The following is a 447,639-nucleotide window of genomic DNA, read 5'->3' as shown; positions in this document are numbered from 1 at the left end:
CCTTGATGATCGGCACGAAGATTGGCACGCACAAGAGCAGGATGCCCACCCAGTCGAGGAACATGCCCAGGATCACCAGCAGGATCTGCATCAGGATCAGGATGCCCCAGGGGCCGAGGCCGGTCGCGGCCAGCGCGTCCTGCACGAATTGCTGCCCGCCTTCCAGCACGTAAAGGCCGACGAAGATCGTCGCGCCGAACATGATCCAGATGACCATGGCCGAGGCCTTGAGCGTGGTGGTGCAGGCCTCGCGGATGGTGGGCCAGTCGAGCTTGCGGTGGATGGCGGCCACGATGAAGGCGCCGAAGGTGCCGATGCCCGCGGCCTCGACCGGGGTGGCGACGCCCGAGAAGATGATGCCGAGGACCACCGCGACCAGCGTGATGGGCGCGGCCATTTTTCCGATGAGCTGCATCTTTTCGCGGTTCGACACGCGTTCCTCGACCGGGATAGCGGGGCCGAGGGCCGGATTGATGTAGCTGCGCATGACCACGTAGGCGATGTACATGCCCGACAGCATCAGGCCGGGAATGACCGCGCCGATGAAGAGCTCGCCAACCGATTGTTCCGCCACCACGGCGTAGATGATGGCAAGGATCGACGGCGGGATCAGGATGCCGAGCGTGCCGCCGGCCATGATCGAGCCCATGGCGATCTTGGGGTCGTAGTGGCGTTTCAGCATCGCCGGCAGGGCGATGATGCCCATGGTGACCACCGCCGCGCCGATCACGCCGACCATGGCGGCGAGGATCGTCGAGGCGATGATGGTCGCCGCGGCCAGCCCGCCCTTGAGCCCGCCCATGACCTTGTAGATCACGTCGAACATGTCGTTGATGATGCCTGCCCTTTCCAGCATCGCCGCCATGAAGATGAAGAGCGGGATCGCCGAAAGCTGATAGTTGGTCATCAGCGGGAAGATGCGGCTGGGCACGATGTTGAGCGCGCGTTCATCGCCGAGGATGAAGAGGAACACGCAGGCGAGACCGCCGGTGACGAAGGCCAGTGGCAGGCCCGCCATCAAGAGCGCCAGAAGGCTGCCGAACATGATGAGCGTGAGCCACGCGATGTCGATTTCAATACCCATGAGACTCAGTTCCCCCGTGCGATTTCACGGATGTCTTTCGACAGTTTCGAGATGCCTTGCAGGACAAGCAGCAGCCCGCCCATCACCATGACCCACTTCATCGGCCAGAGCGGCACTTCCCATTCGTTGAAGCTGATCTCGCCCCAGCGGATGTTGGGGTTGGTCCACTGGTCGAGGCCGAAGCCCGAGACCATCTCGCCAAAGGTGATCTGGCCGCGCGCCCAATCCGAGACGACCGCGTTGCCCGAGGGCACGGCGATGGCGTCCATGGCGAAGATCCACGAGGTGACCAGCAGGGTGCCCGCGAAGATGAAGAAGAAGACCGAGGTCAGCAGGTCGACCCACGCCTTGTTCTTTTTCCGCATCGGCGCATAGAAGATGTCCACGCGCACGTGGGTTTCCGTCAGCATCGCGTAGGCGCCCGAGATCAGGTATTGCATCCCGAACATCAGGTACATCGCCTCGTGCGCCCAGTTGGTGGGCGAGCCGAAGACGTAGCGGGCCAGCACCTCGTAGTAATAGACGAAAACGGCGATCACGGCCCAGTAGGCCACGAATTCCCCGCAGAAAAGCGACAGGCGGTCGATCCAGTTCTCGGCATAGTCGCTGTCGCGCTTGGGGCTTTCCTCTGCCTCGTGGGCGGCCAGGGCCTTTTCGGTCTCGGACACCTCGTCGGGCGGGATCTTTTCGTTGGCGCGGCGCACCAGCCTTGGCATCAGCACGAGGTCGATCGCCAGAAGGGCGAGGATGGCGTAGAACGCATAGCCCGCGGCATTGTCCCACCAGGCGCGGATGCGGAACGCCTCGACCTGTTGCGGGCGGATCTCTTCGAGCGTGGCCTGGGCCTCTTCGAGGCGCGCGGCCCCGCTGTCGAGCGTGTCGCGGGCGCGGTTCAGGCGGCGCTCGGCGGCGCGCTGGGTAAAGCTGCCTTCCTCTGCCTCGTCATAGGCGGCCTGAAGGTCGGGAAGGTCGGCGCGGGCCTCTTCGACGCGGCCCTGTTCGCGGTCGATCACCCGCTGGGCCACGCGCAGATCGTTGTCAAAGCCCGACAGGATCGTGCGGGCCTCCTGCGTCTGCGCGTTGGCGTAGAGGATGAACAGGAAGATCGGAATGAACACCAGGCCCCACAGGCTTTTGAGGTAAAAGCGGTGCAGGCCGAGGATGCCGCCGGTGACGGCGATCATGTAGGCCAGCGGCAGGGTATAGCGTTTCTTTTCGGGCTGTGGTCGGCGCGACAGGATCATCGCGATGATGGGAAAGACGATCAGTCCCACCCAGTACAGCCAATGCGGCAGCGTGAAGCTGAGCCCCGGCATTGCGGTCCTCACTCGTTGAAAGCGTCAGAAAATGCCGCCCGGGGGCGCGGGGCCCTCGGGCGGCGGATCGGTCGAGGGATCAGAGTTTGAGCTCGAGCCCCTCGGTCAGGGCCGGGTCGACATAGCCCAGCGAGCCGGACTGCATGTAATCAAGCTGAATCTTGAAGACACGCGCGGCCTGCGGGTCGCGGTTGGCGTAGTCGAACCAGATCGGCACGGCGACCTCTGTCATCAGGGCCACGTCGTCTTGTGACAGGCGGGTGACCTCGGTGCCGTCGGCCTCGAACTTCTCCCAGGCTTCCTGGTCGGCGGCCTGGATCGCGGCGTGGTGCATGTCGGAATAGACGTGGGTTTCCATCTCGACGAATTGCTTCATCTCGGGCGACAGGGCCTCCCACGCGTCCATGCCCACGGTGATGTCCATGGTGTCGACCGGCTGGTACAGCGACATGAAGCCCGGAGGGCCCATGACGATATAGTCGGTGACCTGGCTGAAGCCGAGGGCGTAGTTCACGGCGGGGCCCACGTAGTCGGCCACGTCGATGGTGCCTTTTTCCAGCGCCGGGAAGATTTCCGAGCCGGGCAGAACGGTGGTTTCGGCGCCGATCTCGTTGAATATCTCGGCCACCATGCCACCCGGCAGGCGCATCTTGCGGCCCGCGAAGTCGTCGATCGAGCGGATCGGCACCTTGGAGTGGATGATGTTCGGGCCGTGGTGCACGGGGCCGACGAAGTGCAGGCCTTGCGCCGCGTAAAGTTCGCGCGCGATGTCGATGCCGCCCAGGCCGTAGTAGAAGACGTCGAATTCATGCGGGTTGCGCATCCCCAGCGGAATGGACGTCAGGAAGGTGGCCGCCGGGATGATGCCCTGGGCGTAGATGGTGAAGGGGTTCACCGCCTCCAGAACGCCGTTTTTCACCGCATCGTAAAGCTGGAAGTCGCCGACGACGTCGTTCGCGCCAAAGGGCTGAAACGTCAGCTCGCCGCCGGTCTTTTCGGCGATGGTGCCGCACCAGTCCTTGAAGATTTGCAGACCGGCGCCGCCGGGCCAGCTTGTCTGGATTTTCCAGGTGGTGCCGTTGGCCTGGGCCCCGGCGATATGCGGTGCGGCCAGCGTGGCGGCGCCTGCACCGGCAATGGTGCGCAGCGCATTGCGCCGCGTGGTCAGTTTGTTGGTCATGTGATTCCTCCCAGTTCGTGGGCCGGCCCCATTTTTGCCAAGGGTCCAGCCTGGCCGAGCGTACTGGAAAACCGTCAAATTGGTAAAGTGATTTTTCCAATATGTGGTAAAGTCGAGCTGGTCGCCTGGCGCGGACCTGCGGACCGCGCGTTTTGGCACGGCCTTCTGGAGCCGCGCCTGACGCAGAATTCGCCCGGGCTGTCGCGTGATAAACGGGAAAGTCGTGCTGTGTTATTCCGCCCGGTGGCAGGCCACGCGCGTCTGGCCCAGCTGACGCATCTGGGGGCGTTCCTTGCTGCATCTGTCGATGGCGATGGGGCAGCGTGGATGAAAGGCGCAGCCGGGCGGCGGATTGATCGCGTCGGGGATCTCGCCCTTGGGGGGATCGACCTCGCGCCCGAAGGCATCCATGCGGGGGGCCGCGTCAAAGAGCATCTGGGTGTAGGGATGCTTGGGGTCGGTGAAGAGCGCATCGCGGGGCGCCTCCTCGACCAGCCGGCCCAGATAAAGCACGCCGATGCGGTCGGCCATGTGGCGCACGACGGTGAGGTCGTGGCTGATGAAAAGATAGGTCAGTCCGAATTCCTCGCGCAGGTCGGACATGAGGTTCAGGACTTGGCTTTGGACCGAGACGTCGAGCGCCGAGGTGGGCTCGTCGCAGACGATGATCTTGGGCTCAGAGGCGAGCGCGCGGGCGATGCAGATCCGCTGGCGCTGACCGCCCGAGAATTCGTGCGGGTACTTGGAGGCGTCCGCCGCTGACAGGCCGACCTGTTCCAGCAGGCGTTCGGCCAGCCCCGAGGTGTCGCCGCCCTTGGCCGCGACGGGTTCGGCGATGATGTCGCGCACCCGCCAGCGCGGGTTGAGCGAGGCGTAGGGATCCTGAAAGATCATCTGGATCTCGTCGCGGACGGCTTCGATCTTGGCGGCGTCGGTCTCGGTGGCGAGGTCCGTGCCGTTGATCTCGACGCTGCCCTCGGACGGGGGCGTGAGGCCGACGACGATCTTGCCGATGGTGGACTTGCCAGAGCCGCTTTCGCCGACCAGCGCGTAGACGCTGTTTTCCTCGATATCGAAGGACACGTCCGAGACGGCGGTCAGATAGGCCTTGTTCAACCGTTCGATCACCCGGTTCAGCCAGGGTTTCGAGACGTCGAAGCGGCGGGTGAGGTTGCGGATGGAGATCAGGGCGCTCATGCGACGGTGTCCTCCTTTTGCGTGGTGCCGAGCGGGAACCAGCAGGCGGCGCGGCCATCGCAGGCCCGAAGGCTGGGGCCGGGCTCGCGGCGGCATTTGTCCTGCGCATACTCGCAGCGCGGATGGAAGGCGCAGCCGTCTGGCAGGGCGCCGAGGCGGGGCATGGCGCCGGGGATCTGCTTCAGGCGCTTTTGCCCCACGCTTGCCAGCGGGGTCGAGGCCATCAGGCCCGCGGTATAGGGATGGCGGGCGTTGGTGATGACCTCGCGCACCGGGCCAAGTTCGGCCAGGCGACCGGCATACATGACGGCGACGCGGTCGGCGGCTTCGGCGATCACGCCCATGTCGTGGGTGACCAGCATGACGGCGACGCCGCGCTCGCGGCAGAGCCGCTTCAGAAGCGCCACGATCTGGGCTTGGACCGAAACGTCGAGCGCGGTGGTGGGCTCGTCCGCGATGACCAGTTCCGGCTCGGCGCAAAGCGCGAGGGCGATGACCACGCGCTGGCGCATCCCGCCGGAGAACTCGTGCGGGTAGCTGCCGATGCGGGCCGAGGCGGCGGGGATGCCGACCTCATCGAGCGCCGCGATGGCGCGTTTGCGGGCCTCGTCCTGGCCCACGTTCAGGTGCTCGGTGATGGTCTCGGTCAGCTGGTCGCCGATGGTCAGAAGCGGGTTGAGCGAGGTGAGCGGGTCCTGAAAGATCATGCCCATATGCTTGCCTCGCAGGCGGCGCAGTTTGGCGCGCGGGATGTCGTGGATTGGCTCGCCCTTGAGCAGTACCTCGCCTCCGGTGATGCGGGCGGGCGGGTCCAGCAGGCCGATCACGGCGTTGCCGGTCATGGATTTGCCGGCGCCGGATTCGCCCACGACGCCAAGGATCTCGCCCGCGCGGATGTCATAGCTGACCTGATCCACGGGGCGCAGAATGCCGTGCCGGGTGGGGATTTCCACGGTCAGGTCGCGAACGGAAAGGACGGGTGTGTCGGTCATGCGGTTGCGTCTTTCGTCTGTCTCACGGGCTTGTGTCCACGTTTTTCGGGACAGGAGGGGAGCGTGCTGTATCTTAACGATTGGTCATGCAGCGCCGCCGCACGATGGTAAGACGCCATGGCGAGAAGGCGGCAGAGGCCGTGCGAGGCCCGTGCCGGAGAGGGCGACCACGCAGAAAAAGGAGAGTGCCCATGTGCCTGACCAGCGAAGCCTTCGCCCTGTTCCTGACGATGATCGGGCCCGAGGCGGTGACCTCGGAAGAGGCGAAAGTGACCATCCACGCGACCGATGGCGATGTCGAATGGCACATCGTCGAGGACCGCTGGTGCACCGACGCGCGCGAGACGGGCCGCACGGAAGGCTGACGCCGCATTGGTGCCGGGGATGAGTGTAAGCCCGGTCATCTCAGCCTCGGGTTCAATGCGTCGCGCAGCCAGTCGCCCAGAAGGTTGATCGACAGCGCCAGCGCCAGCAGGGTGCCCGCGGGGAAGAGCAGGATCCACCATTCGCCTGAGAACATGAACTCCTGCCCGATGCGGATGAGCGTGCCGAGCGAGGGTTTGGTGGGGGGCGCGCCGACGCCCAGAAAGCTGAGCGTGGCCTCGGCGATGATGGCGAGCGCCAGCGAAATCGTGGCGATGACCAGCACCGGGTTCAGCACGTTGGGCAGGATATGCCTGAGCATGATGATGAAGGGCGAGCGGCCGATCAGGCGGGCGGCCTGGACATATTCCTTGTTTTTCTCCACCAGCGTCGTGCCGCGCACGACGCGGGCGAACTGCACCCAGTCGGACAGGCCGATGGCCAAGATCAGCACCCAGAGCGCCATCTGGTCGCGATAGGCGGGGGGCGTGATGCCCTTGGCGATGCCGAAGATCAGCATCGCGACAAGGATCGCCGGAAAGGTCAGCTGCACGTCGGCGATGCGCATGATGATCGTCTCGGTCCAGCCGCCGACATAGCCCGCCAGAAGGCCCAGCGTGACGCCGATCAGCATGGCGAGGAACACGGCCGCGAAGCCCACGAAGAGTGAGATGCGCATTCCGTAAAGGATGGTTGAAAACACGTCGCGGCCCTGGTCGTCGGTCCCGAGGATGAAGGTGTCGCCGGTAAAGGCGTTGGCCTCGCCCGGCGGCGTGAAGCCGTTCATCAGGTTGAGCGAGGCCGGGTTGAACGGATCGAAAGGCGCGATGAGCGGCGCGAAGACAGCCGACAGGATCAGGATCAGCACCACCGCGAAAGAGGCGATGGCCACCGGCGCGTGCCGGAAGGACCACATGAAATCGCTGTCCCAGATGCGGCGGAAGCGGCTGTCGCGCACTTTCGGCGCCGGGGGTGTGACGGGGGTATCGGTCATCAGTGGCCTCCTGCCGCGGACCGGTCGACGCGCAGGCGCGGGTCGATGGCGAAATAGAGCATGTCGACGATGAGGTTGATGCCCACGAACATGACGGAGATCATCATCAGGTAGGCGGCCATCACGGGGATATCGACGAACTGGATCGCGTTGATGAACAAGAGCCCGACGCCGGGCCACTGGAACACCGTTTCGGTGATGATGGCGAAGGCGATGATGGAGCCCAGCTGAAGCCCGGTGATTGTGATGACGGGCACCAGCGTGTTCTTCAGCGCGTGGCGAAAGTTGATGGCGCGTTCACGAATGCCGCGGGCGCGGGCGAAGCGGATATAGTCCATGCGCAGCACCTCGAGCATCTCGGTCCGCACCAGCCGCATGATCAGCGTCATCTGGTAAAGGCCCAGCGTGATCGCGGGCAGGATCAGCGCCTGCAGGCCGGATTTCGTCAGAAACCCGGTGGACCAGCCGTTGACCCAGGTGACCTCGCCGCGTCCGAAGCTGGGCAGCCAGCCAAGCTCGACCGAAAAAACATAGATCAGCAGGATGCCGATCAGGAAGGTGGGCAGCGAGACCCCGATCAGCGACAGCGTCATGATGACATTGGCCGAAATCCCGCGCCTTCGGATCGCGGTATAGATGCCAAGCCCGATGCCGCCGATCAGTGCCAGCAGCCCCGACACGAAGGCCAGTTCCAGCGTGGCGGGCAGGCGTTCGATCAGGATGTCGGCCACGGGCCGCCCCTGGCGATAGCTGAGTCCGAAATTGCCCTGAACGGCGTTGGTCAGGAACTTGTAGTACTGGACAACGAAATTCTGATCGAGGCCGAGTTCCGAACGCAGGCGCTCGATATCGGCGACGGTGCGTTCCTGTCCCAGCATGTTGTCGACCGGATCGCCGACGAAGCGGAACATGGCGAAGGCCACGAGGCCCACCACGAGAAGCACGAGCGCGGACTGGGCCACGCGCCGGATGATGTAAGCTAGCATGTTTCGTCCCCGAAGCGGTCGTCACGCGCGGTTATTTTGCTGGCTGTGACGGCAGGCGGGCGGCCCCGGAAGGCCGCCCGCGATTGGCTTAGTTCATCTCGAAGAATTTGAACTTGGGATCGTCCTCGGGGCTGACCTCGGTGCCGACCGCGTCGGTCATGCCCCAGTTCAGCACCTGGTGGTGGATCGGGATGTAGAGCTGTTCGTCCTGAACCACCTGCCAGATCTCGTTGATCGTGGCGTTGCGCGCCTCGAGATCGGTTTCCGAGGCGAGGCTGACGATCTTGGCGTCAAGATCGGAATTGGAATAGCCCGTGCCGTTCCAGCTGCCGCGTTCCTCGCCGCGGGTGTGGACGAGGAAGTTGAAGATGTATTCCGAATCGTAGGTCGGAACGCCCCAGCCCAGCATGTAGAAATCCGTCTCGCCGTTCTCGATCAGCGGGAAGTGCTGCGCCTTGGGCTTGGCATCGAGGTTCACGGTGACGCCGATCTGCGCCAGCATCCCGACAGCGGCCTGGCAGATCGCCTCGTCATTGACGTAGCGGTCGTTCGGGCAGTCAAGCTGGATGCTGAAGCCGTCGCCATAGCCGGCCTCCTCCATCAGGGCCTTGGCGGCCTCGATGTCGGTGGTGGCGCTGCTGTCCATTTCCTCGTTCCAGCCGTTTACGAAGGGCGGGGCGATCATACCCGCGGGCTGGGATTGCTCGCGCATGACGACCTGCTTGATGGCGTCGCGGTTGATGGCCATGGACATGGCCTTGCGCACCTTGGCGTCGGCCAGCGGGTTGGCACCATCGACGTCGTCATTCTCGATATCGTCGGAGCCCATGTTCATGCCGAAGAAGATCACCCGGTTCTGCGGCGCGGTCTTGACCACGAGGCCGTCAGTGTCGCCGACGCGGCCCAGGTCCTGAACGGGAACGTCCTGGATAAAGTCGACCTCGCCCGAGAGCAGCGCTGCCACGCGGGTGGCGGCGTTCTGGATCGGCGTGTAGACGATTTCGGTCACGTCCAGGGGGAACTCGTCCTTGCCCCAGTAATTCTCGTTGGCTTCCAGCACGGTCTTCACGTCGGGTTCGCGGCTGACCAGGGTAAAGGCGCCGGTGCCGTTGGTGTTGGACGAGGCGAAGGTGGTTTCGCCGCCCGCAACGTCCTGCACGGCGACGGCGTCGTTCTCCTCAGCCCAGCCCTTGTCCATCATGAAAAGGTTGGTGAGGTTGGCCGGAAGGATCGGGTTGGGGCCGTCGGTGACGAACTCGACGGTGTGGTCGTCAACGGCGCGCACCTCGGTGATCGAGGTCAGGAGTTCCTTCATCGCCGATGTTTCGGACTTGGCGCGGTTGATCGAAAAGACCACATCCTCGGCGGTGAAATCGGCGCCGTCGTGATAGGTGACGCCCTGACGCAGGTTGAAGACCCAGACGTTCGGGTCGCCTTCCTTGGGCGCCCAGTCGGTCGCCAGCGCGGCCTGAAACTCGCCCGAGTGGTCGCGGATGATCAGCGGCTCGTAGATCTGGTGCGAAAGAGTGTGCGTCGGCCCTTCGTTCTGGGCGTGGGGGTCGAGCGTCAGCGAGTCGCCCGCGCGGGCCCATCGCAGCGTTTCGGCCGAGGCGCCGGTCATCGCCGTGGAAGCGAGAAGTGCGGCGGCAAGGACTGTCTTGGTTTTCATGAATATCTCCCTGGATATCGCCCGGGTTGATCCTCGGGCTGATCCCGAAAACATAACTTAGTGTTCCGGCTCTGCAAGCAAACGAATGGGAAGATGCCTTCACGTCACTTGAAAAACGGAAGGCGAAACCGGCAGGACGGGCGTGGAGGCGGGGTGACGCGCGGGCGATACGGGCTATCGTTGGCCTGCGGAGCCCTGTGGAAGAGGAACGGCGAAGACCATGAAGATGCGGCGGAAATCGGACTTGCCGACCAAGGTTTGCGCGGCCTGCGGGCGGCCTTTCGCTTGGCGCAAGAAGTGGGAGAAGGTCTGGGACGAGGTGCGCTATTGCTCGGAACGCTGCAAGCGGGCGCGGGGCTGAAATCAGGCGAAACGCGCAAGGATCGGGTCGAGATCGACCCTGGCGCGGAGCCGTTCGGCCAGCAGATAGCAGCCCAGAACCTTGCGTTGCAGCAAGAGCGTGTCGGTGGGCGGCGCATGGATATCGACCTGCTCGTCGGCCAGAAGCAGCCCCTCGCGGCGCAGGCGGGCCAAGAGGCCGCAGGTGGCGAAATCGAGCGTGCCGCCCTGGCGCAAGGGTTCGGCGGCGAGTTCGAAAAGCCGCAGGATATGGGCGCGGTCCGTGGCGGTGGTGTCGGTGCCGACGAGGCCGATGGCGATCATTGCGTCCCAGGCGGCGTCCATGTCGCCGCTGAGCGCGGCGTTGAAGAGGGCGCGATAGCTGCCCACGCGCTCGGGCTCGAATTGAAGCGTCGCGCCGAAATCCAGAAGGACGATACGGCCCGTGTCGGGCTGGTAGCGGTAGTTGGCGAAATTGGGGTCGGTCTGCATGTCGTGCAACTCGAACAGCTCGCGCAAGGTGAGCGTGATGAGCGCCGTGGCGATGCGGTCGCGGGTGGGCTGGTCCATGTCGGCGGCGGCGTCGATGCTCTGGCCTTCGACATAGGTCATGGCTAGGATGTCGCGTGTGCTGAGGTCGTGCTGGACCTCGGGCAGTATGAAATCGCTGTCGTCGGCAAGGTGGGCGCGGAAACGGGTGAGGGCGGCGGCCTCGCGGGTGTAATCCGTTTCCTCGTGCAGTTGCGCCGCCGCGTCGGTTAGCATCCGGTCCGTGTCGAAGCTGGCGGGCATCATGCCGGAGTGGCGCAGGATCAGGCCGAGGTTGCGCATGTCGCTGTCGATGCTGTCGCGGATGCCGGGATATTGCACCTTGATCGCAAGGTCGCAGCCATCGCGGGTCTGTGCGCGGTGGACCTGCCCGATGGAGGCCGCGGCAATGGGATGTACGTCGAAGCGTTTGAAATGGCGCAGGAAATCGCGGCCCCAGTTGGCGGCCAGAACTTTCTTCAGCTGCGAAGGCGGCATGAACTGGGCATCGGCGCGCAGGCGGGCAAGGATCTGGGTCAGTTCGGGCGGCAGCATGTCGGCGGTTTCCATCGACAGAAGCTGACCCGCCTTCATGGCGGCGCCGCGCATGTTGGCCAGATGGTCGGCCACGCGGGTGACGTTGGACGGTGTCATCAGCAGGTCCTGCAGGCGGGGTTTGCGGCCGCGCAGCAAGTCCCATCCGCCGCGGGTGGCGATATTGCCCGCCAGCGCGGTCGCCATGCCGCCGGTGCGGGCCATGCGCGAAAACCGCCCGGTGGGAACCCGCGCGGCGCGCTTGCGGTCAGGCGGGTTCTGGTCGTTCATCGTGTGCCCTCGGTGCGGTCTTCCAGCCGAGGGCCGAGGAGACGGACAAGCGCCGGGCGCAGCCGCAAAAAGGCGCGGTAGGCCAGTTCGGCCACCGGCACGACGCCGGGGATGCGTGACAGCCTGGCAAGGTGGCGCCAGCCGGGCAGGCGCTTCCAAACCTCGAAAAAGCCGGCGGCGCCGGACACCAGAGTGCCATCGGGGCGGCGGGTGTGGAAGCGGCCCATTGCGGCCTCGCGGTCAAGGTCGGGTGCCGGATCGTCGGCGCTGCGCGAGATATCGGTGAAGGCGATGCGGCCTGCCCGGTCGCGTTTGCAGTAAAAACCGATCTCGGCACGGCAGAGCGGGCAGGAGCCGTCGTAATAGACCGTCAGTCGGGGATCGTTTTCGCCCCTCACGGTCAGCCCGCGTCCTTGCCCAGATCGGGCGCGCGTTTGAGAATCCGCTGGAGGGTGCGGCGGTGCATGTTCAGCAACTCGGCGGTCTTGGTGATGTTGCCGTCGGTGCGTTCAAGGAAGCGTTCAATGTGCACGCGCTTGGCCTCTTCGGGCGAAATCGGGTTTTCCGGCGCGGGCGGCTGGACCCCTTCGGCGGCAAGCAGCGCATCGACGATCTCGTCGCCGTCGGCGGGCTTGGCGAGATAGTCGACAGCACCCAGTTTCACGGCGGCGACGGCCGTGGGCGTGTCGCCATAGCCCGTCAGGACAAGGGCGCGGGCGGATTTGCGCTGTTTCTTGAGCATCTCGATGACCTCCAGCCCGGAGCCTTGGCCGAGATGCAGGTCGATGATGGCAAAGGCCGGCTGGCGGGTCTCGATCGCGGCGGCGGCCTCGGCCACGGTGCCCACCGGGATCGGATCGAAGCCGCGGCTGGCCATGACCTTGGACAATTGCTCGCGGAAGACGTCGTCATTCTCGACGATCAGGAGCGTGGTGTCTTTGGGTAGCTGTTTCATATCATCCTCTCTGCACGTGATACGTGCGGGCGGCGCGGTTGGATGACCGCCGGGGCCGGGGTGCGACAGTTTGCGCAGGGCGTGGCCCGAAATGCCGACGGCGCCCCGGGGGAACCCGGAGCGCCGTCTGTTTTTGCACGTTTCGGCAATGGCTTAGCCCGGTTGCACCCGGTCGGCATCCATCACCTTGGCCCATGCCTTGACGAAGTCCTTGACGAACTTGCCGCCATTGTCGGCCTGGGCATAAACCTCGGCCTGGGCGCGCAACTGCGAGTTGGAGCCGAAGACGAGGTCGCAGCGGGTCGCGTCCCACTTCTTGTCGCCGGTCTTGCGGTCCTTGCCGACAAAGGTCATGCCCTTGTCATCCGTGGCTTCCCAGACCGTTCCCATGTCCATCAGGTTGACGAAGAAGTCGTTGCTGAGCGTGCCCGGACGGTCGGTAAAGACGCCATGCGCCGTGCCGCCGTAGTTGGTGCCCAGCATACGCAACCCGCCGATCAGAACGGTCATCTGCGGTGCCGAAAGGCCCAGCAGATGCGCGCGGTCGATCATCAGTTCCTCGGCGGAAACCGTGAAGTCGCCGGAGAGGTAGTTGCGGAACCCGTCAGCCTGCGGCTCCATGATCTCGAAGGACTCGGCGTCGGTCATCTCGTCGGTGGCGTCGGTGCGGCCCGGGGTGAAGGGCACGGTGACCTCATGACCGCCCGCCTTGGCCGACGCTTCGACCGCCGCGTTGCCGCCGAGAACGATCAGGTCCGCGAGCGAGATCTTCTTGCCGCCGGAGGCCGACGCGTCGAAGTCGGCCTTGATGCCTTCGAGTACTTTCAGAACCTTCGCCAACTGCTCGGGCTGGTTGACCTCCCAGTCCTTCTGCGGGGCAAGACGGATGCGCGCGCCATTGGCACCGCCGCGCATGTCCGAGCCGCGGAAGGTCGAGGCCGAGGACCACGCGGTGTAGGCCAGTTCGGAGACCGACAGACCGGAATCGCGGATCTTGGCCTTGAGCGTCTTGACGTCCGCCTCGTCGACCAGCGGGTGATCGACCTCGGGCACCGGATCCTGCCAGATCAGCACTTCGTCAGGTACCTCGTTGCCCAGATACATGTTGCGCGGGCCCATGTCGCGGTGGGTCAGCTTAAACCACGCGCGGGCGAAGGCGTCCGCGAACTCGTCGGGATTGGCATGGAAATGGCGCGAGATCTTCTCGTACTCGGGGTCCATGCGCATCGCCATGTCGGCGGTGGTCATCATGATGTGCTGGTTGCGGGTCGAGGGGTCCTCGGGATCGGGGGCCATATCCTCGGGCTTCTGGTCCTTGGGCTGCCATTGCCACGCGCCGGCGGGGCTTTTGACCAGTTCCCACTCGTAGCCGAACAGCACGTCGAAATAGCCCATGTCCCACTTGGTGGGGTTGGGCGTCCAGGCGCCTTCGATGCCCGAGGTGATGGCGTCACGGCCCTTGCCCGAGCCGTAGGTCGAGAGCCAGCCGAAGCCCTGGGCCTCCATCGCGCCGGCCTCGGGTTCGTTGCCCACATGCGAGGGGTCGCCAGCGCCGTGCGCCTTGCCGAAGGTGTGGCCGCCGGCGGTGAGCGCGACGGTTTCATAGTCGTTCATCGCCATACGCGCGAAGGTTTCGCGGATGTCGCGGGCCGAGGCCAGCGGATCGGGCTGGCCGTCGGGGCCTTCGGGGTTGACGTAGATCAGGCCCATCTGCACGGCGGCAAGCGGGTCCTCCAGCTTGCGGTCGCCGGAATAGCGGCTGTTGGGTTTGTCGGACGTGGCAAGCCACTCTTTTTCCGAACCCCAATAGACGTCTTCCTCGGGTTCGAACACGTCCTTGCGCCCGCCGCCGAAGCCAAAGATCGGGCCGCCCATGTCTTCGATCGCCATGTTGCCGGCGAGGATCATCAGGTCGGCCCAGGAAATCGCGTTGCCGTATTTCTGCTTGATCGGCCACAGCAGGCGGCGGGCCTTGTCGAGGTTGCCATTATCTGGCCAGCTGTTGAGCGGGGCAAACCGCTGGGTGCCCGAGCGCGAGCCGCCGCGACCGTCAGAGGTGCGGTAGGTGCCGGCCGAGTGCCACGCCATGCGGATGAAGAAGCCGCCATAGTGGCCATAGTCGGCGGGCCACCAGTCCTGGCTGTCGGTCATCAGCGCCTTCAGGTCTTTTTTCAGCGCCTCCATGTCGAGGCCCTTGAAGGCTTCGGCATAGCTGAAGTCCGGGCCCATGGGGTCGGATTCAGGGGTGTTCTGATGCAGGATCTTGAGGTTCAGCTGGTTCGGCCACCAATCGCGGTTGGACTGGACGCTGAACCGCGTCGCACCATGCATGACCGGGCATTTGCCGGAATTTTCGAGATCGTTGCCGTCCATAGAGTCTCTCCCAGGGTTTGCTGTCTGACGTTGCCGGATGCGCGTGATCCGGGCCGATTGCTTCGTGAGAAGACGTAAGCATTGCCGCGCGCGATGCAACGCGGGAATCGCTTCTCCGGGCGGACCATAGCAAGGCAATGCAATGAGAATAAGTTGCATTTATTGATTGGATTGATAAATATTTCTTATGAAAAACCTTTCGCTGAAACAGTTGCGCTATTTCGAGGTGCTGGCCCGGACGGGCCATTTCGGGCAGGCCGCCGAGATCTGCGCGGTGACCCAGCCGGCGCTGTCGGTGCAGATCAAGGCGCTGGAAGCGGCGGCGGGGGCGGCACTCTTCGAGCGTACCACGCGCGAGGTGCGGCTGACCGGGTTCGGCGCGGAGTTCGCCGCGCGCGTGCGCGAGATCCTTCGGTCGGTCGATGAGCTGTCGGACCTTGCGCGCAAGGCGCAGGAAGGGCTGAGCGGGCGGCTGCGGCTGGGAGTCATCCCGACGATTGCGCCTTACCTTTTGCCACGCTTCCTGACGCGGCTGGGCGCGGAATTTCCCGACCTGGACGTGCAGGTGCGCGAGAGCATCACGCCGCGCCTGATCGCGGAACTGGGCGAGGGCGGGCTGGACCTGGCGATCGTGGCGCTGCCGGTGTCGGAGCGGTCGCTGGAGGAATGCGCGATCTTCGAGGAGCCGATGATGCTGGTGCGGCCCGAGGCCGAGGCGGAGGCGCCGGTGCCGGAGGTGACGGCCCTGCACGAGCGGCGGCTGTTGCTGCTGGAGGAAGGACATTGCTTTCGCGACCAGGCGCTGGCGTTTTGCAACATTCCGGGCGGCGGGCCGCGCGACGGTCTGGAAGGCACATCGCTGTCGACGCTGGTTCAGATGGTGGGCGCGGGCATGGGCATTACCCTGATCCCCGAGATGGCGGTGCCGGTGGAAACCCGGTCGGCGCCGGTGTCGGTGGCGCGGTTCAGCGACCCGCAGCCCAAGCGGCAGGTCGGCATGGTGTGGCGCAGGACCAGCCCGCTGGCCGACCGGTTCCGGGCCATTGCCGACTTGCTGGCGCCGGGGGCGTCCGAACCGCCCGAGGCGGCTCAAAGCGTTTTGCCTCTAACCTGAGCTATCGGCGAAAGGCGAAACGAGTGCGACGATCGGCTGTTGTGCTGCGTTTCGCGAAAAGCTGTGATTCAGGTTTATCGCGAAACGCTTTAGTAGTCTTTTTCGAAGAAGATGCCGACGCCGGTATTGCCGGTGGTGCTGGTCGAGCCCTTGACGGTGACGTTCCGGCCGATGTCGAGGTTCAGGTTGATCTCCTGGTTGCCTTCGCTGTCGGCAGTGACCTCGGAATAGAGGTTTTCCGACAGGTAGGCGCCGGCGGTGACCTGGGTTGCACCGTCCTCGGAGGTCGACACGTCGAGGTCGCTGAGGCCAAGGGCGCCGCGAATGTCCAGTCCGCCGGAACGCTGGCCTGACAGGGTGGCGGCAGCGGCGACAAGCTGGGCTGCCTGGAAGGCCGAGATGTCTTCGAGTCCGCGCCCAAAGAGCAGCCGCGCGACGGCCTCGTCCTGGGGCAGGTCGGGGACGGATTCGAAGGTGACGGAGGGCGAGCTGGCCAGCCCCTCGATGATGGTGCGCACCAGGATGCCGTCGTTTTCCGTTTCGGCCACGAAGCGCAGGTAGGGATCGAGCGCGCCGCGCAGGTCGATGACCCCTTCCGTCAGCTCGAGGCGGCGGCCGAGAATGTCGAGCCGTCCGCGAATGAGCTCGAAGAGGCCGCTGGGCACCACATCGGCCGTGGTCCCCTGAAGGCGGACGCGTCCGCCCAGTTCGGCGTCGAGGCCGCGGCCGCGCACGAAGATCCGGTTGGGGGCGTTGATCACGAGGTCGAGCGGAAAGGCCACGGGCGTGCCGCCACGTTCCTGGCCGATGATGCCGGCGCGGGTCCGGGTCTGGCGCACGGCGGCGGGCTCGCCGATATGCGTGATCTCGGGGATGTCGCCCGGAGAGCGCGTCCCGCTGCCCGAGGGGACCCGCAGTTCGGTGCGGCCCAGGTTGACTATGCCGGCGATGGTCGCGCCGCCGGTGAGCGGGCCATTGATGCCGACCTGGCCCGACAGGGTAGTGCTGTAGAGGTCGGGGTCGGTGACGACAAGATCGTTGAGCGCGGCTTCGAGATTGGCGTTGAAGGGGGCGGACAGGGTGATCGGGCCGCGCACGCGGAAATTGCCGCCGGTGCCCATGGAGGCTGTGATGTCGGTCTCGGCCCGGCCCGAGGCGAGGCGCACGGCGCCGCCGATGCCGGTGATGGCCGTCGAGAGGCTGGGCAGGGCGAGCCGGCCGTTCGAGACGTTGATCACACCCGACAGGGAATTCAGGGCGGGCGGGCCGTTGACGCTGAGGTCGAAGTTGGCGAGGCCGGTGATGGAACGTGGCGCAAGAAACGGGTTGGCCAGCGCCAGGGGCGCGGAGCCGTTGACGTCGATGTCGAGGCTGTTGCCGTACCCGTTGATCGACCCGTTGACGCGGGCATTGGTGCCGCCCGGGCCGGACGCGTCGAGCGACAGGCGGATCTGTTCGCCGGTCCGGTCCACGATGGTGACAGTGCCGTTGGCCGAGACCGCGCCGGGGAATTCGGGGACAAAAATGCCAAGGTCTGCAAGGCGTGCCGACAGGTTGACCGGCGCGCCGGGGCCGCTGCCTTCGGCGTCGACGGTCACGCGGGGTGTCTGGATGTCGATGTAGCGGATGCCGGGCGCGGATTCGCCCAGGGCGACGGAGGCGCGGGCGTCGATGCTGCCGGCGATCAGCTGGTCGAGCTGGGCGATGCCGGTGCGCAGGTTCGAGCCGTCGATATCGGTGGTGATGTCGAAGGTGCGGCCGCGAACCTGTCCCGATCCTTCGAGGGTCATGTCGAGGCTGCCGGTCAGCGGACGGTTCAGGAGCGGCGCGAGGCGCGACAGGTCGCTGGCGTTGAGGGTCATCTGGCCTTCGACCGGCAGCAGCGTGTCCTCGGGGAAGACCGCGCCGGTGGCCGAGAGCGTCGTGCCGGCGCCCGAGGCGTCGAGGCGCGAGATGGTGACGGCGCCGCCTTTTTCCCAGGTCGCGGCGGCGTCGAGGGTGGCGGGGCCGGACATGCGCGGCTCGATCCGGGCAAGGTCGGCGATGGCGGCCTTTACGGTCAGTTCGCCATCGTCGGAATCAAGCCGTCCCGAGGCGTCGGCCTCGAGTGCAGGAGTGCGCACCGAGAAGCGGTCCAGCACGGTGCCGTCGGTGTCGCGCTGCGCGGCGACGGAGAGCGTGCCCGCGCCGGCCATCAGAGCGTCGACACGCGGCTCGCCGATTTCGACGTCGTTGGTTTCGGCGTCAAGCACGATGTCGAACGCGCCGCCGCGGATGCGGCCGGAGCCTTCGAGCACAACGGTCGCGGCGCCGTCCAGATCGCGGCCGGCGAGTTGGGCAAAGCGCGACAGGTCCGTCGCCGCCAGCGTGATCTTGCCCTCGGCAGGCAGGTTGGGGTTTTCGGGGAAGACCGCGCCGCTGCCCGTCAGCGTGGCGTCCGCCAGGGTGGCCTCGAGCGCCGAGATGTTGAGCGCGTCGCCAGAGTTCCAGTTGATCGAGGTGGTCAGGGTGGCCGGGCCGGAGAGCGTGGGCTCGACCTGGGCGACGTTTTGCAACCGGGCCTCGATATCCAGCTGGCCTTCGTTCGAGTCGAGCCGGCCCGAGGCGTTGGCGGCGAGGGCCTGGGTCTGGATGGTCAGGCGTTCCAGCACGGTGCCGGTGGTGTCGCGCCGCGCGCCGAGCGCCAGCGTACCCTGGCCGGTCATCAGGGGATCAAGGCGGGGCTGTCCGATGGCAAGGTCGTTGGTTTCGGCCTCGAGTTCGATGTCGAACGCGCCGCCCAGGAGGGTGCCGGTGCCTTCGAGCGTTGCGTTGGCGGCACCGGAAATGTCCTGGTTCGAGATGGCGGCGAAGCGCGAGAGGTCGGCGGCGTTGAGCGTGGCGCTGCCGGTGAAGGGGAAGCCGTCTTCGAGGCTTTCCAGTTCACCGTCGGCGGTGAGGGTGACGTTGCCGCTTTCGACGTCGAGCGCGTCGATGACCAGCGGCTGGTCCTGTTGCCATGCAAGGGTCATCGTGCCCGAGGGCGCGGTACCGATGGCCTCGGCCAATGCGGGATCGGAATGATCCACGCCTTCGGCGTTGAATTTCAGGTCACCGGAAAACGATCTGTCCGGGGCGTCGGTGATCCGGCCGGTCCCCGAGAGCGTGGCGCGATCCACGCTCAGCCCGTCCTGCAGCAGATCGACAATCTGGACCTCGGCCTGCCAGGCATCGTCCTCGGCGGCGTCGAAGCTGGCGTTGAGGCGGGCGTTCTGAAGGGTGGTGGGCGCGCCGGATACGGGCAGGCGGACCACCTCTCCGTCGTCGCTGCCGATGCGGCCTTGCAATTGCAGGGTTTCGGGCCAGCCAGAGGCGGAGAGGGCCAGGTTGCCCTGAAGCTCGAGCGCCTCGGACCGGATGGAAAGCTCGTCGAGCACGAGACGTCCGCTGGACTGCGACTGGCCGGAGACGGCAAGCGCGGTGGCCTCGCCGAAGAACGGCTGGAACTGCTCTTCGAAGAGCGGGCGCAGGTCGCCGTCGAGGTCGGCGGCGAAGGTGTAGCCCTGGGTGTCGTCGCCGTCGATGGCGCCGACATTGACCGTGCCGCCGAAGCGTTCTTGTCCGTCAGAGCTGAGCAGGATGCGGGCCGAGAAATCCGACAGCGGAGCGTCGCCGGCCACCTGCAGGCGCAGGGCAGGCGTATCGGGAATGCCGAGCAGGGTGGAGACGATGCCTTCGGGTCCTTCCTGGAAATCTAGATCGAGGGCCAGGACGCGGCTTTCGTTCTCGAACGAGCCTTCGAAGGTAAGGCTGTCTTCACGATCCAGTCGCTGGATGGCGAGGTTTGCGGCGCCTTGGCCGTCGGCAAGGTTGGCGCTGCCTTCCAGCGACAGCCGGGCCGGTTCGCCGAGAACGGACTCGCCAAGTTCGACCGTCTCGATCTGAACCAGTTCGACATTCACCGAGACCGGCAATTCGGGCAGGGCGAACTGGGTCGCCTCGGCGTCGTCGGGGCTGACGGATTCGCCACCCGAGGGCAGACGTTCGAGGATGACTTCGGCGGCGGTCAGTTCGTCGACCTCGAGCCGGCCGCGCAGCAGGGCGGACCGGGACCACACAAGCGAGGCATCGCGAAGGGTCAGCCAGACGCCGTCCTCGTCGGCGATGGTCAGCGACTCGAGCGTGGCATTGGACGACAGCGCGCCGCGAAAGCCGGTGACGGTCACGTCGCGGCCGGCGCCGGAGAGATTATCCTGCAGCCAATCCTCGATGAAGGACTTGTCCTCCTCGGCCTGATCCTGTGCCAGAGCGGGTGCGGCCAGGCCAAGCGTGAGGACCATGAAAAGAAGAGAAAGCAGAACGCGCATCAGAATGCCTGACCAATACCAATATAGAACTCGTAATCCTGGCCCGCGTCTCCGTCGAGCGGCGTGGCCACGTCAAAGCGGATCGGGCCGATGCCGGTATCGTAGCGCACGCCGAAACCCGCGCCGGAGTGCCAGTCGCCGGTGCCGGAGCCGAAGCTGTCGCGGCCCACGTAGCCTGTGTCGGCAAAGCCCACCACCTGCCAGCTGTCGGCAACGCGTGCGCGCAACTCGCCCGACACGGCGAGGAACGACCGCCCGCCACTGGTGTTGCCGCCGCCGAGATCCACGCCAAGGGATTGATAGGGCTGGCCGCGCACGGTGTTGGACCCGCCGGAGAAGAACAGCATGTCGGGTGGTACGTCGAGCAGCGATGCGCCGGTCACCGAACCCAGCTGGGTGCGCCCGGCCAGCACGATCGTATCGTTTTCGCCGAAGCCCACATAGGTCCGCGCGTCGGCGTAGAGGCGGAAAGCGGGATCGCCTGCATCCAGCGCCAGGAACGGTGTGGCTTCGAGCCCGACATAGAACCCTTCGGTCGCGTTGAGCGCGTCGTCGCGATTGTCGAAGGTCAGCTTGCCAGGGAGCAGCAGAAGTTGGTTGGTGCGCGAGCCGAGGTCGTCGTCGATTTCGGCATACTGGTAGGCGATGCCAAGCTCGCCTTCCAACTCGTCGGAGAAGATGTGCGAGACACCGCCGCCGATTTCGAAGGTGGTCTGGCGGTATTCCTCTTCGTCCAGTTCCTCGATGCGTGCTTCGAGAAAGGCCGTGGTGTCGGGCGTGAAGGTTGCGGGACGTTCGAACCGGGCAGACAGGCGGTAGTCGATACCGCCCGAGTCGCCGCCGATGCCGCCGACCTCGCCCTCGATCCGAAAGCGTTCGGCGCCTCCCAAAAGGTTGCGGTGGAGCCAGAAGCCGCTGAGCGTCAAGCCTTCGAGCGAGGCGATTTCGGCGCCGAAGCCGATGCGGCGCGGCTTGGCGTCCAGCACTTCGGCCTGGATGTCGAGCGTGCCGTCGGGGTTGGGCACGGCGGCTTCGTTCAGCACGACCGAGCGGAAGGCGCCGGTGCGGCGCAGGCGCTGGCTGGCGTCCTCGAGTTCTTCCGGCGAGAAAACCTTGCCCGAGGGCAGGCCGGCGATGGCGCGGATGCGGTTGGCCCGCACGGCGCTGGGGCGGGTGATCACCAGATCGCCGAAGCGCAGGCGTGGGCCCGGCGAAAGACGGATGTCACTGGCGAGCGTGGCATTGCGATGATCGGCGGTGATCGACTGGCCGCTGAGTTCTACCTTGGCGTGGCCGGCCTCGCGCCAGCCGGTGACGCCGGCCTCGGCCGCGTCCGAGATGACCGTGGCGGCGGCGGGCTGTCCACGCGCGTAGCCTTCGGGAAGTTCGGTTTCGGGAGCCACAGGGCCGATAGCGGCGCGCGAGAACGTGAAGGGCGGGCCGGGCTGAACGATCACGTCGACGCGGTTGATGCGGTTGGGGCCGGCGATGGGCGAGATGTCGGAAGCCTCGCGGCCGTCGACGCGAATGCTGACGACACCGCCGTAAAACCCCGCGTCATAGAGCGCGCCGACCATGCGGGCATAGTCGGCACGGGCGGCCGCGAGAATGTCTTGCGCCGTGGCGTCCTCGGAATCCGCGGTTTCGACCGTGAGGGACGACCTGCTGAGATACTCCGCGATGTCCTGTGGCCCACCGCGGACCTGGACGGCGGCCTCGGTGGAAAAGGCGGCACGCACGCCGAGAGTCAGACAAACCAGCACGAACCAGGGCGTAACGCTACGAGACGGCAACAACAGGGCAGCTCCATTTCCGGGGCCCGTTTCGGCCCCACGTCAGTGAAGACGGGAAAAGGTACGCGCAGGACCTGTCGATCACCAGGCCGCTTCCCCCATCAGGCAAGAGACTAGAACGGGTTTGGGCATATTCCCACCCGCGAAGTTCATTTATAGAGCACATTTGCGCCATGGCATTGGGTATCGGCGGAAATTTTCCGAACTGCCGTTGACGTTGCGGCAGGCCAGGGGGCTTTCTTGCCGGAGGGGGCCGCCGCGGGCGAGGAGGTCGGCGCAGGGGCGCGTGAAACGGTGTTCGGGCGGCTTGCAGCACGGCGGTTGCAGGCACGGTCGCGTGTCGCAGGGACGTTGCCCATCGGGGGAAGAGGGAATATGAAAGCGGATAACCTTAAGGAATTCGAGCCGTTGACGCGCCAGTTGGTGGACACGCCGAAATATTCGCAGGTCCGGACGGTTGCGCTGGTGATCATCGCCTTCGCCGTCGTTCTTTTCCTGCTGGTGCAAGCCAGGTTCATCCTGATCTCGCTTGCCGTGGCCGTGATTCTGTTCACGCTGACGTCGGACGTGATCCGCCTGATCGCGCGGCAGAGCATCGGTCGGTTCCGCATTCCCAACTGGCTGGCGTCGCTGGCTGCGCTGATGATGATCTCGACCGCGTTGCTGATCTTGTCGTCGATCCTGCTGGCGCAGCTGAATACCGTTCTGGGCACGACGTTGTCCTATGCCGAACGCGCGCCGTCGGCTGTTGCGTCGCTCTTTGCCTGGATGGGCGAGGATGTGGAGCGCGCGGTTCTCAATTCGCTCAACACGGTCGAGGTGTCGGGCTATGTCCGGACCGCGGCAGGGCAGGCGGGCAGCCTGATGCAGGGCACGGTGCTGGTGATCCTGTTCTTCGGCTTCCTGTTTGCCGAGCGAATCTGGTTCGGCACCAAGATGTCCAACTTCTTCGGCGATCCGGCGCAGGCGGAACGGGCCAACAAGATCTTCACGTCGATCATCCACCGGGTGAATTACTATCTTCTGATCAAGACGCTGGTCAGCGTGATCACGGGCGCGATGGTGTACCTGGTGGCGCTGGCCTTCGATATCGAGCTGGCCCTGTCGCTGGGAATCCTGACCTTCATCCTGAACTACATTCCCAATATCGGGTCGATCATCGCAACCGGAATGGTGGCGCTGGTGGGGTACGTGGAAACCGGAGAGGCGTCCGTGACCGCGGGATTGTTCGTGATCACCGGCATCATCCAGTTCGTGAACGGCAATGTCATCGACCCGTGGCTGATGGGGCGGGCGCTGCGGTTGTCGTCCTTCGGGATCATCATCAGTCTGGCCTTCTGGGGTGCGGTCTGGGGCATTCCCGGCATGTTCCTGTCGGTGCCGATCATGGTGATGATGCTGGTCATTTGCAGCCATGTGCCGGGCCTGAGGAAGGTGGCCGTGCTGCTGTCGCGCGAGGGGCTGCCGGAAGACGAGCGGGAACTGGACCGGCTGAGCGAGGAAATCGAGAGCCGCAAGGGCACCTGACCCGGGCGCGGCGGCCGCAGGGCGCGAACCGCGACAGCCCTAGTAGATGAAGGTCTGTGAGGCCTGGCCCTCGATGCTTTGACCGCGATACATGCCTTCGCAGTTGAACGGCAGGGTGATGCTGCCATCCGCGCCTATGGCGATCAGGCCGCCCGAGCCGCCGATGGCGACGAGGTCCTTCATCACCACTTGCTCTGCGGCGTCGGTCACGTTTTGGCCTGCCAGCCGGATACGCGCGTCGATCTCGTGCGCGACGGAAAGGCGGATGAAAGCTTCGCCGTCCCCGGTCGCCGAAACGGCGCAGCTGTCGTTGGCGGCGAAGGTGCCGGCACCGATCAGGGGGCTGTCACCGATGCGACCGGCGCTCTTCGCCGTCATCCCGCCGGTCGAGGTGGCGGCGGCAAGGTTGCCCGCACGGTCGCGGGCCACGGCGCCCACCGTGCCGTGGCGACGCGACGGGTCGTCGTCGAGCGTGCCGTCCGCTTCCATCCGCAGGGTTTCCTGAAGCGTGTCCCAGCGTTCCGGGGTGAAGAAATAACGTGACTCCTCGAAGGGCAGGCCGGCCTCGCGGGCGACGGTCAGCGCCCCGTCGCCGGCCATGAGGACATGCGACGTACGCTCCATGACGGCGCGGGCGGCGTCGACCGGGTTTCGCGGGCCGCAGATACCCGCCACGGCCCCGGCGCGACGGTCGCGTCCGTCCATGATGGCGGCGTCCATCTCGTGCGTGCCGGCGCGGGTGAAGACCGCACCGCGCCCGGCGTTGAACAGCGGCTCGTCCTCAAGCGCGCGCACGGCGGCGGTGACGGCGTCGAGCGCGGTGCCGTCGGCTGCGAGCACGGACTGGCCGGCCGTCAGCACCCGCGCCAGGGCGGCGTGACAGGCCGCTTCACGCTCTTCGCTCATCTCGGCCCGGGGCACGACCCCGGCACCACCGTGAATTGCCAGTGCGAATCCGTCGCTCATGTCTGGTTCCTGCCATGTTTTGCACCGTTTTGGCGCGGTTTGGTTGCCAAGAATCCCACATAGCGCGGGAATCGTGACGTTGCGATCGCTTTTGCAGTTGCGGACTGTGGGTTACGTGACATTCTTGTGAACGGGATGGTAACATCCACAACATATAGATAATAGTCCAGCGATGGATGGAGTCGTTCGATGGATATGTCCGTGAAACCGAGGCCCCGAGGCAAACTGGTCGCGATTGGCGGCGCCGAAGACAAATCCGCCAAGGCGGCGATTTTGGGGCGCGTGCTGAAACTCTCGAACAGCGAGACGCCGGTGGTTGGCGTGATCACCACCGCCAGCAGCATCCCCGATGAGGTCTTTCCGGCCTACGAAGAGGCGTTCGACGCGCTGGGCGCGTCCGAGGTGCTGGACGTCCGCATCCGCGAACGGCGCGATGCCGACGACCCCAAGATGGTCGAGTTGATCCGCAAGAGCGACGTTCTGTTCATCTCGGGCGGCGACCAGATGCGCCTGACCAGCATCTTCGGCGCCTCCAAGTCGCTGGAGGCGATTCGGTCCATCTATCACGAAGGCGCGGTCATCGCGGGCACCAGCGCGGGCGCGGCCTGCCAGTCCACCACGATGGTCTATGGCGGCAGCGCGATCGACAGTCTGCGCAAGGGCGCCGTCAAGATGAGCGCCGGATTTGGCCTGATCGAAGGGGTCATCATCGACACCCATTTCCTGGAGCGGGGACGCTTCTCGCGCCTGATGGAAGTGGGCGCGACGAACCCCGAATACCTCGGGATTGGACTTGGCGAAGACGCCGCGGTATTGTTCGAGGGCGGTATAATTAAGGCCTTTGGACCCGGTCACGTAATCCTCGTTGACAGTTCAAGGATAACCAGTTGCAATGTATTCGACTTGTCAGACGGTGAGGCGGTGAGCGTCCACAACGTCGTGATGCATGCGCTGGTCGAGGGTGATGGATACAACCTGGCGGACCGGCAGGTCCTGAGTGCCAAACAGCTTGGGGCCGAGAGCCTGGAGCTGAAGGATGCGTATACTTGAACACCGTGCGCTGCGCGGACCGAACTATTACAGCCGCTACCAGTCGATCTACATGCGGCTGGACATCGAGGAACTTGAAGACCGGCCGAGTGACAAGGTCGACGGCATTGCCGACAAGCTTCAATCCCTGATCCCCACGATTTACGAGCATCGCTGTTCTGTCGGAGAGGCCGGTGGTTTCCTGTCCCGGGTCAAGGAAGGCACCTGGGCCGGTCACATGGTCGAGCATGTGGCGATCGAATTGCAGAACCTGATCGGCTTTTCGGTGGGCTATGGCAAGACCGTCGACAGCTACGACAAGGGTGTTTACCACGTCGTCTACCGCTATCGCGACGAGGCGACAGGCATTGCCTGCGGCGAGGAGGCGGTGGAGATCGTCCAGGCGCTGTATGACGGCAAAGATGTGGAGCTGGAGCCGGTCATCGACCGCCTGAAAGAGGTGCGGGACGCCAACGCGCTGGGCCCGTCGACCGGCTCAATCGTGAACGCGGCAAAGGCGCGGAACATCCCGTGGTACAACCTTACGGAAGGCACCAGCTATACCCAGCTGGGCCATGGCGTGAAGCAGCGCAAGTTCCAGGCCACGGTGACGGATGCGTCGGGCATCATCGGCCACTCGATTGCCGACGACAAGGAATGGACCAAGCAGGTGCTCGACGACGCCGGCGTGGCCGTGCCCAAGGGCTATATCGGCTACAGCTGGGACGAGGTGAAAGACGCCGCCGAGTGGATCGGCTGGCCGGTCGTCACCAAGCCGCTGTCGGGCAATCACGGGCGCGGCGTGACCACCGACATCACCAACGAGGAAGAGCTGAAATCGGGTTACGAGGCCGCGTTGGCGCGCTGCCGCGACGATTACGGCGCTGTCATCGTGGAAAGCTATATCAAGGGCGAGGATCACCGCATCCTTGTGGTCGACGGCAAGCTTGTCGCCGCCGCCCGCCGCCGCCCCGCGCATGTCGAGGGCGACGGCAAATCGACGATCCAGCAGCTGATCGACGAGGAAAACAAGGACCCGCGCCGCGGTGTGGGCCACGAGAACCTGCTGACGCAGATCCATGTGGACGAACAGACCCTGCGCCTGCTGGAGCAGGCCGAGCTGACGCTGGAATCGGTGCCGGAGAAGGGCGAGATCGTCTATCTGAAATCCACCGCCAACATCTCGACCGGCGGGACGGCGACGGACCTGACCGACGAGGTGCATCCCGAGATCAAGTTCGCGATGGAGCGGATCGGCCGGCTCGTGGGTCTCGATATCATCGGGATCGACCTTCTGGCCGAAACGCTGTCCAAGCCGCTGGATCAGCAATCGGCGGGCGTGGTCGAGGTCAATGCCGGGCCGGGCTTTCGGATGCATATGGCGCCGACCCATGGCAAGCCGCGCGCGGTGGGCGAGGCGGTCGTCAACATGCTGTTCCCCGACCCCACCGACGACGGGCGCATCCCGATCACCGCCATCACCGGCACCAATGGCAAGACCACCACGACGCGCCTGATCACGCATATCCTGCGGCAGGCGGGCAATTCGGTGGGCATGGGCTGTACAGGCACGATCGAGATCGACAACCACGTGATATTGCGGGGCGACTATTCCGGGCCCGCCGCCGCCCATGCAGTGCTGCGCGAGCCCACGGTGGAACACGCCGTGCTGGAAGTGGCGCGCGGCGGGATCATGCGCCGGGGCCTCGGCTTTGACGAATGCGACGTCGGTGTCCTGTTGAACATCGCGTCCGACCATCTGGGCGAGCGCGATATCCACACGCTGGAGGAACTGGCGCGGTGCAAGACCGTGGTCGTCGATGCAGTCAAGAAGATCGGCGGGTTCTGCGTGCTGAATGCCGACGATCCGTTGGTGATGGACCAGGGCACCTACTGGGCGCGGGGCGAGATCATCTATTTCACGATGGATCCCGACAACCCGGACCTCAAGCAGCACCTTGCCGACCACAAAATGGTCATCACCGTGCGGCAAGGCCGGATCGTGCTGTTGCGCGGTACGGTCGAGGTCGAGGTGGCGGCGGTCAACGACGTGCCGATCTCGTTCGAGGGGCACGCGCCGTTCAACGTGCAGAACGCCATGGCGGCCACGGCTGCTGCGCTGGCGCACGGGCTGGAGATCGACGACATCCGCGCGGGGCTTCTGAGCTTCCACCCGACACCGGCGCAGATGCCGGGGCGGACCAACTATTTCGAGGCCGATGGCGTCAAGTGCCTGATCGACTATGGCCACAACGTGCCGGCGCTGGAGGCACTGGAGCCGCTGGTCAATGGCCTGGGACAACAGCGCAAGATCGCCGTGGCCACGGCCCCCGGCAACCGCCGGGACGAGGATCTGGCGGCGCTGGGTGCTCAACTGGCCAAGATGTGCGATGCGGTCTATGTCTATGAGACGGACGCGCGCGGACGCAGCGAAGGCGAGACTGCCGGGCTGATCGAGAAGGGGGCCAGCGACGCCGGATCCGCCGGAACGGTCGAGATCATCATGGACGAGCAGGCCGCGATTGATCGTGCCATCGGCGAGGCCAAACCGGGTGACTTCCTGTTGCTGCTGGTCGACGACATCGAAGGCGCGACCGAGCGCCTGAAAGGCCGGAGCTACGGGGCGCAGTCGGACCTGGGTCAGACGTAAGCCACGTTCGCGCAATTGACAGGGAACAACGCCGTCGCAACGGCGTTGAGATGCGGGGGAACGATATGACAAAAAACGTTTTCGTTGTTGGACTGAACGATCTTAATGCGGAACGGTTGAAGCGCCTTCGCGGCGTCGAGGACGTGAATTTCCACCCGCTGCTCACCTCTGCGGAAGTATCCGATACGCAGATTTTCGACATCCCTGACATGCTGCGCCGGGCCGAGGAGACGCTGGACGCCTTCGACGGGTCGATCGACGCCATCGTGGGGTATATCGACTTTCCGGTGTCCACCATGCTGCCGCTTTTGTGCAAGAAATACGGTGTGCGCAACGCATCGCTGGAATCGTTGCTGAAATGCGAGCACAAATATTGGTCGCGCAAGGTTATGGCCGAGGTCATTCCCGATCACGTGCCGAACTTCACCGCTTTCGATCCGTTCGACGACGAGGCCCTGTCCAAGATCGGCGAGGCCGGCCTGCGGTTTCCGTTCTTCGTGAAGCCGATCAAGTCGTCGGGGTCGCGCCTGGGCTTCCGCATCGACAGCCCCGAGGATTTCGCCTATGCGACCGAGGCTTTCCGCGCCGAGATCAACGAGATTTCCGAGCCGTTCAACTATGTCCTGAACCAGGCCAATCTGCCCGATGACGTGAAAGCCGTGGAGGGGCATTATTGCATGGCCGAGCGGGTGATCGGCGGGCGGCAATGCACGGTCGAGGGCTATGTGTACGAAGGCGAGGTCGTCCCGTACGGCGTGGTCGATTCGATCCGCTATCCGCAGGTGCTGAGCTTTTTCTACTACCTCTACCCGTCGACCCTGCCGCCGCGCATTCAGGAGCAGATGGCCGAGATCACCAAGACGGTGATGAAGCATATCGGGTACGACAATGCCGGGTTCAACATCGAGTATTACTGGGACGAGGTGCAGAACCAGATCTGGCTGCTGGAGATCAACACGCGCATCGCGCAATCGCATTGCGACCTTTTCGAGATGGTCGACGGGGTCAGCCACCAGCAGGTGACGGTCGATCTTGGCCTGGGCCGCAAGCCGGACATGCCCAAGGGCGAAGGGCCGGAAACCGTCGCGGCGGAATTCTTCTACCGGGTGTTCTTCAACGACGCGACGGTGGCCCGCGCCCCCTCGCGCGCCGAGGTCGAGGTCGCCGCCGAGCAGGTCGAGGGCACGCGGATCACCTCTTATGTCAGCAAGGGTTCGAAACTGTCGGAACTGCCGGAGCAGGATGCCTACAGCTATGCGGTGGCGTCGGTCTGGATGGGGGCGCAGAAACAGTCGAAGCTGCTTTGGAATTACGAGCAGGTCATGAAGAGGCTGAACTACGAGTTCACGGATATCGTGGAGTAGGGCGGCAGAGCGCAAGCCGTTTCAAGCGGTTTCGCCTGCCCGGTTTCTTTGAGTTTCCGGTTGATCGTCGACAGAGCGGGTTCCGCGCTGGATTGGGACCTTCCCTTGCCCGGTGTCGGCTGGACATCGGGCAGTAGAGGCAGTAGCCCCACGCTGGACACCTCCCTGAAGACGCTATCCGGACGCTGACATGAAGATCGATCATCCGCTGCCGCAGACCATCCAAGAGATCGAGCACCTGGAGATTCCGATGCCTGACGGCACGCGGCTGGCCGCCCGCATTTGGATGCCGGAAGGTTCAGAGGACCTGCCTGTGCCCGCGATCGTGGAATTCATCCCTTATCGAAAGAATGACAAGACATTGGAGCGCGACCATGCGCGGGCGCCCTGGATGGCGGCGCAGGGCTATGCCTATGTGCGCGTCGACCTGCGGGGAACCGGCGAATCCGAAGGGTTGATGACGGATGAATATACCGACATCGAGCTGCAGGATGGATGTGACGTGATCGCCTGGATCGCCGCGCAGGACTGGTGCGATGGCGGGGTCGGGATCGTCGGTATTTCCTGGGGCGGATTCAACGGCCTGCAACTGGCGGCGCTGCGCCCGCCCGCATTGAAGGCGGTGGTCACGATCTGTTCGACCGACGATCGCTATGCCGACGATATCCACTACATGGGCGGCACGCTGCTTGGGGATCACCTGTCCTGGGCGTCGGTGATGTTCGGTATCAACACCCTGCCGCCCGACCCGGCGCATGTGGGCGACCGCTGGCGGACGATGTGGGAAGAGCGACTGGACGGATCCGGCCTGTGGCTGGAGAATTGGATGCAGCACCAAAGGCGCGATGCGTTCTGGAAACACGGGTCGGTCTGCGAGAACTTCTCGGATATCGAGGTGCCTGTCTACGCCGTCAGCGGCTGGGCCGATGGGTACTGCCGGGCGGTCTTCCGACTCGTCGAGAACTTGAAAGCCCCGGTCAAGGGGCTGATTGGCCCGTGGTCGCATCGCTATCCGCATCTGGGCGAACCGGGGCCGGCCATAGATTGGCTGACGGAAGAGACGCGATGGTGGGACCAGTGGCTGAAGGGACAGGACACCGGGATTGCCGACGAGGCGAATCTGCGCGTCTTTCTGCAGGATCACGCCAAACCGCAAACCTGTTACGAGGAACGGTCGGGGCACTGGATCGACTTTGCATCATGGCCCTCGGCGCAGATCACGCGGACATCCTTCGCGCTTTCGTCGGATGGCGGGCTGGGCCGGGCCGGGCCGGGCGAGCCGCTGAAGCTGTGTTCACCGCTTTGGGTCGGGCAGCACGGCGGCAAGTGGTGCTCTTACGGTCATCCGGGCGACCAACCGGGGGACCAAAGGCGCGAAGATGCGGGAAGCCTGACGTTTGAGACCGAGCCGCTGGAAGACGACCGGCACATGGTCGGCGACCCGACGTTTTCGATGACATTCCAGGTGGACCGGTCCGTGGCGCAGGTTGCCGCGCGGCTGATGGATGTGGCCCCGGACGGGGCGGCAACACGCGTCAGCTATGGGCTCTTGAACCTGACGCATCGCGACAGTCACGAGCATCCCGAAACGCTCGAGCCCGGACAGACCTATACCGTCACCGTGCCGATGAAGCATGTCGCCCAGACATTCCGTGCAGGACATCGCATCCGTCTGGGGCTGTCCACAAGCTATTTCCCGATCGCGTGGCCGGCGCCCGAACCGGTGACGCTGACGGTTCTTACGGGCGAATGCCGGCTTGACCTGCCACTTTGCAGCGCGGCGCCGGTGCCGGTTGATGCGTTCGGTCCGGCAAGGGCCGCCGAGCCGCTGGAACTCGAGGTGGAAAGAGCCTCGTCCGCGTCATGGTCGATCTCGGAGGATGCGGACACCGGACGGCTGTTGATCGAGGTGGTCGACGATGAGGGGGCGGCGACGATCCGGCGGCAGGAGTTTTTCCACGCAGCGAAAGCCGCGGAACGCTACACCATCCTTCCCGATGACCCGACGTCCGCGGAGGGAGAGGTGACCTGGACCCACGAGATGCGGCGCGACGAATGGATGGTTCGCACGGTGACGTGGACAAAACTGACCGCTGACAAGAGCGAGTACCGGATCGAGGCGCGGTTGCAGGCGTTTCTCGACGACACCTGCGTGCGCGACCTTGACTGGGACGTGCGCGTTCCGCGTGATCACAATTGACGGCGCGGCCCGAACGGGTCGATGTGGCATCTGACCGAAGACGCCTTTGCGGATCCCTGCGGCCGGCATCATTCTGAACGTGAACCTCGGTTTTCCAAATGCCGTGAGTTGCCGCCAAGCCTCTACAACGGTGTCTCGAACGCCCCGTAATTCAGCACTGCTGAAACCGGCGTGAAGGCGAGGGCGATTGCCGATTGGGGCACATCAGGTTGGCAAGTGCCTAGAACAGCTGAATATCGCCCTGCGATGGTGTGTTTTTGGGCTTGTTTCGGACGGGCGATGCGATGATCGGATCGCTGATGTTCGACATGAAGCATCGTTGGACCCGACCTGACGCCGACCAGAACCTGATCTTGCGCCCGCGGGATCCGCCAAGGCAGCTACCCGTGATCTTAAAGCCTTCGTTCGACAGGTACCATTCGGCAAAACTGGCATTCTTCGCACCGATTTCCGCGCCGCCCTCGAACATCTTTGCGCCGCCGAAGATCTTGACATTCAGGCGCGTGCGGTCCGCGCCTTTCTTGAGCAGGCCGTTGACCAGAAGTTCCATGGCATTGACGCCGTAACGCATGTTGGTTCCGCGATCTCCGGTGTCGCCCGGAAGCAGAAAATGGTTCATGCCTCCGACACCGGCGACGGGATCCCACATGCAGGTTGCGATGCAGGAGCCCAGAATGGTGGTCATGACTTCTTCCGGACGGTCTGAAATTCGGGTCTCGCCCTGAAACAGAGGAACGAAGACGGCGCCTTCGATCGAACCGGGATCAGATGCGTCGGTCATGTTCGACCGCGATCCTGCGCGGTTGCCAAGATGTGTCATGAGACCTCCTCGCACGGTGCCAAAGCACACGTGCGATCAGAATTCATGCCAGTCTTCCTGTCCGTTCACGGCGGCGGAGGAAACGGCTGGTGCGGCAATCTTGACTGCCGACGTGTTCTGCGGTTCCGTCCTTGCGATTTCGTCTTCCCAGCCTGTCTTTTGCGCGGATGCGGAGGTTTGGAGCGCGGACGGGGCTGTGCCTTCGCTCAATTCGTCGAGACTGAATTGGCGCAGGATGTCCGTCATGCGCTGCGCTTCATTGCTCAAGCTGCGGCTGGCTGCGGAGGACTCCTCGATCACCGCAGCGTTTTGTTGCGTCACCTTGTCGAGTTCTGTCACGCTTTCCTTGATTTCCGCCAGGTTTGCCGCCTGTTCGCTGGATCCGGTGGCAATCTGGGAAACCAGGTCGGACACGTGGTTGACGCCATCGATTATGTCGCTCAGCGCAGCGCCGGCCTGGTTGGCAAGATCGCTTCCCTCGGTAACGTGTTCGCTGGAACGCATTATCAATTCCTTGATTTCATTGGCCGAGTCCGAGGCGCGCTGTGCAAGAGCGCGGACTTCGGAGGCCACGACGGCGAATCCGCGGCCGGAATCGCCCGCCCGGGCGGCCTCGACGCCTGCATTGAGCGCCAAAAGGTTCGTCTGGAACGCGATGTCGTCGATGACACCGATGATCGCGGTGATCTGTTGAGACGACTCCTCGATGTCGCGCATGGCCTTGACTGTCTTACCCACGACGTCGCCGCCAGTGGCCGCACGTTTCTTGTTGTCCGCGATACGTTCGTTTGCATCGACAGCGAGTGTAGCAGTTGTCTGCACGCTGTTGTTCAATTCCTCGATGGCCGCAGCGGACTCTTCCAGCGTCGCAGCCTGCGCCTCGGACCGTTTCGACTGGTCCTCGGCGACCTCGGAGATTTCCTGCGAACTGGTGCGTACGCTTTCGGCGGTGGACACGATCGTCGTGAGCATCTTGCGAAGGCTGGCCACGACTTCGTTGAAATTCTTGCCGATTTCAATGTGGTCGGAGTCGAGCCCCTCGAAGTCGCCGAGATTGATCGAGCAATCGGTCCGTCCGGATGCAAGGCGGGACATACGCTCTCCAAGGTGATGCAAAAGATTCTGCCTCAGAGTCGTCGATTCCTGCCGGATCCGGGTTTCGGCTTCGTCACGAGCCAGTGTATCACGAAATTGCTGAAGTACTTGCGCCATAACGCCAATTTCGTCCCTGCGGTTGATCCCGGGAATGCCCGCGGTGTAGTCGTGGCCCGCGACCGCACGCATTGCGCTGCTCAGAGACTTGATTGGCCCGGTCACCAGATGCGAGATGGCTAGAACGATCGCCGCAAGGCCACCGGCCGCGACCGCAGTGCTGATACCCAGGACCTCGAGGATTTGCATCTTTTGCGCGGCGATAAACGTGCTTTTGTCCCAAACGAAGGCGACCGCGCCAAGAAGCGTATTGCCATCTTTTGCCTTGACCGGAACTACAACAGTGTTCGTATTGCCCTCGGCAGCGCGTACAAGTTCTTTTTCGGACAGAGCCCTTGCCATTGATGCGCGGAGCTGAGGCAGTTTAGTACTTCTGGCCGCGTATTCGGCCAACTGCTCACCGGATACATGAAAGACCTCGACTGCGATAAGAGAGGCATCACGTTCCGTTGCGGACGCATAGACCTCGGCAATACGGGTTCCGTCCTTGAACTGAATCGGGGCTCGCATCTGGTTGGCCAGCATATTCGCGATGAAAAGCTCATCTTGAACTTGTTGCTCGATGCTCATGGACTTGAGATTTATATTGAGCAAAACGAAGCTGACAGCGAAGGTTGCGAGAAAGCCCAAGGCAACAGCGACGGCAAGCTTCGCGCGGATGCTGAGCGCCGCGAAAGCGGTCTTGATCCGACCAGGATTGGGGCCGGCAATAGGGGCGGTCATTGTCATCTTTGGCTCCCGTGAGAAGGCTGGTTTAATTGGTGGCGGTGAGCAGTTCGAGGTCGACGCCGACGGTTATCACCCCAACGAAGGTCCCATCATCTAAAATCGGAAGGCTGATCTGGCTTTGGTATGCCTGCGATGACTCGTCGAACTCGGCGGGACTGATGTGAATGCCGGACGTGGCATGTGGCACTTGCCACTTATCCTCGTCGCCTTGCCAGTAATCGGAGGTCACGTCACTCTGGCCGACATTCAGTCCGCGGGCATCGGTTATGAAGATTTCGGTGTAACGTCCGGCGCCTTGCGCCTGTATCTCCCGAAGGTGGGAGGAAAGGCCGTTCGACAGGATGCTGTCGACGAGGGTGCCGCCGGAGATGACCTGTTCTCGCCAAGTGGCATCGAGCGCAATGATCTCGCCTTCTGTAAGGTTCTCGTGCGCGACATTCTGAATGCGAAGTACCTCGAGCACGAGAGGGTCTGTTACCCATTCTGAGATGGTAGTGTTCGCGAGATCCTTGAGCGCCGCGTCATAATCGCCGGACGCGGCGGCGCCAGAAGCGAGCATCCAGGCGATTGCGAAGTTGCTGACTGTATGTTTCATTTTCCCTCCGGATTCTGGAAAGTGGTCGGATTGCTCCGTATGTTCGTCGATAAGATTTAATATCCTCTGAACCCGCGCGGCTCAGAGTGCCGTTGACGTTGAATCAATCTGAATTGCGGTCGCGGACAGGGCGGCCAGATGACGGTCGGTCTGGTGATGCGCGTGCTCCAGGCGGTGGATGATGCCGAGCAGTCCACTGTCTATGTCGCTCATTCTGCCGCTTTCGACCCGACACAGAAGCTTGACCAGATCGAGCCCGTTTATTCGACGTCGCAATTGGCGACAAACGTCCGGAATGATCTTGCCCAAGGTCGCGACATCGGAGACCGCGGCGCGGCTGATCTCGGAAAGGGACTCGGCCTGCGCATGAAGTATCTCCCGGCCGCCGTGCCCGCGATTGGAGGAATTGTGCTTCAACGCTGACTGCTTCGCTGTCAGGTCCATCAGCGCCGACATCTGCGACGCGCTGTGAGCATGGGCGAGGGCGGCCCGCATTCGCACCAGCAGCCCGGTGTCGTCACAGCGCAGCCTGTCGACCATTTGGTACATGTCGTCCGACATCGTCTCGTAGTTCTTTGAAATTGTGCCGATCGCCACACCTGCCCCCTCCAGCCGGCTGGAGAGAATCCGCAAGTTGATGGGCTCGCCCCGAACTTGCTGAAAAATCGAGATTATCTTGTGCACAAGCGCCTCGGCCTCAGCCATCATATCGGTCAGTTTCGAGATTTTGCGGAGGTCCGCATCGGCGGTCTCGTCGATATCCTCGCGCAGGGAGAACTCGGCATTCAGAGCTGCGAATGCGTATGATTCAAAATCGGGGAAGTTCTTTTCCGACAGGCGCTTCACCAGATATTCGGCGCTTTTGTCCGGCGGAAGGCCGCGTGCTTCTTCGGCAAGCGCGTCGGTATAGATGTCGCGCGTGAACTCGAAGAAATCGGCTCCGGGTTTGATCCTTACCGACAGATAACCGTCCCGGGTCGGTGTGATGGATGCGAAGACCCAGTAGTAGCGGCCGTCGGCGGACGCATTCTTGACATAGGCGCAGACCGGAAGCCTGGCTTGAAGCCGTTGCCACATCAAGTGGAACAGGCCGCGCGGCATGTCGGGGTGGCGGACCACCTTGTGTGGCGCGCCGACCAGTTCCTCTTTCGACATTCCCGCAACCCTGCAGAATTCCGAGTTCGCGTAGCGTATGACGCCGCGTGTGTCGGTCGCGGAAGCCAGGAGCTGTTCGCGCGGAAAATCAACCTCGCCGCCCGGCATGGTCGCGCGGTCGCTTGTTCTTGTTTTCTGTTGCATGGCGTGGTCCTCTCAGAGGCAGGCGGCTCACTTCCACCGCGGGGGTTTCAGAACAGGATCGGCTGGCCATCTCCCAGCCCGAGAGCGGGTTTCACGGGATCATCCAGAAGCCGATGCCGGAAATAGTCGAGCCGGACCTGAGCGATCAGGGGCGCGAGATCGACGGGCGCGTCGGCCGCCGTCATGCTTGAGAGCGTCTGGAGAACCCGGGAAATGTCTCTCAAATGCTGCCAGAGAGCATCGACGCGCTGCAGGTCGCGCAGGTCGGAGGTGCCATGCTCCGGAAGATGCGCGACCAGTTCGGGGATCAAGGCGTCGAGCCTTTCCGCGATGGCCGCAAGATCGTCCGTCTCGTCGGCGAGAATTTCGAGAATGCGGGCGATGGAAGAAAAAGACACGGAACGCTCCTGCTTTCGGGAAATCTGGCTCAAAGGCGCCCGACGACTTTTTCGATGCAAGCCTTCAACTGTGCGGTCTGGAACGGCTTCTTGAGGTAGTTATTCATCCCCAACCGCGTCCCGCGCTCGAGGATCTCCTTGTCGGCGCGACCTGTCACGAGGATGAAGCCGGTCCTCGCGATGGCGCGGTGCGAGCGGATCGCTTCGAGCAGTTGGAGCCCGTCCATCCGCGGCATGTTGAAATCGGAGATCACGAGGTGCACCGGCTTGGAGGCGAGGCTGCTCCAGGCGGTGTGGCCATCCGCCTCGGTGCGGTAATTCTTGATCCCGAGTTCGTCGAGAGCTTGAGTGAGAAGTCCGCGACTGGTCGACATGTCGTCGACGACAAGGATATGCAGTTTGTCTTTCAGGCTCATCCGAGGCCTCCATTTATGTCTGTGCGATGCCCGTCGGCGTCCTTTGCGACCCTGAGCATTGACGCTTGTCGGTACACGGCGGCGGCAGGGCGGCAGAAGGCGCCACGCTCTTGTTGAATGAACGAGGTGGCGATGTGTTCGGGCAGGTTTTCGGAATGGCCAACATAGAGGGCGCCACCGGCCACGACGCGGTCTGCCAAGCGCTCCCACAGGCGGATCTGGGTCGCCTCGTCGAAGTAAATCGTCACATTGCGGCACATGATGACATCGAACCCGCGCTGAAACGGCCATTCGGCGTTCAGATTCAGGCACCGGAACGTGATCAGGTCTCGGGCTGTGGACGCAACACGCACCATGCCGGAGGGGGCGTCCGCGCGGTCAACGTAGCGATCGGCAAGCGACTCGGGCAGGTCCGACAGGCTGGACGTCGGATAGAGCCCGGCACGCGCAGTGCCGAGGGCCGACTTGTCGATATCAGTCGCAAGGATGCGCAGGTCGAGGCGCGCCGCCTCGGGGCAGATCTCGAGAAGGCGAAACGCGAGATCAAAGGCCTCTTCGCCGGTCGAGCAGGCGGCGGACCAGAAGCGCACCCGGCGGCCGGACCTTGCGGCCTCCGTCAGCCGGGGAAGAACACGTTCGGAGAGATGGTTGAAGTGGTGTTCTTCGCGATTGAATCGTGTCATGTTCGTGGTCAGCGCGGAGACAAAGGCATCCTGCTCGGCTTCGTTGCCGGGGGTCTGCAGCCAGTCGCAATATGCCTCGACCGAGCCGATGCCCAGCGCCTTCAGCCGTTTGGCCAGGCGGCCGGACACCATTGCCCGCTTGTTGCTTCCGATGTGAATGCCCGTCATCCGCTTGAGCAGGTTGGCGACGATCGTGAAATCGTTGGGACTGATCAGGGGCGGTGCAGTGACCTGCGGTTCGTCGCTCATGCGCTCAACGGAGCCTCTTGTGGCAGAACCTCTCGCACATCGATGGCGCGCACGAGCTTGTCATCCAGCGAGTGGACCCCGCGGATGAAAGCCTGGGTGCGCGAGGAGGACACGTCGGGCGTCGCCTGCATCTGGGCTTCGTCAACGGTGATGATGTCGGAAACCGCATCGACCAGGAAACCGACGATCTTGTCGTCGATCTGGGCAATGATAATGACGTGCCGCTTGCCGGGCTCGGTCTTGCCGAAGCCAAGTCGCAACGAGAGGTCGACGACCGGCAGGACCGTGCCGCGAAGGTTCATCATTCCGACCACGAAATCCGGCGCATGAGGCAACGTCGTGGTGCTGGTCCACCCCCGGATTTCCAAAACATGCGAGATCTCGATGCTGAAATCCTGGTCCTCGACCGTGAAGCATACGATCTCCACCCGGTTGGCGGTCTTTGTTTCGGCTTGGGCTTCACGCATGATGAATATCTCCTGTGGCGTCTGGCCAGGCGCGATCGACCCATCCGCCCTGACCCGGTGGTGCAATCATCTGGTCGGTGTCTACGATAAGTGCGATCTTGCCGTCGCCGAGGATCGTTGCCGCCGCGATTCCGGGTATTTTCTGGTAGTTCTGTTCGAGGCCCTTGATCACCACCTCGCGCTGCTCGGCGATGCCATCCACGGCGAGCGCGTAGCGGTGCCCCGTCTCTCCCTCGATCAGAAGAAGGGACTGACTGTCTAGGCCGACAGGCGCGGCGCGAAAGCCAAGAGCGGCGCCGAGATCCTTGATCGGAACCATTTCGCCGTTCAGCGACAGGACGTTGTCGCCATCGCACAGCGTGTGCACCTTGGCCTGGCCAGGCTGCAGCATCTCGCGAAGCGGCAAAGTCGGCACGATCAGGGACTGATCGGCAACCTTTACGACCATGCCCTCGAGAACCGCGAGCGTAAGTGGCAGCGATACCGTGACGGAGGTGCCGCGCCCGGGCACCGATTGCAAGCTGACCCGGCCGCCAAGGGACTGGATCTCGTTGCGGACCACATCCATACCGACCCCACGGCCGGAGAGATTGGAGATCTCGCCCGCGGTCGAGAAGCCGGGACGGAACAGCAAGTTGTCTATGTCGGAGTCGCTGAGGTCGTCCTCGGCGCGTATCAGACCCTTCTCGATGGCGATCTGGCGCACTTTCGGACGGTTGATGCCAGCGCCGTCATCCTTGATGACGATGACCACCCGGCCCGATCTGTGGCTGGCTTCGAGCGTAACTGTCCCGCGGTCATCCTTGCCGGCGTCGCGACGTGCCTGGGGTGTCTCGAGGCCATGATCGATGGCGTTGCGGATCATGTGCGTCAACGGCTCGACCAGGCGTTCGGTAACGGTCTTGTCGACCTCGGTCGCGTCGCCCACTGTCACGAGGCGCGCCGATTTCCCGGCCTCCCGGGCTGTTTCGCGGACGATACGGGACATGCGTTGAAAAAGACTGCGCACAGGCTGGGCCCGGATCGCCATGACACTTTCCTGGATCGCACCGGAGAGTGTCTTGAGCTGGCTCATCGCCTCGTCGACGCCACCGTTGCCGGAACCGGACATCTCGTCCATCGATTGCCGCAGCATGGCCTCGGCGATGACGAGTTCGCCCACGAGGTTGATCAGCCGGTCGACCCGGTCGAGGTCAACGCGAATGGTGCTGGTGCGGGAATTTGCCGTTCTCGGGGCTCCGGCAGGCGGGGGTGCCACCCCGCTGTCTGCAGGTGGTGCACCAGCGGCAACGGATGTGGCCCCGGCATTTGACGTCACCTCGCATGGCGCGTCGGGGTCGGTGGCGTCCGGGCCGGCGGAAAGCGGGTCCGACAGTTCCGGCAGGGAAGGCAAGGCGGATGTGAGGTCGAGCGGCGCGGAGATTTCGAGCTCGCACAGACCTTCGACGAACTCGAAAACTTCGCGAATTGCGGCCTCGTCGACCGCATCGTCGGCGCGGAAGTCAAGTGTCCAGCTCAAAGCCGGGACGGACCACGGCCCATCGGAAAGTGGTCGTACCGCGTCGAGCTCGGCTTCGATCCGGAGCGTTCCCAACGCCTCCAGGCTACGGAACAGGATTGCGGGATCGTGGCCGTTCGCGAAGAGCTGCGGCGATGCCTTGAAGCGGATGGTCACCGGCCCGCCGCTATCGGACGATCCCATGTCGTCCAGGGAAGGCAACTCGCCATCTATCGCGAGGAAGGTCGGCTGAAAGTCCGGTTCAACGGACTCCTCGGCGCTATCCTCATCCGAGCCGGAAGCGCCATTCGCCGCAAGGCTGACCTGTTTGAGGTCGTTCAGGATGGATGCGCCTTGTTCGGCGGACAGCACCGTTCCCTGGCTGGCCGCCTCGACCAGATCGGCGAGATGGTCGCTGGCCGTGAGAAGGAGATTGACGACACTGTCGCCCACAGCCAGCCGGTTGCTGCGCATGTCGTCGAGCACGTTTTCGAACGCGTGCGCGAAGGAAACCAGCTGATCAAGACCGAAAGCGCCGGCGCCTCCCTTCATGGAGTGCACCGCGCGGAACATGCTGTTGATGGTCTCGTCGTCGCCCGCCCCGGCCTCGAGGTCGTTCAGCCCGGCAGAAAGCTGTTCCAGCAGGTCGTCACATTCCTGAAAGAACATCTGGTTGAGATCGTTCATGGTTCGCGCCCTCCTTCAGACCACGAGTCGACGTATGATCTGGACGAGTTTCTCTTCGTCGAAGGGCTTTACGATCCAGCCTGTAGCGCCGGCCTCGCGGGCGCGTTGTTTGAGCGCATCGCCGCTTTCGGTTGTCAGTACGAGGATCGGCACGCTGGACACATGCGCGCCTTTGCGAACCCCGTCGATGAAACCGAACCCATCCATCCGCGGCATGTTGATGTCCGTGATGATAAGGTCAGGCGTGGCGGTCGGGAGGCGTTCGAGACCATCGACACCATCCTCGGCCAGTTCCACCTCGAATCCGGCGCCGGTCAGCGTCTGTTGCAGCATGCTGCGCATGGTTCGGGAATCATCGACGGCAAGGATGCGGGTCATGCGGAATCCTCTTGCATCAGGGCGTGTCGGGGAATGCCGAGGCGGTCCAGTCCCTGGAGGAAATCGGGAGAGGGATCGGCAAGATCGAACGCAGCGCCATCGTGCTGCCATTGCAGTCGCGCGCGCAGCAGGATTTCCGCCGCCAGCGCGCCGAGGAAGCCGACCTGGCCTGCCTGCAGGCGCAGGTCTGATCCGCGCCGGGTTTCGAGGCTTGTCGCCAGCGTTTCGCAAGCGGCGAAATCAAGTCTTTCCGGAAGGTCAAGCGGTGCTTCTCCGACCGAAGTGTCTGTATCTGTCATGCGGGACCCTTCACACTGCAAAAGAGGTGTTGGCGCGATGCTATGGGGTTGGGTTTAAGATGTAGTTAAGCTGCAAGATATTGAATTTACTCGTAAATCAGGTTCGGCAATTACCGTTCTTCGAGAGGGCGGCGCGAGTCGGTACCGTCGGAATCGGCCCGATGTCGAGCCGCCCGGAGCCAGAGGCGCAGAAAGCCGCGTCTCGCAGGACGGGATCCAACCGCTTGCCGTGTCATGTGCTGCTGCTCCAAGGACCGGCGAAGGGCTTGGCCTTGGTGCGACGGCATGGTTTAAGCCAGCCGCAGCGGGCACGGAAACGGCGGAGGAGCAAGCGGCGCGCATGTCGAGCATTCTGATCATCGAGCAGGTGCTGAACGGGGTTCAGTTCGGAGTCATGCTGTTCTTGATGGCTGCGGGCCTGACGCTGATCTTCGGGGTGATGGGGTTGATCAACCTCGCGCATGGCTCGCTTTACATGGTCGGCGCCTTCGCCGCCGCTGCGGTCGCCGCGGCAACGGGGAGCTTCCTGCTGGCGCTGGGCGCCGCACTGGCCGTCGCGGCGGCGGTTGGCGCGTTGGTGGAGGTCACGGTGATCCGCCGCTTATATGCCACCGACCACCTGGACCAGGTGCTGGCGACCTTCGCGCTGATCCTGATCTTCTCGGAAGGGACGCGGTATCTTTTCGGGTCCTTCCCGCTCTATCTCGATATTCCCGAAGCGCTGTCGGGGCCTGTGACGCTGCCCGGCGGCATCCAGTACCCGCTTTACCGGCTGGCGCTGATCGGGATCGGGTTGGCGGTCGCCATTGGCTTGTGGCTGCTGATCGAGCGGACGCGGGTAGGTATTCGCATCCGCGCCGGCGAAAACGATCGCGAGATGATCGCGGCGTTGGGCGTGGATATCTCGAAGCTTTACACGCTGGTCTTTGCGCTGGGCGCGGCACTGGCGGGGCTGGCGGGCGCGCTGGTGGGCGCGATCCAGTCGGTGCAGGTGGGCATGGGCGAGCCGGTGCTGATCCTTGCCTTCGTGGTGATCGTGATCGGCGGGATAGGCTCGATCAAGGGCGCTTTCGTGGGTGCGATCCTGGTGGGGCTGACGGACACGCTGGGCGGGATCTTCCTGCCCGAGTTCTTCAAGCTGTTCATGGAGCCGGCGGCGGGTACGCAGGTGGGGGCGTCGTTGGCGTCGATGGCGATCTACATCCTGATGAGCGTGGTGCTGGTCTGGCGGCCCACGGGCCTGTTCGGAGCCAGGGCATGATCGGGGGCATGAGGCGGGAGGCCCTGATCAACCTCGCGGTTCTGGCGGGGCTGGTCGCGGTGCCGCTGTGGGCGCTGGCGGTCGACGAGCCGTTCACGATCACGCTGGCCACGCGCGTGGCGATCCTGGCGCTGGCCGCGGTGGGGCTGAACATCGCGCTGGGACTGGGCGGGCTGGTGAGCCTGGGCCATGCGGTGTTCTTTGGCATCGGCGGCTATGCGATGGGCATCCTGGCGCATCATGCGCAGACCTACACCGCTGTCGCCGAGTGGCCGATGCTGATCGAAGGTACGAAGTCCATGCCGGTGATCTGGCTGGTGGCCGTCGTGGCCTCTGCGCTGGCGGCGCTGGTGATCGGGGTGCTGAGCCTGCGCACGAGCGGGGTCTATTTCATCATGATCACGCTGGCTTTCGGGCAGATGTTTTTCTACTTCGCGATCTCGTGGAGCGCCTATGGCGGCGAGGACGGCCTGTCGATCTATGTGCGCAATGGGTTTCCGGGACTGAACACGTTGGTGCCGATCCAGTTCTTCGGGCTTTGTTTCGCGATCCTCTGTGCGGTCTTGTGGCTGAACGCGCGGCTGATGCGGTCGCCTTTCGGTTTAGCGCTGAACGCCGCAAGACAGGTGCCGGTGCGGGTGCAGACTGTGGGCCTGAACCCGGTGCGGCTGAAGCTGGTGGCGTTCGTTATTTCGGGCGCGATCACCGGGCTGGCGGGGGCGCTTTTTGCCGACCTCAACCGCTTCGTCAGCCCGACGATGTTCAGCTGGCAGTTCTCGGGCGAGATCATCATCCTCGTCATCCTGGGCGGGGTCGGACGGCTGTTTGGCCCGGTGATGGGCGCGGCTGTGTTCGTTCTGCTGGAGCACTGGCTGGGCGGACTGACGGAGTTCTGGCTGATCTGGCTGGGGGTGATCCTGCTGTTGATCGTACTCTTTGCACGCGGCGGCCTCGTGGGGCTCCTGGCGGGGCGGAGCGTGGCGCATGACTGAGCCGGTGCTGGAGACGCGGGGGATCACGAAGCGGTTCGGCGCGCTTACGGCGAGCGAGGACATCGCGCTCGATCTGAAGCCGGGGGAAATCCATGCGGTGATCGGCCCCAATGGCGCGGGCAAGTCTACGCTGATCCAGCAGATCTGTGGTCTTCTGCGGCCGGATGCGGGGCAGGTCCTGCTGGGCGGTCGGGATGTCACGCGGCTTGGCGCGGCGGCCAGGGCGAGAGCCGGGCTGGCTCGGACGTTCCAGGTGTCGCAGCTGGCTATGGAGGACACGGTTCTGCAGAATGCGCTGCTGGGCGCGCTTGGCGCCACCGCGCGGCCCTGGCGGTTTTTCGGGCGGGCGCTGGACGATGCTGAATTACGGGGCCGGGCAGAGGCGGCGCTGGCGCAGGTAGGGCTGGCCGATGCGGCGGCGACGCTGTGCGCTGACCTTTCGCACGGGCAGCGGCGGCAACTGGAAGTGGCGATGGCGCTGACAGTCGATCCTCGAGCCTTCGTTATGGACGAGCCGATGGCGGGGCTGGGGGCGGAAGGCTCGAAACGGATGACAGGGTTTTTGAGCGAGCTGCGTGGCACGGCGCCGATCCTGCTGGTGGAGCACGACATGGACGCGGTCTTTGCCCTGGCGGACCGGATCAGCGTTATGGTCTATGGCCGGATCATCGCGACGGGAACGGTCTCGGAGATCCGGACCGACCGGGCGGTGCGCGACGCCTATCTGGGAGAGGAGGCATGAGCCTGCTGCGGGTCGAGAGGCTGGAGGCGCATTACGGTGTGAGCCAGGCGCTGTTCGGGGTCGACCTGGAGGTGGAAGCAGGCGAGGCCGTGGCGCTGATGGGGCGCAACGGGATGGGCAAGACCACGACGGTTCGGGCGATTTGCCGGATGATCCCGAGCCAGGGAAAGTTGTATTTTGACGGTCACGACTTGCACGCTCTGCCGAGCCACCGGGCGGCGCGGCTGGGCATCGGGCTGGTGCCGGAGGGGCGACGGTGCTTTCGGGATCTGACAGTGGCGGAGAACCTTTTGGCGGCGTCCCGGCCCGGACCGTGGAACAGCGCGCGCGTCGCGGAATTGTTTCCCCGGCTGGAAGAGCGATCGGCGCAGGTGGCAGCCTCTTTGTCGGGCGGCGAACAGCAGATGCTGGCGATCGGGCGGGCGTTGATGACCAACCCTCGGCTGATGATCCTCGACGAGGCGACCGAGGGTCTGGCGCCGCTGGTGCGTGCCGAGATCTGGGCGGCGCTGGGCCAGCTGCGGGACGCCACCGAAATGGCGCTGCTGGTGATCGACAAGTCAGTGCGGGAACTGGCGCAGGTGGCGGACCGCGCGGTGCTGATGGAGCGGGGAGAGACGGTCTGGACGGGCGCGATGGCGGACCTGACGCCGGATGTGTCGGAGCGGTACGTGGGGGTGTGAGGGGGCGCACCCGCTGCCGCTTTCCTGTGCGCCCCGGTTCCCGAGTCGGGGCCTTTTGTTTTGAGCGGGGAGGTCCCGGGTCAAGCCCGGGACGGGTCTGCGCTGACAATGAGTGAGACGCGGCAGGTTGAGTGGTCGCGAGCGGCGGAAACCTTTGGCGGGAGTATCTGAGGCAATAAAAAGAGCCGGGTGCTTCGGTGGACGGACAGGCGCTGTGCCGGCAAGACATGCAAGCGCGTCGAACTGGCTGCACTATGGAGCAGAGCTGGTGATTCGGGAGGGTCGAGACGGGTCATGCGGGCGCAATGCCCCTAGCTGAAGCAGGAATTTCGGAGCGCGACCGGCGCGAGCGATTGCGGCACGGTGCTGTTTGCAAGCCCGCCCCGGACTGCGAGCCGGGGCCTCTTGTGCCGAGCCTGAGGTCCCGGGTGAAGCCCGGGACGGGGTTCCGAAAGGCGCTCCCGGAATGCTGAAAGCGGCGTGCAGAGTGGTTCCGGGACGTTCTGTCAGCGGTTCGCCGGTTCGAGGATATCGGCGAGTTTCAGGCGCTGGATCTTGCCCGATGGACCCTTGGGCAACTCGTCGAGAAAGTGGATCTCGTCGGGGGATTTGAACGCGCCGAGGCGGTTGCGGCAGATCTCGATCAGGTCCGCACCCTCGAGAACAGAGCCCTCGCGGATGCGCACCGCCGCCTCGACGGTTTCGCCATAGGTGGTGCAGGGCCGGGCGAAGGCGGCGGCCTCGATCACGTCGGGATGGGTGTAGAGCGCCTCGTCGACCTCTCGGGGGGCGATGTTCTCGCCGCCCTTGATGATCAGCTCCTTCAGGCGGCCGGTGACGAAGACATAGCCCTGGGCGTCCATGCGAGCGAGGTCGCCGGTGCGCAGCCAGCCGTCGCGGAAGGTGTCGCGGGTGGCATCCGGGTTCTTTAGGTAGCCTTGCATCACGTTGGGTCCGCGCACGGTGATCTCGCCTTCGGTGTCGGGCGGCAGGGCGGCGCCGGTGCTGTCCTGGATCTGGACCTCGCAGCCATAGGCCATGCCGGACGAGCCGATCTTGCGGGTGGCGGGCGGCAGGGGGTTCGACAGGATCTGGGCGGCGGTTTCGGTCAGGCCCATGGTTTCGATGATGGGCACGGAAAAGCGGGTTTCGAAGGCCGATTGAGTCTCGACCGCCAGCGCCGAGGAGGCGGAGCGGCCGAAGCGCAGGCGGCTGCGGACCTCGGGGCCGGGTTCGTCCGTGCCGTGCAGCAGGTGCGAGATGACGGTGGGCACGGCGGAAAACCACGTGACTTCGGCCTTTGCCGCCTGATCCCAGAAGCGGGAGGCGGAGAATTTCGAGGTGACGGCGAGCGAGCCGCCCGAGACGAGGCTGCCCATGACGGTCACGCAGAGGCCGTTGATGTGGTAGATTGGCAGGATGCAGAAACCCCGGTCGGCCTCGGAGAGGTCATGCGCGATGGCGGTGGTCCAGCCCCCGGCCAAAAGGCTGGCATGGGTGTGCAGCACGCCCTTGGGGCGGCCCGTGGTTCCGGAGGTGTACATCAGCAGGGCGTGGTCGTCGGGGGTGACGGGGTGCAGGTCGGCGCTGGCGCGCTCGGACAGGGGCACCGGGGCGATGCCGGCGGTGTTGGCGGCGGCGAACTGCTCGGCGCAGGCGTCGCGGACGAAGCCGAAGCGGGCCTCGGAATGTTCGAGCGCGTAGGCGATGGCGTCACGGCCTGCGGCGAGGTTGATCATCGTGGCGCGAAAGCCCCCCGCAAGCGCGCCGTAGAGCGCGACGAGGCCGTCGCGGCTGTTGGGGGCGACGATGGCCACGCTTTCGCCGCGCGCGGCACCGCGGGCGGTGAGGGCGCGGGCGAACGACAGGGCCGCGTCCTGAAGGGCGGGCCAGTCGAGATGGCTGCCGTCCTCGGGAAAGACGAAGGCGGTGCCGCCCCGGTCGGCGCGGGCGGCGAGCCAGTCGCGGACGGTGCCTTGGGGCGGTGTGTCGCGGCTAAGCTTCATTGGCCCGCAGCCTTCCAGTAGTCGGCGAAGATATCGTCTAGAGTGGGCTCATTGGCGGGGATTTCGCGCACGATCTTGGTGGATTGCAGGAAATGTTTCCAATGGACGTTCTCGTCGATGGCATTGCCGCCCCAGCTGCCGCAGCCCATGGACAGAGAGAAGGGCATCCCGTTGGTGAAGGCGCCGCCGGTGGCGAAGGTATGCGCCTGGTTGACGATGATGCGGCTGGTGGGGATGGCGCGGGCCAGGGTCATAGGGCGGGTGTCGTCCGTGCTGTGCAGACCGACGGAATGGCCGGCGCCTTGGAACAGCTGGATGTCGCGGGTGATGCGGAGGGCGTCGTCGAAATCCCTGGCCGAATAGAGCGCGAGGACGCGGCTGAGTTTCTCGCCCGAGAGCGGGTTTTCCGGGCCGATGCGGGCGGTGGGCACGGCGATATACTCGGTGCCCTCGGGGACCTTGCCCGACAGCCCCAGCGCGTCGATCATCTTGTCGGCGTCCTGGGCGATGACGGCACGGTTGAGGTGACCGTCGGGCCAGAGGGCTGCGACGATGGCGGCCTCGTCCTCGACCACGGCGCCGCCGGCGCGGGCCATGGCGGCAATGAAGGCGTCGCGCACGGCCTCCACCACGACGACTGAATTCTCAGAGGAGCAGGAGGTGGCGTTGTCGAAGGTTTTAGACGCGCGGATCTTTTCGGCGGCGGCATCGAGATCGGCGGTTTCATCGACGATGACAGTGACGTTGCCTGCGCCGACGGCGACGGCGGGGGTGCCGGAGGTCTGGGCGCGGTGCACGTTGTTCTGGCTGCCTGTGGCGACGACCATGTCGCAGGTTTCCATCAGGCGCTGGGTCTTGTCCTTGGAGCCGGGCGCGGGAACCATGCCGACAAGCTCGGGGTCCTCGCCGATCTTGGCGAACTCGGCATGGATGAATTCGATCAGTTTCTCGCAGCTGGGCACGCCCTTGGGCGAGGGAGCCACCACGATGGCGTTGCCGCATTTCAGCGCGTTGATGATGTTGTTGGCGGGCGTGGCGGCGGGATTGGTCGAGGGCACGATCGCGGCGACGACACCCTTGGGCCGGGCGATTTCGGTGATGCCGGTGGCGGCGTCGTCGCGGATCACGCCATAGGTGGTGACGCCCTTGATGTCGCGCATGAGACCCAGCGTCTTGCGGTGGTTCTTGGTGATCTTGTCGGGCACGTTGCCCAAGCCCGTGGTCCGGACGGCCAGTTCGGCCAGCTCCCGGTTGCGTGCCGGTTCCATGATCGCCCATGCGACGGCCTGTGCGGCGCGGTCGTAGCGCTGTTGGCTGCCCTCGGCCTCGTACCGGGCCTGGGCCGCGCGGGCGCGGGCGATTATAGCGTCCAGGTCTGCGATGGGATCGGGGGCGTTCATGGTGCAAAACCTTTCTTGTGAGGAGCGCGCAATGGATGGTGCGCGCGCCGGTGATATAGGGCTCAGAGGCCGGAGAGCAGTTCCTTGAGGGTTTCCTCGCGGGCGGCCCACATCTCGATCACCTCGTCGCGGGTCATGACGTGCATGGGCGAACCGCCGGCTTCCATCTTGCCCTTGACGCGGTCGTTCTCGAACATGGCGGGGACGATCTCGGCCAGCTTGTCGATGATCGGCTGGGGCGTGCCCTTGGGCACCATCACGCCGCGGAAATTGACCGAGGCGTTGTCGATGTCATAGCCTTGTTCCTTCATCGTCGGCACATCGGGCAGGAAGTCGCTGCGCTCGTTGTCGAAGACGCCGAGGATCTTGACGTTGCCGGCTTTTTCGGCGCGGAACGCGTCGGAGAGGTTATTGACCCCACCCAGCACGTCGCCAGCGATGACGGCCTTCATGGCACCGGCACCACCCGCGTTGTTGGGGATGTAGGCCAGTTTGACGCCCGCGGCCTTTTCAAGCTGAAGGGCTGCGATATGGTGGCCGACATAAAGCCCGGCGCCGGAAAAGGTGAGGCCGCCGGGGTTTTCCTTGGCGTAGTTCACCACGTCTTCCATCGAGTTGAACTGGCTGTCGGCACCCACGACGAAGACCGCCGGGTCGGCGCCCCAGTTGGCGATGGGCTCAAAGCTGTCGGTGCTGTAGTCGACGCCGCCCTCAATGGACTGGGCGATGAAATGGGGCACGTTGTAGGCGCCCAGGGTGTAGCCATCGGCATCGACTTGGGTGGCGAGCCAGTTCCAGCCGACGCGGCCGCCCGCGCCGGGCTTGTTGACGATGGCGATGGGCATTCCCAGAGCGTCCTCGTTGCCGGCCGTCATGGTGACGATGCGCGCCTGAAAGTCGGTGGCGCCGCCGGCGCCGTAGCTGACCATCAGCATGACGGGGCGTTCGGGGTAGTTGTCCTGGGCGCCAGCGGTGCCCGCCAGGCCCATGAGCGCAATGGATGCGGCTGCAATCAGTTTCTTCATTTCTTGGGTCCTCCCTTGGAAAGTTGTCTTTCGCTTCTTGGTTTTCAGAAAAGGATCTCTCGCGGGGTGAAGACACCCAGCAGCAGTGCGAAGAGACCGTACATCACGGCCAGGAAACCGGCCGTGATCAGCACCCGTTTGACCCATGTGCGGATCTCGCCGTGGGGGGCGGGATCGTAAAAGGACAGCAGGATGAAAAAGGCGATGGTGGACGCGGTGTAAAAGCCCAGCGTGGGCGCGGCCCAGAAGACATAGATCAGCAACACCACGATGCCGGGCAGGATGTTGCGCACGGCGATGACGCTGAGGCCTGGACCGACGCGGGTCTTGCCCAGGAGCGCCTTGCCGAAGGTCCAGAGGGCCAAAGCCACGAACACGACCGAGATGATGCGGGGAAACAGAAAGGCGCGGGCGGGCGTGCCGGTGAAGCTGAGCCAAGCGACCCAGATGCCGACAAGGGCGACCAGACCACTGGCGAGGATGTGCTGGGTGCGGGGGCGATCGGTCACGTGGTCCGCTCCTGTTGTTCGAGCGTGTCTTCCTTGCTGAGATAGCGGCGCTGGCGCAGTTCCATCCAGACCGAGTAGGCGATGGAGGCTACGACGATGCCGATCAGCGTAAGGTTCAGCACGCCGGTGAAGAAATAGGTGCCCATGCTGGAGGTCGCGTTGGCGATCATTGCGCCCTGCACGAAATTCGCCTCGGCAATGGGGCCGAGAATGAGGCCCAGGACCAGAGGCGCGGCGGAGAAGCCGAAACGTTCGAGGAAATACATGCCGGTGCCCAGGGCGGCCATGATGTAGACATCGCCCATCGAGGTCTGCACCGAGTAGCTGCCGAAGACGGCGAGGGCCAGCACCACGGCGGCCATGACCGCGTTGGGCACCTGGGCCACGCGGGCCGCCAGACCGGCCACGTAGAGGCCGAAGACGCACATCAGGATCTGGCCGATCAGCATGGAGTTGATGAACGTCCAGGCGACATCGGGATAGTTCTCGAACAGGTCGCTGCCCGGGAAGATGCCGTGTATCAAGAGGCCGCCCAGAAGCACCGCGGCGGTGGGCGAGCCGGGGATCGAGAGCGTCAGCAGCGGCACCAGCGACGGGCCGACCATGGCGTTGTTGGCGCTTTCGGCGGCGATCACGCCCTCGCTGTGGCCGGTGCCGAATTTCTTGCGCTCGGGGCTGGTCTTGCGGGCCTGGTCATAGGCCACGAGCCCCGCGATCTGGCCGCCGACGCCGGGGATGAGGCCGATGAACGAGCCGGTGAGGGTGCCGATGCTGAGCGCGCGCGAGCGGCGGAAGACCTCGCGGATCGAGTCCATGATGGGGCTTTTCTCGACCTTGAGCACCTCGGCGTCGTGTTGGTGCCGGCCCTTGGCGAACATGGTGATGACCTGCGGAATGGCGAAAAGGCCGATGAGGGCGGGGATGATGTTGATGCCGCCGGACACGCTGGAATGGAAGATGAAGCGCTGCGCGCCCATGACGTCGTCGAAGCCTATGGTGGCGAGCCAGAGCCCGATGCAGCCCGAAAGCAGCCCCTTGACCACGGAGCTGGAATCGAGCGAGCCGATGACCGTGACGCCGAGGATGGCCAGCCAGAAGAGGTGCGACGGACCGAAGGCCAGCGCCCATTCGGCCAGCACGGGCGTGAGGAAGATGAGCAACAGCACGCCGAAAACGCCCCCGATGGCCGAGGAGATGAACGACAGTTGCAGCGCCCGCGCGCCCTGGCCGTTTTTAGCCATGGTGTGCCCGTCGAGCGTGGTGGCGATGTTGGCGGGCGCGCCGGGGATCTTGAGCAGGATGGCGCTGACCGCGCCGCCCGCGACGGTCGAGGTGTAGGCGGCGCCCAGCAGGATCAGGCCTTGCGTGGCGTCGAGCTTGAACGTGAACGGAATCAGCAGGGCCACGGCCATGGTCGGCGACAGGCCGGGCGTGGCGCCCAGGATCAGCCCGCCGATGGTGCCGATCAGAAGCAGCATGAAGTTGAACGGCGTGAACACGTCGCCGAAGTAGAACAGGAACTCCAAGCCGTATCCTCCCATTGGCTTGTCGCGATTGACCTGAAAGGGTATGGGATGAAAACAATATTGCAAATGTTTTCATTTTTGGCGGCTAAAGGCAAATCAAGTGGCTGATAAGGCGAAAAGAAAAGCCGATATCATTGCCGTCGCAAAGGCGGCGCGCGTGTCGCCGTCGACGGTGTCGCGCAGCTTCAATCATCCGGACTTGGTGAAGGCCACGACACGGAAAAAGATTGATGCCGCGGTGCGGCGGCTGGGGTATATCCGCAACCGCGCGGCGCAGACGATCCACGGCATTCGCAGCGGCACAATAGGGCTGATCGTGCCTACCGTGGACCAGGCGATTTTCGCCGAGATGATCCAGAGTTTTTCCGAGGCGGTGGAGGAGTTGGGCTTCACGATCCTGCTGGCCTCTCACGGGTTCAACCTGGACCGGGAATACAGTCTGACGCGCAAGATGCTGGAGCATCGGGTGGATGGCGTGGCGCTGATCGGGATCGAGCATACGCAGGACACGCTGGACCTGCTGGCGCAACAGGAGATGCCGACGCTGCTGTTGTGGAGTTTTTCGCCCAACGCGCCGTTTCCTTGCGTGGGATCGGACAATTACGCTGCCGGGGCGTTGATCGCGCGGCACGTGGCGGGGTTGGGGCACCGGCGGGTGGCGGCGATGTTCCCGCCGGTGGAGGGCAATGATCGGGCGTCCCTGCGCTTTGCCGGGGTGAAGGATGCGCTGGCGGAGGTGGGGTGCAGTATTCCCGAGGCGTGGCAATTGGTGGCGCCCTACAGCGTGGCGACGGCGAAAAGCGCGGTGGCGGCGCTGATTGCCGAGGGCAATCTGCCGACGGCGATCATCTGCGGCAACGATGTGCTGGCCTGGGGCGCGCTGCACGCGTTGAGCCGCGCCGGGATCGATGTGCCTGGGCAGGTGACGGTGACGGGGATCGGGGACTTCAAGGGCTCGAAGGAGTTCGAGCCGTCGCTGAGCACGGTGCGCATCCCGGCGCGCACAATCGGGGCGCGGGCGGCAGAGGCCATCGTGCAGCTGACCACGTCGGAAGAGGCGGTGGACGTGGCGGCGCTGATCCCGCCCGAGATCATGGTGCGCGCGACGAGCGGGCCGCCGCGCGCGCAATAGCTATTCGGTCACCGACAAAACGATCTTGCCGACGTGCCCGCCGGCTTCGAGCTCTGCATGGGCGTCGGCGGCGCGGGCGAGAGAATGGACGGAATTGATCACCGGCTTGATCGCGCCCTGTTCCAGCAGAGGCCAGACCTGCGCCAGCAGGTCGGCGGCGATGAGGCCCTTTTCCTGCGGCGTTTGCGGGCGCAGGGTGCTGCCGCAGAGGGTCTGGCGCTTGCGGATCATGCCCTCGATGTCGATGTCGGTCTTGCCTCCGCCCAGGAAGGCGATGATGACCAGCCGCCCCGACACGGCGAGGGAGGCGAGGTTGCGGTCGAGGTAGTCGGCGCAGATCATGTCGAGGATGACGTCGACGCCGCCGCCGTCGGTGAGGCGGTCGATTTCCTGCTCGAAATATGTGGTTTTGTAGTTGATCGCCTCGGTCGCGCCGAGGTCGCGGCAGGCCTGGCATTTCTCGTCGGTGCCGGCGGTGGCGTAGACGGTGGCCCCCATGGCGCGCGCGATCTGGATCGCGCTGGTGCCGATGCCGCTGGCGCCGCCGTGGATCAGAACGGTTTCGCCCTCGGCCAGATGCCCGATGCGGAAGAGGTTGGTCCAGACGGTGAAATAGGTTTCGGGCAGGGATGCGGCCTCGACCGCCGAGAGACCGGCGGGCCAGGGCAGGACCTGAGGCGCGGGGGCGACGCAATATTCGGCGTAACCGCCGCCCGCGACCAGCGCCACGACCTTGTCGCCCTCCGCAAAGGACAGCACGTCGTCGCCGCAGGACACGACTTCGCCTGCTACTTCCAGCCCCAGTACCTCGGTCACGCCGGGGGGCGGGGGATAGCCGCCCTGGCGCTGGCGCAGGTCGGGCCGGTTGACGCCGGCGGCAGCGACGCGGATCAGCACTTCGCCCGGGCCGGGCCGGGGGATGGGAATGTCGCGGGCTTGCAAAACCTCGGGGCCGCCGGGCTGCGTGGCGAAGACGGCTTGCATTGTCTGGGTCATGTTGGTCCTAACCTTGTAGAGAGATGACTGTGGCGGTGGCGAGGAAGAGGCCAAGCGCGGCCAGCGTCAGCACGGTGAGTTTCAGGTTGCCGCGGCGCAGGAGCGGGGCCGTTTCAAGCTGCATGATGCGGGTGGTGATCAGCACGTTGGCGGTGAAGGGTGTGGAGGCCGCGGTGAGGCCCCAGCCGATGATCGCGGCCAGCGCCAGCCACATCAGGGCTGGTTCGGGCACCAGAGGGTGCAGCACGCCCAGAAGGATGCTGGCCGACACGATGGGGTTGAGCGCCATGAGCCCGCCCAGCACCATGCCTACGGGCACCAGGGCGATAAGTGCGGGCACCAGCGCGTCGGGTGGGGTGGGCAGGGCGCCGTCGAAACTGCTGACGAACCAGGCGATGACAGCGCCGAGAAAGCCTGCGCAGGAGACGATGACGATTTCGTTGACGCCCGATTGCGCGGTTGCCCCCAGTTCGCGGTGCAGACCGGGGGCCAGACGCGCGGCGACCTGGATCGTCCACCAGGCGAGCGAAAAGCCCAGCACAGCCAGCAGCACCGAGGCCGGCATCGAGAGGTCTGCGGCCATGTGCAGCCCGAAGGCTACGGCAACCAGCAGGGCGACGCGGGCGCCGACGCGCAGCAGGATCATCTGATCCGGCAGGGGCGGCATGGCGCGTGCCAAGGTCGGCTGGTCGGAGGGCGGGGTCGTGCGCGGGCCGCGCGACACCAGATATCCCGCCCCGAGGTAGAGAAGTGCGGCGACGAGGCCGTAGGGCAGGATCTGGAAGTAATCGACCTCGGGCAGGATCGACAGAGTGATGATCGTCGAGAGTGCAAGCGGCGACCACATGGGCATGGCGCCGAAGCCGCGCAGCATCGAGAGGGTGAGGTCCTCGACCGCGTTCTGCTTTTCCAGCGTCTCGCGGGTTTGTGCCAGTAGCGTGGCCATCAGGCTGGCGGCGCCGAAATTGAGGAAGATGCCGAAAATATGGGTGCCAAGCGTGACGAAGAGATAGCGAGCGCCGCGCGGGCGGTTCGCCACCACGGCGGCGGCCTTGCGGATGTCGGGTGCGCGGGAGGCGGCGCGGCTTAGCAGGCCGAGTGCCACGAGGAATGCGGCGAGAAAGGTCATCCGTCCGAGGCCGCCCGTGGCCACGATCCAGCCGCCGGCCCAGCCCCAGAGAAACAGTCCCAGTACCAGGCCCCCGATGATCCACGCAGGACGGTTGAGGCCGTGGTGGTTGAGCAGGGCGAGCGCCAGCAAGGCGAATACGGTGGGGGTGTCCGGCACCGGAACGACGATGGCTGCGGCGCCGGTGACCAGCAGGTAGAGCGCCAGAGCCGGGTTGAGGATGTCCCGGACGCGTCCGGGTATCACGGGCGCCCTAGCCATCGACGGCCTGACGGATGCTGGCCGACAGGCCGCCGTCGACCACGAGTTCGGTTCCGGTGATGTAGCCCGCCTTGTCGGAGGCCAGGAAAACCGCCGCCTCGGCGATGTCCCAGGCGCTGCCCATGCGGCCCAGCGGGCATTGCGCGGCGCGGGCGGCGCGCATCTGCGCCTCGGTCCGGTCGCCGTAGCTGTTGGCCAGCGTCACGCCGATGCGGGGGGTGTCGATGAGACCAGCGATGATGGAATTGACGCGGATGTTGTCGGGCGCGAGTTCCACAGCCAGGGCGCGGGCGAACTGGTTGGCGCCGGCCTTGGTGGCGGAATAGGCGAGGTGGGGATAGCCCACGTGCCGGATCGACGCGATCGAGGAGGTGACGGTGATGACCCCGCCGCCTTGGGCGCGCATCATCGGGATGGCGGCCTGAGTGGCCACGTGCAGCGAGGTGAGGTTGGCGTCGCTGATGCGGCGCCAGTCGGCGGGCGTGGTGTTCTCGGACGGGCCGCTTTTGCCCAGGCCCACGTTGCAGTGGAGGATGTCGAGGCGGCCGTACCTGGCCTCGATCCCCGCGATCAGGGCGGTGACGCTGGTGTCGTCGAGGACGTCGACCGTCGCGGCCTCGGCGCTGCCGCCCGCGTCGGTGACGTGGGTCACGGTTTCGCGGGCCGATGCGAGGTCGTTGTCGGCGGCGATCACGTGGGCGCCTTCGCGCGCTAGGCAGATGGCGATGGCCCGCCCGATGCCGATGCCCGACGCGATGGAGCCGGCGCCGATCACCAGCGCGACGCGGCCCTGAAGGCCCGGATCCGACACGCCGGTCATGCCGACCCCGAGCGCAGGGCGTCGCGCTTGGCGCGGGTGGCGCGCAGCTCGCGGCGGATGCCGACGAAGGCGGACAGGATGGTGATTACGATGAAGATCCAGCAGATCGGGCTGCGGAAGAAGATGGTGATATCCTCGGAAATGAGGAAGGAGCGGCGCAGGTTGTCCTCGAAAAGCGGTCCCAGGATGAAACCCATGAGGAAGGGGGCCGCGGCCATGTCGATCTTCATCATGATGTAGCCCAGCACACCGAAGGCCAGCATCACGCCCACATCGAACATCTGGCTTTGCACGGCGTAGCTGCCGAAGACGCAGAACATCAGGACGATGGGCAAAAGGATGTGGCGCGGGATGTCGGCGATGCGGGCGAAGTAGCGGATCGCCAGTTTGCCCGAGCCAAGGAGCACGACGGAGCTGAGCATGATGCCGATGAAGATGGCGTAGATGATGGTGATGTTGTCCTGGAACATCAGCGGGCCGGGGGTGAGGCCCTGGAGCATGAAGGCGCCGAGGATCACCGCCGTCACCACGTCGCCCGGGATGCCGAGCGCCAGCAATGGGATCAGCGTGGCGCCGGCGACGCCATTGTTGCCCGCCTCGGAGGCGGCGACGCCTTCGATATTGCCCTTGCCGAAGGTCTCGGGCGACTTCGAGGTGCGGCGCGCCTCGCCGTAGGAGAGGAAGGCGGCGGCGGTGGCGCCGGCGCCCGGGATTGTCCCGATGATGACGCCGATGAAGCTGCCGCGGATGATGGTGACGAGGCTGGATTTCAGCTCGGCCAGGCTGACGCGGCTCTTGTCGGCGGTCTTGACGGTGAAGGGCGCGACCTTGCGCACGTAGAAATCGATCACCTCGGGCAGGGCGAAGAGGCCGATCAGCAGGGGGATGTAGCTGACGCCGCCCATCAGGTTGAAATTGTCGAAGGTGAAGCGCTGCGTGCCATAGACCAGGTCGAGCCCGATGGTGGAGGTCAGAAGGCCCAAGAGGCCCGAGATCAGGCCCTTGGTCAGGGACGAGCCGGAGATCGAGATCACCACGGTCAGCGAGAAGCAGATCAGCCAGAAATATTCGGGAGGGCCAAAGGCGAGCGCGAGGCCCGCGATGAGGCTGGCGAAGAAGATCAGCGAGAGGTTCGACAGGAAGTCGGCGATGCAGGACGCGTAGAGCGCCATGTTGAGCGCCTTGCCTGCCTGGCCCTTCTGCGCCAGCGGGTAGCCGTCGAGCAGCGTACAGGCCGCTGCCGGTGTGCCGGGGGCGCGGATCAGGATGGCGGTGATCGAGCCGCCGAAGACGCCGCCCTTGTAGACGCCCACCAGAAGCAGGATGCCGGTGACCGGATCGAGGTTGAAGGTGAAGGGCAGGGCGAGGGCCACGGCCATGGTCGCGGTCAGGCCGGGGATCGCGCCCACGGTGACGCCCAGGCAGACGCCGGCGGTGATCGCCAGAAGGTTGCCCAGGGTGAAGAACATCTCGAAGCCGGTTGCGATATTCTCAAGCATGGATCACATCCAGTCTTCGAAGAGGCCCATCGGCAGAGGCACCTGCGCGACATGGGCGAAAAAGAGATAGACCAGCACCGGCACACCGATACCGACGCCAAGAAGGATGAGCGGGCGGCGTTCGCCGCCAATGGCCATCAGGGCGATGGTGACCAGCATGGCCGTCAGGGGCATCCCCAACCGGTCGGGCAGCATCAGGTAGACCAGAAGCAGGCCGACGAGCATAAGCACGCGGCTTTTCCAGCGCGGGTGCGTTCCGAGCGAGGCTTCATCCTCGCCGGGGATATGGGCGGCAAAGACCGCCTCGAGCAGGTGGATCAGGGCGAAAAGGCCCACACCGGCGGTCAGAACATAGGGTAGGAAGGCAGGCGAAAGCGGCAGGTGCTTGACCGAGGCGGGTGTCGTCACCCCGGCGGGGATCACGACGAAGGCGAAAAGCGCCGACGCCAGAAGCGTGAGAGCCGCGAAGACGATTTCGCGGCGGCGTCCCCGGCGAGCGTCGGTGTCTGATCTGGTGTCGCTCATGGCTGGCCCTCCTCCCGTGCCGCCCGATTGGCGTGACGGCCCCTCGTAGGGGCCGCCACCATGTAATATGAAGGCTGAATTATTCGACCGTGACGCCGGCCTCGTCCACGACGGTTTTCCAGCTGGAGAGTTCGCCCTCGATATACTTGGCGAAGTCTTCGGAGCTGCCGCCCTCGATGCTGGCGCCGCGGGTGTCGGCGAACTTCTTGAAGCTGTCGCTGGTGATGACCTCGTCCAGCGCCTCGGACAGCGTGGCCACGACGGCCTCGTCGGTCCCGGCCGGGGCAAGGATGCCAAACCACGAGCGGGCCGCGAAACCGTCCAGTTCGGCGATGTCCAGCTCGTCCAGCGTGGGCACGTCCTCAAGCTGATCGGAGCGTTCCGGCGTGGTCACCGCCAGCGCGCGCAGAGCGCCCGACTGGATATGCGGCATGGCCGAGGGCAGGTTGTCGAACATCACGTCCACGTCGCCCGAGAGCAGGGCGGGCACGGCCTCGCCGCTGCCGCGGAACGGCACGTGGGTCATGTCGGCGCCGGTGCGAGCCTTGAACATTTCGCCCGAAAGGTGGATCGAGCTGCCCACGCCCGACGACCCGAAGGTCATGTTCTCGGACTTGGCGGCGTCGAGGAAATCCTGCGCGGTCTGGTAGGGGCTGTCCGTGTTGACGACCATGACGTTGGGGATCGACATGATCAGCTTGACCGGTGCGAAATCCTCGACCGGATCGTATTGCAGGTTCTTGTAGACCGCCGGCGCGATGCCGTGCGACGAAACCTGCCCCATGAAGAGCGTATAGCCGTCGGGGCGGGCATTTGCCGCCTGAGTGGTGCCCAGCGTGGCGCCAGCCCCGGGGCGATTTTCGACCGTCACGGTTTCGTCCAGCACCTGCGCGAGGCCGTCGGCCACCTGGCGGGCCAGGATGTCGGTGGCGCCGCCGGCGCTGTAGGGGACGATGATGGTGATGCGCTTGGTGGGATAATCCTGCGCCATGGCCGAGCCGCCAAAGGCCAGCATGGCGGTGGCGCTGACGGCACCGATCAGGGTTCTGCGATTGAGTTTCATCTTGGTCTCCTCCTTTGATGAAAAGTCTTGTCTTTCCTTGTGTCCGGATGGTCTTCAGACGGATCCGATCGTCATGCCTCCGCAGACGTAGAGGACCTGTCCGGTCACGAACCCCGCTCTTTCCGAACAGAAGAACGACACGGCGTCGGCCACGTCCTCGGGCGTTCCGGTGCGTTTCATGGGCACCGTCGCGATGATTTTCTCGGTGCGCGAGTCGCCGGGCGGGTTCACCTTGTTGAACAGCTCGGTGGCGATGGGGCCGGGGCCGAGCGCGTTGACGGTGATGCCGTGCCGGCCCAGTTCCAACGCCCAGGTCTTGGTCATGCCGTGCAGACCGGCCTTGGTGGCCGAATAGGCAGTGCGCAACTCCTTGCCCAGGGCCACGCGGCTGGAGATGTTGACGACCCGGCCCAGCCGCGCGTCCTTCATCGAAGGCAGGGCGGCTTGCAGGCAGACGAGCGGTGCGCGCAGGTTTACGGCCGCGACCTTGTCGATGGAATAAGGGTCGGTCCCTTCCACGTCTGCCGGCTCGACAATGCCGGCATTGTTCACCAGCCGCGTCACGCGGCGGCCGTCGCAGAATTTCGCCAGCGCGGTGCGGGTGGTCTCGACATCCGACAGGTCCAGTTCCAGCACCTCGTCGGCGTGCTCGTGTTCGGGCGCGATACGGTCCACCACGGCGACGCGCAGACCATCGGCCTTGAGCCGTTCGGCAATCGCCGCGCCGATACCGCGCGCGCCGCCCGTGACGATGGCGAAATCACTCATGAATCACTCCTCGAACGGCATGGCCTTGTCGATCGTCTCCCAGATGAAGCGACCGGAGGGTTTCTGTTGCTCTTCGGCGATATGCGCGACAAGGCCCGCGGCACGGGAAATGACGGCGAACCCGCGCATCAGGTTCACGGGGATGTCCATGTCACCTAGAAGGGCGGCAGTTGCGCCGGTGGCGTTGATCGTGATGTGGCGGTCGAATTCCGAGTCGACTGCGGCCGAGAGGGCTTTCAACGCGCGCAGATAGCGGGGGTTGTCGGATTCTTTCTCCCCGATCTCCAGCAGCTTGAGCGCGCGGGGGTCGTCGGGTTTGTGCAAGTGGTGGCCGAAGCCGGGCAGGTGAGCCTTGCGGGCGCGATGTTCGCGCACGATCTCGGCGGCGCGGACGGCCTGGGCGTCGGCGTCCAGATCGACCAGCTCCGACAGCAGGCGGGCGTTATTCTCGATCGTGCCCACGAACTGGCTGCCGACGGCCAGAAGGCCGGCCGCGACGGCGCCTTGCAGGTTCTCGGGCGCGGACATGTAGATCGACCGGGTGGTGATGGCGCTGGGTGTCAGCCCGTGTTCCATCATGACGATCAGGATCGCGTTCATCACCCGCTTCTGGCTGGGGCTGACCGGGCGGTTCAGGATGTGTTGCATCATCACGGTGACGAAATCGCTGTCATCGGTCAGAAGCTCGTCCACGAGGTTGTGGTTGCGATAGAAGATCTCGGTGTCGGTATAGCGGCACAGCGATGTCGTGGGCGCTGGTTTGGACATGGGTCAGCCTTTCTGAAGTTCGTCGGCCCGCGCGGCGGCGTGCTCTTCGGCGAGTTGGTTTTTCTGCAGCTTGCCGATCGCGTTGCGCGGCAGGCTGTCACGGAAATTGACGGATTTGGGCGTCTGGACCGGGCCAAGACGTTCGCGGATGAAGGCGATGATCTCGTCACCGCTGACGGCGTTCGCGTCACGCACCTGCACTGCGGCGTGCACCGCCTCGCCCCACTTGTCGTCGGGCACGCCGTAGACGGCGCAGTCGATGATCTCGGGATGTTCGCCCATGATGGTCTCGACATCGGCCGGGTAGACGTTGAAGCCGCCGGTGATGATCATCTCCTTGGCGCGGCCGCGGATGAAGAGATAGCCCTCCTCGTCCTTCTGGCCGAGATCGCCGGTGTGGAGCCAGCCATCGATCAGAGTCTTTGCGGTGATGTCGGGCTGGTCCCAGTAACCTGTCATCAGCAGGTCGCCGCGAATGACGATTTCGCCGGTTTCTCCTGCGGGCAGGAGATTGCCCTTGTCGTCCATGATCTCGACCCGGCTGAGAAAGGTCTCTCGTCCCACCGAAGCACGCTTGGCGGGGTCCTTGAGCTCTTCGGCCGAGATCATGGTGGCGATCTGGGGCGCCTCGGTCTGGCCGTAGGTGGAAGCAAGGCAGAGGCCGAAGATGTCCTGCGCGCGGCCGATGGCGTCGGGGCGCATCGGCCCGGCGCCGTAGATCAGGTTCTTGAGATGCGCATAGTCGGCGTTGCGGACATTTTCGAGTTCCATCAGCATGTAAAGCACGGTGGGTGGCACGAAAGTGGTGGTGATCCGGGCGTTTTGCAGGAAGTCGAGAGTCTGCTCGGGACGCGGCCGGTCGAGCAGAACCAGGGTGCCGCCGGTGGCAAGCGTCGGCAGGATATAGGTTGAGGTGCCGTGCGTGATAGGGGCTGCTGCCAGGTAACGCTGGCCTTTGCCCAGCGACCAGGCGGCGACTTGCGTGGCGATGTTGGTGTTCCAGGCGCGGTAGGGCTGCATCACGCCCTTGGGCAGGCCGGTGGTGCCGCCTGTGAACTTGATCGCCTGCGTGGCCGACAAGGGCAGGTCGGCTTCTGCCGGGGCTTGCTCTGCATGATTGCGGTAAAGAGCGCCGGTGGTGCCTTCGCCGCCTTCGGGGTTGGAATAAAGAAGAGTGGTCTCGGCCCCGATGAGTTTTTCGGCGGTGTCCTTCTGGACGATCACGATGCTGGCGCGGGTGAAGGCAACGGCGCGGACCAGTTCGGCGGTCGCGTTCATCGGCTGCAGCGGGACCCAGACCTTGCCCGCCGCCAGAACCGCCAGCCAGCAGACCAGATGGTCGATCGTGTTATAGCAGCAGATGCCGACGCGGCTGCCGAATTCGGGATCCATCCGCTGCAGCCCTGTGGCAAGCGCCTGCACTTTCGCGTGAAGTTCACCGTAGGTAAGGGCGTCGTCGCCATGCTCTACCGCGACATGATCAGGCCAGACTCTTGCCGAGCGGTGAAAGAAGTGAATTGGGTACATGATTTGCCTGCCTTACGTCCTGAAACCTGCCCGAGAGAGCGCACGTGTCATAACCTCGACGACTTCCGTCCGGCGCTTGGGTGCCAGCCGGGACTTCAGCGCGGAGACCGACAAGCCGGCTCTCAGCTGACCCGTGCTGTCGAATACGGCCACGGCGATGGCGCTGACCTCGGGGATGATGATGGAGTTGTTGACCAGCCAACGGTGCTCGCGCCAATGGCGAACCATGCGTCTGACTTCGGAAACGTTCAGATCGCCATAGCGGCCGTAGACATCGCTATTGGAGGCGATCAGCCGGTCGCATTCATCTTCCGGCAGAGCCGCCAGCATCGCCGCGCTGCCTGCCCCTACGCCGAGCGGCCGCCGGGCACCGACCTGCAACGTATTGGCCGAGAGCGGGTAGGCGGCGTTGACCGAGTCGATGCACAGCGCCTCATCCCCGAAAGGTACGCTGAGATAGGCCGTCTCGCCGGTCAGGGTCGCGGTTTCTGCGAGAGCGGGATGCAATTCCATCCGCAGCGAGTCGAACTGACGCGGTGAGCCGGGTGCTCCTGCCAGATCGAATATGCCGATGCCGAGAGTATAGATCTTGGAATAGGGGTCGAAACTGAGAAGCCCACCGTCGACGAGCCCCTGAAGAAGCCGGCGCGCGGTCGCTATCTTGAGATTGGCCTTGCGCGCGACGGTCGACAGGGTGACCCCGGTCGCGTTGCGCTCTGCCACCACCGGCAGAAGACGGATCGCCTTGGCGAGTGACGTCTCTGCGGTCTTGGCCTCGTCCTTGCCTTGTCGCGTGTCGTTCAAAGTTTCCTCCCGGGGCGGAGCCGTTCCGGTGCCGCCAACTGGATGCGAACTTCAAGGGCGTGAGTGGCAAAGTCTAGGCGATTCCAATCAAAATATGAAAAAATTTTACCGTTATTTGGTAAATGAAAGAATAAAACATTGATTATAAATAATTATTTTAATAAATAAACTTGTCGCTTTAGGTGCGGTTCACGGGGTGAGGTTCTCTTTTTGTTTACGCCTCGCTGCTAGACATGAGGTCGACACCCTTCGCGGAAGGAGTAGAACGCATGCCGGACCCAACATTCGCGGACCCCGAAGGAAAGATCTCAAGAAACCGGGATCAGTTCCTGCGCGAGCTTCTCAGAGAACTCGCCTTCGTGCTGGAAAACCGGATCGGCATTGAGGACGCAAAAGGCTTCATCGCGCGGGTCGGGACCCGAATCGGTGAAATGATGGATGCCGAGTATCGCGATCTTCTCGAAGTCGAAAGGCTCACTGCAAAGCAGGTTGCGGCAGCGCTCGTCGACCTGAAAAAGCGGATCGAGGGCGGGTTTGAAATCGAGTCGATTGCAGACGACCGGATCGTGTTGGTCAGCGACGCCTGTCCGTTCGGCTCCTATGTGAAGGGGCGCCAGTCGCTTTGCATGATGACATCCAGCGTGTTTGGCCGGATCACGGCGGACAATCTTGGATATGCCCGGGTGGAAAAGGCCGAGACCATCGCCCGCGGCGATCCGCGCTGCCGGATTATCGTGCATCTGTCCGAGGGCAAAGTCGGCCGCGAGTACTTTGGATAAGGGGTTTCAACAGACCGATCTGAGTTGCAGCGCTTTTCATGCGCTGGCCAACCATGCGCTGGTTGTCGACCGCAAAGCTCGCGTGTGTGCAGCCAACCGAAAAGCGGAACAACTGCTGCGGGACACTATGAAGCACGCGAACGAACGTGACGCATGGTACTTGCCTGACGTATTTGCCGTGTCGCGGGAGGCCGCCACCAGAGAGATTCTCTTGGCTGCATCCGGCAGTGACCTTGTTTTTCCCTTGCGCAACGCTGGGCCAAACGGGCCGCAGGACGTTCGTTTTAGGGTAAGCGCCATTCGCACGGGAAGCCGCGCGCCAGAGCATTTTGTTCTGTTGTCTCAGGGCCAAGACGTATTGAGGGCACCTTTCGACCTTCTCAACGCAGAACTTGAGAAAGCCGATATCGAAGCGCGGCGCGAACGTGCGCATCGCCGGTCTTTGCAGCGCGCCAACAAAGTACTGAACGCGTCCAATGCCGAGTTGAAGTCGTTCGCCTATGCGGTGTCTCACGACCTCAAGTCGCCAATACAGACCGTATCGATGCTGCTTTCGGAGATGGCGCAGTGCCAAGAGGGCGGCTTGGACTACGACTTGGCGGAACTGATCCGCATGGGCCAGGAAACGCTGCAACGCGTGTCTGTCTTGATCGGGGACGTTCTGCGCTACACGCAGTTGATCGGATCGGACATGTCGATGTCGCGCTGCGACCTGAACATCATCCTGGAAGAGGTGATCTCGGATTCGCGGGCCGAGATAAAAGAGACCGGCGCCACGGTTCGTCATGGCAAACTGCCGGTCGTATTCGGCGACGCGGTGATGATGCGCATCCTCTTTCAGAACCTGATCGGCAACGCGATCAAGTACCGCCATCCCGAGCGCGCGCCCGAAATTCTCGTGCAACCCGGCCGGAAGGGCGCGCAAGGTCATGTCAGGATCGAGGTCAGAGACAACGGCATAGGCATTGCCCCCGAATATCGCGACCGCATTTTCGATCTGTTCAGCCGCCTGCACCGGCACGACGAAATTCAAGGCAGCGGGCTTGGCCTGACCATGTGCCGCAGGATCGTCAACAGGCTGGACGGTGAAATCGAGGTTCTCGAGAACTCAAGCGGCGGCTCTGTTTTCCTAGTCTCACTGAAGGTTTTCAAAGATGATTAACTTTGAGCAGACGCATCCGGAAGCTATCGAAACGGTGCTGCTGGTCGACGATGACACGTTCTTTCACATTGCGTGCAAACGGCTCATGCAGCGCAGCGGACTTGTGAAAACCCTGATCTGCTATCCGATGGCGGTGGACGCGCTGGCATTCCTGTCGCGCTCGGACCGGCCCTGCGTGGATGTCATCTTCCTCGACATCAACATGCCGAAGATGAACGGTTTTGAATTTCTCGAAGAGGCTGTCACGCGGTTCGGCACTGATTTCTGCAGAAAGCTCGTGGTTATGCTGACGTCCTCGCTGGACGCCAGGGATGTCGCGCGAGCCAAAGCATGCAATGCCATCGACTCCTATGTGAACAAGCCTTTATCGCACGAGCATATTGCATCCATCGCCGGGAAGCTGAAAGCAGGCCGGGAAAAGTTGGGGTGAAAGATGTGTGAGCTTGCTTTCGGCGAACATTTAGCCGACGCGACTGATACGTGCGGAGTGTTCCGGGCCAGACAGCGGCGTTCAGGATGATTGCGGCAGAGATGGCGAAGCGCAATCGCAACGGAGCCTCGGAATCCGCGTGGCGATGCAAGAATACTTGTTGGAAACCACGCGGCTGTGCGCCCATCGCCAGAACAGATCGAGGGGTAAAATCATCGAATACACGAGTGCTTTCATGCTCTTCTCGTGTGGAGTGAATCTAGCAGTTCAGAATGGAAATTCAGTGCAAACCGCTCTCGATGCCAGCAAGTTAGGCATCAATTCTGTAGAAGAATGGTTTCGAATATGACGTGGGCTGTCGAAGCTGTGACCGTGCTTCCGAGAAAGTGGCAGCCCGTAGGGGGCTCCACTTTCCCATTTAGATCAGAGGCTTGATGAAAAGTGGGACACTTGAATCTCCCACTGTTTCATTAGGTTTTTTGGATTTTTTGTCCCACCGAAAACCGGGCGGAACGACACGCCCAGAAATGATGAACCCCCCGCTGGACCAACAGCGAGGGGCTCGGAATTGCATCGGATGTTTGGAAGAAGGATGCGGTATATGGATACCCCAGATGATACGACGACACAAGACAATCTGAGCGCCGCGCTCGCTCTGGCGGCGGACGGCATTACCGTCTTCCCGGTCGGCCCCAACAAGCGGCCGCTGGTGAAGGGCTGGCAGGATAAGGCCACGGCGGACCCGGACCAGATCGAAGCGTGGTGGAGCAAATGGCCCGATGCCATGCCCGCCCTGCCGACCGGCAAGCGGAACGGCGTCGCGGTGCTGGACGTGGACCGGAAGAACGGCAAGGACGGCTTCGCCGAACTGGCGGCGCTCGGGCTCGACGTGGATGCGCTATCCGACACGCAGGGGGCCACGGCGAACGACGGGGCGCATCTGTACTTCCGCTGGTCCGAGGGCATTACCAACAGCCCCGCAGGACTGCCGCCGGGGCTGGACGTGCGCGGTGAAGGCGGCTTTGTGGTCGCACCCGGCGCGGTCAACGGCAACGGCGTCTACAAGCTGCTGAAGGGCAGCCTGACGGGCAAGTTGCCGCCGTGGCCCGAGGCTCTGCCGATCCGTCGCAAGGCGACTGAGCCGGGCGAGGCGCGGCCCACTGGTCTGCCGTGGCCCGTCTTCGTGGAAGCCGTGCGGGCGGTCCCGAACGACATCAATGACCGGGAATCGTGGGTGGCCCGGCTCGCCGCTATCCATGCGGAGAGTGGCGGCGGTTCGAATGGACTCGAACTGGCCCACGAATGGTCCGCCCAGCACAAGACTTATGACCCGACTGAGACCGACCGGGTCTGGGCGTCCTTCAAGCGGTCCGATGGGGCAACCGGCTGGCGCTTCATCGCTGAAGCCGAGCGCCGGGACTGGTCCCATCCCGACGTTGCCGAATTGCGGCAGGCCGAGGCCGTGGCCCTGCTGGAAGACGCTTGGACCACCGACCAGATGGCCGAGATAGAGCGCGAGTCGGTCAAGGACCGGATGGATCGACTGGCAGACAGCCTGAAGCTGGGCGATGCGCAGCGGGCGCTGATCGGCGGCAGGATCATCCCATACTTCACCGATGTTGCAGACCTGCTGAGCACCGCCGCCCCGCCGCGCGAGTGGCACGTTGACGACTGGATTCCGGCGAAGACGGTCCACATGCTCGGCGGGCCGGGCGGCACCGGCAAGAGCCTCTTGGCGATTCAACTGGCCGTCGCTACAGCCTGCGGGCTGCCGTGGATCGGCATGGACGTGCTGAAGCCGGGGCCGGTGCTCTACTACGGCGCGGAAGACGATCAGGACGAGATGCACCGCCGCTTCGCCGACGTCTGCCACGCGGAGGGCGTGAAGCCCGGGCCGGGCCGGATCAGGTTGCGGGCGGCCGTGGCCGAAGACACGATCTTCGCGACGTTGGACAGGACCACGGGCAAGGTGCAACCCACCGATCTGGTGAAGCGGATCGAAGCCGAAGCCGTCAAGGTCCGGCCGTCGCTGCTGGTGCTCGACACGCTGGCGAACCTCCACGCTCTGGACCCGAACAGCCAAGAGCAGGCGCGGGCCTTTGTCTCTCTCCTGATCGGCATCGCCCAGCGGTGCGGCTGCACCGTCCTGCTGCTGGCCCACCCGAGCCGCACGGGCATGGCCGATGGCAGCGGCGACGGCTTCAGCGTGGCGTGGTCCAACAGCGTCCGCTCCCGTTCCTATCTCGCTTCTGACGACAGTGATGCGGACCTGCGGGTGCTGAAGGGCATGAAGTCTAACTACGGCAAGAGTGGGCAGGAGATCACCTTGCGCTGGGAACAGGGCGCGTTCCAGCCGGTCAAGGAGTCGGTGGCCGACAGCTACAAGGACCGGGCTGTCTTCCTCGCCGTCTTTGATCGGCTCTTCGCACAAGGTCGTTACCTGTCGCACAAGATCAGCCCCACCTACGCCCCGGCCCGCGTCGCCGAAGAGGAAGAGGCGCGGGCCGCGAACCTGAGCAACGACCGGCTGCGGGACGCGATGAACGCGCTGCTGGCGTCGGACGTGCTGGTGATCGAGACCTACAAGAACGGCTCCCGTCACGAGGCGCAGCGCCTCGCCCGGGGGCCGGGCCAGTTCACCACGGGGGGCAACGATGACCTGTTGTGACTCTGAGCGCACCACGGGGGCTCACCACGGGGGGATGTCAGGGGGGATTCTCCCCAGAGGAATCCCCCACGGGGTCTGCGCTAACCCTGCGCTAACCTGTGGGGGCTGCGCTAACTGTGCGCTAACCCCTGCGCTAACTGCGCGCTCACCTGCGCTAACTGGTGCGCTAACACACTCCCCCTACTACGTAGGGGGGCTGGCGGGTGCCCCCGCCGCCGCCCCGCCTACGTTACCGGGGATAGGGGCGCGGGAGCGTCCCCTGTGGTGGACCGTTCACGGGGATGCCCCCATGTGGGGGATGGCAAAAGGTACTATCCGAGCTTTTCGCTCGCGGGTAGCGTGGAGCCCCGACATTTCACCCCGTGGTGAAAATTCTGATTTGGGAAAACTCTCTGGGGACGCGTTCCCCCTGTGGGGGCTATCCCTCCTGTGGGGGATATTCCCGTGAGCACTGACACCCGTGACAATATCGCCGAGTTGATCGGCGACGAGTGGGCCGACGCTTTTGCAGCCCCGGAGCCCGTGACCGCTGCCAAGTTGGGAGAGTGGCTGGGGCTGACCGCGAACCGGGTCCACGCGCTCGGCCGCGATGGCGTGCTGCCCCGGACGCCCGAGAAGACCTATCCGCTCCGGGCATCCGTGGCCGCCTATTGTGACCACGCCCGGCAGCTCGCCAAGGGCAAGGCCGCCGACAAGGAACTGGCCGAAGAGAAGATCAGGCTGGCCCGGGAACAGGCCGACAAGATCGCGCTTCAGAACGCTGCCGCCCGTGGCGAGCTGTTGGACTCCCGGCTGGTGGCGAATGAGTGGCGCGCAATTGTCACCGATCTGCGGGCCGCCGTGCTTGCCGTGCCGTCCCGGGTGGCAAACCGCTTGGGGCTAGACCGTAAAGAGACCACGGCGCTCGACGTCGAGATCAGGGCCGCGATGGAGGCGATTGCCGATGACTAGTCGAAACCTGCAAATTCCTCCCATTCGTCTGTCAGATCAGTTAACTCGCATCCGCGCCGCATCTCATTTGGTGCAGTGCCGATATAGCGTTTTGAGCCCCATTCTCCTTCATCAGACAATATGGTGCCCGCAACGTCGTAATTGTGCGCAGCAAAGATTTTGTATGAGAGGTCGTTCTTGCGGCTCAGTGCAAGGGCTGTTTCGACTGCTTCATCAAATTCAATATGTGCGCTCTCCCATCCGCCGTCCGGGTTCTGGATACAATATGCTCTCTCCAGCCATGAAAACTCGATGTGCTGATTATCCACTTTGAATGAAGGTTTGTAACGAATCTCATGCGATTTGCTTCCATTACACAATACAAGAATCGAAAAGGTTCTTGGTATCTGCCCAGTGACTTCCAATGACCCGCATTCCCGAACGTCGCCACGTGCAAGAATTACGGCAGCTAAGTTAAAGGCGGAATCCTCACTTAACCTTACGTTCCATTCAGGCTCGCGCAAACCGAATAGGCTTTCCTTTATCCATAAGAAAACGCCCAAAACTGCCAATAACAAGATGAAATGCTTCAATGTGTACCTGCTGAGATTGTAAACATGACCGATGCTACGAACCTAAATGAAATGCGCAAGCAAGCATTTTCGGCCTTCCGACCGCCCGCCAAGCTGGCCCTGAGCGAGTGGATCGAGTCCCACGTTTTCCTACCGTCCAGCCTTGCCGCTCAGCCCGGTCGGATGCGTCTCTGGAAGCCGCAAATTGAGATCGGCAATTCCATCGGCGACGATACCGTGGAGCGTGTGACGATCCTGAAGAGCGCCCGCGTGGGCGCGACACAGTTGATGGTCGGGGCGCTCGGCCACTTCGTCCAGAACGACCCCAGCCCAGTCCTGTGTGTGGTCCCGGCTGAGGCCGACGCTCGGCATCTGGTGGTGTCTGTCATCGAACCGACTTTTGGCGAGTCTCCGGCGCTCAGGGCTGCGCTGACGACCGACGCAGGTGGCCGCGACACGATGCTGAACCGCAACTTCGCAGGCGGCTCGCTGACTGTCGTAAGCGCCCGTGCGCCGCGTAACCTGCGGGCCCGGACGGCCCGCATCCTCTTCGCCGATGAAATTGACGCCTATGAACTGAGCGCGGGCGTGGAAGGCGACCCGGTGGAACTGGCAATGCGTCGTACCATGACCTTCGGCAACCGGAAGATCGTCTTGGCCAGCACGCCGGTTGACGCCGAGACCAGCCGCATCCTGCGGGCCTATGAGCAATCCGACAAGCGGGTCTTCGAGGTCCCGTGCCCCGGCTGCGAAGAGTTCCAAGAGATCGTTTGGGCTGACATTCACTGGGATGACGGTAAGCCCGAGACGGCCCACTGGGTCTGCCCCGAGTGCGGCAGTGTCGTGGAAGACCGGCAGAAACCTCTGATGGTCGCGGAGGGCCGCTGGCGGGCCACAGCGCCGCATGTGGAGGGGCACCGGGGCTACAAGCTGACCAGCCTGACCAGCACGCTCCCGAACGCCTCGTGGCCGCGTCTGGCCGCCGAGTTCCTTCAGGCGAAGCGCAGCCCAACCACGTTGAAGCCGTGGCTCAACACGGTGCTGGGCGAGCCGTGGCGCGGCGAGGGCGACGATCTGGACGACGCCGAGTTGGCATCCATGCGCGAACCCATTGGTCTTGACCGTCTGCCGCCCGAAACTCTCTACCTGACCGGCGGCGCGGACGTGCAGAAAGACCGGATCGAATTGACGACGTTGGGCTGGACCGCCGATGACGTGGCGCTGGTGCTGGCCCATGAGATCGTCTGGGGCGACCCTAACCTGACCGATACCTGGGCGGAACTGGACGACCTTCTGCGCCGCGACTTCCGGCACCCGGCGGGCGGTGTGCTCCGCTATGACGCGGTGCTGGTGGACAGCGGCGACGGCGGAATGACGGATCAGGTCTATGGCTTCACCCGGTCCCGGATCGGCCGCCGCATCTTCCCGCTGAAGGGTGTCGCAGGCTTCAAGCGGCCGCTGGTGGAGCGGTCCAAGACCCGGGGCGTCCCGTTGCAGCTGGTGGGCGTGGACGTGGCCAAGCAACGGCTCTTGAACGCCCTGCAAGCCCGCTCGGGCTGGCGCTTCGGCGACACACTGTCCGATGACTGGTTCACGCAACTGACCAGCGAACGCCGCGTGGTGCGCTATTCCCGGGGTCAGCCCACCGCCCGTTTCGAGCGTATCGTCGGCCGCCGGGCCGAGGCGCTGGATTGCGTCGTCTATGCGATGGCCGCCCGGGCACTGGTGGGCGTTGCCGTGGATCGCCGCGAAGCCGATCTGGCGAGCGTGACGGGAGCGGAGAAGCGCGCTACGGTAGTGAAAAGCAAGTGGTTGGAAGGATAGCCTTAAAGCCCCGTAAAAAGGTCTCGAATAGCATCCCAGAGTTTATCCGCCGCTCCGACTAAAGATGTCGTGCTCGAGACCTTTTCAGTGATCGCCTTCATTACAGCTTTGATCGTGGCAGGCTTCCTCTTGCCAACGATTTCCTCAGCGAGACTCTCCGTCAATTCGAGAACTTCGTTCTTCTGGTCGTCGCTCAATTCTTCAGATTGGACAACCGCGTCCGTCAGAGTCTTCAATTGATCACCGACAAGTTGGCTATCAGAACCCTTTGAAAGCGTGATGGCTGCGTCGATCCTCTCTATCGATCCAGTGTTTAGGACTCCAATCTGAGACTGAGAAATATTGAAGTTATTCAATGTGTGACTCCTTTGCATGGCCTTCGCTAATGCTTGAACAGGTAGCCTGCCGCCACTACTCGGGATGCCTGTTACCATGTCCATGTGGTCCAGCGCATTGTTCATCATCGCAGCGTTTTGCAGGAAGCTCATATTATTGATGTGGGACCACTGGGCATAGCAGTCCAAGCATAGGGGCACGCCTTCATCTGCGACACGAAAAAGAGCGGGGCGGTCACACTGGTGGCACTTCATTTTAGGGCCGAATTTAGGGTGCTAATCGTAGCTTCGGAAATATCCATGTTACCTCCTACAAATGTTAAGGGATAGGGGGCGTCTGGGTTTCCGTCAATCTGTAGACCCTATAAAACCTCGCCGTTCGGCTTGCAGTAGAACTGCGACCCCAGCGGAGCATCCTGCATCGTGACGCGCCCGTCCGTGGCGAAGGCCAGCGGATCGTCGGGGGCCGGGTAGCCCATGTGTTCCAGATAGCGGCGGGTCATGATGATCGCTTCACCGACCCTCAGACCCTCTTCCGCCGACGTCCTGAACATTATTACCGCAAGGCGGCGGGCCTTCTGAACGTCTGCCATGTAATCATGCATTTTCGTTACCTTTCCGAAAAGAAAGGGGGCCAGTGCATTGGTGAAAACTGACCCCCTCCCTCAGCACAGGAGTCGGCGGGCTGTAATCGCCGACGACGCTGGAATAGCTTCAGTGACCCCGCCTTGGCAAGAAGATTCTGCGCTTAAGCAACCGTGAGTAGCCTAGGCAACCTACGGTAGTCAAAGAATTTTTTTACTGTCCACCGAGGTAGAATCGGGGTAAAACGGCATCTATTCTTCTGACGGAAAGGACACCGACATGAACGCAATGCCCCTCATCCCGCCTACCGTGCAGCACCGCCCGCAGGGGCTGATAGACTGCGCCCAGATCACCGATACGCTGATCTTCCCCGGTCAGGATCGGCAGGTAGTTTACGATCAGGTGCGGGGCCTGCTGACCGCCGGACACCTGCACCCGAGCGCCCGGGAAGAGCGCGGCAAGAAAGCCTTCCTGCTGGCCCCCGAAAACATGTTGATCGCTGACGTGATGCTGCGGATGCGCGACTTCGGGATGCGCGGGGCCGACGACGCCAAGGCGGACCCCTACGTCGCCGCAGGTCTCACCCTCCGCCACTGGTCGGGCGGCAAGCCCGGGGGTGCCAAGAGCAACCCGGCTGCGCATGTGATCGCCGAATATGAAATTGACGTGCGGGGTTGGGTTTTCGAGTTGTGGAGTTTCCGCCACGCGAAGCGGGACCGGGTCCAGTTCGAGGGCCGTATCCACCATGTCACCCGCCGCCAAGCGACGAACCTGCGGCACGGTGGTAAACCCAGTTGGATCCCGTGCGGGTGCTACGCGGTTGATTTGACTGACGCGCTCGACCGCTGGCATCCGCGCGGCCAAGAACGCCGCGAGGCCATGAACTGAGTATGGCCTTTCCGTTCCTGCCCGACGCCTTTCGGCGCATCTTCGACCGCTCCGCCGCTCCGGTGGGGCGGCGCTCTGTTGATGCGGCAACGGGGAGCCGCCGGGGAAGTGGGATGGGTCAGTTTGGCCCCATCAACCCCGAAATTGGAGCGGCAGCGCCGATCACCCGAGCCCGGGCGCGGTATCTGGCCACCAACAACCCGTTCATCGCCAATGGCGTGCAGAACTGGTGCGCATCGCTGGTCGGGACGGGCATCCGCCCCGCCGTCCGGGCGACCGATGCCGGGACCCGTGAACTGGCCGCCGGGTCATTCGAGACTTGGGCCGACGCCGCCGACCACGCTGGGCGGACCGACTTCTGGGGCCTTCAGCGGGATGTGTCGCGCCACCTTGTCGTGGACGGTGAAGCCTTGATCCTGATGCGGGACGAAGCCGACGGGCTGCGCCTGCAACTGATCCCGCCGGAACTGCTGGACGAGTCGAAAACGGCCGCGCTGGGCGACGGCCGGGAGATCGTATCGGGTGTGGAGTTCGACGCACAAGGCCGTCGGGTGGCTTACCACATCCTTCCCCAGAAACCCTCTTCGATTTATGCCGAGTATGCACCGCCGGTCCGGGTGGACGCCGCCGACGTGCTCCACGTCATGCAGCCCGCCGCCGCCGGGCAGGTGCGCGGCCTGAGCTGGCTTGCTCCGGCGGTCCTGTCGGCGAGCGAGCTGGACCAGTTGACGGACGCGCTGCTGGTTTCGGCCAAGATTGCAGCCATGCACGCCGCCTTCGTGACCGATGCCACCAATATGGGCGGCGCGGCGACGGCGTTCCCGGACGCCGATGGGCTCAGCGACATATCGCTGGAACCGGGCGTGGTTCGGGTGCTGCCGGGCGGGACTGATATTCGCTTCAACAGCCCCGAACAGTTGAAAGACGCTCCGGCCTTTGTGCGGATGAACCTTCTGGCGCTTGCGGCGGCTCTGGGCTTGCCCGAGCACATGATTTCCGGCGACCTGACCAACGCCAATTACAGTTCCCTTCGGGCGGGTTTGCTGCCGTTCCGGGCGCGAGTGGAGCAATGCCAGTATGGCGTCCTCGCCCCGCAACTGTTGCGTCCGATCTGGCGGCGCTGGATTGCAACCGAAGTGCTCGCTGGACGGCTGGACCTGTCGCCCGAGCTGCGGGCCGAGTGGATCATGCCCCGCCACGCTCAGGTCGATCCCGCCAAGGATATGGCGGCCGTCAAAGAGGCTCTGTCACTCGGGCTCATGTCCCGGTCGCAGGCAATCAACGAACTGGGCTGGAACGCGGACGATCTGGACCGTGAGATCGCCGCTGACCGCGCCCGCGAAACGGAGCTGGGCCTGTCCTTCGGCGAGGGGGCGAACGATGGCCAAGAGTGAGTCCCAGCTTCGATTCCTCCTGCGGAATGTGAGCGACCGGAAGAGCGGGCCAAAGCTGACCGCGAGCCCCGCGAAAGCCTCGCATGTGCGCGACCCTAGGACTGGGAAGCTGCACGGCCGCTGGTCCACAGAATTTCAGAAATGGGAGTCCCGTCTTGCCGCTCGATAACACAAACCTGCTGACCCGCCGGGCGACCTTCGCCCCGGCTTCGCTCGACCGTGAGAACCGCACCGTTCGTGTCACCGTTTCGACCGGGGCGGACGTGCGCCGCAGGGGCTACATTGAACGTCTTAAACTGCCCGACCCGCAGACCCTTGTCGGTTTGCCGGTGCTCAACGCCCATCGTCAGGACGATCTGGATAATGTCCTTGGCCGCGTCGTCGCGGCTGGAGTCGATAGCGATGGGCTCTGGGCGGATATGAAGATTTCGCAGCGAGCCGACTGGCTCATGGCGGAAATCGAGGCTGGCATCATTACCCAAGCCAGTCTCGGCTACACCGAAGGTCCCGTTACGGAGTCCGTCGATCAGAGGACACGGGAACGGGTCAGAACCTTCATCCCCAACGTAAAGGAAGTCAGCTTCGTTCCCATCGCGGCGGATGCTGGTGCCAGAGTCAGGAGTCAGAGCATGACAGACGAAATCGAAACCCTCACCCCGGAACAGGCTGAAACGCAACGCCGGGCTGAAATCCGCACCATCGCCCGGCAGGCCAACCTCGGCCACGAATGGGCAGACGGTCAGATTGACGCGGACGCTACGGCCGAAGCGGCCCGCTCGGCGGCTTTCGAGGCGATGCATACCCGCAGCCGGTCGCAGCCCGTAATCCGCACCCACGCTCCGGCGAACGACGATCCGGCCGTGATCCGGGACCGGCAGGCCGAGGCGCTGCACGTGCGCATGGCGGGTGGTGAGCCCAAGCCCGAGGTCCGTAGTTACCTGTCCATGTCCATGCTCGACATGGCCCGGGACTCGCTCGCCCGCGTCGGCGTCTCCACCCGTGGAATGTCGCCGGATGAGGTCTTCACGCGGGCGGGCGAGCACACGACCAGCGACTTCCCGACTCTGGTCAGCAACGCGATGAACAAAACCGCTTTGTCCAGCTATCAGTCCGCCAGCTCGCCGCTGAAGTCGCTCGGCCGTCAACGCAGCCTCAGCAACTTTAAGACCGCCACCAGCATCCGCCTTGGCGAGATGGGGCGTCTGGAAGAACTGGACGAGTCCGGTGAGATCACCGCGACCAGCCGCGCCGAGAACGGCGAGACGATGCAACTCAGCACCTACGCCCGGGGCATCACCGTCTCGCGCAAACTCCTGATCGACGACGATCTGGGGATGCTGGGCGACATGACCGCCGCCTTCGGCGAGGCAGCCGCTCAGACCGAGGCCGATATTCTGGTGGCGATGCTGACCGGCAACCCGAACCTGAGTGACGGCACGCCGGTCTTCCACACGGACCGGGGCAACATCGCGGCAAGTGGCATTGCCCTCACGGCGGAATCCGCTGCCGCTGCAATCTCCACCGCCCGCCTCGCAATGCGGGGCTTCACCGGGCTCGACGGGCAGACGCTTATCAACGTTCAGCCCAAGTACCTGCTGACCGGGCCGCAGAACGAAACCGCCGCTGAACAGGTCTTGGCTGCAATCTATCCGGCCACGACCGACGACGTGAACGTGTTCGCGAACAAGCTGTCGCTTCTGATCGAACCGCGCATCACGGACACCAGCTGGTACATCTTCGCCGACCCGGCACGACTGGCCACCTTCCAGTATGGCTACCTCAGCTCGGCGCAGGGTGTGCAGATTCAGCGGGCCGAGGCGTGGTCCACGCTGGGGCTGAAGTTCCGGGCGTGGCTCGACTTTGGCGCTGGCTGGCTCGACTGGCGCGGTGCTTATCTGAACGAGGGCGAATAATGGCGCTGACCCTCGCCGAACTGCAATCTGCCCGTGACGCCCTCCTGCGGGCGCGTGCGGGCGGTATTCGGCGGGTGCGGGACCTGACCGGCGAGGAGGTTGAGTACCGCTCCGACGCCGAGATGGCCCGCGCTCTGGCCGCCCTGGACTCGGAGATCGCGGCGCTCGCGAAAAGCCCGCCGTCCACCTTCCACTTCGCAACATCGAAAGGAACCTGAGATGAAGACCTATGTTCAACCCGGCGACCGGATCACCGTGACCGCCGCAGCTGCCGCCAGTTCCGGCGATGGCGTTCTGATCGGCAGCCTCTTCGGCATCGCCTTCGGGGACGCTGGGATCGGCGACAAGCTGACCCTCGCCACCACGGGCATCTTCGAGATGCCCAAGCCGTCGACCGACGAACTGGCCGTGGGCGACCCGGTCTACTGGGACGACACCGCCGGACTGGCCACGGCTGACGACGACACCGGAAGCAACCCGCAGATCGGTATCGCTGTGACCGCCGCCGGGAACCCGTCCAGTGCCGTCAACGTGCGCCTGAACGGCTGACTCGATGACTCAGGCCGTTCTCCACGCTAAGAGCGCACCGCTTCCGCCGCCCACGCGGCGGGGGCTGTCGCGCGTGGAGGCGGCAGAATACATCGGCGTCGGGGCGTCCAAATTCGATGCGATGGTGGCCGATGGGCGGATGCCCAAACCGAAGAGAATCGACGGGCGGCGAGTGTGGGACGTGCGTGCTTTGGACCGTTCTTTTGACCTCTTGCCCGGGGGAGACGACTCGGACCACAATCCTTGGGATGAATAGATGCCCGAGGATTCCATGAAAATGCGATTGAAATACGTGGTGGAGGATACCGACCGCCACGGTAATGTCCGGCTTTACTACCGGCGCAATGGGCACAAGGTGCGCCTGCGCGGTCCTGCCGGATCACCCGAGTTTCTGGCGGACTACCGGGCGGCTTCACGCCCGCCGAAGGATACAAAGCCCAAGAGCGAGAGACCCGGTCGAGTTCTGCCCGGATCGTTCAAGTGGCTCTGCGCTCAATACTACAAATCGGCGATGTGGGCGGAGTTGGACCCGAAAACGCAGATGACGCGCCGCCGTATCCTCGAACGCTTCGCTCAGCACAAGGGCAATGGCGACAAGCCCTACAAACTGATGCTGCCACGGCATATCCGAACCCGGCGAGACGAGATGATAGCCACGCCCGAGGCCGCTAACAGCTTGGTCAAGGTACTGCGCCAGCTTTTCCGCTTTGCTTTGCGATACGATCACCACGACTTCAACCCGGCGGCGGACGTTGAACTTCTGCGGTCCAATTCGGAAGGCTACCATTCGTGGACGCTGGCCGAGATAGAGCAATTCGAGGAAAAGCATCCGATTGGCACCACGGCCCGTCTGGCGCTCGCACTGGCGCTCTACACGGGCCAGCGGCGCAGTGATCTGGTTCAGTTCGGCCGCCAGCACGTCCAGAAGGGGTGGCTGGTCTTCACCCAGCACAAGGGACGCAACCGCCACCCGGTGAAACTCGAAATTCCGATCATTCCGGAACTACAACGGATCATCGACGCCAGCCCGGCAGGCGACCTGACCTTCCTGCGGACCGACTACGGCCGCCCGTTTACGAACAATGGATTCGGTAACAAGGTTCGGAAGTGGTGCGATGATGCCGGGCTACCGCATTGCTCGATTCACGGGCTGCGGAAGGCGGCTGCCGCACGGCTCGCAGAACTGGGCTGCACCGAGTTCGAGATCATGGCTATCACCGGGCACCAGACCAGCAAAGAAGTCACCCGCTACACGAAGGCAGCAAGCCAGCGGACGCGAGCGGAGGCGGCCTTTCGCAAGATGACGGGAGGAACAGAAGCGGGGTAAAAGTGTCCCACTTTTTGCCCCGGTTTGAACGGGTGGGACAATTTTGGGACTTAAGCTGCTGATTTTCTGGGAATAAAAAATCAAATGGCAGCCCGTAGGGGAATCGAACCCCTCTTTCCAGGTTGAAAACCTGGCGTCCTAACCGATAGACGAACGGGCCAAGCCTTGGCGTGAGCGAGTACCTATGAAAAAGCCGCGCGCTGCGCAAGAGAATTCTTGGATATTTTTGCAGTCAGTTTAAGCTGTCGGGTACGCTGTTTGGTCAGCCCGCCAAAGCCGCGTCCTCGAGGCGAAGTTGGACAGTCTGACGTCCGCCCCAGCTGTTTATGTCGAGGCGTCCCGCCAGATGAAAGCGTTGGCCACCATGCTCTTCCAGGGTCTTTCCCAATAGGGTATCGTAGGCACCGAACGCTATGGCGTCGAGGTTCGCACCGGTGCCGTCGCCGAAGCGTAGCTTCAGGTGGCTTTCGCCTACGCGTTTGGCGAAACCGATCGTCATGTCCGGGAACGCGTAGCGCGGGCCGGGAGCGCCGGCGCCAAAGGGGCCTGCGTTCTCGATTTGATTGACCAGTTCCGGGGACGCGGCGCCGGGCATCAGAATACCGTCCAAGGTAAGATCCGCCGGCCCGGTCGATCCGGCGCCTTGTCGCGCAAGCAATTCTGACAGCCGGTCCATAGCCGCCTCAAGGTTGGCGCGTGCGACCGTAAGGCCAGCTGCCATTTTGTGCCCTCCGCCTTTCAGCAAAAGGCCTTCGGCGGCCAGGCGTTGAATGGCGTGGCCCAGGTCGACGCCCGAAACGGATCGGCCAGAGCCCTTTCCCTCGTCGCCGTCGAATCCGATCACGATGGCCGGGCGGTTCGTGGCTTCCTTCAGACGCGAGGCGACGATGCCGACAACGCCGGGGTGCCATCCGTCACCCGCTGCCCAGACGAGTGGTGCATCGAGACCGCGGGTTTCAGCTTGGTCCAGCGCCGCGGCCCGAACGACGGTTTCGACATCGCGGCGTTCGGTGTTCAGTTCGTCGAGCTTTTCGGCCAGGGAGATGGCCTCGGCCGGATCGGTGCAGGCAAGCAGGCGAGCGCCGAGATCAGCGCGGCCCACCCGGCCGCCGGCATTGACACGGGGGCCAAGAACAAAGCCCAGGTGATACGAGGACGGGGCGGTATTGACGCGTCCGATATCGCACAGCGCCACAAGCCCGGGGCGAAGGCGTTTGCCCATGACCGCGAGGCCCGTTCGCACGAACGCGCGATTGACGTCGCGCAGCGGCGCCACGTCCGCGACAGTGGCAAGGGCCACCAGATCGAGCATCGCCATCAGGTCCGGGCCCGGTTTTCCGGCTTCGCGCAATTGGCGACCGGCTTCGACCAGCATGAGGAACACCACGGCGGCAGCGCAGAGGTGCGCCAGGTCGCCGCTTTCATCTTGCCGGTTCGGATTGACGACCGCCAATGCGGGCGGAAGGCTTTCGCCGCCCAGATGGTGATCGAGGACCAGAACGTCGGCGCTTGTGACCGCTGCAAGCGCGTCATGACTGAGCGTGCCGCAATCGACACACAGGATGAGGTCATGGGCCGCCGCCAATTCGGTCATGGCCGGAGCGTTCGGCCCATAGCCCTCGTCGATGCGGTCGGGAACGTAAAGCGTTGCGGAGCGTCCCATCTGCCGAAGCCAGTCGATCAGCAAGGCAGCAGAACAGCCCCCATCGACATCATAATCGGCGAAAACGGCGATCTTCTCGTTCCGCTCGACCGCGGCGAGAAAGCGCGCCGCGGCGGTTTCCATGTCCTTGAGGCTGCGGGGGTCGGGCATTAGATCGCGCAGCTTGGGCTCAAGGTAGGTCGTGGCATCGGATGGAGCCACGTCGAGACGGCAGAGCGTCTGGCAAAGCGGGCGCGGAAGTGCCGTCTCTTGCGCCATTGCTTCTGCCAGCCGGTCTATTGCCGGCGTTGGGCCGACCCAGCAGCGGTCGGTCAAAGAGCGTGCGACGCCCAGAAAGCTCATTGAAGGTCGCGGAGAATCGCCGCAACGGAGCGGGCTCTGCAGAATTCGCCGTGCAGGTGCGATACGGCCGTCGCATGAATGGGCTCGGGATCCATCGGTGACAGATCAGGGTTCCAGCCGGTATCGGCAGAAAAGGAAAAAGCCGCGCACGCATCGTGGGCAAGGGTCACATCGTAGCCCAGGTTGTCGGCCCACCGCACATTGGTGGAAACGCAATGCGGTGTTGTCAGACCACAGATCACAAGCTCGGGGACGTTGAGATATTGCAGGTGGGACGGCAATGCGGGATCGACGAAAGCGGAGTTCGTCGATTTTTCGAAGATTGGCTCGCCGTTCAGCGGCGTCAATTCGGGCTTGAATTCGCATCCGCCGGAGTCTGGGTGCAGCGGGCTGCCCACCACCTTGCTGAGGTGCAGAACGTGACAAATGGGGCCGGCGCGCTCTCGCCATGCGGAGAGCAGCTGTGCCGCCCGCTCTTCCGCGTCTGGATTGTTGCGAGCGCCCCAAAAATCGGCTTCGAAACCAGTTTGAAAATCAATGAGTACAAGAGCAGGAAGCATCGGTCTCAGATCGGATGGCGGCAAGTCATGATACGGCGTTCTCCGGTAGAGGAACGCAGCAGCAGCGTTTGGGTTTCAATACTGTCGCCGCGCGGCTTGAGACCCGCGACGAGCGAACCCTGGGTGACGCCGGTCGCGGCAAAGATCACGTCGGACGACACCATCTCGTCACGGGTGTAGACGCGGTCAAAGTCGGTGATGCCGGCCTTCTCGGCGCGAGCACGCTCGTCATCGTTGCGGAATAGCAGCCGGCCCCAGATCTGACCGCCGAGACATTTCAGGGCGCCGGCCGCCAGAACACCCTCGGGCGCGCCGCCGGAGCCCATGTACATGTCGATGCCGGTCGTCTCGGGGTCGGCGCAATGCATGACACCGGCCACATCGCCATCGCCGATGAGGAAGATGGAGGCGCCTGTGGCGCGCAGTTCCGCGATGGTGGATTCGTGACGAGGACGTTCGAGAACGCAGACGGTTATCTCGGAGGGTTCCACCCCCTTGGCCTTGGCCAGAGCCGTCACCCGCTCGGCGGGAGACATGTCAAGCGAGACGACGCCATCGGGATATCCCGGACCGACGGCCAGTTTGTCCATATAGACGTCCGGCGCATGCAACATCGTGCCACGCGGCGCCATGGAAATGACTGTCAGCGCGTTGGGCATGGCCTTGGCGGTGATAGTCGTGCCTTCGAGCGGGTCCAGCGCGATGTCGACTTCGGGACCGTTTCCGGTGCCCACTTCCTCGCCGATGTACAGCATCGGCGCCTCGTCGCGTTCGCCCTCGCCGATCACCACGGTACCGGCGATGTCCATGGCGCCAAGCTCCTGTCGCATCGCGTTCACGGCGGCCTGGTCGGCGGCTTTCTCGTCGCCGCGGCCGATCAGCGGGCGGCAGGCAAGTGCAGCCTGTTCCGACACGCGGGCCAAGGCGAGTGACAGGAGAGCGTCATTGAAAGAGGCGGATTTGGACATTGCGGCGTGGCCTTGGTTGAATGAGGTCGAGGGTTCTCTAAAGCGTTCGTGCGCAAACATGAAGCATAGATTTCCGGCGAGGGCGATTGCACGGCGCGATGCCCCGCCCGGCGTGGCGGAGTTCAGGGCAGGTTTCGGCATTGCGAACAGGCGTTGATCCGGGTCTTCCAGCGTGGCGCCACCGGGGCCTCGAAGATCAGCGCCGGCCAACTGTGCAGGCGCGCGGCTCTGGCCCGCACGCCTGTCACCGGATCATACGCTTTCGATGCGCAGGGCGACAGGGGCTGACGCGACGACATCCACCTGAGACAACGCTTCGAGCGCGGCGACGAGAGCCGACGGCGCGGTCTTGTGGGTGACAATCAGTACCGGAGCAGTGTCTTCTTCGTGGCGGTACTGTCGCATCCGGTCAATTGAAACGCCGGCATTGCCGAGGATCGTGGCCACCTTTGCCAGCGCGCCGGGTTTGTCGTGCAGCGCCATTCGCAGGTAGTAAGGCACCGGCGCGGCCTCGCATGCGGTGGCCGGGCTGGAAAGCTCGGCCGCAGGCATGCCGAAGACAGGAATGCGGATGCCGCGTGCGATATCCATGATGTCGCCCATCACCGCGCTGGCGGTCGGACCTTCGCCCGCGCCCGGGCCGCGTAGAACGATCTGCTCCACGGCGTCGCCTTCGAGTACCACCATGTTGGTGCCGCCCTCGAGCTGGCCCAGCGGCGAGTTCTTGGGCACGAGGCAGGGCGACATGCGTTGTTCCAGCCCGCGACCTGTCATCCGGGCGACGCCCAGGAGCTTGATGCGGTAGCCCATGTCCGCGGCCTGCTTGATGTCCTCGATCGTGATCTTCTGGATCCCCTCGAGACTGACGGCGTTGAAATCAACCTGAGTGCCGAAGGCGATCGAGGCGAGGATGGCCAGCTTGTGGCCCGCGTCGATGCCGCCCACGTCGAGTTCGGGATCGGCCTCGAGAAAGCCCAGTTGGTTGGCCTCTTCGAACACATCGTCATAGGGCAGACCCGAAGCCTGCATACGGGTCAGGATATAGTTGCAGGTTCCGTTCATCACCCCCATGACGCGGGTGATCTCGTTGCCGGCAAGTCCTTCGGTCAGGGCCTTTACGACAGGAATGCCCCCGGCTACCGCCGCCTCGAAGCGCAGGACGCGGCCCGCGGCCTCGGCCTGTTCGGCAAGGGCTTGCCCGTGCATTGCCAGCATCGCCTTGTTCGCGGTGACCACATCCTTGCCTGCGGCCAACGCGGCTTCTGTCGCGGCCTTGGCGGGGCCGTCGGAGCCCCCCATGAGTTCGACGTAGACATCCACGTCATCGCGGGTCGCAAGCGCGACTGGATCATCTTCCCAATCGTACGAGGCCAGCGACACGCCGCGGTCCTTGTCACGGGTCCTTGCGGATACGGCCGTGATCTCGATGGGGCGTCCGGCGCGGGCGGCCAGCAGGTTGGCCTTTTGCCGGACGATCTTGACGACACCAGTGCCAACGGTGCCGAGCCCGGCAATCCCGAGGCGAATGGGGGTGGTCATGTGTATATCCTTGAGACGTGATCGAGACAGGTTTGGCCGGGGTTTAGCCGGTTGCGTTATGCCATGCAACGCGGGTTTTGCGTGCTACACGGACGTTTTCTTGAAAAGAAAACGGAACGAAATCTGTTGCAGATTTCGGGCGCGCGGGGTGGCCTGCCTCATTGCGGAACGTCGATGGTGATCTTCCGGTCAAGCCGGGCACGCGACGTCTGGTCTATGACCGTTCCGCGCAGGCGCTCGGCTCGCGCGCGCAGGTTCGCCACGCGGCTCTCCAGCGCGCGGGTTGTCTGGTCGGTGACGCGTGGTGCGTCCACCCGGGCGCGCAGGTCTTCTACCGGCAACAAGGATGGATAGGGCGCGCGACGTGTCTCGGCCGAAGTTGCGCTATCCAACTCGGGAAACTGCGTGCAGCCCGCCAGGGTGACGGTCAGCAAGAAAGCGAAAACGCGCGGAGGTCGGCACAGTGTCGGCATGGTGCAACTGTCATGCCACTGATCGCAGGGTGCAGGCAAGCAGGGCTTTTTTCTGAACGGGTGTTCAGTTATTCAGTTGTCATGGCACGCACTCAAGGCTCCCACTCGCACTTCACCGGACCAAAGGTCCGTGACGCCGCGTTGCGGCTGTTCGCGCAGCACGGCTTTGCCGCGGTGTCGATGCGCCGGATTGCGGCGGAGGTGGGCGTTCAGGCCGGGGCGCTTTACAATTATACCCCCGATAAACAGACGCTTCTTTTCGACCTGATGCAGGAGCATATGGACGATTTGCTGGCGGCCTGGTGCGCCGAGGATCCCGGAGGCGCGGATCCTTTCACACGGCTCGAGGCGTTTGCCCGGTTCCATATCCGGTTCAACACGAAGCGGGCCGATGCCGTTTTCGTTTCTTACATGGAACTGCGCAATCTCACGCCAGAAAATTTCGAGACCGTTACAGCGCTGCGCGGGGCCTATGAAACCCGGCTGCAGGATATTCTGACGGCAGGAACGACACAGGGGGTCTTTACCGTGGCCGAGCCACGGATCACGGCGATGGCGGTGATCGCCCTGCTGACGGGTGTGAACACATGGTACCGCGAGGAAGGACGTTTGACCCTCGACGAGGTCGAGACGCTCTACTGGAACATGGTGCGCCGGATGGTCGGCGGCTGAGGCGCCGGCGGGTCTTTTCGCTCTCGCACGCGCGGAGCAATCGCGCTATCAGGCCGAAATCCGGGCGAGGAGGCGGGACGGATGCATGATGACGAGATACTGGCGGTGATGCAGGCCTCTACCGGCAGGCGCATCCTGGGGGTCGGATGTCTGGCGGTGCTCGGCGCATTGCTGATCTGGATCGGCCTGACGCGGCCTTTCGCGGTGATCGGCTGGCAGGTGTTCCTGATCCTGCTGGGCGCGGCGGCGATCTGGATGGCGGACGCGATGCGGCGGGCCACGGCGCAGCGGGTCGAGCTGACGCGGGACGGCCTGCGCAGCAGCGATGGCGAGGCCATCGTGTCCATTGGCGATATCGAGACGATGGACCGCGGCCTTTTCGCCTTCAAGCCGTCCAACGGGTTCCTGCTCAAGGCTAAAACCAAGGCCCCGGCACGCTGGCGGCCGGGGCTTTGGTGGCGAATGGGACGCCGGATCGGGCTGGGCGGGGTCACGCCCGGGCATCAATCGAAGATGATGGCCGAGATGATCGCCGCCCTGATGGCAGACCGCGTCTGAGGCGCGATCACTTCTGCAGGCCGCAGACCCCTTCGTAGCAGACCTGCGCTGTGAAACGGATCGCGCTGAACACCCGCGTGCCAATGGTCACGTCGTCTAGACCGACGTTGAAGAGCGGCTGGTAGCTGGAAGTCGATTCCACCAGAATGACCTCTTCGCCATGGTTGACATCCGGCAGGCTCGCGTGTGCGTTCTTCACGTCTCCATCCGTAAGCGGCACCAAAGGTCCGGTGCCACGCACCTGGGACCACGCGATGCTGTACTCCTTTTTATGGTCGCTGTATTTCACTACCGAGACGCGGATCTGGTTCACGCCGTCGTCATTGGTGATCTCGTCGAACAGGATCTTGGCGTTATCGAGATAGATGGATGTCAGGCCCCCGGCGCGGGTCTCGCGAGAAATCATGTCCGCGATCGTGAACGTGCCCTTTTCGCGAACGCTCTTGTAACGGTGGATCTCGAAGAAGTCGAAGGTGGCGGTCATGGCCCAGAAGAGCAGCGGCATCGACAGGACGGTTTCGACCGTGATCAAGCCGCGCGTGTCTTCAAGAAAGCTGCGCAGGGAAACTTTGAGACGGGCCATAAGCATCAGTTCGGCTCCTGTACGAAGGCGGTCATGGAAACGATCTTTGCTTCGCCACTGGCATCCTTATCAAGTGCCGAACCCAAGAACTGCTTCGGGAAAAAGGGCTCGTACTTGTAACAGGCACGCATCAGCATCAGCTGGTTGGCGACACCGGGAGTGAAGGTGCGCACGGGCTTGGCCGGTTCGGCCTTGTCGGTGCAGTCGGCCGTCGTATCCAGCGTTTGCAGCGCGAAGATGTTGGCCGGGCGCATTTCCAGCCGGAGCTTTTCCTTGCAGTTCAGAACCATAAACGCGTTGTCGCAGACCAGATCCTTGATGTCGTCGTGCTGGGGCGCGGTGCCGGTACCGAGGCGAACTTCGCGCACCGCCATGTCCAGGCCGCGTTCCAGCAGCGTATGGCGCATCGTCACGAAACCCAGCTCGATCGACATCAGCATGAACGACAGGTAGAGCGGGAAGACCAGGACGAATTCGACAGTTGCCGAACCGGCCTCGTCGTTGATCAAGCGGCGAAAAGCCGTTTTGAACTTGGTGATCATTGCGTCAGCCTCAGAGCTTGCACGTTGCCGGCGATAGAGCCGAACGCATCAGAGATATCGAGCCCGTCCACGCTGTAGTAGTATGCGGTGCTCCCCTCGACCGGGTCGTATCCGGTGGCGCATTTCTTCAGCGAGGTCTCGGCGGTGCCGTCCTTGGGCACCTCGTAGCCGATCGTGTAGATCACCACGCCGTTGTCCTTGGCCGCGCTGCAGACCTTGTCCATCCGGGTGTTCTTCTTGCTGCCGTTGAGGTTCGAGGACATGTCTTCATATTCGTTGTCGGCGTCGCGGATACCGATAAGGTCGCCATACTCTTCCGGAGACATCAGGCCCCATGCTTCTTCCCAGCTCAGGCGCTTGCGCTTTTTGAAGCCGTCGAGTTCATCAAGGTTGACGAAATCGGTGCCGTTGATCCAAGTGCGGTCCTCGACGTTGAGATACATGTAGTCGTCCATGAGGGCGTCCCAGATGTCGTCCTCGATCGCGTCGCAGTCATTATCGGACCAGGATTGGGGAGGCGAACCCTTTTTCGAGCCGTTCGAGCCATGACCCGCATTGATCAAGCCTTGGCAGGTCGAGCTCCGGCTTCCGGAGACACCGTTCAGGACATTGGCCACCGTGGTCAGCAGACCGGGTCCATAGGTGTACTCGGGATCGCGCATCACGTAGTTGTCGTAGGTGACGCTTTTGTATTTGCAGTTCGCGTACCACTGGCTGCAGCGCCATTCGTTGCTCGAACCGTACCAACGGTAGTTGGCGTTGTAGATGTAGTAGGCGTAATCGAACTCCTGTACCTCGTATTCGACCTCGAACAGATCCGAATTCTCGCCGCGATACTTGCTGTCCTGCGGGAAAAAATAGGTGGTGGAGTTCTCGCCGTCGCCCATCATCACGATGATCTTCATCGTCTCGCTGTCCGAATAGTCGACGGGCACGGTGGTGCCGGTCACGTCACGGAAGGACGGGTCGAGCAGGGCCGCGCCCCATTTCACGCCCAATTCCCCGGACGTGTTGCCGTGGGCGATCATCTCGTCGATCTTGTCGTGCAGGTCGGTCTCGGAGGTCGAGAACTGCATCACGCGGTAGCCGTCCTCGGTATAGCACGACCGCCACGGCCAATCCAGGTTCTCGAAGTCGCCGAAGCGGGAGGTATAAATCGCTTGCTTCATGGGCACGAGCGACAGATCTTCGGACGCGGCCGCATCCGTGGCGAGGGCCGTGCTGTCATAGTCGTCCTCGTCGAACCAAAGGCAATTGGAATAGTCGTGGCGTTCGTCCACGAGCAGGGCGTCGTAGATATCCTGGCTGGGGGTTACGGAGGTGGAGAAGGGAACGATCGAGATCGTGGCGTTGCCCGGATCCGTGGTCTCGAGGATCGTTGTGACGAACTCCTTGGCCGCCTTTTGCAGATTCTCCATCTTGGATTTTCTGTTGGTGCCGTTCTGGTTCATCGAGTTCGACACGTCGAGGACCAGAGCGATTTCCAGTTTCGGCACGCGCGTCATTGCCGTTGCCTCGGCCGCAGTCGACAGGCGGTCGACGCCCGACAGTTTCATCAGGTAGGTGTCCATTTCGAATTGGGCGCTGGCCGTCACGTAGGCCGAGTTGAGGCCGATGTCGATGTCGTCCTCGCCGATGGCATTGAGGTACTCCGACATGCCCGCCTTGGCGAAATAATCCTCGACCACGTGCTTGGCTTCTTCTTCGGAGGAGGCGCCAGCGCCGGCCAGAACGGCGGAGTCGAGCGTCGCTTGCAGGTGGGCGCGGTGCATCTCGTGGCGCATCGAGTCGATGCCGAGGCCGGCCATAACGAGCATGAAAATGAAGATGAAGAGCGTGAGGATCATCATCGCGCCATCTTCGTCCTTGCGGAAATTCGAAACGCGGCGACGCGCCATCGCGTATGTTGGCAGACATGTGCTTTGCAACGACCGGAATTTATAATTCGACACGTTCATTTCTTTGGCACCTCTTTGGACGGTTTCCGCCCCAGGAACGGATTAAATCCCTGCTGTTATCAGAAAGGTCTGTGGTCAAAATAAGGCGAAACCGGGAAGAAATTGGCCGCATTGGTGACCGACAAGGGATAAATCCTTCAGATTTTCCAGACTGTTACGAAATACTCGACAAACCCGGCTTTCGCGGCGCTCCGGCACGCTGCGGTGGGCTTCGGAATGCTGTCGGCATCTGTGGTGGACAATCTGGGCACATCCCGTAACCATTGTGACATGCATGTAGGCTATGGGGAGTCGTGCCACATGCGCCAGAAGAGGGAGACCCGACCATGAATGCACCGATCAAGGAACCGACGTTCCGCGAAAGCGTGGACCTGATGTTCAACCGCGCGGTATCGCTGATGGACCTGCCGCCGGGACTGGAGGAGAAGATCCGGGTCTGCAACGCCACCTACACGGTCCGCTTCGGCGTACGGCTGCGCGGGCAGATCCAGACCTTCACCGGCTATCGCAGCGTGCATTCCGAGCATATGGAGCCGGTCAAGGGCGGCATCCGCTATTCCATGGCCGTGAACCAGGACGAGGTCGAGGCGCTTGCGGCGCTGATGACGTATAAATGCGCCTTGGTCGAGGCACCGTTTGGCGGCTCGAAAGGCGGGCTGTGCCTCGATCCGCTGGAATGGGACGAGCACGAGCTGGAGCTGATCACGCGGCGCTTCGCCTATGAACTGGCCAAGCGCGACCTGATCCATCCCGCTCAGAACGTGCCCGCCCCGGACATGGGCACGGGCGAGCGCGAGATGGCGTGGATCGCCGACCAGTACCGCCGGATGAACACCACCGACATCAACGCCCGTGCCTGCGTCACCGGCAAACCTGTCCATGCGGGTGGCATTCAGGGCCGGACCGAGGCCACGGGCCGAGGTGTGCAATACGCACTGCAGGAGTTCTTCCGCCATCCCGAGGACGTCAAGGCGGCGGGGCTCAGCGGGTCGCTGGACGGCAAGCGCGTGATCGTGCAGGGCTTGGGCAACGTGGGCTATCACGCGGCCAAGTTCCTGTCCGAAGAGGACGGCTGCAAGGTGATCGCGGTGATCGAGCGCGACGGCGGTCTTTACGACGAGAACGGCCTGAACATCGATGAGTTGCGCAACTGGATCGCCAAGCATGGCGGCGTCGATGGCTATCCGTCCGGGAATTATGTCAAGACAGGATCGAAATACCTGGAAGAGGAGTGCGACATCCTGATCCCCGCAGCGATGGAGGGTGTCATCAACCTTGGAAATGCCGACAGGATAAAGGCGCCACTGATCATCGAGGCGGCGAACGGCCCCGTGACGGCGGGCGCCGACGAGATCCTGCGCAACAAGGGCACCGTCATTATTCCCGACATGTATGCCAACGCCGGTGGTGTGACGGTGTCCTATTTCGAATGGGTCAAGAACCTGAGCCACATCCGCTTTGGCCGGATGGGCCGGCGACAAGAGGAGGCGCGGCACGAGCTCATCGTGAAAGAGCTGAGCCGACTGGACGATCACCTCGAAGGCGCATGGTCGATGACGCCGGATTTCAAGCAGAAGTACCTGCGCGGCGCGGGCGAACTGGAACTGGTGCGCTCGGGCCTCGACGACACGATGCGCGCGGCATACCAGTCGATGCGCGAAACCTGGCACGGTCGCGAGGACGTGACCGACCTGCGCACCGCGGCCTATCTGGTTTCGATCGGCAAGGTCGCCACCAGCTACCGTGCCGCCGGTCTTTAGGGAAGGGGCGATTGGTCGCGACGGTGAAGAAGACCTGCCGCTGCGGCGCGGTCGAGGTGACACTGGCGGTGCCCGCTCCCGGGGCGGGCACGCGCGTGACGTGCTATTGTAAGGATTGCCAGACCGCCGCGGCTCTGTTCGGCGAGGCGGACGTCTTGCTATCACCGGGCGGGGGCAGTGAGATCTGGCAGACGACGCCCGATCGGCTGACCCTGGAGGCCGGGGAGGAGAATCTGGAAATCCTGCGCCTGTCGCCCAAGGGGCTGTACCGCTGGCACGCGCGGTGCTGCGACACGCCCATCTTCAACACGATGTCCCGGGTGCACTTGCCCTTCGTTGGCGTGGTTCTGCGGCAGGCCGAACTCGAGGGTGCAGCGTCCGGGTTGGGACCATCGCGCTGCCGGGCCTTCACCAAACATGCAAGGCGCGCCCGGGGGGCGCCCAAGGCCGATCGCGGCTTTGCAAGCGCTGGTCTGCAGGTTCTGCGCCGCATGGCCAGTGCTTGGATCAGTGGGCGCGCGAGAACGAATCCGCTTCTCGGCGGCGATGGAGCACCGATAGCGCCGGTGAAAGTCATTCCGCTGGAGCAGCGACAGGTGGCGGTGCCTCCGCATCTGCGCGAGGGCGCGGGAACCTCGTAGCCGGTTGCAGTTTCCAGCGGAACTTGCTTGACTCGACATCTGGTCGTTGGAGAGATCACGAAATGAGGTTTTCAGGGCTGCGCGTCCTCAGGGAAGGTCTGACCGGCAATCGCGGTTGGCAGGCGCATTGGCGCGACGCCAGCCCGAAAGACGCCTATGACGTGGTCATCATCGGCGGCGGCGGGCACGGTCTTTCGACCGCGTATTACCTGGCGCGGGAGCACGGGATCACGAACGTGGCGGTGCTGGAAAAGGGCTATCTGGGCGGCGGCAACGTGGGGCGCAACACCACGATCGTGCGGGCGAATTACTTCCTGCCGGGCAACTCGGAGTTCTACAGTCATTCTCTCAAGCTCTGGGAAGGGCTGGAGCAGGAGTTGAATTACAACGTGATGCATTCGCAGCGCGGGCAGATCATGCTGTTTCATTCCGACGGCCAGCGGGACGCCGCGATCCGCCGGGGCAACGCGATGCGCAACCAGGGTGACGACGCGGAATTGCTGAGCGTCGCGCAACTGAAGAAGGTGCTGCCCTATCTGGACTACGAGCAAGCACGGTTTCCCATCTACGGCGGACTCTTGCAGCGGCGGGCGGGCACGGCTCGGCACGACGCCGTGGCCTGGGGCTATGCGCGGGGGGCGAGCGCGCGCGGCGTGGACCTTGTCCAGAATTGCGCGGTGACGGGGATCGACATCGAGGGCGGTGTCGTCAAAGGTGTGCAGACCTCGCGCGGGGCGATCCGGGCGAAGAAGGTCGCCGTGATCGTCGCGGGCCGGTCAAGCCAGGTGGCGGCGATGGCCGGGATGCGCCTGCCGATCGAGAGCCATGTTCTGCAGGCCTTCGTGACCGAAGGGTTGAAGCCTTGCATCGACCATGTCGTGAGCTTCGGAATGGGGCATTTCTATATCAGCCAGTCGGACAAGGGCGGGCTGGTCTTTGGTGGCGACCTCGATATGTACGCCAGCTATGCGGCGCGTGGGAACCTGCCACTGGTGGAGCATGTGATGGAGGCCGGCATGACCCTGATGCCGATGATCGGGCAGGCAAAGGTTTTGCGCAGCTGGGGCGGGATCATGGACATGAGCCCGGATGGCAGTCCGATCATCGACAAGTCGCCGGTCGAGGGGCTCTACCTCAATTGCGGCTGGTGCTATGGCGGGTTCAAGGCGGTGCCCGGCTCGGGGCATTGCATGGCGCACCTGGTGGCGACGGACCGCCCGCACGCGGCGGCGGCACGGCTGCGGCTGGACAGATTCCGTACCGGCCGCGGGCTGATGGACGAGGAGGGCACTGGTGCGCAGCATAACCTGCACTGAGGTGCATATGGTGGACGTCAGGCCATGAGTATTTCTGGCAAGAAAAAGTCGGGGGTGGTGAGATGAGGCTGCCCTGTCCGATTTGTGGCGACCGGGATCGCCGGGAGTTCTATTACGCCGGTCACGCGGTGGCGCTGGAACGCCCTGGTGAAGGCGCGGGCGCGGAGGCGTGGGACGATTACGTGCACAATCGCGAGAACCCTTGTGGCGAGACGCGAGACCTTTGGTTCCACGAGAGCGGCTGCGGCGCCTGGATCGTGGTGACGCGGGACACGGCCAGCCATGCGGTTCTGAGCGCGGTGCTGGCGGAAGAGGCGGCGCGATGAGGCTGGACGGTGATGGGCTGATCGACAGGTCGCGGCGCGTGGGGTTCAGCTTTGACGGGCGGCATCACGTTGGGTTCGAGGGAGACACGCTGGCCTCGGCTCTGATGGGCGCGGACGTGCGGGTGGTGGCGCGGTCGTTCAAGTATCACCGGCCACGCGGCATCTTTACCGCGGGCAGCGAGGAGCCCAATGCGCTGGTCACGCTGGGGCGAGGCGCGGGGCAGGAACCGAACGCGCGGGCCACGATGGTGGAGTTGCACGAAGGGTTGCAAGCGTTCGGACAGAACGCGTGGCCGTCGGTGGAGTTCGACCTGATGGCGGTGAACGACCTCGGTGCGGCGTTCCTCGGAGCGGGCTTCTACTACAAGACATTCATGTGGCCGAAGGCGTTCTGGGAAAAGCTTTACGAGCCGGTCATCCGCCGCGCTGCCGGGCTTGGGGCCCTGTCGCGGGAGACTGGCCCGGAGAAGTGGGAGCGGGCCTTTGCTCATTGCGATCTGCTGGTGATTGGCGCAGGCCCTGCGGGGCTGATGGCCGCCTGGACGGCGGCGCAGGCCGGGGCGGATGTGATCCTGGCCGACGAGGACACGCGTCTGGGTGGGCGGCTCAATGCCGAGGTCGAGGAGGTGGACGGACAGCCGGGCCATGCCTGGGCCGAGGCGATGCGGGCGCGGCTGGCGGCGATGGCGAATGTGCGGTTGATGACGCGAACGGCCGTGGTGGGTGCCTATGACCACGGGACGTATGGCGCACTGGAGCGGCTGGCGCAGGGGGGCGCCCTGAAGGGGTGTTTCTGGCGGATCGTGGCAAAACGCGCAGTGCTGGCGGCGGGGGCGATCGAACGGCCCGTGGCCTTCGCCGACAATGACCGGCCCGGGGTGATGATGGCCGGGGCGCTGAGGGCTTATGTCAACCGCTGGCGGGTCTGTCCGGGACGCCGGGTGGCGGTTTTTGCCAACAGCGATGCGGGGCACCGGACGGTGCGCGACTTGCAGGCGTCGGGCGTTCACGTGTCGGCGCTGATCGACGCGCGGGCGGATGCGGTCTGCGACCTGGATGTGCCATTTTACGCGAACGCGCAGGTTTGCGGCAGCGGCGGTCGCAAAGCGTTGGAGAGTGTCAGCTTTCGGCGGGGCGACAGGATCGAGACGGTTCAGGCGGATGTGCTGGCCATGTCCGGCGGCTGGAACCCGAGCGTGCATCTCAGCTGTCACACGGGCGGGCGGCCCGTATGGGACAGCAATCTGGCGGCCTTCCTGCCGCGCGAGGGGGCTGTGCCGGGGATGCGCTATGCCGGGGCGGCGACTGGGGTCTTTTCCACTCACGGATGCCTTGTAAGCGGGATTGCCGCGGGCAAGGCGGTGGCGGACGACCTTGGGCTGAACGGGGCCGACGTACCTGTGCCGAAGGCGGAAGACGGCGCGTACGAGATTTCGCCGCTTTGGCATGTGCCGGGCAAGGGTAGGGCATGGCTGGATTTTCAGAACGATGTGACGGTGAAGGACGTGAAGCTTGCCGCGCAGGAGAATTTCACCTCGGTCGAGCATATGAAGCGCTACACGACGCAGGGCATGGCGCCGGACCAGGGCAAGAACTCCAACATCGCCGCCCTTGCCGTGCTGGCCGATGCCACCGGGCGCGGGATCGCGGAGACCGGGACCACCACCTATCGCCCGCCTTACGTGCCAGTGCCGATTGCTGCCATGGGAGCGGGGGCGCAAGGCAAAGGATTTGCGCCCGAGCGGTTCACCACCTCGCACGCGGCATCTGTTGAACGTGAGGCGCCGATGATCGAGGCGGGACTGTGGTACCGGCCCAGCTATTTCCCCAAGGCGGGCGAGACACACTGGCGCCAGTCTTGCGACCGCGAAGTGCGGATGGTGCGGGGCCACGTGGGCGTCTGCGATGTCTCGACCTTGGGCAAGATCGATGTGCAGGGGCCGGATGCAGGTGCATTCTTGGACTTTGTTTATACCGGCATGATGTCGACGCTGAAGGTGGGCCGCGTGCGCTATGGGCTGATGCTGCGCGAGGACGGGCATGTTATGGATGACGGCACCTGCGCGCGGCTGGGCGATCGGCATTTCCTTGTCACCACCACCACGGCGGCGGCGGGGCAGGTAATGCGGCACATGGAGTTCGCGCACCAGGTGCTGCGGCCCGACCTGGATGTGCGCTTTGCCTCAGTGACCGAACAGTGGGCGCAGTTCGCTGTGGCCGGGCCGAAATCGCGCGAATTGCTGGAGCAGCTTGTCGGACATGACCTTGGCGTCCGTGATTGGCCATTCATGGCCTGCGGTCCGGTGCATATTGGCGGCGTCGAAGGGCGCCTCTTTCGCATCTCTTTCTCGGGGGAACTGGCATACGAGGTCGCGGTCCCGGCGCGGTACGGCGCGGCGCTCTTCGATATCTTGATCGAAAGGGCAGAGGCCATTGAGGGCGGGCCTTATGGGATGGAGGCGCTCAACGTCATGCGGATCGAGAAAGGGTTCATCACCCATGCGGAGATCCACGGGCGCACGACGGCCTTCGACATCGGGATGCAGGGCATGATGAGCGACAGGAAGGATTTCATCGGCAAGGCGATGGCAGCGCGGCCGGGGTTGATGGACGAGGACCGCGCCCAGCTAGTCGGGCTGAAGCCGGTGGGCGCGGTGAAGGAGTTGATCGCAGGGGCGCATTTGTTTGCGCCCGGAGCCGATCCGGTGAGCGAGAATGACGAAGGCTACATCACCTCGGTCGCCTTCTCGCCAATGTTGGGGCATGTGATCGGCCTCGGGTTTCTGGAGCGGGGTCGGGCGCGGATCGGTGAGCAGGTGCGGATGGTCGAGCACCTGAAAGGCTCGGCAACGCTATGCGAGGTGGTGGCGCCGGGTGGTTTCGACCCTGACGGAGGGCGGATGCGTGGTTGAACTTAAGCCGTCGACGCCGACAACGCGGCTGTTGCCGGTGGAAACCGCGGGTGTGCGGATGCGCGAGGCCGGTTTCGGCCCGTTGACGCTGGTGATGCCCTATCGCGGCAGGGACGAGGCGTTGGCGGCTGCGCTGGAGGCGGCGCATGCGCTGGACTGGCCCGAGACCGGGCGGATGACCGGCACGACGGAACGCGGCATACTGTGGTTCGGGCGCGCGCAGGCCCTGCTGATCGGCCTCGTGCCGGATGACGGGCTGACCGCGCAGGCGGCGCTGGTGAACCAGAGTGACGCGTGGGCGGTGATCGAGATGCAGGGCGACAGGGCCGCCGAGGCGCTGGCGCGGCTCACGCCGGTGGACTTGCGGCCCGGTGTGTTCGGGGTGGGGCACACCGTGCGGACAGAGGTGGGGCACATGGCGGCCTCGCTGACACGTTCGGGCGAGTCGACCTACATGGTGATGGTGTTTCGCGCCTTCGCGCACACCGCGGTGCACGAGCTGGGCGCAGCACTGGAAGGGGTTGCGGCGCGGCACGGGCGTTGACAGAGTTGAGCCGTTATCGGGGTTTGCCGAAAGGACGGGCGATGTTTGACAGGACCTTGTTGATGGCCGGGGCGCTGAGCCTCGCGGTGCCGTTGACGGCCGCAGCGGAAGTCGACAAGACGGTCGTCTGCAAAGAGACGGCGAAGATCGTCCAGATGGCCGCGATCGACAGAAAGGCCGGCAAGGAAGCGGCGCGCATCAAACGCGAGTTGACCGGCGGCGAAAGCAAGGTCGGGGCGCGGTTGACGCCCATGGTGCCGGCGCTGGTCGATTGGGTGTTCACGATTGACGCGCAGGAGATGGGAAAACCGGATGCGGAGCAGACGATTACCGAACTTTACCGCAAGGGTTGCCTGGGCTTTCAGCCCTGAAATGCGCAAACCGGCTTGGCGCGGGCATCCGCTTGGCTCATATAATGAAGTATGAGCCTGCCGCCCGGATTCCTTGACGAACTGCGCACCCGCACCTCGATTGTGCAAGTGGTGGGGCGCAAGGTGATGTGGGACAACCGCAAGTCCAATCAGGGCAAGGGCGACATGTGGGCGCCATGCCCCTTTCACCATGAAAAGACCGCCAGCTTCCACGTCGATGACCGCAAGGGTTATTATTATTGCTTCGGCTGCCATGCGAAGGGCGACGCGATTTCCTTCGTGCGCGAGACCGAGAACGTGGAGTTCATGGAGGCGGTGAAGATCCTGGCGCAGGAGGCCGGGATGCCGATCCCCGAGCGCGACCCGCAGGCGCAGGCCAAGGCCGACCGTCGCACGCAGCTGGTCGAGGTGATGGAGATGGCGGTGCGCCATTTCCGCCTGCTGCTGAAGTCCGGGGCGGGGGCTGCGGCGCGCGACTACCTGCTGGGGCGTGGATTGGATGAGGCGGCTCAGGACCGCTATGACATCGGGTTTGCCGCCGATGCCTGGCAGGACCTGTGGGATCATTTGAAAGGTAAGGGCGTCGAGGACGACCTGATCCTGGGCTGCGGGCTGGCCAAGCCGAGCAATAAGGGCGGCAAGCCCTATGACACGTTCCGCAACCGCATCATGTTTCCGATCCGCGATCCACGCGGGCGTTGTATCGCATTCGGGGGCCGGGCGATGGACCCGGACGACAACGCCAAATATCTCAACAGTCCCGAAACCGAGCTTTTCGACAAGTCGCGCACGCTCTATCACCATGGCCCCGCACGAGAGGCGGCGGGCAAGGGGCAGCCGCTGATCGTGGCCGAGGGCTACATGGACGTCATCGCGCTGGCCGAGGCCGGGTTCGGCGCGTCGGTGGCGCCGTTGGGAACGGCAGTGACAGAACACCAGCTGGCGATGCTGTGGCGTATCGCGGACGAGCCGATAATGGCGCTTGATGGCGATACGGCGGGGCTGCGCGCCGCCTACCGGGTGATCGATCTGGCGCTGCCGCTGCTGGAGGCGGGTAAATCGCTGCGCTTCGTGCTGATGCCCGAGGGACAGGACCCTGACGACCTGTTGCGTGCCGAGGGCGCAGGCGCCGTGCAGGCGCTGCTGGACAAGGCCATGCCGATGGTCGACCTGTTGTGGCAGCGCGAGACCGAAGGGCGCGAATTCGACAGCCCCGAGCGCAAGGCGGCGCTGGACAAGGCGCTGCGCGAGAAAATCATGACGATCCGCGACCCCAGCCTGCGCAGCCACTACGGACAGGCGATCAAGGATCTGCGCTGGCAGTTGTTCCGGCCAAAGCCGAAAGGCGGTGGTGGCTTCGCGGCGCGCGGCGGCAAGTGGCAGAAGATCGAGCCGGTGCGGGCCACGACAAAATCGTCACTGCTGGTGGCGTCGGGTGACGCCGCGCAGACGCATCTGCGCGAGGCCGTCGTGTTGGCCACGATCATTCGCAATCCCGAGATTCTGCCCGAGTTCGAGGCCGATCTGGAGCGGCTGCAATGCGACCCGCCGCACCATGGCCCGGTGCGCGATGCACTATTGTTCTATCAGCCTGGCGGGACTGGCACGCTGGAGGCCGAACTGGCCGAGAAACTGGGTCTCGACGTGGTTGAAAAACTGTTGTCGCTTCCCCATGTCGCCTTAGTTCCTGCGGTGAGACGTCCGGGCGATGCCGAGCTGGCTCGTATGACGGTCGGCGAAACACTGGCGAAACTGGAAGCCGACCGCGGTTTGGCGGCGGAAATCCGGGAAGCTGAGCAGGATATAGCTGGCGTTGCCGACGAAGCCGTCACCTGGCGTCTGGGCGAGGCGGCACAGGCGCGCAACCGGGCCTGGACCAGCCAGCAGGAAGACAAAACGGAATACGAGCGGGGCCAGAACGGTGCCCCGGTCAGCCGCGAGGAAAGGGAGCGATTCGACGCGTTGCTTGATCAGATCGGGTTCAACAAAGGGTCTGATAGGTAACGCTTTGAATGTAATCTTAAGCAGATAGGGGTTATTGGTTTGCGAATCACCCCATCGCCATGTTGATTCGGACAAGCGAATCACCTTCACCCTATTGGGACCAGGAGAGCTGAATGGCCGCCAAGGACACCGACGACGATCAGAAGACCGACGAACAGGACGCCGAAATCTCGCTCGACATGAGCCAGGCGGCCGTCAAGAAGATGATCGGCGAGGCGCGCGAACGCGGCTTTATCACCTACGATCAGCTCAACAAGGTGCTGCCGCCGGATCAGGTCTCGAGCGAGCAGATCGAGGATGTGATGTCGATGCTCAGCGAGATGGGTATCAACATCATCGAGGATGAGGAAGCCGAGGAAGAAGAGCAGAAGACCACCGCCGTTGCCGAGATTGGCAAGAAGGGCGAGGTGGCACTCGGCTCGGGCAAAGACGAAAAGCTGGATCGTACCGATGATCCGGTGCGCATGTACCTGCGCGAGATGGGTTCCGTCGAACTTCTGAGCCGCGAGGGCGAGATTGCCATCGCCAAGCGGATCGAGGCCGGGCGCAACACGATGATCGCCGGTCTGTGCGAAAGCCCGCTGACTTTCCAGGCCATCACCATCTGGCGCGACGAGCTTCTGGGCGAAGATATCCTGTTGCGCGACGTGATCGACCTTGAGACCACGTTCGGCAATCAGATTGGCGACGGTGAGGGCGACGAGACCGTGGTCGAGGCGGCCAACATGTCCAGCGCCCCCAACGACAAGTCCGAGAGCAAGGATGAACCGGAGCTTGACGCCGACGGCAACCCGATCGCCAGTGACGATGACGAGGACGAGGAAGAACAGGCCAACATGAGCCTCGCGGCTATGGAGGCCACGCTCAAGCCGCGCGTGCTGGAAACGCTGGACCGGATCGCCTCGTATTACGAAAAGCTGAGCGAGATGCAGGACAGCCGTATCTCGGCAACGCTGAACGAGGACGGCTCGTTCACCGACAAGCAGGAGCAGACCTATCAGAAGCTGCGGTCGGAGATCGTGGAACTAGTGAATTCGTTGCACCTGCACAACAACCGGATCGAAGCGCTGATCGACCAGCTTTACGGCATCAACCGCCGGATCATGCAGATTGACTCGGCGATGGTGAAGCTGGCCGACCAGGCCCGCATCAACCGCAAGGAATTTGTCGACGAGTATCGCGGCCGTGAGCTTGACCCGAACTGGCTGGAGGACATGGCTCAGAAAGAGGGCCGTGGCTGGAAGATGTTCATGGAGCGCAGCCCCGAAAAGGTGGAGGAACTGCGCGCTGATATGGCCCAGGTCGGCCAGTATGTGGGTCTGGATATCAGCGAGTTCCGCCGCATCGTGAACCAGGTGCAGAAGGGCGAGAAGGAAGCCCGCCAGGCCAAGAAGGAAATGGTCGAGGCCAACCTGCGGTTGGTGATCTCGATCGCCAAGAAATATACCAACCGCGGCCTGCAATTCCTGGACCTGATTCAGGAGGGCAATATCGGCCTGATGAAAGCGGTGGACAAGTTCGAGTATCGCCGGGGCTACAAGTTCTCGACATACGCCACCTGGTGGATCCGGCAGGCCATTACCAGGTCGATTGCCGACCAGGCCCGTACCATCCGCATCCCGGTTCATATGATCGAGACGATCAACAAGCTGGTCCGCACCGGCCGCCAGATGCTGCACGAGATCGGTCGCGAGCCGACGCCGGAAGAACTGGCCGAGAAATTGCAGATGCCGCTGGAGAAGGTTCGCAAGGTGATGAAGATCGCCAAGGAGCCGATCAGCCTCGAAACGCCAATCGGCGACGAGGAAGACAGCCAGTTGGGCGATTTCATCGAGGACAAGAACGTGATCCTGCCGCTGGATTCCGCCATTCAGGACAACCTGAAAGAAACCACGACACGGGTCTTGTCCAGCCTGACCCCGCGCGAGGAACGCGTTCTGCGGATGCGCTTTGGCATCGGGATGAACACCGACCACACGCTGGAGGAAGTGGGCCAGCAATTCTCGGTCACGCGGGAACGTATCCGCCAAATCGAGGCCAAGGCGCTGCGCAAGCTGAAGCACCCGAGCCGGTCGCGCAAGCTGCGGTCATTCCTGGATCAGTAGGTCGGCAAACCTTTCGGAAAAAGACACTGAACGGCGCCGGGGGGCGCCGTTTTCATTTGCATGAGCCGATGTAAAAGGCCCCCGGACATGCGCCCGGGGGCCAATTTCGTACCCCGCCCGATCGGGTCGAGCGGTCGTATGATTGTCTCAGTCGTCCAGAAGGAACGTCACTGCGAGGTTCACCCGGTACTCCGAGATGTTGCCATTTGATACGCTGACGTTCGAGTCCTTGACCCAAGCGCTCTCGATGTTGCGCAGCGTCTTGGACGCGCGCTGGATGCCCTGCTTCACGGCATCATCAAAGCTTTCTGTCGAGGTCGCGGAAATTTCGGTTACTCGTCCGATAGACATTTGGTTCCTCCTTTTCCGTCCAGTAAAGAAAAGCGACAGGCCCGACCCTTGTTCCTGACCGTGCCTCACTGGCGGAATTCGGCTGACACGGGTATACCGCAGACATGCAAAGAGCGTTTACGATCGAGACGCGGGGTCAAGGCCTTTACGAATTCACCTCGGACGTGACCGACTGGGTGGCGGAACAAGGCGTGCAGAGCGGGCTTTTGACGCTCTTCATCCGTCACACGTCCGCCAGCCTTCTGATCCAAGAAAATGCCGACCCGGAGGTGCAGACCGACTTGCGCAACTACTTCGCGCGACTGGTCCCGCCGACAAATGATCCGGCCATGGCGTACCTGAACCATACCAATGAAGGACCCGATGACATGCCCGCGCATATCAAGGCGGCGATGATGCCGGTGAGCCTGTCGATTCCGGTTTGCGCGGGTCGGCTCGCACTGGGCACGTGGCAAGGCATCTACGTCTTCGAGCATCGCGATGCGCCGCACACCCGTAAAGTGGCGGCGCACCTGTGCTGAAACTCAGCCGGTGGGCATGATCACCATCTCGCGCACATCCGCGCGGTCGGGCTGCTGAATGGCATAGACCACGGCATCGGCGATATCCTCGGGCTTCAGCTTGTCGGGCTTGGCCTCGTTGAAGAAGGGCGTGTCGACCATGCCGGGGCAGATGACCGTGCAGCGACCGCCCCATCCACGCATCTCCTCGCTGAGATTGCCGCCAAAGCCCTGCACGAACCACTTGGACGCGCCGTAGATCGAGCCGGGCAGGTTGATCTTGCCGGCGACCGAGCCGGTCAGGATCGCGTGCCCCTTGGCTTTTTTCAGGTGCGGATAGGCGGCCTTGACGGTGTAGAGCAGCCCGTTGATGTTGAGATCGAGCATGACGCGCCACTCGTCCGGGTCACCATTTTCGACGCCGGCCGTGTCAAGGCCGCGACCGGCATTGGCGAACACCGCATTGAGGCCACCGAAATGATCGGCGGCGGCGTCGACGGCGGCTTTCAATTCCTCGAAATCGGTGACATCGCCGGGCAGCGCAAGAGCGTGATCCGTGCCAAGTTCGTCTGCGAGGGCGTCGAGCTTGTCCTTGCTGCGCGCAAAGAGCGCCACATTCCAGCCCGCGGCGACGGCCTTGCGGGCGGTTTCGGCGCCGATGCCTGTCGAGGCGCCGGTGATGAATAGGGTCCTGCGGGTCATGAAAATCCTTCTCGATCAGTGATTGGGTGTGCTCTACCGTGGCAACGGATGCAGCAGCATCGCGTTCTAAAGGCGCTTTGTCGCAGCAATATGCAAAAGAAATAACGCTTGATGTTGCGGCTGCAAATGCCCTCTACCCAAAACTTTGCGGCTGTCCTATAGTGGCTGTGGATAACTGGGCTGCAGACCCATGACCGACAGAGGCAGAGAAGAAAAGGGGACCGGCCGATGCGCTGCCCGTTTTGCGGAAATATCGACACCCAAGTGAAGGATTCACGCCCTGCAGAGGATCATGTTTCGATCCGGCGGCGGCGATTTTGCCCGGCTTGTGGCGGGCGGTTCACCACCTATGAACGTGTGCAGCTGCGCGACCTGGTGGTGGTGAAGACCAATGGCCGGCGCGAGGATTTCGACCGCGACAAGCTGGAACGTTCGATCCGGATCGCGTTGCAGAAACGACCCGTCGAGCCGGAGCGGGTAGAACAGATGATTTCTGGCATCGTCCGGCGGCTGGAGTCCCTGGGCGAGACCGATATTCCCTCCAAGACAGTGGGCGAGATCGTCATGGAAAGCCTGGCCCGGATCGACACGGTGGCATATGTGCGCTTTGCCAGCGTCTACAAGAACTTCCAGGCCGCGGACGATTTCGACAAGTTCGTGAGCGAGTTGCGGCCCGGCGTGGTGGAAGAGCCCGGCGAGTCGTGAGCGCGGCGGACATCCGCTATCTAAGGCTGGCACTCGGTCTCGGACGTCGCGGATTGGGGCGAACGTGGCCCAATCCGGCCGTGGGTTGCGTTATCGTCAAGGACGGCAGAATCGTCGGGCGCGGCAATACAGGGCTTGGCGGGCGTCCCCATGCAGAGCGCGTTGCGTTGGATCAGGCGGGCACGGCGGCGCGCGGTGCAACCGCCTATGTCAGCCTAGAACCCTGCGCGCATCACGGGCGGACCCCACCCTGTGCCGACGCCATCATCGCGGCCGGGATTCAGAGGGTCGTCGTGGCCATTGGAGATCCTGACCCGCGTGTGTCCGGGCGCGGTTTCGCAGCGCTGCGCGCAGCCGGAATCAAGGTCGAGATCGGGTCTTGCGACACCGAGGCGCGCTATGACCTGGGGGGCTTTCTAAGCCGGATGACCCGGGGGCGCCCGGAAGTGACACTAAAGCTGGCCACCTCGTTCGACGGTCGCATCGCGACCGCAAGCGGCCACAGTCAATGGATCACCGGGGCAAGCGCGCGCCGATGGGTCCATTCCGCGCGGTCGCGACACGATGCTGTCATGGTCGGGGCGGGCACGGCCCGTGCGGACGATCCATCGCTCACGGTGCGGGACCTGGGTGTCGAACACCAGCCGATCCGCGTGGTTGTCTCGCGCAGGCTGGACGTACCGTTGATGTCGACATTGGCCCGCACGGCGTCACAGGTGCCGGTCTGGATGTGCCACGGCCCGGACGCAGACGCAAATCTGATAGAGGCGTGGCACGGACTGGGTGCCGAGATGGTGCCTTGCGGTCTGTCGGGGCGACAGTTGGACATGACGTCGGTCTTGGAGGAACTGGGAAAGCGCGGCCTGACAAGGATTTTCTGCGAGGGAGGCAGTGCCCTGGCGGCCTCGCTGCTGGCCGACGGTCTGGTGGACCGGCTGGCCGGCATCACGGCCGGTTTTGCCATGGGAGCGGAAGGTCTGCCCGGCATCGGGGCGCTGGGCCTCGACCGACTTGATGGTGCGCAGCGGTTCGATCTTGTCGAACAGCGGGCGCTTGGATCGGATGTTTTGCATGTCTGGATTGCAAGGTCCCCGCCCGGGGTTCTAGAGTCTTGACGACGATCCGGCAGAGGAGGGGCCGGCAATGATCAGGGGACTGTGCGGGGCAATTCTGGCAGGCTGGCTTTGCGCCGGCGCGGCCACGGCGCAGGCGGTCTTCGACGAGACCGTGGCACTTTGGCTGTCCGGCGACGATTCCGGCAGTCTGCCGAGACTTGCGGAACTGGCGCAAGAGGGGCATGCGGATGCCCGCATCTTGCTCGCCCGTATAGAAACGATGGATCGCGGACCGTCGCCCTACCGCATAGGGCTTGCACCGCAGGAGCGGCGTGCGCTGTTCCGAGACATGTCCGACAAATCGCGTTTCGGGCGTAGCTGGCTTGCAGTCGAGGCCAAGCGCGGCAACCGACAGGCCGAAATGTTCCTGCGATCGCGAAAACCCTTTCTGCAGTTACAGACGCATTTCGCCCTTTGGCAAGCTGGTGAGCGCCAGGCGACGGAGTACCCAACTCGGATTGCCGCGCTTTACGGTTCGCGGACAATGCGTGAAAAGCTTTTGGCAAGCCGAACGATCCTGCCCGAGATGCGACCCTACCTGGCCTTTCTGGCCGACATCCCCGAACCGCAAGCGGACGGAATGGCAGCGTTGCGCCACATGATCGGGCTCGGCGAGCAAGTGATCAGTGCCGACGACCCCGAGACGTTGGGCATGGCGCAATTCCTGGCGCTGGGGTTCGGCTTTGGCGACGTGTCCGCACGAAACCGATGGCGGCAGCCCGTGGAAGAATGGGTGTTGAGAGATCTGTCGACACGCCCCATTGCCGACCTTTGCCGCACCGCGTGCCCCAAGGAAACGGGCGCATGTGCGGTGACGTTGTTTGCGTTGACAGGGGGGTTTTACGGGGTGACCCGCCTTGACAGCCCTTACGAGAAAGTCATCACGCAGGAGTTATTTCTGAACAGCCCGCGCGCCCGGATCATGACCCTGCGCCGCGCCGCGTTGGCGCGCGACGAGCCGAACCAGAAATATCTGTCGGATCGTCCGGGAATATCGCGATTATCGAGTTGTGCGGCGGTTCTGGTCTTGCGCGAACGCGCGAATTACGACGCGCTGCACTAATTCGTGTCGCCTTCGGCTGCTGCTTCAGCTTGAAGGCGAAACGCTTTGGCGCCCGGTCGATCACTCGAAGGTAATCTCGAAACACGCGCCCTTTTGTTGCGGCGCCAAGGCGATGTCGCCCTTCGCGGCGCGCAGCATCGTCTGCACGATCGCCAATCCCATGCCAGTGCCGCCTTGCGTCCGGCGGGTGGTGAAGAACGGCTCGAAAATGCGGGTCCGGTTGCCCATCGCGATGCCTGGTCCGTCGTCCTGCACGGTAAACCCCGAGGCGGTGCCCGCGACAGTCAGCCTTCGGGCGCCATGTGCCGCCGCATTCTGCGCAAGATGCGTCAAGATGGCCTGTAGTGCATGCCGGTCCAGTGGCACCTCGCGATCGTGCCGAAGCTCGACCGAAAGGCTGGTGTCAAGGACGTCAATGGCCTGTGACAATCTCGTCGGGCCGCGTCCCATCGGATCGCGGGCAGAGGCCAGGCGACGCAGCGCATCCAGAAGCACCTGCAGCTTCAACGCGGACGTACGGATCGTTTCGGTAAGCTTCGCGCGATCCTCTTGGGCCATGTCCTCTTCAAGAAGCTCGGTAGCGCCGATCAGGCTGGTCAGCGGTGATTTCAACTCATGCGTGACGTGGTTCGTGTAGGCCCTCAGGCCCGCCTCGCGGTCCTGAAGCGTGCTGCCCATGTCCAGAACTGCTTGCCCCAATGCCGTCAGTTCGGGCGTTCCGAAATGCTCGGGCAAGGGCGCGTCGTCGCGCCCGTCCTTCACAGCCTTGGCGTGGGCGGTCAGTGCATAGACAGGCCGCAGAACCAGGCGCCATAAGAGAAACGCCAACAACAGCGTGACGACCACCGCCAGCGTACCGATCAGAAGCGTTGTCTCGCCCCAGCCAAGGATAAAGCCCGCGACCTTGAAATAGCCGATCGCGATGACCGGCAGAACCAGAACGGCCGACAGGGTGCCGCCGATCACCAGCGACAGCGGCGGGCGCCATTTCTGGCGAATGCGCCGCTTCATGCCGGCTGACATGCGCCCATTCGGATGCCCACACCGTGCACCGTTTCGATCGCATTCTTGCATCCGGCATCCGCCAGCTTGGCCCGGAGGTTGCGCAGGTGACTGTCGAGCGTACGGTCGGAAACATGGATAGTCGGGCCGTAGACCGCGTCGGTGAGCTGCGCCTTGGTCGCGACATGATCGGGCCGGGCCATGAGATGCGCGAGAAGTTCCATCTCTCTCGCGGTAAGCGCGATGGCCTGCGCGCCGAAGTTGCACAGATGCCGCCCTGGATCGAGGCGCAATCCGCCGTGGCTGAGCAGTTGAGCGGCGTCGGGGACCGGGCCCGACTCCGTGCGCTTCAGGATGGCACGGATGCGGGCCACCAGTTCACGCGGCGAAAACGGCTTTGTCACGTAGTCGTCGCCGCCAAGTTCGAAGCCGAGCACGCGGTCGATTTCCTCGTCACGTGCCGTCAGGAAGAGCACGGGCGTCTGGTGCTCGGCCCTCAAACGGCGGCACAGTTCCAGACCGTCCATTTCGGGCAGGCCTATATCCAGCACGATCAAGTCGGCCTTGCCGTTTCGGGCCTTGGCCAGCCCCTCGGCACCGTCACCCGCTTCGGTGACCGCATGACCGGCTTTCTTCAGCGCGATCCGCAGCACATCGCGGATTTGCGGGTCGTCGTCGACAATCAGGATATGGCTCATTGAGGCGTCCGCAGGCGTACCGTTTCCGGCATGAAGCTAGGCGATTGATCGGGCGCGGAAAAGCCCTGTCGTGCCCCCGGTCCGTCCGAAGCCGCGCCGGACAGGGCAAGACCTGACAGGATGGCAAGGCCGAGCGCGCATAAAAGCGCGTTGCGCCGGCTTTGTCTGCGGCGACGGGGCAGGGGGTCGATCAGTAGGGCGCGAGACATATTTCTCTCCTTTTGCCTGTCCGGTTCACTCGGACAGGCTATCGGGGGAACGTGCAGCGCGTGACCGTCCAGTCGTGCAGAAAACGTGCAGGGCCCATGGCAGGCTTCAGCTTGCCATCGTTCCACGCGCGTGCGACGATTCACCCGTGAGTTTCCTGCTTTCACGGTATCCATGACGACCCGGACCGACACCGCGCCCCTGCACTTGCCGATCGCGGCGGAGCCACGCAACGAGGGCATGCCGCTTGACCTCGATCGCGTTGCCGGCGTGCGGGCCAACACCTCTGCCATCGAGCGTCGGGCATCTACGCTTTCGGGTCGGCGCTCGGTGAAGAACGACTATCAGGCGGCGTGGCTTTGCCGTGCGATCAGCTGCATTGATCTGACCACGCTGGCGGGCGACGACACGATTGGACGGGTCTCGCGCCTGTGTGCCAAAGCCCGGCAGCCGGTCCGGGAGGATCTGTTGCACGCGCTGGGCATGTCAGGGCTGACGGTCGGTGCGGTCTGTGTCTACCACGACATGATCGCGCCCGCGAAAGCGGCATTGGAGGGCAGCGGCATCCCGGTGGCGGCGGTCTCCACGGGCTTTCCGGCGGCTTTGTCGCCCTTCCACCTTCGGGTGGCAGAAATCGAGGCGAGTGTTGCCGAAGGCGCCGACGAAATCGACATCGTCATCTCGCGGCGGCACGTGCTGAACGGTGACTGGCAGGCACTCTACCAGGAAATGCGCAGCTTCAGAGCCGCGTGCGGGGCGGCCCATGTGAAGGCCATTCTGGCAACCGGAGAGCTGGGCAGCCTGCGCAACGTCGCGCGCGCGTCGCTGGTCTGCATGATGGCGGGAGCGGATTTCATCAAGACGTCTACCGGAAAGGAAAGCGTGAACGCGACGCTGCCGGTGACACTGGTGATGCTGCGCGCGATCCGGTCCTACCACGCGGCGACCGGATTTCGTGTCGGTTACAAGCCCGCGGGAGGAATTTCCAAGGCGAAGGACGCGCTGGTGTATCTCGCCATGATCAAGGAGGAACTGGGGGAACGGTGGCTGCGGCCAGACCTTTTCCGGTTCGGAGCTTCGTCCCTGTTGGGCGATATCGAGCGGCAGTTGGAGCATCACGTGACAGGCCGGTACTCGGCAGGGTGGCGGCATGGTCTTGGATGAACGATGGTACGATGAGCGTCAAAGAGATTTTCGATAGCATGGAATACGGCCCGGCGCCGGAAAGCGCCGCCGAGGCCTATGCATGGCTGGTGGATCAGGGGGATCGTTTCGGGCATTTCATCGGCGGTGATTTCACCGCGCCCGGAGAAGGGTTCGAAGCGCGCAACCCGGCCAATGGCGAGGTGCTGGCGACCCTGACGCGGGCAACTGCACAAGACGTGGACGACGCGGTGGCCGCGGCGCGCAAGGCGCAACGCAGGTGGGAAGGACTGGGTGGGCCGGGGCGAGCCAGGTACCTCTACGCGCTGGCACGGCTGGTGCAGAAGAACGCGCGGCTTTTCGCGGTGCTCGAGACCTTGGACAATGGCAAGCCGATCCGCGAAAGCCGGGACATCGACATCCCTCTCGTGCACCGGCATTTCTATCATCACGCCGGTTTGGCGCAGTTGATGGATGCAGAGCGGCCCACAATGCGCGCGCATGGGGTTTGCGGGCAAGTTATCCCGTGGAATTTCCCCTTGCTGATGCTGGCCTGGAAGGTGGCGCCGGCGCTGGCGGCTGGCAATACCGTGGTTCTGAAACCGGCCGAGTGGACATCCCTGACGGCGCTGCTGTTCGCGGATATATGCAGGCAGGCGGGGCTGCCCGATGGGGTGGTCAACATCGTGACCGGGGATGGCGCGGTTGGCGAGATGGTGGTTGGTCATACCGACGTCGACAAGGTGGCGTTCACCGGGTCCACCGCCGTGGGCCGCCGCATCCGCGAGCTGACGGCCGGTCAGGGCAAGGCGCTGACGCTGGAGCTGGGCGGCAAGAGTCCTTACATCGTCTTTGACGATGCCGATCTCGACAGCGCCATCGAAGGGCTTGTCGATGCCATCTGGTTCAACGGCGGCCAGGTCTGTTGCGCGGGCTCTCGCCTGCTGGTGCAGGAGGGGATTGCGGAGGATTTCCATGCGCGGCTTCGGGAGCGTATGGGCAAGCTGCGGGTGGGCAACCCGCTCGACAAGTGCATCGACGTGGGCGCGATGGTCGACCCGGTGCAGGTCGCGCGCGTGCGGGAAATGCTGGATCGCAGCGGGGCGGGTGAACGTTTCTCGCCGGTGGTGGAAATGCCTGAGGAGGGCGCGTATTTTCCGCCGACACTGATCACCGGGCTGGCGCCGTCCGACGGCCTGATGCAGGACGAAATCTTTGGCCCGGTCCTGGTGTCGACCACGTTCAGAACACCCGATGAGGCCGTGACGCTTGCCAACAACACGCGCTTCGGTCTGGCGGCATCGGTCTGGTCCGAGAACCTGAGCCTCGCGCTGGGTGTGGCGCCCAGGCTGGAGGCCGGTGTCATTTGGGTGAACGGGGCCAACATGTTCGACGCCGCGGCGCCTTTCGGAGGTGTCCGGGAAAGCGGGTTCGGACGTGAAGGCGGCTGGGCGGGGCTGGACGCCTATCTCCGGCCTGCGGCCAAGCCGAAGACGCTCCGCCCGGAAGCGGGCTTTACGGGCAGCGGCGCGGTCGAGGGCATGGACCGGACCCCGAAGCTCTATATCGGGGGCAAGCAGGCGCGGCCCGACGGGGGATACTCCCGCGTCGTCTACGGCAAATCCGGCACGCCGCTGGGGCAGGTGCCGGTCGCAAACCGCAAGGATGTCCGCAACGCGGTGGAGGCGGCACGCGCAGCGGCGGGATGGGCGCGGACCAATGGTCATGGTCGGGCGCAGATCCTTTATTACATGGCCGAGAACCTGTCAGCACGTTCGGACGACTTTGCCAGGCTGCTGAATGCCATGACCGGCCGTCGCGGCGGCGCGGCGGAGGTCGAGGCAAGCGTCGACAGGTTGTTCACCTGGGCCGCTTGGGCCGACAAGTTCGCCGGCGAGGCCGTGAACGTGCCGATACGGGGCATGGCGTTGGCCCTGAGAGAGCCTGTCGGCGTGATAGGGGCGTTTTGCCCGGACGAGGCGCCGCTTCTGGGGGTCGTCTCGGTGCTGGGCGCTGCGATGGCCATGGGAAATCGTGCCGTACTCGTGGCCTCCGAGCCGTTCCCGATGGCCGCGATGGAATTGGTGCAGGTGCTGGAAACCTCGGATGTGCCGGCGGGCGTGGCAAATGTTCTGGTCGGGCCGGTTGCGGATCTTGCGCCGCACATGGCCGGACATGCGGATATCGAGGCGGTATGGAGCTTTGCCTCGGCCGATCTGTCCGAGGTCATCGAGCGCGAAAGCGCGGCAAATCTCAAGCGAACATGGGTGACGAACGGCCTCGCTCGGGATTGGTACGATCCGACCGATTGCCGCGCCTTCCTGGAGGCGGCGACCGACGTGAAAACGGTGTGGGTGCCCTACGGCGAGTGACCAAGATACCTTGCGGTGGTTGCCCAGGTCAGAATCCTGAGGCGCGAGCCGGGCACGCTATGCTTTGGGGCCGACGGGTGTTTCGCGCAGATGGTCCCGCTTGATCCAGACGCGCGCGCCGGTCGGGCCAACCTCCGCGCTGCTCGATGCGCCCTTTGGCAGCCGTAGCCAGCTGAGGCGCTCGAATGTCTCGTCGCCCTCGACAAAACCGCCGTCGAGCACCAGCAGCTCCAAACCATTGGGCGCGTCGAGCGACACGGTCGCGTCAGGCGCCCAGCGTTCAATGGCGACGTCCTCGCGCCCGTCAGAGAATAGCGGCGCGATCTCGACAGCGTCACGATCGGGCAGAAAGCGCATCTTGTTCGTGTCGACGCGCACGTGCGTCCGGTCGGCAAGGTCGAACTGCCACAGCTTCACGAGAATGGTGCAGCCCGGCTCGGATCCCGGAGTGTGCGATGAGTCCGGCGGGTTCCGGATATAGCTGCCTTCGGGAAAATCGCCGTGTTCGTCAGAGAAAACGCCCTCCAGAACCAGAAACTCCTCGCCGCCGGTATGGATATGGGGCGAGAACGCGCTGCCCGGGGCATAGCGGACAATCGAGGTGGCGCGGGCCACTTCGTCGCCGATGCGGTCGAGAATACGGCGATCGACGCCGGGCATGGGGGACGCCACCCAGTCTTCGCTTGCGGCGTGCACCACGGCGCGCTGGGTGAAATCGCTGTTCCGGTCCATGCGGCGTTACCTCTGTTGTGTCGGTCTCAATATGGGACGCCGGTGCGAAATGTCACCGCCAGAGCCCAGCGTAAGAAGCAAAGACGCCTTGCAGCTTGAAGAGCAGTCGGTTGGCCGGACCGGGATGGGGAATATCGCCCGCGGCGAGGCGATCCAGGACAACCTCGACAGGGCAGGGTTGCCCGGTGACAGGGTCGAAATAGCGCGGGTAGTCGATGAGCGCCGCATGCACAAAGCCGTTCAGCGTGGGCCGCGCGGCGCGGCGGGCGGGGACCTGCCCAAGATCCTTGGTCAGGCCCCAACCGGCGTAAAAGGGTGCGCCGGTGGTCGTGACGGGCACGTGTCGCAACAGGGCCTCGAACCCCAGAAGCGACGTCATCGTGAAAACCCGTTGGACCTGCGTCAGCAGCCCCGCGGGGTCGGTGTGCGGCAGGACGACCGCACCCAGCCTTTCCAGTTCGGCTTGCGGAACTGTTCCGTCGCGAAGACCGCTCTCGACGTCGGGATGCGGCTTGTAGAGCAGGATCGCGTCGGGATAGGCGGCATGCGCGGCCTCCAGCAGGGCGAGGTTGCTGGTGACCTGGTGAGCGCCGGTGCGGATCGATGCATCGTCCTCGACCTGGCCTGGAACGAGCACGCGTTGTCCCTTGGGCAGGTCCGGAACGGACAGCCCGAGATTGTATTTGCTCAGCCCCAGGGCAACGAGGTGATTGATCAGCCGTTCTGCGCGCAGGTCCTGATCGGGGCGCAAGGTGCTGCGCCGGGCGATCCAGCGCTCAAGCCGGCTTTCGCTCTTGGGATCGTAGTAGATCCCGAGATCGTCGCAGACGAGCGACAGCGGAGGCACAAGTTCCGCACCGAGGCCGCGCGAGCGCAGGAAGCCGTCCTCGACCCGAACGACTGGCGCATCGGCAGGTGCCTTGCCGGCCCAGCACATATGCGTGCGCCCGGTTGCGGCGGCGACCTCGGCGGCGCGGGCGGGATCATCCTTGAAGATCATGCGTTTTTCCGCGCCGAAGATCTGCTGGAGCGGCTTGCGTTTCCACAGGCGCATCCCCGAGGCGACCCAGCCGGCGTGGTCCTGCCGCCACGCCTTGGTGCGGGCCTCGAGAATGGAAATCGCGTCTTCCAGCTCGCAAAGGCGATCGCGATGCGGATCGTACCACGCGGGATAGAGCAGCATTGCCGCGGCAAAGAGCTGAGCGCGGGAAAGATTGCGCCTACGCCGGGGCAGGGCATGTGGATGCCGGTCCTCGGTCAGGCCCCAACCGGCATAGAATGGCTGGCCGAAAACGTGGGGTTTGTGTCCGGCAAAGATCGCCTCGAACCCAAGTTGCGAGGTCACCGCGTAGACCGCTACTGCGCCTTCCATCAAGGCCCACGGGCTGACCGCGCTGGAAAAGAGCGTCACGCGGTCGCTGGTATCGCCCGGTCCGAAATAGCCTTCGCGATGACCCTGAGCCGTCTCGGGATGGGTCTTGATCAGCACCGGGCAGCCGGGATTGTCCGCCTGTGCATGATAGAGCATTTCGCGAAACGTGTTGGCGTCGGCGCCGCCATGGGTCACCGACGCGTCGCCACGGGTCTGGTCGAGCACCAGCACATAGCCCGGATCGGGACAGGGCGCCGCAGGATCGAAGGCGGTGTACTTGCTCAGGTGCGCCTCGGTCATGCGGGCGATGCAGCCACGGGCACGGTCCATCAGGGCGGTGTCGTCAAGCGGATGCGTGGCGAGAAGTGTTTCCAGATCCGAGGGCGCGCTGCTGTCGAAATGCACGCCCGTGCGGTCGATCAGAAGGCCCAGCGGCGGCTCGCCCGCGCGGCCGGGATGCAGGGATCGCAGAAAGGCATCCTCGACGCGGACCAGCCCGGCGCCCGTCCGGGCCGCCATGGCCTCGCCCCGCGCGGCGTAGGGGGACCGGCCCCAGACCGCGATAAGGTCTTCGGGGCCCGGCTTGCCCAGGTTCAGGGGAAGGCCGGCGAGGTCGAGGATACGTCGAATACGTTTCTGACGCAGAAAGCCGGCGTTGAAATAGAAAACCCGCCGGGCGTCGTCGCTCCCGGCGGGTTCCGAAGGGGTTTGTTCGATCATCAGTTTCCGCTGAGGGTATCACTTGCGGTCGAGATGGATCCGACCGCGCCAAGCGTGCCGGTGAGCGCGCCGATGACCTTGCTCCACTGGGTGAAGGGTGCTTCGGTCACGTAGAGCGTGTCGTCGTCGCGGATGGCGAAGTCGCGCGCCATGAACATGCCGTTGGGCTGGGTGAGGTCCAGTACGTAGACCAGCCGTTGTGCGCCGATAAGGTCGTTGCGTCCGAGCACCTGGTTGGCGATTTCCGCCGGTTCGTTGCGCAGAACGAAAACGCCGGTGGGGTCGGCCGCGTTGGCCTGAAGGCCGCCGACCTGGGCGATGGCCTCGATCGCCGAGATGGTGGGCGACGGGAAAGGCACGCGGGCCTGGCCGCCGGTGGCGCCGAGCGCGGTGAAGGCGCGGGTGTCTTCCTCGACCAGCACGCGGTCGCCGCCGCGCAGGGCGATGTCGAACCCGGGGTGGCGGAAGAGATCCTGGAACCAGACCTTGGACCGCATGTTGCCGCGGATCACCGTCACCTGCGCGATCTCGGGTTCGATGGTGACGCCGCCTGCGGCGGCAAGCATGGTCGACAGCGTGCGGGTCGGACGTTCGATCGGATAGACGCCCTGGGCGCCAACGGCGCCAACCAGGGACACGGTCGCGCCGTCGCCAGCAAGGCGCCGCACCTCGACCTGCGGGTCGGGGGTCTGCTCGTCGAGCTTGGATGTGATGATGCGCCGGATTGCCTCGGGCGTGTTGCCGGCGGCGCGGATGCGGCCCGCGTAGGGCACGAAGATAAAGCCGGCACCGTCGACCTGAACCTCTTCCAGCAGGGTCTGGTTCGCGCCTTCTCCGGCCAGAAGACCATCGTCGACGTTTTCCCAGATCGTCAGGCCAAGCGTGTCGCCGGGACGGATCGTGTCGGAGCCGACAAGGCCCGCGTTCTTGAAGGCCTCGGTGAAGCCGAGCGCCGGTTGCACGGCGGTTGCCCGGGTGACGCGATCGTTCACCGACACCACGAAGGCGTCGCCGGAGCGTTGTACCGAACCGGAGTAGATCTGACGCTTGCTGGGCCCGGAGCGGGGAAGAAAGGTACACGACGCGACCATGCTCACAACAAGCAATATCGCGACGGACTTCGCCCATCGTTTGGATTGGATTTTCACTGCCCGGTCTCCTCGACCTGTTTTTTTGCCTCGGTTTTTTCAGGGACCCTAGCGTGAAGCGGTCAGAAAATCCAGTGCCTTACAGACAGACCTTCAGGTGACGGCCTGCAACTGTTGCCTTGGTGCCGCGGTGCCCGTCACCAAGGCATCGTAGGGATCGTCCGGGCTGAGCATCATGTCCACGGCCTGCCGCAGAAGCTGGCGGCGGCCGTTGGCAGAGTAAAAGCCACCTGCGACCTGGCTGGTTTCAAGCAGGTAACGGCGATAGTCGCCATAAGCCTTTCGGTCCGGGCGTTCAGCCCCGGCGAAGAAATCGCGCAAGGGCTTGGTCGAGACGAATTCGGGCTTGGCATAGACCGCTTCGCCGAAGGTCTTGAGCGGAATTCCGCGCCAGAGCACCTGTTGCGCGGCGGTGGAATTGACGGTGACGGCGCTGCGGGCCTCGTTTAGCAGGCGCGCCAGTTTGCCGCCGCGCACGTAATGCACCCGGTCGAATATGCCGTGCTCGCGCGCCAGACGGCGCAGGGTGGCGCGAATGGGCGTGCGGCCATCCTCGAGCGGATGGGCCTTGACCACGAGATGGTGGTGTTTGGGCGCGCCCATGGCAAAATTCTCGGTCACCGTTTCGAGGAATTCGGTCATCGTGTCGAAGGGCGAGTGTTTCTGGAACGAGGAGTCATGTTCCAGTTGCAGCAAGGCCAGGTGATAGGGAAAACCGCCGTGGCGGATGCGCCATGTGGCAAGGCGGCGGTCGATGGCCTGAAAGGGCATCAGGACCAAACGCTTGAGGTACAAGTCAAATTCCTGGCGCACGGTCAGGGCGCGGTGGGGGCGAAAGTTGCGGTACTTGCGATTGAACAGCAGCACGCAGCCGTGATAGGCGGCCCCGTAGAAGATGTGCTGGCGCATGTCGCCCCACGACGCGGGGGGCAGGGCGGTGTCCATGTCGGAGTTCTCCAGCGCCTTGCGCATGTCGTCCACGCCCATCTCCATCAGGCGCGAATGGCCGTTGGAGCCGCCACGCTCATAGGTGACCCAATAGGGGCGCAGATAGCCTTCTTCGAAGACATGGATGGTCAGGCCCGCCTGCCGGGCCTCCTCGACCGCCTGGGCATGGATCATGCGGGTATCGCCGTAAAGCACGAGGTCGGTGACGTCCCTGTCGCGGACCAGCGCCCGGAAGAAGCCGCGCCATTCGTCGGCAGTGCCGGAAAAGGGAATGTAGCTGTGGCGGTCGCGCCAGAAGGCCGCGTCGCCGGCGTTGAAGCCCACGCGCCAGACCTCGGCCCCGGCGCGGCGCAGCATCTGCCCGAGTTTGGAAAAGAAAGGGCCGTGGGGACCTTGCAAAAACAAGAAGACCCGGTTGTCGCCGGTTGCTGAACTCATACCCTTCTGCCTCTGTCACGCATGACTGCGTTTAATATTTTCGACCTTAGTATACTAGTATTTAGACGAAATTAAGGCCCGGGACGTTGGGCCGGTTCTTGCCTTGGGCGGGCAGTCCCGGTAACCCGGACCAGGACCACAGGGAGACTGCCATGTTCACCGGGATCATCACGGATATGGGCGAGATACGCGGGCTGGAAAAGCGCGGCGATCTGCGGGCGCGGATCGGCACCGGCTATGACATGTCGGGCGTCGACATGGGGGCCTCGATCGCGTGCGACGGCGTGTGCCTGACGGTGGTGGACAAGGGGCCGGACTGGTTCGACGTGGACGTGTCCGCCGAGACGCTGTCGAAGACCAACCTCGACACGTGGAGCGAGGGCAGAAAAGTCAATCTGGAGAGGTCCTTACGCGTCGGAGATGAACTGGGCGGACATATCGTTTCGGGCCATGTGGATGGGCTGGCCGAGGTCGTTGGCGTCGACGACGAAGGCGACAGCACGCGGGTGAAACTGCGGGCGCCCGAGGCGCTGGCCAGGTTCATCGCGCCCAAGGGATCGGTGGCGCTGAACGGCACCTCGCTGACGGTGAACGAGGTCGAGGGCGCGGTCTTTGGCATCAACTTCATCCCGCATACCAAGCAGGTTACCACATGGGGCCGGGTGGCGGTGGGCGATCGGGTGAACCTCGAGATCGACACGCTGGCGCGTTATGTGGCGCGGCTCGCCGAGGCGGGCTGACGCGCAAAAGGTTAACGGCCTGGGTATTGCAATTCCGGCGTCGGTATTGTGTCGGTGTTTTTAGCGGTATCGCGTCAGTGCCGTGGTCGCGGGCTGCGGATGAACGCACCGTTCGGGCGTGCCGGCTTTTCTAAACAACTCTGCCCGGGCGCGCGCCGATGCGCAGGACGTGGCTTGCGATCATGCCTTCCACTTGGGTGTCGCGGTTGCGGCCTGAGAAAATTCTGCGAATTTTCTGGCGCGGATGGCCAAGCGGAGTGCCCCTGAAAATTCGCAGAATTTTCTGGCGGTCAGTCGTTGTCGCTGAGGCCCGCACCGGCGCCGGTCAGGCGGCTGGCCTCGGTTTCGGGGGGCGTAAGTGCGCTGGGCGAACGCGTCGAGGATGGTGACCGCCTGCGGCATCGGGGCGGCGCGGTAGAGCCGGGTGAGGACGGTGCCGTGACGGGTGTTCGTCGTGGAAAGATATACCGTTGGAGTTGCGGCACAATCGAGGTCGGCGCCCGGGTCATCGAGACGGGTTTTGCCGTCCGCCCGCGTGATCGTGCAGCCTTGCCAGCCCAGGGAGAGAGGCGCGCCGGTGCGGTCGGCGGCCCAGACCATGTAGGGGACCAAAAGGAGCGGCCAGGCGACGGGGCCCATGGTCACGGTGCGGCCCGCGGCCCAGTCGGCGGCGAGGTCGCAGAGCGTGGCGCCGGTGACGATGGGGCAGAGCAGGCCGCCCGAGGCGCTCCACGTCTCGCCCAGGGCCTGCGGGCCGAGCGTGGCGGCGGGGGCGCCGTCGTTTCGGGTCAGCACATCGGCCAGGGCCAGCGCGCCGGGCCAGCCTGCCGCGCTGTCCAGCGGGCGGCGCGGCCGGTTTCCTCGGCCAGGCCCCAGGGGTAGCCCGCGCCGCGGGTGGGCTTGCGGGCCAGCGCCTCGATCTCATTCAGCGACCACGTCAATATGCGCCCCCTGGCAGCAGTGGCAGGGTCCAGTCGTCGCCCATTTCCGCCAGTTCGTGGGGAAAAGGGGCATGATGGAACATGTTGATCCTGAGCCAGCGGTCCGAGCGGGGATCGAAATGGCAGGCGCCGAAGAAGCTGAGCTTGAGCCGCAGCATGTCCACGGGCAGCATGTCGGCGCTGAGCGTGTTGTCGCGGATCTCGGCATAGGGCAGGCGGGCGGCGATCTGGGCGCGGCGGGCGATGTGGCGATGCTTGGGGGTGGTTCACCAGGAACGGCGCCATGCCGAGGCCGGTGGAATTGCCGATGCCGAAGCGGCGGCGCACGGCCGGATCGAGCGGCACGGCCGTGCCGGGGTTGCGGGCGCGGGCCATACGCTCGACCAGGTCCATGACGAAGCAGCGGGCGAGGTACACGGACAGCATCTCGACCTGGAAGGGGCTGGCGCATTCGGGGCGGTGGCGGGTCTGTTCGCGGTCCGCCGCGCCGAACTTGCCCAAGCCGTAGACCGCGGTGGTACGCATGAGGTAGCCGACGGCGCGGACTTGTTCTTCGTCCGGTTGGTGGCCTGCGCTGAGGGCGTCGACCACGTGATCCCAGAGGCGTACCGAGCGGTTGGCGCGGGAGAGCGACAGCTCGCGGTCTGAGATGCGGCCGGATTCTTTCAACGGCACGTTGTCGCGCAGACGGGCGATGTCGGCGTCGGTCGGGGTGCCGTCGAAGAGGGTAAATGTGGCGTCCCATGCGGTGGCGATGACGCGGTCCGAGCGTTGGTCGGCCGGCAGGTCATGGGCGAAGGCGACGAGGGAATAGGCGTGCTCGGGGCCCTGGGCGGTGTAGACGGCGTGGCCGACGCCGCCCGCGTCGATTTCGAACGTGGTCTGGGTGATGGTCCAGTCGTCTCGCACGAGGCGGCGCAGAAGCTGGCGCATGAAGGAAAGCCGGGTCTGGTGCGCGGCGCCGAGACGGGCCAGCGTCATGACCGTGTTGGGGTCACGGGGTGGGCCCTTTGCTGTGCCACTTGTTCCATGCCGGTTCCTTTCTTGCCGATGATAGGGGCATCGGGGCGATCCGTCCAAGGACCGCCCCGAGGGTGGTGTCAGTTCGCCTCGCGGCCCTTGGTGAGCGTGATGCGCAGCGCGTCCCAGAGCGAGGGCAGCAGCACCAGCGACACCGGCACGGCGGTGACGACGATGAAGCTTTGGAGTTTCGAGATGCCGCCCGAGCCGGAGTAGATCAGGATCTGGGCCATCACGCCCATGGCGATGCCCCAGAAGATGCGTACCGGCAGCGAGGGGATATCCTCGTTCGACATGGCGACCGAGATCACGTAGGTCATCGAGTCGCCCGTGGTGGCCACGAAGACGGTCGTCAGGATCAGGAAAAGGACCGAGACGATGAAGCCCGCGGGCAGCGACTGGGTGATCGCCAGAAGGGCGGCGGGCAGGTTGAAGCCTTCGAACGCGCTGGAGATGGCGCCCTGGTTGTTGAGCTCGGCGCTGATGCCGGTGCCGCCGACGATGGTGAACCAGAAGCAGGTCACGATGGGGGCGACGATCGACAGCATGATGACGATCGAGCGGATCGATCGGTCGCGGCTGATGCGGGCGATGAACATGGCCATGAGCGGGCCGTAGCCCAGGAACCAGCCCCAGAAGAACACGGTCCACCAGCCGAGCCAGCCCGGCTCGCCGAAGATGGCGGCGTCACCGCGGTAGAGCGCCATGCCGAAGAAATCGGTGATGTAGGTGGTCATGCCGCTGAAAAAGCTTTGGAGTGGGACATGTCCACCACGAGGCCCACGCGGTTCATCTCACGAATGACCTCGCGGCCCATGCGGGTGAGGCCCGGATCCTCGGCCTCGTAACAGCCCGTGGCGAGTAGGCTCTGGTTGTTGTAGGTCGGCTGCATGAAGCGCGCACCGAGGTCGTGCCAGACCTCGACCAGGCCGATATCGTCCTCGATGGGCGAGGGGTTCTGGAAACCGAAGAAGATGGCGGTGCGGCCGGTCTCGTGCGCGGTGCGCACATCGCCCGCCCACCGCCCCTTGATGATCAGGTCGGGATATTGTTCGAACCAGCGGTTCCAGCGTTCGACGTTGAGGACGGTTTCGCGGAAGGTCTCGTGGTAGGCGATGGTGACGTGCACGGCATCGAGGCCGTCCTGCCGCATCTGGCGGAAGATTTTCTCGGACCAGTTGGCGTATTGCAGTCCATCGATGCGGTAGGTCATGGCGTTGACCCGTCTGAAAAGGTTCGAACGATGGTGCCCGCCATCGCCGGGCCGCGCCCGCCCCTCCCCACGGGCGGGCGCATCGGTGCCGTTGCGCGCCGAAGCGGTGTTCGGCGGCGTGGCGTCGGCACGTGTCGAAGTTCCGTTGCTGCGCCCACCCAGGGGCGTGCACGGCCCGGCGATGCCTCATGTAGGATCATTCCGGCGAACCCGCCGAGATATAGGCGGTTTTCACGATGGTGTAGAATTCGCGGGCGTGGATGCCTTGTTCGCGCGGGCCGTAAGAGCTGTCGCCGCGGCCGCCGAAGGGGACGTGATAGTCGGTGCCAGCGGTGGGCAGGTTGACGGTGACGACGCCGGTGCGGGCGCTGCGGCAGAAATGGCTGGCGCGGGCGAGGCTGCGCGTGACGATCCCGGAGGTGATGCCGAAATTGGTGTCGTTTACCACGTGGAGCGCCTCCTCATAGCTGCCGACCTTGATGACCGAGGTGAGCGGGGCGAACATTTCCTCGCGGTTGATGGCCATGTCGTTTATGGTGTCGAGGAACACGCCGGGGGACATGTAATGGCCGTCATGGTCGAGCACGAGGCGGGTGCCACCGCAGGCGAGTTCGGCGCCCTCGGCCTGGCCTTTTTCGACATAGGCAGTGTTCTCGTTGAGTTGGCTCTCGGACACGACGGGGCCCATTTGCGTGCCCTCGGCCAGGGCATGGCCGACCTTCATCGCCTTGGCCCCGGCGACGAGCTTGTCGACGAAGGCGTCGTGGATGCCGGCATAAACGACGAGGCGCGAGGAGGCGGTGCATTTCTGTCCGGTGCCGCCGAAGGCACCGCCGAGCGCCAGCGTGACGGCGAGGTCGAGATCGGCGTCGTCCATTACGGCAAGCGCGTTCTTGGATCCCATTTCCATTTGCAGGCGGGTGAAGTTCTGCACGGCGGAGGCGGCGATGTGGCGGCCCACCGGGACCGAGCCGGTAAATGAGATGGCGTCGATGTCGGGGCTGTCGACAAGGCGATGGCCAACCTCGCCGCCGGGGCCCATGACAAGCTGGAAGAGGCCCGCGGGAATGTCCTGTTTGGCGATGATCTCGGTGAGCGCCACGGCGGAGGCGGGCGTGAGGTTGGCCGGTTTCCAGATGACGGCGTTGCCATAGGCGAGCGTCGGGGCGATTTTCCACGACGCGGTGGCGGTGGGAAAGTTCCAGGGGGAGATGACGGCGACGGTTCCGACGGGGTCGCGACGCATGTCGACCTCGACGCCGGGACGGACAGAGTCGGCGTTTTCGCCTAGTTGGCGAAGGAGTTCGTGGGCATGGTAGGTGAAAGACTGCCCGGCGCGGTAGACCTCGCCCTTGCCCTCGGCGAAGGGTTTGCCCTCTTCGCGGGAAAGCAGCGTGCCCAGCTCCTCGGCGCGGGCCATGAGCTCGGTGCCGATCGCCATGAGCACGGCCTAGCGGCGTTCCAGCCCGTAGGTGGCCCATTCGGCCTGCGCGGTGCGGGCGGCGGCGATGGCCTCGTCCAGTTGCGCGGCGCTGGCCTGGGTGAATTGGCCCACGAGATCGGTGAGGTCCGACGGGTTGCGGTTCTCGATGGAGGACGGCCCTTCGGCCCATTGGCCCGCGATGTAGTTCAGCTTGAGGTCGGTCATTGCGCATCCCTGGAAAGTGATTGGCGGAGTCTTGCCAATGCAGCGTTTCTAGGCAGACGCAAAGTTCTGTAGGAAATTTCAGTAAATCTGCAATTTTGGGTTAGTGGGTCAAGGGGATCTCCTGCGCCCGGAGGGTGCGGGCGAGGGCGGCGGGGGTCATCCCTGACTCTGTCGGCGTGAACATCCAAACCTCGCGCCGGATCGAGGCATCGACGAGCGGCAGGAAGGTGATGTCGGCGCCCGCGTCCTGCATGGTGAGTTCGGGCAGGAGCGTGACGCCCATGCCGGCGCGCACGAGGCTGAGCAGGGCGTCGGTGCCAGAGACGTTGAGCGTGGCACGGTCGAGGATGGGGCGGAAATCGGGATCGCTGATATAGTGGCATAGGCCGTTGGCGATGAAGGGAATATCCACGAGGTCGGCCCAGGTGAGGGCCTCCCAGTCGGCGGCGAGGGGATGATCCGAGGGGCAGACCACGCCGAAGCGGTCGGAAAAGAGCAATGCGCGCTCGAACCCGGCTTGGGGGCCGAGGGACGCGAGCGCGATATCGGCGCGGCCCGCGGCGAGGTCATGGGCGATGGTGGCGCTGTCGGTGTCGCGCATGTTGATGCGCACCTTGGGGTGGCCTTTGGCGAAACGGTGCAGGATGGCGGGCATCAGAATCTGCGCCACCGAGGGCGTGACCGCGAGGCGGACATGGCCGGCCTCGGCGCGGGACAGCCCCTCGATGGCGGCGATTGTGCTGTCGAAATGGGCCAGCTCGCGGCCCGCCTCGACGCGGATGAGCTCGCTGGGCGGGTGAGGCGGGACTTGCGCCCGGCCTCGAAGAGGGGCGCGCCGATGTGATCCTCGAACTGGCGGAGCATCATGGAAACGGCGGAGGGCGTGCGACCCAGGGCCTCGGCGGCGTCGGCGAGGTTGCCGCGCTCGGCCACGGTGAGAAAGCAGCGGAGCATGCCGATCTTGATGGCCATCGGCTTCAGCTTTCGTTGAATGGGCGGGCGGCATTGCGGCTTTGCTCAAGAAAGCGCAGGACGGGCGTGCTGTCCAGCTTGACGGCGCGGGCGGCTGCGGCTTCCATGCGCGAAATATGACGAGGAGGCAGGCATGGCACCGGATATCGTGATTCTGAACGGAAAGGTCCTGACTATGGACCCCGACCGGCCAAGGGCGGAGGCTGTGGCGGTGGCGTCGGGGCGGATCGTGGCGGTGGGCACGAGCGCCGAGATCGGGGCCATGGCGGGGCCGGACACGAAGCAGGTCGATGCCGGCGGCGCGACGGTGCTGCCGGGGTTCATCGACAGCCACGTGCATCTGTTCGCCGGGTCGGTGGAGATGGGATACCTGGACCTGTACGGCGTCCAGGGCGAGGAGGCGGTGGCCGCGGCGGTGCGGGCCTATGCCGACGACTGCCCCGACGACCGGGTCGTCTTTGCGGTGCAGGCGGCCTACGAGCTGATGGGGCCGGGGCGCGAGACCACGCGGCAGGACCTAGACCGGGTGCTGCCGGACCGGCCGCTGGCGCTTTATGCCGGCGATCATCACACGATCTGGGCCAATACCGCCGCGCTGGAGCTTGCCGGGATCCTGCATGGCGGGCCGGTCGAGGCGGGGGCAGAGATCGTCATGGCCGAGGATGGCACCGCGACGGGCAAGCTGCTGGAGCCGTCGGCCTATGCCCCCGTCCTGAGCCTGACGCGCAATGGCGGGCGCGACATGGCGGGGCTGGTGACCGGGGCCGATCCGGTGCCCACGCCGGGCCCGGAAGAGCGGGCCAAGGACAAGGCGGCGCTGGTCGCCGGGCTGAAGCATTGCGCCAGCCACGGGATCACCGGGCTGCACAACATGGACGGCAATTTCTACCAGATGGAATTGCTGGCCGAGCTGGAGGCCGAGGGCGAGCTGATCTGCCGCGTGGAAGTGCCGTTTCACATGAAAAGCCACGATCCGATCGACCGGCTGGAGGAGGCCGAGGAGATGCGGGCACGCTATGCCAGCGACCACCTGTGGTGCAACCGGGTGAAGATGTTCATGGACGGGGTGATGGAAAGCCGCACGGGGTTGATGCTGGAGAATTATCCGGACGTCGACAGCAACGGCGACGCGGTGTTCACGCCGGAGCAATTCAATGCGGCCTGCGTGGCGTCGGATGCGCGGGGGTTCCAGATTTCCACCCATGCGATCGGGGACCTGGCGGTGCGGCGGACGCTGGATGGCTATGCGGCGGCGCGGGAGGCCAATGGCGTGCGGGACGCGCGGCACCGGATGGAGCATATCGAGATCATTCATCCCGATGACCTGCCGCGGCTGGGAGAGCTGGACGTGGTCGCCTCGGTCCAGCCGGGGCACGCGGCCTTCGGGCATTTCTTTCCGCCGCATGGCATCCGCGAGGTGCTGCGGCCGGACCAGTGGCCTTATGCCTATGCCTGGCGGGCGCAGCGGGAGCACGCGGCGCGGATGGTGTTTTCCACCGACTGGCCGGTGATGCCAGTGGACGTGATGCCCAACGTAAGGGCGGCGGTGGATCCGATGGACCTGGGCGAGGGGTGGCCGGACCAGTCGCAGGGTCTGCTGGAAACGCTGGAGAGCTACACGGCGGGCAATGCCTGGGTGGAGTTTGCCGAGGATCGCAAGGGGCGTCTGGCGGAAGGGTTCATGGCGGATATCGCGGTGATGTCGCATGACCTGGAGGCGATGGAGCCGTCCGAGTTGGGGTCGGCGCGGGCGGTGCTGACGCTCTGTGGCGGGCGGGTGACCTGGGAGGCGTGAGGCGGTGCGTTCGGCTTGCGTCGGGTTTTGAGTATTTTCGGCAAGAAAAAGCCGGGCGGTACGCTCTGACGTGGTGCGCGATGAACCCGGGACATGGCTTGCCCGTGAAACGCCGCGCGACACTTGATCGTGGCCCGCGTCTTCGTCCTTAGCTGGCAGCGAGGATGCGTTGCAGCAGCTCGGTCGGAAGTTTGACCGGGTTGGCGGCCATGGAGCTGGAGGATTGCGCCTCTGCCGCGATGGCGGCGTGGTCGGCGGGGGCGATGCCCATCTGCGCGAGGGTCGGCAGGCCGTGACGGCGCGACCAGGCGGCGATGTCGGGGGTGCCGAGCGCCTCGGACGCGCTGACGCGGATTTCGGCGATGCGGCGGGCGTGCAGGCTCTCGCGTGGCAAGGCCGCGAGGTTGGCGGCGAGCGTGGCGGGCAGGAGCGCGCCGCAGACTGCGCCATGGGGGGCCGTGGGGACGCGACCGCCGATGACTCCGGCCAGGCCGTGGACGGCACCGAGGCCGGCATTTGCGAGGGCCAGCCCGCCGGTGAGGCTGACGAAGGCCATGTCGTCGCGGGCGTCCGCGTTTTCGCCTTCCATGAGTTTGCGCAGGGCGCGCAAGCCGCGCGGTATGGCGGCGCGGCAGAGCGCGTCGGTGTGCGGGTTGGCGCGCGACGAGACGTAGGGTTCGATCACCTGGGTGATGGCGTCGAGGCCCGAGGCGAGGGTGACGGGTTTGGGCGTGCCGTCGGTCAGCGCGGGGTCGACGAGGGCGATGTCGGCGAGCATGGCCGGGTCGCGGAGCGAGACCTTGCGGGCATGGTCGGGCACGCCGATGACGGCGTTTTTCGTGGCCTCGGCGCCGGTGCCCGCCGTGGTGGGGATGGCCATGAAGGGGGCGGGCGGCGTGGTGAGCGGCTGGCCACGGCCCACGACTTCGAGGTGATCCAGAGGCGTGGTGGTGGCCTTGAGAAGCCCTGCGACGGCCTTGCCGAGGTCGAGGGCCGCGCCGCCGCCGATGGCGACCACATGGGTCGCGCCAGTGTGGCGGGCGGTGTCGAGCGCGGTTTCCAGCAGGGCGAGATCGGGTTCGCGGGGGCAGGCGAAGGCGGTGGTTTGCAGGCCGGGCGAGTCGAGCAACGCCTGCGCGCGGCGCGGAGTGGCACCGTGGACGACGAACGCGTGGGGGCCGAGGCTGGCGGCGAGGTCCGGGGCCTTGGCGAACTCGCCACGACCAAAGAGGATGCGGGCGGGGGCCGCCAGGCCGAAGGGTTCGATCATACGGACATCGTGGCTTCGACGGCGCGTTTCCAGGCGGCGTATTTGTCGTCTCGGACGGTGGCGTCCATCGCCGGCTCGAACCGTCGGTCGAGCGCCCAGCCGTCGGCGAAACCGGCCTGGTCGGGGTAGATCCCGGCCTGCATTCCGGCGAGCCACGCAGCCCCGAGCGCGGTGGTTTCCAGCACCTTGGGGCGGTCCACGGGGGCGCCGATGATGTCGGCGAGGAACTGCATCGCCCAGGCAGAGGCGGACATGCCGCCATCGACGCGCAGGACCTGTTTGGCTTCGTCCGAGGACCAATCGGCGGTCATCGCCTCCAGCAGGTCGCGGGTCTGGAAGCCGACGCTTTCCAGCGCGGCGCGGGCGAATTCGGCGGGGCCGGAATTGCGGGTGAGACCGTAGATCGCGCCGCGGCAGTCGGGCTGCCAGTAGGGCGCGCCGAGGCCGGTGAAGGCGGGGACGAGGATGACGTTCTGGTGAGGGTCGGCGCGGTCGGACAGCGTTTGGGTTTCGCCTGCCTCGCGGATGATCTTGAGCCCGTCGCGGAGCCATTGGACGACCGCGCCGGCGATGAAAATCGAGCCTTCGAGCGCGTAGGTGGGTTTGCCGTCGAATTGGTAGGCGATTGTGGTGAGCAGGCGGTTCTGCGAGCGGACGGGTTCGTCGCCGGTGTTGAGCAGGGCAAAGCAGCCGGTGCCATAGGTGGATTTCATCATGCCGGGGCTGAAACAGGCCTGGCCGACGGTGGCGGCTTGCTGGTCGCCCGCGACGCCGAGGATCGGGATCTCGCGCCCGAAAAGGTCGGTGCGGGTGGTGCCGAAATCGGCGGCACAGTCGCGGACCTCTGGCAGCATGGACATGGGCACGTTCAGCAGGTCGCAGATTGTCTGGCTCCACCGGCCCTTTCGGATGTCGTAAAGCAGCGTGCGGGCGGCGTTGGTCGCGTCGGTGGCGTGGGTCTTGCCGCCGGTCAGCTTCCAGATGAGGTAGCAATCGACGGTGCCGAAAAGGAGGTCGCCGGCCTCGGCCTTGGCCCGCGCGCCGTCGACATTGTCGAGGATCCAGGCGAGTTTCGTGCCGGAAAAATAAGGGTCGAGCAGGAGGCCGGTGCGGTCGGTGATCATGTCCTCATGGCCGGCGTCGCGCAGGGCGCGGCAGGTCTGGGCGGTGCGCCGGTCCTGCCAGACGATGGCGCGGTGGACGGGCTTGTCGGTGGTGCGGTCCCAGACGATGGTCGTCTCGCGCTGGTTGGTGATGCCGATGGCGGCGATGTCCGAGGGCGTCAGCCCCGCGCGTTCGATGGCGGCGCGGCAGGTGCCCGCCGTGGTGGCCCAGATATCGTCCACGTCATGTTCGACCCAGCCCGATTGCGGGAAATGCTGGGTGAATTCCTCTTGCGCGGTGGCGACGGGTGTCAGGGCCTTGTCGAAGAGGATCGCGCGGGAGGAGGTGGTGCCCTGGTCGATGGCGAGGATGTGGGTCATGTCGGGGGCCTTGCCTGAACTGCGTTGTGTGAGTGTCCAAGGGGAGAGGTCCCGGGTCAAGCCCGGGACGGGGATGGAAAGAGGGCGGGGAAACCCCCGCCCTACGATTTTTTCACGGTGTAGGCCGGGGATTTCCCCGGCCCGGGGCAGCCGTTACTGCCAGCTGGCGATCAGCTCGTCATAGGAGACGGTCTTGGGCTCTTCGTCCTCGTTTTCCAGCTTGGGATAAGGCGCGCCGTCCTGGTCGTACCAGTATTGCGGGTCGCGCTCCTCGTTCATGACCGGGCCGAGATCGCCTTGGACGCCAGCGCGTTCGAGACGTTCCAGCACGCGCTCCTGGTCCGCGCAGAGGGCATCGAGCGCCTCTTGCGGGGTCTTGGAGCCCGACATGGCGTCCCCGATATTCTGCCACCAGAGCTGGGCCAGTTTCGGGTAGTCCGGCACGTTGGTGCCGGTGGGCGACCATGCGGTGCGGGCGGGCGAGCGGTAGAACTCGATCAACCCGCCGAGTTTATCCGCGCGTTCGGTGAAGTGGTCGCTGTCGATGGTGGACTCGCGGATGAAGGTCAGGCCCACATCCGATTTCTTGACGTCCACGGTTTTCGACGTGACGAACTGGGCGTAGAGCCAGGCCGCCTTGGCGCGGTCGACGGGGGTCGACTGCATCAGCGTCCACGAGCCTGCGTCCTGGTAGCCGATCTTCTGGCCTTCTTTCCAGTAGACGCCGTGCGGCGAGGGGGCCATGCGCCACTTGGGCGTGCCGTCCTCGTTCATCACCGGCAGGCCGGGTTCGACCGTGGCCGCGGTAAAGGCGGTGTACCAGAACATCTGCTGGGCCACATTGCCTTGCGCGGGGATCGGGCCGGCCTCGGAGAAGGTCATGCCAGCCGCCGCCGGAGGCGAGTATTTCTGGAGCCACTCGATCGCCTTGGTCACGGCATAGACGGCCGCGGGCGCGTTGGTGGCGCCGCCACGATCGACGCAGGAGCCGACGGGCTGGGAATTCTCGTTCACCCGGATGCCCCATTCGTCGACCGGCAGCCCGTTGGGTTCGCCCACGTCGCCCATTCCGGCCATGGACATCCACGCGTCGGTGTAGCGCCAGCCCAGGGACGGGTCCTTCTTGCCGTAGTCCATGTTGCCGAAGACTTCGCCCTCGACACCGAGGTGGCTGAGGTCGCGGCCGGTGAAGAACTCGGCGATATCCTCGTAGGCCGACCAGTTGACCGGAACGCCAAGCTCGTAGCCGTATTCCTCCTGGAAGTCGGCCTTGTTCTTCTCGTCGTTGAACCAGTCGTAGCGGAACCAATAGAGGTTTGCGAATTGCTGGTCGGGCAGCTGGTAGAGCTTGCCGTCGGGGCCGGTGGTGAAGGACGTGCCGATGAAGTCGTCGATATCGAGGTTGGGGTTGGTGACGTCCGACCCTTCGCCCTCCATCCAGTCGGTCAGGTTGCGCACCTGCTGATAGCGCCAGTGAGTGCCGATGAGGTCGCTGTCGTTGACGTAGCCGTCATAGATATTCTCGCCCGACTGCATCTGGGTTTGCAGTTTCTCGACCACGTCGCCCTCGCCGATGAGGTCATGGGTGACCTGGATGCCGGTGATGGCACTGAACGCCGGGGCGAGGACCTGGCTTTCGTATTCGTGCGTTGCGATGGTTTCCGAGACGACCTTGATTTCCATGCCCTCGAAGGGCTGGGCCGCGTCGACGAACCATTGCATCTCGGCTTCCTGCTCTTCCTGGCTGAGCGTGGACATGCCTGCGATTTCGTTCTCGAGGAACTCCATCGCCTCTTCCATGCCGGCCCATGCGGCACTGCCCGTGAGGGCAATGGCCGCCGCCAGCGCGGTGGTTGATTTCAGGTTCAGGGTCATTTGGTTCCTCCCATTGGTCTTTCTGAACTTTTGTGTTTGTGACGGCCCGCACTGCGGAACGCCGGGGGTTGGCGCGCGTCTAGACCCAGCGGAACACCGCGGCGGCATAGATCGCGCAGACGATCAGCGCGTAGGGCTGGTTGGCGCCGACAAGGCCCAGCCACGCGAGATTGATGAAGGCGCTGCCCAGAAGCGTGATGAAGAGCCGGTCGCCGCGCGTGGTCTCGATGCGCAGGATGCCGGTGCGGGGCGTCTCGGGGAACTTGAGCGCGAGGATCGTGAAGGTTACGAGGAGCAGGGCGATGACGCCGAAGAAGGCGGCGGTGGGCCATGTCCATGCCATCCAGTCCATTATTCGGCTCCTTTCAGCGGTGCGAGCGTCATCGTCCGGCTTGACCGGACGATCTCGGGCCGTGGAGATCCTCGGGTAGGGCCCGAGGATGACGTTCCGCGGATCACTTGGCGATATCCTCTCACAGGTCGCGCCAGCCGGGGTTGGTGGCTGCAATGAGGTCGAGCTTCCATGCGCGGTTCCAGCTTTTCAGCGCCTTTTCGCGGCGGATCGCCTCGGTGGGCTCTGCATGATGCTCGAACCAGACCAGCTGTGTCAGGTTGTAGCGGTCCGTGAAGCCCGGGATGATGTGGCCGCGATGTTGCCACAGCCTGCGTCGCAGGTCGTTTGTCACACCGATATAGAGCGTGCCGTTCGGCTTGTTCGTCACGATATAGACGTACATGTCCTTGGGCATGGAGAGCCTCGGGTTTAGCGAGGCGCTCTTTTGGAGAGATCCTCGGGTCAGGCCCGAGGATGACGGGTTTATGGTTAACGAACCGTTGCACTAGACCCTCCCCAAGGCAAAGCCCTTGGCGATGTAGTTTCGGACGAAATAGATCACCAGCGCGCCGGGCACGATGGTCAGGATGCCGGCGGCGGCGAGCACGCCCCAGTCGATGCCGGCGGCCCCTTGGGTGCGGGTCATGATGGCGGCGATGGGCTTGGCGTCCACCGTGGTGAGCGTGCGGGAGAGCAGGAGTTCGACCCAGCTAAACATGAAGCAGAAGAACGCGGCGACGCCGATGCCCGACGCGATCAGCGGCATGAATATCTTCACGAAGAAGCGGGAGAAGGAATAGCCGTCGATATAGGCGGTCTCGTCGATTTCCTTGGGCACGCCGCGCATGAAGCCCTCGAGGATCCACACCGCCAGCGGCACGTTGAAGAGGCAATGCGCCAGCGCCACGGCGATGTGGGTGTCGAAGAGGCCGACGGAGCTGTAGAGCTGGAAGAAGGGCAGGGCAAAGACCGCCGGGGGTGCCATGCGGTTGGTGAGCAGCCAGAAGAACAGGTGCTTGTCGCCCAGGAACGTGTAGCGCGAAAAGGCGTAGGCGGCGGGCAGGGCCACGGCGAGCGAGATGACGGTGTTCATCACCACGTAGATCAGCGAGTTGATATAGCCCGAGTACCACGCGGGATCGGTCAGGATGGTGGCGTAGTTTTCCAGCGTCAGGTTGCGCGGCCAGAGCGTGAAGCTGTTGAGGATCTCGGTGTTGGTCTTGAGGCTCATGTTCAGGAGCCAGTAGATCGGCAGGAGCAGGAAGATCAGGTAGAGGCCCATCACGATGGCGCGGGTGTTGATGCCCGCGCGGGCGCGACGGTTCTTGCCGCTGGGGGCGAGCTTGCCGGGGAGTTGGTCTGTGGTGGCGTCGGTCATCGGCTTATGTCCCCCGCTTATCGAGATTGACCATCACGGTATAGAACACCCAAGAGATCAGCAGGATCACGAGGAAATACATCAGCGAGAAGGCGGCGGCAGGACCGAGGTCGAACTGACCCAGGGCCATCTTCACGAGGTCGATGCTGAGGAAGGTCGTGGTGCTGCCGGGGCCGCCGCCGGTGACGACGAACGGTTCGGTGTAGATCATGAAGCTGTCCATGAAGCGCAGGAGCACTGCGATCATCAGCACGCCGGCCATCTTGGGCAGCTCGATGTAGCGGAACACCTTCCAGCGCGAGGCCTGATCGATCTTGGCGGCTTGATAGTAGGCGTCGGGGATGGATTGCAGGCCGGCATAGGCCAGCAGCGCCACCAGCGAGGTCCAGTGCCAAACATCCATGACGATGACCGTGACCCAAGCGGCAAACGGGTCTTGCGTGTAGTTGTAGTCGATCCCCAGAGCGGCCAGCGTGTGGCCCAGCAGGCCGATATCGACGCGGCCGAAGATCTGCCAGATGGTGCCGACAACGTTCCACGGGATCAGCAGCGGAAGGGACATCAGGACGAGGCAGACCGAGACCCAGACGCCTTTCTTGGGCATGTTGAGGGCGACGAGGATGCCCAAGGACACCTCGATGGCGAGGATGATGCCGGAGAACATTAGCTGCCGCCCCAAAGCGTCCCACATGCGGTCATCTTCGAGCAGTTCGCGGAACCATTCGAGCCCGGCCCAGAAGAATTCGTTGTTCCCGAAGGTGTCCTGCACGGAATAGTTCACCACGGTCATCAGCGGGATGACGGCGGAGAAGGCCACGAGGATCAGCACGGGCAGGACGAGGAACCAGGCCTTTTGATTGGGGGTCTTGTCCATCAGGAGGCCTCGTGGGTTGTGGAGCGGGCGTCATCATCCGGCTTGACCGGATGATCTCTGTGGCGGGAGATCCTCGGGTCGGATCGGAGGATGACGGTGGGAGGGGTGGCTGGGAGGTCCCGGATCAAGTCCGGGACGGGGTTGCGCAGGTTCATCAGGCGGCTCTCCCTTGCGGCGTCACGCGCCAGTCGTTGGCGTAGACGTTGACATGGGCGGGGTCGAAGGCGACGCGGGTGGCGTCGGCGCGCACTTCTTCGGCCTCGTCGGCGATGATGTTGATCGGCGTGCCGAAGCAATCGGCGCGGATGATCTTGTGGCGGCCCACATCCTCGATGCGGCGGATCTTGACGGGCAGGCCCTCGCTGTCGGAGAGGCGGGCGAATTCGGGGCGCACGCCAAGCTCGACGCGGCCTTCGAGGGGGGCGTAGGTGTTGGCGAGGGCGAGTTCGGCGCCGTTGATATAGGCCTGGTTTCCCTCGACTTTCGCGGGGATGACGTTCATGCCGGGCGAGCCGATGAAGTAGCCTACGAAGGTGTGTTCGGGCGTCTTGAACAGGTCCTCGGGCGTGCCGATCTGCACCACGCGTCCGTCATGCATGACCACGACCTTGTCGGCGAAGGTCAGCGCCTCGGTCTGGTCGTGGGTGACGTAGATCATGGTGTGGCCGAACTGTTGATGCAGTTGCTTCAACTGCGTGCGCAGCTCCCACTTCATGTGAGGGTCGATGACGGTCAGCGGCTCGTCGAACAGAAGCGCGTTGACGTCCTCGCGCACCATGCCGCGGCCCAGGCTGATCTTCTGCTTGGCGTCCGCCGTCAGCCCGCGTGCCTTGCGGTTCAGCGTGTCCTCGAGCCCGATCATGGTGGCGATTTCCTGAACGCGCTGGGAGACGTAAGCCTTGTCGGCGCCGCGGTTCATGAGCGGGAAGGCAAGGTTTTCGCGCACGGTCATGGTGTCGTAGACGACCGGGAACTGGAAGACCTGCGCGATGTTGCGCTCGGTCGTGGGGGCGTGCGTGACGTCGACGTCGTTGAAGAGGATGCGGCCCCGGCTGGGCTGCAAGAGGCCCGAGATGATGTTCAGAAGCGTGGTCTTGCCGCAGCCGGACGCGCCCAGGAGGGCATAGGCCTCGCCATCGGTCCAGTCGTGGTTGAGCTCCTTGAGGGCGAAGTCGTCCTCGGAGATCGGGTTGGCGAGGTAGCTGTGCGCCAGGTTGTCGAGCGTGATCTTTGCCATGTTCGTCAGCCCCTCAAGCGGCCAGCGCGTAGGCGGCGGGGGATACCAGATCGCCGTCATCGCTGAAGATGTAGATATGGGCCGGGTCGAGATAGACCGGCAGGTCGCGACCCGGCTGAAGGTCATGCACGCCGTGGATGACGCCGACCCAGCGGGTGCCCGCGTGGTCAAGATGGATGAAGGTTTCCGAGCCGGTGAGTTCGGTCACGCTGAGCTTTGTCACAAAGCGCATGGCGGCGTCTGTGTGTTTTTCGATTTCCAGGTGGTTGGGGCGGAAGCCGGCGGTGTAGCGGCCTTCGGGGAGGTCGGCCATCTTGCCGGTGGCGGGCAGGGACTGGCCCTCGCCGAACATCAGCTTGCCGCCGGTTTTCGAGATTTGCAGGAAGTTCATCGGCGGGTCGGAGAAGACGCGCGCGGTGGTGGCATCGGCCGGCTGGCGATAGACCTTGGGCGTGGGGCCGAACTGCGTGACGCGCCCTTCCCAGAGCGTGGCGGTGTGGCCGCCCAGCAAAAGCGCCTCTTCGGGTTCGGTGGTGGCGTAGACGAAGATCGCGCCGGATTCCTCGAAGATGCGGGGAATTTCGATGCGCAACTCCTCCCGCAGCTTGTAGTCGAGATTGGCGAGCGGTTCGTCCAGCAGGACGAGACCGGCGTTCTTGACCAGCGCCCGGGCCAGCGCGCAACGCTGCTGCTGGCCGCCGGACAACTCGAGCGGCTTACGGTCGAGCATGGGCGTCAGTTGCAGCATCTCGGCGGTGTCGCGCACGGCGCGGTCGATCTCTTCCTTCGGTTTGCCCGACAGGCGCATGGGGCTGGCGATGTTGTCGTAGACGCTCATGGACGGGTAGTTGATGAATTGCTGGTAGACCATGGCGACGCCGCGATCCTGCACGCGCATACCGGTCACATCCGTACCGTCCCAGAGGATGCGGCCCGTGGTGGGGGCATCAAGCCCCGCCATCAGGCGCATCAGCGTGGTCTTGCCCGCCAGCGTGGGTCCCAGAAGGACGTTCATCGTGCCTTTTTCAAGCGTGAGGTCGGTAGGGTGGATATGCATGTCCGCCCCTACTTTTTTCGACACGTTGTCCAGAACCAGCGTCATCGGTTGCGTCCTTATTCTGCCGCCGCGGCGACGATACTGTCGCCCTCGGGGTTGGCTTGCATCCAGTCCTGCAAGTCCTTGATTTCACTCTCTGACATGCGCAGGCCCAGCTTGCTGCGACGCCAGACGATATCCTCGGCGGAGCGGGCGAATTCGTGGGTCATGAGCCAGCGCACCTCGCGTTCGGTCAGGGTGGCGCCGAAGCTGCGGCCAAGGTCGGCGGCGGTGGTCGCGTCGCCCAGAAGGGTGCGGGCCTCGGTGCCGTAGGCGCGGAGCAGGCGGTAGGCCCAGGCTTCGGTCAGGAAGGGGTAGTCGGTCTGGAGTTGCGCCGCCATGTCGTCACGGTGCTCGACGGCGAAATCGCCGCCGGGCAGGGCGGCGTCGGCGGTCCAGCCGCCCTTGGCGTTCGGGAAATCTGGGGCCAGTTTGCCCACCGCGGCCTGCGCGAGGCGGCGGTAGGTGGTGATCTTGCCGCCGAAGATGTTCAGCAGCGGCGGGCCGTCACTGTCGAGTTTCAGCACGTAGTCGCGGGTGGCGGCGGTGGCCGACTTGGCGCCGTCGTCATAGAGCGGGCGGACACCCGAATAGGTCCAGACGATGTCGTCGCGGGTGACGGGCGTGGCGAAATACTCCGAGGCGAAATTGCAGAGGTATTCCTGTTCGGCAGGGGTGCAGACGGGGCGCGTGCCGGGATCGGGGTGATCGGCGTCGGTGGTGCCGATGAGGGTGAAATCCTGCTCGTAGGGGATGGCGAAGATGATGCGGCCATCGCGGCCCTGGAAGAAATAGCACTTGGGGTGGTCGAACAGCTTGCGCGTGACGATATGGCTGCCGCGCACGAGACGGACGCCTTCGCGGCTGTCGATATGGGTGACGTCCTGGATGATGTTGCCCACCCACGGCCCGCCGGCATTGACGAGCGCGCGGGCGCGGCGGGTCAGCAGGGCGCCGGTGGCGGTGTCTTCGAGGTCGATCTCCCATAGCTCGCCCGCACGGCGGGCGCCGGTGACGCGGGTGCGGGTGAGGATCTCGGCGCCGCGGGCGGCGGCGTCGCGGGCGTTCAGCGCCACCAGGCGGGCATCCTCGACCCAGCAGTCGGAATACTCGAACGCCTGTTTGAAATGGGATTTCAGCGGTGCGCCCTCGGGCGTGCCGTCGAGCGAGAGGGAGCGGGCGGCGGGCAGGATCTTGCGGCCCCCCAGGCTGTCGTAAAGAAAGAGACCAAGGCGGATCAGCCACGCCGGACGGCGGCCGCGCATCCAAGGCATGATCCGTTCCAGCAGGCGCGAGGTGGGCGTGCCGCCCTCGAAACGCATGTCGCGGTGATAGGGCAGGACGAAGCGCATGGGCCAGCTGATGTGCGGCATGTTGCGCAAAAGGACCTCGCGTTCGATCAGGGCTTCGCGGACAAGGCGGAATTCGAAGTATTCGAGATAGCGCAGGCCGCCGTGGAAAAGCTTGGTCGAGGCCGAGGAGGTGGCCGAGGCAAGATCGTTCATCTCGGCCAGGGTGACGGACAGGCCGCGCCCGGCGGCGTCGCGGGCGATGCCGCAGCCGTTGATTCCACCCCCGATGACGAAAATATCGCTTATATTTTCGGGACTTGGGTGCATCCATCCTCCCAAGATGCCGCCGGAAACCGTGCCCGGTAAATGAGCACGTTCAGGTCGATGGAGTCAAACGCTTCTTTCGTTTTTGTTCGGTTTTTGGAAAATCAAGGTAAGTCAGTGGCTTAGGTTGGATGTGTGCGCCGCCGCATGAACCTTTCTGCGGCTGCGAAATGGTCCCAGGGCCGGGATTTTCCTTTGACATGTGCGAAAATTCCGCGAAAACGAAAAAACCCGAAACTTTTGTTCAGGCGCATGTCACAGACTTTTCGTCATCCCGAGATCCTCGAGATCGCCCGCAACGAGGGCAAGGTCACGGTCGAAGGCCTTGCCGAGCGGTTCGGCGTGACGGTGCAGACCATCCGGCGCGACCTGACGGACCTGGCCGAGGCCGGGCGGCTGGAGCGCGTGCATGGCGGCGCGGTCATGCCGTCGGGTGTGTCCAATATCGGCTACGAGGAACGGCGCGGCCTGAACGAGGTCGCCAAGCAGGCGATGGCGCAGGTCTGCGCGCGGGAGATCCCGGACGGTGCGTCGGTTTTCCTGAATATCGGGACTTCGACCGAGGCCGTGGCGCGCGCGCTTCTGAGCCACCGTGACCTGATGGTGATTACCAATAATATCAATGTTGCCAATATATTGGTGGCCAATGCGGATTGCGAGATCGTGGTGGCGGGGGGCGTGTTGCGGCGTTCGGACGGGGGGCTTATCGGCAACCTGACGACGCGGGTGATCGAGCAGTTCAAGTTCGATTATGCCGTCATCGGCTGTTCGGCGCTGGACGATGATGGCGACCTTCTGGATTTCGACGTTCAGGAGGTTCACGTGAGCCAGTCGATCATCGCGCGGGCGCGCCGGACCTTCCTTGTGGCGGACCATTCGAAGTTTCACCGCATGGCGCCGGCGCGGATCGGGTCGCTGGCAGAGGTCGACATGTTCTTCACCGACCGGCCCGTGCCCGTGCCCGTGGCGGAGAGGTTGAAGGAGTGGGAAACGGTCTGCCGGGTCTGCGGATAAGGCGTTTTCGCGTCGGGTTCGTTTCGAAGATCCGGGAGGTGGCGTGGGGTTTCACCCACCCTGCGCATCGCGACGAGCTGTGTTGAATGAGGAGAAACGGCGGGGCGCGCGCGGGAGGTCCCCGAAAGCGCGCCCGTGACGCCATCTGCGGCATCGCGCCGGACTTGCCTCGGGGGCCGACGGGCGGCAGGATTTTGCCGGAGAATGAAAATCTGCGGTGCGTTTAAACTGTGACATTGACGGCCCCCTGTAGCGCCCCGAAACACATGCCATGACGAGAGCCTTAGAGACCCCGCTGAACATCCCCCTGACATCCGACGACATGGAACTTGGCTTGAGGGTCGCCCGGGTCGGTTTGGGAAAGGTGGATTACCGCGCCGACACGCTGCGCTGCGACTCGTTGGCGGCGGAATTCTTCGGGCTGGATGCGGGCGTCGAGGTGCCGCGGTCGGAGTTGCACGCGCGGATTCATCCCGACGACTGGCCGCAGGTGCAGGAGGGGCTGGAATGCCTTTTGTCGCCGGAGAATCCGTTGCAGGTGCTGGACATGACGCACCGCATCCTGGTGCCGGACGTGCCGCTGCGCTGGGTCAACGCGCGCAAGCAGGTGACCTATGATGCCGAAGGTCTGCCGGTGGAGGGGGTCTTCGCCATGGTCGACATCACCGCGCAGGAGATGGCCGAGCGCCGGGCGCAATTCCTGATCGGCGAGCTTGGGCACCGGGCGAAGAACCTGATCACGGTGGTTTCGGGAATCGTGCGGCAGCTGGCGCGGCATTCGCCGCCCGAGGAGATCGCCGACCGCCTGCTGGCGCGGCTGGCCGCGCTGGGCCGCAACCAGGAAGCGATGATGCACGATGCCGGGAGCCGGTTCGGCCTGCGCGAGATCTTCACCGAGCAGGTAAGGCCCTTTTCGGGCGCGGCCCGCGAGCGGATGGTGCTGGACGGGCCGGACCTGATGATTTCCAGCAATGCGGCGCAGATCCTGGGCATGGTGACCCACGAATTGGCGACCAACGCGGCGAAATACGGAGCGCTGTCGGAAGAGGGCGGGCGTGTCGTGGTGACCTGGACTGTGACCGGGGACGAAAACCCGGATTTTGCGCTGGAATGGGTCGAGCGTGGCGGGCCCAAGGTGACCGGAACCAAGACGGCGGGCTTTGGCACGCAGGTGCTGACCAAGCTGACCGAGGGGGCGCTGGGGGCCAGGGCCGAGGTGACGTTCGACACCGAGGGGCTGGTCTTTCGTCTGCGCGCGCCGCTGTCGGCGCTGTCGCGCGACTAGAGCGGGTGCGGTTCGGCGCTGCGCGAGCCTGTGCCGCTGTCGAAACGGGTCAGCCGCCCTTGAGGCGCGCCAGCAGCACGACCTCGCTGTCGGGCCGGATGGGCTGGAACCAGTTGTCGTTGTAGACGCGTCCGTCGATGGAGACCGACACGCCTCGCTCGAGCTGGGGTTTCAGGCCGGGGTATTTCTGCGCCAGCCCGTCGAGCAGTTGGCGCAGGTTTTCCGCCTCGACCTCGACCTCGCGGGCGTCGTCGGTGAACCGGGCGAGCGAACCCCATATCGTGACTTGTACCATGAGGGGTATCTTGGGGCCGGAAGGTCCCGGGTCAAGCCCGGGACGGGGGGTGGGGCGCCATTCGGTGGAAGTCAGATGAACTCGATGTAGCTGTCGCTCCAGGTGGAGGCCCCGCCTTCGATGGAGAGCAGGCCGGCGTCGCCTTCGAATTCGATATGGACGCTGGTGCCGACGATGGTCGAGGTGAATGCGACCGGATCGTCCTGGAACGTGTCGATCAGGATGCGGTCGTGCGCGGCGTCGAAGCTGCGGATGACGTCGGTGCCGAAATCGCCGCCGTGGGTGAAGACGAACTCGTCGGCCTCGCCGCGGCGTCCGATCAGCCAGTCGTCGCCGGTGCCGCCGTTCATGCGGGTCGTGCCGCCAAGGGTGAGGTCCTCGCCCAGGCGGGCGTCGATCGTATCGTTGCCGGCGCCGCCATCCACGAGGTTGTTGCCGCCCCAGACATAGATCCTGTCGTCGCCGTCGCCGCCATAGATGATGTCGAGCGAGGCTTGGGCGCTTTTCGTGCTGCCGCTGTCGCGGTCGCCGCCCTGGATGATGTCGGCCCCGGCACCTCCGAAGACGAGGTTGTTGCCGCCCTCGATGTAGATGAAATCCTCGCCGTCGCCGCCCTGGACGATGTCGTCGTTGAAGCCGGTGGAATAGTACGTGTCGTCGCCGCCGCCTAGATCGGTTTCGGTCGGGGAGGGGGGCAGGTCCGGATCCGGGGAAATGTACAATGTGCTGAGCCAGACGAAATCGTCCCCGTCGCCTGAGTGGACCGTGTCGCTGCCGTTGGTCGAGCGGATGTAGTCGTTTCCGTCGCCCGATGTCACCAGGTCGTTGCCCGCGCCGGAATGGATGGTGTTGTCGCCGTCTCCGGCAAAGATCCTGTCATCCAGCGTGGGACGGTACCGGCTGAGCCCTTCCAAAAAGCCATCGGGCGGATCGGTGGCGTGGATCAGGTCGTCGCCAAGGCCGCCATAGATCACGTCCTGGCCCGAGCCGGAATAGATCGTGTCGTTGCCGGTGCCGCCATCGGCGGTGTCATTGCCCGAGCCGGTATAGATATAGTCGTTGCCCGCCCCGCCATAGGCAACATCGTCATAGCCGTAGAGGCCGTCGCCGGGATTGGGGCCTTCGCCGCCGATGATCCAGTCGTCGCCGGAGCCGCCATCGAGCGTGTCGTTGCCGCAACCGCCGTGGAGGAAATCGTTATCCCTGCCGCCGAATAGCCGGTCGTTGCCGTCGCCGCCGAATATATTGTCGTCGCCGCTGTTGCCGTGCAACTCGTCGCTGCCGTCGTCACCGGAAAGGTGGTCGTTCCCGGATCCGCCCTTGATGGTGTCGCGGCTGTCGCCGCCATGCACGGTATCGTTGCCGGCGCCGCCGAGGATGAAATCGAAACCCGTGCCGCTCTCGATGCTGTCATGGCCGCCGCCGGCCTCGATGCGGTCGCTGCCTGCGCCGCCGAAAATGGTGTCGGCCCCGGCCGCGCCGATGATCTTGTCCCGACCGGTGCCGCCGTCGATGAAATCGCCGTCGTCGCCGGCATAGATGAGGTCCTCGCCCGCGCCGCCGAAGAGCACGTTGGAGCCGACATCGGCGCCGCCGGGAAGACCGCCGTAGATGACGTCGTCGCCATCCCCGCCATCGACGATATCGGAGCCATAACCGCCGAGAATGGTGTCCTCGCCGTCCATGCCGAGCAGGTAGTCGTTTCCGTCATTTCCGAAGAGGTAGTCGTCGCCGCCGAAGGCATAGACGGTGTCGTCGCCTTTGCCAAAGCCGAGCAGATCGTCGAATCCGGTGAGGTAATGCGTTGGCATCGGGGCGTCTCCCATTTCTTTCAACAAGTGTCGGGAGTGGGTCGGCGATGCGTGGGGGCGGGTTCAATCGGCGGCGGTTTGCGCCGGCAAATGGGGGGTGCCTGCCGCTTTGCGCGGGTCGAGGCGCGTGGGTTTTCACCCACCCTACGGGTTTCGGAAAGGCCCCGGAGTTGGTCCGGGGCCTGTCCCGTGATTACTTGTCGTGCATCGCCTTGAGCACCTTGGGCGGCGACATGGGCAGGTCGGTCATGCGCACGCCCGCCGCCGCGGAGACCGCGTTGGCGATGGCCGCGAGGGGCGGCACGATGGAGGTTTCGCCAACCCCGCGCACGCCGTAGGGGTGGCCGGGGTTGGGGATTTCCAGGATGACCGTGTCGATCATCGGCAGGTCCGAGGCGACGGGAATGCGGTAATCGAGGAAGCCCGCGTTCTGCAGCGTGCCGTCCTCGCCGTAGATGTACTCCTCGTTCAGTGCCCAGCCGATGCCCTGCGTGGCGCCGCCCTGGAACTGGCCTTCGACGTAGGCCGGGTGGACGGCCTTGCCGGCGTCCTGGAAGACCGTGTAGCGCAGGATCTTCACCGCGCCGGTCTCGGGGTCGACCTCGGTGTCCACCATGTGGGTGGCGAAAGAGACGCCGGCGCCTTCGGGATTGGCCTCGTGGTGGCCGGCGATGGGTCCGCCGGTGTTCGAGGCGATGGCGGCAATCTCGGCGAGGGTCATGGGATCATGACTGCCGGCGTTGTGGCCGGTGGGGTGGACCGCGCCGTCGCGCCATTCCACGGCGTCCTCATCGATGTCCCAGAGCTTGGCCACGCGGCGGCACATCTCGCGCTTGGCGGCGCGGGCGGCCTCGATGGTGGCGAGGCCCACGGCGAAGGTCACGCGCGAGCCGTCGGTGACCTCGTTCTGGCCCAGGGAGCCGGTGTCGGCCACGATGGTGCGGACCTTGTTGTAGGGGATGCCCAGTTCCTCGGCCGCCATCATCGACATCGACGCGCGGGAGCCGCCGATGTCGGGATTGCCCTCGGAGACGGTCACCGTGCCGTCGGGCGTGATGTTGAGCGTCACGCAGGTGTCGCCGCCGAAGTTGAACCAGAAACCGCAGGCGACGCCCCGGCCCTGATTGGGGCCCAAGGGCGCCGTCCAGTGCGGGTGGTCCTTGGCGGTGCGCAACGTCGCCTCGAGCCCGATGGCGGGATAGGTGGGGCCATAGGAGGCCTTGGTGCCTTCGCGGGCGGCGTTTTTCAGGCGGACCTCCAGAGGGTCGAGGCCGAGGCCCTTGGCCAGTTCGTCAATGGCGGATTCCACCGCAAAGGCGGCCATTGGCGCGCCGGGAGCGCGGTAGGCGGCCTGTTTGGGGCGGTTGCTGACAATATCCCAGCCAACGGTTTTCACGTTTTCCAGGTCATAGGGCGCGAAGGCGGACATGGAGCCCATTTCGACCGGCGAGCCGGGATAGGCGCCGCCCTGATAGCGCAGTTCGGCGAAACCGGCGGTGATGCGGCCGTCCTTGGTCATGCCGATGCGGATGTCGACCGACGAGGAGGCTGTGGGGCCGGTGGCGCGCAGCACTTCGGAGCGGGTCATCACCATCTTGACGGGCCGCGAGGATTTGCGGGCCAGCATCAGGGCCACGGGTTCTAGGAAGACCGCCGTCTTGCCGCCGAAACCGCCACCGATTTCCGAGGCGGTGACGCGCAACTGGCCCTGGTCCAGCCCCATGATCGCGGCGCAGGTGTTGCGCACCATGTAGTGCCCTTGGGTGCAGCACCACAGATCGGCCTGGCCGTCCTGGCTCATTTGGGCAAGGCAGGCATGGGGTTCAATGTATCCCTGATGCGTGGCCTCGGTGCGGTAGCTGCGTTCGATGACCTCGTCGGCCTCGGATAAGCCAGCGTCGATGTCGCCATGACCGAACTCGTATCGGGCCATGATGTTGGGCGAGGCGCCTTCGGGCACGGATTCGTCGGCGCGGCCCTCATGGAGGACGGGGGCGCCATCGTCGATCGCCTTGTCGACGTCGGTGACGTGGTCGAGCACCTCGTAGTCGATCTTGATCGCCTTCAGCGCCTTCTTGGCGATGTGGCCCGAGCTGGCGGCGACGGCGGCGACGGCGTGGCCGTCATAGAGCGCCTTTTCCCCGGCCATGCAGTTGTCGAAGATGTCGAAGACGTCGTCGCCGGGTTCGATATTTGCGAAGTCGGCGCGAGTGACGACGGCATGGACGCCTTCGATGGCCTCGGCGGCGGAGGTGTCGATGGATTTGATGCGGGCATGGGCGTGCGGGCTGCGCAGCACCTTGCCGATCAGCATCCCCGGCGCGGTGATGTCGGCGCCGAAGCGGGCCTTGCCGGTGACCTTGTCGATGCCATCGGGGCGCAGGGGGCGCGTGCCGACGATCTTGAATTGCTGGGTGTCGAGGACCTGTTTGTTGTCGAGTGCCATCAGGATGCCTTTCTGAGGTCGGCGGCCGTGTCGAGCACGGCGCGGATGATCTTGTCATAGCCCGTGCAGCGGCAGAGGTTGCCGGCGAGCCAGTAGCGGGCTTCTTCCTCGGTCGGGTCGGGGTTTTTCTCCAAGAGCGACTTGGCGGCGACGAGGATGCCCGGGGTGCAGATGCCGCACTGAAGTGCTGCGTGTTCGATGAACTTCTGCTGGAGGGGATGCAGCTGATCGCCCTGGGCCATGCCCTCGATGGTCTCGATCTTGGCGCCTTCGGCCTCGGCCCCCAGCATCAGGCAGGAACAGACGAGGCGGCCATTGACGGTGACCGAGCAGGCGCCGCAATCGCCGGTGCCGCAGCCTTCCTTGGAGCCGGTCATGCCGAGACGGTCGCGCAGGACGTCGAGCAGGGTTTCATCGGGCGCGCAGAGATATTCGGTGGGGTCGCCGTTGATCGTGGTGGTGACGTGGATGTTGCTCATGTCTGCTTATCCTTCTGCGCGGGTCTTGGCGATGGCGGCGGCGCGGCGGGCGAGAACGCCGGCCACATGCGTGCGGAACTCGACCGTGCCGCGCTTGTCGGCGATGGGGGAGGCGGCGTCCGAGCAGGCCTTGGCCAGTGCCTGCATCGCGGCGTCGCCGAGTTTCGTGCCGATGAGGGCCTCGGCGGCGGCGTCGACCACCATGACCTTGGGGCCCACCGCGCCGAGCGAGACGCGGGCGTCGGTGCAGGTGCCGTCTGCATCGAGGGCGAGCGACAGGCCGCAGCCCACCACGGCGATGTCCATCTCGGTGCGCGGTATGAAGCGCAGGTAGGCGTCGCCCGAGCGCTCGGGCTTGGCGGGCAAAAAGATCGAGGCGACGAATTCGCCCTTTTCCAGTGAGGTCTTGCCGGGGCCGGTGGGAATATCTTCTACGGCCACGTCGCGGGTACCGTTCGGGCCTGCGACGCGGGCCACGGCGCGGACGGCGACCATCGCGGGCACGGAGTCGGCGGCGGGAGAGGCGTTGCAGAGATTGCCGGCGAGCGTGCAGCGGCCCTGGATCTGGGTGGAGCCGATGAGGTCGGCGGCCTCGCAGACGCCGGGGTAGTCGGCTTTCAGGTCCTTGTGCTCGTTCATTTCGGCGGAAGAGACCGCGGCACCGATGCGCCAGCCGCCATCCTCGGGCGTGATCTGGCGCAGGTCGTCGATGCGCTTGATGTCGAGGATGCTGTCGGGTTCGGCATCGCCGGAGCGCAGGCGGACGAGCAGGTCGGTGCCGCCGGCGAGCACGCGGCAGTCGCCGGGATCGCCGCTGAGCAGCTGGATGGCGTCATCCAGCGTGGTTGGCGCGAGGTAGCGCATGGGAAGACCTCTTGGCTTGGGGTGAGTCTGATGTCGGCCGACAGTTAAACAGGCGGCGCGGGGCTTGCCAAGGCGGCTCTGGTACGCGCGTCGGAATTGAGCATGTGGGCGGCGAGAAATGCAAAGGCCGCGGTGCGAAATAGGGCGGAGCGGGTCAGGTTTCAGCACGGAGGAGGTTCTGAGCCAGTTGGCGCGCGGCAGGTTCGGCGGTGTCGCGCAGGATCAGGTAGTAGCCGAAGGGCGGGGTGACGGCGTGGTCGACGGGGCGGACGAGGCGGCCTGTCCTGAGGTCCTCGGTCAGCTGGCCTTCCCACGCGAGCGCGACACCGAGACCTGCACGGGCGGCATCGAGCTTTGCCATGTAGCTGTTGGTACGCATGAGCGTGGTCGCGCGGGTCGGGTCGAGGCCCGCCTCGGTCAGCCAGATGCCCCAGTTCATCCAGTTCCAATGGATGTAGTCGAGGTCGCTAAGGGGCGCGGTGAGCAGGTCTTCGAGTGTGCCGAGCGGGGTGTGCCGGAGAAAGTCCGGGGTGCAGACGGGAAAGACCGCGTCGGCGAAGAGCCGCGTGGCGGTAAAGCCGGGCCAGTTGCCCGCGCCGTGCAGGAGGGCGATATCCGCCGTCATAAGCTCGGACTCCGTGTCGGAGGCCAGCAGGTCGAGCATGAGCGGCGGGCTGTCTGCCAGGGCCGGGGCCAGGCGTGGGGTGAGCCAGAGTTGCGCCATCGAGGTGTCCGCGCCGAGGCGTATGCGGGGGCGGTCGTCGCGCTGTCTGAGGGCGCGGGTGGCTGCCGTCATGTGCTGAAGCGCGGCGCGGACGCCGATCAGCAGTTCGCGGCCCTCGGGGGTGAGGGTGATGGTGCGGTGGCCGCGTTCGAACAGTTGCGTGTCGAGAAGCGCCTCGAGCTTGCGCACACGCTGGGAGATTGCGGATTGGGTGACGGACAGCTCGTCGGCGGCGCGGGTGAAGCTGCCGAGACGTGCGGCGGCCTCGAACGGTTCCATCAGGTCCAGCGGTGGCAGATGTGGTTTTGGCATAAGTCAAGCTTGGGCAAATTCATGAGAAAAGAGCGTTTGTCATGATCCCCGGTAATGGCTGAGACTGTCAACAGCCAGATCGGAGTGCGCCATGACCCTTCAGACATTGAACCTTATGCCCGGCGACATGCCGTTCCGGGCCGATCCAAAGAATTCCTACACCCTGCCGGCGCGGTTCTACCACGACCCCGATATCTGGGCGGCGGAGAAGGACGCGATTTTCTACAAGACCTGGTACTATGCCGGTCATGTCAGCCAGGTGGCGGAGCCGGGGCAGTTCCTGACGGTGAAGATCCACGAGCAGAACGTGTTCGTGGCGCGCAGCCGCACCGGCGAGTTGAACGCGTTCTTCAACGTGTGTCCGCACCGGGGGCATGAGCTGGTGAGCGGGACGGGTAAGAAGAACATCATCACCTGCCCCTATCACGCCTGGGCGTTCGACTTTGACGGCAAGCTGCGCTCGGCGCGGAATACCGAGAATGTCGAGGGGTTCCGCAAGGAGGAGTTTTCGCTGAAGCCGGTGAAGGTGGAGGTGTTCTGCGGGCTTGTCCTCGTCAATCTGGATGAAAACGCGATGCCATTCGCCGAACAGATGGGCGAGTTGGAGCGTGAGATCCGGCATTATGTTCCTTCGGTCGACGATTTGCAGTTCGCGCAGCGCGACACCTACGAGGTCGAGGCGAACTGGAAAGTGCTGATGGACAACTTTCTGGAGTGCTATCACTGCGCGCCCGCGCACCACGATTTCGTCGATCTGGTGGACATGGACAGCTATCGCACGATCACGTGCGGGCTGTATTCGAGCCAGTGCGCGGGGCAGCCGAGGACGATGAACGCGCGGGCCTACAAGTTCGAGGCGGGCGACGTGGATTTTGGCTATGCCGGCTGGTTCGTGTGGCCGAACTTCACCATCTGGGCTTATCCGGGCGAGGCGAACCTGTCGGTGCTTCAGATGAACCCGACGGCGCCGGAGCACTGTGTCGAGTATCAGGACTGGTTCGTGAAGGACGGCGAGGTCACGCAGCAGCTGCGTGATGCGATCAACTATCAGAAGGACGTGTTGCAGCCCGAGGATATTGGGTTGTGCGAGAGCGTGCAGAAGGGGCTGAAATCGAGCGGGTACAACCAGGGGCGTTTTGTTGTCGACGAGGGACTGACCGAGCTGAGCGAGCACGCGGTGCACCATTTCCAGAAGCTGGTGGCCGGGGCGCTGGGCGCGCGGCTGGACCCGGAGGCAGAGCCATGATGACTTCGAGCGACGGGAAGACGCGCGACCTGATCACCTCACGGCCCGGCGCGGGGTGGGATTTCAACCTGCGCCGCCACGCGTATCACGCGATCGAGGCAAAACATGGTCCGCATTACTGCGTCTATAACCGGCGGTTCATGTGCGTCTACATGGACGACCTGCCGACCGACGAGGGCTATTGGCTGCTGCGCACCAAGGCGGCGTGCCTGCATACCGGCGAGTGGCCGCTGGAGTTCAAGGGCCCAGATGCGGAAAAGCTGATGAACCTTTTGTTCGTCAACAATATTTCCAAGGTGAAAGTCGGGCGCTGCGGGTACGGGATCGCCTGTTTCGACGATGGTGGCCTGATCGTGGACGGGGTGTTCGTGCGGCTGGCCGAGGACCGGTTCTGGTACGCGCAGGCGGACGGGGATTTCGTCAACTGGGCGCGGGCGCACGCAAAGGGGATGGATGTGGAGATTACCGACCCGGAGGTGAACGTGAGCCAGATCCAGGGGCCGCTGGCGATGGACGTGCTGAAGGACGCAGCGAAGGATGGCATCCCCGAGCCGTTCGGCTATTTCGGCAGCGCGTGGGTGGATGTCGGCGGTCAGAAAGTGCTGATCACCCGGACGGGATACACCAACGAGCTGGGCTGGGAATTCTATACCGAGCCGCATCACGATGCCGCCGACCTGTGGGCGCATCTGGAAAAGGCTGGCGCGCCTTATGGAATGCGGATGTTCGGACTGGATTCGATGAATATCCGGCGGATCGAGGCGGGGATCCTGAACGCCAATTCGGATTTCGACGAAACGACCACGCCTTACGATGTCGGGCTGGGCGGGTTCGTGGCGATGGACAAGGGCGATTTCATCGGCAAGGCCGCGCTGGAGAAGGCCGACAAGGGGTTGCGCCTGCACGGGATCGTCTGCCCGGATGGCGAGCCGCGGGTGAATGGCCGCGTGGAGTGGAACGGCAAGGTCGCGGGGCGGGTGACCGCCGGGGCGACCTCGCCCTACCTTGGGCACGGGATTGGCTATGCGCTGATGGACAGTGCCGAGGCCGGGCCGGGCACGGAACTGATGGTCGAGGGCAATGACGGGCTGTTGTATGCCGCGACGCTGGCCGAGACGCCGCTTTACGACAAGGCCTGCGAGATACCGCGCGGCAAGCTGGTGGATATCCCGGACAGGGCGGCCTGACGCGGCATTCGCGTCAGGGGGCGGTACGAATGCGAAGGCAAGGCAGCGATGCCTTGCCTTTGTGCCTTGCAGTTGCCTGACTGGCGACTGAAACACGAGAAAAGGAGGCGCGCCTTGGCTAAGGGCAACAACAGGGCTGTCCTGACGGGACTTTTCGCGGGGCTGTGCTGGGGCATTTTCTGGCTGCCGCTGCGGATGATCGAGCAGGCGGGGCTGGATGCGCCTTGGGCGATGGTGGTGTTCCTGACGCTGCCAGCGCTGCTGAGCCTGCCGGCGGTCTGGGTGCTGCGCGCGGACTATGCGCAAGGGCTGCGGCCGCTTCTGGGGGGCATCTTGGCGGGGGTGGCCTTTGCGCTCTACGCCGCTGGCCTGCTGTATACCGACGTGGTGCGCGCGGTGCTCTTGTTCTACATGACGCCGATCTGGGGGTTCCTGCTGGGCTGGATCTTCCTGGGCGACCGGATGACGTGGTTCCGGTGGCTGTCGATCTTCGTGGGGCTGATCGGGCTAGTGGTGATCTTTGCCGATGACACCGGGCTGCCGCTGCCGCGCAACGCGGGCGACTGGTTCGGGCTGATCTCGGGGATGTTCTGGGCCGTGGGATGTACGCTGATCCTGACGGAACGGCGGGTGCGGATCCTGACCCATGCGGTGAATTTCCTGGTTGTCGGGGCGGTCGTGGCGCTGCTGGTGGCGGGGATCGCGACGGTACAGGAGATCGCGACCGTACCGGACTGGCCCGAGGTCAGGGGTCTGATGTGGTGGTTTGTGCCGGTGGCGGTGATCCTGATCCTGCCCAGCTCGTTCGCCACGATCTATGCGCCGTCGCGGCTGAACCCCGGGCTGGTGGGGCTGTTGTTCATGACCGAGGTGGCGGTGGCGACGGTCACCGCGGCGATCTGGGCCGGGGAACGGTTCGGCCTGCGCGAAGCGGTGGGCCTGCCGCTGATCCTGTCGGCGGGGCTGATCGAGCCTGCGGTGATGGCGTGGCGGGCGCGGCGGCTGGCCTGATTACCAGTGCGCGCCGGCGTTGATCTGGATGTCTTCCATGGTCAGGCCCGGGGCGGCATCTGAGCAGAGAAAGGCGATGATGGCGGCGACCTCTTCCGGTTGGACGAGGCGGTTTTGCGGGTTGGCGCGTGCCAGGGCCGCGATCTCTTCGGCCTGGGTGGTTCCGTTCTGGGTGGCGATGGTTGCGGCGGATGAGCGCAGCATTTCCGTTTCGACCCAGGTGGGGCTGACCGTGGTGCAGGTGACGCCGTGGGGGGCGCCTTCCAAAGCCACGGCGCGGGAGAGGCCGAGCACGCCGGACTTGGACGCGCAATAGGCGGGGTGGTCGGCGACCGCCGAGGATGCGGCGGTGGAGGCGATGTTGACGATCCGGCCCCAGCCCGACGCCATCATGTCGGGCAGACACGCGTGGATCATCAGGAAGGTGCCGGTGAGGTTTGTCTCGATCACGTCGTCCCACGCGTCGAGATCGTGGTCGGAGACCGTCTGGTGCCGGGTGACGCCGGCGGCGTTCACAAGGATCTGCGGCGTGCCGAACTGGTTTTTGACGGAGGTGCAGAAAGCCGTGACCGAGCCGCGCTGGCGCACGTCGAGCGGGGCGACGAAGACATCCGCACCGACGGTGTCGCGGGCCATGTCCTGAAGCGATGTGTCGTCGCCGCGCCGGGCACCGATGGCGACGGTATGCCCGGCCTCGTGCAGCAGGCGGGCGGTGGCGAGGCCGATGCCCGCCAGCCCGCCGGTGATGATGGCCGTGCGTTTGGTCAATGGGGTCTGCTCCTTGCGATCATGTCGGCAAGCCATGCGTCGGCATCGCCCAGACGGCGGCCACCGTCGCGGTATTCGTCGAGGATTTCAATCAGCTTGTCGCGGCCGAAGGATTTGAAGTGGCCGGCGTGTACTGTGGTGACATCGAGCTCGCGCAGGCGGGCGTGGGACTCGGCCAGCAACGCGGGGTCCGAATGGTCCATGTCGTCGATGAGGTCGCCGTCATAGACCACGTCGCCGCTGAAGAGGAGGCCGGTCGAAGCCTCGTGGAGCGCGATGGAGCCGGGGCTATGGCCGGGCAGGTGAAAGACCGTGAATGCGCGGTCGCCAAGGTCGACCACGTCGCCTTCGTCCAAGAGGGCGGAGAGCGGCGCGGGTGTCACGGTGTAGTGCTCGTGGGAGAAGCCCGCGTATGGCAGGGCGGTGAAGGTTTCGGCCCGCACGAAGCCTGCGTCGGCATAGGTGTTGGACGGCGTGGGGTTGGCGATGAGGTCGGACTCTGCCGTGTGACCGCAGCGGTGGTCGAACTCGTGCAACCCGCCCGAATGGTCGAAATGCGTATGGGTGACGATGGCGCTGAGGGGGCGCTCGGTCAGCTGTGCCAGCTCGTGCGTCATGGGACGCAGGCCCATGCCGGTGTCGATCACGAGATCGCGGTCGCGTCCTTGGATATGCCAGATATTGCAGCGCAACCATGGCGCGACATGCGGCTCCCATATGAGGGTGACACCATCACCCATGTCCTTGGTCTGAAACCATTTTTCAGCGACTTTCAACGGCACGGCATCCTCCCTTACACAATGCTTATGAAATCGGCAGCCGCGCCGCGGACGCCTGATATCAGCCTTGTTTTTATTAACTCTCCGGTCAACAAACATTTCTGCTTGGGTCCACGGTGCGGACGTCGCATGATGGCGGCCATGATCTGCATCAATAAAAACGGGGAGAGAACGATGAAGATGAATTCTGTCTTGTGGGCGGCGAGCCTGTCGCTGGCCGGGGCCGGGATGGCGCAGGCCGAGACGGTGCGCATTCCGATCAACGAATGGACGGGGCAGCATATTTCGGCGCATATCACCGGGACGCTGCTGGAAAAGGCCGGGCATGATGTGGAATACGTGACCGCGGGTGCGGTGCCGCAATTCGCGGCCATCGCCAATGGCGATCTGCACCTGCAGCCCGAGGTATGGACCAACAACGTGGGCGACATCTATCCCAAGGCGGTGGAGTCGGGCGATATCACCGTGGTGGGTCAGCTGGGCCTGCAGCCGCAGGAAGGCTGGATCTATCCGCCTTACATGAAGGAACAGTGCCCCGGCCTGCCGGATTACGAGGCGCTTTACGACTGCGCGCAGGCCTTTGCCGCCGCCGACACCTTTCCCAAGGGCCGGCTGATCACTTATCCCGCCGACTGGGGCACCCGGTCGAAGGACGTGGTGGCGATGATCGACATGCCGTTCGAGCCGGTCGCGGGCGGATCCGAGGGCGCGATGATCGCCGAACTGAAATCGGCCGTGGCGACGCAGGACCCGATCCTGATGATGTTCTGGCAGCCCCACTGGCTGTTTGCCGACATGGAGATGGAATGGGTCGCGTGGGACCCTGCCGAGGGGGAATGCATCGAGGAAGAGGGCCAGGAGCGGGGCAAGGCCTGCGGGTTCCAGCAGGCCTCGATCGACAAGATCATCAATGCCGAGTTTGCCGAGGCGAACCCGGGCGTGGCGGCGGTGTTCGAGCAGATCTCGATCGACAACGAGGTGCAGAACGCGCTGATGCTGGAGATCGACCAGAAAGGTCGTGACCTGGAAGAGGTCGTGGCCGAGTGGATCGACGCCAACGAAGAGACCTGGGGTCCCTGGGTCGAGGCCGGAAAGGCTGCGCAGTAAGGTGCGTATGGACGTATCGGAAAGGCCGGGGGTCGTGACGCCCGGCCTTTTCGTATCAGCGGGGGCAGGGTCAGCATGAGCGACACGCAAGAGAGCGATGGCGCCGGGACGGACCAGCCGAGGCTGTCCTGTCGTCATATCTGGAAGGTCTACGGCAAGAAACCGGAACAATATTTTCCGGGCGGCGAGCCTGCCGAAAAGACACCTGCGCTGGCCGAGCGCATCCGCGAGGACGGCGCGATTCCGGCGGCCGCGGATGTGAGCTTTGACGTGGCCGTGGGCGAGATTTTCGTGATCATGGGCCTGTCTGGGTCGGGCAAGTCCACGGTGGTGCGCTGTCTGTCGCGGCTGGTGGAGCCGACGCATGGCGAGATCCTGTTGGACGGCGAGGATCTGCGGGCGAAATCCGACAAGGAGATGATCGAGGTGCGCCGCCACCAGATCGGCATGGTGTTCCAGAATTTCGGCCTGATGCCGCATCTGAGCGTGTGGGAGAACATCGCCTTTCCGCTGAGCCTGCAGGGCGCGGCGCAGGACCATACCCGCGAGAGGGTGGGCAAGGTGATCGAGCTTGTGGGGCTGGAAGGGCGCGAAAAAAGCTATCCGCACCAGTTGTCTGGGGGACAGCAGCAGCGGGTCGGCATCGCCCGGTCGCTGGCCGTGGACCCGGATCTGTGGCTGCTGGACGAGCCGTTTTCGGCGTTGGATCCGCTGATCCGGCGGCAGATGCAGGACGAGTTCCTGCGCATCCAGAACGATCTGCAAAAGTCGATCGTGTTCATCACGCATGACTTTCTTGAGGCGCTGCGCGTGGCGGACCGGATGATGATCATGCGCGGCGGGCGCGTGGTGCAGACCGGCACGCCGGCCGAGCTGATCACCAATCCGGCGGACGATTACGTGGCCGAGTTCACCAATGACGTGCCCATGGTGCGCGTGCTGCGCGCCCACGAGGTGACGGACCCCGAGGCCGGATCCGCCGAAGGGCGCGAGCGGGTTTCGGGCGACGTGTCGGTCGAGGCGCTGTTGCCGATGCTGTCGGCGCATCCCGAGGGGCTGGCGGTGGAGCAGGGCGGCACGGTGACGGGCGTGGTGACGGCGCAAAGCGTGGTCCGGGCGCTGGCGCGATTGTCCGAACAGGAGGAAGCCCCGGCATGAGCGGGGACCGCACGCATTGGGCGTGGTTCGCGTTGATCGGGCTGACGCTGGTGGCGCTGGGCTTTCGTGACCGGCTGGGCTGGCTGATGGAGTTTCCCGAGGCGTGGGAATGGCCGATGACCGACTGGCTGAACACCGGCATGGACTGGGTGGTAGACACAGCGGGGCCGGCGTTTCGCGCGTTCTCGGACCTGATGGATTACCCGATGTCCTGGGTGCGGGAGTTTTTGCATTGGATGCCCTGGGCGCTGACCGTGGGTCTGCTGGTGATCGCGTCCTTCGCGGTGTCTGGCTGCAAGCTGGCGGTGTTCACGTTTCTGGCGATGTTCTACATGGTCGTCATCGGCTACTGGACCGAGTCGATGAATTCGCTGGCGCTGGTGATGGTGTCGGTGCCGCTAGCGGTGGCGATCGGGTTCTGCGTGGGGACCTGGGCGTTCTATTCCGACCAGGCCGAGCGGGTGATCACGCCCACGATGGACACGTTGCAGACGATCCCGGTCTTTGCCTACCTGTTGCCGATCCTGTTGCTCTTTGGCTTCGGGCCGGTGGTGGGGCTGATCGCCTCGGTGCTTTACGCGGTGCCGCCGATGGTGCGGAACACCACGCTGGGGCTGGCCCGCGTCGATGAGGAGGTAATCGAAGCGGGCATGATGGCGGGGGCCACGGCGGGCCAGATGTTCTGGCGCGTGCGGGTGCCGAGCGCGCTGCGCCAGATCCTGCTGGGGGTGAACCAGACCATGCTGGCCGCGTTTTCGATGATCATCATCGCGTCCATTATCGGCGGCACGTCCGATATCGGCTGGGAAGTGCTGACCCATATCCGCAAGGCGAACGTGGCCGAGGCGATACTGGCGGGCGTGGTGATCGCGCTGATGGCGATGGTGATGGACCGGATCACGGCGCGGGCCGCGATGGGGCGGTCGCCGGACGCAGGCGAGGACGAGAGTTTCGTCGCGCGCTATCGGTACTGGATCGTGGCGGCGGTGTTCACGGGCGTGATGCTGGTTCTGGCGCGGGTGTTTCCGTTCCTGCAGGAGTATCCGCGGGCCTGGGAATTCTATCCGGCGGACGCGATGAACGATGCGTTCAACTGGCTGCTGGTAGAATACGCGGGCGCGATCAAGGCGATCAAGACGACGGCGCTGTTTTACCTGATGCTGCCGGTGAAGATGGGGCTGGAGCAGACGATCAGCCCGTTTTCCTGGGGGTTCGAGTTCACCATGCCGATGAAGATCGGGTACGCCGTGGCGATGGCGGCGCTGGCCGGGTGGCTGTTGCTGCGGCGCCGGGTGCGGGCGGCCATCGGTGTCGCGCTGTTGGCAATCCTGCTGTATTTCGGGATCACGGGGCTGCCGTGGCTGTCGATTGCCGGCGTGATGGTGTTGCTGGCGTGGCAGGCGGGCGGGCGACGCCTGGCGATTGGCACGGGCGTTGGCCTGGCCTTCCTGATGGTGGCGGGGGTCTGGCCCGAGGCGACGATTTCGTTCTACCTGTGCGGGCTGGCGGTGGCGCTGTCGTTCCTGATCGGCACGACGCTGGGGGTGATTGCGTCGGAGAATGACGCGGTATCGGCCTTTCTGCGCCCGATCAGCGACACGTTGCAGACCATGCCGCTGTTCGTGATCCTGATCCCCTTCGTGATGTTCTTCAAGCTGGGGGATTTCACGGCGCTGCTGGCGATCATGGCCTATGCCATCGTGCCCGCCATCCGTTATGCTGAGCACGGGCTGCGCGGGGTCAGCCCGGAGGTGATCGAGGCTGCGAAGGCGTGCGGGTCGAGCCGGTGGCAGATGCTGTGGCGGGTGCGGTTGCCGCTGGCGTTGCCGCAACTGCTGCTGGGGCTGAACCAGACGATCATGTTCGGGGTGGCGATGCTGGTGATCACGGCGCTGGTGGGGACGAGCGATCTGGGGCAGGAGATTTACATCGGGCTGAACAATGGCGACTTTGGCGTGGGGATGATTGCCGGGATCGGGATGGCGACGCTGGCGATGATCGCGGACCGGATGACACGGGGGTACAGCCGGAAGGGGCGGGCGGCGCTGGGGCAAGGGTGAGCGGCCAAAAGCTTTGAGAAAGCTTTTGCCAAATCTTTTCTAGAAAGATTTGCCGCGCAGCCAACCCAGCATGATGTCGCAAAGGCGGTCGGGATCTTCCTCGTGGGCAAGGTGGCCCAGGCCGTCCAGCCGGATGCGCTCGGCATTGGGCAGTAGGGCGGCGGCGCGGTCCGAGACCTCGGGCGCGACGGCGGTGTCTCGGTCGCCGGTGACCAGAAGAACCGGGCTTTCGATTTCGGGCAGGTGGTCGAGCAGGGCGTCGGTACTCCAGCGGGACATCATCTGTAGCGTGCTGTCCACATGCGCGCGATCGGCGAGGAGGCGGCTGTACCAGGCAAGGCCCTCTTCGGAGAGGGTGGAGCCGGTGGCGCGGATCACGTTGCGGGCGCGGCCCAGGCGGGCGCCACCGGCCGAAAAGGCGATGGCGGTGAGCGGGTTGAGCGCGAGGAGCTTGGCCAGCATCGGAAAAAGCCAACCCGCCATGCCTTCGAACCGGTCGAGCGCGGCATTGAGGCCGATGACGGCGGGGGTGCCGGGCAGGCGTGTTGCCAGGTCGAGCGCCACGGCGGCGCCGGCGGAATGGCCGATGAGCGCCTGCGGCTGCCAGTTCTGATCGGCGCACAGAGCCGCGATGTCCTCGGCGGTGGTGGCGAGGCCGAGGCGCGAGACGCTGCCGGCGCGGGTGAAGCCGTGGCCGGGCAGGTCGAGGGCAATGATGTGGTGGTTTTCAGACAGGCGGGGAATGAGGTCGCGCCAGGTATGCGTGCTGGCGCCCGCGCCGTGCAGTAGCAGGAGCGTGGGGCCGGTGCCCCATTCCTGCACATGCCAGTCGTGCGGACGGTGGCGGACGCGGCGCGACGCATCGGCATGGGGCCAGTCGGGCAGGTCGCGGGCCCAGTCCATGCGCTTTACGCCTCGAGCGCCGAGGTGACGGCGGTGCTTATTCCGTGGGCGTCGGCGCGGGGCAGGGCGAGATAGCGCGCGCCCAGAGCGGCGGCGATGGTGCGGGCCGTGTCGGTGGGGCGGTTGGAGGTGTCGACCAGCACGCCGGAGAGGCCTTGCCCGCGCAGGCTGACGGCGAGGCGGGTGGCGTCGTCGTTCGCGGTGGCGCGGTTGGGGTCGCCGGAGAGCGGGATGTTGGCGCGGCCGTCCGTCAGCAGGACCAGCATGGGCGTGAGGCCACGGCCGCGGGCCAGCTGTGCGAGGTCGCCCGCGGCCATCAGGCCAGAGGCGAGGGGCGTGCCGCCGCCGCCGGGCAGCGAGGCAAGGCGGCGTTTGGCCTGTACCAGCGAGCGGGTTGGCGGCAGGAGCGTTTCGGTGCCGGTGCCGCGGAAGGCCAGAAGGGCGACCTGATCGCGGCGGGCATAGGCCTGGGCCAGCATGAGTTCCACCGCGCCTTTCGCTTCGGCCAGGCGGGCGACGGCGGCGGAGCCGGAGGCGTCGACGGTGAAGATGAGCAGGCGGTCGGAGCGGTCCTCGAACCGTTTGATGCGGATGTCCGAGGGCAGGATGACCAGCGCGCGGTCGGCGTTGCGTCCGGTTTTGCGGAGGGTCTGCCACGGGGCGGCAGCGCGGAGCGTGGCGATCGGGTCGATCCGGGATTGGGCCGAGGGGCGGCCCGGGCGCGAGGGCAGGGGGCGGCCCCGACGGTTGCCGCGGCGGCCGTCGCCCGCGCCGCTGCCTGCCGCATTGGCGGGGCGGGTGGATTTGGCGGCGAGGCGGTCGAGAATGTCGGGCGGCAGCAGGGCGGCGATGGCGGAGACGAGGATGTCGTCGGGCAGGTCGGTGAGGGATTGGTCGCCGTTGGTGTCGGACGCATCGGACTGGTCCGGTTCCGGCGTCTCAGGCGGTGTTTCCTCTTCCGCCTCGGCAGGCATCACCGTTGCGCGGGAGGGAAAGACCAGTTCCGCGGCTTCCTGAAGCTGGGCGTCGCTGACCGTCATCTCGGCGTCGAGCGCGGCGAGGGCGCGGGCGGCGCGCAGGGCGAGGCTGGGCGCGCGCAAGCTGTGGATGCCGAAGCGGGCGGCGAGGGTGACGAGCAGGGGCAGGGCGTCGTCGGACACTTGCACGCGGGGCAGGCGCTTGCGGGCCGAATCCAGATCGGCGGCGGCGGGCAGACGGACGGGGGCAGCGGCCTCGGTCGGCTCGATGTGGAAGGCGAGGCGGTCGAGCAGGGTTTGCGGCGCGCCTTCGTCCGCGCTGGCGGATTCGTCGAGCAAGATGAGGGCGTGGCCGTGATCGGCGTCGAGCAGCTGCGCGAGGCGGGCGGCGAGGCCGGGGGGCGTGCGTTCGGCCATTGTAAGGGTAAGAGTGGAGGGCTGGTCGGCGAGGCCCGCGTCGCGCGCCGGGCGGCCTTCGGCCAGCGAGGCGGCGATGTTGAGGCCGCCGAAAAGCTGGTCGTCGGTGATAGCGGGGTGAATGCGGTGCTGGGCGCCGGGCAGTTTGCGCAGAGCGGTTTCAAACGCCTGCCGGGCGGGGCCCATGCGGGCGCGGAACGTCAGGCCCTTGAGGCCGCCGGGATCAACTGCAAGGGCCGCGAGGGCGCGCTGGGTGCGGGCGGTGTCGGCCTCGGCGGTCATCCGAAGGTTTCGGCGACGGTGCGGGTGACGCGGGTGGTGGAGCCGGCCTCGTCCAGCGGGTCGCGGCGCAGGCGGTGGCTGAGTGCCAGGGGGGCCACGGCGGCGAGATGATCGCGGGTGATCGCGGCGTCGCCTTCATAGGCGGCGAGGGCGCGGGCGGCGCGCAGCAGGGTCAGCTCGCCGCGCAGGCCGTCGGCGCCGAGGGCCACGGCCAGGGTCGCGCAGTCGCGCAGGATGGCGTCGGTCGCTTCGAGTTTGCGGAGTGCGGTGCGTCCGGCGAGGATGGCGTCGCGGATTTTCGCATCCTCGGGCTGCCACGTGGCGACGAAACTTTCGCGGTCCATGTCGAAGGCGTCGCGGCGGCGGACGACCTCGATCCGTTCGTCGATGTCGGTGGGCGAGGCGACCTCGACCGAAAGGCCGAAACGGTCGAGAAGCTGCGGGCGCAGCTCGCCCTCTTCGGGGTTGCCGGAGCCGACCAGAACGAAGCGGGCGGGGTGGCGGATGGAGAGGCCTTCGCGCTCGACGGCGTTGACGCCGGACTGGGCAACGTCGAGCAACAGATCGACGATGTGATCCTCGAGCAGGTTGACCTCGTCGATATAGAGATAGCCGCGATTGGCGCGGGCGAGAAGGCCTGGCTCGAAGGCCTTCTCGCCCTTGGTGAGCGCGCGTTCGATGTCAAGCGCGCCGGTGACGCGGTCCTCGGTGACGCCCAGGGGCAGGTCGACGACGGGGGTGGGGCGTTCAACCAGGTTGGTGTCGGGCACGGTGGCCCAGTCGGGGCAGTCCTCGGGGCGCTCGGAATTGACCGGGCAGCCTTTGACGGCGGTGATGGGCGGCAGGAGGGCCGCGAGGGCGCGGACGGCGGTGGACTTGCCTGTGCCGCGGTCGCCAAAGACAAGCACGCCGCCCAGGCCCGGGTCGATGGCGGTCAGGATCAGCGCCTGTTTCATGGTGTCCTGTCCGACGATGGCGGAGAACGGAAAGGCGAGGCTCATGCGCCGACCCCCAGGTGTTGAAGTGGTTTGGCGCCCTGCCATGTGCCGCGTTCCGCGACGACGTTGAACCGGGCGTAGAGTTCTTCGCGGAACCAGTTGCCGTCACGCACGGCCTTGATGGCGCGGGCGTGGGGGCCGTCGTGGCGGGCGAAGGCGGCCATGCCCGCGGTGTCGGGCCAGACCGAGAAGGTGACCTGGTGCAGGAGCGGCACCTCGCCGATGCCGATCTTGAAGGCAACGTTGGTATCGGCGCCGATGACGGTGCTGATGTCGGGCACGTGGCGCCAGAACCTGAGCGCCACAAGGGGCTTGATCGTGGCGCGGGTGAGGGCGGCGACGGGGCCGGTGTCTGCCGTTCCCTCGGGTTCGAAAGGGGTCCTGCCGGACCAGGCGCCGCGCACGGAGGTGGCTTGCATGAAGAGAGTATAGCATTCGATGGCGCGGCGGGCGTAGCGGCGGAAGATCGGCGCCTCGGCGGTCTGGCGCTGCGCGGTGGCAAGGTCGGGCCAGGTGGCGAGAATGGCATAGACGCCGGTGTTGGGTTTCGGCGTGAAGCCTTCGCCGGTGCCAGAGCCGCACAGCTTCCAGAAGCCGATGCCGGGGACGCGCGCCAGCGCGGGACGCGCAAGGCCCATCATGGTAAAGGCCCAGAGCCTGGAGAGGCCCGGTGCAAAACGGAAAAAGCTGAGGCTGACGATTTGGATGACCCTGTCCCCCTTCGGCCAATGCGTGCGGTTCGGCAGTCCCATTCATGCCAATCGCGACGTCCGGTTGTCCAGCGCGTTCCGGCCCATAAAAGAACTTCACTCGGCGATTGTCAACTTAACTTGACACATGTAGTCTGCAGGTATGTTGACACGTCTTGACCCCGCACTTCGTGAGCAGGCCGAGAGGGCGCTGAGGCCGCGCGCGGTGGTGATCGGCGCGGGGCTGGGCGGGCTGGCGTCGGCCATGCGGCTGGGCGCTAAAGGCTATCGCGTGACGGTGCTGGACCGGCTGGACAGCCCCGGCGGGCGCGGGTCGAGTATCTGGAGAAACGATCATCGGTTCGATCTGGGGCCGACCATCGTGACGGTGCCGCAGATGTTCGAGGAGCTTTGGGCGGCCTGCGGGCGGCGGTTTCGCGATGACGTGGATTTGCGTCCGCTTGATCCGTTTTATGAGATTCGCTGGCCTGACGGCAGCACGTTTACCGCGCGTCAGGATACCAACGCGATGCGAGCCGAGGTGGCGCGGCTGAGCCCCGGCGATGCGCAGGGCTATGAGCGGTTCCTTAAGGACAGTGAACGGCGCTATGCGTTCGGGTTCGAAGATCTGGGGCGGCGGCCGATGCACCGGCTGCGGGACCTTTTGAACGCCTTGCCCGCCTTCGGGCTGCTGCGGGCGGATCGGTCGGTTTATGCCCATGCGGCGAAGCGGTTCGGGGATGAACGCCTGCGGATGGCGTTTTCGTTCCATCCGCTGTTCATCGGGGGCGATCCGTTCAACGTGACGTCGATGTATATTCTTGTCAGTCACCTGGAAAAGGAATTCGGTGTGCATTACGCCATGGGCGGCGTCGACGCGATTGCCCGCGCCATGGCGAATGTCGTGGCCGACCAGGGCGGTCTGGTGCGGCAGGGCGCGGAGGTGGACGAGATCGTGGTGCGCGACGGCCGTGCGGCGGGCGTGCGCCTGACAGGCGGCGAGCTGGTCGAGGCCGATGTGGTCGTGTCGAATGCTGATGCCGGGCACACCTATGACCGGCTGATGCGCAACGTGAAGAAACGGCGCTGGACCGCGCCCAAGTTGAGGCGGTCGCGCTGGTCGATGGGGTTGTTTGTGTGGTATTTTGGCACGAAGGGCACGCGCGGGAAATGGGCCGATGCGGGGCATCACACGATCTTGAACGGGCCGCGTTACAAGGGGCTGGTCGAGGATATCTTTCTGAAGGGCAAGCTGGCCGAGGACATGAGCCTTTACGTGCACCGGCCCACGGTGACGGACCCGAGCGCCGCGCCGGATGGGGATGACACGTTCTATGCGCTGAGCCCGGTGCCGCATCTGGGGTTCGACGATCCGGTCGACTGGGGCGCGATGGCTGAGACCTATCGCCGAAAGGTGCAGGCGGTTCTGGAAGAGCAGTTGTTACCGGGGCTGGGGGATCTCCTGACCGCGTCGGAAGTATTCACGCCCGAGACGTTCCGGGACAGGTACCTGAGCCCGCATGGGGCGGGCTTTTCGCTGGAGCCGCGGATTTTTCAGAGCGCCTGGTTCCGGCCGCATAACGTGAGCGAGGAAGTGGCGGGGCTTTATCTTGTCGGCGCGGGGACGCATCCCGGTGCGGGGCTGCCGGGCGTGGTGTCGAGTGCCGAGGTGCTGGGCAAGCTGGTGCCGGATGCCGACGAGGTGCGGGTGAGATGAGATTGAAGCGAACCGAAGCCGCCGACATGGCGCATTGCCGCGAGGCGATCCGGGATGGGTCGCGGTCGTTCCATGCGGCCTCGAAACTGTTGCCGCGGCGCGTGCGCGATCCGGCGCTGGCGCTTTACGCGTTCTGCCGGTTGGCGGACGACTCGGTGGACCTGCATTCCGAGAAGGCCGAGGCGGTGGCACGGCTGCACGAACGGCTGGACCTGGCCTATCGCGGAGTGCCGCGGAATGCGCCTGCGGACCGGGCCTTTGCCGCCATGGTGGCGCGGTTCGACATGCCGCGCGAATTGCCTGAGGCGCTTTTGGAGGGCCTCGCGTGGGACGCGGAGGGCCGGCGGTATGACAGCTTGTCGGAGTTGCGGGCCTATTCGGCGCGCGTGGCCTCGGCGGTGGGCGCGATGATGTGCGTGCTGATGGAGATGCGCGAGGCCGACGGGCTGGCGCGAGCTTGCGACCTCGGCGTGGCGATGCAGCTGACGAATATTGCCCGCGACGTGGGCGAGGACGCCCGCGAAGGGCGGCTGTACCTGCCGCGCGACTGGATGGAAGACGAGGGGTTGGACGAGGCGGCGTTTCTGGCCAACCCGCAGATGTCGCCGGCGTTGCACCGGGTGGTCGCGCGGCTGTTGCGCGAGGCAGAAGGGCTATATGCCCGGTCCGAGGCGGGGGTGGCGACGCTGCCCGTGAGTGCCCGGCCCGGGATTTTTGCTGCGCGGTATATCTATGCCGGGATCGGGCGGCAGTTGCGGCGGTTGGGGCACGACTCGATCACGCATCGGGCGCGCACGACAGGCGCGCAGAAGCTGGGCTGGCTGATACTGGCAAGCCTGCGGGCGGGCGGCACGATGATGATGCCGCGCTCGGCCGTGCTGCACGCGCGGCCCTTGCCCGAAGTGTCCTATCTGGTTGAGGCGGCGGCGGAGCGACCGGCCCCGGGGCGCAACTGGAGCGAGGCGCTGTGTTCCACCATGGCGACGCTGAAGGCGCGGGACCGGGACGATCCGGCCTTGCCGGTCTCGGGGAGGCACGCTAGATCGAGATCATGATCTGGCTTTGCTTTGCAATCTTTCTTGCGGCCTGCTTTGCGGCGGGTGCGACGGGGGCTTTGTTCCCGCCGGGCAAATGGTATGAGGACCTCAACAAGCCGACATGGACGCCGCCTAATTGGCTGTTCCCGGTGGCGTGGACGACGCTTTACCTGCTGATCGCCGGTGCGGGCGCACGGGTGGCGGTGAGCCCTGACAACTCGGTGGCGATGGCGCTTTGGGCGTTGCAGATCGCGCTGAATGCTTTGTGGACGCCGGTATTTTTCGGGCTGCAACGGATCCGGCTGGGGCTGGTGGTGCTGGTTTTCCTGTGGATCGCGGTGTTCTGGGGCACAATCGAGCTGTGGCAGGTGGATTGGCTGGCCGGGCTGATGTTCGTGCCTTACTTCGCCTGGGTGAGCGTGGCCGGCGCGCTGAACCTGTCGGTGATGCGGCTCAATCCCGAAGTGGTGCGGGCCGAGGCGCGGCGCTGAAATTTCCAAGCGGCAACGGAACTTGCCGCAAAGCTGCGCGGTTGAGGCGTCATGCTGTCTGATCTTTCCCTGACCGCCAACCTGATCGTCTTTGCCGTGGCGGCACTGGTCATTCTGGTGGCGGGCACGAAGATGACGGGTATGGCCGACCGGATCGCGGACCGCACCGGACTGGGCGAGGCGGTCACGGGCGGCTTGTTGCTGGGCGCGGCGACGTCGCTGTCGGGCACTGTGGTTTCCATCACATCGGCACTTGACGGTAGGGCGAGCCTGGCGTTTTCCAACGGGGTTGGCGGGATCGCGGCGCAGACGGCGTTTCTGGCGCTGGCCGATCTGATCTATCGCCGCGCGAACCTGGAACATGCCGCGGCGGACGTGGCCAACCTGTTTCAGAGCACCTTGCTGATGCTGATGATGGTGGTGCCGCTGGCGGCGTTCGTCATGCCCGAGATGGCGTTCTGGTCGGTGCATCCGGCCTCGGTCGTGCTGGTTGGCATCTACCTTTTCGGCGCCTATGCCAGTGTCGGGGTGCGGCAAAGTCCGATGTGGCGGGCGGTGGACACGCAGGAGACGCGCGATGACCAGCCCGAGGACGATGAGGACGCGCAGAAAAGCGCGGTATCGCTTCTGGTGCCGTTCGCGGCGCTGATGGTGCTGCTGGGGCTGGCCGGCTATGCGATTGCGCGCTCGGCCGGGGCGCTGACCGAACAGCTGGGTCTGTCGTCGGCGCTGGTCGGCGCGTTGATGACCGCCGTGGTGACGTCGTTGCCTGAGCTGGTGACCACGCTGGCGGCGGTAAGGCGCGGGGCGTTGCAGCTGGCCGTGGGCGGGATCATCGGGGGCAACACGTTCGACGTGCTGTTCCTGACCCTGTCGGACATCAGCTATCGCGACGGATCGCTGTATCATGCGATCGGCACGGGCGACCTTTTCTGGGTCGTGGTCGGGCTGGCGATGACCGCCGTGCTGTTGATCGGGCTGATCCTGCGCGAAGAGTCGGGCCCAGCAAACATGGGGTGGGAGAGCCTGACGATGCTGGGGATCTACGGCGGGGCCGTGGGGTTTCAGGCGTGGAGCGGGTAGCGGTGCCGATTTCTTGAGAAGAAATCGGACCGAAATCTTTTCAAGATTTCGACTGCGTCAGGTGTCGGGGAAGCGCCAGCGCGTCCGGCGTGGCACGCGGACGGCCAGCATTGGTTTCAGGAATGGCGAGCGGAACCGCTTGAGATCGAGCGCCTCGTGCACGCCGGTGGTCTGTTCGCCGTCGATCACGCTGCGCACGGCGGCGCGGGCGTAGAAAGGCGCGTCGAGCATGGGTTGCACTTGCGTCGGGGTGTGGCCCGGGTCTGCGCGGCCTTCGCGGTAGAGGCCCCAGGCGGTGCGCTTCATGCGGGTATTCGGCGGAGGCGTCACGATCCGGGCGTCGCCTTGTTCATCGAAGCGGATGCCGAGGCCCAGCTGCGAGCCGTCGAGGCGAGTGGCGTCGTAGAAGCAGGTGCTGCCCGTCCCGGTCGGGAAGCGGCCCCAGGTCCAGTAGGTGAAGTCCTGCTCCAGCGCGCGGGTGCCGAAATTGGCGTCGAAATAGCCGTGGCCGTCCCATTGCCAGCCGGGCGCGTCGAGATCGACCTCGATCTGCGCGGTGGGGGCGAAGGGGCGCCAGACATGGGCGCCGTCGGGCGTGAGCGATAGTTCGACATTTGTCATCGCGGAGGGGGTGACGGTGACGCGACCCCTTACGCGGGAGATCATCGGCGGGGCGCCGATCTCGTCGATGTCGATGACGAGACGGCCGTTTGTCCAGTGCAGCGAAGACGGTCCCACGGTAAAGCTGTCCGCCGTCTGGCGCAGGGCGCTGCTGCCCCGGTCGGTCATGGTGAAGCGCCCGCCGGGGCCGTAGGTGGCGACGTTGATGCAGACATGGTTGTCCGGGTTGCGCCGCCCGGACCAAGCGTACCAGGGCGAGAAAACCGAGCCGATGAAGGCGATGATCGAGATGGCGCGACCGCCGCCGTCTTTCAGGCCGTCGACATACCACCATGCGTAGCCGTTGGGCGGGACGGCGAGATTGAAGTTGGGTCCGTCAGTATCGCCTCGGCCGCATGCCTGCCGGAGAGGGCCGCCAACGGCACCCCCGCCCCCGGATGGACCCCGCCGCCCGTCAAATAGAGGCCCTTGACCGGCGTCCGGGCCGTCGGGCGCTGGAAGGCCGCCATCGTGCCATGCGGGCTTTGCCCGTAGAGGGATCCGCTGCTCTCGGGAAACAGTCGGTCGAAGCCCGGGGGCGTTGTCAGCGCGTCCGGCCCCGGCAGCGGATCGAAGTCGAGGCCAAAACGGGCCAGCGTCCGGAAGGTGCGTGTCTGACATGCGGTGAACTCCTCTGGGCCTTGCGGCTCCTGCAGGGATGGGGCGTTGGCGATGATCTCGAAGCGTTCGAGGGTTGGCGGGGCCGCGGGCAGGCCGCGATCCATGGCGCAGACATAGAGCGTGGGATCGGGGATGCGGCGGCCCTGCATCAGCGCGTCGAACTCCGGCTTGGGATCGGCGCGGAAGAAGACGTTGTGATGGGCGAGGTCCGGGCCGGACGGCCTGGCCGCGAAGGCCCAGACCTCGGCCGAGAAGCTGCGGGGGATTTCGGCGTTTTGCGGTGCGACGCTCTCGAGGCCGGGACCGAGCGCGCCGGTGGCCAGCGCGCGCGGGTCGCCGTTGAAGACGACCACGTCGGCGGGCAGGAAGGCGCCGCCCTGAAGGGTGACGCCGATGGCGCGGCCTTTCTCGGTGAGGATGCGGTCGACATGGGTGTCGTAGAGGAATTCGCCGCCGTGGGCCGTGATGGTGTCGGCCAGGGCCTGCGCCAGCCGATGCAGTCCGCCCTCGACCACCCAGACGCCCGAAACCTCGGCCTGCCAGATCAGCGCCAGAAGGGCGGGCACGTGGTAGGGGGAGCCGCCGACATAGGTGGCGTAGCGGCCGAAAAGCTGAACGAGGCGCGGATCGCTGAAGCTGGAGTCTAGAAGTTGCGCGAGGGTCTTGTTGGGGGCCATCTGGCGGATCAGGTGCGGATGGCGCAGCACGTGGGAGGTGAGGGCCGCGAGCGTCGGTTCGGGCGACTGCATAACAGGGGCGTCGAAACCTTCGAAAAGGGCGCGGGCGCGGTCGGAGAATTTGCGCATCTGCCGGCCCGCGCGCGCCCCGGCGAAGGCGGCCACGGCCTTGATGTTGGCATCGGGGTCGTCGAAGAGATCGAGCGTGCTGCCATCGGGCCAGAAATGCCGGGCGAGGAGGTGTTGCCGGTGCAGGGTGACGTGATCCGTCAGCCGGGTGCCGAGAGCGGCGAAGAGATCCTCGAACACCGGGCGCATGGTCAGCACGGTCGGGCCGGCGTCGACCGGACCGGCGGCGGAGGGCATTGTGCGCATCTTGCCGCCGGGGTGACCGTGGCGCTCCAACACGGTGACGCGCAGCCCTGCGCCCGAGAGACGCGCGGCAGTGGCAAGCCCGCCGATCCCAGCACCGATGATGACGGCGTGGGGCGCGCTGGTGTCCGGAACGCGAGACCTTGTCATGTAAGGGATTGTTGACTCGAAACCCCAAAGTGTCCAGTATAGTTTACATAATATATGTCGTTATGACGTGACATACGGCCTGACAAGGAGCGACCCATGCCCCTCTCGCAGCGAATTGACGCCGCCGTTCTGCGCGCGCTGGACATGACGCAGGGGAAGGAGGCTCCGGCGCAGCTCGGCGAGGCATTGAGATATGCTTGCCTGCCGGGCGGGGCGCGCATACGGCCGACGATCCTGATGTCGGTGGCGCAGGCCTGTGGCGACGATGCGCCCGCGCTCAGCGATGCGGCGGCGGCGGCACTGGAGGTGATCCATTGCGCCAGCCTGGTGCATGACGATCTGCCCTGTTTCGACGATGCCGACCTGCGGCGCGGCAAGCCGTCGGTGCACAAGGCCCATTCTCAGCCGCTGGCCGTGCTGACCGGCGACAGCCTGATCATCCTGGCCTTCGACGTACTGGCTCGCGCGGCCGAGGCGGAGCCATTGCGCGGTGTGCGCCTGATACAGACGTTGGCAAGGCGCACCGGGATGCCCGGCGGCATCTGCGCGGGCCAGGGCTGGGAAAGCGAGCCGGAGGTGGACCTGGAGGCCTATCACCGCTCGAAGACAGCGGCGTTGTTCATCGCGGCGACGGAAATGGGGGCGGTTTCCGCCGGCCATGATGCGGAGCCGTGGGGTGACCTTGGGGCGTTGATCGGTGAGGCATTCCAAGTGGCAGACGATCTGCGCGACGCGGTTCTGGACGAGAAAAGCCTGGGCAAGCCCGTGGGGCAGGATGACCTGCACGGAAGGCCCAACGCGGTGGCGGCCTATGGGGTCGAGGGCGCGGTCGCGCGGCTGAAGGACATCCTGGCAGGAGCGATCGCGTCGATCCCATCCTGTCCGGGCGAGGCGGCGCTGGCCGAGATGGTGCGTCGGCAGGCGCAGGCCATCATGCCGAAGATGCCCGCCGGTTACCGGGTCTAGCGGCCCATGGCGGTGCGGGACCCCGAGATGCGGTCACGTGCCGGACTCTCGGGCTGGCTGAACCGTCTGATAGCACGGCCGCGATTTCAGAGTATCGCAGGCGCATTGCCTTTCGGACGCGGCATGGCGCGCCGGGAGGGGGCCGGGATCTTCGATCTGCTTCAGGGTTTCGTGGCAAGCCAGGTCCTGACGGCGCTGGTCGACACCGGCATTCTCCGGGCCTTGCTGGACGGGCCGCGCAGCGCCGAGGCGCTGGGGTTTCGCCATGATGTGCCCGCCGACCGGATGGATCAGCTGTTGCGAGCGGGCGCTGCGCTGGGCCTGCTGAAGCGGCGGCGCGACGGGGCTTATGCGCTGGCCCGGAAGGGGGCGGCGATATTGGGCGTGCCGGGGTTGGAGAACATGATCCGGCACAATGCCGAGCTCTATGCCGACATGGCCGACCCGATGGCGCTGTTGCGCGGGCAGGGGGAGACGCGGCTTGCGCGGTTCTGGCCCTACGTGTTCGGCGCCGAGGGCGAGGTCGCGCCGGAGGTGGCGGACAGGTATTCGGCGCTGATGGCCGAAAGCCAGGTTCTGGTGGCCCGCGACACGCTGAAGATGCTGCCCATCAAGGGCGCGCGGACGGTGATGGACGTGGGCGGCGGATCGGGCGTGTTCCTGGCCGAGGTCTTGCGGCGAAACAAGGCCGCGCGGGGGATCCTGTTCGATCTGCCCGAGGTAATGCCGCAGGCCAGGGGTCGATTGAGCGAACCAGGCTTGACGGATCGGGTTGCGCTGCAGGGCGGCAGCTTCCGGGACGGCCCCTTGCCGCGGGGGGCGGACACGATCTGTCTGATCCGCGTGCTTTACGATCATGCGGACGACACGGTCGAGGATTTGCTGGGCAAGGCGTATGCCGCCTTGCCGCCGGGCGGATGGCTGATCGTTTCAGAGCCGATGTCGGGCGGCGATGCGCCCGAGCGGGCGGGCGACGTCTATTTCGCGTTCTACACGATGGCGATGGGCACCGGGCGCGTGCGGTCGCAGGCGCGGATTGCCGAGATGTGCAGCAGGGCGGGATTCGAGGGCATCGTTACGCCGAAGCCCATCCGCCCGTTCATCACAACGGCGCTGGCCTGCCGCAAGCCGGGCTGATCCGGCAGAGCGGTGACAGGCAGGCGATTCGCTGTAAAGTGTAAAGTTTAGTTGACACAAACTGATGTCCGAATAGACTGACATACAACCGGATCGCGCCCTGCGTCGGCGCGACTCACACAATAACCGGGGGGAGTTCAGACAGTTGGAGACGCGTGCCGTATTCCTGAATGGTCCGAAAGACCTGCACCTGGACACGCTGCCGCTCAAGCAGCTGCGCCCTGCGGATATCGTCGTGGACATTGCCCATTCGGGGATCTCGACCGGCACGGAAAAACTGTTCTGGACCGGTGAGATGCCGCCTTTTCCGGGGTCTGGCTATCCGCTGGTGCCGGGATACGAGGCCGCGGGCGAAGTTGTCGAGGCCGGGCCGGAAAGCGGCTTCAGGACAGGCGAGACCGTGTTCGTGCCGGGGGCGGATTGCTTTGACGGTGCATTCGGACTGTTCGGCGGTGCTGCGAGCCTGCTGGTGACGCCGGCCCAGAGAGTGACGAGAATCGATTCGACACTGGGCGCCGAGGGCGCCTTGCTGGCGTTGGCCGCCACGGCGCGGCACGCGATGGCCGGACTGGACAAGCGTGTGCCCGAATTGATCGTCGGGCATGGCGTGCTGGGCCGCCTTCTGGCGCGGCTGACGATCGCCGCCGGTGCACCAGCGCCCGTGGTCTGGGAAACCGACCCGGCCCGGCGCGGCGGTGCCGAGGGCTACGAGGTGATCGCACCGGAGGCGGACGAACGCCGCGACTATTGTGCGATCTACGATGCCTCGGGCAATGCGAGCATTCTGAACGACCTGATCGGACGGCTGACGAAAGGCGGCGAGATCGTGCTGGCAGGGTTCTATCCCGGCGGTCTGAGCTTTGCCTTTCCGCCCGCCTTCATGCGCGAGGCGCGGTTGCGTATCGCCGCGGAATGGGCGCGCGAGGACCTCGCCGCCGTGGGCGCTCTGCTGGACAGCGGCGCGCTGAGCCTGGGTGGGCTGATCACTCATAACGCTCCGGCCGAGCAGGCCGAGGGCGCGTACAGGACGGCCTTTGAAGAGACGTCGTGCCTGAAAATGATACTCAACTGGAAGGACGCAGCGTGAAAGACGACATCCCGAATCTGAAGGATTTCGACAAACGCCTGCGGGACGAGGCGGGCGAGGAGCCCACGCTTGAAGTGCCGCAGGGCGAACCCACCAGCAAGACGCAGATCATCGCGATCTATGGCAAGGGGGGGATCGGCAAGTCGTTCACCCTGGCCAACCTGAGCCACATGATGGCCGAACAGGGCAAGCGCGTGCTGCTGATCGGGTGCGACCCGAAATCGGACACGACCAGCCTGCTGTTCGGTGGCAAGGCGTGCCCGACCATTATCGAGACCTCGACCAAGAAGAACCTCGCTGGCGAGCAGGTGAAGATCGGCGACGTGTGTTTCAAGCGGGGCGGTGTGTTTGCCATGGAGCTGGGCGGCCCGGAAGTGGGCCGCGGCTGTGGCGGGCGTGGGATCATCCACGGGTTCGAACTGCTGGAGAAGCTGGGCTTCCATGACTGGGATTTCGACTATGTCCTGCTGGACTTCCTGGGTGACGTGGTGTGCGGAGGCTTCGGCCTGCCGATTGCCCGTGACATGGCGCAGAAGGTGATTTTGGTGGCGTCGAACGACCTGCAATCGCTTTACGTGGCCAACAACGTGTGCTCGGCGGTGGAGTATTTCCGCAAGCTGGGCGGCAACGTCGGCGTCGCGGGGCTGGTGGTCAACAAGGACGACCATTCGGGCGAGGCGCAGGCCTTTGCCAAGGCGGTGGATATCCCCGTGCTGGCCGCGATCCCGCAGGATGACGATTTGCGCAAGAAATCGGCGAATTACCAGATCGTCGGTACCGAAAAGAGCCAGTGGGGCAGCCTCTTTGCCGGGCTGGCCGAGGCCGTGGGTGCGGCCCCGCCGGTGCGGCCCGCGCCGCTGGACCAGGACGGTCTGCTGGCGCTCTTCGATGGGTCTGACACCGGCGAGGGCGTCACGCTGGAGCCTGCGACGGACGAGGACATGCGCGGCAAGAATGCTGCGCCGAAAGAAAGCCTGGAGGTGGTCTATGACGACGCCTGACCCCACCCGGGCACAGCAGTTGATCCGGGCCTGCCGGATGGTCGCCGAGGCGCGGCCCGAGCAGATCGCCCGGTTGTTGAAGGATATCGCGGCCCAAGGCGGGTCGGAAAGGGCTCTATGAGCGATGAAGTCACATATGACGATGCCGGCAAGGCCGAGGTCATTCGCGGCAAGGCGCGCGAATACGCGCCGGAGCTGACGAGCGATTCCGGTCTGGGCTGTCATTCCGGTAACGAGATGAAGAAAGCCGCGCGCATGGCCGGGCAGAGCGATCTGCTGGACCAATATGCACGCGACTATCCGCAAGGTCCGCACGACAAGCCGCAAAGCATGTGTCCCGCTTTCGGCAGCTTGCGTGTGGGCCTGCGGATGAAACGCGTGGCGACCGTGCTGAGCGGATCGGCCTGTTGTGTGTATGGGCTGACCTTCGTGAGCCATTTCTACGGCGCGCGCCGGTCGGTGGGCTATGTGCCGTTCAATTCCGAAACATTGGTCACGGGCAAGCTGTTCGAGGATATCCGCGATTCTGTGCATGAACTGGCCGATCCGGACCGGTTCGATGCGGTCGTGGTGACCAACCTGTGCGTGCCGACGGCCAGTGGCGTGCCGCTGCGGCTGTTGCCGAAGGAAATCAACGGCGTGCGGATCGTCGGGATCGACGTGCCGGGCTTCGGCATTCCGACCCATGCAGAGGCCAAGGATGTGCTGGCCGGCGCGATGCTGAACTACGCGCGGCAAGAGATCGAGGCCGGGCCGGTTGCTGCCCCTGATGGGGGCGTCTCCGACAGGCCGACCGTGACCTTGCTGGGTGAGATGTTCCCCGCCGATCCGGTGATGATCGGGCAGATGCTGGCGCCGATGGGGCTGGCCGCCGGGCCGGTCGTGCCGTGCCGCGAGTGGCGGGAGCTTTATGCGGCGCTGGATTGCGGCGCGGTGGCGGCGATCCATCCGTTCTATACCGCCGCCGTGCGGGAATTCGAGGCCGCCGGGCGGCCCGTCGTGGGTTCCGCGCCCGTGGGACGGGACGGCGCGGCGGCGTGGTTGAGCGCGATTGGCGATGCCTTCGGCGTGGCCGCCGACAAGGTGGCGCAGGCGCAAAACGCGTTTCTGCCCGCGATCGAGGCCGCGCTGGGCGCCAAGAAGATTGACGGGACAATCACGCTGTCAGGCTATGAAGGCAGTGAGTTGCTGGTCGCGCGCCTACTGATCGAGAGCGGGGCGGATGTGCCTTACGTGGGCACCGCTTGTGCCAAGAGCCCGTGGTCGGCGGAGGATGCCGCCTGGCTGGAAAGCAAAGGCACCAAGGTGCACTATCGCGCGTCGCTGGAAGACGATTGCGCGGCGATGGAAGCCGTCAAGCCGGACTTGGCCATCGGGACAACGCCGGTGGTGCAGAAGGCCAAGGAACTGGGCGTTCCGGGGCTTTACTTTACAAACCTGATTTCCGCGCGTCCCCTGATGGGGCCGGCCGGGGCCGGAAGCCTCGCGGAGGTGGTCAATGCGGCCATCGCCAACAAGGGGCGGATGGACCGGATGCGCGAATTCTTCGAGGGCGTGGGGACCGGCGATACCGCCGGGGTCTGGGAAGGCCAGCCCAATGTGCGCGAGGATTTCCGGGCGACGAACCTCAAGAAGCTGGAAAAGCAGCAGAGGGCGGCGAAGGCCGCACAAATGATATGACGGCGAGATATGCACATACTTCGCCGTCCCGTGGAGCATTGCGGGATCGGTCGGCGGGGTGGAACCCCGCCCTACGCCCGAGATGTAGGGTGGGGTTCAACCCCACCATGCGCGGAGGTACCTCATGCTGATCCAGGATCATGATCGCGCGGGTGGATACTGGGGGGCGGTTTATGCCTTCTGCGCCGTCAAGGGATTGCAGGTGGTGATCGATGGCCCGGTGGGCTGCGAGAACCTTCCAGTGACCTCGGTGCTGCACTATACCGATGCGTTGCCGCCGCATGAACTGCCCATCGTGGTAACGGGCCTTGGCGAGGAAGAGCTGGGCCGGGAAGGGACCGAAGGCGCGATGAAGCGGGCCTGGGGCACGCTCGATCCGGCACTGCCGGCGGTCGTGGTCACCGGCTCCATCGCCGAGATGATCGGCGGGGGCGTGACGCCGCAGGGCACCAACATCCAGCGCTTTCTGCCGCGCACCATCGACGAGGACCAGTGGGAAGCCGCCGACCGGGCGATGACCTGGATCTTCACCGAGTTCGGGATGACCAAGGGCCGGATGCCGCCCGAGAAGAAGCGCGCAGAGGATGCGAAGCCGCGGATCAATATCCTGGGGCCGATGTATGGCACGTTCAACATGCCTTCGGACCTGGCCGAGATCCGTCGGCTGGTCGAGGGGATCGGGGCCGAGGTCAACATGGTGATGCCGCTGGGCGCGCACCTGGCCGAGATGCGGGACCTTGTGAATGCCGATGTGAACATCTGCATGTATCGCGAGTTCGGGCGTGGCCTGTGCGAGGTGCTGGACAAGCCGTACCTGCAAGCGCCGATCGGCATCGACAGCACCACGAAATTCCTGCGCAAGCTGGGCGAATTGCTGGAGCTGGACGCCGAGCCCTTCATCGAGCGCGAGAAGCATTCGACGATCAAGCCGGTGTGGGACCTGTGGCGGTCGGTGACGCAGGATTTCTTTGCCACGGCCAGCTTTGGCATCGTGGCGAACGAGACCTATGCGCGGGGCATCCGCAATTTCCTGGAAAACGACATGGGGCTGCCCTGCGGGTTCGCGGTGGCGCGCTGTGCGGGGACCAAGACCAACAACGAGGAAGTGCGGTCACTGGTCCATACCAAGCGCCCGCTGATCCTGATGGGGTCGATCAACGAAAAGATGTACTTGGCCGAGATGAGCGCGGGGCACGGGCCGAAGCCGGCCTTCATCCCGGCGAGTTTTCCGGGCGCCGCGATCCGGCGCGCCACGGGCACGCCCTTCATGGGGTATGCCGGGGCGACCTACCTGATCCAGGAAGTGTGCAACGGGCTATTCGATGCGCTGTTCCACATCCTGCCGCTGGGGTCCGAGATGGATGCAGGGTCTGCCACGCCGACGCCGTTGCGCCGGGATTTCCCGTGGGATGCCGATGCGCAGGCCGAGCTGAACCGGATCGTGGAAAGCCACCCGGTGCTGACCAGAATTTCCGCCGCCAAGACGCTGCGCGATGCCGCCGAGGAGGCCGCCCTGAGAGAGGGTGCCGAGCGGGTCGTGCTGGAAACCGTACAAGCCCTTTCGCCCGCGGCCAAAGTTGCCGCGGCAGATGTCCAAGAGGAGGACAACAACCATGACTGACATGACGTCCAACCCGCCGAGACGCAGCACCACGGGACGCCGCAGAACCGCGGAATTCTGGGTGTATTTCACGCTGATCTTCTTTTGCGCGGTGCCGTTCACGACGTTCCGCTGGGTCCGCGATATCGCGGAGCGCCACACGCTGAACGTACGCGGCCCGCTGGCGCGCGCCTGGTCCGAAGCGGACCGGATCACGCCGCTGATTTTCTCGGTCTGAGGCATCATGCCCCGACCGAAACCCGAGCTGTATCCGCCCGACTGGGCGAGCAGACCTTCAAGGGCCCGCAAGGCCCTTGAGGAACCCGGCCGCGGGGTTCGCGGCGTCAGCATAACGTTCCGGAGGAAAGTTCATGGCTGATAACACCGACCTGTCCTTTACAGGTCTTACCGACGAGCAAGCCCAGGAGTTGCATTCGGTGTACATGAGCGGCCTTACGCTCTTCACACTGGTTGCGGTTATCGCGCACATCGCGACGTACATCTGGGCGCCTTGGTTCTGAGGAAGGAAAGAAAATGTCGAAGTTCTACAAGATCTGGCTCATTTTCGATCCGCGCCGCGTGTTCGTAGCACAAGGCGTATTCCTGTTCCTGTTGGCCGTCATGATCCACCTGGTGGTTCTGTCGAACGGCGTCAACTGGTTCGAGAATGCAGCAGCGTCCCGCGCTGCGGCGTCCGAGTGATCCAAGGCAATCGTCAAACCTCGTTGCGGGCGGGTCCGCCCGCCCGCAACAAACCGAACGAAGAGTGACGGCCGGGCAGGACTGGCCGGCCGAAAACGCGGAGAGAAACAATGGCGTTGCTCAGCTTTGAGAGAAAATACCGGGTCCGCGGGGGGACACTGATCGGAGGCGACCTATTCGACTTCTGGGTCGGTCCGTTCTACGTGGGCTTTTTCGGCGTGCTGGGCGCGTTCTTTGCGCTTCTTGGCACGATCCTGATCTTCTGGGGAGCGGCCCACCAGGGCACATGGAACCCCTGGCTGATCAACATCGCGCCGCCCGACCTGTCCTACGGCCTGGGCGCGGCGCCGTTGATGGAGGGCGGTCTGTGGCAGATCATCACGATCTGCGCGATCGGCGCCTTCTGCAGCTGGGCCCTGCGAGAGGTCGAGATCTGCCGCAAGCTGGGCATCGGGTATCACGTGCCTTTCGCCTTCAGCGTCGCGATCTTCGCATATGTCACGCTGGTGGTGTTCCGCCCCGTCCTGATGGGCGCGTGGGGACACGGGTTCCCCTACGGCATCTTCAGTCACCTCGACTGGGTCAGCAACACCGGCTACGCGTACCTGCATTTCCATTACAACCCGGCGCACATGCTGGCGGTGACGTTCTTCTTCACCACCACGCTGGCCCTGGCGCTGCATGGCGGTCTGATCCTGTCGGCGGCCAATCCCGAGAAGGGCGAGGTCATGAAGACGCCGGATCACGAGGACACGTTTTTCCGGGATTTCATCGGCTATTCGGTCGGCACGCTGGGCATCCACCGCGTCGGACTGCTGCTGGCGCTGAACGCGGGCTTCTGGTCGGCGGTCTGCATCATCATCAGTGGTCCGGTCTGGACCAAGGGCTGGCCCGAATGGTGGAACTGGTGGCTCGAACTGCCGATCTGGCCATCGCAGATGGGGATATAAGACATGATCGAGTATCAGAACATATTCACGCAGGTCCAGGTCCGGGGAAATCCCGAATGGGGCATGGACAACGACAACCACATGATGGACGAGCGGGCGTTCAAGCCGCGGTTCAGCAACCTGGTGGGCTGGCTGGGCAACGCGCAGATCGGGCCGATCTACCTAGGCTGGACAGGACTTGTCAGCGCGGTCACCTTCATCCTGGCGCTCAACATCGTCGGCTTCAACATGCTGGCGCAGGTCAACTGGTCGATCCCGGAATTCCTGCGCCAAGGCTTCTGGCTGGCGCTGGAGCCGCCGGGGCCGGAACATGGCCTGTCCATCCCGCCGCTGAATGACGGGGGCTGGTTCATCATCGCCAGCTTCCTGCTGCTGGTCAGTGTCATGACATGGCTTATCCGCAGCTACCTCTTGGCGGCGCAGCACAAGATGGGCAAGCACGTCTTCTGGGCCTTCGCGAGTGCGATTTGGCTGATGCTGGTGCTGAACCTGTTCCGTCCGATCCTGATGGGATCGTGGAGCGAGGCGGTGCCTTACGGCATCTTCCCGCACCTCGACTGGACCACGGCGTTCTCGATCCGGTACGGCAACCTTTACTACAACCCGTTCCATTGCCTGAGCATCGTGTTCCTGTACGGCTCGACGCTCTTGTTCGCCATGCACGGCGCGACCATCCTGGCCGTCACGCGCTATGGCGGCGACCGGGAGCTGGAGCAGATCGTCGACCGGGGCACGGCCACGGAGCGAGCCGCGCTTTTCTGGCGCTGGACCATGGGCTTCAACGCCACGATGGAAGGCATCCACCGCTGGGCGTGGTGGTTCGCGGTCCTGACGCCGGTGACCGGCGGGATCGGCATTCTGCTGACAGGTACGGTCGTGGACAACTGGTTCATCTGGGCACAGGAGCACAATTTCGCACCGGCTTACGATGGCTCTTACGGCTACGAGGCTTACGGGTCTTACGAAGCCTTCATCGGCAAGGAGGACTGAGCCATGCTACCGAACTGGTTCAACAAGTGGAACTCCGACAACCCCACGAACATCTATGGTCCCGCAATTGCCATCGGGGTCGTGGGGGGCGCGGTCCTGGTGGCGGCCTGGCTGGTCTCGGCCAACCAGTCCAGTGCCGTCGACAGCCTTCAGACGGGTCCTCGCGGCACCGGCATGTCGGTGCCCAAGTTCAAGTCGGACCTCGGTGAACCCGATCCGGGCATTGCGGGCTACATGGCCACGCGCTCGGACCCGGTGGTGCCGCAGGGCGGCGAAGAACTGGCCGGCGATGCGCGTGAGAACGTGCCGCCGGGGCTGGAGGGGCTGACGGTCGAGAACTACGACCGGCTGCTGGCCGCGATGCGGCAGTGGACGGGCATTACCGACCTTTTCGAGGACATGGACAGTTACCAGACCTCGGTGGGCTATACGATGATCGGCATGACCCAGAACCTGAACGAGAACTGGGACGGGCATGTCAATGCCAACGCGGAGGTGGGCGTGACCTGTTACACCTGCCACCGCGGCCAGCCCGTGCCGAGCGACGTCTGGTTCGATATCAGCCCGGTCAACGAGCGGGTCGACGGCTGGGGCGCCGTGCAGAACCGGGTGACGCCGCTGTCGAGCTATACCTCGCTGCCGTCGGACGCGTTGCAGACCTACCTCGTGGATGGAGAATCGATCAAGGTTCACGACCTGGACAGTCGCGTGGCCGGCGTGCCGGGCGTGGATGATTACCCCGGTATCCAGCACGCGGAACGCACCTATGCGTTCATGAACTACATCTCGAACTCGTTGGGTGTGAACTGTGTGTTCTGTCACAACAGCCGCGCCTTCTATGACGGGGCGCAGGTGACGCCGCAATGGGCGACCGAGACACTGGGCATCCAGATGGTGCAGGAGTTGAACAACGACTACCTGATCCCGATCGGAGGGCTGCTGCCGGAAAGCCGGCTGGGGCCAGAGAACGGCGATGCGCCCAAGGCGGCGTGCCGGACCTGTCACAAGGGCTATCAGCAGCCGTTGCAGGGCACGAACGTCATCCAGGACTGGCCGGAACTGGCCACGACCTCGGGCGAGCCGGACTACGGCGAGTAACACGTGCGGGGCCGGGCGGCGCGATGTTGCCCGGCCCCGCGAACATCGCGCTGCTTGCAGCCACTGTTGCGGGCCGCGCCGGATCTCGTCTTGAGGGGGATGCGATGCAACAGACCAGACCACACACACCGATACTGGACCGCGTGGCGGGGCCGCAGGACCTGCGGCAGATGCCCGACGAGGACCTGGCGGCGCTGGCGAACGAGCTGCGCGCCGAAGTGATTTCCGCGGTTTCCGAAACGGGCGGGCACCTGGGGTCGTCGCTGGGCGTCGTGGAGTTGGCCGTGGCGATCCATTCGGTCTTCAACACGCCGATGGACAAGCTGGTGTGGGATGTCGGGCACCAATGCTATCCGCACAAGATCCTGACCGGACGGCGGGACCGGATCCGGACGTTGCGGCAGAAAGGCGGCCTGAGCGGCTTCACCAAGCGCAAGGAAAGCGAATACGATCCATTCGGGGCGGCGCACAGCTCGACCTCGATCAGTGCGGCGCTGGGCTTCACGGTGGGGCGCGACATGGGCCGGCCCACGGGCGATGCGATTGCCGTGATCGGGGATGGCTCGATCAGTGCAGGCATGGCCTATGAGGCGATGAACAACGCGGGCGCCGAGGGGCGGCGGATGTTCGTGATCCTGAACGACAACGAGATGAGCATCGCCCCGCCGGTGGGGGCGATGTCATCCTACCTGAGCGGGCTTTACGCCAACGAGCCGCTGGCGCGGGTAAAAAGCCTGGCCGAGGGGTTCGAGGCGGCGCTGCCCGCGCCGATGCGCGAAGGGGCGAAGCGGGCGCGGCAGCTTGTGACAGGGGTAAGCCAGTCCGGCACGCTGTTCGAGGAGCTGGGGTTCGAGTATGTCGGGCCGATCAACGGGCATGACATGGGGCAGTTGCTGCCGGTGCTGCGCGCGGCGCGGACGCGGGCGACGGGGCCGGTGCTGATTCATGTCTGCACGGTGAAGGGCAAGGGATATGCCCCCGCCGAGACCAGCGCGGATTGCGGGCATGGCGTGTCGAAGTTCGACCCCGAGACCGGCGTGCAGGCCAAGAAGGCGGGCGGCCCGCCGTCCTACACGTCCGTCTTCGGCAAGGCGCTGACGGATGAGGCCGCGCGAGACCCCAACATCGTGGCGGTGACGGCGGCGATGCCGTCGGGCACGGGCGTGAACGTGATGGCCGAGCGGTTTCCCAGCCGCGTGTTCGACGTAGGTATCGCCGAACAGCATGCCGTGACTTTTGCCGCCGGGATGGCGGCGAGCGGGCTGCGGCCGTTCTGCGCGATCTATTCGACTTTTCTGCAACGGGGCTATGACCAGCTGGTGCATGACGTGGCCTTGCAAGGCCTGCCGGTGCGGTTTGCCATTGACCGGGCGGGGCTGGTTGGCGCGGATGGGCCGACCCATGCAGGTGCATTTGATGTTGGGTATATTGGCGCTTTGCCGGGCATGGTCTGCATGGCCGCCGCCGACGAGGCGGAGCTGATCCATATGGTCGCCACGGCGGCGGCGCATGACGAAGGGCCCATAGCCTTTCGCTATCCGCGCGGGGCGGGGACGGGGGTCGCTTTGCCGGAGCGCGGCGAGGTGCTGGAGATCGGCAAAGGCCGCGTGCTGCAAGACGGCGACGACGTGGCGATCCTGTCCTATGGGGCGCATCTGGCGGAATGCCGGACGGCGGCTGCGGAGTTGGAGGCCGATGGCGTGTCTGTCACGCTGGCCGACGCGCGCTTTGCCAAGCCGCTGGACATGGACCTGATCCGCCAGCTGGCACGGCATCACCGGGCGCTGATCACGGTGGAAGAGGGTGCCATGGGCGGCTTCGGTGCCATGGTGCTTCAGGCGCTGGCCGCGGAAGGCGCGTTCGACAGGGGGCTGGCGATACGGACCATGCACCTGCCGGACCGCTATATCGACCAGGCAAGCCCCGACGACATGTATGCCGATGCGGGCCTGACGGCGGCAGATATTGCCGCCACCGCGCGCGGGGCCGTCGGCCGGGCGGCGGAGGTTGTCACGCTGAACGCGGTCGGCTGACGCGCTTTCAGGCGTCTTTTGGCCGAGGGGCCGGCGATGATTGCCGGAACCAACCGGCTGTCTTTCTGTTGACTCAGTGAGTTGCGAAGCGCCTGCGCAAGGCGTGGCGTTTTGCCCTGAAACGCACAAGCCAAAAGGCATTCAAGATGACATCCACGGACATGATCGACGGCCCCGACACGGCCCGCGCCAAAAGCGAGGGGAGTGAAAAGACCGCGTCTCTGTACCGGATGGTGATGCCGGGGCATCTGTGTCCCTTCGGGCTGAAATCCCTGTCCATGCTGAAACGGCGCGGATACCGGATTGACGACAATCCCCTGACCACGCGCGAGGGAACGGACGCCTTCATGCACGCGCACGGGGTCGAGACCACGCCGCAGACCTTTATCGACGGCAAGCGGATTGGCGGGTACAGCGATCTGAAAGAGCATTTCGGCTATCGCGTGCTGAAAGAGGGTGAAACGACCTATACGCCCGTCATCGCGATCTTTGCCAGCACCGCACTCATGGCACTGGCGATCGTGCTGAACTTGTACCAAGGCTTCCCTGTGCTGACGTGGCTCAAGTGGTTCTTTGTAGGCTCGATGGTCGCGCTGGCGATCCAGAAGCTTCAGGACCTCGAAGGCTTCGTGAACGGGTTTCTGGGCTATGACCTGCTGGCGCAGCGCTATGTGCCGTACGGCTATGCCTATCCGTTTGCCGAACTCTACACAGGTGTCGGGATGATGGCGCTGATCGGGACGGGCAGCGCATTGGTCTGGCTGGTGGCGCCGGTGGCGATATTCATCGGGACGGTCGGCGGCTGGAGCGTCTTCAAGGCCGTCTACATCGACAAGCGCGAATTGACCTGCGCCTGTGTCGGCGGCGGCTCGAACGTGCCGTTGGGGTTCATCTCGTTGACCGAAAACCTGGTGATGCTGGGTATGGGCCTCTGGATGCTGGCGGGTCAGGTGGCCGGTTAGCGGGCGTCAAGCCTGTGCCGTCCACTGGCCCGGCTGCGATTGGACGATACCCTCCTCGTTGACGGTAAATCGCGAGGTCGTGCCCGTTTCGGCGATGTCCATTTCGTATGTGTCGCCTGCAACACGTCGAAGGACAAGATCGAGCGGCGTCAGTCGCCCGGTTTCGACATCCAGCCTTGCGACGAACACGTCGGTTTCCTTGCCGACCTCAAGGTGCAGGCGGCGGATCGGCAGTGTGAGCGTCGCGGGCGTGAAGCCCAGGTCGATGTCCTTGGCGCCGGTCACGTCCGGCATGGGCGTGTCGTTCAGCGTCCACGTGTCATCCTTGGCACGGCGCGCGATCAGCCGGGATTTCCTGCCGATGCGGGCGCGGCGGGTGGTGCCGTCTTTCCGGGCGCGGACGCGATAGCGCAGCACCTCTCCATCCGAGCCGGTTGACGATCCGTCGATCAGGTAGCCGCCTTCGGCGTCGGCGAACCGGCAGGCGTCGTTTCCGGTGCCGTCCTCGCGCAGCCAGAGAATTGCGTGTGCCCCTGCGATCATGATGTTCCTCCGCGGTTGAATGTCATCCTAGCATGCGCCCGGCGCCTTGCGTCCGGAAATTTCAATGCCGGGGCCTGAACATGAAAAAGGCCGCCTTCAGCGGCGGCCTTTGTTCCGTTGCGCGGTGCGACCTCAGCTCTCGGGACCGACCGAGGCAAGATAGGCCCAGATATCCGCCGCATCCTCTTCCTTGCGCAGCTTGAAGGTCATTTTCCCGCGACCGTCTTCGCCGGTGTATTCCTTCAGCCAGGGCGTCGGGTCCTGTACGTAGCCCGCGAAGCTTTCCTGATCCCATTCGAGGCCCGCTTCGCCGGCGGCGACCAGCAGGTCGGAATAGTTGAAGTCTTCGACCGAGCCTGCGGTGCGGCCCGATAGACCGTAAAGGTTGGGCCCGACCTGACCGCCCTTTACGATGGTTTCGCCTGCGTCGTCGATGACCATGTGGCAGGCCTTGCACTGGCGAAAGGCTTTCTCGCCGGCTTCGGCGTCGCCATCCTGGGCAAGGGCGGGGGCGGCGAGGCTGGCGAGGGCGATGGCTGTAACGTGGATCTTCATTCAGTCCTCCATGCGTTTGGCTGTCTGTATGACATAGCTGGTACAAGGCTAAATCAACCGGCATTTTCTTAACCCTGCGGCGGGTTCTAAGGTTCCGCGCGCTTGACGGATTGCCGCAGCGGTACTCAGGCGACGGCGTGGGCTATTGCGCATTGTTTCCAGAGCACGCCGAGAGCCTCGACCAGATGGTCGATATCGTCGTAGCTGTGCAGCGGGCCTGGGGTAAAACGCAGCCGTTCCGTGCCCTTGGGGACCGTGGGATAGTTGATCGGTTGGACGTAGATGCCCCAGTCCTGCATCAGGATGTCGGCCAGCATCCGGCATTTGACCGGATCCTTGATCATCACCGGGATGATGTGGCTGGGGTTGTACATATGCGGGATGCCGCGCTTGTCGAGCTGGGCGCGCAGATAGGCGACGCGGTCGCGCTGGGCGTCGCGTTCGGCGCGGCTCTCCTTGAGATAGGCCACCGAGGCCTGTGCCGCCGCGGCCACGGCGGGGGGCAGGGCGGTGGTGAAGATGAAGCCCGAGGAAAAGCTGCGGACGAAGTCGCACATCGCGGCGGAGCCGGTGATGTAGCCGCCCATGCAGCCATAGGCCTTGCCCAACGTGCCCTCGATCAGCGTGATGCGGTGGGCAAGCCCCTCTCGCTCGCTGACGCCGCCGCCGCGAGGGCCATAGAGGCCGACGGCATGGACCTCGTCGAGATAGGTCATGGCACCGTGTTTCTCGGCCACCTCGACGATTTCTCGCATCGGGCAGATGTCGCCATCCATGGAATAGACGGACTCGAAGGCCACGATCTTGGGTGCATTGGCCGGAAGGGTGGCCAGCTGCCGGTCGAGGTCTTCGGGGTCGTTATGCTTCCAGATGCGTTTCTGCGCGCGGGAATGGCGGATGCCTTCGATCATAGAGGCATGGTTGAGTTCGTCCGACAGGATCACCGCGTCGGGCAGGCGGGCGCCCAGCGTGCCGAGCGCGGCCCAGTTCGAGACATAGCCCGAGGTGAAGAGCAGGGCGCTGTCCTTTCCGTGCAGATCGGCCAGTTCGCGTTCCAGGGCGACGTGATACTTGTTGGTGCCCGAGATGTTTCGTGTGCCGCCCGCGCCGGTGCCGCATTGGTCGATGGTATCCTTCATGACTTGCCGGATATGGTCATTCTGGCCCATGCCCAGATAGTCGTTCGAGCACCAGACAGTGACCTCATCCGGAGTGTCGGCGTCATGACTGCGAGCCTTCGGGAATGCGCCGCAGCGGCGTTCGAGTTCGGCGAAGATGCGATAGTTGCCCTCTTCCTTGAGTGCGCCGAGCTGCGCGTTGAACATGGCATCAAAATCCATGGGATTCCTCCGGTCTTGCAGTTTTGTCGTTTTGGGTTTTGGGCGCGGGAAGCATCCAGCGCCAGAGCTTGGCATCGGGCAATGGCAGAACCATCAGCCAATGTTCGAGCAGGGCGAGGCCCGCAAGGGCGGCCAGCAGTGCGAATCCCGCGATTTCCGCGCTGGTCTGCGCCGCATGGAGCCGTTCCAGCCAGCAAACAACGGCGAAGGTCAGTGCCGACACCGATATCGGGAAGACCCAGTTCAGCCGCTGGATGCGGAAATGGCTGGCGAGGTGGCCAAGCGCCTCGGGCAGGAACTCGGTATTGATGCGCGGCACGCCGAAATAGAGGTTCAGCTTGGCCGAGATGCGCGCGAAATAGAGGATCGTGAACGTCCAGAGCCCAAAGGTATTCACCGACCCGGCCGCGTGCAGCCACATCGCGACGAAGATCAGCGTCAGCAGGGTTTCGTGATAGGCCACGGTGCCCCAGGCGCGGAGGAAACGCTCCCATTCCGGCAGGCCGTCGGGACAGGCGCGCAGGTTCGGGCCGGTGATCATGCCGGTCAGGAAGGTCAGTTCCACCCAGCCCCAGACCGCCAGCGCCGCGAGGAACGCGCCGTAGACGGCAAGGGTCGAGTCCATCGCCAAGGTTGCATGGAAGCCCCATAGCCCAAGAGCCAGCAAGGGCAGGGACGACAGCAAACAGATCGTGCGGGCGTTTCCGCCCGCACGGTCGGCATGGCGCACCACCATCAGGATCGCCCCGGTGGAGAACCACCAGAGGAAAAGCGCCATGAGCGCCGCGATCCAGGGCGAGGTCAGCATCGAACGCCCTCGCTTCCTCTGGCCGAAAATATCCCGGGGGGGGCGTTGAAATCCCAAGGGGATTTCAACGTGGGGGGCTGGCCCCCCTCCCGTCCGGGATCATATGCGCAGGTGCCCGCCATCAGTAGGCCGGCTCCAGCCGCACGTTTTCCGGCACCTTGTGCGACTTCGACGGGATCAGCATCAGCCGCACGAAGGCCTTGCCCGCGCGGGCCTGTGCCGACAGACGCTTGGCGAACCCCATCGGGCCACCCTGCTTGCGCGCGGTGTCGAGATCGGCATTGGCCTTTTGCAGCTTTTCCAGCAGCGGCTGCCATTTCGGGCTTTCGATATCCAGCGTGATCGGGAAGATCTGCTTGCTGAGTTCCGACGTCTTGGTGAAGACCTCGTGCGCGTACCAGTCGGGATCGACGCCGAGGGCCTTATGAAAGGCCGGACGCTGGTGGTCGCGGACATACATCGTGGCGTAAACGGCGGTCAGGAAAAACTTGATCCAGTAGACGTTTCGGCCGCTCGTCAGCTTCGGGTCGGTCTTCATCAACAGGGCGAAGGCCTCGCCATGGCTGAACTCGTCGTTGCACCATTCGCGGAACCATTTGAAGATCGGGTGGAAGCGATGCTCGGGGTTGGCCTCGAGATGGCGGTAGATGGTGATGTACCGCGCATAGCCGATCTTTTCCGAAAGATAGGTGGCGTAGTAGATGAACTTGGGCCGGAAGTAGGTGTATTTCTTCTTCTGCGTCAGGAAGCCGAGGTTCACCCGCAACCCGGCTTCGCGCAGGGCGTCGTTGATGAAGCCTGCGTGCCGGGCCTCGTCACGGGCCATCAGTTGGAAAAGCTGCGTGATGTCGCGGTTGTTGCCGCGGCGCTTCATTTCCTTGTAGAGCACGCAACCCGAGAACTCGGCGGTGCAGCTCGAGATCAGGAAGTCGATGAATTCCTTCTTCAAGGCAGGGTCCATCCCATCCCAGTCGACATGGTCCCAGTCCTCGTTCTTCTTGAAGTGGCCCTTGTTGGGGTCGGCCTCCATCTGGTCGATCAGCTTGTCCCAGTCCGCGCGCACCGAACTGACGTCGATGGCGTCAAGCTCATCGAAGTCGGTGGTGTAGAAACGCGGCGTGAGCAGCGTGTTGGCCATCGCCGTCTCGGTCGCCATTTCATCGTTGTACTGGCGATCCTGCGCTTCGGCGATCGCGAGTCCCTCTTCAACGGTGGTGGCGTCGGCGGTGTGTTTTCCGGTGTGGGCGTTCATAGCGTGACCTCCTCGGAGAAGGAAAACTCGCACAGCTCCATCACCTCGAAATCACCCGTGAGGCGGGTCCAGAGCTGTTCCAGCTTGCTGGCGCGAAGGATGGTGGCCTCGCGGTCCTCGCTGACCACTTCGCCGAAGGGCGCCATGATCTCGGGGCCGTGAACCTTCACCTCGTCGCCGGGGTGGATCACCGCCCCGTTGTTGAACCGCACATGCGCGTGCAGGGAGTCAAAGCAGTGTGATACTTCGACCGTGCAGGGCGCCCTTTCTATGTCTTTGGTCAGCCATCCCATTTTGGCGTCTCCTTTTGCTATTGTGCCAGGAGCCTTGCAAAGGCCTTGGCGTTGTCGATGCCGAACCCCATGAGGTCGGCATTCCAGCCCGTGGACGGGTCGTGGATCGCGATGCGTCCGTTGTCGTAGCGGACGAGTGTCAGCGGGCCTGTCAGGGCCACGCGGTGTTTGGTGCGCTCGCGCTGGATCACCCTCCAGACGCCCGAGATGAACCCGCCCTCTTTCGGGTTCAGGTCGGCGATGAGCGTGCCGTCCAGTTCGGTCACGGTGGCGCTGCCGGACATGTCGCCCGACAGGTGGAACGTGCGTTCGTGCGTGATCGCGCCGGTGGGCGGCGTATAGGTGACCGGCTGGCCCGACAGGCGCGACCATGTCACCAGCGCCAGCACGATCAGCACGAAGGTGCAGACCGCGAAGACCAGCACGCGCGGGACAAGTTCCTTGTCATGTGCGCTGCGGTCGGTGGCGTGGATATTGTCGGTCTGGGCCATGATCTGTCAGGTCCTTGTCATTCCGCCGGCACGGCGCCGGGGGCGATGTCATCCGCGCCGGTGTCGGCGGCGGTCGGTGTGCGGGCCAGCTTGGGAGCGTTCAACTGCGCCTCGGCCGTCTCGGCAATGAGGCGCGCGATGCGGGCCGCGTCGTCTATGGACCGCAGCGCGGGCTGCGGCTTGCGCACGTGCCACGGGCGGACATGCGGCCAGCAGGTCAGGTAGCTGAGCGGCGGCGGGTCCATCAGGTCGAGTGCGATGGTGCCGTTGCCCGAGCGGCGCAGCGCCAGGTCCGCGCTGGCGATGCGGCTGAAGGGCAGATTCAGCGTGACGGTCAGCGCCGCGCCGACGCGCATCGCCACGCGCCGGTTGGTGATGGTGTAGACGGTGGCGCGGGCCTGCACGTAGCCGATCAGAAGCAGGAGCGCCGCGGCCACCGCGCCGATGAGCAGGAACGGGAAGGACACCCGGAAGGCGTGGGCCATGCCGACCTGGTCGAACAGGGTGACGAAGCGCCAGGCGAAGAGGACGACGAAGTAGCCCACCACCCAGTAGAGGTTGAGCGACTGAACCGTCAGTGCCCACCAGTTGGGCCGGCCCTGCCACAGGATCTGCTCGCCCTCGGGCGGGCGTTCGGGCAGGCCGGGCACCGGTTCCACGTGAAAGTCGTCATGGGGCATCGTCATCTCCTCCGTCCGTCTATGTCCCGGTTCAGCCCAGCTTGGGGTTGAGGCGGGCGTCGTCGGCATAGATCGTGCCGCCGCCGTAATAGGCCGAGATCTTGTCTTCCTCGAGCTTGGTCACCTGATTGGGCGAGGCATGTTTCGGCACGCCGGCGAAGTGTTTGCCGTAGAGCTTGAGCACCTTGACGTGGTTGCTCTTGATCCGGGTGAGCGTCATCGGCACCAGCCGCTTGCCCGCGCCATGCGCGGCGTCGAGTTCGATCTCGAGATAGCGCACCAGCTGTTCGGGCTCGTCGACCCAAAGGTCGGTGATCATGCCCACGACCTCGCCGTCGCCGGCCACGACGGGCAGGCCGCGCGGGTCACGGCCCGCAGCCACGTGGAAGTGTTCGTTGGCCGACATCGGCACGATCTTGGGGTGGCCGTGACCGTCCAGTTCCGGCACGTCCTCGCGGTTGGCCCAGGAGGCCGGGCCGACGCCATCGGCAAGCGGGTCGCCCGTGGGCTCGAACGGAAACCCGTTGCCCGCTGCGGTTTTTTGCAGCGCCACGTTCTGCCGGTCGGGGCGTTGGCCCGAGGGCACCGTCAGCTCACCCCGGCCATGGGGCAGGATGAAGGTCTTGTCGCCGGGGATCGGGAAGGGCCCCTGGTTGGCGGACAGGTTGCCGTCATCATCCTCGAGCGGGTAGCCCTCGCGCATGTTCTCGCGCTGGATGTAGATGATCAGCCCGGCGAAGAAGATCCAGAACAGCCAGATCGAAAGACTGGCAAGATCGAAATTGGCGAAGAAAGCGTTACTCATGGCATATCCTTTCCATGGATCGGCACATCATGTCGGGAAGTCGGCCAGGCCGATGCGGGCCGCCTCCGATGGGGTGGAATGGGTGGCGGCGCGCGGGTTGCGCACCAATGGCCCGATCACGGCGAGCGTGACGAAGAGAAGGGCGATTTCGGTGTGATAGACAAAGGTATAGCCGGTGGCGGGCGTGTTCAGCACCTCGCCCCAGGCGCCGGAGGTCGCGGCAGCGTTGACCGCGTCGCGGATGCCGCCGCCGAAGGCGATAGCGAGCCCTGCCGCTGTGGCCTGCGCGGCGCCCCAGGCACCGAGCGCAAGGCCGTGGCCGGCTTTGCCCTTCGTGGTAATCGTCATGGCGGCCGTCAGGGTCGAGACGGCGAAGACGCCGCCACCCAGCCCGATCAGGCAGGCCCCGGCAAAGAACAGGGCGGTCGAGTTCATCGGCGCGGCGAAGACGACGATGGCGAAGGCTGCGATGCCGATCAGCACGCCGAGTGCGGCCAGCCGGTGCGCGTTACGCCCCTGCGCCAATGAGCGCCCGGTCCAGACGAAACCAGCCAGCGCGCCCGCGGCCCAGAGCGCGGTCAGAAGCGTGGTGGACGACACCGAGAGGCCCAGGATCTCGCCGCCATAGGGCTCCAGCAGGACGTCCTGCATGTTGAAGGCCATGGTGCCGATGAACACCACCGCCAGAAGGCGTCCGGCCTGTCCGCCCGACATCAGGTCGGCCCAGGCAGCGGAAAAGCGGGGGCGGGGGGCGGCGCGTTCCGCGCGTGTCATCGGCGCCATCTTTTCCTGTTTCCACAGCGCGATGAGGTTGAGGACGATACCTGCAAGCGCCGCGCCTTGTACCACGCGAATGAGTGCCAGTTCACTGAAGTCGCGTAGCAGCCAGCCGATGACGATGGCAGAAATGCCCATACCCAGCAGGAACATCACGTAAAGCAGGGCCACGACGCGCGGACGGGTTTTCTCGTCGGCGCGGTCGGTGGCGAGGGCCAGACCGGCGGTTTGAGTCATGTGCAGGCCGAGGCCGGTCATCAGGAAGGCGAGTGCCGCCAGCACCTCGCCCGCGAAGGGCACGTCGTGGACCGTATTACCCGACAGGACCAGCAGGGCAAAGGGCATCACCGCCAGCCCGCCCATCTGCCAGAGCGAGCCGAACCAGAGGTAGGGCACGCGCTTCCAGCCGATGGCGCTGCGGTAGGTATCCGAGCGGAAGCCTAGAAGCGTGCGGAAGGGGGCGATCAGGACGGGCAGGGCGATCATCACGGCCACGATGGTGGCCGGGACGGAAAGTTCGACGATCATCACGCGGTTGAGCGTGCCGAGCAGCATGACGGTGGCCATGCCGACCGAAACCTGGAAGAGCGAAAGCCGTAGAAGCTCGCCCATCGGCAACCCCTCGCTGGCTGCGTCCGCGAAGGGCAGGGCGCGCAGGCTGAGATGCTTTAGGGGCGAGGGGCGGCTCACTGTGTGACCTCCATCGCGTGGGAAATGTAGAAGCCCGAGGTCACGCGCTGGAGCGGGGCCAGGGTGCCGGTGCCTTCGGTCCGTGCATAGGCGCGCGCCAGCCGCGCGGGGCTGTGCGGGATCATGGTGGGCGACCGGTCGGAGCGCGGAAAGAGCTTGCCGGCGTACCACATGCCCATCAGGAGCGGCGTGCGTGGGGCGACGGTAAAGACGATCCGGCCCGAGGTGCGCGCCATGAGCGTCGCGAGCGACCGGGCGATATCGGCGTCGCGGTAGTAGATCAGGCTGTCCATCGCCAGAACGTGGTCGAACCGGCCTAGCCCCGCATCCAGCATGTCGCCCGCGTGGAAGGTCACGCGGTGGGCCAGCGTTTCGGGCAACCGGCGTTGGGCTATGCCCACGAGCGACGGCGAAATGTCGACCGCCACCACGGCGGCCCCGCGCGCGGCAAGTTCGGTGGTCATGGCGCCCGTGCCGCAGCCCGCATCGAGGATGCGCGCGCCGCGCAGATCATTGGGCAGGCGCGACAGCATCTGTTCGCGCATTGCGTCCCGCCCACGCCGCACGGTTTCCCGGATCTTAGAGACCGGCGCATCACTGGTCAGCGCCTCCCACGTGCGGGTGGCGGTCTTGTCGAAATAGGTTTCGACCCGGGTCAATGTGCGGTCGTAGGTCATGCCGTGCCCCCTGCGCGCGCCGCGCCCCGGACGTGATCCGGGGCCTCCGCGTCGGCCAGGAGGTGCCGGGTCAGGCCCGGCACGGGGAAGCGATATGTGGCAGCGTCGCGCATCAATCGAATCCCAAAAGCTCGAAGATATCGCGGTCTTCCATCGGGGCGGGGGCCAGAGGTTCGGTTCCGCGCCAGAGGGTTTCGGCCAGTTGGACATATTCCTTGCGGGCCATGACGATGTCTTCCTCGTCGGGCATCTCGAACAGGGTTTTCTTCTTCAGGCGCGAGCGGCGGATAGCGTCATAGTCGGGCATGTGCGCGATCCGGTTGAAGCCGACCTTCTCGCAATAGCGGTCGACCTCGTTCGTCTCGCGCGAGCGGTTGGCGACGCAGCCCGCCAGCCGGACCTTGTAGTTGGCCGACTTGGCCTGCACCGCGGCGATGATGCGGTTCATGGCGTAGATGCTGTCGAAATCGTTGGCGGTGACGATCACCGCGCGGTCGGCGTGTTGAAGCGGAGCCGCGAAACCGCCGCAGACCACGTCGCCCAGCACGTCGAAGATCACCACGTCAGTGTCTTCCAGCATATGGTGCTGTTTCAGCAGCTTGACGGTCTGGCCCACGACATAGCCGCCGCAGCCGGTGCCCGCGGGAGGCCCGCCTGCCTCGACGCATTTCACGCCGCCCCAGCCATCGGCCACGAAATCCTCGGGGCGCAGTTCCTCGGGATGGAAATCGACCTCTTTCAGGATATCGATCACCGTGGGCTGCAAGCGGCCCGTCAGGGTGAAGGTGCTGTCATGCTTGGGGTCGCAGCCGATCTGCAGCACGCGCTTGCCCATCTTGGCGAAGGCGGCCGACAGGTTCGAGGACGTGGTCGATTTGCCGATCCCGCCCTTGCCGTAGACCGAAAAGACCTTGGCTCCTTCGATCTTCATCGATGGGTCCTGGTGAACCTGAACCGATCCTTCGCCGTCTTGGCCCCGGAGGGCCGGAATGTCGTCGCGAGGGCTCATATGTCGCCTGTCCTTTCGGGATTGCGTGTCATTCTGCGGCGACTCCTTCGAGATGATCTTCGAGGGAGTCCGCGGCGTTGCGCAGGGCCGAGAGGGTGTCCTCATCGGGCTGCCAATAGGAACGGTCATGCGCTTCGAGCAGGCGGTTGGCCATGCGCGAGGAGGCGGTCGGGTTGAGATCCGCCAAGCGCTGGCGCATGTCCGCGTCAAGGATGAAGGTCTCGCTGAGGCGCTGGTAGACCCACGGTTCGACCTGTCCGGTGGTGGCGGACCAACCCATCGTGTTGGTGAAGGCGCTTTCGATCTGGCGTACACCTTCGGCGCCGTGTTGCAAGAGCGCCTCGTGGAACTTGGGGTTCAGGGCGCGCGAGCGGGATTCCAGCGAGACCTGGTCGGCCAGCGTGCGCACCTTGCCCGCACCGCGCGTGGTGTCGGAGATGTAGATCGCCGCCTCTTCGCCGCCGCGGGCGCGTTTCACCGCGCGGGAGATGCCGCCCAGCGTGTCGAAATAATGGTCGACGGTGGTGACGCCCAGTTCGACCGACTCGAGGTTCTGATAGGCCAGTTCCACGTCGCCGAGCGCGGTTTGCAGCAGCTTGTCGTTGGCCGCAGCCTTGCCGTCGACACCGTATGCGAAGGATTTGCGCGACAGGTAGGCGTCGGCCAGTTCGTCTTCGTCATCAAAGGCGGAACTGTCGACCATCATGTTGACGTTCGAGCCATAGGCGCCCTCGGCATTGGAGAAGACGCGCAGGGCGGCGGTTTGCAGGTCGCAGCCGATCTTTTCCGCATAGGCCAGCGCGTGGGCGCGGATGAAATTCTGTTCGACCGGCTCGTCGGCCTGCGCGGCCTTGAGCGCGGCTTCGGCCAGAAGCTTGGTTTGCAGGGGCAGAAGGTCGCGGAAGATGCCCGAGAGGGTCATGATGACGTCGATGCGGGGACGGCCCAGTTCGGCAAGTGGGATCAGGTCCGCACCGCAGAGGCGGCCGAAACTGTCGAAGCGGGGAGTGGCGCCCATGAGCGCCAGCGCCTGCGCCAGTTGCGAGCCGTCGGATTTGATGTTGTCGGAGCCCCAGAGGACGATCGCCACGGTGCGAGGCAGGGTCTTGTGCGTGTCCAGCAGAAGCTGCGCCTGGGACGCGCCTTGGCGGCAGGCGAATTCCGAGGGCATGCGGAACGGATCGAACGCGTGGATATTGCGGCCCGTGGGCAGGATATCGGGCGAGCGGATGAGGTCGCCGCCATGCACAGGCGCGGTGTAACCGCCTGCCAGCGCGTGCAGGATGGCAGGGATCTCGGTGCTTTCCCGCAGGTGCTTGTCGGCGGTGGCACGGGTCTCGGCATCGGCGTCGGCCATCAGATCGAGATACTCGGCGCGGGCCGTGTCGGACATGGGCCGGCCCACCACGTGCAGGCCCTCGGGGATCAGTGCGTCCTCGGTCTCCAGCAGCTTGAGCCAGAGCGTTTCGGGGCCGGTGTCGCCCAGGTCCACAGCCTCGGCCTGTTCGGCGATGAGCGATTCAAGATCGGCGCGCTCAGACGCGCCGGGGCGGGTGGCGCGCCAGCGGGTCAGGCTGTCTTTCAATTCGGCCAGGCCCTTGTTGAGACCGGCGGTGGCCAGGGGCGGGGTGAGGTGCGAAATGGTAATGGCGCCGGAGCGGCGTTTCGCGAGCGAGGCCTCGGACGGGTTGTTGGCGGCGTAGAGGTAGATGTTGGGCATCTCGCCGATCAGGCGGTCGGGCCAGTCGCGGGGGCCGAGACCGGCCTGTTTGCCCGGCATGAATTCCAGCGCGCCGTGCATTCCGAAATGCAGGATCGCATCGGCCTGGTAGGTGTCGCGCAGCCATTGGTAGAATTGCACGAAAGCGTGGGTGGGCGCGAAGCCGCGCTCGAACAGCAGACGCATCGGGTCGCCTTCATAGCCGAAGGCGGGCTGGACGCCGACGAAGATGTTGCCGAAGTCCTGCCCCAGAACGAAGACGCCGCGCCCGTCCGATTGCACCTTGCCGGGGGCGGGGCCCCAGACCTCTTCGATCTCGGAAAGGTGGGGCGTGTTTGCCACGATGCTGTCGGCGCTGACATGGGCGGCGACATTGGCCTCCTGCCCGTATTGGGCGGCGTTGCCTTGCAGGACGGCGGCGCGCAGGGCGTCGACGGTCTCAGGGACCTCGATGTCGTAGCCCTGGGCCTGCATTTCCAGCATGGTGTTGTGCAGGCTCTCGAACACGGACAGATAGGCTGCGGTGCCCACGGCGCCCGCGTTTGGCGGGAAGCCGAAAAGCACGATGGCGACTTTTTTCTCGTCCAGCTTGCGGCGCCGCAGGCGGATCAGGCGCTCGGTCTTTTCGACCAGGCTGTCGATGCGCTCTGGGCAGGGGGCCATGGACTTGGCGTCGGGCGCGGCACGGCATTTGTGACGGCAGCCGTCGCAGCCCTCGGGGCCGTGACGGCCGGCGAAAACGGTGGGGCAGGTCGCGCCGTCGAGTTCCGGCAGGGCGATCAGCATCGTGGTTTCGATCGGGCCGAGGCCCTGGGGCGAGGCCGCCCATTGGCCCAGCGTCTGGAATTCCAGAGGGTGGGCGGCGATGTAGGGCAGATCGAGGTCCTTGAGCACGGAAATGGCCGCGTCGTTGTCATTATAGGCGGGGCCGCCGACGAGGCTGAAGCCGGTCAGCGACACCAGCGCGTCTATCCTGGGGCCACGCTCGGTGCGGAAGAACGCGTCGATGGCCGGGCGCCCGTCGAGACCGCCGGCGAAGGCGGGCAGGACATTGAGCCCTCGGGCGTGAAGTGTGCGGATGACGCCGTCGTAATGCGCGGTGTCGCCCGACAGCACGTAGGAGCGCATCATCAGAAGGCCCACGGTGGGCGCGCCGGGTATGTGGCCGGGCAGGTCGGCGGGGTCGGTGGTGATGCGGTCGGGCAGGTCGGGATGATAAAGCCCGGTATCGGGATACTCCACCGGCAGGGCCACGCGCGCGCCGCGCCAGTCGTCGTGACGGCAGTAGCGCGAAATGAGGAAACGGATCAGCCCCTCGACGTTCTCGTCGGACGCGCCCAGCCAGTATTGCATCACCAGGAACCACGCGCGCAGGTCCTGCGCCTTGCCGGGGATCAGCTTGAGGATGCGCGGCAGGCGGCGCAGCATCTTCATCTTCTTGGCGCCGCTGTCGACATTTTGCTTGGTCTGGCCGCGCAGCTTTTTCATCAGCTTGCGGGTGCCGGATTCGGGCGCTTGCATGTCGAGCGTGCCCATGCGCGTCAGGCGCACGATCTTGGCGTCGGCGATGATGCCCGCCAGCGCGTCGCAGTCCTCTCGCCGCGCCTCGAGGTCGGGCAGGATCGCGTTGATGTGGTCCTCGAGGAAGAGAAGGTTGGCGATGAGGATGTCGCCCGTGGCGATATCGGCGCGGGCGGCGGCCAGGGCGGCGTCGCTTTCACCCCATTCGGCGGCGGCATGAACCTTGAGTTCCAGCCCCGGGAAATCCATGCCTAGGTTCAGCGCCGCGCGTTCGCAGGGGCCGGCCGCGTGGCTGTCCAGCGTCAGGATCACGACCTTGTAAGGCCGGATTATCATGGCGTCATCGCGCATAATGGGCCTTCGCCTCGTAAAGCGTGTCGAGGCTGATCTGCGTCATGCCGCGTTCGGCGGCGAAGGTTTCGGTGTTGCGGCGGGCCTTGCCGCGCACGAAGAAGGGGATCTTCTTCAGCTCCTTTTCCGCGTCGTCGAGCCAGGTGATCGAACTGTTGTCGTTCGCAGGCTGCGGTTCTTCGGCCTTTTCAGGTTGCGGCGCGGGTTTGGCCTTGTGTCCGTGATGGCTGGCACCCGCGTCGTCGTGGAATTCGAAGTCGTCGCGGAACATGTGCAACAGGTGCTCTTCCAGCCCCATGACCAGCGGGTGGACCCAGGTGTCGAAAATGACGTTCGCGCCCTCGATGCCCATCTGTGGGCTGTAGCGGGCGGGGAAATCCTGCACGTGGACGGGGGCGGAGATGACGGCGCAGGGAATGCCTAGGCGTTTGCCGATATGGCGCTCCATCTGCGTGCCGAGGATCATCTCGGGCGCCAGTTCCTCGATCCGTTGTTCGACATCGAGGTAATCGTCGGAGATCAGCGCCTCGACGCCGTACTCCTTGGCCAGCGCGCGGATCGGGCGGGCCATCTCGCGGTTGTAGCAGCCAAGGCCGACCACCTCGAACCCCATCTCGTCGCGGGCGACGCGGGCGGCGGCGGCGACATGGGTTCCGTCGCCGAAAAGGAACACGCGCTTGCCGGTGAGGTAGGTTGAGTCGACCGAAGCCGAGTACCACGGCAGGCGCAGGCGGCTGTCGTCGAGGTTCGGCTCTTGTCCGGTGATCTGGGCCACCTCGGCGATGAAATCGCGGGTGGCGCCGACACCGATGGGGACGGTCTTGGTGAACGGCTGGTCCAGCTCACGTTCCATCCAGCGGCAGGAGGCCTCGCCGGTCTCGGGGTACATCAGGACGTTGAAATGCGCGGCCCCCAGCCGGGTGAGATCCTGGGGCGTCGCGTTAAACGGGGCGCAGACATTGACCGAGATGCCCATGTCTTCGAGCAGGGCGGTCACCTCGGTGATGTCGTCGCGGTGGCGGAAGCCGAGCGCGGTGGGGCCGATCAGGTTGGCGGTGACATGGCCCGTGCGGTCCATCGGTTTCGCAAGGTGACGCACCAGCTGGAACAGGGTCTCGTCCGCGCCGAAGTTTTCCTTGCGCTGGTAGCTCGGGAGCTCCAGCGCGATGACCGGGCAGGGCAGGCCCATCTGTTCGGCCATGCCGCCAGGGTCGTCCTGAATCAGTTCGGCGGTGCACGAGGCGCCGACGATCATCGCCTGGGGCTGAAACCGGTCATAGGCCGCCTGAGCCGCGGTTTTGAAAAGGTTTGCGGTGTCCGCACCCAGATCGCGGGCCTGAAATGTCGTATAAGTGACAGGCGGGCGATGGTTGCGCCGCTCGATCATGGTGAAGAGCAGGTCGGCATAGGTGTCGCCCTGCGGCGCGTGCAGGACGTAATGCAGGCCCTTCATCGCGGTGGCGACGCGCAATGCGCCGACATGCGGCGGGCCTTCATATGTCCAGACCGACAGCTTCATTCCGCCGCCTCCAGCCGCAGCTTGGCGCGGCGGTTGAGGGGACGCGAAAAGAGGCCGGCAAGGTCGCCGGCCTGTTCGTAGAAATGCACCGGGGTGAAGACCAGTTCGATGGCCCACTTGGTGGCCAGACCTTCCGCTTCCAGAGGATTTGCGAGGCCAAGGCCGCAGACCGTCAGGTCGGGTTGCGCCGCGCGGCAGCGGTCGAGTTGCATCTCGACATCCTGGCCTTCGGAAAGCGTCGGGCCTTCTTCCAGAAGGTCGAGATCGGGGCCGACAACGGCCTTGTGGATGTAGGGCGCGCCGACTTCGACGGCGGTCATCCCGCATTCGCGGGTGAGAAACCGGGCCAGCGGGATCTCAAGCTGGCTGTCGGGGAAAAAGAAGACGGATTTTCCATCCAGTTTCTCCGACGCCTGCGAGATCGCTTTTTTGGCCCGTGCGCGGGGCGCGTGTGTTACAGTGTCGAACAGGGTGATGTCGACACCGAACTCCATTGCCACGGCGCGAAGCCACGCGGTGGTGCCTTCTTCGCCGAACGGGAAAGGCGCAGGAATGTGACGCGCCCCGCGCTTTCCAAGTGCGGCGAGGGTGCCGCCAAGGAAAGGCTGGGTAAGGATGAAAGAGGTGTTGGGACCAACGGCGAGAGTGCTGACGGCGCGGCGCGCCGGCAGCACTTTTACGTTGTCGATGCCCATTTTGGACAAAAGATCGAGCATCTGGTCCTCGACCACGTCCGGTAGCGCGCCGACCACGAGAAGCTGACGCTCGTCGGTGTCCGGCAAGACCGGGACCATGGAGGCGAGACACGCGTCCTCGCCCTCGGTAAAGGTCGTCTCGATGCCCGAGCCCGAGTAATTCAGCACGCGCACATGCGGGGCGTGTTGCAGCGACAGCTTTTCGGCGGCGCGGGCAAGGTCCAGCTTGATCACCTCGGACGGGCAGGAGCCCACGAGGAAGAGCTGGCGGATATCCTTGCGGCGCTCCAGCAGGCGAGCGACCTCGCGCTCAAGCTCGGCCTGTGCATCGGCCAGGCCGGCCAAATCGGTTTCCTCGAGAATGGCCGTGCCGAAGCGGGGTTCCGCGAAGATCATCACGCCGGCGGCGGATTGCAGCAGGTGGGCGCAGGTGCGGCTGCCCACGACCAGGAAGAAGGCATCCTGCATCTTGCGGTGCAGCCAGATGATTCCCGTTAGGCCGCAAAAGACCTCGTGCTGGCCGCGCTGTTTCAGGATCGGGGCGTCTCGGCATCCGGCGGCCGGAAGGGGCGCGGAGTCATCGGTCATGCCGGCACCTCAGACAGGACTGCCGATTGCAGTCGCGCGGCGCGCAGTTTGAGCAGGAACTGGGTGGCGTTGATGGCGTAGGCGGCATAAGCCGCTAGGGCGAGCAACATCAGCCCCTGGGGCGACAGGTAGGCCGTGAAAAGTGCCCAGATATAGGCCGTGTGAAGGGCGATCACCGCGAAGCTGAACACGTCCTCCCAGAAGAAGGACTCGGCGAAAAGGTATTGACCGAAAACGACTTTTTCCCAGATCGCCCCCGTCACCATGATCAGGTAGAGAAATCCTGTCTTGATCAGGATCGACCATGTTGCCAAGGCGTATCCCTCGCCGGTCGAAAGATATCTCAGGACAAGGCCGAGAGAGACCAGGAAAACCAGGAACTGGGCGGGCGCAAGAATGCCTTGCACAAGCGTCCAGATGCTGGAGTCGCGGCGGGCGCGCTGCTCGGGTGTGTAGAGCAGGCCCCGGTTCGCTTTTGGTGGCGCTGGCAGCGACATGGGCTCCCCCTCCTGGGCCATGAGGTCCTTGGATGATGCTAGGGTCTGGCGCGCAGAAGTGTCAACTAAAATTTACACATTGCGGCGTTAGGTTTTGCCGACAAAAATGGACATTCCTACGAGTCGGCGAGCCGTGTTTTTCAAGCCCTTCGCGCGTCATCGGAATAAATCGGACGCGAAACAAACATACTGTAAACAGTGGGTTGGGCGATCTCCCTAAGCGTGCATGTCAGGAAAAATTGACATTGAACACGCGCGGGCGCACAGTGGGAGGGTCAACTTGGGCGTCGCCGTTACCGCGACGTACCCATGTTGCCAGACGCGGGGGAGATGCGCGTGGAAGATTCTGCTGACAGAAGGGGCCACGGCCTTTCAAAGTCCCAGCAGCCGGCCATCCGGTTCTTGGTGGAGTCGGCTCTGCGCACTGTCATATCGAACAAGGAGCGCGCCGAACCGCGGACGCGCGAGCAATGGATCGAGAGGCTGTGCGAAGCGCTGATGTCCGACTCGAGCAGCGGCTACCGTGCGGTCATGGCCTCGCTTGTCGCGAGCGGTGTCAGCACCGAAGAGGTCTTCCAGTCTTACATCCCCGCGGCCTCGGCATTTCTTGGTGAGCTTTGGGTCAGTGACCGGGCAAGTTTTGTCGATGTCACTGTCGGCGCCTCGCGGCTGCAGAGCCTGTTTCGTGAACACCAGACCGACTTCCCGGGACGTTGGAGCGACCGGAGCATTCCCCTTGGGCAATCGGCCCTGATGGTCGTGCCGCAGTTCGAGCAGCACGCGCTTGGGGCCTTCGTGGCCGCGGATAACCTGCGCAGGCACGGCCTTTGGGTGCACATGGCGATTGGCCTTACCAAAGAGGAATTGGCCGCGCTTTCGGGCACCCGCCGCTTCGCGATGATCGGAATTTCGATCGCGACGCGGAATTCGGTTGAAAAAACCACTGAACTCATAGACTACCTGCGTTCGAATGCTGATTATGTGCCACCTATCGTGATCGGGGGGCGAGCTGTCGAGGTAGATCCAAAGGCCGTTTCGAGAACGGGCGCGGATCATGCGGTTCGCACTGCGCGTGAAGTGATCGAGAAATGTGGGCTGTCAAGTGCAGCAGAGGCAGTGCCTTTCAGCGGCGCGATCTGATGCTCCTTGATTTGGGGAATGGCGGAGTGGTCTGGTGACCCGAGAGAGTCGGAAGTCTGAGAGACTGCGTGCGGGAGCCTTGCCCGATCCAACAGAGGTGCAGAACATCGTCGAGCAGGCCGGTGACATGGCCGTCTACGTATCCGACGATGGCGAGGTTGCAGGCATTTCGGTCAACCCGGACTGTCCGTCCCTGGGGTGCCTCGATCACTGGGTTGGGCGGCCGTTCAAGAATTTCCTGACATTCGAAAGCAAAGAAAAGTTCGAGTTGCGCGTGGCGGCCATGCAGGCCGATCCCGACATGACGCCGAGGGCGCTGGAGTTGAACCACGTCGATAACGCGACCTGGGAATTCCCCATCCGCTACACGCTGCACAGGGTCTACAGGAACGGCGGGCTGCTCTTGCTGGGGCGAGACATGCAGCCGATTGCCGAGGTGCAGCAGCGTCTTGTCGCGGAACAGACGGCGCGCGAACGGGATCAGCAGCGGCTGCGCGGTGAGCAGACATTCTACAATGTGGTCCTGCAGGCGTCCGAGACGCCGCTGATTCTGGTGGAACCTGAAAAAGGCCGGATACGCGACCTCAACGGCGCCGCGGCCATGCTCTTGGGGGCCAGTCCCGAAACGCTGAGCGGATCGTCGCTGGCGCAGGCGTTCGATGGACGCCGCCGGGAAGAGCTGATCGAGGCGATGCGCGCGGCGGCGGGATCTCGCGAGGTGCGGGGCATCAACCTTGTGGCCCGTCGCAATGAACGCGACGTGACGCTTCATCCGGAGTTCTTCCGCGCGGCGGGCGACCTGTTCATCCTGTGCCACCTGCGGTCGGCAGACGGCAAGGCGGGGACGACTGCGGAATCCGGTGTGGTCATGGGGGCGCTTTACGCTGCCACCAGCGATGCGATCGTGATCACGGACGGCAAGGGCGTGATCCGCGATGCGAACGAGGCGTTCCTGACCATGGCCGACGCAGCACAGCTGCGGGATATACGCGATGTCAACCTGTCGGACTTTCTTGTGCGTGGGGCGGTCGATACGAAGCTCATGCTGGAAACGGCGGCCAAGCAGGGGCGGTTGCGCAACTATTCCACGCAGGTCGCCAGCCTTGTGGGGACCCGGGCGACCGTGGACGTATCGGTGGCGCGGCTGCGCAATCCCTCCGGGGATTTCGGTTTCGGTTTCATCCTGCGCAACACTGCCATGAACGAGGCCGGTGAGACGGAATTCGGCAGCGTCGTCAGCGAAGAGGCCATGAAGAACGTCATGGATCTGGTCGGTACGGCGTCGCTGAAAGAGCTGGTTTCGGCTACGTCGGACGTGATCGAAAAGCTATGTATCGAGACCGCGGTGCAACTGACCGGAAACAACCGCGTCGCTGCGGCCGAAATGCTGGGTCTGTCGCGGCAGAGCCTGTACGTCAAGCTGCGCAAGCACGGATTGATCAACTCGAATAGTGACGAATAGGCGCGCTAGAGCTTTGAAGAAGCTTTTTGGCACGTCCGGTCTGACGGGTTTCGGTCGTCGAAGCATTCCTAACGCCAAAAAAGACCTTTCCCGAATCCGATATGTAAACCATACTTGACACTATGAGTGTCTCGTTAGACATACGCGCGCCGCGACGCTGGCCCGAAGCGCGGGCCGTCCTGACCCTGATCAAGCCGATCACGTGGTTCCCGCCGGTCTGGGCGTATCTTTGCGGCGTGGTGTCCAGCGGCGTGCCCGTCCTTTCCGCGCCTTGGCTTGTGCTGATCGGCATGGTGCTTGCAGGGCCAGTGGTCTGCGGCATGAGCCAGGCGGCCAATGACTGGTGCGACCGGCATGTCGATGCCATCAACGAGCCGTATCGCCCGATCCCGTCGGGCCGGATTCCCGGGCGGTGGGGCCTGTGGATCGCGCTGGTCATGAGCGCTGCGGCATTGGCCCTGGGGGCGACACTGGGGCTCTGGGGGTTTGCCGCGACAGTGTTCGGCGTCCTGGCGGCCTGGGCCTACTCGGCCGAGCCGGTCCGGCTAAAGAAGTCGGGCTGGTGGGGGCCGGGTCTTGTCGGGCTGTGCTACGAGGGACTGCCCTGGTTCACGGGCGCGGCGGTCTTGTCGTCCGGCGCGCCGGCATGGCAGATCGTGCTGCTGGCGCTGCTCTACGCCGTGGGGGCGCACGGCATCATGACGCTCAACGATTTCAAGGCGTTGGAGGGAGATCGTCAGACTGGCGTGAAGTCGCTGCCGGTCACGCTGGGTCCGGCGCGCGCGGCACGGGTGGCCTGCTGGATCATGGCCGTGCCGCAGGTCGCGGTGATCGCGCTGCTGGCGGGCTGGGGGCAGGTGTGGCACGTCGCCGCCATCGCCGCGTTGTTGGCGGTGCAGGTCTGGGCGATGCGGGTGCTTTTGTCTGACCCCAAGGGCCGGGCGCCCTGGTACAACGGCACGGGCGTCACTCTTTATGTCAGCGGAATGATGGTGGCGGCTTTCGCCCTGAGGGGGCTGGTATGACCCTGGGATGGGGCGGTATCGCGCGTTTGTGCCTGGCCAATGCCGCGATTGGGGGGATGGCCGCGCTTCCGGTCAACCTGTTCAACCGCCTGATGACGGTGGAACTGGCCTTGCCCGCCTTGCTGCCGGGGTTTCTGGTGGCGTTGCATTACGCCGTTCAATTGTCGCGGCCGGTCTGGGGCCATCGCTCGGATGCCAGGGGCAGGCGCACGCCGTTCATCTTGGGCGGTACGCTTGTCGTGGGCGCGGGGCTGGTGTTGACAGCATGGGGAATCGCCTTTGCGCCGAGCACGCAGGTGGCGATTGCGGTCTGGATCGTGGCCTACGCGCTGATCGGCTTCGGTATCGGGGCCGCGGGGACGTCCTTCCTGGCGCTGCTTGCGACAGCCGCGCCGGATGAAAAGAAGGGCGCGGCCGCCACGTTCGCCTGGCTGATGCTGATTGCCGGGGCGATTGCGGCGTCGGTGGGTGCGGGCATCGCGCTGAAGCCCTACAGCCCGGAGCGCTTGATGATGGTGGTGCCGGTCGTGGCTGCGGCCTGTTTCGTGGCGACGTTGATTGCGACCTGGGGCGTGGAAAGACGTCTGGGATCCGTCCCTGCGCCGCAGGAGTCGAACTTGGGTCCCGCGTTGAGAGCAACCTGGGGGGACCCGGCGGCGAAGGCCTTTACCGGGTTCGTGTTCCTGTCGATCCTAGCCTTCTACCTTAGTGAATTGGTGCTGGAGCCTTTCGCAGGCCATATCCACGGGCTGACACCCGACGAGTCGACCAAGCTGTCGGGTGGCAAGGACGGTGCTGCGCTATTGGGGATGCTGCTGGCCGGAGCGTTTTCGACGTTCAGGCTGGGCAGCTTGCGGACATGGGCCGTCATCGGCTGCGTGGTCTCTGCGGTGGGCCTGATGGGCCTTGGCGCGGGTGCGGCGCTGGTGCCGTTCACGGTCATCCTGGGGCTGGGCAACGGCCTGTTCGTCGTGGGCGCCATCGGGTCCATGATGCGCCTTGCTGCAGCGCAGGAAGGCGCGACCGGCACGCGGATGGGCGTCTTCGGTGCCGCCCAGGCGGTGGCCGCCGGTCTGGCCGGGCTGATCGCCACGGGCACCCTCGACGTGGCGCGGAGTTTCATGAGCGACGGCGCGGCCTATGCCGCCGTCTTCGGTCTCGAGGCCGTGCTTTTCTTGGCCGCTGCGCTGGTCGCGGTGCGCATCCTGCACCGGCCCTACGCGCCGCTGCTGCAACCGGGAGAATGAGCGATGTTTGACGTTGTGGTAGTCGGAGGCGGCCCGAGCGGGGCCACGGCGGCCGAGGATCTGGCGCGGTCCGGGCACAAGGTGGCGCTCCTGGACAGGGCGGGGCGCATCAAGCCCTGTGGCGGCGCGATCCCGCCGCGTCTGATCGCGGATTTCGACATTCCGGAGGATCTGCTGGTGGCCAAGATCACCACCGCGCGGATGATCTCTCCGACCGGACGCAAGGTGGATATCCCCATCGAGAACGGCTTTGTCGGCATGGTGGACCGCGAGGATTTCGATGAGTTCCTCCGCGCTCGGGCCGAAGAGGCCGGCGCGGTTCGGGCCACGGGAACCTACAAGCGGATCGTACGCGAGAATGGTCAGGTCAAGGTCATCTATCGCGACAAGGTCAGCGGAGCCGAGCGTGACCTGCCCTGCAAACTGGTGATTGGCGCGGATGGCGCTCGGTCGAAAGTGGCGCGCGACGAGGTCGAGGGCGGGGACCGTATTCCCTACGTCATGGCCTATCACGAGATCATCGCGGCCCCGGGCAAGGTGGGCGCGTACGACCCAGCCCGCTGCGACGTGATCTATGACGGCCGGATAAGCCCCGATTTCTACGGCTGGGTCTTTCCGCATGGCAAGTCGGCCAGCGTCGGCATGGGGTCGTTGGTCAAGGAGGTGGACGTGAAACAGGCCACCGCCGATCTGCGCACCGCCAGCGGGCTGGCGGATTGCGAGACGATCCGCAAGGAAGGCGCGCCCATCCCGTTGAAGCCACTGGACCGCTGGGACAATGGCAGGGATGTCGTGCTGGCCGGGGATGCGGCGGGCGTGGTTGCGCCAAGTTCGGGCGAGGGGATATACTATGCCATGGCCGGCGGGCGCGTGGCGGCCACGGCTACGGCGGCGACCCTGGCCTCGGGACGGGTCAAGGACCTGCGGCTGGCGCGGCAGCTGTTCATGAAAGAGCACAAGACGGTGTTCCGGGTGCTGGCGTCGATGCAGAATGCCTATTACAAGTCGGACGAGCGGCGCGAACGGTTCGTGTCGCTGTGCCATGATATCGACGTGCAGCGTTTGACCTTCGAGGCGTACATGAACAAGAAACTCGTCAAGGCCCGCCCCATGGCCCACCTCAAGATCGGGTTGAAGAACCTGGCGCACCTGACGCGCCTGGTGCCGGCGGGCTATACATGAGCGTCATGATCCCGACATGGATCGGTGGCGACCTGGTGGCCGTCGAAAAGCTGGAGGCGCACGAGCGTGGACTGCGGCACAAGGCCGTGTCCGTCTTCGTTCTTTGCGGCAACGACGTGCTGATCCAGCGGCGCGCTTTCAGCAAGTACCACACGCCGGGGCTGTGGGCGAATACCTGCTGCACCCATCCGAACTGGGGCGAAGACCCCGAGGCCTGCGCGGTACGGCGGCTGAACGAGGAATTGGGCATCGAGGGCCTGGCGCTGGACTACCGCGACCAGATCGAATACCGCGCCGATGTCGGCGGCGGCCTTGTCGAGCATGAACTGGTCGATGTCTTCGTGGCGACGGTGCGGGAGCGTATCGGCGTGCATCCGAACCCGGATGAAGTGATCGACACGGCCTGGGTCGATCTGGACGAACTGGCCGAGTGGGCGCAAAGCATGCCGGACATCCATACGCCCTGGCTGCGCATTTACCTGGCGAAACACGCGGCGCAGATATTCGGTCAGGTGGACAGCCCGGTGTGATCCGGCAACGTGCCGGTTTGAATAGACATCCGGCGCGGGGCTTGATTTAACGCGGCACGACTGGCTGGCGAAGATGGAGCGCGCGTGCTTGACCTCAAAGACCTGCAATTTCTGACCGCGCTGGCGCGGCAGAAACATTTTGCCCGCGCCGCCGAGGAATGCGGCGTGTCGCAGCCTGCGTTTTCCATGCGGATCGCCAAGCTGGAAGAGCATCTGGAGACAAAGATCGTTCACCGGGGCAACCGCTTTCAGGGGTTGACGCCCGACGGCGAGAGCATCGTGCGCCACGCGCTTCAGATCCTCGAGGATGTGAAGCGGCTGGAGACCGAGTTCAGCGCCGAGCCGGGGGACGTGACAGGTGTCCTGTCGCTGGCGGTAATCCCGACTGCGACGGCGCTTGCGGCCAAGACGGTGATCCGTCTGCGCGAGGCCAATCCGGGGATCACCGTGCGGGTCAAGACGATGAACTCGTTGGCCATCCTGCACGGGTTGGAGGCCGGCACCTACGATGCGGGGATCACCTATACCGACAGCGCCAACTCCGAGAGTGCCATTCACAGTTTTCTGAGAGTGATGCCGATCGACGACGAGGAATACGTGCTGCTGGTGCCGGCGCAGATGGTGGATGACGACAAGACCGAGATCACCTGGAAAGAGGCGGGGGCGCTGCCGCTTTGCTTGCTGGAGCCGGGAATGCAGAACCGGCATATCATCGACACCGTGTTCCAGGATGTGGGCACGCGGCCGCGCGTCGTGGCGGAATTGTCGGGCCTGACGGCGGGTGTGGTGATGGCGATTCAGGGCGCGGCGGCAACGGTGGTGCCGAAGGTGCTGGTCGAGAATACCGGCGCGCCAAGGTCGGTGCGCATCCTGCCGCTGGTGGAGCCCGAAGTGCACAAATCCCTCAGCCTCGTGACGGCGGATCGTGGCCCTGCATTGCGCACGGTGCAGGCGCTGAAAGAAGTTCTGCGATAAGGCCCGCTTATCGTGGGTTTGAATCATACGATTTTTGATTGAGAATGGTATGCCTTAGTGTGCCCCCAGCAACGGGAGGGTCCACATGGCACTTGATGATCGCAGCGGCGTCTGGAAATCGGGCAAAGGCAAGGGGCGGCACACGCCCAAGGGCCGGCAGCTTGAGGATCAGGCGTGGGAAGAGGTTCGCGACCTTCTGGGCGATGCGCCCCGGCGGCGTGACCTGCTGATCGAATATCTGCACCTGATCCAGGACAAGTTCGGCCACCTGTCAGCTGCGCATCTGCGCGCGCTGGCCGAGGAAATGCGCATCGCGCAGGCCGAAGTCTATGAAGTTGCAACGTTTTACGCGCATTTCGACGTGGTCAAGGAGGGCGAGGTTCCCCCGCCCGCGCTGACCATTCGAGTCTGCGATTCGCTGTCCTGCGAATTGGCCGGGGCGCAACAGCTTAAGGCCGCGCTTGAGGACGGCATGGACCCCAGCGAGGTCCGCGTGCTGCGCGCGCCCTGCATGGGGCGCTGCGATACCGCGCCGGTGCTGGAACTGGGCCACAATCACATCGACCACGCGACGGTGGAGAAGGTCGAAACGGCGATTGCCGCGGGCGACACCCACACGCATGTGCCCGACTATGAAGATTTCGCGGCCTACCGGGCCAAGGGCGGTTACGAGAAACTGGCGGAGATCCGCAAGGGTGGCGATTTCGAGACCATTCAGCAGACGTTGCTGGAGTCCGGCCTGCGCGGGCTTGGCGGTGCAGGTTTCCCCTCTGGCAAGAAATGGGGCTTCGTGCGGGCAGAGGCCGGGCCGCGTTACCTTGCCGTCAACGGCGACGAGGGCGAGCCGGGCACGTTCAAGGACCGCTATTACCTGGAGCGCACGCCGCACCTCTTCCTCGAGGGCATGCTGATCGCCGCCTGGGCGGTCGAGGCGAAGACCTGCTTTATCTACATGCGCGACGAATACCCCGCAGTGCTGAAGATCCTCGCCAAGGAGATCAAGGCGCTGGTAGAGGCGGGTATCGTCGAGCAAGGCTATATCGAACTGCGCCGCGGCGCCGGGGCCTATATCTGCGGCGAAGAAAGCGCGATGATCGAATCGATCGAAGGCAAGCGCGGCCTGCCGCGCCATCGCCCGCCCTTCGTGGCGCAGGTCGGCGTCTACAACAAGCCGACGCTGGTGAATAACGTCGAGACGCTCTACTGGGTGACCCGCGTTCTGCGCGAGGGCGGCGAAATCCTGTCGAGCGTGGAAAAGAACGACCGCAAGGGCCTGCGCTCCTACTCGGTGTCGGGCCGGGTCAAGAACCCGGGCGTGCACCTGCTGCCGGCAGGGTCCACCATCCTCGACATCATCGAGGCCGCCGGCGGGATGCTGGACGGTCACACCTTGAAAGCCTATCAGCCGGGCGGTCCGTCCTCGGGCCTCTTGCCCGCGCACATGGATGACGTGCCGCTGGATTTCGACACGTTGCAGCCGCATGGGTCGTTTATCGGCTCGGCTGCCGTGGTCGTCCTGTCCGACAAGGACAGCGCCAAGGAGGCGGCGATCAACATGCTGAAGTTCTTCGAGGACGAAAGCTGTGGCCAATGCACGCCATGCCGCGTCGGCTGTGAAAAGGCCGTGAAGCTGATGCAGGCGGACAAATGGGATCAGTCGCTGCTGGAGGAGCTGAGCCAGACCATGGTCGACGCGTCGATCTGCGGCCTGGGGCAGGCTGCGCCCAACCCCATTCGCCTGACCATGAAACATTTCCCGGACGAGGTGTAAGACATGACCGACACGATCAAGTTCACACTCGATGGCAAGGAAGTCGAAGCCGAGAAGGGCATGACCATCTGGGAGGTGGCCAATGGCCGGGGTCTGAAGATTCCGCATCTGTGCCACAAGCCCGCGCCGGGGTACCGCCCCGACGGCAATTGCCGCGCCTGCATGGTTGAGGTCGAGGGCGAGCGGAACCTCGTCGCCTCCTGCATTCGCGAGCCCAGCGAGGGCATGAAGGTCACGACCGACTCCAACCGAGCCGAGACCGCGCGCAAGATGGTGATGGAGATGCTGGTCGCCGACCAGCCCGAGCCGGAAAAGGCGCATGACAAGTCGAGCCACCTTTGGGATATGGCCAAGCTGGCCGGCGTGTCGGAAAGCCGCTTTCCCAAGCTGGAACAGGACCGTGTGCCGCTGTTGGATGACAGCCACGTTGCGATGAGCGTCAATATGGATGCGTGCATCCAGTGCAACCTGTGCGTCCGCGCCTGCCGCGAAGTGCAGGTCAATGACGTGATCGGCATGGCCGGTCGCGGGCATGACAGCTATCCGGTGTTCGATTTCGACGATCCCATGGGGGAAAGCACCTGCGTGGCCTGCGGCGAATGCGTACAGGCCTGCCCCACGGGCGCGCTGATGCCGTCCACCGTGGTGGATGACGCCCAGGTGGGCGACAGCGCCGACTATGACCGCGAGGTCGAGAGCGTCTGCGCTTTCTGCGGTGTGGGCTGCCAGATCAGCCTGAAGGTCAAGGACGACAAGGTGAAATATGTCGAGGGCATCAATGGCCCTGCGAATGAAGGGCGCTTGTGCGTCAAGGGCCGGTTCGGCTATGACTATATCCACCACTCACACCGTCTGACCAAGCCCCTGATCCGGCGCGACGATGCGCCGGCCAAGGGGCTGAACGTCGATCCGGGCAACTGGCGCGACTTTTTCCGCGAGGCCTCCTGGGACGAGGCGCTGGACGTGGCGGCAAACGGCCTGAAGGGCCGGGGCCGCGAGGTGGCCGGTTTCGGCAGTGCGAAATGCACCAACGAAGAGGCCTACCTGTTCCAGAAATTCATCCGCCAGGGTTTCGGCCACAACAACGTTGACCACTGCACGCGGCTTTGCCATGCCTCGTCGGTCGCGGCGTTGATCGAGAACGTCGGTTCCGGCGCGGTGACCGCGACCTTCAACGAGATCGAGAATGCCGACGTGGCGATCATCATCGGGGCCAACCCGATCGAGAACCACCCCGTCGCGGCGACCTATTTCAAGCAGTTCACCAAGCGTGGTGGCAAGCTGATCGTGATGGACCCGCGCGGCGTGGGGATGAAGCGCTTCGCGACCCACATGCTGCAGTTCAAGCCGGGCGCGGACGTGTCCATGCTGAACGCGATCATGCATGTGATCGTCGAGGAAGAGCTGTACGACCAGCAGTATATCGAGGCCTTCACCGAGAACTGGGAGGCCGAGAAGGCGCATCTGGCGCAGTTCCCGCCCGAGAAGATGGAAGAGCTGTGCGGCATCCCCGCCGAAACGCTGCGGCAGGTCGCCCGGGAGTTCGCGACGGCGCAGTCCGGCATGATCTTCTGGGGCATGGGCGTCAGCCAGCACATCCACGGCACGGACAATTCCCGCTGCCTGATCAGCCTCGCGCTGATGTGTGGACATGTGGGGCGTCCGGGCACGGGCCTTCACCCGCTGCGCGGCCAGAACAACGTGCAGGGCGCTTCCGACGCGGGCCTGATCCCGATGTTCCTGCCCGACTACCTGTCGGTCACCGACGATGGCGTACGCAAGGCGTTCACCGAAGTCTGGGAATCCGGCGATTTCAGCAGCGAGAAGGGCCTGACGGTCACCGAGATCATGGATGCGGTGCACGAGGGTCACATCAAGGCGATGTACGTGTTGGGCGAGAACCCGGCGATGAGCGACCCGGACGTCGAACATGCCCGCGACGCGCTGGCGATGCTGGATCACCTGGTGGTGCAGGACATCTTCATCACCGAAACGGCGAACTATGCCGACGTGATCCTGCCGGCCTCGGCCCTCTATGAAAAATCCGGCACGGTGTCGAACACCAACCGGACGGTGCAGATGCTGCGCCAGGCGGTGCCGCCGCCCGGAGAGGCGAAAGAGGACTGGTGGATCGAGGTCGAACTGGCCAAGCGCTGCGGTCTGAACTGGACCTACACGCATCCCAGCGAAGTGTTCAACGAGATGGCAATCAACATGCGTAGTCTCGACAACATCACCTGGGAGCGGCTGGAACGCGAGGCGGTGACCTACCCGTCGCTCAGCCCCGAGGACCCCGGCCAGGCCGTGGTGTTCGGCGATGCCTTCCCGCGCCCCGAGGGCCGTGCCCGGTTCACCCCGGCCAGCGTGATCCCGCCCGACGACCTGCCGGATGCGGACTATCCGATGGTTCTGACCACCGGCCGGCAACTGGAGCATTGGCACACCGGGTCGATGACCCGCCGGGCCAGCGTGTTGGACGCGGTCGAGCCCGAGGCGAACTGCTCGCTGCATCCCTCGACCCTGCGCAAGCTGGGCGTCGAGCCGGGCGGCATGGTGCGGATCACCACCAAGCGCGGTTCGATCGACGTGATGGCCCGCGCCGACCGGGCGATTGCGCCGGACATGGTCTTCATGCCGTTTGCCTATGTCGAGGCGGCGGCGAACATCCTCACCAACCCGGCCATCGACCCCTATGGCAAGATCCCCGAGTTCAAGTACTCGGCCGTGCGGGTGGAGAAGGCCGAGGCGGCGGTGGCGGCGGAATAATCCGCACCGAAATCATGATTTTCGAAGGGCCGGGGGTTTCCCGGCCCTTTTGTTTTGACCCTCGGGAAAGGCGGTCTGCCCCGCGACAGGGCGGTATTCTTGCTGCATCCGCGGAAGTTTGCCGTTGATTTGCGTTGGTTCGTGGTATACCAGACTACGGATTTAACGACTCAAACGTGGTGGGCCGTCATGAAACTCAATCCGATCGACACGTCGGTCACGCTCAAGGACCACATCTATAACCGGATGCGGGAAGCGATTCTCGAGATGGACATCTATTCCGACAGCGTGGACTTGCGGCTGGACGAACGCAGCCTGGCGGACCAGCTGGGCGTCTCGCGCACCCCCCTGCGCGAGGTTCTGGTACGGCTGGAACAGGAAGGCCTTCTGGAGGTCCGCCCCCGTCGCGGCATCTTCGTGCAGCGCAAGACGCTGTCGGATATCCTGGAGATGATCATCGCCTGGGCCGCGCTGGAAAGCATGGCCGCCCGGCTGGCCTGCGAGCGTGCCACGGACCGCGAGATCACGAGCCTGCGCACGATAGCCGCGAAATACTCGGTCTCCAAGACCGGCGCGGATATCGCGGAATACTCCGATGACAACATCCGCTTTCACCAGAAGATACTGGAAATTTCGGGTTGCGAATTGCTGTCCAGCATGGCCGAGAACCTTTTCGTGCACATGCACGCCGTGCGCCGCCGGTCCATGGCCGAGGAAGACCGCGTGCCGCAATCGGTGGCGGATCACATGGAAATCATCGAGGCGCTGGAAGCGCGCGATGCGGACCTCGCCGGGGCTCGCGTACGCGACCATACGATGCGCCTGCATGACCACGTGCGCGAGGTCTGGACCCGCGCGGGAATCACGAAAAACATGGGGGAATGACCTGATGAAAGCATTGGACGGCATCAAGATTCTGGACTTCACGCATGTTCAGTCGGGTCCGACCTGCACGCAGCTTCTGGCGTGGTTCGGGGCGGATGTGCTGAAGGTGGAGCGGCCCGGCGTGGGCGACGCCACGCGGCAGCAGCTGGTGGATGTGCCGGGCGCGGATAGCCTGTACTTCACCATGCTCAACCACAACAAGCGTTCGATCGAGCTCAATTCAAAGAACGAGACCGGCAAGCAGGTGCTGACCCGGTTGATCGAGGAATGCGACGTGCTGGTCGAGAACTTCGCGCCCGGCGCGCTCGACCGGATGGGGTTCAGCTGGGAGCGGATCCAGGAGATCAACCCCCGCATCATCATGGCCTCGGTCAAGGGGTTCGGGCCCGGCAAGTACCAGGATTGCAAGGTCTATGAGAACGTGGCGCAATGCGCCGGCGGCTCGGCCTCGACCACCGGGTTCCGCGACGGCCCGCCGCTGGTGACGGGCGCGCAGATCGGTGACTCGGGCACCGGCCTGCATCTCTGCCTCGGCATCATGACGGCGCTCTTCCAGCGCGAGCGCACGGGCCGCGGCCAGAAGGTGCTGGCGCCGATGCAGGACGGGGTGCTGAACCTCTGCCGCGTCAAGCTGCGCGACCAGCAGCGGCTGGAGGCGGGCCCGCTGAAGGAATACAGCCAGTACGGCGAGGGCATCGAGTTCGGCGAGGCGACGCCGCGCGCGGGCAACGACTCGGGCGGCGGCCAGCCGGGGCGGATCCTGAAATGCAAGGGCTGGGAGGACGACCCCAACGCCTATACCTACTTCATCACCCAGGCCGCGGTGTGGGAGCAGATCTGCGACGTGATCGGCCGCCCCGAATGGAAGACGCAGGAGGGCTATGCCACGCCGCCCGAGCGGCTGGACAAGCTGAACGAGATCTTCGGGGCCATTGAAGAGTGGACCATGACCAAGACGAAGTTCGAGGTGATGGACATCTGCAACCCGCTGAACATCCCCGTGGGCCCGATCCTGTCCACGAAGGAACTGATCGAGGACGAGGGGCTGCGGGCGACGGGCACGATCGTTGATGTGGAGCATCCCAAGCGCGGCAAATACGCGTCGGTGGGCTGCCCGATCAAGCTGAGCGACAGCCCGGTGGAGGTGACCCGCTCGCCGCTTCTTGGCGAGCACACGGTGGAGATCCTGCGCGACGTGCTGGGCTATGACGGCGACGAATTGCAGGCGGTGCTCGACAGCGGCGCCGTGGGCGACCCGAAGAAAACCGCGGCGGAGTGAGATCGCGCGAGGAAGGGCAGTCCGAAAGGCGGGTTGCCCTTTTGATATTTGCTGAAGTATCGCGTGAATAATATGTCGTAACTATCTGTTACCAAGTATTTTCAGGTTTTCCGAATGCCATTTTCCTCGACGCTCACGGCAGTCGGGCCGGCAAGGCGAAGAAATCCTTGCAATGAGTCTGGACATGTTATTTGTTGCCGTGGTGCGAAATTTTATTTCACGCAATGGTTTCTGTATGCAATTAAATACCATTGCATACATCGCCAGCTGATTAGGAGGATCGGCTCAAGTCCGGCCAAGACCGGAAACCAACAGGGAGGATAACCATGAATACCTTTAAGCTACTTGTTGCGAGTGCGTCCGCACTGGCATTGACGGCGCCGGCAGCGCTGGCGGAATGGCAGCCGAAAAAGCCGGTCGAGTTCATCATCATGGCCGGCACCGGCGGCGGCGCTGACCAGATCGCGCGGCTGTTGCAGGGCCTTATTCAGAAGAAGGACCTGAGCCCGCGCCCCTTCATCCCGATCAACAAGCCGGGCGGTTCGGGCGCCGAGGCGCTGCGCTATCTGCAGGACAAGGCGGGCGACAACCACGTGGTGATGATGACGCTGAACAGCTTCTACACCACGCCCATCATCCAGGAGGATCTGGGCGTCGACGTGACCGAGTTCACCCCGATCGGGCTGATGGCGATGGACACGTTCCTGTTGTGGGTCAATACGGACCGCGATGACATCACTGATCTCGAGAGCTTCAACGCCGTCGTGTCCGAGGCGGGCAAGGACTGGAAGGTCGGCGGCACCGGGTCGGGCCAGGAAGACAGCGTTCTGACCGCGATGATGGAAGCCGAGTTCGGTTATGACGTGACCTACATCCCGTTCCCGGGTGGTGGCACGGTGGCGAAAAACCTTGTTGGCAATCAGATAGATAGCACCGTCAACAATCCCGCCGAGCAGATGGAGTTCTTCCGCGCGGGCAACACCAAGCCGCTGGTGCAGTTCACCGCCGAACGCATGCCGGCCTTCCCGGACGTGCCGACGGCCAAGGAACTGGGTGTGGAGATCGAATACTACATGCAGCGCTCCGTGAACGGCCCGCCGGACATGGATCCGGAAGCGGTGGAATGGTACACCAACCTGTTCCAGGAGCTGTTCGACAGCGAGGAATGGCAGGCATTCTGCAAGTCCGACGGTCTGACCTGCGAGACGATGATGAAGGGCGAGGACCTCGCCACGTTCCACGAGAACCAGAAGGTCGCGCATGAAAAGCTGATCGAAAAGGTCGGCGCCGCGTCCATCACCGGCGAGTAAAACAAGGGATATCACCGCGGAGTTAACGGTGGTTGAAGGTCAAGGGCGGCGCGGGTCATGCGCTGCCCTTTTCCGTTCAGGATCAAAACGTTGCGCGGCAAACCTGAACCAGATATGCCGCCTGAAACGCGGCGCATTATCCAATTTCGCCTTTGACCGACGCCCCGGCTCAAAGGCGAGACGCCTTGGTTAACGGAGGCGTTTTAGGTCGAAAACGGGACGTCGGTATTGCGTCGGTATCGCTGGAGGTAACGCGTCGGTGCGCAGTTCCCGGCCTGGCGGGATTGACGAAGGGCGCGGTGCAAAAGTCTCTTGAAGACTTTTGCCAGGACTTTTTCTGCAAAAGTCCTGGCCGGTCCGACGCGACTCAGGTGCGACGGGACTCAGGGGCGCAGGAGGATCTTGCCGCGGTGGGTGGCGGATTCCATCAAGGCGTGCGCGGCCGCCGCGTCCTCGAACGGGAAGACCTTGTGGGTGTAGGTGCCGACCGTGCCCTCGGCCAGGAGCGGCCAGACTTTTTCCAGGAGGTCCTGCGCCACGCGGGTCTTGAACGTGTCGGGGCGCGAGCGCAGGGTCGAGCCGGTATAGGTGAGCCGCTTGAGCATCACCGGCATCAGGTCGATTTCCATCTTCGAGCCGCCGTTGAAGGCCAGTTGCACGATGCGGGCGTCGGCATGGGCGGCCTTGATGTTGCGGGCCACGTAATCGCCGCCGATGATGTCGAGGATGAGATTGGCGCCGCCCGCTTCGCGGACGATCGGCACGAAATCCTCGGTCTTGAAGTCGATGGCGCGTTCGGCGCCGAGTTCGGTTACATAGTCGATGTCATCCTTGCCGGTGCAGGTGGTGAAGACGCGGCAATCCAGGGCGCGGCCAAGCTGGATCGCGGTGGAGCCGATCCCGCCCGCGCCGCCATGGACGAGCAGGAGGTCGTTGGGGGCCGGGGGCCTGTCGAGAAAGAGGTTGGACCAGACGGTGAAATAGGTCTCGCAGATCCCCGCCGCATCGGTGGTGTCCATGCCCTTGGGGATGGGCAGGCAGTGGGTGGCGTCGACGGCCACGTATTCGGCATAGCCGCCGCCATTGGTGAGGCCGCAGATCGCGTCGCCCACGGCCCAGCCCGAGACGCTCTCGCCGACGGCGGCCACTTCGCCCGAGACTTCGAGCCCCAGGAGGTCGGAGGCGCCCTTGGGCGGCGGGTAATGCCCCCGGCGCTGGACAAGGTCGGGGCCGTTGACGCCCGTGGCGGTGACCTTGATGAGCACTTCGGACGGCGCGGGGGCGGGAACGGGGCGTTCGCCCACCTCCAGCACGTCGGGTTTGCCGGGTTCGCGCATTTCCACGGTTTTCATCGTCTCGGGCAGCATATGGGTCGTCCTTTTCCTGTCGTTGACCCTGAATGTGCATTTAATGCGGGGGGTTTCAACCGGATTGGCCGGGGCGGTGGGTTTTCACCCACCCTACGCGACGCGGCTAGCCGAGGTCCGACAGCTTGACGTCGGGCAGGCTGTCGAGGGCGTTCTTCAGCGCCTCGCCCCAGCCCTTGGAGACGGCCTCAAACCAGGGGCTGTCGGCCTCTATCCGGCCGGTCTGGCCGATGGTCAAGCTGTCGGTTTCGTAGATGTGGAAATCGAACGGCGCGCCGACGGTCAGGTTGGCCTTGAGCGTGGAGTCGAAGCTGACCAGCAGAAGCTTCATCGCGGCCTCGAAGCTGAGGTCGGGATCGAAGGCGCGCACCAGGATGGGGCGGCCATACTTGGTTTCGCCCATCTGGAAGAAGGGGGTGTCGTCGCCGGCTTCGATGAAGTTGCCCTCGGGGTAGATCAGGAACAGGCGCGGCGGGCTGCCGGCGATCTGGCCGCCCAGCATGATGGTGGCGTTGAACGTGCCTTCCGCGCGCTGGCCTGACTCACCGGTGCGTTCGATCACCTCGCGCAGGGTGTCGGCCACCATGCGAGCGGCCTGGAACAGCGAGGGGACGCCCAGCAGGGACGGTGTGCGGTCACCGGGGGACTTGGAGCGCTCGTCCAGCAGGCTGATCACCGACTGCGTGGTGGCGAGGTTGCCGGCGGAGAGGAGCGTGATGACGCGGTCGCCGGGATTTTCCCAGCTGGTCAGCTTCTTGAAGGTCGAGATATTGTCGAGCCCGGCATTGGTGCGGGTGTCCGACATAAAAACGAGGCCCCGGTCGAGAACCATTCCCACGCAATATGTCATGCCCGTCCTTCGCTATTGTTGGGTGACGTCGATCGCGACCTCGAGCTGTTCCTCGGGGCCGCCGATTCTGGTGCCGGTGATGGGCGCAGCATCGGCATAATCGAGGCCCGTTGCAACGCGGACGTAACGTGTGTCGGGCGAAATTCCGTTGGATATGTCGAAGCCGACCCACCCCAGCGCGTCGACATGCGCCTCGGCCCAGGCGTGCATCGCGTCCTGCGCGGTGCGGTCGTCGAGCATCAGGTAGCCCGAGACGTAGCGGGCGGGAAAGCCCATGGCGCGGGCGCAGGCCAGGAAGATATGGGTGTGGTCCTGGCAGACGCCCTTGCCGTGAGTGATTGCGTCCTCGGCGGACCAGTCCGGTTCGGACGCGCCGACCTGGAACGCCACGCTGTCGCGGATCGTCTGGCTGAGCGCGTGCAGGCGGTCGAGGGGGTCGTGCTCGTCGACCTTGCGGATGAGGGCGCGGGCGCCGGATTTCGCCTCGGTCCGCCGGGTCTGCTGCGCGTAGAGCCAGAGCGGGGCGGGGCCGATATGGCGGCCGAGGACACCGCTCACGTCTTCGATCACCACCTCGCCCTCGCTGCTGACGGTCAGCTCGGTGGTGTCGCGGTCGAAGCTGATGAGTTCGACGGCGTTGTTGTGGTGGTCGTGGAAGTCGACCTCCTTGCGGCCGTTCTCGACGCCGGTGGTCCAGCTGACGACCTGCTGGGCGCGGGTGGTCTTGGGTGTCTTGCGCAGCTGTTGCAGGCCATAGACCACCGGACCGGAGAAGCGGTAGCGGGTCACGTGTTTGATATGCAGGTGCATGGGGTCATTCATAGAAGCGGTACTCCCGCTCGATCTCGTTGGCGATTTCGGCCAGCAGGCCGATGATCTCGGTGATGTATTCGTGCAGGCCGTAGTCGAAGATCGCCTCGACCTCGTGCGCGAGATACTTGCGGTTGAGATAGTCGAGTTTCTTCATCGGCTCGGACGGATGCGCGTTGCCGGCGTTGAGGCTGCGCAGGTTTTCCTGAAGCTGGGCGGCGCAGAAGGCGAGGCTGCGCGGCAGGCGCTGGTCGAGGATGAGGAAATGGGTGATCTCGCGGGGGCCGGAATCGGCGCCGTATTCCATGCGGAAGCCGCCGCGCGCGGCCACCGAGCGCAGGATGGTTTCCCATTGCACGTTGTCGAGCGCCGAGCCCACGGCGCGGGCCGTGGGCAGCAGGACGTAGTATTTCACGTCGAGGATGCGCGCGGTGTTGTCGGCGCGTTCCAGGAAAGTGCCCAGCCGGGCGAAATCATACCGTTCGCCGCGCAGCATGGTGCCGTGGGTCATGCCGCGCACCAGCGAGGTGTTCTGGCGCAGGGTGCGCAGGCAGCCGGGCAGGTCGCGTTCGGCCACTTGGCGGGAGAGGTTTTCCTGGGCGTTCATGTAGGCGCTGTTGATCGCCTCCCACATGTCGCCGGTCAGCGCGGTGCGCACCAGGCGCGCGTTCTGCCGCGCGGCGCAGATGCAGGAATAGACCGACGAGGTGTTGCCCCGGTCGCGCAGGAGCCAGTTGATCGCGGCTTCCTTGGTGACCTCGCCCTTTGCCGCATCGAAAGCCGGCCAGACGCCGGCGGATTGCAGGACCGAGCGCCATTCCGAGGCGCTGTCTCCCATCCGGGTCAGCGCGATGCGCTGGCCGGTCTCGATCAGGCGGGCGGTGTTTTCGGCCCGTTCGAGGTAGCGAAAGAGCCAGAAGAGGCCGTTTGCGGTTTTGCCCAGCATGGTCAGTCCTCCAGCACCCAGGTGTCCTTGGTGCCGCCGCCCTGCGACGAGTTCACCACCAGCGAGCCTTTCTTGAGCGCCACGCGCGTCAGACCGCCGGGGGTGATCTGGATGCCGTCCGGGTTCACCAGCACGAAGGGGCGCAGGTCGACATGCCGGGGGCTGAGGCCCTTGGCGGTGAAGGTCGGCACCGTGGACAGGCTGAGCGTGGGCTGGGCGATGTAGTTCGAGGGCTTGAAGTCGAGTTTCTTGGCGAAGTCTGCGATTTCCTTTTTCGACGCGGCGGGGCCCACGAGCATTCCGTAGCCGCCGGAGCCGTGCACCTCTTTGACCACCAGTTCGGCCAGGTGTTCGCGGACATAGGCCAGGTCGTCGGCATCCGAGCAGCGCCAGGTGGGCACGTTGGGCAAAAGCGGCTGCTCGCCGGTGTAGAACTCGACGATATCGGGCATGTAGGAATAGATCGCCTTGTCGTCGGCGATGCCGGTGCCCGGCGCGTTGGCGATGGTGATACCGCCCGCGCGGTAGACATCCATGATGCCCGCGACGCCAAGCTGGCTGTCGGGGTTGAAATTGAGCGGATCGAGAAAGTCGTCGTCGACGCGGCGATAGAGCACGTCGATGGGGGTGTAGCCGCGCGTGGTGCGCATCGCCACGCGGCCGTCGACCACGCGCAGATCGTTGCCTTCGACCAGTTCGACGCCCATCTGGTCGGCCAGGAAGGCGTGTTCGAAATAGGCGGAATTGTAGATGCCGGGTGTAAGCACGGCCACGACGGGCGCGTCCTTGGTGACTGCGGGTGCGCAGGCGGCGAGCGAGCGGCGCAGGTTGGTGGGGTAGTTCTGGACCGGCTGGACGCGGTTGCGGGAAAACAGCTCGGGGAACATCTGGAGCATGGTTTCGCGGTTCTCCAGCATGTAGCTGACGCCCGAGGGGGTGCGGGCGTTGTCTTCGAGCACGAAGAACTCGCCGGGGCCGGTGCGGACCACGTCGATGCCGACGATATGGGTGTAGACGCTGCCGGGCGGTTCGACCCCGATCATGTGGGGCAGGAAGGCCTCGTTGCGGGCGATCATCTCGGCGGGCAGGCGGCCTGCCTTCACGATTTCCTGCTTGTGATAGATGTCATGCAGGAAGGCGTTGATCGCGCGCACGCGCTGTTCGATGCCGCGCGACAGCTTGTACCATTCGTTGCCCGACAGGATGCGCGGGATGATGTCGAAGGGGATCAGCCGTTCCTCGGCCTCGGCGCGGCCGTAGACGTTGAATGTGATGCCGGTGAGGCGAAAGAGGTCCTCGGCTTCGCGCTGCTTGGCGCGCAGTCGGGCGGGGTCCTCGGCGTCGAACCACTGGTGGAACGTGGCGTAGGGGTCGCGCAGGGTTTGCGACGTGCCCCACATTTCGTCGAAGAAAGGGTCTGATGACATGTTCACCTCCGGCGTTTCATAGAAGCAGGCAGGCGCGAGGCTGGCAAGATAGTCAGTTGCCGGTGGCTGAGTGGGTTTGGCTAAGGGGCCGGAACTGCTGGATTTTTGTGCAGAGCCTTGTCAATTGAAGTGGAAGAAGACGGGCGCGGTGCGGCGGATGTAGTCCTCGAAGAAGGTGGTGAAGGTGGCCACCAGCGGCGGAAACGCCTCGTAGGGCGGGTAGAAAAGCGTGAGCCAGAGCGGGCTGACCTGCCACTCGGGCAAAAGGATCGTGACCTCGCCCGCCGCCAGCCCGTCGGCCACGAGGAAATCCGGCAGCACGGTGATGCCCTGGCCGTGGCGGGCCATCTGGCAGAGCAGGTCGCCGTTGTTGGTGATGAGGTGGCTGCCCGCCTGGACGCTGCGATGGGCTCCGTCGCGGGTGAACTCCCAGGTCTCGGGCGTGCCGGATGCGCTGTAGGACAGGCACAGGCCGCGGGGGAGGTCTGCGGGATCGGTGGGCGCGGGTGTGTCGGCGAATAGGGACGGGGCGGCGACGGCGTGGCGCGGCACCTCGCAGATCTTGCGCCAGATGGTGGATTTGTCGGACGGAGGCCCGGAGATGCGGATCGACAGGTCGTAGGGGTCTTCGATGATGTCGACGAAACGGTCGGTCAGGGTGACGTTGAGGTCGATCCGGGGATAGGCGTCGCGGAAGGCGGCGATCAGGCCCGGCATCAGGCGCAGGCCCAGCGACATGGGCGCGTTGAGGCGCAGGCGGCCCGCGTCGGGATGGGCGGCGTGCATCAGCGCGTCGGTGGTGGCGTCCAACTCGGCCAGAAGCGGGCGATACCGCGCGGCGACCACCGCGCCGGCATCGGTGAGCGAGACCTTGCGTGTGGTGCGCAACAGAAGCTGCTGGCCAAGACTGTCTTCCAGCCGGGCGACGATGCGCGTGACGCTGGAGGGGGTCATGTCGAGCGCGCGGGCGGCGGCGGCGAAGCTGCGCCGCTGGGCCACTTCGAGGAAGACGCGGATGGGCTTGATATCCTGCATGGCGCTATTATTGCATCAAACGCAATAGTCTATGCAAGTTTGTTGCTATTCTGTTGTGGCGCCCTTTGCCCCAGATTGCAGGGTAACAGTTCCTCAACCGAAAGGGCGACAGGATGATTACCGAGATCAAGGGCCTGCATCACGTGACGTCGATGGCGGGCGATGCGAATGACAACAACGCGTTCTTTACCAGGGTGCTGGGATTGCGCCGGGTGAAGATCACGGTGAATTTCGACGCGCCGGAGGTGTATCACCTGTATTTCGGCGACGAGGTGGGCACGCCGGGGGCGGTGATGACGACCTTCCCATTCGGCCAGATGCCGCGCGGTACGCGCGGCGTTGGCGAAGTGGGCGTGACCGAGTTTGCCGTGCCGCATGGCGCGCTGGGCTATTGGAAAGAGCGACTGGCGGCGGCGGGCGTGACCGGGCTGGCCGAGGGCGAGGCCTTTGGCGAGAAGCGTCTGAGCTTTGATGGGCCGGATGGCGACGGCTTTGCGCTGGTCGAGACGGATGTGCGCGGGCGGACGCCCTGGACAGGCGCGGGCGTGCCGGAAAGTGCCGCGATCCTGGGCTTTCATGGCGCGCGCTTTGCGCTGCGCGACGCGGATGCGACGGGCGAACTCTTGCGCTTCATGGGGTATCAGAAGATGGACACCCAGGGTGATCTTACTCGCTATGTCGTCGAGGGCGGCAATGCGGCCGACACGATCGACCTGCTGGAGGCGCCGAGCGCAAAGGCGGCGCATCAAGGCGCGGGATCGGTGCACCATATCGCGTTTTCGGTCGAGGACCGCGCGACGCAGCTCGCTGTGCGCAAGCGGCTGGTGGACACAGGGTACGACGTGACGCCGGTGATCGACCGTGACTATTTCTGGTCGATCTATTTCCGCACGCCGGGCGGTGTGCTGTTCGAGGTCGCGACCAACGAGCCGGGGTTCGACCGGGACGAGGATACGGCGAACCTGGGATCGGCGCTGAAACTGCCGGACCGCTACGAGCCGCACCGCGCCAAGATCGAGGCGCATCTGCCGAAGCTGGTGGAGTAAGGCGATGGCGCTGGATCTTTACCATGCGAAAACGCGGGCGCCCGATGTGGGCGCGCCGCTGGTCTTTGCCTTTCACGGGACGGGCGGGGACGAGACGCAGTTCTTCGACCTCGTGCGGCAGGTGAACCCCGGGGCGGGTATCGTTTCGCCCCGGGGCGACGTGTCGGAGCACGGCGCGGCGCGGTTTTTCCGGCGCACGGGTGAGGGCGTTTATGACATGGACGACCTGGCGCGGCGCACGCAGGCGATGGTGCGGTTCGTGGAAGCGCACAAAGAGGCGCATCCGGGCGTGGACACTTACGGCTTCGGCTATTCCAACGGGGCGAATATACTGGCCTCGGTCGTGATGGCGCGGCCGGATCTGTTCGACCGGGTGGGTCTGCTGCATCCGCTGATCCCGTGGGCGCCGGAGGCTGTCGCGGGGCTGGACGGGCGACATGTGCTTGTCACGGCGGGGCGGCACGATCCGATCTGTCCCTGGCCGCTGAGTGCGCGGCTGATCGAGTGGCTGGCGGCGCAGGGCGCCGAAGTCGAGACGGTGATCCATGACGGCGGGCACGAGATACGGCCCGAGGAAGTGAAGGCGCTGGCGCGCCACTTGACCTGAGACAGGAGAGCGAGATGAGCTGGAACCCGACGCAGAACCCCGATTGCCCCGATGCCGCGGGATTGGACGGCATAGAGACGCTGATCATCCCGCGGGCGCGGGATCTGGGCGGTTTCGAGGTGCGGCGCGCGTTGCCGAGCCCGGAGCGGCAGATGGTCGGCCCGTTCATCTTTTTCGACCAGATGGGGCCGGCGGAGTTCATCACCGAAGGCGGGATCGACGTGCGGCCGCACCCGCATATCGGGCTGGGGACGGTCACGTATCTCTATCAGGGCGAGTTCGAGCATCGCGACAGCCTGGGCACGCACCAGATGATATATCCCGGCGAGGTGAACTGGATGCTGGCGGGACAGGGTGTCACCCATTCCGAGCGCACGAGCGAAGAGACGCGGGGCACGCGGCATAACCTGTTTGGAATCCAGACGTGGGTCGCGCTGCCCGAGGACCGCGAGGACATGGCGCCGGATTTCGAGCATCACAAGGAGGCGGCGCTGCCGTTTTTGAATGATGGCGGGGCGGAGGTGCGGCTGATCCTGGGCACGGGATGGGGCGAGAGAAGCCCGGTGACGATGCAATCCGAGATCTTCTACGCCGATGCGGTTCTGGCGCCGGGGGCGACGTTTCCGTTGCCGGACGAGCACGAGGACCGGGGGCTTTACGTGACGCAAGGCAGCGTGGAGATCGCGGGCGAGGTGTTCGAGGCGGGCCGGATGATGGTGTTCCGGCCGGGCGACCGGATGAGCGTCAAGGCGGGGCCGGAAGGCGCGCGGGTGATGGCGCTGGGCGGTGAGACGTTCAACGGGCCAAGGTATATCTGGTGGAATTTCGTGTCGTCGGACATCGAGAAGATCGAGGCGGCGAAAAAGGCGTGGAAGGCCGCCGATTGGGAGGGCGGGCCGTTCAGGCTGCCGCCAGGAGATACGGACGAGTTCATTCCGATCACCGAGGACATGGAACGGATGAAGGTGAAGCGGCCCAAGGCGTAGCGCCGGGACATGAGCGGCGAGGTCTCGGATCGGGTCCGGGACGGGTGGACTGGGGTGTGGTGGAACCCCACCCTACGCGGACGTCAGTAGAGCTTGATTGCGCCGGAGGTGTTGTCGGTGCCGGGGTCGCGACCGGCGATGACCGAGGCGATGGGCTGGTCGAGGATGTCGTCCTCGGCCTTGCGCAGGCGGGCCAGCAGGTCGGGCAGGGTGCCGGTCGACTCGATCACCTGGGACAGGGAGGGGCGGCCGGAGAGGTCCCGCACGCCGCCGAGGCTGAGGCCGATGTCGTGGGCCAGCTCGGCCACGCTGACGCGGTGCAGATCGCGTGCGAGGCACAGCTTGGCGTCCTCGGTTTCGACGATGTAGTTGGCGTCGAGCAGGGCCTGGAGCACGGAATCGCGGGCCAGGACCGGCACGGCCTCGGCCAGGTCGTCGGGGGGCAGGGACTTGCCCTCGGGCGCCTTGCGCGCCAATGCCGCCAGAAGGGCCACCGCCACTTCGAGCGTTTCGGCGGGGCTGAGTTCCTCGCCCGAGAGCGCGTCGCGCCGGCGCCACCAGTCGGGGAAGGAGGCGGCCAGCAGGGCGCCGAGGATGATCACCGTCCAGGACGAGTAGACCCAGAGCAGGAAGATCGGAAAGATGGCGACCGCGCCGTAGACGGTGGAATAGGTCGAGGAGGAGGTGACGAAGGTGTTGAACCCCCATTGCAGCACCTGGAAGGCCACCGCGGCGAAGGCGCCGCCGATGACGGCATTGCGGATGCGCACCTGCACCGCGGGCACGACGCAGTAGAGCAGGGTGAAGACGATCGTGGTGTTGACCAGCGCCAGCACCTTGCGCGGCCAGTCGGCCCGCAGCTGGACGGCGGGGATGTAGCCCGCGTCCCGTGCCCAGTCCTGGAGCGGGCGCATCATGTCGGTGGTCAGGGTGAAGCTGGCCCCGATCAGCAGCGGCCCCATCGTCAGCACCGCCCAGAAGGTCAGCAGGCGGACCACCAGCGGCCGGGGCCGGGAGACGCGCCAGACCTGGTTCAGCGTGGCCTCGATGGTCGACAGCAAAAGCACCGCCGTGACCGGGAGCGCGATGATGCCGGCGACGGTCAGGTCGCTGGCATTGCTGGTGAAATCCGAGATGTAGGTGCGCACCTCCGAGCCGACCTCGGGGACGAGGATGCCGAAGAACATTTCCTGCATCCGGATCTTGACCGGGTCGAAGGCGGGGAAGCCCGAGAGCACCGCGAAGGCGATGACGAGAAGCGGCACGAGAGCCAGCAGGGTGGAGTAGGTCAGCGCGCCGGCGGCCTGGCCCAGGCCGTCGCTGACGAAGCGGCGCATCGTGTAGTAGAGGAAACTGCCGATATCCGAGACGATCCCGAGGAAACGGGTCTCGCGCCAGTAGTCCAGTCGGGATTTCTTCTCTGCCATGTCAGGGTGATAGCATAGGCCGGACGGAGCGTCTTTCAAACCGGCGCGGCTTGCCGAGGGTTTTCGGCAGGCGTGGGATTTTGGGCACCCGTGGGGTTGAGGTCCCGGGTCAGGCCCGGGACGGGGGAGGCGCGGGACGGGGCAGGCGCGGTTTGGCGAAGAGGTCCCGGATCGGGTCCGGGACACCCTACGGGTCAGGCGTCCTCCAGCACGAGGTCGGCGCATTTCTCGCCGATCATGATCGCGGGGGCGTTGGTGTTGCCCGAGACGATTTCCGGCATGATCGAGCAATCGGCCACGCGCAGGCCCGTGAGCCCATGCACGCGCAGGCGGGCGTCGACCACGGCGTTCGGGTCGTCGCCCATCTTGCAGGTGCCGGTGGGGTGATAGATCGAGACCGAGTGGTTGCGCGCCCAGTCGAGCGTGGCGGCGTCGTCGTCCATCGGCAGATCGGCGGTGGGGCGGAATTCCTCGGCGATCTTGGTGGACAAGGGCGCGTGGCGGGCGATGCGGCGGGCGATCTTGACGCCTTCGGTGAGGGTCCGGCAGTCGAGATCGGTCGAGAGGTAATGCGGGTGGATCCTGGGATAGGTTGTGGGGTCGGGGCCATCGAGGCGGATTTCGCCCCGGCTTTCGGGGCGCAGCTGGCAGACCGACATGGTGAAGGCCGAGAACGGGTGCACGCCCGCGCCGGGGCTGTCGGCGGACCAGGGCTGGACGTGGAACTGGATGTCGGGGGTGTCCACGTCGGGGCGGGTTTTCAGGAAGCCGGTGGCGAGGCTGGCGGCCATGGTCATCGGCCCCGAGCGAAAGAGCGCGTATTTGAGCGCGATGCGGGCTTGCGAGGCGAGGCTGCGCACCTCGTCGTTCAGGGTGGGTTCGTTGCATTTGAACACCAGCCGCGCCTGTAGGTGGTCCTGGAGGTTGCGGCCCACGCCGGGCAAAGCGTGGTGTGGGGTGATGCCGTTCTGCCGGAGGTGCTCGGGGTCGCCCAGGCCTGACAGCATGAGGACCTGCGGGCTGTTGATGGCCCCCCCGCACAGGATCACCTCGCGGTTGGCGCCGATGATCTGAAGCTGGCCGCCCTTGTCGCGGTATTCGACGCCGGTGACGCGCTTGCCGTCGATCAGCACGCGGGTAACCTGGGCGTTTGTGACGATCCTGAGGTTCTTGCGGTCGCGGATGGGGCGCAGGTAGGCCACGGCGGCGCTGCACCGGCGGCCGTTGCGGGTGGTGAGCTGGAAATAGCCCACGCCCTCTTGATCCTCGCCGTTGTAGTCGGGGTTGAAGGGATATCCGGCGGTCTGGGCGGCGGCGACCCAGGCGTCGCAGATGGGACGCTGGATGCGCATGTTGGACACGGACAAGGGGCCGGCGTCGCCGTGATGCGCGTCGGCCCCGCGCTCGTTGTTCTCGGCCCGTTTGAAGAGGGGCAGAACGTCGTCCCAGCCCCAGCCGGTGTTGCCCATCTGGCGCCAGCGGTCGTAATCCTGCGGCTGGCCGCGCACGTAGAGAAGCCCGTTGAGCGAGGACGACCCGCCCAGCACCTTGCCGCGCGGCCAGTCGATGGCGCGGCCGTTGAGACCGGGGTCGGGCTCGGTCTTGTAGCACCAGTCGACGGTGGGATTGTGCATCGTCTTGAAGTAGCCGACCGGGATGTGAATCCACGGATTGCGGTCGGGCGGGCCTGCCTCGAGCAGTGTGACGCGCACCTTGGGGTCCTTGCTGAGCCGGTTGGCCACGACGCAGCCCGCAGACCCCGCGCCGACGATCACGTAATCGGTATCCACCAGTTTTCCTCCCGCTTCTCAAAAAAACTCTATGCAGAACGGGAAAGCTATTCTAGTCTTTTTTGAAACGTTACGTCTCAAAAGTTGTCAAAATGGGAGGATTAAATGGCAATTTATGACCGAGTGAAGGGCGTTTCGCGCCGGGATTTTTTCAAGATAGCAGGCACTTACGGCATGAGTTCGACGCTCATGGCGGCGGGGGCCTTTGGTGGTGCAATGACGGCGGCGAACCTGGCGCGTGCGGCGGAATCGACCTATGAGAAGCGATTCTCGAAGGAGGCGAAGCACACGCTGAAACTGGGGGCGGCGGGGTTCAACCCGCAGAACCTGCTGATCGAACGGGCGGGCGTGCTGGACTTTGCCCGCGACCTGGAGAGCCGGACGGACGGGGAGATCCGGATCGAGTTCATCGGCAACAACCAGATCTGCAACCAGCTGTCCTGCGTGGAGAAAACGCAGCAGGGCATCACCGACATGTACGCGGCCTCGACCCAGAACTCGGCCGGGGGCGCGCCTTACCTGAACGTGCTGGACTATGCCTACATGTTCCGCAGCCGGGCGGACCAGTATTACTTCCTCTATCACCCGAAAAGCGTGGAAATCCTGCGCGACCCGTTGGAGAAACGCCACGGTCTGAAGTTCCTGTTCAGCCACGCGGAGCTGCGCGGCATCCAGCTGGGCCTGTCGTGGGAGGACAAGCCGACGGTGACCAAGCTGGAGGAGATCTTCGGCACCAAGAACCGCGTCACTGGAACGCAGCTGGGGCGGATCGCGATGGAAGCGCTGAACCTGAACCCGGTGCCGATCGCGTGGGAGGAAACGCTGGACGGTCTGAAGCAGGGCCTGATCGACGGGGCCGAGACCTGGGCCTCGGCGGTGGCCTATGCCAACATGTCGCCGGTCGTAAGCCAGTGCGTGGACCTGAAGTTCTTCTGCGGGACAGAGCACACGGCGATGAGCGCGTCGGTCTTCGACGGCCTGGACGGCGCGTTGCAGGACGCTGTGATGGAATCGGCGTATTACGCGCAATCCTACGTGCAGGCGGCGAACGAGGCTGCGCTGGTCAACACGGTGGGCTTCAGCCATCCGCACCAGGGGCCCGACACGATCTTTGCACAGAACAACGTGCGGGTCGCGGCGCTGCCCGACGAGGAGATCAAGAAGGCCGAGGAAATGTGCAGCCCCGAGTTCCAGCCGCAGCTGTGGGAACAGTGGCGCGAGCGGCTGAACCAGTGGTCGGGCGGTCTGGATACCTACCAGGAAATCTATGACACCGTGCGCGAGCATGACGTGACTCTGGCCGAGAATGTCGAGCCGCGCCGCTGGTGGAAAGGCTGACGCTTTCATAGACATCATGGTGCCGGCCCCTTCAAACGGGGGCCGGTAGCAACCAGTCCGAGACCGGCGGAGCACGCCGGCGCAACGACAATGGGAGGATGCCATGTCGATCATGACCGACGTGGGAGAGATTTTTTCGGCCGTCGCCTCGAATGACGCCTGGATGATCCGGGAATCGCTGCAATCGAATGCCGCGTGGTACCTGGGCGCGGTCGTGACGCTGGTGGGCGGGCTGGCGCTGGTGGCGATGTACCGCGCGCTGCCCTTCGTCGAGCGGCACCTTGAGCGCACGATCATGGTGGTGGCCTACCTGGCGGTGGCGCTGATCATCTTCTGGGGCGTGATCGACCGCTTCGTCTTTTCCAGCCAGCTGCCGTGGTCGACGACGATCCCGCCCTTGCTGTTCATGATCATGGCGTGGTTCGGGGCGACGTATAACGTGGCCCTGCGCACCCATCTGAGCTTTGCGGAGTTCCGCAGCCGGATGCCGCGGAGCGGACAGTTCGCCTGCCTGATGCTGGACGCGGTGCTGTGGTTCGTCTTTGCCGTCATCGTGATGGTCACCACGGCGCGGGCCGCCGCGCTGTCGGCGTCGAATTTCCAGATCGTGCTGGGCACGGACAACACGCTGCAATGGTGGTTCCTGATCACCGCGCCGATCGCGTTCCTGCTGATGGCGGCGCGGACGTTCCAGAACCTGTTCGAGGATATTTCCAACTGGCGGTCGGGCCGGCCGTTGATCAAGCAGGCCGTGATCGGGGGGGACGTGTGATGACGGATGGTACAATCATTACGCTGATTTCGCTGGGCGTGACGTTCCTGTTCATGCTGGGTGTGCCGGTGTTCCTGGTGATCGCCTATTGGGTGATCGGGTGCAGTTTCGTGTTGAACCTGACGCTGGACAACCTGGGCGCGGAATTGCTGAACGTGTTCAACAAGGGGTTCGCCCTGCTGGCGATGCCGCTGTTCATCCTGACCGGCGACCTGATCAACAAGTCGGGGATTGCGCGAAGGCTGTCTGACTTTGCCTATGCCTGTCTGGGCTGGTTGCGAGGGGGACTCGCCATGGCGAGCCTTGGGGCGTGCGGGCTGTTTGCCGCCATTTCGGGGTCGAACTCGGCCACGACGGCCACGATCGGTTCGATGCTGCATCCCGAGATGGTGAAGGGCGGGTACGACGAGCGGTTTTCGGCGGCCACGGCAGCAGCGGGCGGCACGGTGGGGATCATCATCCCGCCCTCGATCATCTTCATCGTCTACGGGTTTTTGATGAACCTGCCGATTTCGGACCTGTTCGTGGCGGGCATCCTGCCCGGGGCGCTGATGGTCATCGGGATGCAGTTCGCCTGCTGGATCATCTGCCGGATGAATGGCTGGGGCTACCTGATCCCGCTGCAACTGAACCGGGTTCTGAAAACCGCGTTCGGGGCCTGGCTGGGGTTCTTTGCCATCGGGCTGGTGCTGTGGGGCATCTATACCGGCAAGTTTTCCCCGACCGAGGCGGCGGGCGTGACGGTGGGCTTCTGCATCATCGCGGGGCTGCTGAGCTGGGTGGTGAGCCGCGTGTTCCACGTGGACGGCACGAAGCCCTGGAACGAGAAATCGTACCTGTCGATGCTGGTGGTCGAAGGCTTCACCATCCCCGAGATCCCCGGCATCGTGATGCGCTCGGCGCAGATCACGGGCATCCTGGCGCCGCTGATCGCCATCTCGGTGGTGATGCAGCAGATCCTGTCGCTGCTGGGCGCGCAGGCGGTGATCGGCGATTTCCTGACCTCGATGGGGGGGTATTATCCGGTTCTGTTCACCGCGATGCTGATCGTGTTCTTTTCCGGCATGATCCTGGAATCGCTGCCCGTCACGATCATCCTTGCGCCCATCCTCGCGCCGATTGCGGCCAGCGTGGGGGTCGATCCGGTGCATTTCTCGGTGATCTTCCTGGTGGGCGCCTCTATCGGGTTCATCACGCCGCCCTATGGGCTTAACCTTTATGTGGCCTCGGGGGTGACGGGGGTGCCATACTTCAGGCTGCTGAAGTATACTGTGCCGTATCTTATTGCCTTGATCAGCGTGTGGGTTCTGGTCTCGCTGGTGCCCGACCTGGCCTTGGCACTGTTGCCGAACAGGTAGGAAAGACGTGACATGCCCGACGACCAGTCCAAGGACGGAAAATACCTGATCCCCACCAACCTGCGCCTGCTGGTGCTGCTGGAAGAGGTGGCGAAGGCAGGCGTGCCGGTGGCGCCGGCGACGCTGGTGGCCGCCCTGGGCCTGCCGAAGCCGACGGTGCATCGGCTGCTGGCCACCGCCGAGACGGAAGGGTTTTTGCAGCGCGACGTGGACGGGCGGTCGTTCGGGCCGGGCAAGCGGCTGCGGACGCTGTCGATCAACACGCTGTCTTCGCAGCGCATCCGCACCGAGCGGCTGATGATCATGAAGGCCCTGGCCGAGGATGTGGGCGAGACCTGCAACCTGGCAGCACCCGGGCGCTATGGCATGGTGTACCTGGACCGGGTCGAGACGCATTGGCCGCTGCGCATCCAGTTGCCGGTGGGCACGCAGGTGCCGTTCAACTGCACCGCCAGCGGCAAGATGTACCTGTCGTCGCTGCGCACCGACAAGCTGTCGCGGCTGTTGCAGAACCTGGAGATGCCGCGCCGGACCGGGCGGTCGCTGACCGACCCCGACGCGCTGATGGCCGAACTGGCGCGCATCCGCGAGCGGAACTACTCGACCGACAACGAGGAATTCATGGACGACATGACCGCCGTGGCGGTGCCGATAAGGGATGACCAGAACCGGCTGGTGACCACGCTGTCGCTGCATTCGCCCGTCCAGCGGCGCAACCTGCCGGATTTGGAGGAGTATTTGCCACGCCTGCGAGAGGCGGCGCGGCAGTTGGAAGAGTTGATCTGAAGGAGGGCCAGCCGGCATGGCGCGGGAGTATCTGAAGAAGGCAAAGCTGACCTCGCGCTCGGGGGCGTCGGATGTCCATGCGACGGTGCAGGGCATCCTGGACGCCATCGAGGCGGGTGGCGACGCCGCCGCGCTGGAATACGCGCGGAAGTTCGACCAGTACGAGGGCAGCATTTTGCTGTCGGATGCCGAGATCGAGGCCGCCTGCGCGCTGGTGCCGGACAAGCTGAAGGCCGATATCCGGTTTTCGCATGACAATGTGCGGCGGTTCGCCGAGCGGCAGAAGGCCACCGTGGCAGATGTGGAGCTTGAGGTGGTGCCGGGGCTGACCGCGGGCCAAAAGGCGATCCCGGTGGATGCCGCCGGCTGCTATGTGCCGGGCGGGCGGTACAGCCATATCGCCAGCGCCATCATGACGGTCACCACGGCCAAGGTCGCCGGGTGCAAGCATATCACCGCGTGCAGCCCGCCGCGCCCCGGTGTAGGCGTGGCCCCGGCGATCGTCTATGCCGCGCATATCTGCGGGGCGGACCAGATCATGGCGATGGGCGGAGTGCAGGGCGTGGCGGCGATGACCTTCGGCCTGTTCGGCCTGCCGCCGGCGAATATCCTGGTGGGGCCGGGCAACCAGTTCGTGGCCGAGGCCAAGCGGATACTCTTTGGCCGCGTGGGCATCGACATGATCGCGGGGCCGACGGACAGCCTGATATTGGCGGACGGCAGTGCCGACGCGCATATCGTGGCGACGGACTTGGTCAGCCAGGCGGAGCATGGGTATAACAGCCCGGTGTGGCTGGTGACGGATGACCGGGCGCTGGCCGAGGCGGTGATGGACGCGGTGCCGAAGCTGATCGATGACCTGCCGGCGGTGAATTGCGAGAACGCCACGGCGGCGTGGCGCGACTATGCCGAGGTGATCGTCTGTGCCAACCGCGAGGAGATGGCGGCCTGTTCGGACGAATATGCGCCCGAGCACCTGACGGTGCAGGCCGAAGACCTGGATTGGTGGCTGGAGCGGCTGACCTGTTACGGGTCCTTGTTCCTGGGCGAGGAGACGACCGTGAGTTACGGCGACAAGGCGGCGGGGACGAACCACGTTCTGCCGACCTCGGGGGCGGCGCGTTACACGGGTGGGCTGAGCGTGCACAAATACATGAAGATCGTGACCTGGCAGCGGGCGACGCGCGAAGGCTCGAAGCCCGTGGCGCAGGCCACCGCGCGGATTTCCCGGCTGGAGGGCATGGAAGGCCACGCGCGCGCGGCGGATGCGCGGCTGGCCAAGTATTTCCCCGGCGAGAATTTCGACCTGAGCGCGGATGGCTGACCCGGCCCGCCTGTTCGATCTGAGCGGGCGGGTGGCGTGCGTCACCGGGGCCAGCTCGGGGCTGGGGCAACGGGCTGCGGAGGTGCTGGCCGCCGCTGGCGCGAAGGTCGTGGGCGTGGCGCGGCGAGAGACGCCCTTGGCGGAGTGGGCCGGACGCGTTGGAAATGCTGCGGCCTATGTCGTGGGCGACGTGGCGGAGCGCGAGGGCTTGCCCGATTTGGTGGCGAAGGTGTCCGCGCCGTTCGGGGCGCCGGATATCGTGGTGCACGCGGCGGGGGTGAACACGCGGCAGGCGGCGGATGACGTGACGGCGCAAGGCTGGGACGCGACGCTGGCGCTGAACCTGAGCGCGCCGTTTTTCCTGAGCCGGGCGCTGGTGCCGGCGATGAAGGAGAAAGGCTGGGGCCGGATCGTGAATTTCGCCTCGTTGCAGACGACGCGGGCTTTTCCCGGCGGCATCGCCTATGGTGCGACGAAGGGTGGAATCGCGCAGTTGACGCGGGCGATGGCCGAGGCGTGGTCGGGCCACGGGATCACGGCGAACGCCATCGGGCCGGGATTCTTCCCGACCGAGCTGACGCAGGCCGTCTTTGGCGACGAGGCGCGGGCGGCACGCAACGCGACGCACACCTGTATCGGGCGCAACGGCCGGCTGGAGGATATCGACGGGCCGATCCTGTTCCTGTGCTCTGATGCAAGTGCATACGTTACCGGGCAGGTGCTGATGGTCGACGGAGGGTTTACCGCGAAATGAAGGCGTTGATCTATGATGCGCCCGAGCGGCTGGGGTTTAGGGATGTGCCGGAGCCGGTGGCGGGGCCGGGCGAGCGCCTGATCCGGGTCGAGGCGGTGGGGATCTGCGGCTCGGACATGCACGCCTATCTGGGCCATGACGACCGGCGGCCCGCGCCGCTGATCCTGGGACACGAGGCGGCGGGGGTGATCGTGGATGGGCCCGACAAAGGGCGGCGGGTCACGATCAATCCGCTGGTGACCTGCGGGGAGTGCGCCGCCTGCATGGCGGGGCGCGAGAACCTGTGCGAGGCGCGGCAGATCATCTCGATGCCGCCGAAGGACGGCGCGTTCGCGCAGTTCGTGGCGATGCCGGAGCGCAACCTTGTCACCGTGCCGGAGGGCGTGCCGCTGGACCGCGCCGCGCTGGCGGAGCCCCTGGCGGTGAGTTGGCACGCGGTCAGGCTGGCGCTGCAGGTTGTTCCGGGCCCCGACCGGGCCCTGGTTCTGGGCGGCGGGGCCATCGGGCTGGCCGCGGCGCTGGCCCTGACGGCGATGGGGGTGCCGGGCGTGACGGTGGTGGAGCCGAACGCGGCGCGGCGGGATTTCCTGGCCGGTGTGTGCAGGGACCATGTCGTGGCCGAGGCTGACGGCCTGTTCGATATCGTGGTGGATGCCGTCGGCTATGCCGCGACGCGCAAGGTGGCGTCGGCGCGGGCGCGGCCGGGCGGGGTGATCGCGCATGTGGGTTTGGGCGAGGATGTGGGCGGCCTCGATATCCGGCGCATGACCTTGCAGGAGATCACGTTCATCGGGACCTATACCTATACGGCGCAGGATTTCCGTGACACGGCGCAGGCGCTGTTCGACGGGCGGCTTGGAAGGCTGGAGTGGTTCGAGACGCGGGGGTTGGACGAGGGCGCGGCGGCGTTCGCCGATCTGCGGGCGGGCAAGGTGGCCGCGCCGAAGATCGTTCTAAAGCCTTGGTAGGTCAGGTTTTATTGTCTTCGGGGTATTCGACCGGGCCGCCCTGGTCGGCCCAGGTGGAGAAGCCTTCGCGCAGGTGCGACGCCTGAAACCCCATGTCCTGAAGCGTGGCGGTGGCCAGTGCCGAGCGCCAGCCGGAGGCGCAGTGCAGCACGTAGCGCTTGCCCGGCTGGGCGAAGACATCGCGGTGATAGGGGCTATCGGGATCGACCCAGAATTCGAGCATCCCGCGCGGCGCGTGGACGCTGCCGGGGATGAACCCGCTGCGCCGGCGTTCGCGTATGTCGCGGATATCGACGATGACGACGTTCGGGTCGTCCAGCGCCGCGATGAGGTCGGGTGTCTCGACTTCGTCGATGCGGGCGCGGGCGTCGGCGACCATCTGGGCGGCGGTGGTCCTGAGTTGGGTCATCAAAGCTCCTTCGGGGGCGGGGCGGTCAGGCGCTGGGGCGCGCGTCGAGCCAGGCGATCTGGTCGCGAATGAAATGCGGGTCGGTTTCCATGCGGATGAACACCGCCGTCAGGGCGGCGACCGCCGCGGGCATCTCATCCTCGGGGTTGGCGTCGGGCATGAGGATTTCGCGAGTCCCGTCGGGCGCGACTGTCAGCGCGAACGTGTTCGCCGGGATCATCGTGCCGGTTTTGGAATGCTCTGGCATCGCTGTCTCCTTTTCAGGGGAAAAAGGATATGCCTTGCGCGGCGGGTTGTCAAAATCCGTGCCCTGTCTCGCGGTTGGCGGGATTTGTGGAAACGATCCCGCGACTGGCCTATGTTGCGCGATCAGGGGAGGTGCCATGCGCGTCATTCGACTTGCTTTAATGCTGATCTTTGCCGGGCTTGCCGCGCAGGCGGAGCAGCGCGAGGATTACCTTGAGATGGCGCGGCGCGGCTGGAGTTACGAGCTGCGCACCACGATGATCGGGCGGGACATGGCGATCCCGGTCAGGATCAACGGGCGCGACATGGCAGGCGCCGCCCTGTGCGTGGTGGGCGAGAAGCCCCATGCCGAGACGCGCGCGGTGCTGACCGCCTTCCGGGGGTTGATCGGCGAGGTCTACGGCAAGCCGCTGCCGATGCGGTTCGCCGGCGCGACCGCGCAGGGCTGCGGTGCGGGACGTGTGGTTCTGCTGCGGCTGTATTCGGGGCGGCCGCCGAACCGGGCGCTGTCGGCCGACGTGGCGTGGATGAACAGCGCCTTCGGGCTGGGCCTGCCGCGAGGGCGCGACTATGCCGCGATGTCGCCGGCGATGGCGCAGACGTTCTTCGGGCACTTGGGTCAGGTCACGCATATCATGGTCAAGCAGCCGGGGCCGTCGACGCCGGGCACCCTGGAGCGGAAATTCTACCGCTCGATCCTGGTGGAAGAGCTGTACCAGTCCTTCACCTTCGGGATGGACGTGCTAAAATTCGACCGCGACGCGCGGTTCGTGTCGAAATTGCAGGAATTCCCGGTGAACATGGGCCGGATGCCGTGGAGTTCGCGCGGGTTCATGCGGGCAATCCTGGGGTCGAACCCGGTGGGGCTGTGCCGGTTCGACGTCTTCATGCTGCACGCGGTGGCGCAGTCGCCGGGGGCGCAGACCAATGCGCCGGAGTTCATCGAGTTCATAGACGCCAATTACGAGCGGCTGGACGCGCTGAGCGCGGAGAGCTTTGCCGACGCGCGGTTCGCGCCGCTGATGGACCCCGATTGCGCGGCGGACCGGACGGTGCGGTAGGACCGTGGGCGGCGGCGGTTACGACTTTCGGTTAGGTAGGCGGCGACAGGCCGCTTGGCCTAGCGTTAACGGCATGTGTCGCGCGGCGGGAGAGACCGCGCGGCGCTGGTAAACGTCCGTGTTTCGGGAGGGCAGGATGTGCTGAAAGAAGCCGGCCAGCGCGATATCGCGTCTTTGTTGCAGCAGTTGGGGAACGGGCTGATCGGGCATGAGCGCCTGATCGAGCGGATGACGATCGCGCTGTTGACCGGGGGGCACCTGCTGGTGGAAGGGGCGCCGGGGCTGGCCAAGACGCGGGCGGTGAAATGCCTGGCGCGGGCGGTGGAAGGCTCGTTCGCGCGCATCCAGTGCACACCCGACCTGATGCCCGCCGACCTGACCGGCACGCCGGTCTACAAGCCGGGCGATGGCAGTTTCGAGTTCGTCAAAGGGCCGGTGTTTCACAACCTGGTGCTGGTCGACGAGATCAACCGGGCGCCGCCCAAGGTGCAGTCGGCGCTGCTGGAGGCGATGGGCGAGGGGCAGGTCACGGCGGGGAGCGAGACGCACGGCCTGCCCGATCCGTTTCTTGTGGTGGCGACGCAGAACCCGATCGAGCATGAGGGGACGTTCCCACTGCCCGAGGCGCAGCTGGATCGGTTCCTGCTGCACGTGGTGCTGGACTTGCCGGATATCGAGACCGAGCGGGCGATCCTGAACCTCGTCGAGGCCGAGACCCATGGCGAGGCGGTGCTTTCGGACGCGACGATCAGCCAGCAGAGCCTGAAGAAGGCGCGGAAGGCGGTGGCGGATGTGCATCTGGCCGCCGAGCTGCGCGACTATATCGTGCGGCTGGTGATGGCGACGCGGGCTGGTGATCTCGCCAGGGACATTCAGCACGCGGTGTCGCCGCGCGGCACGCTGGCGCTGGCGGCCTCGGCGCGGGCGCGGGCGCTCCTGAAGGGGCGTGATCATGCGCTGCCCGAAGACGTGGCGGCGCTTGCCCCCGATGCGCTGGCGCACCGGATGGTGCTGAGCTGGCGGGCCATGGCCGAGGGGCGGCGCGCGCGGGACGTGGTGGCGGAGATCGTCAAAGCGGTGGAGCCGCTGTGAGTGCCGCGCTGGAGCAGCCGGGGGTCCGGCTTGCCGCCGGGGACCTGATTGCGCTGCGCGCCCATGCGTTGACCGGGCCGGGCGGGGCGGAGCAATGCGCCACGCTGCCGGGCGGTCATGCGACGCGGGTCAAGGGGCAGGGGATCGAGGTGGCGGATATCCGGGATTACCTGCCCGGCGACGACATCCGGCATCTGGACCGGGCCAGCACGGCGCGGACCGGCAAGCTGCATGTGCGGCAGTTCCAGGCGGAGCGGGACCGGGTGCGCTACCTGGTGGCGGATATGCGCAGCGAGATGCTGTGGGGGCTGCGGCGGGCGCTGTTGTCGGTCGCGGCTGCCGAGGCGCTGGTGTTGGATGCCTGGCCGCTGGTCGAAGAGGGCGGGCGCGTCGGCCTGCTGGCGGTGACGGACCGGGACGTGACGGTGGTGCCGCCGAGGGGTCGTATCCGCGGGATGCTGGACGTGATCGGCGGGCTGGTCGAGGCCCACGCCCGGGCGCTGGAGGACGCGGTGCGCGACAAGGGGGCGACCGGCGGGGCGCTGTCACTGGACCGCGCGCTGCACCGGCTGGAACGGCTGGCGCCGTCGGGGTCGGAGATCGTCATCGCCTCGGGGTTCGACGCGCCGAGGGAGGAATTGGTGAAGGTGTTGGATGGGTTGGGGCAGCGCCGCGCCATACGGCTGCTGCTGGTGTCCAACACCGAGGCGTTGCCAGCGGGACGCTACCCGGTACGGCTGGCCGACGGGCGACGGGCGAATTTGCGGATCGGGGCCAATGACGCGGTGCCGACGGCAGTGAGGATCGCGGGGCGCGAGGCGCTGGTGGTGGATGCGGGCGCCGACCCGCGAGAGACGGCGCGGGTGCTGATCCGCTATCACGACGAGAACGCGGCATGAGCGGCGCGCCCCTGTCGGAGGCGGCGATGCGCGACAGCCTGCTGGACATAAGGCTGCCGCCGGGGGGCGCGTTGGACGCGGTTGCGGATGTGCTGGTGTCGGCGGGGCTGGCGGGGTGCACCGCACTGGTGGTGATCGGCGGGCTGCGGCTGGCGTTCACGCGGCGGCGTGCTGCGATGACGCTGGGTCTGGAGGCGCGGATCGCCGCGTTGGCGGAGTTGCCCGAGGATGCGCGGCGGGTGGGCTTGCTGCATTTGCTGAGGCAGGTGGCGCCGGAGCGGTATGATGCGCTGCGCCCCAACCTGTATCGGCGGGACGCGGAGATCGACGTGGAGGCGGAGGTCAGGGCGCATGTTTGAGCTGGCCCAGCCGCTGGCGCTGCTGTTGCTGCCGCTGCCGTGGCTGGTGCAGCGGTACGTGGCGGCGCGAAGCGTGGGCGGCCGCGCGCTGGTGCTGCCGCGCCGGGTGGGCGAGGAGTTGGTGGCACGTGCGCGACGTGGTGGCGCGGGCGTGGCGGGAGTGCCGCTGCGTGACGGCGCGTTGTGGCTGGCGTGGGCGTTGCTGGTGGTGGCGCTGAGCGGTCCGAGGGACCTGGCGCCGGTGTCGGCGCTGAAGGTGTCGGGGCGGGACCTGGCGATCGCGCTGGACCTGTCCGGCTCGATGGTGCGGGACGATTTCGACCTGGACGGCCGGCAGGTGACGCGGCTTGAGGCGGTCCAGACCGTGGGCGCGGAATTCGCGCGGCGGCGGGGCGGCGACCGGCTGGCGTTGATCGTGTTCGGATCGGAAGCCTATTACGCGACGCCCTTCACCTTCGACATTGAGGCGGTGGCGCAGGAGATCGAAACCTCGGTGATCGGGATCTCGGGGCGGGCGACGAATATCTCGGACGGGCTGGGACTGGCGCTGAAGCGGATGAGCGAGAGCGAGGCGGCGAGCAAGGTGGTGATCCTGCTGTCGGACGGGGTGAACAATGCGGGCGCGACGAAGCCCTTGGGCGTGGCGGAACTGGCCGCCGATATGGGTGTGCGGGTGCATACGATCGCGCTGGGGCCGAAGGACCTGGAGAGTGCCGAGGAGGGCGAGCGCGGCGTGGTCGACGCGCGGACCTTGCGGGCGATTGCGGAGGTGTCGGGCGGCGAGAGTTTCCGGGTGCGCACGACGGAGGATCTGCAAGAGGTGGCCGAGGCGCTGGACCGGCTGGAGGCGAATGACAGCGATGGGCTGGCCGCCGAGGTCTACCGCGAATACTGGCCATGGCCGGCCGCGGCGGCGGCGTTGCTGTGCCTCTTCGTGATCGCGAGGGACCCGGCATGAGCCTCGACGTGACATTGCTGCGGCCCCTGTGGCTGCTGGCGTTGCCGGTGCTGGCGGGGCTGGCGTGGTGGTTGTGGTCGCGGCGGCAGGGCCTGGGCGACTGGCAGCGCGCGGCGGATCCGGGGATGATCCGGGCGATGGCGGCGCTGGGCCGGGTCGAGGCGCAGGCGGGGCGGTCGGGCCTCTGGGCCGGGATGGCGGTGCTGGGGATCGCGGTGCTGGCGCTGGCGGGCCCGGCGGTGGAGCGGCGGGACACGCCAAGCTTTCGCAACCTCGACGGGGTGCTGTTCGTGGTGGATGCGTCGGCCAGCGTCATGGAGGACGCGCGCTGGCCGCGGATGCAGGCGCTGGGGCGGTTCGGGCTGGCGAGCCTGGGGACGCGGCCCGGGGGGATCGTGGTCTATGGCGGAGATGCGTATCTGGCCACCGGCATGACGCTGGATCACGTGCAACTGGGGCAGACCTTTTCGCTGATCGGGCCGGAGCTGGTGCCGGACCCCGGCACGCGGCCCGAACGGGCACTGGCGCTGGCGGTGGCGCGGCTGGAGGAGGCCGAGATCATCGCGGGCGACGTGGTGCTGTTCACCGATGGGGCGGGGCTGGGGCCGGAGAGTTTGCGGCTGGCGGCGCGGCTGTCGGAGATTGGCGCGCGGCTGTCTGTGGTGGGGATGGGCGATGATCCGGCGTTCGGGACCCATGCGCAGGCGGGTGGGGGGCAGGTCTTTGGCGTTGATGATGGCGAGGCGCTGGCGGACATGCTGGGGCAGGACATGGCGGCGCGGCTGGAGCGGCAGGACTATCCGCTGATCTTCTGGAGCGACATGGGGCGGTACCTGCTGCTGTTGGCCGCCGTGCCGATGCTGCTGATGTTCCGCAGGCAGGGCGCATGAGGGGGTTTGCGCTGATCACGGCGGTGTTCCTGCTGGCGGGAGGGGCTCTTGGCGGTGCGGCGTCGCTGGGGCGCGTGCTCTTGGCGGTGGGGCTGCCGGGCTGGGCGGCGGAGGTGTTTCAGGCGCCGGAGTGGCAGGGTGTGGCGCTGTTCCGGGCGGGGGAGTTTGGCATGGCGGCGGAGGCGTTCGCGGCGGCGGGAGAGGAGTACAACCGGGGCAACGCGCTGGCCTTTGCGGGGGAATATGCGCGGGCGTTGGAGGCCTATGATCTGGCCATTACCGCGGGCGACCCGCGGGCGCGGGCGAATTTCGACGTGGTCGCGGCCTATTACGCGGGGCTGGCGATCGACCCCGAGGCGCTTGACCTGCTGCCCGAGCGCAAGCGCGGTCCGACGGCGGAGGCCGAGGTGGGCCAGGGCGACGCGCGCGCGGCGGGGACCGGAGACGGGGTCAGCAATACCGGCTCGGTTCTTGGCATGGCGGAGCTGGAGAGCCGCGGCAAGCTGGGGGTGCGGCGGGTGTTCAAGGACTATTTCATGGTGGCCGACGAGCGTTGGCTGTTGCAGCTGGAGGACGTGCCGGGCGAGTTCATGGCCGAGCGGATCCTGCAGGAGCACAAGCGGCGCGACAAGCTGGGGCTGTCGCCGCCAGAGCCGGAGGACTCGAGATGAGGGGGATCTTGCAGGCGACACGAGAGCTGTTGCGCGCGGCGGCGGGAGGTCCCGGATCGGGTCCGGGACGGGGGAAAGGAAGTGCGGCGCGCATGTGTATTGCGGGATTGGCCGGGTGGATCGGTCGGCACCTGTGGGCGCGGCTTGCAATGGCGGACCTGGGGGACAGGGTCGTGGGCCCGCCCCGGCCTGAGGGCCGGGGCCTCTGGCGATGGCGGGCGGGAGGTCCCGGATCAAGTCCGGGACGGGGGGTGAGTGCAGCGGGCCTGTGCGTCTGGATGCTGGCGATGGTCGTTCCGATGATCCCGGACATCGCGGTCGGGCAGACGCGCGAGGTGCATCCCGGCGAGTTGTCCCTGGAGGTCAGCGTGGAAGAGCGCTCGGCGACGCCCTACACGCGGGAAATGGTGCTGTTGACGATCCGCGGCACCTATCGGCGTTATATCACGCGCGAAAAGCTCTTGCAGCCGGAGCTGGAGGGGTTCAACTGGTCGCAGCTGGGGCCTGACACCTGGCGCGAAGAGCGGGTGGAGGGGCGCGCGGTGAAGGTCTTTATCCGGCGCATGGCGGTGTACCCGGAGCGCCCCGGCACCCTGACCATCGGGGCGTTCCGGCACCAGCTGACGCTGACGGACGAGGGAGACGACTGGTTCGCGCACGAGATCGCGTCCGAGCCGATCACGATCGAGGTGGACCCGGCGCCGGAGGGCAGCGACTGGTGGTTCCCGGTACGTCAGTTGCAGGTCTCGGACCAGTGGTCGAACGCACCCGACCAGCTGACGCCGGGGGAGGGCGTGTTGCGGGTCATCCGCATCGAGGCGCTGGGGGCCACGCCCGAGATGATCCCGCCGATGCCGGAGCTGACCTCGCCCACGGGCATGATCTTCGCCCACCCGGAAAAGCGGCTGATCCAGCTGACGCCGGAGGGGCCGAAGACCATTGCCTTCTGGCGCTGGACGATCCGGCCGGGCAACGACGTGTCGGCCGTGGTTGAGCCGCTGAGCTTTGATTACTTCGACACCACGACGCGGCAGAGCCGGACGGTCGAGATCAATGCGCAGCGGGTGGCCTATGGCGCGCGGGTGCCCGGCAGCGGCGATGATCCCGCCGACACCGGGCAGGCGGCGCCCCGGCCCGACCCCGCCGAAGCGGTCTTGCCGGGAGTTCCGGCGCTGGGCGCAGCGCTGGCGGTGTTCGCGGCGGCGCTGATGCTGGGCTTGCGCGGACGGGCGTGGTCGGGCCTGCCGCGGCTGTCGGACCGGGTGCCGGCCCTGCATCCGCAGCGGCGCGCGCTGCGCCGGGCGGCGCGGGCCGGGCGCGTCGGGGAAATGCGGCGGGCGCTGGTGGCGCTGTCCCGGTCGGGCCCCGGCGCGGACCGCTATCGCGCCCGGCTGGCGGAGCTGGACCGGGCGATCTATTCGGACGCGGCCCCGGCGGGCGACCTGGCGCGGTTTGCACGCTGAAGGGCGGGACGGTCGCGGGCCCTGCAGGGCAAGGCGACGTCTTGCTGCGCGCCGAGGCGGAGCGGGTGGCCGACAGCCGCCGGTTCCGCCGCGCCTGTTCCAAACGGTTGATCATTCTCGATTTGGTGCTACTTTTCTCTTCGGGAGGATCGGCATGTTGGCAGCAAGAGACGAATGCGCGGGCGCGCAGCCTGTGTCGTCCGTGATGATCGTGGACGACCATCCGCTTTACAGCGACGCGCTGGAAACGGCCCTGACGCTGGGGTTTCCGGGATGCGACATCCGCAAGGCCGGCAGCCTCCAGGCCTGTTTCGACCTGGTGGACGACGATTTCAGACCAGACCTGGTGATGTTCGACCTCAAGCTGCCGGACGTGACCGGTGTGTCGGGATTTGAAAAGCTGCGCGAGCGTCTGCCCGAGGCGCGGGTTCTGGTGATCTCTTCTCTGGCATCGAGCGAACTGGTGCGCAGGCTGTTGCGGTCCGGCGCGATGGGGTTCCTGCCGAAGGACGCCTCGGCCAAGACGCTGCATTTCGCGGTCACCGAGATCGCGGCCGGGCGGCGCTATGTGCCCGCCGAGTACGTCGATGCGGAAGCCGGCGAGGAGCAGGACGATCTGTTCAAGACCACGCCGGAGCTGAGCATCCTGACCCCGCAGCAGGTCAATATCCTGAAGCTGATCTGCGCCGGCAAGCCCAACAAGCAGATCGCCTATGAGCTGTCGCTGGCGGAGGCCACGGTGAAGGCGCATATCACCGCGCTGTTGCGGCGGCTGGACGTGCGCAACCGGACCCAGGCGGTGGTGTTCGTGGAATCGGTGATGGCGCGCCATGCCGAACCCGAGGCGCGCGCCTTCCTTCAGCACTAGGCGCGGACGCGTGAAGCCCGCCCCCCCTGAATTCGTTGTGATCGGGGAATCCCGGGCCGAGGACCCCGCCGCGGCGGTGGCCGAGGCGAGCGAGGCGCTGATGGGCAAGGGCCTGTGCTTTGTTTTCGCGATCCTGCCCGGTTGCCTGGACGTGGACGAGACCAGCGCGCTGTTGTCCGGCGCGTTTCAGGGCGTGCCGGTCTTCGGCTGCAGTTCGGCCGGGCAGATCACCACTGACGGCTATGACGACCAGGCGCTGTTGCTGCTGGGCTTTCCGCGCCGGAACTTCCGCTGCGCGTCGATGCTGTTTCGGGACCTGCGGCCGGATCACGCCACGGCCTTTGCCGCCGAGGCGCAGAAGCAGGCCGAGCGGTTCCGGCATACGGCGGGCTGGAACCGGTTCGCGCTGATCGTGGCGGACGGGTTGTCCAAGCAGGAGGACCTGCTGGTGTCGACGCTGGACGCGGTGCTGGGCGACGTGCCGATCTTCGGCGGCTCGGCCGGCGACGGGCTGAAGTTCGAGCGGACCTTTGTGCTGCATGAGGGCGAGGCGCATTCGGGCGCCGCCGTGCTGTTGCTGATCGAGACCGACCTGCAGTTCCAGGGCGTGGCGTTCGACCATTTCCAGCCCGAGGGCGCGCAGATCGTGATCACCTCGGCGGACCCGGAGGAGCGGCTGGTCTACGAGATCAACGGCGCGCCGGCGGCGGAGGAATATGCGCGGCTGGTGGGCTGCCCGCCCGAGGCGCTGAGCCCCGAGGTGTTCGCGGAAAACCCGATGATGCTGCGCCACAACCTGACCCATTACGCCCGCGCGATCAGCGATACCAAGCCGGGCGGTGCGCTGTCGCTGCTGGCGGCCATCGACGACGGGTTGATTCTGACCCTTGGCAAGGCGAAGGGCAGCCTGGATGCGCTGCACGAGGGGTTGTCGACGCGCGATGCCGCGGGACAGGAGCCGGATTTCATCCTGGGCTTCGACTGTTTCCTGCGGCGGCTGGAATTCGAGCACAAGCAGCTGACGCAGGAGGTGTCGAACATTCTGCGCGCCCACCGCGTGATCGGGTTCAACACCTATGGCGAGCAGAAATCGGGCCTGCACATGAACCAGACCTTCGTGGGCGTGGCGTTCTTCAGGCCCGAAGCGCGGGTGCTGAACTGATGCTGGTGAACCCCGACGAGCCGCTGGATGTGCAGGTCGAGCGCCAGGCGCGGATCATCGACGCGCTGATGCGGCGGGCGAACCGGCAGGACGATGTGCGCCCCTCGGCGTTTCGCGCGTTCCAGTCGGCCATAGAGCTGCAGGAGAAGATGCAGGCGCAGGGCCGCGACCTGGCGCGCGCGGTTTCGGAGCTGGAGACGGTGCGCGGCGAGCAGGAGCGGATGCGCAAGAGCCTGGTGGCGGCGCTGTCGTCGATGGAAGGGGGCTTTGCGCTGTTCATCGACGGCAAGCTGGAGCTGTGCAACCACCTGTTTTTGCAGCTTTTCCCCGATATCTCGAACAAAATCGACACGGGGCTGTCGATTGGCCGGTTCTTTGCGCGGCTGGTGTCGAGCAAGTTCTTCCGCTCGGCCGACCGCAACCTGGCCACGCTGCCCGCCACGCTGGAGAAGCGGCGCGACGAGGGGGTGATCACCTCGGTCATGATCGAGATGGCCGACGACCGCTGGTTCCAGCTGAGCGCGCAGCACACGTCGGGCGACAACGTGGTGCTGCTGTTGACCGAGATTACCGATTTCGTGCGGCGCAACCGGTCGGAGAAGGAAAGCCTGATCGACCGGCAGGAGGATTACCTGAAGGCGGTGTTCCAGACGCTGACCTCTGGGGTGTGCACGTTTTCGTCGCGGGGCCGGGTGTTGATGCATAACGGCCAGTTCCGCGAGTTGCTGGGCCTGCCCGCGTCCTATGTCGCGGAAGGCGAGCCGGTGACGGCGCTGGTGGAGTATCTTTTCGCCCACGGGCTGGCGGTCGAGGGCGATGCCGTCAACATCGAGGCGATCTATCGCAAGCTGGTGACCGAGGGCGCGTTTCGCCAGCGCGTGCGGCTGGGGCCCGAGCGGGTGCTGGAACTGCACATGCACGAGATGCCCGACAGCGGCTACCTGGTGGAGGTCGAGGACGTCACGCTGGAGGCCCGCGCAACCGAAACGCTGGAACGCCGGGTGATGGAGCGCACCGCCGAGCTGACCCGCGCCAACGAGAAGCTGACCGAGGAATACGAGAAGAAAGCGCGGGTCGAGGAAGCCTTGCGCGACGCCAAGGACAAGGCGGAGAAGGCGGTGTCGTCGAAGACGCGTTTCCTGGCCGCCGCAAGCCACGACCTGTTGCAGCCGATCAATGCCGCCAAGCTGTTGATTTCGACCCTGCTGGAGACGTCGCGCGGCACCGACATGCATGGCATGGTGGAGCGGCTGGAAGGGTCGTTCCGCTCGACCGAGCAACTGCTGCACCTGCTGCTGGACATCTCGCGGCTGGAAAGTGCGGCGCCCGACACGGTGTCGCCGCTGGTGGTGAACCTGACCTCGATGATGAACAGCATCCATGCCGACCAGAGCCTTGTGGCCGAGCAGAAGAACGTGAGCCTGAAGATGGTGCCCTGTTCGGTGCTGGTGCGGTCCGATCCGGTCTACCTGTTGCGGTCGATCCAGAACCTGGTGGTGAACGCGATCCAGTACACCCAGCCCGGAGGCCGCGTCCTGGTCGGGTGCCGCCGCCGCAAGGGTCGCGTGGTGCTGGAGGTCTGGGACACCGGCATCGGCATTCCCAAGCGCGACCAGCAGCGGGTGTTCGAGGAGTTCGCCCGCGCCGATGGCGAGAAGCTGGCCGCGGGCGTCGGCCTGGGCCTGTCGGTGGTGGAGCGGGCCTGTCGCCTGCTTGGCCACAAGCTGTCGGTGAAGTCGAAGCCCGGCGTGGGGTCGGTGTTCCGGATCGAGCTGGAGACGGTGTCGGACGCGCCGGCGGTCAATGAGCCCCTGAGTCTTGCGTCGAATGCCGACGACCTTCTGGAGAACCAGATCGTTCTGCTGATCGAGAACGACGACGACGTTCTGTTCGGCACCACCAAGCGGCTGGAACAATGGGGGGCGGACGTGCTGGCCTGCCGGTCCATCGACGAGGCGGTGACCTGCGTCGAGGACATGGGCATGGCGCCGGATATCATCCTGGCCGACTATACGCTCGACGATGACGAGACCGGGGTGGATGCAATCGGACGGGTTCGCAATCTGACCAAGACGCATGTGCCGGCGATCCTGATCACCGCCGATCGCAGCCCCCGGGTGCGGGCGGCGGGGCTGACCTATGACATCTCGGTGATCTACAAGCCGGTGAAGCTGAACCGGCTGCGGCCGCTGATGGCGTGGAAGATCGGTCAGCAAGGGGATGCCGAGGCGCGGGGTGATACGAAAGTGGCCGGTGACAGCGCCGCCGGAGCCTTTAGTGTCTGGCCTGAATAGGGAGGAGATTTGAGCATGATGATGCGCGTGACGAGTGCCCTGACCGGGCTTGTCCTGAGCTGTGCCGCCGCTGTGGCCGCGCCGCTGAGCGGGCAGGAAACCTATGACCTGTTGTTCCGCAACGGCACGCTGGATGACGTGTCGCGGGACCAGTCGCTGGTTTACGAGCGGCAGGTCAGCAACGCGCTGGCGCCCGAGGCGGCGGAGCGCGACAGCGGCAAGGTGGCGCTGACCGTGGGCGAGGGAGAAAGCCCGCTGGCGGTGCTGGAATTGCGGCAGGGCGAAAAGTACCGCAAGCTGGGGCAGTTCCCGGCCAGCGTGGGCAACCCGATGATCATGTTCTTTTACGAGACCGCCGTGCGCGACATGGCCGAGAGCGCCGGCGGCAGCAAGTTCTACATCCGCAACCGGGTGAAGGAGGCGCTGGTGCAGCCCAACGAGGTGACGAGGGGCGAGGCCGAGTTTGACGGGCAGACAGTTCAAACGCAGACCGTGTCGATGCAGCCTTTCGCCGAAGATCCCAACCGCGCGCAGATGCGCGGCTTTGGCGACCTGACGCTGACGGTCACGATGTCTGAAGACGTGCCGGGCTGGTATCTGAACCTTCTGGCCGAGGCGCCGGGGCCGGAGGGTGGCGACGGCTACCGCTCGGAAGTGACTTTTGAGACGCTGGAGGAGGCGACGCAATGAGACAGCCGGTTGAGTACAGCGCACCGCGTCCCGGGCTTGACCCGGGACCTCTGCGTTCGGGCAGGAGGCCCCGGCGCGGGGGCCGGGGCGGCGTGGGGCGTGTATTGGTCGCGATGCTGATCGCGGCGCCGGGGCTTGCCTTCGGCCAGACCGCAGCGGAACGGCTGAACGATTTCCCCACGGCGGCGCGGGCGGATTACGTCTTTGCCTGCATGTCCACCAACGGCACCACGCGCGAGATGTTGCAGAAATGCTCGTGCTCCGTCGACGAGGTGGCGCAAATCCTGTCCTACGAGGAATACCTGGAGGCCGAAACGGTGTTGTCGATGCGCCGGGTGGGCGGCGAGCGCATGGCGGTCTTCAACAGCTCGGCCGCCGCGGCGAACCTGGTGGCGGAGCTGCGCCGGGCGCAGGCGGAAGCCGAGATCGTCTGTTTCTGAGCCGGCCCTAGTTGGTCGGTTCGACCGCTTTCTTGCCGGGCATGGTGCGGTAGACCAGCGGCGCGTCGGTGTTGGACGCGTGTGTGTTGGCCTGTGCCTGCAACGCCCCATGATGCGGTGACTTGATGCAGACCGGATCGGTCGCGGCGGGGTCGCCGACGATGGCCATGGCCTGGCACCGGCAGCCGCCGAAATCCACCAGCTTGCGGTCGCAGGATTTGCAGGGCTCCTGCATCCAGTCGGTGCCGCGATAGGCGTTGAAGGCCGAACTGTTATACCAGATCTCGTCGAGCGGCTTGTCGCGGACGGTCTCGAATTCCAGATGGGGAATGGACTGCGCGGCGTGGCAGGGCAGGACCTGCCCGTCGGGCGCGACGTTCAGGCCCGTGCTGCCCCAGCCTCCCATGCAGCGCTTGGGGTAGTCGTCGTGGTAATCCGCGGGCACGTAGTCGATCACCAGCTTGCCTTTGAGGGCGGCGCGGGATTCGGCCACGATGCGGGTGGCCTCGCGGGCCTGTTCGCGGGTCGGCATAAGCGTGTCGAGGTTCTTGAGCGCCCAGCCGTGGAATTGCACGGTGGCGACCTCGATCCGGCGGGCGCCCATTTCCTGCGCCATTTCGATGGCGCGGGGCAGTTGGTGCAGGTTGCGGCGGTGCAGGACGGCGTTGAGCGTGAGCGGGAAACCGATCTGGCCGATCCATTCGGCGACCTGCATCTTGCGCTTGTAGCCCCCGTCATAGCCGCCGATCTCGTCGGCCATTTCGGGCGTGGTGCCTTGCAGGGACAGCTGGATGTGATCGAGGCCGGCCTCGTCGAGTTCCTTCAATCGACGCTCGGTCAGGCCGATGCCGGAGGTGATGAGGTTGGTGTAGAGCCCGGCGTCGCGCGCCGCCTGGACGAGCGGAACGAGGTCGCGGCGGGAGGCGGGCTCGCCGCCCGAGAGGTGCAGTTGCAGCACGCCAAGCTTCGCGGCCTCGTCGAAGACGCGGATCCAGGTTTCGGTGTTCAGCTCGCTGTCCTGCCGCGCCAGTTCCACAGGGTTGGAACAATAGGGGCAGGAGAGCGGACAGCGGTGCGTCAGCTCTGCGAGCATGGCGATGGGGGCGGGTATCTTCATGCCGTCACGTCCAGGAACCGGCGGTCGCGCAGGGCGGTCAGAAAGCCGTTGCTGTCCTGCGCGATCTGTTCGACCGGGGCGTTGTATTTCTCGGAGAGGGTCTGCGTGATCTCGCCGAAGCTGCGGTGCCCGTCGACCTCGGTCAGGATGGCGTGGCCGATCTGGTCGAGGGTGATGGCGCGTTCGGGGGCCAGAAGGACCCAGGTGTCGCGCACCTTGTCGAAATGCAGGCGCACGCCGCGGGGCAGGGAGGGAATGTCGGTGGCGATCATCAGGAGGCCCTTTCGAGCAGCAGCCCTTCGCCCGGTTGCCAGGCGCCGGGGGGGATGCGGGCAGGTTCGACATAGGCGCTCCAGAGGGCGTCGAGTTGGGACCACAGCACGTCTGTCTTGAAGATCAGGGCGTTGGCGGCGGCGTCCTGTTTTTCTGCCGTGTCGGCGTGGTCGAGCACCCAGGCGAGGCCGAAGGCGACGTCCTTGGGGGCCTCTTTCAGCCGGGTCTTGAAGTAGCTGAGCGAGCTGTCGTCGGCGAAATCGTAGTTCTTCAGCAGGCCCTCGATCCGGTTGGCATGGATCTTGGGCGCGAAAAGCTCGGTCAGGGACGAGGCGACGGCCTCCAAGAGCGTTTTGTCGCGGACGAAGCGGACATAGGCGTCACAGGCGAATTTCGTGGCCGGAAGCACGCCTTCGCGGGAGGCGACGTAAGCCGGGTCGAGGCCCACGGCCTCGGCCAGGCGCAGCCAGCGCTTGATGCCGCCTTCGTTCTCGGCGGTGCCGTCGTGATCCTCGATGCGGGACCGCCAGGCGCGGCGCAGGTCGGGATCCTCGACGCGGCTCATGAAGGCGGCGTCCTTCATCGGGATGGTGTGCTGGTAATAGTAGCGGTTCAGCACCCAGGCGCGGACCTGGTCCGGCGTGCAGTCGCCGCCATGCAGGCGGTCGTGGAACGGGTGCAGGTCGTGATACCGCTCGGCGCCGATCTGGCGCAGGCGGGCCTCAAATTCTTCGCGGCTTTGCGTCATGGGGTGATCTCCATTCCGTCCTGTCCGATGATCCAGCCCGCCGCCTGAGCCTCGGCCTTTTCCGCCGAGTCGGGGCGCAGCACCGGGTTGGTATTATTCATGTGTACGAAGACCTTCTTGCCGATATCCAACCCGGCGAAGGCGGCGATGGACCCATCGGGGCCGGACATGGACATGTGTCCCATGCGTTTGCCTGTCTTCTTGCCGAGGCCCGCGCGGACCATTTCGTCGTCGCGCCAGAGCGTGCCGTCGAAAAAGACCATGTCGGCACCCTGAAGGCGGTCGCGCAGGTCGTCATTGAGCCGTGCGCAGCCGGGGATGTAGAAGGCCGTCGTGTCGCCGTTTTCCAGCACGACACCCACGGTCTGTTCGCCCATCAGGTCGGTCTCGACCGTCTCGCTCTCCATGTAGAGCGGGACCTTTCCCGGCACGGCGAAAAGCGTCGCGGTGAGGTCGGGGGCCAGTTCGAACGGTGCGTCGAGGGCGATGTTGGTGCGGGTGACGACGTCGGAGTTGAGCGCGTCGAAGATGGGATTCGCGGCAAGAACCTCGTGGATGCCTTTGGTGGCGAAGAGCGTGAAGGGCTGCATTTCGCGCAGGGTGAGCAGGCCCGCGACATGGTCGATATCGCCATTGGTCACCAGCACGGAGGTCAGCGGCAGCTTGCGCAGGTCCGTGGGGTGAAGCGCGGATGTGTTCGCCAACTGGTCGCGTATGTCGGGCGATGCGTTCAGGATCGCCCAGTCCGTACCGTTGCCGGTCACGGCGAGGGACGATTGCGTCTGTGAGGGAATGTCGCCCGAACGCGCGAGATTGCAGTTGTCACAACCGCAATTCCACTGGGGCAGGCCGCCCCCGGCAGCAGCGCCGAGAATATGCGCGCGGAATGACATCGAGATATCCTCCCGCGCGCAAGCCGTCTTAGATCAGGACTTCGCGCTCTTCGTCGAAGTCAGGTCCGTACATGTTGATTTCCATGCCGCATTCGATTTCGCGGATGATCGGTTTTGCCCATGCCATGATGGTTCTCCTCCTTTGAATGACGCTGTAAACATGACAACTCGGCCGCGGTATTGCGACTCTTATTTTCTATTAAACGCTTAGACTTTAGTCCAAGTTCCGGCATTCCGTGCGCGGCGCGAGGCCGTCGATGACGAAGCCCTGATTGCGTACCGTCTTGATCTCAAACCCGAAATCGGCGTCGCGCAGCTTTTTCCGCAAATAGCCGATATAGACGTCCACCACGTTTTCGTTGCCCGATCCCTCGGTCTGCCAGAGCGCATCGAAGATGTCGCCGCGTGGCAAGGGCGTGCCGTCATGGGCGATGAGAAGGCGCAGGAGGTCGTCCTCGCGCTCGGTCAGGGAGACTCTGGCGGTCTGGGTCTGCAGGCTCCGGTCGCGGGTCAGCGTGGCGGGCTGGGGGCGCTGCGAGGTCGCGCGGCGTTCCTGCACGCGCAGGCGGGCCACCAGTTCGTCGAAGCTGAAGGGTTTGACCACGTAATCGTCGGCCCCGGCCTCCAGCCCCGCCGTGCGGTGTTCGACATCCGAGAGCGCGGAGAGCATCAGGATGGGCAGGGTGGCGCCGCTCTCTCGGGCGCGGCGCACGAGGTCGAGGCCGCTGTCGGCGCCCAGCATGACGTCGATGATGGCGCCCGAGAAGGTCTCAGTGCGCAGCTTTTCAAGCGCGTGGTCATAGCGGTTGACCGTCTCGGCCTCGTAGCCGTGCAGGCCCAGCCCCCGCGCCAGGGCGGAGGTGATTTCCGGGTCGTCGTCGACGATCAGGAGGCGGGTCATGGCGGGGCGGTCTCTTTCGCGGCTGCGGGCTTGAGGATAGCGCCGTTTTAGCCGGATGAAAGGGCAAGGCGAACCGCGATCTTTGTCCCGGGTGCGTCGCCGAGGGCGGTGTCGCGGAGGACGGGACTTTCAAGGGTGATGGTGCCGTCATGGGACTCGATCACCCAGCGGGCGAGGGCGAGCCCGATGCCGAACCCCTGGGACGAGGCGCTGCCCGCCTGGGAGAAGCGCTCGAAGATGCCGGGCTGGTCCTCGGGCGGGATACCGGGGCCGTTGTCGGTGACGGCGATAGTGGCCATGTCGGCGGCGGCCTGCGCGTCGAGCCGGATCCGGCCGCCGTCGCGGGCGTGGCGGATGGCGTTGCGGACAAGGCCGACCAGCACCTGCCGGATCCAGTTGCGGTCGCATGTGAGAGTGACAGCGGGGATGTTCGACAGGGTGAGTGTCATGCCTGCGTTGTCGGCCTCGGCGCGGACTTCCTCGTGCACTTCGGTCATGAGGTCTGGGAGGGGAACGGGCGCGGACTCCAGCGCCAGTTGGCCGCTGTCGGAGCGGGCGACGCGCAGAAGGTCGTCGATGCGGCGGTTGAGGCGGGCGGCGCGGGCCTCGATCGTGGCGAAGGCGTCAGCCTCGGGTCCGCCCGCGGCGCGGCCGATCTGCGCCTCCATCAGGATGACGGTCAGCGGTGTGCGCAATTCGTGGCTGACATCGGCGAAGAAGCGGCGGCGGTTCTCGTCGATCTCGGCCAGGGTTTCGTTGGCGGCGCGCAATTCCTCGGTCCGGGCGGCGATGATGCTGCTGAGTTGCGCGCGGTCCTCTTCGACCGCCGATTTGCGGGCGGCGAGAGCGTGGGCCATGCGGTTGGTCTCGGCGTAGAGACCGCCGATCTCGTCCCGGCGGGTTTCGGGCAGGTCGATGGCGAAATCTTCCTGTCCGATCTTTTGCGCCGCATCGCGTAGGCGGTCGAGCCGGGCGAATTGCGGACGGATGAGGCCGAAGTAGAAGGCCAGCACCATCAGGACGGAGGCCACGGCGATGACGATGGCGGCCAGCGTCAACTTCTGGCGCAGGGCGACGATATCGGCGCGGATGTCGTTACGAAAGAGCTGCTCGGTCTGCACGGCCTGGCTGAGCAGGGGGTCGAAGCCGGTGGCGAAACTGTCGATATGAGCCTGCAGACGGGGGCGGTCGATGTCGTCGCTCGACAGACCGCGCATCGTGCTGGTCAGGAGTGCTTCCATCCGGGCGAGGCCGAGCGACTGGGTGCCGAAGCGGGACTGGGCGTCGATGCCGAGGTCCTCGGCCTCCTGCACGGCCTGGGCCACGTTCTGTTGCAAGCGCTCGAAGGAGGTGCGGAGGTTTTCGACCACCGGTTCCAGCCGCTGGGTGCGGGTTGCGGCGGGCATCTCGCGCTGAACGGCCTCGGTCGCGACGACGAGGAAAGTGGCGGCCTGGGTCGAGAGGCCCGCATAACCCGACATGCGCTGTTCGGCCTTGAGCGTGGCATCCAGACGGTCGGAGACGGCCAGCAGACCCAGCCAGAGGATGAGGGCGGTGACCCATGTGCCGACGCCCAAAGCAAGCGCGCCGAGGCCGAGGAGGGTTTTCAGCGACATGGCGCAAGCGCCTTTACCATGGGCATTTGCGATGAAGTGCCGCATTTTTTCGCACAGATTCTGGCGTGACGCGTTGCGCACGGTGCGGTTACGCTTTTCTTAGCGCCAATGGTGTCGGATGGCTGGAGGCACGGGAGCGAGGACCAACGCAACGCGTAAGGAACGATCATGATAGAGCTCCTGTTCGTCGCCTGCCTGGCGACAGATCCCACCCAATGCCGCGAGCGCAGCCTCGTGTTCACCGATGTCACGCCGATGCAGTGCCTTGCCGGGGCGCAGCCGGAACTGGCGCGCTGGGTGTCGACCCATCCCAACGAACGTGTACGGAGCTGGCGCTGCCGGACGGTGAACGATACCGAGTTCGACATCTGAGCGCCCTCAGGTCTTGCGCTTCATCAGGCCGCGGGCGGGGTCGTAGCCCCAGATGGCCAGCGCGCAGAAGACGAGCGTGCTGCCCAGGACCCAGGCGAGCGCGGTCCAGTTGACCTGCAGGTAGAGCGAGAAGCGGATCAGCTCGACCGCGTATGTGAAGGGGTTGAGGGCACAGATGTCGCGCAGGAGCGGTGAGCTTTCGGCCATCTTCCAGAGCGGATAGAGGGCCGAGGACATGAAGAACATCGGGAAGATGACGAAGTTCATCACGCCCGCGAAGTTCTCCAGCTGCTTGATGAAGCTCGACAAAACCAGCCCGAGGCCGCCGAGCATCAGTCCGCCGAGGATCAGGCTGGGCAGCACGGCGAAGTAGCCCCATGTGGGCATGGTGATGCCGAAGGCGGCGGCGATGGCGAGGAACGTGTAGACCTGCAGCACCGAGATGATCGTGGCCCCGAAGAGGCGGCAGATCAGCAGCCACCATCGCGGGAAGGGGCTGGTCAGCAGAAGGCGCATCGAGCCCATTTCCCGGTCGTAGACGAGGCTGAGCGAGGATTGCATCCCGTTGAAGAGCAGCACCATCGCGCACAAGCCCGGCACGATATAGGTCTCGTAGGTGATGTAGGTCTGGTAGGGCGGGATAATCGAGAGGCCGAGGGCCGCGCGAAAGCCGGCGGCGAAGATCAGGAGCCAGACGAGCGGGCGGACAAGCGCGGCGATGAAGCGCTCGCGCTGGTGCACGAAGCGCAGGAACTCGCGGGCGATGATCGCTTTTGCGACGCGGATGGTGCCGGTCATGCGGCTTCTCCCGTGCGCGACAGGAACCAGTCCGACAGGCTTTGATCGCCGCGGGCCGCGCCAGCGGTGCCGCGGTGGATGATCCGGCCCATGTGCAGGACGACGAGGGCGTCGCCGTCGCGCACCTCGTCGGTCAGGTGCGTGGTCCAGAGAACGCAGAGGCCGGTCTTTGCGAGCTTGTGGACGTGATCGGTGATGCCTTGGCGGGAGGCGGCGTCGAGGCCGACGGTGGGCTCGTCGAGCAAGAGCACATGCGGCTCGTGGATGAGCGAGCGGGCGAGTTCGGTGCGGCGGCGGTGGCCGCCGTTGAGGTCGCGGGCTTTTTCGTCGGCGCGCTGGCGCATGTCGAGCCGGTCGAGCGCGGCGTCGATGCGGCCCGGGATCTCGGATTTCGGCAGGCCCTGGAGGGCGGCGAAATAGGCGAGGTTCTGGCGGACCGACAGGTTGAGATCGAGCGTGGATTGCTGGAAGACGACGCCGAGTTTGCCCAGGGCCTTGCGTGGTTCGCGGCGCATGTCGTGGCCCGCGACGGTGATTTCGCCCTGGGGCGCCACCAGCAGGCGGGTCAGGAGGGCAACGAGCGTTGATTTGCCCGCGCCGTTGGGGCCGAGAAGGGCGCAGAAGGTGCCGGGGGCGACGTCGAACGTCACGTCGTCCAGCGCCTGCTTGGCGCCGTAGTGAAAGCTGAGGTTGTTGACGGTCAGGCCTGTGGTCACGTGGTCCGGTCCTTTGGTCCTTGGCTGAGTTGCGCGCCATCTGGCCCACCTTCCAGTGTCAGGGTCCGGTGTGCAAGCCGTGTCGCCTCGGCCATGTCGTGGGTCACGAACAGGGTCGCAGGCTGGTGGCGGGAGATGAGCGCCTCGGTGAGCGTCAGCATCCGGTCGGCGGCGGCGGCGTCGAGCGAGACGAACGGCTCGTCCATGATCAGGAGGTCGGGCTGGCCTGCGAAGGCGCGGGCGAGGGCGAGGCGGCGTTGCTGCCCGAGAGAGAGCTGACCGGGGAAGAGGGTGTCCTTGCCCGAAAGGCCGACCTCGTCGAGCGCGGCGAGGGCGCGGTCGCGGGGCAGGCCGGGGTGCAGAAGGGTGAGATTGTCGAGGGCGGAGCGCCAGGGCAGCAGGGTGGGTTCCTGGAAGACCATGGCGATGGCGTCGGGGCGGTCGATCCGGCCGGTGAAATCGGTGTCGATGCCCGAGACCAGCCGCAGGAGGGTGGATTTGCCGATGCCGGAGGGGCCGACAAGGGCCACGGTTTCGCCTGCCGCGATGTCGAAGGCGATGGGGCCGAGCACGCGGTCGTCGCCGAAGCGTTTCTCGGTGATGGAGACGGTGATCATGCGCGGCGCCACCGGGTTGCGTGGCGTTCCCACGGTTGCAAGAGCGCCCATTCGACCAGCAGCATCACGGTGATGAAGGAAAAGGCGTAGACCAGCACCATGGCGACGTCGAAAAGCTGGAAATAGAGGTGGATCTGAAAGCCGACGCCCGAGGAGCGGCCAAGGAATTCGACCACCAGCACGATTTTCCAGATGACGGCCACGCCGCCCCGGGCGGCGGCGGCGATGAAGGGGCCGAGTTGGGGCAGGATAACGTGGCGCAGGCGGGTCCAGCGGGACATGGCGTAGACGCGGGCCAGCGCGTCAAGTTGCGGGTCCAGCGCACGGGCGCCTTCGCGGATGACGATGGCGACGTTGGGCACCTTGTTGAGCGTGACGGCGGCGATGGCGGCGGCCTCGGTCAGGCCGATCCAGAGGTAGCAGAGCACGATCAGAACGAGTGCTGGCAGGTTCAGGAAGATGACCAGCCATGGGTCGAGCCAGCGGTTGAGCGCGGGGGAGCGGCCCATGGCGAGGCCGATGGCGGTGCCGAGGGTCATGGCGAGGCAGAAGGCCCAGAGCACGCGCAGCAGCGTGGCGCCGAGATTTGCCAGGAGCGCGCCATTTTCGATTTCCTGCGCGAAGAGCGGCGCGAGGGCCCAGGGCGTGGGCAGAACCTGCGGGTCAGCCTTGAGCGTTGATGCCACGACCCAAAGGGCCAGGAGCCCCGCGATGGAGAAAACCGGCGTCAGCTTGGCCTGCATTTATTCGACGTCTGCGAAAAGGCCGGGGGGCAGGGTGTCCGCCTGCCCCACGAGCTCTGCGCCGCCGAGGTCGTGCATGAGGCTGAGCAGGGCTTGGGCGGCGTCGGTGTCGATGGGTTTGCGAGCCGGGATGCCGGCGATCCAGTCGGTGCGCAGTTGCTTGAATTCGGCGTCGCTGTCGGCATTCATCATCGGGCGCAGGTCTTGCCAGATGTCGTCGGAGGACATGAGCAGGGTCTTGGCCTCGCGGCTGGCCTCGAAAAAGGACTGGGCGAGGTCGGGGTTTTCGGACAGGAATTCTTCCTTGAAATAATAGCCCAGGAGGGGTGTTTCGGGGTCGAGACCCAGTTCGCGGGCGGCGGTGTCGACGGAAATGAGTTCGCGCATCCCGGCGGCCTTCATCTTGGCGAGGTAGTGCCAGTAGTTGATGGCCCCCGCGAGGCCGCCGTCAAGGGCGGTGCGGAAGATGAGGGGCGGGGCACCGTAGACCTGTTCGGTTTCCGCTTCGAGGTCGAGGTCATAGGTTTGCGCCGCGTAGGCGCGCAGGATTAGCCAGGACTTGTCGAGCGGGCCGCCGGCGATGCCGATCTTCTGGCCCGCGAGGTCGGCAAGGGTTTCGGCGGTGGAGTCGGCGGGAACAACCACGCCGCCCACGGCGCGGGAATAGGGAATGAAGACATAAGGTTTGCCCGCGGCGCGCTGGCGTGCGACCCAGATCCAGTCGGCGACGGCCATGTCGGCCTCGCCGCCTTCGACCGCGATGCGGGTGGCGCCGTTGTCGGCATAGGGCTGAATGTCGAGGGTGAAGCCGTGTTTTGCGTCGAGGCCCTGGTCGACGATGGTCTGAAGCTCCCAGTTGACCGTGCCGATCTGGAGGGTCGCGGCGCGGATCGTGGGGGTTTCTTGGGCGTAGGCCGCCATGCTGCATAGCAAGAAGGAGAGAGATGCTATGATACGCAACATGGCGGGCCTTCACTCCATGGGAGAACGGAGAATTTACTCAGCGCGGCGTTCGACCTCGTTCAGGTCGGCGTCGAGGACGATGTCGAACTGGTCGCCGCCCTTGCAGATGACGTCGTCAAGCTCGTAGCCGCCATCGTCTTCGGCTTCGATATCGTCGGGGTCCATCTGACATTCGACGGAGGCGAGCCAGGCCTCGATCTTTTCGACGGTTTCGGCGTCGACCGCGTCGTCATCGGCGAGGGCGGGCGAGGCGACCAGCGCCGCGATTGCGAAAATACGTTTCATTGTTGGGTCTCCGTTACTGGATGTTGAAAGTGACTTGTTGCGTTTCGCCGGTGGAGCCGGGGATGCGCAGGGTGTGACTGCCCGGCTTGATGGCGATGAAGGAAATCGTGGCCACGCCCGCCTTGTCGAATTCAAGGGAGTCGACGGCCATGGGGCGAATCTCGATCTGGTTGATGACGATTTCGTTCATCCAGATCGCGCGGAAGAAATCGCTGCCGGTGACGGCCAGCTCGGCCGAGCCGTCGGCGGTGATTTCAAGCGTGTAGTAGGCGCCGGATTGCAGGTTCACGGAGCCTGTTTCGTGCAGGGGCTGGCCCGAGGCGAGGGTGATCGGGATATCGTCGCCGCGATTGCAGGCGGCCAGCAGGCCGGCAAAGCCGAGGTCGTCGCAGAGCGGGGCTGCGGCGGCGGGGCCGGTGAGGCAGGTGGCGGCGGTGGCCGCGGCCATCATCAGTTTCTTCATCTTATCAGTCTCCTTCATTATTCGATGGTCACCACGCCCCAGGGTTGTTCGCCAACCTGGATGGAGCGCACGGCCTCTTCCTTGGCCACGTCGATGACGGTGATGTCGTTGGAATTGCCGTTGGTGGTCAGCAGGTATTTCTCGTCGGGCGTGAAATCGAGCTGCCAGACACGCTGACCCACGAGGATGTAATCGAGCACTTCGAGGCTTTGGGCATCGACCACGGCGACGCGGTTCGAGGGGCCGAGCGCCACGAAGAGGCGCTTGCCGTCGGACGTGACCTTGGCGCCCACGGGTTGCAGCCATTCGGGCTGCACGTTGGGAACCTCGAAGCTGATCTTCTCGATCAGGGTCGGCGTGCCGTCCTCGGCGATGTCCATGACGCTGACGGTGCCGCCGATCTCGGACGTCACGAACAGGCGCGTGCCGTCGGCGGTGTACTGGGCGTAGCGCGGGCGCTGGTCGACCAGGATGTTGTGCTTGATCGTGTAATCCTCGGTCGAGATGAAATGCGCCATGTTGGTCGTCTCGGAGGTGTTCACGACCCACTTGGCGTCGGGGCTCATGCCCATGCCTTCGGGTTCCACGCCCACGGGCACCTCGGCCAGCACGGTGCGGCTTTCGGTGTCGGTGACGGTCACCAGGTTGTCATCCTCGTTGGCGATATAAAGCCGCTTGCCCGAGGGTTCGATGATGAACAGTTCCGGGTCGGGGCCGGAGGGGAGCGAGGGCAGTTCCTCGTAGGTTTCCGAATCGAACACCCGGACGAGATTGTCGTCGGAGGCGCAGACATAGATCTTGGTGCCGTCGGGGCTGGCGGTGATGCCACGGGGGCGGTTGCCGGCGAAAAACTCGTCGATCACTTCCCAGGTTTCGGTGTCGACCACCGTGATGGTGTTGCCACGCTCGTTGGTCACGAAGGCCTTGCCGGCCAGCGCGGGCCCGGCGGCGAGCGCCAGGGCGGAGGTCAGAAGGAGTGCCTTGAGTTTCATGTGTTCCCCTTAGTTGCTGAAGGCCGTGCAGGCCGATTCCGGGCGATCGAGGCCGAGCGTGTCCTGCACGGCGTTCTGGTGCAGGAACCCTTCCTGCGGGCTGACGCTGACCGTGACGCGGTCGTCATAGAGCATGACCTGCTGGCGCATCTGGCCGTTCCAGTCGCGGAAGGTGACTTCCTGCCCCTTGAAGCCGGCCAGTTCGAACTGGTCGGAGAGCAGGTATTCCTTCACGCCGTCGGGCTCGGCGGTCTGGGCGCGGGTCACGGCCTCGCCCACCGCGCGCAGGGCGATCCAGACGTTGTAGTCGGCATCCTTGATGTAACGGCCCGCCAGGTCCTCGAACCGGGTCTGAAGCTGGGTCGCGCCGTAGGCTTCGTGGCCGCCATGCATCTGCACGGGGCGCAGACCGGCCGAGCCCATCACCGGGCGGGGGTCCCACAGGTGATAGGTGAGGTAGGCAGCGAAATAGTCGGTCTCGTCGGCGGTGATGACCAAGTCATGCTCGGGCAGGTCCTGCATGAAGGTGGGCAGCTGGCGCTGGACGAGCACATGGCCGGAATCCGTGCGGCGGGCACCGCCGGTGTCTTCGAACACGCGTTCCTCGACGATACTTGCGCCGAACTTGGTTGCGGCACGGCGATAGGCGTCGGCCAGCGCCTTGTCGGCGGGGTTGGAGCCGGAGATGAGCACCCAGCGCGGCCACTTCTTCCAGATGGCGAATTGCGCGATGGCGTCTGCCTGCTGGGCATAGCTGGTGGCGGTGTGCAGCAGGTTGGCGCGGCATTCCTCGTTGCGCATCGGCATGTCGCCTGCGCGGGCGTTGAAGACCAGCGCGCCATCCTCGGCGGCGCGGTCGGCGAGGCGCAAAACGTCCTCTTCCCGGGCGTGGATGACGATCAGGCGGATGCCGTCGGCAAGGATTTCATCGAGGGCGGCATCGGCGGTGTCGGGCGCGGCGGATTTCTGGATCGTCTCGTAGGTGTGGCCCATGAAACTGCCGGTGCTGTTGTTGTCCGAGTCGGCCAGGGCGGCGCCGGCGAAGCCCAGGTCCTCGGGCGCCTCGTCAAAGCGCGAGATGGGGCGCTGGACCTGGTAATCCACCCGCAGAACGGCGGCGCGGACGTCAATGGCCGCGGCTGTTCCTGCGGTGAAAATCAGCGTGGCGGCGCAGAGCAGCGCGGCCGCGAAAAGCGTCGCAAAACGGTTCAGCACTTTTTTCCTCCCTTACCGCGAGGTTGGTCCTCGCGGCCCGACCAATACCAATTGCCGTGTTTCGCAATAACTGTACGCAACGCAGAATGAAGGGCGACTCTTAACTTCTAAGAACGTCCGTATGCGATTGATATTGTTCCTGTTCCTGGCTTTCGCCCCGGCTGCGCACGCGCAAGGGGAGGTGGCCTTTTTCGGGCTGCATCTGGAGGACAGTTCGGACCAGACGACGCAATCCTCGGCGCTGATGTCCGAGGGGCCGGACGAGGCCGACCTGGCGCGGGTGACGATGCTTGAAGGGATGTTGGCAGAGCGATTCGAGGCAGAGGGCTATACGCTTTTGGACCTTGCGCCGGTGGCGGAGGAGTTGGAGCGCGTGAGCAACCCGGCGAGCTGTTACGGATGCGACATCCGCATGGCCGAGACGCTGGGCGCGGAGTTCATCCTTGTGGGCAAGATCAACATGGTGTCGCCTGTTCTTGTGTCCATCGCGGTGCAACTGAAGGATGCCGGCAGCGGCGAGATCGTAAAGGGCGGCAGCGTCAGCGTGCGCGGCAGCGCCGACGAGATCTGGGCGCGGGGGATGCGACAAATCTTGAAAAACCGAATCTTCAGGGAGGAAGATACATGAGAAGACGAGTGTTCATGGCCAGCCTGACGGCGCTGATGCTGCCGGGCATGGCGCTGGCGCACGGGCCGACGCGGCAGAAGGTGACGTTGACCACCGAGGTGGCGGCGGACCCGGCCGAGGTCTGGGAGGCGATCGGCAATTTCCAGGACATGTCCTGGCACCCGGCGGTGCATTCGACGGAAGGCGAGGGCGGAAACGAGGTTGACGCCACGCGCGTGCTGACGCTGGGCGAAGAGGGTGGCCCGACCATCGACGAGATCCTCTACAAGTACGATGCCGAGAAGATGACCTATTCCTACCGGATCACCGAGGTGGCGGTCGAGACGCTGCCGGTGACGAATTACTCGTCCCACCTGACGGTGAAGCCGCGTGACGGGGGCGGGTCGATCGTGGAATGGCGCGGCGCGTTCTATCGCGGCTATCCCAACAACGATCCGCCGCCCGAACTGAACGACGAGGCGGCGATTGCGGCCGTGAGCGGGGTCTACCAGGCGGGGCTGGATGCCCTGACCGAGCGGTTCGGTGCGCCGGGTTCTTGATGCGCTGGCGCTTTGCCTGGCCACGCCGGTGGCCGGGCAGACCGCCTTTGTCACCTGTCAGCCTGCCGATGCGTTGAGCGTGATTGACGTGGCCCGAGGGGCCGAGGTCGATCGCTGGGACGTGGCGGGCAAGCCTGCCGGGGTCGCCGTTGGTGGCGATGCGGTCTATTCCGTCTCCCCGGATACCAAGACCGTGCGGCGGTTTACGCCCACCGGCAGGCTTTTGAATGAAACGGTATTGGATGGCGGACCGACCGGCGTGGCGCTGGATGCCGCGCGCGGGCGGCTGTTCGTGTCGGACTGGTATAAAGCGCGGCTTTGGGTTCTGGACGCCGAAAGCTTGGAGGTTTTGCAGGAGCTGGAGACCGGGGCGGAGCCGGCGGGGATCGCGCTGTCGGGCGATGGGCGGTTCCTGGCCAGTGCCGAGAAGGATGCCGACCGGGTGTCGGTGTGGGATGCCGGGACCCTTGAGGTTTTGCACAGGGTCGGCGTGGGCGTGCGGCCCTATGGGTTGGGGTTTGCGCCGGACGGGCGGCTTTTCGTGGGCAACGTGGGCAGCAATGACGTGAGCGTCGTGGATGCCGAAGCCGGCGCTGTGCTGGCCACGGTGCCGGTGGGCGAGCGGCCCTATGGCGTTGCCTTCGCAGGCGGTCGGGCCTTCGTGACCAACCAGTATGCGAATTCCTTGAGCGTGATCGACCTTGAGACGCTCACGCAGGTGGAGGAGGTCGGCGTCGGCGAATATCCCGAGGGGATCGACGCCACGGCGGACGGGAGCCGCGTGGTCTTTGCCAACTGGTTCGAGAACACGGTGACCGTGATGGACGCCCGAACGCTGGACGTGATATATGACGTGGAGACATGCGACGGCCCGCGGGCCTTTGGCATATTCCTGTCGGGAGGAGGCACGGAATGATCGCAACATCCATGCGCGCGTTGAGTGCGCTGTGCCTGATGGCGGTGCCGGCATTGGCCGGGACATGGGAGGATCTGAGCGCCGAGATCTATGGCGAGCGGGCGCTCTTGGACGGCACACAGGTGATTGCCATCGACGCGCCGTATCGGACGGGCAACGACGCGCGCACGCAGCTGGCGGCGCAGGTGGTGGCGCCGGAGGGGGCCGAGATTGCCAGCGTGACGCTGGTGATCGACGAGAACCCGATGCCGGTCTCGGCGGTGTTTGACCTGGATTCCCCGCTGCCGGCGTTCTTTTTCGACGTGACCATGCGGATCAACGGGCCGACACCGATGCATGTCGTGGCCGAGACGACCGACGGACGGCTGTTCGTTGCCGAGGCCTTCGTCAAGACCTCGGGGCAGGGGGCCTGCGCGGCGCCGCCGGGCACCGATCCGGAGCTTGCGCTGGAAACACTGGGACAGATGGAAATCGAATTGGCCGGGCGTCTGACGGGCCTGGGGCAGAGTGCGGCGGACAAGCTGGCGAACCGTCTGAACCGGATGGACGTGGACATTTCGCACCCGTCGCATTCGGGGATGCAGATGGACCAGATCACGCTGCTGTTCTTGCCCATGCGCTATGTCGAGACGGTCGAGATCGACCTGGACGGCGCGGGATATGTCAAGATGACGGGGTCGATTTCGCTGTCGGAGAACCCGCAGGTGGCGCTGTCGGTGCCGAGCCGGGCGCAGGCGGTGGACGTGACCATGACGGATACCGATGGCACCGTCACCCACGCGCACAAGAAACTGACAGGATACTGAGACGGAGTGACCCCGGGCACGTGATGCGCCCGGGGTCATTCGTTCGTGTTTATTCGCAGGCTGTGGCGAAGCGTGCGGTGTTGTTCTCCACGGCTTCGACCGTCAGCATGCAGCCGTTTTCAAGCTCGACCTCGGAGCCCGACTCGGCGGATTGCACGTTGAAGCCGTTGACGGCAAAGCGCACGGTGTCGTCGGCGATGGAGCTGACGAAGATGCGGACGTCGCCATCGTTCAGGACCGCGGTGGAGCCGACGCCGAAGGTTTCGGTGTCTTCGCCTGACGCGGATCCACTGTCGCCGGAGCCTGAGCCGCCTTCGCTGAGCTGAGCCTCGAGCGCTGCGACACGTTCCTCGAGCGCGGCGATCTGGTCGGCGCTGGATTGCGTGCCCTCGGTGCTCTCGCTATCGCTCTCAGAGGAGGCTGCCTGTTCTTCGGAGCCTTCGCTATCGCTCTCGGAGGCGGCGGCTTGCTCTTCAGAGCCTCCGCTGTCGCTTTCGGACGCGGCGGCTTGATCTTCGGAGCCTTCGCTGCCGCTTTCGGATGCGGCGGCTTGATCTTCGGCACCTTCGCTGCTGCTTTCGGAGGCGGCTTGATCTTCGGCACCTTCGCTGCTGCTTTCGGAGGCGGCTTGTTCCTCGGAACCTTCGCTGTCGCTCTCGGATGCGGCGGCTTGTTCCTCGGAACCTTCGCTGTCGCTCTCGGATGCGGCGGCTTGTTCTTCGGAACCTTCGCTGCTGCTCTCGGATGCGGCGGCCTGTTCCTCGGAACCTTCGCTGTCGCTCTCGGATGCGGCGGCTTGGTCTTCTGAGCCTTCGCTGCCGCTTTCGGATGCGGCGGCTTGTTCCTCGGAACCTTCGCTGTCGCTCTCGGATGCGGCGGCTTGTTCTTCGGAACCTTCGCTGCTGCTTTCGGAGGCGGCTTGTTCCTCGGAACCTTCGCTGTCGCTCTCGGATGCGGCGGCTTGTTCTTCGGAGCCTTCGCTGCCGCTTTCGGAGGCGGCGGCTTGGTCTTCGGAGCCTTCGCTGCCGCTTTCGGATGCGGCGGCTTGTTGCTCGGAACCTTCGCTGTCACTCTCGGATGCGGCGGCTTGGTCTTCTGAGCTTTCGCTGTCGCTTTCGGAGGATGCGGCCTGTTCCTCGGAGCCTTCGCTGCTGCTCTCGGATGCGGCGACTTGTTCTTCGGAGCCTTCGCTGTCGCCTTCGGATGCGGCGGCTTGTTCCTCGGAACCTTCGCTGTCGCTCTCGGCGGCGGCTGCTTGGTCTTCGGAACCTTCGCTGTCGCTCTCGGATGCGGCTGTTTGGTCTTCTGAGCCTTCGCTGTCGCTCTCGGCCGAGGCGGCTTGGTCTTCTGAGCCTTCGCTGTCGCTCTCGGCGGAGGCGGCTTGGTCTTCGGAACCTTCGCTGTCGCTCTCGGCGGCGGCGGCTTGGTCTTCGGATCCTTCGCTGTCGCTCTCGGAGGCGGCGGCTTGGTCTTCGGAGCCTTCACTGTCGCCTTCGGCGGCGGCATCTTCCTCAGAGGTTTCGCTGCTGGCCTGGGCGGTCTGGTCGCCCAGCGGTTCGGGTTTCGGGCGCAGGGCTGCCACTGCCAGAAGCACGGCGACGGCCGCGATCAGGACCCCGTAAATCAACTTGTCATTCAATGTTTCCACTCCCAGGTCTAAGTGTTTTCGTTGCGTGAGTCGTTTCCGAACCATATGGGACGACCCGGCCAAACGGCAAATTCAAGGCGCCAATTCGCCTGTCAGGGGGCGGGGAAAGGCTTGATTTCTTTCAACGGAAAATCCTGAAACGCCCACCCGTCCGTACCATCGGGGAACCAGTAGACCTGCGAATGGTTCCATTCGATCGCACGTTTTGCGGCATTCCAGCTCATCCAGCAGTCGGCCAGGCAGAAGAACACGACCGGGCGGTCCGGGTCGCCACCCGTGGCGTGGTCGAGGCCAGCGCGGAAATAATCGGCGGTGATATCGGCCAGCGCGCCGTAGCCCACGTTGGGCAGCCAGATCGCGCCGGGGATGCTGGGGCGCGGCTTGTCGCGCCAGATGGTGCCCTCGGGCAGGTTATCGGGCTTGGGTGCGCGGGGCAGGACGTCGATGAAGGCAGCTTCGTCAGCTTCCCACAGGGCATGGGCTTCTTCGGCGTCGATGACGGTGCCGCCCTCAAGCGTGGCTGGCACAGGGGCGCGGTAATGGTCCATGCGGTAGTCGGAGGGTTCAGGGACGTCCTGGGCCGTGGCTGCGGCGGCGGCCCCGGCCGCGAGGGCGAGGGCCGCCAAAAGCTGTTTCACTGTCCCGTTTCCAGCATCTCGTTGCCCATGTCGCTGACCAGCGGCACGCCGGCGTCGGTCAGGAGCGCGTTGATCTCGTCCTGGTGGCGGCGGATGAGCGAATTGAGCTCGCGCTGCCAGACCTTTTCGCCCTGCCGCACGCCCATGGTGATGCGGAAGAAGAGGCGCGGGGGCAACTCCTCGTTTATGAGGGGGATGACCTTCATGCCGGGATACTCGGCTTTGACCAGCGGTCCACCCAGCGGACCCCAGAGGATGGCGGCGTCGATATTGCCGGCCTTGAGGTCGTCGAGCATGTTGGTGGCGGGGTTCTCGTGCCGGCGGTCGACCACGAGGTTGTAGGGCTTGGCCTTGCCAATGAGCCCGTGGCGCGCGAGATGCGCCGAGGGGGGCGTGCCGGCGATGATGCCGATGCGGGTGCCTTTCAGAGCGTCGTCGGTGAGGGTCTCGACCGAGGCGAGCGGGCTGTCCTGCGGGACGATCAGGGTATAGACCGAGCTGAAGTAGTGGTTGGTGTTCAGCACCAGTTCGTGGCCCTGCGCGTAGCCCATCACGATGTCGCAGCGCTTGACCTTCAGCGTGTTGCGGATGAACCCCGTGGCCTGCGGATACCAGGTGTATTGCACCGGCAGGTCCAGCTTGGAGGCGATGAGCTCGGCCAGCTCGTTTTCGTACCCCGTGCCCTTCTTGGTGGACATGGGATAATTGGCCGGATCGGCGCAGACGCGCAGTGCGTTCTGCGACACGAGATCGGAGGTCTGGGCCGTCGCCGGCCCGGACATCAGCAGCGCCGAAAAGCAAAGCGCCGCCAACCCGGTGAGGCGGGCGGCGGCGCGCAATGCTGCGGATTTAGCCCATGCAGGCATCTTCATCCTCTTGGATCGATTCCGACTTGGCCTGTTTCGAGCCGGGGCGTCCGCGCGGGACGGCCTCCATGCCGCGGGCCTTGAGATAGACGTAGATGTCGTCGAGATAGCACATCACGTTCGGGTTGTCGCCGAAGTGGGGCATGACGGAGTTGCCGTTGCCGCGGCCGTTCACGACCACGTCGTAGAAATCGTAATAGCCCATGTGGACGGCGGAATTCTTGACCTTGGGGGCGTAGGACGAGCCTTCGCCATCGGGGCCGTGGCACACGTGGCATTCGGCGTGATAGCGGCGGAAGCCCGAGAAGGTCATCCAGTCGACGGTGCCGTCCTCGGTCACGTTGTAGGTGGGCACGTCTTCTTCGTTGTAGTAGCGCCCGCCTTCTTCGTAGGCGACGGTCTCGTCGTGGTTTGCAGGATCGACCGGCTGATCGCTCCAGTTCTGAGCCGAGGCGGTGATCGGCAGTGCGATCAGGGCCGAGGCGAGTGTCAAGCGGAGTCCGGTGCTCATGATGCGGTCATACCTTTCCTGTTTTTGGTACTGATTATGCGTCGTTTATCTTGGGCACGGGGCCGGCCTTCCCGAAGGAGGACCGGCCCCGGCTGTTGCGTTTCGCTTAGTCCGGCAGAGCGAACACGGTCAGCTGACCACCCAGTGCGGTGTAGTCGCTGAGAGCGGCGTAGCCACCCACGGCGCCCAGACCGTCGTTGGGGTTGGTCAGACCGGCCGCGAGACCGATGCCGGCCCAGCCACCGACGCCCGAGAGGACGGCGACATACTGTTTGCCGTCGCGCTCGTAGGTCATCACGTTGCCGATGATGCCCGAGGGCGTGCGGAACTTGTAGAGTTCCTCACCCGTGGAGGTGTCGACCGCCTTCAGGTATCCTTCGAGCGTACCGTAGAAGGTGATGCCACCGGCGGTGGTCAGAGCACCGGACCAGACCGAGAACTGCTCGGGGTTGGACCACTTGATCTCGCCGTTGATGTTATCCCAGGCGATGAAGTTGCCCATGCCGCCATGGCTGTCCGGGGCAGGGTACATCGACAGGGTCGCGCCCACATAGGGCTGACCTGCGGTGTAGCTGACGCGGAACGGCTCGTAGTCCATGCAGACGTGGTTGGTCGGAACCAGGAACAGCTGGGTTTCCGGGTCGTAGGCCGCGGGCTGTTGGTCCTTGGTGCCAAGCGCCGCCGGGCAGATGCCGGTGGAGTTGACGTCTTCGCCGTTCTGCTCGGTGGAGTATTGCGCCACCACTTCAGGACGACCGTAGGTGTCGGACTCGGGGTCCATGTCGACGCCGGAGGTCCAGTTCACGACCGGGTCGTACTTTTCGGCGACCAGAAGTTCACCCGACACACGGTCCATCGTGTAGGCCAGGCCGTTACGGTCGAAGTGGGTCAGAAGCTTGCGCTCCTCGCCGTCAATTTCCTGCTCCGTGAGGATCATTTCGTTGACGCCGTCGTAATCCCACTCGTCATGCGGGGTCATCTGGTAGAACCACTTGGCCTCGCCCGTGTCGATGTCGCGGGCCATGACGGTCATGGACCAGCGGTTGTCGCCGGGACGCTGCGAGGGGTTCCACGTCGACGGGTTGCCGGTGCCGTAGTACATCAGGTTCTCTTCGAGATCCGCCGAGTACCAGCCCCAGGTGGTGCCGCCGCCGATTTGCCACTGGTCGCCTTCCCAGGTGTTGGTGCCGGAGTTTTCGCCGACAGGCTCGCCCAGGTGGGTCGTGTTCTCGGGGTCCACGAGGATGTCCTCGTCGGGGCCCATCGAGTAGGCGCGCCAGGCCTGGGTGCCGTCCGACATGTTGTAGGCGGTCACGTGACCGCGCACGCCGAACTCGCCGCCCGAGATGCCGACGATGACCTTGTCCTTGACCGGAAGCACGGTCGCGGTGTTGGTCTCGCCGATGGACGGGTCGCCGTTGACGACTTCCCATTCGACCGAACCGTCGTCGGCATTGAGCGCCACGACCTTGGTGTCGGCCTGGTGCAGGAAGATCTTGCCGTCGGCATAGGCCACACCGCGGTTGACGGTGTCACAGCACATCACCGGAATGACGTCCGGGTCCTGCTTGGGCTCGTACTTCCACTTGATCTTGCCTTCGTCGGCCAGATCGAGCGCGTAGACGATGTTGGGGAAGGGCGTGTGGACATACATGGTGTCGCCCACGACGAGCGGCGAGCCTTCGTGACCGCGCAGAACGCCGGTCGAGAAGGTCCATGCGACCTGCAGGTCACCCACGTTTTCCTTGTTTATCGAATCCAGCTTGGAATGGCGCTGGTTCTTGTAGTCGCCCGTCTGGATCGCCCATTGAGTGGGGTCGTCCATCTGCGTGACAAGGTCGTCGTTGGCGACGGCCATGCCAGCGCAGAGCGCCAGACCCGAGGTTAAAAGCATAAGCTTCTTCATTGTAGTCCTCCCATGTAAGCAGCGGTTTGCCGCTGCATTGGAATGGTCGATGATCGACCGTTAAAGCGGGGATCCCAAGCTCTCTCCTTCCTGGAGCCCCCGCGTCTCGGACGTGCCGCGTTATTCGCCCGTGGAGGCGAGGTACGCGATCACGTTCATTCTTTCTTCCTCCTTGCGCAGACCGGCAAAGGCCATCTTGGTGCCCTTGGCATAGTCACGCGGTTTTTCAAGAAACGCCGCCAGTTCTTCGGGCGTCCATTCCTTGCCCTCGGCACCCATCTCGGCGAGCACGTCGGAATAGTCGAAATCCTCGTTCGCCGCGACGGGCGCGCCAACGATGCCGGTCAGCACGGGGCCGACCTTGTTCTTGGCGCCTTCGCCGACGGCGTGGCAGGCCATGCATTTGCGGAACACTTTTTCACCGGCTTCGGCGTCGCCTTCGACGTCTTGGGCAAAGCCCAGGGCGGGCGTGGTTGCCAGGATGCTGGCGGCGAGGATGGTACGGATGGTCAAGTTGATGTCTCCCTAGTCAACAGTGTCAGTACACACATCAGTGATGCAGGCGGTCGGCGTGCCACGCGACGTGGTCGGCGGCGAAGGTCTGCACAAAGAAATACGAATGGTCATAGCCCGGCTGGATGCGGATCTGGCCGGGCTGGCGGCGTTTGGCCATGGTGTCGGCCAGCGCCTCGGGTTTCAGCAGGTCGAGGAACTGGTCGCTCGATCCCTGGTCGATCAGGACGTCGCCCTTCCAGCCGTGTTCTTCCAGCAGAAGGGTGGAATCGTGCTGCGCCCAAGTGCTTTCGTCGTCGCCCAGATAGGCGCTGAGCTGTTTGCGGCCCCAGTCCGAGCGGGTTGGGTTGGCGATGGGGGCAAAGGCCGAGAGCGACTCGAACTTGTCGGGGTTGCGCATGGCGATGGTCATGGCGCCATGCCCGCCCATCGAGTGCCCGGTGATGCCGTGACGGTCCTGCACCGGCTGGGTTTCCGCGATGATCGAGTAAAGCTCGTTCACGATGTAGTCGTACATCCGGTAATGCTGCCGCCACGGGTCGCAGGTGGCGTTGACGTAAAAGCCCGCCCCTTGGCCCAGATCGTACGCCTCGTCATCGGCCACGTTCTCGCCCCGGGGCGAGGTGTCGGGAAACACGAGCGCGATGCCTTCGCGCGCTGCGTGTTCCTGAAAGCCGCCCTTGGTCATGGCGTTTTCGTGGTTGCAGGTCAGGCCCGATAGGTACCAGAGCACCGGAACCGGGCCATCCTTGGCCTGCGGAGGCTGGTAGACGGCGTAGGTCATCTCGCAGGCACAGGTGTTGGAACTGTGCTTGTAGACGACCTGTTCGCCGCCGAAGCTCCTGTTCTGAGAGACGACCTCGATGGACAAATCAGAACTCCACCACCGCGCGGATCGACTTGCCTTCGTGCATCAGTTCGAACCCGTGGTTGATCTCTTCCAGCTTGAGCTTGTGGGTGATCATGGGGTCGATCTCGATCTTGCCGTCCATGTACCAGTCGACGAATTTCGGCACGTCCGTCCGGCCCTTGGCGCCGCCGAAGGCAGTGCCTTTCCAGACCCGGCCGGTGACCAGCTGGAAGGGGCGGGTGGAGATTTCGGCGCCCGCGGGGGCCACGCCGATGATGACCGAGCAGCCCCAGCCGCGGTGCGAGCATTCCAGCGCGTCGCGCATCACCTGCACGTTGCCGGTGGCGTCGAAGGAGTAGTCCACGCCGCCGATCTGGTCGTTGCCCCGTTTGGTCATATTCACGATCTCCTGGACCGTGTTGTCGACCTTGGTGGGGTTCACGAAATGGGTCATGCCGAACTTCTTGGCCATCTCGGCCTTGTCGTCGTTCAGGTCGACGCCGATGATCATGTCGCAGCCCGCCATGCGCAGGCCCTGGATCACGTTGAGGCCGATGCCGCCGAGGCCGAAGACCGCCGCGGTGGAGCCGATCTCGACCCCGGCGGTGTTGATCACCGCGCCGATGCCGGTGGTGACGCCGCAGCCGATATAGCAGATCTTGTCGAAGGGCGCGTCCTCGCGCACCTTGGCCAGCGCGATTTCGGGCATGACCGTGTGGTTGGCGAAGGTCGAGCAGCCCATGTAGTGATGGATGGGCGTGCCATCGAGCATCTTGAACCGCGTGGTGCCGTCGGGCATCAGGCCCTGGCCCTGCGTGTTGCGGATCGCGGTGCAGAGGTTGGTCTTGCCCGACAGGCAGGACGCGCATTCGCGGCATTCGGGCGTGTAGAGCGGGATCACGTGATCGCCGGGTTTGAGCGTGGTGACGCCTTCGCCCACTTCCATCACGACGCCCGCGCCTTCATGGCCCAGGATGGCGGGGAAGATGCCCTCGGGGTCGTCGCCCGAGCGGGTGAATTCGTCGGTGTGGCACAGGCCAGTGGCCTTGATTTCCACCAGAACCTCGCCGGCCTTGGGGCCTTCGAGTTCGACTTCCATAATTTCCAGTGGTTTGCCGGCCTCGAGGGCCACGGCAGCTTTGGTGCGCATGATAGTGTATTTCCTCCCGTTCGCGCCGCAGACAGGCACGTGAATCAAGGTTATGGTAGGGGGCGGCCATGCCGCCGCACAATTAGTACCTTGGTTGGTATTCCATTGTGAACCCTTGCCGGGGATGGATGGGCATGTTCCCATGGGACCAAGGGAGGACCGTATGAGGACGCTGGTTTCAACGGCATTCGCCGCCGTCATGGGCACCGCCGCGCCATTGGTGGCGGCGGATTTTTCGGACCCGACATGGCCCTGCGTTCAGCGCAAGGTCGAAGAGCTGTCGCTGGGGCTGATGTGGCCCATCGCGCTGCCGGAGGACGAGGTCGAGGATTCGGCGCTGGCGGCGGATATCCGGGACCTTGCCGGCACGCTGGCCGTGCGACGGCTGGAGATGGACGCGTTGCGGCAGGCGGCGGAGGATTTTGCCGGGCGCTGGCCGGCGGACAGGGCGGACAATCTGGGCCGGGTGTTCGCGCAGACGTTCAAGTCGCTCAACACCCGCCGGTCGCGGATCATCAACGGGATCGCGGATTTCTCGCTGGGGCAGATCGCGCTGGCCGAGAAGATCGACGAGATGCGGCTGGAGATGGACACCGCCCTGGAAGCGGACGCGCCGGATTACGACCGGATCGACGCGCTGGAGGAAAAGCTGGACTGGGACCAGGTGATTTACTCTGACCGGCAGCAGTCCATCACCTACCTGTGCGAGACGCCGCAGCTGATCGAAAAGCGGCTGTTTGCCATCGCGCAGATGCTGCAGGACGTGGCCAAGGACTAAGCTCTATTCCCATTCCAGTTCGGTAAAGGCGACGGTGGCGTTGCGGGGATTGTAGGCCTCGAAAAGCTGCCATTTGTCCGCCTCGCTGTCCGCGATCGTGGTGACGGCATCGCCAAGGCGGGTGCCGTTCGCAATGGCGGCGCGGGTGTCGTCGCGCAGGGTTTCCAGATAACGGCGCTGGTCCTTTGCGCCTTCGGGCCAGTCCAGCACCGGGCCGCCATGCCCCGGCACGATGCGGGCGATGTCCAGTGTTTGCAACTGTTCCAGCACGTCGAGCCAGCCCAGCACGCTGCCGTCAAGGGCGGGGGTGTGCAGGTGGAAGACGAGGTCGCCGGTGAAAAACGTGCCGGTTTCCTGGTCCAGCACGGTCAGGTCGTTGCCGGTATGCGCGGTGGGCCATGCGTGCAGGGTGAGGATGCGCCCACCGAGGTCGATCTGCATCGGCGCGTCGGGCTCTACGGTGATGTCCGCGTCCGGTGCGGTGGAGCCGGCGAAGGCGGGGCCGATGAGGCGCGTGAGGCTTTCCGCGTAATTGGCCTGCCGGTCGGCCAGCGCGCGGGGCAGGGTGGCGTGGGAGACGATCTTGGCCCCGGTGGTGCGAAAGGCGTCGGTGCCCAGCACGTGATCGGGATGCGTATGGGTCAGGATGACGTGGCTGACGGGCTTGTCGGTGTGCTGGCGGATGGCGCGCCAGAGCGACTCGCCGATCCAGCGGGCGGAGCCGGTGTCGATCACCGCGACGCTGTCGGCGCCCAGGATGAAGCCGAGATTGGCGACATCGCCGCGATTGTCCTGGTCGGGTTCCTCGATCCGGCCCAGATGGGCGAAAACGCCCGGTGCGACCTCGGTTATCTCGAGCGCGGGGCCGATGGGGACACAGCGCGGGTCGTCGTATTTCCGTGAAAGATCGGGCAGTTGCGCCTCGCACGCGGCCTGCGTGGGAGTCTCGTACCCCGCCAGCAGCATATCGCGGCAGGCCGGGGCGGCCCCGCCAGAGGCAAGCGCAAGACAGGTTGTGACGACGACTTCGAACATGGGCGAAGGATGCCACACGCGATTGTGAGGTCCATGCCCCATTTCGTATAAGTGGATTTTGCCGCCGTTTCGTGGCATAACACGGTCGCATTACGGGAGGAGACCGTATGAGACATGCAATTGCATCCGTCCTGGCGCTGGGCCTTGCGGCATCTGCTGGTTGGGCTGAGGAGGCGGTCAAGAACCCCTTGACCGAAAGCCCGACCTGGCAGGATCTGCGCCATGACGTTCTGGGCGAGGCCACGCTGGAGGAGGCGGAGGGCCCGCTCAGCCTTAACGCGCCGTACCGCGCCCATGACGCGGCGACCGTGCCGGTGCACCTGAAGCAGACAGATCCCGACGCGCAGATCACGTCGGCCACCGTGGTGATCGACGAAAACCCGGCGCCGGTGGCTGGTGAATTCGCGTTCGGGCCGGGCATGGGACCGCTCGATTTCGAGATGCGGGTGCGGGTGAACCAGTATTCCAACGTGCGCGTGATCACCGAGACCGAGGACGGTCTTTACATGACCGGGCGGTTCGTCAAGGCGTCGGGCGGGTGTTCGGCCCCGGCCTCGAAAGACCCCGAGCAGGCGCTGGCGGGCATGGGGCAGATGAAGCTGCGCAGCTTCGGCGAGACGGCGGCGGTATCGACGCCCCGGCGCGAGGCGCAGATCATGATCCGGCATCCGAATTATTCGGGGCTGCAACGAGACCAGATCACGCAGCTGTTCATCCCGGCGCATTTCATCGACACGATCGAGGTGCGGCAGGGTGACGAGATGCTGTTCACGATGACGGGGGGGATTTCGATCTCGGAAAACCCGTCGTTCCGGTTCTTTTACAATGACAACGGGTCGACCGACCTGACGGTGAAGGCCACGGATACCGAGGGCAACGTGTTCGAAAGCACCTTGCCTAAATCGCTGGACGGCTGAGCCGGGCGTCCTTTTCGGAATGCAAAAAGCGCGTGCCGGGATGTCGGCACGCGCTTTTCTCTTTTCATTGGGGCAAGGGCTCTGTCAGGCAGCGATGGTGATGTCAGACTTTTTTGCAGGGTCGGACGCCTTGCCGAAGAACACGTCGTGCAGCGCCTTGATCGCCGGGTCGCGGTCTTCGCGTTCAAGGATGAACTGCGTGTCGACGTGGCGCGGACCCTGGGTGGCCCCGAGCGAGGCCATGCCGTTGTCGTCCAGCGCCTGAAGGCCGCGTTGCAGGGTGCTGAGCCCGTCGAGATCGCGCCCGATGACGGAGACCAGGGCAAGCTTGCGGTTGCGGATCTCGGACTGGGGGTACTTCTCGGCCAGGTCGTCGGCCACCTTGCGCATGGCCTTGACCGATGCGTCCACGTAATGCGTGATGGTGTTGGCGTTCGACGCTTTCGACACGATGCGCACGTCATGACGCGTCAGGGTGTCGAGGATGGCGGCGTCGTAGCCTTTGACGCCGACCATGTCCTGTTCGAACACTTCCAGCGCGATGATATCAAGGCCCGTGACCATTTCGACCGCCGGTGTGTCGGCAGGCTGGTCGTCGATGACCGTGCCGGGCTCATCCGGCTCGAACGCGTTGGTGACGCGCAGGGGCACGCCGGCCTGGCGCAGGGTCTTGGCGGCGGAGGGGTGGATCGCCTCCATCCCGAGATTGGCCATCTGGTCGGCCACGTCGTAGTTGGTGTGACCCAGGGTGCGGACGTTCTCGGCGCCGACCAGCTTGGGGTCGGCAGAGGAGAGGTGGAACTCCTTGTGGATGATGGCTTCGCGCGCGCCGGTGAGGGCGGCCATCTGGGAAAACGTGACCTCGGAATAGCCGCGGTCGAATTCCTTCATCAGGCCCTCGCGGCATTGGGCATAGCCGGTGACGATGGGCATTTCGGTGGCGGGGTCGATGCTGGCCATGGCGTTGTTGATGCGCTCGTCCAGCGTCACCTCGCCATCCTCGCGCCAGCCGGTCAGGTCCACGGCGCGGGCGTCGACGCCGGCGCGTTTCAGGACCAGAGCGGCCACGTGGGCACTGTGCGCCTCGCCGAGACCGGACAGCAGTTCGCGAATGTGCATCAGGTGCGCGTTCAGCCGGAAATGGCCGTAGGAGCACAGGCGCTGCAGGTCGATCAGGCAGTTGCGCGCGCCCTCGATCCGTTCGTTCACGAAGGCCGTCGCCTGAGCGATGTCCTCCGGGTGCTCAAGCACATCCTCGTGCGCCTTGATCATGGCGCGACAGGCGTCGGTCAGCGCGGCGTGCCAGCCGTGGTCGTCCTCGGCATTGGCGAAGGCGGCATAGGCGCCATCCTCGCCCGTCTTCTTGTGCTCCAGCAGCATATCGGTGATGCCACCGAAGGCGGAGACCACGAAGATGCGGCCATACTGCGGCTCGCCGTTCTTGATGAACAGGGTGTCGCGCAGTTCGTGCAGGCGGGACATGGACGTCCCACCGATTTTTTCCACTGTGTGGGTCATTAGTTCACGCCTCGGCGGTTTCGGGCGCCGCGTAAGAGCCATCTTCGCGATGGACTTCGTTGCCGGTGACCGGCGGGTTGAAGCAGCAGGCCATCACAAGCTCTTCGGTGGCGCGCAGGACGTGGCGGTCGTGCTTGTCCAGCGCATACATCACCCCGGGTTTGATCTCGTGCGTTTCGCCGGTGGCGATGTCGGTGATCGAGCCGGTGCCTTGCATACAATAGACGCTCTCGAAGTGGTTCTTGTACTCGAACGTGTGTTCGGACCCGGCCTCGAGGAAGGTGATGTGGAACGAAAAGCCCATGTTGTCGTCGGCCAGCAGCATCCGAACGCTTGTCCAGTTGGCGTCCGAGACCACGCGGTCTTTTTCGTTTTCGGTGATCTTGTTGAAGTCTCTGACGATCATTTCGGTTACTCCGCTGCGATGTTGTGGCCTTCGACGCAGGTCGAGGCGGCTTTTTCCAGGATGTCGAGGCCCTTTTCGAACAGCTCGACCGGGATGGTGAGCGGTGCAAGCACCTTGACCACCTCGTCGAAGCTGCCGGAGGTCTCGATGATCAAGCCGTTGCGGAACGCTTCGCCGCAGATCTGTTCGGCCAGCTCGCCCGAGCCCACATCGACGCCGCGCATCATGCCGCGGCCCTTGAGCCTGGCGCCTGGCACCATGTCGGCGATGCGTTGCAGGCGGGTCTCGAGGATCTTTGCTTTCTCGGCGATCTCGTTCTTGAACGTGTCGTCGGACCAGAACTTCTCGAGCGCGACGCGGGCGGTGACGAAGGCATGCGTGTTGCCGCGGAACGTGCCGTTGTGCTCGGCCGGTTTCCAGATGTCGAGGTCGCGACGGATCAGCAGCGCGGCGAACGGCAGGCCAAAACCGGACAGCGATTTCGCCAGCGGGATCATATCGGGTTCGACATCCATGTCGTCGAAGCTGAAGAAGCTGCCGGCGCGGCCGATGCCGGCCTGGATGTCATCGACGATCAGAAGGGTGCCGTGTTTCTTGGCCAGGCGGCCCAGGCGTTCGACCCATTCCTTCGACGCTGCGTTGAGGCCGCCTTCGCCCTGCACCAGTTCCACCAGGAACGCGGCGGGGGCTTCGACACCGGACGAGGGGTTGTCGAGCATCATTTCCATCTGGGCGATCGTGTCGACGTCGTCGCCGAACGCGCCTTCGTAGGGCATCCGGTTCACGTCGGGAAGCGACACGCCCCCCGCGCCACCACGTTTTCCGGCATTGCCGGTCGCGGCCAGGGCGCCCATGGTCATGCCGTGGAACCCGTTGGTGAAGGCGATGATGTCGCGCCGGCCTGTGACCTTGCGGGCAAGCTTCAGCGCGGATTCGACGGCGTTGGTGCCGGTCGGGCCGGTCATCATGATCTTGTGATCCATGCCGCGCGGCTCGAGGATCAGCTTCTCGAACGTCTCGAGGAACTGCGCCTTGGTGTCGGACATCATATCGAGCCCGTGGGCGATGCCGTCATTCGAGATGTGCTCGAGTAGCGCCGCCTTCATGTCGGGATCGTTATGGCCGTAGTTCAGCGAGGAACAGCCGGCCAGGAAGTCGATATAGGTGCGACCGTCCACATCAGTCATTTCGGCGCCGGATGCGGAGGTGAACACCGTGTCGAACCCGCGGCAGTAGCTGCGGGCTTCGGATTCGCGGCGTTCAAACACAGCTTTGGGTGAGGTATGCGTAGACATTACGACCTCTCTTTCGGAATTGAATGTGAGGGGAAAACCGTGCGGCCCTGGGTCAGGCCGCCTTTGCAAACTCTTCGGCGAGCGTAATGGTTACGAGGTTTTCAGTCTTGCTTTGACCGTTAAAATGCTCGTCCTTTTCGTAATACGCCTGAGCGTCGAGTTTGGTTCCGAACTCGTCGGTGAATTTACGGAAAAGCGCCCAAGAGGCGTCGTTATCCGAGGTGATCGTGGTCTGGATGCGCGTCACGCCTTCGCAAGCCTCACGCTCCAGCGCTTCTTTCAGCATCAGGGAACCCAAGCCCATGCCACGTGCCGTCTCGGACACGGCGACCTGCCAGACGAACAGGGTCTCGGGGTCGCTCGGCATCACGTAGGCCGACACCCAACCGACCGGCTGACCTTCGATCTCGGCCAGTACGCACGTGTCTGCGAAATGATCGCACTGGATCAGGTTGCAGTACATCGAGTTCTCGTCGAGCGGCTTGCACTCACGGACGAGCTCCCAGATCTCCGAGCCGTCGGTCGGCTCGGGGCTTCGCAGGGTCGGGATCGTTTCTTTCGCAAGGTCGCGGGGCATGGTTTGGTTCTCCGATTTGCTTTGGCAAACAAAGTAGCACTGGGGCGGGGGTGCTTCAAGAGGCTAAGCATATTTTTTGTGAAGATGATCGGAATGGCCGAATTGGCCTTGTTTTTAAGGTAAATGGGGGAAATTTACTTTGGTACTCGCAGGGGGTCGTTATTAGTTAGTCTAACTACATAGGGCTTCACAAAACGATTTTTCGGATATATGTTTAGCTATCCAAACGAAACGCAAAAGGTAGGAATGGACCGCATCGATACCTCATTAGTCGCACTCAGACGCATCCTCCGCGCGACCGACCGTTTCGGCCGCGAGGTGAAGGAATCTGCCGGCGTGACCCCGGCGCAGTTTCGTGTGTTGCAGATCATCGGCGAGACCGGGCAGGCGACCGCGACGGCGATTTCATCGCGGATGCGCGTCACCCAGGCCACGGTCACGTCCCTGGTCGACAAGCTCGTCGGCGAAGGCATGGTTCTGCGCGAGAAGTCGACGCGCGACCGGCGCCAGACCAATATCCATCTGACCACGAAGGGCAGGGAGACGCTGTCCAGGGCCCCGGACCCCCTGCAACAGCGCTTCGTGCGCAAGTTCTCGGTCATGGAGGACTGGGAACAGGCGATGCTGGTGTCGAGCCTGGAGCGCGTGGCGGCCATGCTGGATGCCGACGAGATAGATGCCGCGCCGGTCCTCGACTCGGGCGATTTCAAGAATCTGTCTGACGCCTGACGGCGCGCTCTGAGGCCGTCGAGGGCGTCAGGACTGGATGGCTTTTTGCCAGATCTCTTTAATCTGAGACGCGAGCAGCATCGGGTCCACCGGCTTGGTGATGACCGCGGCCGCGCCTTTCCGGCGCAATTCCTGCGAAAAGGAATCCTCCGCCTTGGCGGTCAGGAACACTGTCGGGACAGTCGCGAGCCCGGGCTGCTGCGTGATCAGTTTCCAGACTTCCTCGCCGGACATGTCGGGCATCATCATGTCAAGGAGCAGCATTTGCGGTTGCACGGATGCGGCCGCCTCGACGGCCTCCTGCCCCGACGCAAATTGATGAACGTTGAACGAACCGACTGTTTCCAGGGACATCTTGATGATGACGCGGATATCGGCGTCGTCGTCGACGTGCAGGATCGTTTCAAGAGGTTTACTCATTACGCTGATTTCCTCGGACTCTTTGGCAGGAAATTCCACGATAGTTGTCATGTTCATGCTCTCGCAACCCCGCGTGTTTCAATCGGATCGGTCCAGAGCACCAGATGCGCGGGGATGCGGAACTGGAACGTGCTGCCCTGGCCCACTTCGGACGTGAACGAGACAGGGTAGTCGAGACGCTTGAGGATGGCGTCGACGATGGCGAGCCCCAGCCCGGTGCCGGGCCGTTTCGTGCCGTCGCTGGCGCGGGCCTGCGAGAAGGGTTTGAACAGCATTCGAGTCTGATCCTGGGTGATGCCCGGGCCTTCGTCGGAGACGGATACGACAATGCCGCCGTCCTCTTGCTCAAGACCGAAACGCACGGTCGCGCCGGCAGGTGAGTACTTGATGGCGTTGGAGGCGAAGTTCGTGATGACCTGCGCAATGCGGTCGGAGTTGCCCATGACCATCGCACCGCGCAGGTCGCTGGAGATCTCGAGCTCGATGTCATGTTCGAAGGCGGTGCCGGACACCAGTTCCACCGTGTCATTGAGGCATTCGATGATGTCCATCTCGGCGATCGAGAAATCCATCTTGTCGCTGTTGATCTTCTCGAGATCGAGGATGTCGTTGACGATCGAGAGCAGGCGATCGGTGTTGCGCACGGCGATGTCGACCACGCTTTGCGTCTTGTCGTCGAGATCGGCGACGACGCCGGCCTTGAGCAGACGCAGCGCGCCGTGGATGGAGGTGAGTGGGGTGCGCAACTCGTGGCTGACGGTCGATACGGTCTGCACCTTTTCAAGCTCCAGGCTCTTGCGACCCGTGATGTCGCGCAGGACGGAGACGAAGAAATCTCCCTCGTCGGTGGTGCGGATCAGGCGCGTGGAGACCTCGATAGGGCCGGTAAAGTGCGTCAGTTCCAGGGTGATCGTGTCGAGCTCGCCATTGAAAAGGGGGATCGCGGCGCGAAAGAAGGCCTTTTTGTTGAAGGTGGCTGCAGTGTCGCTGATGGTTTTCTCGCGAGCCTCTTCCCTGGTCCAGCCGTGCCGGTCGAGGGCGGCCGCGTTCATGTAGCGGATGCGCAGGGAGTCGCTGCTGTACACGTAGACGCCGTCGTGGAGCGACTCGAGAATGGTTTCAAGAAATGCGAGCTCGGTGGGCGACCTGTCGAGCCCGGGGTGCCCGGTGCTTGCGTGCCTTTGTGGTTTAGACGTCTGTTGCATAGAAGCCCTTTCGAGTCCCGCTGGAAGTCGACAAAACCAGGGTAGCTGAACGCCATGGTGCCGATTGGGCCGGAACGTGGAAAACTTTAGGCAATGTCATAATGATATCCTCTTCCCGCATAACTCACGCGGCGATCTCCAGGGCCTTTGATTTGATGGGTAAAGTGATGCTGAAAGTGCTGCCGTGACCGATTTCGCTTTCGACCGCGACGGAACCGCCGTGAAGTTCGATCAGTTCGCGCGTGATCGCGAGGCCCAGTCCGGCGTCGGAATTGCGCCGGGTGACGGAAGTGTCGACCTGCACGAACTGGTGGAAAATCTGGTCCAGCTGGTCTGCCGGGATGCCGCATCCGGTGTCGCGCACGTGGATGCGCAGATGCGTCTCGTCATGGTCGGATGAGATGTGGACTTCGCCGGTCTGGGTGAACTTGATGGCGTTCCCCACGACGTTGATCAGCGCCTGGCGCAGGCGCTTGGGATCGGCGCTGATGGGCAGGGAGGCAATGTCGGAGGTCAGCGCGATTCCCTTCTCGGCGGCCTTGATTCCAAGGCTGGAGGTCACGGTGCCGACCACCTCCTTTATGTTCAGTGTTTCGATCTCGAGCTCGACCGTCTCGGCCTCGAGCTTGGCGCGATCGAGCACGTCGTTGATCAGCGCCAGCAGGTGGTCGCTGGACGTGGTGATGCGGCCGGACATGCCAGTCACCTCGTCACGCAGAACCTTGAGCGCCTTCAGGCGTTCCGGGCCGGACGCATCATCGCGCAGCTTGCTGTCGAGCGCCTTGTAGCCCGGCAGGACATCCACGTTTTCGAGGAACCGGGCATACCCGATGACCGAGGTCAGCGGCGTGCGCAGTTCGTGACTGATGATGTTGAGGAAGTTGTTTTTCGCCTGGTTCGCCGCCTCGGCCTTTTCGCGGGCCTGCTTGAGTTCGGTGATATCGACACGGAACCCGACCGTGTTGCCGTCGGGCGAGCGGGTTTCGGCCACTTTCAACCAGCGTCCGTCGCCCAGCTTCTGCTCCATCGGCGCGGTCGGATTTGCATGTTTAGCGAGACGTTCCTCGAGCCACTCTTCTTCGCGGCCGATGGCATCGGTGTACTGGCCGTTCCTGAGGCCCTCGCGCAGGATGTCCTCGAAGGTGTTGCCCGGGACGATCGCGTCGCGCGACAGTTCGTAGTAGGACAGGTATTTCTCATTGGCAAAGACAAGGCGGTCGCGTGAATCATACAAGGCGAACCCGTCTTCGATGGAATTGATTGCCGAGCGCAGCTGGCTTTCGGCGGCACGCTTGGATCGGTACATGGTCCAGAGTGCCAAGATCATGGCGCCCAGGAAACCGATGGCGAGAAAGCTGAGCGCCCATACCAGGTTCTTCATCCCGCTCCCGGTGGGCCAGCCAGCGGTGGGGACAAGGCCAATCTGCCAAGTGCTGCCGTCGGCAATGACGTGGCGCAGGACGGGCCTGTTGGCGAAAGTCTCTTGCGAACCGTAGAGCATGTTAATCGGATGCTGGTCATCGCCCAGGCTGCGGATCGCGATGTCATATAGCATGAAACCGTGGCTCTGGGAAATCTCGGTCAGCAGGCGGTCGCGGTCGATGACGATCGACACGATACCCGTGGCAATGCGGGACATGTCGCTGTCGTTCGAAGCGTAGTACGGCATTCGTTGAATGAAGGCCTGTCCACCCTGAACGAGATCCACGGGTCCCTGCAACGAGGCCTCGCCGAACTGCAAAGCCTTGTCGACGCCGAGCAACTGCTGCGGCACGAGGCGGTAATCCAGACCGATCGCCTTTTCATTGCCGACGACCGGATAGATCTGTTCCACGACGTAACCGCGCGACCGTCCGACCACGAGGATCGCGGGCGTCCGCGCGATCAGGGGCGCAACCAGGGCGCCGAAGCCTTCCTGCGTGACATCGGGGGATTGTTCGATCGCGTGGCGGATAGCGCGGGTGATGACATCGACTTGGGTCAGTTCGCGTTGCAATGCAGTTGCGATTGCGTCCGCGTCATCATGCGCTTCGTCATGCGCGGCTTGTCGCGCAAGGTTGAGAAGGTGCGCATTGATCTTGCTGGCCGCAAGCGCGGTCAGAGCCAGAACGAGCATGATCGTGAGTGACACCGATATCCAGCTTTCGCGATATCGGCAGATGTTCCAAAGTCTTTCTACTCGTTCATCCACACCAAATGCCCCTTCTTCGGTGGTTGGGGGATCTGTGCGTACCCGGGGTTTGCCCCTCTTTGCCGCGCAGACCAATCAGCTCTCCGTCAGGTGATGCTCCATAAGATCGAGAAACAATTCGATCCGTTCGTTCAGTCCGGTCCGTTCAGATTGTGACAAGTCCTGTCCCGCGGCCGTGGTGACGTGCTCTTCCAGCGCGCGCGCCTGCGTCGACAGATCGTGGAGTCCAAGGCTTCCGGCAACGCCGCATATGCGGTGCGCCTCGAAGCCGACGGTTTCGAGCGCCGTGGCCGGGTCGGCGTCCAGCGCGATCCGGGCGGCTTCGATCCGGCAGATCCGCGCGTCGAGCCCGGCGCAGAACTGAACGCGCATGTCGTCCAGTGCGCGACTTATCGCGGTGCGTGCGGGATCGGCGGGGTGCCGATTGGCGGAGGCGTTCATGCGATGGCCTGCATCGGGTGATGATCCTCGACTTTTCCGGTCGCGCGACGGGCGCGGTCGATCAGGCTGGTCGGGCATTGCATGCGAAACAACCCGGTGCGGACGGGCGTACCGACCGTCACCCGCGGCAGCGTCATGTCGATGGCGTCATAGCGCAGGCGCAGGGCCTCAAGCTCTTGGGTGAGGTTTTCCTCGATCCGCGCGCAATCGACATTGGGCTGGTCGAGCAGAAGGGCGACGATATCGCCGCTGCCCGGGCAGGTCAGCATGTGCGGAAACGCCGAAAGCGCCCGCGAGACGGCCTGTGCCATGTCGCCGATCAGGACCGCGTAGTAGGTGGAGTCCATCATCTTGAAATAGGTTTCCGCCATGGGCAGGTTGACGCAGATGGCGGAGGTCTGGCGCAGGCGCAGGTTGCCCTGCTTGAGAAGGAAGTTCTCCATCGACACCATGCTGACGGCACCTTCGACGTCGTCGAGAATGATCTCGCCGTCGAACGCGGCGGTTGGGAACAGTATGGCTTCCTGCTTGAGCACATGTTCGTGCAGCAACCGAGCCTGGGCGCGTTCCGCAAGAATGTTGCGGGCCATTTCCAGGCGGATCTTCAGTTCGACCATTTCGAGCGGCTTGGTGATGTAGTCGTTGGCGCCGGCCATGAAGGCGGCGTCGATGGACGCCTTGTCGGTCAGCGCGGAGAGCATCACGATGGGTGTCGCCTGGTGGTGCGGGATGGCCCTCAGTTGCCGAACCAGTTCGATCCCGTCCATCGGCATCATGCGGATGTCGACGATGAAGCACTCCACGGGCTTGGTCTTGGCGGCGGCGATTTGCAGGGCCTCCGGCCCGGTAAAGGCGGTTTCGACGTCCCTGTAGCCCAGCTGTTCAAGCCGCGTTCTGAGCAAGTCGCAGAAGATCGGCTCGTCATCTATCGCAAGGATCCGCATTGTTTCTCTTTCCAGCCTATTATTCTGTTCGCTCCCTGATTGTTCTCGCCCAATTCGGGCATTATTGTGGCGCAACGTTGAAATAAAGAGATTTTTCAAAGATTAACCGCGCCAGGATGGTGTTGGCGTTCTCGGTGGGGCGCGACCGGCCGCTATTCAACGCACCAGGGCCGCAATCTTCGGGTGTCCTGCCCCGGCGGTTCAGCCCCGATCCGTCTGCTCAGGCAGCGCGCTCGCGCCGGGTGCGTCGCCGGTGGCGACAAGAGCGATATCGCCGTCCCAGTGGCGTTGCAGATGCCTGGCGGCCTGCCAGGCTCGCAGGCCGGAGCGACAGGCAAAGACCGCGCGCTGTCCGGTCGCGGGGGGCTGGAGCCGGCCCGCGATGACGTCCGATACGCTGCTCCGCCGTGCTTGGGGCGAGACAGGGGTCGGCGCTTCCTCGGTGCCGCGAAGGTCGACGACGATATCGGTTGGCTTGAGGTGGTCGGTCGCGATGAAATGCAGGCCCTGCGCCGGCTCGGGGGCCGTGTCGAAGCGAAAGCTGCTGCTGCGAAAGGCCTGCATGTCGACGGTGAGCAGCTGACCCAGCGGGGACGGAGTCTGCCCGGTGAGGCAGGCCAGCGCCATCTGGGCCTGCGCCGCGCCGATCATGCCCACCACCGGCCCCATCACGCCCGCCGTGGCACAGGTGGCGGCGCGGTCGGGAAGATCGGGAAACACGGCGCGCAGCGAGGGCGCGGTGCCGCAGAAGCCGCCGACATAGCCCGAAACGCCCAGCACGGAGGCGCTGACAAGGGGCACGCCGGCGTCAAGGCACGTGTCGGAGAGGATGTAGCTGACCGCGAAACTGTCGGCGCAATCGAGCACAATGCTGGCCTGCACTACGAGATCGGGCGCGTTGGCGGGATCGAGCGGGCGGGCAAGGGGGGCAATGCGGCAGTCGGTATTGAGGCGGCGCAACGTGTCATGCGCGGCCTCGACCTTGGGCCTGCCGATGTCGTCTTCGCGAAAGAGTGTCTGGCGGTGCAGGTTGCCCAGGGAAACCGTGTCGCCATCCACCAGGGTCAGCCGTCCGATCCCCGCGCCCACCAGGTATTGCAGCGCCGGGGCGCCCAATCCGCCAGCCCCGACCACAAGCACATGCGCCGCTTTCAGCGCGGCCTGTCCGGCCTCGCCCATGCCGGGCAGGCAGGTCTGGCGGGCATAGCGGGTCATCGCGTCGCCGCCAGCCAGGCGCGCACCCGGGTTTCGGGGGCGTCGTTGAGCGTGATGTCGGTGACCGCGGCCACCACGTCTGCGCCTGCCTCGAAGGCGCCGGGCGCGCGTTCCACCGACAGGCCGCCGATGGCGATCAGGGGCAGGTCGCCTATCAGGCCGCGCCACTGGGTCAGACGGTCGAGGCCCTGTTCGTGCCATTTCATTTTTTTCAGGATGGTGGGATAGATCGGACCCAAGGCGATGTAGTCGGGATCGAGCGCAAGGGCGCGCTTGAGTTCGGCTCTGTCATGGGTGCTTATGCCGAGGTGCAGGCCGGCATCGCGGATGGCGGATATGTCAGCTGTATCAAGGTCTTCCTGGCCAAGGTGGATGTAGCTGCAGCCGGTGTCGATCGCCTCTTGCCAGTGGTCGTTGATGACAAGGGTGCAGCCGTGGCGCGCGCACACGGCCCTGGACCGCAGCACATGGTCGCGCAGCGTATCGGGCGCGGCATCCTTGACGCGCAGTTGCACCAGCTTGATGCCCAGCGGGACCAGCCGCTCGATCCAGTCGGCGCTGTCGAAGATGGGGTAGAAGCGGTCCAGTCTCATTCAAGAAACGCCTTGCCTAGAACCGGGGTGGAGGGGGCGGCCATGTCGCGCGGCTCCATAGGGTCGGCGGACTGCGCCAGTTTTCCGGCCCTGAGGGCGAGGGCGAAGGCTTCGGCCATGGCCGCCGGATCGCCCGCCTTGGCCACGGCGGTGTTGAGAAGGATCGCGTCGTAGCCCAGTTCCATCGCCGCCGTGGCTTGCGAGGGCAGACCCAGCCCGGCGTCGATCACCAGCGGCACGTCCGGGAAATGCGCCCGGAGCGCGCGCAGGCCGAAGATGTTGTTCAGGCCCAGCCCCGATCCGATGGGGGCGCCCCAGGGCATCAGAACCTCGCAGCCCGCGTTGAGCAGACGGTCGGCAACGACGAGATCCTCGGTGGTGTAGGGAAAGACCTGAAACCCGTCCTCGGTCAGGATGCTGGCGGCCTCGACCAAGCCGAAGACATCGGGTTGCAGTGTGTCTTCCTCGCCGATGACCTCGAGCTTGATCCAGGGCGTGTCAAAAACCTCGCGCGCCATGTGGGCGGTGGTCACGGCCTCTTTCACGCTGTGGCATCCGGCGGTGTTGGGCAGGATATGCACGCCCAGGTCGCGGATCAGGTTCCAGAAATCCTGTCCGGCGCGGTCCTGCCCGCTTTCGCGGCGCAGCGACACGGTTGCGACGCTGGCGCCGCTGCGCCGGAACGCCTCGGCCAGGATCGCGGGCGACGGGTATTGCGCGGTGCCCAGCATGAAGCCGTTGGCCAGCGTGGTGCCATAGAAATCGCGCATCGCTCAGCCGCCCTGCATCGGGGCCAGAACCTCGATGCTGTCGCCGTCCGCCAGAGCGTGATCGCCGCGCAGGGAGGCGGGTATGAACGTGCCGTTCACCGCTGTCGCCACCTTGGCGTCGCCATAGCCGTGGGCGTCCAGCAGGTCGGCCAGCGTGGCGGCCTCGGCGTGCAATGGCGTGCCGTTAAGCTGCAATCTCATCGGAAACCTCCGGTGTCTTGTCGTGAAGGATCAGGTCCGCGACCATGCGCGCGAGGGCCGGCGCCAGAAGGAAGCCGTGCCTGTAGAGTCCGTTGGCCCGGATCAGGTTCCCGTCGCGGCGGATGCGGGGCAGGTTGTCGGGAAAGGCGGGGCGGCTGTCGACGCCGATCTCGACCACCTCGGCCTCGCCGAAGGCGGGGTTGAGCGCATAGGCCGTGCCCAGCAGTTCCAGCATCGCACGGGCGGTGACGTGCCGGCCCGCCTGGCCTTCGACCATCGTGGCCCCCAGCATGTAGAGGCCGTCACCCCGGGGCACGACATAGATCGGCACGCGGGGGTGCAGCACGCGGACGGGGCGTGTCAGTGACACGTCCGGGCACGAGAGGATCATCATCTCGCCCTTGACGCCGCGCAGGTCGGCAAGCCGGTCGCGCGCCGCAAAGCCGCGGCAGTCGATGGTCAGACCCTTCTGGGCTTGGGCTTCGGGGTCGGCCTCTTCCTGAATGAGCTTCGCGCCATCGGCCGCAAGGCTGTCGCGCAGCGCGGCGAGGGCGGCGCGGGGAGAAAGATGCGCCTCGGTGTCGAAAAAGAGGCCCCGCGTGAAACGGGTGCCGAGGTCGGGCTCGAGCTGCGCGATCTCGGGGCCGGTGACGGCGCGGTGCCAGCTGGTCAGGCGGGCAAAGCGGGCGAGATCGGCCTTGTCGCGCCCGGGCGATACGACAAGAGAGCCGCGCCGCCGGACGACGGCGCCGGTCTGTGCCTCCCACCAGTCGGCGGCCTCGCAGCCCAGCCGCACCACGACCTCTTCGGCGCTTTCGCCTTCGCAATGGGGCGCCAGCATTCCGCCAGCCCACCAGGAGCAGGCATGCGGACCCGGCGCGGCGCGCCGATCGACCAGGGTCACCTCGGCCCCACGGTCCAGCAGGGTGCGGGCGACACAAAGACCGGCGACGCCGGCGCCTATGACGACAACGGATGTCATACCGATGCGCCTGGCCGGCAGATGGATGGCGTGAGGGTCATTCGGCGCGCCTCTTTGTTTGGGGCGTGCCAACGCGGAAAAGAGGTAAGTGCTGTCGGTGCACGTTCTACCCGTTCCCTACGCCGGTATTGCCCGGATCAGGTTCGACGGGTCGGTGCGTGCACCTCTCAGCCCTTTGCGGGCCCCCCGACGGATGATATGTGACTTGCGGACCGGAACGATGCGCCCCGGTGCAGCTTCGTGCGTCATGGATACGTGACGTTGCTTCAATCTGCAACATGCGAAACCAGACGATTGCGGCGCCGGGTTCCGCAACATGCTGCGCATTGGGCTGGCCCGGTGGCCGAATTTTGCCGTCCGGCTTGACCTTTCGGCGGCGGCAGGCGTTATTCTTTTCCAGACGTAATGGAAGGGATATCCGGTGTTCGGATCGCGTACCTCGTTTCTGCCTTGGAAGGGTTATGTCGCCTCGGCCTTCGTAGTGGTGCTGGGCGGCGGTGCTGTGTTGGCACAGACGGAAACGGCCGAGCCGTTGCCGGAACCGCCTGCAACCACTGTCAGCCCGCTGGACCCACCCCGGGAGTCGCAAGAGGGTGCCGGGATCGACGTCATGGGCGCGGAGACAGACCGCGATGCGCCTGCGGTGACGGAACCCGCCGCGGCGGAGGATCCCGGAACGACGAGCGCGGCCGAGACGGAGACGGCCGCCGCGACGCCGTCCCTGGTGGAGCAGGTGGCGGCCTGCTATGCCGGTACGTCCGATGCGGCCAGCGAAGAAGAGGTGCGGTTGCAGTTCGTGCTGGACAGCGCCGGGCTGCTGCTGGGGATCCCCGAGCATGTCGGCGCGGAGTCGCAATCGGCTGTCCAGCGGCGGCTGTATCTGGATGCCGTTGTCGCGCTGGAGGAGTGCGCGCCCTATTCCGTCAGCGGGGTCGAGACCACGTACGCGGCGACATTCACTCCGGCCGCGGTCACGTCGATTGCCGTTCTCGACACGGCAGGCCGGCCCGAGACGCCGCCGGTGCTTGGCACGGCGCGCGTGGATCAGACGGCGTCGGCCAGCGAGGATATCGAGGCCGCACTGGATCTGTCGCGCGACGAGCGGCGCGAGATCCAGAATCGCCTGCGCCTGGTCGAGTACGATCCGGGCGGCGCGGACGGGGTGTTCGGGCCGAATACGCGCACCGCGATTTCCACGTGGCAGGAGGCGCGCGGCTTTCCCGTCAGCGGCTATTTCAACGACGTGCAGCTGGCCGCGCTGCGGGAAGAAAGCCAGACCGAATACGAAGCGTTTCAGCGGACCGAGCCCAAGCCAAAGCCAAAGCGCAAGGCCGAGAGGGTTCGCGTATGCAAGCGCGGTGTGTTCGGCGTGCTCTACGACTGCAGGTTCGTCTGGCGCTGACGCGCCGGCCTGCAGGCTCGGCTTTGCGCGGGGTTCAGGCGATCGGCAATTATTCAGGTATGCCGGGAACTTGAGCGCAGTTGCGGCGTTCCTTCGTCGGAACGGAAAGTCGGGCAATGGGTCTGGGACAGTTTTCTAGCAGGACGAGTGAACCGCGCGGGCACGGCGCATGGGTGCCGGCGTGTGGTTGTGCGCGTTCGCGTGTTCACGGACCGCAGGGCGTGATGCCATGAGCCACGATGCCGAAGCCCCTACGGCGCATCCGCTGACGGATGTGATCTCAAGGATCAGGTCGCTGGCCGATCGACCCGAGGTTACCGTGGACGAAATTGTCGGTGCCGCGGGGCAGGCGGGCATTCTGCCACTGATCTTCGTGCCAGCCCTGATCGCAGCCACGCCGCTGTCGGGCATTCCCGGCGTGTCGATGGTGTGCGGGTTGCTGATCGCGCTTTTTTCCGCCGAGATGATCCTGGGCCTGAAAAAGTTCTATTTGCCCGAAAAGTTGAAGAAAAAGACGATTGACGGTGCCAAGCTGGACCACGCGATGCGGCAGATCCTGCCGATCATGCAATGGATAGAGCGCCATACCGGACAGCGCCTGTCCTTCCTTTTCCATCGCCCGATGACCTGGGTGCCGCAGTTGATCTGCCTGATGACCGGGCTGGCCATGCCGTTTCTGGAATTCATTCCGTTCTCGGGATCCGTCGCGGCCACAGGTGTCTGCCTGCTGGTCATGGCCATGTTGACAAGGGATGGCGTGGTATTTCTGCTGGCGCTTCTGCCTTACGTGATCGGCGGGGTTTTGATCGCGCGGTTCCTGTTGTGAGGCGGCTGGCGATTGCGGCCTCGGTCATCGGGCTGAGCGCATGCACCGGGCCGCAATCCGTGCTGGACCCGGCGGGGCGAGACGCCGAGGTGCTGGCGACGCTGTTCTGGGTGATGCTGGGCGGGGCGGTGGTGCTGTGGGTCGCCTTGAACGGGTTGATCTATTTCGTGACGAAGATCGCGCCGCGCCCGCTGAACGCGCGTGCGGCCGAGGCGCTGATCATCGGCGGCGGCGTGGTGGTGCCGGTGATCCTGCTGTCGATCCTGCTGGCCTATGCGCTGAACGAGATGCCCAGGCAGAGGGACGAAGGCGAGGGATTGCGGGTGGAGGTCACGGGCCACCAGTTCTGGTGGCGAGTGGCCTATTGGCCCGAGGGGGCGGAGGTGCCGGTGATGGCGGCCAACGAAGTGCGCCTGCCGACGGGTCAGCGCAGCGAGATCACGCTGAACGCCGAGCGGGTGATCCATTCGTTCTGGATACCCGCGCTGGGCGGCAAGACCGACATGATTCCGGGGCGCGAGACGCGGATGTCGCTGGAGCCGACCAAACCGGGCGAATACCGCGGCCAATGCACCGAGTTCTGTGGCGAAAGCCATGCCTACATGGCGTTCGGCGCCGTGGTGATGGAGCCAGAGGCGTTCGAGGCGTGGCTGGAACGCGAGGCGGCGCCGGCGGTGGCACCGGCGACCGAGGAGGCACGGCGCGGGGCAGAGCTGTTCCTGTCGGAAGGCTGTGGCGGCTGTCACGCCGTGCGCGGCACCGAGGCCGAGGGGCAGGTGGGCCCGGACCTGACGCATCTGGCCTCGCGGGTATCGCTGGCGGCGGGTATCCTGCCGGTGACCGAAGACGCGCTGCGCGACTGGGTGCGTGACCCGGCGCAGTTCAAGCCGGGGGTCGAGATGCCGGGATATGATCATCTGCCGGAGGAAGACCTGTCGGCGCTGGCGGCCTATCTTGGGGGACTGCAATGAGCGACACCGACACCCCCCAGGGCACCGCCCGGCGCGGCGACGGCGGCAAGGTTTTCGACGCGGGGCCCGAGGGCACCTATCCCCCGACCGAGGAGATGCTGGATGCGCCTGTCGACGCGGAGGTGAAGGCCAGGCGCGAGGCGGATCTTCGCCGCGCCTGGGAGACGCCGAAAGGCTGGCGTTACTGGTCGGCGGTCAACAACACCGAAGTGGGGGTGTGGTACTCGCTGACCGCGTTTTTCTTCATGCTGTGCGCGGGCGTGCTGGCGCTGTTGATGCGTATCCAGCTGGCGGTGCCGGACAACGATTTCCTGAGCGCGGACCGTTTCAACCAGTTCTTCACCATGCACGGCTCGGCGATGATGTTCCTGTTTGCCGTGCCGATGTTCGAGGCGGTGTCGATCCTGATCCTGCCGGCCTTCCTGGGGGCGCGGGACATGCCGTTTCCGCGCCTGTCGGCCTATGGCTACTGGTCGTTCCTGATCGGCGGCATCTTCGTGCTGGGCTCGATCCTGTTCAATGTCGCGCCCAGTTCGGGCTGGTTCATGTATCCGCCGCTGGCGACCGAGCAGGAGGGGATCGGGCCGGACATATGGCTGTTGGGTCTGTCGTTCATCGAGGTCGCGTCGATCGCGGCGGCGGTCGAGCTGATCGTGGGCACGATCAAGTGCCGCCCGCCGGGGATGCGGATCAACCTGATGCCGCTCTATGCGTGGTACGTGCTGGTCGTGGGGGTGATGATCCTGTTCGCCTTTCCGCCGCTGATCGCGGGGGATTTCCTGTTCGAGTTGCAACGCTCGATGGACTGGCCGTTTTTTGACCCCGACCGGGGCGGCGACCCCTTGTTGTGGCAGCACCTGTTCTGGATCTTCGGGCACCCGGAGGTTTACATCGTCTTCCTGCCGTCCATCGCCATCGCCGCGATGATCGTGCCCACGGCGGCGCAGCGGCCGATGGTGGGGTATTCCTGGATCGTGCTGTCTGCGGTCGGCGTGGGGTTCCTCAGCTTCGGACTTTGGGTGCACCACATGTTCACCACGGGGCTGCCGTCGCTGTCGCTGGGATTCTTCTCGGCGGCGTCCGAGGCGGTGGTGATTCCCACCGGCGTGCAGATCTTCGCCTTTGTCGCCACGCTGATGGTGGGCCGGGTGACGATGAGCCAGCCGATGCTGTGGATTGCGGGCGCGCTGGCGATTTTCACCGCCGGCGGGCTGACGGGTGTGATGGTGGCCATCGCACCCTTCGACTGGCAGGTGCATGACACCTATTTCATCGTGGCGCACCTGCATTACACGCTCTTCGGCGGCATGGTCTTTCCGATCATCGGCGGGATCTATTATTTCTACCCGTTCATCACCAAGAAGAAGATGTCGGACCGGCTGAGCAGGTGGGCCTTCTGGCTGACGTTCTCGGGATTCAACATCTGTTTTTTGCCGATGCACCTGACCGGCTTGCAGGGGATGCCGCGGCGCGTCGTCACCTATCCCGAGGCTGCCGGGTGGGACGTGCTGAACATGGTGTCGACATTGGGCAGTTTCATCGTGGCGGCGGGTATCCTCGTCTTTGCATGGGATCTGCTGCGGCCAAAGGGCAGGCAGCCGCTGACAGAGCGGAACCCGTGGAACGCGGGCACGCTGGAATGGTCACATGACGTGCCGGAGGAGGCGTGGGGCGTGCGGTCGGTTCCGTATATCTCGTCGCGCTATCCGCTGTGGGAGCAGCCGAAATTCCTGGAGCGATTCGACGACGGCAAGTTCTATATCCCCGACGCGCCCGAGGGCAAACGCGAGACCATCGTGACCTCGGCGGTGGATGCGGTGCCGCAGGCGGTGGTGCAGGTCACCGGGCCGGCCTGGGTCACGCTGTGGGCGGCGGCGTTCACCGGCGGGGCGTTCATCCTGCCGGTTTTCAAGTTCTACTGGCTGTCGGCGTTTTCAGGCGTGTGTGCCGTTGCCTGCGTGATCTACTGGCTGTGGACCTCGACCGCGCAGGTGCCCAAGACCCCGATGCGCGACGCAGGCCTTGGCCTGCGCCTGCCGGTCTATGTGACCGGGCCCAAGGCGCCGGGGTGGTGGGCCGTCTTCATCACCATGCTGGGCGATGCGACGGCCTTTGCCAGCCTTGTCTTCGGCGTGTTCTTCTTCTGGACGGCGCGGCCGGATTTCCCGCCCGAGGGCGCGGCGCTGCCCGACATGATGTGGGCGCTGTTGGCCTTGCTGGCCTTCGTGGTCGCCTGGGGCGCGACGGTGGCGGCGCGAGAGCTGAACCGGGGCGGGCGACAGGGCGTGGCACGCTGGTGCATCGTCGGTGCGGTGGTGGCGACCCTTGCGGCACTGGGCGGCATGTGGCTGGCGATCGTGCTGCCGGGGCTGCAACCCGAAACCCACGCCTTTCCGGCGGTGATGTACGCGCTGACGGTCTGGACATCGGCGCATTGCGTGCTGGCGGTCGTGATGCTGCTTTATTGCCTGGCCGGCAGCGTGTTCGGCAAGCTGACGCAGCTTTACGATGCCGATCTGCGCAACACCACGCTGTTCTGGCATTTCATGTGCCTGTCAGGGGTGATCACCACGCTGCTGGTCGGCGTGGCCCCGAGGCTGATGTGAGGGTGGCGAGATGACAGAGGAAACCCCGTTCCGGCACGAAAGCATCTGGCACATGGTCGCCGCGCCCACCGTCTGGACGCTGCATTTCGCGATCATCTACGCGATTACGGCGGTGGAGTGCAGCAAGATCGGCACGCCCGAGGTGGCGCGGCTGTCGATCCTGGTGCTGACGGTGGTGGCGTTGGCGCTGATCGGCTGGATCGCGTGGAAGGCGTGGGTGCAGTGGGACTACCCCGACGATCAGGACTACGTGCATGACAAGCCCACGGTCGAGGACCGGCGCGAGTTCCTCGGGCACGCGGGCTTCCTGCTGAGCATCGCGTCGGCCATCGGGGTGATCTTCGTGGCGATGCCGGCGCTGTTCATCGAGACTTGCCTGTGAGGCTGGCGGGGATCTCTGCGCTGGCGCTGCTGGCCGGGCTGTACCTGCCGCCGTGGGAGGCACGGGCTGGGCCGTTTCCGGCGCACATGCTGCGGCACATGGGGCTGGTGGCGGGCGTGGCGCCCCTGATGGTGCTGGCGTGGCCGGGCGTGGCGCGGCGTTTCGCGGTGCCGGTGATTCTGGCGGCGGTTGCCGAGTTCGCCATCGTCTGGGCGTGGCACCTGCCGCACCTGCATGGGTTCGCGCAGCTGAGTTTCGGCGGGCGCGTGCTGGAGCAGGTGGCCTTCCTCGCCGCCGGGCTGGCGGTGTGGTCCGGGGCGCTTCATGCGCGGCAGGCGCTGGTGGGGGCAGGGGGATTGTTCCTGACCTCGATGCACATGACGTTGCTGGGCGCGCTGCTGGTTCTGGCCCCGAGCGACCTTTACGCCGAGATCTGCGGCCGGGACCCCAGCCTGTCGGGCCAGCAGTTGGGCGGTATCCTGATGCTGGCGATCGGGACGCCGATCTACCTTGTGGGGGCGCTGGTGCTGGCCGCGCGCGTGGTACGGGAGGAGACGGCATGAGATGGGTGCGTGACCTGCACGGAAAAACCGTGATCGCCATGGCGGGCGTCGCCGCCGCCATCGGCTTGCTGACGGCAGTTCTGATCATCGGCTTGGGTCTCTTCAACGTCTCGGCGCGGCAGGGGCACTGGCCAGGCGTGACCTGGGCCATGCACAGCACCTTCGAAAACTCGGTCGCCTTCCGTGCGCCGCCCGAAAGCGAAGTGCCGGACGATCTCGATACGCCCGATATGGTGGCCCTTGGGGCCGGGCATTACAAATCCGCCTGCATGGACTGCCACGGCGCCCCGGGCGTGCCGCGCAGCGCCACGGTGCAGCAGATGCTGCCCGAACCGCCCTCGCTGGCGCTGGTGAGCGATCACTGGAGCGTGCCCGAGATGCACTGGATCATCCACAACGGCATCAAGATGAGCGGGATGCCCGGCTGGCCCGCCGAGCGGACGGACGATGTCTGGCCGCTGGTCGCTTTCCTGCGGGCGCAGAAGGGGATGACGCCCGAGACCTGGGACGCGATGGTCGACGAGGCCGATGGCGGGTGTGCCGTCTGTCACGGCCCGGATGGGGTCAGCCAGAACGCGCAGGTGCCGCGGCTGGATATCCTGTCGGAGGAGTACATCGCCCAAAGTCTTGCCGCCTATCGCGACGGCACGCGCGACAGCGGGATCATGTACGAGGTCATGAGCCAGCGTCCCGGCGGATCGGTCGACCGGCTGGCGCGGACCTTCGCGGACGTCTCGCCCGAGGGCGGGGCGGCGGAGCCGTCGCAGCTTGCCGAGCAGGGCCGGGCGCTGGCTTTTGCCGAGGGCGGCTCGCAAAGCGTGCCGGCGTGCCGGGCTTGCCACGGGCCGTGGCCCGCGCCGATCAATCCGGCCTTTCCGTCGCTGGCCGGCCAGCACGCGCCCTACCTCGAACAACAGCTGAAATTGTGGCGCGAGGGCAATCGCGGTGGCGGCCGCGCGGCGGAACTGATGTTCAAGGCCGCGCGCGATCTGACCGATGCGGAGATCGCCGCACTCTCGGCCTATTACGCAGAACGTGCACCGGCAAAGCTGAGCGAAACGAAGGACTAGGGGTCCTTTGGTTGGTGGTTGCCCGTACCGCCAGGTTGTTTACGCGAGCGCTTTCGGGACGCTCGATCCGGTCTGCATAGCAATACCACGTGGCCTGTCCACTTGACTTGTGCGGTGCAAATCAGAGCGGTCGTGGCGCGTCGTCAGATCGCCGTGCTTCTGGCGAGTTCCTCGCTTGTCACGGTATCCCTGTCGCCGCTCAGTTTCACCGCGCCGCGCTCGATCACGTAGAACCTGTCGCCAAGGTCGTAGGCAAAGCTGAAATATTGCTCGACGAGAATGATCGCGATTTCCCCCTGATCCCTGAGCAGGCGGATCGCCTCGCCGATCTGCTGGATCACGTTGGGCTGGATGCCCTCGGTCGGTTCATCCAGCAGCAGGACTTTCGGTTGCGTGATCAGGGCTCGGGCAATGGAAAGCTGTTGCTGCTGACCGCCGGACAGGTCGCCGCCACGCCGTGGCATGAATTCCTTGAGGATCGGGAACAGGTCGAAGATATCGTCGCGCAGGTGACGTTCGCTGCGGGGCAGGCAGGCGAAACCGGTTTCAAGGTTTTCCTCGACCGTAAGGAACGGGAAGATGTCGCGCCCTTGCGGGACGTATCCGACGCCACGCCGCGCCATGTCGTAGGCGCCCAGCTTGCCGATGCTTTCCCCCGCCAGCGTGTAGGTGCCGCCGGAGCGGGGATGGGTGCCGGACAGCGCCTTCAGCAGGGAGGTCTTGCCGACGCCGTTTGTGCCCATGATGCAGGTGACCTCGCCCTGCCGCGCGCCCATATCGATGCCGTTCAGGATCTGGCTGCCGCCATAGTGGAGGGTCAGGCCCTCGACGCTCAGGATATCATCGGCCAAGATACACCTCGATCACGTTTTCATTCTTGGTCACATGGTCGATGGAGCCTTCGGCCAGTACCGAGCCTTCGTGCAGGACCGTGACCTTGCAGCCAAGGCGGCGGACGAATTCCATGTCATGTTCGACCACCACCACGGCGCGTGTCCTCGCGGCCTCGCGCAGCAGGTCGGTTGTCTTTTCCCGCTCGGCCGTGGTCATCCCCGCCGCCGGTTCGTCCACCAGCAAAAGCTGAGGGTCCTGTGCCAGCAGCATGCCGATTTCCAGCCATTGTTTCTGCCCGTGCGAAAGCTCGCCCGATTTGCGCCCAAGCGCCTGCGCCAGACCGATGGTTTCGGCCAGCTCGGCGACGCGGTCGCGATCCTCGGCGCTGGGCTTGAAGAAGAGGACGGCGAAAGGCGAGCGGGGTTTGCGCAGCGCCATCATCAGGTTGGCCTCGACCGTCTGATCCTCGAACACGGTGGGGCGCTGGAACTTGCGGCCCACGCCGGCCATGGCGATGGTGCTTTCGGATTTGCCCAGCAGAGAGACGGGCGGCTCGCCCCACAGCACGCGGCCCTCGTCGGGCTTGGTCTTGCCGGTGACCACGTCCATGAAGGTGGTCTTGCCCGCCCCGTTGGGGCCGATGACGGCGCGCAACTCCCTGTTGCCGATGGAAAAGGACAGGTTGTTGAGCGCCTTGAAGCCGTCGAAGCTGACCGAGACGCCGGAGACTTCCAGAAGCTGGCTCATGTGTCTGCCTCCTTCTCGCGCAGGGCGCCCTGGTCGGGGCCGAGGTCCGCGCCGTGGCGGTCAGGAGTCAGGCGATCCGCCACGAGGTCGAAGAGCCCGCCGATGCCCTTGGGCGCAAAGAGCGTAACGGCGACAAAAGACAGGCCCAGAAGCACGGTCCACCAGTCGACCCACTGGATGCGCCAGCTGCCCAGCACGATGTCGGGAGCCTGTCCGCCGGTGAACCACGTCGACAAAAGCGACACGAAAGCGGCACCGATCACCGCCCCGTAAAGCCGCCCGCGTCCCCCGATGGCGACCCAGACGGCAAGGTAGATCGAGGCGATGGGGGCCAGTTCGGCGGGGTTTATGATGCCGGCCTGCGGGTAATAGAGCGCGCCGGCAATGCCCGCGATCACTGCCGATAGCGTGAAGACAAAGAGCTTATAGGACTCGACCGGGTAGCCGAGGAATCGCACACGGGCCTCGTCATCACGGATGCCGCGCAGGACCGAGCCGAACTTGCCCGACACGACCCAGTTCGCCAGCCAGTATCCCAACCCCAGCGCCAGGGCCGAGGCCCAGAGGAACCACATCGAGACAATCGGCTGACCGACGCCGCCGAGGCCGGGCAGGTTCTGCAGTCCGGAAAGGCCGTTGTTGCCGCGTAACCCGCTGTCGTTCTGGAAGAGGTACAGTGCGAGCGCCAGGGTCATCGCCTGGGTCAGGATCGAGAGGTACACGCCGGTCACGCGGCTGCGAAAGGCAAACCAGCCAAAGACCAGCGCCAAGAGCCCCGGCACCAGCATGACGGCGGCCAGTTGCAGCGGCAGGGAATGGGCGAAAGCCCAGACAGGCGGGAACTCGGACGCGCCCACCACGCCGAAGATCTGTGATGCGATGCCATCGGATATCTGCTGGGCCGTGGGGGGCAGGGTCTCTGCCGCGAGGCTATCGACCACGATCAGACGCGTGCGTTCGTACATCAGCCACATGCCGATCGCGTAGCCGCCCAAGGCGAAGAAGGCCATGTGCCCGAGCGACAGGATCCCGCAATAGCCCCACACGAGGTCCATCGCCAGTGCCACGAGACAGAGGCACAGCGTCTTGCCCAGGGTCTTGACGAAACTCGTGGAGATCACGCCGATGCCGAAGCCTTCGGACAGGATCGTGACGCCGACCGTGAAGACTGCCAGCACGATCATGAAAACCAGTATCGCGGGGAAGCGCAGGACGATGGGCTGGCGTGCAGCGGCTCTGGCAAGGGTGCTGTCGGTCATGTCAGGCCCCCGCCGCCCGGCCCTTGAGCGCGATGATGCCGCGCGGCCGGAACTGGATGAAGAGGATGATGAAGAGGATCATGTAGGTCTGGGCCGCCAGCGTGTTCGACGGGTTCAGCCATTCGATGCCTTTCTGCAGCGACCCCACGAGGGTCGCCCCCAGAAGCGTGCCCCAGATGTTGCCGACGCCGCCCACCACCACGGTCATGAAGCTTTGCACGATGTAGTCGGCGCCCATCTCGGAGGTGACCTTGGCATATAGCCCGATGGCGACGCCCGCGATACCCGCGATGCCCGAGCCGAAGCCGAAGGTCAGCATGTTGATGCGGTCGGGGTTGATGCCCATCGAGGCGGCCATGCGCGGGTTCTGCGTCACCGCGCGCACCTCGAGGCCCAGGCGGGTGCGGTTCATGACCAGCAGGAACAGCGCGAGGAACACCAGGGCGAGCACGAAGATCGCGATGCGGATATAGCTGATCGACACGATGTCGTTGAACACCAGCGACCCGTCCAGCCATCCGGGGGCCGTCAGCGGGCGGGCCTGGGTGCCGAAGATGTTCTTGGCGATCTGTTGCAGCGCGATGGAGATGCCGAAAGTGGCCAGCAGTGTTTCCAGCGGGCGATGATAGAGCCAGCGGATCACCAACCGTTCCATCGCCACGCCCGCCGCGAAGGTCACGGCAAAGGCAAGCGGGATGGCGAGGATGACCGACAGCGTCTGGTCGGGGATGATCTGCTGCACAACAAAGCCGGTATAGGCGCCCATCATGATGAACTCGCCATGGGCCATGTTGATCACCCCCATCACGCCGAAGGTTATGGCAAGGCCGATGGCGGCGAGGAAATAGATCGAGCCGAGCGAGATGGCGTCGAGCGCGAGGTCGGCGGCCTGGTTGACGGCGACGCGGGTCTCGATGCCGTTGAGCGTATTCATCGCGGCCAGCGCGACGGCGGGCGGGGCGCCGGTGAAGACCTCGTAGAAGGTGTATCGGTTCAGCGTTTCGTCGATCTCGGCCTCGGTGGCGACGGGGTCGACCGTGCCTTGCTCGGCCAGCCTGGCATAGGCCATGTCGCGGGCGTCTTCGGTGTCGAGCGTGGCAACCTGGATGCCGGCGACAGCCTCTCCGTCGATATTGGCCACGAGTGCTGCGGCCTTGTCGGCGCGGCTGATGCGGGGCTTGGCGAAGCCTTCGGACACCAAGAGGTCATAGGCATTTTCGCGGGGCAAAGCCTCCGATCCCGGCTTCAGCACGCGGGCGATTTCGGGGCCTTCGGGCGCGGTTTCCGCGGCTTCCAGCCGGGTCGTGACCAGCGGGTTCAATGCACCGCGCAGGTCTACGCCCAGATCGCCCTGGAAGCCTTCGATGGCGGCGATGCGTTCTTCCTCGGTTTCACCGAACCGGATGGTCAGAAGGCGTTCGAGGCGTTCGGCGCGGGCCTTGAGGGTCGGACTTGTCTCGGCCTCGATCGCCTCGCGCAGGGGGGCGAGGTGCGAGGCTTCGGCGTCGCGTTCGATATTGTTTATGGCGGTGCGGCGGGTGGCGAGGTCTTCGGCGGTCAGTTGGAATTTCACCAGCGCGGCGCCGATCATCTTGCGCACCCCGGAATTGGGCTTGGACTGCTCAAATGCATCGTCGGGCAATTCGCCCAGGGGCGTATCCCCGGCAAAATCGAAGCCGCGGATCGTGTCGCGGTCGATCTCTTCGGCCCAGATGAACAGGCCGGTCTCCGTGTTCCGCCACAACTCTTTGTCCTGCCATTTGCGCAGGACGGTCTGCGCCTCGGGCAGACCGCTTCCGGCGATGGCGTCGATGGTGGGGGCGACCTTGGTGCGCGATGGCTTTGCCAACTGCCCGGCGTGCTCCTGCAAAAGCTGCTGGATCGGCGCATCGGCCTGCTGTGCCGCCGCGGGCAGGGATGCAATCAGGAGCGTGAGGATCAGCAACAGGCGTGCCATGCACGGGCCTCCGTAGGGGAAACAGAAGGGGGTGAAGGGCGGCGCGGGGCCGCCCTTCCGGTTCTCAGGAGATCAGTAGTTCGACTTGATCTGCACGCAGGTCTCGGTTTCGGTGTTGTACATACCGCACTCAAGCTCCTGCCAATCGGACTTCAGCACGGCCGATTCCGGCAGGTAGTCTGTCCAGGCGTCGCCCGGGACTTCCTCGGTCTGGCTGATGATGTCGAACTGGCCGTCTTCCTGGATCTCGCCGATCAAAACCGGCTTGGCCAGGTGGTGGTTCGGCAGCATGACCGCCGTGCCGCCGGTCAAGTTCGGGAATTCCTGCCCGTACATGGCGGTGCGGACCGCGTCGACGTCCGTGGTGCCGGCCTGTTCGGCGGCGTTCACCCACATGTTGAAACCGATGTAATGCGCCTCCATCGGGTCGTTGGTCACGCGGTCCTCGCCCATCCGGGCTTTCCACGCCTCGATCCATTCGGCATTGGCGTCGGTGTCGGCCGACTGGAAGTAGTTCCACGCCGCCAGGTGACCGACCAGATTCGAGGTGTCGAGGCCGGAAAGCTCTTCCTCGCCCACCGAGAAGGCGACGACGGGGATGTCATCGGCCGACACGCCCTGGGCTGCCAGTTCCTTGTAGAAGCCCACGTTTGCGTCGCCGTTGATGGTCGAAATCACGCCGACCTGCTTGCCGCCGGCCCCCAGCGCCACGACGTCCGACACGATCTTGGACCAGTCGGAATGGCCGAAGGGGGTGTAATTGACGAAAATGTCCTCGTCAGCGACGCCCTTGGATTTCAGGTAGGATTCAAGGATGTTGTTCGTGGTGCGCGGATAGACATAGTCGGTGCCCAGGAGCGCGAAGCTCTCGACGCCCAATTCTTCCAGGAAATAGTCCGTGGCCGGAATGGCCTGCTGGTTGGGTGCGGCACCGGTGTAGAACACGTTCTTGGAGCTTTCCTCGCCCTCGTATTGGACGGGGTAGAACAGCAGGCCATTGAGTTCCTCGATGACCGGCAGGACAGATTTGCGGCTGACGCTCGTCCAGTTGCCGAAGATCACGTCGACCTCGTGTACCGTTAGCAGCTCGCGGGCCTTTTCGGCGAAGAGCGGCCAGTCGGAGGCCGGATCGACGACGACGGCTTCGAGTTCGCACCCGAGTACGCCGCCTTTCTCGTTCTGTTGCTCGATCAGCATCTCCATCGTGTCCTTGAGCGTCGTTTCCGAGATCGCCATCGTGCCCGACAGCGAGTGCAGCACGCCCACCTTGATCGGGCAGTCCTGTGCGAAGGCCGGAGCCGACAGGGCCGTCAGGACCGCTGCTGTGCCTAGAAGTGTCTTAGTCATGGAAAATCCCCTTTGCGTAACGCGCAGGGTTCTTGTGAGCCGAAAGCGGATGTCCCATATCTCCCCCACGCAACTTGTTGCGGAGTGCGGTGGTGTTTCAGGATTGCAAGACTGGCACCATCGCACGTTCGAGCGGGCGGCAGGCGCCCGTCGGACATATTGGTTTCACAAGATTCTGCGCTGCGGCGACAATTCCGTGGGTTTCACAGGGAAACCCTGCGGTCGCGGCCTATTTATTCAGCGGTTTTCGGTGTGATCGCCTATTTTTTCTGCGCCGCGGTGCTGGTTTTCCTCAACTTTCCAGGAGAAAGCTCTGGCAGTAGCCGATTTCGGCATTCGCCCGCCGGCGCGCCCATCGGGCCCGGTCCGGGTCGCGAGAGAATTGCGCGGTGCTGAGAATCTGGGCGTGCGCGCTCTTGGCCCTGATGCGGTGGTCCAGGAGATGGCTGCGCTGATCGGGGGCGGAGGCGGCGGCGAGAAGTTGCTCGAAACGCGCGCGCCGGGTTTCCAGGATGTCGGCGTCCGGGTCTTGCATCAGCCAGGCATGTTCCAGTTCGGCGGAAAAGCGGCCGGTGCATCCGGCGAAAATCTCTGGCAACGGCGCGGCAAATGACGCCGACCCGACGCAGAGGCAGCCTAGTACGAGGAAAGTTCTCAAACCGCTCATGTCTTGATCATCGCGCCGAAAATCCGGGCAATCAACTCCTGTAAATACGCAGACTCAACCTTCTGAGCCTGTGTGTTCTGCGGGTATCGAATGTGCCTGGAAATGCAGCATAGGCGCAAAAATATGCCACTTTCTTAATCGTCGGGGGCAAGGCATCATGTGGAACGACCGCTTGATGTGGAATAGGCGCGCCCCTTGGTGCTGGCTTTGCGCGTTGCGAACTCGGAAAGCTGCCATGCTTCTTGCCCCGGATATCACTGCCCATGCGGACGGTCCGGCCCTGCCGCGGGCCCGAGGGAGTTTGCGCGTCGCGTCCAAGCTGCGGGATGGGAAAAGTGCGCTGGACAGGCTGCACAGCGCGGGCTGTGCGCGGGCGCTTTTTCCGCGCCGGACGGACGCGTTGGAGGCGATCGTGGTGAATACCTCGGGCGGTCTGACCGGAGGAGACCGTTTCGATATCGAGGCCACTGCGGGGGCGGGCAGCCGGCTTGTCGTCACGACCCAGGCGGCCGAGCGGGCGTATCGCAGCAATTCGGGCCGGGCGCGGGTGCGGTCGCGACTGCATGTCGAGGCGGGCGCGACGCTGTGTTGGTTGCCTCAGGAACTGTTGGTGTTCGACCGTGCTGCGCTGGACCGGCGGTTGGAGGTCGAGATCGAGGATACGGCGGAGTTCATCATGGCAGAGCCGGTCGCGTTCGGACGCCTGAGCATGGGCGAGACGGTGACGCGGGCGGATTTCCTGGACCGCGTCAGCGTTCATCGTGACAACCGACCGCTTTACGAGGACCGCGTGGCGCTGACCGGCGACATTTCCGCGCGGCTGGGGCAGGCGGCCGTGGCGGCGGGGATGGCCGCGATGGCAAGTGCGCTTTACGTGGGGCGCCGGGCCGAGCGGCTGCTGCCAATGGTGCGGGCGCTGCTGCCGGCGACCGGGGGCGCAAGCCTTTTGCGCCCCGATGTGCTGGTGGTGCGGGTGCTGGCGCGCGACGGGTTCGAGTTGCGCCGGACGCTGTGCCCGGTGCTCGAGGCGCTGTCGAACGCGGCCCTGCCAAGATCCTGGAGGCTTTGACCCAAGATGCAACTGACGCCCAGAGAGAAAGACAAGCTGATGGTGGCCATGGCCGCGGAGGTGGCTCGCAAGCGATTGGCACGGGGGGTCAAGCTGAATTACCCCGAGGCGATTGCGCTGATCACCGACGCCGTGGTCGAAGGCGCCCGCGACGGGCGTTCTGTCGCCGACATGATGGAGGCCGGGGCCGAGGTCATCAGCCGGGGCGACTGCATGGAGGGCGTGCCCGAGATGATCCACGAAGTGCAGGTCGAAGCCACCTTTCCCGACGGCACCAAGCTTGTCACAGTACATAACCCAATTCGCTGACCCGACAGGAGACCTGACCCATGCGACGCCTTGCTTTCACCCTCATCCCTGCCGTGCTGGCCGCTGGCCCCGCGTTCGCACACCTTGATCCGGGGGCGCACGGGTCCTTCGCCGCGGGGCTTTCGCACCCGGTGTTCGGCGCGGACCATATCCTGGCGATGGTCGCGGTGGGCCTGTGGGCTGCAAGCCTAGGCGGGCGGGCGTTCGTGGCCCTGCCGGTGGGATTTGTGGGGGCGATGGCGCTGGGGTTCCTGCTGTCGCTGGCTGGTCTGCCGCTGCCGATGGTCGAGCCGATGATCCTGGTGTCCGTCCTTGTCCTCGGCGTGCTGGTTGCCGCGGCGGCGCGGGTGCCGCTGTCGGCGGCGGTCGCGATCACGGCGGCGTTGGGCGTGTTTCACGGTCACGCGCACGGGACCGAGATCGGCGGCGCGGGGGCGCTGGCCTATCTCGCGGGCTTTGTCGCAGCGACGACGGCGTTGCACGCGCTGGGGGCCACCGCAGGCTGGGCGCTGGGCCGTTTCGGAGGGGCGCTGCTGACACGCGGGGCAGGGCTGGCTGTCGCGATCGGCGGCTCTGCCCTCGTCATGGCGGGGTGAGGCGATGATCCCCGGAGAGATTTTTCCCGCCGAGGGTACGCTGGAGCTGAACTCGGACCGGCAGGCGATCACGCTGGAAGTCGCCAATACCGGCGACCGGCCCGTTCAGGTCGGCAGTCATTATCATTTTGCCGAGACCAACCCGGCGCTGGATTTCGACCGCGAAGCGGCAAGGGGGCACCGTCTGGACATCGCCGCCGGCACCGCCGTGCGGTTCGAGCCGGGCCAGCGCCGCGAGGTGCAGCTGATCCCGATTGGCGGAAGGCGGCGGGTCTACGGCTTCAACGGCGCCGTCATGGGGGATCTGTGATGGCTCGTGTGCTGACGCCGGTCGACCTGTGGTCGAATGCCTTTCAGGCCGCGATGATCGTGGCCGAGGCGCAGGCGGTCATCGCCATGCGCATGTGGGGGCTTGCCGGTGTCTGGTCGGTCACCCCGTCCGAGAACAGTCGCATGGTCAGCGAAAAGGCCTTTGCCCTGACGCGCGCCGCGACGGATGCCGGGACGGCCGCGTTGCGTGGTCGCCGGGCGGATCAGGTCGTCGCCGCGGCCATGAAACCGATCCGGCAAAAGACCCGCGCCAATGCCCGCCGCCTGGCCAAGCGTGGATACAAAAAGAGGTAAGCCCATGCCCGCACGCGTCTCACGTTCCGAATACGCCGCCATGTTCGGCCCCACGACGGGCGACAGGCTGCGCCTGGCCGATACCGACCTGATCATAGAGGTCGAAAGCGACCTGACTGCACTGAATGCCGGGGCCGCCACGACGGGCGGAACCGGCGGCAACGCGGCGTTTTACGGTGAAGAAGTCAAGTTCGGCGGCGGCAAGGTGATCCGCGACGGGATGGGCCAAAGCCAGTTGACGCGCGCGGCAGGGGCGATGGATACGGTCATCACCAACGCGCTGATCCTGGACTATACCGGTATCTACAAGGCGGATGTGGGTCTGAAGGACGGCGCGATTATCAAGATCGGCAAGGCGGGCAACCCCGATACGCAGCCCGGTGTCGATATCGTGATCGGTCCGGGCACCGAGATCATCGCGGGCGAGGGGCGTATCCTGACCGCCGGCGGCTTTGACAGCCATATCCATTTCATCTGCCCGCAACAGATCGAGGATGCGCTACATTCGGGACTGACGACGATGCTGGGCGGTGGCACTGGACCTGCGCACGGCACGCTGGCCACCACCTGCACGCCGGGGCCGTGGCACCTGGGGCGGATGTTGCAGTCCGCCGATGCGTTCCCGATGAACCTGGCCTTTGCCGGTAAGGGCAACGCCTCGCTGCCCGCTGCGCTGGAGGAACAGGTGATGGCCGGGGCCTGCGCGCTGAAGCTGCACGAGGACTGGGGCACCACCCCGGCCGCCATCGATTGCTGCCTGTCGGTGGCCGATGCGATGGACGTGCAGGTGATGATCCACACCGACACGCTGAACGAATCCGGGTTCGTCGAGAACACTGTGGCGGCCATGAAAGGCCGCACGATGCACGCCTTCCACACCGAGGGTGCGGGCGGAGGCCATGCGCCGGACATCATCAAGATCTGCGGGCAGTCCAACGTGCTGCCGTCCTCGACCAACCCGACGCGGCCCTTCACGGTGAACACGCTGGAAGAGCATCTGGACATGCTGATGGTGTGCCACCACTTGGACAAGTCGATCCCCGAGGACATCGCCTTTGCCGAAAGTCGCATCCGGCGCGAAACCATCGCTGCCGAGGACATCCTGCACGACATGGGCGCGTTCAGCATCATCGCCTCGGACAGCCAGGCGATGGGCCGGGTGGGCGAGGTGATCATCCGCACCTGGCAGACCGCCGACAAGATGAAGAAACAGCGTGGAGGGCTGGAAGACGAGACCGGCGACAACGACAACCTTCGGGTTCGCCGCTATGTCGCCAAGTACACGATCAACCCGGCCATCGCGCATGGCATTTCCGATCACATAGGGTCGATCGAGGAAGGCAAGCGCGCCGATCTCGTGCTTTGGAAACCGGCCTTTTTCGGGGTGAAGCCCGAGATGGTGCTGATCGGCGGCTCGATCGCCTGTGCGCAGATGGGCGACCCCAATGCCTCGATCCCGACGCCGCAGCCGGTCTATACGCGCCCCATGTTCGGGGCCTATGGGCGCGCGCTGCACGCTTCCGCCGTCACCTTCGTATCGGCGGCGGCGCATGACGACGGCATCGGCGATACGCTCGGGATCGCCAAGCAGACCCTGCCGGTGCAAAACACCCGTGGCATCGGCAAAGCAGATCTGAAGCTGAACGATTCCTGCCCCGAGATCGACGTGAACCCCGAAACCTACGAAGTGCGTGCCAACGGCGAGCTGCTGACCTGCGAGCCGGCCAGCGAACTGCCGATGGCGCAGCGCTATTTCCTGTATTGAGTCCCATGACAGACCTCCCGATCGCCCAACACCTCCGCAAGGCCGGAACCTGGACCGGAGACGCCGCGCTGTGCGCGTTGTCATACGAGGATCGTTTTTTCCGACGACGCAAGCTTACCGTGGAAGAAGGGTGGTCGCTTGTGGCCGATTTCGAGCATACGGTGTCCCTGGACGACGGAGACGCCTTGGAAACCACCGACGGGCGGCTGGTCCGGATCGTCGCGGCCCCGGAGGCGTTGTTGGCAGTATCAGGGTCCGACTTGGCGAGATTGGCCTGGCATATCGGCAACCGGCACACGCCCTGCCAGGTGGAAGCCCACCGGCTCTTGATCCGCGACGATCCGGTGATCGCGCATATGTTGGCCCATCTGGGTGCAACGTTCACCCTGGTCACCGAACCTTTCAAACCCGAGGGCGGTGCCTATGGGCATGGCAGGACCCACAGCCACGAACACGGGGCCACGGCGCATGCACACTGACGCGGGTCTTCTGACACTGGCACAATGGCTGTCCCCGGCCTATCCCATCGGCGCCTTTGCCTGGTCGCATGGGATAGAACAGGCCATCCGGGATGAGCAAATCAGGGATGCCGAGACGCTGCAGGCATGGCTGCGCACCAGCCTGACCGAAGGCGCGGGCTGGACGGACGCGATCTGGTTGCGGCTTGCTGCCGGGGCAGGTGACGTGACCGAGATCGACGCGCAGGCCCGCGCCTTCGCGCCCTCCGCCGAACGCCTGTCCGAGACGGTGCGGCAGGGAATGGCCTTCGTGCACACGACCAATGCCGTCTGGCGGCTTGACCTTCCGGGCCTGACCTTGCCGGTTGCCACGGGGCGGGCGGCGCACCTGATGAACCTCGACATCGACGCCTGCGTGCTGCTCTACCTGCAAACCTTCCTGTCCAACCTTGTCTCCGCGGCCCTTCGCCTGATGCCGCTTGGCCAGACAGACGGGCAGCGCGTCTTGGCGGCGCTTCAGGGGGACCTGCGTCGTGTCGAAGCCGAGACACGGGGTGCAGAGATCGACGATGTCTTCAGCAACGCTTTCCTGTCCGACATCGCGTCGATGCGGCATGAAACTCTCGAACCAAGGCTGTTTCAGTCATGACCAGGATGAACGGACCCTTGCGCATCGGAATCGGCGGGCCGGTCGGCGCCGGCAAGACGACGTTGACCGCCCGTCTGTCTGAGCGATTGAAAGACGCGTACTCGATCGGGGTGATCACCAACGACATCTACACCCAGGAAGATGCCGAAGCGCTTATGCGCATGCAGATCCTGCCCTCGGACCGGATCATCGGAGTCGAGACCGGGGGCTGTCCGCACACTGCGATCCGCGAAGACGCGTCCATAAACCTGGCCGCCGTCGCCGAAATGCGCGAACGTCATCCCGATGTCGAGGTGGTGCTGATCGAGTCGGGCGGTGACAACCTGTCCGCAACGTTCAGCCCGGAACTGGCCGACCTGACGGTCTATGTGATCGACACGGCCGCGGGCGAGGAGATACCGCGCAAGGGCGGCCCGGCGATAACGCGCTCGGACATCCTGGTGATCAACAAGACGGACCTGGCACCGCATGTGGGCGCGTCGCTCGAGGTGATGCGAACCGACGCCGCGCGGGTGCGTCAAGGTCGCCCTTTCATCTTCACGTCGCTCAAGGCAGGCACCGGCGCTGACGAGGTATTGCACGAAATCAAGGCGATGTCCGGTCTCGTTTGAAGGCGGAAAAGGAAACTTCAAATTCAAGCCGTGACGTATGCGTTCACAGGCATGCTGGCGGAGGCTCAGGGATTCGAACCCTGGGGACGCTTTCACGCCCGCCGGTTTTCAAGACCGGTGCATTCGACCACTCTGCCAAACCTCCGCGTCCGCGTGTGTTACTGTGGCTTTCGCGATTCTGAAAGTCATCAGTTGACGAGGAAAAACGCCGAAATGGCTTTGCGGACTTCCCAGAACGGTCCTGACCGGCTATTCTGCGCACAAACGCAGGTATCTGCGTGCTCGAGCAAACGTCGGAAAACCGGCACCCGCATCTAATACGGTGCATGACAGGCAAGGGACGAAACATGACATTTCAATGGACGGGCAAAGGGGCGCGTGCGCGCCTGATCACCGCCTCCAGCGCAATTGCGCTGGTTCTGAGCGGATGCACCGAGGGCGGAGAATTCGGCCTTTTCAAATCGCAGGCCGGTGGTGACACGGAGGACGTGACCTCGGCCGACAACTCGGTCAAGCTGATCGAGCGTGACGTGGAGGCGCCGGACGTCTTCCAGGTGACCGACAAGGGCCTGTGGGACGGACGCCCGTCGCTGGGCGGCGTGTGGGTCGCGCACCCGGATGTGCAGGAGCCCGAACGCGTCATTATTCGCAATACCAAGAACGGCAAGTTCGTCATCGGCGCATTGTTCCGCCGCGAACGCAGCAACCCGGGCCCGATCCTGCAGGTCTCGTCCGATGCCGCCGACGCGCTGGGCATGCTGGCGGGGGCTCCGTCGCAGCTCAATGTCACGGCCCTGCGCCGCGAATCCGCCCCTGATCCCGAGGCCCTGGCCGCCGCCGAGACCGAGGGCGAGGCAGGCACGCTGGCGCCTGCTTCTGTCGAACAGACCACGCTGGAGCCCCTGGCCGGGGCAGCCGCCGCGATCGAAAGCGCCGAGGCCGCCGAGCCGGTGCGCCCGGCCACCCAGACCGCGGGCGCGACCGCAGCCGTGGCCACCGAACCGGCCCCCACACCGACCCCCGCCGCAGCGACGCCGGTCCGGTCCGGGTCGTCCCTGTCAAAGCCGTATTTGCAGATCGGCATCTTCTCGGTTGAGCAGAATGCGCGGAATACCGCCACCGCCATGCGCCAGGAAGGCATGGTCCCGATCGTTAAAAAACAGAGCTCACAGGGCAAGACCTTCTGGCGCGTGATCGTCGGACCGGCCCAAAGCAAGTCCGAACAATCTGTCCTGTTGAAAAAGGTCAAGGACGTTGGTTTTGATGATGCATACGCTGTAACCAACTGATACGGGACCTGCCCATGACCCTTATTGCACGACTTGTGACCGCCTGTGTCGCGGTGATTGCGCTTTCCTTGCCGGCGCAGGCGTTCGACACCAGCGCCAAGGCCGCGTATGTGAAGGATCTGGGCACCGGCACGGTGCTGCTCAGCCGCAATGCTGACGAACCCCTGCCGCCGGCGTCGATGTCCAAGCTGATGACGCTTTACGTGGCCTTCGAGGCCATCCGGGATGGGCGGCTGTCGCTGCAGGAGAAACTTCCCGTGTCGGAGCATGCCATGAGCTATGGCGGCTCGACCATGTTCCTGGACACGACCGACCGGGTGAGCGTCGAGGACCTGCTGCGCGGCATCATCGTGCTGTCGGGCAATGACGCCTGCGCGGTGATTGCCGAGGCGCTGAGCCCCGATGGCACCGAAGCGGGGTTTGCCCGGTTCATGACGCAGCGGGCGCAAGACATGGGCATGACCAATTCGACCTTCGCGAACTCCAACGGTTGGCCCGCCGCGGGCCACCGGATGAGCATGCATGACCTGGCCATCCTGGCCGAGCGCCTGATCGTGGATTTCCCCAACTTCTATCCGATGTTCGCCGAGACGACCTATGAGTTCGACGGGCGCGCGCCGCAGAACACGCAGAACCGCAACCCGCTGCTGAAACTGGGCATCGGGGCGGACGGTCTGAAGACCGGGCACACAGAGGCGGCAGGCTATGGTCTGACCGGCTCGGCCGAGCAGGGCGGGCGCCGCGTGGTGTTCGTGCTGTCGGGATTGGACACTGCAGCCCAAAGAGCACAAGAGGCGGAAGCCCTTGTGAACTGGTCCTTTCGCCAATTTGCCGAAAAAGAGATCGTCAAGGCCGGCAGCGAAGTCTCGCGCGCCGACGTCTGGATGGGAAGCGCGGCAACCGTAGGGCTGACGCCCGCGAAGGACCTGACCACGCTGGTGCCGGTGCTGGGGTCGGACAACATGACCGCCGAAGTCGTCTATGAAGGCCCGGTGAGCGCGCCCATTTCGCAGGGTGACGAACTGGCCCAGCTGGTCTTTACGCCCGAGGGCCTGCCCGAGATGCGCGTGCCGCTTGTGGCCGCCGAAAGCGTTGCCGTGGGCGGCTTTGCCGTGCGGCTGAAGACGGTGGCGGGCGTGCTGTTGAAACGGCTGCAACAGGGACCCGAGGGGACGCTTTGAGCGAACAGGGCCGCTTTGTCACCTTTGAGGGCATCGACGGGTCGGGCAAGTCCACGCAGGCGCGCCTGCTGGCCGAGCATTTGCAAGGCACGGGGCGTGATGTTGTCCTGACGCGAGAGCCGGGCGGCAGCGCCGGCGCCGAGGAAATCCGCAAGCTGGTGCTGGAAGGCGAGGCCGACCGCTGGTCGGCGGAGACCGAGTTGCTGCTGTTCACGGCGGCCCGCCGCGATCACCTGGAACGGTTGATCGAGCCGGCTCTGGCGGACGGCAAGGTGGTGATTTGCGACCGTTTTGCCGACAGCACACGCATGTACCAGGGTCTGAGCCGGGGCGATTTGCGCCACAAGGTCGACGCGCTGCACGACCTGATGATCGGGCGCGAGCCGGATCTGACGGTGCTGATTGACATGGACCCCGGCACGGGGCTGGAGCGCGCGCTGTCGCGCGGCGGCAGCGAGGAGCGTTTCGAGAGCTTCGGTGCCAGCCTGCAGGCGCAGATGCGGCAGGGCTTTCTGGACCTTGCCGAGGAATTTTCCGACCGGTTCATCGTGATCGACGGCAATCGCGGGATCGAAGCGATTGCGGTGGATGTACGGGCCGCGGTAGAACCGCGCCTGACATGATGGACCGTGACATCCCGCTTCCCGACCGCATCGACGGCGCGCCGCACCCGGCCGAGACGTCCCGCCTTTACGGACAGGACGGCGCACAAGGCGCGTTCGTGCAGGCGTTCAACGCGGGCCGGCTGCATCACGGCTGGCTGATCCACGGGCCGCGCGGCGTGGGCAAGGCGACGCTTGCCTGGAGGATCGCGCGCTTCCTGCTGGCGACGCCAGACCCCGAGGCGGATGGTGGAGCGCTGTTTGGCGATGCACTGCCTGCGCCCGACACGTTGGAGATTGCCGAGGATCATCCGGTCACGCGGCGCGTGCTGGCGGGGTCCGAGCCTGGGCTGCACCTTGTGCGGCGCGGCGGGCAGGGGACCAGCGACAGCGACCGGCAGAGGAATTTCGAGGAAGGCAAGTTCTCGCGCGAGATCCGGGTGGACGAGGTGCGCGACCTGGCCGATTTCGTGAACCTGAGCGCCGTGGATGGCGGGCGGCGGGTGGTCATAATCGACGCCGCAGATGAGATGAACACTTCGGCCGCGAACGCGCTTCTGAAAATGCTGGAAGAGCCGCCCGTACGCACCACGCTCTTGCTGGTCGCACATCAGCCGGCGCGGTTGTTGCCGACGATCCGCTCGCGTTGCCGCGAGTTGCGGCTGGAGCGGTTGAGCCCCGAGGACGTGATCGCGGCGCTGGACCAGGCAGGCATCGACCCGGGCGGGCAGGCGCCGGGGTTGGCGGAATTGTCGGGTGGTTCGGCCGGCGAGGCGGTGCGGCTTTACAACCTTGAAGGGCTGAAGATCTATGCCGAGATCGTCGGATTGGCGGCGAGCCTGCCGATGCTGGACCGTCCGCGCGCGATGAAACTGGCCGAGGCGGCGGCGCAGCGCGGCGCCGAGCAGAAACTGGACCTGCTGTTGGCCCTGATGGACATGTTCCTGGCCCGGGTCGCACGGGCAGGCGCCACCGGCATCATGCCGCCCGAGGCCGTGCCGGGCGAGGCCGAGGCCATCGGCAAGCTGGCGGGCAATCCGGTGCAGGCGCGGGCCTGGGCCGATTGCGCGCAGGAGGTCGGCGCGCGGGCGCGGCACGGGCGGGCGGTCAACCTTGACCCTGCCGCATTGGTGCTTGATACGGTGTTCAAGTTGCAGCAGACCGCTACATCCCTCTGAGCACCATCAGACCCAAGGCCCCATGACCGACCAAGTCCAGATCACCGACAGCCATTGCCATCTTGATTTCGAGACCTTCGACGAAGAACGCGGCGACGTCATCGCCCGCGCCGTCGAGGCCGGGGTGACGCGGATGGTCAGCATCTGCACCAAGCTGCGGCTGGAGCCGCAGGTGCGGGCGATTGCCGAGGCGCATCCGCAAGTCTTCTATGCCGCCGGCACCCACCCGATGAGCGTCGCGGATGAGCCGATGGCCACGGTCGACGAACTGGTGGCGCTGGCGCAGCATCCCAAGTTTGTGGGCATCGGCGAAACGGGGCTGGATTATCACTACACCGCCGAGAGCGCGGGTGCGCAGCAGGAAAGCCTGCGCCTGCATATCGAGGCCGCGCGCCAGACCGGGTTGCCGCTGATCATCCACGCGCGGGATGCCGACGAGGACATGGCGCGGATCCTGACCGAGGAGCACAAGGCGGGCGCATACAGTTGCGTGATGCATTGCTTTTCGTCCGGTGCGGCGCTGGGCAAGGCGGCGCTGGACCTTGGGTTCTACCTGTCGATGTCCGGCATCTCGGCCTTTCCCAAAAGCCAGGAGTTGCGCGACATATTCGCGACCGCCCCGGTGGACCGGGTCCTGGTGGAAACCGACGCGCCTTACCTCGCCCCGCCGCCCTATCGCGGCAAGCGCAACGAGCCGGCCTATACGGTTCATACGGCCAAGGTGGGCGCCGAGGTGTTCGGCCTGGACTGGCCCGATTTCGCGGCGCAGACCCAGGCCAATTTCGACCGACTGTTCTGGAAGGCCGCGCAATGGAAAGCCGCCGCCTGATGGGGGAGACACGCTTCACCATCCTGGGCTGCGGGTCGTCCGGCGGGGTGCCGCGCCTTGGCGGGCACTGGGGCGACTGCGACCCGGAAAACCCGAAGAATTACCGCCGTCGCTGCTCGATGCTGATCGAGCGCGAAGGCGAGGACGGGACCACGCGGGTGCTGATCGACACCTCGCCCGACCTGCGAAGCCAACTGCTGGATGCGGGCGTGGGCGCGCTTGACGCGGTGGTCTATACCCACGCCCACGCCGACCATGTGCATGGGCTGGACGATCTGCGGATGATCGTGTTCAACATGCGCCAGCGCCTGCCGGTCTGGGCCGATGGCGACACGCAGAATGCGCTCTATTCACGCTTTGGCTATGCCTTCACGCAGCCCGAGGACAGCCCCTATCCCCCCATCCTCGACATGCACACGATCAAGGGCGACGTGGTCATCGAAGGGCAGGGCGGGGCCGTCACCCTGCGTCCCTTCGTGGTCAACCACGGCTCGATCGACGCGCTGGGATTCCGGGTGAACGACCTTGCCTACCTGCCGGATGTCGCGGAAATTCCCGACGACAGTTGGAAGGTCCTGGAGAACCTGGATTGCTGGATTCTCGACGCGCTGCGGCGCACGCCGCACCCGACGCATTCCCACCTGGAGCAGTCGCTGGAGTGGCTGGCACGCGCCGCCCCGCGTCGCGGTGTGCTGACCAACATGCATATCGACATGGATTATCAGACCCTTGTCGCGGAAACCCCCGACCATATCACCCCGGCCTATGACGGCATGGTGATCACCTACAGGGACTAGCGCAATGCAGGCCCTGTTGGACGTCATCCTGCCGGTCTTCATGATCATCGGCTTTGGCTATGTGGCGGTCTGGCGCGGCTGGTTCAGCCAGAGCGGCGTTGAAGGGCTGATGACCTTTGTCCAGAGCTTCGCGGTTCCCTGCCTTCTGTTCGTGGCCATCTCGCGGCTGGACCTTGGCCAATACTTCGAATGGCGTATGCTGGTGAGCTTCTATGCAGGAGCCTTGGCGGGCTTTGTCCTGGGCATGCTGGGCGGGCGGTTCCTGTTCGGGCGCCCCTGGGAGGATTGCGTGGCCATCGGTTTCTGTGGCCTCTTTTCCAACTCGCTTTTGCTGGGGTTGCCCTTGACCGAACGCGCCTATGGGCCGGACGCGCTGGAGGCCAACTATGCCATCATCGCGCTGCATTCGCCCATCTGCTATGGCGTCGGGATCACGGCGATGGAGATTGTCCGCGCCAAGGGGCAGGCCGGTTCCGGGCTCGTGATGCGCGTGTTGAAGGCGATGTTTTCCAATACGCTGATCCTGGGCATTCTTCTGGGTTTTGCGGTGAATCTCAGCGGATTGCCGTTGCCGGGCACGGTGAACGACGCGCTGGACCTGCTGGTGCGCGCGGCGCTTCCGGCCGCGCTGTTCGGCGTGGGCGGGGTGCTGGCCAGCTATCGCCCGGAAGGCGACCTGCGTCTGGTTCTCTACCTGTGCCTGATCTCGCTCGTGGTGCATCCGCTGGTCACGCGCGGTCTGGGACTGGCTTTCGATCTGTCGGTGGACGCGACGCGGTCGGCGGTTCTGACCGCGGCGATGGCGCCTGGCATCAATGTCTATATCTTCGCCAGCATGTATGGGCGGGCGATGCGGGTGGCGGCGACGACTGTACTGATGGCGACGGCGCTTTCGGTGCTGACGGTCTGGGTGTGGCTGGGGCTTTTGCCCTAGGAAATGCCATGACAAGGGCAGCATGTTAGGCTTTGACCGCGCGGGCCGTCTCATTGCATCCTGTCCGCGGCGGCGCATCGGGACCCTGCGCCGTGGGAAACGGACGGGACAGTATGCAGAACAGCGAACTTGCAGAGCTTCTGAGGCGCATGGCCGCCAGTGACCGTGATGCCTTTGCCGCCTTCTACAAGGCGCTGGAAAAGCCCGTTTTCCGGTTCATCGTCTCGAAAATGAACGATCCGCACGAGGCGGCCGACATACAGCATGACGTCTTCATGGACATCTGGCGCTCGGCTGGGCGCTTCGAGGGACGGTCGACGGTGAAAACTTGGGTATTCGGTATAGCCTACAGGAAAACGATGGATCATTTTCGCAAGCACAAACGGGTCGACCTGACCGACGAGATCGACGAACGCGTGGACGACAGTCCTGACGCGGCGACCTGCCTTGCCACGGCACAGGAGGCGGAGCATCTGCGCCATTGCCTGGACCAGTTGAAGCCGCAGCACCGGGCGGCGGTGGAACTGGCCTTCTACCAGGACATGACCTATAGCGAGATCGCCACCGTGGCCGAGGTGCCGGAGGGCACGATCAAGACGCGGGTCTTTCATGCCAAGAAACTGCTGCTGCATTGCCTCTCAGGCCGGATGGAGGTGCGGTCATGACCGACGGATCGGACCTGTCCCGCGACGAGATCGAGGCGCTGCTGGTCTTTCTCGCCAATGACACGCTCGAGGGCGAGGAGCGCGCCGCCGTCGAGGCTGCTGTCGCGGCCGACCCGCAGCTGGCCGGCGAGCTTGAGGCGTTGCGGGCCATGCGCCTGAATATGCAGGCCGAGGACGTTTCGTCGCCCGGAGAATTGGGGCTGGCCCGCCTGATGCGTGAGCTCGACACCGAGGCCGCGGCGCCGGTTGTGCCGCAGGCCGGTTTGCCGGAGGCCGCGAACAGCCCGACCGCGCCCGGCAATTTCTGGAAGATCGCGGCGGTGGTTCTGTTCGGCCTGGTTGTAGCGCAGACCGCCTATATCGGTTATGATGGGGGCACTGATTTTGAACTCGCGGGCGGTGAAGAGACGACGGCGCGCGCCGAGCACACGATCCGCGTGGCCTTTGCCGAGGACGCAACCGAGGCGGACGTACGGGCGCTGCTTCTGGCGCAGGGCCTCGTGATCGTGGACGGGCCGTCGGCCATCGGGCTCTACACGCTGGCGGCGTCGGACAACGCGGCACGCACCGAGGCCGTGGCGGCGCTTCAGGCGCGGGACGATATTGTGGAAAGCGTTGAATGACATGACCTTTTTCCGGCTTCTCGTGGCGATCTTGAGCCTTTGTCTTCTTGCTATTGTGGCACCGCAAACGGCGCGAGCTGCCGTGGCCCTGCCGGACCCGGCTTGTGTCGGGACGTGCGGTCTGCCCGGTCTTGTCGAGGTGCAGCAGGGCACCGGCGGACGCGGCGGAAATGCAGGCAACAACCCGCGCACGAAACCGACCGGCGGGCTGCGCCGGGCGGCGCGGGACGAGGTGCAGGCCACCGACGGCTCGCCGGAATACGTGCTGCTGGTCAACCGGGGCCAGGCGACGGCCGCAGCGCAGGCACTGGTCAGCGCGGGCGCGACATTGCTGCGCGAACGCCCCCTGCCGCAATTCGGGCAGCAGATGTATTTCTTCGTCTTTCCGCGCACCTTGACGCTGCAGCAGGGGCGGGCGCTGTTGGCGGGCCGCACGCCTTCGGCGGTGCTGGACCTGCACAAGATTTATTTCCGGTCGGCGGGCCCGCGCGTCTATCACGCGGCGATGGTAGGCGACGCGCCGGGACAGAGCTGCCGTGTCGGGCGCAGCCTTCGCGTGGGCGTAATCGACGGTGCGGTCAACGCGGGTCACCCGGCCTTTGGCGGGGTGCGGATCGTGCGGCAGAGCTTTCTGCGCGAGGGCGCGCGCCGCACCGGGGCCAGCCATGGTACCGCCGTGGCGGGGCTGATCGCGGGCTCGGCCGGGGCCGGGCCGCTGGCGGGCCTGGCGCCGGGGGTGCAGGTCTATGCCGCCGAGGCGTTCGGGCTGGAAAAAAGCAGCGACGGCGGGCGGTTGGAGAGCGTGGCGGCCAGCCTGGACTGGCTGGTCGGCAACGGCGTCCGGCTGGTCAACATGTCGTTTTCCGGCGCGAACAACCGGGTGTTCGCCAAGCTGCTTGCGCTGGCCCAGGGACGGGGCACGGTGATCGTGGCCGCCGCCGGCAACGACCGCAGCGGTGCGCCTGTCTTTCCCGCGGCCTCGCCCGACACCATCGCCGTGACGGCGGTGGACGCGAGCGGGCGGCTTTACGGGCGGGCCAATTACGGCAACCACATCGAGTTCGCCGCGCCCGGCGTGGACCTTTACGTCGCCTGGGGCAATGGCGGCAGCTATCGCTCCGGCACGTCCTTTGCCGCGCCGGTGGTGACCGCGATCCTGGCGCGGCAGGCCTCGCGCGGGGGGCTGTCGCTGAACGGGGCGCGGGCAGTGCTGCGGCGCTCGGCGCGGGATCTTGGCCCCGGCGGGCGCGATACGCATTACGGCTATGGACTGGTCCAGTCCGGCGGCTGCTGAGCCCGATCCACGAGCCACGCAGCGGGATCAGACCACGAAGATGTTAAGCGCGTCTTAAAACGCCGGTGCGATGCCGCGCGGCGCGGCGTTCAGCCGGTCTTGACCGGGGCGCCGCCGGCAAAGGAATTGCCATTGACGTAGTCGCACGGCGCATCCTGCATCTGCAGGTGAAGGCCGTCGCCGGTGAAGGGATGCGCGCGGGCGAGATCCTCGTCCACCTCGATCCCCAGGCCGGGGGCGTCGGGCGGTGTGATGAAGCCGTCCTCGACGCGGATCTTGTTCTTTATCAATCGGTTGTGAAAGTCGGTCTCGATGGTTTCGGCCATGAGGATATTGGGGATGGAGGCCGCAAAATGCACGTTGGCGGCCCATTCCACCGGCCCGGCGTAAAGATGCGGGGCCATCTGGGCGTTGTAGACCTCGGCCATGGCGGCGATCTTCTTGGCCTCCCAGATGCCGCCCACGCGGCCCAGGGCCGGTTGCAGGATCGACGCCGCGCCGGAACGCAGGACAGGCGCGAATTCGGCCTTGGTCGTAAGGCGTTCGCCGGTGGCGACGGGGATCGAGGTGGCGGCGGCAACCTTGGCCATTTCCCCAACGTTATCAGGGGGAACGGGCTCTTCGTACCAGAGCGGATCGTAGGGCTCGATCGCCTTGGCGAGGCGGATGGCGCCCGCCGTGGTGAACTGGCCGTGGGTGCCGAAGAGAAGGTCGGCGCGGTCGCCCACGGCCTCGCGGATCGCCTTGCAGAAGGCGGCCGAGAGCGAGATGTCGGTGCCGGCGGGCATGTGGCCGCCGCGCATGGTGTAGGGGCCGGCGGGGTCGAATTTTACCGCGGTATATCCGCGGCTTAGCAAGTCGAGCGCGGACTCGGCGGCCATGTCGGGCGAGGTCCAGAACGGCGTGATGTCGTGCTGCGGGAGGGGGTAGAGGTAGGTATAGGCGCGGATGCGGTCGTTCATCCGCCCGCCCAAGAGCGCCCAGACCGGACGCTCGCGGGCCTTGCCGAGGATGTCCCAGCAAGCGATTTCCAGCCCGGAAAAGGCGCCCATGATGGTCAGATCGGGGCGCTGTGTGAAGCCCGAGGAATAGGCGCGGCGGAACATGAATTCAATGTTTTCAGGGCTTTGGCCTTGCATGTGCCGGGTGAACACGTCGGTGATGACGGCGGTCATCGCGTCGGGGCCGACGCTGGTGGCATAGCATTCGCCCCAGCCGGTGATGCCGTTATCCGTGGTCAGTTTCACCAGGATCCAGTACTGCCCGCCCCAGCCCGGCGCGGGGGGCGCGGTGACGAGGATGTCGAGGTCCTTGAGTTTCATGAAGGTCTCCCTGCTGTCGGTATGCACGGTGGCCCGGGAGGCGCGACGGGGCAAGCCGGAAATCGGGGCGATTCGGGGGAAAGGGTTAACGCCGGCTATAGCCCGAAATCGGCGTCGGTATTGCGTCGGTATCCGGGTGGTATGCCGACGGTGCGCGTCTCGTGGCCCCATTTTTCAACAGACCGCACGACGATCGCCGGAAAATGCCGCACCCGGCGGCGCACTAGCGCAGCATGATGACGTTGCGCCGGGCATTGCCGGTCTTGGTGTCGGCGATGGCGTCGTTGATCTGGTCGAGGGTCCAGCGGTTGGAGATGAGTTCATCCAGTTTCAACCGGCCTTGGCCGTAGAGGTCGATCATCCAGGGAATGTCGCGGCGGATCACCACGTCGCCCATTTTCGAGCCGACCATGCTCTGCCCGGCGGCGGCGAAGTTGGCGGCCTCGTAGGTCGATTCCGACCCCGAGGCGGGCATGCCGACCATGATGACCTTGCCGCCGCCCGCGATATAGCGGGGGGCTTCGTCATAGGCGCGGGCGGCGCCTACCGTGACCAGCACGGCGTCGGCGCCACGGCCCATCGCCTGTTTCGCGGCGCGCCAGGGTTTGTCCTGGGAGGCGAGCACGCCGTCGGTGGCGCCGAAGGCTTTCGCATCGGCCAGCTTGTCTTCGGTCATGTCGACGGCGACGATGCGGCGGGCGCCGGCGATGCGCGCGCCCTGGATGGCGTTGAGGCCGACGCCGCCCGCGCCGATCACGACCACGTCCTGACCGGCGCGCAGCTGGGCCGCGTTGACGACCGCGCCGACGCCGGTGACAACGCCGCAGGCCAGGAGCGAGGCCGCGTCCATCGCCATGCCTTCGGGGATCTTTACGACCTGGGAGTGGTGCACGACCACGTCGGTGGCAAAGGCGCCGCAGGCCATGGCCTGGTGCAGCTTGCCGCCGTCGGCTGTGGAAAGCGCGCCGTGGTCGCCGTCGAACGGGGTTTCGCAGCCCGTGGGCCGGCCCGCGCCGCAGCTGGGGCATTGACCGCAGGCGCGGATGAGCGTGACTACCACCGGGTCGCCCACGGCAAGGCCGGTCACACCGTCGCCGATGCCCGAGATGCGGCCCGCGGCCTCGTGTCCATAGACCGCCGGCAGGGACCCGCCCCAGGCACCGTCGGCATAGGAGATGTCGGAATGGCAGATCGCCACGGTTTCCAGCGCGACCTCGACTTCGTTCTGTTCAGGGCCGCGCAGGCGGACGTCCTCGATCACGAGGGGGGTGCCGAATTCGTGGCAGACGGCGGCTTTGATGGTTTTCATGATCCCTCCCGTTCTTGCTGACCGCCAGCCTGATCGGTTTTTCCGCGCGGTTTCAAGGCCGATTGCGACCTGTCGGGACGTAATCGGCGGAGGCGTGGCGCCTGCGGGTGAGAAAGAGCACGAGGCCGAGGGCCACCAGCACGAGCGCGGCGAGGAAGGGCGCGCCGGGGAGGGTGAGGGGGGCGTCGGCATGGGTGAAGGCGGCGAAGATATTGGTCATCATCAGTGGCGAGATGATCATGGCCAGCGCCCCCACCGAGGTGAAGATGCCTTGGAGCTCGCCCTGGGCATCGTGTGGCGTGCGGCGGGACATGATGGCGTGCAGGGCGGGCACGCACATGGCCGCCAGCGCCGAGACGGGGGTGAGGGCGAGGGCCAACCAGCCGGTCTGGATGACGCCCAGCACGGCGAAGCTGAGGATGGCGAAGCCGAGGGCCAGCACAACCGTTCCGGCCTCGCCCAGCCGCGCGATGGCGACGCCGATCAGCCCGGCCTGCACGGCGAAGATCGAGATGCCGAAGATGCCGAGTGAAAGCCCGATCATCGACGGGTCCCAGCCGAAGGCGGCGGTGGTGTAGTAGGACCAGATGGCGGGATAGACGTTGAACGCCAGTTGATAGAGCAGCAGGACGACCAGCAGGCGCCCGAGGCCGGGCAGGGCGCGGATCTGGCGCAGGGCGCCGAACGGATTGGCCCGGGCCCAGACGAAGGGGCGGGCGCGGTCGGGGGTTATGGTCTCGCTGAGGACCGCCCAGCCGAAGAGGAAGTTGGCGAAGGCGAGTGACGCTGCGGCATAGAAGGGCGCGCGGGGGCCGAGATCGCCCAGCAAGCCGCCGATGACGGGGCCGAGCACGAAGCCCATGCCGAAGGCCGCCGACACCAGGCCAAAGCCCGCGCCGCGCTTTTCGGGCGGCGAGGTGTCGGCCATGAAGGCGGCGGCGGTCGACTGCGTGGCCGCCATGATGCCGCCCACCAGTCGGCCCAGCACCAAGAGCCACATGGCGTGGGCCACGGCCATCACGAGGTAGTCGAGCGCGAGGATGAAGAGCGAGCCCAAGAGGATCGGCCGCCGCCCGAAGCGGTCGCTGAGGTTGCCCACCATAGGGCCGAAGAGGAATTGCATCACCGCGAAGAGCGAGGTCAGCACGCCGCCCCAGAGCGCCGCCGACGCGAGCGTGCCGCCGTCGATATCCATTATCAGCTCGGGCATCACGGGGATGATGATCCCGATGCCCATGGCGTCGATCATGACGGTGATCAGGATGAACGCTGTGGGCAGGCGCGACGACATGAAGGCTCCGGTCTGGATCTATGCATCGGACTGTAGTCGGGGCCGTTCATCGCGGAAAGGGTGCGTCGGTCGTGCGCGGTCAGATGTGGCCTGTTTCTTGCAGGAACTGCGTCAGGCGGGCGGCATAGGCCTCGGGCGCCTCGACGCAGGGCAGGTGGCCCGTGCGGCGCATTAGGTGGAACTCGGAGCCGGGAATCAATTGGGTCGTTTCGCGCACCAGATCGGGCGGGGTGGCGCCGTCCTCGGAGCCGGCGATGCCCAGGGTGGGCAGGCGCAACCCGCTGGTGGGAGTGTAGAAATCGGTGCCGGAGATCGCCGCCGAGCAGCCGATGTAACCTTCGTCTGGTTGGCCGGTGAGCATGTCGCGCCAGGTTTGCAGCTCCGGCCTGGCGAGGAAGTAGCGGGAGAACCAGCGTTCCATCGTGGCGTCGGCCAGCGCCTCGATCCCGCCCACGCGGACGGCGTCGATGCGCTCCTGCCAGAGTTTCTGGTTGCCGATCCTGGCGGCGGTGTTCGACAGGACCATGCAGCGGACGAGATCGAGGCGCTTGACCGCGAGGCCTTGCGCGATCAGCCCGCCGATGGAGAGCCCGACGAAGACGCAGTCGCGGATGTCGAGATGGTCGAGCAGCGCCTCGGCGTCGCGCACGAGGGTGCCCATGGCATAGGGCGCGGGCGGTACGCTGGTCTGGCCGTGGCCGCGCTTGTCATAGCGGATGAGGCGCAGGCCCTTTGGCAGGTGGGGCAGGATCGCGTCCCACAGGTGCAGGTCGGTGCCCAGCGAATTGGCGAAGACGAGGGCCGGGCCGTCCGCCGTGCCTTCGTCGCGGTAGTGAATGTCGATGTTGTTGAGATGAACATGGGGCATGGGCGCAAAGAGCCACACCCTGCCGGCCTTGTCCACTGCGAACGGCCCGGGAGGGAGTAGACCCGGGCCGCCGCTTGGGGCGGACGCTACTTGCGTCCGATCCGGCGGATCTCGCCGTCGAACGTGGGGACTGACATGACGAAGTCATCCGCCGGATAGCCGAGAGCCTGCTCTTCGAGGATGCCGATGGCGATCCGCTCGCCCATGCGCAGGCTGTCGTAATAGTCGGAGAAATAGTGCACGCCGGCCATGTTGCGCCCGATCGAGATGTTGGCGGCGAGCTTGTTCAACTCGCCCTCGAGCGTCAGGGGGCAGCACTGTTCTTTCTTGTCGCTCGGGTGCAGCACGACATGTTCGGCGATGTTCTTCTTGGTGTCCTTCTTGACCAGCTTGTAGGTTCCGCAGGGCTTGAAGACGAGTTTGGACATCGGCAGGTGAACGCCACAGTCCTTCTTGCAATGCTCGGCCTTCTTCTTTTCTTCCTTGGTCAGCATCTCGCAGCGATAGGCGCCGGCCTCGACCACCTTGCCGTCGCAGAGGGCGTCATGGATCGCAGCCTTGTCGTAGAAGCCTGCATCACAGTCGGTTTTGTCTTTGGGGTTCGTGATGCGCACGAAGACCGAGGACGTGTCGTAGAACGCCTTGAGCATGGTCACGCAGGCCCCGGCGACGGTGGCATGGCCCGCACCGTAGGTCGGGTGCATCGGCGAGCCCTCGCCGAAGGCCATGGGCAGGAGTGCCGCGTCGGCGCCGTTGCCGCTGGTCGGGTGGGCGTCGAGCGCGTCGAGGGTCGGCTTGAGCGCGTCGCGCATGGCGGTGAAGCAGCCGCAGATCTGCGGGAACCGTTTCTCGATCTCGTCGGCGCGCGCGATCCGCGCGGCCAGCGCCTCGGGGCGCAGGCGCAGGTGCACGTTGAACTTCTGGTAGCGGACGGCCTTGAGGCCGCGTGTGGCCACCTCGGTCACGAGGCTGAGGATGTGCGGCCCGCCCCAGAGCGCGAATCCGCCGGCGTTGTAGGGCACTTTCGCGCCGGTCGCGGGGTCGATCATCAGCCGGTCCCCCGGCGGGCCGGACAGCAGGTCGAAGGCCGGATCGAACGGCGCTTTCTGCGCCAGAAGGAGCAGGCAGGCGTTGAGATAGGCCTGGTAGAGCGCGTCGAAATGCACGTAGGTCGCCAGGTCGCGCGGGGTGCAGATGAACCGGCGCTGGTCGAGGGAAAAGTCCTGGATGCCGGTGCCGCCATAGCCGCGCTGCACCCGCAGCCAGTCATTCCAGGTGGTCATGTAGTCGGTTTCGCCCGCGACAGGCACGGTCTGGTCGACAAGCTGGGCGCCGTATTCGATCAGCCCCTGTTCGGGTTTCTTGGCACCGGGCGAGGAGCCGATCAGCAGAAATTGCGACAGGTAGGGGCCGTTGAGCACACCGGGCGAGGAGCCGCGAAAGACGGTGCCGGACGAAAGGTTCCCCGCGGCGTTCGTTTTTCGCGGGCGGCCCGTGAAGCCATCGGTTGCATAGGCCAGCCCGTCGAGACGCGTGGCCGAGGCGTCGACCGCGGCATTGCCCGCGCCTTCCTCGAAGGCGGTGAAGGGCACGTCGCGCAGGATCGCAAGCTCGTAGACCTCGGCCATCTCGAAGGCCAGCTCGTCCGAGCAGAGCTCGGGCGCGGGCGGCATGGTGACGGCCTGTGCGTCAGGGCCTTGCAGGTCATGGACGATGCCCGCGGTGGGCGCCTCCCAGAAGCGGCGCGGCTCGTCGCGAGGGACGGGCACCCGCGTGGTGAAGGGTTCGCAGAAACCGTTGTCGATGGCCTTGCGGAAAGCCTCGAACGCGTCGGTGTCGGCGACAAGGCCGGTGGCCTGGTCGTGATCGAGCCCCTTGGTGAAGCTCATCGGGTAGCAGGCGGCGCCGTAGCGCGCCTCGTCGCCATTGGCGCGATGTTCGGGGTGGTGGCGGTGACGGGCAAGTTCGGCAGCCTCGACACGGAATCGATAGGTGGATTCGGCACGGTCCTTGGGCATTGGAAATTTCCTTTCATGAAAAGGTCTTCGGGCAAGAAATTGGTCAAAGGCAGTCAAGAAAAACGCCGGAGAGCGTGAGTAATATCCTTTATAAATGACTCGTCATGGCAGGGTCTGTCAATGATTATTTAAATCTTGGGTTGTTTGTGCTGCCAGATTTGCAACCCTGAACAGGGCGGCATTGACCGCTCCGCGTTGCGCGGAGCGCCGCCGATTGGCACAGGCGCCGGCCCGCCGCAGAGGCCAGTCAGTGAGAGACGATCGCCAGTCCCAGAAGGATGAGCGCGCCGCCGCCCACGTCGCGCGAGGACAGGCCCTCGCCGATGGAATAGGCGTAGGTCAGCACGATCAGCGTCTCGATCGCGATGATCAGCAGGTAGAGCGTGCCGAGCGTCACCCCGCGCATCAGCACGACCTCGGCCTGTGTCGCGGCGATGAACCCAAGCAGGATGAGACCGTAGGCGACGAGTGACCAGTGGCCGGAGGCAATCTTCATTCCGATGGTGGCGATGCCGTAACCCAAGGCGGCGACGACCGCCAACCCCAGCAGTCTGATGTCGAGAATTTCCATGACGCAGAACGGTGGCCGGACTATTGGCACAACGTATCGAACTGATTTTATTGAATAAGGGCCACCGACCCTATATTGTTTCATCAAATAATGATCGACGGTACCACGCGCCGCGGGGCCGTCACAGTCGGGATTTCCTGACCCCGGGGCGCTGAGGCCCCGGGCGTGCGCGGGCGGTGTTACGTCTCCTGCATCCGCAGGTGCGCCATGATCTGGCCGTGGTCCGAGGCGAGCTTGTTATAGGGCGCTTCGGGGTGCGAGCCGTCGGTGAGGTGGTCGTTGAAGACGCTGAAGTAGGTCATCTCGCCCGCCCGGTCGGGATTGTCGGGGTGGAAGTGGCGGGACAGGAATATCTGGTCGATGCTCTCGAAGACGCCGCCGAAGGCCGAGGTGTAGACCATGTCGCGCAGGGATTTGCGGACGAACATCTTTTCCGCCGAATGCAGGCGGACGCGCTCGACCTCCTCGGTGATCCGGCGGTTTTCCTCGTCCGAATAGCGGTTGGAACGGTCCTGCGCGTCGTGGCGCAGCATCCAGGCATAGTTCTTGAAGGGCGCCTCGCCGGTGATGATCTCGGTCGAGACGGCATGTTCGCCGTCGTTGAAATCGCCCAGCACCATGACCGGGTGGCCGGCCTCGATCTCGCGCACGACCTCGCGGCGCAGCACCCAGGCCTCGGCCATGCGGCGGACGGTGGCGCGCAGTGATCCCATGGCGCGGCCGATGGGATCGTAGTGCGTCAGGTCCTCTTCGGGGGCGTAGTCGGCGCCGGGGGGCGTGATGTATTCGCCCAGCTTGGATTTCAGGTGGCAGTTGAAGACCGTCACGGTCTGTTCGCCCATGGGGATGCGCGCCTTGATGACAGGCCGCGACAGGCGGCGCAGGACGTAATGCCCGGCGTCCTGCGTGCCGTCCATGCCGCGCAAAGGCTGGAAGGGGATGGAAAGCGGCTCTTCGAGGTCCTGGATGATCTCGGGCGTGCCAGCAAAGCCCAGTCGCGACAGCATCGCGACCCCGGGGCGCCGTTTGCCCGGCTCGCCGGTATCGGCGGCGTTGGGGGCGAAGGCCAGCGTGGCGTCGTCATAGGGCGTGACGGCCAGTTTGCGGAAGATCGCCTTGCGGTGATAGCGTTTGGAGCGGTCGGGGATGGCCGCGTCGTTGAGGGCGCGGGCGCGGATGGACGCCTCGTCGATGACGGCGTGCAGGGCGTCTTTCTCGAAGATCTCCTGGAAGCAGATCACGTCGGCGTCGAGCGTCAGGATCTGGTCGGCCATCCAGTCGAGCTTCCAGGCGTATTCCTCGGGGGTGTAGGATTGGAATTCGTAGTATTCTCGGTCGGGGCCGATCAGGTTTTTCACGTTGAAGCTGGCGATGGTGACGTCGGTCATGGGGCGATTGTCCTATGGTCCTGGCGGCGTTTTCCGCGCGGAAAACGTGATAGAAAATGCGTATTTTCTATCACGGAATTTGCGCAAATTCCGGTTGCGTCCGGGGCGGGCCACGGGCCTAGCCATCGGCGACGGGCAGGACCACGAGGGCGTGGTCGATCCCGTCGAGCGCGGTGTCGATGCGCGGGGCGATCTCGTCCCAGTCGCCGCCCGCCAGGCCTGCGCCGATCAGGGGATAGCCGATGCGGGCTTCGGCGAACTGGTCTGCGACCTTTTCGAAGGCCGATTGCAGCGCGTCGTAATCGACCTTTTGCCCGTGACCGCTGTGATCGAACTGGGTGTAGGCGTTGACGATGGTCAGGCTGTGGCCGTCGCAATCGACCGTGGCGTGAGAGATGGTGCCCAGCTTGGCGCGGTCGCCCTTGGATGTCTCCATGTCGGCCTGCGCTGCGGCGGGGAATTCCATGGCGATGATGCGGGCGATGCCCGCGCCCATGGCGTGAAAGCAGTTGCAGCCGTGGACCAGCACGTCGAACTGGCCGGATTTGGCGAGCGCGATCAGGTCGCCTTCGACGCGTCTCATGGGGTTTCTCCGAGTGTTTCGAGGGCACGCGCGAACATGGGCGCGTCGACATTGCCGCCGGAGATCGTGCAGATGACCGTGTCGGCGTTAAGTTGGTCGCCGTGGAAGAGGGCCGCGGCGAGGGCGGCGGCGCCGCCGGGTTCGGCCACGAGTTTCAGGCGCTGGAAGGCGTGGGCCATGGCGCGCAGGCAGTCGTCTTCGCTGACGACAAGGCCCGGGCCGCAGAGGCGTTTGAGGATCGGGAAGGTGATCTGGCCCGGCGCGGGGGTGAGGATGGCGTCGCAGATATTGCCGCTGACGCCTGCGTTGGTCTCGATCTGGCCCGAGGCGAGCGAGCGGGTGACGTCGTCGAAGCCTTCGGGTTCCACCGGGCGCACCTTGAGGCCCGGTGCGTCGGCATCGAGCGCCAGGGCGATGCCGGAGGTGAAGCCGCCGCCGCCACAGCAGACCAGCATTTCGGCCTCATGGATGCCGAGGTCCGCCGCCTGTTCGGCAATCTCCAGCCCGCAGGTGCCCTGGCCGGCGATGACCTGCGGCTCGTCATAGGGGCGGATCAGGGTGAGGTCGCGCTCGGCCTGCAGTGCCTCGCCCAGTTCCTCGCGGCTTTCGCCGGCTGCGCGGTCGTAGAGCACCACCTCGGCGCCGAGGGCGCGGGTGTTGGCGATTTTCAACGCGGGCGCGTCGGCGGGCATGATGATGACGGCGGGGGCGCCCATCTGGCGGGCGGCGAGGGCCACGCCCTGGGCGTGGTTGCCCGACGAAAAGGCGATGACACCCTTGGCGCGGGTCGCGGCGTCGAGTGCCGACACGGCGGAGCGGCCGCCGCGATACTTGAAGCTGCCGGTATGTTGCAGGCATTCCGGTTTGACGAGGATGCGGCGGCCCGCGATTTCATCAAGGAAGGGCGACGACAGCAGCGGCGTGCGGCGGGCGTGGCCCTTGAGGCGCTCGGCGGCGGCGCGGATGAGGGTGATGTCGCTCATGCGGCGGCCTCCAGCAACTGGCGGATGGCGGCCAGAGATTGCGGCTCGTCGAGGAAGGGGACGTGGCCGCGGTTGGGCACGACGGTGGTGATCATGTCAGGGTGACGGGTTTGCATCTGTGCTTGCGTCTCTGCGGTGAAGAGGTCGGAATTCTCGCCCCGGATCGAGGCGGTGGGGATGGGTTTCAGCCCGTCGAAAAGCGCCCAGAGGTCCACGGCCTCGCCCGCGCCGGCCTGGCCCACCAGCGCGTCGCGCAGGCGGGGGTCGTAGCGCAGGACGATGCCGCCCGAGGGGTTGTCCTGCCACATGAACTCGGCCTGTTCGCGCCAGCGGGAGAGCGGGATGTCGGGGAAGTCCCGTGCGTGGCCTGCGGCCAGCGCGTCGGCGGCGGCGTCGAGGGTGTCGAAGGGCGGCGTCTTGCCGACGTAATCCATGATGCGCTGGATGCCGATGGGGGCCACCTCGGGGCCGATGTCGTTCAGCACCACGCCGGCGAGGCGGTCGGGGTGGCTGTGCGAGAGCGCCATGGCGATGAGGCCGCCGCGTGAGGTGCCGATGAGGATGGTCCGCTCGATCCCGAGGTGATCGAGAAGTTCGATGGCATCCTGGCCTTCGCGCAGGATGTTGTAGGTCATGTAGTCTTCCGCGTAGTCCGACTGTCCCCGACCGCGATAGTCGAGCCGGATGACGCGGTGGTCCGACAGGTGCGGCACGAGATAGGTGAAGTCGGTGACGTTGCGGGTGAGACCGGCGAGGCAGAGGATGGGCGTGCCGTTTCCTTCGTCGGTGTAGTGCAGCGACAGGCCGTCGGACGTGGTGAAGTGCGGCATTATTGGGCAAGCTCCGGGATGCCGGTGAGGTCTGTCAGCACGTGGCCGGGGGTGGCGGGCAGGCGGTCCATCGGCGCGCCGGCGCGGTTGACCCAGGCGGTGGTGAAGCCATAGCCCGCCGCCGCCGCTGCGTCCCAGCCGTTGGAAGAGACGAAGAGGACCTCGGACCTGGCGCATCCGAAGCGGTCGCCGACGAGGTCGTAAACGCTGGCGTGGGGTTTGAAGATGCCGACGCTTTCGACCGACAGCACGTCGTCGAGCACGTCGCCGATGCCCGCCGATGTCACAGCGCCGTCCAGCATGGCGGGCGAGCCGTTGGACAGGATCGCGGTGTTTTTACCGGCGTCCTTGAGCGCGTGGAGCATGGCGGGGACCTCCGGGTAGGCTTCGAGCTCCCAGTAGAGCTGCAGCAGGCGTTCGCGCAGGTCGGCGTCGTCCGCGAGGCCCTCGGCCTCGAGCGCCCAGTCGAGGCCGTCTTGGGTGACCTGCCAGAAGTCCGTGTGCCGGTCCATCACCGCGCGCAGCCAGGTGTATTGCAGCTGCTTCAGGCGCCAGTGCTCGGCGATGGCGGGCCAGTGGGATTTGAACGCCTCGCGACCGGGCTCGTCTGCGGCGGTGCGGGCGGCGGCGGCGACGTCGAAAAGCGTGCCGTAGGCGTCGAAGATGCAGGTGGTGATGGGCATGGGAGGCCTTCGCGTCCGGGGTGGTTCGGGGGGCAGAGTGGCACGTCTGGGGAAGGGTTGGAACCCTGTTTGCAATCGCTGCCATGGCAGGTTAGCCTTGGGGCAGACCAGCAAGTACCCGCGCGAGGCGCGGCCTTGGAAACCCATCCCCCAAACAGATTGGAAACCACATGACGCAGGTGAAATCCGGCGATACGGTAAAAGTTCATTACAAGGGCACCCTGGCCGACGGCACGACCTTCGACAGCAGCGAAGGGCGCGATCCGCTGGAATTCCAGGTCGGCTCGGGCCAGATCATTCCGGGCCTCGACAAGGCCATTCCGGGCATGGAAGTGGGCGACAAGAAAACCGTCGAAGTGCCCGCGGACGAGGCCTATGGCCCGCTGGACCCGGCCGCCAAGCAGGCGGTGCCGCGCGCCGACATCCCCGACGACATCCCGCTGGACATCGGCACGCAGTTGCAGGTGCAGACGCCGCAGGGCCAGACCCTGCAGGTGATGGTGGCCGAGGTCACCGACGAGCAGGTGACGCTGGACGCCAACCACCCGCTGGCGGGCAAGGACCTGACCTTCGACGTGGAGCTTGTCGGGATCGACAGCTGACGAGATTTTCGCACGGGCGGCGGCGGTCTTGCCGCGCCCTTGCGTGCGCGCCCCCGGGCTGACCGGGGGCGCGGATTGTCGGAGCGCGCGTGACCGGATGCGGTCATGCGCGTTTTCTGTTGGCGACACAGAGACGCGGACGCCGATGCGACGCCAGGCGAAGCGCTGCTTCGAGCCCTTTGCGGACACGTGTGATCAATAGCCCCGAGCGCCATTGACGGGCCGCGGCGCGGCGATCCGAGGGTGGTTCGGCAGCGTTTTGTCCAGGCCACATCCGAAACAAGATTGGGCGATGCACCGAGTTTCACCCAATCGCCGGGCCGTGGGGGCGGTCCGGCGATGGCGCGGGCCTGCGGCCTGTTTCCGCGCTGGGGCTTCAGATGACACGTCTTATATGTCAGTCCAGTCGCTCGTAACATACTGGTGTTGCGCCCCAGCCGGTTAACAGTCGCGAAGCGGCCCGGCCATCGATAGCCCCTCCCACGGGCTGGCGATTTGGCTGAGGTGGGCGCAACGACCCTTCCGAGGACGTGTTTGGCGGGCATGAAGTGCTTGAGAATTGCCGTCGGATCGCCACCCCAGGGGCTGACGCTCGCCTCCGTCGTGAACGGCACCAAAGTCCGCAATGCGAATATCGGTTCTTTTCCCTGCGGGCCGTGGCGCGACCCTGACGGTGGCTTGGGGGCGCGTCTCGGGGTGAACCGGGGCGCGCGTTTTTCGTTGCGCGGCGGGGGGCGGGTCCTGCCACGTCGCGCGTGTGGCGTCCTGCGCGGGCGGGAACACGCAGGCATGATCCGCGTTGGCCCTTTTGCAAAAGCCGGCAAGAGCGAAGGACGCGACGACAATGTTGGAATTTCTGAAAGAGAACGTGGAGATCGTTCAGATCGCGGCCAGCCTGACGACGACTTTCGTGTGGCTGGTCTACCTGCATATCTTCCTGAGCGGCTATATCCAGCAGCGCCGGTCCAGCATCCTGATCAACCGCGGTGGCGGGCAGGACATGAAGGCGCGGTGCCTGGTGTCGAACATGGGCGCGCAGCCGGCCTATCTGCTGGACGTGCTGGCGTCCCTGGACACGGGCGAGGAGGTCGATGTCGCCAGCGTCGTCGATCGCGAGGAGCTGCGCAAGGAGGAGCTGGAGCAGCCGGCGAACGTGACCGGGCAGGGGCCGATCCCGTCAGGCGGGTACGTGGATATCGGAACCTTCGAGGATGTGGCCCGCCGGGCGGGGCACAGCGCGGACGAGAGCGACCTGAAGGACCGCTTTCTGAAACTGGTGGCGGTTTGTGCGACCAACCAGGCCAATCACGTGGTCGCGGCGGTGCGCGAGTTCGATCTTGTTCCGGGGAACGAGGGTGTGCGGCTGGCGCCCCGCAAGCTGGAGGCGCGGCAGATCCGGTCGCGGCGGCTGAGACGGAAGATCACGTCGATGCTGGAGCGGCTTGAGCGCAAGGACGGCAACGCCGAGATCGGTGCGGAGTTCGCGCGGCTGTAACGCTGCCCCGGGGGCGTTGGCCAGGTGGCAGGCGCTGTCTCCGGGCGGCTTAGGTGCGGGGAGGACGTGCCGGGCCTATCGGTCCGGGTCCGACCAGTCGGAGGCTGGGACGTCGCGGCGGTGCAGGCGCAGGGCCAGACCCAGCGCAACGCCGACGCCGATGGCGACGGTCAGGTCGGCCAGAACGGTCAGGACCATGGTCAGGGCCAGCAGGAAGATGTCCGAGGCGCGCTCGGCCAGGTGGCCGCGCCACTTGTGCGGCTCGCTCATGTTCCAGGCGGTGAGGATCAGCAGACCGGCCAGCGCGGGCATCGCCATGTACCCCACCAGCGGTGCCGCGACCAGCATGACGATCAGGATCGTCACCGCGTGGACCAGCCCGGCCACGGGCGTCTTGCCGCCCGCGCGGATGTTGGTCGCGGTGCGGGCGATGGCGCCGGTCGCGGGCATCCCGCCGAAAAGCGACGAGCCGATATTTGCGGCCCCTTGCGCCAGCAGTTCCGCGTTGGGCCGGTGATGCCCCGCGATCATCCGGTCGGCGACCATGGCCGAGAGCAGGGATTCGACCCCGGCCAGGAAGGCGATGACCAGGGCGGAGGGAAGAAGCTCGATCAGCCTGGCGATGCTGACGACCGGCAGGGCGGGCCAGGGCAGGGTGCCGGGCAGGTCGCCGAACCGCGAGGCTATGGTGTCGACAGGCAACCCGGTGACGGCGACGATGGCCGATGTCAGGGCCACCGCGACGATCAGTCCTGGCCATTTCGGCGCGGCGCGACGGAACAGGACGATCAGGGCCATCGTCACGACGCCGATCGTCGTGGAAGCGCCCGAGACGGTGGGCCGGGCGGCCCAGAGCGCCTCGACCTTGGGCAGGAAATCCGCTGGCAGGTCGGTGACCGCGAGGCCCAGAAGGTCCTTGAGCTGGCTGGTGGCGATGATGACGGCGATGCCGATGGTGAAGCCGTTGATCACCGGCTCGGGGATCAGCCGGATGAGGTTTCCGGCCCGGAAGAAACCGGCGACCAGCAGGATGAGACCGGCCATGAGCGTGGCCAGCACCAGCCCGTCATAGCCATGATCCGCGATCACGCCGAAGACCACGACGATGAAGGCGCCGGTCGGCCCGCCGATCTGCACGCGGCTGCCGCCCAGAAGCGAGATCAGGAAGCCCGCGACGATGGCGGTCACCAGGCCCTTGGCGGGGTCGGCGCCCGACGCGATGGCGATGGCCAGGCTGAGCGGCAAGGCCACCATCGCCACGGTCACGCCGGCGAGGACGTCCTGCGCCAGAAGCGTCCGGGAATAGCCGGGCAGGGTCGTGAGGATTTTGGGTTTCATGCACTTACGTCAGGGGACGTGCCGGTTCGGTGTCATCCTTGGGTCTGGCGTAAGTGAAGCTGCGCGGCTCTGCAAGGGCGGCATGGCGGGGGTCGTGCCGCGAAGGCCGGTTTGGGGCCCGGCCGCGCGGACTCAGGGTTCCAGCAGGACCGCGCCGCGACGGCCGGGGCTGAGCACCATGTTGTGGGCCGTGACGCAATCGGCGAGCGGCAGGCTGGCGTGGATGGCCGGGGTCAGCGCGCCTTCGGCCAGGGCCGCGTGCAGGCGGGCGATGGCCGCGGCGCGTTCCGCCGGGGGCAGGATGTAGATCAGGGAAATGTCGATCTTGAGCGCCTTGAACAGCATAGCGCCGAAGGGCAGTTCCGGCGTCATGTCCTTGGCCGAGCCATAGGTGGCGATGGTGCCCATGGGTTTCATCACCTCGGCCAGCAAAGCGGCGTTGGTGCCGAACTCGACCTCGACCGCGCGGTCGATGCCACCCGGGGCGATGTCCTTGATTTTCGCGGTCAGATCGTCGTCGCGGTAGTCGAGCACGTGATCGGCGCCGGTGTCGGCCACGTAGTCGGCGGCGTCGGCGGAGGCGGTCGTGATGACGGTCGCGCCGCCCCACTTGGCCAGTTGCACGGCCATGTGGCCCACGGCGCCTGCGCCGCCGGAGACAAGCAACGTCTGCCCCGCCACTTCGCCGCCGCCGAAGACGGTCTGGCAGGCGGTCAGGCCGGGTATGCCGAGCGTGGCGCCGACCTCGTGGCTGACGCCCTCGGGCAGGGGCACGGCCTGGTCGGCGGGCAGGGCGATCATCTCGGCCGCGGTGCCATGGGCGCGTTGCCACTGGGCGTTCCAGAGCCAGACATGCTGATCCATGCGGGCGGGATCCACGCCTTCGCCCACGGCGAAGATCGTGCCGGCGCCGTCGGAATGGGGGATGATGCGGGGGAAATCGGGTTTGGTCACGCCGGGGCGGGTGCCCGCGCGGGACTTGGCGTCGGACGGGTTCACGCCGGAATGTGTGAGCCGCACCAGCACCTCGCCCGGGCCGGGCGTGGGGGTGTCGACCTCTCCGACGCTGAGGACGTCTTCGGCGGGTCCGAATTGTTCGTAATGGGCGGCGCGCATTCCGGGCGGGTCAGCCGGACTTGCGGCGCAGGCGGATCACCACGTCGACGCTTGCGATCTCGGCGCCTTCGGGCGCGCCGGGCAGGCGGGCGATCTCAAGCTCGTCGGCGGGCGCGTCGGAAAGACGCTGCTCGTCCTCCCAGAAGAAGTGCGGGTGATCGTGGGTGTTGGTGTCGAAATAGCTTTTCGAGCCGTCGACCGTGACCTCTTGCAGCAGGCCAACGTCGCAGAAGGCGCGCAGGGTGTTGTAGACCGTGGCGAGCGAGACGCTGTCGCCGTTCTCGCAGACGGCGGAGTAGAGGCTTTCCGCGGTCACATGGCGATGCTGCCCGTCGCCGACAAGCAGCGCGGCCAGCGCGACGCGTTGACGGGTCGGGCGCAAGCCTGCGCCTGCGAGCCATTCGGTGCCTCGGGTTGTCGCCTCGGTATCGGTCATGAAAGCTCCTGTCTCAATGCCAATATAGGGGTCTCCACATGGGAATTTCAAACAAAATTCTGCACCATAGCGCGACGCGGCAGGGCTTGCGCGGGGGTTTTGCGGGGTGTTACAGGATCGGATAACGGAACAGTTAAGAGAAAAGGGTGCGACCCTATGGCCGACTTCCCGAGCAGCTTCGACCGCGAAGACCTGCTGAAATGCGCACGTGGCGAGCTTTTCGGCCCCGGCAATGCGCAGCTGCCCGAGCCGCCGATGCTGATGATGGACCGGATCACCGATATTTCGGGCGACGGCGGGCCGCATGGCAAGGGGCACGTTGTGGCAGAGTTCGACATCAAGCCTGACCTGTGGTTCTTCGAGTGTCACTTTCCGGGCAATCCGATCATGCCGGGATGCCTTGGCCTTGACGGGCTGTGGCAGCTCACCGGGTTCAACCTGGGCTGGCGCGGTTGGCAGGGGCGCGGCTATGCGCTGGGCGTGGGCGAGGTGAAGCTGACCGGCATGGTGCGCCCGGACCGCAAGATGCTGACCTATTACGTGGATTTCACCAAGGCGGTGCAGACGCGGCGGCTGACCATGGGCGTTGCCGATGGCCGGGTCGAGGCCGATGGCGAGGTGATTTACCAGGTCAAGGACATGAAGGTCGCGCTGAGCGAAAGCTGAGGCGCGGCCCCCGAAGGTTTACCGTTAGAGCAGGAAATCGAAGCCGTCCGTCATGTCGGGCGGCACGAGGTCGTCCCAATCGGGTTCGGCGATGTCCTTTGCGGTGGCGGTGTCGCGGGCCTTGGGCTCGAAATACTCCATGATGCTGCGCTGCACGATGTCTTCGGCCAGGTCCTCGGCGAGAGAGCGTGTCTTTGCGTCCGGGATGGACCGAAAGTCGATGATGATGCCGTCTTCGGGCATGGGGGTATCCTCCGTTGGGGCGCCGGGATGGGGGTGGCGCGTTGCGTAACGAGGATGGGTCGGAGCGGGTCGCGACAGGGTTCAAAGGTTTCTTCTGTGTCAGCCCTGCCAGTTCGCGGGGAGCGCGGTGCCGAAGCGGTCGCGGCAGAAGGCGTATTGCGGGGCAAGCTGTGCCGCCAGTGCCGTGCGCGCGGCCTGCGGCAAGGGCGCCTTGAGCGTGGTTTCGTTGTGACGGGCGTTCGCGTCGGCCGGGGCGAAGGGCTCGCCGATGAAATCGCACAGGCGGCGCTGCGTGCCCTCGGTGAAGAGGGTTTCGTAGAAGAGGCAGAGCACCTCGCCGGCCCTGAAGGTGGCGTCGAGCGCGGTGAGGATGCCGGCGTAATCGGCGCGCGCGGTCAGGGCGGGCATCTGGCGGACGCGGTCCCAGTCCTGCGTGGCGCGGGTGTCGGGGGCCATCTGTTCGAGGTGGCGCAGCTGGGACCAGAAGCGCGCCACAGGGTCGCGCATGATGAACAGGACGCGCAGGCGGCAGCCCTGGTGCGCGACGACGTCGCGGATGTCGGCAAAGCCCGCCGCGCCGATAGCCGAGTAGCCCGGCGTGATGTCGGCGAAACAGCGCGTCTCGGGGCCGCAGAGCCGGGCGAAGTGGCCGAAATAGGCGGTCTCGTCCTGGATCATCTGCGCCCGGTCGAGGCTGGCGCGGAACGTGGCGCGCCGGCGGAGGTTTTCCAGCGCATCGCCGGGCTGATCGAGGTGGAACTTGAGCCGCGCGAGCGCCAGCGCGTCAGGATCGCCCAGGCAATGCGCGGGGTGGCGGGCGTCGAAGAAATGCACTTCCTTCAGCGGCGAGGGGGCGCATCCGGGCAGGTCGGAGAGGTAGGCGTGCAGCCAGCTTGTGGCGCATTTGGCCGCGCCGATGCAGACCAGGAATGTCTTGCCCGCAAGGTCGGGGTGGCGGGGCCGGGGAGACGGGTGACGCAACGTCATGGTGAAGGATCCGCCGTGCGGGAGGGTCGGACGTGACAGAAATGCTGCCACATCGGTCGGACTCGCTCAAGTTTTCGCGCAAAATGCGGACTGCGCGTGCTTAAGTGGCTGATTTGAAAGCATTTGAGCGGATTCCCGCTTACGCCACGTAATGTTAACCCTATTTAAACGAGTTTATTGCAGGGCGCCTGCGCCCTTGGGATACGGTAGCCTTGATATACCAAGGTTGTGCCTGTGGGGGATCGTCCCCACGTGGAATGCCAACCGCTGACGAGTAACGAGGCAAGAGCACGTGCAAACCAACAGTGATGCTTTCGGGCCGGTGGGCCGGATGGGCGTGACGGAATTCATAGATGCACTGCCGGACGAGTTCGTGATCGTGGATTCCAGCGGCGTGGTCATCGCCGCCAATTCCGCCTGGAAGCAATTCGGCGCAGAGAATGACGGGGCGCCCTCGGGCTATGTCGGGAGCAACTATTTCGACATCTGCCGGAGCGCCGACGGCGAGTCGAGCATGGAGGCGCGGCTGATCGCGGAGTCGCTGGAGACGACGCTGCGCTCGGGCGAGACCTTCGTGTGCGAATACCCCTGCGACAGCCCCACGATGAAACGCTGGTTCGAGCTGACCGCGACGCGGATGATGTTCGAGGGGCAGCCCTTTCTGACGATCCAGCACCGCAACGTGACGCAGCGCCACCACGAGCGGGACGCGCTGAAGCGGACGGCGGTGGACAGCAACGCGCTGTCGGCGCTGGTGGCGGGGACGTCGGACGCGATCCTGACCTATGACCTGGAGGGCAGGATCACGTCGTGGAACCCGGCGGCCGCGCGGCTTTACGGCTATGCCAGCGACGAGATCGTCGGGCGGTCGCTGGAGACGCTTTACCCGTCGGACGAAAAAAAGCCCGTGACCTGGTACCGCGACGAGATCATCGCCGGGCGGCTGGACCGTTTCGAGGCGGTGCGCATTGCCCGGGATGGCACGCCGCGCGAGGTCTGGATAAGTTGCGCCCCGATCCGGGGCGTGGATGGCGACGTGGTTGCGATTTCCAACATTCACCGCGACATCAGCGAGTTGCGCCGCGCCGAGAAGGCGCGCGAGCTGATGTCGCGCGAGGTGATCCACCGGGCCAAGAACATGCTGACGATCGTGTCGGCGGTGCAGCGCCAGACCGCCCGCACCGCGGCGTCCGTGGACGATTTCCAAGCCAAGTTCGGCGCGCGCATCTCGGCCCTGTCGAAATCGACCGACCTGCTGATAGGCGGGCAGTGGGACGATGCGGACCTGCGCGAGCTGGTGGTCGGCCACCTGCGCCCCTTCACGTCCGAGAACGATGCCCGCATCCGCCTGTCGGGGCCGGAGGTGCGGCTGATGCCGCAGGCGGTGCAGACGCTGGGGATCGCGCTGCACGAGCTGGCCACCAACGCGATGAAATACGGCGCATTGGCGCATGAGCGCGGCGAGGTGGAGCTGGCCTGGAAACTGTCGAAAGGGAGCCGGGGCCGCGCCCTGGACCTGAGCTGGCGGGAACGCGGCCTGGCGCATCCGCCCGAGGAGGACGCGCCGGGGTTCGGCAGTACCGTGCTGACGTCGCTTGCGCCGTCGATGCTGGGCACGCAGGCGCTTTACCACGTGGCGCCGGACGGCGTTCAATGGACGATCTCGATCGACCCGGAGCATTTTTCGCTGCTGGGCTAGGTTCGCAGGGGCGGCATTGATCTTGCACCCGCCGCCTTGCATGTCCTACAACGCGGGCAATCAGGTAGGGAGGCAACATGCGTCGCGTCGTCGTCACCGGGCTGGGAATCGTCTCCAGCATCGGCAACAATGCCGAGGAGGTGCTGACCTCCTTGAAAGAGGGGCGTTCGGGCATCACCGCCAATGAGCAGATGGCGGAGCACGGGTTTCGCAGCCAGATCGCCGGGGACGTCAAGCTGGACGTGGCCGAGCATGTGGACAAGCGCACCCTGCGGTTCATGGGGTCGGGCGCGGCCTATGCCCATATCGCCATGCAACAGGCGATTGCCGATTCAGGACTGGAAGAGGGTGAGATCGTCAACCCGCGCACCGGGCTGGTGGCGGGGTCCGGCGGGCCGTCCACCTCGGCCATGCTGGCGGCGCACCAGACCGTGCTGGAAAAGGGCAGCCCCAAGCGGATCGGGCCTTTTGCGGTGCCGAAATGCATGTCCTCGACGATCAGCGCCAACCTGTCGACCGCCTTCAAGATCAAGGGCATCAACTATTCCATCACTTCGGCCTGTTCGACCAGCCTGCATTGCATCGGCAACGCGGCGGAGCAGATCATGATGGGCAAGCAGGACGTGATGTTCGCGGGTGGCGGCGAAGAGCTGGACTGGACGTTGAGCTGCCTCTTCGACGCGATGGGCGCGATGTCGTCGAAATACAACGACACGCCCGAAAAGGCGAGCCGGGCCTTCGACGCGGACCGCGACGGATTCGTCATCTCGGGCGGCGGCGGGATCGTCGTGCTGGAAGACCTGGAACACGCAAAGGCGCGGGGCGCCAGGATCTATGCCGAGGTGACGGGCTATGCCGCCACCAGTGATGGGCATGACATGGTGGCCCCCAGTGGCGAAGGCGGCGAGCGGGCGATGCGCCTGGCGTTGCAGACGCTGGCCAAGGAGCGCCGCGTTGGCTATATCAACGCGCATGGCACCAGCACGCCCGTGGGCGATGCGGGCGAGGTCGAGGCGGTGCGGCGGATCTTCGGCGAGGGCAACGTGCCGCCGATCAGCTCCACCAAGTCGATGACCGGCCACAGTCAGGGCGCGACGGGCGCGCAGGAGGCGATCTATTGCCTGCTGGCGCTGCACCACGATTTCATCATCCCGTCGATCAATGTCGAGACGCTGGACCCCGCGATACACGAGGGCGAGATCGCCACGACGCGCGTGGACGAGGCCGGGCTTGATACGGTGATGACAAACTCTTTCGGTTTCGGCGGCACGAACGGTTCGATGCTGCTGAGCCGGTTCGAGGGATAGGGCACGCATGACAAACTCTATGCAAGGATTGCGGGGCCTGATCATGGGCGTCGCGAACGACCGTTCCATCGCCTGGGGCATCGCCAAGGCGATGCACGAGGCGGGCGCGGAACTGGCGTTTTCCTACCAGGGCGAGGCGTTTGCCAAGCGGGTGGAGCCGCTGGCCAACTCGGTGGGGTCCAATATCCTGTTGGATGTGGATGTCACGAAGGACGAGTCGCTGGACGCGGCCTTTGCCGAACTGGCCGAGACATGGCCGACGATCGACTTCGTGGTGCATGCGATCGCCTATTCCGACAAGTCGGAACTGTCGGGCCGGTTCCTGAACACCAGCCGGACGAACTTCAAGCATTCGATGGATATCTCGGTCTATTCCTTCATCGAGGTGGCGCGCCGCGCCTATCCGATGATGAAGGAGAAGGGCGGCACGATGCTGACCCTGACCTACCAGGGGTCGAACCGGGTGGTGCCGAACTATAACGTGATGGGCGTGGCCAAGGCGGCGCTGGAGGCCACCACGCGCTATCTGGCCAATGACCTGGGTCCCGACAAGATCCGCGTCAATGCGATCAGCCCCGGGCCGATGAAGACGCTGGCGGGTGCGGCCATCGGGGGCGCGCGGCGGACCTTTCGGCACACCGAGGAAAACGCGCCGATGCGGGCCAACGCCACGCTGGAGGCCATCGGCGGCACGGCGGTCTACTTGGCGAGTCCCGCGGGCGCCTGCACCACCGGCGAGGTGATCAAGGTCGATGGCGGCTATCACGTGCTGGGGATGCCGCAGCCGGAAAACCTCTAGCCCGAAGAGCCCGCGCGGCGGGGTGCCGGACGGCCTTCGGCATAGACCGACCCCCGGGGATGTCCCGATTTGGTCGGGGTCTTGCCTTAGATTCGCCACGGGACGCCGGCACGCTCGGTGGCATGAGCTTTCAACCGAACCCCGCCGAGGCCCGCTTCGAGAAGCGCAACGCACGCGCCCTGACGGCGCGCAAGTGGGCGCGGGGCCTGAAGCTGGGGCTGGCCGGGCTGTGCCTGACCGCGATCTGGCAGGAACGGGCGCTGTATCCGGTGATGCATGACCGGATGCAGGCGGTCTATGTCCACGGCATGGACTGGATCGAACGCATGGAAGGCAGCAGCAGCTACCTGACGGCGATGGGCGATTTCGGCATCAAAGACAACAGCGGCGAGCATGATGCGCTGACCCGCGCCTTGCTGAACATGCGGCAATAGGCGGGCAGGCCGGGGCGGGGTGGTGCCCTGTCGGCCACATTTTCCACAATCGGACAGCCGCCGCTTGAAAGCCCCGCGTCGCCGCGTCATTTATCATGTCAGAGGACGACCTCCCCGGCAGGGCTTTGCGTCCGGGACGGCCCGGAATGATGTGGGAGGGTTCCATGCGATCCCCGTTCGACCGTCTGCGCCACGCGCTGAGCTTTGAAATCATTGCCCTTATTCTGATCGTGCCGCTGGGCGCGGTCGCCTTCGGCGTGCCGATGCACAATCTCGGGGTGGTCGGCCTTGTCAGCGCGACCATCGCCACGCTTTGGAACATGGTGTTCAACTTCGGCTTCGACCTGCTGTTGCAGCGCCGCACCGGCGCGACGCGCAAGACCGCGCGTCTGCGGGTGGTCCATGCGGTGCTGTTCGAGGCGGGGCTTTTGGTGGTGCTGATGCCCTTCATCGCCTGGTACCTGCAGGTGTCGCTGTGGCAGGCGCTCGCGATGGACCTGTCCTTTGCGCTGTTCTACATGGTCTATGCGCTGGGCTTTAACTGGCTGTACGACATCGTGTTTCCGTTGCCGGAATGGACCGGGCAGGCGCTGCGCGACTGAGCCGCGATGGGGCGCTGCCGCCCGCGGCTGCGCCAACCTTCGCCGATCGGACGCCGATCGGCACGAAACCGCGCGGTCACGGTGCCGTGAGGGTGCTTTGCCTGTGCCCGATCGGCGTTATCTTTGGAGGTGAACAACGGCGCGTGACATGACGACGGTGGTCCGCGCCCCCGACCCGACAGGAGAGACCGAGATGAGACCCCGACTGATCAATCGACGCAATCTGATCGCCACCGGCGGCGCGGCGGCCGCCGTGACGCTGGGCGCCGGCCTGATCGTGCCGGCACGCGCGGCCGGGGTGGAGCCGACGCCCACCATGCCGGGCGGGGCCAACAACTATCGCCCCGGCGCCGCCCTGACCGACCGGATCGGCAATGGCGGCTTCACCATGACCGGCACGGTGCGCCGGGCGGGCGATGGCGCGCCGCTGGAGGGCCGCCGCATCCAGATGTGGGCGCACACGACCGAAGGGCACGAGCGCGACCCGGAAAGCCATGGCGCGACCCTGACCGACCGCGACGGGCGGTTCGTGATGGACATGCCGCAGATCGTGCCCGCCTTCGGCCAGCCGCACGGGCACCTGGCCTATGACGCCGAATATGACGATGGCGGGTTCAGGACAGTGTTCCTGCGCCCGGTGATGTCGAGCCCGGGACAGACTTCGCTTGACGTGGAGTTCGTGCTGGTTCCGGCATAAACCCCCGATGCTGCGCAAGGTCCTTATATGGGCGGCGGTTTCCGCCGCCCTTGTCGTGCCGGTGGCGGCGGCGGGGTTCAGCCCGCTGTTGCAATGGCGGCAACCCGTGTACATCGTGGCCGGGTTTGCCGGGATCGCGGGCTTTGCCCTGATGTTTCTTCAACCGCTTCTGGCAGGCGGATACCTGCCCGGGATCGACGCATTGAAGGGCCGGCGGGTGCATCGCCGGGTCGGCGCGGGGATCGTGGCGCTGGTGGTGCTGCACGTGGCGGGCCTGTGGCTGACCAGCCCGCCCGACGTGGTGGATGCGTTGCTGCTGCGCTCGCCGACGCCGTTTTCCGTCTGGGGCGTGCTGGTGATGTGGCTGATCTTTGCCACCGCCGCGCTGGCGCTCACGCGCAAGCGGCTGGGACTGCGGCCAATGACGTGGCGGCGGGCGCATACCGCGCTGGCGGTGCCGATCGTCGCGGGCACGGCCCTGCACGCGGTGCTGATCGAAGGCACGATGGAGACGGTCAGCAAGTACATGCTCTGCGCGTTGGCGCTGGGGGCGACGGTCAAGGTGATCCGGGACCTGCGGATCTGGGCGCGCCGGGCGAGGTGAAGCGGGCGGCATCCCGGACCTGATCCGGGATCTCGTGGTTCGGGAGATCCTCGGGTCGAGCCCGGGGATGACGGTTGAGTGGGCCGGCGCGGGAGGTCCCGGGTCAGGCCCGGGACGGGTGGTTCAGAACCACTGGCCGGGTTCCATCAGACCCAGGTCCAGCAATTGCCGCGAATGCCATTCGAACGGCGCGGAATTGTGCCATTTGAAGGTGTGGATGTCGAAGGTCGAGCCGGGGTTGCGCTTGAGCGCCTTGGCGGTTCTGAACGAGGCCACCGCCGCCGTCAGGTTGTGGTGCCAGGGGCAGGCGTAGGTGTTGTATTCCTCGTCGTTGAACGTGTGATCGGGGCGCAGCTGCAGGCCCGGCTGGGCGCGGAACAGCGAAATCCGGTCGATCTTGCGGCGCTCCACCGGGATATGTTCCTCGTACCGCCAGCGCAGGCCGCCGAAGAAATCCAGTTGCCGGTCGCGCGGGTGGTTGTGATTGTCGGGGTCGTTGCGCGCCAGCGCGTAATATCCGGAGCGGTCCAGATGCGCATCCTCGAGCGAGACCGCGTCACGGTGCCGGTCGAGGTCCCCGGCATAGAGATCGACCACGTAGGTCAGCATCGCGTCGCGCCGTTCCTCGGTGTGGAAGGCCAGCATCTCGCCCACGGTGCGCGTCTCGCAGAACGGAAAGAACAGGTATTCGGCATTGAAGCAGTAATAGAGCCAGAGGCCCGGCGCGGCGGCGATGACCTTGTTCACCGCGTCGACGTAATTGTCGCCCGCGGCGACGTCGAAGGGGATGCGGTGCACCGCCGCGCTGACGTCGGGGGCCAGCGGGAACCCGGACGGCATCAGCGCCAGCACGGATTGGAAGCCGGTGTCGAGATGATGGCGAATGGCGCTGTCGACCTCGATCTGGTCCTCGACGAAGATCATCGCGACAGGCCCCTTGGCCAGCGCGGTGCCGGGCTCTTTCAGAAAGGCGGACAGGGTGGCGTGCTGCATCGTCGTCCTCAGGGCGTCTTTCTCTGGGCGTCTTTTCGGGTCAAAATCCCGCAATTCGCGGTGCATTGCAAGTCGGGCCGCAGGTGGTGTAGGCAGGCGCCTTGAAACCGCTTGAGCTGGGGGTGTGGCCATGTCCGAGGCCAAGAAGCTATACATCAAGACCTACGGGTGCCAGATGAACGTCTATGACAGCGAGCGCATGGCCGAGGCCATGGGCGGCGCGGGGTATGTCGAGACGGACACGCCCGACGACGCGGACATGATCCTGCTGAACACCTGTCACATCCGGGAGAAAGCCGCCGAGAAGGTGTACTCCGAGCTGGGCCGGTTCAAGGGGCTGAAGGACGCGAAACCGGACCTCAAGATCGGCGTGGCGGGCTGTGTGGCCCAGGCCGAGGGCGAAGAGATCATGCGCCGCCAGCCGATGGTGGATCTGGTGGTGGGGCCGCAAAGCTATCACAACCTGCCGCAGCTCGAGGCCAAGGCGCGGGGCGGGGCCAAGGCGGTTGATACGCAGTTTCCGCTGGACGACAAGTTCGACACGCTGCGCAAACGGGGCGGCAAGGCGAAGCGGGGTCCGACCGCGTTCCTGACCGTGCAGGAAGGCTGCGACAAGTTCTGTGCCTTCTGCGTGGTGCCCTATACGCGCGGGGCCGAGGTCAGCCGCCCGGTGGCCCGGATCGTGGACGAAGCCAAGGACCTGGTGGAGCGCGGCGTGCGCGAGATCACCCTTCTGGGCCAGAACGTGAACGCCTATCACGGGCAAGGGCCGGACGGGAACGACTGGTCGCTGGCGCAGCTGATCTGGGAGCTGGACAAGGTCGACGGGCTGGAGCGCATCCGCTTTACCACCAGCCATCCCAACGACATGGGCGACGACCTGATCGCGGCGCACGGGGAGTGCGCCAAGCTGATGCCCTATCTGCACCTGCCGGTGCAGTCGGGCAGCGACCGGATTTTGAAGCGGATGAACCGCAGTCATACGGCCGAAAGCTATATCCGGCTGATCGAACGCATCCGCGCGGCGCGGCCCGATATCCTGCTGTCGGGGGATTTCATCGTGGGCTTCCCCGAAGAGACCGAAGCCGACTTTGCCGACACGATGGCGCTGATCGAGGAGGTCCGGTACGGCTATGCCTATTCGTTCAAGTATTCCACGCGGCCCGGCACCCCGGCGGCGGAGCGTGCGCAGCTGGACGAGGAGGTGAAGACCGAGCGCCTGCACCGCCTGCAAGCGCTGATCACCGAGCAGCAGCGCGCCATCCAGGATGCGATGGTGGGCCGCGAGGTGGGTGTTCTGTTCGAGAAGGCCGGGCGGCGCGACGGACAGATGGTGGGCAAGTCGGATTACCTGCACGCGGTGCATGTGAGTGATTCCACCGTTGCGCCCGGCGACCTGCGCCGGGTGATCATCACCGAGAGCGGTGCCAATTCCCTGGGCGGTCGGGTTCTGACCGCCTGAATTTCCGGCATTCTGGCGGTAACGCGTTCTGGTTGCCAGATAATTTGCCGCGACGGCGTGTGGATAACCCATGGGTGGCGATTGTTTCACGGACCGCCACAATATCTGGTTATTTATGCTTCACAACGCGCCGGAACTTGCTAAACTTTAACAATAATTCGTTTTTTGCTCCGGAATCGCTGCCTGCTACCGGGGCAAATGGGGGAAATAATAAAAAGGACAGTGGCTGTGACGAACACGTTTTCGAGAACAGTGCGCACCCTGATGAGCGGACTTGCCGCCGTCGCTCTGGGTGTGATGGCGATGACCGAGGCCGGTCAGGCGCAAAGTGGCCAGCGGGTCGTGAAGGGCGAGCGCTACGTGCCGACGATCTGGGTCGATCCCGACGGGTGCGAGCACTGGGTGATGGATGACGGCTGGGAAGGGTACATGACCCCCCACGTGAATCGCCAGGGCATCCCGGTCTGCCGCCGGGGCAACGTGTGCGGCGTGGTCAATACCGACCAGCTTTTCGCCACCGACAGCGCGAATATCAGCGCCGCCGGACGGGCGCGCCTGCAGGAGTTCTTCCGCAGCACCGGGGCGATTTCCTACATCATCACCGGGCATACCGACAGCCGAGCCTCGGACGAGTACAATATCGACCTGTCCTATCGCCGGGCCAACTCGGTGGCGCGAATCGCTGCCGGAACCGGCGCCCGGATCGCGGATGTGCGCGGCTATGGCGAGCGTCTGCCGAAAGCATCGAACAACACGGCCGCGGGCATGCAGCAGAACCGCCGCGTCGAAATCATCTGCATCCGCTGAGGGGACCTGAACCATGCAAGCATTCAAACTTATTGCCGTGCTCCCCCTTGTCGGTGCGCTGGCGGCCTGTGACGACAAGCGCGACAAGACCGTCGACCGGGGCTTTGATTCCAAGCACCTGAGCCAGCTTCAGGCGGGCATCTGGGTCGATCCCAACGGCTGTGACCACTGGATCATCGATGACGGCGCCGAAGGCTACCTGTCGCAGCGGCTGGACAAGTACGGCAAGCCCGTCTGTTCCGGCACCGCGCCGCCGACCGTGGCGACCGGCAACTACAAGGGCGGTTCGCCCGTGGCCGACTCGATTTGATCGCGCCCATATGCTCAATCCGGTGCCGCGGACCACAGGGTTCGCGGCATTTTTCGTTTCAAACCCGTGACAATTGCGGCCCGGCCCTTGCCCTTGGGGGCGCATCTTGGCAGCATTGATCATGGGCCTTTGACAGGGAGATTTGATTGGTCACGAACGTGCTGACGTCGCAATCCGAGAACAGCGACATTCTGGAAACGGTTGTCGAGTTTCCCGACAATTTCCTGTTGATCGACCTGTGCGGGGAATATGACCGCAACCTTGCCGAAATCGAGAAGAAGCTGGGCGTGCAGATCCTGCGCCGGGGCAACCAGCTGGCCGTGATCGGCGAGCCGGACCAGGCCAAGGAGGCGCGCGACGTGCTGCTGGCGCTGTACCAGCGACTGGAAGAGGGCCGCACGGTCGAGCATGGCGACGTGGACCGCGAGCTGCGAATGGGCGCGGGCGGCAGCGCCGACCGGGGCGCGGGCGACCACGAGGGCGGCGAGGACCAGCTGGAGATGTTCAAGGGCGGGCGGGTCGAGATCAAGACCCGCAAGAAGCCCGTCGAGCCGCGCACCGACGCGCAGAAGGCCTATGTGCAGTCGCTTTTCGCCAACGAGTTGGCCTTCGGCATCGGGCCGGCGGGCACCGGCAAGACCTACTTGGCGGTGGCGGTGGGGGTCAGCATGTTCATCGAGGGGCATGTGGACCGTATCATCCTCAGCCGGCCGGCAGTCGAGGCGGGCGAGAAGCTGGGCTATCTGCCGGGCGACATGAAGGACAAGGTCGACCCCTACATGCAGCCGCTTTACGATGCGCTGAACGACTTTTTCCCGGCCAAGCAGGTGGCCAAGCTGATCGAGGAGAAGCGGATCGAGATCGCGCCCCTGGCCTTCATGCGGGGGCGGACGCTGGCCAATGCGTTCGTCGTGCTGGACGAGGCGCAGAACGCCACCTCGATGCAGATGAAGATGTTCCTGACCCGGCTGGGCGAGGGCAGCCGCATGGTGATCACCGGCGACCGCAGCCAGATCGACCTGCCGCGCGGGGTGACCAGCGGGCTGCACGATGCCGAGCGGCTGTTGAAGAATATCCCGAAGATCGCGTTCAATTACTTCACCTCGAAGGACGTGGTGCGCCATCCGCTGGTGGCGGCGATCATCGAGGCCTATGACGCGGATGTCTGAGGCCGGGGGCAATTTTCTTTGGAAGAAAATTGGCCGGAAAATTGCAATTTTCCGATCCGGAATTTTGCAAAATTCCGGCCCGCGCCCGGTGTGAGCGTTTCGGTCGATACGGTCGTCGAGGACGACCGCTGGCAGGACGCAGGCCTGGAACGGCTGGCCGAGCGGGCGGCAGAGGCCACGCTGGCGCATCTGGGGCTGGACCCCGCGGAGTGGGAGATCGCCGTGCTGGGCTGCGACGATGCGCGGATTGCCGCCTTGAACGAAGATTTCCGGGACAAGGCGGGGCCGACCAATGTATTGAGCTGGCCGAGCGCGGAGCGTGGCGCAGAGGTGGATGGCGCCATGCCGGAGCCGCCCGAGGCCGGCCCCGATCCCGAGCTTGGCGATATCGCGATCGCCTATGAGACCTGCGCGAAAGAGGCCGAGGCGGCGGGCAGGCCGATGCAGGATCACGTGACGCATCTGGTCGTTCACGGAATTTTGCATCTGCTGGGCTACGATCACGTTCGTGACAAGGATGCCACCCTGATGGAACGAACCGAGGTGGAGATACTTGGCAAACTGGGTCTGCCTGACCCATATTGAAACAGCCGTTACCGCGTGGACGCGGGCACGATTCGGAAAGGTACGATGAACGACAGCAACGACGCCTCTTCTATGGCAGCGCATGGCGCGCGGCCCGAGGCAAGCAAGGGCGAGGATCCGGCGGAGGATCAGAACGACACGCAGGGCGGGTTCTTCCGCCGCTTCTTCGGCGCGCTGGGCGCGGACGAAGACCACAACGGCGAGGAAGATGACCTGGGCGGCGACGGCGGCGAGACGTCGGCCAACGGCCTTGCGCCGAACCTGGGCCTGGGCAACCTGCGGCGGCTGTCGGTCGAGGATGTCATGATCCCCAAGGCGGACATCGTTTCGGTTCCGGCAACAATCACCATGGACGAGCTTGTGCACACGTTCCGCGACAGCGGGCTGACCCGCCTGCCGGTTTACGAGGGCACGCTGGACACGCCCGTGGGCTTTGCCCACCTGAAGGATTTCGCGCTGAAGCACGGGTTCAACGGGCATGGGTCGGACTATTCGCTGGAAGAGCTGTTGCGCCCGCTGATGTACGTGCCGCCGTCGATGACCATCGGCGTGCTGTTGCAGAAGATGCAGGCCGAGCGCCGGCACATGGCGCTGGTGATCGACGAATATGGCGGGGTCGACGGCCTCGTGACGATCGAGGACCTGATCGAACAGGTCGTGGGCGAGATCGCCGACGAGCACGACCAGGACGAGGGCGCCTATTGGTCCGAGGAAAAACCCGGCTCTTACGTGGTGCAGGCCAAGGCGCCGCTGGAGGAGTTCGAGGCCGAGATCGGCCTGTCGCTGACCGATTCCGAGGAGATCGACGAGGAGGAAATCGACACGCTGGGCGGGCTGGTCTTCATGCTGCTGGGCCGGGTGCCGGCGCGCGGTGAGCTGGTCGAGCATCCCAGCGGCGTGGAAATCCAGGTGCTGGATTCCGATCCGCGGCGGATCAAGCGGCTGCGGGTGCGGCTGCCCGAGGCGATCGAGGTGTAATCAATGGCCAGTCTTGACGCGTTGGCGCGGCAGATCGGTGAGGGCCGCGTGCTGCCGCGTTACGCCCTTGCCGCCGGGCTGGGTGCGGTCGCCGCCCTTGGGCAGGCGCCCTGGGGGCTGTGGCCGCTGACGATCATGGCGCTGGCGCTGGTCTACGGCCTGTGGCGCGAGACGGGCGGCTGGCTGTCCGCGACGCTCTTGGGCCTGGTGGCGGGCACGGGGCATTTCGTCGTCGCGCTCAGCTGGATATTCGAGCCGTTCCTGGTGGATGCGGCGCGGCATGGCTGGATGGCACCGTTCGCGGTGCTGGGCCTGTCGGTCTTCATGGCGTCCTACTGGGCCGTGGCCCTTGGTGCGGCACGGGCGCTGGCCCCGCGCAGCGGCGTGGCGCTGGTGGGTGCGTTCGTCATTGGCGAGGCGCTGCGCGGGTGGCTGTTCACCGGGTTCGCCTGGGCGCAGGTGGGGCATGTGCTGATCGACACGGCGCTTTTGCACTGGGCGTCATTTGGCGGGGGCCTGGGCCTCTGTGCGCTGATCATCGGCGCGGCGGTGGCGCTGTGGCACCTTGGCGCGGGACGGCGCGTGGCCGGGGCGGCGGGTCTGGCGGGCCTCGCGCTGCTTTACGGCGGGGGCGCGGCGCTGACGCCGGTGGAGGCCGCCGCACCGGGGCCGGAGGCGCAGACCGTGCGGCTGGTCCAGCCCAACGCGGCGCAGCACGAGAAATGGCTGCCCGAGAACCTGCAGATGTTCTATGACCGCCAGCGCCAGTTCACCGCCGCACCGGGCGAGACCGGGCGGCCCGACCTGGTGGTCTGGCCGGAAACGGCTATCCCGACCTTCCTGCACCAGTCCGACGACCTCTTGGGCGGGATCGCCGCGTCGGCGCAGGGAGCGCCGGTGGTGCTGGGCCTGCGGCGGCTGGACGGGCAGCGGTATTACAACTCGCTTCTGTACATGGATGGCGAAGGGATCGTGGACCAGGTCTATGACAAGCATCACCTGGTGCCGTTCGGAGAGTTCATGCCGCTGGGCGACCTGATGGCGCGGTTCGGCATTCATGGTCTCGCCGCCGAGGAAGGCGGGGGGTATTCCGCCGGTCCGGGGGCCGAGATCGTGGACATGAGGCCGCTGGGCCGGGCGGTGCCGCTGATCTGCTACGAGGGCGTTTTCGCCCGCAACATCACCTCGGCGCCGGCGCGGCCCGACATGATCCTGATGATCACCAACGACGCGTGGTTCGGCAAGGTGTCGGGGCCGTACCAGCACCTGGCACAGGGCCGGCTGCGCAGCGCCGAACAGGGCCTGCCGATGGTGCGGGTGGCCAACACCGGCGTGTCGGCGATGGTCGACGGTACGGGGCGGGTCCTGGCGCATATCCCGCTGGGCGAGGCGGGCTGGATCGACACGCCCCTGCCGCCGCCCTTGCCGGCGACGCTTTACAGCCGCACCGGCGACGCGCCGGTGCTGGTGCTGGCCGCGTTGCTGATGCTGGCCGGCGCGCTGCTGGCGCGGCGCGTAAAAGGCCACAGAGTTAGCGATTGACCTTCCCGTGAGGCCCGCATAAGCAGGCACGAAACCCGTCACAACGGCTTCCTGGCGTGGCGGGGCTGACCCTAATGGAGCATTTCATGTCCCGAGACAACTACGTTTTCACCTCCGAATCCGTTTCGGAGGGGCACCCCGACAAGGTGTGCGACCGCATTTCCGACGCCGTGCTGGATGCGTTTCTTGCCGAAGAACCCGATGCGCGCGTGGCTTGCGAAACCTTCGCCACCTCCGGCATGGTGGTGATCGGCGGCGAGGTGGGCCTGTCGGACCAGGAACGCCTGAAGAACTACATGGGGCGGATCGGCCAGATCGCCCGCGACTGCATCCGCGATATCGGCTATGAGCAGGACAAATTTCACTGGAACACCTGTCATGTTCTGAACTTCCTGCACGAACAGTCCGCGCATATCGCCCAGGGCGTCGACAAGGACGGGGCGGGGGACCAGGGCATCATGTTCGGCCACGCCACCAACGAGACCGACGCGCTGATGCCCGCGCCGATCCAGTTCAGCCACGCGATCCTGCGGCGGTTGGCGGAGGCGCGCAAATCCGGGCAGGAGCCCACGCTGCGCCCGGACGCCAAGAGCCAGATCTCGCTGCGTTACGAGAACGGCAAGCCGGTCGAGGTGACCTCGATCGTGCTGTCGACGCAACACGAGAGCGAGCACCAGAAGAGCGACGACATCCGCGCCATCGTGGAGCCTTACATCCGCGAGGTTCTGCCCGCCGAGTGGATCAGCGACAAGACCGAATGGTGGGTGAACCCCACCGGCACCTTCGTGATCGGCGGCCCCGACGGCGACGCGGGCCTGACCGGGCGCAAGATCATCGTCGACACCTATGGTGGCGCGGCCCCGCATGGCGGCGGCGCGTTTTCCGGCAAGGACCCGACCAAGGTGGACCGGTCGGCCGCCTATGCCGCGCGCTATCTGGCCAAGAACGTGGTCGCGGCGGGCATGGCCGAGAAATGCACCATCCAGCTCAGCTATGCGATCGGGGTGGCCAAGCCGTTGTCGATCTATGCCGAGACCTACGGCACGGGCGAGGTCGAGGCGGCGGCAATCGAGAACGCGGTGCGCAAGGTCATGGACCTGACGCCGCGCGGCATCCGCGAGGCGCTGGACCTCAACAAGCCGATCTACGAGCGCACCGCGGCCTATGGCCATTTCGGGCGCGAGCCGGAGGCCGATGGCGGCTTCAGCTGGGAACGCACCGATCTTGTGGACGCGCTGAAGAAAGAAGTCTGATCCGGACCTGAGAACGGAAGGGCGCGGGGGTGGTTTCTCCCGCGTTTTTCATGCGCGACAGGGCGCCTTGCAAACCGTAGACTGCGCCAAAAAGGGAGGGACGGGATGATCCTGGATATCGGCCTGCCACTGGCGCTGGCCTTCATCATGTTTTCCTTGGGGCTGGGCCTGCATTTCGCCGATTTCGGCCGGGTGCTGCGCCTGCCGAAACCCGCGCTGACGGGGATCGTGGCGCAGCTCGTGCTGTTGCCGCTGGTGGCCTATGTGCTGATCGCGGCCTGGAGTTTTGCGGGCGGCATGGCGTTCGGGATCATGCTGCTGGCGTTCAGCCCCGGGGGTGTCACGTCGAACATGCTGACCAAGCTGGCGGGGGGCACCGTGGCGCTGTCGATCACGCTGACGGCGGTGGTGAGCCTCTTGTCGGTGCTGACGCTGCCGGTGCTGGTCGCCTGGGCGGCGGTGCATTTCATGGGTGAGGCCGCGCCCGAGATCAGCGTCGTGAAGGTCGGCGTGGCGATGTTCCTGATCACGGCGCTGCCGGTGTTCATCGGGCTGCTGATCCGCCGCTATGCCAGTGGCTTTGCATCGGCCATCGAGCGGGGCTGCGAGATCGTGGCGCTGATCTTGTTCGTGCTGATCGTGGCGGCGGCGATTGCCAGCAACTGGGCGCTTCTGACCGAGAGCTTCACGCGGCTGGGGCCGTTTTTGATCGTGCTGAACCTGGTTCTGCTGGCGGTGGGCATCGGCCTGGCGCGGCTGATGGGCATCGCCGGGCGCGACGGGCTGGCCATCGCGGTGGAGATGGGGGTTCAGAACGCCACGGTGGGCATCACCATCGCCAATATCGTGGGGGCGAGCACGGGGCTGTCGGAATTCGCGGTGCCCTCGGCGGTGTACGGGATCTGCATGTATATCGTGAACATTCCCGCGTTGCTGGTGCTGCGTCGGGTCTTTGCGGCGGAGGCGTGACGTGGGACAGCAGAAGCATCCCTCTGGTGCGCCGTGGCGCAATTTCTATGGCCGGTTCAAGGGCAAGCACCTGAAGAAATCGCAGGAAGCCTATCTGGACGAAGATTTGGCCGCGTGGTCGCCGGGGGCGGTGGATTGGGATGTTAATCCCGAGCGAAAACCCATAGACCTCAAGGCCTTGTTCGGGGAACGTGATGTGTGGCTTGAAGTGGGTTTCGGCGGCGGCGAGCACATGATTCACCAAGCGGCGGAGAACGCGGATGTGGGGATCATCGGCTGTGAGCCCTACATCAACGGAGTGGCGAAACTGCTGGGGCAATTGCGCGACAGCCACGTGGAGAACGTGGCGATCTATCCCGGCGACGTGCGCGACATGTTCGACGTGCTGCCCGAGGCCAGCATCGCGCGGGCCTTTCTGCTGTATCCCGATCCATGGCCGAAGAAGCGCCATCACCGTCGGCGCTTCGTGACGCCCGAGCACCTGGAGCCGCTGGCGCGGGTCTTGAAGCCCGGTGCGATTTTCCGGGTGGCCACGGATATCCCCGATTACGTGCGCCAGACGATGGTCGAGGTGCCGCGCCACGGCTTCACCTGGCTGGCCGAGGGGCCGCAAGACTGGCGGCAGCCGTGGGGCGACTGGATCTCCACCCGCTACGAGCAGAAGGCCCTGCGCGAGGGGCGGGTGCCGCATTACATGACCTTCCGGCGGGATTGACCGCGACCGGCTGGTCTTGAGTATTTGAAGCAAGAAAAAGCCGGGACGCGGCGGGACATCCCGCCGGGAGCGTGCCTACATGTTGAAGCTGTCCGGGCAGGCGACCTCGAACGAATAGGCCGTGCCATCGACCTCGCCCTCGATCACCAGCGGAAAGCCCGCGGCCTCGGTGGCGGTGCCGAACTGGCGGGTTTCGGTGCCGGTGCGGATCTCGATGCTGGTGACGCCATTGGGCACGAAGGCGGCCTCGAATGCCGGGGCGCCGTCGCTGTCATTGGTGCGTGCAATGACGAAGGGATCGCGTTCGCACAGCAGCGGATGGTCGAAGGCGGTTTCGCCGAAATACCCGGTCACGGTGCCGTTGGGCGTCTCGACGGGGGCGGCATGGCCGGGCAGGGCCAGGGTCAGCAACAGGGCGATCGAGGCGGTTTTTCCAGGCATTCGAACCTTCCATCCGTATGGGCAAGGCGGCGGCGACGGTAGAGGGTCCGTGGCCGCCCATGGTTATGCAACCAGCTTCTCCTGCAATCGTTCCAGCATATCGAGGCATTGCGAGAGCTGGTCGAGCGCCACGAATTCGTCGGCCTTGTGGGCCTGTTCGATCGAGCCGGGGCCGCAGATGACCGCCGACATGCCCAGCGATTGGAAGATCCCGGCCTCGGTGCCGAAGGCGACGCATTCGGCGTGGTTGGCGCCGGTCAGTTCCGAGACGATGGTGCGCGCCTCGTTGTCGGTGGTGGGGATGAGGCCCTCGACCTCGCCGATGATCTCGGTGACGATGTCGGCGTCTGGATCGACGGCACGCATGGCGGGCAGAAGCTCTTTCTCGATATAGGTCTTGAGCGAGTCCTTGACGAAATCGGCATCCGAGGTCTGAACGGGGCGCATTTCCCAGTCCACCACGGCCTCGCTGGGGATGACGTTATGGGCCACGCCGCCCGCGAGGCGGCCTGTGTTGATGGTGGTCCAGGGCGGCTCGAACAGGCTGTCGGCGGGGGCGCGGGCGCGCAGCGCGTGCTTGAGGTCCAGGAGGCGGGCGATATAGCGCACGGCGTATTCCACCGCGTTGACGCCCCGGTCCGGCGCCGAGCCGTGGCCCGCCAGCCCGGAAAAGCGGGTGGTGTATTCGTAACAGCCCTTGTGGCCCTCGATCACGCGCATCATCGTCGGCTCGCCGACGATGGCCACGCCCGGGGTCAGGCCCTTGGCGCGCAGGGTATGCGCCAGCGCGCGGGCGCCGAAACAGCCCGTCTCCTCGTCATGGGTGAAGGCGAAATGCAAAGGCCGGTCGGGGTTCAGCGCGGCGTATTGCGGGGCCATGGCAAGGCAGGCGGCGATGAAGCCCTTCATGTCGCAGGTGCCGCGCCCGTAGAGAAGGCCGTCATGTTCCAGCATGTCGAAAGGGTTCGAGGCCCAGTCCTGGTCGGCCACCGGCACCACGTCGCTGTGGCCCGACAGGACGATGCCGCCGTCGCGTTCGGGGCCGATCGTTGCGAAGAGATTGGCCTTCTGCCCCGAGGGGTCGGGAAAGATCTCGACCCGGGCGCCGACCATGTCCAGACGGTTGGCGATCGAGTTGATCAGGTCGATATTCGGATCGGTCGATATGGTGGGAAAGCCGATCAGATCGCCCAGGATGCGCGAGGTGCTGTCCAGCAAATCGGTTCGAACCGCCACGAGTGTCCCTTTCTGTCAAAGCCCTCGAAGACGTTGATGCGCCTGCGGCAAAGGGTCAAGAGGTGAGCGGAAATTTGACCGGCCGGGAGGGCCACACCCAATGCGGGATCCTGGCCAGGGCGGCGCGGGAGCGTCCATCTCGGACAGTCTCGTCCGGGGGGTTGGTCGTGGGCGTGGGATCTCGTGCCGTGACGGCAAGAATCGGCCCCCCTTCCTCTGGCCGGAAATATCCCGGGGTTTGGGGCTGGCCCCAATAAAACAATAGAGCGCGGCGCAGCCGCACCATCGGATCGGACTTGCCAGATCGGACCGGACGGGTCGGAAGCGCGCGGAGGGCCTGTAAGCCGGATTCTGTCGTAGGACGACCATTCATCTGGTCCTGCGGTTGCCCGCAGGCTTTAGCTGCCAACCCGGATCGCGGGGCCAAGGCGGCCCGGATGCGATCCCTATTCGGCATTGCTCCCGGTGGGGCTTGCCATGCCGGTCCGGTTGCCCGTCCCGCGGTGGGCTCTTACCCCACCGTTTCACCCTGACTCACGTGATCCGCATGGCGGATTGCGAGAGCGGTCTGTTTTCTGTGGCGCTTTCCCTCGGGTTGCCCCGGCCGGGCGTTACCCGGCACCGTTGCCTTGTGGAGTCCGGACTTTCCTCCCAAACAATCCGCCAAGAGCGCATTGCAGGCGGCCGTCCGGCCCTCCGCGCAACAGGCGATGTAAGGGGTTTCGCGGCTCAGGTCCAGAGCGCGGCGTGGCCCAGCGGCGTGTAATCCTGCGGGCAGAGCGGGCCGGTGGCGAAGGGGCGGTAGCGCAGCCTGACAGCGGCGAGCAGGGCATCGTCATCCACATCCGCAGTATAGCCGGCATGGCGCGCCACGGTTCTGAACGTGTCCGGTTCCGGGGCGTCCGGGCCGGGGTCCTGGCCTCTCTGTCCCGCCAGTCCGGCCCGTTCCAGTCTTTCCCAATCGAAATGCGGTCCCGGGTCGGTTTTGCGGTCGGGCGCCATGTCGGAATGGCCGATCACCCGCTCGGGCGGAATGCTCCAGCGGCGCAGGATGCCGGGCAGGATGGCTTCCAGCGTGGCCATCAGCGGCGCGGGGAACGGGGTGTCGCCGGGATTGTCCAGCTCGATCCCGACGGAGCGGGAATTGACATCGGTCACGTCACCCCAGGATCCGGCGCCGGCGTGCCAGGCGCGGGCCACCTCCGCCACCATCTGCCAGGCGCGGCCGTCCGCGGCGATGAGGTAATGCGCCGACACTTCCGCCGAAGGGTCGCAGAGACGTTCCAGCGCGGCCTCGGCGCTGGCCATGGCGGTGTGGTGGATCACCACGATATCGGGTTTCGCGCCAAGGCGGCGCGGCCCGAAATTGGGGGAGGGATGCCAGAGCGGCGCTGTCACGCAGACTGCCCGGGGGTCAGTTCCGCACCGCCGCGCGGAATGGGCGCGGGTCCCAGGCGCAGGCATAGCCGTCGCCATCGGGATCGAGCCCCATGCGGTCGCGGCGCGGGCCGCCCTGGGCCAGGAAATCGGTCTGTGCCTGGTCGGCCGAGTTGTACTTGGCGCAGTTGCGCTGGAACTTGGCCTGCTTGTTGAGGCCGACGCGGGTATAGAGCTGCTGCCCCTTGGGATGGCTGGTTTCCAGCGCGTACTGCACGATGTTGGGCCCGGCATTGCCGGTCCGTTCGGGCAGCGCACCGGGCTGGACCACCTGGTACTGGGCGCGGTTCTGGGCAATCAGTTCGGCATCGTCCTGGATCGAGCGGGCGTTGCCCACGGCGTCGAAACTGTTCTCGTTCGAGATGCCGCCGGCGCTGGTCACCGTCTGGGGCGCGGGGTTCGAGGGGCTGGCATGGACGACCTGCTGGCCCGAGTTCTGCGAGGTTTCGGCCAGCCGCGCCGCGGTTTCGCGGGCGATCTCATCGCTGGTGGAGGCCGAACTGAGCCCGCCGGTGGGCGTGTAGGCGCCCGAACCCGTCTGGCGCGTGGTGTTGGTGGACGAGGTCACGGTGCCGGGAGTTCCGGGCGCGGTCGCGCCTTGCGTCGCGCTGAGCGGGGTGCCGGGCGTGGCCTGGCCGCGGTTCTCGGGCGATATTGCGCCGGCCGGTGGCACGGCAGAGCCGCCGCTCAGCGCCGCGTCGCGGGCGCGTTGCTGGGCAATATACTCTTCCGACGTGCCAAAGCCGACGCCGGCGCCGCTATCGGGCACGCCCGCGCCGCTGTCGGGAATTCCGGGCGAACAGGCGGTCAGCCCGACAAGGGCCGTTACACAAAGGGAAAATCGCATCTGCTTAGATCCTGCCGATTTGTTTTGCGGCAATTTACCACCATTTGCCGGGTTTGGCCACAAAGCCCGCCGCCGCCTCGAGCGCGTAGGCGGTGTTAAGCAGATCGCCCTCTTCCCAGGGCCGTCCGATCAGTTGCAGGCCAAGCGGCAGCCCGTTGCGGTTGAGCCCGGTGGGCACCGCGATACCGGGCAGTCCGGCGAGGTTCACGGTTACGGTGAACACGTCGTTGAGATACATCTCGACCGGGTCATCGGACTTGCGGCCCAGTTCGAACGCGGCCGAGGGGGTGGCGGGGGTCAGGATCGCGTCGATGCCTGCGTCGAACACATCCTCGAAATCCTTCTTGATGAGGGCACGCACCTTGCGGGCGCGGTTGTAGTAGGCGTCGTAGAACCCCGCCGACAGCACGTAGGTGCCGATCATCACGCGGCGCTGCACCTCTGGACCGAAGCCTTCGGCGCGGGTCTTTTCGTACATCTCGGTGATGCCGTCGCCTTGGGCCAGCTTGGCGCGGTGCCCGTAGCGCACGCCGTCATAGCGCGCGAGGTTCGAGGACGCCTCGGCGGGCGCGATGACGTAATAGGCGGGCAGGGCGTACTTGGTGTGGGGCAGCGAGATATCGACAATCTCGGCGCCCGCGTCGGCCAGCATGTCCTTGCCTTGGGTCCAGTGCGTCTCGATCTCTTCGGGCATGCCGTCCATGTGGTATTCCTTCGGAATCCCGATTTTCTTGCCGCGGATGTCGCCGGTGAGCATCGCCTCGAAATCCGGCACGGGGATGTCGGCGCTGGTGCTGTCCTTGGGGTCGTGGCTGCACATGGCTTCCAGCATGATGGCGGCGTCGCGCACCGACTTGGTCATCGGGCCCGCCTGATCCAGCGACGAGGCAAAGGCCACGATCCCCCAGCGCGAGCAGCGCCCGTAGGTGGGCTTGATGCCGGTGATGCCGGTGAAGGCGGCAGGCTGGCGGATCGAGCCGCCGGTGTCGGTGCCGGTGGCGCCAAGGCAGAGGTCGGCGGAGACGGCCGAGGCCGAGCCACCCGAGGAGCCGCCGGGCGTCAGGGCCATCTCGTCATTGCCGCGCCGCCACGGGTTGACGGCGTTGCCATAGACGGAGGTCTCGTTCGACGAGCCCATGGCGAACTCGTCCATGTTGAGCTTGCCCAGCATGACGGCGCCGGCGTCGAAGAGATTCTGGCTGACGGTGGATTCGTATTCCGGCTTGAAGCCGTTGAGGATGCCGCTGGCGGCCTGAGAGGGCACGCCCTTGGTGCAGAAGAGATCCTTGATGCCAAGCGGGATGCCGCACATCGACGGCGCGTCGCCGGCTTGCAGGCGCGTGTCGGCGGCCTTGGCCTGATCCCGCGCGATCTCGGGCGTGTGGTGCACGAAGGCGCCAAGCGCGCCCGCGACCTCGATCGCCGTAAGGCAGGCTTCGGTCAGTTCCTCGGAGGTGATCTCGCCCGCGCGCAGGTTGTTGCGGGCGTCGGCGATGGTCATTGCATTGAGATCGGTCATCATTCCACCACTTTCGGCACGGCGAAAAAGCCCTCGCGGGCGTCGGGGGCGTTGGACAGCACCTTGTCCTGCTGGCCGCCGTCGGTCACGACGTCTTCGCGGCGCTTCAGCCGCATGGGCGTGACCGAGACCATCGGCTCGACGCCTTCCACATCGACCTCGTTCAGCTGGTCGATGAAGCCGAGGATCGTGTTGAACTCTTTGGCCAGCGCCGGCAGGTCGTCTTCCTCGACCCGGATGCGGGCCAGCTTGGCCACCTTGGCGGCGGTCGCGGTGTCGATGGACATGGGGGCATCTCCGTGTGCGTTATCGCATCCGCGTTTAGCGCCCGCGCCGGGACGGTGCAAGGGCGTGGCGGCGGTAGAGCTCGATCATCCAGCCCAGCATGAGCGCATTGAGGACGTGCCAGCCGAAATGGGTGCCAAGGGCGAGGCTGTCGCACAAGGGCGCGTCGAGGCTGCGGAAGGTGAGTGACAGCAGAAGCAGGCCCGCGCCGAGGGCAAGGCCGCGCGACAGGGCGGCGTCGGCGCGCAGCAGCCAGGCGTAGAGCAGGATGACCAGGGGTAGCGTCAGGTAAGAGGCCGAGGGGCCATAGAGCGGCACCTGCGAAAGGAGCGGCATGGCGAGCGCGGTTGCGCCAAGGAAGGCCGGGATGGTGGCGGCGGAGGCGAGGGCGGAGAGGCCGAGGTAGTATCGCGTCGTGGCGTAGAGATAGGTCAGCGCGAAGAGCATGATCGGCAGGACATCGAGCATCGCCGCCCAAGGCTGGGCAAAGGTGTGAAACAGGAACGAGCCGATCCCGATCAGCGCCAGAAGCGCGACGAGGGGGCGGGCCAGAGCAAGCTCGGTGCCGCGCAGGCGCCACGCCATGACGAGCGCGGCGACGAGGAAGGCGGCGTTGGTGATCGCGTTGACCGGCTCGGCCCAGAAGCCGGGATCGGTGCGTTCGCAATAGGCGTCGATGGCGCGGGTCCAGTCCATGTGGAAATCGGTGGCCTCTCTGCTAACTTCCCCGTGGGAATGACATAAGGAGAGCGTCATGAAAATCATCTGGCTGGGACATTCGAGTTTCCGCATCGAGATCGCCGATCAGGTTCTGCTGATCGACCCGTGGCTGACGGGCAACCCGATGCTGGACGAGGCGCATCATGACGCGGCCACCAAGGGGGCCACGCATATTCTGCTGACCCATGCGCATTTCGACCATGCGTCGGACCTGCCGGACCTGGCGAAAAAACTGTCGGTGCCGGTGGTGGGGCAGTTCGACCTGATGGGCTGGTGGGAAGAAAGCGCGGGCCTGGAGGTTGTCGGCTTCAACAAGGGCGGCACGGTCGCCCTGGGGGACGTGAAGGTGACGATGGTGCACGCCACGCATTCCTCGAGCTTTGGCGGAGAGAACGGTCCGCATGTGCCCGGCACCGAATGCGGGTTCATGATCGAGGGCGAGGGGCATGTGATCTATGTCTCGGGTGACACCGACGTGATGGCCGACATGGGTGTGTTCAACGACCTGCACAAGCCCGATATCGGCATCCTCTGCGCCGGGGGGCATTTCACCATGGATATGAAGCGGGCGGCCTATGCGGCGAAAACCTTCTTCGATTTCAAGACGGTGATCCCGTGCCACTACAAGACCTTCCCGCTTCTGGAGCAGTCTGCGGAGGCGCTGAAGGACGGCCTGCCGGGGGTCGACGTGATCGAGCCGGAGGTGATGACGGCGATCGAGATCTGAGCGGGGCAAAACTTTTTAGAAAAGTTTTGGTAAAAGCTTTGAGAAAGCTTTTGGTGCCCGGACCTCCAGGTGGGGTTCGGGCATCGGCGTTGTTATATGAGTATTTTTGGCAAGAAAAAGAGCGCTTTGCGATTTATTCTTCACGCAGAGTTCTGAAGAATTGCGTCAACAGGGCTTCCGCTTCGGTGGCGTTGATCCCGTCGTAAATCTCGGGCGCGTGGTGGGTCTGGGCATGGGTGAAGATCCGGGCGCCCTGGGCCACGCCGCCGGATTTGGGGTCGGCGGCGCCATAATAGAGCCGCGCGATGCGGGCATTTGCGATGGCGGTGGCGCACATCGCGCAGGGCTCCAGCGTGACGGTCAGGCTGTGACCGGGCAGGCGCTCGCTGCCGACCGCCGCACAGGCGGCGCGGATCGCCAGGATTTCGGCGTGTGCGGTGGGGTCACTCAGTTCCCGCGTGCGGTTGCCGGCCTGCGCCACTATGCGTCCCGCCGGGTCGGCCACAACCGCGCCCACGGGCACCTCGCCACGGTCGCGGGCGGCGCGGGCCTCGGCCAGGGCCGTGTCCATATGGCTTTTGAACGTCATGCCCCTGATTGCCGTGCGGGCGGTGCTTTCGCAAGAGGCAAGGATGGGGTAAGGCCGTGGCATGACTCGCAAACCCACCCAGAATACGCCGCCAGGCGACAGGATCGCCAAGGTGATCGCCCGTGCCGGTGTGGCCAGCCGTCGCGAAGCGGAGCGCATGATCGAGGCGGGCCGGGTGCGGGTGAACGGTGCGGTGATCGACCGCGCGGCGCTGAACGTGACCGGCGCCGACCGGATCGAGGTTGACGGGCGCGCGCTCGATGCGCCGGAGCCGCCGCGGCTGTGGCTGTATCACAAGCCTGCGGGGCTGGTGACGACCACCCGAGACGAGCAGGGGCGCGAGACGATTTTCGACAAGCTTCCCGAGGACTTGCCGCGTGTTCTTAGTGTGGGTCGGCTTGACCTGAACTCCGAAGGGTTGTTGCTCTTGACCAATGACGGCGGCGTCAAGCGCAAGCTGGAACTGCCCTCGACCGGTTGGGTGCGGAAGTACCGTGTGCGCGTGAAAGGGCGGCCCGAAGACGCCACGTTCGAGCCGTTGCGCAAGGGGCTGACACTGGATGGCGAGGTGTTTCAGCCGATGTCGGTGGTGCTGGATCGGCAAAAGGGGGCCAATGCCTGGGCCACGGTGGGCATCCGCGAGGGCAAGAATCGCGAGATTCGCCGCGCGATGGAGGCGGTGGGCTGCCAGGTGAACCGGCTGATCCGGGTGTCCTATGGCCCGTTCCAACTTGGGCAGCTGAAGGCCGGCGAGGTCGAGGAAATCCGGCCCCGGGTGCTGCGCGACCAGTTGGGCATGGACGAGACGCCGGGCAAGGAAAAGCCCGCGAAAGGCCGGCCGAAGGTTCAACGGAAGCGTCGGTAGAGGACAGTTTTGAATTTCAAAATCAGACAGTTCTGCGCTTACTTTGATGTGGCGCCGCGGCGGTAGGCTTGCGGTGTGGTGCCATAGCGCTTGCGGAATCGCTCTGCCAGTTGCGAGGCGCTGGCAAAGCCGGTTGCGGCGGCGATCTGGCCGATGCTGAGGCGCGTTTCGTTCAACAGCGCATGGGCGCGGGCGATGCGCAGGTCGAGATAGTATTGCGCCGGCGTGGCGGCGAGGTAGCGGGTGAAATGCCGCTCAAGCTGACGCCGGGACAGGCCCACATCGGTGGCGACTTGGGAGATGTCCAGCGGGTCCTCGATATGGGCGGCCATCAGGTCGGTCGCGGCGATCAGTTGCGGATTGTGACTGCCCAGGGCGGCGGCGTAGGCGGGGCGCTGGGGCGCGCTGCGGTTGCCGGCGCGGCGGTGCAGGCACATGTCGGCGACGATGGCCGCCAGCGCCGGGCCGTGGTCGCGCTCGATGATTTCCAGCATCATGTCGGTCGCGGCAGATCCGCCGCCGCAGGTGAACAGCCCGCCGTCTTCCTCGTAGAGATGCCCGGTGGGTTCCAGCCCCGGAAAGGTCTCGCGAAAGGCCGGCTGGTTTTCCCAGTGCAGGGTAAAGCGGCGGTCCTTCAAGCGCCCGGCACGGGCGAGCGCGAAGGCGCCCGTGCAGATGCCGCCCACCTGGATGCCGTGCGCCCATTGCCGGTTGACCCATGTCACCGCCCGTGGCGGCGCGGTGTCCAGCGGGGCGACACCGGCGCAGACGAAGGCCTTGTCGCTGCGCGACAGGTCGTAGGCCGGGCTGTCGGGGGTGATGGTCACGCCGCAGGAGCATGAAACAGCTTCGCCGTCTATCGTGCTGACAAACCAGCGATAAAGCTCTTTCCCGGCCACCTGGTTGGCGACGCGCAAGGGCTCGATCGCCGAGGTGAACGCCAGCAGCGTCAGCCGGGGCAGCAGCAGGAAATGATAGTCCTGGGGCGGGCCGTCATACTCGACCCGCAAACTGGCCGCGCCGCGCGGGACGAAGGATTTGCGTTCCATGGCGAATTGGTAGCATGTGGCCGGGAACTGGCAAGGGAGGACGCGCGCGATGCGGGCATTGATACAGCGGGTGAGCGAGGCCCAGGTGCGCGTGGATGGCGCGGTGATCGGGGCCACCGGGCCCGGGCTGCTGGTGCTGGTCTGCGCGATGCAGGGCGATGGCGCGGCAGAGGCCGAGGCGCTGGCGGCGAAGGTGGCCAAGCTGCGGATCTTCAAGGACGCAGCGGGCAAGATGAACCGCTCGGTGCGCGACGCGGGCGGCAGCGCGCTGGTGGTCAGCCAGTTCACGCTGGCCGCCGACACCTCGCGCGGGACACGACCGGGATTTTCCCAGGCGGCGGCGCCCGAGGAGGGCCGGCGCCTCTACGAGCGCTTCGCCGAGGCGCTGGCGGGCGAGGGCGTGCCGGTCGAAACCGGCGCGTTCGGCGCCGACATGCAGGTCAGCCTGGTCAATGACGGGCCGGTGACGATCTGGCTGGAGGTCTGAGGCCTTACGTGCAGAAATGTCGCGCTTTCCTCGTGCGCCTGGTGCGCTAAGGTTGCGCCATGCCGTATCAGTGGAACCAGACGCGGGACGGGGATGACGAGGTGTGCGAGCTGCGGCTCTGGCCGCATCGGTCGCTGCCGCGCCGGGGATTTGCGCTCTTCATCGTGATCACCTGCGGGATGCTGACCCTGCCGCTTTATCCGCTGATCGGGACGGTCACGCTGTGGGGGCTGCTGCCGTTCCTGTTGCTGGCGGTCTGGGGCGTGTGGGCGGCGTTGGAGCGCTCCTACAAGGACGCGCAGATGAACGAGGAGCTGACGATCGACCGCGAGGCGGTGCACCTTGTGCGCACCAACGCGCGCGGGCCGGTGCAGGAATGGGATTGCGAAAGCTACTGGGCGAAGGTTGAGATGCATCCCACGGGCGGGCCGGTGCCGCATTACGTGACGCTGAAGGGCAAGGGGCGACAGGTGGAAATCGGCGCGTTCCTGAGCGAGGACGAACGCAAGGCGGTTTACGGCGAGATCGCCGATGCGCTGAAGCGTATTGCGCTGCCCGACCCGATGGGGGCCGGATAGGCGCCGGGCCGCAGCGGTCGCGGCGGCCCGGTGTGAGTGGTGGTTGCCGAACGTCCGGTTTGCCTCAGTTGATGAGGCGCACCAGGTTATCCATCGATTTTCTCAGCCGGATCTGCCCGGAGCGGGGGTTCGGCGAGGGCAGGATCAACTGGGTGGTCGTCTTGCCGATCCCGAGCTGATTGTTCAACTGCACATCGACGCGGACGCCCCGGGGATCGGGCCTGGACGACTGGACGATGCCAAGCACCTGCCGGTCGGATGTCATGAGCACGACGCCAGCCAGGTCCGGCATGGCGCTGCGCGTGCTCACTGCGCCGCCCGAGGATCCGGCCGGGTTTGCCGCGTTCGCGGTGGAACCGGGGTTCGAGCTGCTGCCGGAACCGGAATTCGTATCGCCGTCGGAATCGGAGGCAGTCTCGCTTCCGACGCCGACACCGACCCCCGCGCCGACACCGGAACCGCCGACACCAACGCCAACGCCCGCGCCGATACCGGAACCGCCGACACCGGCGCCGACGCCCGCTCCGACGCCGGTCCCTCCGACGCCTGCACCGACGCCCGCTCCGACGCCGGTGCCCGCGTCGCTGGAGCCCGCGCCGACCCCTGCGGCGGCACCAACGCCGCCGACAGCGCCACCGACCGCACCGCCAACGCCGCCGACAGCACCACCGACCGCTTCGCCTACGCCGCCGACAGCACCGCCAACGGCACCACCGAGGCCTCCCTCGGCATGCGCGGGAGACATCGCTGTCGTCGACAGCAACGCACAAGCGGAGACAATTTTGAGGAAATCAGACTGCGTGTACTTGGACATAGTTCCACTCCTACTAACTAAAAGTCCACCCAGTACACGTTAAGGTAGCACAAGACGGCATTCTCACAAGAAAACGAATTAAACTATCTCGCTTCGCGACATTTAAGTGCATGAAAGCTCTGAAAATTATTACTTTGTTGCGAAAGCGTTTTTGGCGACGTTTAGGCTGCGTGAGAGCCACCGCGCGCCGCATCGCCAGCCTGCCGGTGAGGCCATTTCGGATCATTGAAACTCGGTCGCGAATCGCCTGTGTTCCCAAGTGCTCCTGCGGGTGCAGGCCCTGCATATTGCGCGCTCGCGGATACGTGTTGCCCCGGGAAGGAGGGCGCGGAAGAGGAGGTATTCACGGTGAAACCGGCGGCGCCGCGAAGTCGGATGGCTCAAGGCGTCCGGCGCGTGGTTCGGCAAATTAGGCTCTGGAGATCACCAGTTCGAACTTCGTGCCGGTCTCGACAGGGACGCGCTCCAGCGCGCCACCGGCCTTTTGCGCCAGCGCATGAATCAGCCCGTGACCCTGGCTGCCTTCGCGCGCGGGCTGATCCGGGATGCCGATCCCGTCATCGGCAACCGAGACGGTCAGGGTCTCTTCGGTGGCGGCGAGCGAGACATGGATCTTGCCGTCGCTGCGATCGGGGAAGGCGTGTTTCGCGGCGTTGATGCAAAGCTCGTTGACCAGCAGGCCTATTTCGACGGCATTGTCCCGCGGAAGGGAGACGTCGGCGATATCCGCCGTCAACCTGTGCTGTCCCTGAAGATAGGCCGATTGAAGCGAGGCGCAGAGCGTCGTGAGGTAAGGCCGCATCGGCACCTCGCCGATCCGGCCCTCTTCGCGGTAGAGCGCCTCGTGGGCGCGCGCGATGCTGTCCACCCGGCTGTGGATCGCCTTGAGCGCGGGTATCGCCGCTTCGGAGGCCTTGCGCATTTCGATACGCAGCATCGCATTGACCATGGCGAAGTTGTTCTTGACCCGGTGATCCAGTTCCAGCAACAGCAGACGCCGTTCTTCCGCGATGGCGTTGCGTTCCATCAAGGCGCGGCGCACCACGCGGCGAAAGTACTCCGCAAGCGCCACGACCAGGAAGCCCGAGAACACGTTAACAAAGACCCTCGGCCCATCGGTGGGATCGTTGAACGCGAAGGATTGCCTGATCGGCAGCACAAAATACCAGGCGTAGAGGGCGGTGAAGCACATCACGCCCACGCCCGCCCCCCAGCGGCCGAAGAGCGTGGCAAAAAGCACGAAGGGAAGGGTGAGGGCGAACGGCCCCGCACCGGGAAAGACGGTATCGACAGCCCCGCGCGCCAGCACCGCGAGGATCGCGCAGACCCCGGCAACAAGCGCCTGCGCCGTGGGTTCGGGGATGCGCGGCGCAAGCCGATCCACCAGGTCGATCTTCACCCGCCGTCCGGCCATTGGCTGTTCGGTCGCCGCCTCCGGGTCCCGCAAGACGGGTTGCCGAACGTCTTGTGATCCCGCGGGTCGCATATATTGCTGTTTCCCAGTCCCGTGCCGTGCCCAGGGGGCACCTCCCCGGACCGACTATAGGTGCTGTATGCGATCATGTCAGCCAGCTTCCGTACCGCGAAATGCGTCCCGCCGCCCGCCGGTCGGCCCGCGGTGCCTGGCGGGCCGGGTTTTCGGGAGGTCGGTTGCTTAGGCGCAGAGCCGGTCCTTGACCCGCGGACCCACCGCGCCGAAATCCATCTGCCCGGTGTAGTTCTCCTTGAGATGTCCCATCACCTTGCCCATGTCGCGGATCGAGCTGGCGCCGGTCTTGTCGATGGCGGTGTCGATGGCCTTTGCGACTTCCGCCTCGTCCAGCTGGCGGGGCAGGAACTCCTCGATCACCTCGATCTCGCGCTGTTCTTCCTGTGCAAGGTCCAGCCGCCCGCCTTCTTCGTAGGCGCGGACGCTTTCCTGGCGCTGCTTGGTCATCTTGCCCAGGATGGCGAGGATATCGCCATCGGAACAGCCGGTGTCGTTGTCGGTGCCCCGGCGGGCGATGTCCTGGTCCTTGATCGCGGCATTGATCAGGCGCAGCGTGCCCAGCCGCGTCGCGTCCTTGTCCTTCATGGCCTGTTTCAGGGCGTCGTTCACGCGTTCGCGCAATCCCATGTCAGGGTATCCTCTTGTCATCCCGTAAGCGTGCGACATTAATGGAAAGCGAAACGCCGTGCAATAAGCTGCGACACCCTGTCCGGCCCTTGTTTTATTGACCGGAGCGAATGACGTTGCGGCGCGAAACGCGGCCTTGACCGCGCGCGCGGGTGACCATAGGTTCCGCGCAATTTGCCCGATGGAGAATCCCCCATGCCGCACGCGCCCGATGCCCGTCCGACCGCCTGTCTTGCCCTGGCCGATGGATCGCTGTTCTACGGGCGCGGGTTCGGGGCCGAGGGCGAGGTCGCGGCGGAATTGTGTTTCAACACCGCGATGACCGGCTACCAGGAAATCATGACCGATCCCAGCTATGCCGGGCAGGTGGTGACCTTCACCTTTCCGCATATCGGCAACGTGGGCGTGAACCCCGACGATGACGAGACCGCCGACCCGGTGGCCGAGGGCATGGTCGTCAAGTGGGACCCGACCGAGCCGTCGAACTGGCGCTCGACCGAGCGGCTGGGCGAGTGGCTGGCGCGGCGGGGCCGTGTGGCCATCGGTGGTGTCGATACCCGCCGTCTGACGCGGGCCATCCGCCAGCAGGGCGCCCCGCACGTGGCGCTGGCGCACCGGGCGGACGGCAAGTTCGACACCGATGCGCTGGTCGCCAAGGCCCGCGCCTTTGCCGGGCTGGAGGGCATGGACCTGGCCCGCCAGGTGACCTGCGCGCAAAGCTATCGCTGGGACGAGATGCGCTGGGCCTGGCCCGACGGATTCCCGCGCCAGACGCAAGCCCGGCACAAGGTGGTGGCGATTGATTACGGCGCCAAGCGCAACATCCTGCGCTGCCTGGCCAGCGCCGGCTGCGAGGTGACGGTGATGCCCGCCACGGCCACCGCCGAGGACGTGCTGGCACAAAGCCCCGACGGCGTGTTCCTGTCGAACGGCCCCGGCGACCCGGCGGCGACGGGCGAATACGCCGTGCCGATGATCCGCGGCGTTCTGGAAAAGAACCTGCCGCTCTTCGGGATCTGCCTGGGTCACCAGATGCTGGGCCTTGCCCTGGGTGCGCGGACGATCAAGATGAACCACGGTCATCACGGCGCGAACCATCCGGTGAAGGACCTGACCACCGGCAAGGTCGAGATCACGTCAATGAACCACGGGTTCGCCGTGGACAGCCAGACCCTGCCCGCAGGCGTGGTGCAATCGCATGTCTCGCTCTTCGACGGGTCGAACTGCGGCATCCGCATGGAAGACCGCCCGGTCTTTTCGGTGCAGCACCATCCCGAGGCCAGCCCCGGCCCGCAGGACAGCTTTTACCTGTTCGAGCGTTTCGCCGCCTCGATGGACCGCTAGGGTCCGGCAGGCGCTCCGCCCGTCCGCCCGCTCGGGCGGGCCCGGGGCCGGTGCGTTAACCTTTCTTTTACGCGTTGTTAACCGCTCGCTGGTAGACCGTCACCTGTCACGCAGAAGGACAGACGGTCATGGGGATTTCGGAACTGCGGCAGACATACCCGTTCCAGGATGCCGCCGATGTTGACGCGGCGGGGGTGGATTCCGACCTGGTCAGGCAAGGGGTCCTGAACGTTCGCGACGCGATCCTCGCGCGGCAGATGCGCCGGCATTGCGACGCCGGTATGGACCGGATCCTCGTGGCCGAGGGCCTGGTGACGCGCGGCGATCTGCTGAACGCGCATGCGCGGCGCTTTCGGTCACGGCAGGTCGACGCGGCCGAGATTGCAGCGCTGGACCCCATCGCGGTGCCGCTCGCGCCCCGGATCCTGTTGCGATACGCGTTCTTTCCCGTCACCGATCGTGACGGGCATCCCGCCATCGTCTGCGGCGACCCCGAGGCGCTCGCCTTTGCGCGCGCCCATCTTCCGGCCGATCTTCGGCGCGCCCGGGTTCTGATAGCCCCGCGCGAGGTGGTGCAGGCCCATGTCGCGGATCATTTCGACGAGATCCTGACCGATGCGGCACAAGCGCGTGTTCCCCTGGCGGAGAGTTGCCGCAGTTGGGCGCACAGCCACGTCGGGCGGCTGGTTTGGGTGCTGGCAGGGTTGACCGCGCTGATCGTGGCGACGCTGTTCTTTGCCAAGGCGATCCTGGCGGTATTGATGGGCTGGGCGGCGTTCACCCTGGTCGTGTCGGCGATGACCAAGCTGCTGGCTTTCGTGGCGCGATTGGCCGAGGGGCCGGTCGCCACGGTCGTGCCGGCCGTCGAGGACAAGACGCCCTTGCCCAGGGTGTCGGTGCTGGTGCCGCTCTTCCGCGAGACCGAGATGGTGCACGCACTGGTCGCGCGGCTGAGCCAACTGACATATCCCAAATGCCTGCTGGATGTGGTTCTGGTGCTCGAGGAGGAAGACGCCATGACCCAAGCGACGCTGGCGCAGATCGACCTGCCCAGCTGGATCCGCATGGTCGTGGTGCCCGACGGTCAGCCCCGCACCAAGCCGCGGGCGATGAACTTTGCGCTGGATTTCTGCGAGGGCGACATCATCGGCATCTTTGACGCCGAGGATGCGCCCGAGCCCGACCAGATCACCCGCGTCGCACGCCATTTCCAGCAGGCGCCGCCCGAGGTTGCGTGCCTTCAGGGCATTCTGGATTACTACAATCCGCGCCAGAACTGGCTGGCGCGGTGTTTCACCATCGAATACGCCACCTGGTTCCGCACTATCCTGCCGGGCATGGCGCGGCTTGGGTTCGCCATCCCGCTGGGCGGAACGACGCTCTATTTCCGCCGCGACGCGCTGGAGGCGCTGGGCGGCTGGGACGCGCATAACGTGACCGAGGATGCCGACCTGGGCTTCCGACTGGCCCGGCACGGCTTTCGCACCGAGATGGTGGCGACGGTCACCGAGGAAGAGGCGAATTGCCGGACCTGGGCGTGGATCAAGCAAAGGTCGCGTTGGCTGAAAGGGTACATGACGACGTACCTGGTGCATATGCGGCGCCCCGGTCTGCTGTATCGGCAGCTGGGGGCGTGGAAGTTCTGGGGGTTCCAGGCGCATTTCGTGACCGCCCTGAGCCAGGTCGTCCTGGCACCGTTCCTGTGGTCCTTCTGGCTGGTGTTCCTGGGCTTGCCGCACCCTCTGGATCCGCTGATGTCGCGAACGGTGCTGGTGGCCTTCGGGGCGCTCTTGCTGGCCATAGAGGTGCTGAACCTGACGATCTACATGGCCTCGGTCACCGGGCCGAAGCATCGCCACCTTCTGGCCTGGGTCCCGACGATGCATTTCTATCTGCCGCTGGGCGCGGTGGCGGCCTACAAGGCGCTCTACGAGCTGGTGCTCAAACCGTTCTTCTGGGACAAGACGCAGCACGGCCTGTCGCTGGCCGTGGCACCGCCGCCGGCGACGCGATCCGCCTCAGATCAGCGTATCCAGTTCCCCTGAATCCAGCTTCAGCCGGGTCACGAACGCCTTGGAAATATGGGCGCGCAGGGCGTCGCCAGCGGCTTCGGCATTGCCGGTCTCGATCGCGGTCACGATCGCGTCGTGCTCGGCCAGCGCATCCTCGGGCCGGCCAAGCGCGGCCAGCGAGGTGGTGGCCATCAGCGCCATGGAGCGATGCACGAGGTCCAGCTGCTGCACCAGAAAGCGGTTGTGCGACGCCAGGTGGATCTGCTTGTGAAAGCGCCGATTGGCGCGGGCCATCGCCTTGGGGTCGTCGACCAGCGCCCGGTCGTCGGTCACCATGTCGCGCAGCACGCGAATCTCCTCGGGCGCGGCGTGGCGGGCGGCGAGGTTCGCGGCCAGCCCCTCGAGCTCGGCGCGCACCACGTAAAGCTCGGCCAGCTGGTTGTGATCGAGCGATGACACGATCAGGCTGCGGCCGTCGCGCGTGAGCAGGCTTTGGGTTTCCAGCCGCTGCAACGCCTCGCGGATCGGGGTGCGCGACACGCCGAACCGCTCTGCCAGGTCGCTTTCCACCAGGCGGTCGCCGGGCTTGTAATCGCCGGTGTCGATCGCCTCGAGGATCATGTGATAGGCATCTTTCTGCGGCGCGGCTATGGTCATCGCACTCTCTTTTGGTATGTGGTTTCAGGCGACGAGGATATGCGGGGCCGGAGGCAGGGCGCAAGCCTTGCCGGGCCCTGCGACAATTAAGAGCGGGGGAAGGCGATGGCGAAAGCGTTCTTTGCACATGTGGAGACCTGGGTGTTCGACCTGGACAACACGCTGTACCCGCCGGAAATGCGCCTGTTCGACCAGATCGAGGTGCGGATGACGCAGTTCGTGATGAATGCGCTGGGCGTGGACCGGGCCGAGGCCGACCGGCTGCGGCTGGACTATTGGCGGCGGCATGGCACGACGCTGGCCGGGCTGATGCGCGAGCATGGCGTCGATCCGGGGCCGTACCTGACAGATGTGCACGACATCTCCTTCGACCTGCTGGAGGCGGATGCCGAACTGGCCGCGCATATCCGGGCGCTGCCGGGGCGCAAGATCGTCTATACCAACGGCTCGGCCCCTTACGCGCAGCGCGTGGTCGAGGCGCGGGGGCTGGAGGGGCTGTTCGACGCGATCTACGGCGTGGAACATGCGGGCTTTCACCCCAAGCCGGACCGGGCGGCGTTCGACCGGGTGTTCGCCACCGACGGCGTCGTGACCGCGAAGGCCGCGATGTTCGAGGATGACGTGCGCAATCTTGCGGCGCCGCATGCGATGGGGATGCGGACCGTGCTGGTCGGCCCCGAGCCGGTCGAGGCCGATCACGTGCATCACCATACCGATGATCTGTCGGGGTTCCTGTCGCGGCTGGTCTGAGGGTCCGCTGCGGCGATTTGCACCTTTTGCGCGGCGCGGGAGCAGCCTACGTCAGGTCGCGAGACATGACGCAGGATGCAGACGATGCCCCAGACCGAAGGCACCGAGGACGACACCGGACCACACCCGGCGGAGAGTTCGAGCGAAACATCAATTGCGGTGCGTATCCTGTTGTTTCTGGGCGTTCTTCTAGTGGCGTGGGGTGGGGCAATCGTGCTTTGGGGCGTGCCGGGTCTCTACCTGCCGGCGCTGGCGCTCGTGCCCGTCATATGGCTGTTTCTGCTGATCATCTCGCGCGCCTGAGACGGTCTGGCCGTCGCTGCGTGCGCGGTCTATGGTGCCGCTGAAAAGGAGGCCTGCGCATGAGCCGTTTCGATCATGATATCGTCGTGTCCGGCGGTGGCGTTGCCGGTCTGTCGGCGGCGGCCCTGTTCGGGGGCGCGGGGTTCCGCGTGCTCTGCGTCGATCCGGCCCCGCCGGTGACCGAGCGCGACGCCGAAGGCTCGGACCTGCGCACCACCGCGATCCTGCAACCGGCGCAGGCGCTTCTGGCGCAGGCGGGCATCTGGGACAGGCTCGACGCCCACGCCGCCCCGTTGCAGGTGATGCGCATCGTCGACGCGGGCGGCGCGGTGCCCGAGCCGCGCGTCGTCAAGGATTTCAATGCGGGCGACATCTCGGAAAAGCCGTTTGGCTGGAACCTGCCCAACTGGCTCTTGCGGCGCGAGATGGTGGCGCAACTGGACAGCCTCGATACCGTGGAGTTTCGCCCCGGCGTGGCGGCGGAAAGCCTCTTTACCCGAGAGGCCGAGGCGCGGGTGGGATTGAGCGATGGCAGCAAGATCCGCACCCGGCTGGTGCTGGCCGCCGACGGGCGCGGCTCGCCCATGCGCCAGGCGGCGGGAATATCCGTGAAAACAACGCGCTACGGGCAGAAGGCGCTGGCCTTTGCCGTGACGCATCCGATTCCGCATGACAATGTCTCGACCGAGATCCACCGCACGGGAGGCCCGTTCACGCTCGTCCCGCTGCCGGATTACGAGGGGCGGCCCTCGTCCGCCGTGGTGTGGATGGAGGACGGCCCCGATGCGCAGCGGCTGGCCGCGCTAGACGTGGCCGCGTTCGAGGCGGAGATGAGCACGCGGTCCTGCCACCTCTTCGGGCCGCTGACGCTGGCCTCGCGCCGGACGGTCTGGCCGATCATTTCCCAGGTGGCCGAGCGCATGGCGGGCGAGCGCATCGCCCTCGTGGCCGAGGCAGCGCATGTGGTGCCGCCCATCGGAGCGCAGGGGCTGAACATGTCGCTTGGCGACCTGCATGTGCTGCTAGAGCTGGCGCAGGCCAATCCCGAACGCCTGGGCGACCGCGAGATGCTGGAGACTTATCACAAGCGCCGCCACTGGGAGGTGATGTCACGGGTCACCGGCATCGACGTGCTGAACCGCGCCTCGATGGTCAGCGCGCCGGTGCTGCGCGACGCGCGGATGCAGGCGCTCAACGCATTGTACGGGCTGGCCCCGGTGCGAAAGACGCTGATGCAGCTGGGGCTGGGCGCAAGGGGTTGAGAATGCGGGCATTTCTGCGCGGGCATTGGCAATTGCTGTTGCTGGTGGCCGCGATTGCGGTGCTGTGGCAGACCCCGGTGGTGATCCCGCTGAAACTCTTGGTGGTGTTCCTGCACGAGCTGGGCCACGTGCTGGCCGTGCTGCTGACCGGCGGCGCGGTTCTGGACCTGACGCTCGACCCGATGCAGGGCGGGGCCGTGACCTCGCGCGGCGGCAATCGCTTTATCAGCCTGAGCGCGGGTTACCTTGGCTCGCTGCTGATCGGCGTCGCGCTCTTCACGGCCGCCGTGCGGACGCGCGCCGACCGCGCGGTGCTGGGCGCGCTGGGGGTCACGCTGCTGGCGGTGACGGTGCTTTACGTGCGGTCGCCCTTCGCGCTGGTGTTCGGGGCCGGGACGGGCGCGGCGATGCTGTTGGCGGCGAAATACTTGGCCCGGGATGTCAGCGACCTGATGCTGCGGGTGATCGGGCTGGCTTGCATGATCTACGTGCCGCTCGATATCTACAGCGACACGATTGCGCGCAGCTGGCTGCATTCCGACGCGCGTATGCTGGCCGAGGAGTTCGGCGGCACCACCTGGATGTGGGGTGGGCTTTGGCTGTTGGCCAGCGCCTGGGTGATCTGGATGTGCCTGCGTCGGGCGAACAGCAATATACGTTTGCGGTAAAAGCCGCGCGCTCGCCAGACCGCGGGATGGCGACCCCATCGTGTCTTCAGGTCACTTTATATCTGCCACATCCGCAAAGCCTGAAATCGAAGCTCAAACGGTAAGCAATCGCCAGCCCGGGGGGCGGTCTGGCGATCGCGCGGCGGCGCAGCTAGCTGCGCCTCGACTCCGCGCGTGGTCTATAGCACCCTATCGATCACCTCTTGCAGCCGGGCCTTGGCGGCCTCGACGTCATAGAGCTTGTCCAGCCCGAAAAGCCCCAGCCGGAAGGTCATGAACCCGTCCGGCTCGCTCACTTGCAGCGGCACGCCGGCGGCGATCTGCATTCCTTCGGCGGCGAATTTCTTGCCGTTTTGTACCTCGGGGTCGGTGGTATAGCTGACCACCACACCCGGCGCGCCGAACCCATCGGCGGCCACGGAGGTCACGCCCTTGTCGGCCAGCATGGCGCGCACCGCATTGCCCAGGTCCCATTGCGCCTGCCGCAGTTTTTCAAAGCCGAAGTCCTTCGTCTCCTGCATCGTGTCGCGGAACCCGCGCAGGGCGTCGGTGGGCATGGTGGCGTGATAGGCATGACCGCCGTTCTCATAGGCCTGCATGATCGCGTGCCATTTCTTGAGGTCGATGGCGAAGCTGTTGGAGGTGGTCTTTTCCAAACGCTCCAGCGCGCGCTCGGACATCATCACGAGGCCCGCCGAGGGCGAGGCCGACCAGCCCTTTTGCGGGGCCGAGATCAGGACGTCGACGCCGGTCTGTTCCATGTCAACCCAGGCGCAGCCCGAGGCGATGCAGTCGAGCACCATCAGGGCGCCCACCTCGTGCGCGGCCTCGGCCAGCGCGGTGATGTAGTCGTCGGGCAGGATGATGCCGGCGCTGGTTTCCACATGCGGCGCGAAGACGGCGTCGGGTTTTGCCTCGCGGATCTTCGCGATGACTTCCTCGATGGGCGCGGGGGCAAAGGGGGCCTGCGCCCCGTTGCCGGTCTGGCGGGCCATGCAGACGGTCGTGTCCGACGTGAAGGCGCCTGCGTCGAAGATCTGGCTCCAGCGATAGGAGAACCAGCCGTTGCGCACAATGAGCGCGTGGGCGTCATGGCCGAACTGGCGGGCGACGGCCTCCATCGCGACGGTACCGCCGCCGGGCACGATGGCCACGGCAGAGGCGTTGTAGACCTCTTTCAGCATGGATGAAATGTCGTTCATAACTCCTTGGAATACCTTGCTCATGTGGTTGAGAGAGCGGTCGGTGAAGACGACGGAGTATTCCAGCAGGCCGTCGGGATCGATATCGGGGCGGAGGGCGGTCATGGGCGTTTGGTCCTGGGTTGGAAGGTTTGCGGCAGTATGCCCCGAACGACGGCGGGATGACAGGGCGTCATGCCGTCACGCCGAAGGGTATTTCCGGCACGCCGGACATGCAAACGCCGCGACGCTTGGGGGCGACGCGGCGGGACACGACCGATGGCCGGCCTTACTTGCTGGCGTAGTCGACGCTGACGCGGGCCGATCGGACCGAGACGGTTTCGCCGTCGCGGGCGAAGGTGAACAGTCGGTCCTGAACGCCGGGCAGGCCGAAGGTCACCGTGTCGCCGTCCGAGAGGTGCATTCTCAGGCGGGCGGGATCCGCCGGCGCCTCGTCGGTGACATAGGTGGCGGTCAGCGCGTAGGCATCGCCATCCTCAACCCAGTAGACGCTCATGTCGGCATCGCTTTCGTGCAGGGTGGCGCCGGCATTGGCCCGTGTCAGCGTGACGGTATCGGCAAGGGCGGTGGTTGCCGTCAGGGCGAGGGCGGCGGTGGAAAGAATGAGTTTCATGGTCAACCTCGTGTCTTACGTGTGCGGAATGGCAGAGGCGGGGAGGGTGCTCTGCCGCATTTTCTGCGTTGCAGCATAAGCCTGAGAAGCCGCATGCCGCCAGAGGTCAATTCTGCATACCCGTCATGCGGGCGCGTCATAAAGCTTTGTTTATAAATAATACTTTTGCATACACGCATACGGCGGCATACCGGGCCATGCCGTCAGCCAATCGGGCCGGGGCGGCGTTCCTCGCTCAAAAGCACGTTTGCCTCCACGTCGCCGACGCCGGGCAGGGTCATGATGCGCCGCCGCAGCACGCGCTCGAAATCCGAGATGTCGCGGGCCACGACGCGCAGGCGGTAGTCGTAGAGCCCGAGGATATGCTCGACCGTCTGCACCTCGGGGATGGCCGAGACGGCACGCTCGAAATCCGCGAGGCTGACGCGGCCCTTGGTGGCCAGTTTCAGGCCCAGGAAGACGGTGACGCCGAAGCCGAGCGCCTCCTTGTCCAGGTCGAGACGCTGGGTTTTCAGGATGCCCGCATCGCGCAACCGCTTGATCCGCCGCCACGCGGCGGGCTGGCTGAGACCCAGGGCGCGCCCGATGGCGCCGGCCGATTGGGTGGCGTCCTGCACCAGCGCACGCAGGATCTGGCGGTCGGTGGTGTCCAGTTCGAGGGCGGGCTGGCTCATAGCGGCAGAACCTCGTCTGTCTTGATCCGGGCCACGTGCATCAGCGCCTCGATATCGGTGATATGGGGCAGGGTCAGGATCGCGGTGCGATAGATTTCCTGGTAATGCGCCATGTCCCGCGCAATGACCGAAAGCCGCGTGTCGACTCGACCGAGGAAGGACTGGATCTCCAGCACCTCGGGGATGGCGCGGGCGGCCTCGGTGAACGCGTCGAACGCGTTGGGGACGGTCTTGTCCAGCGTGATCCGCAAGCTGACCTCGACGCTGTAGCCGAGCGCGGCCCAGTCGATCACCGCGTGGTTGCCGCGCAAAAGACCCGCCTGGGCCATGCGGTCCAGCCGCCGCGCACAGGTGGCGGGGGTCACGCCGGCAAGCTCGGCCAGGTCGGCGGGACCGAGCGTCGGGTCATGCTGGTACTGGCGCAGGATGCGGCGGTCGGTGTCGTCGAGATGCATGGGCCTGTTGTGAGTGAATGGAATTTGCGAGTATTTGAAGAACGGTGAATGATTACCTCACTAATTAAGGGAATCATACCGAAAAAGCCGGGATCTCTTACGAAATATTCGCCATCTTTCACGACATCTGACGAAAAAGGAGAAAACCATGCGCGTCTATTACGATCGCGATTGCGATATCAACCTGATCAAGGACAAGAAAGTCGCCATCCTCGGCTATGGCAGCCAGGGCCACGCCCATGCGCTGAACCTGCGCGACTCGGGCGCCAAGAACCTCGTGGTGGCGCTGCGCGAAGGCAGCCCCTCGGCCAAGAAGGCCGAAGGCGAGGGCCTCAAGGTCATGGGCATAGCCGAAGCGGCGGCCTGGTGCGACCTGATGATGTTCACCATGCCCGACGAATTGCAGGCCGAGACCTACAAGAAATACGTGCATGACAACCTGCGCGAAGGCGCGGCGATTGCCTTTGCGCACGGTCTGAACGTGCATTTCGGCCTGATCGAGCCCAAGGACGGCGTCGACGTCATCATGATGGCGCCCAAGGGCCCCGGCCACACGGTGCGCGGTGAATACACCAAGGGCGGCGGCGTGCCCTGCCTCGTGGCTGTTCATAACGACGCGTCGGGCAAGGCGCTGGAACTGGGTCTCAGCTATTGCTCGGCCATCGGTGGAGGGCGCTCGGGCATCATCGAGACCAACTTCCGCGAGGAATGCGAAACCGACCTTTTCGGCGAGCAGGCGGTTCTCTGCGGCGGTCTGGTGGAGCTCATTCGCATGGGCTTCGAGACGCTGGTCGAGGCGGGCTATGCCCCCGAGATGGCCTATTTCGAGTGCCTGCACGAGGTGAAGCTGATCGTCGACCTGATCTATGAAGGCGGCATTGCCAACATGAACTACTCGATCTCGAACACGGCCGAGTATGGTGAATACGTCAGCGGCCCGCGGGTTTTGCCTTATGAGCAGACCAAGAAGGAAATGAAGGCGATCCTGCACGACATCCAGACCGGCAAGTTTGTGCGTGACTTCATGACCGAGAACAAGGTTGGTCAGCCGTTCTTCAAGGGCACCCGCCGGATGAACGACGCGCACCAGATCGAGGAAGTGGGCGAGAAGCTGCGCGCCATGATGCCGTGGATTTCCGCCGGCAAGATGGTCGACAAAGAGAAAAACTGAGGCCATCCGCACCCGAAAAGGAAAGAGCCGGTGGTGCACCGGCTCTTTTCGTTCTTGTCAGTCGACCGGCTTGTGAGAGTCGCCGTCCTTGGCAAGCGAACTTGGCGGGACGTCGGGATCTTTCTTTCGCTCTTCGGTCTTTTGCTTGTTGCGCGCGGCCAAGATGAGAAAGATCACCAAGGTGATGATCGACAGGGCCGCGGCGCCGATGGCTATATCCATGATGCGCCTCCTTTCGATCGCAAGACGTGGCTGTGCCGCGACGAACGACAATGCGCTCGGGACGTTTTGACACGCACTCACATGCCCGGAGGGTTGATCTGAATGGAAAATCCGATTGCCGTCGCGCCGGTGAACTGGCTCAGGCTGTGTGCCCTGGGCATGATCTGGGGCGCGTCCTTCATGGCGGTCAGCGTGGCGTTGCAAGGCGTTGGGCCGCTGACCGTGGTGGCGGTGCGATTGACCCTGGGGGCGGCGTTCCTACTGGTGCTCTGCCGCGCGACGGGTCGGGGCTTGCCGCGCCGCCGTGGGCCTCAGGCCGGGCGGCTTTGGGCGTTCATCGTGGCGATGGGGCTGTTTTCCAACGCCTTGCCGTTCTTTTTGCTCAGTTGGGGCCAGCAGGTGGTCGCCTCGGGCTTTGCGGGCGTCTGCATGGCGGCAGTGCCGCTGCTGGTCCTGCCGCTGGCGCATTTTCTGGTGCCGGGGGAACGGATGCGTATGCGCCGCGCGGTGGGCTTCGTGATGGGCACGCTGGGTGTGGCCGTGTTGATCGGACCCGAGGCATTGCGTTCAACGGGCGCGGAGTTCGAGATGCTGGCGCGGCTGGCCTGTGTGGGTGCGGCTGGGTGTTACGCGGTGGGCTCGATCTTCACGCGGCTGGCGCCCGAGGTGGACCGCCTGTCGCTGGCCGCCGCCGTGCTGACCGTGGCGGCGGTGGTGTTCACGCCCTATGCGCTGATGGCCGAGGGCCTGCCCGAGATGCCGCAGGGCCGGGTGCTCTGGGCGCTCATATACCTTGGCCTTTTGCCCACGGGCGTGGCGCAGATCCTGCTGGTGCAGGTGATCCGGGATGCCGGGCCGGTGTTTCTGAGCCTGGTGAACTACCAGGTCCCGGTCTGGTCGATCATTTTCGGCGCTGTGGTGCTGTTCGAGGCGCTGCCGCCCAGCCTGTACTTGGGTCTTGCGCTGATCCTGGGGGGCGTGGCGCTCAGCCAGCTGGGCGCGCTGCGGCGGCTGTTCGGCGCCTGATAAAATTCGTACGAATTTTATCAGGCCGGAAAATTTCTAATTTTCCGGCGCGACGGTGGCGGCCATCCAGAGCCTGAGCGCCTCAGACGTTTCGGCCACGTCATGCACCCGGTGTATCTGGATGCCTTGCGCAACCCCCGCGAGCGTCACGGCGATCGAGCCGGGGGCGCGGTGCCGCGCCTCTTCGGTGCCGCCGATCGTGCCGATGAAGCGCTTGCGCGACGCGCCCAGCAGAACCGCGCAGCCAAGCCCATGAAACAACGCCAGATTGTGCAGCAGGGTCAGGTTGTGCTCCAGCGTCTTGCCGAAGCCGATGCCGGGATCGGCGATGATCCGGTCGCGGGGTATGCCGGCGTTCTCCAGCGCGGTGATGCGCTCTTCCAGCCAGTCGTAGATGTCGAGCGCCACGTTGTCGTAGCGCGGGTCCTTCTGCATCACGTCGGGCGTGCCCTGGGCATGCATGACGCAGACCGGCAGGCCGGCCTCGGCGCAGAAGCGCGCAAGCGCCGGGTCGAAGGTGAAACCCGCCACGTCGTTGACGAGGCTGGCGCCGGCCTGATGCGCGGCGCGGGCCACGGGGGCCTTGCGGGTGTCGATGGAGACGGGAACGTCCTTGCGCTGGCGCAGGGCTGCGATGACCGGGGCGGTGCGGGCGATTTCCTCGTCCAAGGGCACTTCGGACGCGCCCGGGCGGGTGGATTCGCCGCCGATGTCGATGATCTCGGCCCCCGCGGCGGTCATCGCCTGGGCCCGGGCCAGCGCCGCGTCGGGGTCGTTGTGCTGGCCGCCGTCGGAAAAGCTGTCGGGCGTGACGTTGAGGATGCCCATCAGGACGGGGCGCGCCATGTCCAACCCGGTGACGGGGGCGCGGGGCGCGGTCAGGCGGGACAGGACTTCTGCCGGGGCGTACTGCGCCGGGATCAGGCGGGAAGGCGCGTCGCGATGCACCTCCTCGACCGTGTCGAACCAGCACCAGCCGCCCGCGAGCGTCAGTGCGGTGTCGGGGCGGGCGTGGTCGGTGCGGGGGAGGGGGCGGTAATGGGGCATGGCGGTCGGTCTAGAGGCAGCGAGGTCAGGGGGCATGGTCGTGACGGTGGCGCGTTTGGGCAGGGAGGTCCCGGATCGGGTCCGGGACGGCGTTGCGCGAGGTGGCGGGGAGGTCCCGGATCGGGTCCGGGACGGCGTGGCGCGAGGTGGCGGGGAGATCCCGGATCGTGTCCGGGGCGGTGTGGCGCGAGGTGGCGGGAGGTCCCGGATCGGGTCCGGGGCGGTGTGGCGCGAGGTGGCGGGGAGGTCCCGGATCAGGTCCGGGATGGCTTGTGAGACGGGGTCTCACAAGCCGCTTTGGGCGATGTCCTGCACCAGCACCGGCACGGGCGGGTCCCGGGGCGGCACCTCGCCGATCAAGAGCAGGTCAGAGGCGTCCATGTGGCCGGCAAACCATGCCGCCAGACCGACGGGATCATCCGGGCCGGTGCGCGGGCCGTCGACCGCGTCCAGCACGATCTTCGACGGGGCCCAGACGCTGATCTGGCCGTTCTTCATCGCCCAGTCCAGCTCGGTCCGGGTCCCCACCACGACGCAGCGGTCGTCGCGGCCCGCCAGGACCCAGGCGTTCTGTTCCAGCGCCAGGAGGTCGACGCGGCGCTGCGACATGCGGTGGCCGGTCTTCGGGCTGTCGACGCGGTTGTGGCCGACGCACAGGATCACCGGCTCGGCCCGCGCCTGAAGCTGGTCCAGCCAGCGCGACAGGTTGGGCGAGCCGATGGCGGTGTTCGAGAGGTAAACGACATGCGGATGCGGCGTGATGTCGGCGTGATGGCCCACCGGCTTGGTCTTGAGGTCGTCGACCGAGCGGACGATTTCCACGCCAAGCGCGCCGGGGCCGCGATCCAGCTTCTCGATGCGCACAAAGGTGCGCACCGCCTGCGGCTCGATCAGAATGCGCTCGGCGATGCGTTCGGCCAGGGTTTCCAACAGGTTCAGGCGTTCCTCGGCAAGTTCGGCGGCGATGGCCTCGGTCACCTTGTCATAGCTGAGGATGCGGTCCACGTCGTCGTCGATCGGGTCGGTGATGGGGCGTACCTCGACCACCACGTTGAACGCCACGCGCTGGGTGGTGCCGCGCTCGGCCTGGAACGCGCCGATCTCGACCTCGACGACGTGGTCGCGCACCGAGATCCGGTCGAGCGGGCCATCGGGGGCGGTCGCGTCCGCGCGCTCGGACGGGTGCGCGAAGGCAAGACGGATTTCCTTGGACATGCGGGCCTCCCCCAGCTTTGACCTTGCGGGGCATACCATGGGGCAGGGGAGAGGTGGAACCCGTAAATGCGACGCCCGGCGGCCCGGCTCCGGCAGATCGGCGCGGGGCCGGTTCCTCGGCGGAGGTCCGCACACGCGTTTCCGCGCGGGCGGGTCTGACGGAACGCAGCCGGACCGTGACGCGTTTACACCGAGAAGAAAAGGAGGTCGCCCATGACAACGCAGGACGTGCAGAACCGGACCTTCACCCACCCCAATGTTGCGGAAATAGACCAGAGCGACCGGCTCGTGCCGGTCAACCTGCGCCAGTCGGGCGCGACCCCGGTCGAGATGCTGGTCTCCACCCGGGTTCGCAAATCGCCCTTCTGGCACTTGTCGGTCGAGGCGGGGGCGTGGCGCGCGACGGTCTATAACCGGATGTATCACCCCCGCGGCTATGTCCGCGAAGAGGATGGCGGCACCATGGCGGAATACCGCAGCCTGGTGCATCGCGTCACCCTGTGGGACGTGGCCGTGGAGCGGCAGATCCGGGTGCGCGGGCCGGACGCGGAGGCCTTCGTCAATTTCGTGATCACCCGCGATGCCACGAAGATCGAGCCGATGCATGGCAAATACTGCATCCTCTGTGACGAAAAGGGCGGGATCCTCAACGATCCCGTCCTTCTGCGGCTGTCGAAGGATGAATTCTGGTTCTCGATCTCGGACTCGGACCTCCTGCTCTGGCTGCGTGGCGTCAACGTGCACGGCAAATGGGATGTCGAGATCGACGAGATCGACGTCGCGCCCCTGCAGGTCCAGGGGCCGTTGTCCGAAGACCTTATGGTCGACCTGGTGGACGAGACGCTGCGCGACGTGCCCTATTACGGCATGATGGAAGCCACGATCGGCGGGGCTCCCGTGGTCATCAGCCAGACCGGATTTTCCGGCGAAAAGGGCTACGAGGTCTACGTGCGGGACGCGTCCGAGAACGCCGAGAAAGTGTGGTACGCGATTCGCGGGACCGGCGCGCGCTATGGCCTGCGGGTGATCGCCCCCGGGCATCACCGCCGGATTGCGGCCGGCATCCTGTCCTGGGGGCAGGACATGGATCACGAGACCTCGCCCTTCCAGGTGAACCTGGCCTACCAAGTGCCGAAAGAGAAACCGGCGGAGTATATCGGCAAGGCGGCGCTGGAACGTCAGCGCGACGCGATCGAGGCGGGGGAATATCCCTTCCGCCTCAAGATGGTCGGGATCAAGATGGATGGCTTGCCAGTGACGGATTACCCGTCCGATTTCTGGCTGGTGCAGGACGACGAGGGCTGTCGGGTGGGATACGTCACCTCCGCCTGGTGGTCGCCGGAACTGGAGGTGAACATCGCGCTGGCCTTCGTGCCGTGGCGCCTGTCGGACATCGGATCGCGGCTGCGCGTGGAATTGCCCGAGGCCTATGCCGAGCATTCCGGCCAGGCGGCCGCTGCGGAGGTGTGCGATGTGCCGTTCCGTCCGTCTGAACATCCCAACGTGCGCGAGGCGCGCGGCTGAGCGTCAGAGCCGTGCATCGCCGGGTCGCTTCACCGCTGCGGCGATTGAGTTGTGCTGTGCGCATTAAATGAATCCTTTGCGTGATCGGTCGAATTGGGACCGAGACGCATACGTCGGACCGCAGTACCGTCTGCGCCAAACGCGGTGTTTGATGGGTCCCAACATCGTCCAAAGGGCGGGTGCCATCGTAACGCCCCTGTTCATTACCGTGACCCCGCCCCGGGGCAAGCGACCTGCGCGCGTGATTTTCGCGCGATCCGGGCGCGTCGCCGCGCACCGGGGGCCGGGATGAGGGAACGGCCCCCGGTACGAAATCAGTCGTCTGCCAAAGCCTCCTCGAGGTCATCCAGGTTCTGGCCGCGCGACAAGCGCGGCGCCATAAGAGCGATGTAGAAATCGACCATCGTCTTAACCCGAATGAAACTGCTGCTGCCAGCCGCGGCGGGCCGGGCGCGGGTCCAGACGCTTGAGCAGGGTCTGCGTCAGCCGGATCGCATCGCGCAGCCCCAGCCTTTCCTGCTTCAACTGCTTGAGGCGCAGCGTGTCGGTGGCGGGGCGGCTTTCCTCGCGCGTGATGCGCAGGTCAAGCTCGCGGTGCCGGCGGGACAGCGTGTCGATCCGGGCTTTCAGGCTCTTGGGCGAAAGAATGCGGCGTTTCATCAGGGTCCTCCCTTGGTGATGCTGTTCGGTCAATCGTGAACAAGACATGGGAAGGGGCGGGCGGCGATTAAATCCTATCGAAGCTGAAAATCCGATAGGAAAACCCTATCTTGAAAAAGTTCGGGACGAGGACCATGGGATGGACGAGATCACCTTGCGCCAGTTGCGCTATTTCCTGTCGCTCTGCGAGGCGGGCCATTATCGCAAGGCCGCTGAACGCGCCGGGATCAGCCAGCCGTCGCTCAGCCAGCAGATCGTTCGGCTGGAATCCGCTCTTGGCGTCGACCTGGTGGAGCGGGGGCGGCGCGGCGCCGTCCTGACGCCGGCGGGACGCGAGGTAAGGGAGCAGGCCCGCAAGGTGGTCGACGAAATCGAAACGCTGGTGCAGCGGGCCCGCGCGGCGCGGGACGGCATCGGTGGCACACTGCACCTAGGCACCGCGCCGACGCTGGGGCCATACCTTCTGCCGTTCGTGACCCGGCGCCTGCACCGGGCGTATCCGGCGTTGAAGCTGGTGATACGCGATGCCGCGCCGCGCAGCCTGCAGGATGATCTGACCGAGGGGCGGCACGACATGATCCTCACGCAGCTGCCGGTGCAATCGGCTGATCTCGACGTCATGCGGCTCTTTCGCGAGCCGTTGAAGCTGGCCGTGGCGCAGGACCATCCGCTGGCCGGACAGGCGCGTGTCGAGGCGGCGGACCTGTACGGGCAGGACGTGCTGTCGCTGTCCGATGCCTACCTGTTGCATGGCCAGATGCTGCGTCTGTGCGAGGATGTGGGCGCGCGGCTGCGGCAGGATTACGAAGGCACCAGCCTGGATGCGCTGCGCCAGATGACGGCGCTGGGGATGGGTGTCAGTTTCCTGCCCGCGCTCTATGTCCGGTCCGAGGTGGACGGCAAGGAGGACGACGTGGCGATCCGGCCCTTCCGCGATGGCCGCCTCGCCCGGTCCATCGGCCTGGCCTGGCGCCGGCGCGCGGCCCATGCGGCGCTGGCGCGGCGGGTCGGCGGCATCGTGCAGGCGGTGGTGCAGGAGCATTTCGCCGACCTGGTCACGCTGGAGGGATAGATGCGCAGATACAGACCCGGAGACGATGTCGGACCGCTGGAGCACTGGCCCTTTGATGCGCCGGAGAGCGACTACAGGATCGTGCGGGGCGATCCGGTCTGCCACGGGCGGCTGGATGCCGGCGGGCCGGGCCATGCTACGCGGTCAGGGATCTGGAGCTGTTCCGAAGGCGCGTTCGACTGCACCGAGCAGAGCGACGAAATGATGGTTATTCTTCAGGGCCGCTGCCGCATCACCGATCATGCCTCGGGCGATGCGCTGGACCTTGGCCCCGGTGACACGGCCTTTGTCCGGGATGGCAGGCGCGTGACCTGGGACATCTCCGAAGAGGTGACCAAGGCCTTCATGGGCTGGAAATCCGGCGGCTATTGACCCGTCGCGTCGATTTTCGCACAGATGGGCCCGCGCCCCTCGCCACGGCCCTCGATCGTACTATCCTTCTTGGCGAACCAGGGTCCGGCCTTTCGCCGGTCCACCAACCGATGCAACAGACCGGGAGGGGTCCCATGACCACCAGACGCAATTTCCTGATCGGCAGCGCCGCGGCCGGCACCGTGACCGTGCTGCCCTCACTTGCCCTTGCCGCCGAAGAGGGCGCCAGCATGAGCGTTCTCGACGGGGGCGTGACCCTTCACCCGATCTCGCATGCGTCCTTCGTGATGGAGACATCGGCGGGCGTGGTCTATGTCGATCCGGTGGGCGCGGCATCGGACTATGAGGGCCTGCCCGAGCCCGGGCTGATTCTGGTCACCCACCGCCACGGCGACCACTACAGCGCCGACCTTCTGGCGGCGCTGCCCGAGGTGCCGATCCTGACCAATGCCGACGTGATGGGCATTATGCCCGAGGACATGCAGGGCCGCGCGCAGGCCATCGCGGCGGGCGAGACAACCGAGATGATGGACCTCGGAATCGAGGCCGTGCCCGCCTACAACATCACCGAGGGCCGGATGGATTTCCATCCCCGGGACCGTGGCGATATCGGCTTCGTCGTGACCACCGATGCGGGCCGGGTCTATATCTCGGGCGACACCGAAGGCACCGACGAGATGCGCGGCCTGCAGGACATCGACCTTGCGCTGGTGTGCATGAACCTGCCTTTCACCATGACCGCCGAACAGGCCGCCGACGCGGTGGCCGAATTCGCCCCCGCAATGGTGATCCCCTACCATTATCGCGGTCGCGAAGGCGGCACCCAGGACCCCGAAGTCTTTGCCCGGATGCTGAGCGAGGCCGGGGTGGACATCGAGGTGTCGCTGCATGACTGGTACAACGGTAACCTGAGCTGACGCCCAACCCGGCAGAGGCCTTCCCCCAAAGAGACGTACAGGGACAACATATGAAATATACTTTCCTGATCGCCGCCATGGCCGCCCCCCTTCTTCCCGGTACGGCACTGGCGCAATCCGGGCCCAGCCTGTCCTTCGCGGCGGGCATCGGCGGCAATTACCAGCCCGAGTATTTCGGCTCGGACGATTACGACGCGGGCGTCACCGGCGGGTTCAAGTTCGGCCACCTCCGGATCGGCCGGCTCGAATTCGGCGATCCCGACCCCAATGCGGTCGATCTGGGCTGGCGGCCGCGTGGCTCGCTGCGCCTGATCGGCAAGCGCGACAGCTCGGACCACGTGGAACTGACCGGGTTGCGCGATGTCGATTTCAGCGTCGAGATCGGCGGCGGCGTCGGCTACACCGCCGAGAACTTCCAGGCCTTCGCCGATGTGCGCTATGGCGTAATCGGCCATGAAAGCTGGGTGGGCGAGCTTGGCGCCGATGCGATCTTCCGCCCTTCCGAGGACTGGACGGTGACGGTGGGGCCGCGCGCGCTTTGGGGGTCGGATGACTATGCGTCCACCTATTTCGGCGTCACCCCGGCAGAGGCGACTCTGTCGGCCTTTCCCGCCTACGCGCCCGGCTCGGGCCTCGTCAGCGCGGGGATAGAGGTCGGCGCGCAGTACGAGCTGTCGCGGAACTGGTATCTCGACGGGACGCTGGCCTGGAACCGCTATGTGGGCGATGCGGCGGATTCGCCCATCGTGCAGGACGATGACAGCTTCACGGCGTCCCTGGTCGTGATGCGGCGGTTCAACTTCGGGCGGTGATTGCGGCTTTGCAGTTTTACCTGTCATAAGGCCCCGGTTTTGCCGGGGCCTTTGCGCTATTGCCAGTGGAGGCGGCTTGTCAGCCAAGCCACCACTGGTGTGATCCCCAGCGAGATGAGCGGGACCAGCACGCCCGTCAGCACCAATGTCCGCCACGCCATCGGCCAATCCGGCCCGATGGTTCGCAGAATTACCAACCCTGCCATCACGAGTGGCCAGACAACCAGCCACACCAGGAATATCCGCAAGACGCGTCTCATGGACCTTCGCCCTCCATCTCGTCCGCGATGATCCGGAAATAGCCGGGCAGGACGGCCGTCAGCCTGTCCCGCCCCTCGGGCGTCAGGGCGATATGGCGGAGGCGGCTGTCGTCTTCGTCCGTGGTCTTGGTCACCAACCCGTCGTCCAGCAGCGTCCGCAGGGTGCGCGCAACCACCGGGCCGGAGACATCCAGCCGCTCGGTGATTTCGCCCACCGTCAGGCTGTCGCGGTCTTCCTCGCGGTCGATCACGATCAGGAACAGAAATCGCAGCTGCGACAGCCCGTGCCGCGCGAAATAGGCATCCAGCCGGCGGATCAGCAGGCTGGCCCGCCGCAGCAGGGTCAGCCCCTCGCGGATCGTCTCCGGGTTTGTGTCGTAATGACCGGAATAGCTTTCGATCATGCGCCGCGTGGGCAGGTCCTTGAGAAAGAACATGGGACGGGCTTTCAGGCCAGAGGGTGCATGAAGGTCAGTTCGACCGGCGCGGCCAAGAGATGCTCGTACCGTTCGAACACCGCGCGGGTGTAAGCCTGCCCGTGATGCGCGTCGAAGGCGGCCCGATTGTCCCAGATCTCGGTCAAGTGCAGGGTGTCGCTGTCGACGTTGCGGTGCAGGGTGAAATGCTGGCAGCCCGCTTCGGCGCGGGTCTCGGACAGGATACCGAGGATGGCGTCGCGAGCCTCGATCAGGCAGTCTGGCTTGGGGTGGATGGTGGCGAAAATGCTGAGGGACATGGGGCGTCTCCTTTGATTCCGTCGTATTACTATCATGGTATATATCATGATAAATGTAAATCCGCCGCATCGCGCGGAATCATCCTCGGGCCTGACCCGAGGATCTCTGGGCCATGGGATCCCGGATCACGTCCGGGATGTGTGGGCGACGAGCGGCGGGCCGTGGCGTGAAGATGAAGAAGGCATCGTTGCTGCCATTCCCAACGGAGGCGAGCGTCAGCCCCTGGGGTGGCGATCCGACGGCAATTCTGAAGCATTTTATGCCAGCCACATACAGCCTCGGAATGATCGTTTCACCCAGCGCCTGCCACATCGCCAGCCCACGGGAGGGGCTGACGATCGCCGGGCCGCTTCGCGGCTGTTCACCGGCTAAAGGCGCGACACCGGTGTCTTGAAAGGGATTCGATCCCGACATTCCGTGTTGGCGACCGGACATAAAAGACGTTCGATCTACAGCACCAGCGCGGATTAAGGCCGCAGGCCCCGCGCCATCGACGGGCCGTCCCCACGGCCCGGCGATTGGTTGATGTTCGGTGCATCGTTCAATTCTGTTTCGGGTTTGGCTTGGATAAAGCGCCGCCGAACCGCCGTTGGCTCGCCGCGCCGCGGCCCGTCAATGGCGCTAAAGGCTATTGATCACACTTGTCCTCAAAGGGCTGGAAGAGGACGTTTCACTTCTAGCCCAGACCGCTTATTTGCACCACGAAAAGCAAAGGCCCCGGACCGCGCCGGGGCCTTCTTTCCTGCGTGGCGCCAGATCAGACGAACAGGAAGTCGTCCACGGCCGCATCCAGCGCAGCGCCGTCCTGGAAGGCGAGGTTCTGAATGCGCGTGTCCATGTCCGGCCCGGTATCGGCCTGGGCAAAGGCTGTGGCGGCGGTGTTGTGGTTGTCCAGCAGGTACTCGGCAAGCGCGTCCTGCTCGGTGCCGTCATCGGCGAAGGTCGCATCGCCGGTCTGCACGCCTTCCACTTCGAGGGCGGTAAAGTCGAAATCCTCGGGGAAGGGATAGCCGTCACCGCCGCCGATGAAACTGCCGTCGTCGTCGAACCGCGGCGCGGCCAGGAAGCCCAGCGTCACCACGCCGTATTCCTGGTCGGGGTTCACGATGACGCCGTCATCCACCAGCACCGCCCGGATCTCGCCGGTGTCGGGGTCGACGAAGGCCGCGTCGTCGATCCGCGCGCCGGCGGGCGCATCGGGGTCAAAGCTGAACTCTACGCCCGCCACCTGGATGAACTGGCCCGCCACGCCGGGCAGGGCGGCCACGCCGTGCTCCAGTACCGCCACCAGCTCGGTCGCGCTCAGCTGGCCGACGACGAGGTCGTTGTTGAACGCGAGCGTGGTCTGGATGTCGTTCTGGCTGATGCCGCCCGTCGGTTTCACCACGTTGCCGTCGCCGTCGAGGATCTGCTCGTTCACGCCGCGCACCGGCTCGCTTCCGCCGGCGGGCACCACCGTCTGCCCGATCGAGGCCCGGATGCCGCCGCCGTTCTTGATCGACACCCACACCTCGGTGTCCGACTGGATCTCGTTGGCATAGTCCAGGTTCGCGTCCGCCGTCAGGTTGCCCAGGTTGGTTTCCTGGGTGCGCACGCCATCGGGGTCGTCGCCCGCGCCGGTGCCCGAGCGGTTGCCGTTCATGAAGACGTCCGAAATGCCGAAGACATTGCCTTCGGTCGCCAGGATCTGGTCCTGGATCGCGTCGGCGATGGCCTGGATCTCGGGGTCGATCAGACCTTCGGCATCCAGCTCCGCCACGCCCTGGTCGTCTGTGGCGTAAGCGCCCGAGACATCCGCGTCATAGCTTTCGGGGATGATGTTGCCATATGCGTCGAACTCGATCACCAGGCGCCCCACGTATTTGTAGCTGCCATCCGTGTTGACGACCGCGGTGGTGGTGCCGCCGGCGTTGTCGATGAAGGCCGGGTACTGGCCCTGGTCGCTGTCGCCGTCGCGGGCACGGTCATTGTCGTCGAAAAGCCGCGTGTTCGAGCCGCCGGCGACGATGATATCCACGTCCGACAGACGTTCGGCCAGCGCGAACTCGATGTCGATCTGCTGCATGTGCGCCAGCAGGATCACCTTGTCCATCGTGGGGTTCGCGTCCAGCAGGGCGTCGACCTCGGCCTGGATCGTGGCGGCCAGCGCGTCCAGCTCGGCCTCGGTCGGCTCGGTGCCGGCCCAGCCCGGGGCGATGCCCACGCCACCCGGCGACGAGATCGAGCCGAGCGTCGGGGTGGTGGCCCCGATGACGCCGAAGCGTTCGCCGTCCTGTTCAATCACGGTCGAGGAGGTCACGACGCCCGCCTGCGGGGCCTGCCCGCCCTCGACCGCCAGCGGCGCGAGGTTTTCGTCGGTGGAAAAGTCGAGGTTGCCCGACAAGTAAGGGAAGAGCGCCCCCGCGAAATCCATGCCGTCGAGGTCGGTGCCCGACAGGGCGGCGAAGTCTCCCGCCGCGTCGCCGGAAATCAGACCGGCAAGCGTGGCGGTGCCGAAGTCGAACTCGTGGTTGCCCAGGGCCACCGCCTGTACACCCAGCTCGTTCTGGATCTGGACATCGGCGATCCCGGCCGAGCCGAACACCGCCGCCGAAGCGTCATAGAACAGGCCCGGAATGAAAGCGTCTCCCGAGGAAAGCGTGAGCGTCGCGTCGGCGCCCACGTCCTCGTCGCGCAGCGCGTTCAGCACACCCGAGAAGTTGGGCGCGTCCGCCACGGCGGCGGCGCCGGCTTCCTGGTCGGCAAAATGCAGCAGGTTGAGCGTGAACGTCTCCTTGCGGCCAAGCATCTCGACCGTGACCTGCGCCTCGTCGCTCTCGGTCTCTCCGTCCGAGACCCGGTAGGTGAAATCAAGCTCGCCGTCGAACCACGGGAAGGCTTTCACCTTGACCGTGCCGTCCGCCTTGATCTTGAGAAACCCTTCGGCGACACCGGACTCCTCGTCCTTCAGCAGGAAGAACTTGCGGTTGCCGACGGTCTTGCCGTTGATCTCGGAGATGAACAGGTCGTCGGCGTCGCCGTCTTCGCCGGGCAGGTCGTTGGCCAGAAGATCGAGCTTTGCCTTGCGGCCCACGACGCGCGCAACGTCATCGGATGCGGTTGGGGGCGAGGTGGGGGCGTCGTCGTCGCGCGGATTGCACCAGTCCCAGAAGCCGGGAAACTTGTCTTTCCAGGAATGGCCGCGGTGGCCCCACGGCGTGCCGAAATCGTATTTGGAAAACATCGTTGAAATCCTCTTTGCAGGCGAAATCCGCGTCGCAGCAACGCGGTCTGGTCCTGAAAAGAGCGGGTTTTGCGTAACAGGGGCGCAGCGAATGCGTTAAACTTTTGTGACGGCACCGGGTTCGTCGCCGTCTTGCCGCTCAGCGGCGGCTGAGACGGTGGCGCAGATACGACCAGACGGTCAGCGCGGCAAGCGCGACAAGGGCGGCCTCGCCGATCAGGCGGGCCACCCGGCCCAGCCCCGCCACCGCGGACGGATCGGCGGCCTGCGCCCCGCCATTGACCAGCACCAGCGTCACCACGCCGGGAACCAGCACCAACCCCGCCACGACCGGCCAGAAAAGCCAGCGCGTCGCAGACGGGTAGAGCATGGCGCCCAGGCGCTGCTGCCACCACATGAGGGCACAGACGAGCGCAGGACCCACCAGGGCCAGAAGAACCGCGATCAGCGGTGCGACGAAGACCTCGAAGACCGGCGCGCCGCCGCCGCGCCACCCGGTCGCGCCGCCGCCGCGGCCGAACGGAAACCCCCAGATCAGCTGGGGTGCGAAACGCGAGAGCGCGAGGCTTGCCACGCAGAGTAGCAGGTAGATCTCGACCCCGAACGCGTATAGTCGCCAAGGCGCGGCGCGGCGGCGGTGCAGCACGCTGCCGCCGATCACGATCACCAGTATGCAGGCAAGATAGATCATCCCGGCACGCCTCTCTTGAACGAAACAGGCCCCGGATCGCTCCGGGGCCTGTCGAAAGGTTCAGGCTGGACAGCCGCCGCCTAGTGGTGCGCGGGCTGCTTGTCCCAGTCTTCCCGCTTGGGCAGCTGCTCGAACGTGTGTTCGGGCGGCGGGCAGGGCAGGGTCCATTCCAGCGTGTCGGCATATTCGTTCCACGGGTTGTTCTGCGTCACGCGTGCGCCGCGGAACAGCGAGTAGGCGATCACACCGAAGAAGAAGATGAACGAAGCGAAGGACAGGAAGGCACCGATGGACGACCAGTAGTTCCAGACCGCGAAAGCCTCGGGGTAGTCGATGTAACGGCGGGGCATCCCCTGACGTCCCAGGAAGTGCTGCGGGAAGAAGGTCAGGTTCGCACCGATGAACATCGCCCAGAAGTGCAGCTTGCCGGCCCATTCGGGGTACATCCGCCCGGTCATCTTGGGGAAGTAGAAGTAAACCCCCGCGAAGATGGCGAAGACGGCGCCCAGCGACATCACGTAGTGGAAGTGCGCCACCACGTAGTAGGTGTCATGGTACGCCCGGTCGATGCCCGCCTGGGAAAGGACGATGCCGGTGACGCCGCCCACGGTGAACAGGAACAGGAAGCCGAACGCCCAGAGCATCGGCGTCTTGAACTCGATCGCGCCGCCCCACATGGTGGCGATCCAGCTGAACACCTTCACGCCCGTCGGCACCGCGATGACCATCGTGGCCAGCATGAAGTAGGACTGCTGGGTCAGCGACATGCCCACGGTGTACATGTGGTGCGCCCACACGACGAAGCCGAGGAAGCCGATGGCGATCAGCGCCCAGACCATCGGCAGGTAGCCGAAGATCGGCTTGCGCGCGAAGGTCGCGATGACGTGGCTGATGATGCCGAAGCCGGGCAGGATGATGATGTAGACCTCGGGGTGGCCGAAGAACCACAGGATGTGCTGGTAAAGCACCGGGTCACCGCCGCCTGCCGGGTCGAAGAAGGTCGTGCCGAAGTTCCGGTCGGTCAGCAGCATGGTGATGGCGCCCGCCAGAACCGGCAGCGACAGCAGGATCAGCCACGCGGTGACGAAGATCGACCATGAGAACAGCGGCACCTTGAACAGCGTCATGCCCGGTGCGCGCATGTTCAGGAACGTGGTGATCATGTTGATCGCGCCCAGGATCGAGCTTGCGCCCGACACGTGCACGGCAAAGATCGCCAGGTCCATCGACATGCCCGCCTCGTTGGTCGAGAGCGGCGGGTAAAGCACCCAGCCCACGCCCGAGCCAAGCTGCCCGTTGCCGCCCGGCGCCAGAAGCGAGGCGACACCCAGCGACGTGCCGGTGACATAAAGCCAGAAGCTGAGGTTGTTCAGACGCGGGAACGCCATGTCCGGCGCGCCGATCTGCAACGGCATGAAGTAGTTGCCGAAGCCGCCGAAGAGGGCGGGGATCACCACGAAGAACATCATCAGAACCCCGTGATAGGTGATCATGACGTTCCACAGGTGCCCGTTCGGGGTACATTCGCCGGCGGCCGCCGCGGTGAACCGCGCGCCTTCCATGCACATGTACTGAACGCCCGGCTCCATCAGTTCGAGCCGCATGTAGACGGTGAACGCCACCGAGATCAGGCCGACGAATGCCGACGTGATCAGGTAGAGAATCCCGATATCCTTGTGGTTTGTCGACATGAACCAGCGGGTGAAGAACCCGCGGTTGTCGTCATGTCCGTGGCCGTGAATGGCTGCGTCTGCCATCTGGGTGCCTCCTGCTGGTCGTTTATACGAAGGACACCTGTTGGCAAAGGGTCGGTCAGACTCCTCCGCAGCGTGTCCCGCAACACGAGAACGGTTCTAGAATGCCCCGCAAGGATGAGCAATGCGCCAGATTGACATAGCGGGATATTTTTTGTCGCAGCGCGCAGCGGGGCGAAAACGGTCAAAACCCCTGCAAAACTTAACGAATTCTTCACCATGACGGTGTCTGACCGGCGACGGCCCGTGGCTGGGAACAGCGCGCGCGAAAATCGCCGGCCGCTCTTGAAGCCCCCCCGGCCCACGCATAAGGTTCACTGCGACGCGGGCCGATCCACGGCCCGGACCATGCGCATCAAGAGGCAGGCAACATGACAGACCCGATGGAAACCTACATGAACACGCTCGTCCCCATGGTGGTCGAGCAGACCAGCCGCGGCGAACGCGCCTACGACATCTTCTCGCGCCTGCTGAAGGAGCGGATCATCTTCGTCAACGGCCCGGTGCATGACGGCATGTCCAGCCTGATCGTGGCGCAGCTTCTGCACCTCGAGGCCGAGAATCCCTCCAAGGAAATCTCGATGTATATCAACAGCCCCGGCGGCGTTGTTACATCGGGCCTGTCGATCTACGACACCATGCAGTACATCAAGCCCAAGGTCAGCACGCTGGTCATCGGCCAGGCCGCAAGCATGGGCAGTCTGCTGTTGACGGCGGGTGCTGCGGGGATGCGCTTTTCGCTGCCCAACAGCCGAATCATGGTTCACCAGCCGTCGGGCGGCTACCAGGGCCAGGCGACGGACATCATGATCCACGCCGAGGAAACGCTGAAGCTGAAACGGCGTCTTAACGAAATTTACGTAAAACACACCGGACAATCGCTGAAAAAGGTCGAGGAGGCGCTGGAGCGCGACAACTTCATGTCTCCCGAGCAGGCCAAGGACTGGGGTCTGATCGACGAAATCGTGGAAAACCGGGCGAAAGGCGACGAAGACGACAGCTGATCCGCGCATCCGCGGCACGCGAGGGGGCAGGGGCGATTTTGACATTGAGGTGCCAAACGCTCTGCCCTAAGCTGCCTCAAACGGACGTGAAACTAGCGACCCGCGCTAGGGCCGGATGAACCGGCCTCACCCATTCAGGGTGGCGCACATGATGGGTCTGACATACGGCGCAGGACGCCGAAAGGTGCAAGAATGGCGAACAACTCCGGTGGCGACAGCAAGAACACGCTCTACTGCAGTTTCTGCGGCAAGAGCCAGCACGAGGTCCGAAAGCTGATCGCGGGTCCCACGGTTTTCATCTGCGACGAATGCGTTGAACTGTGCATGGACATCATCCGCGAGGAAACCAAGACCGCCGGTCTGAAGGCGACGGATGGCGTGCCCACCCCGCGCGAGATCTGCGATGTGCTGGACGATTACGTGATCGGCCAGGCGACGGCGAAGCGCGTGTTGTCGGTCGCGGTGCACAACCATTACAAGCGCCTCAACCATTCCGGCAAGAACGACATCGAACTGCAGAAGTCCAACATCCTGCTGATCGGCCCCACGGGCTGCGGCAAGACGCTGCTGGCGCAGACGCTTGCGCGGATCCTCGACGTGCCCTTCACCATGGCCGACGCCACCACGCTGACCGAGGCCGGGTATGTGGGCGAGGATGTCGAGAATATCATCCTCAAGCTGCTGCAGGCGTCCGAGTACAACGTCGAACGCGCGCAGCGCGGCATCGTCTATATCGACGAGGTCGACAAGATCACCCGCAAGTCGGAAAACCCCTCGATCACCCGCGACGTGTCGGGCGAGGGCGTGCAGCAGGCGCTCCTGAAACTGATGGAAGGCACCGTGGCCGCCGTGCCGCCGCAAGGCGGGCGCAAGCATCCACAGCAGGAATTCCTGCAGGTGGACACCACGAACATCCTGTTCATCTGCGGCGGCGCCTTCGCCGGCCTCGACAAGATCATCAGCCAGCGCGGCAAGGGCAGCGCGATGGGCTTCGGCGCCGACGTGCGCAACGTGGATGAGCGCAACGTGGGCGAGGTCTTCAAGGATCTCGAACCCGAGGACCTGCTGAAATTCGGCCTGATCCCGGAATTCGTCGGTCGCCTGCCGGTCATCGCGACGCTGGAAGACCTGGACGAGGATGCGCTGGTCACGATCCTGACCCAGCCCAAGAACGCGCTGGTCAAGCAGTACCAGCGCCTGTTCGAGCTGGAGAATGTCGAGCTGACCTTCACCGACGACGCGCTGACGGCGATTTCCAAGCGCGCGATCGCCCGCAAGACCGGGGCGCGCGGCCTGCGTTCGATTCTCGAGGATATCCTTCTCGACACGATGTTCGAACTGCCCGGCATGGACAATGTCGAGGAGGTCGTGGTGAACGAGGAAGCGGTCACCGCCGAAGCCGCGCCGCTGATGGTGCATGCCGACGCCAAGAAGGAAGAGGCCAGCGCCAGCTGAGCGCCCTCCGCCCCGGCGCGGACAAATTTTTCGAAAAATTTGCCCATGAAAATCCTGTCGATTTTCATGGGCATTTTCTTTGCAAGAAAATGCTGGCCTGCACGGGCAGGGACCAGGCCGGCAGCGCGGCGGCGCGTCACGCGCGGGCTTGCCGGAAAAGGCGCCGGACTGGCGGATAGAGGCCGCCGCGGCCTCCTGCGGGCTGGACCTTGGCGGCAATCTGCGGCATATCGGGACCAGCGACGTTTCGGAGGATCATGATGGGTCTGCTCACCTCTCTTTTGCGCGCCGTCACCTGGTGGAACGGCGCCACTTTGAACACGATGATTCACACCCGGCGCAAGGGCGTGAAGGTCGGTGAGGACGATCAGGGCAACATCTTCTACCAGACCGACGACGGCAAGCGCCGCTGGGTAATCTTCAACGGCGAGGCCGAGGCCAGCCGGGTCAGCCCGGAATGGCATGGCTGGCTGCATCACACCTACAAGGAGCCGCCCACCGAGGCGCCGCTGAAGCGCAAGCCGTGGGAAAAGCCGCACGAGGAAAACCTCACCGGCACCGCGCTGGCCTACGCCCCCGCGGGCTCGATCCGCCGGGCCGAACCGGCCGAGCGGCGCGACTACGAGGCGTGGAGCCCCGAGTAACCCGGCGTCCCCGGACGCTTTCAACCAGGAGCCGCGCATGGCCAGCGAGAACTTGACCGAGGTTGCCGTCGGCGGGGCCGTCCTGGCCATCGCCGCCGCCTTCGTGATCTATGCCGGACAGGTCAGCGGCTTTTCCGCCGCCGCCCCCGAATACCAGCTGCGCGCCAGCTTCCGCAGCGCCGACGGCATCGACGTGGGCACCGATGTGCGCCTCGCGGGGGTCAAGGTGGGGCGCGTGATCGACATGCAGCTCGATCCCGAAACCTACCGCGCCCGCGCCGTCTTTACGGTGCGCGAGGATATCGAGGTGCCCGACGACAGCGCGCTCGCGATCAGCTCCGAGGGGCTGCTGGGCGGCAACTTCGTGGAAATCATGCCCGGCGGGTCGCCGTTCTATTTCACCGCCGGAGACGAGATCGAGTTCACCCAGGGGTCGGTCAGCCTGATCGGGCTTCTCACCAAGTTCGTGGCCGGCGACGAGGCCGGACAAGAGGCCGGCGAATGATCCGACGCCATCGTGTCTTGACCGCCATTCTGGCGGCGTTGCTCTGTGTCTCCGGCGCGCAGGCGCAGGAAGAGGTCGAGGTCGGCACCGGCGTCGTGCTGCGCTGGGTCGACAAGATCACCACCGAGACGGGCGACCTGGAAATCGCCAACGCCAGCGCCGGCAATGTCGGCCGGATGCGGATCGAGCTGGGCGAGTGCCGCTATCCCGCGGGCAACCCGGCGGGCGACGCCTTCGCCTTTCTCACGGTCCACCCCGAAGAGGACGCGCCGCCGATCTTTTCGGGCTGGATGATGGCCTCGTCGCCCGCGCTGAACGCGGTCGAGCATCAACGCTACGATATCTGGGTGCTGCGCTGCATCACCCAGTGAGGCGCGGGATCGAAGGGCGGGTGGTTGATATCCGCGTCGATGCGCAACGCGTGTTCCAGCGCTTCGCGGTACATCGCCCGCGGAATCTCCTGCGCGCCCAGGCTGGCCAGGTGCTCGGTCTGAAACTGCGTGTCGAACAGGACGAAGCCGCAGCGCCGAAGATGCCCGGTCAGGTGCGCCAGCGCCAGTTTCGACGCATCGGTGCGGCGCGAGAACATGCTTTCGCCAAAAAAGGCCGCCCCGAGCGTCACGCCGTAGACCCCGCCCGCCAGCACGCCGTCCTGCCAGATCTCCATCGAGTGCGCGTGGCCCATGCGGTGCAGGTCCATGTAAAGCGCCCGGATCGGACCGTTGATCCAGGTTTCCGAACGGGCGGCACAGCCGTCGACGGTGCCCTTGAAATCGGCATTGAGCGTAGCGGTGTAGGCGCCCCGGCGCACTCGGCGGGCGAGGGACCGCGACACGTGAAACCCGTCGAGCGGCAGCACGCCGCGCAACCGCGGATCGACCCAGAACAGCTCCGGGTCGTCGCGCGACTCGGCCATCGGGAAAATTCCCGCCGCGTAGGCCTGTAGCAGAAGTTCCGGATCGAGAGGCGGCTGGCGGTCGGACATGGACACTCGTGTCGGCGGGCAGGGCGGCGTTTACCGTTCGTTACGGGATGTCATGCTAAGCGTTTGCCCGGATCATGGCAAAGGAGATGACATGGACGGCCTGAATGACGCGCCGGATACGGGCGCGGCCGGGGATCCCGGCACCGTCGAGGTTACATTGCGACAACGCGCCAACCGCCGGCAGGCGCGGTACGGGATGCTGTTCGACTGTTTTCGCCATGTCATCACCGACAGCAGCGTGCTCTATCTCGGCGCCGGGGATGGCAGGTGGTGCGCCGACCTGGCGCAGGCCGGCGCCCTGCAGGTCGTCGGGGTCGAGGCGCAGGACGAGCTTATCGCCCGATTCGACGGTCTGCCCTCCATCGGGGCGCGCGAACGGGTCGAGATGCGCCGCGCCGCGCCGCTCGACTTTCTGCAAACCGCCGCCGACATGGACAAGAGGTTCGACCTCGTGGTGCTGATGGACGTGCTGCGCGACGTGTCCGACCTCCACGAGGTCTTCGAGGATATCGCCAGGCTTCGCCCCAGGATGGTGATGGGGGACGGGGTGCTGGCCACCTCGGCGGAGCCGCTCTTGCGGCTGGAACCGCGCCGCGCCGCCGGGGGCACGGCCCGCGCGCCGCACGTGATCCCCAGCCGCGGCGCGATCACCCAGGCCGCCACCGCCAACGGGTTCGAGGTGGACTGGACCGACTGGACGCAACTGCCGCCGTCGCTGCGCGAGGGGCTGTCGGACTATTACCGCTCCGGCCCCATCGCGCGCGCGAGTTTCACGCTGATCGACGCCGGAACCTGAGGCCCTAACGGCATCGCACAAGCCCCGGGACCGGGGCATGGCGGCCTCAGCTCTCCTGCAGGTTGGTTTCCAGCCAGTGTTCCAGCCAGTGTATGTTGTAGTCGCCCGAATGAATGTCGGGCTCCTGCAACAGCGCGTGAAACAGCGGCACCGTGGTGTCGACACCGTCCACGATCAGCTCGCCCAGGGCGCGGTTCAGCCGCGCCAGCGCGGTGGCACGGTCCTGTCCATGCACGATCAGCTTGCCGATCAGTGAATCGTAATAGGGCGGGATGGAATAGCCATCGTAGAGCGCCGAATCCATCCGCACGCCCAGGCCGCCAGGGGCGTGGAACTGCGTGATCCGGCCCGGACGGGGCGAGAAGGTCGGCAGCTTCTCGGCGTTGATGCGGACCTCGATCGAGTGACCGTTGATCTTCAGGTCCTCCTGGGTGAAGGACATCGGCAGCCCCTCGGCCACGCGGATCTGTTCCTGCACCAGGTCGACGCCAAAGATCGCCTCGGTCACCGGGTGCTCCACCTGCAGGCGTGTGTTCATCTCGATGAAATAGAACTCGCCCTTTTCGTACAGAAACTCGATCGTGCCCGCACCGGCATAGTCGATCTTGGCCACCGCGTCGGCGCAGATCTTGCCGATCCGGGCGCGCTCTTCCTCGGTGATGCAGGGGCCGGGGGCCTCCTCGAACACCTTCTGATGCCGCCGTTGCAGCGAACAGTCGCGCTCGCCCAGGTGCACCGCGCGGCCCTTGCCGTCGCCGAAGACCTGGATCTCGATATGGCGCGGCGTGGTCAGGTACTTCTCGATATAGACCTCGTCATTGCCGAAGGCCGCCTTGGCCTCGGACCGCGCGGTCATGAAGGCGTTTTCCATGTCGGCGGCGGTCTGCGCCACCTTCATGCCGCGCCCGCCACCACCTGCGGTGGCCTTGACGATCACAGGATAGCCCATCTCGTCACCCAGCGCCTTGGCTTCGGCAAGGTCGGCCACGCCGCCCTCCGAGCCCGGCACGCAAGGCACGCCCAACGCCTTCATGGTGTCCTTGGCGGTGATCTTGTCGCCCATCACCCGGATGTGCTCCGCGGTGGGGCCGATGAAGGTCAGGTCGTGATCCTCGACGATCTGCACGAAATTGGCGTTCTCCGACAGAAAGCCATAGCCGGGGTGAATGGCCTGCGCGCCCGTCACCTCGCAGGCGGCGATGATCGACGGGATCGACAGGTAACTCTCGGAGCCCGGCGGCGGGCCGATACAGACGGATTCGTCGGCCATGCGCACATGCATCGCGTCGGCATCGGCGGTCGAATGCACCGCGACGGTCCGGATGCCCATCTCTCGCGCGGCGCGGATCACCCGCAGGGCGATCTCGCCCCGGTTGGCCACAAGGATCTTGTCGAACATCGCTTGGCCCTTATTCGATGATCATCAGGGGGGCGCCGTATTCCACCGCGGCGCCGTCTTCGACCAGGATGCGCTTCACGGTCCCGGCACGCGGGGCGGGGATGTGGTTCATGGTCTTCATCGCCTCGACGATCAGCAGCGTATCGCCCTCGGCCACCTGCTGACCCACCGCGACGAAGGCGGGCGCGCCGGGTTCGGCCTGCATGTAGATCGTGCCGACCATGGGCGAGGTGACCGCGCCGGGATGGCTGGCCGGGTCCTCGGACGGCGCGGGGGCCTCCGACGCCGGTGCCGCGGCCGGGGCAGAGGGCGCGGCCGGCGCCGCCGGGGCAGGGGCGGGCGCCGACATCTGCTGTACCACCTTCTGCTTGCGGCTGACGCGCACGTTCAGCGTGTCGTCGTCGCCGTATTCGCGCTTGACCTCCAGTTCGGTCAGGTCGTTGTCGTTCAGCACCTCGGCCAGCGCCTTGATAAACGCCACGTCCGCGTCGTGGTTCGTCTTGGAAGTCTTGTCCGGCATCCCGTATCCTCGAAGCTAGGGTCGCGGCCCACTGTCCCGTCCGGCCGCGCCTGTCTTGTTTTGCGCGCTTATAGGCCAGGACGGGCCTACTTGAAAGCGCCTATTTGCAAGGAAATCTGGGGCATTTGGCGCCGGATTGCGAGGGGAAAATCAAACCGACCGCAACCGGGTGGCTTTTCGCCATCGAAAGCCTGTTCCGCCGGGCCGGGACAGGGTTTACCATTGATCCGGGCGTCGGTCGGCGAAACACCGGCCGCGACACTCCGACCGCGAGGATGCACATGAACATCGCCCATTGGCTCCAGCGCCAGGCAGAGGGACGCGGGACCGCGCCCGCGCTATTCCACGGCACGCGACGCGTCGCCGATTATGCCGGGTTCCACTCCCGCGCGGCCGCTTTCGCCGGGGGTCTGGTCGCGCGCGGCATCGGTCCCGGCGACCGCGTGGCGGTGTTCATGGCGAACCACCCCGATTACCTCGTGGCGCTGTACGGCAGTTGGATCGCCGGGGCCGTGGCCGTGCCGGTCAACGCCCGCCTGCACGGGCAGGAGGTAGCCTGGATCCTCGACAATGCGGAGGCGTCGCTCTGCATCGCGACCGGGGCGCAGGCCAGGGCGCTGGAGGGGGCCGCCTGTCCGGTGGCGTCCCCGGACGAGATCGCGGGCGACGCGCTGCCCCTCGTGTCGCGGGCGCCGTCGGACCTGGCTTGGCTCTTTTACACCTCCGGCACCACGGGGCGGCCCAAGGGCGTGCAGATCACCCACCGGATGCTTCAGACGATGAGCCTGGCCTACCTCGCCTCGGTCGATGCGGTCAGTGCGGAAGACGCTACGCTCTACGCCGCGCCGATGAGCCACGGCGCCGGGCTCTACAGCCTGGTGCATGTCCTGATGGGCACCCGCCACGCGGTCCCCGAAAGCGGCGGCGTGGATCCGGGCGAAATCCTCGACCTCGCGGGGCATTTCGGGCGGTTGCACCTTTTCGCCGCGCCCACGATGGTGCGGCGCCTGACCGACCATGCCCGGCAACACGGCCGAGACGGCACCGGCCTGCGCAGCATCGTCTACGGCGGCGGCCCGATGTACGTGGCCGATATCGAGGCAGCGCTGGACGTGTTCGGCCCGGTTTTCATTCAGATCTACGGCCAGGGCGAGGCGCCCATGGCGATCACCTCGCTGAGCCGCGCGGACGTGGCCGCGCGCCGCGCGCTTGCCACCGTGGGCCGCGCCCAGGCCGGGATCGAACTCCGCGTGGGCGACGCCGCGGGCCAGCCCCTGCCACCCGGTGCTGTGGGCGAGATCATGGTGCGCGGCGACCTGGTGATGCCGGGCTACTGGCGCAACCTGTCCGCAACTGCCGAGACCATCCGCGACGGCTGGCTTTTCACCGGCGACATGGGATGCCTCGATGCGTCGGGCTATCTCACGCTGCAGGACCGCTCGAAGGACGTGATCATCTCGGGCGGGCAGAACATCTATCCCCGCGAGGTCGAGGAGGCGCTGCTGACCCATCCTGATGTCTCCGAGGTCGCCGTGGTGGGACGCCCAAGCGACGAGTGGGGCGAGGAGGTGGTGGCCTTCGTGGTGCCCGTGGGCGAGACGCTGGACGACGCAGCACTCGACGCCCATTGCCTGGCCCGGATTGCTCGGTTCAAACGCCCCAAGGCCTATTTCGCGGTCGATGAACTGCCCAAGAACAACTACGGCAAGGTGGTCAAGACGACGCTGCGCGCGCGGCTGTCGCAGGACTGAGGGCAGGGGCGGAAATTTGCAAATTTCCGCACCATTTTCTTGCAAGAAAATGACCCAGGATTTTCGAAAATCCTGTCCCGGAAAATACGCATTTTCCGGCCCGATTTCTGCGCGGAAATCGCGCGATCAATCGTCGTCCTTGTCGCCGGCCAACAGCCGGTCAGCCTTCTTGCGGACCAGCACCGAGCGCAGGTCGTGCATCGCCAGCAAAAGCGCGTCGGTCACGTCTTCCAGCTGGTCATCCGTGGCGCGCGATTGCGCCCAGTGCGTGGTCAGGTTCAGGTAATCCACCGCCCGGTGAATATCGTCGATGTCCCGCCGCGCCAGCAGCTCGGTGCGGGCATCCATCCATTCCTTGATGACCCGCGCGTCCTCGTCGGTCAACGCCCTGTCGCCATGCGGTTTGACCTGTCCGTTCTTGATGTTGATGACCGCGATCTGGTCCATCTCGATCCGCCGCTGGCGGTTCTCGGTGTCCACGCGAAACACGAACGCCCCGTTCTCGCGGACGCGGAAGTAATAGTCTGGCAACTCGCCGCTCACGCGGGCCTCCCCTGCGACGTGACAGGATTTCGGTCAATCGCCTGACCCATTACGACAATTTTCCGCAAAAGTCCGCTATCCGGGCGCAGGCCTCCTTCAGGGCGGCATCCGATGTGGCGTAACTGACACGGAAATAGGGCGACAGGCCGAAGGCCGCGCCATGCACCACCGCGACGCCGGTTTCCTCAAGCAGCGCCGTCACGAAGGCCTCGTCGCTGTCGATCGCGGTGCCGCCCGCGCTCGTCTTGCCGATCAGTCCTTGAATCGAGGGATAGACATAGAACGCCCCCTCGGGCCGCGGGCAGGTGATGCCCGGGATCGCGTTCAGCGCGTCGACCACAAGGTCGCGCCGCCGCACGAAGATCGCGTTATGGGGGGCAAGGAAATCCTGCGTGCCGTTCAGCGCCTCGACCGCCGCCCACTGGCTGATCGAACAGGGGTTCGACGTGGATTGCGACTGGATCTTGCGCATCCCCCCGATAAGCACCTCGGGCCCGGCGGCATAGCCGATCCGCCAGCCGGTCATCGCGTAGGCCTTGGAAACCCCGTTGCAGGTCAGCGTGCGTTCGTAAAGGCCCGGCTCGACCTGCGCCGGCGTGCAGAAGCGGAAATTGCCATAGGCCAGGTGCTCGTACATGTCATCGGTCATCACCCAGACATGGCTGTGCCGCATCAGCACATCCGTCAGCGCCTTCAGGTCGTCCCACGAATACCCCGCCCCGGTGGGATTGGACGGCGAATTGAAGATGAACCAGCGGGTCCTGGGCGTGATCGCCGCCTCCAGCGCCTCCGGTGTCAGCTTGAACCCGGTCTCGATCCCCGCCTCGACGATCACCGGCGTACCGCCCGCAAGCGTCACCATGTCGGGGTAGCTGACCCAGTAGGGCGCGGGGATCACCACCTCGTCGCCGGGGTTCAGCGTGGCCATCAGCGCGTTATAGAGGATCTGCTTGCCGCCCGAGGCGATGCTGACCTGCGCACGCGTGTAGTCCAGCCCGTTGTCGCGCTTGAACTTGGCGCAGACCGCGTCCTTCAACTCGGGGATGCCATCCGGCGCGGTATAGCGCGTCTTGCCCTCCTCGATGGCGCGGATGCCCGCCGCGCGGATGTTTTCCGGCGTGTCGAAATCCGGCTCGCCCGCGCTCAGGCCGATCACGTCCTCGCCCGCGGCCTTCATTTCCAGCGCCTTGGCGGAGATCGCCATGGTCGGCGAAGGTTTCACTTGGGCCAATGTCGCGGATAGCGGATTCATGTCGCACCTCGGGTGGTTTTTCGGCTGTGGTCTTCGTAGGTCATGGCCCGTATGCTAGGCAAGACGCATTCGATGGGCCACGCCCCGGAAAGGAAAACCATGACCGCCGAAACGCAAAACGACTGGTACGATCCCGAGGCCACCACGTTCGGTGACCGCCTTGCGGGCGCGCGCGAGGCGGCGGGCATGACGCAAAAGCAGATGGCGCAGCGCCTCGGCGTCAAGCTCAAGACCCTGCAGGGCTGGGAAGACGACGTGACCGAACCGCGGGCGAACAAGCTTTCCACCATTTCGGGGCTGCTGAACGTCAGCCTGCGCTGGCTTCTCATGGCCGAGGGCGACGGCCCCGACGCCCCCACCGACGCCGCCGAGGATGCGGACGTGACCGCCCTCGTGACCGAGATCCGCGCCCTGCGCACCCAGGTGGTCGGCACCGCCGAACGCCTTGGGCTGCTTGAGAAAAAACTGCGCAAGGCCCTGCAGGACCGGGTCTGATCCGGCCCGTGACCGAGACCGGCGACACCAGGCTGAAGCGGCTGCGCATGCGGTCGATGCGGCGCGGCACCAAGGAGATGGACATCCTGCTGATGCGCTTTTCCGAGGCGCGTCTGGCCGCGCTGTCCCCGGCCGAACTGGATCTCTACGAGACGCTGCTGGAAGAGAACGACCAGGACCTCTACCAGTGGGTCACGGGGCAGACGCCGCCGCCGCCGCACCTGGCTGACCTGATCGGGCAGGTCCGGGCCGTCTCCGCCGGCTGATTCAAGCCCCGAAATAGTTCGCATTTTACGCGGTATTGGCGGCATTTAACCGATTATTCGGCTTTCTTTGTCACATCGGTCTCCGAGCAGTAGCGCACGGAGACAGTGATGAGTTTTCAACAACAGATGCCGACCGCTGTGCAGTCGGATGGATTCATGGCGGGGTATCTCGATGCGCTGTCACTGGTGGAGCGGCTGCACCGGCTGCTTCTGGATGTCATCAAGGACGAGTTCGAGCGCATCGGCGTGCTCGAGATCAACGCGGTACAGGCGCTGCTGCTGTTCAATGTCGGCGACAACGAGGTCACGGCGGGTGAGTTGAAGACCCGCGGCTATTACCAGGGCAGCAATGTCAGCTACAACCTCAAGAAGCTGGTCGAGATGGACTACATGCACCACCAGCGCTGCGAGATCGACCGCCGCTCGGTCCGCGTGCGGCTGACGCAGAAGGGGCGGGGCATCCACGACGTGGTGGCCGGCCTGTTCGAACGGCACGCCGAGGGGCTGCAATCGCGCGGCGTCATCAGCCATGACGGCATCGACCAGATCACCGGCGCCCTGCGCCGGGTGGAACGCTACTGGAGCGACCAGATCCGCTATATCTACTGACCCGTCTCGCGGGAAACCGGCGCCCCGGACATTCGCGAAACGGCGCGCCCTTTCCGGTTGATGACCGCGTCACGCCCTTCGCTGAAACCCCGGGTCGGACGCGATACACTTCAAGGCAGGCGCAGGCCCGCGGGCTGCGGCGGCACGAGCCGGGACAGGTTCGGCAGTTGCAGCTCGCGCACCAGCTTGCGGCGCATGGCGGCGGCGAAATCCGCGTGGTCCCGCGCGGTCTCGGCAAAGGCGCCGGGCCCGTGCAGGACGAAGGCGCGGAAATAGCCTTCCAGAGATTTAACGTTATGCAGGTTCTTCGACGTGTTCGACCGCGATTCCGGCCCGATCACCAGCCCGTTGACGGTCACGTCGCCAAGATCACCCTCGGTCAGATCGCGCGGGTGCAGCCCGATATTGGCCGGCCCGTCGCCCGAGATGTCCAGCGTCCGGCGCAGGCACCCGGCCTGCCGGTTCAGCGCCGCCACCCCGAACAGGACCGCCGCGCTGATCGCCGTGGTGGGATCGTCGCCCTTGGCCTTCTGCGTCGCGCGCAGGCGGGCAGCGACCTCGGCCAGACGCGCCGCGCCGTCGATCTCGGTCCAGTCCAGCAGCACGCGCTGGTCCCGCACGCCGCTCCACTCGTAGATCATCAGCCGCACAGAGGCCTCGGGGACCGCAAGGAACGCCTCCTGCACCTCCGGCGCCAGCAGCGCCGCGGCCAGCCCGTCGGTTTGCAGCCGGTACTCATCCGCATCGACCGATCCCGACACGTCCATTCCCAGCGCCAGCGCCTGCCGGCACTCGGCTTGGCCCAGCCCCGGCCACAGCGCGGCACTGGCCAGCACCAGCGCCCGCAACCTCATCCGTGCGGTCCGGGCCGCGTCACGCTGCCCAGGATGATATCGTTGATTTCACGGTAAAGTTTGCGGGTCATCGCCTCGGTGAACTCGTCGAACCCGTTGGCCACCACCAGAAACGCCCCCGGTCCGTGCAGCACCTCGGCCCCGTACCAGGTCAGCACGCTGGGGTCCTCGCCCAGCACCACCAGCCCGTTCACCGTGACGTTCTGCATCGGGAAATGCCGGTAGGCCTCGCGCGGGCCATAGCGATAGTTGTTCACCCCGTCGCCCGACACGTCGATCACCCGCCGCTCGCAGACCGGCCCGTTTTGCAACAGGCTTGCGCCGTACCCCAGCGCCGGCCCCATCGAGGTGGGAAACTCGTCATGGCTGCGGCGCATCTTCAGCAGGGTCTCAACCGCTGCATCGATCGCGCCGGGGCCGTCCAGCACCGTCCAGTCCAGTTGCAGCTTGTGCTGGTAGAACCCGGACCATTCGTAGACCGCCAGGGCCACGTGCCCCGGTGCGCCCCGCAGGATCGCGTGGCGCACCTCCTCGGCATCGAGGGCCGCGGCCAGGCCGACCCGTTGCAGATCGTACTCGGCCGCGTCCACCGACGACGACACGTCGACCGCCAGCACCAGCGCCAGCCGGCACCCCTCGGCCCCCGCCCTGAGCGGCATCAGCGCCAAGAGCGCAAGGGCCAGGACGCGCCACACCCTCATTGCGTCAACGCCCGCAGGCGCACGCGCGCGGCTTCATCCAACCGCGCGCGCAGCACCATGTCATGGTCAAACAGAATGTCCTCGGTCCGGGTGCCCCAGCCGATGTTGTGCGTCACCAGCGGCCGCGCGCCATCGGCACTGCGCGTCTCGGCCACGATCCCGATATGCGGCAGGCCCGACCCGGCCAACCGCCAGCTGACGATATCGCCCGGCGCGAAATCGTCCGGGTCGTCGCTCGGACCCTCCGCCGCGCCGATCCGGCGCAGCAGGGTTTCCAGGTTCGGCACCCGCCGGTGGTCGATGTTGCGGTCGGTCGTGGAAAGGCCCCAGAGGGCGGGGTAGGCGGCGAAATCGGCCTTCATGTCGCGGTTCACCGCCAGTTGCAGGTCGATCCCGTGCGCAGCGCGCAAGGCCCGGATCACCACGTCGGTGCACACGCCCCGGTCGCGCGGCACGTCGCCGCCGGGAAAGTCCAGCCCCACATAGGACGGATCGTAGATCACCGTCACGCCCACTTGCTTCGCTGCCGCCTCGGCCAGCGCGTCGGCCAGCGCCGGGGCAGGGGCGGCCAGCACCGCCACCGCGATCAGCGGAAGACGGTGCAGACCCATCACCAGTGCCCGGTGCTTTCCATACTGGCCCAGGGCTCTGCCGGCTCCAGCGCGTCGCCCGCTTGCAGCAATTCCACCGAGATGTTGTCGGGGCTGCGCACGAAGGCCATGCGCCCGTCGCGGGGCGGACGGTTGATTGTCACGCCGTTGTCCTGCAGGTGCTTGCACATGTCGTAGATGTTATCGACCGAATAGGCCAAATGCCCGAAATGCCGGCTGTCATCGGGCAGATCGTCGTCGCCGTCCCAGTTCCAGGTCAGCTCGACCGGGCATTCCTCCTGTCCCGGCGGCGCCATGAAGATCAGCGAAAAGCGGCCCTCGTCGCTGTCCATGCGCCGGGTCTCCTTCAGGCCCAAGAGTTCGTAGAAGGCCATGGATTTTTCCAGGTCCTTCACCCGGACCATCGTGTGCAGGTATTTCAGCGCCATAAGCGTGCGGCTCCTTTGTACTTGATTTCCCCACCACAGTTAGCCGAAAGCACCGCGCTGTCCAGAGCGGGGCGGGGGCCTCAGAATTCCGAGCGGATGCCGAAACTGACCGAGGTTTCGTCCACGTCGAACCGGCTGATGTTGGAATCCGTCGCCTCGGTATTCACCGACACGGTGGGCACGAAGCCCAGATAGCTCCAGTCCTGGAAGGTCGCCGTGACGCCGCCGAAGGTGCTGTTGTCGCTGCGCCCGCCGGGGACGGGGCCGATGATGCGGTACTTGTCGTACTCGACAAGGCTGTGGCCCAGCTGAAAGCTGATGAGAGCCGGCCCGATCTCGCGCCCCATCGTGTAGCTGACGATCCCGGTCCACTGGTCGCGCGCGCGGTTCACCCCGTCCGTTTCGGTGGTGCGATAGTTCAGGTATCCGCCGATCCGCGCACCATTCGCCAGCCTGTAGCTCAGCTGCGCGAAGCCTTCGTATTGCATGGCGTCGTTATAGGGCCAGGTCTCGTCTTCCTGGAACTCGACCGCCCCGCCAAAGCCGAGGCGCGTGTTCTCGCCAAGGCGATTGTGCCGTTCGACCCCCAGCCGCGCGAAATCGTAAAGCGGGCTGTCGCCGTACCAGACGCGCCCGCCGGTCAGGTCGAATTCCCACTGGCCGCGCTTGGATCCGTCGACCGCCAGATGGTTCACCCCGACCTGCAACCGCGAGGACGAAATGTCCGACCCGCTCAAGCCCGGCACGGCATCGTTGAACGTCACCTGCCGCGTATAGGCCCGCCCGGTCAGCCGCGTCATGTACCGCTCGCCGTAGGCGATGCGATAGCTGCCCTGCAGATCGGTGGTGGCAATGATCCCGTCGATCGCCTGCGCGCTGGGCGACAGCACGCCCACCACCGGCACGCCGTCGATGATGTTGTAGGGGCTGTTGGATCCATTGTTGACGTTGTCGGACGGCGAGATCGAGAATTTCAGGTTGAAATTCAGCGGGTTGTGCGCGCGCACGGTGCGGAACGCCTTGATCGACTCCTGGCGCACGTCTTCGGTCGGCGCGTGTTGCACCGCGCGGCGCAGCCAGAACTGCGACAAGGTCAGCCGGTCGTCGGCATAGGCCATCTGCGAGGCCAGCTGCGCGGCCTCGTATTTCTGCACCTCTGTCTGGGCGGTGTTGAACGCCTTGCGCGCGGACTTGCGGCCAAACCCGTAGGCCTTGACCTGCGCGAATGCCAGCGCCTGCGTGTAATGCGCCTGCCCGTCGCGCGGGTTGACGTTGAGCAGACCTTCGCTCAGCTGATAGGCCAGCTTCGGGCGGTCTTGCTTGATCGCCTGCACCGCCAGCGCCTGCGCCTGGGGCAGGGTCATCTCAACGCCGTCTTCGGCCGGGGCCGAAAGACCCCAGGCCGACAGCGCCGCGATCAGCGCAAACGCGGCCGTGGCGCGTGCGTTACGGGTTCGTGCCGGCACAGCCAGTGGCGTCTTCGACAGGTTGGCCACATTGGTCGAGCACGAAAACGCCATATTCCTCTTCGTTTTCGAGGCCGAGCGGGTTGTTCGGTCCGTCGAATTCATCCAGGTGGATGACGCCCGCAACGCCGGACGCGTTCGTGCCTCCGAAAATACCACCGTAATCGCCAATCTTCTGGCCGATCACGTTTTCACCGGGAAAATCGCCCTGCTCGTATTCGGCCTGACCGACGAAGGTACCATCGGAGCTTATCGGTGTGTTGACCAGGACGATCGAGGGCAGCGCGGTGCCGCCGTCCACGATCGTACGTTCGATGATGTTTCCTTCGACCGTAGCGTCATCTCCGAAATTTGCCTGAAGCTCCACGCGCCCGGTGACCTCGGCCGCCTGGGTCGGAACAAGGTCCGGGTCCAGACCGGCCGGAGGGGGCGTGAGATCTTCGCCGCTTCCGGACAGGTTCGTGACGCCTAGGTAGTTACCCGCATAGCTGACCTGGCCCGTTGCCGGCGAAAAGTCACCGTCCCGCTCGTAGTACCCACCCCCGAAAAACCGGTTGCGCACTCCTCCCGATGCGCCCGTACCGGCTCGAACACCTGAGTTGTTGTTGGCTTCTGCGACGTAGATCGTATAGTGACGGTCGCGCCCGTCGTCCTGGAACGTATAGGCTTGGTACCCGTTCCGATCCAGGCCGGGGCGCCGTCTGTACACGAGAGGATCGTCGCCTCCGTCCAGCGTCAGCCCCTCGACCGTCAATGTCTGCGTCGCCGCATTGTAATTGAGACGGGTCAGGTCCCCGGCCAGCGCGGTCGGGATGCCTGCGTCGGTCGGGTTGTCACCGTCCCCGCCGGTTCCGGGGTCCGGCGCCGCGGGGTCGGGGGTGAACGGGTTGCTGCCCCCGCCGCATGCCAGCAGGAACGCCGGCAGCACGAGTGATGCCACGAAACGGTTCATGATGAGTACTGCCCTCAATATGTGGTCGTTTTTGTATTGTTTTGCCCGAGAGTCGGCGCGCAAGCCTGCAAAGTCAAAGTTTTTTTCATGCGCCGTGGCAGGAAAATCAGGCTGTGTTGCCCCGCAACCGCCACCCGATCTGGAGGATTGTTTGCGCCGCCCCGCAAGATATAGTGGGGTGCGACTCGCATTAGTTGTCCGCGCCCCGCAAATGCCCAACGGCGGAAAGACCCGATGAAGCAATATCACGACGCATTGGCCCATGTGATGACCCATGGCGTGCCCTCGACCGACCGGACCGGCACCGGCACGATCTCGGCCTTCGGGCTGCAATCGCGCTATGCCATGGCCGACGGCTTTCCGCTGGTGACCACCAAGAAACTGCACCTGCGCTCGATCATCCACGAGCTTCTGTGGTTCCTCTCGGGCGAGACCAACATCGCGTACCTGAAGGAAAACGGCGTTTCCATCTGGGATGAATGGGCGGACGCGGACGGCGACCTCGGCCCCGTCTACGGCCACCAGTGGCGCCACTGGCCGGGGCCGGTGGGCGAGATCGACCAGATCGAAACCCTGATGCAGATGATCCGCGAAACCCCCGACAGCCGCCGCCTGATCGTCTCGGCGTGGAACCCGGGCGACGTGCCCGACATGGCCCTGCCGCCCTGCCACACGCTCTGGCAGGTGCGCATCGCGGGGGGCAAGCTGCACCTGCAACTCTACCAGCGGTCCGCCGACATGTTCCTGGGCGTGCCGTTCAACATCGCCTCCTACGCGCTCTTGCTGCACATGCTGGCCCATGTCACCGGCTACGAACCCGGCGATTTCGTCCACAGCTTCGGCGACGCACATATCTATTCCAACCATGTGGATCAGGTGAAACTGCAGCTCTCCCGCACGCCCAAGCCGCTGCCGACGCTGCGCATCACCCGGGACGTCACGTCGATATTCGACTTCCGCTTCGAGGATTTCGAGATCACCGGCTACGACCCCGACCCGCATATTTCTGCCCCGGTGGCAGTCTGATGATCTCGCTTGTGGTGGCGACCGACCGCAACCGCGCTATCGGGCGGCAGGGGGGCATCCCGTGGCACATCCCCGCCGACCTCAAGTTCTTTTCGCGCGAGACCACCGGCACCGCCTGCATCATGGGCCGCCGCACGTGGGAAAGCCTGCCCGAGCGCTTCCGCCCCCTGCCGAACCGCCTGAACCTCGTGGTCTCCTCCGGCACGCCCGAGGGCGCTGAGCATGTCCACCCTTCCATCGACAGCGCCATCGCCGCTGCGCATGATGCCGGCTACGCCCATATCTGCGGCATCGGGGGGGCGGGGATCTACGACGCACTTCTGCCCCGCGCCGACCGACTGGTGATCACCGAGGTCGACCTGGCCGTCGAGGACGCCGACACGTGGTTCCCGGAGTATGAGGCGGCGGAGTGGGAGGAAACGACACGCTTCGTGCTCCAGTCCGACGACCCGCGCTGCGAGGTGGTGGAGCTTCTGCGCAAACGCTGATCAACCGCTCCGCCCGGCTCTGCCGGGCCGCGCCCGACCTCCCCACGGAGGGCGCGTTTGCGACGTCAGACCCAGGATGACCGGCGCGAGTTTGCGGGCGAGACCACCCGGATCGGACCCACCAATGCGCCCTCCAGGTCGGGCGCGTCCCGGCAGAGCCTCCCTCCACGCACTGGCACCACGCGCCGCCACATTAGAAATTGACACATTCCCGCCATCGCGTACCATATCTGGTATCCGTGGGACGGGATAAAAAATTCATAGCGAACGAGGACCTTATGCGCATTCTTAAACCCATCGTGGCCGCTCTGGCCATGACCGCCATCGCCGGGCCGGCGCTCGCCGAGGCCAAGATCTACCCTTATCATTCCAAGGAAAACTATTGCCCCTACGGCCTGCAGCCGATCACCATTTCCGGTGTCATCTGCTGCGGCAAGCCGAACCAGACGCAAAGCTACAAACAGGTCATGCAGCACCCGGCGCCCAAAAAACGGCACTATGTCCACAAGGCCCGCCAGTCCTACAACTGTGCCGAAGGGCAGAAGGGCTGCTTCTGATCCACCGCCGGGGCATGTGAAATCCGGGGAAAGGGCGCATCGGGGGTGCGCTCTTTTTTCGTGTGGCGGTGGCGGTCCGGCGGGCGCGGTCGTATATCTTGCGTATATACGCGCACTATACTTGTCGTCATGAATCTGTTACATGTCGCCTCCCGGTGATTTACAGGAGTAGCCCCATGTTCAGGTGTATCGTCCCCGTCGCCCTGGCCGCCCTCGGCGCCGTTCCGGCGGTTGCGGCCAGCCCCATCGCGGACATTCTCTGCGCGCCAAGCCACAGCCTCACGCAGAAGCTGACCCGCCAGTTCGGCGAGTCGCGTCTCGCACGGGGCACCCAAGGTCCCGATCAGGTCATGGAGGTCTGGACGGATGACAGCGGCGGCTGGACGCTGGTGGTGACGTATGCCACCGGCACGTCCTGCATCGTCGCAATGGGGGAAAATTGGGACGTTGTTCAGGCCGACAACCCGGCCTGAACCGCTCTTTCGCGTCGCACACACGCTCGGGCGGTTTCAGACCGCCTTCAGATTGACCGCCATGGGCCGACCGTCGCGGCCTTCCTGAAGCTCGTATTCAACCTTCTGATTGTCGGCCAGGCCGGTCATTCCGGATTGTTCCACCTGACTGATATGCACGAAGACGTCCTTGCCGCCTTCTTCCGGGGCGATGAAACCATAGCCCTTCGTCGTATTGAACCATTTAACGGTGCCTGTCGGCATTCCGCTTCTCCTTCTTGCCGTTCTATTCCCCGGGTATGCCGGGCCATGCGGCCAAGGGAGCCTCTGCTGGCCCCCGGCACGTCGGCCGGAGGTTGCAAGACCAAGACCACGGTAATGAAGATTGTGCACAGCGTGTAAAAAGCAAGTGAAACACGGCGGGCCAATGCTTAGGTAGGGGTCACCTGATGAAAACGTGAGCGGATGACACCATGATCCTTTACGGGCTGAAAACCTGCGACACCTGCCGCAAGGCGCTGAAATCTCTTGAAAACGCCGGGTTTCGCGATGTCCGCGCCGATGGCGTGCCCGCCGACGTGCTGCGGGCGGCGCATGGAAAATTCGGCGCAGCCTTGCTCAACACCCGCTCCACCACCTGGCGCGGCTTGTCCGAGGCCGAACGCGCGGGCGACCCGCTCGACCTGCTCGCGGCGCATCCCACGCTGATGAAACGCCCGCTGATCGACGATGGCGGCACGCTCTACCTCGGCTGGGGCAAGGACGTGCAGGCGGCGCTGACGTAACGAACAAAGGAGACCGCCATGCGCAACGCGGCACTTGTTTTGGGCATCATCGGCGGCTGCCTTGCCCTGGTCGTGGGCTTCTTCACCTTCGGCTACACGGAGTTCATCCGGGAATACGGCGAGGTCGAGGGTCTGGCCACCGCGCTCGACCGCGAGGGGCTGGTGCGCACCGCCAGCTTCGTCTCGCCGCTTCTGGCCATCGCCGGGGCGGCCATGTCCAAGGCTCGCGCGCTCTGGGGCGGCATCCTGATGCTGATCTCGGCGGGATTGATGACCTACACGTTCGGCATCGGGCCCTTCACGCTTTTCCCCATCGGTTTCGTCGGGCTGGCGGGCCTCTTGGCCGTCGGCGCCGGGAAACCCGATGAGCCCAAGGCGCATTTCTAGACGTCAGCCGACACAAGCTCACCCCGCCCCGGCCCCCAAGCCGGGGCCTCGCGCGGAAGGGCAGGAGGCCCCGGGTCAGGCCCGGGGCGCGCGGTTCCTTGCAATAGGCGTCAAGCCAGGTCGGGCGGCGTCGCGTCCTTGGCCAGCGCGGCGGTGACCTCCTCCAAGCTCTGCACGCTGGTCTGCTTCTCGCCCAGGCGGCGCACCGACACGGTCTTTTCCTCGACCTCGCGCATCCCCACGGCCAGGATCACCGGCACCTTGCCCACCGAATGTTCGCGGACCTTGTAGTTGATCTTCTCGTTGCGCAGATCCGCCTCGGCCCGCACGCCCGCGGCCTTCAACTGATCCACGACCTCCAGCACATAGTCATTGGCCTCGGACACGATCGAGGCCACGACCACCTGCCGCGGGGCCAACCAGAAGGGCAGCTTGCCTTCCCAGTTCTCGATCAGGATGCCGATGAACCGCTCGAAGCTGCCCAGCGTCGCGCGGTGCAGCATGTAGGGCCGGTGCTTTTCGCCATCCGCGCCGATATAGGTCGCATCCAGCCGCTCGGGCAGGTTGGGATCCACCTGGAACGTGCCGCATTGCCAGACCCGGCCGATCGCGTCGGTCAGGTAAAAGTCCAGCTTGGGGCCATAGAACGCCCCATCCCCCGGCTCCAGCGTATACTCACGCCCCACCGCCTTGATCGCGTTCTCCAGCGCGCCTTCGACGTAATCCCAGGACTCGTCGCTGCCCACGCGCTTTTCGGGGCGGGTGGCGAACTTGATCTCGAACTCCGGGAAACCCAGCTCGCGGTAGACATCCGCCAAAAAGTCGATGAACCGCGCGCATTCCTCCTGGATCTGCTCTTCGGTGCAGAAGATATGCGCGTCGTCCTGGGTGAACCCGCGCACCCGCATGATCCCGTGCAGCGCGCCCGACGGCTCGAACCGGGCACAGGAGCCGAACTCGGCCAGCCGCAGGGGCAGGTCGCGATAGGATTTCAGACCCTGGTTGAACACCTGCACGTGGCAGGGGCAGTTCATCGGCTTCAGCGCGTTGATCCGCGTCTGATCCTTGTTCTTGACGCTGGCGTCGTCATCCTCGCCGTCGCGGCTTTCGTCCACCTCCACGATGAACATGTGGTGCTGGTACTTGTCCCAGTGGCCGGACTTTTCCCACAGCTTGCGGTCCACGACCTGCGGCGTGTTGATCTCGCGGTATCCGCCCGCGCGCTGCTTGCGGCGCATGTAGTCCTGCAACTGGGTATAGATCGTCCAGCCATTGGGGTGCCAGAACACTTGGCCGGGCGCTTCCTCCTGCATGTGAAACAGGCTCATCTCTCGGCCCAGCTTGCGGTGGTCGCGCTTTTCCGCCTCTTCCAGGAAATTCAGATACGCCTTCAGCTTTTCCTTGCCGGTGAAGGCCACGCCATAGATCCGCTGCAGCATCTGGCGGCTGGAATCCCCGCGCCAATAGGCCCCCGCAATGGACATCAGCTTGAAGGCATCCGCGGGCACCTGGCCCGTATGCTGCAAATGTGGCCCCCGGCACAGGTCTTGCCAATGCCCGTGCCAGTACATACGCAACGGCTCGTCGCCCGGAATGGCCTCGATCAGCTCCACCTTGTAGGGCTCGCCATTGTCCTTGTAGTGCTGCACCGCGCGGTCGCGTTCCCACACCTCGGTGCGGACAGGGTCGCGCAGGTTGATGATCTCGCGCATCTTTTTCTCGATGGCACCCAAATCCTCGGGCGTGAACGGCTCGGCTCGGTCGAAATCGTAATACCAGCCATTCTCGATCACCGGCCCGATGGTGACTTTCGTGTCGGGCCAGATCTCCTGCACCGCCCGGGCCATGATATGCGCGAGGTCGTGGCGCACCAATTCATTGGCGGCCTCCTCGTCCTTCATCGTATTGATGGCGATCTGCGCGTCGCGCTCGATGGGCCAGGCCAGATCCCAATGCTTGCCATCGACATGTGCCGAAATGGCCTTCTTGGCCAGCGAGTTGGAGATATCGGCGGCCACTTCGGCGGGGGTGATCCCAGCGTCGTATTGCCGCGCATTGCCATCGGGAAGAGTAAGGGAGATCTGAGCCATGTCTGGCCTCCTCGTCAGTTTGGCGCCCACGGAACGCCCGGTTGCGGGTTATGGTCTTGGCCCGGGTTGTGGCGCGGGTCGGGGGGCAAGTCAAGCGCGGCTTGCCCAAGCTGGGCGCTCCTCTCGCCGGGACGACCGGCCAAACGCGGATTCGGTGTGCAAACGTATGCGAATCCGCCTTGCCGCGTCGCAGCGCACCCTTCTGAAAGCCTCTGATAAAGAACGAAAAATTCCCCTTTACGATCTGCCGAAATCTCCTATATAACAATATCTAAACGTGCATTCAGGTTTGCTTATCGCACGTAACCGCATCGGAAGGAGCAGAAAAACATGGCCCGCTACAACGACACATTCGAACTTTCCGTCGAGGACATGGACCTGATCGAAAGCGCACTGCACAGTTCGAAGGTCAACCAACCCGAGCCGGTGACCCGCCGCATCCACGACCTGCTGGGCCGCCTGCACAATCAAAAAGTTTTTTACCGTCCCAAGTCCGCGCCCTATGTCGGAGGCTAACCAGCCTCAACGACACGGTGCGCAGTGCAAGGCACATTCGAACGACTGACAGGACAGGAAAGTGACAAGGCCGAGGCCCGCAACGGGCTTCGGCATATCTTTTCCCTCAGCCTCACCAAAATCGCCGACGGTCTCATCGACCCCAAGCTGGTGCTCAGCTGGCTTCTGGGTGTCCTCGGCGCGCCGGGAAGCATAGTGGCCCTTCTGGTGCCGTTGCGCGAGGCCGGGGCGCTTTTGCCGCAAGTGCTGCTGGCGCCGTGGCTGGAACAGCGCAAGCAACGCCGCTGGATGTGGGTCGCGGGCAGCGCGGGGCAGGGGGCCATGGCCGCCGGTATCGCCGCCTCGGCCATTTTCCTGCAAGGCTGGGCAGCGGGGCTCGCCATCTGCGTGCTCTTGGCCACGCTGGCGATTTTCCGCGCGGCCTGCTCGGTCTCCTACAAGGACATCCTGGGCAAGACCGTGGGCCAGACCAAGCGCGGCGCGGTCACCGGCATGGCCGGCTCGGTCGCGTCCATCGCGGTGCTGGTCTTTGCCGGGCTGATGCTGTCGGGCCTCATACAGACCAAAGCCGCCGTGATCGCCGCCGTCGCGCTCGCCGCCTGCCTATGGGTCGCCGCGGCCGTCATCTTCTCGACCCTCGACGAGAACGACAGCACCCCGCAACAGGACACCGGCCTGCACCGCTTCCGCGACGTGATCCGCGAAGACGCGAACCTGCGCCGCTTCATCCTGGTGCGCGGCCTGCTGACCGCCACCGCGCTTGCGCCGCCGTTCCTGGCCGTGATGACCACCCAAGGCGACGACGACAAGCTGCGCACGCTGGGCGCATTGCTGGTGGCCTCCGCGGCGGCGGGGTTCGTCAGTTCCTATGCCTGGGGCTGGCTCGCCGACCGCTCCAGCCGCCTGATGCTGCTCGCGGCGGGGCTTCTGGGGGCGCTGGCCATGGCGGCGGGCGTGGCCGCCAACCTTGCCGGATGGGCCCAGACCACGGCCATCATCCCCGGCGTGCTCTTCGTGCTGATGATCGCCTACCACGGCGTGCGACAGGCGCGCTCGACCTACCTTGTCGACATCTCGCCCGAGGATCGGCGCACGGTGAATTCCGCTGTCGCCAACCTGGCCATCGGGATCATCCTGCTGCTGGCCGGCGCCTTCGGCGGCGCGCTCAGCTGGGTCGGCCCCAATGCCGCCCTCATCGGGTTCGCGGCGATGTCGGCGCTTGGCGGGCTGGCCGCGCTGGGGTTGCGGGATGTCACTTGACTGTATACCACCGCATACAGTTGTATCGCGCTGTATTCGTCAGTATGCAGGTGTTGACTGTAACATATTGTGACATAAAGAGAATTTTCATTTCCAATTGAAATGCTAACTTTATTGCACGGCCTTACGGGTCTCAGACGCGGACAAAGAAAACGGTAGAGTAAATGGCACGTTTCGATAGCAGCTCCGACACCTCCGATGATGCGGGGGATGCGGATGATCCCGATCAAGCAGCGGGAACCACCTATCTCGGCTTCCCGGCCAGTGCGGTCCCCGACAAACCGGGGCAGGAGCGGGAATACACGCTCGACCGCATCGAGCGCACGATAGGCTCCATACTCTGACCACCGCTGGCGGCTTGAAACGCCGCCCTTAGGGTGACAGGTTCCTTTCAAACCTCGAAAGGGAACCCAAGATGTCAGAGATCAAGATGCTGACCTCGCCGCAAGGGCGTCGTCTGGCCTATCACAAGACCGACGGAGACGGGCCGGGCGTGGTCTTTCTCGGCGGCTTCAAATCCGACATGGAAGGCACCAAGGCCCTCAATCTCGAAGACTGGGCCAGGCGCACGGGCCGCGCCTTTCTGCGGTTCGACTATTCCGGACACGGCCAAAGCGGCGAAGCCTTCACCGATGGTTGCATCGGCGACTGGGCGGCGGACGCCCGGGCCGCGATCGAGGAACTGACCGACGGCCCGCAAATCCTCGTCGGCTCCTCCATGGGTGGCTGGATTTCCCTGCTCATGGCCCGCGCCATCCCCGACCGCATCGCCGGCATGGTCACCGTGGCCGCCGCCCCCGATTTCACCGAGGACAGCATGTGGGCCGGCTTCACCGAGGCGCAGCGCGCCGAGTTGAAGGCCAAAGGCCGCCTCGCGTTGCCCAGCGAATATGACGAGCCCTATATCATCACCCACCGCCTGATCGAGGACGGGCGCGACAACCTCGTCCTGCGCTCGGACCTGAAACTGCCGTTCCCGGCGCGCTTCCTGCAAGGCACCGCCGATGCGGATGTGGACATGTCCGTGGCCCTGCGCCTTCTGGACCACGCCAAGGGCCGCGACATGCGCCTCACGCTCGTGGACGGCGCCGATCACCGCTTTTCCGATCCCGACTGCCTCGCGCTCATCATCCGCTCCATCGAGGACGTGCTGGAGCGCATCGCGTGAGCGCCGACACCTTCCCGACCGGATCGGCGGATTGCCGTAGCCCGCGCGAGTTTTCTTGGTTTTCCCGCGCGCCTGTGGCAGAATCGCGTCCATAAAACAGCGCAAAGCGCGCGGGCAGGTTAAGGAAAAAGCGATGAAGGACCCCTTGGTGTTTCTGCCGGGCATGATGTGTGACGCACGCGTCTTCGGCCCCCAGATGACGGCGCTCAGCCCCGACCTGCCGGTAACTGTCGCGCCCATTTCCCACGGTGACCGGATCGAAGAAATCGCCTCGGGCCTCCTCGACCACCTGCCGCGCCGCTTTGCGCTGGCGGGGCTGTCCATGGGCGGGATCGTGGCGCTGGAAATCGTGCGCCGCGCGCCGGACCGGGTGACGCGGCTCTGCCTGATGGACACCAATTCGATGGCCGAGACGCCGCAATCGGCGGCGAATTACGAACCCGTCGTCACCAAGCTGCGGGCGGGCTTCATCGACCAGGCCGTGTCGGCACTGTTGCGGCCCGAGCACCTGGCCCCGAATGCCGAACGCACCTCGATCCTGCACATGGTCACCAAGATGGCCGAGAACCTCGGACCCGAGGCCATCACCCGCCAGGTCCGCGCCCTGCAGCGGCGCCGCGACTACCAGGCGACCCTGCGCAAGATCCACGTGCCGACGCTGGTGATGTGCGGCGTGCATGACACGCTGACCCCGGTCAAGCGGCACGAGTTCATGGCCGGTCTCATCCCCAACGCCGAACTGGCGCTGGTGCAGGACGCCGGGCACCTGCCGACGCTCGAATCCCCCGAGGCCGTGACGGCCGCGCTGCGCGTCTGGCTGAAACAGCCGCTGGTGCTGCACCGGCGGGTCGAAGCGGGGTAGGGCGGGTCAACCTGACCGTTCAGCCTGTCATCCTCGGGCTTGACCCGAGGATCTGTGTGACTACGAGATCCCGGATCAAGTCCGGGATGACCGGTGTTTGACTAAGCCGCACATCGACGGGCCGCGGTGCGGCGATCCAACCGCAATTCTGAGCACTTTATTTCCGCCAAATCCGAAGAGCATTCGAACGGTGCGCCCAACTCGACCAAATCACCGTGCCGGGGGGCGGCCCGGCGATGCGCGGCGGCGCGGCCTTGCCGCGCCTTTGTTCCGCGCGTGGACAAAGACAGGGGGCATCCCGGACCTGATCCGGGATCTCTCCGCCCAAGCGCGCCGCTTCACTCCGCCGCGATCTTGGCCTTCTTCTTGTCCTTGCGCGACTTCGTGCGGCTGCGCGCCGCCGGGTCCTCGGAATTGGCGTCGATGAAATCCAGCACCAGGGGCCGGATGTTGTTGCGCCAGGACCGGCCCGCGAAGATGCCGTAATGGCCCGCCTCGGGCTCCAGGTGGCTGGCCTTCATGTCGTCCGGCAACCCGGTCAGCAGGTCCAGCGCCGCCACGCATTGCCCAGGGGCCGAAATGTCGTCCTTGCCGCCCTCGACGGTCTTCACCGCGACCTTGCTGATCGCGCCGATATCCACCTTGTGGCCATCGACCACGAATTCGTTCCTGGCGATCTCGCCCGCCTTGAAGATGCGTTCGACCGTCGAAAGGTAGAACTCCGCCGGCATGTCCATGACCGCCAGGTATTCATCGTAGAACTTGTTGTGCGGGTCGCGGTCGCTGGCCTCGCCCTGCGCCACGCGGGTGATCTGGTTCATGAAGGCCTGGCTGTGCCGCTCGGCATTCATCGACATGAACGACGCCAGTTGCAGCAGGCCGGGATAGACCTTGCGCCCCACGCCGGGATACTTGAACCCAACGCGCTGGATCATCGTGCCTTCCAGTTGGCCCATGGTCACGCTGTGGCCGAAATCCGTCACCTCGGTCGGCGTGGCATCGGGGTCGATCGGCCCGCCGATCAGCGTCAGCGAACGGGGCTGCGCCTCGGGGTCCTGCTCGGCCAGATAAGCGGTGGCGGCCAGGGTCAGCGGCGCGGGCTGGCACACCGCAATGACGTGCAGGTCATTGCCGAGATGCCGCATGAACTCCACCAGGTAGAGCGTGTAATCCTCGACATCGAACTTGCCTTCGCTGACCGGGATGTCGCGGGCATTGTGCCAGTCGGTGACGTAGACCTCGCAATCGGGCAGCAGCGACTTCACGGTCGAGCGCAAGAGCGTCGCGTAATGCCCCGACATCGGCGCCACCAGCAGAACCCGGCGGTCCATCTCGTCGCGCCCCTGCACGTTGAAGTGGATGAGGTCGCCAAAGGGCTTTTCCACCACCGTCTCGATGCTGATCAGGTGATCGCGCCCGTCCTCGCCGGTGATCGACTCGATCCCCCAGTCGGGCTTGGCGACCATCCGCTGGAACGCGCGTTCGGTCACTTCGCCCCAGGCGGCCAACCACTGAAATGCAGGGTTTGGGGTCAGCGCGAAGATGGGGTAAGATGCCATGGAATAGGCCGTCGCTCCCAGCCACTGGTTGGTGTTGCGGATGGTTTCCATCAAGTCGTAGGTGGCCATGTAACGCATTACTTACTCCTTCGGCCCGACCGACCGAGTTGGTTCCATTCGTCGCAGTCCCGCAGGCCCCGGGGACCTGTATAGGCGGGGCGACGTTAACACTTGCATACCAGACGCAGGCCTCCTGCGCCATGCTGCACGGCAGAAAGATTAGAGGATTTCGTGGAAATGGCAACGCCCGACACCGCTGATGAAAAAAATCTGGAGCGGATGAACGAAAATCTCGAAAAGGTCGAAGCCTTGTCACAAAGGCTCGTGCAGGCGCTCAGCCACCGCAATCCGCCCATGCCCGAACTGAACGGTCCGGGGCAGGATCTTTATGCACGTGCAGCAGCCTCCTACTGGCAGGCGCTGATGGAAAACCCCGGCAAGATCTATGAACAGCAGCTGGAATACTGGGGCAAATCCGTGCGCCATTTCATGGAGGCGCAGCAATCGCTGCTTCAGGGCCACCCCCCGTCCGACGCTGACGAAGACGATCCCGACCCGCTGGAGGGCGACAAGCGATTCACGAATCCCCTGTGGCGGACGCACCCCTATTTCCGGCTGGTGAAACAGCAATATGCGCTCAACCGGCAGGCCGTGGAAAAGGCCGTGGCCGAGGCCGACGACCTCGACCCCAAGGACCGCAAGCGCCTGAACTATTTCGCGCAGCAGATCGTCGACATGATGAGCCCGACGAATTTCCTGAGCACCAACCCCGACGCGCTGGAACGCGCCATCGAGACCGAGGGCGAAAGCCTGGTGAAGGGGCTGGAGAACCTGGTGTCGGACCTTGAGGCCAACAATGGCGAAATGGTCGTGCGCCTGTGCGACGAGGAGGCCTTCAAGCTGGGCGAGAACGTCGCCGTGAGCGAAGGCGAGGTGGTCTATCGCAACCGCCTGATGGAGCTGATCCAGTACAGCCCCACCACCGCGCAGGTGCACAAGACCCCCGTGGTGATCTTCCCGCCCTGGATCAACAAGTACTACATTCTCGACCTGAAACAGGAAAACAGCCTGATCAAGTGGATCACGGATCAGGGCTACACGCTGTTCGTCGTGTCCTGGGTCAACCCCGACGCGTCCTACAGTGACGTGCTGATCGACGACTACATCGAGGAAGGCTTCCTGACCGCCATCCGCGAGGCCAAGGCGATCACCGGCGAGAAACAGGTCAACGCCGTGGGCTACTGCATCGCCGGCACCACGCTGCACCTGACGCTGGCGCTGATGGCCAAGCGCGGCGACACGTCCGTGAAATCCGCCACCTTCTTCACCGCGCTCACCGATTTTGGCGAGCAGGGCGAGTTCGTGCCCTTCCTGCAGGACGATTTCGTCGACGGAATCGAACGCGAGGTGGAAGAGCAGGGCATCCTGCGCTCGTTCATCATGGGTCGCACCATGTCCTTCCTGCGCTCCAACGACCTGATCTACAAGCCCGCGATCCGCAGCTACATGATGGGCGAGACCCCGCCCGCCTTCGACCTGCTCTACTGGAACGGCGACGGCGCCAACCTGCCGGGCGCCATGACCAAGCAATACCTGCGCGACCTCTGCCAGGCCAACGCCTTCGTCACCGACGGCATGACCGTCTGCGGCGAAAAGGTGCATATCAGCGACGTGACCGTGCCGATCATGGCCGTCACCTGCCAAAGCGATCACATCGCCGCCTGGCGCGACTGCTACCGCGGCTTCCTGCAGACCGGATCGACCGACCGCAGCTTCATCGTGTCCGAGTCCGGCCACATCGCCGGCATCGTCAATCCGCCGTCGAAAAAGAAGTACGGCTATTACATGAACAAGGACCTGCCGCCCACGCCCGAAGAATGGCTGGAGGGCGCGACCGAGCGTGAAGGCTCCTGGTGGCCAACGTGGGAAACCTGGCTGCGCAAGCGCTCGGGCACCAAGGTAAAGGCCCGCAAACCGGGCGATTCCGAGCATCCCAGCCTTGGTCCGGCGCCCGGAACCTACGTTTTGCGCAAGGCAACTGCCTGACGCGAAACGCTTTTTTAGATCGTGTGAAAGTTTTGCTGCAGTGCAGCAAAAAGGGTTGCAATGCTGCAATGCAGCATCTATATATGTTGCAGATGCAAAGAGCGGACCAACCGCCTGCAAAACGAACACGACTGAAACCGAACAGTAAGGAGCCAAACCAATGGCAAAAGCACAAGCACAAGACATCAACGCGATGATGAAAGACATGATGGGCGCATTCCCCGTCGACACCAAGGCGATGGAAGAAGCGTTCAAGAACCAGGCCGCCCTGAGCGAGAAAATGTCGGGCGTCGCGCTCGAAGCCGCCACCAAGTCGGCCGAGCTGTCGGGCAAATGGACCCAGGAAACCCTGTCCAAGCTCAGCGACGTCACCAAGGCGAAATCCGAGCCGGCAGACTACGCCAAGGCCATGACCGACTTCGCGTCGGCCAATGCTGAATCGGCTGCCGAGCACATGGCTGCCTTCGCCGAGATCGCGAAGAAGGTCCAGATGGACACGGTCGAGCTGATGATGGCTGCTGGAAAAGACCTGCAGGAAGATGCGTCCAAGGCCGTGAAGAAAGCCACCGACGACATGACCGCCGCGGCCAAGAAAGCCTCGACCACCGCTGCCAAGTAAGCGGAGCCGGTCAACGGTTTAACGAGTACGGGTCAACTTCCTCCCTTTTGGCCCGGATCACCGAAGGGCGAGCCTCACCGGCTCGCCCTTTTTCGATGTCAGTATTTCGGGGTGGACAGCCAGAAGGCGACACGGCTGACGAGAAACGGACGCCGAGCGTTTTCAGGTGCTGCCGATGTAATTGCAGCCGAACCGACGTTGCATCTCGCGATGCGTTGCTCCTCGAAGCGCGTCAGCCTCGGCGTTGATGCTTTCAAGGTCGGCCACCAAATCAGAGGAAGCACGGTCCGGCGAGATTCTGGCAACCATGGCTTTTGCCTGTAGCCGCGCAGAGGTCCGCATGGCCGGTTCAAACATCGCATGAGCGGCACGGGCATTGGTCTCTGAACTTGCCAGCGTTGCCGCGATCGCGCAGCGATAGCTCATCGAGCCACTGCCATCCTTCACCTGAAAGGTATAAACCGCAGTCTCGGACGCGATTGCCCGGACATAGCTGATACCCGTTGCTGCCAGTATTCCGAACCCGATTGCGAGTGTGACCATTCCGGTTTTCATCAATCCCTCCAAAGAATTGCTTATGGTTGAAAATAAATTTTTTAAAGTTGTAAGGTAAATTCCTTAGCTGAACGTTAATGGCAAAGCGTGGCGAAATTTGGGCACCACCCTCCGGACCATCGCCAATTTACGTCAACCGGGCGCTATGCGGAGGTTGCGGACATTCACCGAACGTCCGCAAAGGAGCCTAGGCAGGCCTCATGCCGCCTTCTCCAACCGGATTTCGCCATCATGCAGGAAGCACCGCTTGTCGAAAAGTGACAGATCGACGGGGTTGGGCAGCCTCACATTTTCGATGTTTGGCATGCCGCGGGACGATAGCTCAAAAGCGCGGTCGATCTGCGAGAGCAGAACCACGATCGCCCCTCGTCCGATGGCAAATTCCTTGAGCGCTCGGATTTGTTCTTCAAGCGGAGGATGGCTTCGCCGTTGATCCAGGAGCTGCAGGTAATCGACAACGACCAGTGCATCACAAGGCGCATTATCGAGGCACTCGATAATGTAGGCCGCGCAAATATCGTCCGAGGTATCAACGACGATTGAACGGGCGTTTGCATCTTGGTCGAATCCAAGTTTCGCAAACCGATCCCAGACATCCACTTCATTGTAATCCAATGAATAAACGTAACCTTTGCGACGGGTTTTCTCAGCCAATGCGGCCAGCTCCAACCCAAGCAGGGTTTTCCCGTGACCGGGGCGCGCACCGATCAGCACCAACTCGCCTGAATTGAGCTGGCTCAAAACGTCTTTGGCGGGTGTTGAATTGGAATAGCTGGACGCCAGGTGGCTCCAGTCCCTGAAGCCCTCTTTGCGCGCAAGCTGGTTGAGTGCCTTGTGAAGCTTGATGCCATTGTCGCGCGCGAGCAGTTTTGCTTGACGCTTGAGTGTGTAGATTGGTGAAGACAGTTTCATCTTGAACCTCCAATTTCGAGCGGTCTACGCAATCCCTCCTTATGCGCGTGCTCGAACGGGATAGGTTCGAAATCGTGTCGCTCCGCATGTCGAATGCTGCCCCAGTGGAGGGGGGAGGCCCGAGCAAGGCCATGCGCAATGCTACCCGTGCCTGTGAGAATACTCAATTGGATTTCGGTCATTCGCCACACGCTGACGCGTGATCAGGATGGGCACCCTCCGGACCATCGCCAACTGACGTCGACCGGCCGCTATTCGCCGGTCGCGGGAACTCCTTTGTGACCCCATGACCACACCTCCGGGACCAAGTGATTGCCATCAGGTCGCAGCGGCGTAAGGTGACCCCAAATCGCAACGACTCATCGGACTGACCCATGCCCATTGCCGCAGCAAGAAATTTCGTTCTCCTGGCGTGCAGCCTTCTTCTCGCTGCCTGCGCGGGAACGATGCCCTCGGACACACCCGGCGGGGCAACCTACCCCGAATACGGCGAAATGCAGGAAGGGCACATCACCATCGACGCGATCGACCCGCAATACCTGCGCGAGCCGAACCGGCGTAAATCCGTGACATACCAGGGCGACGAGGCGCCGGGCACCATTGTCGTCGACCCCTACGCCAAGTTCCTCTACTTCGTCGAAGGCCCCGAAAGCGCCATTCGCTACCCCGTCGCCGTCGGTCGCGAAGGCCGCGGTTTCAGCGGCCGGGCCACCATCGGGCGCAAGGCGGAATGGCCGGGCTGGACGCCCACCGCCAACATGATCCGATCCGACCCCGACGCCTACGCGCCCTTCGCCAAGGGCATTCCCGGCGGCAAGGCCAGCCCGCTCGGCGCCCGCGCGCTCTACCTCTACCGCGGCGGTCGCGACACCTATTACCGCATCCACGGCACGAACGACCCGGCCACCATCGGCAACCAGGGCAGCGCCGGATGCATCCGGCTCTTCAACCAGGACATCATCGACCTTCACGCACGCGTGGATGTAGGCGCTCCGGTCGTGGTGCGCAGCTACGAGGAGTCCGTGGCGGCGGAAGGTGTCGAGACGGCGAACCGGGGCGGCGAAATGGTCCCGAAACCTGTCGATCCGGAAAGCGTCTATGCCTATGTCGCCGAAGAACAGCGGCGCAAGGCCGAGTACGAAGCCAGCCAGTGAGGCGCCACGCATCCGGGCGACGGCAGGCGTGTGGTGCGATGACAAGCGCCATGACGCTTTCAAAAGACCGGGCCTGACCCGCTCTCCAGGCTTCGCCATGGCCGCCCGCGTGTCATTAAGGTGAACCCGACGCCGGCTGTCATCCGACGACGCGCCGCGCTTTCGGCGCGCCCGGTGTCCGGAATGAACCGGTCATCCGGGGCAGGGCAAATGGCTCGGCCGACCCGTTCCCGCGGATTGCAAGAGATTGACCGTATTCCAGTCTTCGTGTTGACGCGATTGCCGACCAGAAGGGCCGCATGACACTTCTGTTCGCATTCGGACTCCTCCTCGCGGCTTTCTACATGGGCGTCGCGAACGGATTGATCCCCCACAAGCCCGGTGCGTCCCGGCGTGGTGCGAGGGTCATGATCGTGGCGGGTGTTGTGGCCTTCGCGATTTGGGAATTCGGCCAATCCACCACCGCCGCCATGACGGCCGTAACCCAGGTGTTCGCGATCTTGTTCATGGTGCTGGTTTTCCTGCTGGGCCTGGGTATCCTGCTTGGCGCTCAAGTGGCGCGGCTCCGGACAAAGAGCACGACACGCACCCTTGCGGTCTGTGCGACGATGGCGGTTCCCGCCGCGCTCTGCGGATTGGCGGCGTATCAGCTTGAGCGTCACCGGGAAGCCGAAGAAGCCGCCAAGATAGCAGCCCGAAAGGCGTTCCGAAGCCAGACACTCAGCGCGAATTTCGGCGCACATTCCGTGACCTTCCCGGTAAGCCCGGGATTGACGATCAGGCATTTCTGCAAAGATCAAAGCCGGGTCTGTGTGACCAGCTGGTTAGCGGAAGGTATCAACCAGGCGCCAGCCGATGATCTGGTCCTGGTTTCGATGCAATTTTCAAGCATCACCAGTTTCGCGGAGGAATTCACCACGTGGTGCGCCAGCCGATCCGATATTGCGGATACAGCCTGGTGCGAACGGCACCGGACACGCGATTTCACGCTTCAACTGCAAGGCCGGACCCGCGCGCCCTGGGGACAGGCCCAGGGTGCCGAACCCTTTGAAGCGCCCGAGCAAATCAAGTCACTTGCGTGTTGGGATCATTGGAAAGGGCGCTATTGCCGCGCCACCATCGACGTTGCTCCGGGAATCGAGGCGCATGTCCCGTCGCATGGCCTGACGCCTGATGACGCAGGCCGGCATGCCCTCGAAACACTGCCCGCAATCAATCGGCTTTGGCAGGCCATGACGCAAGGCGAATGATCCGCCGCGCGAGGGCGGCCCCCTCACACGCCCTTTCTTTTTGTTCTGCACTGGCATAGGCTTTGCTGCAGTGCACGCATTCCGGGGAGGACACACGTGGCCGAAGACGAAAAACCGCTTCTGATCAAACGGTACGCCAGCCGTCGTCTCTACAACACCGAGACGTCCGACTACGTGACCCTCGAAGACATCTCCGAGTTCATCCGCGACGGCCGCGAGGTGCAGATCATCGACCTGAAGTCGGGCGACGACCTCACCCGGCAATACCTGCTCCAGATCATCGCCGAACACGAAAGCCGGGGCGAGAACGTGCTGCCGATCAACGTTCTGACCGATCTCGTGCGCAGCTACACCACCCAGGCCACCTCCATGGTGCCCGACTTCCTCGCGGCCAGCTTCGAGATGCTGCAACAGGGCCAGTCCCAGATGATGGAGAACATGGCCAAGGCGAACCCGCTGGCCAAGTCCTTCAACCAGATGCCCGGCCTGGACGCCATGCGCGCCCAGCAGGAGGCGTTCCTCAAGGCCATGACCGGCGGCGGCGTCCCCGGCATGACCGGCAAGACGCCCGAGGAGGGCGAGCCTGCCACGGGGGCGGCCGGCGACGAGGGCCTCGACGACATCAAGAAGCAACTGGCCGATCTGCAGGACAAGCTGTCCAAGCTCAGCAAGTAAGGCCCGGCCATGGTCGACAGCCCCGGCCGTATCACCCTGTGGGGGATCGAGGTGTTCATGGCCGCGGCCGACGAGCGCTCGATCTCCGCGGCTGCCAAGCGCCTCGGCGCCAGCCCCTCGGCGGTCAGCCAGCAACTGACCAACCTCGAGGGCGCGGTCGGCGCCACGCTTTTGCAACGCAACGCGCGCCCCATCCGCCTGACCCCGGCGGGCGAGATCCTCAAACGCCGCGCCCAGGCCATCCTCAACGAGGCGGCCCAGGCCCGCGCCGAACTCGCCATGTCAGATATGTCGATGCTGACCCGCTTTCGCCTCGGCATGATCGAGGATTTCGAGGCCGACGTCACGCCGCAGCTGCTGACCCATGTGGCGGCCGAGCTCAAGACCAGCCAGTTCCTGCTGGAAACCGGCGCCAGCCACTACCTCTACGATCTCCTGGAAAGCCGCACGCTCGACATGATCGTCGCTGCCGAACTCAACGCCGGCGACGACTGGGCCGAGGTTCATCCACTCTTGCGGGAAGGGTTCGTCGTCGCGGCCCCCAAGGCTCGGATCAAACCGGACGGCGACGTGCTGCGCCAGCTAAAACGCCTGCCGCTCATCCAGTATACCCAGCGCCACTACATGGGCCGTCTGCTCTCGGCCCATCTCGCGCGGCAGAAACTCAGCCTGCCGCACCGCTTCGAGCTCGACAGCTACCACGCCATCCTGGCGCTGGTGGGGCAGGGGACCGGCTGGACGATCCTGCCCCCCTTGGCGCTGATGCGCGCCCGCCGCTTTGCCGCTCAGATCGACGTCATGCCGCTCCCGTTCGAGCCGCTGACCCGCACCATCAGCCTGACCGCGCGCAAGGACATCCTTCAGGACCTGCCGGCGCAACTGGCCGCAACCCTGCGCCCGATCCTGCGCGACACGATCCTCGCCCCGGCGCAGGAGGCGTACCCGTTCCTCGCCGATCAGCTCGAACTGCTCTGAAGCGTTTCGCCTGTTACCGGGGCCATCAGAGAAAGGCGAAATGCGTGCAAGGATTGGCTAATGTGCGAAACGCTTCAGGTCGGGCGCGCGCCTTCCTCAGGTGCCGTAGGCCCGTTCCGGCTCCATCGGCCCCGCCGCCGTCTCCGCCGCCGCGATCAGCGCGTCGGCCACGAAGTCGAGGTCGTCCCGGCTCAGACGCGCGGGCAGCCGCACGTCACAGGCCCGCATCAGCATCGCCCGCGTCTGCGGCAGGTCCGGCGTCGGCCCCGGCAGGAACTGCCAGTTCCAGAAGGCCCGGGCGTTGTCCTGCGACATCCCGAACACCTGCACCTTCACGCCGCGCCCGGCAGCGGCGCTGGCAAAGGCCCGCACCTCGGCATCGCTCATGCCGACAAGGTTGAACTGGATCGAATCCGGCGCCCGCTCTTCGCGGTCCAGCTTGTCCGGCACACGCAGCCAGGGCGAGATGTTCAGCCGCCCGGCGACATGATCGTGGTTGGCACGCCCGTCGCGCACCCGCCGCGCCACCTCTGGCAGCTGCGGTCGAATGATCGCGGCGCTCAGGTTGCCCATGCGCAGGTTGTAAAGCGGCAGCCGGTTCTGCCAGTCGGCAAAGGCAGCCGCCAGCATCGGGTCGTCCCCCGCCATATGCTTGGCCCAGTTATGCTCATACGCGCCCGACATGATCACGGCCCGCGCCACCAGGTCGGCGTCGTCGGTGACCAGGATTCCGCCTTCGCCCGCATTGACCAGCTTGTAGGACTGGAAACTGAAACAGCCCACGCGCCCGATCGTGCCGATCTTGCGCCCGCCCCAGACCGTGCCCAGGCTGTGCGCCGCGTCCTCGATCACCGGGATGCCGCGCACGTCGCACAGCCCCATGATCGCGTCCATGTCGGATGTATGCCCGCGCATGTGGCTGACGATCACCGCGTCGATCCGCTCGTCCAACTTGGCCTCGAAATCGGCCATGTCGATCCGGTAATTCTCGCCCACCTCGCACAGCACCGGCACGCAATCGGCATGGATGACCGACGACGGCACCGCCGCAAAGGTGAACCCCGGGATCAGCACCCGCGCATCCCGCGGCAGCCCCAGCGCCTTCAGCGATAGGAACAGGGCCGCCGAACAGGACGACACCGCCAGCGCATAGCGCGTGCCCATCAGCGCCGCGAATTCGCGCTCCAGCAGGCTGACCGGCGCATCCTCGGGCGCGGTATAGCGGAACAGGTCGCCCGATTGCAGCATCCGGTCGATCTCGGCCCGGGCCGCCCCGGGGATGGGTTCGGCGTCATAGACATTGGGGGCGGGGGACGTGCTAGCCTGGGTCATGTTCGGATTTCCTGAAGCTCGTTTTTCGATTTTCCGAAACCTCTACACCAAAACCGTCCAACCCCAAAGCGAAGTTTTGGCAACGGCGCCGCTTCGCCGTCTCTTCCTCTGGCGGTAAATATCCCAGGGGGGCGTCGAAACTCCGTTTCGACGTGCGGGACTGGTCCCCCTCCGACGTCGCTGACACCTCACCGCGTCTCGGCCACCGCCCACTCGCGAAACGCCGCCACCTTAGGGTCGTCCCACCTGTCGCGCGATGCGATCAGGCAGATGCCCCCCGTGGGCGAGGTGCAGACCATCTCCGGGAACAGCTTCACCAGCAGGCCCGATTCCAGTTCGTCCCGGTTCAGCGCAAGGTCCGCCATCACCACGCCCGCCCCCAGTGTTGCCGCCTTGGCCGCCATGTCGAGATTGGGAAAATCGCTGCCGCTGCCGGCGTCCACGCCGCGCACGTCGAAGGCCTCCAGCCACGCGCGCCAATCGGCGTGGCGCGGCGTTTCGTGCAGCAGCAGGAACCGGGCCAGGTCCTCGGGCCGCTCGGGACGTCCCTGTGCGGCCAGCAGGGATGGCGCGCAGGCGGGGGTGACTTCCACCGGAAACAGCGTTTCCACCTTCAACTCGCCGGGCCGGTCCGGCCAGTGCGTGACCGAAAACCCCACGTCATACTGGTGCGCGTCAAACCCATAGGGCCCCACGAAATCCGTGGTCAGCCGCACGCCGATCCCGGGGTGCAGGGCGCGGAACCTCTCAAGCCGCGGCAGCAGCCAGCGGATCGAGGTGGCGGGCGGGCAGATGATCCGCAAGTCCGACGCCTCCGTCCCGATCCGCGAGGTTTCGGCCAGGATCTCGCCGAAGGCCCGTGTCAGCACCGGCTGCAACCGCCGCCCGGCCTCGGTCAGTGCGACCCCCTTGCCGTGGCGGCGAAACAGCAGCGTTCCGATATGCTCTTCCAACAGCTTGATCTGCCGGCTGATCGCCCCGCGTGTCACGTGCAATTCCTCCGCCGCCCCGACAAAGCCACCGTGGCGGGCAGCGGCCTCGAAGGCGCGAAGGGCATTTAGCGGGGGCAGTCTCATCGCCGCTCCATGGATCAGGTTTTCTCACCCATGGTGCCAGAAAGAATGGTTTGAGCGCAAGCCGCGTCGCGCTTTATTCTCACCAGGCACCCCGATCCCGTGAGGTCGTTCCATGTTCGACATTACTCTGTCAAAACAGTCACGCCCATCGCTCGCGCAGCGTCTGCGCCATTGGATGCGGCCCGTGAGAAATCCTGATCCGGCCGACCCGGTAATGCTGGCCGATCTCGAACGCCTCGCCGATATCTCGCCGCACCTTCTGGCGGACCTCGGCTTCGAGGCCATCCGCACCGATCCGTCCGGGATCACGTCCTGGCGGCGCGGCTCCCTGAGGGTCGTCCGCCACACCGGCCCGGACGCCCGCCATCATGCCTTTCGCGTGCCTCGCGGCTGACCCGCCTCAGATCCCCAGCCGGTCGCGCGTCGCGTACCATGTCATCGCCAGCACCAAGAGCGGCGAGCGGAACGCCGCCCCGCCGGGGAAGGTCTGCGCCGGCACCCGCGCCAGCGTGTCAAAGCCTTGCGTGTCTCCGCGCACCGCATCGGCCATCAGCTTGCCCGAGAAGGTGGCCATGCCCACCCCGTGCCCGGAATAGCCCGAGGCCGACAGGACATTCGGCGCCACCCGCGTCAGGTAGGGCATCCGCTTCATCGTGATCGCCAGCGTCCCGCCCCAGGCATGGTCTATCTTCACGTCCCGCAGATGCGGAAAGATCTGCGTCATCGGCTTGCGCACCAGCGCCGCGATATCGTCCGGGAAGCGATAGCCATAGCTTTCGCCCCCGCCGAACAGCAACCGCCTGTCATGGCTCAGGCGGAAATAATTCACCACGAACTTCGAATCCGCCACCGCCACGTCCCGCGTCAGCACCTTTTCCGCATCGTCCCCCAGCGGCTCTGTCGCCACCACGAAATTGTTGATCGGCATCACCTTCGCCGCGACCTCGCGATTGAGCCCGCCCAGATACCCGTTGCATCCCAGGATCACGTGATCCGCCGTCACCCGGCCCGCATCGGTGGCCACCACCGCCGGCGCGCCCTCGTCGATGCGGTGCACCTCGGCTCGCTCGTATATCCGCACGCCCGCATCCCGCGCCGCCCGCGCCAGGCCAAGGGCAAAGGCCAACGGATGCAAATGCGCCGCTGACATGTCCAACGAGCCGCCCACGTATTTCGGTGACGGGCACAGCGCCTGCGCGGCGTCCCGGTCCAGCGTCTCGATCTGGTCATAGCCATAGCGGCGAAACAGGAAATCGGCATAGTCATGCTCTTCGCGCACCTCCGCCTTGGAAAAGCACATATGCGCCACGCCCGGCTTCAGGTGACAGTCGATCCCGTGCTTGACCACCAGTCCCTTCACCAGATCCTTTGCGCCCTCCGCCAGCTCCCACAGCTTGGCCGCATCGTCGCGCCCCACCATCTTTTCCAGCGTCCGCTGATCCTGCCGCTGCCCGCTGCCCAGCTGCCCGCCATTGCGCCCCGACGCGCCGAACCCCACGCGATGCGCCTCCAGCAGCACCACGTCCAGCCCCGCCTCGGCCAGATGCAGCGCCGCCGACAGCCCGGTGAACCCAGCCCCCACCACGCAGACATCCGCGCGGGTCTCGCCGCGCAACGGCGCGAAAGGCGCAAGCGGTTCGGTCGTCGCCGCGTACCAGCTGTCGGGGTATGTTCCGGGTGTGTCGTTGGAATAAAGCAGGTTCATTGCGGGGCGATCCTGTAATGGGCCAGGGTAAAGGACGGCGGGTCGAGACGATCCACCCGGATGCCCTCCACCGTCGCCACGGGCAGTTCGATCTTGAAACAGACGGGGCAGGGGCGGCCCAGATGCGCCTCGGCCATCTCCGCCAGTCGGTCCGCCACAAAGGGCGGCTCGGGCGGCGCAAACTCAGGGATAGCGGCAAACGCGTCCTCGGCTTGCAGCGCTTCGACCATCCGCTCGGTCAGATCGACCGTCAGCGATGGCTCGATCACCAAGATCCCGTCCAGCCCGCGCAGGTTCCCATCCGGGTCGCGCAAGTACCCGTCGATCTCCTCACCCACCACGGGCCAGCCCGGCTGCGGCGGGTAGATCTCGCTCACCTGCATCGGGTTCAGCCGATAGGCGTCCGTTTCTGGAAAGACATGGGCGAACGCGGCGGCAAACTGCGCCTCCAGCGCGGTCTGATCGAACGGAACGCGAGCCGCGTGACCGGTCTCGTCCGTCTCCAGCAGGATCGCGGGCAGGCTCAGCCGCACCCGCTGGGGAAACACGATGGTGCCCGGCGCGGGCAGGTCCGCAGGTTCGATCAGCGCCACCTCCGGGTCCTGCATCAGCTTGAACATCCGCGCCCGCGCGGCGTCGTGGTGGTCAAAGCGCTCGGTCACCAACTCGACCGGCTCCGACGCCTCGACCAGCCCCGCCATGTCGCGTTCATGCGGCGGATCGAAGGCCTCGGTCCCGGCGCAGAAGGCGCGGTAACAGCGGTACGTCTCGACCCTCTGCTTGTCCTTCAGAACGGTCACGAAAGCCCCGTCCGGCGGCATCCCCGGCGGGCTGAGAAACAGGATCGACAACAGCGTCCGCTTCAATTGCGCACCGGGATTGTCGGTGTAATAGGCCCGTCCCTGCGCCGCCTTCAGCGCGGCGGCATCCCGCACCACGCGCAGCCCGTCTCCCGTCACCTGATCGTGCAGCAAAAGCGCATAGGCGACCTCGTCCAGCGGCAGCCCCTGCAGAAAGTCATGCCGCTCGACACCCGATGTGTCGGCGTCGGTTGGGGCCGGGGCAGGGCCCTCGCGCAACAGCCACAGCCCGGCCACCAAAAGGACCATCATGCCAAGGGCAAGTCCCGCCGCCCTAGACATTCATCAAGAGATGCTCGCGCTCCCAGGGGGAAATCACCTGCAGGAACTCGGCATATTCCGTGCGCTTGACGATGGAATAGACCCGCGCGAACTCGGGGTGCAGGACCTCCTGCAACTCGGTCGCCTCGTCAAACAGGTCCAGCGCCGCGCCCAGCCCGTCGGGGAAATCCGGCTCGCCCTCATAGGCGTCACCCCGAAACTGCGGCTTGGCCCGCAGCTCGTTCTTGATCCCCAACAGACCGCAGGCCAAGCTGACTGCGATGCCCAGATAGGGGTTGCAGTCCATCCCCGCGATCCGGTTTTCCACGCGCCGCGCCTCCGGCTTGGACAGCGGCACGCGAATGCCCGTGGTCCGGTTGTCGCGCCCCCATTCCAGGTTGATGGGGGCGGCGTTGTCCTTGACGTAACGGCGATAGGAATTGACGTAGGGCGCCATCACCCCGATCGCCGCCGGCATGTATTCCTGCAAGCCGCCGATGAAGTGATAGAACATGTCCGTCTCACCACCCTGCGGCCCGGAAAACGCGTTCTTGCCGGTCTCCATGTCGATGATCGAGTGGTGGATATGCATCGCACTGCCCGGCTCGGCGGCGATGGGCTTGGCCATGAAGGTCGCGAAACAATCGTGCCGCAGCGCCGCCTCGCGGATCAGCCGCTTGAAATAGAACACCTCGTCGGCCAGCTTTACCGGGTTGCCGTGCCGCAGGTTGATCTCCAGCTGGCCCGCGCCGCCTTCCTGCGTGATCCCGTCGATCTCGAACCCTTGGGCCTCGGCGAAATCGTAGATGTCGTCGATGACGGGCCCGAACTCGTCCACCGCCGTCATGCTATAGGCCTGACGCGCGGCGGCCGGCCGGCCCGACCGGCCCACCATCGGCTCGATCTCCTGCCGCGGGTCGAGATTGCGCGCGATCAGGAAGAACTCCATCTCCGGTGCCACCACGGGCTTTAGCCCCAGCTTCTCGTATTGCTGCACCACGCGTTTCAGAACGTTGCGCGGCGCGAAATGGATGGGCTTGCGGTCGCGGTCATAGGCGTCGTGGATCACCTGCAACGTCCAGTCCCCGGTCCAGGGCGCCGCCGTCGCCGTGCTCATGTCCGGGGTCAGGATCATGTCGCGCTCGATGAAGCCTTCGGCCCCCGCGGCCTCGCCCCAGTCGCCGGTGATCGTCTGGTAGAAGATCGAGTCGGGCAGGTGGAAATACTCCTGCCGTGCAAACTTGGTGGCCGGCACCGCCTTGCCCCGCGCGATGCCGGGCAGGTCGGCGACGATGCATTCCACCTCGTCCAGCCGCCGGTTCTCCAGATAGGCCTGCGCCGCCTCGGGCAGTCCGCTCGTCCAGTCTTCGGCCATGTCAGGCCCCTTTCCTGAAATGCGCCGCCATACGTTCGGCAAAGGCGCCGGCGTCCGTGGGCGTCTGGGCGCTGGCCTGCGCCTCGGCCAATTGATCGTCCGGCACCACGCCCGCGCCGCGCTGATCGATGATGGTCTGCAACACATGCGCGGTGAATTCCGGGTGCGGCTGGATCGTCAGGATCGTGTCCCCGATCATCAGCGCCGCGTTCTCGCAGAACTCCGAATGCCCGATCACCTCGGCCCCCTCGGGCAACTCGACCACCTGGTCCTGGTGCCAGGCGTGCATGGTCATGGGCTTGCCGTCGATCTGGTACTCGGTGCGCCCCACCGACCATCCGCCGGGAAATTTCACCACCTTGCCGCCCAGGGCCTGCGCGATGATCTGGTGGCCGAAGCACACCCCGATCAGCGGCTTGCCCGCGTCGCGGATGTCGCGGATGAACGCCTCCAGCGGGGGGATCCACGGATGGTCCTCATAGGCCCCGTGCTTCGAGCCGGTTATCAGCCAGCCATCCGCGTCATCGGGGCTCTCGGGGTAGACCTCGTCCACCACGTCGTACCGCTCGAAGGTAAAGCCGTGCCGCCCCAGCAGGTCCGCGAACATCGCGTCGTAATCGCCCGTGCTCTCGACCAGGTCGGGCAGGGCGTGTCCGGTCATCAGGATGCCGATCTTCATGTCACACCAGAAATTTGATCAAATTTACGCTAGCCGAGCCAATCGGCCCGTTCAAGGCCGTTCTAGGCCATTTCCGGCGCCCGCGCCACGGGGTCCGCGCGTCCGGTATGGTAACGACTTCGGATTTTGAAAGAATACCGCCGCGATACCACCCGGAGACCGACGCGATACCGACGTGGGGTTGCGGCGTTAACCTGCGAGTCGCTCAGACCGTTTCCAGGTACACTTTCCAGTGCTCCGCCGGGTCCATCTCGGCGAAAAGCGCCAGTTCCTGCCGCTTGGTCATCACCAGGTTCTGGATCAGCATCGGCTCGAACACGCGGGCCAGGATGGGCGCGGTCTCGAACATGTCGATGGCGCTCTCCCAGTCCTCGCAAAGCTGCAAGAGGTTGAGATCATAGGCATTTCCCGTGATCGGCTCCGGCGGCTCCAGCGCGTCCTCGATGCCCGTCAGCGCGGCGCCCATCACGCCCGCAAAGGTCAGATACGGGTTGGTATCGCCCCCCGCGACCCGGTGTTCGATCCGCCGCGCCTTGGGGCTGCCGCCCGGCACCCGAATGGCCGCCGTCCGGTTCTCATAGGCCCAGGCCACCCCCGTCGGCGCATGGGCGCCGGGCACCAGCCTGTCATAGCTGTTTGCATGAGGTGCGAAGAGCAACGTGCTTTCCCGCATCGCCGCGATGCACCCCGCAACCGCCTGTTTCAAAAGGGATGTTCCCTCGTCCCCGCCATTGTCGAAAACGTTCTTTCCGTCCTCGCCCCAGACCGAGAAATGCAGGTGCATCCCGTTGCCCGCGTCGTCGGCAAAGGGCTTTGCCATGAAGGTCGCGGCGAATCCGTGCGTGCGCGCAAGGTTGCGAATAAGCCGCTTGAACAGCCACGTGTCGTCGGCGGCCCGCATCGCGTCCTGGTGGTTCAGCGTGATCTCGAACTGCCCAACACCGCTTTCGCTGGTCATGGTTTGCGCCGGGATGTCCATGGCGGCGCAGGCCTCGTAAAGCTCTGACAGGAAAGGGTCGAACAGGTCCAGCTGCGCCATCGAAAGGATCTCTTCCGACCCGATTTCACGCCCCGTTAGGGGGTTCTTAACCGGACTGAGTGTATCGTCGCTGTCATCGACCAGGGTGAATTCCAGCTCGGTCGCGGCCACCACGCGCCATCCCCGCTTGGCATAGCGCGCCAGTACGGCGTCCAGGGCATGGCGCGGGTCGCCCTCGAACGGGCGGCCATCCTCGTGATACATGGCCATCGGCACCAGCGGCTGTTCCGTCTCCAGCCAAGGCAGAGGCAGGGCGCCGCGCCCGGTGGGCAACAGGATGCCATCGGCATCGCCCGTTTCGAACACCAGCGGGCTGTCTTCGATGTCGGCCCCGAAGATATCGAGGTTGAGCGCCGAGATGGGCATCCTGATCGCGCCCTTGTCCAGCTTGCCGGCATAATCACCCGGCACGCGCTTGCCGCGCATACGACCATTGAGGTCGCACGCCGCCACGCGAAAGGTCTGGAATGTCGAAAGGTCCATGATGGATGTCTTTACCCAGAAAGGTTGCCGGGGACCAGATAGATTCGTCGGCACCGTATTTTCCGGGTAAAGGTCTTCTATTTCATTAGGTTAGCCAGAAACAGACGCCCGGTGAATACTGTCGATCGACGCCGCGATCGTGTCGTTGAACGCCGCGTCCGACTGCTGGGCCGACAGCCCCTCGGTCAGCGCGCGCGAGAAACTGGCGATCATGCCGGTGTTGTTGGACAGCCGGTCATTGGCTTCCTCCCGCGAATATCCGCCCGACAGCGCCACCACCCGCAGCACGCGCGGATGATCGACCAGCGGCTTGTAATGGTTGGCGGTCTCGGGCAGCGTCAGCTTCAGCATAACCTCGCGCCCCTCGGGCAGGGTGTCGAGATGCTTGGCGATCTCGTCGCGCAGGATCGTCTCGGCCTCGGCCTTGTCACTGATCGAGATGGTCACCTCCGGCTCGATGATCGGCACCAGCCCGTGATCGAGGATGATGTTGCCGATCTCGAACTGCTGGTCCACCACGGCGGCAATCCCCGCAGGCGAAGCCGCGTTGATCACCGACCGCATTTTGGTGCCGAAGATGCCCGCATCGTTGGCCCGGCCCAGCAGCTTTTCCAGGTCGGGGATCGGTTTCATCAGCTGAACGCCATCAGCTTCGTCCGCCAACCCCTTGTCCACCTTCAGAAAAGGCACCACGCCACGCTCTTCCCACAGATACTGCGCCGACGGCTTGCCGCCCATCTCGCGGTCCATGGTCATCTCGAAAAGGATCGCGCCAAGCACCTTGTCGCCGGTAAAGGCAGGCGCCTGCGCGATACGGGTCCGCATGTCGTGGACAAGGTCGAACATCTCTTCGTCCGAGGCATAGGCGTCTTCCTCGATCCCGTAGAGCCGCAGCGCCTTGGGGGTCGATCCGCCCGACTGGTCCAGCGCCGCGATGAAGCCTTGCCCTGCGCGCACCTGTTGTGTTTGTTCAGCCTTCGACATGCCATCCCTCTTGTCGGTCATTCAGGTTTTCCCGTTTCATACGTGAGGGCCGCGTGCCGCGCAATGCTCGGTGACGCTAACGCGGCGGGTCGGCGCGCAGGTAGTGCGTCGGCAGTCCCCAGCTGGTGCACCCCCGGCATGTCAGGCGGCCACCGTCACCGGGCCTCAGCACGATCGGGTCGGCACTCTCGTGGTGGCAATACCGGACCGCCCAGCCACTCGTGGAATTCAGCTCGATTGCGCCATCGTCCCGCAGGCAGACCTCGAGCGACAGCAGTCCGATGGCGACCGGGCTATAGGCCAGCCGCTCGTTGAAAAAGGCCCGATGCTGCCGGATCTGCAGCGTCGGCGTTGCCGACCCCCGCGCAATCGTCTGCGCGATCCGGTCCGCCAGCGGATCCTCCGCTGTGCGGCTGCGGTCGATCACGTAAAATCCGTCATGCGGGTTGGCCGGGTAGATCAGCGCCTCGACCCAAGGATAGAGAATCCCCCGCTCGTACCTGTCGACCACACGCCACGCCAGCGCCGAGAGGATGAGTAAGACGCCGCCTGCAAGAAGCCCACGGCGCAGGATCACTCCTCCTTGGCGTAGCGGCCGGCCAAGTTGCCCTCGATCCAGTCGGTCAGGGCGCGCGTCTGGATTTCGGTTCGCAAGGCCGACCAGGTCTCCCGCACCTCCGGCCCGCGATTCTCGAAGCGATTCTCGATGTCTTCGCGCAAGGGTCCAGCGCCGATATCGCCAGCCGCCTCGGCGATAAGCGCGAGATAATACGCCTGGCGGTACGAGCGGGGCGCGCCAAGGCCGGTGAAATAGGCCAGCGCCTGGGTCCGCACGGCGCGGATATCCTCGCCGGCCGGCAGCGCAGGAACGGCGGGCCGAGCCTCGATGTGGGCATCCTGGGCCGCCAGGACCTGCATCGTGGTCAAGCGCTCTTCCAGCCGGTCGAGCATCGCAATCGCTCCGGGTTGACGCCCTTCGGCGGCGGTCAGCGTGTTCTGATAGGCCGCGGCCGGGTCGCGGGGCGCCTGTGCCTGGGCGATCAGCAGGGCCGCCTCGGACGCCGCATCCCCACCTTCGTCCATCAGCGGGGCAAGGATGTCTGGCACCAGCGCCTCGGCGCGCGGCACGCCACTGCCTTGCAGCAGAGCCCTGGCGATATCGAGCCGCTCTGCCGTGCTGACGTCACCGCCGTCGAGCCGTCCCAGGACATCGGCGCCCAGCAGGTCGGACTGGGCCAGCGGTGCGGTGCGCGCATCGGGCGCGAGCGCCTGCAAGAGTTCTTCGGGGGCCTGATAGACGTCCGGCTCCAGCACGATGCCGCTGGCGGGCAACTGCGCCTCGACGGTGATCTCGCCCGGCGCGCGCACGAAGCCCGCGACATGCGCCATCAGGTCGTCTATGAACCGCCGCTCCGTCGCGGTCAGGGCTCGCGTGCCGTTGTTGCTCAGCATGTTGGTCAACTCTTCCGTGCCAAGGCTCTGGATCACCTCGGGCTGGCGCAGGTTCTCGGGGATGAGCGACGACAGACGCTCCCATCCGCCCTGATCCTGAAGGCCCAGGACAGCGCGGCGCACGCGGATGGCCGGATCGCCAGGCAGGCCGAACTGGTCCAGACGCGGAAGGACCGCCCCCGCGGCCTCGAGGTCGAGGATCGCCAGGTCGTTCACCGCGGCCGAGCCCGTAACCCGGATCTCGCCGGTGCTGTGCACGTATTCGGTCTGGTAGGTCAGCCGGTCGACCTCGATCTCGCTATAACCGGCGGACCGCAGGGCCAGCCCCGCTTCACGCGGCACGCAGGCGATGGCGGCTTCGGCGCCGACCATGGTGGTCGAGATGGTCGCCACGCCGAATGCCGCGGAGGGTTGTCCGATGTCGACGCTGACGCGCTGAACGGTGATCTCGCACTGACGCGCGCGATCATGCGCCAGCTGCGGACGCAGGGTGACGCCGGTCAGCGCGACGGTGCCGCGCAGGATGTCCGTTTGAAGGTGTTCGTACTCGACCTCCATCTGGGTGCGCAGGGCCGAAATGGCGATGCTGGCCAGGGAATCCGCGACCCTGTCGACGGAGAAGAGATCAAGCAGACCCGGCTTGGGGTCGCCTTCGGCCTGCGCGGGCGCGGCAAGGCCGAGACAAAGCGCAACGGCGATTGCGGACTTGAACGGATTCATGATGAGAACTCCCCCCGGGAACATTGGCGTCGCCGAAAAGCTACGGCTGCGACGATCCGTACCACAGTCCGGTTTTCCATACCTGTGAAAATCGCGGCTCGCGGCCTATGGAACGACCCGCTCTCAGCCGCCAAGGGCGGCGACACCGGGCAGGGTCTTGCCTTCCATCCACTCCAGGAACGCGCCTCCCGCTGTCGAGATATAGGTGAAATCCCCTGCCGCGCCGGCCTGGTTCAGGGCCGCAACCGTATCGCCGCCTCCCGCGACGGACACCAAGTGTCCGGCGCGGCTGCGCGCGGCGGCATGAGCCGCAGCGGCGTTGGTGGCGGCGTCGAACGGCTCGATCTCGAAGGCGCCCAGCGGCCCGTTCCAGATCAGCGTCCTGGCGGTGTCGAATGCAGCGGTGATCCGCGTCACGGCCTGCGGTCCGGCATCCAGGATCATCGCATCGTCGGGGCAGGCATGGGCGGGCACGGTCCGATGCGCGGCGCCTGCGCGGAACTCCTCGGCCACCACGACGTCGGCGGGCAGCAGGATTTCACAGCCCGCTCCACCGGCCTTGACCATGATCTGGCGCGCGGTCTCGGCCATGTCGTGTTCGCACAGCGAATTGCCGACGCTCAGTCCCTGCGCGGCCAGAAACGTGTTGGCCATGCCGCCGCCGATCACCAGCTTGTCCACCTTCTCGACGAGGTTGCCCAGCAAGTCCAGCTTGGTCGACACCTTGGCGCCGCCCACAACGGCAACGACCGGGCGGTCCGGCTGTCCAAGTGCCGCGTCCAGTGCCGACAGCTCGGCCTGCATCAGGCGTCCGGCACAGGCAGGCAGAAGGCGGGCCAGCGCCTCGGTCGAGGCATGGGCGCGGTGCGCGGCGGAAAAGGCATCGTTGCAGTAGACGTCGCCAAGCCCGGCAAGGCGCGCCGCGAACTCTGGATCGTTGGCCTCTTCACCGGGATGAAACCGGATGTTTTCCAGAAGCAGCACCTCGGCCGCCTTGGCTTCTGCTGTGGGGGCCTCGGCGCCCTCCAGGGTCTCGATGAATTGCACGCTGTGGCCGGTGGCCTGCTGCAGGGCAGGGACCACATGGCGCAGCGACATCTCGTCCACGACCTTGCCTTTGGGACGCCCGAAATGCGCAAGCAAAAGGGGCTTCCCGCCGGCTTCGAGAATGGCATCGATGGTGGGCTTGATCCGCTCCAGCCGCGTGGCGTCGGTGACGCGCCCGTTTTCGACGGGGACGTTGATGTCCACCCGTGTCAGCACCGTCTTGCCGTCGAGGTCCATGTCATCGAGCGTCTTCCAGGCCATCGCGTGCTCTCCGTAAGGTGGCGGTCGCGCGCCTTTTGGCGCGACCTTGCAGGGGCGTCAACCTCTGGCTTGGCAATCCCGCTCCAAGCGCCTAGGTATTGCCCAGCCCAAGTCAACAAGGAGGCCCGGGATGGCCGAGATCAAAGACCCTGAAAACACGATCCTGATGGAGCTGAAGGATGGCACCGTGACCATCGAGCTTCTGCCCGACGTTGCCCCGGGCCATTGTGATCGCATGAAGGAGCTGGCGCGCTCGGGTCAGTACGACAACGTGGCCTTTCACCGTGTGATCGACGGCTTCATGGCGCAGACCGGCGACGTGGCCAACGGCAATATGGAGAACGATTTCAACCTGCGCATGGCCGGCACCGGCGGCAGCGAGTTGCCGAACCTCAAGGCCGAGTTCTCGGGGGTGCCCCATGACCGCGGAACACTGGGTGCAGCGCGCAGCCAGAACCCCGACAGCGCCAACAGCCAGTTCTTCATCAACTTCTCGGACAATCATTTCCTCAACCGGCAATACACGGTCTATGGCCGCGTCATCGACGGCATGGAGCATGTCGACGCCATCACCCGTGGCGAGCCGCCCGCAAGCCCCGACCGGATGATCAGTGTAAAGGTGGCCGCCGATGCTTAAACTCTCTGCTTTCTTCACCCTTTTGGCCGCACCGGCCCTGGCCACCGGCCTTGAAATCGAGGTCGCCGGCGAAGCCAATGGCACGATCAAGGTCGACCTGCTGGAGGACGTGGCCCCGGGCCATGTCGAACAGATCACGGAACTTGCCCGGGAAGGCGCCTATGACAACGTGGTCTTTCACCGCGTGATTGATGGCTTCATGGCCCAGACCGGCGACGTCGAGTTCGGCAAGATGGGCGGCGACATGTCGATGGCCGGGCGTGGCGGCAGCGACCGCCCCGATCTGGCCGCCGAGTTCTCGGACATCACCTTTGACCGGGGTGTCGTCGGCATGGCCCGCAGCCAGAACCCCGACAGCGCCAACAGCCAGTTCTTCATCATGTTCGCGCCGGGCCCGTTCCTGGACGGGGAATACACCGTCGTGGGCCGCGTGACGGAAGGTCTGGACGTGCTCGATGACATCAAGCGGGGCGAGGGCCCCAATGGCGCCGTCATCGGCGAGCCGGACCGCATGGTCTCGGTCACGGTCACGGAGTAAGACGCGTGACGGCCACGGGGTACGAGCCGCTGAATGTGCTCAAACCCGTGGCCGACCGCATCTGGATCATCGACGGTGCGCCGGTGACGGTGATGGGGTTTCCATTTCCCACCCGCGCCACCGTGATCCGGCTGGAGAACGGCAACCTCTGGGTGCATTCTCCGACCCTGCTCACCAACGGTCTCAAGGATGCCCTGGCGGAGCTGGGCCCGGTGCGCCACCTCGTTGCGCCGAACCAGTTTCACTTTCTGCATATTCCCGAATGGGCCGAGGCCTTTCCGGAGGCGCAATTCTGGATGGCGCCCGGTACGCCGGAGCGTGCGGCAAAGCACGGGATCGGCTTGCCGGAGGGGCAGGAATTGCAGCCCCGAGAGGCAGAGCTGCCGTGGGACGGGCAGATCGCCCAGCTTCTGGTGCGCGGCAGTCGCACGCACAAGGAAGTCGCGTTCTTTCACAAGGCGTCCACCACAACGATCCTGACCGACCTGATCGAAGCCTTCGAGACCGCCAAGCTGCCCGCCCGGTGCCGGCCTTTCGTGTGGTTGAACGGGATCGACGACAGCGATGGCAAGACGCCGCCCCTGATCCGCTGGACCTTCCGCGACAAACAGGCCTTTGCCGAGGATATCGAAACCATCGTCGGCTGGGGCGCATGGCGCGTGATCATCGCGCACGGGCGCTGGTATGACCGCGACGGCACGGCGGAACTGGAGCGGGCCTTTCGCAAATCTCTGGCGCCGCGCCAGTGGGATCGCGCAATGCGGGACATGAAGGCTCGAGAAAGCGACAACGACCAGGCCTGACGCCAGCGGGCGCGTCGGAACGCCTAGCGGATCAGGTTCGGACGAAAGCGCATCCGGGCGCGGCGTTCCTGGGGCAGGTGACGGTTCAGCCGCCGGTTCACCAGCCCGAAGATCGAGATCACCACCAGTGTCAGCAGGATGAAATACCCCGCAAGGATCGGGTAGGGTACGAACGGGTTGAAGGTCTTGTCGGCAAAGTAGTTTGCATAGTAAAGCGCGTCGCCGCGTTGCTGCCACGCCGGGAAGGCCGAGAAAAAGACCAGCGTGGTGGCATGGAAGAGAAAGATCGCCTCGTTGGTATAGGCGGGCCAGGCCAGCCGCAGCATGGTGGGCCAGATAATCCGCCGGAACCGGGTAAAGCCGGAAAACCCGTAGGCATCGGCCGCCTCGACCTCGCCTTTGGGGATCGAGCGCAGGGCACCGTAGAAAATCTCGCCCGAGTAGGCGGCCGTATTGAGGAAAAGCACGATCAGCGCACCCAGCCAGGCCGCGGTGAATGCGTCAAAGACCGGATAGAGCGACTTGAGGTTCAGAAAGACCGCGTAGGCGAAGAAGAACTGGATGAAGAGCGGTGAGCCACGGAAGATGTAGATGAACCAGGCCGAGGGCTTTTGCAGCAGGCGATTGGGCGAGGCCTTGCCAACGGCCACCACCGTGGCGAGGCCGAAGCCGAAGATGATCGCCAGCACGCCGAAATAGATATTCCAGATCATGCCCGAACCGATCAGCGTGACCTGCTGGCACAGCGTGAAGTCCTCACGTGGCAGCAGACGTTCTCCCAGCCCGATGGACCGCAGCGCGTAATCCTGGATGGTCTGCCAGCAGCTCATCACGCCGCCGCCTTTCGCAAGGCTTCGCCGCCTGTCGTGGCCTGCCCGTGCGACAGCTTTATCATCAGCCGGTCCAGCACGATCTCGGACACCCGCGTCAGGCCAAGGTAGAAGACCAGCAGCGCCAGGAAATACCACATACGCCAGTCGCCATGCGGGTAATCGGTGAACTTCGGCAGCGCGGTTCCGGCCAGTTCCCGCGCCCAGTACACAATATCCTCGACGCCCAGCAGGAACAGAAGCGGAGTTGCCTTGGTCAGCACCATCCAGACATTGCTGAGCCCGGGCAGGGCATAGACCCACATCTGCGGCACGAGGATGCGCCAGAAACTCTGCCGGCGGGTCATGCCATAGGCCTCGGCGGTTTCCATCTGCGCGCGCGGTACGTTGCGCATGGCGCCGTAAAGCACGTTGCCCGCAAAGGCGCCAAAGACCAGCGCAAAGGTCAGCACTGCAAGGGAGAAGCCATAGATCTCGTGCACCCACTGATCGGCTTCGCCCAGGGGCATCTTGGCCGACTGGCAGACGATGAAGTCGTTGCCTTGGCGGATGGGTTCGCTCCAGTCCGGGCATTTGACCTTGTGCCGGACCCATTCCACGCCCTGGTCGAGCGCGATGATGAAAAAGAGGAAAAACGCCGTATCGGGCACGCCGCGTACCAGGTTGATGTAACCGTGCGCCAGCCAGGCCAGCGGCGGGAATTTCGAGCGTGCGGCGGTGGCGGCCCCGAAGCCGAAGGCCAGCGCGGTCGGTGCGGTGATGGCCAAGAGGACCAGCACCAGGCCGACGGCGAAATAGAGATTGGCGTGTTTGGCGGTCGTCAGGTAGCAGGCCAGCCACTGAACATCGCCCAGGATCGAAGGGTCGGTGCAGAACTCAAACATCGCGGTCCCCCGCAGCCCGGCCCAAGGGCCATGGCCTGCGCGAGGCGCCTGGCGTGAAGATGCGCGTGGTGTTGGCCATGTGTCCCCGTCAGGCCCGATGCGCGCGCCCCGGAAAGCCCGGGGCGCGGCAAAGTCAGCTTATTCGAAAGTCGACGCGACTTCCCATTTCTTGATCAGTTCGTTCAGGCTGCCATCGTCCTTCATCGACTGGATGGCGGCGTTGAACGTTTCTTTCAGCTCGGTGTCGGATTCGCGGACACCCATGCCGACGCCACCGCCCAGCGGAACGTCCTCGCCCACGAACATCATGTCCGCGTCCTCCGCCACGATCGGCGCAAGGAAGGATTTGTCGGCCAGAACCGCATCGGCCTCGCCGTTCTTGACGGCAGCGATGGTTTCCTCGGGCGTGGCGAATTCCACCAGCGTGGCGCCGGATTCCGCGATGTAGCCGGCCTGGATCGTGCCGGTCTGCGCGGCGATCACGCCGCCTGAAACATCAACGTCTTCCGACATGCCGGCATAGGCCGAGGGATCGGGCGGCGTGTAGTTCTGGGTGAAGTCTATGACTTCGTCGCGCTCGTCGGTGATCGACATGCCCGCGATGATGACGTCGTAGTTGCCGCCCACCAGGTTGGGAATGATCGAATCCCAGTCGTTCTTGACCCATTCGCAGGTCAGCTCGGCACGCGTGCACAGCTCGTCGCCCAACTCGCGCTCGAATCCGTCGATCTCTCCCGCGTCGTTGACGAAGTTCCATGGCGCATAAGCGCCCTCGGTGCCCAGGCGGATCGTCTTGTCCTGGGCCATCGCCATGCCGCCGGCGAGCGCCACGGCGAGTGTGGAAAGAACTAGCTTTTTCATAAGTGTCTCCCTTGCTTGGTTCTTTGGTTCAGGCGGCCATCGTCGAGCTCAGAAACTGACGCAGCCGCTCGGATTTCGGAGACCCGAAGAGCGTCTTCGGATCACCTTCTTCTTCAATCAGGCCCTGGTGCAGGAATATGACGTGATCCGACACGTCCTGGGCCATTTTCATGTCGTGGGTCACGATCATCATGGTCCGCCCTTCGGCGGCCAGGTCCTTGATCACGCGCACGACTTCCTGTTCCAGTTCGGGGTCGAGCGCTGAGGTGGGCTCGTCGAACAAGAGCGCCTCGGGCTCCATGCAAAGCGCGCGCGCGATGGCGGCGCGTTGTTGCTGGCCGCCCGACAGTTGCGCGGGATAAACATCGCACTTGTCTCCGATGCCGACCTTTTCCAGGTATCCGCGCGCGGCTTTCTCGACCTCGTCCTTGGGGCGGCCCAGCACCGTCACCGGCGCTTCCATTACGTTTTGCAAGATGCTCAGGTGCGCCCACAGGTTGAACTGCTGGAACACCATCGACAGGTTCGTGCGTATGCGCAGAACCTGCTTTGCATCGGCAGGATGCCGGTTCAGGCCGGACCCTTTCCAGGTCACGGGCTCTCCCTTGAACAGGATATCGCCCTGCTGGCTGTCCTCGAGCAGGTTGGCACAACGCAGGATGGTCGACTTGCCCGATCCCGAAGATCCGATCAGGGACACCACGCTGCCCTTGGGCGCAGTGATGTCCACCCCCTTGATGACCTCAAGGCTGCCATAGGCCTTGTGCAGATTGCGGATCTCGATGACGGGCGTTTCGTCAGGCAAAGGCAGGTTCCGGTTTGCAAGTCAGGCAGTATCACCGGACACTAGGGCAGTAATTTTGGGCCAATGCAACTTGCAAAACGATGTTTTTTCGTCCGTTTCGCCCGTATTGCCCGCGTTTTGGGCGAATGCGAGGGGGTGCCGTTGCGTCAAGCAGGCGGCGGTGCGGGTGTCGGCACCGCGAGGTAGGCCTGGGGCGGAAGGCGCACGAGTCCGCGCAGATCAAGCGCATCGCGTGTGTCGGGCGGCAGGGCTCCGATTGCGGCCTCGATGGCCCGGAAAATCCGGTCCGCGTCATTCGACGAGGCGGTGATGAAGGGCAGGGCGGGGGTGGGGTCGGTTGCGGCGATCACGTGCAGTTGGGCCGCGAACTCGTCGTAACGCTGCATCAGTCGCCAGCTTTGCGCATCCAGGGCCGCCAGATCCGCCCGGCCCTCGGCCACCGCGCGCGCCGAGGCCTGGTGGCTGCCGGTCCGCAGGGTGTCGGTAAAGGCAAAGCCGCGCGCCATGGCCCAAGTGGCCGGCGCCGCCCAGCCGCTTTGCGACATGGGTTCGTTATAGGCAAAACGCGCCGTCGCGAAATCCGCGGGGTCGGTTTGGGCATCGGTCTTGCGTGCCACGAAAACCGAGCGGTACTCGCCGGGGCCGCACCCCTGCAGCCCGTAATCCGGCGTACCGACAATTTGAACCTTGCCATGCAGGCGGGCGCGGTAGGGATAGCCGCAGGTCTGAGACAGCAAAAGGTCGGGGGACTGCCATTGATCCCAGGAATCGCCTTCGCGCGTCAATGTATCGGGACCGTGTCCAAGAGCCTGTCGTATGGCCTGCCAGAGCCTGTCGGTGTCGGACCGAAGCTCGTCACGGTCGTACATTGGCAGGCTGGCGATCATCCCTTTTCCTGGCGCTGCCGCGCCAGGGCGCTGTCCATGTCCGTCACGCCAAGGAAATTCGACGCCATGCGGATGATGGCATCCTCGCTGGCGTCGCGTTCGCCATCGGCGAGCGCCACCTGCCACAAGGCCTCGATGACGCGCACCCGGTCCTCGTAGGCCACGGCGTCCTTGATCGCGCGGGTGAACCGCACGGTGTCGGGCGCTTCGCCCTCAAGCTGCTCGGCCTTGTTCAGCAGGGCGGACGCATCCGGTTCGGACAACTGGTAGCGCGTCCGCGCGATGGCCAGGATGCGTTGACGCTCGTCCGTGTCGAAATGGCCGTCCGATTTGGCGATACGGACCAGGAGCGCGGTCAGCGCCAGCCGCGCGTCCTCGTGCGGCAAGGTCTCCGGCGTCGATTCGGTAAGTTTTCTCAAGAATTCAGCAAACATGAACCGGATATAGGCAACCTGCCCGCTGCCGCCAACGTGAAATGTGCAGCCCGGGACTATTGGCTGCCTCCCAGCTCGGTTTCCGCGCGGGCGCGGGCCGCGTCGCTGTCGTCGGGCGACAGGCCCAGCGTCCGGCGCACGTCTTCCAGCACGTCCAGTTCTTCCTCGCGGCGGACACCGTCGGACAGCACGACCTCCCAAAGGGCTTCGAGCGCATCGACGCGCGCGGCGAAGCTGACCGTCTTGCGCAGGATGTCGCCAAACGCCTCGGTATCCGGCGCCTCGCGTTCCAGCCGTTCCGAGGTCGCACGCATCTTGGCGGCCTCGATCGGTCCCAACCCGTAAAGCCGGCGCAACAGCAGGTCGATCCGGTGCACCTCGGCGAACTTGTAGCTGTGATCCGACATCGCCACGCGCACCATCAGCGCCCCAAGCGCGAGCTTTTCGTCGGGCGCGGGCAGCGGTGGCGGCTCGGGCGCGTCGAACGCGTGCAGCAATCGGTGCAGAAGCGAGGTTTTTTGCATCGGGCGACTCCGCAAAACAGGTCTGTTTCAATCAGGTTTAACGCGCCTCCGGGACGTAGAAAACAGATTTACCGGCCTGTGCGCGCCAGTGCGCGGCATGGGTCCGAACCGTGACACATTTGCTCCTAACAAACGGCGGATTTCCGGATCAATCTGGCGGTCGACCAGGGAAAACCGATTTCGAGATGTCAGGCATGTCGCGCAGCACTGCACAGTCCAATGTCGATCTTCGTTCCGCCGCACCGGAGGACCAATTGGCCTGGCTGCGCCAGTGCAAGCCCGACGAGGCCCGGCGGTTCGCGCGAGAGCATGACTGGTCGGGCGATCCGAGGCCGGTTCTCGGGTGGGTCATGGCGCAGAAATTCATGGATCTCGGCACCGCGTTGACGGTGTTCCTGAACGGGATGCCGCATCGGTTC

Annotated in this window: 447 protein-coding genes, 2 tRNA genes, 1 other RNA gene, 4 pseudogenes and 2 riboswitches (2 of these 456 only partly in view); of the genes and pseudogenes, 210 read left to right on the top strand and 244 right to left on the bottom strand. The window is 65.1% G+C overall.

All coding sequences use genetic code 11. The features are described 5' to 3' along the window. The 5 genes from FIU89_RS14875 to FIU89_RS14855 all read right to left on the bottom strand — a co-directional run. Positions 1-1,084, bottom strand: the 5' portion of a protein-coding gene (locus FIU89_RS14875; RefSeq protein WP_152493325.1) for a TRAP transporter large permease subunit. Its footprint begins 272 nt before the window's first position; 1,084 of the gene's 1,356 nt are visible here — the first part of the coding sequence; it begins with the start codon at positions 1,082-1,084; its stop codon lies beyond the left edge, outside the window. 5 nt (positions 1,085-1,089) lie between these two features. Further along, positions 1,090-2,400 carry a TRAP transporter small permease subunit gene (locus FIU89_RS14870; RefSeq protein WP_152493324.1) on the bottom strand — a complete coding sequence of 437 codons (1,311 nt, stop codon included), beginning with the start codon at positions 2,398-2,400 and terminating at the stop codon, positions 1,090-1,092. A gap of 79 nt (positions 2,401-2,479) precedes the next feature. Further along, positions 2,480-3,580: a TRAP transporter substrate-binding protein DctP gene (gene dctP / locus FIU89_RS14865; RefSeq protein WP_152493323.1), complete on the bottom strand. Its 1,101-nt coding sequence runs from the start codon at positions 3,578-3,580 to the stop codon at positions 2,480-2,482. 231 nt (positions 3,581-3,811) lie between these two features. Further along, entirely contained in the window at positions 3,812-4,777 is a 966-nt protein-coding gene (locus tag FIU89_RS14860; protein ID WP_152493322.1) for an ABC transporter ATP-binding protein, read from the bottom strand. Further along, on the bottom strand, positions 4,774-5,769 hold the full coding sequence (locus tag FIU89_RS14855) for an ABC transporter ATP-binding protein (RefSeq protein WP_152493321.1): 996 nt from the start codon (positions 5,767-5,769) through the stop codon (positions 4,774-4,776). The genes FIU89_RS14860 and FIU89_RS14855 overlap by 4 nt, the downstream gene beginning before the upstream one ends. A 191-nt stretch (positions 5,770-5,960) precedes the next feature. Here FIU89_RS14855 and FIU89_RS22320 point away from each other — a divergent pair, with 191 nt between their 5' ends. Beyond that, on the top strand, positions 5,961-6,134 hold the full coding sequence (locus FIU89_RS22320) for a hypothetical protein (protein ID WP_172978121.1): 174 nt from the start codon (positions 5,961-5,963) through the stop codon (positions 6,132-6,134). A 35-nt stretch (positions 6,135-6,169) separates the two neighbouring features. Here the strand turns inward: FIU89_RS22320 and FIU89_RS14850 are convergent, their stop codons facing one another. From FIU89_RS14850 to FIU89_RS14840, 3 genes are all read right to left on the bottom strand, one after another. Then, the gene (locus FIU89_RS14850; RefSeq protein WP_152493320.1) at positions 6,170-7,126 is read right to left on the bottom strand and encodes an ABC transporter permease; all 957 of its coding nucleotides are present in this window, start codon (positions 7,124-7,126) and stop codon (positions 6,170-6,172) included. Beyond that, a complete protein-coding gene (locus FIU89_RS14845) occupies positions 7,126-8,112 on the bottom strand; it encodes an ABC transporter permease (protein ID WP_057796339.1) in 987 nt (328 codons plus the stop codon). Before FIU89_RS14845 ends, FIU89_RS14850 begins: the two co-directional genes overlap by 1 nt. Before the next feature lie 88 nt (positions 8,113-8,200). Continuing rightward, the gene (locus FIU89_RS14840) at positions 8,201-9,781 is read right to left on the bottom strand and encodes an ABC transporter substrate-binding protein (protein ID WP_152493319.1); all 1,581 of its coding nucleotides are present in this window, start codon (positions 9,779-9,781) and stop codon (positions 8,201-8,203) included. Between the two features lie 220 nt (positions 9,782-10,001). On the opposite strand from FIU89_RS14840, the gene FIU89_RS14835 reads away from it, so the two are divergent. Continuing rightward, positions 10,002-10,142: a DUF2256 domain-containing protein gene (locus FIU89_RS14835; protein ID WP_152493318.1), complete on the top strand. Its 141-nt coding sequence runs from the start codon at positions 10,002-10,004 to the stop codon at positions 10,140-10,142. A gap of 2 nt (positions 10,143-10,144) precedes the next feature. Here the strand turns inward: FIU89_RS14835 and FIU89_RS14830 are convergent, their stop codons facing one another. The 4 genes from FIU89_RS14830 to katG form a co-directional block, all read right to left on the bottom strand. Then, positions 10,145-11,473, bottom strand: a complete 1,329-nt coding sequence (locus FIU89_RS14830; protein WP_152493317.1) for an AarF/ABC1/UbiB kinase family protein — start codon at positions 11,471-11,473, stop codon at positions 10,145-10,147. Then, a complete protein-coding gene (locus FIU89_RS14825) occupies positions 11,470-11,871 on the bottom strand; it encodes a thiol-disulfide oxidoreductase DCC family protein (protein ID WP_152493316.1) in 402 nt (133 codons plus the stop codon). Before FIU89_RS14825 ends, FIU89_RS14830 begins: the two co-directional genes overlap by 4 nt. Before the next feature lie 2 nt (positions 11,872-11,873). After that, the gene (locus FIU89_RS14820; RefSeq protein ID WP_152493315.1) at positions 11,874-12,428 is read right to left on the bottom strand and encodes a response regulator transcription factor; all 555 of its coding nucleotides are present in this window, start codon (positions 12,426-12,428) and stop codon (positions 11,874-11,876) included. 153 nt (positions 12,429-12,581) lie between these two features. Then, on the bottom strand, positions 12,582-14,801 hold the full coding sequence (gene katG / locus FIU89_RS14815) for a catalase/peroxidase HPI (protein WP_152493314.1): 2,220 nt from the start codon (positions 14,799-14,801) through the stop codon (positions 12,582-12,584). Between the two features lie 187 nt (positions 14,802-14,988). On the opposite strand from katG, the gene FIU89_RS14810 reads away from it, so the two are divergent. Beyond that, positions 14,989-15,915, top strand: a complete 927-nt coding sequence (locus FIU89_RS14810; RefSeq protein WP_152493313.1) for a hydrogen peroxide-inducible genes activator — start codon at positions 14,989-14,991, stop codon at positions 15,913-15,915. A gap of 89 nt (positions 15,916-16,004) precedes the next feature. Here FIU89_RS14810 and FIU89_RS14805 read toward each other — a convergent pair whose 3' ends face one another. Both FIU89_RS14805 and FIU89_RS14800 read right to left on the bottom strand, forming a co-directional pair. Next, entirely contained in the window at positions 16,005-20,261 is a 4,257-nt protein-coding gene (locus FIU89_RS14805) for a translocation/assembly module TamB domain-containing protein (RefSeq protein WP_152493312.1), read from the bottom strand. Next, the gene (locus tag FIU89_RS14800; protein WP_254701691.1) at positions 20,261-22,057 is read right to left on the bottom strand and encodes an autotransporter assembly complex family protein; all 1,797 of its coding nucleotides are present in this window, start codon (positions 22,055-22,057) and stop codon (positions 20,261-20,263) included. Before FIU89_RS14800 ends, FIU89_RS14805 begins: the two co-directional genes overlap by 1 nt. 372 nt (positions 22,058-22,429) lie before the next feature. Here FIU89_RS14800 and FIU89_RS14795 point away from each other — a divergent pair, with 372 nt between their 5' ends. After that, positions 22,430-23,581, top strand: a complete 1,152-nt coding sequence (locus tag FIU89_RS14795) for an AI-2E family transporter (protein WP_152493311.1) — start codon at positions 22,430-22,432, stop codon at positions 23,579-23,581. A gap of 39 nt (positions 23,582-23,620) precedes the next feature. On the opposite strand, the gene FIU89_RS14790 is transcribed toward FIU89_RS14795, so the two are convergent. Then, the gene (locus tag FIU89_RS14790; RefSeq protein WP_152493310.1) at positions 23,621-24,547 is read right to left on the bottom strand and encodes an isoaspartyl peptidase/L-asparaginase family protein; all 927 of its coding nucleotides are present in this window, start codon (positions 24,545-24,547) and stop codon (positions 23,621-23,623) included. A gap of 189 nt (positions 24,548-24,736) precedes the next feature. On the opposite strand from FIU89_RS14790, the gene FIU89_RS14785 reads away from it, so the two are divergent. The 4 genes from FIU89_RS14785 (at position 24,737) to FIU89_RS14770 (ending at position 31,790) form a co-directional block, all read left to right on the top strand. Continuing rightward, on the top strand, positions 24,737-25,597 hold the full coding sequence (locus FIU89_RS14785) for a cyanophycinase (protein WP_152493309.1): 861 nt from the start codon (positions 24,737-24,739) through the stop codon (positions 25,595-25,597). Beyond that, positions 25,584-28,226, top strand: a complete 2,643-nt coding sequence (gene cphA, locus FIU89_RS14780) for a cyanophycin synthetase (RefSeq protein WP_152493308.1) — start codon at positions 25,584-25,586, stop codon at positions 28,224-28,226. Before FIU89_RS14785 ends, cphA begins: the two co-directional genes overlap by 14 nt. Before the next feature lie 65 nt (positions 28,227-28,291). Continuing rightward, positions 28,292-29,590, top strand: coding sequence for an acetyl-CoA carboxylase biotin carboxylase subunit family protein (locus tag FIU89_RS14775; protein ID WP_152493307.1), 1,299 nt, complete (start codon positions 28,292-28,294; stop codon positions 29,588-29,590). Between the two features lie 190 nt (positions 29,591-29,780). Further along, on the top strand, positions 29,781-31,790 hold the full coding sequence (locus tag FIU89_RS14770) for a CocE/NonD family hydrolase (RefSeq protein WP_152493306.1): 2,010 nt from the start codon (positions 29,781-29,783) through the stop codon (positions 31,788-31,790). A gap of 220 nt (positions 31,791-32,010) precedes the next feature. On the opposite strand, the gene FIU89_RS14765 is transcribed toward FIU89_RS14770, so the two are convergent. The 11 genes from FIU89_RS14765 to FIU89_RS14715 form a co-directional block, all read right to left on the bottom strand. Beyond that, positions 32,011-32,571, bottom strand: coding sequence for a chemotaxis protein CheD (locus FIU89_RS14765; RefSeq protein WP_152493305.1), 561 nt, complete (start codon positions 32,569-32,571; stop codon positions 32,011-32,013). A 75-nt stretch (positions 32,572-32,646) separates the two neighbouring features. Further along, positions 32,647-34,551, bottom strand: a complete 1,905-nt coding sequence (locus tag FIU89_RS14760; RefSeq protein WP_152493304.1) for a methyl-accepting chemotaxis protein — start codon at positions 34,549-34,551, stop codon at positions 32,647-32,649. 25 nt (positions 34,552-34,576) lie between these two features. Then, a complete protein-coding gene (locus FIU89_RS14755; protein ID WP_152493303.1) occupies positions 34,577-35,146 on the bottom strand; it encodes a PDC sensor domain-containing protein in 570 nt (189 codons plus the stop codon). An 81-nt stretch (positions 35,147-35,227) separates the two neighbouring features. Beyond that, a complete protein-coding gene (locus FIU89_RS14750) occupies positions 35,228-36,445 on the bottom strand; it encodes a PAS domain-containing protein (RefSeq protein ID WP_152493302.1) in 1,218 nt (405 codons plus the stop codon). A 47-nt stretch (positions 36,446-36,492) separates the two neighbouring features. Beyond that, on the bottom strand, positions 36,493-36,876 hold the full coding sequence (locus tag FIU89_RS14745; RefSeq protein WP_152493301.1) for a hypothetical protein: 384 nt from the start codon (positions 36,874-36,876) through the stop codon (positions 36,493-36,495). Further along, on the bottom strand, positions 36,873-37,259 hold the full coding sequence (locus tag FIU89_RS14740; RefSeq protein ID WP_152493300.1) for a response regulator: 387 nt from the start codon (positions 37,257-37,259) through the stop codon (positions 36,873-36,875). Before FIU89_RS14740 ends, FIU89_RS14745 begins: the two co-directional genes overlap by 4 nt. Beyond that, positions 37,256-38,191 carry a protein-glutamate O-methyltransferase CheR gene (locus FIU89_RS14735; protein ID WP_152493299.1) on the bottom strand — a complete coding sequence of 312 codons (936 nt, stop codon included), beginning with the start codon at positions 38,189-38,191 and terminating at the stop codon, positions 37,256-37,258. Before FIU89_RS14735 ends, FIU89_RS14740 begins: the two co-directional genes overlap by 4 nt. Further along, complete coding sequence (locus FIU89_RS14730) at positions 38,188-38,658, bottom strand: chemotaxis protein CheW (protein ID WP_152493298.1); 471 nt, start codon at positions 38,656-38,658, stop codon at positions 38,188-38,190. The genes FIU89_RS14735 and FIU89_RS14730 overlap by 4 nt, the downstream gene beginning before the upstream one ends. Continuing rightward, positions 38,651-40,843 carry a chemotaxis protein CheA gene (locus tag FIU89_RS14725; protein WP_152493297.1) on the bottom strand — a complete coding sequence of 731 codons (2,193 nt, stop codon included), beginning with the start codon at positions 40,841-40,843 and terminating at the stop codon, positions 38,651-38,653. The genes FIU89_RS14730 and FIU89_RS14725 overlap by 8 nt, the downstream gene beginning before the upstream one ends. Positions 40,844-40,858: 15 nt before the next feature. Continuing rightward, entirely contained in the window at positions 40,859-41,221 is a 363-nt protein-coding gene (locus tag FIU89_RS14720) for a response regulator (protein WP_152493296.1), read from the bottom strand. After that, entirely contained in the window at positions 41,218-41,520 is a 303-nt protein-coding gene (locus FIU89_RS14715) for an STAS domain-containing protein (RefSeq protein ID WP_152493295.1), read from the bottom strand. The genes FIU89_RS14720 and FIU89_RS14715 overlap by 4 nt, the downstream gene beginning before the upstream one ends. Positions 41,521-41,860: 340 nt before the next feature. On the opposite strand from FIU89_RS14715, the gene FIU89_RS14710 reads away from it, so the two are divergent. The 4 genes from FIU89_RS14710 to FIU89_RS14695 are packed head-to-tail and all read left to right on the top strand — an operon-like array spanning position 41,861 to position 45,198. Beyond that, complete coding sequence (locus FIU89_RS14710; protein ID WP_152493294.1) at positions 41,861-42,781, top strand: branched-chain amino acid ABC transporter permease; 921 nt, start codon at positions 41,861-41,863, stop codon at positions 42,779-42,781. A gap of 8 nt (positions 42,782-42,789) precedes the next feature. Further along, positions 42,790-43,773 (top strand): branched-chain amino acid ABC transporter permease, encoded by a 984-nt coding sequence (locus FIU89_RS14705; protein ID WP_152493293.1) that lies wholly within the window; start codon positions 42,790-42,792, stop codon positions 43,771-43,773. Next, complete coding sequence (locus FIU89_RS14700; RefSeq protein ID WP_152493292.1) at positions 43,766-44,515, top strand: ABC transporter ATP-binding protein; 750 nt, start codon at positions 43,766-43,768, stop codon at positions 44,513-44,515. Before FIU89_RS14705 ends, FIU89_RS14700 begins: the two co-directional genes overlap by 8 nt. After that, positions 44,512-45,198: an ABC transporter ATP-binding protein gene (locus FIU89_RS14695; RefSeq protein ID WP_152493291.1), complete on the top strand. Its 687-nt coding sequence runs from the start codon at positions 44,512-44,514 to the stop codon at positions 45,196-45,198. Before FIU89_RS14700 ends, FIU89_RS14695 begins: the two co-directional genes overlap by 4 nt. Before the next feature lie 506 nt (positions 45,199-45,704). Here FIU89_RS14695 and FIU89_RS14690 read toward each other — a convergent pair. The 5 genes from FIU89_RS14690 to FIU89_RS14670 form a co-directional block, all read right to left on the bottom strand. Further along, on the bottom strand, positions 45,705-47,204 hold the full coding sequence (locus FIU89_RS14690) for an AMP-binding protein (protein WP_152493290.1): 1,500 nt from the start codon (positions 47,202-47,204) through the stop codon (positions 45,705-45,707). Beyond that, positions 47,201-48,604 (bottom strand): aldehyde dehydrogenase family protein, encoded by a 1,404-nt coding sequence (locus FIU89_RS14685; protein WP_152493289.1) that lies wholly within the window; start codon positions 48,602-48,604, stop codon positions 47,201-47,203. The genes FIU89_RS14690 and FIU89_RS14685 overlap by 4 nt, the downstream gene beginning before the upstream one ends. 62 nt (positions 48,605-48,666) lie before the next feature. After that, on the bottom strand, positions 48,667-49,629 hold the full coding sequence (locus tag FIU89_RS14680; RefSeq protein ID WP_152493288.1) for a tripartite tricarboxylate transporter substrate binding protein: 963 nt from the start codon (positions 49,627-49,629) through the stop codon (positions 48,667-48,669). Between the two features lie 44 nt (positions 49,630-49,673). After that, complete coding sequence (locus FIU89_RS14675; protein ID WP_152493287.1) at positions 49,674-50,138, bottom strand: tripartite tricarboxylate transporter TctB family protein; 465 nt, start codon at positions 50,136-50,138, stop codon at positions 49,674-49,676. Beyond that, the gene (locus FIU89_RS14670) at positions 50,135-51,664 is read right to left on the bottom strand and encodes a tripartite tricarboxylate transporter permease (protein WP_152493286.1); all 1,530 of its coding nucleotides are present in this window, start codon (positions 51,662-51,664) and stop codon (positions 50,135-50,137) included. The genes FIU89_RS14675 and FIU89_RS14670 overlap by 4 nt, the downstream gene beginning before the upstream one ends. Positions 51,665-51,764: 100 nt before the next feature. Between FIU89_RS14670 and FIU89_RS14665 the strand changes: the two genes are divergently transcribed. After that, entirely contained in the window at positions 51,765-52,796 is a 1,032-nt protein-coding gene (locus FIU89_RS14665; RefSeq protein ID WP_152493285.1) for a LacI family DNA-binding transcriptional regulator, read from the top strand. On the opposite strand, the gene FIU89_RS14660 is transcribed toward FIU89_RS14665, so the two are convergent. From FIU89_RS14660 to FIU89_RS14615, 10 genes are all read right to left on the bottom strand, one after another. Then, positions 52,797-53,792 carry an NAD(P)H-quinone oxidoreductase gene (locus FIU89_RS14660; protein ID WP_216647023.1) on the bottom strand — a complete coding sequence of 332 codons (996 nt, stop codon included), beginning with the start codon at positions 53,790-53,792 and terminating at the stop codon, positions 52,797-52,799. Between the two features lie 7 nt (positions 53,793-53,799). Next, positions 53,800-55,167 carry a hypothetical protein gene (locus FIU89_RS14655; protein ID WP_152493284.1) on the bottom strand — a complete coding sequence of 456 codons (1,368 nt, stop codon included), beginning with the start codon at positions 55,165-55,167 and terminating at the stop codon, positions 53,800-53,802. A gap of 7 nt (positions 55,168-55,174) precedes the next feature. Continuing rightward, positions 55,175-56,002 (bottom strand): SDR family NAD(P)-dependent oxidoreductase, encoded by an 828-nt coding sequence (locus FIU89_RS14650; RefSeq protein WP_152493283.1) that lies wholly within the window; start codon positions 56,000-56,002, stop codon positions 55,175-55,177. Further along, on the bottom strand, positions 55,999-57,501 hold the full coding sequence (locus FIU89_RS14645) for a tripartite tricarboxylate transporter permease (protein WP_057794833.1): 1,503 nt from the start codon (positions 57,499-57,501) through the stop codon (positions 55,999-56,001). The genes FIU89_RS14650 and FIU89_RS14645 overlap by 4 nt, the downstream gene beginning before the upstream one ends. 3 nt (positions 57,502-57,504) lie before the next feature. Next, positions 57,505-58,026: a tripartite tricarboxylate transporter TctB family protein gene (locus FIU89_RS14640; protein WP_152493282.1), complete on the bottom strand. Its 522-nt coding sequence runs from the start codon at positions 58,024-58,026 to the stop codon at positions 57,505-57,507. 79 nt (positions 58,027-58,105) lie between these two features. Then, positions 58,106-59,089 (bottom strand): tripartite tricarboxylate transporter substrate binding protein, encoded by a 984-nt coding sequence (locus FIU89_RS14635; protein WP_152493281.1) that lies wholly within the window; start codon positions 59,087-59,089, stop codon positions 58,106-58,108. A gap of 54 nt (positions 59,090-59,143) precedes the next feature. Further along, positions 59,144-59,857 carry an SDR family NAD(P)-dependent oxidoreductase gene (locus tag FIU89_RS14630; protein ID WP_152493280.1) on the bottom strand — a complete coding sequence of 238 codons (714 nt, stop codon included), beginning with the start codon at positions 59,855-59,857 and terminating at the stop codon, positions 59,144-59,146. A gap of 3 nt (positions 59,858-59,860) precedes the next feature. Continuing rightward, a complete protein-coding gene (locus tag FIU89_RS14625) occupies positions 59,861-60,625 on the bottom strand; it encodes a citryl-CoA lyase (RefSeq protein WP_152493279.1) in 765 nt (254 codons plus the stop codon). Positions 60,626-60,628: 3 nt separating this feature from the next. Then, the gene (locus FIU89_RS14620) at positions 60,629-62,152 is read right to left on the bottom strand and encodes a class I adenylate-forming enzyme family protein (RefSeq protein WP_152493278.1); all 1,524 of its coding nucleotides are present in this window, start codon (positions 62,150-62,152) and stop codon (positions 60,629-60,631) included. 12 nt (positions 62,153-62,164) lie between these two features. Continuing rightward, complete coding sequence (locus FIU89_RS14615) at positions 62,165-62,956, bottom strand: IclR family transcriptional regulator (RefSeq protein ID WP_152493277.1); 792 nt, start codon at positions 62,954-62,956, stop codon at positions 62,165-62,167. Positions 62,957-63,225: 269 nt separating this feature from the next. Between FIU89_RS14615 and FIU89_RS14610 the strand changes: the two genes are divergently transcribed. The 5 genes from FIU89_RS14610 (at position 63,226) to FIU89_RS14590 (ending at position 68,946) form a co-directional block, all read left to right on the top strand. Beyond that, positions 63,226-63,735 (top strand): methanogen output domain 1-containing protein, encoded by a 510-nt coding sequence (locus FIU89_RS14610; protein WP_152493276.1) that lies wholly within the window; start codon positions 63,226-63,228, stop codon positions 63,733-63,735. Then, complete coding sequence (locus FIU89_RS14605) at positions 63,728-64,897, top strand: ATP-binding protein (protein ID WP_172978120.1); 1,170 nt, start codon at positions 63,728-63,730, stop codon at positions 64,895-64,897. Before FIU89_RS14610 ends, FIU89_RS14605 begins: the two co-directional genes overlap by 8 nt. Further along, entirely contained in the window at positions 64,890-65,327 is a 438-nt protein-coding gene (locus FIU89_RS14600) for a response regulator (RefSeq protein WP_152493274.1), read from the top strand. The genes FIU89_RS14605 and FIU89_RS14600 overlap by 8 nt, the downstream gene beginning before the upstream one ends. Before the next feature lie 601 nt (positions 65,328-65,928). After that, positions 65,929-67,995: an AAA family ATPase gene (locus tag FIU89_RS14595; protein ID WP_172978119.1), complete on the top strand. Its 2,067-nt coding sequence runs from the start codon at positions 65,929-65,931 to the stop codon at positions 67,993-67,995. A gap of 444 nt (positions 67,996-68,439) precedes the next feature. Beyond that, entirely contained in the window at positions 68,440-68,946 is a 507-nt protein-coding gene (locus tag FIU89_RS14590) for a hypothetical protein (RefSeq protein ID WP_152493272.1), read from the top strand. Here FIU89_RS14590 and FIU89_RS14585 read toward each other — a convergent pair. Continuing rightward, on the bottom strand, positions 68,943-69,518 hold the full coding sequence (locus tag FIU89_RS14585; protein WP_152493271.1) for a hypothetical protein: 576 nt from the start codon (positions 69,516-69,518) through the stop codon (positions 68,943-68,945). The two genes, FIU89_RS14590 and FIU89_RS14585, sit on opposite strands and share 4 nt — an antisense overlap. Before the next feature lie 51 nt (positions 69,519-69,569). Here FIU89_RS14585 and FIU89_RS14580 point away from each other — a divergent pair, with 51 nt between their 5' ends. Then, positions 69,570-71,321 (top strand): phage terminase large subunit family protein, encoded by a 1,752-nt coding sequence (locus FIU89_RS14580; protein ID WP_254701690.1) that lies wholly within the window; start codon positions 69,570-69,572, stop codon positions 71,319-71,321. Positions 71,322-71,323: 2 nt separating this feature from the next. On the opposite strand, the gene FIU89_RS14575 is transcribed toward FIU89_RS14580, so the two are convergent. Continuing rightward, on the bottom strand, positions 71,324-71,809 hold the full coding sequence (locus FIU89_RS14575) for a hypothetical protein (RefSeq protein ID WP_152493269.1): 486 nt from the start codon (positions 71,807-71,809) through the stop codon (positions 71,324-71,326). A gap of 209 nt (positions 71,810-72,018) precedes the next feature. Beyond that, positions 72,019-72,249 (bottom strand): hypothetical protein, encoded by a 231-nt coding sequence (locus FIU89_RS14570; protein WP_152493268.1) that lies wholly within the window; start codon positions 72,247-72,249, stop codon positions 72,019-72,021. Between the two features lie 271 nt (positions 72,250-72,520). On the opposite strand from FIU89_RS14570, the gene FIU89_RS14565 reads away from it, so the two are divergent. The 6 genes from FIU89_RS14565 to FIU89_RS14535 all read left to right on the top strand — a co-directional run bounded on the left by FIU89_RS14565 (position 72,521) and on the right by FIU89_RS14535 (position 78,312). Beyond that, positions 72,521-73,129 (top strand): hypothetical protein, encoded by a 609-nt coding sequence (locus FIU89_RS14565; protein WP_152493267.1) that lies wholly within the window; start codon positions 72,521-72,523, stop codon positions 73,127-73,129. A gap of 113 nt (positions 73,130-73,242) precedes the next feature. Then, entirely contained in the window at positions 73,243-74,523 is a 1,281-nt protein-coding gene (locus FIU89_RS14560; protein ID WP_254701689.1) for a phage portal protein, read from the top strand. Positions 74,524-74,678: 155 nt separating this feature from the next. After that, the gene (locus FIU89_RS14555) at positions 74,679-76,436 is read left to right on the top strand and encodes a prohead protease/major capsid protein fusion protein (RefSeq protein WP_216647022.1); all 1,758 of its coding nucleotides are present in this window, start codon (positions 74,679-74,681) and stop codon (positions 76,434-76,436) included. Then, on the top strand, positions 76,436-76,654 hold the full coding sequence (locus FIU89_RS14550; protein WP_152493264.1) for a phage head-tail joining protein: 219 nt from the start codon (positions 76,436-76,438) through the stop codon (positions 76,652-76,654). Before FIU89_RS14555 ends, FIU89_RS14550 begins: the two co-directional genes overlap by 1 nt. Before the next feature lies 1 nt (position 76,655). After that, the gene (locus FIU89_RS14545; protein WP_152493263.1) at positions 76,656-76,985 is read left to right on the top strand and encodes a DUF2190 family protein; all 330 of its coding nucleotides are present in this window, start codon (positions 76,656-76,658) and stop codon (positions 76,983-76,985) included. Between the two features lie 256 nt (positions 76,986-77,241). Beyond that, positions 77,242-78,312 (top strand): site-specific integrase, encoded by a 1,071-nt coding sequence (locus tag FIU89_RS14535; RefSeq protein WP_254701688.1) that lies wholly within the window; start codon positions 77,242-77,244, stop codon positions 78,310-78,312. 85 nt (positions 78,313-78,397) lie between these two features. Here FIU89_RS14535 and FIU89_RS14530 read toward each other — a convergent pair. From FIU89_RS14530 to FIU89_RS14505, 6 genes are all read right to left on the bottom strand, one after another. Then, a tRNA-Glu gene (locus tag FIU89_RS14530) sits at positions 78,398-78,472 on the bottom strand. Positions 78,473-78,574: 102 nt separating this feature from the next. Further along, a complete protein-coding gene (gene recJ, locus FIU89_RS14525; RefSeq protein WP_152493261.1) occupies positions 78,575-80,317 on the bottom strand; it encodes a single-stranded-DNA-specific exonuclease RecJ in 1,743 nt (580 codons plus the stop codon). Next, positions 80,314-80,877, bottom strand: coding sequence for an isochorismatase family protein (locus FIU89_RS14520; RefSeq protein ID WP_152493260.1), 564 nt, complete (start codon positions 80,875-80,877; stop codon positions 80,314-80,316). Before FIU89_RS14520 ends, recJ begins: the two co-directional genes overlap by 4 nt. A 5-nt stretch (positions 80,878-80,882) precedes the next feature. Next, positions 80,883-81,845, bottom strand: a complete 963-nt coding sequence (gene glpX / locus FIU89_RS14515; protein ID WP_152493259.1) for a class II fructose-bisphosphatase — start codon at positions 81,843-81,845, stop codon at positions 80,883-80,885. A gap of 252 nt (positions 81,846-82,097) precedes the next feature. After that, positions 82,098-83,384, bottom strand: a complete 1,287-nt coding sequence (locus FIU89_RS14510; protein WP_152493258.1) for a homoserine dehydrogenase — start codon at positions 83,382-83,384, stop codon at positions 82,098-82,100. A gap of 158 nt (positions 83,385-83,542) precedes the next feature. Beyond that, positions 83,543-83,818: a hypothetical protein gene (locus tag FIU89_RS14505; protein WP_254701687.1), complete on the bottom strand. Its 276-nt coding sequence runs from the start codon at positions 83,816-83,818 to the stop codon at positions 83,543-83,545. 120 nt (positions 83,819-83,938) lie between these two features. Between FIU89_RS14505 and FIU89_RS14500 the strand changes: the two genes are divergently transcribed. Together FIU89_RS14500 and FIU89_RS14495 are read left to right on the top strand one after the other, a co-directional pair. Beyond that, a complete protein-coding gene (locus FIU89_RS14500; protein ID WP_152493256.1) occupies positions 83,939-84,529 on the top strand; it encodes a TetR/AcrR family transcriptional regulator in 591 nt (196 codons plus the stop codon). A gap of 81 nt (positions 84,530-84,610) precedes the next feature. Continuing rightward, positions 84,611-85,087, top strand: coding sequence for a hypothetical protein (locus FIU89_RS14495; RefSeq protein ID WP_152493255.1), 477 nt, complete (start codon positions 84,611-84,613; stop codon positions 85,085-85,087). 7 nt (positions 85,088-85,094) lie between these two features. Here the strand turns inward: FIU89_RS14495 and FIU89_RS14490 are convergent, their stop codons facing one another. From FIU89_RS14490 to FIU89_RS14480, 3 genes are read right to left on the bottom strand one after another with little or no spacing between them, the layout of a single operon-like run. Beyond that, on the bottom strand, positions 85,095-85,676 hold the full coding sequence (locus FIU89_RS14490; protein ID WP_152493254.1) for a TadE/TadG family type IV pilus assembly protein: 582 nt from the start codon (positions 85,674-85,676) through the stop codon (positions 85,095-85,097). Beyond that, positions 85,676-86,212 (bottom strand): TadE/TadG family type IV pilus assembly protein, encoded by a 537-nt coding sequence (locus FIU89_RS14485; protein WP_152493253.1) that lies wholly within the window; start codon positions 86,210-86,212, stop codon positions 85,676-85,678. The genes FIU89_RS14490 and FIU89_RS14485 overlap by 1 nt, the downstream gene beginning before the upstream one ends. Next, positions 86,209-88,110, bottom strand: a complete 1,902-nt coding sequence (locus FIU89_RS14480; RefSeq protein ID WP_172978118.1) for a TadE/TadG family type IV pilus assembly protein — start codon at positions 88,108-88,110, stop codon at positions 86,209-86,211. The genes FIU89_RS14485 and FIU89_RS14480 overlap by 4 nt, the downstream gene beginning before the upstream one ends. 386 nt (positions 88,111-88,496) lie before the next feature. Here FIU89_RS14480 and FIU89_RS14475 point away from each other — a divergent pair, with 386 nt between their 5' ends. From FIU89_RS14475 to rpoD, 9 genes are all read left to right on the top strand, one after another. Next, positions 88,497-89,930, top strand: coding sequence for a Glu/Leu/Phe/Val dehydrogenase (locus FIU89_RS14475; protein WP_152493251.1), 1,434 nt, complete (start codon positions 88,497-88,499; stop codon positions 89,928-89,930). Positions 89,931-89,941: 11 nt separating this feature from the next. Further along, positions 89,942-90,571, top strand: coding sequence for a DUF6151 family protein (locus FIU89_RS14470; RefSeq protein WP_152493250.1), 630 nt, complete (start codon positions 89,942-89,944; stop codon positions 90,569-90,571). Positions 90,572-90,633: 62 nt separating this feature from the next. Further along, positions 90,634-91,887, top strand: coding sequence for a sarcosine oxidase subunit beta family protein (locus FIU89_RS14465; protein ID WP_152493249.1), 1,254 nt, complete (start codon positions 90,634-90,636; stop codon positions 91,885-91,887). Positions 91,888-91,949: 62 nt separating this feature from the next. After that, positions 91,950-92,213 carry a sarcosine oxidase subunit delta gene (locus tag FIU89_RS14460; RefSeq protein ID WP_152493248.1) on the top strand — a complete coding sequence of 88 codons (264 nt, stop codon included), beginning with the start codon at positions 91,950-91,952 and terminating at the stop codon, positions 92,211-92,213. After that, complete coding sequence (locus FIU89_RS14455) at positions 92,210-95,125, top strand: sarcosine oxidase subunit alpha family protein (protein ID WP_152493247.1); 2,916 nt, start codon at positions 92,210-92,212, stop codon at positions 95,123-95,125. The genes FIU89_RS14460 and FIU89_RS14455 overlap by 4 nt, the downstream gene beginning before the upstream one ends. Next, the gene (locus tag FIU89_RS14450; RefSeq protein WP_152493246.1) at positions 95,118-95,669 is read left to right on the top strand and encodes a sarcosine oxidase subunit gamma; all 552 of its coding nucleotides are present in this window, start codon (positions 95,118-95,120) and stop codon (positions 95,667-95,669) included. Before FIU89_RS14455 ends, FIU89_RS14450 begins: the two co-directional genes overlap by 8 nt. Before the next feature lie 62 nt (positions 95,670-95,731). Beyond that, entirely contained in the window at positions 95,732-96,040 is a 309-nt protein-coding gene (locus tag FIU89_RS14445; protein WP_152493245.1) for a hypothetical protein, read from the top strand. A 51-nt stretch (positions 96,041-96,091) separates the two neighbouring features. Continuing rightward, positions 96,092-98,044 (top strand): DNA primase, encoded by a 1,953-nt coding sequence (gene dnaG / locus FIU89_RS14440; protein WP_152493244.1) that lies wholly within the window; start codon positions 96,092-96,094, stop codon positions 98,042-98,044. Positions 98,045-98,157: 113 nt separating this feature from the next. Continuing rightward, entirely contained in the window at positions 98,158-100,149 is a 1,992-nt protein-coding gene (gene rpoD / locus FIU89_RS14435) for an RNA polymerase sigma factor RpoD (protein WP_152493243.1), read from the top strand. A gap of 147 nt (positions 100,150-100,296) precedes the next feature. Here rpoD and FIU89_RS14430 read toward each other — a convergent pair whose 3' ends face one another. Further along, entirely contained in the window at positions 100,297-100,500 is a 204-nt protein-coding gene (locus tag FIU89_RS14430; RefSeq protein ID WP_152493242.1) for a dodecin family protein, read from the bottom strand. 104 nt (positions 100,501-100,604) lie between these two features. Here FIU89_RS14430 and FIU89_RS14425 point away from each other — a divergent pair, with 104 nt between their 5' ends. Further along, entirely contained in the window at positions 100,605-101,021 is a 417-nt protein-coding gene (locus FIU89_RS14425) for a secondary thiamine-phosphate synthase enzyme YjbQ (protein ID WP_152493241.1), read from the top strand. A gap of 3 nt (positions 101,022-101,024) precedes the next feature. On the opposite strand, the gene FIU89_RS14420 is transcribed toward FIU89_RS14425, so the two are convergent. After that, positions 101,025-101,702, bottom strand: a complete 678-nt coding sequence (locus tag FIU89_RS14420; RefSeq protein WP_152493240.1) for an SDR family oxidoreductase — start codon at positions 101,700-101,702, stop codon at positions 101,025-101,027. A 228-nt stretch (positions 101,703-101,930) separates the two neighbouring features. Here FIU89_RS14420 and nrdR point away from each other — a divergent pair, with 228 nt between their 5' ends. From nrdR to FIU89_RS14405, 3 genes are read left to right on the top strand one after another with little or no spacing between them, the layout of a single operon-like run. Continuing rightward, positions 101,931-102,407: a transcriptional regulator NrdR gene (nrdR, locus tag FIU89_RS14415; RefSeq protein ID WP_152493239.1), complete on the top strand. Its 477-nt coding sequence runs from the start codon at positions 101,931-101,933 to the stop codon at positions 102,405-102,407. Continuing rightward, on the top strand, positions 102,404-103,522 hold the full coding sequence (gene ribD / locus FIU89_RS14410; protein WP_152493238.1) for a bifunctional diaminohydroxyphosphoribosylaminopyrimidine deaminase/5-amino-6-(5-phosphoribosylamino)uracil reductase RibD: 1,119 nt from the start codon (positions 102,404-102,406) through the stop codon (positions 103,520-103,522). Before nrdR ends, ribD begins: the two co-directional genes overlap by 4 nt. A gap of 28 nt (positions 103,523-103,550) precedes the next feature. Continuing rightward, complete coding sequence (locus tag FIU89_RS14405; protein WP_152493237.1) at positions 103,551-104,585, top strand: hypothetical protein; 1,035 nt, start codon at positions 103,551-103,553, stop codon at positions 104,583-104,585. Between the two features lie 60 nt (positions 104,586-104,645). On the opposite strand, the gene FIU89_RS14400 is transcribed toward FIU89_RS14405, so the two are convergent. Together FIU89_RS14400 and FIU89_RS14395 are read right to left on the bottom strand one after the other, a co-directional pair. Further along, positions 104,646-105,596 (bottom strand): sensor histidine kinase KdpD, encoded by a 951-nt coding sequence (locus FIU89_RS14400; RefSeq protein ID WP_152493236.1) that lies wholly within the window; start codon positions 105,594-105,596, stop codon positions 104,646-104,648. After that, complete coding sequence (locus tag FIU89_RS14395; protein WP_152493235.1) at positions 105,593-106,285, bottom strand: response regulator transcription factor; 693 nt, start codon at positions 106,283-106,285, stop codon at positions 105,593-105,595. Before FIU89_RS14395 ends, FIU89_RS14400 begins: the two co-directional genes overlap by 4 nt. A gap of 381 nt (positions 106,286-106,666) precedes the next feature. On the opposite strand from FIU89_RS14395, the gene deoC reads away from it, so the two are divergent. Together deoC and FIU89_RS14385 are read left to right on the top strand one after the other, a co-directional pair. Continuing rightward, positions 106,667-107,656 carry a deoxyribose-phosphate aldolase gene (gene deoC / locus FIU89_RS14390; protein WP_152493234.1) on the top strand — a complete coding sequence of 330 codons (990 nt, stop codon included), beginning with the start codon at positions 106,667-106,669 and terminating at the stop codon, positions 107,654-107,656. Positions 107,657-107,667: 11 nt separating this feature from the next. Then, entirely contained in the window at positions 107,668-110,007 is a 2,340-nt protein-coding gene (locus FIU89_RS14385) for an aldehyde dehydrogenase family protein (protein WP_152493233.1), read from the top strand. Between the two features lie 57 nt (positions 110,008-110,064). Here the strand turns inward: FIU89_RS14385 and FIU89_RS14380 are convergent, their stop codons facing one another. From FIU89_RS14380 to FIU89_RS14365, 4 genes are all read right to left on the bottom strand, one after another. Further along, a complete protein-coding gene (locus tag FIU89_RS14380; RefSeq protein WP_152493232.1) occupies positions 110,065-110,739 on the bottom strand; it encodes a cupin domain-containing protein in 675 nt (224 codons plus the stop codon). Between the two features lie 52 nt (positions 110,740-110,791). Next, positions 110,792-112,831, bottom strand: a complete 2,040-nt coding sequence (locus tag FIU89_RS14375) for a capsular polysaccharide biosynthesis protein (protein WP_152493231.1) — start codon at positions 112,829-112,831, stop codon at positions 110,792-110,794. Continuing rightward, complete coding sequence (locus tag FIU89_RS14370; protein ID WP_254701686.1) at positions 112,831-113,979, bottom strand: polysaccharide biosynthesis/export family protein; 1,149 nt, start codon at positions 113,977-113,979, stop codon at positions 112,831-112,833. Before FIU89_RS14370 ends, FIU89_RS14375 begins: the two co-directional genes overlap by 1 nt. A gap of 93 nt (positions 113,980-114,072) precedes the next feature. Further along, positions 114,073-115,365, bottom strand: coding sequence for a capsule biosynthesis protein (locus tag FIU89_RS14365; protein WP_152493230.1), 1,293 nt, complete (start codon positions 115,363-115,365; stop codon positions 114,073-114,075). Between the two features lie 152 nt (positions 115,366-115,517). Here FIU89_RS14365 and FIU89_RS14360 point away from each other — a divergent pair, with 152 nt between their 5' ends. Next, positions 115,518-116,105 (top strand): riboflavin synthase, encoded by a 588-nt coding sequence (locus FIU89_RS14360; RefSeq protein WP_152493229.1) that lies wholly within the window; start codon positions 115,518-115,520, stop codon positions 116,103-116,105. 180 nt (positions 116,106-116,285) lie between these two features. Here the strand turns inward: FIU89_RS14360 and FIU89_RS14355 are convergent, their stop codons facing one another. From FIU89_RS14355 to FIU89_RS22620, 8 genes and pseudogenes are all read right to left on the bottom strand, one after another. Further along, positions 116,286-116,900, bottom strand: a complete 615-nt coding sequence (locus FIU89_RS14355; RefSeq protein WP_152493228.1) for a hypothetical protein — start codon at positions 116,898-116,900, stop codon at positions 116,286-116,288. Continuing rightward, positions 116,894-117,046 carry a DUF3726 domain-containing protein gene (locus tag FIU89_RS22315; protein WP_172978117.1) on the bottom strand — a complete coding sequence of 51 codons (153 nt, stop codon included), beginning with the start codon at positions 117,044-117,046 and terminating at the stop codon, positions 116,894-116,896. The genes FIU89_RS14355 and FIU89_RS22315 overlap by 7 nt, the downstream gene beginning before the upstream one ends. Next, positions 117,043-118,027, bottom strand: a pseudogene (locus FIU89_RS14345) (hypothetical protein). The gene FIU89_RS22315 and the pseudogene FIU89_RS14345 overlap by 4 nt, the downstream one beginning before the upstream one ends. Positions 118,028-118,146: 119 nt before the next feature. Then, positions 118,147-118,818: pseudogene (locus tag FIU89_RS14340) on the bottom strand (BCCT family transporter); the annotation flags it as partial. Positions 118,819-118,820: 2 nt separating this feature from the next. Continuing rightward, positions 118,821-119,279: pseudogene (locus FIU89_RS14335) on the bottom strand (membrane dipeptidase); the annotation flags it as partial. Positions 119,280-119,475: 196 nt separating this feature from the next. Continuing rightward, positions 119,476-120,927: pseudogene (locus FIU89_RS14330) on the bottom strand (aldehyde dehydrogenase family protein). A 100-nt stretch (positions 120,928-121,027) separates the two neighbouring features. Then, entirely contained in the window at positions 121,028-121,582 is a 555-nt protein-coding gene (locus FIU89_RS22625; protein ID WP_254701881.1) for a LysR substrate-binding domain-containing protein, read from the bottom strand. Then, a complete protein-coding gene (locus tag FIU89_RS22620) occupies positions 121,582-121,881 on the bottom strand; it encodes a LysR family transcriptional regulator (protein ID WP_254701880.1) in 300 nt (99 codons plus the stop codon). The genes FIU89_RS22625 and FIU89_RS22620 overlap by 1 nt, the downstream gene beginning before the upstream one ends. On the opposite strand from FIU89_RS22620, the gene FIU89_RS22615 reads away from it, so the two are divergent. Further along, positions 121,768-122,019 carry a hypothetical protein gene (locus FIU89_RS22615; protein WP_254701898.1) on the top strand — a complete coding sequence of 84 codons (252 nt, stop codon included), beginning with the start codon at positions 121,768-121,770 and terminating at the stop codon, positions 122,017-122,019. The two genes, FIU89_RS22620 and FIU89_RS22615, sit on opposite strands and share 114 nt — an antisense overlap. 13 nt (positions 122,020-122,032) lie before the next feature. After that, entirely contained in the window at positions 122,033-123,694 is a 1,662-nt protein-coding gene (locus FIU89_RS14320) for an amidohydrolase (protein WP_152493227.1), read from the top strand. 148 nt (positions 123,695-123,842) lie between these two features. On the opposite strand, the gene FIU89_RS14315 is transcribed toward FIU89_RS14320, so the two are convergent. From FIU89_RS14315 to glpD, 10 genes are all read right to left on the bottom strand, one after another. Then, positions 123,843-124,961, bottom strand: a complete 1,119-nt coding sequence (locus tag FIU89_RS14315) for an iron-containing alcohol dehydrogenase (RefSeq protein ID WP_216647086.1) — start codon at positions 124,959-124,961, stop codon at positions 123,843-123,845. Further along, a complete protein-coding gene (gene glpK / locus FIU89_RS14310) occupies positions 124,961-126,448 on the bottom strand; it encodes a glycerol kinase GlpK (protein WP_152493225.1) in 1,488 nt (495 codons plus the stop codon). The genes FIU89_RS14315 and glpK overlap by 1 nt, the downstream gene beginning before the upstream one ends. A gap of 153 nt (positions 126,449-126,601) precedes the next feature. Continuing rightward, the gene (locus FIU89_RS14305; RefSeq protein WP_152493224.1) at positions 126,602-128,323 is read right to left on the bottom strand and encodes an ABC transporter substrate-binding protein; all 1,722 of its coding nucleotides are present in this window, start codon (positions 128,321-128,323) and stop codon (positions 126,602-126,604) included. Positions 128,324-128,402: 79 nt separating this feature from the next. Then, entirely contained in the window at positions 128,403-128,675 is a 273-nt protein-coding gene (locus FIU89_RS14300; protein ID WP_152493223.1) for a DUF2160 domain-containing protein, read from the bottom strand. 121 nt (positions 128,676-128,796) lie between these two features. After that, entirely contained in the window at positions 128,797-129,072 is a 276-nt protein-coding gene (locus tag FIU89_RS14295) for a GIY-YIG nuclease family protein (RefSeq protein WP_152493222.1), read from the bottom strand. Between the two features lie 90 nt (positions 129,073-129,162). After that, positions 129,163-129,939 carry a carbohydrate ABC transporter permease gene (locus tag FIU89_RS14290; RefSeq protein WP_254701879.1) on the bottom strand — a complete coding sequence of 259 codons (777 nt, stop codon included), beginning with the start codon at positions 129,937-129,939 and terminating at the stop codon, positions 129,163-129,165. Between the two features lie 100 nt (positions 129,940-130,039). Next, positions 130,040-130,909 (bottom strand): carbohydrate ABC transporter permease, encoded by an 870-nt coding sequence (locus FIU89_RS14285; protein WP_152493221.1) that lies wholly within the window; start codon positions 130,907-130,909, stop codon positions 130,040-130,042. Positions 130,910-131,063: 154 nt separating this feature from the next. Beyond that, on the bottom strand, positions 131,064-132,146 hold the full coding sequence (locus FIU89_RS14280; protein WP_152493220.1) for an ABC transporter ATP-binding protein: 1,083 nt from the start codon (positions 132,144-132,146) through the stop codon (positions 131,064-131,066). A gap of 13 nt (positions 132,147-132,159) precedes the next feature. Further along, on the bottom strand, positions 132,160-133,248 hold the full coding sequence (locus FIU89_RS14275; protein WP_152493219.1) for an ABC transporter ATP-binding protein: 1,089 nt from the start codon (positions 133,246-133,248) through the stop codon (positions 132,160-132,162). Positions 133,249-133,259: 11 nt separating this feature from the next. Then, positions 133,260-134,861, bottom strand: coding sequence for a glycerol-3-phosphate dehydrogenase (gene glpD, locus FIU89_RS14270; protein WP_152493218.1), 1,602 nt, complete (start codon positions 134,859-134,861; stop codon positions 133,260-133,262). A 249-nt stretch (positions 134,862-135,110) separates the two neighbouring features. Between glpD and FIU89_RS14265 the strand changes: the two genes are divergently transcribed. Beyond that, positions 135,111-135,872, top strand: coding sequence for a DeoR/GlpR family DNA-binding transcription regulator (locus FIU89_RS14265; protein WP_152493217.1), 762 nt, complete (start codon positions 135,111-135,113; stop codon positions 135,870-135,872). 271 nt (positions 135,873-136,143) lie between these two features. Then, the gene (locus FIU89_RS14260) at positions 136,144-137,157 is read left to right on the top strand and encodes a sensor histidine kinase (RefSeq protein WP_152493216.1); all 1,014 of its coding nucleotides are present in this window, start codon (positions 136,144-136,146) and stop codon (positions 137,155-137,157) included. Positions 137,158-137,206: 49 nt separating this feature from the next. On the opposite strand, the gene FIU89_RS14255 is transcribed toward FIU89_RS14260, so the two are convergent. From FIU89_RS14255 to FIU89_RS14230, 6 genes are all read right to left on the bottom strand, one after another. Then, positions 137,207-137,452 carry a MoaD/ThiS family protein gene (locus FIU89_RS14255; RefSeq protein ID WP_152493215.1) on the bottom strand — a complete coding sequence of 82 codons (246 nt, stop codon included), beginning with the start codon at positions 137,450-137,452 and terminating at the stop codon, positions 137,207-137,209. A 71-nt stretch (positions 137,453-137,523) separates the two neighbouring features. Next, on the bottom strand, positions 137,524-139,263 hold the full coding sequence (locus FIU89_RS14250) for a calcium-binding protein (protein WP_172978116.1): 1,740 nt from the start codon (positions 139,261-139,263) through the stop codon (positions 137,524-137,526). A gap of 193 nt (positions 139,264-139,456) precedes the next feature. Next, on the bottom strand, positions 139,457-141,709 hold the full coding sequence (locus FIU89_RS14245; protein WP_152493213.1) for a xanthine dehydrogenase family protein molybdopterin-binding subunit: 2,253 nt from the start codon (positions 141,707-141,709) through the stop codon (positions 139,457-139,459). Next, positions 141,709-142,188, bottom strand: coding sequence for a (2Fe-2S)-binding protein (locus FIU89_RS14240; protein WP_152493212.1), 480 nt, complete (start codon positions 142,186-142,188; stop codon positions 141,709-141,711). Before FIU89_RS14240 ends, FIU89_RS14245 begins: the two co-directional genes overlap by 1 nt. A gap of 6 nt (positions 142,189-142,194) precedes the next feature. Further along, a complete protein-coding gene (locus tag FIU89_RS14235) occupies positions 142,195-143,052 on the bottom strand; it encodes a xanthine dehydrogenase family protein subunit M (RefSeq protein WP_152493211.1) in 858 nt (285 codons plus the stop codon). A gap of 154 nt (positions 143,053-143,206) precedes the next feature. Then, entirely contained in the window at positions 143,207-144,088 is an 882-nt protein-coding gene (locus tag FIU89_RS14230) for a LysR substrate-binding domain-containing protein (RefSeq protein WP_152493210.1), read from the bottom strand. A 91-nt stretch (positions 144,089-144,179) separates the two neighbouring features. Between FIU89_RS14230 and FIU89_RS14225 the strand changes: the two genes are divergently transcribed. The 3 genes from FIU89_RS14225 to FIU89_RS14215 all read left to right on the top strand — a co-directional run bounded on the left by FIU89_RS14225 (position 144,180) and on the right by FIU89_RS14215 (position 147,532). Further along, complete coding sequence (locus FIU89_RS14225; RefSeq protein ID WP_152493209.1) at positions 144,180-145,334, top strand: aromatic ring-hydroxylating dioxygenase subunit alpha; 1,155 nt, start codon at positions 144,180-144,182, stop codon at positions 145,332-145,334. Further along, positions 145,331-146,521: an aminomethyltransferase family protein gene (locus FIU89_RS14220; protein ID WP_152493208.1), complete on the top strand. Its 1,191-nt coding sequence runs from the start codon at positions 145,331-145,333 to the stop codon at positions 146,519-146,521. The genes FIU89_RS14225 and FIU89_RS14220 overlap by 4 nt, the downstream gene beginning before the upstream one ends. A 114-nt stretch (positions 146,522-146,635) precedes the next feature. Beyond that, a complete protein-coding gene (locus FIU89_RS14215) occupies positions 146,636-147,532 on the top strand; it encodes a DMT family transporter (protein ID WP_172978115.1) in 897 nt (298 codons plus the stop codon). Here FIU89_RS14215 and FIU89_RS14210 read toward each other — a convergent pair whose 3' ends face one another. Both FIU89_RS14210 and FIU89_RS14205 read right to left on the bottom strand, forming a co-directional pair. Beyond that, positions 147,533-148,300 carry an SDR family NAD(P)-dependent oxidoreductase gene (locus FIU89_RS14210; protein WP_254701685.1) on the bottom strand — a complete coding sequence of 256 codons (768 nt, stop codon included), beginning with the start codon at positions 148,298-148,300 and terminating at the stop codon, positions 147,533-147,535. Next, on the bottom strand, positions 148,297-149,082 hold the full coding sequence (locus tag FIU89_RS14205; protein ID WP_254701684.1) for an MBL fold metallo-hydrolase: 786 nt from the start codon (positions 149,080-149,082) through the stop codon (positions 148,297-148,299). The genes FIU89_RS14210 and FIU89_RS14205 overlap by 4 nt, the downstream gene beginning before the upstream one ends. A gap of 171 nt (positions 149,083-149,253) precedes the next feature. On the opposite strand from FIU89_RS14205, the gene FIU89_RS14200 reads away from it, so the two are divergent. From FIU89_RS14200 to FIU89_RS14190, 3 genes are all read left to right on the top strand, one after another. Continuing rightward, the gene (locus FIU89_RS14200; RefSeq protein ID WP_152493204.1) at positions 149,254-150,186 is read left to right on the top strand and encodes an ABC transporter substrate-binding protein; all 933 of its coding nucleotides are present in this window, start codon (positions 149,254-149,256) and stop codon (positions 150,184-150,186) included. Between the two features lie 75 nt (positions 150,187-150,261). Next, a complete protein-coding gene (locus FIU89_RS14195; protein ID WP_152493203.1) occupies positions 150,262-151,344 on the top strand; it encodes a glycine betaine/L-proline ABC transporter ATP-binding protein in 1,083 nt (360 codons plus the stop codon). Beyond that, complete coding sequence (locus tag FIU89_RS14190; protein WP_152493202.1) at positions 151,341-153,404, top strand: ABC transporter permease subunit; 2,064 nt, start codon at positions 151,341-151,343, stop codon at positions 153,402-153,404. Before FIU89_RS14195 ends, FIU89_RS14190 begins: the two co-directional genes overlap by 4 nt. Before the next feature lie 39 nt (positions 153,405-153,443). Here the strand turns inward: FIU89_RS14190 and bchO are convergent, their stop codons facing one another. The 4 genes from bchO to crtA are packed head-to-tail and all read right to left on the bottom strand — an operon-like array spanning position 153,444 to position 157,733. Continuing rightward, positions 153,444-154,307 carry an alpha/beta fold hydrolase BchO gene (bchO, locus tag FIU89_RS14185; RefSeq protein WP_152493201.1) on the bottom strand — a complete coding sequence of 288 codons (864 nt, stop codon included), beginning with the start codon at positions 154,305-154,307 and terminating at the stop codon, positions 153,444-153,446. A 5-nt stretch (positions 154,308-154,312) separates the two neighbouring features. Next, positions 154,313-155,983, bottom strand: coding sequence for a magnesium chelatase subunit D (locus FIU89_RS14180; protein ID WP_152493200.1), 1,671 nt, complete (start codon positions 155,981-155,983; stop codon positions 154,313-154,315). Next, the gene (gene bchI / locus FIU89_RS14175) at positions 155,980-156,984 is read right to left on the bottom strand and encodes a magnesium chelatase ATPase subunit I (protein WP_152493199.1); all 1,005 of its coding nucleotides are present in this window, start codon (positions 156,982-156,984) and stop codon (positions 155,980-155,982) included. Before bchI ends, FIU89_RS14180 begins: the two co-directional genes overlap by 4 nt. Beyond that, entirely contained in the window at positions 156,981-157,733 is a 753-nt protein-coding gene (gene crtA, locus FIU89_RS14170) for a spheroidene monooxygenase (RefSeq protein ID WP_152493198.1), read from the bottom strand. The genes bchI and crtA overlap by 4 nt, the downstream gene beginning before the upstream one ends. A 100-nt stretch (positions 157,734-157,833) precedes the next feature. Between crtA and FIU89_RS14165 the strand changes: the two genes are divergently transcribed. From FIU89_RS14165 to FIU89_RS14150, 4 genes are read left to right on the top strand one after another with little or no spacing between them, the layout of a single operon-like run. Beyond that, on the top strand, positions 157,834-159,387 hold the full coding sequence (locus FIU89_RS14165; protein WP_152493197.1) for a phytoene desaturase: 1,554 nt from the start codon (positions 157,834-157,836) through the stop codon (positions 159,385-159,387). Next, positions 159,384-160,442, top strand: coding sequence for a 15-cis-phytoene synthase (gene crtB / locus FIU89_RS14160; protein ID WP_152493196.1), 1,059 nt, complete (start codon positions 159,384-159,386; stop codon positions 160,440-160,442). Before FIU89_RS14165 ends, crtB begins: the two co-directional genes overlap by 4 nt. Continuing rightward, positions 160,439-160,915: a TspO/MBR family protein gene (locus FIU89_RS14155; protein ID WP_152493195.1), complete on the top strand. Its 477-nt coding sequence runs from the start codon at positions 160,439-160,441 to the stop codon at positions 160,913-160,915. Before crtB ends, FIU89_RS14155 begins: the two co-directional genes overlap by 4 nt. A gap of 51 nt (positions 160,916-160,966) precedes the next feature. Then, positions 160,967-161,998 carry a sodium:calcium antiporter gene (locus FIU89_RS14150; protein WP_152493194.1) on the top strand — a complete coding sequence of 344 codons (1,032 nt, stop codon included), beginning with the start codon at positions 160,967-160,969 and terminating at the stop codon, positions 161,996-161,998. A 57-nt stretch (positions 161,999-162,055) separates the two neighbouring features. Here the strand turns inward: FIU89_RS14150 and crtC are convergent, their stop codons facing one another. Further along, positions 162,056-162,934, bottom strand: a complete 879-nt coding sequence (gene crtC / locus FIU89_RS14145) for a carotenoid 1,2-hydratase (RefSeq protein ID WP_302849013.1) — start codon at positions 162,932-162,934, stop codon at positions 162,056-162,058. After that, positions 162,931-164,478 carry a 1-hydroxycarotenoid 3,4-desaturase CrtD gene (gene crtD, locus FIU89_RS14140; RefSeq protein WP_152493193.1) on the bottom strand — a complete coding sequence of 516 codons (1,548 nt, stop codon included), beginning with the start codon at positions 164,476-164,478 and terminating at the stop codon, positions 162,931-162,933. Before crtD ends, crtC begins: the two co-directional genes overlap by 4 nt. Positions 164,479-164,574: 96 nt before the next feature. Here crtD and FIU89_RS14135 point away from each other — a divergent pair, with 96 nt between their 5' ends. From FIU89_RS14135 to FIU89_RS14070, 15 genes are all read left to right on the top strand, one after another. Continuing rightward, entirely contained in the window at positions 164,575-165,444 is an 870-nt protein-coding gene (locus FIU89_RS14135; RefSeq protein WP_152493192.1) for a polyprenyl synthetase family protein, read from the top strand. A gap of 123 nt (positions 165,445-165,567) precedes the next feature. Beyond that, positions 165,568-166,581, top strand: a complete 1,014-nt coding sequence (locus FIU89_RS14130; RefSeq protein WP_368373264.1) for a methyltransferase — start codon at positions 165,568-165,570, stop codon at positions 166,579-166,581. A gap of 145 nt (positions 166,582-166,726) precedes the next feature. After that, complete coding sequence (gene bchC / locus FIU89_RS14125) at positions 166,727-167,668, top strand: chlorophyll synthesis pathway protein BchC (RefSeq protein WP_152493190.1); 942 nt, start codon at positions 166,727-166,729, stop codon at positions 167,666-167,668. Beyond that, the gene (locus tag FIU89_RS14120; protein WP_152493189.1) at positions 167,665-168,669 is read left to right on the top strand and encodes a chlorophyllide a reductase iron protein subunit X; all 1,005 of its coding nucleotides are present in this window, start codon (positions 167,665-167,667) and stop codon (positions 168,667-168,669) included. Before bchC ends, FIU89_RS14120 begins: the two co-directional genes overlap by 4 nt. Continuing rightward, positions 168,656-168,790, top strand: coding sequence for a hypothetical protein (locus FIU89_RS22835; RefSeq protein ID WP_302848993.1), 135 nt, complete (start codon positions 168,656-168,658; stop codon positions 168,788-168,790). The genes FIU89_RS14120 and FIU89_RS22835 overlap by 14 nt, the downstream gene beginning before the upstream one ends. Next, entirely contained in the window at positions 168,787-170,349 is a 1,563-nt protein-coding gene (gene bchY / locus FIU89_RS14115) for a chlorophyllide a reductase subunit Y (protein WP_152493188.1), read from the top strand. Before FIU89_RS22835 ends, bchY begins: the two co-directional genes overlap by 4 nt. A 124-nt stretch (positions 170,350-170,473) precedes the next feature. Then, positions 170,474-171,970 carry a chlorophyllide a reductase subunit Z gene (gene bchZ, locus FIU89_RS14110; protein ID WP_152493187.1) on the top strand — a complete coding sequence of 499 codons (1,497 nt, stop codon included), beginning with the start codon at positions 170,474-170,476 and terminating at the stop codon, positions 171,968-171,970. After that, positions 171,963-172,187: a cytochrome PufQ gene (gene pufQ / locus FIU89_RS14105; RefSeq protein ID WP_057794646.1), complete on the top strand. Its 225-nt coding sequence runs from the start codon at positions 171,963-171,965 to the stop codon at positions 172,185-172,187. The genes bchZ and pufQ overlap by 8 nt, the downstream gene beginning before the upstream one ends. Positions 172,188-172,320: 133 nt before the next feature. Next, positions 172,321-172,470 carry a light-harvesting antenna LH1, beta subunit gene (gene pufB, locus FIU89_RS14100; protein WP_057794645.1) on the top strand — a complete coding sequence of 50 codons (150 nt, stop codon included), beginning with the start codon at positions 172,321-172,323 and terminating at the stop codon, positions 172,468-172,470. Positions 172,471-172,483: 13 nt separating this feature from the next. Then, on the top strand, positions 172,484-172,651 hold the full coding sequence (gene pufA / locus FIU89_RS14095; protein ID WP_152493186.1) for a light-harvesting antenna LH1, alpha subunit: 168 nt from the start codon (positions 172,484-172,486) through the stop codon (positions 172,649-172,651). A gap of 110 nt (positions 172,652-172,761) precedes the next feature. Further along, entirely contained in the window at positions 172,762-173,601 is an 840-nt protein-coding gene (gene pufL, locus FIU89_RS14090) for a photosynthetic reaction center subunit L (protein ID WP_152493185.1), read from the top strand. 3 nt (positions 173,602-173,604) lie between these two features. Beyond that, positions 173,605-174,591, top strand: coding sequence for a photosynthetic reaction center subunit M (pufM, locus tag FIU89_RS14085; protein ID WP_152493184.1), 987 nt, complete (start codon positions 173,605-173,607; stop codon positions 174,589-174,591). Between the two features lie 3 nt (positions 174,592-174,594). Continuing rightward, on the top strand, positions 174,595-175,689 hold the full coding sequence (gene pufC / locus FIU89_RS14080; RefSeq protein WP_152493183.1) for a photosynthetic reaction center cytochrome PufC: 1,095 nt from the start codon (positions 174,595-174,597) through the stop codon (positions 175,687-175,689). 104 nt (positions 175,690-175,793) lie between these two features. Next, the gene (dxs, locus tag FIU89_RS14075) at positions 175,794-177,722 is read left to right on the top strand and encodes a 1-deoxy-D-xylulose-5-phosphate synthase (protein WP_152493182.1); all 1,929 of its coding nucleotides are present in this window, start codon (positions 175,794-175,796) and stop codon (positions 177,720-177,722) included. A gap of 161 nt (positions 177,723-177,883) precedes the next feature. Further along, positions 177,884-178,684, top strand: coding sequence for a MauE/DoxX family redox-associated membrane protein (locus FIU89_RS14070; protein WP_152494533.1), 801 nt, complete (start codon positions 177,884-177,886; stop codon positions 178,682-178,684). Positions 178,685-178,690: 6 nt separating this feature from the next. On the opposite strand, the gene FIU89_RS14065 is transcribed toward FIU89_RS14070, so the two are convergent. The 16 genes from FIU89_RS14065 to bchF form a co-directional block, all read right to left on the bottom strand. Beyond that, entirely contained in the window at positions 178,691-179,227 is a 537-nt protein-coding gene (locus tag FIU89_RS14065) for a putative glycolipid-binding domain-containing protein (protein ID WP_152493181.1), read from the bottom strand. A 132-nt stretch (positions 179,228-179,359) separates the two neighbouring features. Further along, the gene (locus FIU89_RS14060; protein WP_152493180.1) at positions 179,360-179,782 is read right to left on the bottom strand and encodes a cytochrome c family protein; all 423 of its coding nucleotides are present in this window, start codon (positions 179,780-179,782) and stop codon (positions 179,360-179,362) included. 125 nt (positions 179,783-179,907) lie between these two features. Next, a complete protein-coding gene (hemA, locus tag FIU89_RS14055) occupies positions 179,908-181,122 on the bottom strand; it encodes a 5-aminolevulinate synthase (protein ID WP_152493179.1) in 1,215 nt (404 codons plus the stop codon). Continuing rightward, positions 181,112-181,930, bottom strand: a complete 819-nt coding sequence (gene puhE, locus FIU89_RS14050) for a putative photosynthetic complex assembly protein PuhE (protein ID WP_152493178.1) — start codon at positions 181,928-181,930, stop codon at positions 181,112-181,114. Before puhE ends, hemA begins: the two co-directional genes overlap by 11 nt. Positions 181,931-182,051: 121 nt before the next feature. After that, a complete protein-coding gene (gene acsF, locus FIU89_RS14045; protein WP_152493177.1) occupies positions 182,052-183,182 on the bottom strand; it encodes a magnesium-protoporphyrin IX monomethyl ester (oxidative) cyclase in 1,131 nt (376 codons plus the stop codon). After that, positions 183,179-183,475, bottom strand: a complete 297-nt coding sequence (locus FIU89_RS14040) for a hypothetical protein (protein ID WP_152493176.1) — start codon at positions 183,473-183,475, stop codon at positions 183,179-183,181. The genes acsF and FIU89_RS14040 overlap by 4 nt, the downstream gene beginning before the upstream one ends. Before the next feature lie 17 nt (positions 183,476-183,492). Next, positions 183,493-183,966 carry a photosynthetic complex assembly protein PuhC gene (gene puhC, locus FIU89_RS14035; RefSeq protein ID WP_152493175.1) on the bottom strand — a complete coding sequence of 158 codons (474 nt, stop codon included), beginning with the start codon at positions 183,964-183,966 and terminating at the stop codon, positions 183,493-183,495. 17 nt (positions 183,967-183,983) lie between these two features. Next, on the bottom strand, positions 183,984-184,646 hold the full coding sequence (puhB, locus tag FIU89_RS14030; RefSeq protein WP_152493174.1) for a photosynthetic complex putative assembly protein PuhB: 663 nt from the start codon (positions 184,644-184,646) through the stop codon (positions 183,984-183,986). Between the two features lie 31 nt (positions 184,647-184,677). Continuing rightward, on the bottom strand, positions 184,678-185,451 hold the full coding sequence (gene puhA / locus FIU89_RS14025) for a photosynthetic reaction center subunit H (protein ID WP_152493173.1): 774 nt from the start codon (positions 185,449-185,451) through the stop codon (positions 184,678-184,680). 27 nt (positions 185,452-185,478) lie between these two features. Then, positions 185,479-186,840 (bottom strand): MFS transporter, encoded by a 1,362-nt coding sequence (locus tag FIU89_RS14020; RefSeq protein ID WP_152494532.1) that lies wholly within the window; start codon positions 186,838-186,840, stop codon positions 185,479-185,481. 74 nt (positions 186,841-186,914) lie between these two features. Beyond that, complete coding sequence (bchM, locus tag FIU89_RS14015) at positions 186,915-187,595, bottom strand: magnesium protoporphyrin IX methyltransferase (protein WP_152493172.1); 681 nt, start codon at positions 187,593-187,595, stop codon at positions 186,915-186,917. 112 nt (positions 187,596-187,707) lie between these two features. Then, on the bottom strand, positions 187,708-188,604 hold the full coding sequence (bchL, locus tag FIU89_RS14010) for a ferredoxin:protochlorophyllide reductase (ATP-dependent) iron-sulfur ATP-binding protein (protein ID WP_152493171.1): 897 nt from the start codon (positions 188,602-188,604) through the stop codon (positions 187,708-187,710). 28 nt (positions 188,605-188,632) lie between these two features. After that, positions 188,633-192,196, bottom strand: a complete 3,564-nt coding sequence (locus FIU89_RS14005) for a magnesium chelatase subunit H (RefSeq protein WP_152493170.1) — start codon at positions 192,194-192,196, stop codon at positions 188,633-188,635. Continuing rightward, entirely contained in the window at positions 192,186-193,715 is a 1,530-nt protein-coding gene (gene bchB / locus FIU89_RS14000; protein ID WP_152493169.1) for a ferredoxin:protochlorophyllide reductase (ATP-dependent) subunit B, read from the bottom strand. Before bchB ends, FIU89_RS14005 begins: the two co-directional genes overlap by 11 nt. Next, a complete protein-coding gene (locus FIU89_RS13995) occupies positions 193,712-194,998 on the bottom strand; it encodes a ferredoxin:protochlorophyllide reductase (ATP-dependent) subunit N (protein WP_152493168.1) in 1,287 nt (428 codons plus the stop codon). The genes bchB and FIU89_RS13995 overlap by 4 nt, the downstream gene beginning before the upstream one ends. Beyond that, on the bottom strand, positions 194,995-195,495 hold the full coding sequence (bchF, locus tag FIU89_RS13990) for a 2-vinyl bacteriochlorophyllide hydratase (protein WP_152493167.1): 501 nt from the start codon (positions 195,493-195,495) through the stop codon (positions 194,995-194,997). The genes FIU89_RS13995 and bchF overlap by 4 nt, the downstream gene beginning before the upstream one ends. A gap of 330 nt (positions 195,496-195,825) precedes the next feature. Between bchF and FIU89_RS13985 the strand changes: the two genes are divergently transcribed. The 12 genes from FIU89_RS13985 to FIU89_RS13930 all read left to right on the top strand — a co-directional run bounded on the left by FIU89_RS13985 (position 195,826) and on the right by FIU89_RS13930 (position 211,067). Beyond that, positions 195,826-196,635 carry a B12-binding domain-containing protein gene (locus tag FIU89_RS13985; RefSeq protein WP_152493166.1) on the top strand — a complete coding sequence of 270 codons (810 nt, stop codon included), beginning with the start codon at positions 195,826-195,828 and terminating at the stop codon, positions 196,633-196,635. A 79-nt stretch (positions 196,636-196,714) separates the two neighbouring features. After that, positions 196,715-198,097 (top strand): transcriptional regulator PpsR, encoded by a 1,383-nt coding sequence (ppsR, locus tag FIU89_RS13980; RefSeq protein WP_254701683.1) that lies wholly within the window; start codon positions 196,715-196,717, stop codon positions 198,095-198,097. 122 nt (positions 198,098-198,219) lie between these two features. Continuing rightward, on the top strand, positions 198,220-199,122 hold the full coding sequence (gene chlG / locus FIU89_RS13975; protein WP_152493165.1) for a chlorophyll synthase ChlG: 903 nt from the start codon (positions 198,220-198,222) through the stop codon (positions 199,120-199,122). Then, a complete protein-coding gene (locus tag FIU89_RS13970) occupies positions 199,119-200,369 on the top strand; it encodes a BCD family MFS transporter (protein WP_152493164.1) in 1,251 nt (416 codons plus the stop codon). The genes chlG and FIU89_RS13970 overlap by 4 nt, the downstream gene beginning before the upstream one ends. A 3-nt stretch (positions 200,370-200,372) precedes the next feature. Continuing rightward, positions 200,373-201,551, top strand: coding sequence for a geranylgeranyl diphosphate reductase (locus FIU89_RS13965; protein WP_152493163.1), 1,179 nt, complete (start codon positions 200,373-200,375; stop codon positions 201,549-201,551). Then, a complete protein-coding gene (idi, locus tag FIU89_RS13960) occupies positions 201,548-202,081 on the top strand; it encodes an isopentenyl-diphosphate Delta-isomerase (protein ID WP_152493162.1) in 534 nt (177 codons plus the stop codon). Before FIU89_RS13965 ends, idi begins: the two co-directional genes overlap by 4 nt. An 84-nt stretch (positions 202,082-202,165) precedes the next feature. Further along, positions 202,166-203,056: a LysR family transcriptional regulator gene (locus FIU89_RS13955; protein WP_152493161.1), complete on the top strand. Its 891-nt coding sequence runs from the start codon at positions 202,166-202,168 to the stop codon at positions 203,054-203,056. A gap of 85 nt (positions 203,057-203,141) precedes the next feature. After that, positions 203,142-204,827 carry an NAD(P)H-dependent oxidoreductase subunit E gene (locus FIU89_RS13950; protein ID WP_152493160.1) on the top strand — a complete coding sequence of 562 codons (1,686 nt, stop codon included), beginning with the start codon at positions 203,142-203,144 and terminating at the stop codon, positions 204,825-204,827. A 3-nt stretch (positions 204,828-204,830) separates the two neighbouring features. Next, complete coding sequence (fdhF, locus tag FIU89_RS13945; RefSeq protein ID WP_152493159.1) at positions 204,831-207,593, top strand: formate dehydrogenase subunit alpha; 2,763 nt, start codon at positions 204,831-204,833, stop codon at positions 207,591-207,593. A 189-nt stretch (positions 207,594-207,782) separates the two neighbouring features. After that, positions 207,783-208,478, top strand: a complete 696-nt coding sequence (locus FIU89_RS13940) for a GntR family transcriptional regulator (protein WP_152493158.1) — start codon at positions 207,783-207,785, stop codon at positions 208,476-208,478. Between the two features lie 4 nt (positions 208,479-208,482). Continuing rightward, positions 208,483-209,757 carry a formyl-CoA transferase gene (frc, locus tag FIU89_RS13935; protein ID WP_152493157.1) on the top strand — a complete coding sequence of 425 codons (1,275 nt, stop codon included), beginning with the start codon at positions 208,483-208,485 and terminating at the stop codon, positions 209,755-209,757. Positions 209,758-210,083: 326 nt separating this feature from the next. Next, positions 210,084-211,067 carry a tripartite tricarboxylate transporter substrate binding protein gene (locus tag FIU89_RS13930; RefSeq protein WP_152493156.1) on the top strand — a complete coding sequence of 328 codons (984 nt, stop codon included), beginning with the start codon at positions 210,084-210,086 and terminating at the stop codon, positions 211,065-211,067. 383 nt (positions 211,068-211,450) lie between these two features. Here FIU89_RS13930 and FIU89_RS13925 read toward each other — a convergent pair whose 3' ends face one another. The 6 genes from FIU89_RS13925 to FIU89_RS13900 form a co-directional block, all read right to left on the bottom strand. Continuing rightward, positions 211,451-212,434, bottom strand: coding sequence for an NAD(P)H-quinone oxidoreductase (locus FIU89_RS13925; protein ID WP_152493155.1), 984 nt, complete (start codon positions 212,432-212,434; stop codon positions 211,451-211,453). A 106-nt stretch (positions 212,435-212,540) separates the two neighbouring features. Beyond that, positions 212,541-213,284, bottom strand: coding sequence for a proteasome-type protease (locus FIU89_RS13920; protein ID WP_172978114.1), 744 nt, complete (start codon positions 213,282-213,284; stop codon positions 212,541-212,543). A gap of 12 nt (positions 213,285-213,296) precedes the next feature. Beyond that, entirely contained in the window at positions 213,297-214,094 is a 798-nt protein-coding gene (locus tag FIU89_RS13915) for a transglutaminase family protein (RefSeq protein WP_152494529.1), read from the bottom strand. Positions 214,095-214,098: 4 nt separating this feature from the next. Further along, positions 214,099-215,040 carry an alpha-E domain-containing protein gene (locus FIU89_RS13910; protein WP_152493154.1) on the bottom strand — a complete coding sequence of 314 codons (942 nt, stop codon included), beginning with the start codon at positions 215,038-215,040 and terminating at the stop codon, positions 214,099-214,101. A gap of 2 nt (positions 215,041-215,042) precedes the next feature. After that, positions 215,043-216,467, bottom strand: coding sequence for a circularly permuted type 2 ATP-grasp protein (locus FIU89_RS13905; protein WP_152493153.1), 1,425 nt, complete (start codon positions 216,465-216,467; stop codon positions 215,043-215,045). A 120-nt stretch (positions 216,468-216,587) separates the two neighbouring features. Beyond that, positions 216,588-217,502 (bottom strand): LysR substrate-binding domain-containing protein, encoded by a 915-nt coding sequence (locus FIU89_RS13900; RefSeq protein ID WP_152493152.1) that lies wholly within the window; start codon positions 217,500-217,502, stop codon positions 216,588-216,590. Between the two features lie 113 nt (positions 217,503-217,615). Here FIU89_RS13900 and FIU89_RS13895 point away from each other — a divergent pair, with 113 nt between their 5' ends. Genes FIU89_RS13895 through FIU89_RS13885 form a run of 3 tightly spaced genes read left to right on the top strand, consistent with a single transcriptional unit; the run spans position 217,616 to position 220,141 of the window. Beyond that, positions 217,616-218,548 (top strand): ring-cleaving dioxygenase, encoded by a 933-nt coding sequence (locus FIU89_RS13895; RefSeq protein WP_152493151.1) that lies wholly within the window; start codon positions 217,616-217,618, stop codon positions 218,546-218,548. Between the two features lie 4 nt (positions 218,549-218,552). Beyond that, the gene (locus FIU89_RS13890; protein ID WP_152493150.1) at positions 218,553-219,155 is read left to right on the top strand and encodes an alpha/beta hydrolase; all 603 of its coding nucleotides are present in this window, start codon (positions 218,553-218,555) and stop codon (positions 219,153-219,155) included. A 14-nt stretch (positions 219,156-219,169) separates the two neighbouring features. Beyond that, positions 219,170-220,141 carry a pirin family protein gene (locus FIU89_RS13885; RefSeq protein WP_152493149.1) on the top strand — a complete coding sequence of 324 codons (972 nt, stop codon included), beginning with the start codon at positions 219,170-219,172 and terminating at the stop codon, positions 220,139-220,141. A gap of 83 nt (positions 220,142-220,224) precedes the next feature. Here the strand turns inward: FIU89_RS13885 and FIU89_RS13880 are convergent, their stop codons facing one another. Both FIU89_RS13880 and FIU89_RS13875 read right to left on the bottom strand, forming a co-directional pair. Next, positions 220,225-221,568: a YihY family inner membrane protein gene (locus tag FIU89_RS13880; RefSeq protein ID WP_172978113.1), complete on the bottom strand. Its 1,344-nt coding sequence runs from the start codon at positions 221,566-221,568 to the stop codon at positions 220,225-220,227. 194 nt (positions 221,569-221,762) lie between these two features. Next, positions 221,763-223,358 carry a GMC family oxidoreductase gene (locus tag FIU89_RS13875; RefSeq protein ID WP_152493147.1) on the bottom strand — a complete coding sequence of 532 codons (1,596 nt, stop codon included), beginning with the start codon at positions 223,356-223,358 and terminating at the stop codon, positions 221,763-221,765. A gap of 105 nt (positions 223,359-223,463) precedes the next feature. Between FIU89_RS13875 and FIU89_RS13870 the strand changes: the two genes are divergently transcribed. The 7 genes from FIU89_RS13870 (at position 223,464) to FIU89_RS13840 (ending at position 230,658) form a co-directional block, all read left to right on the top strand. Then, complete coding sequence (locus FIU89_RS13870; protein ID WP_152493146.1) at positions 223,464-224,696, top strand: TRAP transporter substrate-binding protein; 1,233 nt, start codon at positions 223,464-223,466, stop codon at positions 224,694-224,696. A gap of 103 nt (positions 224,697-224,799) precedes the next feature. Next, the gene (locus FIU89_RS13865) at positions 224,800-225,468 is read left to right on the top strand and encodes a TRAP transporter small permease (protein ID WP_152493145.1); all 669 of its coding nucleotides are present in this window, start codon (positions 224,800-224,802) and stop codon (positions 225,466-225,468) included. Further along, a complete protein-coding gene (locus FIU89_RS13860) occupies positions 225,468-226,826 on the top strand; it encodes a TRAP transporter large permease (RefSeq protein ID WP_152493144.1) in 1,359 nt (452 codons plus the stop codon). Before FIU89_RS13865 ends, FIU89_RS13860 begins: the two co-directional genes overlap by 1 nt. Before the next feature lie 12 nt (positions 226,827-226,838). Beyond that, a complete protein-coding gene (locus FIU89_RS13855; RefSeq protein WP_152493143.1) occupies positions 226,839-227,612 on the top strand; it encodes an IclR family transcriptional regulator in 774 nt (257 codons plus the stop codon). Between the two features lie 16 nt (positions 227,613-227,628). Continuing rightward, positions 227,629-228,936 (top strand): histidinol dehydrogenase, encoded by a 1,308-nt coding sequence (gene hisD, locus FIU89_RS13850; protein ID WP_152493142.1) that lies wholly within the window; start codon positions 227,629-227,631, stop codon positions 228,934-228,936. After that, complete coding sequence (locus FIU89_RS13845) at positions 228,929-229,690, top strand: SDR family NAD(P)-dependent oxidoreductase (RefSeq protein WP_152493141.1); 762 nt, start codon at positions 228,929-228,931, stop codon at positions 229,688-229,690. The genes hisD and FIU89_RS13845 overlap by 8 nt, the downstream gene beginning before the upstream one ends. Further along, entirely contained in the window at positions 229,687-230,658 is a 972-nt protein-coding gene (locus FIU89_RS13840) for a zinc-binding dehydrogenase (protein WP_152493140.1), read from the top strand. Before FIU89_RS13845 ends, FIU89_RS13840 begins: the two co-directional genes overlap by 4 nt. A gap of 1 nt (position 230,659) precedes the next feature. Here the strand turns inward: FIU89_RS13840 and FIU89_RS13835 are convergent, their stop codons facing one another. Next, the gene (locus FIU89_RS13835; protein ID WP_152493139.1) at positions 230,660-231,067 is read right to left on the bottom strand and encodes a rhodanese-like domain-containing protein; all 408 of its coding nucleotides are present in this window, start codon (positions 231,065-231,067) and stop codon (positions 230,660-230,662) included. Positions 231,068-231,092: 25 nt separating this feature from the next. Further along, positions 231,093-231,314, bottom strand: a complete 222-nt coding sequence (locus FIU89_RS13830) for a hypothetical protein (protein ID WP_152493138.1) — start codon at positions 231,312-231,314, stop codon at positions 231,093-231,095. A gap of 136 nt (positions 231,315-231,450) precedes the next feature. Between FIU89_RS13830 and FIU89_RS13825 the strand changes: the two genes are divergently transcribed. The 13 genes from FIU89_RS13825 to FIU89_RS13765 all read left to right on the top strand — a co-directional run bounded on the left by FIU89_RS13825 (position 231,451) and on the right by FIU89_RS13765 (position 244,160). Further along, positions 231,451-232,374: a hypothetical protein gene (locus FIU89_RS13825; protein ID WP_152493137.1), complete on the top strand. Its 924-nt coding sequence runs from the start codon at positions 231,451-231,453 to the stop codon at positions 232,372-232,374. A gap of 138 nt (positions 232,375-232,512) precedes the next feature. Next, a complete protein-coding gene (locus FIU89_RS13820) occupies positions 232,513-233,466 on the top strand; it encodes a MoxR family ATPase (RefSeq protein ID WP_254701682.1) in 954 nt (317 codons plus the stop codon). Then, a complete protein-coding gene (locus tag FIU89_RS13815) occupies positions 233,463-234,365 on the top strand; it encodes a DUF58 domain-containing protein (RefSeq protein WP_152493136.1) in 903 nt (300 codons plus the stop codon). Before FIU89_RS13820 ends, FIU89_RS13815 begins: the two co-directional genes overlap by 4 nt. Beyond that, positions 234,362-234,724 carry a hypothetical protein gene (locus FIU89_RS13810; RefSeq protein ID WP_152493135.1) on the top strand — a complete coding sequence of 121 codons (363 nt, stop codon included), beginning with the start codon at positions 234,362-234,364 and terminating at the stop codon, positions 234,722-234,724. Before FIU89_RS13815 ends, FIU89_RS13810 begins: the two co-directional genes overlap by 4 nt. Further along, on the top strand, positions 234,717-235,682 hold the full coding sequence (locus FIU89_RS13805) for a VWA domain-containing protein (protein WP_152493134.1): 966 nt from the start codon (positions 234,717-234,719) through the stop codon (positions 235,680-235,682). Before FIU89_RS13810 ends, FIU89_RS13805 begins: the two co-directional genes overlap by 8 nt. Further along, positions 235,679-236,572, top strand: coding sequence for a VWA domain-containing protein (locus tag FIU89_RS13800; protein WP_152493133.1), 894 nt, complete (start codon positions 235,679-235,681; stop codon positions 236,570-236,572). The genes FIU89_RS13805 and FIU89_RS13800 overlap by 4 nt, the downstream gene beginning before the upstream one ends. Continuing rightward, positions 236,569-237,243, top strand: a complete 675-nt coding sequence (locus tag FIU89_RS13795) for a hypothetical protein (protein ID WP_152493132.1) — start codon at positions 236,569-236,571, stop codon at positions 237,241-237,243. The genes FIU89_RS13800 and FIU89_RS13795 overlap by 4 nt, the downstream gene beginning before the upstream one ends. Positions 237,244-237,494: 251 nt before the next feature. Beyond that, complete coding sequence (locus FIU89_RS13790; protein WP_254701681.1) at positions 237,495-238,706, top strand: hypothetical protein; 1,212 nt, start codon at positions 237,495-237,497, stop codon at positions 238,704-238,706. 154 nt (positions 238,707-238,860) lie between these two features. After that, positions 238,861-239,574 (top strand): response regulator transcription factor, encoded by a 714-nt coding sequence (locus tag FIU89_RS13785; RefSeq protein ID WP_152493131.1) that lies wholly within the window; start codon positions 238,861-238,863, stop codon positions 239,572-239,574. A gap of 37 nt (positions 239,575-239,611) precedes the next feature. Continuing rightward, a complete protein-coding gene (locus tag FIU89_RS13780) occupies positions 239,612-240,736 on the top strand; it encodes an FIST N-terminal domain-containing protein (protein ID WP_254701680.1) in 1,125 nt (374 codons plus the stop codon). Further along, positions 240,736-243,030, top strand: coding sequence for an ATP-binding protein (locus tag FIU89_RS13775; protein WP_254701679.1), 2,295 nt, complete (start codon positions 240,736-240,738; stop codon positions 243,028-243,030). The genes FIU89_RS13780 and FIU89_RS13775 overlap by 1 nt, the downstream gene beginning before the upstream one ends. Before the next feature lie 15 nt (positions 243,031-243,045). Then, positions 243,046-243,720: a hypothetical protein gene (locus FIU89_RS13770; protein WP_368373263.1), complete on the top strand. Its 675-nt coding sequence runs from the start codon at positions 243,046-243,048 to the stop codon at positions 243,718-243,720. 113 nt (positions 243,721-243,833) lie between these two features. After that, entirely contained in the window at positions 243,834-244,160 is a 327-nt protein-coding gene (locus FIU89_RS13765) for a hypothetical protein (RefSeq protein WP_152494524.1), read from the top strand. Positions 244,161-244,167: 7 nt separating this feature from the next. Here FIU89_RS13765 and pqqE read toward each other — a convergent pair whose 3' ends face one another. The 7 genes from pqqE to FIU89_RS13730 form a co-directional block, all read right to left on the bottom strand. Then, positions 244,168-245,277 (bottom strand): pyrroloquinoline quinone biosynthesis protein PqqE, encoded by a 1,110-nt coding sequence (gene pqqE, locus FIU89_RS13760; protein ID WP_152493129.1) that lies wholly within the window; start codon positions 245,275-245,277, stop codon positions 244,168-244,170. Beyond that, the gene (pqqD, locus tag FIU89_RS13755) at positions 245,274-245,549 is read right to left on the bottom strand and encodes a pyrroloquinoline quinone biosynthesis peptide chaperone PqqD (RefSeq protein WP_152493128.1); all 276 of its coding nucleotides are present in this window, start codon (positions 245,547-245,549) and stop codon (positions 245,274-245,276) included. The genes pqqE and pqqD overlap by 4 nt, the downstream gene beginning before the upstream one ends. Then, a complete protein-coding gene (gene pqqC, locus FIU89_RS13750) occupies positions 245,549-246,298 on the bottom strand; it encodes a pyrroloquinoline-quinone synthase PqqC (RefSeq protein WP_152493127.1) in 750 nt (249 codons plus the stop codon). The genes pqqD and pqqC overlap by 1 nt, the downstream gene beginning before the upstream one ends. After that, the gene (gene pqqB, locus FIU89_RS13745) at positions 246,295-247,191 is read right to left on the bottom strand and encodes a pyrroloquinoline quinone biosynthesis protein PqqB (protein ID WP_152493126.1); all 897 of its coding nucleotides are present in this window, start codon (positions 247,189-247,191) and stop codon (positions 246,295-246,297) included. The genes pqqC and pqqB overlap by 4 nt, the downstream gene beginning before the upstream one ends. 28 nt (positions 247,192-247,219) lie before the next feature. Then, positions 247,220-247,318 carry a pyrroloquinoline quinone precursor peptide PqqA gene (gene pqqA / locus FIU89_RS13740; RefSeq protein WP_057796095.1) on the bottom strand — a complete coding sequence of 33 codons (99 nt, stop codon included), beginning with the start codon at positions 247,316-247,318 and terminating at the stop codon, positions 247,220-247,222. Between the two features lie 87 nt (positions 247,319-247,405). After that, positions 247,406-248,092, bottom strand: a complete 687-nt coding sequence (locus FIU89_RS13735) for a response regulator transcription factor (RefSeq protein WP_152493125.1) — start codon at positions 248,090-248,092, stop codon at positions 247,406-247,408. Positions 248,093-248,139: 47 nt separating this feature from the next. Further along, entirely contained in the window at positions 248,140-249,708 is a 1,569-nt protein-coding gene (locus FIU89_RS13730) for a HAMP domain-containing sensor histidine kinase (protein ID WP_254701678.1), read from the bottom strand. 168 nt (positions 249,709-249,876) lie between these two features. Here FIU89_RS13730 and FIU89_RS13725 point away from each other — a divergent pair, with 168 nt between their 5' ends. Beyond that, the gene (locus FIU89_RS13725; RefSeq protein WP_152493123.1) at positions 249,877-250,080 is read left to right on the top strand and encodes a hypothetical protein; all 204 of its coding nucleotides are present in this window, start codon (positions 249,877-249,879) and stop codon (positions 250,078-250,080) included. A gap of 6 nt (positions 250,081-250,086) precedes the next feature. Here the strand turns inward: FIU89_RS13725 and FIU89_RS13720 are convergent, their stop codons facing one another. The 9 genes from FIU89_RS13720 to FIU89_RS13680 form a co-directional block, all read right to left on the bottom strand. Then, positions 250,087-250,878, bottom strand: coding sequence for an ABC transporter permease (locus FIU89_RS13720; protein WP_152493122.1), 792 nt, complete (start codon positions 250,876-250,878; stop codon positions 250,087-250,089). Beyond that, entirely contained in the window at positions 250,875-251,594 is a 720-nt protein-coding gene (locus tag FIU89_RS13715) for an ABC transporter ATP-binding protein (protein ID WP_152493121.1), read from the bottom strand. Before FIU89_RS13715 ends, FIU89_RS13720 begins: the two co-directional genes overlap by 4 nt. Beyond that, the gene (locus FIU89_RS13710) at positions 251,591-252,211 is read right to left on the bottom strand and encodes an ABC transporter ATP-binding protein (RefSeq protein ID WP_152493120.1); all 621 of its coding nucleotides are present in this window, start codon (positions 252,209-252,211) and stop codon (positions 251,591-251,593) included. The genes FIU89_RS13715 and FIU89_RS13710 overlap by 4 nt, the downstream gene beginning before the upstream one ends. Beyond that, positions 252,208-252,954, bottom strand: coding sequence for an ABC transporter permease (locus FIU89_RS13705; protein ID WP_152493119.1), 747 nt, complete (start codon positions 252,952-252,954; stop codon positions 252,208-252,210). The genes FIU89_RS13710 and FIU89_RS13705 overlap by 4 nt, the downstream gene beginning before the upstream one ends. Beyond that, complete coding sequence (locus FIU89_RS13700; RefSeq protein ID WP_254701677.1) at positions 252,955-253,875, bottom strand: ABC transporter substrate-binding protein; 921 nt, start codon at positions 253,873-253,875, stop codon at positions 252,955-252,957. A gap of 75 nt (positions 253,876-253,950) precedes the next feature. Next, positions 253,951-254,202: a PepSY domain-containing protein gene (locus tag FIU89_RS13695; RefSeq protein WP_152493117.1), complete on the bottom strand. Its 252-nt coding sequence runs from the start codon at positions 254,200-254,202 to the stop codon at positions 253,951-253,953. 13 nt (positions 254,203-254,215) lie between these two features. Then, positions 254,216-254,665 (bottom strand): hypothetical protein, encoded by a 450-nt coding sequence (locus tag FIU89_RS13690; protein WP_103764963.1) that lies wholly within the window; start codon positions 254,663-254,665, stop codon positions 254,216-254,218. 17 nt (positions 254,666-254,682) lie between these two features. Next, positions 254,683-255,657, bottom strand: coding sequence for a YVTN family beta-propeller repeat protein (locus FIU89_RS13685; protein WP_152493116.1), 975 nt, complete (start codon positions 255,655-255,657; stop codon positions 254,683-254,685). A gap of 9 nt (positions 255,658-255,666) precedes the next feature. Next, on the bottom strand, positions 255,667-256,815 hold the full coding sequence (locus FIU89_RS13680; protein ID WP_152494523.1) for an ABC transporter substrate-binding protein: 1,149 nt from the start codon (positions 256,813-256,815) through the stop codon (positions 255,667-255,669). A 178-nt stretch (positions 256,816-256,993) separates the two neighbouring features. Here FIU89_RS13680 and FIU89_RS13675 point away from each other — a divergent pair, with 178 nt between their 5' ends. The 4 genes from FIU89_RS13675 to FIU89_RS13660 are packed head-to-tail and all read left to right on the top strand — an operon-like array spanning position 256,994 to position 259,761. Further along, positions 256,994-257,500: a DUF3280 domain-containing protein gene (locus FIU89_RS13675; protein ID WP_152493115.1), complete on the top strand. Its 507-nt coding sequence runs from the start codon at positions 256,994-256,996 to the stop codon at positions 257,498-257,500. After that, positions 257,497-258,039: an SRPBCC family protein gene (locus FIU89_RS13670; protein ID WP_152493114.1), complete on the top strand. Its 543-nt coding sequence runs from the start codon at positions 257,497-257,499 to the stop codon at positions 258,037-258,039. The genes FIU89_RS13675 and FIU89_RS13670 overlap by 4 nt, the downstream gene beginning before the upstream one ends. Continuing rightward, a complete protein-coding gene (locus FIU89_RS13665; RefSeq protein ID WP_152493113.1) occupies positions 258,023-258,955 on the top strand; it encodes a YncE family protein in 933 nt (310 codons plus the stop codon). The genes FIU89_RS13670 and FIU89_RS13665 overlap by 17 nt, the downstream gene beginning before the upstream one ends. Continuing rightward, complete coding sequence (locus tag FIU89_RS13660) at positions 258,952-259,761, top strand: quinoprotein dehydrogenase-associated SoxYZ-like carrier (protein WP_152493112.1); 810 nt, start codon at positions 258,952-258,954, stop codon at positions 259,759-259,761. Before FIU89_RS13665 ends, FIU89_RS13660 begins: the two co-directional genes overlap by 4 nt. 49 nt (positions 259,762-259,810) lie before the next feature. On the opposite strand, the gene FIU89_RS13655 is transcribed toward FIU89_RS13660, so the two are convergent. The 8 genes from FIU89_RS13655 to FIU89_RS13620 form a co-directional block, all read right to left on the bottom strand. After that, positions 259,811-261,388 (bottom strand): hypothetical protein, encoded by a 1,578-nt coding sequence (locus tag FIU89_RS13655; RefSeq protein WP_172978112.1) that lies wholly within the window; start codon positions 261,386-261,388, stop codon positions 259,811-259,813. 113 nt (positions 261,389-261,501) lie between these two features. Next, entirely contained in the window at positions 261,502-261,957 is a 456-nt protein-coding gene (locus tag FIU89_RS13650) for a PQQ-dependent catabolism-associated CXXCW motif protein (protein ID WP_254701878.1), read from the bottom strand. An 86-nt stretch (positions 261,958-262,043) separates the two neighbouring features. Then, positions 262,044-262,829, bottom strand: coding sequence for a substrate-binding domain-containing protein (locus FIU89_RS13645; protein WP_254701877.1), 786 nt, complete (start codon positions 262,827-262,829; stop codon positions 262,044-262,046). A 67-nt stretch (positions 262,830-262,896) separates the two neighbouring features. Beyond that, a complete protein-coding gene (locus FIU89_RS13640; protein ID WP_152493108.1) occupies positions 262,897-263,424 on the bottom strand; it encodes a c-type cytochrome, methanol metabolism-related in 528 nt (175 codons plus the stop codon). Positions 263,425-263,530: 106 nt separating this feature from the next. Then, positions 263,531-265,330, bottom strand: a complete 1,800-nt coding sequence (locus tag FIU89_RS13635; protein WP_152493107.1) for a methanol/ethanol family PQQ-dependent dehydrogenase — start codon at positions 265,328-265,330, stop codon at positions 263,531-263,533. A 120-nt stretch (positions 265,331-265,450) separates the two neighbouring features. Beyond that, entirely contained in the window at positions 265,451-265,828 is a 378-nt protein-coding gene (locus FIU89_RS13630; protein WP_254701876.1) for a cytochrome c family protein, read from the bottom strand. 52 nt (positions 265,829-265,880) lie between these two features. Further along, positions 265,881-266,708, bottom strand: a complete 828-nt coding sequence (gene fghA / locus FIU89_RS13625) for an S-formylglutathione hydrolase (protein ID WP_152494521.1) — start codon at positions 266,706-266,708, stop codon at positions 265,881-265,883. 7 nt (positions 266,709-266,715) lie between these two features. Further along, the gene (locus FIU89_RS13620; protein ID WP_152493106.1) at positions 266,716-267,843 is read right to left on the bottom strand and encodes an S-(hydroxymethyl)glutathione dehydrogenase/class III alcohol dehydrogenase; all 1,128 of its coding nucleotides are present in this window, start codon (positions 267,841-267,843) and stop codon (positions 266,716-266,718) included. Positions 267,844-268,006: 163 nt separating this feature from the next. Here FIU89_RS13620 and FIU89_RS13615 point away from each other — a divergent pair, with 163 nt between their 5' ends. Next, positions 268,007-268,621 (top strand): hypothetical protein, encoded by a 615-nt coding sequence (locus FIU89_RS13615; RefSeq protein ID WP_152493105.1) that lies wholly within the window; start codon positions 268,007-268,009, stop codon positions 268,619-268,621. Positions 268,622-268,624: 3 nt separating this feature from the next. Here the strand turns inward: FIU89_RS13615 and FIU89_RS13610 are convergent, their stop codons facing one another. Continuing rightward, positions 268,625-269,656 (bottom strand): quinoprotein relay system zinc metallohydrolase 2, encoded by a 1,032-nt coding sequence (locus tag FIU89_RS13610; protein ID WP_152493104.1) that lies wholly within the window; start codon positions 269,654-269,656, stop codon positions 268,625-268,627. Between the two features lie 107 nt (positions 269,657-269,763). Here FIU89_RS13610 and FIU89_RS13605 point away from each other — a divergent pair, with 107 nt between their 5' ends. Beyond that, the gene (locus FIU89_RS13605; RefSeq protein ID WP_152493103.1) at positions 269,764-270,573 is read left to right on the top strand and encodes a quinoprotein dehydrogenase-associated SoxYZ-like carrier; all 810 of its coding nucleotides are present in this window, start codon (positions 269,764-269,766) and stop codon (positions 270,571-270,573) included. Positions 270,574-270,657: 84 nt separating this feature from the next. Here the strand turns inward: FIU89_RS13605 and FIU89_RS13600 are convergent, their stop codons facing one another. The 4 genes from FIU89_RS13600 to ectA are packed head-to-tail and all read right to left on the bottom strand — an operon-like array spanning position 270,658 to position 274,369. After that, a complete protein-coding gene (locus FIU89_RS13600; protein ID WP_152493102.1) occupies positions 270,658-272,091 on the bottom strand; it encodes an aspartate kinase in 1,434 nt (477 codons plus the stop codon). A gap of 4 nt (positions 272,092-272,095) precedes the next feature. Then, the gene (locus FIU89_RS13595) at positions 272,096-272,497 is read right to left on the bottom strand and encodes an ectoine synthase (RefSeq protein WP_152493101.1); all 402 of its coding nucleotides are present in this window, start codon (positions 272,495-272,497) and stop codon (positions 272,096-272,098) included. Positions 272,498-272,502: 5 nt separating this feature from the next. Further along, the gene (ectB, locus tag FIU89_RS13590) at positions 272,503-273,792 is read right to left on the bottom strand and encodes a diaminobutyrate--2-oxoglutarate transaminase (protein WP_152493100.1); all 1,290 of its coding nucleotides are present in this window, start codon (positions 273,790-273,792) and stop codon (positions 272,503-272,505) included. Between the two features lie 52 nt (positions 273,793-273,844). Further along, complete coding sequence (gene ectA / locus FIU89_RS13585; protein ID WP_152493099.1) at positions 273,845-274,369, bottom strand: diaminobutyrate acetyltransferase; 525 nt, start codon at positions 274,367-274,369, stop codon at positions 273,845-273,847. A 246-nt stretch (positions 274,370-274,615) separates the two neighbouring features. On the opposite strand from ectA, the gene FIU89_RS13580 reads away from it, so the two are divergent. Then, positions 274,616-275,098, top strand: a complete 483-nt coding sequence (locus FIU89_RS13580) for a MarR family winged helix-turn-helix transcriptional regulator (protein ID WP_152493098.1) — start codon at positions 274,616-274,618, stop codon at positions 275,096-275,098. A gap of 27 nt (positions 275,099-275,125) precedes the next feature. Here the strand turns inward: FIU89_RS13580 and FIU89_RS13575 are convergent, their stop codons facing one another. The 10 genes from FIU89_RS13575 to thiO all read right to left on the bottom strand — a co-directional run bounded on the left by FIU89_RS13575 (position 275,126) and on the right by thiO (position 284,060). Next, a complete protein-coding gene (locus tag FIU89_RS13575) occupies positions 275,126-275,569 on the bottom strand; it encodes a response regulator (RefSeq protein WP_254701676.1) in 444 nt (147 codons plus the stop codon). Between the two features lie 2 nt (positions 275,570-275,571). Next, positions 275,572-276,723, bottom strand: coding sequence for a PAS domain-containing sensor histidine kinase (locus tag FIU89_RS13570; protein ID WP_152493097.1), 1,152 nt, complete (start codon positions 276,721-276,723; stop codon positions 275,572-275,574). Positions 276,724-276,847: 124 nt separating this feature from the next. Beyond that, positions 276,848-278,854, bottom strand: coding sequence for an ATP-binding protein (locus FIU89_RS13565; RefSeq protein WP_152493096.1), 2,007 nt, complete (start codon positions 278,852-278,854; stop codon positions 276,848-276,850). A gap of 135 nt (positions 278,855-278,989) precedes the next feature. Next, positions 278,990-279,355 (bottom strand): Hpt domain-containing protein, encoded by a 366-nt coding sequence (locus FIU89_RS13560; RefSeq protein WP_172978111.1) that lies wholly within the window; start codon positions 279,353-279,355, stop codon positions 278,990-278,992. Further along, a complete protein-coding gene (locus FIU89_RS13555) occupies positions 279,352-280,299 on the bottom strand; it encodes a PleD family two-component system response regulator (RefSeq protein ID WP_152493094.1) in 948 nt (315 codons plus the stop codon). The genes FIU89_RS13560 and FIU89_RS13555 overlap by 4 nt, the downstream gene beginning before the upstream one ends. A gap of 201 nt (positions 280,300-280,500) precedes the next feature. Beyond that, positions 280,501-281,514: a HesA/MoeB/ThiF family protein gene (locus tag FIU89_RS13550; protein WP_172978110.1), complete on the bottom strand. Its 1,014-nt coding sequence runs from the start codon at positions 281,512-281,514 to the stop codon at positions 280,501-280,503. Continuing rightward, a complete protein-coding gene (locus FIU89_RS13545) occupies positions 281,511-282,107 on the bottom strand; it encodes a thiamine phosphate synthase (RefSeq protein WP_152493093.1) in 597 nt (198 codons plus the stop codon). The genes FIU89_RS13550 and FIU89_RS13545 overlap by 4 nt, the downstream gene beginning before the upstream one ends. Continuing rightward, positions 282,104-282,877 carry a thiazole synthase gene (locus tag FIU89_RS13540; RefSeq protein ID WP_152493092.1) on the bottom strand — a complete coding sequence of 258 codons (774 nt, stop codon included), beginning with the start codon at positions 282,875-282,877 and terminating at the stop codon, positions 282,104-282,106. The genes FIU89_RS13545 and FIU89_RS13540 overlap by 4 nt, the downstream gene beginning before the upstream one ends. Before the next feature lie 3 nt (positions 282,878-282,880). Next, a complete protein-coding gene (gene thiS, locus FIU89_RS13535) occupies positions 282,881-283,078 on the bottom strand; it encodes a sulfur carrier protein ThiS (protein ID WP_152493091.1) in 198 nt (65 codons plus the stop codon). After that, complete coding sequence (thiO, locus tag FIU89_RS13530; protein ID WP_152493090.1) at positions 283,062-284,060, bottom strand: glycine oxidase ThiO; 999 nt, start codon at positions 284,058-284,060, stop codon at positions 283,062-283,064. The genes thiS and thiO overlap by 17 nt, the downstream gene beginning before the upstream one ends. Positions 284,061-284,157: 97 nt before the next feature. Then, a riboswitch (TPP riboswitch) is annotated at positions 284,158-284,259 on the bottom strand. 222 nt (positions 284,260-284,481) lie between these two features. Between thiO and FIU89_RS13525 the strand changes: the two genes are divergently transcribed. From FIU89_RS13525 to FIU89_RS13495, 7 genes are all read left to right on the top strand, one after another. Beyond that, positions 284,482-285,462 carry a peptidoglycan-binding protein gene (locus FIU89_RS13525; RefSeq protein WP_152493089.1) on the top strand — a complete coding sequence of 327 codons (981 nt, stop codon included), beginning with the start codon at positions 284,482-284,484 and terminating at the stop codon, positions 285,460-285,462. 229 nt (positions 285,463-285,691) lie between these two features. Next, entirely contained in the window at positions 285,692-286,288 is a 597-nt protein-coding gene (locus FIU89_RS13520) for an exopolysaccharide biosynthesis protein (RefSeq protein ID WP_172978109.1), read from the top strand. Next, complete coding sequence (gene coxB / locus FIU89_RS13515) at positions 286,285-287,259, top strand: cytochrome c oxidase subunit II (protein WP_152493087.1); 975 nt, start codon at positions 286,285-286,287, stop codon at positions 287,257-287,259. Before FIU89_RS13520 ends, coxB begins: the two co-directional genes overlap by 4 nt. A gap of 95 nt (positions 287,260-287,354) precedes the next feature. Then, positions 287,355-289,865: a cytochrome c oxidase subunit I gene (gene ctaD / locus FIU89_RS13510; RefSeq protein ID WP_254701875.1), complete on the top strand. Its 2,511-nt coding sequence runs from the start codon at positions 287,355-287,357 to the stop codon at positions 289,863-289,865. A 10-nt stretch (positions 289,866-289,875) separates the two neighbouring features. Continuing rightward, complete coding sequence (locus FIU89_RS13505) at positions 289,876-290,247, top strand: hypothetical protein (protein ID WP_152493085.1); 372 nt, start codon at positions 289,876-289,878, stop codon at positions 290,245-290,247. Beyond that, complete coding sequence (locus FIU89_RS13500; protein ID WP_152494518.1) at positions 290,244-290,810, top strand: cytochrome c oxidase assembly protein; 567 nt, start codon at positions 290,244-290,246, stop codon at positions 290,808-290,810. Before FIU89_RS13505 ends, FIU89_RS13500 begins: the two co-directional genes overlap by 4 nt. Then, the gene (locus tag FIU89_RS13495) at positions 290,807-291,880 is read left to right on the top strand and encodes a c-type cytochrome (protein ID WP_152493084.1); all 1,074 of its coding nucleotides are present in this window, start codon (positions 290,807-290,809) and stop codon (positions 291,878-291,880) included. Before FIU89_RS13500 ends, FIU89_RS13495 begins: the two co-directional genes overlap by 4 nt. Before the next feature lie 143 nt (positions 291,881-292,023). Here FIU89_RS13495 and urtE read toward each other — a convergent pair whose 3' ends face one another. The 6 genes from urtE to FIU89_RS13465 form a co-directional block, all read right to left on the bottom strand. Then, positions 292,024-292,719, bottom strand: a complete 696-nt coding sequence (urtE, locus tag FIU89_RS13490) for an urea ABC transporter ATP-binding subunit UrtE (protein ID WP_152494517.1) — start codon at positions 292,717-292,719, stop codon at positions 292,024-292,026. Between the two features lies 1 nt (position 292,720). After that, a complete protein-coding gene (urtD, locus tag FIU89_RS13485; protein WP_152493083.1) occupies positions 292,721-293,461 on the bottom strand; it encodes an urea ABC transporter ATP-binding protein UrtD in 741 nt (246 codons plus the stop codon). Further along, positions 293,458-294,720, bottom strand: coding sequence for an urea ABC transporter permease subunit UrtC (gene urtC, locus FIU89_RS13480; protein ID WP_152493082.1), 1,263 nt, complete (start codon positions 294,718-294,720; stop codon positions 293,458-293,460). The genes urtD and urtC overlap by 4 nt, the downstream gene beginning before the upstream one ends. Before the next feature lies 1 nt (position 294,721). Beyond that, positions 294,722-296,677 carry an urea ABC transporter permease subunit UrtB gene (gene urtB, locus FIU89_RS13475; protein WP_152493081.1) on the bottom strand — a complete coding sequence of 652 codons (1,956 nt, stop codon included), beginning with the start codon at positions 296,675-296,677 and terminating at the stop codon, positions 294,722-294,724. A 72-nt stretch (positions 296,678-296,749) separates the two neighbouring features. Continuing rightward, positions 296,750-298,024, bottom strand: a complete 1,275-nt coding sequence (gene urtA, locus FIU89_RS13470; protein ID WP_152493080.1) for an urea ABC transporter substrate-binding protein — start codon at positions 298,022-298,024, stop codon at positions 296,750-296,752. Between the two features lie 292 nt (positions 298,025-298,316). After that, a complete protein-coding gene (locus tag FIU89_RS13465) occupies positions 298,317-298,691 on the bottom strand; it encodes a hypothetical protein (RefSeq protein WP_152493079.1) in 375 nt (124 codons plus the stop codon). A 235-nt stretch (positions 298,692-298,926) separates the two neighbouring features. On the opposite strand from FIU89_RS13465, the gene FIU89_RS13460 reads away from it, so the two are divergent. Genes FIU89_RS13460 through ureG form a run of 9 tightly spaced genes read left to right on the top strand, consistent with a single transcriptional unit; the run spans position 298,927 to position 304,772 of the window. Further along, complete coding sequence (locus tag FIU89_RS13460) at positions 298,927-299,760, top strand: urease accessory protein UreD (protein WP_152493078.1); 834 nt, start codon at positions 298,927-298,929, stop codon at positions 299,758-299,760. 6 nt (positions 299,761-299,766) lie between these two features. Beyond that, positions 299,767-300,069: an urease subunit gamma gene (locus FIU89_RS13455; protein WP_152493077.1), complete on the top strand. Its 303-nt coding sequence runs from the start codon at positions 299,767-299,769 to the stop codon at positions 300,067-300,069. Between the two features lie 20 nt (positions 300,070-300,089). Continuing rightward, entirely contained in the window at positions 300,090-300,665 is a 576-nt protein-coding gene (locus FIU89_RS13450; protein WP_152493076.1) for a HupE/UreJ family protein, read from the top strand. Positions 300,666-300,669: 4 nt separating this feature from the next. Further along, a complete protein-coding gene (locus tag FIU89_RS13445; protein ID WP_152493075.1) occupies positions 300,670-300,975 on the top strand; it encodes an urease subunit beta in 306 nt (101 codons plus the stop codon). Next, positions 300,975-301,289 carry an antifreeze protein gene (locus FIU89_RS13440; RefSeq protein ID WP_152493074.1) on the top strand — a complete coding sequence of 105 codons (315 nt, stop codon included), beginning with the start codon at positions 300,975-300,977 and terminating at the stop codon, positions 301,287-301,289. The genes FIU89_RS13445 and FIU89_RS13440 overlap by 1 nt, the downstream gene beginning before the upstream one ends. A 4-nt stretch (positions 301,290-301,293) precedes the next feature. Next, the gene (ureC, locus tag FIU89_RS13435) at positions 301,294-303,054 is read left to right on the top strand and encodes an urease subunit alpha (RefSeq protein ID WP_152493073.1); all 1,761 of its coding nucleotides are present in this window, start codon (positions 301,294-301,296) and stop codon (positions 303,052-303,054) included. Between the two features lie 5 nt (positions 303,055-303,059). Further along, positions 303,060-303,533, top strand: coding sequence for an urease accessory protein UreE (locus tag FIU89_RS13430; protein ID WP_152493072.1), 474 nt, complete (start codon positions 303,060-303,062; stop codon positions 303,531-303,533). Further along, a complete protein-coding gene (locus tag FIU89_RS13425) occupies positions 303,523-304,161 on the top strand; it encodes an urease accessory protein UreF (protein ID WP_152493071.1) in 639 nt (212 codons plus the stop codon). Before FIU89_RS13430 ends, FIU89_RS13425 begins: the two co-directional genes overlap by 11 nt. Further along, complete coding sequence (gene ureG / locus FIU89_RS13420; RefSeq protein WP_152493070.1) at positions 304,158-304,772, top strand: urease accessory protein UreG; 615 nt, start codon at positions 304,158-304,160, stop codon at positions 304,770-304,772. The genes FIU89_RS13425 and ureG overlap by 4 nt, the downstream gene beginning before the upstream one ends. 55 nt (positions 304,773-304,827) lie before the next feature. Here ureG and FIU89_RS13415 read toward each other — a convergent pair. Then, positions 304,828-304,917 (bottom strand) — tRNA-Ser (locus FIU89_RS13415). Positions 304,918-305,119: 202 nt separating this feature from the next. Between FIU89_RS13415 and FIU89_RS13410 the strand changes: the two genes are divergently transcribed. The 10 genes from FIU89_RS13410 (at position 305,120) to FIU89_RS13365 (ending at position 314,164) form a co-directional block, all read left to right on the top strand. Continuing rightward, positions 305,120-306,061, top strand: coding sequence for an SPOR domain-containing protein (locus FIU89_RS13410; RefSeq protein WP_152493069.1), 942 nt, complete (start codon positions 305,120-305,122; stop codon positions 306,059-306,061). 14 nt (positions 306,062-306,075) lie between these two features. Next, positions 306,076-307,242, top strand: coding sequence for a D-alanyl-D-alanine carboxypeptidase family protein (locus FIU89_RS13405; protein ID WP_152493068.1), 1,167 nt, complete (start codon positions 306,076-306,078; stop codon positions 307,240-307,242). Beyond that, positions 307,239-307,865, top strand: coding sequence for a dTMP kinase (gene tmk / locus FIU89_RS13400; protein ID WP_152493067.1), 627 nt, complete (start codon positions 307,239-307,241; stop codon positions 307,863-307,865). The genes FIU89_RS13405 and tmk overlap by 4 nt, the downstream gene beginning before the upstream one ends. Next, positions 307,865-309,022 carry a DNA polymerase III subunit delta' gene (locus FIU89_RS13395; RefSeq protein ID WP_152494516.1) on the top strand — a complete coding sequence of 386 codons (1,158 nt, stop codon included), beginning with the start codon at positions 307,865-307,867 and terminating at the stop codon, positions 309,020-309,022. Before tmk ends, FIU89_RS13395 begins: the two co-directional genes overlap by 1 nt. Before the next feature lie 22 nt (positions 309,023-309,044). After that, a complete protein-coding gene (locus tag FIU89_RS13390) occupies positions 309,045-309,851 on the top strand; it encodes a TatD family hydrolase (protein WP_152493066.1) in 807 nt (268 codons plus the stop codon). Then, on the top strand, positions 309,851-310,648 hold the full coding sequence (locus FIU89_RS13385) for an MBL fold metallo-hydrolase (protein WP_152493065.1): 798 nt from the start codon (positions 309,851-309,853) through the stop codon (positions 310,646-310,648). Before FIU89_RS13390 ends, FIU89_RS13385 begins: the two co-directional genes overlap by 1 nt. A 4-nt stretch (positions 310,649-310,652) precedes the next feature. After that, on the top strand, positions 310,653-311,582 hold the full coding sequence (locus FIU89_RS13380) for an AEC family transporter (protein WP_152493064.1): 930 nt from the start codon (positions 310,653-310,655) through the stop codon (positions 311,580-311,582). 113 nt (positions 311,583-311,695) lie between these two features. Then, positions 311,696-312,247: an RNA polymerase sigma factor gene (locus FIU89_RS13375; protein WP_152493063.1), complete on the top strand. Its 552-nt coding sequence runs from the start codon at positions 311,696-311,698 to the stop codon at positions 312,245-312,247. After that, positions 312,244-312,870 carry a hypothetical protein gene (locus FIU89_RS13370; RefSeq protein ID WP_152493062.1) on the top strand — a complete coding sequence of 209 codons (627 nt, stop codon included), beginning with the start codon at positions 312,244-312,246 and terminating at the stop codon, positions 312,868-312,870. The genes FIU89_RS13375 and FIU89_RS13370 overlap by 4 nt, the downstream gene beginning before the upstream one ends. 82 nt (positions 312,871-312,952) lie before the next feature. Continuing rightward, positions 312,953-314,164 carry a S8 family serine peptidase gene (locus FIU89_RS13365; protein WP_172978108.1) on the top strand — a complete coding sequence of 404 codons (1,212 nt, stop codon included), beginning with the start codon at positions 312,953-312,955 and terminating at the stop codon, positions 314,162-314,164. A gap of 89 nt (positions 314,165-314,253) precedes the next feature. Here FIU89_RS13365 and FIU89_RS13360 read toward each other — a convergent pair whose 3' ends face one another. The 11 genes from FIU89_RS13360 to FIU89_RS13310 form a co-directional block, all read right to left on the bottom strand. Beyond that, the gene (locus FIU89_RS13360; protein ID WP_152493060.1) at positions 314,254-315,486 is read right to left on the bottom strand and encodes a mandelate racemase/muconate lactonizing enzyme family protein; all 1,233 of its coding nucleotides are present in this window, start codon (positions 315,484-315,486) and stop codon (positions 314,254-314,256) included. A 223-nt stretch (positions 315,487-315,709) separates the two neighbouring features. Then, on the bottom strand, positions 315,710-316,795 hold the full coding sequence (locus tag FIU89_RS13355; RefSeq protein WP_152493059.1) for a zinc-binding dehydrogenase: 1,086 nt from the start codon (positions 316,793-316,795) through the stop codon (positions 315,710-315,712). 52 nt (positions 316,796-316,847) lie between these two features. Continuing rightward, complete coding sequence (locus tag FIU89_RS13350) at positions 316,848-318,086, bottom strand: TCR/Tet family MFS transporter (RefSeq protein ID WP_152493058.1); 1,239 nt, start codon at positions 318,084-318,086, stop codon at positions 316,848-316,850. A gap of 79 nt (positions 318,087-318,165) precedes the next feature. Then, complete coding sequence (gene pcaD, locus FIU89_RS13345; RefSeq protein ID WP_152493057.1) at positions 318,166-318,954, bottom strand: 3-oxoadipate enol-lactonase; 789 nt, start codon at positions 318,952-318,954, stop codon at positions 318,166-318,168. 86 nt (positions 318,955-319,040) lie between these two features. Continuing rightward, positions 319,041-320,972, bottom strand: a complete 1,932-nt coding sequence (locus FIU89_RS22480; RefSeq protein ID WP_216647021.1) for a hypothetical protein — start codon at positions 320,970-320,972, stop codon at positions 319,041-319,043. Between the two features lie 247 nt (positions 320,973-321,219). Next, positions 321,220-321,543, bottom strand: coding sequence for a 5-aminolevulinate synthase (locus tag FIU89_RS13335; RefSeq protein ID WP_152493056.1), 324 nt, complete (start codon positions 321,541-321,543; stop codon positions 321,220-321,222). Positions 321,544-321,722: 179 nt separating this feature from the next. Beyond that, positions 321,723-322,931: an endonuclease/exonuclease/phosphatase family protein gene (locus tag FIU89_RS13330; RefSeq protein ID WP_152493055.1), complete on the bottom strand. Its 1,209-nt coding sequence runs from the start codon at positions 322,929-322,931 to the stop codon at positions 321,723-321,725. Between the two features lie 118 nt (positions 322,932-323,049). After that, a complete protein-coding gene (locus FIU89_RS13325) occupies positions 323,050-323,514 on the bottom strand; it encodes a macro domain-containing protein (protein ID WP_152493054.1) in 465 nt (154 codons plus the stop codon). Further along, the gene (locus FIU89_RS13320) at positions 323,511-324,497 is read right to left on the bottom strand and encodes a threonine/serine dehydratase (RefSeq protein ID WP_152493053.1); all 987 of its coding nucleotides are present in this window, start codon (positions 324,495-324,497) and stop codon (positions 323,511-323,513) included. The genes FIU89_RS13325 and FIU89_RS13320 overlap by 4 nt, the downstream gene beginning before the upstream one ends. Then, on the bottom strand, positions 324,494-325,327 hold the full coding sequence (locus tag FIU89_RS13315; protein ID WP_152493052.1) for an alpha/beta fold hydrolase: 834 nt from the start codon (positions 325,325-325,327) through the stop codon (positions 324,494-324,496). Before FIU89_RS13315 ends, FIU89_RS13320 begins: the two co-directional genes overlap by 4 nt. Continuing rightward, the gene (locus FIU89_RS13310) at positions 325,327-326,010 is read right to left on the bottom strand and encodes a haloacid dehalogenase type II (RefSeq protein WP_152493051.1); all 684 of its coding nucleotides are present in this window, start codon (positions 326,008-326,010) and stop codon (positions 325,327-325,329) included. The genes FIU89_RS13315 and FIU89_RS13310 overlap by 1 nt, the downstream gene beginning before the upstream one ends. Positions 326,011-326,180: 170 nt before the next feature. Between FIU89_RS13310 and FIU89_RS13305 the strand changes: the two genes are divergently transcribed. Continuing rightward, entirely contained in the window at positions 326,181-326,612 is a 432-nt protein-coding gene (locus FIU89_RS13305; RefSeq protein ID WP_152493050.1) for a peptidylprolyl isomerase, read from the top strand. 844 nt (positions 326,613-327,456) lie between these two features. After that, positions 327,457-328,107, top strand: coding sequence for a hypothetical protein (locus FIU89_RS13300; RefSeq protein WP_152493049.1), 651 nt, complete (start codon positions 327,457-327,459; stop codon positions 328,105-328,107). 75 nt (positions 328,108-328,182) lie between these two features. Here FIU89_RS13300 and FIU89_RS13295 read toward each other — a convergent pair whose 3' ends face one another. From FIU89_RS13295 to irrA, 3 genes are all read right to left on the bottom strand, one after another. Beyond that, the gene (locus FIU89_RS13295) at positions 328,183-329,445 is read right to left on the bottom strand and encodes a SulP family inorganic anion transporter (protein ID WP_152493048.1); all 1,263 of its coding nucleotides are present in this window, start codon (positions 329,443-329,445) and stop codon (positions 328,183-328,185) included. Positions 329,446-329,577: 132 nt separating this feature from the next. Further along, the gene (locus tag FIU89_RS13290) at positions 329,578-330,561 is read right to left on the bottom strand and encodes an NADPH:quinone reductase (RefSeq protein ID WP_152493047.1); all 984 of its coding nucleotides are present in this window, start codon (positions 330,559-330,561) and stop codon (positions 329,578-329,580) included. 10 nt (positions 330,562-330,571) lie between these two features. Further along, the gene (gene irrA, locus FIU89_RS13285; protein ID WP_152493046.1) at positions 330,572-330,997 is read right to left on the bottom strand and encodes an iron response transcriptional regulator IrrA; all 426 of its coding nucleotides are present in this window, start codon (positions 330,995-330,997) and stop codon (positions 330,572-330,574) included. A gap of 156 nt (positions 330,998-331,153) precedes the next feature. On the opposite strand from irrA, the gene fabA reads away from it, so the two are divergent. Next, the gene (gene fabA, locus FIU89_RS13280) at positions 331,154-331,663 is read left to right on the top strand and encodes a bifunctional 3-hydroxydecanoyl-ACP dehydratase/trans-2-decenoyl-ACP isomerase (protein WP_152493045.1); all 510 of its coding nucleotides are present in this window, start codon (positions 331,154-331,156) and stop codon (positions 331,661-331,663) included. Positions 331,664-331,687: 24 nt separating this feature from the next. On the opposite strand, the gene FIU89_RS13275 is transcribed toward fabA, so the two are convergent. Next, positions 331,688-331,906 (bottom strand): hypothetical protein, encoded by a 219-nt coding sequence (locus tag FIU89_RS13275; RefSeq protein ID WP_152493044.1) that lies wholly within the window; start codon positions 331,904-331,906, stop codon positions 331,688-331,690. Between the two features lie 99 nt (positions 331,907-332,005). Then, positions 332,006-332,893 carry a sulfotransferase gene (locus FIU89_RS13270; RefSeq protein ID WP_152493043.1) on the bottom strand — a complete coding sequence of 296 codons (888 nt, stop codon included), beginning with the start codon at positions 332,891-332,893 and terminating at the stop codon, positions 332,006-332,008. Between the two features lie 292 nt (positions 332,894-333,185). Between FIU89_RS13270 and FIU89_RS13265 the strand changes: the two genes are divergently transcribed. From FIU89_RS13265 to FIU89_RS13235, 7 genes are all read left to right on the top strand, one after another. After that, complete coding sequence (locus FIU89_RS13265; RefSeq protein ID WP_152493042.1) at positions 333,186-334,592, top strand: PAS domain S-box protein; 1,407 nt, start codon at positions 333,186-333,188, stop codon at positions 334,590-334,592. Between the two features lie 77 nt (positions 334,593-334,669). Further along, a complete protein-coding gene (fabB, locus tag FIU89_RS13260; protein WP_152493041.1) occupies positions 334,670-335,899 on the top strand; it encodes a beta-ketoacyl-ACP synthase I in 1,230 nt (409 codons plus the stop codon). A gap of 7 nt (positions 335,900-335,906) precedes the next feature. After that, complete coding sequence (locus FIU89_RS13255; protein ID WP_152493040.1) at positions 335,907-336,698, top strand: enoyl-ACP reductase; 792 nt, start codon at positions 335,907-335,909, stop codon at positions 336,696-336,698. Between the two features lie 122 nt (positions 336,699-336,820). Continuing rightward, the gene (locus FIU89_RS13250) at positions 336,821-337,132 is read left to right on the top strand and encodes a hypothetical protein (RefSeq protein ID WP_152493039.1); all 312 of its coding nucleotides are present in this window, start codon (positions 336,821-336,823) and stop codon (positions 337,130-337,132) included. A gap of 164 nt (positions 337,133-337,296) precedes the next feature. Next, positions 337,297-337,734, top strand: coding sequence for a PACE efflux transporter (locus tag FIU89_RS13245; protein ID WP_152493038.1), 438 nt, complete (start codon positions 337,297-337,299; stop codon positions 337,732-337,734). 193 nt (positions 337,735-337,927) lie between these two features. Then, on the top strand, positions 337,928-338,431 hold the full coding sequence (locus tag FIU89_RS13240; protein WP_152493037.1) for a Twin-arginine translocation pathway signal: 504 nt from the start codon (positions 337,928-337,930) through the stop codon (positions 338,429-338,431). Positions 338,432-338,438: 7 nt separating this feature from the next. Beyond that, positions 338,439-339,035, top strand: a complete 597-nt coding sequence (locus FIU89_RS13235; RefSeq protein WP_152493036.1) for a ferric reductase-like transmembrane domain-containing protein — start codon at positions 338,439-338,441, stop codon at positions 339,033-339,035. Between the two features lie 123 nt (positions 339,036-339,158). Here the strand turns inward: FIU89_RS13235 and FIU89_RS13230 are convergent, their stop codons facing one another. Continuing rightward, a complete protein-coding gene (locus tag FIU89_RS13230) occupies positions 339,159-340,028 on the bottom strand; it encodes a hypothetical protein (protein WP_152493035.1) in 870 nt (289 codons plus the stop codon). A 130-nt stretch (positions 340,029-340,158) separates the two neighbouring features. On the opposite strand from FIU89_RS13230, the gene miaB reads away from it, so the two are divergent. From miaB to FIU89_RS13180, 10 genes are all read left to right on the top strand, one after another. Beyond that, positions 340,159-341,490, top strand: a complete 1,332-nt coding sequence (gene miaB / locus FIU89_RS13225) for a tRNA (N6-isopentenyl adenosine(37)-C2)-methylthiotransferase MiaB (RefSeq protein ID WP_152493034.1) — start codon at positions 340,159-340,161, stop codon at positions 341,488-341,490. Positions 341,491-341,793: 303 nt separating this feature from the next. After that, a complete protein-coding gene (locus tag FIU89_RS13220) occupies positions 341,794-342,297 on the top strand; it encodes an OmpA family protein (protein ID WP_254701874.1) in 504 nt (167 codons plus the stop codon). A 13-nt stretch (positions 342,298-342,310) separates the two neighbouring features. Beyond that, complete coding sequence (locus FIU89_RS13215) at positions 342,311-342,607, top strand: hypothetical protein (RefSeq protein WP_152493032.1); 297 nt, start codon at positions 342,311-342,313, stop codon at positions 342,605-342,607. Positions 342,608-342,753: 146 nt separating this feature from the next. Continuing rightward, positions 342,754-343,776 carry a PhoH family protein gene (locus FIU89_RS13210; RefSeq protein WP_152493031.1) on the top strand — a complete coding sequence of 341 codons (1,023 nt, stop codon included), beginning with the start codon at positions 342,754-342,756 and terminating at the stop codon, positions 343,774-343,776. Positions 343,777-343,866: 90 nt separating this feature from the next. Beyond that, positions 343,867-344,361 (top strand): rRNA maturation RNase YbeY, encoded by a 495-nt coding sequence (ybeY, locus tag FIU89_RS13205; RefSeq protein ID WP_152493030.1) that lies wholly within the window; start codon positions 343,867-343,869, stop codon positions 344,359-344,361. Positions 344,362-344,406: 45 nt separating this feature from the next. After that, entirely contained in the window at positions 344,407-345,339 is a 933-nt protein-coding gene (locus tag FIU89_RS13200) for a hemolysin family protein (RefSeq protein ID WP_152493029.1), read from the top strand. Positions 345,340-345,342: 3 nt separating this feature from the next. Further along, positions 345,343-346,881, top strand: a complete 1,539-nt coding sequence (gene lnt, locus FIU89_RS13195) for an apolipoprotein N-acyltransferase (protein WP_152493028.1) — start codon at positions 345,343-345,345, stop codon at positions 346,879-346,881. Between the two features lie 32 nt (positions 346,882-346,913). Next, a riboswitch (SAM-SAH riboswitch) is annotated at positions 346,914-346,963 on the top strand. A gap of 4 nt (positions 346,964-346,967) precedes the next feature. Continuing rightward, entirely contained in the window at positions 346,968-348,134 is a 1,167-nt protein-coding gene (metK, locus tag FIU89_RS13190) for a methionine adenosyltransferase (protein WP_152493027.1), read from the top strand. A gap of 105 nt (positions 348,135-348,239) precedes the next feature. Continuing rightward, a complete protein-coding gene (locus tag FIU89_RS13185) occupies positions 348,240-349,103 on the top strand; it encodes a bile acid:sodium symporter family protein (RefSeq protein ID WP_152493026.1) in 864 nt (287 codons plus the stop codon). A gap of 1 nt (position 349,104) precedes the next feature. Further along, positions 349,105-349,818, top strand: a complete 714-nt coding sequence (locus FIU89_RS13180; protein WP_152493025.1) for a tRNA (guanosine(46)-N(7))-methyltransferase TrmB — start codon at positions 349,105-349,107, stop codon at positions 349,816-349,818. Positions 349,819-349,893: 75 nt separating this feature from the next. On the opposite strand, the gene FIU89_RS13175 is transcribed toward FIU89_RS13180, so the two are convergent. From FIU89_RS13175 to FIU89_RS13140, 8 genes are all read right to left on the bottom strand, one after another. Further along, entirely contained in the window at positions 349,894-350,259 is a 366-nt protein-coding gene (locus tag FIU89_RS13175) for a hypothetical protein (protein ID WP_152493024.1), read from the bottom strand. 63 nt (positions 350,260-350,322) lie between these two features. After that, entirely contained in the window at positions 350,323-351,495 is a 1,173-nt protein-coding gene (gene argE / locus FIU89_RS13170) for an acetylornithine deacetylase (RefSeq protein ID WP_254701675.1), read from the bottom strand. 324 nt (positions 351,496-351,819) lie between these two features. After that, positions 351,820-352,195, bottom strand: an RNA gene (gene rnpB, locus FIU89_RS13165) — RNase P RNA component class A. 29 nt (positions 352,196-352,224) lie between these two features. Further along, the gene (locus tag FIU89_RS13160) at positions 352,225-352,893 is read right to left on the bottom strand and encodes an N-acetylmuramoyl-L-alanine amidase (RefSeq protein WP_254701674.1); all 669 of its coding nucleotides are present in this window, start codon (positions 352,891-352,893) and stop codon (positions 352,225-352,227) included. 16 nt (positions 352,894-352,909) lie between these two features. After that, entirely contained in the window at positions 352,910-353,779 is an 870-nt protein-coding gene (locus FIU89_RS13155) for a hypothetical protein (RefSeq protein ID WP_152493022.1), read from the bottom strand. Between the two features lie 34 nt (positions 353,780-353,813). Next, a complete protein-coding gene (gene gatA / locus FIU89_RS13150) occupies positions 353,814-355,298 on the bottom strand; it encodes an Asp-tRNA(Asn)/Glu-tRNA(Gln) amidotransferase subunit GatA (RefSeq protein WP_152493021.1) in 1,485 nt (494 codons plus the stop codon). Further along, positions 355,298-355,585, bottom strand: a complete 288-nt coding sequence (gatC, locus tag FIU89_RS13145) for an Asp-tRNA(Asn)/Glu-tRNA(Gln) amidotransferase subunit GatC (RefSeq protein ID WP_152493020.1) — start codon at positions 355,583-355,585, stop codon at positions 355,298-355,300. The genes gatA and gatC overlap by 1 nt, the downstream gene beginning before the upstream one ends. Positions 355,586-355,619: 34 nt before the next feature. Further along, the gene (locus tag FIU89_RS13140; protein ID WP_152493019.1) at positions 355,620-356,279 is read right to left on the bottom strand and encodes a ceramidase domain-containing protein; all 660 of its coding nucleotides are present in this window, start codon (positions 356,277-356,279) and stop codon (positions 355,620-355,622) included. Between the two features lie 58 nt (positions 356,280-356,337). On the opposite strand from FIU89_RS13140, the gene FIU89_RS13135 reads away from it, so the two are divergent. Continuing rightward, the gene (locus FIU89_RS13135; RefSeq protein WP_152493018.1) at positions 356,338-357,030 is read left to right on the top strand and encodes a metal-dependent hydrolase; all 693 of its coding nucleotides are present in this window, start codon (positions 356,338-356,340) and stop codon (positions 357,028-357,030) included. Between the two features lie 133 nt (positions 357,031-357,163). Here the strand turns inward: FIU89_RS13135 and FIU89_RS13130 are convergent, their stop codons facing one another. Next, complete coding sequence (locus tag FIU89_RS13130; protein ID WP_152493017.1) at positions 357,164-357,619, bottom strand: nucleoside deaminase; 456 nt, start codon at positions 357,617-357,619, stop codon at positions 357,164-357,166. A 61-nt stretch (positions 357,620-357,680) separates the two neighbouring features. Here FIU89_RS13130 and FIU89_RS13125 point away from each other — a divergent pair, with 61 nt between their 5' ends. Beyond that, the gene (locus tag FIU89_RS13125; RefSeq protein ID WP_152493016.1) at positions 357,681-358,484 is read left to right on the top strand and encodes a pseudouridine synthase; all 804 of its coding nucleotides are present in this window, start codon (positions 357,681-357,683) and stop codon (positions 358,482-358,484) included. Between the two features lie 38 nt (positions 358,485-358,522). Here the strand turns inward: FIU89_RS13125 and FIU89_RS13120 are convergent, their stop codons facing one another. Next, on the bottom strand, positions 358,523-359,533 hold the full coding sequence (locus FIU89_RS13120; RefSeq protein WP_152493015.1) for a GlxA family transcriptional regulator: 1,011 nt from the start codon (positions 359,531-359,533) through the stop codon (positions 358,523-358,525). Between the two features lie 49 nt (positions 359,534-359,582). Here FIU89_RS13120 and dtd point away from each other — a divergent pair, with 49 nt between their 5' ends. Together dtd and FIU89_RS13110 are read left to right on the top strand one after the other, a co-directional pair. Next, positions 359,583-360,020: a D-aminoacyl-tRNA deacylase gene (gene dtd / locus FIU89_RS13115; protein ID WP_152493014.1), complete on the top strand. Its 438-nt coding sequence runs from the start codon at positions 359,583-359,585 to the stop codon at positions 360,018-360,020. Positions 360,021-360,079: 59 nt separating this feature from the next. Beyond that, positions 360,080-360,598, top strand: a complete 519-nt coding sequence (locus FIU89_RS13110; protein WP_152493013.1) for a DUF2244 domain-containing protein — start codon at positions 360,080-360,082, stop codon at positions 360,596-360,598. Between the two features lie 64 nt (positions 360,599-360,662). On the opposite strand, the gene FIU89_RS22310 is transcribed toward FIU89_RS13110, so the two are convergent. The 3 genes from FIU89_RS22310 to FIU89_RS13090 all read right to left on the bottom strand — a co-directional run bounded on the left by FIU89_RS22310 (position 360,663) and on the right by FIU89_RS13090 (position 363,528). Continuing rightward, positions 360,663-361,412 carry a hypothetical protein gene (locus FIU89_RS22310; RefSeq protein WP_172978107.1) on the bottom strand — a complete coding sequence of 250 codons (750 nt, stop codon included), beginning with the start codon at positions 361,410-361,412 and terminating at the stop codon, positions 360,663-360,665. Positions 361,413-361,821: 409 nt separating this feature from the next. Next, positions 361,822-362,826: a sensor histidine kinase gene (locus FIU89_RS13095; protein ID WP_172978106.1), complete on the bottom strand. Its 1,005-nt coding sequence runs from the start codon at positions 362,824-362,826 to the stop codon at positions 361,822-361,824. Positions 362,827-363,066: 240 nt separating this feature from the next. After that, on the bottom strand, positions 363,067-363,528 hold the full coding sequence (locus tag FIU89_RS13090) for a GatB/YqeY domain-containing protein (RefSeq protein WP_152493010.1): 462 nt from the start codon (positions 363,526-363,528) through the stop codon (positions 363,067-363,069). Between the two features lie 195 nt (positions 363,529-363,723). Here FIU89_RS13090 and carA point away from each other — a divergent pair, with 195 nt between their 5' ends. Both carA and FIU89_RS13080 read left to right on the top strand, forming a co-directional pair. Further along, on the top strand, positions 363,724-364,872 hold the full coding sequence (gene carA, locus FIU89_RS13085; protein ID WP_152493009.1) for a glutamine-hydrolyzing carbamoyl-phosphate synthase small subunit: 1,149 nt from the start codon (positions 363,724-363,726) through the stop codon (positions 364,870-364,872). A 128-nt stretch (positions 364,873-365,000) separates the two neighbouring features. After that, positions 365,001-366,917, top strand: a complete 1,917-nt coding sequence (locus tag FIU89_RS13080; protein WP_152493008.1) for a glycosyltransferase — start codon at positions 365,001-365,003, stop codon at positions 366,915-366,917. On the opposite strand, the gene FIU89_RS13075 is transcribed toward FIU89_RS13080, so the two are convergent. After that, positions 366,891-367,541 (bottom strand): GntR family transcriptional regulator, encoded by a 651-nt coding sequence (locus FIU89_RS13075; RefSeq protein ID WP_152493007.1) that lies wholly within the window; start codon positions 367,539-367,541, stop codon positions 366,891-366,893. The two genes, FIU89_RS13080 and FIU89_RS13075, sit on opposite strands and share 27 nt — an antisense overlap. 105 nt (positions 367,542-367,646) lie before the next feature. On the opposite strand from FIU89_RS13075, the gene FIU89_RS13070 reads away from it, so the two are divergent. The 4 genes from FIU89_RS13070 (at position 367,647) to FIU89_RS13055 (ending at position 370,524) form a co-directional block, all read left to right on the top strand. Further along, positions 367,647-368,291 (top strand): pyrimidine 5'-nucleotidase, encoded by a 645-nt coding sequence (locus tag FIU89_RS13070; protein WP_152493006.1) that lies wholly within the window; start codon positions 367,647-367,649, stop codon positions 368,289-368,291. A gap of 84 nt (positions 368,292-368,375) precedes the next feature. Next, positions 368,376-368,594: a hypothetical protein gene (locus FIU89_RS13065; protein ID WP_152493005.1), complete on the top strand. Its 219-nt coding sequence runs from the start codon at positions 368,376-368,378 to the stop codon at positions 368,592-368,594. A gap of 59 nt (positions 368,595-368,653) precedes the next feature. Then, the gene (locus FIU89_RS13060) at positions 368,654-369,856 is read left to right on the top strand and encodes a UbiH/UbiF family hydroxylase (RefSeq protein ID WP_152493004.1); all 1,203 of its coding nucleotides are present in this window, start codon (positions 368,654-368,656) and stop codon (positions 369,854-369,856) included. Positions 369,857-369,858: 2 nt separating this feature from the next. After that, positions 369,859-370,524, top strand: a complete 666-nt coding sequence (locus FIU89_RS13055; RefSeq protein WP_152493003.1) for a M50 family metallopeptidase — start codon at positions 369,859-369,861, stop codon at positions 370,522-370,524. A 179-nt stretch (positions 370,525-370,703) separates the two neighbouring features. Here the strand turns inward: FIU89_RS13055 and FIU89_RS13050 are convergent, their stop codons facing one another. The 4 genes from FIU89_RS13050 to FIU89_RS13035 all read right to left on the bottom strand — a co-directional run bounded on the left by FIU89_RS13050 (position 370,704) and on the right by FIU89_RS13035 (position 373,468). Next, positions 370,704-371,831, bottom strand: a complete 1,128-nt coding sequence (locus FIU89_RS13050; protein WP_152493002.1) for an aminotransferase class V-fold PLP-dependent enzyme — start codon at positions 371,829-371,831, stop codon at positions 370,704-370,706. Positions 371,832-371,994: 163 nt separating this feature from the next. Further along, positions 371,995-372,339, bottom strand: a complete 345-nt coding sequence (locus FIU89_RS13045) for a hypothetical protein (protein ID WP_152493001.1) — start codon at positions 372,337-372,339, stop codon at positions 371,995-371,997. A gap of 203 nt (positions 372,340-372,542) precedes the next feature. Then, positions 372,543-373,013 (bottom strand): Lrp/AsnC family transcriptional regulator, encoded by a 471-nt coding sequence (locus tag FIU89_RS13040; protein ID WP_152493000.1) that lies wholly within the window; start codon positions 373,011-373,013, stop codon positions 372,543-372,545. After that, complete coding sequence (locus FIU89_RS13035; protein WP_152492999.1) at positions 373,010-373,468, bottom strand: Lrp/AsnC family transcriptional regulator; 459 nt, start codon at positions 373,466-373,468, stop codon at positions 373,010-373,012. Before FIU89_RS13035 ends, FIU89_RS13040 begins: the two co-directional genes overlap by 4 nt. Positions 373,469-373,616: 148 nt before the next feature. On the opposite strand from FIU89_RS13035, the gene ilvC reads away from it, so the two are divergent. Next, entirely contained in the window at positions 373,617-374,639 is a 1,023-nt protein-coding gene (gene ilvC, locus FIU89_RS13030) for a ketol-acid reductoisomerase (protein WP_254701673.1), read from the top strand. Between the two features lie 57 nt (positions 374,640-374,696). On the opposite strand, the gene FIU89_RS22305 is transcribed toward ilvC, so the two are convergent. Further along, the gene (locus FIU89_RS22305) at positions 374,697-374,861 is read right to left on the bottom strand and encodes a hypothetical protein (protein WP_172978105.1); all 165 of its coding nucleotides are present in this window, start codon (positions 374,859-374,861) and stop codon (positions 374,697-374,699) included. Positions 374,862-374,963: 102 nt separating this feature from the next. On the opposite strand from FIU89_RS22305, the gene FIU89_RS13025 reads away from it, so the two are divergent. Next, positions 374,964-375,887, top strand: a complete 924-nt coding sequence (locus FIU89_RS13025) for a DMT family transporter (protein ID WP_152492997.1) — start codon at positions 374,964-374,966, stop codon at positions 375,885-375,887. Positions 375,888-375,923: 36 nt separating this feature from the next. Here FIU89_RS13025 and folP read toward each other — a convergent pair whose 3' ends face one another. Both folP and FIU89_RS13015 read right to left on the bottom strand, forming a co-directional pair. Continuing rightward, entirely contained in the window at positions 375,924-376,934 is a 1,011-nt protein-coding gene (gene folP / locus FIU89_RS13020; RefSeq protein WP_152492996.1) for a dihydropteroate synthase, read from the bottom strand. A gap of 285 nt (positions 376,935-377,219) precedes the next feature. Next, positions 377,220-378,149, bottom strand: coding sequence for a dihydroneopterin aldolase (locus FIU89_RS13015; protein WP_152492995.1), 930 nt, complete (start codon positions 378,147-378,149; stop codon positions 377,220-377,222). Positions 378,150-378,362: 213 nt separating this feature from the next. Here FIU89_RS13015 and FIU89_RS13010 point away from each other — a divergent pair, with 213 nt between their 5' ends. Further along, positions 378,363-379,673: a glycine cleavage T C-terminal barrel domain-containing protein gene (locus tag FIU89_RS13010; RefSeq protein WP_172978104.1), complete on the top strand. Its 1,311-nt coding sequence runs from the start codon at positions 378,363-378,365 to the stop codon at positions 379,671-379,673. 408 nt (positions 379,674-380,081) lie between these two features. On the opposite strand, the gene FIU89_RS13005 is transcribed toward FIU89_RS13010, so the two are convergent. Next, complete coding sequence (locus FIU89_RS13005; RefSeq protein ID WP_172978103.1) at positions 380,082-380,333, bottom strand: YdcH family protein; 252 nt, start codon at positions 380,331-380,333, stop codon at positions 380,082-380,084. Positions 380,334-380,472: 139 nt separating this feature from the next. On the opposite strand from FIU89_RS13005, the gene FIU89_RS13000 reads away from it, so the two are divergent. The 4 genes from FIU89_RS13000 (at position 380,473) to FIU89_RS12985 (ending at position 383,506) form a co-directional block, all read left to right on the top strand. After that, positions 380,473-381,405, top strand: coding sequence for a hydrogen peroxide-inducible genes activator (locus tag FIU89_RS13000; RefSeq protein WP_152492993.1), 933 nt, complete (start codon positions 380,473-380,475; stop codon positions 381,403-381,405). Then, positions 381,406-381,777: a cupin domain-containing protein gene (locus FIU89_RS12995; protein WP_152492992.1), complete on the top strand. Its 372-nt coding sequence runs from the start codon at positions 381,406-381,408 to the stop codon at positions 381,775-381,777. A 134-nt stretch (positions 381,778-381,911) separates the two neighbouring features. Further along, on the top strand, positions 381,912-382,694 hold the full coding sequence (locus FIU89_RS12990; protein WP_152492991.1) for an MBL fold metallo-hydrolase: 783 nt from the start codon (positions 381,912-381,914) through the stop codon (positions 382,692-382,694). A 50-nt stretch (positions 382,695-382,744) separates the two neighbouring features. Further along, a complete protein-coding gene (locus FIU89_RS12985) occupies positions 382,745-383,506 on the top strand; it encodes a MipA/OmpV family protein (protein WP_152492990.1) in 762 nt (253 codons plus the stop codon). Between the two features lie 56 nt (positions 383,507-383,562). Here the strand turns inward: FIU89_RS12985 and FIU89_RS12980 are convergent, their stop codons facing one another. From FIU89_RS12980 to ctaD (FIU89_RS12955), 6 genes are all read right to left on the bottom strand, one after another. Continuing rightward, on the bottom strand, positions 383,563-383,766 hold the full coding sequence (locus FIU89_RS12980; RefSeq protein ID WP_152492989.1) for a hypothetical protein: 204 nt from the start codon (positions 383,764-383,766) through the stop codon (positions 383,563-383,565). Next, positions 383,763-384,203: a MarR family winged helix-turn-helix transcriptional regulator gene (locus FIU89_RS12975; RefSeq protein ID WP_152492988.1), complete on the bottom strand. Its 441-nt coding sequence runs from the start codon at positions 384,201-384,203 to the stop codon at positions 383,763-383,765. The genes FIU89_RS12980 and FIU89_RS12975 overlap by 4 nt, the downstream gene beginning before the upstream one ends. Positions 384,204-384,214: 11 nt before the next feature. Beyond that, positions 384,215-384,502, bottom strand: coding sequence for a putative quinol monooxygenase (locus FIU89_RS12970; RefSeq protein ID WP_152492987.1), 288 nt, complete (start codon positions 384,500-384,502; stop codon positions 384,215-384,217). A gap of 758 nt (positions 384,503-385,260) precedes the next feature. Beyond that, positions 385,261-387,726, bottom strand: coding sequence for a 5'-nucleotidase C-terminal domain-containing protein (locus FIU89_RS12965; RefSeq protein ID WP_152492986.1), 2,466 nt, complete (start codon positions 387,724-387,726; stop codon positions 385,261-385,263). A gap of 139 nt (positions 387,727-387,865) precedes the next feature. Next, positions 387,866-388,417, bottom strand: a complete 552-nt coding sequence (locus FIU89_RS12960) for a hypothetical protein (protein WP_152492985.1) — start codon at positions 388,415-388,417, stop codon at positions 387,866-387,868. Between the two features lie 80 nt (positions 388,418-388,497). After that, the gene (gene ctaD / locus FIU89_RS12955) at positions 388,498-390,174 is read right to left on the bottom strand and encodes a cytochrome c oxidase subunit I (RefSeq protein ID WP_152492984.1); all 1,677 of its coding nucleotides are present in this window, start codon (positions 390,172-390,174) and stop codon (positions 388,498-388,500) included. A 368-nt stretch (positions 390,175-390,542) separates the two neighbouring features. On the opposite strand from ctaD (FIU89_RS12955), the gene FIU89_RS12950 reads away from it, so the two are divergent. From FIU89_RS12950 to FIU89_RS12930, 5 genes are all read left to right on the top strand, one after another. Further along, positions 390,543-391,175 carry an ATP-dependent Clp protease proteolytic subunit gene (locus FIU89_RS12950; protein ID WP_152492983.1) on the top strand — a complete coding sequence of 211 codons (633 nt, stop codon included), beginning with the start codon at positions 390,543-390,545 and terminating at the stop codon, positions 391,173-391,175. Positions 391,176-391,367: 192 nt separating this feature from the next. Next, the gene (gene clpX, locus FIU89_RS12945) at positions 391,368-392,630 is read left to right on the top strand and encodes an ATP-dependent Clp protease ATP-binding subunit ClpX (RefSeq protein ID WP_152492982.1); all 1,263 of its coding nucleotides are present in this window, start codon (positions 391,368-391,370) and stop codon (positions 392,628-392,630) included. A 260-nt stretch (positions 392,631-392,890) separates the two neighbouring features. Beyond that, complete coding sequence (locus tag FIU89_RS12940) at positions 392,891-393,274, top strand: NADH:ubiquinone oxidoreductase subunit NDUFA12 (RefSeq protein ID WP_152492981.1); 384 nt, start codon at positions 392,891-392,893, stop codon at positions 393,272-393,274. Positions 393,275-393,311: 37 nt separating this feature from the next. After that, positions 393,312-393,779, top strand: a complete 468-nt coding sequence (gene mlaD / locus FIU89_RS12935) for an outer membrane lipid asymmetry maintenance protein MlaD (protein WP_152492980.1) — start codon at positions 393,312-393,314, stop codon at positions 393,777-393,779. Further along, positions 393,776-394,150 (top strand): DUF2155 domain-containing protein, encoded by a 375-nt coding sequence (locus tag FIU89_RS12930; RefSeq protein WP_152492979.1) that lies wholly within the window; start codon positions 393,776-393,778, stop codon positions 394,148-394,150. The genes mlaD and FIU89_RS12930 overlap by 4 nt, the downstream gene beginning before the upstream one ends. Here FIU89_RS12930 and aat read toward each other — a convergent pair. Continuing rightward, positions 394,114-394,764 carry a leucyl/phenylalanyl-tRNA--protein transferase gene (gene aat, locus FIU89_RS12925; RefSeq protein WP_152492978.1) on the bottom strand — a complete coding sequence of 217 codons (651 nt, stop codon included), beginning with the start codon at positions 394,762-394,764 and terminating at the stop codon, positions 394,114-394,116. The two genes, FIU89_RS12930 and aat, sit on opposite strands and share 37 nt — an antisense overlap. 91 nt (positions 394,765-394,855) lie before the next feature. On the opposite strand from aat, the gene FIU89_RS12920 reads away from it, so the two are divergent. After that, on the top strand, positions 394,856-395,560 hold the full coding sequence (locus tag FIU89_RS12920) for a class I SAM-dependent methyltransferase (protein WP_172978102.1): 705 nt from the start codon (positions 394,856-394,858) through the stop codon (positions 395,558-395,560). Between the two features lie 46 nt (positions 395,561-395,606). Here FIU89_RS12920 and accC read toward each other — a convergent pair whose 3' ends face one another. Together accC and accB are read right to left on the bottom strand one after the other, a co-directional pair. Further along, positions 395,607-396,959, bottom strand: coding sequence for an acetyl-CoA carboxylase biotin carboxylase subunit (gene accC / locus FIU89_RS12915; protein ID WP_152492976.1), 1,353 nt, complete (start codon positions 396,957-396,959; stop codon positions 395,607-395,609). A 10-nt stretch (positions 396,960-396,969) separates the two neighbouring features. Next, positions 396,970-397,479: an acetyl-CoA carboxylase biotin carboxyl carrier protein gene (gene accB, locus FIU89_RS12910; protein ID WP_152492975.1), complete on the bottom strand. Its 510-nt coding sequence runs from the start codon at positions 397,477-397,479 to the stop codon at positions 396,970-396,972. Positions 397,480-397,760: 281 nt separating this feature from the next. Here accB and FIU89_RS12905 point away from each other — a divergent pair, with 281 nt between their 5' ends. Further along, positions 397,761-399,230 (top strand): class I adenylate-forming enzyme family protein, encoded by a 1,470-nt coding sequence (locus FIU89_RS12905; protein ID WP_152492974.1) that lies wholly within the window; start codon positions 397,761-397,763, stop codon positions 399,228-399,230. 126 nt (positions 399,231-399,356) lie between these two features. On the opposite strand, the gene FIU89_RS12900 is transcribed toward FIU89_RS12905, so the two are convergent. Together FIU89_RS12900 and FIU89_RS12895 are read right to left on the bottom strand one after the other, a co-directional pair. Next, positions 399,357-399,773 carry a hypothetical protein gene (locus FIU89_RS12900; protein WP_152492973.1) on the bottom strand — a complete coding sequence of 139 codons (417 nt, stop codon included), beginning with the start codon at positions 399,771-399,773 and terminating at the stop codon, positions 399,357-399,359. Positions 399,774-399,822: 49 nt separating this feature from the next. Further along, positions 399,823-401,025: a pyridoxal phosphate-dependent aminotransferase gene (locus FIU89_RS12895; RefSeq protein ID WP_152492972.1), complete on the bottom strand. Its 1,203-nt coding sequence runs from the start codon at positions 401,023-401,025 to the stop codon at positions 399,823-399,825. Between the two features lie 99 nt (positions 401,026-401,124). Between FIU89_RS12895 and FIU89_RS12890 the strand changes: the two genes are divergently transcribed. The 3 genes from FIU89_RS12890 (at position 401,125) to FIU89_RS12880 (ending at position 402,395) form a co-directional block, all read left to right on the top strand. Beyond that, complete coding sequence (locus tag FIU89_RS12890) at positions 401,125-401,520, top strand: helix-turn-helix transcriptional regulator (protein WP_152494513.1); 396 nt, start codon at positions 401,125-401,127, stop codon at positions 401,518-401,520. A gap of 8 nt (positions 401,521-401,528) precedes the next feature. Then, positions 401,529-401,786 carry a succinate dehydrogenase assembly factor 2 gene (locus FIU89_RS12885; protein WP_152492971.1) on the top strand — a complete coding sequence of 86 codons (258 nt, stop codon included), beginning with the start codon at positions 401,529-401,531 and terminating at the stop codon, positions 401,784-401,786. A 108-nt stretch (positions 401,787-401,894) separates the two neighbouring features. Further along, complete coding sequence (locus tag FIU89_RS12880) at positions 401,895-402,395, top strand: MarR family winged helix-turn-helix transcriptional regulator (RefSeq protein WP_254701672.1); 501 nt, start codon at positions 401,895-401,897, stop codon at positions 402,393-402,395. Positions 402,396-402,505: 110 nt separating this feature from the next. Here the strand turns inward: FIU89_RS12880 and FIU89_RS12875 are convergent, their stop codons facing one another. The 6 genes from FIU89_RS12875 to FIU89_RS12850 all read right to left on the bottom strand — a co-directional run bounded on the left by FIU89_RS12875 (position 402,506) and on the right by FIU89_RS12850 (position 407,470). Then, positions 402,506-403,249 (bottom strand): DUF1194 domain-containing protein, encoded by a 744-nt coding sequence (locus FIU89_RS12875; protein WP_152492970.1) that lies wholly within the window; start codon positions 403,247-403,249, stop codon positions 402,506-402,508. Then, the gene (locus FIU89_RS12870) at positions 403,246-403,950 is read right to left on the bottom strand and encodes a DUF1194 domain-containing protein (RefSeq protein WP_254701671.1); all 705 of its coding nucleotides are present in this window, start codon (positions 403,948-403,950) and stop codon (positions 403,246-403,248) included. Before FIU89_RS12870 ends, FIU89_RS12875 begins: the two co-directional genes overlap by 4 nt. Beyond that, the gene (locus FIU89_RS12865; RefSeq protein ID WP_152492969.1) at positions 403,947-404,561 is read right to left on the bottom strand and encodes a DUF1287 domain-containing protein; all 615 of its coding nucleotides are present in this window, start codon (positions 404,559-404,561) and stop codon (positions 403,947-403,949) included. Before FIU89_RS12865 ends, FIU89_RS12870 begins: the two co-directional genes overlap by 4 nt. After that, complete coding sequence (locus FIU89_RS12860) at positions 404,561-404,989, bottom strand: VOC family protein (RefSeq protein WP_152492968.1); 429 nt, start codon at positions 404,987-404,989, stop codon at positions 404,561-404,563. The genes FIU89_RS12865 and FIU89_RS12860 overlap by 1 nt, the downstream gene beginning before the upstream one ends. 80 nt (positions 404,990-405,069) lie before the next feature. Next, positions 405,070-406,509, bottom strand: coding sequence for a hypothetical protein (locus tag FIU89_RS12855; RefSeq protein ID WP_152492967.1), 1,440 nt, complete (start codon positions 406,507-406,509; stop codon positions 405,070-405,072). Then, complete coding sequence (locus FIU89_RS12850) at positions 406,436-407,470, bottom strand: thymidylate synthase (RefSeq protein ID WP_254701670.1); 1,035 nt, start codon at positions 407,468-407,470, stop codon at positions 406,436-406,438. The genes FIU89_RS12855 and FIU89_RS12850 overlap by 74 nt, the downstream gene beginning before the upstream one ends. 171 nt (positions 407,471-407,641) lie before the next feature. Between FIU89_RS12850 and FIU89_RS12845 the strand changes: the two genes are divergently transcribed. From FIU89_RS12845 to FIU89_RS12830, 4 genes are all read left to right on the top strand, one after another. Further along, positions 407,642-408,433 carry a thymidylate synthase gene (locus FIU89_RS12845; RefSeq protein ID WP_152492966.1) on the top strand — a complete coding sequence of 264 codons (792 nt, stop codon included), beginning with the start codon at positions 407,642-407,644 and terminating at the stop codon, positions 408,431-408,433. Further along, positions 408,433-408,921, top strand: a complete 489-nt coding sequence (locus tag FIU89_RS12840) for a dihydrofolate reductase (RefSeq protein WP_152492965.1) — start codon at positions 408,433-408,435, stop codon at positions 408,919-408,921. The genes FIU89_RS12845 and FIU89_RS12840 overlap by 1 nt, the downstream gene beginning before the upstream one ends. Positions 408,922-409,199: 278 nt before the next feature. Next, positions 409,200-409,478, top strand: coding sequence for a hypothetical protein (locus FIU89_RS12835; protein ID WP_254701669.1), 279 nt, complete (start codon positions 409,200-409,202; stop codon positions 409,476-409,478). Positions 409,479-409,654: 176 nt separating this feature from the next. Continuing rightward, positions 409,655-409,951, top strand: a complete 297-nt coding sequence (locus FIU89_RS12830; RefSeq protein WP_152492964.1) for a hypothetical protein — start codon at positions 409,655-409,657, stop codon at positions 409,949-409,951. Between the two features lie 36 nt (positions 409,952-409,987). Here FIU89_RS12830 and FIU89_RS12825 read toward each other — a convergent pair whose 3' ends face one another. Then, the gene (locus tag FIU89_RS12825; protein WP_057790118.1) at positions 409,988-410,194 is read right to left on the bottom strand and encodes a cold-shock protein; all 207 of its coding nucleotides are present in this window, start codon (positions 410,192-410,194) and stop codon (positions 409,988-409,990) included. A 209-nt stretch (positions 410,195-410,403) separates the two neighbouring features. Between FIU89_RS12825 and FIU89_RS12820 the strand changes: the two genes are divergently transcribed. Continuing rightward, positions 410,404-410,715, top strand: coding sequence for an arsenate reductase family protein (locus tag FIU89_RS12820; protein ID WP_152492963.1), 312 nt, complete (start codon positions 410,404-410,406; stop codon positions 410,713-410,715). A gap of 18 nt (positions 410,716-410,733) precedes the next feature. Continuing rightward, complete coding sequence (locus FIU89_RS12815; RefSeq protein WP_152492962.1) at positions 410,734-411,102, top strand: hypothetical protein; 369 nt, start codon at positions 410,734-410,736, stop codon at positions 411,100-411,102. 110 nt (positions 411,103-411,212) lie between these two features. On the opposite strand, the gene thrS is transcribed toward FIU89_RS12815, so the two are convergent. Continuing rightward, entirely contained in the window at positions 411,213-413,192 is a 1,980-nt protein-coding gene (thrS, locus tag FIU89_RS12810; RefSeq protein ID WP_152492961.1) for a threonine--tRNA ligase, read from the bottom strand. Positions 413,193-413,522: 330 nt separating this feature from the next. On the opposite strand from thrS, the gene FIU89_RS12805 reads away from it, so the two are divergent. The 5 genes from FIU89_RS12805 to FIU89_RS12785 all read left to right on the top strand — a co-directional run bounded on the left by FIU89_RS12805 (position 413,523) and on the right by FIU89_RS12785 (position 416,998). Then, a complete protein-coding gene (locus FIU89_RS12805) occupies positions 413,523-413,708 on the top strand; it encodes a hypothetical protein (RefSeq protein ID WP_152474385.1) in 186 nt (61 codons plus the stop codon). Positions 413,709-413,732: 24 nt separating this feature from the next. Beyond that, complete coding sequence (locus FIU89_RS12800; RefSeq protein ID WP_152492960.1) at positions 413,733-414,968, top strand: MFS transporter; 1,236 nt, start codon at positions 413,733-413,735, stop codon at positions 414,966-414,968. Positions 414,969-415,132: 164 nt separating this feature from the next. Continuing rightward, positions 415,133-415,312: a hypothetical protein gene (locus tag FIU89_RS12795; protein WP_152492959.1), complete on the top strand. Its 180-nt coding sequence runs from the start codon at positions 415,133-415,135 to the stop codon at positions 415,310-415,312. Between the two features lie 71 nt (positions 415,313-415,383). Next, on the top strand, positions 415,384-416,136 hold the full coding sequence (locus tag FIU89_RS12790) for a carboxylesterase (protein WP_152492958.1): 753 nt from the start codon (positions 415,384-415,386) through the stop codon (positions 416,134-416,136). 133 nt (positions 416,137-416,269) lie between these two features. Next, a complete protein-coding gene (locus FIU89_RS12785; RefSeq protein WP_152492957.1) occupies positions 416,270-416,998 on the top strand; it encodes an alpha/beta fold hydrolase in 729 nt (242 codons plus the stop codon). Between the two features lie 338 nt (positions 416,999-417,336). Here FIU89_RS12785 and phaZ read toward each other — a convergent pair whose 3' ends face one another. Beyond that, positions 417,337-418,635, bottom strand: coding sequence for a polyhydroxyalkanoate depolymerase (phaZ, locus tag FIU89_RS12780; protein WP_152492956.1), 1,299 nt, complete (start codon positions 418,633-418,635; stop codon positions 417,337-417,339). 159 nt (positions 418,636-418,794) lie between these two features. Here phaZ and phaC point away from each other — a divergent pair, with 159 nt between their 5' ends. After that, a complete protein-coding gene (phaC, locus tag FIU89_RS12775; RefSeq protein ID WP_152492955.1) occupies positions 418,795-420,603 on the top strand; it encodes an alpha/beta hydrolase in 1,809 nt (602 codons plus the stop codon). 160 nt (positions 420,604-420,763) lie between these two features. Continuing rightward, entirely contained in the window at positions 420,764-421,222 is a 459-nt protein-coding gene (locus tag FIU89_RS12770; protein ID WP_152492954.1) for a phasin family protein, read from the top strand. Positions 421,223-421,384: 162 nt separating this feature from the next. On the opposite strand, the gene FIU89_RS12765 is transcribed toward FIU89_RS12770, so the two are convergent. Continuing rightward, complete coding sequence (locus FIU89_RS12765) at positions 421,385-421,777, bottom strand: hypothetical protein (protein ID WP_152492953.1); 393 nt, start codon at positions 421,775-421,777, stop codon at positions 421,385-421,387. Between the two features lie 198 nt (positions 421,778-421,975). Further along, complete coding sequence (locus FIU89_RS12760) at positions 421,976-422,689, bottom strand: DNA helicase (RefSeq protein ID WP_152492952.1); 714 nt, start codon at positions 422,687-422,689, stop codon at positions 421,976-421,978. A 446-nt stretch (positions 422,690-423,135) separates the two neighbouring features. Between FIU89_RS12760 and FIU89_RS12755 the strand changes: the two genes are divergently transcribed. From FIU89_RS12755 to FIU89_RS12740, 4 genes are all read left to right on the top strand, one after another. Continuing rightward, on the top strand, positions 423,136-423,843 hold the full coding sequence (locus tag FIU89_RS12755) for a L,D-transpeptidase (protein ID WP_254701668.1): 708 nt from the start codon (positions 423,136-423,138) through the stop codon (positions 423,841-423,843). A gap of 299 nt (positions 423,844-424,142) precedes the next feature. Continuing rightward, positions 424,143-425,093 (top strand): hypothetical protein, encoded by a 951-nt coding sequence (locus FIU89_RS12750; protein ID WP_152492950.1) that lies wholly within the window; start codon positions 424,143-424,145, stop codon positions 425,091-425,093. 96 nt (positions 425,094-425,189) lie between these two features. Further along, positions 425,190-425,768, top strand: a complete 579-nt coding sequence (gene phaR, locus FIU89_RS12745) for a polyhydroxyalkanoate synthesis repressor PhaR (RefSeq protein WP_152492949.1) — start codon at positions 425,190-425,192, stop codon at positions 425,766-425,768. Between the two features lie 9 nt (positions 425,769-425,777). Beyond that, a complete protein-coding gene (locus FIU89_RS12740; protein WP_152492948.1) occupies positions 425,778-426,743 on the top strand; it encodes a LysR family transcriptional regulator in 966 nt (321 codons plus the stop codon). Positions 426,744-426,839: 96 nt separating this feature from the next. On the opposite strand, the gene FIU89_RS12735 is transcribed toward FIU89_RS12740, so the two are convergent. Then, entirely contained in the window at positions 426,840-428,075 is a 1,236-nt protein-coding gene (locus tag FIU89_RS12735) for a DegT/DnrJ/EryC1/StrS aminotransferase family protein (protein ID WP_152492947.1), read from the bottom strand. Between the two features lie 188 nt (positions 428,076-428,263). Further along, positions 428,264-429,151 (bottom strand): LysR substrate-binding domain-containing protein, encoded by an 888-nt coding sequence (locus FIU89_RS12730; RefSeq protein WP_152492946.1) that lies wholly within the window; start codon positions 429,149-429,151, stop codon positions 428,264-428,266. A gap of 184 nt (positions 429,152-429,335) precedes the next feature. On the opposite strand from FIU89_RS12730, the gene FIU89_RS12725 reads away from it, so the two are divergent. Next, positions 429,336-429,545, top strand: coding sequence for a hypothetical protein (locus FIU89_RS12725; RefSeq protein ID WP_152492945.1), 210 nt, complete (start codon positions 429,336-429,338; stop codon positions 429,543-429,545). A gap of 6 nt (positions 429,546-429,551) precedes the next feature. On the opposite strand, the gene FIU89_RS12720 is transcribed toward FIU89_RS12725, so the two are convergent. From FIU89_RS12720 to pgk, 9 genes are all read right to left on the bottom strand, one after another. Further along, the gene (locus FIU89_RS12720; protein WP_152492944.1) at positions 429,552-430,856 is read right to left on the bottom strand and encodes an FAD-binding oxidoreductase; all 1,305 of its coding nucleotides are present in this window, start codon (positions 430,854-430,856) and stop codon (positions 429,552-429,554) included. Next, a complete protein-coding gene (locus FIU89_RS12715; RefSeq protein ID WP_152492943.1) occupies positions 430,853-431,968 on the bottom strand; it encodes a hypothetical protein in 1,116 nt (371 codons plus the stop codon). The genes FIU89_RS12720 and FIU89_RS12715 overlap by 4 nt, the downstream gene beginning before the upstream one ends. 22 nt (positions 431,969-431,990) lie before the next feature. Further along, positions 431,991-433,352, bottom strand: a complete 1,362-nt coding sequence (locus tag FIU89_RS12710; RefSeq protein WP_152492942.1) for a glutamine synthetase family protein — start codon at positions 433,350-433,352, stop codon at positions 431,991-431,993. 1 nt (position 433,353) lies between these two features. After that, entirely contained in the window at positions 433,354-434,031 is a 678-nt protein-coding gene (locus FIU89_RS12705; RefSeq protein WP_152492941.1) for a type 1 glutamine amidotransferase, read from the bottom strand. A 205-nt stretch (positions 434,032-434,236) separates the two neighbouring features. Further along, positions 434,237-435,553 (bottom strand): glutamine synthetase family protein, encoded by a 1,317-nt coding sequence (locus tag FIU89_RS12700; protein WP_152492940.1) that lies wholly within the window; start codon positions 435,551-435,553, stop codon positions 434,237-434,239. 90 nt (positions 435,554-435,643) lie between these two features. Further along, entirely contained in the window at positions 435,644-436,537 is an 894-nt protein-coding gene (locus tag FIU89_RS12695; protein WP_152494508.1) for a fructose bisphosphate aldolase, read from the bottom strand. 76 nt (positions 436,538-436,613) lie between these two features. Then, positions 436,614-437,114 carry a hypothetical protein gene (locus FIU89_RS12690; RefSeq protein WP_152492939.1) on the bottom strand — a complete coding sequence of 167 codons (501 nt, stop codon included), beginning with the start codon at positions 437,112-437,114 and terminating at the stop codon, positions 436,614-436,616. Then, positions 437,111-438,709 (bottom strand): hypothetical protein, encoded by a 1,599-nt coding sequence (locus FIU89_RS12685; protein WP_152492938.1) that lies wholly within the window; start codon positions 438,707-438,709, stop codon positions 437,111-437,113. The genes FIU89_RS12690 and FIU89_RS12685 overlap by 4 nt, the downstream gene beginning before the upstream one ends. A gap of 123 nt (positions 438,710-438,832) precedes the next feature. Beyond that, positions 438,833-440,017 (bottom strand): phosphoglycerate kinase, encoded by a 1,185-nt coding sequence (pgk, locus tag FIU89_RS12680; protein ID WP_152492937.1) that lies wholly within the window; start codon positions 440,015-440,017, stop codon positions 438,833-438,835. Positions 440,018-440,147: 130 nt separating this feature from the next. Here pgk and FIU89_RS12675 point away from each other — a divergent pair, with 130 nt between their 5' ends. From FIU89_RS12675 to FIU89_RS12665, 3 genes are read left to right on the top strand one after another with little or no spacing between them, the layout of a single operon-like run. Then, positions 440,148-440,654, top strand: a complete 507-nt coding sequence (locus FIU89_RS12675) for a peptidylprolyl isomerase (RefSeq protein WP_152492936.1) — start codon at positions 440,148-440,150, stop codon at positions 440,652-440,654. Then, entirely contained in the window at positions 440,647-441,192 is a 546-nt protein-coding gene (locus FIU89_RS12670; protein WP_152492935.1) for a peptidylprolyl isomerase, read from the top strand. The genes FIU89_RS12675 and FIU89_RS12670 overlap by 8 nt, the downstream gene beginning before the upstream one ends. A gap of 5 nt (positions 441,193-441,197) precedes the next feature. Beyond that, complete coding sequence (locus FIU89_RS12665) at positions 441,198-441,995, top strand: DUF4336 domain-containing protein (RefSeq protein ID WP_152492934.1); 798 nt, start codon at positions 441,198-441,200, stop codon at positions 441,993-441,995. A 23-nt stretch (positions 441,996-442,018) separates the two neighbouring features. On the opposite strand, the gene FIU89_RS12660 is transcribed toward FIU89_RS12665, so the two are convergent. The 7 genes from FIU89_RS12660 to FIU89_RS12630 all read right to left on the bottom strand — a co-directional run bounded on the left by FIU89_RS12660 (position 442,019) and on the right by FIU89_RS12630 (position 447,220). After that, positions 442,019-442,825: an ABC transporter permease gene (locus FIU89_RS12660; protein ID WP_152492933.1), complete on the bottom strand. Its 807-nt coding sequence runs from the start codon at positions 442,823-442,825 to the stop codon at positions 442,019-442,021. Then, positions 442,825-443,709 (bottom strand): ABC transporter permease, encoded by an 885-nt coding sequence (locus FIU89_RS12655; RefSeq protein WP_152492932.1) that lies wholly within the window; start codon positions 443,707-443,709, stop codon positions 442,825-442,827. The genes FIU89_RS12660 and FIU89_RS12655 overlap by 1 nt, the downstream gene beginning before the upstream one ends. Positions 443,710-443,847: 138 nt before the next feature. Then, on the bottom strand, positions 443,848-444,570 hold the full coding sequence (locus FIU89_RS12650) for a transporter substrate-binding domain-containing protein (protein WP_152492931.1): 723 nt from the start codon (positions 444,568-444,570) through the stop codon (positions 443,848-443,850). Positions 444,571-444,598: 28 nt separating this feature from the next. Continuing rightward, positions 444,599-445,375 carry an ABC transporter ATP-binding protein gene (locus FIU89_RS12645; RefSeq protein ID WP_152492930.1) on the bottom strand — a complete coding sequence of 259 codons (777 nt, stop codon included), beginning with the start codon at positions 445,373-445,375 and terminating at the stop codon, positions 444,599-444,601. Between the two features lie 146 nt (positions 445,376-445,521). Beyond that, complete coding sequence (locus FIU89_RS12640; RefSeq protein WP_254701667.1) at positions 445,522-446,244, bottom strand: phosphate/phosphite/phosphonate ABC transporter substrate-binding protein; 723 nt, start codon at positions 446,242-446,244, stop codon at positions 445,522-445,524. Between the two features lie 14 nt (positions 446,245-446,258). Then, positions 446,259-446,696, bottom strand: a complete 438-nt coding sequence (locus tag FIU89_RS12635; protein WP_152492928.1) for a TerB family tellurite resistance protein — start codon at positions 446,694-446,696, stop codon at positions 446,259-446,261. Between the two features lie 56 nt (positions 446,697-446,752). After that, the gene (locus FIU89_RS12630) at positions 446,753-447,220 is read right to left on the bottom strand and encodes a TerB family tellurite resistance protein (protein ID WP_152492927.1); all 468 of its coding nucleotides are present in this window, start codon (positions 447,218-447,220) and stop codon (positions 446,753-446,755) included. 194 nt (positions 447,221-447,414) lie between these two features. On the opposite strand from FIU89_RS12630, the gene FIU89_RS12625 reads away from it, so the two are divergent. Continuing rightward, positions 447,415-447,639: the 5' portion of a hypothetical protein gene (locus FIU89_RS12625; RefSeq protein WP_152492926.1), read on the top strand. 399 nt of this gene lie beyond the right edge of the window; only the first 225 of its 624 coding nucleotides appear in the window; its start codon is at positions 447,415-447,417; the stop codon falls past the right edge of the window.

It is taken from the genome of Roseovarius sp. THAF27 (assembly GCF_009363655.1).
In the GTDB taxonomy this organism is placed as follows: domain Bacteria; phylum Pseudomonadota; class Alphaproteobacteria; order Rhodobacterales; family Rhodobacteraceae; genus Roseovarius.
This window is presented reverse-complemented; position numbering and strand designations above follow the sequence as displayed.

Excerpts from the sequence above, each read along its gene's own strand:
- FIU89_RS13455 (WP_152493077.1), top strand. The coding sequence starts at position 299,767 with ATGCAACTGACGCCCAGAGAGAAAGACAAGCTGATGGTGGCCATGGCC.
- FIU89_RS12755 (WP_254701668.1), top strand. The coding sequence starts at position 423,136 with ATGCCCTCGGACACACCCGGCGGGGCAACCTACCCCGAATACGGCGAA.
- lnt (WP_152493028.1), top strand. The coding sequence starts at position 345,343 with ATGGCCAGTCTTGACGCGTTGGCGCGGCAGATCGGTGAGGGCCGCGTG.
- FIU89_RS14510 (WP_152493258.1), bottom strand. The coding sequence starts at position 83,384 with ATGACCACCCCCATTCGCCTCGGGATTGCCGGGCTCGGCACCGTTGGC.
- FIU89_RS14225 (WP_152493209.1), top strand. The coding sequence starts at position 144,180 with ATGACCCTTCAGACATTGAACCTTATGCCCGGCGACATGCCGTTCCGG.
- FIU89_RS14660 (WP_216647023.1), bottom strand. The coding sequence starts at position 53,792 with ATGACCCAGACAATGCAAGCCGTCTTCGCCACGCAGCCCGGCGGCCCC.
- FIU89_RS14850 (WP_152493320.1), bottom strand. The coding sequence starts at position 7,126 with ATGACCGATACCCCCGTCACACCCCCGGCGCCGAAAGTGCGCGACAGC.
- FIU89_RS14690 (WP_152493290.1), bottom strand. The coding sequence starts at position 47,204 with ATGAAGCTTAGCCGCGACACACCGCCCCAAGGCACCGTCCGCGACTGG.
- FIU89_RS13735 (WP_152493125.1), bottom strand. The coding sequence starts at position 248,092 with ATGACCCGCCTCCTGATCGTCGACGACGACCCGGAAATCACCTCCGCC.
- FIU89_RS14005 (WP_152493170.1), bottom strand. The coding sequence starts at position 192,196 with ATGCGCGATGACGCCATGATAATCCGGCCTTACAAGGTCGTGATCCTG.
- FIU89_RS13310 (WP_152493051.1), bottom strand. The coding sequence starts at position 326,010 with ATGCCCATCACCACCTGCATCTTCGACGCCTACGGCACGCTTTTCGAC.
- FIU89_RS13725 (WP_152493123.1), top strand. The coding sequence starts at position 249,877 with ATGATAGAGCTCCTGTTCGTCGCCTGCCTGGCGACAGATCCCACCCAA.
- FIU89_RS13240 (WP_152493037.1), top strand. The coding sequence starts at position 337,928 with ATGAGACCCCGACTGATCAATCGACGCAATCTGATCGCCACCGGCGGC.
- FIU89_RS14535 (WP_254701688.1), top strand. The coding sequence starts at position 77,242 with ATGCCCGAGGATTCCATGAAAATGCGATTGAAATACGTGGTGGAGGAT.
- FIU89_RS13315 (WP_152493052.1), bottom strand. The coding sequence starts at position 325,327 with ATGCCGCACTTCACCACGTCCGACGGCCTGTCGCTGCACTACACCGAC.
- FIU89_RS12740 (WP_152492948.1), top strand. The coding sequence starts at position 425,778 with ATGGTCGACAGCCCCGGCCGTATCACCCTGTGGGGGATCGAGGTGTTC.
- FIU89_RS12970 (WP_152492987.1), bottom strand. The coding sequence starts at position 384,502 with ATGTCCCTCAGCATTTTCGCCACCATCCACCCCAAGCCAGACTGCCTG.
- FIU89_RS14425 (WP_152493241.1), top strand. The coding sequence starts at position 100,605 with ATGCAAAGAGCGTTTACGATCGAGACGCGGGGTCAAGGCCTTTACGAA.
- FIU89_RS12675 (WP_152492936.1), top strand. The coding sequence starts at position 440,148 with ATGGCCGAGATCAAAGACCCTGAAAACACGATCCTGATGGAGCTGAAG.
- FIU89_RS12715 (WP_152492943.1), bottom strand. The coding sequence starts at position 431,968 with ATGATGGTCCTTTTGGTGGCCGGGCTGTGGCTGTTGCGCGAGGGCCCT.
- FIU89_RS14180 (WP_152493200.1), bottom strand. The coding sequence starts at position 155,983 with ATGACCGCCGAGGCCGACACCGCCCGCACCCAGCGCGCCCTCGCGGCC.
- FIU89_RS13905 (WP_152493153.1), bottom strand. The coding sequence starts at position 216,467 with ATGTCATCAGACCCTTTCTTCGACGAAATGTGGGGCACGTCGCAAACC.
- FIU89_RS14625 (WP_152493279.1), bottom strand. The coding sequence starts at position 60,625 with ATGTCCAAACCAGCGCCCACGACATCGCTGTGCCGCTATACCGACACC.
- FIU89_RS14405 (WP_152493237.1), top strand. The coding sequence starts at position 103,551 with ATGATCAGGGGACTGTGCGGGGCAATTCTGGCAGGCTGGCTTTGCGCC.
- FIU89_RS14610 (WP_152493276.1), top strand. The coding sequence starts at position 63,226 with ATGCCGGACCCAACATTCGCGGACCCCGAAGGAAAGATCTCAAGAAAC.
- FIU89_RS12790 (WP_152492958.1), top strand. The coding sequence starts at position 415,384 with ATGTCAGAGATCAAGATGCTGACCTCGCCGCAAGGGCGTCGTCTGGCC.
- FIU89_RS12640 (WP_254701667.1), bottom strand. The coding sequence starts at position 446,244 with ATGTACGACCGTGACGAGCTTCGGTCCGACACCGACAGGCTCTGGCAG.
- FIU89_RS13695 (WP_152493117.1), bottom strand. The coding sequence starts at position 254,202 with ATGAAACGTATTTTCGCAATCGCGGCGCTGGTCGCCTCGCCCGCCCTC.
- crtD (WP_152493193.1), bottom strand. The coding sequence starts at position 164,478 with ATGACAAGGTCTCGCGTTCCGGACACCAGCGCGCCCCACGCCGTCATC.
- FIU89_RS14320 (WP_152493227.1), top strand. The coding sequence starts at position 122,033 with ATGGCACCGGATATCGTGATTCTGAACGGAAAGGTCCTGACTATGGAC.
- FIU89_RS14445 (WP_152493245.1), top strand. The coding sequence starts at position 95,732 with ATGGCCGGGGCGCTGAGCCTCGCGGTGCCGTTGACGGCCGCAGCGGAA.
- FIU89_RS13910 (WP_152493154.1), bottom strand. The coding sequence starts at position 215,040 with ATGCTGGGCAAAACCGCAAACGGCCTCTTCTGGCTCTTTCGCTACCTC.
- FIU89_RS13690 (WP_103764963.1), bottom strand. The coding sequence starts at position 254,665 with ATGAAGAAACTGATGATGGCCGCGGCCACCGCCGCCACCTGCCTCACC.
- FIU89_RS13860 (WP_152493144.1), top strand. The coding sequence starts at position 225,468 with ATGACGGATGGTACAATCATTACGCTGATTTCGCTGGGCGTGACGTTC.
- FIU89_RS13325 (WP_152493054.1), bottom strand. The coding sequence starts at position 323,514 with ATGAGACGCGTCGAAGGCGACCTGATCGCGCTCGCCAAATCCGGCCAG.
- FIU89_RS13045 (WP_152493001.1), bottom strand. The coding sequence starts at position 372,339 with ATGAAACTCATTCTTTCCACCGCCGCCCTCGCCCTGACGGCAACCACC.
- FIU89_RS14685 (WP_152493289.1), bottom strand. The coding sequence starts at position 48,604 with ATGAACGCCCCCGATCCCATCGCAGACCTGGACGCTATAATCGCCCGC.
- FIU89_RS13505 (WP_152493085.1), top strand. The coding sequence starts at position 289,876 with ATGACAGAGGAAACCCCGTTCCGGCACGAAAGCATCTGGCACATGGTC.
- FIU89_RS14165 (WP_152493197.1), top strand. The coding sequence starts at position 157,834 with ATGTTGACACGTCTTGACCCCGCACTTCGTGAGCAGGCCGAGAGGGCG.
- FIU89_RS13350 (WP_152493058.1), bottom strand. The coding sequence starts at position 318,086 with ATGTCGTCGCGCCTGCCCACAGCGTTCATCCTGATCACCGTCATGATC.
- FIU89_RS13555 (WP_152493094.1), bottom strand. The coding sequence starts at position 280,299 with ATGCGGATCCTTGCGATAGATGACGAGCCGATCTTCTGCGACTTGCTC.
- FIU89_RS13825 (WP_152493137.1), top strand. The coding sequence starts at position 231,451 with ATGCGCGTCATTCGACTTGCTTTAATGCTGATCTTTGCCGGGCTTGCC.
- FIU89_RS13675 (WP_152493115.1), top strand. The coding sequence starts at position 256,994 with ATGCGATTGATATTGTTCCTGTTCCTGGCTTTCGCCCCGGCTGCGCAC.
- pqqD (WP_152493128.1), bottom strand. The coding sequence starts at position 245,549 with ATGATCGCCACCGACATTCCCTCCCTGCCCCGCGGCGTGCGCCTGCAT.
- ctaD (WP_254701875.1), top strand. The coding sequence starts at position 287,355 with ATGCTGGATGCGCCTGTCGACGCGGAGGTGAAGGCCAGGCGCGAGGCG.
- FIU89_RS12960 (WP_152492985.1), bottom strand. The coding sequence starts at position 388,417 with ATGATCTATCTTGCCTGCATACTGGTGATCGTGATCGGCGGCAGCGTG.
- mlaD (WP_152492980.1), top strand. The coding sequence starts at position 393,312 with ATGGCCAGCGAGAACTTGACCGAGGTTGCCGTCGGCGGGGCCGTCCTG.
- FIU89_RS12880 (WP_254701672.1), top strand. The coding sequence starts at position 401,895 with ATGAGTTTTCAACAACAGATGCCGACCGCTGTGCAGTCGGATGGATTC.
- FIU89_RS14485 (WP_152493253.1), bottom strand. The coding sequence starts at position 86,212 with ATGATCACCAAGTTCAAAACGGCTTTTCGCCGCTTGATCAACGACGAG.
- FIU89_RS14715 (WP_152493295.1), bottom strand. The coding sequence starts at position 41,520 with ATGACAGATACAGACACTTCGGTCGGAGAAGCACCGCTTGACCTTCCG.
- FIU89_RS13015 (WP_152492995.1), bottom strand. The coding sequence starts at position 378,149 with ATGTCCAAGGAAATCCGTCTTGCCTTCGCGCACCCGTCCGAGCGCGCG.
- FIU89_RS12710 (WP_152492942.1), bottom strand. The coding sequence starts at position 433,352 with ATGGCCGAAGACTGGACGAGCGGACTGCCCGAGGCGGCGCAGGCCTAT.
- bchB (WP_152493169.1), bottom strand. The coding sequence starts at position 193,715 with ATGAAGCTGTCGGTCTGGACATATGAAGGCCCGCCGCATGTCGGCGCA.
- FIU89_RS13295 (WP_152493048.1), bottom strand. The coding sequence starts at position 329,445 with ATGAAACCCAAAATCCTCACGACCCTGCCCGGCTATTCCCGGACGCTT.
- urtC (WP_152493082.1), bottom strand. The coding sequence starts at position 294,720 with ATGACCGACAGCACCCTTGCCAGAGCCGCTGCACGCCAGCCCATCGTC.
- FIU89_RS13580 (WP_152493098.1), top strand. The coding sequence starts at position 274,616 with ATGGACCGCATCGATACCTCATTAGTCGCACTCAGACGCATCCTCCGC.
- FIU89_RS14520 (WP_152493260.1), bottom strand. The coding sequence starts at position 80,877 with ATGCTTCCTGCTCTTGTACTCATTGATTTTCAAACTGGTTTCGAAGCC.
- FIU89_RS13720 (WP_152493122.1), bottom strand. The coding sequence starts at position 250,878 with ATGACCGGCACCATCCGCGTCGCAAAAGCGATCATCGCCCGCGAGTTC.
- FIU89_RS14735 (WP_152493299.1), bottom strand. The coding sequence starts at position 38,191 with ATGAGCGACGAACCGCAGGTCACTGCACCGCCCCTGATCAGTCCCAAC.
- bchZ (WP_152493187.1), top strand. The coding sequence starts at position 170,474 with ATGCTGATCCAGGATCATGATCGCGCGGGTGGATACTGGGGGGCGGTT.
- FIU89_RS14135 (WP_152493192.1), top strand. The coding sequence starts at position 164,575 with ATGCCCCTCTCGCAGCGAATTGACGCCGCCGTTCTGCGCGCGCTGGAC.
- FIU89_RS13005 (WP_172978103.1), bottom strand. The coding sequence starts at position 380,333 with ATGAAACGCCGCATTCTTTCGCCCAAGAGCCTGAAAGCCCGGATCGAC.
- FIU89_RS13605 (WP_152493103.1), top strand. The coding sequence starts at position 269,764 with ATGAGACATGCAATTGCATCCGTCCTGGCGCTGGGCCTTGCGGCATCT.
- FIU89_RS14680 (WP_152493288.1), bottom strand. The coding sequence starts at position 49,629 with ATGAAGAAACTGATTGCAGCCGCATCCATTGCGCTCATGGGCCTGGCG.
- phaC (WP_152492955.1), top strand. The coding sequence starts at position 418,795 with ATGGCAACGCCCGACACCGCTGATGAAAAAAATCTGGAGCGGATGAAC.
- FIU89_RS13235 (WP_152493036.1), top strand. The coding sequence starts at position 338,439 with ATGCTGCGCAAGGTCCTTATATGGGCGGCGGTTTCCGCCGCCCTTGTC.
- FIU89_RS12835 (WP_254701669.1), top strand. The coding sequence starts at position 409,200 with ATGCGCATTCTTAAACCCATCGTGGCCGCTCTGGCCATGACCGCCATC.
- FIU89_RS13985 (WP_152493166.1), top strand. The coding sequence starts at position 195,826 with ATGCGCGTGGAAGATTCTGCTGACAGAAGGGGCCACGGCCTTTCAAAG.
- ctaD (WP_152492984.1), bottom strand. The coding sequence starts at position 390,174 with ATGGCAGACGCAGCCATTCACGGCCACGGACATGACGACAACCGCGGG.
- FIU89_RS13595 (WP_152493101.1), bottom strand. The coding sequence starts at position 272,497 with ATGATCGTCAGAGACTTCAACAAGATCACCGAAAACGAAAAAGACCGC.
- FIU89_RS13010 (WP_172978104.1), top strand. The coding sequence starts at position 378,363 with ATGACAACGCAGGACGTGCAGAACCGGACCTTCACCCACCCCAATGTT.
- pufB (WP_057794645.1), top strand. The coding sequence starts at position 172,321 with ATGGCTGATAACACCGACCTGTCCTTTACAGGTCTTACCGACGAGCAA.
- FIU89_RS14575 (WP_152493269.1), bottom strand. The coding sequence starts at position 71,809 with ATGAGCTTCCTGCAAAACGCTGCGATGATGAACAATGCGCTGGACCAC.
- fdhF (WP_152493159.1), top strand. The coding sequence starts at position 204,831 with ATGACCGACACGATCAAGTTCACACTCGATGGCAAGGAAGTCGAAGCC.
- FIU89_RS13685 (WP_152493116.1), bottom strand. The coding sequence starts at position 255,657 with ATGAAACTCAAGGCACTCCTTCTGACCTCCGCCCTGGCGCTCGCCGCC.
- FIU89_RS12805 (WP_152474385.1), top strand. The coding sequence starts at position 413,523 with ATGGCCCGCTACAACGACACATTCGAACTTTCCGTCGAGGACATGGAC.
- FIU89_RS12795 (WP_152492959.1), top strand. The coding sequence starts at position 415,133 with ATGGCACGTTTCGATAGCAGCTCCGACACCTCCGATGATGCGGGGGAT.
- FIU89_RS14280 (WP_152493220.1), bottom strand. The coding sequence starts at position 132,146 with ATGGCAAAGATCACGCTCGACAACCTGGCGCACAGCTACCTCGCCAAC.
- ectA (WP_152493099.1), bottom strand. The coding sequence starts at position 274,369 with ATGCCCCGCGACCTTGCGAAAGAAACGATCCCGACCCTGCGAAGCCCC.
- FIU89_RS12770 (WP_152492954.1), top strand. The coding sequence starts at position 420,764 with ATGGCAAAAGCACAAGCACAAGACATCAACGCGATGATGAAAGACATG.
- accB (WP_152492975.1), bottom strand. The coding sequence starts at position 397,479 with ATGCCGGACAAGACTTCCAAGACGAACCACGACGCGGACGTGGCGTTT.
- FIU89_RS14375 (WP_152493231.1), bottom strand. The coding sequence starts at position 112,831 with ATGATCGAACAAACCCCTTCGGAACCCGCCGGGAGCGACGACGCCCGG.
- FIU89_RS14750 (WP_152493302.1), bottom strand. The coding sequence starts at position 36,445 with ATGCAACAGAAAACAAGAACAAGCGACCGCGCGACCATGCCGGGCGGC.
- FIU89_RS13270 (WP_152493043.1), bottom strand. The coding sequence starts at position 332,893 with ATGACGTTGCGTCACCCGTCTCCCCGGCCCCGCCACCCCGACCTTGCG.
- FIU89_RS12985 (WP_152492990.1), top strand. The coding sequence starts at position 382,745 with ATGAAATATACTTTCCTGATCGCCGCCATGGCCGCCCCCCTTCTTCCC.
- FIU89_RS14230 (WP_152493210.1), bottom strand. The coding sequence starts at position 144,088 with ATGCCAAAACCACATCTGCCACCGCTGGACCTGATGGAACCGTTCGAG.
- FIU89_RS12650 (WP_152492931.1), bottom strand. The coding sequence starts at position 444,570 with ATGAAAAAGCTAGTTCTTTCCACACTCGCCGTGGCGCTCGCCGGCGGC.
- FIU89_RS14285 (WP_152493221.1), bottom strand. The coding sequence starts at position 130,909 with ATGGACAAGACCCCCAATCAAAAGGCCTGGTTCCTCGTCCTGCCCGTG.
- FIU89_RS13430 (WP_152493072.1), top strand. The coding sequence starts at position 303,060 with ATGACAGACCTCCCGATCGCCCAACACCTCCGCAAGGCCGGAACCTGG.
- FIU89_RS13380 (WP_152493064.1), top strand. The coding sequence starts at position 310,653 with ATGCAGGCCCTGTTGGACGTCATCCTGCCGGTCTTCATGATCATCGGC.
- hemA (WP_152493179.1), bottom strand. The coding sequence starts at position 181,122 with ATGGATTTTGATGCCATGTTCAACGCGCAGCTCGGCGCACTCAAGGAA.
- FIU89_RS13185 (WP_152493026.1), top strand. The coding sequence starts at position 348,240 with ATGATCCTGGATATCGGCCTGCCACTGGCGCTGGCCTTCATCATGTTT.
- FIU89_RS12735 (WP_152492947.1), bottom strand. The coding sequence starts at position 428,075 with ATGACCCAGGCTAGCACGTCCCCCGCCCCCAATGTCTATGACGCCGAA.
- FIU89_RS14700 (WP_152493292.1), top strand. The coding sequence starts at position 43,766 with ATGACTGAGCCGGTGCTGGAGACGCGGGGGATCACGAAGCGGTTCGGC.
- FIU89_RS12815 (WP_152492962.1), top strand. The coding sequence starts at position 410,734 with ATGCGCAACGCGGCACTTGTTTTGGGCATCATCGGCGGCTGCCTTGCC.
- FIU89_RS13700 (WP_254701677.1), bottom strand. The coding sequence starts at position 253,875 with ATGGCGGCCTACGCCCAAGAAACCCCCACGATCCGCGCCGCGACCCTC.
- FIU89_RS13495 (WP_152493084.1), top strand. The coding sequence starts at position 290,807 with ATGAGATGGGTGCGTGACCTGCACGGAAAAACCGTGATCGCCATGGCG.
- acsF (WP_152493177.1), bottom strand. The coding sequence starts at position 183,182 with ATGAACGCCCACACCGGAAAACACACCGCCGACGCCACCACCGTTGAA.
- FIU89_RS13090 (WP_152493010.1), bottom strand. The coding sequence starts at position 363,528 with ATGGGATTGCGCGAACGCGTGAACGACGCCCTGAAACAGGCCATGAAG.
- FIU89_RS14260 (WP_152493216.1), top strand. The coding sequence starts at position 136,144 with ATGACGAGAGCCTTAGAGACCCCGCTGAACATCCCCCTGACATCCGAC.
- FIU89_RS14870 (WP_152493324.1), bottom strand. The coding sequence starts at position 2,400 with ATGCCGGGGCTCAGCTTCACGCTGCCGCATTGGCTGTACTGGGTGGGA.
- FIU89_RS12670 (WP_152492935.1), top strand. The coding sequence starts at position 440,647 with ATGCTTAAACTCTCTGCTTTCTTCACCCTTTTGGCCGCACCGGCCCTG.
- FIU89_RS13730 (WP_254701678.1), bottom strand. The coding sequence starts at position 249,708 with ATGTCGCTGAAAACCCTCCTCGGCCTCGGCGCGCTTGCTTTGGGCGTC.
- FIU89_RS14465 (WP_152493249.1), top strand. The coding sequence starts at position 90,634 with ATGAGGTTTTCAGGGCTGCGCGTCCTCAGGGAAGGTCTGACCGGCAAT.
- FIU89_RS13610 (WP_152493104.1), bottom strand. The coding sequence starts at position 269,656 with ATGTTCGAAGTCGTCGTCACAACCTGTCTTGCGCTTGCCTCTGGCGGG.
- FIU89_RS14770 (WP_152493306.1), top strand. The coding sequence starts at position 29,781 with ATGAAGATCGATCATCCGCTGCCGCAGACCATCCAAGAGATCGAGCAC.
- FIU89_RS12705 (WP_152492941.1), bottom strand. The coding sequence starts at position 434,031 with ATGAAGATCGGCATCCTGATGACCGGACACGCCCTGCCCGACCTGGTC.
- FIU89_RS14240 (WP_152493212.1), bottom strand. The coding sequence starts at position 142,188 with ATGAGCAACATCCACGTCACCACCACGATCAACGGCGACCCCACCGAA.
- FIU89_RS14460 (WP_152493248.1), top strand. The coding sequence starts at position 91,950 with ATGAGGCTGCCCTGTCCGATTTGTGGCGACCGGGATCGCCGGGAGTTC.
- FIU89_RS13645 (WP_254701877.1), bottom strand. The coding sequence starts at position 262,829 with ATGTCCGGGCCGGCGACGGCCCAGACCTCCGATCTCGTGTCGCAGAAC.
- FIU89_RS13890 (WP_152493150.1), top strand. The coding sequence starts at position 218,553 with ATGGCGCTGGATCTTTACCATGCGAAAACGCGGGCGCCCGATGTGGGC.
- FIU89_RS13710 (WP_152493120.1), bottom strand. The coding sequence starts at position 252,211 with ATGATCACCGTCTCCATCACCGAGAAACGCTTCGGCGACGACCGCGTG.
- FIU89_RS14480 (WP_172978118.1), bottom strand. The coding sequence starts at position 88,110 with ATGGCGCGTCGCCGCGTTTCGAATTTCCGCAAGGACGAAGATGGCGCG.
- dxs (WP_152493182.1), top strand. The coding sequence starts at position 175,794 with ATGCAACAGACCAGACCACACACACCGATACTGGACCGCGTGGCGGGG.
- FIU89_RS13920 (WP_172978114.1), bottom strand. The coding sequence starts at position 213,284 with ATGACATATTGCGTGGGAATGGTTCTCGACCGGGGCCTCGTTTTTATG.
- FIU89_RS13445 (WP_152493075.1), top strand. The coding sequence starts at position 300,670 with ATGATCCCCGGAGAGATTTTTCCCGCCGAGGGTACGCTGGAGCTGAAC.
- FIU89_RS14765 (WP_152493305.1), bottom strand. The coding sequence starts at position 32,571 with ATGACCGACGCATCTGATCCCGGTTCGATCGAAGGCGCCGTCTTCGTT.
- FIU89_RS12820 (WP_152492963.1), top strand. The coding sequence starts at position 410,404 with ATGATCCTTTACGGGCTGAAAACCTGCGACACCTGCCGCAAGGCGCTG.
- bchF (WP_152493167.1), bottom strand. The coding sequence starts at position 195,495 with ATGTCGCTGCCAGCGCCACCAAAAGCGAACCGGGGCCTGCTCTACACA.
- FIU89_RS14845 (WP_057796339.1), bottom strand. The coding sequence starts at position 8,112 with ATGCTAGCTTACATCATCCGGCGCGTGGCCCAGTCCGCGCTCGTGCTT.
- phaZ (WP_152492956.1), bottom strand. The coding sequence starts at position 418,635 with ATGCGTTACATGGCCACCTACGACTTGATGGAAACCATCCGCAACACC.
- FIU89_RS13765 (WP_152494524.1), top strand. The coding sequence starts at position 243,834 with ATGCTGATCGCGGCGCCGGGGCTTGCCTTCGGCCAGACCGCAGCGGAA.
- FIU89_RS13775 (WP_254701679.1), top strand. The coding sequence starts at position 240,736 with ATGCTGGTGAACCCCGACGAGCCGCTGGATGTGCAGGTCGAGCGCCAG.
- FIU89_RS14275 (WP_152493219.1), bottom strand. The coding sequence starts at position 133,248 with ATGACGCTGGTTCTGGACAACGTGTCGAAAAAAGTAGGGGCGGACATG.
- dnaG (WP_152493244.1), top strand. The coding sequence starts at position 96,092 with ATGAGCCTGCCGCCCGGATTCCTTGACGAACTGCGCACCCGCACCTCG.
- crtB (WP_152493196.1), top strand. The coding sequence starts at position 159,384 with ATGAGATTGAAGCGAACCGAAGCCGCCGACATGGCGCATTGCCGCGAG.
- FIU89_RS13640 (WP_152493108.1), bottom strand. The coding sequence starts at position 263,424 with ATGAGCACCGGACTCCGCTTGACACTCGCCTCGGCCCTGATCGCACTG.
- FIU89_RS13770 (WP_368373263.1), top strand. The coding sequence starts at position 243,046 with ATGATGATGCGCGTGACGAGTGCCCTGACCGGGCTTGTCCTGAGCTGT.
- ectB (WP_152493100.1), bottom strand. The coding sequence starts at position 273,792 with ATGTCTACGCATACCTCACCCAAAGCTGTGTTTGAACGCCGCGAATCC.
- FIU89_RS14070 (WP_152494533.1), top strand. The coding sequence starts at position 177,884 with ATGATCGACGGCCCCGACACGGCCCGCGCCAAAAGCGAGGGGAGTGAA.
- FIU89_RS13230 (WP_152493035.1), bottom strand. The coding sequence starts at position 340,028 with ATGCAGCACGCCACCCTGTCCGCCTTTCTGAAAGAGCCCGGCACCGCG.
- glpK (WP_152493225.1), bottom strand. The coding sequence starts at position 126,448 with ATGACCCACATCCTCGCCATCGACCAGGGCACCACCTCCTCCCGCGCG.
- FIU89_RS13520 (WP_172978109.1), top strand. The coding sequence starts at position 285,692 with ATGAGCCACGATGCCGAAGCCCCTACGGCGCATCCGCTGACGGATGTG.
- FIU89_RS13800 (WP_152493133.1), top strand. The coding sequence starts at position 235,679 with ATGAGCCTCGACGTGACATTGCTGCGGCCCCTGTGGCTGCTGGCGTTG.
- FIU89_RS14620 (WP_152493278.1), bottom strand. The coding sequence starts at position 62,152 with ATGTACCCAATTCACTTCTTTCACCGCTCGGCAAGAGTCTGGCCTGAT.
- glpD (WP_152493218.1), bottom strand. The coding sequence starts at position 134,861 with ATGCACCCAAGTCCCGAAAATATAAGCGATATTTTCGTCATCGGGGGT.
- FIU89_RS13070 (WP_152493006.1), top strand. The coding sequence starts at position 367,647 with ATGGCGAAAGCGTTCTTTGCACATGTGGAGACCTGGGTGTTCGACCTG.
- FIU89_RS13275 (WP_152493044.1), bottom strand. The coding sequence starts at position 331,906 with ATGCCCGAAGACGGCATCATCATCGACTTTCGGTCCATCCCGGACGCA.
- FIU89_RS14810 (WP_152493313.1), top strand. The coding sequence starts at position 14,989 with ATGAAAAACCTTTCGCTGAAACAGTTGCGCTATTTCGAGGTGCTGGCC.
- FIU89_RS14065 (WP_152493181.1), bottom strand. The coding sequence starts at position 179,227 with ATGATCGCAGGGGCACACGCAATTCTCTGGCTGCGCGAGGACGGCACC.
- FIU89_RS12750 (WP_152492950.1), top strand. The coding sequence starts at position 424,143 with ATGACACTTCTGTTCGCATTCGGACTCCTCCTCGCGGCTTTCTACATG.
- FIU89_RS13320 (WP_152493053.1), bottom strand. The coding sequence starts at position 324,497 with ATGAGCGACATCACCCTCATCCGCGCCGCCGCCGAGCGCCTCAAGGGC.
- FIU89_RS12760 (WP_152492952.1), bottom strand. The coding sequence starts at position 422,689 with ATGAAACTGTCTTCACCAATCTACACACTCAAGCGTCAAGCAAAACTG.
- FIU89_RS13395 (WP_152494516.1), top strand. The coding sequence starts at position 307,865 with ATGGACCGTGACATCCCGCTTCCCGACCGCATCGACGGCGCGCCGCAC.
- FIU89_RS13830 (WP_152493138.1), bottom strand. The coding sequence starts at position 231,314 with ATGCCAGAGCATTCCAAAACCGGCACGATGATCCCGGCGAACACGTTC.
- FIU89_RS13000 (WP_152492993.1), top strand. The coding sequence starts at position 380,473 with ATGGACGAGATCACCTTGCGCCAGTTGCGCTATTTCCTGTCGCTCTGC.
- FIU89_RS13040 (WP_152493000.1), bottom strand. The coding sequence starts at position 373,013 with ATGAGCCAGCCCGCCCTCGAACTGGACACCACCGACCGCCAGATCCTG.
- FIU89_RS13375 (WP_152493063.1), top strand. The coding sequence starts at position 311,696 with ATGCAGAACAGCGAACTTGCAGAGCTTCTGAGGCGCATGGCCGCCAGT.
- pqqB (WP_152493126.1), bottom strand. The coding sequence starts at position 247,191 with ATGTCATTCCGCGCGCATATTCTCGGCGCTGCTGCCGGGGGCGGCCTG.
- FIU89_RS13390 (WP_152493066.1), top strand. The coding sequence starts at position 309,045 with ATGACCGACCAAGTCCAGATCACCGACAGCCATTGCCATCTTGATTTC.
- FIU89_RS13095 (WP_172978106.1), bottom strand. The coding sequence starts at position 362,826 with ATGGCCGGACGGCGGGTGAAGATCGACCTGGTGGATCGGCTTGCGCCG.
- FIU89_RS13940 (WP_152493158.1), top strand. The coding sequence starts at position 207,783 with ATGAAACTCAATCCGATCGACACGTCGGTCACGCTCAAGGACCACATC.
- FIU89_RS12965 (WP_152492986.1), bottom strand. The coding sequence starts at position 387,726 with ATGTTTTCCAAATACGATTTCGGCACGCCGTGGGGCCACCGCGGCCAT.
- FIU89_RS13635 (WP_152493107.1), bottom strand. The coding sequence starts at position 265,330 with ATGAAGAAGCTTATGCTTTTAACCTCGGGTCTGGCGCTCTGCGCTGGC.
- FIU89_RS14725 (WP_152493297.1), bottom strand. The coding sequence starts at position 40,843 with ATGAACGATCTCAACCAGATGTTCTTTCAGGAATGTGACGACCTGCTG.
- FIU89_RS13155 (WP_152493022.1), bottom strand. The coding sequence starts at position 353,779 with ATGCGATTTTCCCTTTGTGTAACGGCCCTTGTCGGGCTGACCGCCTGT.
- FIU89_RS14395 (WP_152493235.1), bottom strand. The coding sequence starts at position 106,285 with ATGAGCCATATCCTGATTGTCGACGACGACCCGCAAATCCGCGATGTG.
- bchM (WP_152493172.1), bottom strand. The coding sequence starts at position 187,595 with ATGACCTACGACCGCACATTGACCCGGGTCGAAACCTATTTCGACAAG.
- FIU89_RS13670 (WP_152493114.1), top strand. The coding sequence starts at position 257,497 with ATGAGAAGACGAGTGTTCATGGCCAGCCTGACGGCGCTGATGCTGCCG.
- FIU89_RS13570 (WP_152493097.1), bottom strand. The coding sequence starts at position 276,723 with ATGCAACAGACGTCTAAACCACAAAGGCACGCAAGCACCGGGCACCCC.
- FIU89_RS14290 (WP_254701879.1), bottom strand. The coding sequence starts at position 129,939 with ATGGGCCTCTACCTGATCTTCCTGCTCCTGCCGATCTACTGGCTCCTG.
- FIU89_RS13540 (WP_152493092.1), bottom strand. The coding sequence starts at position 282,877 with ATGCGCGATTTCTATGGCACCACGCTGGCCAACGGCTTCATGCTGGGC.
- FIU89_RS12685 (WP_152492938.1), bottom strand. The coding sequence starts at position 438,709 with ATGAATCCGTTCAAGTCCGCAATCGCCGTTGCGCTTTGTCTCGGCCTT.
- FIU89_RS14740 (WP_152493300.1), bottom strand. The coding sequence starts at position 37,259 with ATGAGCCTGAAAGACAAACTGCATATCCTTGTCGTCGACGACATGTCG.
- FIU89_RS14785 (WP_152493309.1), top strand. The coding sequence starts at position 24,737 with ATGGATATGTCCGTGAAACCGAGGCCCCGAGGCAAACTGGTCGCGATT.
- urtB (WP_152493081.1), bottom strand. The coding sequence starts at position 296,677 with ATGGCACGCCTGTTGCTGATCCTCACGCTCCTGATTGCATCCCTGCCC.
- FIU89_RS13425 (WP_152493071.1), top strand. The coding sequence starts at position 303,523 with ATGCACACTGACGCGGGTCTTCTGACACTGGCACAATGGCTGTCCCCG.
- FIU89_RS13930 (WP_152493156.1), top strand. The coding sequence starts at position 210,084 with ATGAATACCTTTAAGCTACTTGTTGCGAGTGCGTCCGCACTGGCATTG.
- FIU89_RS14190 (WP_152493202.1), top strand. The coding sequence starts at position 151,341 with ATGAGCGGGGACCGCACGCATTGGGCGTGGTTCGCGTTGATCGGGCTG.
- FIU89_RS13810 (WP_152493135.1), top strand. The coding sequence starts at position 234,362 with ATGAGCGGCGCGCCCCTGTCGGAGGCGGCGATGCGCGACAGCCTGCTG.
- pqqA (WP_057796095.1), bottom strand. The coding sequence starts at position 247,318 with ATGGCATGGGCAAAACCGATCATCCGCGAAATCGAATGCGGCATGGAA.
- glpX (WP_152493259.1), bottom strand. The coding sequence starts at position 81,845 with ATGTCCAAATCCGCCTCTTTCAATGACGCTCTCCTGTCACTCGCCTTG.
- FIU89_RS13965 (WP_152493163.1), top strand. The coding sequence starts at position 200,373 with ATGTTTGACGTTGTGGTAGTCGGAGGCGGCCCGAGCGGGGCCACGGCG.
- gatA (WP_152493021.1), bottom strand. The coding sequence starts at position 355,298 with ATGACCGATCTCAATGCAATGACCATCGCCGACGCCCGCAACAACCTG.
- FIU89_RS12700 (WP_152492940.1), bottom strand. The coding sequence starts at position 435,553 with ATGGACCTTTCGACATTCCAGACCTTTCGCGTGGCGGCGTGCGACCTC.
- FIU89_RS12635 (WP_152492928.1), bottom strand. The coding sequence starts at position 446,696 with ATGTTTGCTGAATTCTTGAGAAAACTTACCGAATCGACGCCGGAGACC.
- FIU89_RS14730 (WP_152493298.1), bottom strand. The coding sequence starts at position 38,658 with ATGCGTGAAGCCCAAGCCGAAACAAAGACCGCCAACCGGGTGGAGATC.
- dtd (WP_152493014.1), top strand. The coding sequence starts at position 359,583 with ATGCGGGCATTGATACAGCGGGTGAGCGAGGCCCAGGTGCGCGTGGAT.
- pqqC (WP_152493127.1), bottom strand. The coding sequence starts at position 246,298 with ATGACGCAAAGCCGCGAAGAATTTGAGGCCCGCCTGCGCCAGATCGGC.
- FIU89_RS12865 (WP_152492969.1), bottom strand. The coding sequence starts at position 404,561 with ATGGGTCTGCACCGTCTTCCGCTGATCGCGGTGGCGGTGCTGGCCGCC.
- FIU89_RS12785 (WP_152492957.1), top strand. The coding sequence starts at position 416,270 with ATGAAGGACCCCTTGGTGTTTCTGCCGGGCATGATGTGTGACGCACGC.
- FIU89_RS13060 (WP_152493004.1), top strand. The coding sequence starts at position 368,654 with ATGAGCCGTTTCGATCATGATATCGTCGTGTCCGGCGGTGGCGTTGCC.
- pufL (WP_152493185.1), top strand. The coding sequence starts at position 172,762 with ATGGCGTTGCTCAGCTTTGAGAGAAAATACCGGGTCCGCGGGGGGACA.
- FIU89_RS13355 (WP_152493059.1), bottom strand. The coding sequence starts at position 316,795 with ATGAAAACCATCAAAGCCGCCGTCTGCCACGAATTCGGCACCCCCCTC.
- FIU89_RS13650 (WP_254701878.1), bottom strand. The coding sequence starts at position 261,957 with ATGGACCATTACCGCGCCCCTGTGCCAGCCACGCTTGAGGGCGGCACC.
- FIU89_RS13560 (WP_172978111.1), bottom strand. The coding sequence starts at position 279,355 with ATGAACGCCTCCGCCAATCGGCACCCCGCCGATCCCGCACGCACCGCG.
- deoC (WP_152493234.1), top strand. The coding sequence starts at position 106,667 with ATGACGACCCGGACCGACACCGCGCCCCTGCACTTGCCGATCGCGGCG.
- bchY (WP_152493188.1), top strand. The coding sequence starts at position 168,787 with ATGAGCGATGAAGTCACATATGACGATGCCGGCAAGGCCGAGGTCATT.
- gatC (WP_152493020.1), bottom strand. The coding sequence starts at position 355,585 with ATGTCCATCGACACCGCGACCGCCGCCAAGGTGGCCAAGCTGGCCCGC.
- FIU89_RS13255 (WP_152493040.1), top strand. The coding sequence starts at position 335,907 with ATGACAAACTCTATGCAAGGATTGCGGGGCCTGATCATGGGCGTCGCG.
- FIU89_RS13660 (WP_152493112.1), top strand. The coding sequence starts at position 258,952 with ATGATCGCAACATCCATGCGCGCGTTGAGTGCGCTGTGCCTGATGGCG.
- FIU89_RS14600 (WP_152493274.1), top strand. The coding sequence starts at position 64,890 with ATGATTAACTTTGAGCAGACGCATCCGGAAGCTATCGAAACGGTGCTG.
- FIU89_RS14385 (WP_152493233.1), top strand. The coding sequence starts at position 107,668 with ATGAGCGTCAAAGAGATTTTCGATAGCATGGAATACGGCCCGGCGCCG.
- FIU89_RS13335 (WP_152493056.1), bottom strand. The coding sequence starts at position 321,543 with ATGGAAATTCTCGACATCAGACTGCTGGGGTTGGCGGTCGTCGCCGCC.
- FIU89_RS14860 (WP_152493322.1), bottom strand. The coding sequence starts at position 4,777 with ATGAGCGCCCTGATCTCCATCCGCAACCTCACCCGCCGCTTCGACGTC.
- FIU89_RS13805 (WP_152493134.1), top strand. The coding sequence starts at position 234,717 with ATGTTTGAGCTGGCCCAGCCGCTGGCGCTGCTGTTGCTGCCGCTGCCG.
- FIU89_RS13465 (WP_152493079.1), bottom strand. The coding sequence starts at position 298,691 with ATGAGCGGTTTGAGAACTTTCCTCGTACTAGGCTGCCTCTGCGTCGGG.
- FIU89_RS14805 (WP_152493312.1), bottom strand. The coding sequence starts at position 20,261 with ATGCGCGTTCTGCTTTCTCTTCTTTTCATGGTCCTCACGCTTGGCCTG.
- FIU89_RS22835 (WP_302848993.1), top strand. The coding sequence starts at position 168,656 with ATGACGACGCCTGACCCCACCCGGGCACAGCAGTTGATCCGGGCCTGC.
- FIU89_RS13410 (WP_152493069.1), top strand. The coding sequence starts at position 305,120 with ATGACATTTCAATGGACGGGCAAAGGGGCGCGTGCGCGCCTGATCACC.
- chlG (WP_152493165.1), top strand. The coding sequence starts at position 198,220 with ATGAGTGTCTCGTTAGACATACGCGCGCCGCGACGCTGGCCCGAAGCG.
- FIU89_RS13835 (WP_152493139.1), bottom strand. The coding sequence starts at position 231,067 with ATGACCCAACTCAGGACCACCGCCGCCCAGATGGTCGCCGACGCCCGC.
- FIU89_RS12695 (WP_152494508.1), bottom strand. The coding sequence starts at position 436,537 with ATGTCGAAGGCTGAACAAACACAACAGGTGCGCGCAGGGCAAGGCTTC.
- FIU89_RS14550 (WP_152493264.1), top strand. The coding sequence starts at position 76,436 with ATGGCGCTGACCCTCGCCGAACTGCAATCTGCCCGTGACGCCCTCCTG.
- metK (WP_152493027.1), top strand. The coding sequence starts at position 346,968 with ATGTCCCGAGACAACTACGTTTTCACCTCCGAATCCGTTTCGGAGGGG.
- FIU89_RS12730 (WP_152492946.1), bottom strand. The coding sequence starts at position 429,151 with ATGAGACTGCCCCCGCTAAATGCCCTTCGCGCCTTCGAGGCCGCTGCC.
- FIU89_RS13065 (WP_152493005.1), top strand. The coding sequence starts at position 368,376 with ATGCCCCAGACCGAAGGCACCGAGGACGACACCGGACCACACCCGGCG.
- FIU89_RS14235 (WP_152493211.1), bottom strand. The coding sequence starts at position 143,052 with ATGCGCTACCTCGCGCCAACCACGCTGGATGACGCCATCCAGCTGCTC.
- FIU89_RS13245 (WP_152493038.1), top strand. The coding sequence starts at position 337,297 with ATGCGATCCCCGTTCGACCGTCTGCGCCACGCGCTGAGCTTTGAAATC.
- FIU89_RS14835 (WP_152493318.1), top strand. The coding sequence starts at position 10,002 with ATGAAGATGCGGCGGAAATCGGACTTGCCGACCAAGGTTTGCGCGGCC.
- FIU89_RS12860 (WP_152492968.1), bottom strand. The coding sequence starts at position 404,989 with ATGGCGCTGAAATACCTGCACACGATGGTCCGGGTGAAGGACCTGGAA.
- FIU89_RS14650 (WP_152493283.1), bottom strand. The coding sequence starts at position 56,002 with ATGACCGGCGTGTCGGATCCGGGCCTTCAGGGCCGCGTCGCGCTGGTG.
- thiO (WP_152493090.1), bottom strand. The coding sequence starts at position 284,060 with ATGACATCCGTTGTCGTCATAGGCGCCGGCGTCGCCGGTCTTTGTGTC.
- thiS (WP_152493091.1), bottom strand. The coding sequence starts at position 283,078 with ATGAGATTGCAGCTTAACGGCACGCCATTGCACGCCGAGGCCGCCACG.
- FIU89_RS14760 (WP_152493304.1), bottom strand. The coding sequence starts at position 34,551 with ATGACAATGACCGCCCCTATTGCCGGCCCCAATCCTGGTCGGATCAAG.
- ilvC (WP_254701673.1), top strand. The coding sequence starts at position 373,617 with ATGCGCGTCTATTACGATCGCGATTGCGATATCAACCTGATCAAGGAC.
- FIU89_RS12895 (WP_152492972.1), bottom strand. The coding sequence starts at position 401,025 with ATGAATCCGCTATCCGCGACATTGGCCCAAGTGAAACCTTCGCCGACC.
- FIU89_RS12995 (WP_152492992.1), top strand. The coding sequence starts at position 381,406 with ATGCGCAGATACAGACCCGGAGACGATGTCGGACCGCTGGAGCACTGG.
- aat (WP_152492978.1), bottom strand. The coding sequence starts at position 394,764 with ATGTCCGACCGCCAGCCGCCTCTCGATCCGGAACTTCTGCTACAGGCC.
- FIU89_RS13895 (WP_152493151.1), top strand. The coding sequence starts at position 217,616 with ATGATTACCGAGATCAAGGGCCTGCATCACGTGACGTCGATGGCGGGC.
- FIU89_RS12920 (WP_172978102.1), top strand. The coding sequence starts at position 394,856 with ATGGACGGCCTGAATGACGCGCCGGATACGGGCGCGGCCGGGGATCCC.
- FIU89_RS14430 (WP_152493242.1), bottom strand. The coding sequence starts at position 100,500 with ATGTCTATCGGACGAGTAACCGAAATTTCCGCGACCTCGACAGAAAGC.
- FIU89_RS14360 (WP_152493229.1), top strand. The coding sequence starts at position 115,518 with ATGTTCACCGGGATCATCACGGATATGGGCGAGATACGCGGGCTGGAA.
- FIU89_RS14820 (WP_152493315.1), bottom strand. The coding sequence starts at position 12,428 with ATGAAACAGCTACCCAAAGACACCACGCTCCTGATCGTCGAGAATGAC.
- FIU89_RS22620 (WP_254701880.1), bottom strand. The coding sequence starts at position 121,881 with ATGCTCCGCTGCTTTCTCACCGTGGCCGAGCGCGGCAACCTCGCCGAC.
- nrdR (WP_152493239.1), top strand. The coding sequence starts at position 101,931 with ATGCGCTGCCCGTTTTGCGGAAATATCGACACCCAAGTGAAGGATTCA.
- FIU89_RS13795 (WP_152493132.1), top strand. The coding sequence starts at position 236,569 with ATGAGGGGGTTTGCGCTGATCACGGCGGTGTTCCTGCTGGCGGGAGGG.
- FIU89_RS12830 (WP_152492964.1), top strand. The coding sequence starts at position 409,655 with ATGTTCAGGTGTATCGTCCCCGTCGCCCTGGCCGCCCTCGGCGCCGTT.
- FIU89_RS13250 (WP_152493039.1), top strand. The coding sequence starts at position 336,821 with ATGAGCTTTCAACCGAACCCCGCCGAGGCCCGCTTCGAGAAGCGCAAC.
- FIU89_RS13855 (WP_152493143.1), top strand. The coding sequence starts at position 226,839 with ATGCCCGACGACCAGTCCAAGGACGGAAAATACCTGATCCCCACCAAC.
- FIU89_RS13915 (WP_152494529.1), bottom strand. The coding sequence starts at position 214,094 with ATGCACCTGCATATCAAACACGTGACCCGCTACCGCTTCTCCGGTCCG.
- puhE (WP_152493178.1), bottom strand. The coding sequence starts at position 181,930 with ATGCTGACCTCGCCCTGGATCGCGGCGCTCATGGCGCTTTTCCTCTGG.
- FIU89_RS14475 (WP_152493251.1), top strand. The coding sequence starts at position 88,497 with ATGAATGCACCGATCAAGGAACCGACGTTCCGCGAAAGCGTGGACCTG.
- pgk (WP_152492937.1), bottom strand. The coding sequence starts at position 440,017 with ATGGCCTGGAAGACGCTCGATGACATGGACCTCGACGGCAAGACGGTG.
- FIU89_RS14695 (WP_152493291.1), top strand. The coding sequence starts at position 44,512 with ATGAGCCTGCTGCGGGTCGAGAGGCTGGAGGCGCATTACGGTGTGAGC.
- FIU89_RS14580 (WP_254701690.1), top strand. The coding sequence starts at position 69,570 with ATGCGCAAGCAAGCATTTTCGGCCTTCCGACCGCCCGCCAAGCTGGCC.
- miaB (WP_152493034.1), top strand. The coding sequence starts at position 340,159 with ATGTCCGAGGCCAAGAAGCTATACATCAAGACCTACGGGTGCCAGATG.
- FIU89_RS12875 (WP_152492970.1), bottom strand. The coding sequence starts at position 403,249 with ATGAGGTTGCGGGCGCTGGTGCTGGCCAGTGCCGCGCTGTGGCCGGGG.
- pufQ (WP_057794646.1), top strand. The coding sequence starts at position 171,963 with ATGACTGACATGACGTCCAACCCGCCGAGACGCAGCACCACGGGACGC.
- FIU89_RS14490 (WP_152493254.1), bottom strand. The coding sequence starts at position 85,676 with ATGCTTATGGCCCGTCTCAAAGTTTCCCTGCGCAGCTTTCTTGAAGAC.
- FIU89_RS14420 (WP_152493240.1), bottom strand. The coding sequence starts at position 101,702 with ATGACCCGCAGGACCCTATTCATCACCGGCGCCTCGACAGGCATCGGC.
- FIU89_RS22320 (WP_172978121.1), top strand. The coding sequence starts at position 5,961 with ATGTGCCTGACCAGCGAAGCCTTCGCCCTGTTCCTGACGATGATCGGG.
- FIU89_RS13840 (WP_152493140.1), top strand. The coding sequence starts at position 229,687 with ATGAAGGCGTTGATCTATGATGCGCCCGAGCGGCTGGGGTTTAGGGAT.
- FIU89_RS14775 (WP_152493307.1), top strand. The coding sequence starts at position 28,292 with ATGACAAAAAACGTTTTCGTTGTTGGACTGAACGATCTTAATGCGGAA.
- FIU89_RS14795 (WP_152493311.1), top strand. The coding sequence starts at position 22,430 with ATGAAAGCGGATAACCTTAAGGAATTCGAGCCGTTGACGCGCCAGTTG.
- FIU89_RS14855 (WP_152493321.1), bottom strand. The coding sequence starts at position 5,769 with ATGACCGACACACCCGTCCTTTCCGTTCGCGACCTGACCGTGGAAATC.
- FIU89_RS22305 (WP_172978105.1), bottom strand. The coding sequence starts at position 374,861 with ATGGATATAGCCATCGGCGCCGCGGCCCTGTCGATCATCACCTTGGTG.
- FIU89_RS13550 (WP_172978110.1), bottom strand. The coding sequence starts at position 281,514 with ATGACCCGCTATGCCCGCCAGACCTGCCTGCCCGGCATGGGCGAGGCC.
- FIU89_RS13870 (WP_152493146.1), top strand. The coding sequence starts at position 223,464 with ATGGCAATTTATGACCGAGTGAAGGGCGTTTCGCGCCGGGATTTTTTC.
- FIU89_RS13575 (WP_254701676.1), bottom strand. The coding sequence starts at position 275,569 with ATGACAACTATCGTGGAATTTCCTGCCAAAGAGTCCGAGGAAATCAGC.
- FIU89_RS13110 (WP_152493013.1), top strand. The coding sequence starts at position 360,080 with ATGCCGTATCAGTGGAACCAGACGCGGGACGGGGATGACGAGGTGTGC.
- FIU89_RS14150 (WP_152493194.1), top strand. The coding sequence starts at position 160,967 with ATGCTGTCTGATCTTTCCCTGACCGCCAACCTGATCGTCTTTGCCGTG.
- FIU89_RS13125 (WP_152493016.1), top strand. The coding sequence starts at position 357,681 with ATGACTCGCAAACCCACCCAGAATACGCCGCCAGGCGACAGGATCGCC.
- FIU89_RS14705 (WP_152493293.1), top strand. The coding sequence starts at position 42,790 with ATGAGGCGGGAGGCCCTGATCAACCTCGCGGTTCTGGCGGGGCTGGTC.
- FIU89_RS13460 (WP_152493078.1), top strand. The coding sequence starts at position 298,927 with ATGCTTCTTGCCCCGGATATCACTGCCCATGCGGACGGTCCGGCCCTG.
- FIU89_RS14155 (WP_152493195.1), top strand. The coding sequence starts at position 160,439 with ATGATCTGGCTTTGCTTTGCAATCTTTCTTGCGGCCTGCTTTGCGGCG.
- FIU89_RS12870 (WP_254701671.1), bottom strand. The coding sequence starts at position 403,950 with ATGAGGGTGTGGCGCGTCCTGGCCCTTGCGCTCTTGGCGCTGATGCCG.
- katG (WP_152493314.1), bottom strand. The coding sequence starts at position 14,801 with ATGGACGGCAACGATCTCGAAAATTCCGGCAAATGCCCGGTCATGCAT.
- frc (WP_152493157.1), top strand. The coding sequence starts at position 208,483 with ATGAAAGCATTGGACGGCATCAAGATTCTGGACTTCACGCATGTTCAG.
- bchO (WP_152493201.1), bottom strand. The coding sequence starts at position 154,307 with ATGGACTGGGCCCGCGACCTGCCCGACTGGCCCCATGCCGATGCGTCG.
- cphA (WP_152493308.1), top strand. The coding sequence starts at position 25,584 with ATGCGTATACTTGAACACCGTGCGCTGCGCGGACCGAACTATTACAGC.
- FIU89_RS13135 (WP_152493018.1), top strand. The coding sequence starts at position 356,338 with ATGAAAATCATCTGGCTGGGACATTCGAGTTTCCGCATCGAGATCGCC.
- FIU89_RS13080 (WP_152493008.1), top strand. The coding sequence starts at position 365,001 with ATGGGGATTTCGGAACTGCGGCAGACATACCCGTTCCAGGATGCCGCC.
- FIU89_RS13785 (WP_152493131.1), top strand. The coding sequence starts at position 238,861 with ATGTTGGCAGCAAGAGACGAATGCGCGGGCGCGCAGCCTGTGTCGTCC.
- FIU89_RS14130 (WP_368373264.1), top strand. The coding sequence starts at position 165,568 with ATGGCGCGCCGGGAGGGGGCCGGGATCTTCGATCTGCTTCAGGGTTTC.
- irrA (WP_152493046.1), bottom strand. The coding sequence starts at position 330,997 with ATGACCGATACCGAGGCGACAACCCGAGGCACCGAATGGCTCGCAGGC.
- FIU89_RS13450 (WP_152493076.1), top strand. The coding sequence starts at position 300,090 with ATGCGACGCCTTGCTTTCACCCTCATCCCTGCCGTGCTGGCCGCTGGC.
- FIU89_RS14565 (WP_152493267.1), top strand. The coding sequence starts at position 72,521 with ATGAACGCAATGCCCCTCATCCCGCCTACCGTGCAGCACCGCCCGCAG.
- FIU89_RS13290 (WP_152493047.1), bottom strand. The coding sequence starts at position 330,561 with ATGCGCGCCGCCCATTACGAACAATTCGGACCCGCCGAAGACGTCCTC.
- FIU89_RS13385 (WP_152493065.1), top strand. The coding sequence starts at position 309,851 with ATGGGGGAGACACGCTTCACCATCCTGGGCTGCGGGTCGTCCGGCGGG.
- FIU89_RS14720 (WP_152493296.1), bottom strand. The coding sequence starts at position 41,221 with ATGACCCGCATCCTTGCCGTCGATGATTCCCGAACCATGCGCAGCATG.
- thrS (WP_152492961.1), bottom strand. The coding sequence starts at position 413,192 with ATGGCTCAGATCTCCCTTACTCTTCCCGATGGCAATGCGCGGCAATAC.
- FIU89_RS14365 (WP_152493230.1), bottom strand. The coding sequence starts at position 115,365 with ATGAGTTCAGCAACCGGCGACAACCGGGTCTTCTTGTTTTTGCAAGGT.
- FIU89_RS13925 (WP_152493155.1), bottom strand. The coding sequence starts at position 212,434 with ATGCTGCCCGAGACGATGAAAACCGTGGAAATGCGCGAACCCGGCAAA.
- FIU89_RS14200 (WP_152493204.1), top strand. The coding sequence starts at position 149,254 with ATGAAGATGAATTCTGTCTTGTGGGCGGCGAGCCTGTCGCTGGCCGGG.
- crtA (WP_152493198.1), bottom strand. The coding sequence starts at position 157,733 with ATGGGACTGCCGAACCGCACGCATTGGCCGAAGGGGGACAGGGTCATC.
- FIU89_RS13545 (WP_152493093.1), bottom strand. The coding sequence starts at position 282,107 with ATGAGACTGGACCGCTTCTACCCCATCTTCGACAGCGCCGACTGGATC.
- urtA (WP_152493080.1), bottom strand. The coding sequence starts at position 298,024 with ATGACTAAGACACTTCTAGGCACAGCAGCGGTCCTGACGGCCCTGTCG.
- FIU89_RS12950 (WP_152492983.1), top strand. The coding sequence starts at position 390,543 with ATGACAGACCCGATGGAAACCTACATGAACACGCTCGTCCCCATGGTG.
- FIU89_RS22310 (WP_172978107.1), bottom strand. The coding sequence starts at position 361,412 with ATGTCCAAGTACACGCAGTCTGATTTCCTCAAAATTGTCTCCGCTTGT.
- FIU89_RS12975 (WP_152492988.1), bottom strand. The coding sequence starts at position 384,203 with ATGTTCTTTCTCAAGGACCTGCCCACGCGGCGCATGATCGAAAGCTAT.
- FIU89_RS14020 (WP_152494532.1), bottom strand. The coding sequence starts at position 186,840 with ATGGGCGAGCTTCTACGGCTTTCGCTCTTCCAGGTTTCGGTCGGCATG.
- clpX (WP_152492982.1), top strand. The coding sequence starts at position 391,368 with ATGGCGAACAACTCCGGTGGCGACAGCAAGAACACGCTCTACTGCAGT.
- folP (WP_152492996.1), bottom strand. The coding sequence starts at position 376,934 with ATGCCCCATTACCGCCCCCTCCCCCGCACCGACCACGCCCGCCCCGAC.
- FIU89_RS13705 (WP_152493119.1), bottom strand. The coding sequence starts at position 252,954 with ATGCAGGCCAAGCTGACGCCGGTTTTCTCCATCGCGGGGCTCCTGGCC.
- FIU89_RS13900 (WP_152493152.1), bottom strand. The coding sequence starts at position 217,502 with ATGCAGGATATCAAGCCCATCCGCGTCTTCCTCGAAGTGGCCCAGCGG.
- FIU89_RS13950 (WP_152493160.1), top strand. The coding sequence starts at position 203,142 with ATGGCACTTGATGATCGCAGCGGCGTCTGGAAATCGGGCAAAGGCAAG.
- FIU89_RS12720 (WP_152492944.1), bottom strand. The coding sequence starts at position 430,856 with ATGAACCTGCTTTATTCCAACGACACACCCGGAACATACCCCGACAGC.
- FIU89_RS14195 (WP_152493203.1), top strand. The coding sequence starts at position 150,262 with ATGAGCGACACGCAAGAGAGCGATGGCGCCGGGACGGACCAGCCGAGG.
- pqqE (WP_152493129.1), bottom strand. The coding sequence starts at position 245,277 with ATGAAGATACCCGCCCCCATCGCCATGCTCGCAGAGCTGACGCACCGC.
- FIU89_RS14755 (WP_152493303.1), bottom strand. The coding sequence starts at position 35,146 with ATGAAACATACAGTCAGCAACTTCGCAATCGCCTGGATGCTCGCTTCT.
- pufC (WP_152493183.1), top strand. The coding sequence starts at position 174,595 with ATGCTACCGAACTGGTTCAACAAGTGGAACTCCGACAACCCCACGAAC.
- FIU89_RS13215 (WP_152493032.1), top strand. The coding sequence starts at position 342,311 with ATGCAAGCATTCAAACTTATTGCCGTGCTCCCCCTTGTCGGTGCGCTG.
- FIU89_RS13370 (WP_152493062.1), top strand. The coding sequence starts at position 312,244 with ATGACCGACGGATCGGACCTGTCCCGCGACGAGATCGAGGCGCTGCTG.
- FIU89_RS13600 (WP_152493102.1), bottom strand. The coding sequence starts at position 272,091 with ATGACCCACACAGTGGAAAAAATCGGTGGGACGTCCATGTCCCGCCTG.
- FIU89_RS22625 (WP_254701881.1), bottom strand. The coding sequence starts at position 121,582 with ATGCCCGCCATCCTGCACCGTTTCGCCAAAGGCCACCCCAAGGTGCGC.
- dctP (WP_152493323.1), bottom strand. The coding sequence starts at position 3,580 with ATGACCAACAAACTGACCACGCGGCGCAATGCGCTGCGCACCATTGCC.
- FIU89_RS13140 (WP_152493019.1), bottom strand. The coding sequence starts at position 356,279 with ATGGACTGGACCCGCGCCATCGACGCCTATTGCGAACGCACCGATCCC.
- FIU89_RS13615 (WP_152493105.1), top strand. The coding sequence starts at position 268,007 with ATGAGGACGCTGGTTTCAACGGCATTCGCCGCCGTCATGGGCACCGCC.
- FIU89_RS14595 (WP_172978119.1), top strand. The coding sequence starts at position 65,929 with ATGGATACCCCAGATGATACGACGACACAAGACAATCTGAGCGCCGCG.
- FIU89_RS13200 (WP_152493029.1), top strand. The coding sequence starts at position 344,407 with ATGAACGACAGCAACGACGCCTCTTCTATGGCAGCGCATGGCGCGCGG.
- ureG (WP_152493070.1), top strand. The coding sequence starts at position 304,158 with ATGACCAGGATGAACGGACCCTTGCGCATCGGAATCGGCGGGCCGGTC.
- FIU89_RS14220 (WP_152493208.1), top strand. The coding sequence starts at position 145,331 with ATGATGACTTCGAGCGACGGGAAGACGCGCGACCTGATCACCTCACGG.
- FIU89_RS14645 (WP_057794833.1), bottom strand. The coding sequence starts at position 57,501 with ATGCTTGAGAATATCGCAACCGGCTTCGAGATGTTCTTCACCCTGGGC.
- FIU89_RS13035 (WP_152492999.1), bottom strand. The coding sequence starts at position 373,468 with ATGCATCTCGACGACACCGACCGCCGCATCCTGCGCCAGTACCAGCAT.
- fabB (WP_152493041.1), top strand. The coding sequence starts at position 334,670 with ATGCGTCGCGTCGTCGTCACCGGGCTGGGAATCGTCTCCAGCATCGGC.
- puhC (WP_152493175.1), bottom strand. The coding sequence starts at position 183,966 with ATGGCCCAGACCGACAATATCCACGCCACCGACCGCAGCGCACATGAC.
- FIU89_RS22480 (WP_216647021.1), bottom strand. The coding sequence starts at position 320,972 with ATGCCCAAGGACCGTGCCGAATCCACCTATCGATTCCGTGTCGAGGCT.
- FIU89_RS14060 (WP_152493180.1), bottom strand. The coding sequence starts at position 179,782 with ATGAAGATCCACGTTACAGCCATCGCCCTCGCCAGCCTCGCCGCCCCC.
- FIU89_RS14630 (WP_152493280.1), bottom strand. The coding sequence starts at position 59,857 with ATGAGTGATTTCGCCATCGTCACGGGCGGCGCGCGCGGTATCGGCGCG.
- FIU89_RS14380 (WP_152493232.1), bottom strand. The coding sequence starts at position 110,739 with ATGGACCGGAACAGCGATTTCACCCAGCGCGCCGTGGTGCACGCCGCA.
- FIU89_RS13440 (WP_152493074.1), top strand. The coding sequence starts at position 300,975 with ATGGCTCGTGTGCTGACGCCGGTCGACCTGTGGTCGAATGCCTTTCAG.
- FIU89_RS12855 (WP_152492967.1), bottom strand. The coding sequence starts at position 406,509 with ATGGCGTTTTCGTGCTCGACCAATGTGGCCAACCTGTCGAAGACGCCA.
- FIU89_RS12655 (WP_152492932.1), bottom strand. The coding sequence starts at position 443,709 with ATGTTTGAGTTCTGCACCGACCCTTCGATCCTGGGCGATGTTCAGTGG.
- FIU89_RS13880 (WP_172978113.1), bottom strand. The coding sequence starts at position 221,568 with ATGGCAGAGAAGAAATCCCGACTGGACTACTGGCGCGAGACCCGTTTC.
- FIU89_RS12990 (WP_152492991.1), top strand. The coding sequence starts at position 381,912 with ATGACCACCAGACGCAATTTCCTGATCGGCAGCGCCGCGGCCGGCACC.
- FIU89_RS13175 (WP_152493024.1), bottom strand. The coding sequence starts at position 350,259 with ATGCCTGGAAAAACCGCCTCGATCGCCCTGTTGCTGACCCTGGCCCTG.
- fabA (WP_152493045.1), top strand. The coding sequence starts at position 331,154 with ATGGCCGACTTCCCGAGCAGCTTCGACCGCGAAGACCTGCTGAAATGC.
- FIU89_RS14400 (WP_152493236.1), bottom strand. The coding sequence starts at position 105,596 with ATGAAGCGGCGCATTCGCCAGAAATGGCGCCCGCCGCTGTCGCTGGTG.
- FIU89_RS14545 (WP_152493263.1), top strand. The coding sequence starts at position 76,656 with ATGAAGACCTATGTTCAACCCGGCGACCGGATCACCGTGACCGCCGCA.
- FIU89_RS13995 (WP_152493168.1), bottom strand. The coding sequence starts at position 194,998 with ATGACCGATGACTCCGCGCCCCTTCCGGCCGCCGGATGCCGAGACGCC.
- urtD (WP_152493083.1), bottom strand. The coding sequence starts at position 293,461 with ATGAGCCAGCTTCTGGAAGTCTCCGGCGTCTCGGTCAGCTTCGACGGC.
- puhB (WP_152493174.1), bottom strand. The coding sequence starts at position 184,646 with ATGCCCCATGACGACTTTCACGTGGAACCGGTGCCCGGCCTGCCCGAA.
- FIU89_RS12840 (WP_152492965.1), top strand. The coding sequence starts at position 408,433 with ATGATCTCGCTTGTGGTGGCGACCGACCGCAACCGCGCTATCGGGCGG.
- FIU89_RS13130 (WP_152493017.1), bottom strand. The coding sequence starts at position 357,619 with ATGACGTTCAAAAGCCATATGGACACGGCCCTGGCCGAGGCCCGCGCC.
- FIU89_RS13120 (WP_152493015.1), bottom strand. The coding sequence starts at position 359,533 with ATGGAACGCAAATCCTTCGTCCCGCGCGGCGCGGCCAGTTTGCGGGTC.
- FIU89_RS13360 (WP_152493060.1), bottom strand. The coding sequence starts at position 315,486 with ATGAAACTCAAGGACCTCGACATCCTCGTCACCGCGCCCCCCGCGCCG.
- FIU89_RS13075 (WP_152493007.1), bottom strand. The coding sequence starts at position 367,541 with ATGACCATAGCCGCGCCGCAGAAAGATGCCTATCACATGATCCTCGAG.
- FIU89_RS14635 (WP_152493281.1), bottom strand. The coding sequence starts at position 59,089 with ATGAAACTCAATCGCAGAACCCTGATCGGTGCCGTCAGCGCCACCGCC.
- FIU89_RS13305 (WP_152493050.1), top strand. The coding sequence starts at position 326,181 with ATGACGCAGGTGAAATCCGGCGATACGGTAAAAGTTCATTACAAGGGC.
- FIU89_RS14040 (WP_152493176.1), bottom strand. The coding sequence starts at position 183,475 with ATGGGATGGCTGACCAAAGACATAGAAAGGGCGCCCTGCACGGTCGAA.
- rpoD (WP_152493243.1), top strand. The coding sequence starts at position 98,158 with ATGGCCGCCAAGGACACCGACGACGATCAGAAGACCGACGAACAGGAC.
- bchL (WP_152493171.1), bottom strand. The coding sequence starts at position 188,604 with ATGAGCCCTCGCGACGACATTCCGGCCCTCCGGGGCCAAGACGGCGAA.
- FIU89_RS14710 (WP_152493294.1), top strand. The coding sequence starts at position 41,861 with ATGTCGAGCATTCTGATCATCGAGCAGGTGCTGAACGGGGTTCAGTTC.
- FIU89_RS12660 (WP_152492933.1), bottom strand. The coding sequence starts at position 442,825 with ATGAGCTGCTGGCAGACCATCCAGGATTACGCGCTGCGGTCCATCGGG.
- FIU89_RS13220 (WP_254701874.1), top strand. The coding sequence starts at position 341,794 with ATGACCGAGGCCGGTCAGGCGCAAAGTGGCCAGCGGGTCGTGAAGGGC.
- FIU89_RS14255 (WP_152493215.1), bottom strand. The coding sequence starts at position 137,452 with ATGGTACAAGTCACGATATGGGGTTCGCTCGCCCGGTTCACCGACGAC.
- pcaD (WP_152493057.1), bottom strand. The coding sequence starts at position 318,954 with ATGCCCCATGTTCATCTCAACAACATCGACATTCACTACCGCGACGAA.
- FIU89_RS12890 (WP_152494513.1), top strand. The coding sequence starts at position 401,125 with ATGACCGCCGAAACGCAAAACGACTGGTACGATCCCGAGGCCACCACG.
- idi (WP_152493162.1), top strand. The coding sequence starts at position 201,548 with ATGAGCGTCATGATCCCGACATGGATCGGTGGCGACCTGGTGGCCGTC.
- FIU89_RS13970 (WP_152493164.1), top strand. The coding sequence starts at position 199,119 with ATGACCCTGGGATGGGGCGGTATCGCGCGTTTGTGCCTGGCCAATGCC.
- FIU89_RS14300 (WP_152493223.1), bottom strand. The coding sequence starts at position 128,675 with ATGGACTGGATGGCATGGACATGGCCCACCGCCGCCTTCTTCGGCGTC.
- FIU89_RS13025 (WP_152492997.1), top strand. The coding sequence starts at position 374,964 with ATGGAAAATCCGATTGCCGTCGCGCCGGTGAACTGGCTCAGGCTGTGT.
- FIU89_RS14495 (WP_152493255.1), top strand. The coding sequence starts at position 84,611 with ATGCATGATGACGAGATACTGGCGGTGATGCAGGCCTCTACCGGCAGG.
- FIU89_RS13050 (WP_152493002.1), bottom strand. The coding sequence starts at position 371,831 with ATGACCGCCCTCCGCCCCGATATCGATCCCGACGGCCTGCTGGAATAC.
- FIU89_RS14790 (WP_152493310.1), bottom strand. The coding sequence starts at position 24,547 with ATGAGCGACGGATTCGCACTGGCAATTCACGGTGGTGCCGGGGTCGTG.
- FIU89_RS13330 (WP_152493055.1), bottom strand. The coding sequence starts at position 322,931 with ATGACCGACGTCACCATCGCCAGCTTCAACGTGAAAAACCTGATCGGC.
- FIU89_RS14265 (WP_152493217.1), top strand. The coding sequence starts at position 135,111 with ATGTCACAGACTTTTCGTCATCCCGAGATCCTCGAGATCGCCCGCAAC.
- accC (WP_152492976.1), bottom strand. The coding sequence starts at position 396,959 with ATGTTCGACAAGATCCTTGTGGCCAACCGGGGCGAGATCGCCCTGCGG.
- FIU89_RS14560 (WP_254701689.1), top strand. The coding sequence starts at position 73,243 with ATGGGTCAGTTTGGCCCCATCAACCCCGAAATTGGAGCGGCAGCGCCG.
- recJ (WP_152493261.1), bottom strand. The coding sequence starts at position 80,317 with ATGAGCTTTCTGGGCGTCGCACGCTCTTTGACCGACCGCTGCTGGGTC.
- FIU89_RS14500 (WP_152493256.1), top strand. The coding sequence starts at position 83,939 with ATGGCACGCACTCAAGGCTCCCACTCGCACTTCACCGGACCAAAGGTC.
- FIU89_RS14570 (WP_152493268.1), bottom strand. The coding sequence starts at position 72,249 with ATGGCAGACGTTCAGAAGGCCCGCCGCCTTGCGGTAATAATGTTCAGG.
- FIU89_RS12940 (WP_152492981.1), top strand. The coding sequence starts at position 392,891 with ATGGGTCTGCTCACCTCTCTTTTGCGCGCCGTCACCTGGTGGAACGGC.
- FIU89_RS14295 (WP_152493222.1), bottom strand. The coding sequence starts at position 129,072 with ATGCCCAAGGACATGTACGTCTATATCGTGACGAACAAGCCGAACGGC.
- pufM (WP_152493184.1), top strand. The coding sequence starts at position 173,605 with ATGATCGAGTATCAGAACATATTCACGCAGGTCCAGGTCCGGGGAAAT.
- FIU89_RS14455 (WP_152493247.1), top strand. The coding sequence starts at position 92,210 with ATGAGGCTGGACGGTGATGGGCTGATCGACAGGTCGCGGCGCGTGGGG.
- carA (WP_152493009.1), top strand. The coding sequence starts at position 363,724 with ATGCCGCACGCGCCCGATGCCCGTCCGACCGCCTGTCTTGCCCTGGCC.
- bchI (WP_152493199.1), bottom strand. The coding sequence starts at position 156,984 with ATGAGCCTCGCCTTTCCGTTCTCCGCCATCGTCGGACAGGACACCATG.
- FIU89_RS14840 (WP_152493319.1), bottom strand. The coding sequence starts at position 9,781 with ATGAAAACCAAGACAGTCCTTGCCGCCGCACTTCTCGCTTCCACGGCG.
- FIU89_RS13885 (WP_152493149.1), top strand. The coding sequence starts at position 219,170 with ATGAGCTGGAACCCGACGCAGAACCCCGATTGCCCCGATGCCGCGGGA.
- FIU89_RS12980 (WP_152492989.1), bottom strand. The coding sequence starts at position 383,766 with ATGAGACGCGTCTTGCGGATATTCCTGGTGTGGCTGGTTGTCTGGCCA.
- FIU89_RS14305 (WP_152493224.1), bottom strand. The coding sequence starts at position 128,323 with ATGACCCTGAACCTGAAATCAACCACCGCGCTGGCGGCGGCCATTGCC.
- pufA (WP_152493186.1), top strand. The coding sequence starts at position 172,484 with ATGTCGAAGTTCTACAAGATCTGGCTCATTTTCGATCCGCGCCGCGTG.
- FIU89_RS13405 (WP_152493068.1), top strand. The coding sequence starts at position 306,076 with ATGACCCTTATTGCACGACTTGTGACCGCCTGTGTCGCGGTGATTGCG.
- puhA (WP_152493173.1), bottom strand. The coding sequence starts at position 185,451 with ATGAGTAACGCTTTCTTCGCCAATTTCGATCTTGCCAGTCTTTCGATC.
- FIU89_RS13620 (WP_152493106.1), bottom strand. The coding sequence starts at position 267,843 with ATGCGCACCAAAGCTGCCGTGGCCCTCGAGGCCGGCAAACCACTGGAA.
- FIU89_RS13845 (WP_152493141.1), top strand. The coding sequence starts at position 228,929 with ATGGCTGACCCGGCCCGCCTGTTCGATCTGAGCGGGCGGGTGGCGTGC.
- FIU89_RS12845 (WP_152492966.1), top strand. The coding sequence starts at position 407,642 with ATGAAGCAATATCACGACGCATTGGCCCATGTGATGACCCATGGCGTG.
- FIU89_RS14250 (WP_172978116.1), bottom strand. The coding sequence starts at position 139,263 with ATGCCAACGCATTACCTCACCGGATTCGACGATCTGCTCGGCTTTGGC.
- FIU89_RS13865 (WP_152493145.1), top strand. The coding sequence starts at position 224,800 with ATGTCGATCATGACCGACGTGGGAGAGATTTTTTCGGCCGTCGCCTCG.
- FIU89_RS12630 (WP_152492927.1), bottom strand. The coding sequence starts at position 447,220 with ATGCAAAAAACCTCGCTTCTGCACCGATTGCTGCACGCGTTCGACGCG.
- ureC (WP_152493073.1), top strand. The coding sequence starts at position 301,294 with ATGCCCGCACGCGTCTCACGTTCCGAATACGCCGCCATGTTCGGCCCC.
- hisD (WP_152493142.1), top strand. The coding sequence starts at position 227,629 with ATGGCGCGGGAGTATCTGAAGAAGGCAAAGCTGACCTCGCGCTCGGGG.
- FIU89_RS12905 (WP_152492974.1), top strand. The coding sequence starts at position 397,761 with ATGAACATCGCCCATTGGCTCCAGCGCCAGGCAGAGGGACGCGGGACC.
- FIU89_RS12825 (WP_057790118.1), bottom strand. The coding sequence starts at position 410,194 with ATGCCGACAGGCACCGTTAAATGGTTCAATACGACGAAGGGCTATGGT.
- FIU89_RS14640 (WP_152493282.1), bottom strand. The coding sequence starts at position 58,026 with ATGAGCGACACCAGATCAGACACCGACGCTCGCCGGGGACGCCGCCGC.
- FIU89_RS12765 (WP_152492953.1), bottom strand. The coding sequence starts at position 421,777 with ATGAAAACCGGAATGGTCACACTCGCAATCGGGTTCGGAATACTGGCA.
- FIU89_RS14245 (WP_152493213.1), bottom strand. The coding sequence starts at position 141,709 with ATGGCACTCGACAACAAACAGGTCCTCGACACCCAGCAATTCAAGATC.
- FIU89_RS14830 (WP_152493317.1), bottom strand. The coding sequence starts at position 11,473 with ATGAACGACCAGAACCCGCCTGACCGCAAGCGCGCCGCGCGGGTTCCC.
- FIU89_RS12930 (WP_152492979.1), top strand. The coding sequence starts at position 393,776 with ATGATCCGACGCCATCGTGTCTTGACCGCCATTCTGGCGGCGTTGCTC.
- FIU89_RS13300 (WP_152493049.1), top strand. The coding sequence starts at position 327,457 with ATGTTGGAATTTCTGAAAGAGAACGTGGAGATCGTTCAGATCGCGGCC.
- FIU89_RS13055 (WP_152493003.1), top strand. The coding sequence starts at position 369,859 with ATGCGGGCATTTCTGCGCGGGCATTGGCAATTGCTGTTGCTGGTGGCC.